General features: G+C 69.2%; 352 protein-coding genes, 1 tRNA gene and 4 pseudogenes (1 of these 357 only partly in view). 167 read left to right on the top strand and 190 right to left on the bottom strand.

From position 1 onward, the window contains the following. Positions 1–155: 155 nt before the first annotated feature. The 6 genes and pseudogenes from IE660_RS08195 to IE660_RS08170 all read right to left on the bottom strand — a co-directional run bounded on the left by IE660_RS08195 (position 156) and on the right by IE660_RS08170 (position 9153). Positions 156–1199: a DoxX family protein gene (locus IE660_RS08195; protein ID WP_203567834.1), complete on the bottom strand. Its 1044-nt coding sequence runs from the start codon at positions 1197–1199 to the stop codon at positions 156–158. 129 nt (positions 1200–1328) lie between these two features. Continuing rightward, positions 1329–2546 (bottom strand): DNA polymerase III subunit delta', encoded by a 1218-nt coding sequence (locus IE660_RS08190; RefSeq protein WP_203567833.1) that lies wholly within the window; start codon positions 2544–2546, stop codon positions 1329–1331. A gap of 79 nt (positions 2547–2625) precedes the next feature. Continuing rightward, positions 2626–3231: pseudogene (gene tmk / locus IE660_RS08185) on the bottom strand (dTMP kinase); the annotation flags it as partial. After that, a complete protein-coding gene (locus IE660_RS08180) occupies positions 3228–4688 on the bottom strand; it encodes a hypothetical protein (protein ID WP_203567831.1) in 1461 nt (486 codons plus the stop codon). The gene IE660_RS08180 and the pseudogene tmk, both read right to left, overlap by 4 nt. Before the next feature lie 6 nt (positions 4689–4694). Next, positions 4695–7508 (bottom strand): type I DNA topoisomerase, encoded by a 2814-nt coding sequence (gene topA, locus IE660_RS08175; protein WP_203567830.1) that lies wholly within the window; start codon positions 7506–7508, stop codon positions 4695–4697. Positions 7509–7602: 94 nt separating this feature from the next. Next, the gene (locus tag IE660_RS08170; protein ID WP_203567829.1) at positions 7603–9153 is read right to left on the bottom strand and encodes a DUF7059 domain-containing protein; all 1551 of its coding nucleotides are present in this window, start codon (positions 9151–9153) and stop codon (positions 7603–7605) included. 131 nt (positions 9154–9284) lie between these two features. On the opposite strand from IE660_RS08170, the gene IE660_RS08165 reads away from it, so the two are divergent. Next, complete coding sequence (locus tag IE660_RS08165; RefSeq protein WP_203567828.1) at positions 9285–9527, top strand: hypothetical protein; 243 nt, start codon at positions 9285–9287, stop codon at positions 9525–9527. A gap of 34 nt (positions 9528–9561) precedes the next feature. On the opposite strand, the gene IE660_RS08160 is transcribed toward IE660_RS08165, so the two are convergent. Further along, positions 9562–9936: a hypothetical protein gene (locus tag IE660_RS08160; protein WP_203567827.1), complete on the bottom strand. Its 375-nt coding sequence runs from the start codon at positions 9934–9936 to the stop codon at positions 9562–9564. Between the two features lie 428 nt (positions 9937–10364). Then, entirely contained in the window at positions 10365–10937 is a 573-nt protein-coding gene (locus tag IE660_RS08155) for a hypothetical protein (protein WP_203567826.1), read from the bottom strand. A gap of 179 nt (positions 10938–11116) precedes the next feature. On the opposite strand from IE660_RS08155, the gene IE660_RS08150 reads away from it, so the two are divergent. Next, complete coding sequence (locus IE660_RS08150; protein ID WP_203567825.1) at positions 11117–11947, top strand: CPBP family intramembrane glutamic endopeptidase; 831 nt, start codon at positions 11117–11119, stop codon at positions 11945–11947. Here the strand turns inward: IE660_RS08150 and IE660_RS16585 are convergent. The 7 genes and pseudogenes from IE660_RS16585 to IE660_RS08120 all read right to left on the bottom strand — a co-directional run bounded on the left by IE660_RS16585 (position 11941) and on the right by IE660_RS08120 (position 17677). Next, positions 11941–12426, bottom strand: coding sequence for a TOBE domain-containing protein (locus tag IE660_RS16585; RefSeq protein ID WP_235997269.1), 486 nt, complete (start codon positions 12424–12426; stop codon positions 11941–11943). The two genes, IE660_RS08150 and IE660_RS16585, sit on opposite strands and share 7 nt — an antisense overlap. Before the next feature lie 129 nt (positions 12427–12555). Next, positions 12556–13032: pseudogene (locus IE660_RS16580) on the bottom strand (ATP-binding cassette domain-containing protein); the annotation flags it as partial. After that, entirely contained in the window at positions 13029–13829 is an 801-nt protein-coding gene (locus tag IE660_RS08140; RefSeq protein ID WP_328701896.1) for an ABC transporter permease, read from the bottom strand. The gene IE660_RS08140 and the pseudogene IE660_RS16580, both read right to left, overlap by 4 nt. Beyond that, positions 13826–14599, bottom strand: a complete 774-nt coding sequence (gene modA, locus IE660_RS08135; RefSeq protein ID WP_203567823.1) for a molybdate ABC transporter substrate-binding protein — start codon at positions 14597–14599, stop codon at positions 13826–13828. Before modA ends, IE660_RS08140 begins: the two co-directional genes overlap by 4 nt. Next, the gene (locus IE660_RS08130; protein WP_203567822.1) at positions 14599–14988 is read right to left on the bottom strand and encodes a TOBE domain-containing protein; all 390 of its coding nucleotides are present in this window, start codon (positions 14986–14988) and stop codon (positions 14599–14601) included. Before IE660_RS08130 ends, modA begins: the two co-directional genes overlap by 1 nt. A 65-nt stretch (positions 14989–15053) precedes the next feature. Continuing rightward, a complete protein-coding gene (locus IE660_RS08125) occupies positions 15054–16295 on the bottom strand; it encodes a CehA/McbA family metallohydrolase (RefSeq protein WP_203567821.1) in 1242 nt (413 codons plus the stop codon). Beyond that, positions 16292–17677 carry an MFS transporter gene (locus IE660_RS08120; RefSeq protein ID WP_203567820.1) on the bottom strand — a complete coding sequence of 462 codons (1386 nt, stop codon included), beginning with the start codon at positions 17675–17677 and terminating at the stop codon, positions 16292–16294. The genes IE660_RS08125 and IE660_RS08120 overlap by 4 nt, the downstream gene beginning before the upstream one ends. A gap of 279 nt (positions 17678–17956) precedes the next feature. Here IE660_RS08120 and IE660_RS08115 point away from each other — a divergent pair, with 279 nt between their 5' ends. Genes IE660_RS08115 through IE660_RS08105 form a run of 3 tightly spaced genes read left to right on the top strand, consistent with a single transcriptional unit; the run spans position 17957 to position 20707 of the window. Next, positions 17957–18217, top strand: a complete 261-nt coding sequence (locus IE660_RS08115) for a DUF3995 domain-containing protein (protein ID WP_203567819.1) — start codon at positions 17957–17959, stop codon at positions 18215–18217. Then, entirely contained in the window at positions 18178–18384 is a 207-nt protein-coding gene (locus IE660_RS08110) for a hypothetical protein (protein ID WP_203567878.1), read from the top strand. The genes IE660_RS08115 and IE660_RS08110 overlap by 40 nt, the downstream gene beginning before the upstream one ends. A gap of 49 nt (positions 18385–18433) precedes the next feature. Beyond that, the gene (locus tag IE660_RS08105; protein ID WP_203567818.1) at positions 18434–20707 is read left to right on the top strand and encodes a DEAD/DEAH box helicase; all 2274 of its coding nucleotides are present in this window, start codon (positions 18434–18436) and stop codon (positions 20705–20707) included. A 16-nt stretch (positions 20708–20723) separates the two neighbouring features. Here the strand turns inward: IE660_RS08105 and IE660_RS08100 are convergent, their stop codons facing one another. The 10 genes from IE660_RS08100 to ssd all read right to left on the bottom strand — a co-directional run bounded on the left by IE660_RS08100 (position 20724) and on the right by ssd (position 27752). After that, entirely contained in the window at positions 20724–21014 is a 291-nt protein-coding gene (locus IE660_RS08100; protein ID WP_203567817.1) for a hypothetical protein, read from the bottom strand. Between the two features lie 112 nt (positions 21015–21126). Next, positions 21127–21387, bottom strand: a complete 261-nt coding sequence (locus IE660_RS08095; protein ID WP_203567816.1) for a hypothetical protein — start codon at positions 21385–21387, stop codon at positions 21127–21129. 53 nt (positions 21388–21440) lie between these two features. Further along, positions 21441–22598 (bottom strand): AAA family ATPase, encoded by a 1158-nt coding sequence (locus IE660_RS08090; protein ID WP_203567815.1) that lies wholly within the window; start codon positions 22596–22598, stop codon positions 21441–21443. Between the two features lie 9 nt (positions 22599–22607). After that, the gene (locus tag IE660_RS08085; protein ID WP_203567814.1) at positions 22608–22982 is read right to left on the bottom strand and encodes an Rv3654c family TadE-like protein; all 375 of its coding nucleotides are present in this window, start codon (positions 22980–22982) and stop codon (positions 22608–22610) included. Continuing rightward, positions 22979–23302: a TadE family type IV pilus minor pilin gene (locus IE660_RS08080; protein WP_203567813.1), complete on the bottom strand. Its 324-nt coding sequence runs from the start codon at positions 23300–23302 to the stop codon at positions 22979–22981. The genes IE660_RS08085 and IE660_RS08080 overlap by 4 nt, the downstream gene beginning before the upstream one ends. A 95-nt stretch (positions 23303–23397) precedes the next feature. Next, positions 23398–23634 carry a DUF4244 domain-containing protein gene (locus tag IE660_RS08075; protein ID WP_203567812.1) on the bottom strand — a complete coding sequence of 79 codons (237 nt, stop codon included), beginning with the start codon at positions 23632–23634 and terminating at the stop codon, positions 23398–23400. Between the two features lie 248 nt (positions 23635–23882). Next, positions 23883–24626 (bottom strand): type II secretion system F family protein, encoded by a 744-nt coding sequence (locus IE660_RS08070; protein WP_203567811.1) that lies wholly within the window; start codon positions 24624–24626, stop codon positions 23883–23885. Positions 24627–24681: 55 nt separating this feature from the next. Next, complete coding sequence (locus IE660_RS08065; RefSeq protein ID WP_203567810.1) at positions 24682–25470, bottom strand: type II secretion system F family protein; 789 nt, start codon at positions 25468–25470, stop codon at positions 24682–24684. Beyond that, positions 25470–26651, bottom strand: a complete 1182-nt coding sequence (locus IE660_RS08060; RefSeq protein WP_203567809.1) for a TadA family conjugal transfer-associated ATPase — start codon at positions 26649–26651, stop codon at positions 25470–25472. The genes IE660_RS08065 and IE660_RS08060 overlap by 1 nt, the downstream gene beginning before the upstream one ends. Positions 26652–26675: 24 nt before the next feature. After that, positions 26676–27752, bottom strand: coding sequence for a septum site-determining protein Ssd (ssd, locus tag IE660_RS08055; RefSeq protein WP_203567808.1), 1077 nt, complete (start codon positions 27750–27752; stop codon positions 26676–26678). Between the two features lie 147 nt (positions 27753–27899). Between ssd and IE660_RS08050 the strand changes: the two genes are divergently transcribed. The 3 genes from IE660_RS08050 (at position 27900) to IE660_RS08040 (ending at position 30497) form a co-directional block, all read left to right on the top strand. After that, positions 27900–28646, top strand: a complete 747-nt coding sequence (locus tag IE660_RS08050) for a class I SAM-dependent methyltransferase (RefSeq protein WP_203567807.1) — start codon at positions 27900–27902, stop codon at positions 28644–28646. An 84-nt stretch (positions 28647–28730) separates the two neighbouring features. Next, positions 28731–29960, top strand: coding sequence for a Na+/H+ antiporter NhaA (gene nhaA / locus IE660_RS08045; protein ID WP_328701894.1), 1230 nt, complete (start codon positions 28731–28733; stop codon positions 29958–29960). Positions 29961–30014: 54 nt separating this feature from the next. Further along, entirely contained in the window at positions 30015–30497 is a 483-nt protein-coding gene (locus IE660_RS08040; RefSeq protein WP_203567806.1) for a phage holin family protein, read from the top strand. A 93-nt stretch (positions 30498–30590) separates the two neighbouring features. Here IE660_RS08040 and IE660_RS08035 read toward each other — a convergent pair whose 3' ends face one another. Genes IE660_RS08035 through nth form a run of 3 tightly spaced genes read right to left on the bottom strand, consistent with a single transcriptional unit; the run spans position 30591 to position 32532 of the window. After that, positions 30591–31250, bottom strand: a complete 660-nt coding sequence (locus IE660_RS08035) for an NUDIX hydrolase (protein WP_203567805.1) — start codon at positions 31248–31250, stop codon at positions 30591–30593. Continuing rightward, positions 31247–31882 (bottom strand): TlpA family protein disulfide reductase, encoded by a 636-nt coding sequence (locus IE660_RS08030; protein ID WP_203567804.1) that lies wholly within the window; start codon positions 31880–31882, stop codon positions 31247–31249. Before IE660_RS08030 ends, IE660_RS08035 begins: the two co-directional genes overlap by 4 nt. Next, a complete protein-coding gene (gene nth, locus IE660_RS08025) occupies positions 31879–32532 on the bottom strand; it encodes an endonuclease III (protein ID WP_203567874.1) in 654 nt (217 codons plus the stop codon). Before nth ends, IE660_RS08030 begins: the two co-directional genes overlap by 4 nt. Before the next feature lie 198 nt (positions 32533–32730). Here nth and IE660_RS08020 point away from each other — a divergent pair, with 198 nt between their 5' ends. Next, on the top strand, positions 32731–33483 hold the full coding sequence (locus IE660_RS08020; RefSeq protein ID WP_203567803.1) for a Crp/Fnr family transcriptional regulator: 753 nt from the start codon (positions 32731–32733) through the stop codon (positions 33481–33483). A 72-nt stretch (positions 33484–33555) separates the two neighbouring features. Here IE660_RS08020 and IE660_RS08015 read toward each other — a convergent pair whose 3' ends face one another. From IE660_RS08015 to IE660_RS08000, 4 genes are all read right to left on the bottom strand, one after another. Beyond that, entirely contained in the window at positions 33556–34020 is a 465-nt protein-coding gene (locus IE660_RS08015) for a RidA family protein (protein ID WP_203567802.1), read from the bottom strand. Position 34021: 1 nt separating this feature from the next. Beyond that, on the bottom strand, positions 34022–34186 hold the full coding sequence (locus tag IE660_RS08010; protein ID WP_203567801.1) for a DUF4177 domain-containing protein: 165 nt from the start codon (positions 34184–34186) through the stop codon (positions 34022–34024). A gap of 62 nt (positions 34187–34248) precedes the next feature. Next, a complete protein-coding gene (locus IE660_RS08005) occupies positions 34249–34566 on the bottom strand; it encodes a WhiB family transcriptional regulator (protein WP_203567800.1) in 318 nt (105 codons plus the stop codon). 116 nt (positions 34567–34682) lie between these two features. Then, positions 34683–35696, bottom strand: a complete 1014-nt coding sequence (locus tag IE660_RS08000) for a LacI family DNA-binding transcriptional regulator (RefSeq protein WP_203567799.1) — start codon at positions 35694–35696, stop codon at positions 34683–34685. A 121-nt stretch (positions 35697–35817) separates the two neighbouring features. Between IE660_RS08000 and IE660_RS07995 the strand changes: the two are divergent. From IE660_RS07995 to IE660_RS07985, 3 genes and pseudogenes are all read left to right on the top strand, one after another. Continuing rightward, positions 35818–38329 (top strand): annotated as a pseudogene (locus tag IE660_RS07995) (transglycosylase domain-containing protein); the annotation flags it as partial. Next, the gene (locus IE660_RS07990; RefSeq protein ID WP_203567798.1) at positions 38274–39179 is read left to right on the top strand and encodes a metallophosphoesterase; all 906 of its coding nucleotides are present in this window, start codon (positions 38274–38276) and stop codon (positions 39177–39179) included. The pseudogene IE660_RS07995 and the gene IE660_RS07990, both read left to right, overlap by 56 nt. Positions 39180–39241: 62 nt before the next feature. Beyond that, positions 39242–39318, top strand: a tRNA-Pro gene (locus IE660_RS07985). On the opposite strand, the gene IE660_RS07980 is transcribed toward IE660_RS07985, so the two are convergent. The 5 genes from IE660_RS07980 to IE660_RS07960 form a co-directional block, all read right to left on the bottom strand. Continuing rightward, on the bottom strand, positions 39307–39624 hold the full coding sequence (locus IE660_RS07980; protein ID WP_203567797.1) for a dihydrofolate reductase family protein: 318 nt from the start codon (positions 39622–39624) through the stop codon (positions 39307–39309). The two genes, IE660_RS07985 and IE660_RS07980, sit on opposite strands and share 12 nt — an antisense overlap. After that, the gene (locus IE660_RS07975) at positions 39570–39830 is read right to left on the bottom strand and encodes a hypothetical protein (RefSeq protein WP_203567796.1); all 261 of its coding nucleotides are present in this window, start codon (positions 39828–39830) and stop codon (positions 39570–39572) included. Before IE660_RS07975 ends, IE660_RS07980 begins: the two co-directional genes overlap by 55 nt. Before the next feature lie 194 nt (positions 39831–40024). Then, complete coding sequence (locus tag IE660_RS07970; protein WP_203567795.1) at positions 40025–40291, bottom strand: hypothetical protein; 267 nt, start codon at positions 40289–40291, stop codon at positions 40025–40027. Positions 40292–40294: 3 nt separating this feature from the next. After that, positions 40295–41500 carry an inorganic phosphate transporter gene (locus IE660_RS07965; RefSeq protein ID WP_203567794.1) on the bottom strand — a complete coding sequence of 402 codons (1206 nt, stop codon included), beginning with the start codon at positions 41498–41500 and terminating at the stop codon, positions 40295–40297. A gap of 51 nt (positions 41501–41551) precedes the next feature. Next, positions 41552–42211 carry a trimeric intracellular cation channel family protein gene (locus IE660_RS07960; protein ID WP_203567793.1) on the bottom strand — a complete coding sequence of 220 codons (660 nt, stop codon included), beginning with the start codon at positions 42209–42211 and terminating at the stop codon, positions 41552–41554. Positions 42212–42481: 270 nt separating this feature from the next. On the opposite strand from IE660_RS07960, the gene IE660_RS07955 reads away from it, so the two are divergent. From IE660_RS07955 to IE660_RS07920, 8 genes are all read left to right on the top strand, one after another. Continuing rightward, the gene (locus tag IE660_RS07955; protein WP_203567792.1) at positions 42482–42889 is read left to right on the top strand and encodes a globin; all 408 of its coding nucleotides are present in this window, start codon (positions 42482–42484) and stop codon (positions 42887–42889) included. A gap of 82 nt (positions 42890–42971) precedes the next feature. Next, entirely contained in the window at positions 42972–43676 is a 705-nt protein-coding gene (locus tag IE660_RS07950) for an FhaA domain-containing protein (protein ID WP_203567791.1), read from the top strand. A 1-nt stretch (position 43677) separates the two neighbouring features. Further along, complete coding sequence (locus tag IE660_RS07945; RefSeq protein ID WP_203567790.1) at positions 43678–44148, top strand: FHA domain-containing protein FhaB/FipA; 471 nt, start codon at positions 43678–43680, stop codon at positions 44146–44148. Next, entirely contained in the window at positions 44145–45584 is a 1440-nt protein-coding gene (locus IE660_RS07940; protein WP_203567789.1) for a PP2C family protein-serine/threonine phosphatase, read from the top strand. The genes IE660_RS07945 and IE660_RS07940 overlap by 4 nt, the downstream gene beginning before the upstream one ends. Beyond that, positions 45584–47017 (top strand): FtsW/RodA/SpoVE family cell cycle protein, encoded by a 1434-nt coding sequence (locus IE660_RS07935; protein ID WP_203567788.1) that lies wholly within the window; start codon positions 45584–45586, stop codon positions 47015–47017. Before IE660_RS07940 ends, IE660_RS07935 begins: the two co-directional genes overlap by 1 nt. Beyond that, positions 47014–48441, top strand: a complete 1428-nt coding sequence (locus IE660_RS07930) for a peptidoglycan D,D-transpeptidase FtsI family protein (RefSeq protein WP_203567787.1) — start codon at positions 47014–47016, stop codon at positions 48439–48441. The genes IE660_RS07935 and IE660_RS07930 overlap by 4 nt, the downstream gene beginning before the upstream one ends. Positions 48442–48544: 103 nt before the next feature. Beyond that, positions 48545–50722: a Stk1 family PASTA domain-containing Ser/Thr kinase gene (gene pknB, locus IE660_RS07925; protein ID WP_203567786.1), complete on the top strand. Its 2178-nt coding sequence runs from the start codon at positions 48545–48547 to the stop codon at positions 50720–50722. Positions 50723–50756: 34 nt separating this feature from the next. Beyond that, complete coding sequence (locus IE660_RS07920) at positions 50757–51071, top strand: hypothetical protein (protein WP_203567785.1); 315 nt, start codon at positions 50757–50759, stop codon at positions 51069–51071. A 158-nt stretch (positions 51072–51229) separates the two neighbouring features. Here the strand turns inward: IE660_RS07920 and IE660_RS07915 are convergent, their stop codons facing one another. Next, the gene (locus IE660_RS07915) at positions 51230–52036 is read right to left on the bottom strand and encodes a DUF881 domain-containing protein (RefSeq protein WP_235997137.1); all 807 of its coding nucleotides are present in this window, start codon (positions 52034–52036) and stop codon (positions 51230–51232) included. Positions 52037–52141: 105 nt separating this feature from the next. Here IE660_RS07915 and IE660_RS07910 point away from each other — a divergent pair, with 105 nt between their 5' ends. Continuing rightward, a complete protein-coding gene (locus IE660_RS07910) occupies positions 52142–52426 on the top strand; it encodes a cell division protein CrgA (RefSeq protein WP_203567784.1) in 285 nt (94 codons plus the stop codon). A gap of 37 nt (positions 52427–52463) precedes the next feature. On the opposite strand, the gene IE660_RS07905 is transcribed toward IE660_RS07910, so the two are convergent. Next, a complete protein-coding gene (locus tag IE660_RS07905; protein ID WP_203567871.1) occupies positions 52464–53930 on the bottom strand; it encodes a lysine--tRNA ligase in 1467 nt (488 codons plus the stop codon). 137 nt (positions 53931–54067) lie between these two features. On the opposite strand from IE660_RS07905, the gene IE660_RS07900 reads away from it, so the two are divergent. The 8 genes from IE660_RS07900 (at position 54068) to IE660_RS07865 (ending at position 59068) form a co-directional block, all read left to right on the top strand. Continuing rightward, entirely contained in the window at positions 54068–54928 is an 861-nt protein-coding gene (locus IE660_RS07900) for a heavy metal-binding domain-containing protein (protein ID WP_203567783.1), read from the top strand. 99 nt (positions 54929–55027) lie between these two features. Beyond that, positions 55028–55432 carry a hypothetical protein gene (locus IE660_RS07895; protein ID WP_203567782.1) on the top strand — a complete coding sequence of 135 codons (405 nt, stop codon included), beginning with the start codon at positions 55028–55030 and terminating at the stop codon, positions 55430–55432. Then, positions 55432–55764: a hypothetical protein gene (locus IE660_RS07890; RefSeq protein ID WP_203567781.1), complete on the top strand. Its 333-nt coding sequence runs from the start codon at positions 55432–55434 to the stop codon at positions 55762–55764. The genes IE660_RS07895 and IE660_RS07890 overlap by 1 nt, the downstream gene beginning before the upstream one ends. Further along, on the top strand, positions 55764–56300 hold the full coding sequence (locus IE660_RS07885; protein ID WP_203567780.1) for a WXG100-like domain-containing protein: 537 nt from the start codon (positions 55764–55766) through the stop codon (positions 56298–56300). The genes IE660_RS07890 and IE660_RS07885 overlap by 1 nt, the downstream gene beginning before the upstream one ends. Positions 56301–56303: 3 nt before the next feature. Continuing rightward, positions 56304–56792 carry a hypothetical protein gene (locus IE660_RS07880; RefSeq protein WP_203567779.1) on the top strand — a complete coding sequence of 163 codons (489 nt, stop codon included), beginning with the start codon at positions 56304–56306 and terminating at the stop codon, positions 56790–56792. Further along, positions 56789–57232 carry a hypothetical protein gene (locus tag IE660_RS07875; protein ID WP_203567778.1) on the top strand — a complete coding sequence of 148 codons (444 nt, stop codon included), beginning with the start codon at positions 56789–56791 and terminating at the stop codon, positions 57230–57232. Before IE660_RS07880 ends, IE660_RS07875 begins: the two co-directional genes overlap by 4 nt. Before the next feature lie 94 nt (positions 57233–57326). Next, on the top strand, positions 57327–58445 hold the full coding sequence (locus IE660_RS07870; RefSeq protein ID WP_203567777.1) for an S-(hydroxymethyl)mycothiol dehydrogenase: 1119 nt from the start codon (positions 57327–57329) through the stop codon (positions 58443–58445). Then, positions 58442–59068, top strand: coding sequence for an MBL fold metallo-hydrolase (locus IE660_RS07865; RefSeq protein ID WP_203567776.1), 627 nt, complete (start codon positions 58442–58444; stop codon positions 59066–59068). Before IE660_RS07870 ends, IE660_RS07865 begins: the two co-directional genes overlap by 4 nt. Before the next feature lie 110 nt (positions 59069–59178). Here IE660_RS07865 and IE660_RS07860 read toward each other — a convergent pair whose 3' ends face one another. Beyond that, positions 59179–59838 (bottom strand): HAD-IA family hydrolase, encoded by a 660-nt coding sequence (locus IE660_RS07860; RefSeq protein WP_328701892.1) that lies wholly within the window; start codon positions 59836–59838, stop codon positions 59179–59181. A gap of 522 nt (positions 59839–60360) precedes the next feature. Here IE660_RS07860 and IE660_RS07855 point away from each other — a divergent pair. The 5 genes from IE660_RS07855 to IE660_RS07835 all read left to right on the top strand — a co-directional run bounded on the left by IE660_RS07855 (position 60361) and on the right by IE660_RS07835 (position 65937). After that, positions 60361–60969 (top strand): TetR/AcrR family transcriptional regulator, encoded by a 609-nt coding sequence (locus IE660_RS07855; RefSeq protein WP_203567775.1) that lies wholly within the window; start codon positions 60361–60363, stop codon positions 60967–60969. A 2-nt stretch (positions 60970–60971) separates the two neighbouring features. After that, entirely contained in the window at positions 60972–62708 is a 1737-nt protein-coding gene (locus tag IE660_RS07850) for an ABC transporter ATP-binding protein (RefSeq protein ID WP_407929006.1), read from the top strand. Next, entirely contained in the window at positions 62705–64687 is a 1983-nt protein-coding gene (locus IE660_RS07845) for an ABC transporter ATP-binding protein (protein ID WP_203567773.1), read from the top strand. The genes IE660_RS07850 and IE660_RS07845 overlap by 4 nt, the downstream gene beginning before the upstream one ends. 153 nt (positions 64688–64840) lie before the next feature. Then, positions 64841–65413, top strand: a complete 573-nt coding sequence (locus IE660_RS07840; protein WP_203567772.1) for a DinB family protein — start codon at positions 64841–64843, stop codon at positions 65411–65413. Next, positions 65410–65937 carry a flavin reductase family protein gene (locus tag IE660_RS07835; protein ID WP_203567771.1) on the top strand — a complete coding sequence of 176 codons (528 nt, stop codon included), beginning with the start codon at positions 65410–65412 and terminating at the stop codon, positions 65935–65937. Before IE660_RS07840 ends, IE660_RS07835 begins: the two co-directional genes overlap by 4 nt. Here the strand turns inward: IE660_RS07835 and IE660_RS07830 are convergent. From IE660_RS07830 to IE660_RS07815, 4 genes are all read right to left on the bottom strand, one after another. Beyond that, positions 65918–66835, bottom strand: coding sequence for an endonuclease domain-containing protein (locus IE660_RS07830; protein ID WP_203567770.1), 918 nt, complete (start codon positions 66833–66835; stop codon positions 65918–65920). The two genes, IE660_RS07835 and IE660_RS07830, sit on opposite strands and share 20 nt — an antisense overlap. 205 nt (positions 66836–67040) lie before the next feature. Further along, positions 67041–68609, bottom strand: a complete 1569-nt coding sequence (locus IE660_RS07825) for a M81 family metallopeptidase (protein ID WP_328701891.1) — start codon at positions 68607–68609, stop codon at positions 67041–67043. A 105-nt stretch (positions 68610–68714) separates the two neighbouring features. Next, a complete protein-coding gene (locus IE660_RS07820) occupies positions 68715–69254 on the bottom strand; it encodes a DinB family protein (RefSeq protein ID WP_203567769.1) in 540 nt (179 codons plus the stop codon). A 292-nt stretch (positions 69255–69546) separates the two neighbouring features. Continuing rightward, on the bottom strand, positions 69547–69915 hold the full coding sequence (locus tag IE660_RS07815) for a BlaI/MecI/CopY family transcriptional regulator (RefSeq protein ID WP_203567768.1): 369 nt from the start codon (positions 69913–69915) through the stop codon (positions 69547–69549). A 58-nt stretch (positions 69916–69973) separates the two neighbouring features. Between IE660_RS07815 and IE660_RS07810 the strand changes: the two genes are divergently transcribed. From IE660_RS07810 to IE660_RS07775, 8 genes are all read left to right on the top strand, one after another. Further along, positions 69974–71461, top strand: a complete 1488-nt coding sequence (locus IE660_RS07810; RefSeq protein WP_203567767.1) for a cytochrome ubiquinol oxidase subunit I — start codon at positions 69974–69976, stop codon at positions 71459–71461. Positions 71462–71477: 16 nt separating this feature from the next. Then, positions 71478–72560 (top strand): cytochrome d ubiquinol oxidase subunit II, encoded by a 1083-nt coding sequence (gene cydB / locus IE660_RS07805; RefSeq protein WP_203567766.1) that lies wholly within the window; start codon positions 71478–71480, stop codon positions 72558–72560. A gap of 97 nt (positions 72561–72657) precedes the next feature. Then, positions 72658–74205: a thiol reductant ABC exporter subunit CydD gene (gene cydD / locus IE660_RS07800; protein ID WP_235997233.1), complete on the top strand. Its 1548-nt coding sequence runs from the start codon at positions 72658–72660 to the stop codon at positions 74203–74205. Positions 74206–74234: 29 nt separating this feature from the next. Further along, positions 74235–75788, top strand: a complete 1554-nt coding sequence (gene cydC, locus IE660_RS07795) for a thiol reductant ABC exporter subunit CydC (RefSeq protein WP_203567868.1) — start codon at positions 74235–74237, stop codon at positions 75786–75788. A gap of 232 nt (positions 75789–76020) precedes the next feature. Further along, complete coding sequence (locus IE660_RS07790; protein ID WP_203567764.1) at positions 76021–77499, top strand: mannitol dehydrogenase family protein; 1479 nt, start codon at positions 76021–76023, stop codon at positions 77497–77499. Positions 77500–77557: 58 nt separating this feature from the next. Then, positions 77558–77902, top strand: coding sequence for a thiamine-binding protein (locus IE660_RS07785; RefSeq protein ID WP_203567763.1), 345 nt, complete (start codon positions 77558–77560; stop codon positions 77900–77902). Further along, entirely contained in the window at positions 77899–78954 is a 1056-nt protein-coding gene (locus IE660_RS07780) for a zinc-dependent alcohol dehydrogenase family protein (RefSeq protein WP_203567762.1), read from the top strand. Before IE660_RS07785 ends, IE660_RS07780 begins: the two co-directional genes overlap by 4 nt. Before the next feature lie 17 nt (positions 78955–78971). After that, positions 78972–79547, top strand: a complete 576-nt coding sequence (locus IE660_RS07775) for a GNAT family N-acetyltransferase (protein WP_203567761.1) — start codon at positions 78972–78974, stop codon at positions 79545–79547. Between the two features lies 1 nt (position 79548). On the opposite strand, the gene IE660_RS07770 is transcribed toward IE660_RS07775, so the two are convergent. Then, positions 79549–79965: a hypothetical protein gene (locus tag IE660_RS07770; RefSeq protein ID WP_203567760.1), complete on the bottom strand. Its 417-nt coding sequence runs from the start codon at positions 79963–79965 to the stop codon at positions 79549–79551. On the opposite strand from IE660_RS07770, the gene IE660_RS07765 reads away from it, so the two are divergent. After that, the gene (locus tag IE660_RS07765) at positions 79958–80170 is read left to right on the top strand and encodes a hypothetical protein (RefSeq protein WP_203567759.1); all 213 of its coding nucleotides are present in this window, start codon (positions 79958–79960) and stop codon (positions 80168–80170) included. The two genes, IE660_RS07770 and IE660_RS07765, sit on opposite strands and share 8 nt — an antisense overlap. Before the next feature lie 68 nt (positions 80171–80238). Here IE660_RS07765 and IE660_RS15820 read toward each other — a convergent pair whose 3' ends face one another. Both IE660_RS15820 and IE660_RS07755 read right to left on the bottom strand, forming a co-directional pair. After that, positions 80239–81429, bottom strand: coding sequence for a transglycosylase family protein (locus IE660_RS15820; protein WP_203567758.1), 1191 nt, complete (start codon positions 81427–81429; stop codon positions 80239–80241). A gap of 97 nt (positions 81430–81526) precedes the next feature. After that, positions 81527–82594, bottom strand: coding sequence for a glutathione S-transferase family protein (locus IE660_RS07755; RefSeq protein ID WP_203567757.1), 1068 nt, complete (start codon positions 82592–82594; stop codon positions 81527–81529). A gap of 72 nt (positions 82595–82666) precedes the next feature. Between IE660_RS07755 and IE660_RS07750 the strand changes: the two genes are divergently transcribed. Both IE660_RS07750 and IE660_RS07745 read left to right on the top strand, forming a co-directional pair. Beyond that, entirely contained in the window at positions 82667–83050 is a 384-nt protein-coding gene (locus tag IE660_RS07750) for a VOC family protein (protein ID WP_203567756.1), read from the top strand. Then, positions 83050–83394: an L-rhamnose mutarotase gene (locus IE660_RS07745; RefSeq protein ID WP_203567755.1), complete on the top strand. Its 345-nt coding sequence runs from the start codon at positions 83050–83052 to the stop codon at positions 83392–83394. Before IE660_RS07750 ends, IE660_RS07745 begins: the two co-directional genes overlap by 1 nt. Here the strand turns inward: IE660_RS07745 and IE660_RS07740 are convergent. The 6 genes from IE660_RS07740 to IE660_RS07715 all read right to left on the bottom strand — a co-directional run bounded on the left by IE660_RS07740 (position 83375) and on the right by IE660_RS07715 (position 87408). Next, positions 83375–84154, bottom strand: a complete 780-nt coding sequence (locus IE660_RS07740; protein ID WP_203567754.1) for an aminoglycoside adenylyltransferase domain-containing protein — start codon at positions 84152–84154, stop codon at positions 83375–83377. The genes IE660_RS07745 and IE660_RS07740 overlap by 20 nt on opposite strands. Beyond that, the gene (locus tag IE660_RS07735; protein WP_203567753.1) at positions 84151–84999 is read right to left on the bottom strand and encodes an endonuclease/exonuclease/phosphatase family protein; all 849 of its coding nucleotides are present in this window, start codon (positions 84997–84999) and stop codon (positions 84151–84153) included. The genes IE660_RS07740 and IE660_RS07735 overlap by 4 nt, the downstream gene beginning before the upstream one ends. Before the next feature lie 118 nt (positions 85000–85117). Beyond that, the gene (locus IE660_RS07730) at positions 85118–85495 is read right to left on the bottom strand and encodes a YciI family protein (RefSeq protein ID WP_203567752.1); all 378 of its coding nucleotides are present in this window, start codon (positions 85493–85495) and stop codon (positions 85118–85120) included. Between the two features lie 277 nt (positions 85496–85772). Further along, on the bottom strand, positions 85773–86630 hold the full coding sequence (locus tag IE660_RS07725) for a DUF3152 domain-containing protein (protein ID WP_203567751.1): 858 nt from the start codon (positions 86628–86630) through the stop codon (positions 85773–85775). 60 nt (positions 86631–86690) lie between these two features. Next, positions 86691–87191 (bottom strand): hypothetical protein, encoded by a 501-nt coding sequence (locus IE660_RS07720; protein ID WP_203567750.1) that lies wholly within the window; start codon positions 87189–87191, stop codon positions 86691–86693. Positions 87192–87195: 4 nt separating this feature from the next. Next, positions 87196–87408, bottom strand: coding sequence for a nucleotidyltransferase domain-containing protein (locus IE660_RS07715; RefSeq protein ID WP_203567749.1), 213 nt, complete (start codon positions 87406–87408; stop codon positions 87196–87198). 212 nt (positions 87409–87620) lie between these two features. Between IE660_RS07715 and IE660_RS07710 the strand changes: the two genes are divergently transcribed. The 4 genes from IE660_RS07710 to IE660_RS07695 all read left to right on the top strand — a co-directional run bounded on the left by IE660_RS07710 (position 87621) and on the right by IE660_RS07695 (position 90129). After that, positions 87621–88319: a PIG-L deacetylase family protein gene (locus IE660_RS07710; RefSeq protein WP_203567748.1), complete on the top strand. Its 699-nt coding sequence runs from the start codon at positions 87621–87623 to the stop codon at positions 88317–88319. Next, positions 88316–88780, top strand: coding sequence for a rhodanese-like domain-containing protein (locus IE660_RS07705; RefSeq protein ID WP_203567747.1), 465 nt, complete (start codon positions 88316–88318; stop codon positions 88778–88780). Before IE660_RS07710 ends, IE660_RS07705 begins: the two co-directional genes overlap by 4 nt. A 91-nt stretch (positions 88781–88871) precedes the next feature. Beyond that, entirely contained in the window at positions 88872–89222 is a 351-nt protein-coding gene (locus IE660_RS07700; protein WP_203567746.1) for a plasmid stabilization protein, read from the top strand. Positions 89223–89352: 130 nt separating this feature from the next. Then, positions 89353–90129 carry an NAD-dependent epimerase/dehydratase family protein gene (locus IE660_RS07695; protein ID WP_203567745.1) on the top strand — a complete coding sequence of 259 codons (777 nt, stop codon included), beginning with the start codon at positions 89353–89355 and terminating at the stop codon, positions 90127–90129. A gap of 31 nt (positions 90130–90160) precedes the next feature. Here IE660_RS07695 and IE660_RS07690 read toward each other — a convergent pair whose 3' ends face one another. Further along, entirely contained in the window at positions 90161–91051 is an 891-nt protein-coding gene (locus IE660_RS07690; protein ID WP_203567744.1) for an arginase family protein, read from the bottom strand. 78 nt (positions 91052–91129) lie between these two features. Here IE660_RS07690 and IE660_RS07685 point away from each other — a divergent pair, with 78 nt between their 5' ends. Further along, the gene (locus IE660_RS07685; RefSeq protein ID WP_203567743.1) at positions 91130–91555 is read left to right on the top strand and encodes a hypothetical protein; all 426 of its coding nucleotides are present in this window, start codon (positions 91130–91132) and stop codon (positions 91553–91555) included. A 64-nt stretch (positions 91556–91619) separates the two neighbouring features. After that, positions 91620–92057 carry a DUF1801 domain-containing protein gene (locus IE660_RS07680; RefSeq protein ID WP_203567742.1) on the top strand — a complete coding sequence of 146 codons (438 nt, stop codon included), beginning with the start codon at positions 91620–91622 and terminating at the stop codon, positions 92055–92057. A 1-nt stretch (position 92058) separates the two neighbouring features. On the opposite strand, the gene IE660_RS07675 is transcribed toward IE660_RS07680, so the two are convergent. Next, positions 92059–92538 (bottom strand): cupin domain-containing protein, encoded by a 480-nt coding sequence (locus tag IE660_RS07675; RefSeq protein WP_203567741.1) that lies wholly within the window; start codon positions 92536–92538, stop codon positions 92059–92061. 165 nt (positions 92539–92703) lie between these two features. On the opposite strand from IE660_RS07675, the gene IE660_RS07670 reads away from it, so the two are divergent. From IE660_RS07670 to IE660_RS07655, 4 genes are all read left to right on the top strand, one after another. Next, positions 92704–94152 (top strand): tryptophanase, encoded by a 1449-nt coding sequence (locus IE660_RS07670; protein ID WP_203567740.1) that lies wholly within the window; start codon positions 92704–92706, stop codon positions 94150–94152. A gap of 205 nt (positions 94153–94357) precedes the next feature. Next, a complete protein-coding gene (locus IE660_RS07665) occupies positions 94358–96109 on the top strand; it encodes an alpha/beta hydrolase (RefSeq protein WP_203567739.1) in 1752 nt (583 codons plus the stop codon). A 75-nt stretch (positions 96110–96184) separates the two neighbouring features. Beyond that, positions 96185–97756: an FAD-dependent oxidoreductase gene (locus IE660_RS07660; protein ID WP_203567738.1), complete on the top strand. Its 1572-nt coding sequence runs from the start codon at positions 96185–96187 to the stop codon at positions 97754–97756. Positions 97757–97765: 9 nt separating this feature from the next. Continuing rightward, positions 97766–98659 carry an aldo/keto reductase gene (locus IE660_RS07655; protein WP_203567737.1) on the top strand — a complete coding sequence of 298 codons (894 nt, stop codon included), beginning with the start codon at positions 97766–97768 and terminating at the stop codon, positions 98657–98659. Positions 98660–98676: 17 nt separating this feature from the next. On the opposite strand, the gene IE660_RS07650 is transcribed toward IE660_RS07655, so the two are convergent. Continuing rightward, on the bottom strand, positions 98677–99660 hold the full coding sequence (locus IE660_RS07650; RefSeq protein WP_203567736.1) for an HNH endonuclease: 984 nt from the start codon (positions 99658–99660) through the stop codon (positions 98677–98679). Positions 99661–99787: 127 nt separating this feature from the next. On the opposite strand from IE660_RS07650, the gene IE660_RS07645 reads away from it, so the two are divergent. Further along, on the top strand, positions 99788–100699 hold the full coding sequence (locus tag IE660_RS07645; RefSeq protein ID WP_203567735.1) for an alpha/beta fold hydrolase: 912 nt from the start codon (positions 99788–99790) through the stop codon (positions 100697–100699). A 58-nt stretch (positions 100700–100757) separates the two neighbouring features. On the opposite strand, the gene IE660_RS07640 is transcribed toward IE660_RS07645, so the two are convergent. From IE660_RS07640 to dnaB, 5 genes are all read right to left on the bottom strand, one after another. Next, on the bottom strand, positions 100758–100991 hold the full coding sequence (locus IE660_RS07640) for a hypothetical protein (RefSeq protein ID WP_203567734.1): 234 nt from the start codon (positions 100989–100991) through the stop codon (positions 100758–100760). A 46-nt stretch (positions 100992–101037) separates the two neighbouring features. Continuing rightward, positions 101038–101391 (bottom strand): DedA family protein, encoded by a 354-nt coding sequence (locus tag IE660_RS07635; RefSeq protein WP_203567733.1) that lies wholly within the window; start codon positions 101389–101391, stop codon positions 101038–101040. A gap of 618 nt (positions 101392–102009) precedes the next feature. Beyond that, positions 102010–102462 carry a MarR family winged helix-turn-helix transcriptional regulator gene (locus tag IE660_RS07630; protein ID WP_203567732.1) on the bottom strand — a complete coding sequence of 151 codons (453 nt, stop codon included), beginning with the start codon at positions 102460–102462 and terminating at the stop codon, positions 102010–102012. Further along, positions 102459–103667: an FAD-dependent oxidoreductase gene (locus IE660_RS07625; RefSeq protein WP_203567731.1), complete on the bottom strand. Its 1209-nt coding sequence runs from the start codon at positions 103665–103667 to the stop codon at positions 102459–102461. Before IE660_RS07625 ends, IE660_RS07630 begins: the two co-directional genes overlap by 4 nt. Positions 103668–103849: 182 nt before the next feature. Continuing rightward, on the bottom strand, positions 103850–105199 hold the full coding sequence (dnaB, locus tag IE660_RS07620; RefSeq protein ID WP_203567730.1) for a replicative DNA helicase: 1350 nt from the start codon (positions 105197–105199) through the stop codon (positions 103850–103852). Positions 105200–105763: 564 nt separating this feature from the next. Here dnaB and IE660_RS07615 point away from each other — a divergent pair. Further along, entirely contained in the window at positions 105764–105973 is a 210-nt protein-coding gene (locus IE660_RS07615) for a heavy-metal-associated domain-containing protein (protein ID WP_203567729.1), read from the top strand. 420 nt (positions 105974–106393) lie between these two features. Here IE660_RS07615 and IE660_RS07610 read toward each other — a convergent pair whose 3' ends face one another. Beyond that, positions 106394–107746 (bottom strand): MBL fold metallo-hydrolase, encoded by a 1353-nt coding sequence (locus tag IE660_RS07610; protein WP_328701889.1) that lies wholly within the window; start codon positions 107744–107746, stop codon positions 106394–106396. Position 107747: 1 nt separating this feature from the next. Then, a complete protein-coding gene (locus tag IE660_RS07605; protein WP_203567728.1) occupies positions 107748–108068 on the bottom strand; it encodes a rhodanese-like domain-containing protein in 321 nt (106 codons plus the stop codon). 133 nt (positions 108069–108201) lie between these two features. Between IE660_RS07605 and IE660_RS07600 the strand changes: the two genes are divergently transcribed. Continuing rightward, positions 108202–108462 (top strand): metal-sensitive transcriptional regulator, encoded by a 261-nt coding sequence (locus IE660_RS07600; RefSeq protein WP_203567727.1) that lies wholly within the window; start codon positions 108202–108204, stop codon positions 108460–108462. Positions 108463–108487: 25 nt separating this feature from the next. Here the strand turns inward: IE660_RS07600 and IE660_RS07595 are convergent, their stop codons facing one another. Beyond that, a complete protein-coding gene (locus IE660_RS07595) occupies positions 108488–110113 on the bottom strand; it encodes an FAD-dependent oxidoreductase (protein ID WP_203567726.1) in 1626 nt (541 codons plus the stop codon). Between the two features lie 98 nt (positions 110114–110211). Between IE660_RS07595 and IE660_RS07590 the strand changes: the two genes are divergently transcribed. After that, positions 110212–110379, top strand: a complete 168-nt coding sequence (locus tag IE660_RS07590; protein WP_203567725.1) for a hypothetical protein — start codon at positions 110212–110214, stop codon at positions 110377–110379. Between the two features lie 129 nt (positions 110380–110508). Next, entirely contained in the window at positions 110509–111132 is a 624-nt protein-coding gene (locus IE660_RS07585; RefSeq protein WP_203567724.1) for a hypothetical protein, read from the top strand. Here IE660_RS07585 and IE660_RS07580 read toward each other — a convergent pair. Continuing rightward, complete coding sequence (locus tag IE660_RS07580) at positions 111129–111557, bottom strand: Lrp/AsnC family transcriptional regulator (protein WP_203567723.1); 429 nt, start codon at positions 111555–111557, stop codon at positions 111129–111131. The two genes, IE660_RS07585 and IE660_RS07580, sit on opposite strands and share 4 nt — an antisense overlap. Positions 111558–111650: 93 nt before the next feature. Here IE660_RS07580 and ddaH point away from each other — a divergent pair, with 93 nt between their 5' ends. Continuing rightward, on the top strand, positions 111651–112502 hold the full coding sequence (gene ddaH / locus IE660_RS07575; RefSeq protein WP_203567722.1) for a dimethylargininase: 852 nt from the start codon (positions 111651–111653) through the stop codon (positions 112500–112502). Continuing rightward, positions 112502–113737, top strand: a complete 1236-nt coding sequence (gene rocD, locus IE660_RS07570; RefSeq protein WP_328701888.1) for an ornithine--oxo-acid transaminase — start codon at positions 112502–112504, stop codon at positions 113735–113737. Before ddaH ends, rocD begins: the two co-directional genes overlap by 1 nt. A gap of 34 nt (positions 113738–113771) precedes the next feature. Here the strand turns inward: rocD and IE660_RS07565 are convergent, their stop codons facing one another. From IE660_RS07565 to IE660_RS07530, 8 genes are all read right to left on the bottom strand, one after another. After that, positions 113772–114998, bottom strand: coding sequence for an ROK family transcriptional regulator (locus tag IE660_RS07565; RefSeq protein ID WP_203567721.1), 1227 nt, complete (start codon positions 114996–114998; stop codon positions 113772–113774). Between the two features lie 42 nt (positions 114999–115040). After that, positions 115041–117437: a glycoside hydrolase family 2 TIM barrel-domain containing protein gene (locus tag IE660_RS07560; RefSeq protein ID WP_203567720.1), complete on the bottom strand. Its 2397-nt coding sequence runs from the start codon at positions 117435–117437 to the stop codon at positions 115041–115043. 36 nt (positions 117438–117473) lie between these two features. Beyond that, on the bottom strand, positions 117474–118103 hold the full coding sequence (locus IE660_RS07555; RefSeq protein ID WP_203567719.1) for a YesL family protein: 630 nt from the start codon (positions 118101–118103) through the stop codon (positions 117474–117476). Between the two features lie 84 nt (positions 118104–118187). Continuing rightward, complete coding sequence (locus tag IE660_RS07550) at positions 118188–119762, bottom strand: DUF3502 domain-containing protein (RefSeq protein WP_203567718.1); 1575 nt, start codon at positions 119760–119762, stop codon at positions 118188–118190. A gap of 40 nt (positions 119763–119802) precedes the next feature. Further along, complete coding sequence (locus IE660_RS07545) at positions 119803–120720, bottom strand: carbohydrate ABC transporter permease (protein ID WP_203567717.1); 918 nt, start codon at positions 120718–120720, stop codon at positions 119803–119805. Between the two features lie 11 nt (positions 120721–120731). Next, entirely contained in the window at positions 120732–121673 is a 942-nt protein-coding gene (locus IE660_RS07540) for an ABC transporter permease (protein ID WP_203567716.1), read from the bottom strand. Between the two features lie 267 nt (positions 121674–121940). Further along, positions 121941–123755, bottom strand: a complete 1815-nt coding sequence (locus IE660_RS07535) for a heparinase II/III domain-containing protein (protein WP_203567715.1) — start codon at positions 123753–123755, stop codon at positions 121941–121943. A gap of 65 nt (positions 123756–123820) precedes the next feature. Beyond that, complete coding sequence (locus IE660_RS07530; protein WP_203567714.1) at positions 123821–124414, bottom strand: NADPH-dependent FMN reductase; 594 nt, start codon at positions 124412–124414, stop codon at positions 123821–123823. Between the two features lies 1 nt (position 124415). Between IE660_RS07530 and IE660_RS07525 the strand changes: the two genes are divergently transcribed. Then, positions 124416–125684: an MFS transporter gene (locus IE660_RS07525; RefSeq protein WP_203567713.1), complete on the top strand. Its 1269-nt coding sequence runs from the start codon at positions 124416–124418 to the stop codon at positions 125682–125684. Between the two features lie 12 nt (positions 125685–125696). Here IE660_RS07525 and IE660_RS07520 read toward each other — a convergent pair whose 3' ends face one another. Together IE660_RS07520 and IE660_RS07515 are read right to left on the bottom strand one after the other, a co-directional pair. Next, positions 125697–126026 carry an iron chaperone gene (locus tag IE660_RS07520; protein WP_203567712.1) on the bottom strand — a complete coding sequence of 110 codons (330 nt, stop codon included), beginning with the start codon at positions 126024–126026 and terminating at the stop codon, positions 125697–125699. Further along, positions 126023–126487 (bottom strand): MarR family winged helix-turn-helix transcriptional regulator, encoded by a 465-nt coding sequence (locus IE660_RS07515; protein ID WP_203567711.1) that lies wholly within the window; start codon positions 126485–126487, stop codon positions 126023–126025. Before IE660_RS07515 ends, IE660_RS07520 begins: the two co-directional genes overlap by 4 nt. 120 nt (positions 126488–126607) lie before the next feature. On the opposite strand from IE660_RS07515, the gene IE660_RS07510 reads away from it, so the two are divergent. From IE660_RS07510 to IE660_RS07490, 5 genes are all read left to right on the top strand, one after another. Next, positions 126608–128689: an MMPL family transporter gene (locus tag IE660_RS07510; protein ID WP_203567710.1), complete on the top strand. Its 2082-nt coding sequence runs from the start codon at positions 126608–126610 to the stop codon at positions 128687–128689. An 89-nt stretch (positions 128690–128778) separates the two neighbouring features. Next, the gene (locus IE660_RS07505; protein ID WP_203567709.1) at positions 128779–129333 is read left to right on the top strand and encodes a hypothetical protein; all 555 of its coding nucleotides are present in this window, start codon (positions 128779–128781) and stop codon (positions 129331–129333) included. Between the two features lie 109 nt (positions 129334–129442). Next, positions 129443–130621, top strand: a complete 1179-nt coding sequence (locus tag IE660_RS07500; RefSeq protein WP_203567708.1) for an LLM class flavin-dependent oxidoreductase — start codon at positions 129443–129445, stop codon at positions 130619–130621. Further along, positions 130621–131280, top strand: a complete 660-nt coding sequence (locus IE660_RS07495; protein ID WP_203567707.1) for an FMN reductase — start codon at positions 130621–130623, stop codon at positions 131278–131280. The genes IE660_RS07500 and IE660_RS07495 overlap by 1 nt, the downstream gene beginning before the upstream one ends. 52 nt (positions 131281–131332) lie before the next feature. Further along, positions 131333–131809 (top strand): hypothetical protein, encoded by a 477-nt coding sequence (locus IE660_RS07490; protein WP_203567706.1) that lies wholly within the window; start codon positions 131333–131335, stop codon positions 131807–131809. Between the two features lie 8 nt (positions 131810–131817). Here IE660_RS07490 and IE660_RS07485 read toward each other — a convergent pair whose 3' ends face one another. Further along, positions 131818–132723, bottom strand: a complete 906-nt coding sequence (locus IE660_RS07485; protein WP_203567705.1) for an SDR family oxidoreductase — start codon at positions 132721–132723, stop codon at positions 131818–131820. A gap of 169 nt (positions 132724–132892) precedes the next feature. On the opposite strand from IE660_RS07485, the gene IE660_RS07480 reads away from it, so the two are divergent. From IE660_RS07480 to IE660_RS07470, 3 genes are read left to right on the top strand one after another with little or no spacing between them, the layout of a single operon-like run. Further along, positions 132893–133747 (top strand): phosphatase PAP2 family protein, encoded by an 855-nt coding sequence (locus IE660_RS07480; protein ID WP_203567704.1) that lies wholly within the window; start codon positions 132893–132895, stop codon positions 133745–133747. A 29-nt stretch (positions 133748–133776) separates the two neighbouring features. Further along, positions 133777–134154: a VanZ family protein gene (locus IE660_RS07475; protein ID WP_203567703.1), complete on the top strand. Its 378-nt coding sequence runs from the start codon at positions 133777–133779 to the stop codon at positions 134152–134154. A gap of 9 nt (positions 134155–134163) precedes the next feature. Next, positions 134164–134739 carry a maleylpyruvate isomerase N-terminal domain-containing protein gene (locus IE660_RS07470; protein ID WP_203567702.1) on the top strand — a complete coding sequence of 192 codons (576 nt, stop codon included), beginning with the start codon at positions 134164–134166 and terminating at the stop codon, positions 134737–134739. 74 nt (positions 134740–134813) lie between these two features. Here the strand turns inward: IE660_RS07470 and IE660_RS07465 are convergent, their stop codons facing one another. From IE660_RS07465 to IE660_RS07435, 7 genes are all read right to left on the bottom strand, one after another. After that, the gene (locus tag IE660_RS07465) at positions 134814–135467 is read right to left on the bottom strand and encodes a hypothetical protein (protein WP_203567701.1); all 654 of its coding nucleotides are present in this window, start codon (positions 135465–135467) and stop codon (positions 134814–134816) included. A gap of 98 nt (positions 135468–135565) precedes the next feature. Further along, entirely contained in the window at positions 135566–135946 is a 381-nt protein-coding gene (locus IE660_RS07460) for a monooxygenase family protein (RefSeq protein WP_328701887.1), read from the bottom strand. 185 nt (positions 135947–136131) lie between these two features. Further along, positions 136132–137064 (bottom strand): D-arabinono-1,4-lactone oxidase, encoded by a 933-nt coding sequence (locus IE660_RS07455; protein ID WP_203567699.1) that lies wholly within the window; start codon positions 137062–137064, stop codon positions 136132–136134. Next, a complete protein-coding gene (locus IE660_RS07450) occupies positions 136970–137434 on the bottom strand; it encodes an FAD-binding protein (protein WP_203567698.1) in 465 nt (154 codons plus the stop codon). Before IE660_RS07450 ends, IE660_RS07455 begins: the two co-directional genes overlap by 95 nt. Next, entirely contained in the window at positions 137427–138626 is a 1200-nt protein-coding gene (locus IE660_RS07445; RefSeq protein ID WP_235997133.1) for an alanine racemase, read from the bottom strand. Before IE660_RS07445 ends, IE660_RS07450 begins: the two co-directional genes overlap by 8 nt. A gap of 11 nt (positions 138627–138637) precedes the next feature. After that, positions 138638–140875, bottom strand: a complete 2238-nt coding sequence (locus tag IE660_RS15815; protein ID WP_235997132.1) for an ATP-dependent DNA ligase — start codon at positions 140873–140875, stop codon at positions 138638–138640. Further along, positions 140872–141864 (bottom strand): helix-turn-helix transcriptional regulator, encoded by a 993-nt coding sequence (locus tag IE660_RS07435; protein ID WP_203567697.1) that lies wholly within the window; start codon positions 141862–141864, stop codon positions 140872–140874. The genes IE660_RS15815 and IE660_RS07435 overlap by 4 nt, the downstream gene beginning before the upstream one ends. Positions 141865–141951: 87 nt before the next feature. On the opposite strand from IE660_RS07435, the gene IE660_RS07430 reads away from it, so the two are divergent. After that, on the top strand, positions 141952–142503 hold the full coding sequence (locus IE660_RS07430) for a mycothiol transferase (RefSeq protein ID WP_203567696.1): 552 nt from the start codon (positions 141952–141954) through the stop codon (positions 142501–142503). Positions 142504–143021: 518 nt separating this feature from the next. After that, entirely contained in the window at positions 143022–143897 is an 876-nt protein-coding gene (locus IE660_RS07425; RefSeq protein WP_203567695.1) for an extensin family protein, read from the top strand. Here the strand turns inward: IE660_RS07425 and IE660_RS07420 are convergent. The 5 genes from IE660_RS07420 to mutA form a co-directional block, all read right to left on the bottom strand. Then, positions 143880–144254: an endonuclease/exonuclease/phosphatase family protein gene (locus IE660_RS07420; protein ID WP_203567694.1), complete on the bottom strand. Its 375-nt coding sequence runs from the start codon at positions 144252–144254 to the stop codon at positions 143880–143882. The two genes, IE660_RS07425 and IE660_RS07420, sit on opposite strands and share 18 nt — an antisense overlap. 133 nt (positions 144255–144387) lie before the next feature. Beyond that, entirely contained in the window at positions 144388–145248 is an 861-nt protein-coding gene (locus IE660_RS07415) for an aminoglycoside phosphotransferase family protein (RefSeq protein ID WP_203567693.1), read from the bottom strand. Between the two features lie 69 nt (positions 145249–145317). After that, on the bottom strand, positions 145318–146340 hold the full coding sequence (gene meaB, locus IE660_RS07410; protein WP_203567692.1) for a methylmalonyl Co-A mutase-associated GTPase MeaB: 1023 nt from the start codon (positions 146338–146340) through the stop codon (positions 145318–145320). A gap of 14 nt (positions 146341–146354) precedes the next feature. Continuing rightward, positions 146355–148547: a methylmalonyl-CoA mutase gene (gene scpA / locus IE660_RS07405; protein WP_203567691.1), complete on the bottom strand. Its 2193-nt coding sequence runs from the start codon at positions 148545–148547 to the stop codon at positions 146355–146357. After that, positions 148544–150412, bottom strand: coding sequence for a methylmalonyl-CoA mutase small subunit (gene mutA / locus IE660_RS07400; RefSeq protein ID WP_203567690.1), 1869 nt, complete (start codon positions 150410–150412; stop codon positions 148544–148546). Before mutA ends, scpA begins: the two co-directional genes overlap by 4 nt. A gap of 168 nt (positions 150413–150580) precedes the next feature. Between mutA and IE660_RS07395 the strand changes: the two genes are divergently transcribed. Next, entirely contained in the window at positions 150581–150928 is a 348-nt protein-coding gene (locus IE660_RS07395) for a hypothetical protein (RefSeq protein ID WP_203567689.1), read from the top strand. Positions 150929–151002: 74 nt separating this feature from the next. Continuing rightward, positions 151003–152172 (top strand): DUF2207 domain-containing protein, encoded by a 1170-nt coding sequence (locus IE660_RS07390; protein WP_235997200.1) that lies wholly within the window; start codon positions 151003–151005, stop codon positions 152170–152172. 18 nt (positions 152173–152190) lie between these two features. Here the strand turns inward: IE660_RS07390 and IE660_RS07385 are convergent, their stop codons facing one another. Continuing rightward, complete coding sequence (locus IE660_RS07385; RefSeq protein WP_203567687.1) at positions 152191–153369, bottom strand: MFS transporter; 1179 nt, start codon at positions 153367–153369, stop codon at positions 152191–152193. A gap of 21 nt (positions 153370–153390) precedes the next feature. Between IE660_RS07385 and IE660_RS07380 the strand changes: the two genes are divergently transcribed. From IE660_RS07380 to IE660_RS07360, 5 genes are all read left to right on the top strand, one after another. Further along, entirely contained in the window at positions 153391–153816 is a 426-nt protein-coding gene (locus IE660_RS07380; RefSeq protein ID WP_203567686.1) for a phage holin family protein, read from the top strand. Between the two features lie 96 nt (positions 153817–153912). Beyond that, positions 153913–154272, top strand: a complete 360-nt coding sequence (locus tag IE660_RS07375) for a GntR family transcriptional regulator (RefSeq protein ID WP_203567685.1) — start codon at positions 153913–153915, stop codon at positions 154270–154272. Next, positions 154269–155153 (top strand): ABC transporter ATP-binding protein, encoded by an 885-nt coding sequence (locus tag IE660_RS07370; protein ID WP_203567684.1) that lies wholly within the window; start codon positions 154269–154271, stop codon positions 155151–155153. The genes IE660_RS07375 and IE660_RS07370 overlap by 4 nt, the downstream gene beginning before the upstream one ends. Then, the gene (locus IE660_RS07365; RefSeq protein WP_203567683.1) at positions 155150–155866 is read left to right on the top strand and encodes a hypothetical protein; all 717 of its coding nucleotides are present in this window, start codon (positions 155150–155152) and stop codon (positions 155864–155866) included. The genes IE660_RS07370 and IE660_RS07365 overlap by 4 nt, the downstream gene beginning before the upstream one ends. 30 nt (positions 155867–155896) lie before the next feature. Beyond that, the gene (locus tag IE660_RS07360) at positions 155897–156820 is read left to right on the top strand and encodes a pirin family protein (protein WP_203567682.1); all 924 of its coding nucleotides are present in this window, start codon (positions 155897–155899) and stop codon (positions 156818–156820) included. Here IE660_RS07360 and IE660_RS07355 read toward each other — a convergent pair. Then, on the bottom strand, positions 156809–157228 hold the full coding sequence (locus tag IE660_RS07355) for an MmcQ/YjbR family DNA-binding protein (RefSeq protein WP_235997131.1): 420 nt from the start codon (positions 157226–157228) through the stop codon (positions 156809–156811). The genes IE660_RS07360 and IE660_RS07355 overlap by 12 nt on opposite strands. A gap of 173 nt (positions 157229–157401) precedes the next feature. On the opposite strand from IE660_RS07355, the gene IE660_RS07350 reads away from it, so the two are divergent. From IE660_RS07350 to IE660_RS07340, 3 genes are read left to right on the top strand one after another with little or no spacing between them, the layout of a single operon-like run. Continuing rightward, positions 157402–158790 carry an extracellular solute-binding protein gene (locus IE660_RS07350; RefSeq protein WP_203567680.1) on the top strand — a complete coding sequence of 463 codons (1389 nt, stop codon included), beginning with the start codon at positions 157402–157404 and terminating at the stop codon, positions 158788–158790. Between the two features lie 4 nt (positions 158791–158794). Beyond that, a complete protein-coding gene (locus tag IE660_RS07345; RefSeq protein WP_203567679.1) occupies positions 158795–159787 on the top strand; it encodes a carbohydrate ABC transporter permease in 993 nt (330 codons plus the stop codon). Next, positions 159784–160611 (top strand): carbohydrate ABC transporter permease, encoded by an 828-nt coding sequence (locus tag IE660_RS07340; RefSeq protein ID WP_203567678.1) that lies wholly within the window; start codon positions 159784–159786, stop codon positions 160609–160611. Before IE660_RS07345 ends, IE660_RS07340 begins: the two co-directional genes overlap by 4 nt. Positions 160612–160671: 60 nt before the next feature. On the opposite strand, the gene IE660_RS07335 is transcribed toward IE660_RS07340, so the two are convergent. Together IE660_RS07335 and IE660_RS07330 are read right to left on the bottom strand one after the other, a co-directional pair. Continuing rightward, positions 160672–161949: an apiosidase-like domain-containing protein gene (locus IE660_RS07335; RefSeq protein ID WP_203567677.1), complete on the bottom strand. Its 1278-nt coding sequence runs from the start codon at positions 161947–161949 to the stop codon at positions 160672–160674. Next, positions 161946–164429, bottom strand: a complete 2484-nt coding sequence (locus IE660_RS07330) for a sugar-binding protein (RefSeq protein WP_203567676.1) — start codon at positions 164427–164429, stop codon at positions 161946–161948. The genes IE660_RS07335 and IE660_RS07330 overlap by 4 nt, the downstream gene beginning before the upstream one ends. 348 nt (positions 164430–164777) lie before the next feature. Between IE660_RS07330 and IE660_RS07325 the strand changes: the two genes are divergently transcribed. Continuing rightward, the gene (locus IE660_RS07325) at positions 164778–165527 is read left to right on the top strand and encodes a GntR family transcriptional regulator (protein ID WP_203567675.1); all 750 of its coding nucleotides are present in this window, start codon (positions 164778–164780) and stop codon (positions 165525–165527) included. A 173-nt stretch (positions 165528–165700) separates the two neighbouring features. After that, a complete protein-coding gene (locus IE660_RS07320; RefSeq protein WP_203567674.1) occupies positions 165701–166609 on the top strand; it encodes an RIO1 family regulatory kinase/ATPase domain-containing protein in 909 nt (302 codons plus the stop codon). 22 nt (positions 166610–166631) lie between these two features. On the opposite strand, the gene IE660_RS07315 is transcribed toward IE660_RS07320, so the two are convergent. The 4 genes from IE660_RS07315 to IE660_RS07300 form a co-directional block, all read right to left on the bottom strand. Continuing rightward, positions 166632–167882 carry a GNAT family N-acetyltransferase gene (locus IE660_RS07315; RefSeq protein ID WP_203567673.1) on the bottom strand — a complete coding sequence of 417 codons (1251 nt, stop codon included), beginning with the start codon at positions 167880–167882 and terminating at the stop codon, positions 166632–166634. Positions 167883–167959: 77 nt separating this feature from the next. Next, positions 167960–170110 (bottom strand): beta-galactosidase, encoded by a 2151-nt coding sequence (locus tag IE660_RS07310; RefSeq protein ID WP_203567672.1) that lies wholly within the window; start codon positions 170108–170110, stop codon positions 167960–167962. Further along, positions 170107–170670: a DUF2087 domain-containing protein gene (locus IE660_RS07305; protein WP_203567671.1), complete on the bottom strand. Its 564-nt coding sequence runs from the start codon at positions 170668–170670 to the stop codon at positions 170107–170109. The genes IE660_RS07310 and IE660_RS07305 overlap by 4 nt, the downstream gene beginning before the upstream one ends. Next, positions 170667–171149 carry a DUF2871 family protein gene (locus IE660_RS07300; RefSeq protein ID WP_203567670.1) on the bottom strand — a complete coding sequence of 161 codons (483 nt, stop codon included), beginning with the start codon at positions 171147–171149 and terminating at the stop codon, positions 170667–170669. The genes IE660_RS07305 and IE660_RS07300 overlap by 4 nt, the downstream gene beginning before the upstream one ends. A gap of 130 nt (positions 171150–171279) precedes the next feature. Here IE660_RS07300 and IE660_RS07295 point away from each other — a divergent pair, with 130 nt between their 5' ends. Continuing rightward, positions 171280–171864, top strand: a complete 585-nt coding sequence (locus IE660_RS07295) for a TetR/AcrR family transcriptional regulator (protein ID WP_203567669.1) — start codon at positions 171280–171282, stop codon at positions 171862–171864. Positions 171865–171891: 27 nt separating this feature from the next. Here IE660_RS07295 and IE660_RS07290 read toward each other — a convergent pair whose 3' ends face one another. From IE660_RS07290 to IE660_RS07265, 6 genes are all read right to left on the bottom strand, one after another. Next, positions 171892–172563: a hypothetical protein gene (locus IE660_RS07290; RefSeq protein WP_203567668.1), complete on the bottom strand. Its 672-nt coding sequence runs from the start codon at positions 172561–172563 to the stop codon at positions 171892–171894. Positions 172564–172590: 27 nt separating this feature from the next. Further along, entirely contained in the window at positions 172591–173007 is a 417-nt protein-coding gene (locus IE660_RS07285) for a hypothetical protein (protein WP_203567667.1), read from the bottom strand. A 10-nt stretch (positions 173008–173017) separates the two neighbouring features. Beyond that, positions 173018–173560 (bottom strand): hypothetical protein, encoded by a 543-nt coding sequence (locus IE660_RS07280; protein ID WP_203567666.1) that lies wholly within the window; start codon positions 173558–173560, stop codon positions 173018–173020. After that, entirely contained in the window at positions 173557–174078 is a 522-nt protein-coding gene (locus tag IE660_RS07275) for a hypothetical protein (protein WP_203567665.1), read from the bottom strand. The genes IE660_RS07280 and IE660_RS07275 overlap by 4 nt, the downstream gene beginning before the upstream one ends. Before the next feature lie 70 nt (positions 174079–174148). Beyond that, positions 174149–174616 carry a hypothetical protein gene (locus IE660_RS07270; RefSeq protein WP_203567664.1) on the bottom strand — a complete coding sequence of 156 codons (468 nt, stop codon included), beginning with the start codon at positions 174614–174616 and terminating at the stop codon, positions 174149–174151. After that, the gene (locus tag IE660_RS07265) at positions 174609–175103 is read right to left on the bottom strand and encodes a hypothetical protein (RefSeq protein ID WP_203567663.1); all 495 of its coding nucleotides are present in this window, start codon (positions 175101–175103) and stop codon (positions 174609–174611) included. The genes IE660_RS07270 and IE660_RS07265 overlap by 8 nt, the downstream gene beginning before the upstream one ends. A gap of 222 nt (positions 175104–175325) precedes the next feature. On the opposite strand from IE660_RS07265, the gene IE660_RS07260 reads away from it, so the two are divergent. Both IE660_RS07260 and IE660_RS07255 read left to right on the top strand, forming a co-directional pair. Continuing rightward, the gene (locus IE660_RS07260; protein ID WP_203567662.1) at positions 175326–176717 is read left to right on the top strand and encodes an MFS transporter; all 1392 of its coding nucleotides are present in this window, start codon (positions 175326–175328) and stop codon (positions 176715–176717) included. A gap of 22 nt (positions 176718–176739) precedes the next feature. Then, complete coding sequence (locus tag IE660_RS07255) at positions 176740–177510, top strand: protein phosphatase 2C domain-containing protein (protein ID WP_203567661.1); 771 nt, start codon at positions 176740–176742, stop codon at positions 177508–177510. Between the two features lies 1 nt (position 177511). Here IE660_RS07255 and IE660_RS07250 read toward each other — a convergent pair whose 3' ends face one another. Then, positions 177512–178021 (bottom strand): hypothetical protein, encoded by a 510-nt coding sequence (locus tag IE660_RS07250; RefSeq protein WP_203567660.1) that lies wholly within the window; start codon positions 178019–178021, stop codon positions 177512–177514. A gap of 91 nt (positions 178022–178112) precedes the next feature. On the opposite strand from IE660_RS07250, the gene IE660_RS07245 reads away from it, so the two are divergent. Next, on the top strand, positions 178113–179432 hold the full coding sequence (locus tag IE660_RS07245; protein WP_235997129.1) for a DUF4921 family protein: 1320 nt from the start codon (positions 178113–178115) through the stop codon (positions 179430–179432). Between the two features lie 295 nt (positions 179433–179727). Here IE660_RS07245 and IE660_RS07240 read toward each other — a convergent pair whose 3' ends face one another. The 4 genes from IE660_RS07240 to IE660_RS07225 all read right to left on the bottom strand — a co-directional run bounded on the left by IE660_RS07240 (position 179728) and on the right by IE660_RS07225 (position 185566). After that, on the bottom strand, positions 179728–180978 hold the full coding sequence (locus IE660_RS07240) for a fatty acid desaturase family protein (protein WP_203567659.1): 1251 nt from the start codon (positions 180976–180978) through the stop codon (positions 179728–179730). An 18-nt stretch (positions 180979–180996) separates the two neighbouring features. Then, positions 180997–182067: a ferredoxin reductase gene (locus tag IE660_RS07235; RefSeq protein WP_328701886.1), complete on the bottom strand. Its 1071-nt coding sequence runs from the start codon at positions 182065–182067 to the stop codon at positions 180997–180999. 123 nt (positions 182068–182190) lie between these two features. After that, the gene (locus IE660_RS07230) at positions 182191–183873 is read right to left on the bottom strand and encodes an ABC-F family ATP-binding cassette domain-containing protein (protein WP_203567658.1); all 1683 of its coding nucleotides are present in this window, start codon (positions 183871–183873) and stop codon (positions 182191–182193) included. Positions 183874–183937: 64 nt separating this feature from the next. Next, complete coding sequence (locus IE660_RS07225) at positions 183938–185566, bottom strand: carboxylesterase/lipase family protein (protein ID WP_203567657.1); 1629 nt, start codon at positions 185564–185566, stop codon at positions 183938–183940. 392 nt (positions 185567–185958) lie between these two features. On the opposite strand from IE660_RS07225, the gene IE660_RS07220 reads away from it, so the two are divergent. Then, complete coding sequence (locus IE660_RS07220) at positions 185959–186231, top strand: hypothetical protein (RefSeq protein WP_203567656.1); 273 nt, start codon at positions 185959–185961, stop codon at positions 186229–186231. 222 nt (positions 186232–186453) lie between these two features. Here IE660_RS07220 and IE660_RS07215 read toward each other — a convergent pair whose 3' ends face one another. The 6 genes and pseudogenes from IE660_RS07215 to IE660_RS07190 all read right to left on the bottom strand — a co-directional run bounded on the left by IE660_RS07215 (position 186454) and on the right by IE660_RS07190 (position 190938). Then, positions 186454–187248, bottom strand: coding sequence for a carbohydrate ABC transporter permease (locus IE660_RS07215; RefSeq protein WP_203567655.1), 795 nt, complete (start codon positions 187246–187248; stop codon positions 186454–186456). Between the two features lies 1 nt (position 187249). Then, complete coding sequence (locus tag IE660_RS07210) at positions 187250–188155, bottom strand: carbohydrate ABC transporter permease (RefSeq protein WP_203567654.1); 906 nt, start codon at positions 188153–188155, stop codon at positions 187250–187252. A gap of 60 nt (positions 188156–188215) precedes the next feature. Next, positions 188216–188719 (bottom strand): extracellular solute-binding protein, encoded by a 504-nt coding sequence (locus IE660_RS16160; protein ID WP_268882760.1) that lies wholly within the window; start codon positions 188717–188719, stop codon positions 188216–188218. Positions 188720–188822: 103 nt separating this feature from the next. Continuing rightward, positions 188823–189440, bottom strand: a pseudogene (locus IE660_RS16155) (ABC transporter substrate-binding protein); the annotation flags it as partial. A gap of 176 nt (positions 189441–189616) precedes the next feature. After that, complete coding sequence (locus tag IE660_RS07195) at positions 189617–190030, bottom strand: hypothetical protein (RefSeq protein WP_203567652.1); 414 nt, start codon at positions 190028–190030, stop codon at positions 189617–189619. Further along, complete coding sequence (locus IE660_RS07190) at positions 189997–190938, bottom strand: ADP-ribosylglycohydrolase family protein (protein ID WP_203567651.1); 942 nt, start codon at positions 190936–190938, stop codon at positions 189997–189999. The genes IE660_RS07195 and IE660_RS07190 overlap by 34 nt, the downstream gene beginning before the upstream one ends. 3 nt (positions 190939–190941) lie before the next feature. Between IE660_RS07190 and IE660_RS07185 the strand changes: the two genes are divergently transcribed. Next, a complete protein-coding gene (locus IE660_RS07185; protein ID WP_203567650.1) occupies positions 190942–192156 on the top strand; it encodes a hypothetical protein in 1215 nt (404 codons plus the stop codon). 107 nt (positions 192157–192263) lie between these two features. Here IE660_RS07185 and IE660_RS07180 read toward each other — a convergent pair whose 3' ends face one another. From IE660_RS07180 to glpA, 9 genes are all read right to left on the bottom strand, one after another. Beyond that, positions 192264–192818 (bottom strand): hypothetical protein, encoded by a 555-nt coding sequence (locus tag IE660_RS07180; protein ID WP_203567649.1) that lies wholly within the window; start codon positions 192816–192818, stop codon positions 192264–192266. Continuing rightward, entirely contained in the window at positions 192815–194107 is a 1293-nt protein-coding gene (locus IE660_RS07175) for a DUF58 domain-containing protein (RefSeq protein WP_203567648.1), read from the bottom strand. Before IE660_RS07175 ends, IE660_RS07180 begins: the two co-directional genes overlap by 4 nt. Before the next feature lie 2 nt (positions 194108–194109). Beyond that, a complete protein-coding gene (locus tag IE660_RS07170; RefSeq protein ID WP_328701885.1) occupies positions 194110–195120 on the bottom strand; it encodes an AAA family ATPase in 1011 nt (336 codons plus the stop codon). Continuing rightward, entirely contained in the window at positions 195117–195650 is a 534-nt protein-coding gene (locus tag IE660_RS07165) for a hypothetical protein (protein WP_203567647.1), read from the bottom strand. The genes IE660_RS07170 and IE660_RS07165 overlap by 4 nt, the downstream gene beginning before the upstream one ends. Beyond that, positions 195643–196425, bottom strand: coding sequence for a DUF4129 domain-containing protein (locus IE660_RS07160; protein WP_203567646.1), 783 nt, complete (start codon positions 196423–196425; stop codon positions 195643–195645). The genes IE660_RS07165 and IE660_RS07160 overlap by 8 nt, the downstream gene beginning before the upstream one ends. Before the next feature lie 761 nt (positions 196426–197186). Continuing rightward, positions 197187–197333, bottom strand: a complete 147-nt coding sequence (locus tag IE660_RS07155; protein WP_203567645.1) for a hypothetical protein — start codon at positions 197331–197333, stop codon at positions 197187–197189. 102 nt (positions 197334–197435) lie between these two features. After that, positions 197436–198692 carry an anaerobic glycerol-3-phosphate dehydrogenase subunit C gene (locus IE660_RS07150; RefSeq protein WP_203567644.1) on the bottom strand — a complete coding sequence of 419 codons (1257 nt, stop codon included), beginning with the start codon at positions 198690–198692 and terminating at the stop codon, positions 197436–197438. Continuing rightward, entirely contained in the window at positions 198689–199975 is a 1287-nt protein-coding gene (gene glpB, locus IE660_RS07145; protein WP_203567643.1) for a glycerol-3-phosphate dehydrogenase subunit GlpB, read from the bottom strand. The genes IE660_RS07150 and glpB overlap by 4 nt, the downstream gene beginning before the upstream one ends. Then, on the bottom strand, positions 199972–201543 hold the full coding sequence (glpA, locus tag IE660_RS07140; protein WP_203567642.1) for an anaerobic glycerol-3-phosphate dehydrogenase subunit GlpA: 1572 nt from the start codon (positions 201541–201543) through the stop codon (positions 199972–199974). Before glpA ends, glpB begins: the two co-directional genes overlap by 4 nt. A gap of 54 nt (positions 201544–201597) precedes the next feature. Between glpA and IE660_RS07135 the strand changes: the two genes are divergently transcribed. The 3 genes from IE660_RS07135 (at position 201598) to IE660_RS07125 (ending at position 204263) form a co-directional block, all read left to right on the top strand. Further along, a complete protein-coding gene (locus tag IE660_RS07135; RefSeq protein ID WP_203567641.1) occupies positions 201598–202281 on the top strand; it encodes a Type 1 glutamine amidotransferase-like domain-containing protein in 684 nt (227 codons plus the stop codon). A gap of 117 nt (positions 202282–202398) precedes the next feature. Beyond that, a complete protein-coding gene (locus IE660_RS07130) occupies positions 202399–203217 on the top strand; it encodes an SDR family NAD(P)-dependent oxidoreductase (RefSeq protein WP_203567640.1) in 819 nt (272 codons plus the stop codon). Continuing rightward, the gene (locus tag IE660_RS07125) at positions 203214–204263 is read left to right on the top strand and encodes an AMP-binding protein (protein WP_203567639.1); all 1050 of its coding nucleotides are present in this window, start codon (positions 203214–203216) and stop codon (positions 204261–204263) included. Before IE660_RS07130 ends, IE660_RS07125 begins: the two co-directional genes overlap by 4 nt. On the opposite strand, the gene IE660_RS07120 is transcribed toward IE660_RS07125, so the two are convergent. The 3 genes from IE660_RS07120 to IE660_RS07110 all read right to left on the bottom strand — a co-directional run bounded on the left by IE660_RS07120 (position 204235) and on the right by IE660_RS07110 (position 206619). Next, positions 204235–204456: a hypothetical protein gene (locus IE660_RS07120; protein WP_203567638.1), complete on the bottom strand. Its 222-nt coding sequence runs from the start codon at positions 204454–204456 to the stop codon at positions 204235–204237. The genes IE660_RS07125 and IE660_RS07120 overlap by 29 nt on opposite strands. A 122-nt stretch (positions 204457–204578) precedes the next feature. Beyond that, positions 204579–205640, bottom strand: coding sequence for a Gfo/Idh/MocA family protein (locus IE660_RS07115; protein WP_203567637.1), 1062 nt, complete (start codon positions 205638–205640; stop codon positions 204579–204581). A 46-nt stretch (positions 205641–205686) separates the two neighbouring features. Further along, entirely contained in the window at positions 205687–206619 is a 933-nt protein-coding gene (locus IE660_RS07110; RefSeq protein WP_203567636.1) for a sugar phosphate isomerase/epimerase family protein, read from the bottom strand. A 200-nt stretch (positions 206620–206819) separates the two neighbouring features. Between IE660_RS07110 and IE660_RS07105 the strand changes: the two genes are divergently transcribed. Then, complete coding sequence (locus IE660_RS07105) at positions 206820–207419, top strand: hypothetical protein (RefSeq protein WP_203567635.1); 600 nt, start codon at positions 206820–206822, stop codon at positions 207417–207419. An 88-nt stretch (positions 207420–207507) separates the two neighbouring features. On the opposite strand, the gene IE660_RS07100 is transcribed toward IE660_RS07105, so the two are convergent. Beyond that, positions 207508–208782: an FG-GAP repeat domain-containing protein gene (locus IE660_RS07100; protein ID WP_203567634.1), complete on the bottom strand. Its 1275-nt coding sequence runs from the start codon at positions 208780–208782 to the stop codon at positions 207508–207510. 179 nt (positions 208783–208961) lie between these two features. Between IE660_RS07100 and IE660_RS07095 the strand changes: the two genes are divergently transcribed. Continuing rightward, positions 208962–210032, top strand: a complete 1071-nt coding sequence (locus tag IE660_RS07095; RefSeq protein WP_328701900.1) for an NAD(P)-dependent alcohol dehydrogenase — start codon at positions 208962–208964, stop codon at positions 210030–210032. A gap of 130 nt (positions 210033–210162) precedes the next feature. Here the strand turns inward: IE660_RS07095 and IE660_RS07090 are convergent, their stop codons facing one another. From IE660_RS07090 to arfA, 7 genes are all read right to left on the bottom strand, one after another. Next, the gene (locus IE660_RS07090) at positions 210163–210705 is read right to left on the bottom strand and encodes a DUF1697 domain-containing protein (protein ID WP_203567633.1); all 543 of its coding nucleotides are present in this window, start codon (positions 210703–210705) and stop codon (positions 210163–210165) included. 25 nt (positions 210706–210730) lie between these two features. After that, positions 210731–211918: an ABC transporter permease gene (locus IE660_RS07085; RefSeq protein WP_203567632.1), complete on the bottom strand. Its 1188-nt coding sequence runs from the start codon at positions 211916–211918 to the stop codon at positions 210731–210733. 56 nt (positions 211919–211974) lie between these two features. Continuing rightward, entirely contained in the window at positions 211975–212856 is an 882-nt protein-coding gene (locus IE660_RS07080) for an ABC transporter ATP-binding protein (RefSeq protein ID WP_203567631.1), read from the bottom strand. 86 nt (positions 212857–212942) lie between these two features. Next, positions 212943–213608, bottom strand: a complete 666-nt coding sequence (locus IE660_RS07075; RefSeq protein ID WP_203567859.1) for a response regulator — start codon at positions 213606–213608, stop codon at positions 212943–212945. A gap of 5 nt (positions 213609–213613) precedes the next feature. Continuing rightward, positions 213614–214942, bottom strand: a complete 1329-nt coding sequence (locus IE660_RS07070) for a sensor histidine kinase (RefSeq protein ID WP_328701884.1) — start codon at positions 214940–214942, stop codon at positions 213614–213616. A gap of 202 nt (positions 214943–215144) precedes the next feature. Next, positions 215145–215606: a Type 1 glutamine amidotransferase-like domain-containing protein gene (locus tag IE660_RS07065; RefSeq protein ID WP_203567630.1), complete on the bottom strand. Its 462-nt coding sequence runs from the start codon at positions 215604–215606 to the stop codon at positions 215145–215147. A 28-nt stretch (positions 215607–215634) separates the two neighbouring features. Then, positions 215635–217140 carry an arabinosylfuranosidase ArfA gene (arfA, locus tag IE660_RS07060; protein WP_203567629.1) on the bottom strand — a complete coding sequence of 502 codons (1506 nt, stop codon included), beginning with the start codon at positions 217138–217140 and terminating at the stop codon, positions 215635–215637. Between the two features lie 238 nt (positions 217141–217378). Here arfA and IE660_RS07055 point away from each other — a divergent pair, with 238 nt between their 5' ends. The 8 genes from IE660_RS07055 to IE660_RS07020 all read left to right on the top strand — a co-directional run bounded on the left by IE660_RS07055 (position 217379) and on the right by IE660_RS07020 (position 226244). Further along, positions 217379–218755, top strand: coding sequence for an extracellular solute-binding protein (locus IE660_RS07055; protein WP_203567628.1), 1377 nt, complete (start codon positions 217379–217381; stop codon positions 218753–218755). Further along, positions 218752–219750: a carbohydrate ABC transporter permease gene (locus IE660_RS07050; protein ID WP_203567627.1), complete on the top strand. Its 999-nt coding sequence runs from the start codon at positions 218752–218754 to the stop codon at positions 219748–219750. Before IE660_RS07055 ends, IE660_RS07050 begins: the two co-directional genes overlap by 4 nt. Beyond that, on the top strand, positions 219750–220634 hold the full coding sequence (locus IE660_RS07045) for a carbohydrate ABC transporter permease (protein WP_203567626.1): 885 nt from the start codon (positions 219750–219752) through the stop codon (positions 220632–220634). Before IE660_RS07050 ends, IE660_RS07045 begins: the two co-directional genes overlap by 1 nt. Before the next feature lie 140 nt (positions 220635–220774). Continuing rightward, positions 220775–222460: a ribulokinase gene (araB, locus tag IE660_RS07040; RefSeq protein ID WP_203567625.1), complete on the top strand. Its 1686-nt coding sequence runs from the start codon at positions 220775–220777 to the stop codon at positions 222458–222460. Further along, a complete protein-coding gene (locus IE660_RS07035; protein ID WP_203567624.1) occupies positions 222460–223173 on the top strand; it encodes an L-ribulose-5-phosphate 4-epimerase in 714 nt (237 codons plus the stop codon). Before araB ends, IE660_RS07035 begins: the two co-directional genes overlap by 1 nt. A gap of 36 nt (positions 223174–223209) precedes the next feature. Then, on the top strand, positions 223210–224721 hold the full coding sequence (araA, locus tag IE660_RS07030; RefSeq protein ID WP_203567623.1) for an L-arabinose isomerase: 1512 nt from the start codon (positions 223210–223212) through the stop codon (positions 224719–224721). Positions 224722–224747: 26 nt separating this feature from the next. Next, positions 224748–225758, top strand: coding sequence for a zinc-dependent alcohol dehydrogenase (locus IE660_RS07025; RefSeq protein WP_203567622.1), 1011 nt, complete (start codon positions 224748–224750; stop codon positions 225756–225758). A 258-nt stretch (positions 225759–226016) separates the two neighbouring features. Next, the gene (locus IE660_RS07020) at positions 226017–226244 is read left to right on the top strand and encodes a hypothetical protein (RefSeq protein WP_203567621.1); all 228 of its coding nucleotides are present in this window, start codon (positions 226017–226019) and stop codon (positions 226242–226244) included. A 13-nt stretch (positions 226245–226257) separates the two neighbouring features. On the opposite strand, the gene IE660_RS07015 is transcribed toward IE660_RS07020, so the two are convergent. Both IE660_RS07015 and pulA read right to left on the bottom strand, forming a co-directional pair. Further along, positions 226258–228096, bottom strand: a complete 1839-nt coding sequence (locus IE660_RS07015; RefSeq protein WP_203567620.1) for a DEAD/DEAH box helicase — start codon at positions 228094–228096, stop codon at positions 226258–226260. A gap of 161 nt (positions 228097–228257) precedes the next feature. Continuing rightward, positions 228258–230834, bottom strand: a complete 2577-nt coding sequence (gene pulA / locus IE660_RS07010; RefSeq protein ID WP_203567619.1) for a pullulanase-type alpha-1,6-glucosidase — start codon at positions 230832–230834, stop codon at positions 228258–228260. Positions 230835–230881: 47 nt separating this feature from the next. Between pulA and IE660_RS07005 the strand changes: the two genes are divergently transcribed. From IE660_RS07005 to IE660_RS06975, 7 genes are all read left to right on the top strand, one after another. Beyond that, positions 230882–231286 carry an MmcQ/YjbR family DNA-binding protein gene (locus IE660_RS07005; protein WP_203567618.1) on the top strand — a complete coding sequence of 135 codons (405 nt, stop codon included), beginning with the start codon at positions 230882–230884 and terminating at the stop codon, positions 231284–231286. A gap of 138 nt (positions 231287–231424) precedes the next feature. Continuing rightward, positions 231425–231682: an aquaporin gene (locus tag IE660_RS07000; RefSeq protein ID WP_328701882.1), complete on the top strand. Its 258-nt coding sequence runs from the start codon at positions 231425–231427 to the stop codon at positions 231680–231682. A gap of 195 nt (positions 231683–231877) precedes the next feature. Continuing rightward, on the top strand, positions 231878–232423 hold the full coding sequence (locus tag IE660_RS06995; RefSeq protein ID WP_203567617.1) for a YceI family protein: 546 nt from the start codon (positions 231878–231880) through the stop codon (positions 232421–232423). A 153-nt stretch (positions 232424–232576) separates the two neighbouring features. After that, the gene (locus IE660_RS06990) at positions 232577–232891 is read left to right on the top strand and encodes a hypothetical protein (protein ID WP_203567616.1); all 315 of its coding nucleotides are present in this window, start codon (positions 232577–232579) and stop codon (positions 232889–232891) included. Positions 232892–233039: 148 nt separating this feature from the next. Next, a complete protein-coding gene (locus IE660_RS06985; protein WP_203567615.1) occupies positions 233040–233456 on the top strand; it encodes an SRPBCC family protein in 417 nt (138 codons plus the stop codon). Between the two features lie 23 nt (positions 233457–233479). Beyond that, positions 233480–234370, top strand: a complete 891-nt coding sequence (locus tag IE660_RS06980; RefSeq protein WP_203567614.1) for an aminotransferase class IV — start codon at positions 233480–233482, stop codon at positions 234368–234370. Then, on the top strand, positions 234370–235296 hold the full coding sequence (locus IE660_RS06975) for a PfkB family carbohydrate kinase (RefSeq protein ID WP_203567613.1): 927 nt from the start codon (positions 234370–234372) through the stop codon (positions 235294–235296). The genes IE660_RS06980 and IE660_RS06975 overlap by 1 nt, the downstream gene beginning before the upstream one ends. Positions 235297–235308: 12 nt before the next feature. Here IE660_RS06975 and IE660_RS06970 read toward each other — a convergent pair whose 3' ends face one another. After that, positions 235309–235689 (bottom strand): hypothetical protein, encoded by a 381-nt coding sequence (locus IE660_RS06970; RefSeq protein WP_203567612.1) that lies wholly within the window; start codon positions 235687–235689, stop codon positions 235309–235311. Positions 235690–235792: 103 nt separating this feature from the next. On the opposite strand from IE660_RS06970, the gene IE660_RS06965 reads away from it, so the two are divergent. Together IE660_RS06965 and IE660_RS06960 are read left to right on the top strand one after the other, a co-directional pair. Beyond that, the gene (locus tag IE660_RS06965; protein ID WP_203567611.1) at positions 235793–236773 is read left to right on the top strand and encodes a ribose-phosphate diphosphokinase; all 981 of its coding nucleotides are present in this window, start codon (positions 235793–235795) and stop codon (positions 236771–236773) included. Between the two features lie 93 nt (positions 236774–236866). Continuing rightward, positions 236867–237916 (top strand): DUF2330 domain-containing protein, encoded by a 1050-nt coding sequence (locus IE660_RS06960; RefSeq protein WP_203567610.1) that lies wholly within the window; start codon positions 236867–236869, stop codon positions 237914–237916. Here IE660_RS06960 and IE660_RS06955 read toward each other — a convergent pair. Continuing rightward, positions 237901–238422, bottom strand: coding sequence for a hypothetical protein (locus IE660_RS06955; RefSeq protein WP_203567609.1), 522 nt, complete (start codon positions 238420–238422; stop codon positions 237901–237903). The two genes, IE660_RS06960 and IE660_RS06955, sit on opposite strands and share 16 nt — an antisense overlap. Beyond that, complete coding sequence (locus tag IE660_RS06950) at positions 238422–239246, bottom strand: PIG-L family deacetylase (RefSeq protein WP_235997128.1); 825 nt, start codon at positions 239244–239246, stop codon at positions 238422–238424. Before IE660_RS06950 ends, IE660_RS06955 begins: the two co-directional genes overlap by 1 nt. Before the next feature lie 23 nt (positions 239247–239269). On the opposite strand from IE660_RS06950, the gene IE660_RS06945 reads away from it, so the two are divergent. Beyond that, a complete protein-coding gene (locus IE660_RS06945) occupies positions 239270–240145 on the top strand; it encodes a D-hexose-6-phosphate mutarotase (protein WP_203567608.1) in 876 nt (291 codons plus the stop codon). A 21-nt stretch (positions 240146–240166) separates the two neighbouring features. Here IE660_RS06945 and IE660_RS06940 read toward each other — a convergent pair whose 3' ends face one another. The 3 genes from IE660_RS06940 to gdhA all read right to left on the bottom strand — a co-directional run bounded on the left by IE660_RS06940 (position 240167) and on the right by gdhA (position 242837). Next, the gene (locus tag IE660_RS06940; RefSeq protein WP_203567607.1) at positions 240167–240454 is read right to left on the bottom strand and encodes a WhiB family transcriptional regulator; all 288 of its coding nucleotides are present in this window, start codon (positions 240452–240454) and stop codon (positions 240167–240169) included. A gap of 143 nt (positions 240455–240597) precedes the next feature. Continuing rightward, entirely contained in the window at positions 240598–241383 is a 786-nt protein-coding gene (locus tag IE660_RS06935; RefSeq protein ID WP_203567606.1) for a hypothetical protein, read from the bottom strand. A 104-nt stretch (positions 241384–241487) separates the two neighbouring features. Further along, positions 241488–242837: an NADP-specific glutamate dehydrogenase gene (gene gdhA / locus IE660_RS06930; protein WP_203567605.1), complete on the bottom strand. Its 1350-nt coding sequence runs from the start codon at positions 242835–242837 to the stop codon at positions 241488–241490. Positions 242838–242934: 97 nt separating this feature from the next. Between gdhA and IE660_RS06925 the strand changes: the two genes are divergently transcribed. Further along, entirely contained in the window at positions 242935–244017 is a 1083-nt protein-coding gene (locus tag IE660_RS06925) for a branched-chain amino acid aminotransferase (RefSeq protein WP_203567604.1), read from the top strand. A 91-nt stretch (positions 244018–244108) separates the two neighbouring features. On the opposite strand, the gene IE660_RS06920 is transcribed toward IE660_RS06925, so the two are convergent. The 14 genes from IE660_RS06920 to IE660_RS06855 form a co-directional block, all read right to left on the bottom strand. Further along, the gene (locus tag IE660_RS06920) at positions 244109–244864 is read right to left on the bottom strand and encodes an extracellular solute-binding protein (RefSeq protein WP_203567603.1); all 756 of its coding nucleotides are present in this window, start codon (positions 244862–244864) and stop codon (positions 244109–244111) included. A gap of 2 nt (positions 244865–244866) precedes the next feature. Then, a complete protein-coding gene (locus IE660_RS06915; RefSeq protein ID WP_203567602.1) occupies positions 244867–245388 on the bottom strand; it encodes a DinB family protein in 522 nt (173 codons plus the stop codon). Further along, positions 245388–245567, bottom strand: coding sequence for a DUF5302 family protein (locus IE660_RS06910; RefSeq protein WP_203567601.1), 180 nt, complete (start codon positions 245565–245567; stop codon positions 245388–245390). Before IE660_RS06910 ends, IE660_RS06915 begins: the two co-directional genes overlap by 1 nt. 62 nt (positions 245568–245629) lie before the next feature. Next, positions 245630–247261 (bottom strand): thiamine pyrophosphate-binding protein, encoded by a 1632-nt coding sequence (locus IE660_RS06905; RefSeq protein WP_203567600.1) that lies wholly within the window; start codon positions 247259–247261, stop codon positions 245630–245632. Further along, the gene (locus tag IE660_RS06900) at positions 247261–248034 is read right to left on the bottom strand and encodes a cyclase family protein (RefSeq protein WP_203567599.1); all 774 of its coding nucleotides are present in this window, start codon (positions 248032–248034) and stop codon (positions 247261–247263) included. The genes IE660_RS06905 and IE660_RS06900 overlap by 1 nt, the downstream gene beginning before the upstream one ends. Positions 248035–248051: 17 nt before the next feature. Next, on the bottom strand, positions 248052–248774 hold the full coding sequence (locus tag IE660_RS06895) for a DsbA family oxidoreductase (protein ID WP_203567598.1): 723 nt from the start codon (positions 248772–248774) through the stop codon (positions 248052–248054). Continuing rightward, a complete protein-coding gene (locus IE660_RS06890; protein WP_203567597.1) occupies positions 248771–249358 on the bottom strand; it encodes a hypothetical protein in 588 nt (195 codons plus the stop codon). The genes IE660_RS06895 and IE660_RS06890 overlap by 4 nt, the downstream gene beginning before the upstream one ends. Positions 249359–249371: 13 nt before the next feature. Next, on the bottom strand, positions 249372–250160 hold the full coding sequence (locus IE660_RS06885; protein WP_203567596.1) for an ABC transporter ATP-binding protein: 789 nt from the start codon (positions 250158–250160) through the stop codon (positions 249372–249374). 9 nt (positions 250161–250169) lie between these two features. Continuing rightward, positions 250170–252506 (bottom strand): ABC transporter permease, encoded by a 2337-nt coding sequence (locus tag IE660_RS06880; RefSeq protein ID WP_203567595.1) that lies wholly within the window; start codon positions 252504–252506, stop codon positions 250170–250172. Continuing rightward, complete coding sequence (locus tag IE660_RS06875) at positions 252503–253141, bottom strand: TetR/AcrR family transcriptional regulator (protein WP_203567594.1); 639 nt, start codon at positions 253139–253141, stop codon at positions 252503–252505. Before IE660_RS06875 ends, IE660_RS06880 begins: the two co-directional genes overlap by 4 nt. Positions 253142–253320: 179 nt before the next feature. Next, entirely contained in the window at positions 253321–254274 is a 954-nt protein-coding gene (locus IE660_RS06870) for a sugar phosphate isomerase/epimerase family protein (RefSeq protein ID WP_203567593.1), read from the bottom strand. 19 nt (positions 254275–254293) lie between these two features. Then, entirely contained in the window at positions 254294–255391 is a 1098-nt protein-coding gene (locus tag IE660_RS06865) for a Gfo/Idh/MocA family protein (protein ID WP_203567592.1), read from the bottom strand. Positions 255392–255441: 50 nt separating this feature from the next. After that, on the bottom strand, positions 255442–256197 hold the full coding sequence (locus tag IE660_RS06860; protein ID WP_203567591.1) for a sugar phosphate isomerase/epimerase family protein: 756 nt from the start codon (positions 256195–256197) through the stop codon (positions 255442–255444). Positions 256198–256316: 119 nt separating this feature from the next. Then, positions 256317–257588, bottom strand: a complete 1272-nt coding sequence (locus tag IE660_RS06855) for a CapA family protein (RefSeq protein WP_203567590.1) — start codon at positions 257586–257588, stop codon at positions 256317–256319. Positions 257589–257728: 140 nt separating this feature from the next. Between IE660_RS06855 and IE660_RS06850 the strand changes: the two genes are divergently transcribed. Together IE660_RS06850 and IE660_RS06845 are read left to right on the top strand one after the other, a co-directional pair. Then, on the top strand, positions 257729–259960 hold the full coding sequence (locus IE660_RS06850; protein WP_328701881.1) for a 6-phosphofructokinase: 2232 nt from the start codon (positions 257729–257731) through the stop codon (positions 259958–259960). Continuing rightward, positions 259957–260457 carry a DUF1345 domain-containing protein gene (locus tag IE660_RS06845; protein ID WP_328701899.1) on the top strand — a complete coding sequence of 167 codons (501 nt, stop codon included), beginning with the start codon at positions 259957–259959 and terminating at the stop codon, positions 260455–260457. The genes IE660_RS06850 and IE660_RS06845 overlap by 4 nt, the downstream gene beginning before the upstream one ends. Positions 260458–260463: 6 nt before the next feature. Here the strand turns inward: IE660_RS06845 and IE660_RS06840 are convergent, their stop codons facing one another. Further along, positions 260464–261279, bottom strand: coding sequence for an endo alpha-1,4 polygalactosaminidase (locus tag IE660_RS06840; RefSeq protein WP_203567588.1), 816 nt, complete (start codon positions 261277–261279; stop codon positions 260464–260466). Between the two features lie 86 nt (positions 261280–261365). On the opposite strand from IE660_RS06840, the gene IE660_RS06835 reads away from it, so the two are divergent. Further along, positions 261366–262544, top strand: a complete 1179-nt coding sequence (locus IE660_RS06835) for an ATP-binding protein (protein WP_203567587.1) — start codon at positions 261366–261368, stop codon at positions 262542–262544. Positions 262545–262550: 6 nt separating this feature from the next. On the opposite strand, the gene IE660_RS06830 is transcribed toward IE660_RS06835, so the two are convergent. After that, entirely contained in the window at positions 262551–263012 is a 462-nt protein-coding gene (locus IE660_RS06830) for a MarR family winged helix-turn-helix transcriptional regulator (RefSeq protein ID WP_328701880.1), read from the bottom strand. Between the two features lie 39 nt (positions 263013–263051). Here IE660_RS06830 and IE660_RS06825 point away from each other — a divergent pair, with 39 nt between their 5' ends. Both IE660_RS06825 and IE660_RS06820 read left to right on the top strand, forming a co-directional pair. After that, positions 263052–263669 carry a maleylpyruvate isomerase family mycothiol-dependent enzyme gene (locus tag IE660_RS06825; protein WP_203567586.1) on the top strand — a complete coding sequence of 206 codons (618 nt, stop codon included), beginning with the start codon at positions 263052–263054 and terminating at the stop codon, positions 263667–263669. Positions 263670–263746: 77 nt separating this feature from the next. Next, positions 263747–264313 carry a VOC family protein gene (locus tag IE660_RS06820; protein WP_203567585.1) on the top strand — a complete coding sequence of 189 codons (567 nt, stop codon included), beginning with the start codon at positions 263747–263749 and terminating at the stop codon, positions 264311–264313. Between the two features lie 133 nt (positions 264314–264446). Here IE660_RS06820 and IE660_RS06815 read toward each other — a convergent pair whose 3' ends face one another. Beyond that, complete coding sequence (locus IE660_RS06815; RefSeq protein WP_203567584.1) at positions 264447–265256, bottom strand: hypothetical protein; 810 nt, start codon at positions 265254–265256, stop codon at positions 264447–264449. Between the two features lie 102 nt (positions 265257–265358). On the opposite strand from IE660_RS06815, the gene IE660_RS06810 reads away from it, so the two are divergent. Next, positions 265359–265628, top strand: a complete 270-nt coding sequence (locus IE660_RS06810; protein WP_203567583.1) for a type II toxin-antitoxin system VapB family antitoxin — start codon at positions 265359–265361, stop codon at positions 265626–265628. Continuing rightward, positions 265625–266014 carry a type II toxin-antitoxin system VapC family toxin gene (locus IE660_RS06805; RefSeq protein ID WP_203567582.1) on the top strand — a complete coding sequence of 130 codons (390 nt, stop codon included), beginning with the start codon at positions 265625–265627 and terminating at the stop codon, positions 266012–266014. The genes IE660_RS06810 and IE660_RS06805 overlap by 4 nt, the downstream gene beginning before the upstream one ends. Before the next feature lie 12 nt (positions 266015–266026). Here IE660_RS06805 and IE660_RS06800 read toward each other — a convergent pair whose 3' ends face one another. The 7 genes from IE660_RS06800 to IE660_RS06775 all read right to left on the bottom strand — a co-directional run bounded on the left by IE660_RS06800 (position 266027) and on the right by IE660_RS06775 (position 271662). After that, positions 266027–267250 (bottom strand): MFS transporter, encoded by a 1224-nt coding sequence (locus tag IE660_RS06800; protein WP_235997127.1) that lies wholly within the window; start codon positions 267248–267250, stop codon positions 266027–266029. Next, positions 267214–267468 (bottom strand): hypothetical protein, encoded by a 255-nt coding sequence (locus tag IE660_RS15810; RefSeq protein WP_235997126.1) that lies wholly within the window; start codon positions 267466–267468, stop codon positions 267214–267216. The genes IE660_RS06800 and IE660_RS15810 overlap by 37 nt, the downstream gene beginning before the upstream one ends. Continuing rightward, the gene (locus tag IE660_RS06795) at positions 267465–268784 is read right to left on the bottom strand and encodes a M20/M25/M40 family metallo-hydrolase (protein ID WP_235997125.1); all 1320 of its coding nucleotides are present in this window, start codon (positions 268782–268784) and stop codon (positions 267465–267467) included. Before IE660_RS06795 ends, IE660_RS15810 begins: the two co-directional genes overlap by 4 nt. 22 nt (positions 268785–268806) lie before the next feature. Next, entirely contained in the window at positions 268807–269016 is a 210-nt protein-coding gene (locus tag IE660_RS06790) for a hypothetical protein (RefSeq protein WP_203567581.1), read from the bottom strand. Then, on the bottom strand, positions 269013–269966 hold the full coding sequence (locus IE660_RS06785; RefSeq protein ID WP_203567580.1) for a TIM barrel protein: 954 nt from the start codon (positions 269964–269966) through the stop codon (positions 269013–269015). Before IE660_RS06785 ends, IE660_RS06790 begins: the two co-directional genes overlap by 4 nt. 61 nt (positions 269967–270027) lie before the next feature. After that, on the bottom strand, positions 270028–271275 hold the full coding sequence (locus IE660_RS06780; protein WP_203567579.1) for a prolyl oligopeptidase family serine peptidase: 1248 nt from the start codon (positions 271273–271275) through the stop codon (positions 270028–270030). 189 nt (positions 271276–271464) lie between these two features. After that, positions 271465–271662: a hypothetical protein gene (locus tag IE660_RS06775; RefSeq protein WP_203567578.1), complete on the bottom strand. Its 198-nt coding sequence runs from the start codon at positions 271660–271662 to the stop codon at positions 271465–271467. Between the two features lie 148 nt (positions 271663–271810). Between IE660_RS06775 and IE660_RS06770 the strand changes: the two genes are divergently transcribed. The 4 genes from IE660_RS06770 to IE660_RS06755 are packed head-to-tail and all read left to right on the top strand — an operon-like array spanning position 271811 to position 274938. Continuing rightward, on the top strand, positions 271811–272998 hold the full coding sequence (locus IE660_RS06770) for a glycosyltransferase (protein ID WP_235997163.1): 1188 nt from the start codon (positions 271811–271813) through the stop codon (positions 272996–272998). Next, positions 272995–273762, top strand: a complete 768-nt coding sequence (locus tag IE660_RS06765; RefSeq protein ID WP_203567576.1) for a PIG-L family deacetylase — start codon at positions 272995–272997, stop codon at positions 273760–273762. The genes IE660_RS06770 and IE660_RS06765 overlap by 4 nt, the downstream gene beginning before the upstream one ends. A 16-nt stretch (positions 273763–273778) precedes the next feature. After that, positions 273779–274375, top strand: a complete 597-nt coding sequence (locus IE660_RS06760; RefSeq protein WP_203567575.1) for a hypothetical protein — start codon at positions 273779–273781, stop codon at positions 274373–274375. Positions 274376–274380: 5 nt separating this feature from the next. Next, a complete protein-coding gene (locus tag IE660_RS06755; protein ID WP_203567574.1) occupies positions 274381–274938 on the top strand; it encodes a hypothetical protein in 558 nt (185 codons plus the stop codon). On the opposite strand, the gene IE660_RS06750 is transcribed toward IE660_RS06755, so the two are convergent. Next, entirely contained in the window at positions 274939–276375 is a 1437-nt protein-coding gene (locus IE660_RS06750) for a sulfatase family protein (protein ID WP_328701879.1), read from the bottom strand. Positions 276376–276416: 41 nt separating this feature from the next. Here IE660_RS06750 and IE660_RS06745 point away from each other — a divergent pair, with 41 nt between their 5' ends. After that, positions 276417–277136, top strand: a complete 720-nt coding sequence (locus tag IE660_RS06745; RefSeq protein WP_203567573.1) for a YwiC-like family protein — start codon at positions 276417–276419, stop codon at positions 277134–277136. Here IE660_RS06745 and IE660_RS06740 read toward each other — a convergent pair. Together IE660_RS06740 and treZ are read right to left on the bottom strand one after the other, a co-directional pair. Next, positions 277024–278196: a DUF418 domain-containing protein gene (locus tag IE660_RS06740; protein ID WP_203567572.1), complete on the bottom strand. Its 1173-nt coding sequence runs from the start codon at positions 278194–278196 to the stop codon at positions 277024–277026. The genes IE660_RS06745 and IE660_RS06740 overlap by 113 nt on opposite strands. Continuing rightward, entirely contained in the window at positions 278193–279968 is a 1776-nt protein-coding gene (gene treZ, locus IE660_RS06735; protein ID WP_203567571.1) for a malto-oligosyltrehalose trehalohydrolase, read from the bottom strand. The genes IE660_RS06740 and treZ overlap by 4 nt, the downstream gene beginning before the upstream one ends. A 134-nt stretch (positions 279969–280102) precedes the next feature. On the opposite strand from treZ, the gene IE660_RS06730 reads away from it, so the two are divergent. From IE660_RS06730 to IE660_RS06720, 3 genes are all read left to right on the top strand, one after another. Next, positions 280103–280969, top strand: a complete 867-nt coding sequence (locus tag IE660_RS06730) for a hypothetical protein (protein ID WP_203567570.1) — start codon at positions 280103–280105, stop codon at positions 280967–280969. 117 nt (positions 280970–281086) lie between these two features. Continuing rightward, positions 281087–282130 carry a Gfo/Idh/MocA family protein gene (locus IE660_RS06725; protein ID WP_203567569.1) on the top strand — a complete coding sequence of 348 codons (1044 nt, stop codon included), beginning with the start codon at positions 281087–281089 and terminating at the stop codon, positions 282128–282130. An 8-nt stretch (positions 282131–282138) separates the two neighbouring features. After that, positions 282139–282630, top strand: coding sequence for a hypothetical protein (locus IE660_RS06720; protein ID WP_203567568.1), 492 nt, complete (start codon positions 282139–282141; stop codon positions 282628–282630). 96 nt (positions 282631–282726) lie between these two features. On the opposite strand, the gene IE660_RS06715 is transcribed toward IE660_RS06720, so the two are convergent. Continuing rightward, a complete protein-coding gene (locus tag IE660_RS06715; protein ID WP_203567567.1) occupies positions 282727–283353 on the bottom strand; it encodes a DNA-3-methyladenine glycosylase in 627 nt (208 codons plus the stop codon). Between the two features lie 63 nt (positions 283354–283416). On the opposite strand from IE660_RS06715, the gene IE660_RS06710 reads away from it, so the two are divergent. The 9 genes from IE660_RS06710 to IE660_RS06670 all read left to right on the top strand — a co-directional run bounded on the left by IE660_RS06710 (position 283417) and on the right by IE660_RS06670 (position 291262). Next, the gene (locus tag IE660_RS06710) at positions 283417–284055 is read left to right on the top strand and encodes a hypothetical protein (protein WP_203567566.1); all 639 of its coding nucleotides are present in this window, start codon (positions 283417–283419) and stop codon (positions 284053–284055) included. A 9-nt stretch (positions 284056–284064) separates the two neighbouring features. After that, a complete protein-coding gene (locus tag IE660_RS06705) occupies positions 284065–284811 on the top strand; it encodes a hypothetical protein (protein ID WP_203567565.1) in 747 nt (248 codons plus the stop codon). Positions 284812–284875: 64 nt separating this feature from the next. Beyond that, on the top strand, positions 284876–286249 hold the full coding sequence (locus IE660_RS06700) for a DUF222 domain-containing protein (protein WP_203567564.1): 1374 nt from the start codon (positions 284876–284878) through the stop codon (positions 286247–286249). A 170-nt stretch (positions 286250–286419) separates the two neighbouring features. Then, on the top strand, positions 286420–286809 hold the full coding sequence (locus IE660_RS06695; RefSeq protein WP_203567563.1) for a hypothetical protein: 390 nt from the start codon (positions 286420–286422) through the stop codon (positions 286807–286809). Positions 286810–286946: 137 nt separating this feature from the next. Then, complete coding sequence (locus IE660_RS06690; RefSeq protein ID WP_203567562.1) at positions 286947–287771, top strand: hypothetical protein; 825 nt, start codon at positions 286947–286949, stop codon at positions 287769–287771. 28 nt (positions 287772–287799) lie between these two features. Then, on the top strand, positions 287800–288681 hold the full coding sequence (locus tag IE660_RS06685) for an aminoglycoside phosphotransferase family protein (protein WP_203567561.1): 882 nt from the start codon (positions 287800–287802) through the stop codon (positions 288679–288681). Further along, positions 288674–289525, top strand: coding sequence for an ammonia-dependent NAD(+) synthetase (gene nadE, locus IE660_RS06680; protein WP_203567560.1), 852 nt, complete (start codon positions 288674–288676; stop codon positions 289523–289525). Before IE660_RS06685 ends, nadE begins: the two co-directional genes overlap by 8 nt. Before the next feature lies 1 nt (position 289526). Then, positions 289527–289916, top strand: a complete 390-nt coding sequence (locus IE660_RS06675) for a thiol-disulfide oxidoreductase DCC family protein (protein ID WP_203567559.1) — start codon at positions 289527–289529, stop codon at positions 289914–289916. Continuing rightward, a complete protein-coding gene (locus IE660_RS06670; RefSeq protein WP_328701878.1) occupies positions 289913–291262 on the top strand; it encodes an LssY C-terminal domain-containing protein in 1350 nt (449 codons plus the stop codon). The genes IE660_RS06675 and IE660_RS06670 overlap by 4 nt, the downstream gene beginning before the upstream one ends. Before the next feature lie 3 nt (positions 291263–291265). Here IE660_RS06670 and IE660_RS06665 read toward each other — a convergent pair whose 3' ends face one another. Further along, complete coding sequence (locus tag IE660_RS06665; protein ID WP_203567558.1) at positions 291266–292141, bottom strand: GTP-binding protein LepA; 876 nt, start codon at positions 292139–292141, stop codon at positions 291266–291268. 82 nt (positions 292142–292223) lie between these two features. Here IE660_RS06665 and IE660_RS06660 point away from each other — a divergent pair, with 82 nt between their 5' ends. Together IE660_RS06660 and IE660_RS06655 are read left to right on the top strand one after the other, a co-directional pair. Then, entirely contained in the window at positions 292224–293510 is a 1287-nt protein-coding gene (locus IE660_RS06660) for a citrate synthase (protein ID WP_203567557.1), read from the top strand. A gap of 6 nt (positions 293511–293516) precedes the next feature. Next, entirely contained in the window at positions 293517–294557 is a 1041-nt protein-coding gene (locus tag IE660_RS06655) for a hypothetical protein (protein ID WP_203567556.1), read from the top strand. On the opposite strand, the gene IE660_RS06650 is transcribed toward IE660_RS06655, so the two are convergent. Continuing rightward, positions 294452–294916: a hypothetical protein gene (locus IE660_RS06650; protein WP_203567555.1), complete on the bottom strand. Its 465-nt coding sequence runs from the start codon at positions 294914–294916 to the stop codon at positions 294452–294454. The genes IE660_RS06655 and IE660_RS06650 overlap by 106 nt on opposite strands. Further along, entirely contained in the window at positions 294913–295281 is a 369-nt protein-coding gene (locus IE660_RS06645; RefSeq protein ID WP_203567554.1) for an FMN-binding protein, read from the bottom strand. Before IE660_RS06645 ends, IE660_RS06650 begins: the two co-directional genes overlap by 4 nt. A gap of 189 nt (positions 295282–295470) precedes the next feature. Between IE660_RS06645 and IE660_RS06640 the strand changes: the two genes are divergently transcribed. The 3 genes from IE660_RS06640 to IE660_RS06630 are packed head-to-tail and all read left to right on the top strand — an operon-like array spanning position 295471 to position 297460. Beyond that, a complete protein-coding gene (locus tag IE660_RS06640) occupies positions 295471–296229 on the top strand; it encodes a hypothetical protein (RefSeq protein WP_203567553.1) in 759 nt (252 codons plus the stop codon). Next, entirely contained in the window at positions 296226–296681 is a 456-nt protein-coding gene (locus IE660_RS06635) for a phage holin family protein (RefSeq protein ID WP_203567552.1), read from the top strand. The genes IE660_RS06640 and IE660_RS06635 overlap by 4 nt, the downstream gene beginning before the upstream one ends. Beyond that, complete coding sequence (locus tag IE660_RS06630; RefSeq protein WP_203567551.1) at positions 296678–297460, top strand: DUF3618 domain-containing protein; 783 nt, start codon at positions 296678–296680, stop codon at positions 297458–297460. The genes IE660_RS06635 and IE660_RS06630 overlap by 4 nt, the downstream gene beginning before the upstream one ends. 78 nt (positions 297461–297538) lie before the next feature. Here IE660_RS06630 and IE660_RS06625 read toward each other — a convergent pair whose 3' ends face one another. The 3 genes from IE660_RS06625 to IE660_RS06615 all read right to left on the bottom strand — a co-directional run bounded on the left by IE660_RS06625 (position 297539) and on the right by IE660_RS06615 (position 300584). After that, the gene (locus tag IE660_RS06625; protein WP_203567550.1) at positions 297539–299239 is read right to left on the bottom strand and encodes a fumarate hydratase; all 1701 of its coding nucleotides are present in this window, start codon (positions 299237–299239) and stop codon (positions 297539–297541) included. Positions 299240–299398: 159 nt separating this feature from the next. Next, positions 299399–299683: a hypothetical protein gene (locus tag IE660_RS06620; RefSeq protein WP_203567549.1), complete on the bottom strand. Its 285-nt coding sequence runs from the start codon at positions 299681–299683 to the stop codon at positions 299399–299401. 235 nt (positions 299684–299918) lie between these two features. Then, a complete protein-coding gene (locus IE660_RS06615) occupies positions 299919–300584 on the bottom strand; it encodes a response regulator transcription factor (protein WP_203567548.1) in 666 nt (221 codons plus the stop codon). Positions 300585–300682: 98 nt separating this feature from the next. Here IE660_RS06615 and IE660_RS06610 point away from each other — a divergent pair, with 98 nt between their 5' ends. Together IE660_RS06610 and IE660_RS06605 are read left to right on the top strand one after the other, a co-directional pair. After that, complete coding sequence (locus IE660_RS06610; RefSeq protein WP_203567547.1) at positions 300683–302629, top strand: penicillin-binding transpeptidase domain-containing protein; 1947 nt, start codon at positions 300683–300685, stop codon at positions 302627–302629. Then, complete coding sequence (locus tag IE660_RS06605) at positions 302626–303402, top strand: SIR2 family NAD-dependent protein deacylase (protein WP_203567546.1); 777 nt, start codon at positions 302626–302628, stop codon at positions 303400–303402. Before IE660_RS06610 ends, IE660_RS06605 begins: the two co-directional genes overlap by 4 nt. Here the strand turns inward: IE660_RS06605 and IE660_RS06600 are convergent. Next, on the bottom strand, positions 303392–304633 hold the full coding sequence (locus IE660_RS06600) for an MFS transporter (protein ID WP_203567545.1): 1242 nt from the start codon (positions 304631–304633) through the stop codon (positions 303392–303394). The two genes, IE660_RS06605 and IE660_RS06600, sit on opposite strands and share 11 nt — an antisense overlap. 66 nt (positions 304634–304699) lie before the next feature. Between IE660_RS06600 and IE660_RS06595 the strand changes: the two genes are divergently transcribed. From IE660_RS06595 to IE660_RS06570, 6 genes are read left to right on the top strand one after another with little or no spacing between them, the layout of a single operon-like run. Beyond that, entirely contained in the window at positions 304700–305323 is a 624-nt protein-coding gene (locus IE660_RS06595; RefSeq protein WP_203567544.1) for a winged helix-turn-helix domain-containing protein, read from the top strand. A gap of 45 nt (positions 305324–305368) precedes the next feature. After that, positions 305369–305614, top strand: a complete 246-nt coding sequence (locus tag IE660_RS06590; protein ID WP_203567543.1) for a CarD family transcriptional regulator — start codon at positions 305369–305371, stop codon at positions 305612–305614. Then, positions 305614–306387: a class I SAM-dependent DNA methyltransferase gene (locus tag IE660_RS06585; protein WP_203567542.1), complete on the top strand. Its 774-nt coding sequence runs from the start codon at positions 305614–305616 to the stop codon at positions 306385–306387. Before IE660_RS06590 ends, IE660_RS06585 begins: the two co-directional genes overlap by 1 nt. A 23-nt stretch (positions 306388–306410) precedes the next feature. Further along, complete coding sequence (locus tag IE660_RS06580) at positions 306411–307295, top strand: mechanosensitive ion channel family protein (protein ID WP_203567541.1); 885 nt, start codon at positions 306411–306413, stop codon at positions 307293–307295. A 1-nt stretch (position 307296) separates the two neighbouring features. Continuing rightward, positions 307297–308145, top strand: a complete 849-nt coding sequence (locus IE660_RS06575) for an EamA family transporter (protein WP_328701877.1) — start codon at positions 307297–307299, stop codon at positions 308143–308145. A 38-nt stretch (positions 308146–308183) separates the two neighbouring features. Then, the gene (locus IE660_RS06570) at positions 308184–308723 is read left to right on the top strand and encodes a nucleotidyltransferase domain-containing protein (protein ID WP_203567540.1); all 540 of its coding nucleotides are present in this window, start codon (positions 308184–308186) and stop codon (positions 308721–308723) included. A gap of 7 nt (positions 308724–308730) precedes the next feature. Here IE660_RS06570 and IE660_RS06565 read toward each other — a convergent pair whose 3' ends face one another. Continuing rightward, positions 308731–310338, bottom strand: coding sequence for a glycerate kinase family protein (locus IE660_RS06565; protein WP_235997124.1), 1608 nt, complete (start codon positions 310336–310338; stop codon positions 308731–308733). A gap of 35 nt (positions 310339–310373) precedes the next feature. Between IE660_RS06565 and IE660_RS06560 the strand changes: the two genes are divergently transcribed. The 7 genes from IE660_RS06560 to IE660_RS06530 all read left to right on the top strand — a co-directional run bounded on the left by IE660_RS06560 (position 310374) and on the right by IE660_RS06530 (position 317791). Continuing rightward, a complete protein-coding gene (locus IE660_RS06560; protein ID WP_203567539.1) occupies positions 310374–311867 on the top strand; it encodes a CCA tRNA nucleotidyltransferase in 1494 nt (497 codons plus the stop codon). 9 nt (positions 311868–311876) lie between these two features. Next, positions 311877–313946, top strand: coding sequence for a DUF6049 family protein (locus tag IE660_RS16380; RefSeq protein ID WP_203567538.1), 2070 nt, complete (start codon positions 311877–311879; stop codon positions 313944–313946). 85 nt (positions 313947–314031) lie between these two features. Further along, positions 314032–316053, top strand: coding sequence for a protein kinase family protein (locus IE660_RS06550; RefSeq protein WP_203567537.1), 2022 nt, complete (start codon positions 314032–314034; stop codon positions 316051–316053). After that, the gene (gene sigM / locus IE660_RS06545; protein ID WP_203567536.1) at positions 316050–316634 is read left to right on the top strand and encodes an RNA polymerase sigma factor SigM; all 585 of its coding nucleotides are present in this window, start codon (positions 316050–316052) and stop codon (positions 316632–316634) included. The genes IE660_RS06550 and sigM overlap by 4 nt, the downstream gene beginning before the upstream one ends. Continuing rightward, on the top strand, positions 316634–317122 hold the full coding sequence (locus tag IE660_RS06540; RefSeq protein WP_203567535.1) for a hypothetical protein: 489 nt from the start codon (positions 316634–316636) through the stop codon (positions 317120–317122). Before sigM ends, IE660_RS06540 begins: the two co-directional genes overlap by 1 nt. Before the next feature lie 5 nt (positions 317123–317127). Beyond that, positions 317128–317442, top strand: coding sequence for a DMT family transporter (locus tag IE660_RS06535; RefSeq protein ID WP_203567534.1), 315 nt, complete (start codon positions 317128–317130; stop codon positions 317440–317442). 1 nt (position 317443) lies between these two features. Continuing rightward, positions 317444–317791: a DMT family transporter gene (locus IE660_RS06530; protein WP_203567533.1), complete on the top strand. Its 348-nt coding sequence runs from the start codon at positions 317444–317446 to the stop codon at positions 317789–317791. Here the strand turns inward: IE660_RS06530 and IE660_RS06525 are convergent. Both IE660_RS06525 and IE660_RS06520 read right to left on the bottom strand, forming a co-directional pair. Continuing rightward, on the bottom strand, positions 317742–318536 hold the full coding sequence (locus IE660_RS06525) for an alpha/beta hydrolase (RefSeq protein ID WP_203567532.1): 795 nt from the start codon (positions 318534–318536) through the stop codon (positions 317742–317744). The two genes, IE660_RS06530 and IE660_RS06525, sit on opposite strands and share 50 nt — an antisense overlap. 13 nt (positions 318537–318549) lie before the next feature. Then, positions 318550–319143 (bottom strand): hypothetical protein, encoded by a 594-nt coding sequence (locus IE660_RS06520; protein WP_203567531.1) that lies wholly within the window; start codon positions 319141–319143, stop codon positions 318550–318552. 133 nt (positions 319144–319276) lie between these two features. Here IE660_RS06520 and IE660_RS06515 point away from each other — a divergent pair, with 133 nt between their 5' ends. Then, complete coding sequence (locus IE660_RS06515) at positions 319277–319540, top strand: hypothetical protein (RefSeq protein WP_203567530.1); 264 nt, start codon at positions 319277–319279, stop codon at positions 319538–319540. Between the two features lie 24 nt (positions 319541–319564). On the opposite strand, the gene glpK is transcribed toward IE660_RS06515, so the two are convergent. The 8 genes from glpK to IE660_RS06475 all read right to left on the bottom strand — a co-directional run bounded on the left by glpK (position 319565) and on the right by IE660_RS06475 (position 328282). Beyond that, positions 319565–321082, bottom strand: a complete 1518-nt coding sequence (glpK, locus tag IE660_RS06510; protein ID WP_203567529.1) for a glycerol kinase GlpK — start codon at positions 321080–321082, stop codon at positions 319565–319567. A gap of 6 nt (positions 321083–321088) precedes the next feature. After that, positions 321089–321997 (bottom strand): LppM family (lipo)protein, encoded by a 909-nt coding sequence (locus IE660_RS06505; protein WP_203567528.1) that lies wholly within the window; start codon positions 321995–321997, stop codon positions 321089–321091. Between the two features lie 9 nt (positions 321998–322006). Beyond that, positions 322007–322855, bottom strand: coding sequence for a sugar phosphate isomerase/epimerase family protein (locus tag IE660_RS06500; protein ID WP_203567527.1), 849 nt, complete (start codon positions 322853–322855; stop codon positions 322007–322009). 2 nt (positions 322856–322857) lie between these two features. Continuing rightward, a complete protein-coding gene (locus IE660_RS06495; protein WP_203567526.1) occupies positions 322858–324021 on the bottom strand; it encodes a dihydrodipicolinate synthase family protein in 1164 nt (387 codons plus the stop codon). Further along, positions 324018–325166 carry a Gfo/Idh/MocA family protein gene (locus IE660_RS06490; protein WP_203567525.1) on the bottom strand — a complete coding sequence of 383 codons (1149 nt, stop codon included), beginning with the start codon at positions 325164–325166 and terminating at the stop codon, positions 324018–324020. The genes IE660_RS06495 and IE660_RS06490 overlap by 4 nt, the downstream gene beginning before the upstream one ends. A gap of 105 nt (positions 325167–325271) precedes the next feature. After that, a complete protein-coding gene (locus IE660_RS16375; RefSeq protein WP_203567524.1) occupies positions 325272–326510 on the bottom strand; it encodes a Fic family protein in 1239 nt (412 codons plus the stop codon). Between the two features lie 60 nt (positions 326511–326570). Next, entirely contained in the window at positions 326571–327596 is a 1026-nt protein-coding gene (locus IE660_RS06480; protein ID WP_207731000.1) for a LacI family DNA-binding transcriptional regulator, read from the bottom strand. A 71-nt stretch (positions 327597–327667) separates the two neighbouring features. Continuing rightward, positions 327668–328282 (bottom strand): SDR family NAD(P)-dependent oxidoreductase, encoded by a 615-nt coding sequence (locus IE660_RS06475; protein WP_235997157.1) that lies wholly within the window; start codon positions 328280–328282, stop codon positions 327668–327670. Between IE660_RS06475 and IE660_RS06470 the strand changes: the two genes are divergently transcribed. Further along, positions 328167–328646: an IclR family transcriptional regulator domain-containing protein gene (locus tag IE660_RS06470; protein WP_235997123.1), complete on the top strand. Its 480-nt coding sequence runs from the start codon at positions 328167–328169 to the stop codon at positions 328644–328646. The two genes, IE660_RS06475 and IE660_RS06470, sit on opposite strands and share 116 nt — an antisense overlap. 1 nt (position 328647) lies before the next feature. Here the strand turns inward: IE660_RS06470 and IE660_RS06465 are convergent, their stop codons facing one another. Next, positions 328648–329541, bottom strand: coding sequence for a phosphotransferase family protein (locus IE660_RS06465; protein ID WP_203567522.1), 894 nt, complete (start codon positions 329539–329541; stop codon positions 328648–328650). 94 nt (positions 329542–329635) lie between these two features. Between IE660_RS06465 and IE660_RS06460 the strand changes: the two genes are divergently transcribed. Further along, the gene (locus IE660_RS06460; RefSeq protein ID WP_203567521.1) at positions 329636–329875 is read left to right on the top strand and encodes a L,D-transpeptidase; all 240 of its coding nucleotides are present in this window, start codon (positions 329636–329638) and stop codon (positions 329873–329875) included. On the opposite strand, the gene IE660_RS06455 is transcribed toward IE660_RS06460, so the two are convergent. After that, complete coding sequence (locus tag IE660_RS06455) at positions 329869–330636, bottom strand: sugar phosphate isomerase/epimerase family protein (protein WP_203567520.1); 768 nt, start codon at positions 330634–330636, stop codon at positions 329869–329871. The genes IE660_RS06460 and IE660_RS06455 overlap by 7 nt on opposite strands. A gap of 55 nt (positions 330637–330691) precedes the next feature. Next, the gene (locus IE660_RS06450) at positions 330692–331264 is read right to left on the bottom strand and encodes a DUF1345 domain-containing protein (protein ID WP_203567519.1); all 573 of its coding nucleotides are present in this window, start codon (positions 331262–331264) and stop codon (positions 330692–330694) included. A 323-nt stretch (positions 331265–331587) separates the two neighbouring features. On the opposite strand from IE660_RS06450, the gene trxB reads away from it, so the two are divergent. The 5 genes in view from trxB to IE660_RS06425 are tightly spaced (at most 57 nt apart) and all read left to right on the top strand, a layout consistent with a single transcriptional unit that may run on beyond the window. Beyond that, positions 331588–332634, top strand: coding sequence for a thioredoxin-disulfide reductase (trxB, locus tag IE660_RS06445; RefSeq protein ID WP_203567518.1), 1047 nt, complete (start codon positions 331588–331590; stop codon positions 332632–332634). Between the two features lie 57 nt (positions 332635–332691). Further along, positions 332692–333015, top strand: coding sequence for a thioredoxin (trxA, locus tag IE660_RS06440; RefSeq protein WP_203567517.1), 324 nt, complete (start codon positions 332692–332694; stop codon positions 333013–333015). 10 nt (positions 333016–333025) lie between these two features. After that, the gene (locus IE660_RS06435) at positions 333026–333664 is read left to right on the top strand and encodes a hypothetical protein (protein WP_203567516.1); all 639 of its coding nucleotides are present in this window, start codon (positions 333026–333028) and stop codon (positions 333662–333664) included. Positions 333665–333680: 16 nt separating this feature from the next. After that, complete coding sequence (locus IE660_RS06430; protein ID WP_203567515.1) at positions 333681–334124, top strand: OsmC family protein; 444 nt, start codon at positions 333681–333683, stop codon at positions 334122–334124. Between the two features lie 35 nt (positions 334125–334159). After that, positions 334160–335131, top strand: the 5' portion of a protein-coding gene (locus IE660_RS06425; protein ID WP_203567514.1) for a Gfo/Idh/MocA family protein. 156 nt of this gene lie beyond the right edge of the window; only the first 972 of its 1128 coding nucleotides appear in the window; it begins with the start codon at positions 334160–334162; its stop codon lies beyond the right edge, outside the window.

Genomic DNA, 335131 nt, shown 5'->3' with positions numbered 1-335131 from the left:
CAGCCGCTGAAGGCGACCGCCACCACCCTGACACTGAGTTCAGGGTAGTGGGACGACCCAACCGCGTCCCCGTCGAGGTGTGTGAGCACGACACTGGGGAGTGCTTCCGAAGTGGAAGCACTCCCCAGTGAGTGGTGAAGACTTGCTCCGAGTCGTCAGGTCTGGGCGCGGCGACGGGCTCGTCCCCGGCGCATGCCGGCGTCGATCCCCCAACCGCCGCCGCCCAGCGCGGCGAAGCTCAGACCGACCGCGGCGAGCAGCAACTCCAGCTCACCGACGAAGCCCGACTCACCGGCACGGAACGGATTGTGCGCACCCCAGTGCACTAGGGTGAGCGCGCCGATGGCGATCGCCGCGATGCCCAACCCGGCCAACCGGACGGCGAACCCGAACACCAGGGCGACGGCGGCGAGCAGTTCGGCGATGCCGACCCCCCAGGCCCACAGCCCCGGCTGGGGCAGGCCCACCCGGCCGAAGAAGTCGGTGGTCTCCTCGATGGTGGTGAGCTTCTGGAAGCCGTGGATGCCCATGATCCCGGCGGTCACCAGGCGCAGCAGCATCAGACCGAGCGATCCCAGGAAGCGGTCGGTGATCCGAGGACCAGCGACCACACGGGCCGGCTCAGGCTCGGCCGCAGGAGTGACCACCCCGAGTCGGCGCTGCCGCTCGGCGTGGGCCTCGGCCCGGCGACGGCGGTCCTCCTCGGCGTCACGACGACGCTGCTCGGCCAGGGCAGCCTCACGCTCCTGCTCCAGACGTGCACGCTCGGCCTCGTCCGCCTCGCTGTTCGCGACCTCGTCGCGGTACATCACGGCGGTGGGCTCGGGGTCGGCCCCGGCTGGTGTGGCGGCGACCACTTGGGTGGGTTCGTCATCGACGACCGGACGATCGTGCACCCGGGTCGGCTCGTCGTCGCCAGCGTCACTGGCGTCGACGTCGCGCCGCTCATCGGCATCCTGCGCGCCGGGCCCGGACCCCACGACGGGGTCGGCAGCGGCCTGCTCGTCGGGGCGGACGCGGTCGCGGGCGTCGATCGCCGCCTCATCGATCTCGTGCTGGTCGGTGCCGGCCCGGTCGCTCGTGGCCTGCTGGTCGTTGGGGGTCTGCTGATCATCCGGCTGGGCGTCACTGCCCTCGCTCATGATCTTCTCGGCGAGCGTGGGGCGCTCGTCCTCGTGCGGGTGGCGCTCGTCAGCCATCGCAGTTCCTTCCGGGGTGGGGAGCCAGGCGATCAGCCCGGAGACGAGTCCATTCAAGCACCGGCCCCCTCGTCGTCCGGGGACCTCAGCGGCGAGCCCCACCTGTTGGGTGGTGGAGCCCATCCGCGCTCAGTGCCGTTGGGCCAGCGCCACCATCAGGGCCTCGACCGCGAGCAGCGGCGCCACGTTGCCCTCGAGGTCGACGCGGCACTGCATGATCGCGTCGATCCGCTGCAGGGTCTGCTCCGGCGTCGAGCTACGGGCCAGGGTGGCCACCTGCTCGCGCAGGTCGGCGTTGATCATGCCCACGCCCGGCTCCTGACCCATCGGGTCGACCAACGCGCCGGTCTGCACCCCGAGCACGTCGCGGTAGTAGGCGGTCAATTCGGTGAGCACCCGGTCGAGGGCATCGCGCTGCAACCGCTTGGCACGAGCCTTCTGCTGGTCCTCCAACTCCTTGAGCACCGCCTGGGTGTTGCGCGGGCGTGCTCCCTTGGTGCCGAACCCGAGAGCCTGGTCGAGGTCGGCACGTTCGCGGGTGTCGAGCAGTTGGGTGGCGGCTGCGGCCTCGTCGGCCGCCGCCTTGACGACGTTGTCGGCGGCGACCAGGCAGGCGCCGATGCTGGTCAGCCGGGCCGGGATGCGCAGCACCTCGTCGCGCCTGATCCTGGCCTGCTCGTCGCGAGCCAGCACCCGCGCTCGTCCGATGTGGCCCTGCGCGGCGCGGGCAGCGTGGGCGGCCAGCGGGGCGTCGATGCCGTCGCGGCGCTGCAGCAACTGGGCCACCGCGTCGTCCGACGGTGTCACCAGGTGCAGGTGGCGACACCGCGAGCGGATGGTGACCACCACGTCGTCCATCGTCGGTGCGCACAGAATCCACACCGTGCGGGCGGCCGGCTCCTCGATGCTCTTGAGCAGCGCGTCGGCACCGCGTTCGGTGACCCGGTCGGCGTCCTCGACGACCAGCACCTGGTGGCGGCCGAGTGTCGGGCTCATCGCCGCCTTGCGGACGAGTTCGCGCACCTCGTCCACGCCGATCGACAGCTTCTCGGTGCGCACCAGGGTGACGTCGGGATGAGCACCCGACAGCACGGTGCGGCAACCGTTGCACTCACCGCAGCCACCGCGCTCACACTGCAGCGCGGCGGCGAAGGCACGGGCGGCGTTGGAGCGTCCCGAGCCGGGCGGCCCGGTGACCAGCCAGGCGTGGGTCATCGCGTGGCGCCCCGCCTCGGCCTGCTGCCGGGACGACGCGACGGCGCGACGCAGCACCTTCACCGCCCGGTGCTGGCCGATCAGCTCGGCCCACACCCCGGTGAGCTCGTCGCGTCGGGCGTCCACGGTCATCGGTTCAGTTCCCCTCCAGACCCATCGTGGCAGCCGGCTCTGACACTCGGGCGTCGGGTGTCTCGGCGACCTCGAGGCCGAGCAGGTCGGCGACCCGGCGACGGATCGAACGGGCCAGGGCCTCACGAGTGTCGCGGGCCGGCAGCACCAAGTAGTGCTCCGGGTCGCGGGCGGCCAGGTCGAGGAAGCCCTGCCGCACCCGCTGGTGGAACTCATCGCCCGCAGCCTCGAGCCGGTCGGGCGCGGCAATGGTGGCGACGGCGTGGCTGGGGTCGAGGTCGAGCAGCACGGTCAGGTCAGGGCGCAGGTCGCTGGTGGCCCAGCGGGCGATCGCCTCGACCTGGTCGACCACCACCTGCCGGCCCGCCCCCTGGTAGGCCAGCAGGGAGTCGACGTAGCGGTCGCAGACCACCACCTGACCGCCGTCGAGGGCGGGCTTGACCACCTCGTCGACATGTTGGGCCTTGTCAGCGATGTAGAGCAGGGCCTCGGCGTGCGGGCTGATCGGGCCGGAGTCGTTGCTCAGCACGAGGTGTCGCACCTGCTGCCCGAGCCAAGTGCCGCCCGGTTCGTGGGTGACCAGGTGGGGCACGTGGCGCTGCGTCAGCCACCCGGCCAGCTCCCTGACCTGGGTCGACTTGCCGGTGCCGTCACCGCCCTCGAAGACGACGAACAGCCCGCTCATCGCCGCCCCCGCAGCCGCAGCAGCGAGGTGCGCACCTCGGGCCAGTCGCGCACCAGCCGCTCGCGCGCGGTGCGGCGGTCGTCCAACGATCGCTGCAGTTCGATGCCCTTCTCGAAGGCGGCCCGCGGTCCCATCGCGGTGAGCGCCTCGTCGTCGGGCACGCCGAGGTCGAGGCCTGCCGGCTCGAGCAGACTGGTGAGCCGCTTCAACTGCTTGCGCAGCTTGCCGGCACGTCGTCCACCGACCGAGTCGAGCACCTGCACCGCCTGGGTGAGCTCGCGTGCGGCGAACAGCGCGGCCTGCCAGTCGGCGTCACTGGAGTCGACGCTGAGTTCGTGCACGCGGGTGGCCAGCACACCGACCGCGCCCTCGGCCTGGGTCCTGAGCACGTGGCGGGCCGGGTGGCGGCTGAGGTCGCCCAACTGCGGCGCCCGGACGGCGGCGATCACCTGGTCGAGCACGGCGTAGTACTGCTCGGGCAGGGCGGCGATGCTGATCGCGCCACCGGCGACCACCTGGTCGAGGTCGGCCTCGAGCCCTTCGCGCCAGCTCGGCTCGAGCACCCCGGCCAGGGCGTGCACCTGGCGACGCAGGGCGCACAGTTCGTCCAGCAGGGGCGTGACGGTGAGCGGCTCGTCGTCCGACGAGGACCTGGCCTGCAACCGCTCGTCGGTCTGCTCGGCATCGACCTGGCGGGCCTGCCTGGCCAGTTCCGAGGCGCGCAGGGCGAGGTCGGCGCGGACGACGTCGAGCAGCCGTCGGGCCAGCAGGCTCGACACCCACGCCTCGAGCGGGGCCTTGTCGTCGACCTGGCGGGGCTTGGGGAAGTCGGTCATGCCCTGCCCAGGAGCACCGAGTCGCTTCAGCGCAGCCGGGAACGAGTCGACCTGCACCCCACCGACGGCGACCAGCGCGTCGACCAGGTAGGCCCTCTGCGCAGGGGTCATGGCCGGGCTGGGACGAAGCGTCGCCTCGCGGAACCGTGCCGTGGCGATGCCACCGCGGCGGATGGTGATCCGCTCGTCGCGCAGGATGCCCAGGTCGATGTCGTCGGGCCCTTGGATCAGGTAGCAGACCCGCTGCTGGGTGACGGCGGCGACCGGCCCCAGGGGTGCGAGCCGGCGGAACGGGTGCACCAGGAAGGCCAGGTCGTCGGGCAGGTCACCCGAGCCACCCATCGGCTCGGCATGGTCGGCCGGCAGCCAGGGCTCCCAGTGCGGGGCGTCCAGGTACCACTCCCCCAGGCCGTCGACCACCCGGTGACCCAGGGTGACCCCGGCGCGCATGAGCCGGTGGTCGGGGGCGTCGAGCAGGGTGACCTCGCGGTCGAACGAGCCGTCCTTGCCGCGGGCCGAGGTCACCTGTAGCAGGCGGTCGATGCCCAGGGCCTCATTGGTCAGCCGTGGGGCCTCCAGCGTGAACGGCAGTTCGAACAGCACCTTGTTCCTGCTGGCCATCGGCGATCACCCCTTGCTGGTTCGACTGCCGGTGCCCGAGCGGGTGGCCTTGACCGTGCGGGCCGTGGTCGACGGTGGCTTCTTCGCGGTGCCAGCCTTGGCAGTACTGGCCTTCGCGGTGCTGGCCTTCTTGGCAGGCGCCTTCTTGGCGGTCGAGGTGCGCCGTGTGGTGGCCCGCTTGGGGGCTGGTCCCTTGGCGCGCTTCTCGGCGAGCAGTTCGGCGGCCCGCTCGGGGGTGATGTCGTCGACCGAGTCGGTGCGGCGCAGGGTGGCGTTGACCTCGCCGTCGGTGACGTAGGGCCCGAAGCGCCCGTCCTTGACCTGGATGGTCTTGCCGCTGACCGGGTCGGGGCCCAGTTCCTTGAGCGGACCGGCGGCAGCGGCTCGGCCCCGGGTCTTGGGCTGGGCGTAGATCGCCAGCGCCTCGTCGAGGGTGATGTCGAGGATCTGCTGTTCGCTGGTCAGCGAGCGCGAGTCGGTGCCGCGCCTGAGGTAGGGGCCGTAGCGGCCGTTCTGGGCGGTGATCTCGACACCCTCGGCGTCGGTGCCGACCACCCGCGGCAGGCTCATCAGCATCAGCGCCTGCTCGAGGGTGACGGTCTCGAGGCTCATCGAGGCGAACAGGCTGCCGGTGCGCGGCTTGGCACCCTTGGGAGCGTCCTCGTCCAGCACCTCGGTGACATAGGGGCCGTAACGGCCCGCCTTGGCCACGATCGGGTTGTGGGTGAGCGGGTCGAGGCCGAGTTCGCGTCCGTCGCCCTGGTTCGATGCCAGCAGCTCGCGGGCCTTGTCAACGGTCAGTTCGTCGGGCGGCAGGTCGTCCTCGACGTTGGCACGGTTGCCCGCAGCGTCCTCGACGTAGGTGCCGTAGCGGCCGACGCGGACGACGACGCTGCCGTCGGCTCCCTCGGTCTCGAGGTCGGTCAGCGGGAAGGTGGACAGGTCACGCGCGTCGATCTCGCCGAGTTCGGTGACCAGCCGGTGCAGGCCCTCATGGCCGGTCTCGGTGTCGCTGGACGAGCCATCGGCGTCGCCGAAGTAGAAGTCCTTGAGCACGTCGATCCGCTTGGCCTCGCCGCGGGCGATCTCGTCGAGGGTGTCCTCCATGTCGGCGGTGAACTGGTAGTCGACCAGGTCGGCGAAGCGTCCCTCGAGCAGACGGGTCACCGCGAACGCCAGCCAGGTCGGCACCAGCGCCGATCCGCGCTTGAACACGTAGTCACGGCTGGTGATGGTGCGGATGATCGAGGCATAGGTCGAGGGACGACCGATCTCGAGTTCCTCGAGCTTGGCGACCAGGGTGGGCTCGGTGTAGCGGGCCGGCGGCTTGGTGGAGTGGCCCTCGGGGGTGAGTTCGACCGCGGTCAGCGACTGGCCCTCGGCCAGCTGCGGCAACCGGGTCTGGGCGTCGTCGGACGACTCGTCCTCCTCGACGCCCTGCACGTAGGCGCGCAGGAAGCCGGGGTTGGTGATGGTGCGGCCCGAGCTGGTGAACTGCGCGGTGCGCACCGGTTCGGTGAGCTGGCTGATCGCGACGGCGGACGAGGGGCGGCCCTCGATGCGCACGGTGACGCTCTGACCGGTGGCGTCGACCATCTGCGAGGCGACGGTGCGCTGCCAGATCAGTTCGTAGAGCCGGAACTGGTCGGCGCGGAGCCCTGTCTGGGCGGGGGTGCGGAACTCCTCACCAGCGGGACGGATGGCCTCGTGCGCCTCCTGGGCGTTCTTGACCTTGGAGGTGTAGACGCGGGGACGAGCCGGCACCGCGTCGGCGCCGTAGAGCTGGGTGGCCTGGGCGCGGGCGGCGGTGATGGCGGTGGAGCTCAGCGTGACCGAGTCGGTTCGCATGTAGGTGATGAAGCCGCCCTCGTAGAGCTGCTGGGCGATCCGCATGGTGTGCTCGGCACTGAAGCCGAGGCGTCGTCCGGCGTCCTGCTGCAGCGTGGTGGTGCGAAACGGCGGGTAGGGCCGGCGGGTGTAGGGCTTGGACTCGACGGCGGTGACGGTGAAGTCGGCGCCGGTGAGGCCGTCGGCGAGGCTGCGGGCAGCGGGCTCGTCCAGTGCGACCGCCTCGCCGCGCAACTGCCCGCGCGAGGTGAAGTCTCGACCCTGGGCGATCCGGGTGCCGTCGAGCGAGACCAGTCGACCGGGGAAGCGGCGCACCTCGTCGGCGCCGGAGCGTCCGGAGTCGAAGGTGGCGTCGAGGTCCCAGTACGAGGCGGCGACGAAGGCCATCCGCTCACGTTCGCGATCGACGACCAGCCGGGTGGCCACCGACTGCACGCGTCCGGCCGACAGGCGCGGCTTGACCTTCTTCCACAGCACCGGCGAGACCTCGTAGCCGTAGAGCCGGTCGAGGATGCGGCGGGTCTCCTGGGCGTCGACCAGGTCGACGTCGAGTTCGCGGGGTGAGCTGACGGCCTCCTGAATGGCCGAGGGGGTGATCTCGTGGAAGACCATTCGCTTGGCCGGCACCTTGGGCTTGAGTTCCTGCAGCAGGTGCCAGGCGATGGCCTCGCCCTCGCGGTCACCGTCGGTGGCCAGCAGCAGTTCGTCGGCGTCCTTGAGGTGGTCCTTGAGCGCCCGGATGGTCGACTTCTTGTCGGCGGCGACCACGTAGAGCGGCTCGAAGTTGTTGTCGACGTTCACACCGGTACGGGCCCAGGCCTCACCCTTGAACTTGGCCGGCACCTCGGAGGCGCCGGTGGGCAGGTCGCGGACGTGGCCACGGCTGGACTCGACGACGTAGCCGTCGCCGAGGAAGCTGGCGATCTTGGACGCCTTGGTGGGCGACTCGACGATCACGAGGGTCTTGGCCATGTCCGCCTTCGGTTGGTGTTGCTGGGTGGTGGTGCTGGTTGCGACATTGGGGGTGGACGACCAGCTGGCGCCGGTCAGGTCACAAGGTGTGAACCTAGCCCCCGGTTGCAGATGATGCTAGCCGCCGGTCGAGAAAGCCCTCGCGGAGCGCAGAGCGGAACAGCGGCAGTTGCTCGGCACCCAGGGCCCCGGCGTCGACCTCGAGCAGTCGGGCGACGGCCTCGATGATCTCACCGAGGCTGAGGTCGCCGTCGCAGGCACCGAGGATGGCGGCCTGGGCGGTGTCGGACTCGATGGCGCGCCGGAAGCCACCGCTCTGGCGCAGCACGATGTGCTCGTAGCCTGCGGCGCCGGGACGACCCAGCGTCTCCTCGACGACGTCGTCACGAAGCAGCCAGTGGGTGGCTAGCATCTCGGCGTCGCTGGTCGCGGCGGCGGTGAGGTCGGCGGAACGTCGTCCGATGGCGGCACCGACCGGCTGCTCGACCGCCCACGGCCAGGTCTCGACGGTGATGTCGGGGGTGGCGCGTGCGGCCATGGTGAGGGTGATCCAACCCATGCCGACACCGGTGATGCCGAGGTGGGTGAAGTAGTCGAGCCACTCGCGGTAGCGCGGCAGCCACTGGTCGCTGGTGGAAAGGCCGGCGTCGGTGAGCCACAGTTCGACGTACTCGTGCACGTCGAGGCGTTCGCGCTCGACCACCCACAGGTCGGCGCCGGTGCCCTCGACCCATCCGGCGAGGCGCTCGTCGGTGGGCTGGCCATCGACGATCGCCCAGTTGCCGAGCACCTGCAGCATGCCGCCGTCGGTCAGGTGGTGCGGTGCCCGGCGGACGACGTGCTCGACCAGGCCGTCGCCGGCGAGGTTGCCCTCGCGGTAGGTGAGCCTCGTGGTGTCGGTGCGTGGCGGGCTCATCACATAGGGCGGGTTGGTGACGATCAGGTCGAAGCGCTGGTCGGCGACCGGTTCGTAGAGCGAGCCCAGCCGAAGGTCGAGGTCGATCCGGTTGAGCGCGGCGGTCAGTTGTGCGTGCTGCAGGGCCCGCGGGTTGAGGTCGGTGGCGACGATGCGCTGGGCGTGGCGGGCCAGGTGCAGGCTCTGGATGCCGCAGCCAGTGCCCAGGTCGAGGGCAGACCCGACCGGACGACGGTGGGTGAGCTGGGCGAGCGTGGTCGAGGCCGGGCTGACACCGAGCACGTAGTCCGGACGCATCGGTTCGACCCGCTGGTCGAGTCCGGGGGTGAGGTCGCTGACCACCCACCCGGTGGCGCCGTCGTCAGGGCTGTCGACCGGGCGGATGTCGATGACTGCTGCGACCTGGTCGGTGTCCGGAACCCGGCAGAGGATTCCCGCTTCGAGCAGTTGGTCGGTCGGCAGCGAAACTTCTGCCCGGTTTCGGACAACGGGCTGCTGCAGGACGAACAGCCGAACCAGGGTATCGAGGGCGTCAGCGGCGTCAACGCGGTCGAGGGCGTCGCCGGCGGGCACGGTGGAGTTGCGTCCCAGGCCAGCCTGACCGGCCGCACCGATCCGCTCGAGGACGGCATCGACGGTGTAGTCGGCGGTCTCGAGGGCGTCGCGGAGCCGGTCGGTGTCAGAGGGACTCAGCAGCGGCGCGAGCTCGGGCGTGGGGGACGAAGCCATGGGCCCAGTCTGGCTCACGGATCGAACCGCACCCCACGCCGGTCGAGCAGCGGCGAGGGCCGAACCCGCACGCTGCTCGAGTAGCGACGAGGGACGAGCCGCGTGTCGAGACCCCCCACGCCGGTCCAGCAGTGCCAGAGCGTCTCGAAACCCACTCCAAGGGCGACGCCTCACTGTTCACCGAGGACTTCCTGGCCAGCACCACTGCAGACAAGACCGGCAACTGGACGATCCAGCTCGGGGACGACGTGATCGTCGGAGCCGGAGGCTCACTGAACCAGCCGTCCACGATCACCTTCAGCGTGGGCGCAACAGATCAAGCCGGGTTCGAGTCAGCGTGGCTGACGGTGACCTACCAGGTGGACCTGGGCTGACCTCGAGTCAGCGGAGGGAGTTTCGCCCGTCGGATCAGCGACTGGGAACCAGCACGCTCGACACCTCGCCGATCTCGACCGGCAGTCTCTGCGCAGCGTTGAGCTCGACGGTTCCCGACTGGCCGGCCGCGTGCCAGGTGACGGTCCAGTGACCAGTGGTCGTCACTGTGTAGTCACCCACGGCGGTGTAGGTGTGCCCGCAGTCGGGAGACTCGAGGCTGGGGTCGGCACCGGCAGGACGAGTCGACATCGCCGTGCACCTGATCACCGTCCCGTCACCGAAGTCGACCGTGACCTGGGACCGAACCGCGACCATGCTGATCGTGATGCCCTGCTCGGTGACGTTCTTGCTGACCGGGGTGGGGCCGGAGGACTCCGAGACCCACACCGGCAGGCCGACCGGGATCATCTGCCACTGGTTGGACGACGGGTCCGGACTGAGACGAATGGTCGGCGGCGGAACGGTCAGACGAAGGGATGCGTTCCGGGCGACGGTGACTGGGTCAACGACCGGCTGCGGATCGCTGGGAGTGACGGTGCGGCAGGGATCGGTGCCAGACGAGCCGAAGGCGGGCAGGCAGCGCGGGGGCTCACCGGTGCCCTGGCCGCTCGACGAGTTCGAGCCCGAACCGGATGAGGTTGAACGGTTGCCTTCGCCGGACCGGGATGAGCGCGGCCCTTCGCCAGGGTGAGCACTCGAGTCTGTGACACTGACCGACGATGTATCTCCTCGGCTGTTGCGATCTACGCCGATATTCGTATCCCAGCCACCGTCGGCCGCGGCGATCGACGGCAACGTGAAGGCAAGCACCAACCCGATTACCCCTGCTGCCCGCCTCAACACGAAGGGACCTCTTTGGCACGACTCGAGAAAATCTTCAGGTCCCTGCCATCGCGCTTGAAGTAGAGCTCACGGAGGACAATCGAGCCCTTCTCAGTCGTGCCATCGCGATGCCGAACAGTTGCCTGCGAGCCGTCCAGACACGCACTGAGTGCGATCACGGCACCCTCACGCGTGGAAGCGTCGATGGCCTCTACTGCCAAGATGGCGACTCGGCCAGTGCTCTCGACTTTCGAGCCGTTCTTCCGCATGTTCTGGTAGGTCGCTTCGACTACTCCCTTGTAAGGCTCGAGCAGGTACTGGTCGAACACCGCAGGAAGCTTCTCAGCCCCGCCCGCGGCCTCCAGCTTCAGGGTCTCCGCCACATAGGCCCGGTAGACCCCCTCGGCCTCCGCTAGCAGCGCCGCCTCGTCCGGGGTCGCCACCGACCGCGTGGGCGTCGGCGAGGCGCTCGCACTCGACGGGGCAGTCGTCAGCGGGGTCACGGTCGGCTCGGCGCTGCCGTCGCGGCACGCGCCAAGACCCAGCGCCACCACCAGCGCCAGGGTCGCCGCCCCCATCCGATTCATGGCGTACAACTTGCCACCCGAGTGGGCCAGTCCCAACCCCCGTCCATCAACCTGTGGACAACCCCTTTGACCGACCCCTTCGTCCACAGCCCCGCTCACCCCCAGTACCCCCTGAACCCCCCCCCGAGCTGACCAGCACCACCGACCGTGTCCGCCCCGCTCCGTGGTCGGATGGCTTCATGACCACTCTCGTGGAGACCCACCGCTGGGGCCTGAGCCCTGCCCGTCGTTGGCGCCAGACCCTCGGCCTGTTCGCCCTGGCCACCGTGGTCGCCGCGGCGCTGCTCGTCCCGTTCGCGCTCGGCTGGTGGCTGCCCGACGCTCTCAACGCCGTCGTCCCGGTGGGGCAGTTCGTCCCGCTAGTGGTGTCGCTGCTGCTGTGGCGTCGCTGGCGCGCCACCCCGCGACTGCGCGACCTGTGGGCCCTCCCGGTGCCAAGCGTCCGGCGCCTGCTCGGAGGACTCGCCCTGGTCACCGTCGCCGTCTCATCCATCGCCGCCGCCCAGACCCTGATCGCGTGGGCGATCGGCCTGCCGATCGAGGTCGAGTCGACGCTGTGGACGACGCTGCCCACCGCCTTCGTGCTCGCTCTGGCCATGGCCATCCCCTGCTTCGGTGAGGAGGTCGCCTGGCGCGGTCACCTCGTCCACCTGCTCGACCGCTGGCCCGGATGGCCACGGGTGCTCGTCGTCTCGACCCTGTGGGCGCTGTGGCACCTTCCACTGATGGCCACCTACCTGCATCTGCACCTGCTGGACACTCCCCAGGCCATCGCCAGCACGGTCAACGTGTTCGCCGCCGGCTTGGTGCTGGGCTGGGTCCGGGAGCGAACCGACAGCGTCTGGCCGGCGGTGTGGGGCCATGCTCTGCTCAACACGCTGCTGGTGCTGGTGAACTCCTCCACCGTGTCCGAGGACGCCCTCAGCCCAGACCAGTTCTGGGCTCTGCACGCGATCGGCTGGGCCTGCTGGTTCGTCGCCGCAGGAGTGCTGGCGCGCCGTCGTCAGTGACGGACGATCCGCACCTGCGCGGCCTTCACCGCCAGCACCACCGCCGTGCCGACGGTCAACCCCAGCGCACCGATCGAGCGTGGCGTGACATCGGCCGAGGCCCTCTGCCCGCCGGCCAGCACCGCGTGCACCCGCACCAGCGCTCCGCGGGGTTCCAGCCCGGTGACTTCGGCGCCGAAGGTGTTGCGAGGACGGCCCCCGGGGGCACTCAGGTGCACCGACACCGCCGCCGGCTCGAACAGCGCCAATGCCTCCTGACCGACCACTGGGCCGGCGACCTCGTCGGGGACGCCGGTCACCTCGACACCGTCAGCCAGGTGCACCGCGTGGTCGTCCTCGACGGCACTGCCCGACTCGACCGCCACCCCGGCCAGCCGGTTCAGTCCGGCCAGGTCAGCGACGAACCTGCTGGCCGGACGAGCGAGCACCGATTCGGTCGAGCCATGGTCGAGCACTCGTCCGCCCTCGAGAACCACCATCGACGAGGCCAACGTCCACAGGTCTAGCGGGTCGTGGGTCACCATCAGCACAGTCCGCCCGGCCAGGCGTTCGGCCAGCAGCACCCGCATGCTCGAGGCCGCCGCCACGTCCAGGGCGGCCAGCGGCTCGTCCAGCAGCAGCACCGCCGGGTCGGTGGCCAGGGCACGAGCCAGAGCCACCCGCTGGGCCTGCCCCACAGACAGTGCGGCCGGCCATCGTCCGGCGAGGCCGGCCAGCCCGACGGCCTCCAACTCGGTCATCGCCCGTTGGTGCGCGACCGCCTTCGCCACCCCGCGCGCTCGGACGCCGAAAGCCACGTTGTCGACCACGCGGAGGTGGCCGAACAGCAACGGACGCTGCGCCAGCACGCCGACCGAGCGCCGGTGCGGCGGGACGACTCGCCTGGGGCCTGCAACCTCTTGACCACCGATCCGCACGGTGCCGGCATCAGGACGCAACTCGCCCGACACCAGCCCCAGCAGCGTCGACTTCCCGGCGCCGTTGGGCCCGACGACCCCCACCGTGTGGCCGCCCTCGACCTCGACGTCGAGCACCACGTCGCGCACGGTGACGGTTGCGTCGACGGCAATGGACGAGGCGCTCACGCCACCCTCCCGCCCCGCGAACCCAGCGCACGCACCCCGGCCGGCAGCGCCATCAACACCGCGGCCAGCACGATCAACACCAGCGACAGGGCCAGCGCGGAGTCGGTGTCGGTCTCGCGCTGCAGGTAGATCTCCAGCGGCATCGTCCGGGTGGTGCCCTGCAGCGATCCGGCGAACGCCAAGGTCGCCCCGAACTCCCCCAGCGAACGCGCGAACGCCATCGTCATGCCGGCCAGCACCGCTGGACCCACCATCGGCAGGGTCACCCGTCGCAACACCGTGGTCGGCGAAGCGCCCAGCGTCGCCGCCGCCACCTCGTAGGCCGGGTCGAGCGTCCTCAGCGCCCCCTCGACCGAGACGATGAAGAACGGCATCGCCACGAAGGTCTGGGCGATCACCACGGCGGCGGTGGTGAAGCCGATCTCGATGCCCGCCGCCGCCAGGTGCTGGCCGACGACGCCGCGTCGTCCCAACGTCACCAACAGCACCAGGCCGGCCACCACCGGGGGCAGCACCATCGGCAGCACCGCGAGCGTGCGCACCAGCACGGCACGGCGCCCCTCGAGCCTGGCCAGCAGCATCGCCACCGGCAGTCCGAGCACCGTGGCCAACAGCATCGACAGCGTGCAGGTACGCAGGCTCAGCCACAGGGCCTGGGTCGCGGCGGTCGAGGTGAGCAGGGTGGGCACGTCGGCCCAGGGGATCCGCACCGCCAGCCCGAGCAGCGGCACCGCCACGACGGTGAGACCGACCGTGGCGGCGACGAGCACCCAGGCGGGCAGGGGGGTTCGGGTCACGGCTTGCCGAACCCGTACTTCTCAAGAACGGCCTGACCAGCCTCGGAGGCGACGAAGTCGACGAACGACTGGGCCTCGGCCGGCGCCCTACTGCTGGCCGTCACCGCGATCGGGTAGGAGTTGACCACCTTCTCAGCCCCTGGGATCTGGATGGTCTCGACCTTGTCACCGGCCTGCTTGGCGTCGGTGGAGTAGACCAGGCCAGCATCGGCTTCACCCGACTCGACCTTGCCGCGCACGTCGGTGACCTTCTGCTCCTCCGAGACTGGCTTCAGGGTGACGCCGAGGTTCGAGGCGAGCGTCGCGGTCGTCGCACCACAGGGCACGGCCGGCGCACAGATGACCAACTTCTTGCCGTCGAGCGAGGCATCGAGGCCGGTGATGCCGGCCGAGTTGCCCTGCCCTGTCTTGGGATCACGGGGCACGATCAGGACCAGCGTGTTGGTCGCGAACACCTTCGGCCCACCAGAGATCAGCTTGGACTCGATCGCTATGGTCATGTTCTTCTGGTCGGCCGAGGCGAACACGTCAGCGGCCGCACCACCCTGCATCTGCTGGACGAGGTCCTGCGAGCCCAGGTAGTTGAAGGTGATCTCAACACCGGGATGGGCCTTCTTGTACTCAACAGCCACCTCGTCGAAGGCCGTGTTGAGCGAGGCTGCAGCGAACACGGTCAGCGTCGTCCGGCCGTGCCCCGATGGGGATCTGGACGAGCAGCCTGCCAACACCAACAAGAGAGCCGCCGACACCACAAGCCATCGGCGGGCCATCAGGCGCTCCCCCGTTCGACAATGACGTGGGTCGCCTTCACCCGGGCGGTCGCCAGCGCCCCGGGGACCAGCCCCAGTTCCTGCACGGCCTCGGTGCTGATCAACGCGACCACCCGATAGGGGCCGCACTGCAGTTCGACCTGGCTCATCACGGTGTCGCAGATGATTCTGGTGACCATCCCCTCGAACGCGTTACGGGCCGAGATGCCGGACGGGTGTTCGGAGTTGGCCCGCTCCTGGGCGAAGGCGGCCAGCTCGACCCCATCGACGCCCAGTCGCCCGGCGTCGTCGGCCTGGGCGGTGAGCTTGCCCTGGTCGACCCAGCGACGCAGGGTGTCGTCGCTGACACCAAGCAGCTCAGCCGCTTTCGAGATCCTCAGATGCGGCATGACAGGGATGCTATCGCCGCATTCGCTACTTCACGATGGATATAGCCGGATTCTCTGGATGATGGTCAGGCGATCGCGAGGAGCGTCCGGTCGGCCGCCTCGAGCCGCATCACCTGGTCGCTCGCACCCAGCGCCACACGGTCGCCGTGGACGACCCGTCGCCTGCCGTCCTGGTCGACCGCGACAGTGCCGTCGGCATCGATCGCGAGCAGATCATCGTCCAGTCGGATCAGCAGCGGCTCACCAGCGCCGGGGAAGCGGCTGATCACGGTGCGCCCGGCGGCCACCGCCGCGAGCAGCGCCTCGGGCGAGCGGTCCTCGGCCAGGACCCAGGTGGTGGGGGTGCCCGGCGGATAGCCCTGGTCGGGGTTGTGGAAGTCCGATCCGCCGATCAGAACCGGGCGTCCCCGTTCGGCGTACTCGGGGCGGTGGCGCAGCTGTTCGAGGTAGGCCCAGGCACCAGTGGCGGTCAGGTCGAGGAACCACGAGATGTGCCAGAACTCCAGCAGCGGCGGCATCGTCGCCATCGGATGCTGCCAGCCGCAGTCATCCTGCAACGGGTGGTTGATCGACAGCAGTCCGGCCTCGCGGGTGACCTGCTCGAACCAGCGGTCGGGGTGCTGGCGGAAGTCGACCCAGCCGATGTCGCCGTAGGCGTTGGCGTGCCCGCGGTGCGTGGTGACCTCCTGGCCGGGCAGCAGTGCCAGGTCGTACGCGGCCCCCAGCTCGGGCAGGTGCGCGAAGTGCGAGGTGGTGTTGTGGTCGGTGACCGCCAGGAAGTCGAGCCCTCGTCCGGTCGCCGCAGCAGCCAACTGGGCAACCGACAGCGTGCCGTCGGAGTGGTGGGTGTGGGCGTGCAGGTCGCCGGCAAACCACTGCAGCCCTGTCGGGGCGTCCGGGCGACGGTCGCTGCCGCGCGGGGCGGTCGGCGGCGCTGGACGCGGCGGCTCGTCCTCGACAGGACGAGTCGCCGGGACGAACACCTCGATGGTCACCGGCAGGCCGTCGGCGGGCAGCGCGTGCAACCCGAGGACGACCTGCCAGACGCCGGGCTCGATGCCGGGCAGGTAGCCGGGGGTGGCACGGTCGCGCTCGACCGCGAACCAGTCGCGGGCACCTCCCGACCAGCCCCGCCACCCCTGCGGCCCCGACAACCCCAGGTCGACCACACCGGCATCACGCTGGTGGGTGAGGCGCACCTCGAACGAGTCAGCACGGCCGACCTCGAACGTGAACTCGGGGTACCGGTCGTCCGCCTGCTGCTCGAGCGTGGCGGTGAACTGGTGGACGACCGCGGGCCCGGTCATGGCTGCTCTCCCACCGTCGCGGCCTCAGGCTCGTCGACCGCGTGGGCACCGGCCGAGGGCACCCGGGTGAGCAGCGCCAGCACCAGCCCGACCACGGCGACGATGAACGGGTAGACCGACATGTACACCTGGAAGGCCCGGTCGGGCTGTGGCCCTGGATCGTTGCCGGAGACATAGCCGAAGAACATGGCCAGAGACGCCAGCGCCAGACCGTTCATGCCGCCGGACAGGCGTCCGAAGAAGCCGAACGCGGACAGGAAGATGCCTTCGCGGTGCACGCCATGGCGGCGGGCGTCCTCGTCGAGAAGCCGGGCCTGGATCAGGTCGTTGGTAGCCATCAGACCTGCCCAGCCGACCGCGATCACACACCCGGCTGCGACGGCGGTGGCCAGGTTGGTGGCGAAGTACAGCGGGACGAAGCCGGCGGCCAGGAATCCGAACGAGACCCGCCACACCCACGGGGCGCCGCGGCGGCGGATCACCCGCGTCCAGATCGCCAGGAACCCGGCGGCGACCAGGATCACCACACCCTGGATGACCAGCGCCTGAGCGACCGCCAACCCGAGCGTGTACTTCACGTACAGCTGCAGCCCGGCCAGCACCATCGCCAGCGGGATCAGGTAGCAAGCCGAGGCCAAGCCGATGGTCCAGAACAGCTTGGTGGTGATGATGTCGCGGATGCTGGCCAAGAAGCGCGGCCGGTGCTCGTGCTCGTAGCTGGGGTTCTCGCGCACCGAGGCGACCATCACCCCCAGCGCGACCAAGGCGATCGCGGCGTAGATCAGTGCGGTGGTGCGGAACCCCTCGGTGGTGGTCTCGGTGCCGAAGACGCTGGTGGTGAGCAACGGGGTCAGGGCCAGCGCGATGATCATGGCCACCAACTGCATGCCCTGGCGCAGCGAGTTGGCCACGGCCCGGCGCTTCTCGACCGGGAACAGTTCGGGCAGCAGCGCACCGTAGTTGGCCGAGATCATCGAGTCGGCTGCCTCGCAGAGCAGGGCGAACACGGTGAACCAGGCGACCAGGCCGAGTCCCTCGAGTGAGTCGGGGGCGCTGAAGAAGCCGACGAACGCCGCAGCCATCACCGTGGTGCCGACCACCAGCCACGGCCGCCGGCGACCGAACCTGGTGCGCGTGCGGTCGGACAGGTGGCCGAGCACCGGGTTGTCGATGGCATCGATGACCGCGTAGACCAACATGACCGTGCCGTAGGCCCGCACATCGAGGCCGAGGATGTCGACGTAGAACAGGATCATCGAGCCCCGGATCATGTTCATCGGGATGCTCATGCCCAACATGCCCAGGGCGTAGCCGAACGGTGAGGTCTGGCGTGGCTGCTGGGTGGGCCGCTCGGGGTGCGCGGTGGTGGGGGCGCTGGTCACAGGGTCCTCCGTCGGGCTGCGGACGCGCTCAGGCTAGCCGGGGGCGCAGGAGCGATGTCCGGAAACGGGCAGAGGTTTGCGGGCGGGGGGCTTGAGGGCATCCGGCGCGGAACTTCTGCCCGAAACCGGACACCGGTCGGCTCAGGGGTTGGCCGGGGGCTCGCCCGAGGTGCGGAGCCGGGTGCGCCTGCAAGGCTCGGAGCATGACCGACCCTCAGAGCGGCTGGCGCCCCGGGCACCGCTACCACCCGTCGACGCGGCGTCCATCCCGCACTGGTGGTGGCCGCGCTCGCGGGTGTCGCGCACGGGCTGTTCAGCCTGTACTGGGCCGCGGGAGGCACCTGGCTGGTCTCGACCCTGGGCGAGCGGATCGTCAGCGAGTTCGCCGACCGCCGTTGGCTGCTGGCGCCGGTGGGGCTGGTCAAGATCGGTTTCGCGGTGGCAACGGTGGTGCTGGCGCGCGTGGGCTGCACGGAGCGTCGACTCACCCGGCTGGTGTCGTGGCTGGGGCTGCCGTACTGGTCGGCTGCGGTGGCCTGAACACGGCGGTGGCCAACCTCGTCCTCGCCGGGGTGCTGCCCCGTGGTGACGACTTCGACCGGGCCGGCATGGTCGGGCACGCCTGGTTGTGGGACCCGCTGTTCCTGCTCTGGGGTGTGGCGCTGGTTGTGGGACTCTGGGCGACCAGGCAGCGGCGCTCGTCCTGACCCCGACGCGCGGCGAACCCTGTCGGTGGCGCGTGGTTGGATGCAAGGCATGGCGGTACCGGGCTGGCTCGAGGACGACGTGCGCATCGTCGGCCGCCACCACCGTCCGGCCTCAGCCGGCACGACTGCCGACTGGCCGACCTGGCTGCCCGACGACGTGCGTGCCTCGGTCACCGCCGCCGGCATCGAGCGTCCTTGGGCCCACCAGGTCGCGCTGGCCGAGCACGTGTTCGCCGGCCGCCACGCGGCGATCAGCACCGGCACCGCGTCGGGCAAGACCCTGGGGTACCTGCTGCCGCTGATGGCGGCCACCGCCTCAGCCACCCCGAGATTGGGTGTCGAGGTGACCGGGGTGCGGGCCAAGCTGACCCGCCGCCCGCACACCGCGCTCTACCTCGCACCGACCAAGGCGCTGGCCCACGACCAGTACCGCGCCGCCCGGCACCTGGCACCCGACGACTGGCTGGTCACCAGCCTCGACGGCGACTCCGACCAGGCCGAACGACGCTTCGCCCGCGAGCACGCCCGCTACGTGCTGACCAACCCCGACATGCTGCACCGCTCGGTGCTGCCCAACCACGAGCGGTGGGCTCCGCTGCTGGGAAGCCTGCGCTACGTAGTGGTGGACGAGGCGCACCGCTACCGCGGGGTCTTCGGCGCCCACGTCGCCAACGTGCTGCGCCGACTGCGCCGGATCTGTGCCTCGCTGGGCGCCGATCCCACTTTCGTGATGGCCTCGGCCACGGCGACCCGCGCCGACCTGACCGCAGCCCGGTTGATCGGCGAGGACGAGATCGCCCTGGTCGATGACGACACCTCACCGCACGCCACCCGCGACGTGCTGCTGTGGCAGCCCAACGACACCGTGCCCGGCGACACCGCCTGGCTGTTGGCCCACCTGGTCGACGAGGGCCGCCAGACCATCGCCTTCGTGCCCTCGCGCACCCAGGCCGAGCTCATCGCACTGCGCGCCCAGGACCTGGTCACCGGAACCGCGAAGGTGGCCAGCTACCGTGCCGGCTACCTCGCCGACGACCGCCGCAACCTCGAGGCAGAACTGCAGTCAGGGGGGCTCACCGGCGTGGCCTCGACCAATGCCCTCGAGCTGGGCATCGACGTGGCCGGCATGGACGCGGTGCTGGTGGCTGGGTTCCCGGGGACGATGGCGGCGCTGTGGCAACAGGTCGGACGAGCCGGCCGCGGCCGCCGCGATGCGCTGGCGGTGGTGCTGGCCCGCGAGGATCCGCTGGATGCCTACCTGTTCACCCACCCCGAGCTGATCTTCGACACCCCCGTCGAGCAGACCGTGCTTCACCCGGCCAACGCCCACGTGATGGGCCCGCACCTGGCCGCTGCGGCCCAGGAGATCCCGCTCACCGAGGCCGACCAGCGGTGGTTCGGGCCCAGCCTGGTCACAGTCGCCGATGCACTGGCGGCGCAGCAGGTGCTCAGGCGCCGGCCGCAGGGGTGGTTCTGGACCCGGCCTGATCGGGCGGTCGACCACATCGACCTGCGCTCGATGGGTGGACGAGCCCTCGACATCATCGAGGTCGACACCGGTCGGGTGATCGGCCAGGTCGACCCCGGCGCGGCCGACCGCACGGTGCACCCCGGTGCGGTCTACCTGCACCAGGGCGAGCAGTGGCTGGTCGAGGACTACCTGCCCGAGGAACACCAGGCGTGGGTACGGTCGGCCCGACCGGGCTGGTTCACCCAGCCGCGCAGCCTGTCGGACGTACGGATCCAGCGGGTGAGCAGGTCGCGGCCGTTCGGCGACCGCGGCGCCACGGTGCACGTGGGCGACGTCGAGACCACCGAGCAGGTGGTCGGCTACCTCAGGCGCGACGAGGTCACCCACGAGGTCTGGGACCAGACCCCGCTCGACCTGCCCGAGCGTCGCATGCGCACCCGGTCGATGTGGTGGACGATCCCCGCGGCGGTGGTCGAGGGCCTCGACCTGGACGCCCGCCTGCTCGCCGGCGCCGCGCACGCCGCCGAGCACACCGCGATCGGGTTGCTGCCGGTGTTCGCGCCCTGCGACCGGTGGGACATCGGCGGATTGTCGACGGTGACGCACCCCGACACCGGGTGCTGCACGATCTTCGTGCACGACGGCCACCCCGGTGGGGCCGGCTTCGCCGAGCGAGGTTTCGAGGTCGCCGAGCAGTGGCTGGCCGCCACCGCCGAACGCCTGCAGACCTGTGGCTGCGAGGTGGGCTGCCCGGCCTGCATCGTCTCGCCCAAGTGCGGCAACGCCAACCAGTTCCTCGACAAGGCGGCTGCGCTGGCCCTGGTCCGGGCGCTGCTCAACGACCCGAACTGACGCACGACGACAATGGTCAGTGACGCCGGCCGAGCAAGTGCCACACCCCGTCGACGACCAGGCCCGAGCCAGCCACGATGGCGACGAGGAAGAGGACTGCGGTGACTCTCGGCGCCCACCGACGCCAGGCCCGCTGCAGCCACGGCCCGACGCCACGCGAGGGACGCACCAGTTGGGCGACCACCAGCACCCCGAGCGCCACGTGGGCAACAACCAACCAGCACGCCAACAGGCCCACCCGGACCCAAGGACGATGGACGTGGGCGACCACCGCGATCGCGCCGTGGTAGGCGGGATCGGCCAGCACGGTGACTCCGAACCCCCCCCGGCGACGGCCGTCGCCCGCGCCGACACTCCCTTGGGTGCCTTGGTGGGCTTCGGGGCGACTGGCCTGCGTCGGCGCCACAGAGCCCAGACGATCAGCGCCAGCCCAGCGACCAGCTGGATCGACGCAATGGCCGAGACGGCAGGTGGAGCCAGGGACCGACGGCGGCCTCGACGGGCCCCAGCGCATGCCCCGCGAGCACCGCGACAACCAAGGGCACCATCGACGAGGTGGTCAGGAAGGCGAGCAACGAACGACCGGTCGCACCCATCGCCAGCGCCGCCGCGACGATGAGCGCTCCGAGCGGGTCGAAGCCAGCCACCCCGAGGCCGAAGACCGACAGGAGCGTGCCCACGTGCATCAGTCGACGCTAGGCCCGTGGCAGGCGAGTCGCCGCCCTGCGCACCGTCACCGGCTGCCCCAGTTCCAGGGCGGGCGGCTCAGCAGGCCCTGGTCGGCCACGACCGTCTCGCCGACCTCCTTGCGAAGCTCGTGGTGGACGACCTGGTCGGCGTGGTCGACGGCCAGTGCCTGGACGATGCGATCGGAGTGGCTGACCACCACCACTTGGGTGCGAGCGGCGGCCTGGCTCACCAGTTCAGCCACGACCGGGAGCACCTGCGGGTGCAGGCTGGTCTCGGGTTCGTTGAGGACGAGCAGCCGTGGCGGTCTGGGGCTCAGCAGTGCTGCGGCCAGCAGCAGGAACCGCAGGGTGCCGTCGGAGAGTTCTGCGGCGTTGAGCGCACGCAGCAGTCCGCGCTGGGTGAACACCAACTCGAAACGGCCACCGGCTTCGGCGACATCGAGCTGCCCACCGGGGAAGGCTTCTGCCACCGCTTCGGTGAGCCGTGTCGCCCAGGCCGATTCGAGGATGGTCTGGATCGCTGGGGCCAGGTCGGCGCCGTCGTCGGCCAGCACCGGGGTCCAGGTGCCCACCGCCGACTGCCGGGCCGGGGAGGCCGGGTCGGTGCGGAAGCTGTCGTAGAACCGCCAGCCGGACAGCTCGTGCCGCACCGCCCTGACCTCGGGATGGTGGAGCGGGTCGCCGAGTTCGGACAGCAGGCTGAGCCGGTCGGACAGGTCGTCCAGCACCACCTCACCCGACGACAGCACCCGCGATCCCTTGCGCTGCACCAGCGTCGTGGCGGGTCGCATCAGGGGGCCTGCGAAGACCACCTCGCGCTTGAGCACCGGGTCACGACTGAACGCGGTCTGGCTCGGGATCGGCAGTCCGATGTCGACCAGGTAGCCGAACTCGTCGGACGCAAACCCGAGCATCAGGCTGATCGGAGCCCGCCGCGACCCGGTGCCCTGCACCGGCACCTCCCCGGTGCGCATGGCCCGGGTCACCGTCTCAGGCCCGGCCCACAGCACCCGCTGCAGCCCACCGTCATGGGCCAGCGAACTCACCAGCCGACCCGCGCCGGTCTCGGACAACAACCGCAATGATCGGTACAGGCTGGACTTACCGACACCATTGGCCCCGGTCACCACGGTCACTGGCGCCAGTGGCAGCACCACCTCGCGCAGAGACCGGTAGCCGTGCACGGCCAAGGTGGTGAGCATGCGACGACACTAGCCACCACCGCTGACAGCAGACCCGGCGACGCCAGTGACCGTCACCGTGCCGGGGGCGCCCCTCAGGTGCGGTCGCAACTGGACCTGCACCTCAACCCGCACCACGAAGGCCGAGCGTTCACCCTCGGTCGCGCAACCCGTCACGGTGGCCTCGTTGCGGTCGGCCACCTCAGTTGCCACAGGGCAGGCCCGGTCGCCGCGGGCAAAGGCCTGGGCCCCGGCCAGGGCGGCGAGGTCGGCCACCTGGGTCGCGTGGCGTCTGGACGACATCCAGCCCACCGCCACCAGACCGACCGCCAGGCACAGGCACAGGCCGAGCAGGACGACCGCCGTCAGCACCGTCCCCGCCCCGCGCTCGTCGCGGCGTCTCATCGTTCCGGCTCCCCCAACTCCAGCGGCACCTCGGCCGACCCGGTCAGTGTGACTGGGCCCAACCGACCCCAGCGCTGTTCGGTGGTCACCGTCACCCTCACCCAGCCCTGGCTGGTGCGGACGTCAACCGTCGACCCAGCCGGCACCTGGGTACGGGCCCGGGCCTCGCCCCGGGCGTCACCACGTCCGATCTCGCGGGCGATCAGACCGGCCACGTCACGGCAGCGGTCCTGCAGGATCACCAGTCCGACGACGCCGCTCAACACCGTCAGCAACAACGCCGACACCAGCACCCCGACCGCCAGTTCGACGGTCACCATGCCTCGTTCCTGACTCCGACTCGCTCCCATGTCGAGCCCTTCCCTGCGACCACAGGAGGGGACGCCCGAGCACGGGCGCCACCTCCTGACCGGCCTCACTTGATCATTCCCCCGACGGTGCCGATCAGCTTGATCACGAGCTTCAGCAAAGCGGTGAAGAACTGGTTGTCGCTGAAGACCTTGAGCAGCACCAGCGCCAAGGCGCATGCCGCGAGGATCCCGACCGCGTACTCGGCCGTGGTCATCCCTCGCTCGGCCAGGCGGCGCACCCGCCCCTTCGGCTTGCGGACCGGCGCGTACTTGGTGGTGTCGAGCAGGTCGATGGTGTTCATGGGATCCGTCCCTTTCGTTGTGTTCCCACTCCTCGTGGGCTCACCCTCACTGTGGGAATCGAGCCGCTCGATCAGCCAACTTGTGCTGGGCCTGTGGACGACACTCCGACCCGGCGGCCAGCTGTGGACAGACGTCGAGTGGGAAGCGATGAGCACGTGGGCACAGACCGGCAGGCACGACCGATCAGCCAGACCTCGTGGCAGTCCGAAGACCTGTTCGGCCTGCACGACATCTACCAGCGCACCGTTCAGCCCAGGGCACGCAGGATCGTCCCCGCCACAATCGGGACGACGCCCACCAGCACGAAGGCCGGCAGGAAGCAGACCATCAGCGGCAGCACTGAGCGAATCCCGACGGTGCGCGCGGTGCGTTCCAGCGCCTCCTGACGGCGACGCCTGGCCTCACGAGCGTGGGTGGACAGCACCTGCGCCACCCCCGCCCCGGTCGAGACCGACCTCGCCAGGTCACGGGCCACCGGCGCCCACCGCCCACTCCACTGGGGCCCCTCGACCAGTTGCCGCCACGCCCGCTCGTCCGACAGACCGACCTGGGTGTGGGACACCACCAGCCCCAGCACCTCGGCAGTCGTCGGGGGACTGACCGCCGCCACCTGGGTGGCGGCCCCGCGCAGCGGGGCCCCTGCGCAGACCATGGCCACCAACAGGTCGAGGGCCACCGGCATCTCCCTCGCCAGGGCTTCCTGCCGACGACGCTGTCGTCCGGTCTGCAGGTGACCCGACCCGACACCGACCACCGCTGCTGCCAGCAGCCCACCGACCCAGCCGTACCAGCCGGGCAGCATCATCAGGGCCGCGACCGCACCGGCGACGGCGGCCACGAGTCGCACGCGGGGCGGAAGGTCACCCGCACCCTGCAGCAGCGCGGGAAGCCGCGGGTTCCGCGGGCCGGCCCGCAGCCGCGTGACCCCCGCCCGCACCGGCCAGACGCACCAACAGGTCAGCCCAGCGGCCAACGCCGCCACCCCAGCCATCAGGTCCACGGCGCACCACCGGTCGCAGCGCAGTTTCGGTCAACGCACACCCCGGTCACCGGGCACCCCGTTCGGCGATCGTCTCGGTCCAGACCAGACCGGTCGAGGTCAGGGCGACCGCGGCCAACACACAGAACTGGCCAAGGGTCGTGCCCAGCAGGAAGCCAGCGGGATCGGCGTCCACGGCCGCGGCCATCGCGACACCCACCAGCGGCAGTGCCGCGAGCATCTTGCCGGTCGCCCTGGCCGCAGCCAACTCGCTGCCCACCAGACCCTGCAGCCGCTGCTGGTCGCGCTGCTCCTCGGCCACGCCATCAACGAGGTCGGCGATCGGGGCCCCGGAACCCTCGGCCAGCTGCCACGCTGCCGCCAACGCCACCAGCCCCTCGGCGCCGGGCGCACCAGCTGCCGCCCGCAACGCCGACGGCACATCCCCACCGATCCGGTGGCTGGCGGCTGCCCGCTCCATCACCGGGCAGTCCTCGGCGGCCACCAGCAGGGCCCGGCCGGGAACCTGCCCGGCCCGCAGTTGGCCGCTGAGCGACTGGCAACCATCGCTGACCTGGGTGCGTGTCCGGGTCAACGCTGCCCTGCGGCGCGCCGAGGCGACCAGCCAGGAACCCGTCATCATCGCGACCAGTGCGGTGGCCACCCACCGTCCGACCGGCCCGCCGGCGAGGGCCGCCACAGCGACGCAGCCAACGGCCAGCACCAGCACCACGACCGGATGCCGCCGTCCTCCACGCCCACCGGACGCCGGTGAACGCACCGCGACGCCGCGACGTGGCGGCCGCACCCAGCACCACCCGGCCAGCCCCGCCGCCAGCACCGCGACGGCCTCCATCACGACCCCTGCAGTACTGGCACCGACCCGACGAGCTGCGCCTCGTCCACCACCTCGAGCAGTCGCTGCCACCCGGCGCCGCGCACCTCGGTCGCGTCCTGCCGCCACCGGACCGCCGGCACCACCCGCAACTGGTCGCTCACCGCTTCGACCACCCCGATCTCCGACACCCGACGGCGCCGATCGTCACCCCTGGTCACGTGCACCACCACCTGGATGGCCGCGACCACCTGGGCGTGGCAGGCAGCTCTGCCCATCCCACCCAGCGCCGCCAAGGCCTCCAGCCGAGCCGGCACGTCAGCAGCCGAGTTGGCATGCACCGTGCCACAGCCACCCTCGTGACCGGTGTTGAAGGCCATCAGCAGGTCGGAAAGCTCCGCCCCCCGGGCCTCCCCCAGCACCAGTCGGTCCGGACGCATCCGCAAGGCCTGCCTGACAAGGTCGGTCAACGTGACCGCGCCAGCACCCTCGGCGTTGGCGACCCGGCCCTCGAGCGAGACCACGTGGGGATGGTCGACCTTGAGCTCGCGGGAGTCCTCGACCACGAGCACCCGCTGTTCGGGGTCGACCAGCGCCAGCAGCGACCCCAGCAAGGTGGTCTTGCCCGTTCCCGTGCCGCCCGAGACCAGGAAGGCACGCCGCGAGGCGACCAGCTGTTCGAGAAGGTGCCGACAGCCAATGGTCATCGATCCGTTGGCCACCCAGTCGGCGAGGGTGAGGCCCTGCCTCGAGGGCACGCGCAGCGACAGGCAGGTGCCGGTGGCACTGAGCACGCCCAGCACAGCGTGCACGCGAGTGCCATCGGCCAGTCGGGCGTCGACCCAGGGGCTGGCGTCGTCGAGCCGTCGGCCCACCGAGGCGGCCATCCGAGTGGCCAGGGCACGCACCTCGGCGTCGGAACCGAACCGCACCTGGGTCAGCTCCAGTCCCTGCCCCCGGTCGATGTAGACCCGGTCGGGTCCGTTGACCAACACATCGGTGACCCCCGGCAGCTTGAGCAGCGGCTCCAACAGCCCCGCCCCCACCGACGTGGTCCGCAGCCGCTCCAAGGTCCACAGCACCAGGGCGTCAGAGACCACCAGGCCCAACTCCGACATCACCTGTGCCACGTCATCGGGACGATGCGGACGCCCCAGCAGCGCCAGTCGCCCGCGCACCAGTTCCAGCTCCTCGTCGCCCATGCCAGTACTCCTCTCCGTGCCTGCTCAGCTCGCCAACCGGCGTGGCCCTGGGGCCGCCGACTCGTCCACCGCCGGTGTGACCGGGCGCACGTCGAGGTTGTCGAGCAACGCGGCGCAATCGCGCCCGAGCACACTGCGCGCCGATCGGCCGGGAGGATCGCCCGCCTCGGCCGCGAGCGGCACGGTGCGGTCATCGCGCACGCGTCCACGAGCGGGCAACTCCAACGCACGAGAGACCTCACCAGCCGGCAGGCCGCGTCCTCGTCCCTGACGCACCACCAGCCCGGGCTCCTGCAGCCCGGCCAGCGCGACAAGCCCTTGGGCAGCCACCACCGAGCGAACGTCGGCGCCGACCATCAGCCAGGTCTGGCAGCGAGCCAACTCGGTGCCGGCTGGGTCCTCTCCGCGTCCGGCGTCGACCACCACCAGGTCGTGGGTGCGGACCAACGAACCCAGCACGGCACGCACGGCCGGCGCGGGCGCACGTTGCCAGTCACCGCGCCCGGCCGAGACCAGGTCGACCCCGGCGCTGGTCGGCAGCCTGCCACCCAAGTCACCCACGTGCCCGCTGGCCGCAGCCAGTTCGGGCCAGCGCCAACCAGCCGACTGCTCGGCCCCGAACACCAGGTCGAGGCCACCCCCACAGGTGGCCAGTTCGACCACCGCCACCTTCCAGCGGCGTCGCGCGGCGGCCAGGGCCAGACCCGCGCACACCGTGCTCACCCCCAGCCCACCCGAGCCGCCGACCAGGCGCAGCACCTGGGCGCGGCCACCGCTGTCTCGTCCCGTGCTCGACAACAGTGCGCTGAGCAGGGCGGACTGGTCGGGCAGCACCAGCACCGAGGCGTGCAGTGGGGCCGACCAGCCGACCAGCGTGGCAGGCTCGGGCCCCACCAGGTGCACATCGGCACGCTGGGGCAGCCCCGCGGCGGCGACGTCACCGGCGACGTCGGCCCCCACCAGCAGCAGGTCGGCCTGTCGCCACCACCGCGCCGCGTCCGCGAGGTCGTCGACGACCGTCACCTCACCCCCGGCAGCCGCCGCACAGGCCTCGACCTGCTCGGCGGTCGACGGTTCTCGCGTCAGGCAGGCAGCTCTCACGCCCACACTCTGGGCCGCACCCCCGTCTCTCGCGCCACCCAACTTCTGGCCTGTGGACAACGCTCTCTGTCCACAGGTGGCCCGCCAGCCATCCGTGGTCCGCGTGCCCGCCGGGCCGGTCGCGGTCGCGATCCCTACCATGGGGCCATGTCGTTGCCGCGCTACCACCTGCCCGACCAGGCCGTCACCTGGCTGACCGCGGCGAACCCGTTGCGGGTGCTCACCCTGGGTGGCGCGACCCTGCCGCGGGTGCTGCATCGTGCAGGCCACGACGTGTTCGCCGTCGATCGCTCGCCGCAGGTTGTGGCGGCGCTGGCCGACGTCGACGGCATCACCGCCGTCGTCGCGCAGGCCGAGTCGCTGCCCTTCCAGCCGTGCCAGTTCGACGTCGTGCTCAGCCACCAGGACTTCCACCGGTTCGCTCCCGGACTGGTGCTGTCCGAGATGGCGCGGGTGCTTCGTCCGGGCGGACGAGCCGGCGTGTCGTACCTGGTCAGGGACGACTCGGTGCCGTGGGTGCGCCGGCTGACCGCCCTGGTCCAGAAGATCGACCCGGCCGCCATGGCGGGCAACTACGGCGCCGACTCGGTCACCCACCTGGCCAGCAGCAAGTACTTCGGCGGGCTCGAGCGCACCCAGCACCGGCACTGGGTGCCGATCACCCGCACCCAACTGCTGGGCATGGTCGAGGCGCTGCCCGCGATCCAGGGCTTGGCAGAACCCGACCGCAACAAGGTGCTGGACGACGTCGCCCGGCTGCACGACGACGCTGCACCCGGCGCCGACGCACTGCGGCTGCCCTACCTGCTGCAGTGCCACCGGGCTTGGGTCGACCACGACGAGCTCACCGCCCCGATCGAGATCGACGACGACGGGCTGGTCATCCCGCTCTGACCCACACAACCGGGCTGTACGATCGACGTCGGAGCGCCGGGAAGTCTGGTCGGCACACCAGTCGTCCTACCCCGAAAGTCCACTGTGACCTCACGTCGACCGTTCACGCTCCGCCGGATCCTGTTCCGCCCCGCCCAGGGCGCTGACGCCCTGCACCTGCCCGAGGTGCTGCGTCGCGAGACCACCGGCGGGTTCCTGATGTTGTTCGCCACGGTGGTGGCCCTGGTCTGGGCCAATGCCGAACCGATGGCCTACCAGCGCCTCGCCCACCACCAACTGGGTCCACTGAGCTTGGCCCACTGGGCCACCGACGGCCTGCTCACCGTCTTCTTCTTCTCGGCCGGCATGGAACTCAAGCGTGAGTTGACCGAGGGTTCGCTGTCCCGTCCCGCCGACGCGCTGGTGCCGATCGTCGCCGCGGTGTGCGGCATGGTCGTACCCGCGGGCATCTACTTGGCCACGAACCTGCTGGTCGACGGTGGCTCCCCTCGCGGGTGGGCGATCCCGATGGCCACAGACATCGCGTTCGCGCTGGCGGTGCTGGCGATCGTCGGCAACCGGCTGCCCGCTGCGCTGCGGGCGTTCCTGCTCACCCTGGCGATCGTGGACGACCTCGGCGCGATCCTGGTGATCGCCATCGGGTTCAGCCACGGCATCAACCTCGTGATGCTGGCCGGGGCGGCTGCCTGCATGGCGTTGTGGTGGCTCATGCAGCGCCGCCGGATCGACAACGGCTGGTTCTACGTGCCGCTGTTCGTGCTCACCTGGTACCTGATGCTGCAGTCGGGCGTGCACGCCACCATCGCCGGCGTCGGGTTGGGACTGCTGACCCGGGCGACTGCCGAAACGCTGGACGAGCCACTGGACCGCTGGCAGCACAACGTGCAGCCGTGGTCGGCCGGTCTGGTGGTGCCGCTGTTCGCGCTGTTCGCCGCCGGGGTGGCCATCGACGGTGATGCCTTGCGCGCACTGTGGACCGATCCGGTGCCGCTGGGGGTGATCCTGGGCCTGGTCGCGGGCAAGATCATCGGCGTCTACCTGGGTGCGCGGCTGACCGCCCGGTTCACCTCGGCCGAACTCGGCGAGGGGGTCGAGTGGGGCGACCTGCTGGCGGTGGCCCAGTTGGCCGGGATCGGATTCACCGTCTCGCTGTTGATCAGCGAACTGGCCTTCGCCGGCACGCCCGAACTGGCTCCCGCCAAGATGGCGGTGCTGACCGCGTCGGTGATCGCGGCGATCACCGGGTCGATCAGCCTGATGATCCGCGGACGACGGCACGCACCGGCGGCTGCGGTCGCTGTCGAGCGGCCCTAGACTGACCTCGTCCACCACCCTGATCTGGGTCATCCATACGGACGAGGAGTAGCAGTGCCCAACACGTCGCAGGTCGCGTCCATCGTCGACCGGATCAAGACCGACGGTGCGCGCATCGCCACCGACCTGAAGGCGCTGGCCCAGGCCGAGGTCAAGCCCGCCGTCGCCCACGCGGGCAAGGGTGGTGGCATGTTCGGCGCCGCCGGCTACCTCGCCCTCAACGCCGTCTCACTGCTGTTCCTGGCGGGCGCGGGTGCCTTCACCCTGCTGTGGTCAGGTCCGGTCGGGCTCGGCATGGTGCTGAGCGTGGTGCTGGGCCTGATCTCGATGGCGTTGGTGCTGCTGGTGATCGCCGCGGTGCTCGCGGTGGTCGGCAAGAAGGAGATCGATCAGGTCAAGGCGCCCGAGGCGACCATCGCCGAGGCCAAGGCCACCGTCGCTGCGCTGAAAACCTCTGCCGCCGAGGGCAAGACCGTGGTCACGAACAATGCCTTGGCCGCCAAGACGATCCGCCAGGCCCGCCGCGCCCTCGACTGAGTTTCTGTCGCCGGGGGATCTCGACACGGTCGCTTCGCTCCCCACTCGATCAACCATGCGGGGGGCGCTCCCCACTCGATCAGCCAGACCGCCTCACAGTCCTGAGCGCAGGAATCGCCTCGGCACGTCGATCAGGTGCTCCTCGTCCCAGGGCTGCTCCCAGCCAGCCAGCCGCAGCAGGTGGTCGACCAGGTGCGCGGTGAACCCCCAGATCACGATGTCGTCCAAGACGAACGCGGGTCCGCTGCCCCCCAGGGGATGCCGCGCGCTGCGCCTGGTCGACGGGTCGGCCAGCAGGTCGACCGGGTAGCGGTGCACTGCGGCGACCTCGGCCTCCTCGGGCACCAGCATCCCGCGTCCGTCCCACAGCCCGACCGCCGTGGTGACCCGGAAGAAGGTGGTGGTCAGCGCGGTCGCGGGCAACTCGCCCATCAGCGTGACCGCCTCACTGCGCAGACCCACCTCTTCGTTGGCCTCACGCAGCGCCGCGGCCGCGGGCGAGGTGTCTCCGGGGTCGATCCGTCCGCCGGGGAACGAGATCTGCCCAGCGTGGTGGCGAAGGTGCCGGGATCGTTCGGTGAACAGCAGGTCGGGCGACGGGTGGTCGCTGAGCAGGGCGAGCACCGCCGCCGGCCTCGGCCCGCGCCCGCCACCGGCCGTCGGCGCCCACTCCACGTGGCTGTCCGCCACCGGCACCAGGGCCGACCGCAGCACCTCGAGCCGGTCGCCAGCACCCCCGGACGTCACGCTCACGCGTCCACCCCGAGGTGTTCGCCGATCAACGCCCGCAGTGCCTCCTCCGACTCGATCACCCCGGCGACCCGGTGGACGATCCGACCGTCGGCCGAGACCAGGATCGTGGTCGGCAGGCCGGTCACCTGCAGCGGAGCCGCGCGGGTCGCCTTGAGCTCGTCGGCCAACTGGGGATAGCTCCAGCCCGCCTCACCGGCGAACTCGATCGCCAGCTCTGGCCGGGGATCGTTCTGGTTCACGCCGATGAACTGCACCGAGCCCTTGGTGCTGCGCGCCACGGCAGCCAGGTGCGGGGCCTCGTCGCGGCACGGCCCACACCACTGCGCCCAGAAGTTCAGCACCATCGGCTTGCGCGGCAACTTCGACAACGTGGCTCCGGTGCCACCGCCGAGGCACTCCAGCCTCACCTCGGGCAGCCCGCCCGCGACAGCTTCCTGTCCTGCCACGTCGGCCGGGCAGTCGGCGATTCCCGCAGCCTTGCGCTGCGCCGACAGGTCACTGCGCACGGCCGTCGGCGACGCCGAGTCGGCGGGGAACTGGTAGCCGGGCTCGTCCTGGCACCCGGCGAGGACGACCAGCGCCAGCGCGCCGACCAGCAGGCGCCCCCAGCGGGCAAGACCGACCGTCCTCATCCGCGCGGCTCCCTGACCAGCTTGGCCGCCTGGTCGGGGTCGGTGGGGCCGAGGCCGGCGCTCGGGCACAGCGCCATCACCGGGCAGGCGCCGCAGGCCGGGGTGCGGGCGTGGCAGCGGCGTCGTCCGTGCCAGATCACGTGGTGGCTGACCATCACCCAGTCGTCGGGGTCGAACAGCAGCGCGATCGCCTGCTCGACCCGGTCGGGGGTGGTCTCGGTGGTCCATCCCATCCGTCGGGTCACCCGCATGAAGTGGGTGTCCGGGGTCAACCCGGGCACGCCGAAGGCATTGCCGAGCACGACGTTGGCGGTCTTGCGCCCCACGCCCGGCAGCGTGACCAGTTCGTCCAGCGTCGAGGGCACCACCGAGTCGAACTGGTCGACCAGGGCGCGGCCCAGGCCGATCAACGACTGCGTCTTGGCGCGGAAGAAGCCGGTGGGGCGGATCATCTCCTCGAGTTCTGCCGGGTCGGCCTCGGCGTAGTGGTGCGGGGTCGGGTAGCGCTCGAACAGTGCAGGGGTGACCAGATTGACCCGCTTGTCGGTCGACTGGGCCGACAACACGGTGGCGACCAGCAGTTCCAGCGGGGTGGTGAAGTCGAGTTCGGCACGTGCCTGGGGGTAGCACTCGGCCAGCAGTTCGTCCATCGTGCGGGCCCTGGCCACCAGGTCGGACGACGGCTGGTCGACGGGCTTGGCGGTACGGGAACGTGGCACCGGCCCAGCCTACGCCGACAGTTCACCGCCGCTCTCGCCGCTCGGGTGGGCCTCACGCGACGCTCGCCACTAGACTGCCGTCCACCATTGGCCCCACTCGCCTCTGGTCCCGCGCCCCGAGAGGAAGCCGTGAGCCGAACTGAGCTGACCCGCCTGCCGTTCCTGGCGGGGCTGAGCGCTGCCTCCCGGGGCGAGTTGCTGGCGCAGTCAGCGATCGAGCAGCACAGCCGCGGGCACGTGTTCTTCTCCAGCGGGGACGCCCCCGACGACCTGCACATCATCATCGACGGCAAGGTGAAGCTCACCCGGCGGGCCCGGCGTCAGCCCCCGCCGCTGCCGCCGATCACCGGCAAGGTGACGGTCAAGGAGTTGCGCCGTCGAGCCCAGGCCCAGCCGGTGCGCGAGTCGCTGCTGTGGCTGATGGGCCCCGGTGAGATGTTCGGTGAGCTGTCGCTGTTCGACGTCGGCAACCGCTCGACCTCGGCGACGGCCAGCACCGATGGCGCGACGCTTCGCATCACCGGGTCGGCGATGCGCACCCTGATCGCCACCCACCACGACATCTGCCAGGCCATGCTGCGCCAGATGGCCTCACGGTTGCGGCGAAGCGACGACCAGACCGCAGGGCTGCTGGTCAGCGACCTTCCGGGACGGCTCGCCCACCTTCTGCTCAGCCTGGCCGAGCGCTTCGGCGAGCGCACCGGTGAAGGCATCCAGGTGCGCCATGACCTCACCCAGTCCGAGATGGCCCAGATCGTGGGCTCGTCGCGCGAGAGCGTCAACAAGGCCCTGTCAGACTTCGAGCAGCGCGGCATCGTCGAGGTGGGCGTCGGATCGTTGCTGATCCGCGACGCCGACAAGCTCACGGCCCGGGTGGGCTGAGCGACGCCGGGACGAGACCTCGTCCCGCCCCCCGTCGTCCACCCCGCCGTCGTCCAGCCCTGCGAGGCGTCCTCAGGCGGTCTCGACGACCAGTTCGACCTCGATCGGGGAGTCCAGCGGCAGCACGCTGACCCCCACGGCGCTGCGCACGTGCACGCCTGCGTCGCCGAACACCTCACCCAGCAGCACCGAGGCGCCGTTGGCGACCTTGGGCTGGTCGGTGAACGAGGCCTCGCTGGCCACGTAGACCACGACCTTGAGCACCCGGGTGATCCGGTCGATGCCACCGGCGAGGCCGGCCGCGGCGGCAATGGCGTTCAGGGCGGCCTGGCGGGCGAGGTCTGCCCCCTGCTCGAGGCTGATCTGGCCACCGAGCTTGCCGGTGGCGGCCAGCGCTCCGTCGACCATCGGCAGTTGCCCCGAGGTCCAGACCTGGCTGCCCACGCTGGTGGCCGGGGTGTAGGCCGCGAGCGGCGTCACCACCGGCGGCAGCGCGATGCCCAGCTGTTCCAGCCGGGACGAGGGCGTCTGGGTCACGTCACTTCGCCTCGGGCAGCGGCCGCTTGAAGTAGCCGACCAGGCTCTCGGGGTTGGGTCCGGGGACGATCTGCACCAACTCCCAGCCGTCGGAGCCGAAGTTGTTGAGGATCTGGGTCGACACGTGGGTCAGGATCGGTGCGGTGAAGTACTCCCATTTGGTCATGCCGACACCTTAGTCACAGGGCACTGGGCGCCCACGCGCTCACCGGCAGCCGAGCTGCAACGTCACTGGGCCGGGTGCTGCACCCTGTTGACCAGGTGGGTCCGGTCGATGGTGGGTGCGTTGAGCAGCACCTCACGCCAGTCGGAGATGTCGGGGCGCTGGCGCAGCAGGTGGCGCCGTTCCCGTTCGGTCATGCCACCCCAGACCCCCCACTCGATGCGATGGGTCAGGGCCTCGGCCAGGCACTCCGCGCGCACCGGGCACCCGTTGCACACCAACCGCGCCCGCTTCTGGTCCTGGGTCTCGCCGAACATGTCGTCGCCCCGGTCGCGGCAGTGCGCCTGAAGGCTCCAGGGCTGGTCGGCGTGCGCATGCGACATTGAGTCCCCGTTCGGTGAGGGAGGGTGCGTACTTGCCACACAAACCTACTCGGCACTCGACGCCCTGACCAGACCCCAGATCAGCGGTGGTGAACCCCGACCACGACGACCGGCGCTCAGCGGCGCAGTGCGCTCGATTCGCGGACGACCAGCTCCGGCTGCAGCACGACATTGCTGCGCGTGACCTCGGGGTCGTCGATCTGTTCCATCAGCAGCGCCATGGCCTGCTGGCCGAGCTCGTGGCTGGGCTGGCGCACCGAGCTGAGCGGCACCGAGGCACCTGCGGCGAAGGAGATGTCGTCGTAGCCGACCAGGCCCAGGTCGTCGGGTACCCGCAGGCCCGCGGCGATCACCCCCTGCAGGAAACCCAGCGCGAGCAGGTCGTTGGCGCAGAACACCGCAGTGGGACGATCGCGCTCGGGTCGGGCCAGCACCCGGTCGGCAGCGGATCGTCCGCCCTCGAGGTGGTGTCGACTGACGCTGACGTGCTCGAGCGAGACCCCGACGTGCTCGGCGACCTCCTCCGACGCCCCGATGAAGCGGTCGGCGTCCTGGCGCAGGGTCAGGGGTGGTCCGCCGACGTAACACAGTTTGGTGTGGCCCTGGTCGATCAGGTGACGGGTGGCCATCCGCCCGCCGGCAACGTCGTCCACCGAGACCGAGGAGTAGGCGCCTCCGGACGAGTCGATGTCGACCAGGACGGTCGGCATCCCACGGCGGGCCAAGCGCTCGAGCACCGCGCTCACTCCCCGCACCGGACTGACCAGCAGCCCCTTGACCCGCTGCTGGTCGAACAGGGCCAGGTGGCGGGCCTCACGGTCGGGGTCGGACCCGGAGTTGGCCAGCAGCAACTGCAGGTTGGCGGCGTCGGCCGACTCCTCCACCCCGGCGGCGATGTCGTGGAAGAAGGGGTTGGCGGCGTCCAGCACGACGAAACCGACGCACTGGCTGGTCCCGGCGCGCAGCTGGCGGGCAGCCTCGTTGCGGACGAAACCGAGCTCCTCGATCGAGCGCAGCACCTTGGCCCTGGTCGCCTCGGAGACCTTGTCGGGATGGTTGAGCACGTTCGAGACCGTGCCCACCGACAACCCTGCGTGGGCGGCCACGTCCTTGATGCTGGCCTGCGACATACGCGCTCGTCCTCCTGCGCGTTGCGCGCGCGAATTGAACTGAATCGATTGAACCGTACACCCCGCGGAATTGGGGATTCACCCCACGCCACCACCGCAGGCGCAGGTCGCCGAATGGGGTCTGACGGATCCGTCACGTACTCTGGAAGACATGAGTCACCCCCCCAAGGCGAGCAAGCTCTATGCCCTGACCATGTTCCTGGTGGTCAGTGTGCTGTGTGGACTGCTGACGGCAGGGCTGGCAGTGCCGTTCGTCGCCATGGCTGGTGGAACCGCCAAGGCCGGGTCCGAGAGCCTCGAGGAACTGCCCGCCGCGCTCGACATTCCGCCCCAGGCGGAGAAGTCGGTGATCCTGATGGCTGACGGCTCCGAGCTCGGTCGCTTCTTCGACCAGAACCGGATCTACGTGCCGCTCGACAAGATCCACCCGAACATGCGGATCGCCCAGGTCGTCATCGAGGACCACCGCTTCTACGAGCACGGTGCGATCGACCTGCAGGGCACCCTGCGTGCGCTGCTGCGCAACTCGGCCGGTGGCCAGACCCAGGGTGGCTCGACCCTGACCCAGCAGTACGTCAAGCAGGTGTTGGTGCAGACCGCGTGGGCCAACGACGACGCCGAAGGCATGGCCAAGGCCCAGGAGGAGTCCTACACCCGCAAGATCCGCGAGCTCCGCTACGCGATCGCGCTGGAGAAGAAGTACAGCAAGGACGAGATCCTCGAGCGCTACCTGAACATCGCCTACTACGGTGACGGCGCCTACGGCGTCGAGGCGGCCGCTCGGCACTACTTCAACACCACCGCCGCGAAGCTGAACCTGGCCCAGGCCTCGATGCTGGCCGGCCTGGTGCAGAACCCGACCGCGACCAACCCGCGCCTGCACCCCGAGGCCGCGATGCAGCGCCGCAACGTGGTGATCAACCGGATCGCCGAGTTGGGCATCATCACCCCGGACGCGGCAGAGAGGGTGAAGAAGGCCGGCTTCGACACCTCCAAGATCCAGCCCGAGCCCAATGGCTGCACCTATTCGGAGTTCCCGCAAATCTGTGACTACGTGCGACGCACGCTGGTCGGCCCGCAGATGACCAGCCTGGGCAAGACCACCGAAGAGCGCGAGAGTCGTCTCAAGCGTGGTGGCCTCACCATCCAGACCCTGATCGACCCGCGCACCCAGCGCGCCGCCGAGAAGGCGATCGCCAAGATGGTCGCCCCGACCGACCCGGTGATCGCGACCTCGGTGCTGCTCGAGCCGAAGACTGGCCTGATCGTGGCGATGGCGCAGTCTCGTCCCAAGATGGGCAAGCAGCCGGGCCAGACCTACCTGAACTACAACGTCGAGAAGTCGATGGGCGACGCGATGGGCTTCCAGGCCGGGTCGACGTTCAAGGCCTTCACCGTGGCCGCGGCGCTCGAGAAGGGCCTGACCCCGAAGACCAGGATCCGAGCCACCTCACCGATGCAGTTCAAGGGCGAGACCTTCAGCAACTGCGAGGGGTCGTTCGTCTTCCCCAGCGACTACAAGGTCTCGAACTCAGTGCGGGGCTACGACAACCGCGACATTTCGCTGGTTGAGGCCGCTCAGGGCTCGGTGAACACCTACTTCGTCCAGCTGGAGCAGCGAGTCGGGATCTGCGAGACCACCCGGATGGCGGCGAAGGTGGGCGCCAAGATCGCCACCGGCGAGAAGATGGAGTCTCAGGCGTCGAACCCCTCGTTCACTCTGGGCACGGTCGAGGTGACCCCGCTGTCGATGGCCGAGGCGTACGCCACCTTCGCCAACCGCGGCGTGCACTGCACCCCGCTGATCCTGCAGTCGGTGGTCAACAAGGCCGGCGCGAAGCTCGCCGTCCCCGCCAACAAGTGCGCCAAGGCCATCGAACCCCAGATCGCCGACGGCACCAACTACGTGCTGTCGAAGGTGATGGAGCGACCCGGCACCGGTGCCAGGGTGGCCCTTTCTGGCGACTTCGACCAGGCCGGCAAGACCGGCACCACTGAGTCGAACGAGGCCGTCTGGTTCGCCGGCTACACCCCCGAGATGGCCGGTGTGGCGATGATCTCGATCGACAAGGGCAACCCATACTGGGAAGGCAAGCGCAAGTCGCTGAAGCAGATCAGGCTCCCCAGCGGGACGTGGCTCGAGGGCTCGGGCTCTGGCGACGCGGGCCAGATCTGGAACGCCGCCATGACGGAGGCCCTCAAGGGCAAGAAGCACACACGCTTCGTCGCGCCGACCGAGGAGATCCTGGAGGGCAAGAAGAAGCAGGTGCCCTCGACCAGCGGTATGGGCTACGACGAGGCCAAGCGGACGATCGAGGCCGCCGGGTTCAGCACCAGCCCGATGCGGGTCTACTCAAACTGGCCGCAGGGCTACTACCTCGGGGCCACCCCGCAGGGCATGCAGCCGCTGGGCACGACCATCTACCTGAGGATCTCGGCCGGACCGGCTCCCAGGCCGAAGCCGAAGCCTGATCCGAAGCCTGATCCGACCGCGACGACCGAACCCAGCAACACCAAGGAGCCGCCGAAACCGACCGCCACCAGCGAGACGACGAAACCGAAACCGGGCAAGAAGCCGTGATCCGGGCGGTCGGTGCCGTCGCCGGGGTGGCGACGGCGGGCTTGGCGTGGGGACTGACCGAGGCCAGCTGCTACGCGCTTCGTCAGGTCGAGGCCCCGCTGCTGCCGCCCGGCCAAGCGCCGATCAGGGTGCTGCACATCAGCGACATCCACTTGGCGCCGTGGCAGCGACGCAAGAGCGCCTTCGTCCGCAGCCTGCAGGAGCTGGAACCTGACCTGGTCGTCAACACCGGTGACAACATCTCGTTCGACTCCTCCATCGACCCGGTGGTCGAGGCCATGGGTGGTCTGCTCGACGTGCCCGGGGTGTTCGTCTTCGGCAGCAACGACTACAAGCGGGCCCAGTTCAAGTCCCCGCTGCGCTACCTGGGCGTCTCGGCCCTGCCGATCGGTGACCAGGAAGGGCCATCGAACCTCGACTGGCGTCGACTGCGCGACCTCTTCCTCGCTCGCGGCTGGCACGACCTGACCAACCAGCGCGCCGAGCTCACGGTGGCGGGACGACACCTCGCCTTCCGCGGCACCGACGACGCCCATATGGATCGTGACCGCTACGACGAGGTGGCCGGACCCGCGGTGGACGCCGACCTGAACATCGGGGTCACCCACGCCCCCTACCTGCGCCTGCTCGACGCCATGGCCCGCGACGGGATGGACCTGGTGATGGCCGGCCACACCCATGGCGGTCAGGTCTGCCTGCCGGGACGCGCGCTGGTCACCAACTGCGACATCGAACCCGCGCGGGTCAAGGGCTACCACTCCCACACTGCCGGCGGACGCACCTGCGCACTGCACGTCTCGGCCGGGATCGGCACCTCGCCCTATGCCCCCTACCGGGTGTTCTGCCGACCTGAGGCGACGCTGCTGACGCTGGTGTCGGGCCCCGGTCGCGACCGCGCCTGAACCATTTGGCGGAGGTCGGCGACGGTGGGATACACTCGTCGTCGGTCCTCGTCGAGGGCCATCGGGGTGTGGCGCAGCTTGGTAGCGCGCATCGTTCGGGACGATGAGGTCGCAGGTTCAAATCCTGTCACCCCGACCAACTGACAGGCCGCTGCTGGGACGCCCGTAGCGGTCTGTTTCGTTTCCCCAGTCGCCCGGGCCGGATTCTGCAGCCGCGTCGCCGGCGGGTGAGCAGCAGGTGGCCGCGCTCGCTGAGGCTGTGCTGGATCAGCTCCATGCCGATCGGGGTGGTCAGGCCCTCGCCGAAGAGGCGGCGGCCTCGTCCGACGAACTTCGGGACCACCGCGAGGAACAGTCGGTCGAGCAGGACGGCCTCGAGCAGTTGGGCGATCACCGACAACCCGTTGACCGCGACGTCGCCCTCCTCGGACTCGCGCAGCCGCACACGGAGTCGAGCAGGTCGCCCTCGACCAGGTGGGAGTTCTGCCACTCCAGAGGCCCGGTGAGTGTGTGGGAGGCCACGTGCTTGGTCACCGGGTTCATGAACTCGTCGAAGCCGTCGCCGGGATGGTTGAGCCAGGAGGCCGCCCACTCCTGGCACATCACCCGGCCGAGCAGGGCGGCGTCGCAGCGTGCCAGGCAGGCATCCATCGCCTCGCCCGTCTGTTGGTCGAACTGGTCAGCATGAAGGTGCCGGGGTTGTCGACAACTCCTTCGAGCGAACTGAACAGCGAGGCCGTGATCGCGCGCATGGGCTGTCTGCAGCAGGTGGAGCCCAGTCTGGGCACAGGACGACCAGAGTCGCACGGACGAGGCCCGACCGCGCCGAGTTCGGCGCCAGAGGCTCACGAGAACAGTTGCTTGCCCCAGATGATCACCACGAAGCCGAACAGCACCGCCGCGACCGCCGTGGCGAAGAAGACCAGAGAAAGTGCTCGTCCAGTGGCGGTGGCCGGGCCGGTGAAGTCGGTGCTGTCGGCCGAGACCGGTCGTCCGATGCCGAGCGCGCGCATGCCCAGGGCGAAGATCGCCGGCACGCCTGCGCCCAGCACCAAGCCCACGATCGCGACGTTGGCGATGGCGCGTCCGGCGTCGAGGAACAACTCACCCATGGCTCACACCTTCTCTCGCCGGCGCGGGGTGGGGCCGCCCTTGTTCCTGTCGGGGCTGAGCCCACCGTTCCAGTCGTCGTTGACGTTCTCATGGTGGATGGGGTCGCGCCGGGCCCACCAGACCATGAACAGCGACAGCCCGGCCAGCAGCACACAGATCAGCAGGGGGCCGGCCACGCCGCCGACGCTGTGGGCGAGCCACCAGCAGATCGCGCCCATCAGCCCGGCAGCGGGCAGGGTGGTCAGCCAGGCCACGACCAGGCGACCCGCGACGCCCCAGCGCACCTCGACCCGACGCCCCAGGCCGCTGCCCAGGATCGAGCCAGTGGCGACGTGGGTGGTCGACAGCGCCATGCCGGCGTGCGAGCTCGACAGGATGATCGCGGCGGAGGCGGCCTCGGCAGCCATGCCCTGCGGCGGGTCGATCTCGACCAGTCCCTTGCCCAGGGTGCGGATCACGCGCCAACCGCCCATGTACGTGCCGAGGGCGATCGCGACCGCACAGGTGAGCTTGACCCAGAACGGGATGGCGTGGGTGTCGGTCCACACCCCGGCGGCGATCAGGCCGAGGGTGATCACACCCATGGTCTTCTGGGCGTCATTGGTGCCGTGGGCCAGCGAGACCAGTGAGGCCGAGCCGATCTGGCCCCAACGGAAGCCGTTTGCCCTGCTCGACTCGGGCAGGTTGCGGGTGATCCGGTAGACCAGTCGGGCGCCGACCAGGGCCACGAAGCAGGCCACGAGGGGTGCCGCGACGGCGGGGATCGCCACCGCCTTGAGCACGCCGTCCCACTTGACGCCGCCGGCGCCGAGTGACGCGATCGCCGCGCCGATCAGACCACCGAACAACGCGTGGGACGAGGAACTGGGGATGCCGAACAGCCAGGTGATCAGGTTCCACAGGATGCCGCCGACCAGGCCAGCCAGGACGATCACCAGAATCGGTAGGCCCATCAGTTCGGGTAGTGGCGCCCCGTCAGGGCCCTGGATGTCGACCACCTTGTTGCTGACGGTGAGCGCCACCTCGATCGAGAGGAACGCCCCCACCAGGTTCAGCACGGCCGACAGGGCGACCGCGACCTTGGGCTTCAGCGCACCCGTGGCGATCGTGGTGGCCATGGCATTGGCCGTGTCGTGGAACCCGTTGGTGTAGTCGAACACCAGCGCCACCACCACGAGCAGGCTGAGGACGAGCGTCACGTCAGTCACAGCAACAGTGTGACACCTGCTGTTCACCGAACAGAAGTCGGGGCGTCACCCTCATTCACCGCTCATCCTGGCCTCACGCTTGCGGTGGCGACGCCGTGGCTTGACCTCGGTCGGTAAGGCCCACCCGAACCAGCGCGCGGCGACCGCCATCGATGCCCCCACTGCGACCGAGGCCGCGGTCCCCCAGCCCGGGTGACCTGCGGTGGTGAGCGCCATCGCCACCAGCGAGGCGACCAAGGCGCAGGTCGCATACAGCGGGCTGCCGGCCTCGAACACCACCGGTCGACGCTGCATGAGCACATCTCGCAGGATGCCGCCACCGACGACGGTGGTCACCCCGAGCAACACCGCCGACCCCCACGACAACCCGTTCGCGAGCCCCTTCTGGGTGCCGATCGCGGCCCACGAGCCGACGGCGACCGCATCCAGGCCGATCAGGGTCCAGCGGGCGGGGCGCACGTGCAGCGGCACCAGGAAGGCGATGGCTGCCCCGGCCAGGGCCACCGCCAGGTAGACCGGCTCGGCCAGCGCGACCGGAGTGCCCTTCTGCAGCAGGGTGTCGCGGATCAGACCCCCACCCAGCCCCGAGACGATCGCCAGCACCACGAACCCGACCGGGTCGTAGCCCACCTTCTTGGCGGCGATCCCGCCGAGGATGGCGTTGGCCAGCACCCCGGTGAGGTCAACCAGGCGGAACATCTCGAGAAGCACGGGGTCCAGTCTGGGCCAGCAGCGACAGTGACACCCAGTCGCGCTCAGCATCGCTGTGCTGAACCGGATGCTGGCCGCCCGACGGCTGCCTGCCCCTCACCCGGCTGTCCTCACCCCGACTGCCCGACCCCGACTGCCCGACCCCGGCCAGCAGCACCGTCCGGCCAGCGCCTCGATGTCCGAAACCCGGCAGAAGTTCAGCCCGAGGCGCGATCTGGGCCGCGGAGCGCGAAGTTTGGCCGGGTTCCGGACATCGGGTGACAATGACGCGTGACCCAGACCCTGTACGAGCGCGTCGGCGGACGGGCGACCTTCGAGCGCCTGGTGCATCTCTTCTACGTGGGCGTCGCCGGCGACGACCTGCTGCGCCCGATGTATCCCGACGACGACCTGCCCGGCGCCGAGGACCGGTTGCGGATGTTCCTCGAGCAGTACTGGGGCGGGCCCACCGACTACTCCCAGACCCGCGGGCACCCCCGGCTGCGGATGCGCCACCAGCCCTTCCCGATCACCCCTGAGGCCCGCGACCGCTGGTTGCACCACATGCTCGGCGCGCTCGACCAACTCGACCTCGAGACCGAGGCCGACGAGGCCATCCGCGACCACCTGGTGCGGGCAGCCCACTCGCTGGTCAACATCCACACCACCGACCCGGGTCGATCGCTGCCGCTGCTGTGAACTGGTCGGTGACCGCGTCGGAATGGGGGCCCAACCGGCTGGTCAGTAGACTGATCCGAGTTCAGTTGCACTAGGAGGACACGTGGGTCTGCTCGACCGCCTCGAGAAGAGGATCGAGGGCGCCGTCAACGGCGTCTTCGCGCGCGCCTTCAAGGGCGACGTACAGCCCGTCGAGATCGCCGCGCGGCTGCAGCGTGAGCTCGATGCCGAGGCCAAGCTGCTGAGCCGTGACAAGCGCCTGGTGCCCAACCACTTCATGATCGGACTGTCGCCGCGCGACCACGACCGGCTCGCCCCCTACGCCAAGACCCTCAACGCCGAGATCGTGCCCGAACTGCGTGAGTACGCCGGCGAGCGCCGCTACGTCTTCAACGGCCCGATCACCATCGAGTACGACCTGGACGAGTCGCTGCCCACCGGTCGCTTCACCGTCGCCTCCGAGGCGGCGGCAGGCGTGTCGTCCAGCGAACGCGGGCACGGTCATTCCCGCACCCGTCTGGTGCTCGAGGTCAACGGAGTGCGCCACCCACTCACCGAGCCGGGACTGCTGATCGGACGAGGCTCCGAGGCCGACCTGCGGATCAACGACCCGGGCATCTCACGCAAGCACGCCATGATCCACGTGGCCGGCACCGGCGACTCCCAGCGGGTGACCATCGAAGACCTGGGATCGACCAACGGCATCACGGTCAACGGCACCAAGTGCCGGCAGGCCACCATCACCGACGGCACCCGCCTCGAGATCGGCACCACCAGGATGCTGGTGCACGCCCCTGTGGGTTCGTGAGGTGAGCGAACTCGTCGTCGCCGCACTCAAGGTCGCCTTCCTGGCCTTGATGTGGGTGTTCATCATCTTCGCCGCCAGCGTCATCCGCTCCGACCTGTTCGGACGCGAGCTGGCCGCGACCTCACCCGACTTCGCGCCCCGCGAGCCGCAGACCCGCAGGCGTCGTCCCCCTCGCTCGGCCCCCACGCAACTGAAGGTCATCCAGGGCGCCCAGACTGGCCTGGAGGTGCCTCTGATCGGCACCGTGGCCCTGGGACGAGCCGCCGACTCCACCCTGAACATCGACGACGACTACGCCTCGACCCGGCATGCCCAGATCACCCAGGACGAAGAGGGCCACTGGTGGGTCGAGGACCTCGGTTCGACCAATGGCACCGCGGTGAACACCCTGCTGATCACCCAGCGCACCCGCGTGCAGTCCGGTGACGTGATCCGGATCGGGCGCACCCAGATGCGGTTGGAGAAGCGATGACCTTCTCGCTCGACTTCCGCGCCCACTCCGAGGTGGGTCTGGTGCGCAAGAACAACCAGGACTCCGGGTTCGCCTCGCCCACGATGCTGGTGGTCGCCGACGGCATGGGCGGTGCCGCCGCCGGCGACCTGGCCTCGACGGTGGCGATCAACGAGGTCGAACAGATCGACATCGAGGCCACCGGCGAGGAACTGCTCACCACGCTGGCCGGTGCCGTGGCCAGGGCGAACGACACCATCGCCGACCTGGTCGCCCGTGATCACTCCCTCGACGGCATGGGCACCACCGTCTGTGGGGCGATGTTCGACGGCCGCCAACTCGGCCTGGTGCACATCGGCGACTCCCGCGGCTACCTGTTCCGCGACGGATCCCTGGTCAGGCTGACCCACGACCACTCCTGGGTGCAGTCGCTGATTGACGAGGGCCGGATCACCGAGGAGGAGGCCGCGATCCACCCGCACCGCTCCCTGGTGCTCAAGGTGCTCAACGGCCACCCCACCCACAGCCCCGACACCGAACTGATCGAGGTGCACGAGGGCGACCGGGTGCTGTTCTGCAGCGACGGCCTGTGCGGGTTCACCACCGACGACACGATCGCCGAGATCCTCGCCGAGGACGACCTCGACGTGGTGATGGCCGATCTGGTGCAGGCTGCCCACCTGGGCGGCGGGGCCGACAACATCACCATCGTGCTGGCTGACGTCGTCCCCCACGACGAGGCGCTGGGGGCGCGGACGCCGGTCGTCCTCGGCGCCGCGGCGAGCACCACCGTGCCCGACCTCGACGAGCTCGCAGCTGCGGTCGACCTGGGCGACGACGAGGCCGTGGCCGCGGCCGACGAGTCTCCGGTGGTGCCCAAGGCGCCGGTGCCGGTCGCCGCACACACCGATGACGAGCAGGCCCGCTACCAGCCGACCCTGCGCCGACGTCGACGCTGGGTTCCGGTGTTGCTGGCGCTCGTCCTCGCGTTGGTCACCGGCAGCAGCCTGTACGGCGGGTGGGCCTGGGCGAAGACCCAGTACTACGTCGGCGAGAACGACGGCCATGTCGCGATCTACAACGGCATCGAGGGTTCGGTGTTGGGGCGACCGCTGGCCACGGTGGTCGAGACCACCGACATCGAGGTCGCCGGGCTCCCCCGGGTCTACCGCCAGCAGGTGAGCGACACCATCAAGACCAGCACGCTGGACGCGGCCCGCAGCACTGTGCAGCGCCTGCAGACCATGGCAGGCACCTGCCCCAACGACGCCTCGCCCAGCCCACGCCCGTCCGGATCGGCCGTGCCCTCGGGTTCGGCCACCGGGACGACCTCGCCCTCACCGGGCACCTCACCCTCAGGATCGGGTCTGCCCTCGGGCGGGTCCACAGGATCGGGCAGCCCGTCCGCCAGTTTCACGGGCTCGGCGGCGCCAGCACCTCCCGAGGGAGAGTGCTGATGAGCCTCGCCACGCAGGCCTCGGATTCCCCGCCGGTGACCAGCACGGGCTCGGTCGTGGTCTACCGTCGCCGGCGCAACGTCGAGTTGGCGATGACCCTGCTGGCGACCACCCTCGGGCTGGGTGGCTGGCTGTTGACCGGGCTCAACCTGACCGGTGAGGTGCCGGCCAACTGGCCCTGGGTGTGCGGGCTCTGGGCCGGGATGGCGGTCGCCGCCCACCTGGTGATCCGCTGGCGACTGCCCTACGCCGACCCGCTTCTGCTGCCGCTGGTGATCGCGCTCAACGGTCTGGGCCTGGCCATGATCCACCGGATCGACCAGATCCCCAGCCCTCCGCGCAGCGACGCCTGGGACCAGTTCATCTGGACCGGTCTGGGCATGGCGCTGTTCGCCGGGGTGATCATCTTCCTGCGTGACCACCGCCGCCTCCAGCGTTTCCCCTACCTGATGTTCCTGGCCGGCGTCGGCCTGCTGATGCTGCCGCTGGTGCCCGGGCTGGGAGTGCGGCTGGGTGGGTCACGGATCTGGATCCGGGTGGCCGGCTACTCCTTCCAGCCGTCGGAGGTGGCCAAGATCCTGCTCGCCCTGGCCTTCGCCAGCTACCTGGTCGCCCACCGCGAGGTGCTCTCGCTGAGCGGCTTCAAGCTCGGGCCGATCCAGATCCCGCGGGCGCGTGACCTGATGCCGATCGGGCTGATGTGGGCGGCGTCGCTGGCGATCATGGTCTTCCAGAACGACCTGGGCACCTCGATGCTCTTCTTCGGGCTGTTCGTGCTGATGCTCTACGTGGCCACCGAGCGGGCCGGCTGGCCGGCGCTGGCCGCGGTGCTGTTCGCCGTCGGGGCCTGGCTGGCGGTGAACTACACCAACCACGTGCAGGTGCGCATCTCGTCGTGGCTGCACCCCTTCGAGAACTACGACCAGAACGGCCAGGTGATCTCGGCCCAGTTCGGATTCGCCTGGGGCGGTCTGACTGGACGAGGCTGGGGGCTCGGTCGTCCCGGACTGACACCCCTGGCCAAGAGCGACTTCATCGCCGCCGCGATCGGTGAGGAACTCGGCCTGGTCGGGCTGATGGCGGTGATCATGCTGTACGCGCTGCTGGTCGCCCGCGGCCTGCGGATGGCGTTGGCCAGCCATGACCCATTCAGCAAGCTGCTGGCCAGCGGCTTGAGCTTCGTGTTCGCGCTGCAGGTGTTCGCGATCATCGGCGGCGTCACCCGACTGCTGCCGCTGACCGGCCTGACCACCCCGTTCATGAGCCAGGGCGGCAGTTCGCTGATCGCCAACTGGGTGATCATCGCGCTGATGCTGGTGATCAGCCACCACGCCCGGCGTCCGATCAGCTTGGGTGTGGTCACCGACGAACCGACGGTCACCAACCTGGCCGACGACGAGACCCGGATGCTGACGGGCGGAGGCCGACGATGAACCGACCGATCAGGCGCGTGGCCGTGGTGGCCGCGCTGATGTTCTTCGCACTGCTGGTCAACGTCAGCATCAACGAGGTGGTCCGCTCGCCGGGTCTGGCCGGTGACTCCCGCAACCGCCGGGTGCGCGATGCCGAGTACGCCCAGAACCGTGGTCCGATCATGGTCGGCAACGTCCCGATCGCCCAGTCGAACCAGCAGGACGGACGATTCCGCTACGCCCGCAGCTACCCGCAGGCCAGGCTCTACGCCCCGGTCACCGGCTGGTATGCCTACGACTTCGGCGCGGCCGGCATCGAACTGAACTACACCCAGCAACTGGCGGGCACCGACTCGTCCCAGGCCGTCTCGAGGGTGCTCGACAAGCTCACCGGCAAGACCCCGCAGGGTGCCTCGGTGCACACCACCATCGACCCACGGGCCCAGCAGGCCGCCTGGGACGGCCTGGCCGGACGCAAGGGGGCCGTGGTCGCCATCGACTACACCACCGGTGCCGTGCTGGCCTACGTCTCGACCCCCAGCTACGACCCCAACACGCTGTCGAGCACCGACCTGGCCAAGGCCACCGAGTCGTGGAAGACGCTCAACGCTGACAAGAACCGGCCACTGGCCAATCGTGCGTCCAAGGAGATCTACCCACCCGGCTCGACCTTCAAGCTGGTCACCGCCGCCGCGGCGCTCGAGAACGGCATGAAGCCCGACACCATGGTCGACTCACCCACCGTGATGACCCTGCCGAACACCACCACCCGGCTGGGCAACGACACCAACTGTGGTGGCGCGCGCACCAGCCTCGAACACGCCCTGGCGGTCTCGTGCAACACCGCCTTCGCCAATGTCGGCCTGCAACTGGGGGACGAGAAGCTGCGCGAGCAGGCCAAGCTGTTCGGCTTCGACACCGACGTGCCGACCGACGTGCCCTGGGTGAACAGCCACTTCCCCGCCGACCCCGATCGTCCGCAGACCGCACTGAGTGCGATCGGCCAGTACGAGGTGGCGGCCACCCCGCTGCAGATGGCGATGGTCGCCGCCGGCATCGCCAACGACGGCGTGGTCATGCGCCCCTACCTGGCCCAGGAGGTGCGCGGCACCGACCTGCAGGTGATCAGCTCGCACCGCCCGACCCAGCTGAACCGGGCGATGAGCGCCTCGAACGCCAAGTTGTTGCAGCAGATGATGGTCACCACCGTCACCGAAGGCACCGGGCAGCGCGCCCAGGTCGACGGGGTGCGGGTCGGCGGCAAGACCGGAACCGCCCAGTCCGCGCCGAATCGTCCGCCCTACGCCTGGTTCGTGGCGTTCTCCGACGACCCCAAGATCGCCATCGCGGTCTTCATCGAGGATGCCCAGATCGAGCGTTCCGAGATCGCCGGTGGGCGCCTGGCCGGCCCCATCGCCAAGGCCGTGATCGAGGCGCGGCGATGAGACACCTGATGGCATCCTCACCTTCGTCTCAGGCAGATGTTTCACAATGGAGGTCGGTCCGACGCCCCCAGAGGCGCCCCGGCACCTGGAAAGGAACCCATCGATGAGCTCGCAGGGCACCGTGCTCGGTGGCCGGTACCGTCTCGACACGGTCATCGGACGCGGCGGCATGGCCGAGGTCTGGCGTGCGCAGGACCAGCGGCTCGACCGCCTGGTCGCGGTCAAGCGGCTGCGCACCGACCTCGCCTCCGACCCCATGTTCCTGGCCAGATTCCGTCGTGAGGCGCACGCGGCTGCCGGCCTGAACCACCCCAACATCGTCTCGGTGTACGACACCGGCGAGGCGATCGACGAGCCCAGCGGGCTCAGCGTGCCCTACATCGTCATGGAACTGGTCGAGGGCCACACCCTGCGTGAGGTGCTGCGCGACGGCCGCAAGATCCTGCCCGAGCGCGCCCTGCAGTTCGTCCAAGGAGTGCTGGACGCTCTGGCCTACTCGCACAAGGGCGGCATCGTCCACCGCGACATCAAGCCAGCCAATGTGATGCTGACCAAGGGCGGTCAGGTCAAGGTGATGGACTTCGGCATCGCCCGCGCCGTCGCCGACACCTCGGCGACGATGACCCAGACCGCGGCCGTGATCGGCACCGCCCAGTACCTGTCGCCCGAGCAGGCCCGCGGCGAGACCGTCGACCACCGCTCCGACATCTACTCCGCCGGCTGCCTGCTCTACGAACTGCTGGTGGGACGACCTCCCTTCGTCGGCGACTCGCCAGTGAGCGTGGCCTACCAGCACGTGCGCGAGAACCCGGTGCCGCCCAGCCACCTGGACCCCGAACTGACCCCGGCGATGGACGCGGTCACCCTCAAGGCGCTGGCCAAGGACCCCGCCGACCGCTACCAGAACGCCAGCGAAATGCGCGAGGACATCGCCCGCGTGCTGGCCGGCAACGAGGTGACCGCAGTCATCCCGCCCCCAGTGGTCGCGGTCCCCGAACCGGCACCCACCGCCGTCGCACCCGTCGTGGTCTCCGACGACACCAACCCCTCGGGGTTCCTGAACCCGGTCACCACCACCCAGACCGCGATCACCGAGCGCCGCAGATGGGGCGCGGGCACCTGGGTGCTGGTCACCCTGCTCGGGCTGCTGCTGGTGGCGCTCGGTTTCGGCGCCTACCAGGTGCTCAAGCCCGACCCCACGCCGACAGTGGCGATGACCACGGTGCCAGTGGTCGAGGGTCTGGAGGAGTCAGCGGCGAGGGCCACCATCCTCAACGCCAAGCTGCAGGTCGGTGAGATCGCCTACGTCAACGGCCCTGAGGACAGCAAGGGCAAGGTGATCAAGCAGACGCCGGAGAAACTGGCGTCGGTGCCCGAGAACACCCGCATCAACCTGACCGTCAACACCGGGGTCAAGCTGGTCAAGGTGCCCGACAACCTCAAGGGCAAGACCGAGAAGGAGGTCACCGACGCGCTCACCGAGCTCGGCTTCACCGTGGCCCGCTCGGACGCCTCCCCCGCCGACACCCCGGCCGACTACGACAAGGGCCAGGTGGTCTCGCTCGACCCGGCCAGCGGCGCCGAGGTGGCCGAAGGCTCAGAGGTCAAGATCACCGTCGCCACCGGCAAGGTCCAGATCCCCAACGACCTGAGCGGCAAGTCCGAGGAGGACGCCTCCAAGCAGCTCACCGACCTTGGCCTCAAGGTCAAGAGCGAGCCGACCGATGGAGGCGAGGCCGGCAAGGTGGTGAGCAGCGATCCCGAGGGCGGCAAGGTGGTCGAGAAGGGCAGCGAGGTCACCCTGAAGATCGGCAGCGGCACCCCGGTCATCCCCGGCGACCTGGTCGGCAAGACCGAACGCGAGGTCACCCAGATCCTGAGCCGGGCCGGCTACGAGGTGGTGAGCAAGGACCCCAGCGAAACCGGCACGACAGAACCAACCGACGCCGTCGCCGGGCAGGTGCTCTCGGTCGACCCGCGCAGCGGCTCCCCGCTGGCCAAGGGCCAGACCGTGACGATCACGGTCGCCACCGGCAAGTCGGCGGTGCCCAACCTGCGCGGCCTGACTGTAGAAAGAGCCACCCAGATCGCCAAGAACGCCGGTTTCACGATCAAGGTCACCGAGCAGACCTCGAGCCAGGAGGCGGGCAAGGTGTTCAACCAGACCCCGAACGACGGCCAGGTGGTCGACCGCAAGACCGTGATCGAGGTGTTCGTGGCGACCCAGCCCGAGGGCGGTTCCTCCTCGTCCGCGGACGAGAGCCCCACCCCCGGCGGCTGACCATCGGCCGCTCGAACCGGACGAGACCTGGCCGATGAGGCTCTACCTGTCGTCCTACCAACTCGGTGACCACCCCGAGCAGCTGGTCGACCTGATCGGCGAGCGGCGCCACGGCCTGCTGGTCTCGAACGCGATCGACCACGTCGACGACACCGCCCGGTTGCGGCGCGACCGGGAACTCCAGCTGGCCCAGTTGGCAGCCCTCGGACTGCACGCCGAACCTCTCGCGACCCGGTCGCCGACGCCGAACGGTGGTACGGCGAGGTGCGCTTCGACGGGCTGGGCGTGCTCGACCGGCCATTCGTCCCACACCTGGACTCCCCCGGACACCCGGAATCAGCGGTGCTGACGAGGTCGCGGCGCGCCACGTGCGACCAGGTCAGCCCTTCCACGGGCTGCGCGACGGCGAGGCGTTGGTGATCGGCGAGCCACCCGGACGCGCGATCAGCTGATCCTGCCCTGGGGGAGATGACCGCCCGGCGCAGACCAGTACCGCGCGACGGTGCTTCAGCGGGGCGGGCGGGCGTGCTTCCAGGTCGTACTGCCCTGGTAGGCCGGCATCGTCACCTCGGTCAGCGTCGACTGCTTCCACCCCAGCTTGTAGGCCTCGACGTACTGCTTGTAGATGGCCACCGCCGGGCTGGAGTCGAGCGCGGCGTTGAGCACCGCCACGTCACCGATCGCGACGATCTCGTAGGGTGGGGCGTAGGGCACGCCGTGCAGCACCACCGTGTTGCCGACGCACTTCACACCGGTGGACGAGACCACCCGCTGGCCCTGGATGGTCATCGCCTCGGCACCGGAGGCCCAGAGCAGGTTGACCACCATCTGGATGTCCTGCTGGTGCACCACGAGCAGGTCGTCCGAGACGCCCGGGGGCTTGACCTCGAGCGGTGCATCGGTGAGTACCACCTTGACCGCCGGACCCTTCACCGGGGTCGTACCGGACTGGATCGAGATGGTCTCGAGCTGCGCGGCCAGCGCCGGGTCGGCCAGGTCGAGCTTGCTCAGGCCCTCGACCTCGGCCCTCAGCGCGGCCAGTTCGCCGGTCAGGCGGCGGTTCTGCTCGACCTCGACGATCACCAGGTCGGTGAGGTCGGCGTTGCGCCCGGCCCTCAGGTCACCGCCACGGGCAGCCATCGCGCCGACGGTGGCCATCAGTGCGGCGAGCGCGATCACGCCCATCGTCGCCATCCGCGACCAGGTGGTGCGCGGCGATCGTCCCATCGCGGCCCGGGCATGGCGCAGGGCACGCACCATGCGCTCACCGAGCCCGTGCCCGCCCACCTCGAGCACATCCTGGGGTTCTGGCATGGTCACCTCCCGGGGCCGAATGGGGTGTCGTGGCGGCTGTCGACTAGGCTACCCAGTGATCCAGCGGCGCAGGCCGCCAGCGCCCCGTGTTGACAGGAGCCAGCAGTGCCCGAGTCCAGAGTCCGCAAGACCGCTTCGCAGAAGCGGAAGACGGCCGACCGCTCCGCACTGGCGCGCAAGCGTTACGAGGAGTCGCGCCTGGCCGGCGGCGACCGCGGCTGGGTGCCCTGGGTGTTCTCGTCGGTGGGCCTGCTCGGGGTCGCTTGGCTCGTGGTCTACTACGTGGCCGGCTACCAGGTGCCCGGCATGTCGAGCCTGGGCGACTGGAACGTGCTGATCGGCATGGGCCTGATGGCTGCCGCCTTCGCCCTGGCCACCCTCTGGAAGTAGTCGTCCGAGCGGGGGCCGACCGCCGCGGCCGCGAGCGTCAGCCCTGTGGGCGCAACAACGGGAACAGGATCGTCTCGCGCAGCCCGACGCCCTTGAACAGGGCCATCACCCGGTCGATGCCCAGGCCCATGCCGCCCATCGGCGGTGCACCCATCTCGAGCGCGGCCAGGAAGTCCTCGTCCAACTCCATCGCCTCCGGGTCGCCGGCGGCAGCGGCCAAGGCCTGCTCGACCAGCACCTGCCGCTGGTTGACCGGGTCGATCATCTCCGAGAAGCCCGTGCCGCGCTCGACACCACCGATGATCAGGTCCCAGGCCTCGACCATCCGGTCGTCGTCGCGGTGGTTGCGGGCCAGCGGCTGCGCGATCGCGGGGTAGTCGTGGACGAAGGTGGGCTGCAGCAGGGTCTTCTCGACCAGTTCGCTGAACAGCTCCATCGCCAGCTTGCCGTCGTTCCAGATCGGCTTGACCTCGATCTCGTGCGCGGCAGCGATCCGCTCCAGTTCGGCGCGAGGAGTGTCGAGGGTCACCTCCTGGCCCAAGTGCTCCGACAGCCCGGTGAACATCGGCAGCCACGCCCACTCACCGCTCAGGTCGATGACGCCGGCGGGGGTCTCGACCTGCATCATGTCGAGCTCGCGGGCGACGGCGACGATCAGGTCCTGGGTGAGTTGGGCGACGGTGAACTGGCTGCCCCAGCTCATGTACGACTCGAGCATGGTGAACTCCGGCGAGTGCGTGGAGTCGATGCCCTCGTTGCGGAAGATCCGTCCGATCTCGTAGACCCGGTCAGCCCCGCCGACCATCGCCCGCTTCAGCGGCAGCTCCAAGGCGATCCGCAGCGTCATGTCGATGTCGAAGGCGTTGATGTGGGTGCGGAACGGACGAGCCGCCGCCCCACCGTGGACCAGCTGCAGGGTCGGCGTCTCGACCTCGATGAAGCCCTGCTCGGCCAGCACCCGGCGGATGGTGGCGGTGACCAGCGCCCGCTGGCGCACCATCTCGCGCGCCTCGGGCCGCACCACCAGGTCGGCGTGGCGCTGGCGCACACGCGCCTCTTCCGACAGGTCCTTGTGCAGCACCGGCAGCGGACGAAGCGCCTTCGAGGCCATCCGCCACTCGGCGGCCATCACCGACAGCTCCCCGCGTCGGGACGAGATCACTCGTCCCCGTACCCAGACGAAGTCTCCCAGGTCGACGTCGGACTTCCACGCTGCCAGGGCGTACTCACCGACCTCGGCCAGCGACAGCATGACCTGCAACCGCTCGCCGTTGCTGGTCGGGGTGAACCCGTCCTGCAGGGTGGCGAAGGCGAGCTTGCCGGTGTTGCGGACGAAGACCACCCGTCCACCGATGACGACCTCGTCGTCGGTCTCCTGACCGGCCTCGAGGTGGCCCCACGTCGACCGGACCTGCTCGAGGGTGTGGGTGCGGGTCAGGTCGACCGGATAGGGCTGACCGCCCTGGCCGAGGATTCGGGCGCGCTTGTCGCGGCGCACCTGCATCTGCTCACTGACCGAGGCCTCGCCCTGGGACGAGTCGTCGGCGCCCTGCTGGGCGGCGGCTGCCGGTTGCTGGGGGGTCTGCTCACTCACTCGGCACAGCCTAGGCGATGGAGCCGACCGGGCCGTATCGTGGCGCCATGAGCTACGGAAACAACCCCTACGGGGCCAACAACCCCTACGGCCAGAACCCCTACGGTCAGGGCCAGCCCCAGCAGGGACAGCCCCAGTGGGGTGGCCAGCCCGGGCAGCAGCAGGGCCAGCCACCGTGGGGACCCCCGCAGGGCCAGCCCGGGCAGCAGGGCTGGGGCGCGCGTCCCCCGGCCGGGCCCGGTGGTCCTGGTGGCCCTGGTGGCCCTGGTGGCCCTGGGCAGTGGGGCCCGCCGCAGGGCCAGCCGAGTGCTCCCGCAGGCCCTCCAGGACCAGGCGGACCGGGCCAGGGTGCCCCCGGGCAGGGTGGTCCCCAGAGCGGATCCCAGAGCGGCCCGGGGTGGGGAGCCCCGCCGCAGCCAGTGCCGGCGACCCCGGTTCCCGAGCCGGCGCCCCGCCAGATCAGCTTCAGCCGACGTGACCTTCTGGTGAGCACCACCGACTGCATCGCCGGCCAGGAGATCAGCGAGACCCTCGGCGAGGTGATCGGCGTGGTCACCCGTCCGCGCGACATGAAGGCCAGCGCCGACCAGGCGGTCGTGCTCACCGAGACCCGTCAGGCGGCCGTGGCGGCGATGATCGAGATGGCCGAACTGGCCGAGGCCGACGCCGTCGTGGGCCTGCGCTTCGACGGCGGCAAGATCTCGGAGACCTCGTCCGAGGTGACCGCCTACGGCACCGCCGTGAAGCTGGTCGGCGGACGTCCCCGTCGCGCCGAGGTCGACGAGTCGGACGACGCGGGCGACGACGAGCAGGACGCCTCGTCCCAGAACAGCGATCACGAGGGCCACCTGCTCGAGGAGTCGAACCCCTTCCTCGACCAGGGCCCGTCCGATACTCAGGACAACTGAGCACCGCTACTCAACTTGCCCACCTCGATGGCGGTGGTCCCACCGGGGGCCACCGCCATCGTCGTGCCTTCGTGACCCGAGGGTCCGTAGCCTCGAAGGGTGACTGAGGAAACCCGATTCCCCCAGGCCTTCGAGGCCGTCGCCGATGTGGCCGCCCAGGCCAACCGGATCAAGGACCAGTACCCGAACGAGGGCACGCTGAAGAGCGTAGTCACCGAGCACGAGACCGACCGCGCCGAGGTGCGGGTCACGGTCAAGGACGCCCAGGTGGCCTCGCTGCGACTCGACCACATCTGGCTCGAGGAGGCCACTGTCGAGGAGGTCGAGAACAAGGTGCGCGCCTGCGTCAACGCCGCGTGGACCAAGTGGAACGAGGAGAGCCTGAAGCAACTGCGCAACGCCACCCCCGAGATCGCCGAGGTCTCGGCGGCCTTGGAACGCGCCCGCGGCACCATCCGTCAAGCCTTCGACAACGAACTCGATCGCCTCACCAGGGAGTACTGATGTCCAACGACGTCGAATTCACCCCCTCGGCGTGGGTGAAGTCCGGACAGGACTTCCAGTCCACGTCGAGCGCAGTGCGCAGCGCCATCTCGTCGGTGGCGTCCTCGTCGACCGACGCCGCCGCGTGCGGCGCCGCCAATGGGATGGCCACCGTCGACGGTGCGATCACACTGCTGCTCAGCATCCTCAAGGGGGTCATGGACGAGGTCGCACCCGGCATCGCCGAGGGCCTCGACTCCGAGGGCGGCATGATGATCCAGACCGGCGCCGCCTATGCCGGCACCGAGGCCGACAACGAGTACCTCTCCGGCGTGAGCGTGGGTGATCTGTGATGGGCTTCGACTTCCCGGGAATCGACTTCCCCGACCTGCCCAGCATCGGCGAACTACGCAACTACGCCGAGAGCAAGCTCACTGAACTGCTCAACCTGCTCGGTTACGAGTGGCCCTCGACCAACGAGGGCGCGCTGCGGGCGATGGGCACCCAGTGGGACTCGCTTGTCGACACCGTCACCAGCCAGTTGGCGATGCTCGAGGCCGACATCCGCCACATCACCAGCAACAACGCGGGCACCGGCGCGACCGCCTTCGCCAGCTACCTGGCCGGCGAGGAGAGCAATGTCACTGCGCTGCGCAACCTGGCCGAGGTCGCCCCGCTGATCTCGTCCGGTTACGACGTCGCAGCCGGGATCGTGTCGGCGCTACGGCTGGCCGTGGTCGCCGAGATACTGCTCGACGCGATCGCCCTGGGCGTGGCGATCTTCACCGGTGGCGTCGGCGCCGGCGCGTCCTTCCTGGTGCGCCAGGGTGCCGGTGCGGCCATTGGCTACCTGCTCGACCAGGCCGTGATGAAGATCGTGGGGGGCTGAGCGATGGCGATTCGCGTCCGCAAGCCCGCCAAGGGCAAGACCGACCTGATCAGCAAGAAGATTGCCGACAAGCTCACCATCGGGTCGAAGCGTCCTGCCAAGGCGCTCGACGTCGACCAGTACGGCAACCTGCGTCGCGGCGACGTGGTGGGCGACGGGCTCGAGCACGACCACATCCCCAGCCTGGCCGCGCTGAAGAAGCAGTTGGAGCTCGAGCAGAAGGGCAAACTCACCCCGGCGCAGGAGCGTTGGCTGCGCGAGAACGGCACCGCGATCACCATCCCCCGTGACGTGCACAAGCGCGGACGCACCCACGGCGGCAAGAACACCAAGACCCAGATCAACCTCGACGCCCAGGACCTGGCCGCTGCCGCCGAGCGTGACTACGCCGCCTTGCGCAAGAATCTGCTGGACGACGGTTACGACGCAGCCGACGTCGACGCCGCGATCGACAAGATCCGGGAGATCAACAAGAAGCGAGGCATCGGATGACCCCCAGCGGACAGCTCACCACCTTCCTGGCCGCCATCGGGGCCAGCAACCCCGACCCGCGGATCCTCGAGGTCGTGACCCTGGTCGGACCGAAGCGCAAGAAGCAGAAGGGCATCGACGGCGGCGAGTTCTGGACCTTCGCCGACAAGGGTGCCGACCTCAGCTTCGACGCCGAGGGCACGCTGACGACGGTGTTCCTTCGTCCCTACGACACCGACGAGTACGGCGTGGAGTACACCGCCTACCCCGACTTCGGTGAGCTGGTCGAGGGGCTGGGTGACATGCCCAGCCGCGTCGACGTCCGCGAGGTCTTCGGCGACCCCGACGACACCGCCGACAACGTCGTCCTGCACCAGGTCGGCGGACGCTGGCTGCGGTTCGAGTTCGACGACGAGGACGACGTCATCCTGCTCACGCTGATGCACGAAGTGCCCCGCTGAGACACCCGGACGGATTCGGGCCCGATCGCTGGCAGTCGCCACCGATCGGGCCCGATTCCTGTTGGGCCGGGTGTCGATCGGCCACGATGGGGTCATGCCACCAACCGATCCATCACAGTCCAGGGGTTCGCAGACCGTCAAGGGTGTGATCGCCCGCGCCAAGGGCCAACCGGTCGAACTGGTCGACGTGGTCGTCCCCGACCCCGGCCCGGGTGAGGCAGTGGTGGTCGTCCAGGCCTGCGGGGTCTGCCACACCGACCTGCACTACCGCGACGGCGGCATCAACGACGACTTCCCGTTCCTGCTGGGCCACGAGGCCGCCGGGGTGGTCGAGGCGGTCGGCACGGGTGTCACCAACGTCGCGGTCGGCGACTTCGTCGTCCTCAACTGGCGGGCGGTCTGCGGCACCTGCCGGGCGTGCCGGCGCGGTCGTCCGTGGTACTGCTTCGCCACCCACAACGCCACCCAGAAGATGACGCTGACCGATGGCACCGAGCTGACACCGGCGTTGGGCATCGGGGCATTCATCGAGAAGACCTTGGTCGCGGCCGGGCAGTGCACCAAGGTGGACTCCGAGGCCGACCCAGCGGTGGTCGGGCTGCTCGGCTGCGGGGTGATGGCAGGGTTCGGCGCGGCGGTCAACACCGGTGGTGTCGGGCGCGGAGACACGGTCGCGGTGATCGGCTGCGGAGGTGTCGGTGACGCCGCCGTGATGGGTGCGCGGGTGGCCGGGGCGACCACGATCGTCGCCATCGACGTGGACGAGCGCAAGCTCGAGTGGGCCCGCCAGGCTGGGGCGACCCACACCGTGAACTCCTCGACCGAGGACGCCGTCGAGCGGGTGCGTGAGCTCACCGGCGGCTTCGGCGCCGACGTGGTGATCGATGCGGTCGCTCGTCCCGAGACCTACCAACAGGCCTTCTACATGCGCGACCTGGCCGGGGTGGTCGTCCTGGTCGGCGTGCCCCACCCGACCACCACGGTCGAGTTGCCGATGATCGAGATCTTCGGACGAGGAGGCGCACTCAAGTCGTCCTGGTACGGCGACTGCCTGCCCGAGCGGGACTTCCCGATGCTGGTCGACCTCGATCGTCAGGGCCGGATCGACCTCGGGTTCTTCGTCAGTAAGCGGATCGGCATCGGTGATGTCGAGGCCGCCTTCGAACGGATGCAGCGCGGCGACGTGCTGCGATCGGTGGTGGAACTGTCATGAGCGTCCGTGTCGAGCACGCTGTCACCTCGGGCACCTTCAGCCTCGACGGTGGCACCTGGGAGGTCGACAACAACGTCTGGCTGCTCGGTGACGAGCACGAGTGCGTGGTGTTCGACGCCCCCCACGACGATGTCGCGATCGCGGAGCTCATCGACGCACGACGGGTGGTGGCGATCCTGTTGACTCATGCCCACGACGACCACATCAGGGCGGCGCGTGAGTTGTCGGAGCGTGTCGGCGCGCCGATCTGGCTGCACCCGGACGACCGGGTGCTGTGGGACCTGGTCTACGACGACGGCCCTGATGCCGAGGTGGCCGACGGGCAGTTGATCGACGTCGCCGGGGTGCAGGTGCAGGTGCTGCACACCCCGGGGCACTCACCGGGCGCGGTCTGCTACCACGTGCCGGCGCTGGGGGTGCTGTTCAGCGGCGACACCCTGTTCCAGGGCGGGCCGGGGGCGACCGGGCGCTCGTACTCGTCGTTCGAGACCATCATCGAGTCGATCCGCACGAAGCTGTTCGCGCTGGCCGACGAGACGGTGGTGCACACCGGCCACGGTGACGACACCACGATCGGGGCGGAGCGGCCACACCTGGAGGAGTGGATCGCCCGCGGCCACTGACCGGCGGTTGGGCGAGCTGAGCGGTTCGTCCCCGCAATGGGTTCGCTGGCCTGCGGGGGGGCGGGGGCGCTGGTGCGATGCCGAGATGCGCTGCCGACACGCGCGTGCGGTCAGGCCGGGCTGATCCGGATGCCGTCGCGCTCGAGGCTGAATGCGACGTCGGCCAGGGTGGCGGCGTGGCCATCGGCCTCGAGGAGCTCTCGTGGTGTGGTGGTGGTCAGCGCGAGGGTCGCGCAGCCCGCTGCCCTGGCTGACTCGAGCCCTCCGACGGCGTCCTCGACCACCAGGCAGTCACGCGGGTCGACCCCGAGTAGTTCGGCAGCCAGCAGGTAGGGGTCCGGGGCGGGCTTGCCGCGCTGGACCCGCTCGACGGTGACGCAGACCGACGGCATCGGTATCTCGGCGATGCGCATGCGCAACTCGAAGAGGTCATCGGGGCAGGAGGTGACGATGGCCCGCTGGCTGTCGTCGAGCACTGTCAGCGCCTCGATCGAACCCGGAAGCGCGATGACTCCGTCGGTGTCGGCCAACTCGATCGCGGTGATGCGCTCGATCGCCTCGTCGACCAGTTCGGGCGGCAGCAGGTTGCGTGCGGTCGTGGCCGCGGGGATGCCATGCGCCTGCTGCAACGCATCGCGCGGCAAGTCGTACTCGGTGGCCCAGGTCTGCCAGGAGCGCTCCACCGCCGGGGTGGAGTCGACCAGGGTGCCATCCATGTCGAACAGAACAGCGACGAAAGTGCGGTCAGGCAGCGATCCGAGGTCAACCACGCCCCGATCCTAGGGCTGACCGGGTTGCTCGGCCCTCCTGTTCGCCCCCCGCTCAGAGGTTGCTGTGTCGGCCACCTCGACCCTCGGCCGCCCCTCGCGTGCGGTCAGGTCCGATCTGGGACTGCCGGCGTTCCCGGATCGCCGGCACCAACTGGTGAGCGTCACCCGATGCCCGGAACCCGGCAGAACTCGCGGGGGTGAACGGCTAGACCGCCTTGAACTCTCAACCCCTGCCGGGTTCCGGACATGGTCAGGTCCGCACACGATGTCTCACATGTCCTGGGACTTGCCTGCCTCCCCGCCGGAGCGCCCGACTGTTCGCCATCGGTCCGTTGTCGGTCCCCAGTGCCCGGTGTCCCGAAACGGGCAGAGGTTCGGGATCCATCCCACCCAGAGACACTCACCGTCAAACCTCTGCCGGAAACCGGGCCCGCCGCTGCCCGAGGCCAAGGGCAGGGCGACCCGAACTTCACGCCACCCCCGACTTGAATGAGTGAGCACTCACTCACTAGAGTTTCCCGGGTGACACCCCGCGCACCCGCCATGCCTCCCCTGGAGCGCCGCGCGACCATCCTCGACGCCGCCGTCCCGATGGTCGCCACCCCCGGCCTCACCTTCACCACCCAGGAGGTGGCCGACGCCGCCGGCATCGCCGAGGGCACCCTGTTCCGGGTCTTCCCGACCAAGGCCGACCTCGTCCAGGCCGTCATCGAGCAGGTGCTCGACCCGACCACTGTGTGCCGGCAACTCTCCCAGCTGCGGCCCAACTCACTCGACGAGGCCGTCAGCCAGGTCATCGACCTGCTCGGGTCATCGGTGAAGAACACCTCCGCCTTCTTCGCCAGCCTGCACGCCCGCGGCGAGAAGCCCCCCACTCCCCCGGCTGGCGACGACTGCACCCGCGACCAGCACCGCACCGCCCAGGAGCGCCGCGCGCAACAGGTGCACGAGGCGATCACCACGGTGCTGCAGCCCTTCGCCGCCGACCTGCGCACCACCCCCGAGGTGGCCGCCAGCCACCTGCGCACCCTGGTGATGGCCATCCACCACCCGTTCCTTTCAGACCGCAGCATCACCGACGGCGACGAAGTCACCGCTCTGCTGCTGCACGGCATCTCCAAGGAGTCCTGATGGTGCTCGTCCGACTCATCAACCGCTACGTGTGGCGCAGTTGGCCGCAGGTGGTCGGGGTGTTGTTGCTGCAGGCAGTGGCCGTGGTGGCCTCGTTCATCCTGCCCACGCTCAACGCCGAGATCATCGACAACGGCGTGCTCCGCTCCGACATCCGCTACATCTGGGAGCGCGGCGGCCTGATGCTGGGCGTCTCGGCCATGCAGGTTCTCGCGCAGGTCTGCGCGGTCTGGCTGGGCGCGGCGACCGCCATGCGGGTCGGGCACGACATCCGCGAGGCGATCTTCCACCGGGCCCTCAGCTTCAGCGCCCGCGAGGTGAACCAGTTCGGGGCCGCGTCGCTGATCACCCGCAACACCAACGACGTGCAGCAGGTGCAGCAGTTGTTGCTGATGACCCTGATCATGATGGTCAGCGCCCCGATGACCATGGCCTTCGGCGTGTTCATGGCCCTGCGCGAAGACCGTGAACTGTCCTGGGTGATCCTGGTCGCCGTGGTCGTCCTCGGTGCGGCGATGGCGGCGCTGATCTGGCGGGCGTTCCCGCTGTTCGGCACCATGCAGACCCGCATCGACACCCTCAACCGGGTGCTGCGCGAGCAGATCACCGGCATCCGGGTGGTGCGCGCGTTCGTCCGCGAGCCCTACGAGGCCGAGCGTTTCGACAAGGCCAATCGCGAGCTCACCGAGACCCAGTTGGCCGTCGGCAAGCTGATGGTCGCCATGTTCCCGGTCGTGATGTTCGTGATGAACGTCTCGACCATCGCGGTCACCTGGTTCGCCGTCGGGCGGATCGACTCCGGCGAGCTCGGAGTCGGCCAGATGACCGCCTTCATCACCTACCTGATGCAGATCCTGATGAGCGTGATGATGACCGTGTTCATGTCGTTCATGGTGCCGCGCGCCGCGGTCAGCGCCCGACGGATCACCGAGGTGCTCGAGACTTCGTCCAGCGTGGTGCCGCCGACCTCGGGTGTCACCGACCTGCGCGAGGAGGGCATCGTCCGGGTCGAGTCGGTCGAGTTCTCCTACCCCGGCGCCGAGGCTCCAGTGCTGCAGGACATCAGCTTCGAGCTGCGGCCCGGCACAACCACGGCGGTGATCGGCTCGACCGGGTCGGGCAAGACCACCTTGGTCAACCTGTTGCCCCGGCTCGTCGACGCCACCGCCGGACGGATCACCATCGACGGTCACGACGTGCGCGAGATCGACCCGGACACGCTGTGGGCCCAGATCGGGCTCGTCCCGCAGCGGGCCTACCTGTTCAGCGGCACCGTGGCCTCGAACCTGCGCTACGGCAAGCCCGACGCCACCGAGGACGAGATGTGGGCCGCGCTCGAGACCGCGCAGGCCGCAGACTTCGTCCGTCGGATGGACGGGCAGTTGGACGCCCGGATCAGCCAGGGCGGCACGAATGTCTCGGGCGGCCAGAGGCAGCGTCTCTCGATCGCTCGGGCCCTGGTGAAGAAGCCCAGGGTGTACGTGTTCGACGACTCCTTCTCGGCCCTCGACGTGGCCACCGATGCCAGGCTGCGGGCCGCACTTGAGCCGACCACCCAGGACGCGGCGGTGCTGATCGTCGCCCAGCGCGTGTCGACCATTCGGGGCGCCGACCAGATCGTCGTCCTCGACGACGGACACATCGTCGGGCTCGGGCGTCACGAGGAACTGCTCGAGACCTGCCCGACCTACCTCGAGATCGTCAATTCCCAGCTGAGCGCAGAGGAGGCCGCAGCATGAGCGATAAGAAGGCCAACAAGCGCGACGAGACCATCGAGGTCGCCCGCAAGTCGGGAGCGCAGGGGCATGGCCCGGGTATGGGCCGGCTCAACGAGAAGGCGGTCAACTTCCTGCCCTCGCTGAAGCGGCTGCTGGCCAGGTTCGCGCCGCACCGTGTGGCGATCGGCTTCGTGGTGCTGATGTCGATGCTCGGCGTCGGGTTCAACGTGGTCGGCCCGAAGATCCTCGGACGAGCCACCGACTACATCGTCGCCGGCCTGGTCGGCAAGAACCTGCCGAGCGGGATCAGCAAGGAGCAGTTGATCGAGCAGATGCGGGCCACCGGTCAGGGTGACATGGCCGACCTGATCTCGAAGATGCCGGTCGTGCCGGGCATGGGGATCAACACCGACAAGGTGGGCGAGATCCTGTTGCTCGCGCTCGGGCTCTACGTGGCGGCGGCGCTGCTGAGCGTGGCCCAGGGCTGGATCCTGAACATCATCGTGCAGGGCGGCATCCGGCAGCTTCGCACCGACGTCGCGTCCAAGCTGGAGCGGCTGCCGCTGAGCTACTTCGACTCCCAGCCTCGCGGTGAACTGCTGAGCCGGGTGACCAACGACATCGACAACATTGCGCAGAGCCTGCAGCAGACCGCGCAGCAGATGCTCAACTCGGTGTTCATGCTGATCGGCGTGCTGGTGATGATGTTCTGGGTCTCGCCGTTGCTGGCGGTGCTGACCCTGCTGATCGTGCCGGTCTCGGGTGTGGTCGCGGCCCTGATCGGCAAGCGCTCGCAGCGTGAGTTCGCCGCCATGTGGAAGGCCACCGGCGAGCTGAACTCCGAGATCGAGGAGGCCTACTCGGGCCACTCGTTGGTCAAGGTGTTCGGACGCCAGCGCGAGGTCGAGAGTGAGTTCGCCGAGCGCAACCGGCGGCTGCGGGAGTCGAGCTTCCTGGGCCAGTTCCTGGCCGGGATCATGATGCCGGTGATGTTCTTCATCGGGAACCTCAACTACGTCGTGATCGCCGTGGTCGGCGGCTTGCGGGTGGCCAGTGGCTCGATGCCGCTGGGTGATGTGCAGGCGTTCATCCAGTACTCGCGGATGTTCACCCAGCCGATCTCGCAGGTGGCCTCGATGGCCAACATGCTGCAGTCGGGTGTGGCCTCGGCCGAGCGCGTCTTCGAGGTGCTCGACACCGAGGAGGTCAGCACCGAGGGCACCGCAGCCCTTCCCGAGACCAAGGGACGCGTGGTCTTCGACCACGTGAAGTTCAGCTACTCCCCCGACAAGCCGCTGATCGAGGACCTGTCGCTGGTGGCCGAGCCCGGCCAGGCGGTGGCGATCGTCGGCCCCACCGGGGCGGGCAAGACCACGCTGGTGAACCTGCTGATGCGCTTCTACGAACTCGACGGCGGGCGGATCACCCTCGACGGCGTGGACATCTCGACGGTGCGCCGCTCAGACCTGCGCAGCCGCCTGGGCATGGTGCTGCAGGACACCTGGCTGTTCGAGGGCACCATCCGCGACAACATCGCCTACGGGCGTCCTGGGGCGAGCGAGGACGAGATCCATGCCGCGGCCGAGGCGGCCTACGTCAACCGGTTCGTCCACACCTTGCCGCTGGGCTACGACACGGTGATCGACGACGAGGGCTCGAACCTGTCGGCGGGTGAGCGGCAGTTGGTGACCATCGCGCGGGCATTCCTGAGCGACCCGTCACTGCTGATCCTCGACGAGGCGACCAGTTCGGTCGACACCCGCACCGAGGTGCTGGTGCAGGAGGCCATGGCCAAGTTGCGGCAGGGCCGGACCTCGTTCGTGATCGCGCACCGGCTGTCGACGATTCGGGACGCCGACCTGATCCTGGTGATGGAGCAGGGCGCGATCGTCGAGCAGGGCAACCACCACGACCTGCTGCAGATCCCGGGTCACTACAAGGCGCTGTACGAGTCCCAGTTCGCGGCTGCCATCGACCACGAGGTGCCGGCTCACGCCTGACGCACGCCCGGGGCATCGCTGGAGTGCGTCGTGTCCGGAACCCGGCAGAAGTTCGGCTCGTACGGTCCTGAACCCCTCGGGTCGGGTACCTCTGCCGGGTTCCGGACACGACTGCGACCAGCGGCGCACGCCACCGCCTGACACGATGAGGCCATGACCGAGCTGAACCTGACCCGTGAACTGCTCGAGCAACTCACCTGGCATTGGGACAACCAGTTGCGGCCACGCCTGCAGGGATTGACCGACGAGGAGTACCTGTGGGAGCCGGTGGCCGGAGCGTGGAGCATTCGTTCCCGAGGCAGCGCCGTCACCGCGATGGCAGCCGGTGCTGGCGACCTGGTTATCGACTGGGACTGGCCCCAGCCGGAACCCGCGCCGGTCACCACGATCGCGTGGCGACTGGGGCACCTGATCGTCGGGGTGTTCGGTGCGCGCAACGCCTCACACTTCGATGGACCATCCGCTGACTACGCCGGATGGCGCTTCGCTGGCACGGCCGCCGTGGCTCTTGAGCAACTCGATGAGGGCTACCACCGCTGGATCGAGGGTGTCGCTGGCCTCGACGCGCAAGCACTGGCCCGCCCCTGCGGCCCGGCAGAAGGTCAGTGGGCGGAGCTGAGCATGGCCGCGCTCGTCCTGCACATCCACCGTGAGGTGATCCACCACGCTGCCGAGATCTCACTGCTGCGCGACCTGTACGCCCACCGCGAGGAGGGTGGCCAGTGACGATCCACTCCAGCCATCCCTTCCTCGAACACGAGCGGGTGGCCGCCCGCCAACTGCGCGGCCGTCTCGGCGCACGGGTCAGCCTGTGGTGTGCCGGCATGGTCGATGGCGATGACGCATCTGATGCTTCCGGACTGACCGTGAGTTCGATGCTGGTTGCGGCCGGGGAGCCGTGGCGAGTGATCGCCCTGCTCGACCCTGACGCCGAGTTGACCCAGGCGTTGCTCGACACCCGTGCGGCGGTCGTGAGCCTGCTCGACTGGCACCACCGGCAGTTGTCGGAGGTGTTCGCCAGCAGGGCTCCTTCCCCCGGGGGTCCCTTCCGGGCGTCCGGCTTCGAGCAGACCGAGTGGGGCCCTCGGCTGCTCGACGCCGACACCTGGGCTGGGGTGCGGCTGGAGTCGAGCAGGTCGCTCGGCTGGTCGTCCCTGGCCACCTGCGTGATCGAGCACGTCGTCCTCGGTGAGGATCCTGACCCGCTGCACCACGTGCGCGGCCACTACGTCAACGGCTTCGGCCGCTGACGAGCGCCGCAGTCTTGCGGGCACGACGCTTGCCCGCCGCGCGCCTCAGGGCCGACCGGATCCAGTCGATCACTCGTTCGGGATCGTCGAGCATCTCCCAGGTCACCCGGATGATCGTCCAGCCGCCCTCGACCACCAGGTCGTTCTGGCGTGTGCGGTCGGTGGTGAAGGCCTCCCTTGTTCCGTGGGTCTCCCAGCCGTCGAACTCGACCGCGATCCTCCAATCGACGAATGCGACGTCGAGGAAGTAGTCGGTCTCCTGCACCTTCACGCCGTGGTTCGCGAGCCACCCGGTGACACTGCGGTCGATCATCAGCCGATGGAGCCTGCGCTCACCCTGTGACCAAGGGTTGGTTCGGCTGGCCTTGACGATCGGGCGGCGGACCCGGTTGCCGTGACGTCCCTTGGCCCGGGCCATGGCCTCGGTGATCAGCTCGACGGTGGCCCTGCCCTGCCTCAGGCACGTGTCGATCGCATCGCCCAGGTCGTGGGGAGCCAGATGCACGCAAACCCACGAGGCGCTGGCCAGGCGAAGCCCCTCGGACTCCACGATCTCGTCGACCGGCACCGGGGAACGGTGCAGCCGGATCCCGGGTGGGGCGTGCTTCTTGCGCACCGAGTGCACCTCGATCTGGGTCACCTTCGCCTCGGGCCAGAAGCTGAGCTTGGCCGCGGCTCGTCCGGTGATCACGGCGTCTGGATCCCACGTCATGATGGCGGCGCACCTGATGGCGAGATCGCCTGCACTGGCGGCGGCGATGTAGATCCCCGGCAGGTAGCGAACCACCAACCCCTGGGCCGCCAGCCGGCTGAGCATCCTGGCCCAGCCCGCGTGGTCGGCGATCCTGATGAGTCCGTTCTGGCTCAGGTGGTGCTCGATGTCGTCGCGTGTACCCATGCCCTACTCATGGGTCGCGAGGGCCCGTTCGCGCCAAGTTCTTCGGGAGCTGTGGACGGCGGTCCAGAACCCGGCAGGACTGTGGACAGCGGCGCCTCGAAGGCCGGCAGTCCCCAACTTCTGCCGGTTCGAGGACAACACTGCGTCGGCCCGGCCGCCAGTGCGGAGGGCCAGGGGATGCCCCACCGGCCCCAGGGAGCCCCGATCAGCGTCCGCGCAACAACACCGAGCGCAGCACCGGCCGTTCCATGTCGGCGTCGAAGGGATACATCGGACGATCGATCCGGTGGTGGCCGAGCCTGATCAGGTCCTGGTCGACCCCACCCGGGGTGAGCGCCAGCATCCAGTCGGCGGCCAGGTCGTACAGCTCCGGTTCGAGGTAGCCGATCTTGACCAGGATGATGTCGGCGGTCACCGGGTCGAGCCCGAGGTCGGTGAAGTCGCGCAGATGGTGGTAGGGCTTGCGACGTTCGGTGACGATCAGGTGCAACCCGTCGACCTTGACCACCACGACGATGCCGGCGGTCGGGTCGTCCGGGGTGATCGAGAAGACCGTGCCGTCGAGGTGCACCGGTCCGGCAGTGGTGTCGTCGACGGTCGCCCCGACGTCGATCGAGACCCTGCCGCCGACCCCGGCCTCGACGCAGGCAGCGACAGCGGCCGGGTCGAACATCGACGCGTGGATCACGGTCAGGCCCGAGGTGCGCACCGGGTGCTGCAGTAGCTGGTGCACCGCCCAGGTGACGTCGCCCGAGCCGCCCGCGGTGGGGTTGTCGCCCGAGTCCGAGATCAGGTAGGGCCGCTTCGCCCCGGGCGCGATCGCCCGCGCCAAGCACTCGTCCAAGGGCGCATCAGGGGCGACGAACTGGAACTCGTCGTGGCGGTCCCAGATCAGGTTGGCCACCCGATCGGCCTGCGCGCGGCACAGGTCCGGGTCGTCACCGTAGACCACGACTGCCGCCTGGCAACGGGGTTCATCGGCCCAGGCGTAGCCGATCCAGTACGAGGCGTCGATCACACCGTCCATCGCCTGGATCACGGGCAGCTCCTGGTAGAGCGAGGCCGCCGGCTCGAGCCTGGTCGAGGTCTTCTCACCGGGCAGCAGCACCGGCACCTGCACCCAAGCCTTCCACGGCCGTCGGGCCTCGCCGTCGGCCCCGTGCGGACCATGCAGTCGGGTGAGCAGGTCGTGGACGAACCGCATCCGGGTGTTGGGGGCGTCCTCGTGCGGTGCCATCCGGTAGCAGGTGAGGGCGTCGAGCTGGGTGGCGAGCACCCGGGAGACGTTGCCGTGAAGGTCCATCGACGCACCGATGTAGACCTCGTCACCGACCACTTCGCGGATCCGGGTGATCAGGTCGCCCTCGGCGTCGGTGAGGCCCTCTACGCTCATTGCGCCGTGAATGTCGTACCAGATCGCATCCAGCGGCAGCGCGGCCTCGAGGCCGGTGAGGATCTCGTCCACCATCGACTCGTAGGTGTCGCGCAGCACGGTGCCGCCGGGCAACGAGCGGCCCTTGAGCACCGGGATCCACTCCGCCGCTTCACGGTAAGGCTTGCCGGGAGCGAGGAAGGGGTTCAGCCCACTCACCAGGTCCTCCCCACGCCACAGAGTGAATGCTTCAGGCCCGGAGCGGTGCGCCGAGAAGGTGCTCGACTCGATGGCGATACCGGCGATCGCGATCCGAGGACGCTCCAAGCCCCCTTCGTGGTGCTCGATGGTCTCGGGGCTCCAGATGTCCTTGACCTCGACGAAAGAGGATGTCTGCGTCACGCACCCAACTCTTCCACTCGACGCGCAGGCATGCGAGGGTGCCGGACGAGGCTGGGCCCGATCGCTCGCGGCGGCTGTCCACATCACCCGCTCAAGGTGAGGGACTCAGCGGCGACGAATGTCCCAGGCGTGATGGACGGTGTCGTGGGTCAGGTAGCGGCACAGGGTCTCGACCGTGAAGGTCACCCCGTCGCTTCGCCGGCCCTCCCAGCGCAACTCACGATCGGGCACCCCCGACCACTTGCCGACCGACCACCGCAGGGTGTCGCGCAGCGAGGTCGCCACCAACTGCGGGCTCATGTCGACGTAGTCGCCCTCGATCGCCGCCTCATTCTGGTCCCAGTCCTGGAAGTGGACGGGCTCACCCTGCCCCTCGTGGATCAGTTCGAGCCGGCTGTTCATCACCAGGTGCACGTCACGCACGTGGGCGGCGTACTCGGTGGGTGACCAGGTCTCGCGATCAGGACGATCACGGGCGTCGAAATCGCCGAGCCGCTCGATGATGGCCCGGGTCGCAGCGGCGAACTCGGGCACCAGGTCGCCGAACGGTTTCTCGGGCTGGAATCCGCAGTCGGAGCAGCCCCGATCGACCACCCACGACCAGTCCTTGGTGTCTGGCGGAGGCGGCGGCAGGTGCGATGTCATGCCTCGATCCTGCCTCGCGGGTGGGAACGGGGCATCCGAATGTCCGCAACCCGGCAGAAGTTGATGGCTGGGGGCGTTGAGGGCACCCGGCGGCGAAGTTCTGCCGGGTTCCGGACAGGGGTGAGCGGGCACGGTGGTGGCGAGGGCACAGAGCACCGGAGGTCACGGGGCCGGTGGCTCCACGGCACGGGCGCACGACGGCGCCGACACGGCACGAGGAACAAGGCACCAGCGAACCGGGCCCCACGACACCAGGTGTCGGCCAGGGATCGCCGCCGGAGACAAAGGGCCGTCAGTCCTCCGGCACACCCTTGGCGGCCAGCAACCGCGCCAGGTGACGCAACTGGGGCCCATCGAGGCGATCGACCAACTCCCCCAGCACCAAGTTCTGCTCCGTGCCACAGGCACCCAGCAGGCGGGCGATCTCGTCAGCGACCAGCTCGGCCCGGCTGTGCACCGCGCGGTAGTCCCAGGCCCGTCCGACCCGGTTCCTATCGACCAGACCCTTGCCGACCAGCCGGTCGAGCACCGTCATCACCGTGGTGTAGGCCAGCGCACGATCCTGGGTCAGGGCGGCGTGCACCTCACGCCCGGGCAGTGCCTTGGTGCTGGCCCACAACTCCTCCATCACCCGCTGCTCGAGCCCTCCCAGCGCTGACATGGCACAATAGTAAGCCCCCGGCGTCCACCCCAGTGGGGGGACTGTTACCCTGCCCAGCATGGACGCCCAAGTGATTGCCAGATGGCAATTCGGTATCACGACGGTCTACCACTTCTTCTTCGTGCCGATCACCATCGCGTTGTCGATGCTCGTGGCCGTGCTGCAGACGATCTGGTACAGGACCGGCAACGATCGCTACCTGCGATTGACCAAGTTCTACGGGAAGTTGTTCCTGATCAACTTCGCCATCGGCGTGGTGACAGGCATCGTGCAGGAGTTCCAGTTCGGCATGAACTGGTCTGAGTACTCCCGCTTCGTCGGAGACGTCTTCGGTGCGCCGCTTGCGCTCGAGGCACTGCTCGCCTTCTTCCTCGAGTCCACCTTTCTGGGGCTGTGGATCTTCGGCTGGGACCGCCTGCCCAAGAAGCTCCACCTGATGACCATCTACGCCGCCGCGATCGGCACCGTGCTGTCGGCGGTGTTCATCCTGGCCGCCAACTCGTGGATGCAGAACCCGGTCGGAGCCACCTTCCGCAACGGACGAGCCGAGCTCACCGACTTCGGTGCCGTGCTCGGCAACCCGGTCTTCCTGGCCACCTTCCCGCACCAGATCTCGGCGTCGTACATGGTCGCCGGCGGCCTGGTCGCCGCGATCGCCGGCTGGCACCTCGCCCGCCTCAACGGACACGACGAGACCGACACCTCGGGCAAGGGCGATGCTGCCACGTGGCGCTGGGCCGCCCGCTTCGGCGCCTGGGTGCTGCTGGTCGCGAGCGTGGTCGTGATCATCTCCGGCGACTTCCAGTCCAAGATCATGACCGAGGTGCAGCCGATGAAGATGGCTGCCGCCGAGGCGCACTACAACACCTCCGACGGCTCCGACTTCTCCGTGCTGACCATCGGCAACATGGAGGGCACCGAAGCCACCCACATCATCACCGTCCCCGGCCTGCTGGGCTTCCTGGCCACCGGTGAGTGGGGCGGCGAGGTGCAGGGCATCAACGACCTCAAGGAGCAGTACGACCAGCAGGGCTTCCTGCGCAACGACGGCTCGCAGACCGACCTGCAGAAGACCTTCGCCCAGGAACTGAAGCAGTTGCCGACCAACGTCGTCCCGAACGTGCCGGTCGCCTACTGGACCTTCCGGATCATGATGGGCCTGGGCTTCGTCGGCATGGCCATCGGCGCCTGGATCCTGTGGGCCACCCGCAAGGGCCGCACCCCTGGTCCCAGCAGGCTGTGGATGATGGCGATGGGCGCCCTGCCGTTCCTGCCGCTGCTGGCCAACAGCTTCGGCTGGATCTTCGCCGAGATGGGCCGCCAGCCCTGGATCGTGGCCGGCGTCATGCCGACCTGGACCGCCGCGTCCCCGTCGGTCTCGGCCGGTGAGGTGTGGTTCTCGATGATCCTCTACACCGTCGTCTACGGCGCTCTCGCCGTGGTCGAGGTGGGGCTGTTCATGAAGTACCTGAAGATGGGCCTGCCGGACGTGGCCCCCGTCGAGGTCATCGAGGACGAGGACGCGCCCTTGTCCTTCGCGTACTGAGGACGAGGTGACTGACATGTTCCCACTCACGACCGTCCTGCTCGAGGCAGGGCACGCCACCCTCACCCCGGTGTGGTTCCTGCTGATCGCAGTGCTCTGGGTCGGCTTCTTCTTCCTGGAGGGCTTCGACTTCGGAGTCGCGATGCTGCTGCCGATCCTGGGCAAGGACGACCGCAAGCGCCGCGTCATGATCAACACCATCGGCCCGGTCTGGGACGGCAACGAGGTCTGGCTGCTCACCGCTGGTGGTGCCATGTTCGCGGCCTTCCCCGGCTGGTACGCCACGCTGTTCTCGGGCCTGTACCTGCCGCTGCTGCTGGTGCTGCTCGGCCTGATCCTGCGCGGTGTCTCGTTCGAGTACCGCAGCAAGCGCAAGGCCCCGCAGTGGCGCAACGCCCACGACTGGATGGCGATCATCGGCTCGTTCCTGCCCTCGCTGGTGCTGGGCGTCGGCTTCGCCAACTTCGTCAAGGGCCTCACCGTCGCCGGTGACCCGCCGCTGGTGACCACCGGCTTCTGGTCGCTGTTCAGCCCGTTCGCCCTGCTCGGAGGCGTGCTGTTCGTCGTCCTGTTCGCCGCCCACGGCGCGATCTTCATCGCGCTCAAGACCAAGGGCGACGTGCACGAGGAGGCCAAGAACCTGGGCACCAAGCTGGCCTACGCCTCCGCTGCCCTGCTCGCGGTCTGGGCGATCTGGCTGAACCTGGCCTACGCACCCGACAACCCGGCTGCCAAGGTCGTCACCTGGATCACCGCACTGCTCGCGGCTGCCGCGGTCGCCGGCGCCGGGTTCTTCAGCTCGAAGGACTCCGAGGGCAAGGCGTTCATCCTCACCGGCATCGGCATCGTGGCCATGGTCTCGACCATGTTCGTCAAGATGTACGGCAACCTGGGCTTCATCTCCGCCGATGCCCCCGGGCTCGACATGTGGAGCGCCTCGTCCTCGCCGTACACCCTCAAGATCATGACGATCGCCGCCGCGGTGTTCGTCCCGATCGTGCTCGCCTACCAGGCCTGGTCGTACTGGGTCTTCCGCAAGCGCCTGTCGACCGACAACCTGCCGGTCGAGAAGGACGAAGCCATTCCCGTCGGGTCCTGAGCCCTTGGCAGGCCCGGTTCATCCCCGCCTGCTCCGCCGCGCCCGCGCGACCAGGGTCTTCCTGGCCGCCGGGGTGGCGGTCGGCGCCGCAACAGCCATGCTGGTCATCGGCCAGGCATGGCTGTTGTCGCGTTCGGTCGTGGGGGTCTTCGAGACCCGTTCGACCGATGGCCTGTGGACCGCAGGTGCCCTACTGCTGGCGGTGTTCGCCGCCCGTGGGCTGCTGGCCTGGCTGCAGTCGGTGCTGGCCCACCGCGCCTCGGCCGCGGTCAAGAGCCAACTGCGCCGCGAGGTGATGGCCGCCCGCTTGCGGCGCCCCACCGGCGACCGGGCCTCGGCCTCGACCCTGGTCACCGTGGTCACCAGCGGGCTGGACGACCTCGACGGCTACTTCTCGAAGTACCTGCCGCAGTTGGCACTGGCGCTGGTCGTCCCGTTCCTGGTCGGCGGGGCGATTCTGTGGGCGGACTGGCAGTCGGCGCTGATCGTGGCGTTCACGCTGCCACTGATCCCGGTGTTCATGGCCCTGGTCGGCTGGACGACCGCCAAGGCCACCGCCCGCCGGTTCGCCGTGCTCGACCGGCTGGCCAACCACTTCGCCGACCTGGTCGAAGGGCTGCCCACCCTGCAGGCGTTCGGACGAGCCCGCGCCCAGGCCAAGGGGGTGGCGATCACCGAGGACGCCAATCGCCGAGAGACCATGCGGGTGCTCTACGTGTCGTTCCTGTCGGCGTTCGTGCTGGAACTGCTGGCCACCCTCTCGGTGGCGGTGGTGGCGGTGACCGTGGGCTTCCGGTTGGTGTTCGGACACGTCGACTTCACCACCGCGCTGTTCGTGCTGATCCTGGCCCCGGACGCGTTCCTGCCGGTGCGTCAGGTCGGCGTGCACTACCACGACTCCGCCGACGGAGTGGCTGCCGCCGACGCCGCGTTCGCGATCATCGATGCCGCCGGCGACGAGCCGGACGGCACCTTGCCAGCGCCCAACCTGGCCACGTCGCGGGTGCGGTTCGAGGGTGCGGGATTCACCCACCCCGGCGCTGACCGGGCGTCCCTGGAACCGCTCGACCTGACCCTGCACCCCGGCGAGATGGTCGCCCTCTCGGGAGCCTCCGGCGCCGGCAAGACCACCGCGCTGCGGTTGCTGATGGGCTTCGAACAGCCCACGGTCGGTCGCCTCGTCGTCGAGTCTGACGAGGCCGGCGCGCTCGACCGCGGCAGCCTCGACCCGGCGTCCTGGCGTGAACAGCTGGCGTTCGTGCCGCAGTTGCCAGGGCTGGTGCCGGGCAGCGTCGCCGACAACGTGCGGCTGGCCGCACCCGAGGCCGGGATCGACGAGGTCGAGCAGGTGCTCACCGAGGTTGGCGCCGACTTCAGCGCCCACCAGACCGTCGGCGACGATGGCGAGGGACTCTCGGCCGGGCAGTTGCGCCGGGTCGCGCTGGCCCGCGCGCTGCTGCGGCTGCGGCGGGGGGCTCGGCTGCTCGTCCTCGACGAACCGACGGCCGGACTGGACGCCGACAGCGAGGCGACGGTGCTCGAAGCGGTGCGGGCGACCGGGGCGGGGGCACTGATCGTCACCCATCGTCCTGCCGCCTTGGCGCTGGCCGATCGGGTGGTCGAGCTCGAGGCGGTGGCCCGGTGAACCGCACGTTGTCGCCGACCCGCACCCTGATGCGCCAGTTGCTCGACGCCGTCGAGCGTGGACGATGGCGGCTGGCGGCCTCGATCCTGCTGGCGGCCGGTGCGTCCGGAGCCTCGGTCGCACTGATGGGACTGTCGGCCTGGCTGCTGTCGCGCGCCGCCGAGATGCCGCCGGTGCTGTACCTGCAGGCGGCAGCAGTGGGGGTGCGGTTCTTCGGCATCTCGCGCGGGGTGCTGCGCTACATCGAACGGCTGGTCGGTCACGACCTGGCTCTGCGCATGCAGGCCGCATTGCGGCTTCGCACCTATGACTCACTGAGCCGCACCACCCTGCTGGGACGGCGTCGCGGAGACCTGCTCACCCGGGTGGTGGCCGACGCCACCGCCATCCAGGACCTGGTGGTGCGGGTGGTGGTGCCGTTCAGCGCCGCCTCGTTGGTGATCGTCGGGACGACCGTGATGATCGGGCGGTTCTCTCCGGGATCGGCGGCCGTGCTGTTCGGCAGCGCCTTGCTGGCCGGGGTGCTGCTGCCCTGGCTGACCCAGCGTCTCAGTCTGCAGATGGACGCCGCCGCGGTGCCCACCCGTGGGCGTCTGGCCGACGAGGTGCACCAGACCTCGCGGGCCGCGCAGGACCTGGTTGCGTTCGGCGCCGACCGTGCGGCCCTGACCCGGTTGCTGACCGTGGACGAGGAGTTGCGCCGGATCGAGGCCCGCTCGTCCTGGGCACGGGGGCTGGCCACCGCGGGTCAAATCGTTGCCGCCGGCATCGCGGTGGTGGCGGCACTGTGGATCGGCGGGCACGCGGTGGCCGCGGGCGAGCTGAAGCCGAGGCTGTTGGCGGTGCTGGTGCTCACCCCGCTGGCGTTGCACGAGGTGTTCTCGACCTTCACCCAGAGTGCGCAGACCTTCACCCGGGCCGGGTCGGCGCTGACCCGGTTGGCGGCCGTGCTGGACGCCGAGCCGGTCGGTCGCGGCGACGTCGAGCAGGTGCCGTCGGACTCCCCGGGGCTGGTGCTCGACGAGGTCACCGTGGGCTGGCCGGGTGAGCCCGAACCGGTGCTTCGTGACTTCTCGCTCAGCGTCCAGCCTGGTCAGCGGGTGGCGCTGGTCGGGCCCTCGGGGATCGGCAAGACCACGATCGCGGCCACGGTGATGGGCATGATCCCGGCTTGGTCGGGCGAGGTGAGCTCGACCGGGCGGATCGGCTACCTCGCCCAGGATGCGCACCTGTTCGCCACCACGGTGGCCGAGAACGTGCGGGTCGGACGTCGCGACGCCACGGACGAACAGATCAGCGACGCCCTGGGCCGCGCCGGGCTCGACTTCCCTCTCGACAGGCTGGTGGGCGAGCGCGGCAGCACCGTCTCGGGCGGCGAGGCGCGCCGGATCGCGCTGGCCCGGGTGCTGGTGGACGAGCGAGACCTGCTGATCCTGGACGAGCCCACCGAGCACCTCGACCACGAGACCGCGCACGCGCTGATGACCGACCTGTGGCGGGCCGTCGAGGACCGGCCGGTGCTGGTGATCACCCACGACGCCGACGTGATGGCCCAGTGCACCCAGGTGGTCCGGCTCGGCTGAGCGCCCACCCGGTCCTTCGTCGAGCCGACCGGGAGGCAGTGCCGTTCGAGCCACCACCGGCCGCGCCACCAGCCACCACCCAACCGCCACCCCGCCACCACCCAGCCGTGTCCGAAACCCGGCAGAAGTTCGCGCCCAGGCACCCTGAAGGCCGTCGTGGGCAAACCTCTGCCGGGTTTCGGACACGGCACCCCACGGGCTGCGTAGCGTGGGACTGACGACAGGAGCAGCCATGGCAGTCCAGCCCTCCACCCAGACCCTGCAGCAGATCGCCGAAGCCGGCGTCGCCGTACCCGACTACGACCGCTCGGGGGTGACCACGGGCATCGTGCACATCGGGGTCGGTGGCTTCTTCCGGGCGCACCAGGCGATGTACCTCGACCGTCTGCTCAACCAGGGCGAGGCCCTCGACTTCGGCATCTGCGGCGTGGCCGCGCTGCCCCACGACCGCCGCATCTTCGACGCCATGACCAGCCAGGACTGCCTCTACACCCTGGTGCTCAAGCACCCCGACGGCCGCCTCGAACCCCGACTGATCGGCTCGATGACCCAGATGCTGTTCGCCCCTGACGACCCGTCAGCCGTCGTCGCGAGGATGGCCGACCCGGCCACCAGGATCGTGTCGCTGACCATCACCGAAGGTGGCTACCCGGTCGACCAGGTCACCGGCAAGTTCCAGGCCGACCACCCCTCCATCCAGGCCGATCTGGTGCCCGGGGCCACCCCACGCACGGCCTTCGGCTTCATCGTCGCCGCCCTGGCCGCGCGTCGGGTCGCCGGGGTCAATCCGTTCACCGTGCAGTCGTGTGACAACCTGCCCGGCAACGGCGACGTGGCCCGCTCGACCTTGGTGAGCTTCGCCCGGCTGATCGACTCCGACCTGGCCGACTGGATCGAGCGCACCGTCGCCTTCCCCAACGCCATGGTCGACCGGATCACCCCGATGACCACCGACGACGACCGGGCCCTGCTGCTCGAGACCTTCGGTGTCGACGACGCCTGGCCGGTGTTCTGCGAGCCGTTCACCCAGTGGGTGATCGAGGACCACTTCCCGGCAGGCCGGCCCCGCTGGGAGGACGTCGGCGCCCAAATGGTCGACGACGTGCTGCCCTACGAGTTGATGAAGCTGCGACTGCTCAACGCCAGTCACCAGGCCTTCGCCTACCTCGGTCACCTCGACGGGCACCGCTACGCCCACGAGGTCTGCCAGCAGCCGATCTATCGCGACTTCCTGCTGCGCTACATGGAGCGTGAGGCCACCCCGACCCTGCCCGAGGTTCCCGGGGTCGACCTCGACGCCTACCGCCATGAACTGGTCGATCGCTTCGCCAGCCCTGCGGTGCGCGACACCCTGGCAAGACTGGCGACCGAGACCTCCGACCGGATCCCGAAGTTCCTGGTGCCGGTGATCCGGGCCAATGTCTTGTCGGGTGGCGAGATCGAGGCCTCGGCGCTGGTGGTCGCCTCCTGGGCGCGCTACGCCGAGGGCACCGACGAGCAGGGCGAGCCGATCGAGGTGGTCGACAACGACCGAGACCGGGTGATGGCTGCCGCTGCCGCCAGCAAGGACGACCCGCTGGAGTTCCTGCGCATGCGTGACTACTTCGGCGACCTGGTCGATGACCCGCGCTTCGTCGAGGCCTACACCCGGCACCTGAGCTCACTGCGGACGACGGGCGCCCGGGCCACCCTCGAAGCGTTCATGGCCTGAGCCGCGCGGGCCCACACCCGCTGCCCCCAGCCAGCAACCCCAGTGGCAGACTGGCGACATGCTCGTCGCCTTCTCCGTGGCCCCCTCGGGCCGCCCCGCGTCCGCATCTGGCCGGCCGAGCGACCGCCCTGACGACGCCAGCGTCCACGACGCCGTGGCAGCCGCCGTCGAGATCATCCGGGCCAGCGGCCTGCCCCACCGCACCGACTCGATGTTCACCACGATCGAGGGTGAGTGGGACGAGTGCATGGCCGTGGTCAGGGCCTGTTGTGACGCGATGGCCGAGTTCGGCAGCCGCACCTCATTGGTGCTCAAGGCCGACATTCGACCCGGTCACACCGGAGAGATCACCGGCAAGGTCGAGCGACTCGAACAGGCCCTGGCAGAGAGGACGAACCGATGACCACCCGCCCCACCACGATGGCTGGCGTGAAGCTGCCCGGCAACAGCACCGTCGAACACGTCACGGCGCCCGTGCCCACGCCAGGTCCTGGCCAGGTGCTGATCAAGATGAAGGCCAGTTCGATCTGCGGCAGCGACATCCGCGCCATCTACCGCGAGCACCTGGGCAAGGGACCCGAGGGCTACCAGGGCGTGATCGCCGGCCACGAACCCTGCGGGCAGGTCGTCGAACTCGGCGAGGGTACCCGTCGCCTGGCGGTCGGCGACCGCGTGGTGATCTACCACATCGCCGGCTGCGGTATGTGCGAGCAGTGCCGCCGCGGCTACGAGGTTGGCTGCCACTCCGCCTTCCGGGCGGCGCACGGCTGGCAGCGCGACGGTGGCCACGCCGACTACCTGCTCGCCGAGGAGGCCAGCTGCGTCCTGCTGCCCGAGCCCCTCACCTACGTCGACGGGGCGCTGGTCTCGTGCGGCTTCGGCACCGCCTACGAGGCCCTGCTGCGGGCCAAGGTGAGTGGACGCGACAAGCTGCTGGTCACCGGACTCGGACCGGTCGGGCTGGCCGCCGCCATGCTGGGACGAGCTCTGGGCGCCACCACCGTGATCGGCACCGACGTCTCCCAGACCCGCCGGGCAGCAGCCCTCGACCTTGGCTTGGTCGACGTCGCGGTCTCCCCCGACGACGTGGACGAGGCGGTGGCCGGGGCCACTGACGGCGAGGGTTGTGAGGTGGCTGTCGACTGCTCGGGCAACGCCGGGGCTCGCCACGCCGCCCTGCGCAACACCCGCGCCTGGGGGCGGTGCGTCTTCGTCGGCGAGGGTGGCGAGGTCAGCTTCGCCGTCTCGGACCTGTTGATCCACAAGCAGGTGACGCTGCACGGCTCGTGGGTCACCTCGCTGCTGCACACCGAGGAGCTGCTCGAGAACCTGGTGCGCTGGAACCTGCATCCCGAGGTCGTCGTGACCCACCGTCTGCCCTTGTCAGAGGCCGCTCGGGCCTACGACCTGGCCGATCGCGGTGAGGGCGGCAAGATCTGCATCACCTTCGACTGAGCACACAGGACTTGGCCTTGACCGATTGGACCATACGTCGCGCTCGCCCCGAGGACGCCGAGGGCTATGCCGACTGCCAACTGGCCTCGATGGAGCACGCCTATGCCCACTTCATGCCCGAGACCTTCTTCGTCCATCTTCGGGAGGGCCACGATGAGCGCATCTCCCACTACCGCGGCGCGATCGCGTCCAGCACCGCCGAACTGGAAGTGGGGCGCACCCCCAGCCACGACTTCTGGTTCGCCACGGATCCAGACGGTGCCATCCTCGGCATGTGCACTCTGGCCCGCGGCATGGAGGAGTGGGAGATCAGGCTCGGCTACCCCGAGCCCCCGGTGACGCGCCAGCTCTGCCAGCTGTACACGCTGCCCCGCGTCCACGGATCGGGTCTGGCACAGCAGTTGATGGACACCGCCCTTCCCCCGGACGAAGGCGCCTACCTGTGGGTGATGAAGGACAATCCCCGCGCCCATCGCTTCTACCAGCGCAACCGCTTCGAGTTCCACGGCGAGGTGGTTCCGACCGGACCGATCTGGCACCACAAGCCCATGCAGCGGATGTGGCGCCCAGACGCAGGTAGCCTCGAGGGGTGACTCACTCTCGCCGCACCCTGGCCACGGCCGCAGTCGCGACGATCTCGGCCGCGGCGCTGCTGGTCTCGTGCTCCAACGACCAGCCTGCCCCGCCGCCGACCAGCGCGCCGGCTCCGGTGACCACGGCCTCCACCAGCGCCCCGTCGAGCACGGCCCCTTCCAGCGCCACCCCGACGCCGACCAGTGCCACGCCGACCCCGACCCCCACTCCGAGCGTGCGGGTGAGCAGCCCCAGCCCGAGTGCGTCCACCCCGACCCCGACGCCCTCGGCCACCCCGAGCCGTACCACGACGCGGACGCCGACGGTTGATCGGAACTCGCTCAAGGCCCGCGTGGCCACGTGGGCCGTCGCCTTCCACTCGGGACGCTCAGACGCGGCCTGGCCGATGTTGAGCAGCCGCTGTCGCCAGGTGTTCACCCGCGACAGCTTTGCCCAGGCGTCGCGCACCGCAGCGAGCCGCTTCGGTGGGACCACCCCGTCGGTCAGCGGCATCGGCACGCAGGTGATCGGCTCGCGGGCGTTCGTGAACTACACCGTCACCGGCAGCGGGGCGAGCTTCAGCCCGCAGGGTGAGCCGTGGGTGCGCGAGGGGACGACCTGGTTGGTCGACGCCTGCAACTGAGCCCCGTAAACAAACTCAGGGCGCCCACCCGGAGGTGGACGCCCTGTGTCAGGAGCTTCAGTTTCGGGTCAGCGCAGACCCAGCTTCAGGGTGCAGGCGGGCCATGCGCCCCAGCCCTGCCCGGCCAGCACGCGCTCGGCGATGGCGATCTGCTGCTCGCGCGAGTTCTGGTGGGGCATGCCCTGACCGCCGTAGGCGCGCCAGGTGCTCAGGCTGAACTGCAGGCCGCCGTAGTAGCCGTTGCCGGTGTTGATGGCCCAGTTGCCGCCGGACTCACACTGGGCCAGACGGTCCCAGACGCTGCCCGAGGCGGTGGTCTTCGACGGGGTCCGGGTCGAGCTCGATGAGCTGGACGACGAGGACGGCGTCGAGGTGACGGTCTTCTTCTTGGGGGCCTCGTAGGTGCCGATCAGGACGACCTCGGTCACCGGCTTCTTGGTGACGGTGACCTTGACGACCTCGTCCGAGACCTTCTTGCCGTCGACGAAGCGCTCGATGCGCAGGGTCTCCTGCTTGCCGTCAACACCCTTGGTGGCGACCTTGGTGGTGCCCTTGGCGAGCGTGGCGTCCTTCTTGGTCACGGTCTTGTGGGCGACGGCCTTGGTGACGATGTAGGGACGGTGGCGCTTGACCTGGTAGTGCACCTGCATGCCCTCGGTGACCTCGGTGGTCAGCGGCAGGGCGGCCGTCGAGCCGACCAGGGTGACGGTGTCGTCCTTGATCGGCTTGATGCCCAGCTCAGCCAGCGCGTCGCCGACGGTACCGGTGACGCTGACGACCTTGTCGCCCTGGGCGGTCTTGACGGTGACCTCCTTGGCGGTGGTGATCACCACGGTCATGCCCTGGCGACCGAGCGCGGCCGAACGGCTGGTCGACAGCACTGAGTCGGCATCGTCCAACTCGAACTGGGCCAGCGCGTCCTGCAGCGTGGTGGCGGTGGTCCAGCGGGTGGTGGTCCTGCCGTCGACGGTCAGCGTGACCGGACGACCGTAGCGGACCGAGATCTGGGTGCCCTCGTCGATCTTGGTGGTGAGGCCGGGAGCCACTTCGTCGTGCTCTCCAACGGTGATGCCCTGCTGCTCGAGCACGGCTTGGACGCTGTTCGCACGCGTCTTGGTGGTCGTTGCCTGGCCGTCCACGGTGATCGTCACCTGGTCGGTGGCATACACCGTGGTGACGCCGACGCCGGCGGCCGTCAGGCCCGCTGCCAGGGCGCCGGAGAGCGCGATCTTGGCGGCGGTGGAGATCTTTCGAGTCACGTCTGTCCTTGGGGTTTCGTGTCAGGAACCCTTCAACACTAAATGATGGTTGAGAGAATCCCAAAAGAAACCTGAGAGGAACTCAGGAATCCCACCCTCACAGCGGGTTGGGCACTTCCTCCCCGGCGCGCACCGGTCCCGGCGGGGTGCCGTCACCGAACTGACGACCACCCAGTACGTCGCGTCCATGGGGCGAGGTCAGCGCGGACAGGTCGGGGCCCTTCGGCACGATCTGCAGCGGGTTCAGGTCGGTGTGGACGATGTAGTAGTGCTGCTTGATCTGCACCAGGTCGACGGTGTCACCGAAGCCGGGGGTCTGGTAGAGGTCGCGCAGGTAGCCCCACAGGTTGGGCATCTCGACCAACTTCGTCCTGTTGCACTTGAAGTGGCCGTGGTAGACGGCGTCGAAGCGCACGAGCGTGGTGAACAGCCGCACGTCGGCCTCGGTGATCGACTCCCCCATCAGGAAGCGGCGGTCAGCCAGGCGCTCCTCGAGCCAGTCCAAGGCGGTGAACAACCGGTCGTAGGCGGCGTCATAGGCCTCCTGGCTGCCGGCGAACCCGCAGCGGTAGACGCCGTTGTTCACCTCGGTGAAGATCCGCTTCATGACCTGCTCCATCTCGTCACGCAGGTCGTCGGGCCACAGGTTCGGGGCGCCCTCACGGTGGTACTGCTTCCACTCGAAGTAGAGGTCCTCGGTGATCTGGGCGAAGTCGTTGGTGACCACCTCGCCGGTGGGCACGTCGACGATCGCGGGCACGGTGATGCCGCGGGTGTAGTCGGGGAACCGCTTGAGGTAGGCGTCCTTGATCCTGGGGATGCCGAGCACCGGGTCGACGCCGTCGGGGTCGAGGTCGAAGGTCCACGAGTCGGCGTCGTGGGTCGGGCCGGGCATGCCGACCGAGAGCACGTCCTCGAGGCCGAGCAGACGGCGCACGATCAGGGTGCGGTTGGCCCACGGGCAGGCGCGGGCGGCGACCAGGCGGTAGCGGCCGGGTTCGACCGGGTACTCGTCGGCACCGGGGGTGGGATTGGCGACGATGCGGGTCTCGATGTAGCGGGTGTCGCGGGTGTACTCCTTGCCCTTGCTGGAGTAGACACCGCCCTGGCCGTGCCCGGCCTGCTCGCTCCCGGCCTGCTGATCCCTGACCTGTTCGTTGCTCATTCAACTAGCTTACCGCGCCGGGCCGGTCGACTTCGCCGCGCTGGCCCGCTCCCGCCTTCTAGGGTGGGGCACATGCCGATCACGCCCTACATCGCCCAGACCGACACCCGCGCCGCGATCGACTGGTACCGCCGGGCGTTCGACGCTCAGGTGCTGGTCGAGCCGATGACCTCGCCCGACGGACGAGTCGGGCACGCCGAGATCAGCGTGCACGGCGCGCGGGTGATGATGTCGGACGAACACCCCGAACTGTGGGTGCAGGCCCCGGCCCTTGATCGAGGGGCGGCCGCCACCCTGGTGCTCGACGTCGACGACTGCAACCATGCCGTCGAGGCTGCCGAGGCTGCAGGTGCGGTGGTCGACCGACGCCCCGGCGACACCGGCCACGGCCGGATCGCGGTGCTGCGCGACCCGTTCGGCTTCCGCTGGATGCTCAACGGGCCCGAGGTGGGCTGATGGAGCGGGTCTGCTTCCAGTTGCAGGTGCGTGCCGACCGGTTGGACGAGTACGTCGCCCGGCACCGGGCGGTCTGGCTCGAGATGCTGCAGGCGATCGAGGCGGCCGGCTATCGCAACTACTCGCTTTTCCTGCGTCCTGACGGGCTGCTGATCGGTTACTACGAGACCGACTCGATGGCCGACACCCAGGCGGCGATGCTCGCCAGCGAGGTCAGCGCCCGCTGGGAGGCGGAGATGGGCGAGTTCTTCGAGGGCCTCGACGGCGGACGGCCCGACACCGGCTTCCAGCGGTTGGACGAGGTGTTCAACCTGGACGACCAGCTCAGCGCCCTGCCGGACTGACCTCGTCGTTGGCCTGCTGGACGAAGTCGGCCAGTTCCGCTGCCCGATCGCCCACCTCGGGACCGCGGAACACATGGGTGGTGATCGCCCACTCGAGCAGGTCGCGCCGGCCCGGGAAACGGTCGAGCGCCCATCGTCCGGCAGCAAGCTTCGACAACTGCACCCCGGTCTCGAGCCGGGCCACCGCGCGGCAGATCGCCAGCACCGCGTAGGCCTGCCCGCCAGGGGTGGTCATCTCGTCGACCCACTCGGTCCAGTTGCGCAGGTGGTCGGCCACCACCGCCTGCGCCAGCGCCTCGCGGATCGGCTCGGTGACCTCGGCGACAGGTCGTCCGAGGATGGTGGCGATGTCGGGGCGGACCGCGCTGGCCTGCTGCGCGGAGTGCCAGTTGAGCACGTAGTGGCGGCTGGTCTCGACCAGGTGCAGCGGCTCACCAGGACTGATCCTGACCAGGTGTCCGCGCGGCGTTCCGGCGATGACAGAGGCGACCAGGTCGGGCGAGACGTGGTCGACCTCGATGCGGCCCTCCCAGTCGGGATGGGTGCGCTCGACCAGTTCGTGGGGGCCTCGCACGGCCTCGAGCAGACCATCGTCGGGCATGCGGTCGTGCACCGCGACCAGGTCGAGGTCGCTGCGTTCAGAATCGAAGTCACCGACCACCAGCGAGCCGTGCAGGCCCAGCGACAGCAGGTGAGCGCCGCAGGCCTCGTCCAGCGCCGAGGCGAACAGGTCCACCACCTGCTGGTGGGGCGTGGTCATGCGCGAGTGAGCGTCGCAGCAAGCGGCCAGTGGTCGCTGGGCCAGACCCCTGCGGGTCGGTCGAGGACGAGTTCGGCCCGCTCGACCTTCCAGTCGGGGCTGGCCAGCACCCAGTCGATCCGGACGGCCTGGCCGAGGGAACCGGGCAGGTGGGTTGGTGGAATCTGGGCCTGACCGGCGGGGTCGGCGCTGGGTTCGGAGTAGCCGTGGAAAGTGGCCAGACCCTCACCCTCGCGCTCGGCGGCGACCAGCCAGGTGTCGTCCAGTCCTGCCTCGGTGAGCACGCGCCAGGCCTCGGAGGCCCCACCGGCGCAGTTGAAGTCGCCGGTGACGATGGCGGCGCGCGGAGGTGTGGTCGCGGCTCCCAGCCGGTCGACGATGCTGCGGGCGCCCTCGGTGCGGGCCTCGTCCGAGACGTGGTCGAGGTGGGTGTTCACCATCGTGACCACCTGGCCGGACGCACGGTCGAGCAGGTCGGCGATCACCGCGATCCGGGTGCACGAGGCGCCCCAGCCGACCGAGCCGACGTGGGTCGGCGTGGGTGAGAGCCACCACTGGTCCCACGACTCGAGGTCGAACCGTTCGCGGTCATACAGGATCGCGGAGTACTCGGCCCGGCTGCCGCCGTCGCGTCCGGTGCCGATCAGACCGTAGTGGGGCAGCTCGTCCAGGATCACCCGCAGCTGTGGCCAGACGCCCTCCTGGGTGCCAACCAGGTGCGGACGACGCTCGCGCAGCACCTCGACGATCGCCGGCAGGCGGTCGTGCCAGTGGTCGGGATGGCCCGGGCCGTGGGACTCCACCGGCACCCGGAGGTTGAACGACATCACCTGCAGCGACGACATGGCGCCCAGTCTGCCGGAGCCTCGTGTCCGGAACCCGGCCGACGTTCGAGGTACGTGGGTTTCGGTGGGGCTCCCCCCACACTTCTGCCGGGATTCGGACAAGCCCGACCGAGGCCAGTCAGGACTCGGCGGTCGAGGCTGTGCGGTCCTCACGCGTGACCGTGCGGCGGATCTCGACGGCGTCGCCGAGCGCGGCGATGATCCGGCAGCAGTCGGTGAGGTCGTCGAGGTCGTCGGTCTCGACCAGGTAGAAGCCGCCGACGTGCTCGGCGGTCTCGGCGAAGGGCCCGTCGGTGACGGTCTGCCCGCCCGGCTGCACGGTGCGGGCCTCGGTGGTGGGGTGCAGTTCGGCGCCTCCGGTGACCCGGTGGCCGCGGCGGGTGAGCTCCTCGCCGAAGCGGGTGTACTCGGCGTAGCCGTCGATCCGTTCCTGGCGGCTCATCGTCGACCACCAGCGGTCGGCGTCACCGACGATCACGACCATGTACTCGGTCATCAGTCCGGACCTCTCTGTCAGGCCGGCGGGGGTACGCCGACTTCGGCCGAGTCTCGACCTCATCACGATGACGCGGCAGCGCGGGTTGATTCGACAGGTGATGTCCAGAACCCGGCAGAACTTGCGGCAAGGGGGCCTTGAAGCCGAGTCGCCCGCAACTTCTGCCGGGTTTCGGACGTCGGGGGGGGCGAGCAGCGCGCGGCGGGCGCGTGCCCCCAGTCCACCTGGCGGAAGGCTGACCGTCGCCAGGCAGGCAGGTGGTAGCCGCCTCGACCTGTCAGCGGCCGGGTTGGGGCCAGGCGTTGACCCGGCAGCCGTCAAGCCGGATGCTCTGCTGCATCATCACCGGGGCGAGGTCGCCCCGCCCGGGGCAGCCGACGTGCCCCTCCCCGATGTAGTGCCCAACCTCGTGGTTGACCATGTAGGCGCGGTAGTCGGCGATCGGCTGGCCCGCCCAGGTCGGGGTGGCGTGCAGCCAGCGGTCACTGTTGAGCACCACCCTCGAGCCGTTGCGGCAACTCCAGGTGCCACGGGTGGTGGCCGGCGCGCAGAGCCGGTCGACGGTCTTCGGGGCCGCCAGATAGATGGTGAACTCCGGGTCGTCGTCAGCGGTGACCAGGGCGAAGCTGTGGCCCTGGTGGCCGGTCCATCCACGTCGATCGCTCAGCACGGCGTGCACCTGGCGGGCGACCTCGTCAGCGGCGGGCTTCAGGGTGGTCTCGACCTTCACCACGTAGGCGTGGGTGACCTTCGTGCGCGCAGCCGCCGGGAGGGTGATCTTCGAGGTCCGGTACTTGCCGCTGGAGGCGGTGCCGGTGCGCAGCATGGTCTGGCTGGGGGTCGGGGTGGGCGTGGCCCTCTTCGTGCTCGGCGCGGTGGCTGAAGGCGTGGGGAGCGCCGACGACGCCTGCGCCGCTTCGGGCTCGGACGACGGGGTGGACGACGGGGCTGGCGGCGGCACCGACCCGGACGACACCGGCGCTGGTCCGCTCGGCGACGGGCTGGCGGCCGGCGCAGCTGGCATGGCCCAGTTCACGGCGCTGACCAGACCCCACACCATGCCCACCGTGGTCAGCACGGCAGCGGCCACCAGCACCAGCCGCCCACGTAGGGTCAGTCGGGTCGCGCCACTCATTCCTCGAGACTAGGCGGATGCCGCCACAGGTCACGCTGACGCGCCCGGCAGACTCGGAGGTCAACCCTGGAGGCGCCGCGCGAGCCCGTTGAGCCCGCTCAGGTCAACGCGATGGTCATCCCACAGCTCTGCCGCCAGCTGTTCATGCTGGCCGACCACAGCCACCACCGCCTCCGGCAGGGGTTGCCCGAGGCCCTGTTGCACCTCGCGCCACACCTGGTTGCGCGGTCCGCCGTGGCGGTGGATCGTCGTGCCGAGATCACGGTCACGCAACTGCATTCCTCGCACCAGCACCTCGCGCGCGGCCTCGAGCAGCAGGTGCGCTCCGATCAACTGGTCATCCCGGGCGGCCTTGGCCAACGCGTAGGCCCCGAGGAACCGCACCTGGGCGACCTCGGCATGCAGCTGCGGAAGCGTCGGGGCGCCGGCGGCGCCATCCGGCAGGTCTACTGACGAGAGCGACCCGTCGACCCAGAGCCCGTCGCCGGGTACCTCCCCTGCGTCTGCGACGAGCTTGAGGTCGAGCCACCGCCCGTCGGCGAACACCACCCGGTGCAGCACCTGGTCAGGCGATGTCTGGGTGTGGTGGGTCCAGCGCCCCCAGCGGCGTCAGTTGCGCGACCTCAGCCCAGACCTCGGGTCGCTCGACCACGGCCACCACGTCCAGGTCGCTGGCGGCGTCGACCTCTCCGGTGGCCACCGAGCCGTATACCGCGACCGGCCCACCCAGCAGGCGTGCGACGTCGTGGGCCAGGGGCAGGTGCCAGGTCGTGTCCATACCGCCATTCTCACGGGTACCGCGCGCCCGGTGTCCGGAAACGGGCAGAGGTTCACAGCCGAGGCCACCACCCCAAGCCCCGACCCGAACTCCTGCCGGGATCCGGACATCGGCCGCGATTGCCGCAGGCACAGGACTCCGTCCGGCCCCCAGGACGAGAGCCAGCCGGCCCCGTGCGACCGGGTTTATACCCCCCGGGGTATAGTGGACGCATGTTCCGATCCACCACCCTCCCCGCGTGGCGCACCGTGCTGGTCGTGGTCGCGCACCCCGACGACGAGTCCTTCGGACTCGGCGCGCTGATCGACCGCTTCGTGCAGCAGGGCGCCGAGGTCGACCTGCTCTGCCTCACCCAGGGCGAGGCCTCCACACTGGGCGCTGACCTCGGCGACCTCGCCCCGATCCGGGCGGCCGAACTGCGCGAGGCCGGAACCCTGTTGGGTGTGCGCAACGCGTGGCTGCGCCAGTGGCCCGACGGCGCCCTGGCCTCGGTGGCAGACGACGCCCGCGCCGATGTGGACTGGGCGCTCGACCAGTCCCGACCCAATGGCGTGCTGACCCTCGACCCCTCGGGCATCACCGGGCACGACGACCACCGCGCCGCCACAGCACTCGCCCTCTCGGCGGCCACGGCCCGCGACCTCCCGGTGCTGGGCTGGACGATTCCCGAGTCGGTCGCCCACGCACTGTCCAAGGAGTTCGGCGTCGAGTTCCTCGGCCACCGCGAGGACGACTGTCACCTCACGATCGAGGTCGACCGCACGACCCAGCGCAAGGCCGTGATGGCGCACGCCAGCCAAGCCGTACCCGGGAGCGTGCTGTGGCGACGACTTGACCTGTGCGGCGAGCGCGAGGTGCTCCGCTGGCTGACCGACCCCGAACCGACGACCACCATGGAAGCGACCCGATGATCCGCCGCCGCACCCTGCTCGCCGCCCTGGGCGCCAGCCCGTTCGCCGCCGCAACCCTGTCCGGCTGCTCCGACGACACCCCGGACACCGCAGACGCGGGCGCCCCAGCCAACGGCACCCCGGCCAACGGCACCCCGGCCAACGGCGCCGAGGTCGACGTGGCCACCTTCGTCGAGGCGATGAAGGCCCCGGGCACGGTCGTGCTCGACGTCCACACCCCGGCCGAGTTCGGCCAGGGCCACCTCGAGGACGCCATCAACATCGACGTCGAGGCCGCGGACTTCTCGTCCCGGGTCGGCGCCCTCGCCAAGGACGTGCCCTACGCGGTCTACTGCCGAAGCGGCAACCGCTCGGGCGTCGCGGTCCGACAGATGACCGACCAGGGCTTCACCTCGACCTACCACCTGGCCGGCGGCATCAGCGCGTGGCAGGCAGCCGGGCTCCCGGTCGTCACCGGCTGATGCGACCACCCTGAAGGCTGGTGCCGCGCCATGCGCCCGACCCGATGGCGCGGGCTCGTCCTAGCCTCGAACCACCCCAACAGGAGGCGTGATGCCGAAGAAGAGCACCGAGTGGAGCGCCAAGCGTGAGCGCCAGTACGAGCACATCAAGGACGGCCTGACCGAGCGCGGCACCAGTGAGGACGAGGCGCAGGAGATCGCCGCACGCACCGTCAACAAGGAGCGGGCCCGCGCCGGTGAGTCAGTCACGGCCAGCAAGACCTCGACCGATGACATCTCCTCGGGCCGCCGCGGCGGTCTGCGGTCGCACCAGGGCAAGGGCGGACGCACCCGCGACCAGCTCTACGCCGAGGCCCAGAAGAAGAACGTCAAGGGCCGCTCGACGATGACCAAGGAGCAGTTGCGCAAGGCCGTCGACGGCGACGGCCGCCGCGACGGCTGAGTCGCGCAGTCCCCCCGAGCGCCCCCGATCGCGGGGCGTCGTCTGTTGATCCCACGGACGAGTGCGTCCCTACGGGTGGGATTGTCCCCACCCCCCCGACGGCGGCGCGACCTCGTCCAGACTGGAGAGCATGACTCGACGCATCCTGATCACCGGCGCCACTGGCGGCATCGGCCTGTCGCTGGTCGAGCGACTGGCTTCTGACTACGACATCGTCCAGCAGGGACGAACCCCGCGCACCGACCAGCAGGAGAAGGTGCTGCGCAAGGCCGACCTCAACGACTACGCCGAGGTGCTGCCGTTGATGGAGGGCGTCGACACCGTCATCCACCTGGCCGGTTCCGCCTCTCCCGAGTCGAGTTGGGACGACGTGCTCGAGGCCAACATCGTCGGGCTGCGGAATGTGCTCGAGGCGGCCCGCGAGAGTGGGGTGCGGCGGGTGGTGTTCGCCTCGTCCAACCACGCGATGGGCATGTACGACCGGCTCGAGCAGTGGCCGGTCTACCCCGACCAACTGCCGCGCCCGGACTCGCTGTACGGGGTGTCGAAGGTGTTCGGCGAAGCGCTGGGCAGGTACTACCACGACCACTACGGCTTGGACTTCATCGCCCTGCGGATCGGTTGGATGACCGACGACCCGCTGGACTCCGACGTCGAACTGCTGCACGCGATGTGGTTGAGCGAGGACGACTGCGAGCAGTTGTTCCGCCGAGCGATCGAGGCCGAGGTGACCTTCGGGCTGTTCTACGGCGTCTCGGACAACCAGAACCGGCGTTGGAGCATGACCAACACCATGCTCGAGCTGGGCTACCGCCCCAAGGACACCTGGACCGACCTCACCGATGCCGACGAGCAGGTGGTCGAGGGTGGGGCCGATTCGCCCGACGACTGGCCGAAGAACTCCTGACGGCGTCGGCCCCGCCGGGGCGCGGGGCGCCTCAGTGGGTGTCGCCGAGCAGCGGCAACTGCTTGAGCAGTTCGACCAGCGTGATCACCTGCCGTGGCACGTACTCAGCGATGGTCAGCCCGACCAGGTCGGCCGCGCCGGCGACGTCGTTGATCACCCGGACGACCTGGGTGCTGCTCAGTCCGCCGGGGTCAGCGCCGAGACCCAGCACGACCTCGTTGCCGTCGATGGTGTCGACGTCGAAGTGCACGGCCACCTTCGAGCAGCCAGTGCCGCGCAGCCAGGTCAGCAACGGCTCGGAGTCGGTGCGCAGGTCGTCCGGGGCGAAGGTGGCCAGCCCCCACTCCCGGAAGTAGGGCTCCTGATCGTCGTCCCAGGCGTGCAGGCCGGTCAGCGCGACCCGGGAGGCATCGACGGTGGCCGGGAGCGCCTCGACGAACTCGGCGTCACCATGGCCGAGCAGCACCGAGACCGCCATCGCGTGGTAGCCGTCGTAGCTGGCCTCGGGCATGCCGGTGTCGGGGTGGGCGTCGACCCAGACGACGGCCAGGTCGTCGCCGTACCGCCGGGCCAGGTGGGCGAACGGGGCGACGCTGACCGAGCACTCCCCGCCGAGGGTGACGACCCGCTCGGGGTTGCGCTCGTCCAGCAGCCGCAGCGCCTCGCGCAACTGGTCGAGGACGATGCTGCGGGCATAGATGCCGTCGGTGACGGTCAGGTCGCCCTGCTCGGACGAGACCGGGACGACCACGGTGTCGGCCCCGCCGACGGGCGCGACCAACTCGAGGATGCGGGAGCCGAGGCTGTAGCCGCGCTGGGCCGCGGCGTACGGCATCGGGGCCGTCAGCGGCGCCACCGACTGCGGTGAGGCGCCCTGCCACTGCGGCCACACCAGACGAAGTACCGGGGTGGACTCACTCATGGCTCGATCGTGCCACTGACCTTGGGCGCGGAGGGGCCGCGCGTTGGAGGATCATACCCCCAGGGGTATCATGACGGCATGGCCCTCCAGACCGACGACGCCCTGACCCGCGCCACCCGTACCGGGGTGGTCGGCCCACTGCAGCAGGGGCCACGCACGGTCCGGCCGGTCAACCTCGCCTGGTGGACGCGCCGTCGGGTGGTGGCGGCACTCGTGCTGGTCGCGGTCATGGGCTGGGCGTACTGGAGCGCATCGGCCGGCACGGCCAGCCCCTGGCTGGTCGGTGCGCTGGCGATCGGCGGCGGGGTCAGCCTGGCCACCTTCGTCCCCGCGCGCGGGCAGGCGTTCAGTGAGGCGCTGGGCGGATCGTGCGGGGTGATGGCCGGGGTGTATCCGCTGCTGGCTGCGATGGCCATCACCATGCCCGGCCAGCAGTGGCTGGCGGTCGTGATCATCGGGTGGGGCCTGCTGCAGCGCCTGACCCGCACCGGCTGCAGCATCTGAGACACCCCCGTTTCCGAGCAGCTGAAGCACCCTGCGGGTGCCCGACTGCGCCATGATGGCGGCCATGACCGAGCGCGACCCTGATCCCGACGTCGAGGCGTTGATCGAGGCCACCACCCCAGCCGTGCGCCAGCGCGATGCCCGCACCCTGCTCGAGATCTACCGTCGGGTCACCGGGCAGCCGGCACAGCGGCGTGGCACGATCATCGGTTTCGGCAGCTACCGCTACCGCTACGAGTCCGGCCACAGCGGGGAGGCCGCTGCGGCCGGGTTCGCTCCACGCAAGGCGGCCACCAGCATCTACCTGCTCGATGGCATCGATCGGCACGCCCAAGCCCTGGCGAAGCTCGGCTCGCACCGCAGCGGGGTGGGCTGCCTCTACCTGACCAACCTCGACAAGATCGACCTGGCCGTGCTCGAGCGGGTCATCGCCGACTGCTATGCCGCGCTGACCAGCGACACCTGGCCGTGGCGAGCGGGCCGGTCCGAGGCTGCCGACTGACTCAGCCGGCCGACTCGTCCTCGGCGTCGGGGGCGGGCTGCACCGTCCACTCCGGCGGCTCGTCCTTGCCTGACTTCTCGTCGGCCTCGGCGTCCTCAGCGGTGGCCTGGGTGATGCCCTGGGCGTGGTGGCTGGGGGCGTAGATCACGTAGAGCCTCATGGGTTCGTCCCCGGTGTTGATCACGTCGTGCCACATGCCCGCGGGTACGAAGACGGCCCACCCGTCACTGACCTCCTGCTCGAAGTCGAGTTGGTCCTCCTCCGGACCCATGACGGCCTTGCCCTGACCGGCGTCCAGACGGACGAACTGGTCGGTCTCGGGATGCTTCTCCAGACCGATCGACTTGCCTGGCTCGATCGACATCAGCGTCATCTGCAGGTACTTGCCGGTCCACGCGACGTGGCGGTAGTTGGTGTTCTCGACCGTTGCCTTCTCGAGGTCGAACGAACTCGGTTCGGGGCCGACGTCCTTGATGGCCATTCCGGCCCTCCTTCCTGGTAGGGGTGCACCCACCAGTCAACTCCTCCGAGCAAGGTTTCGGGCCCACTCCAGCTCGCCTCACCGGGCAAGACGGGCGCTACCGGCCCGAAGGGGTGTGAAACGCTGCCTCCGAGGCAGCACTCGCACCGCTAGAGAGAGACCCAGATGTCGACCGTGACGTTCTTCCGAGGCCAGCAACTCCCCCTCGAGATGCACAAGGTGCGCATCATCCAGAAGCTCAACCTGCGCCCGATCGAGCAGCGGCGAGAGGCTATGGCCGAGGCCGGTTACAACACCTTCCTGCTGCGCAACGCCGACGTCTTCCTCGACATGCTCACCGACTCCGGCGTGAACGCGATGTCAGACCAACAGCAAGCGGCCATGCTGATCGCCGACGACGCCTACGCAGGCTCGGCCACCTACACCCGGCTGCACGCCAAGCTGGTCGAGATCTTCGGCATGGAATACTTCCTGCCCGCCCACCAGGGACGCGCCGCCGAGCACATCCTCGCCCAGGGTCTCGTCCGCCCCGGCACCGTCGTGCCGATGAACTACCACTTCACGACGTCCAAGGCCCACATCACCAATGTCGGTGCCGAGGTGGTCGAACTGATCACCAAGCCCGGGCTCGAGGTGACCAGCGACCACCCGTTCAAGGGCAACCTCGACGTGGCCGCCCTGGCCGAACTGATCGCCGAGCGGGGTGCCGACGCCGTCAGCTACGTGCGGATCGAGGCCGGCACCAACCTGATCGGCGGTCAGCCGATCTCGCTGCAGAACTACCGCGAGACCACCGAGCTGTGCCGCAAGCACGGCATCCTCACCGTGCTGGACGCCTCGCTGCTGGCCGACAACCTCTACTTCATCAAGATCCGCGAGGGCGAGGCCGCCGACATGTCGATCCCCGAGATCACCCGGGCGATCGCCGACTGCTTCGACGTCATCTACTTCTCGGCGCGCAAGCTCGGTTTCGGCCGCGGCGGCGGCATCTGCATCCGCGAGGAGGCGCTCTACAAGCAGTTGCGCGGGCTGGTGCCGATGTTCGAGGGCTTCCTCACCTACGGCGGCATGTCGGTGCGAGAGATGGAGGCGATCACCGTCGGGCTCGACGAGACCATGGACTTCGACATGATCCGGCAGGGCCCGCAGTTCATCGCCCACATGGTCAACGAACTGCTCAAGCGCGACATCCCGGTGATCACCCCCGCCGGCGGCCTGGGCGCCCACGTCGACGCCATGCGGTTCCTGCCGCACGTGCGCCAGCAGGAGTACCCCGCGGGTGCGCTGGCGACGGCGCTCTACATCGCCTCCGGCGTGCGCGGCATGGAGCGTGGCACCCTCAGCGAGCAGCGCGATGCCGACGGGGTCGAGCCGATGGCCGACATGGAACTGGTGCGCCTGGCACTGCCCCGACGGGTGTTCACCCTCAGCCAGGTCGAGTACGCGATCGACCGGATCGACTGGCTGTACCAGAACCGCGACCTGATCGGTGGGCTGCACTTCGTCGAGGAGCCCGAGATCCTGCGGTTCTTCTACGGCCGTCTCGAGCCGATCGGCGACTGGGCCAACAAGCTCGTGGCCGCGTTCCGCAGCGACTTCGGCGACAGCCTCTGAGTCCAACCCTCGACGTTGGCTCCACCTTCGTTCATCGGGATCGCGGAAACCGGTTGAGGGTCCTGTCGGTGCGTGCGAGGGTCGACGAAACCCTTGTCGCCCTCGTCCGCGAGGTGGTTCTTCCACACACCTGCGGGGCAACTCGTCCCACCTGCAGGAGGCTCGTCCACCGCATGCATGGCGAGGCACCATCGGAAGGCCCGTCATGGTCACTGTCGCCCCGTCCCCGGCCCGCCGCCTGTGGGCACTCATCTCGGTGCTGGTGCTCGCCGCCGCCTCGACGCTGCTGGTGCCGATGGCGCCGGCCTCGGGCGAGGCGACCACGACGGTCGCGGTCAACCTCGAGGGCCCGGCCCGGTTCACCGTCGGCGACGACATGGCCTGGGCCGATCCCGCCTTCGACGACAGCGGCTGGGACCAGGTCACCGTTCCCTACAACAACCACCCGGCGTTCGCGACCTACGACGGCTTCGGCTGGTACCGGATCACCTTCGACCTGCCGGCCAACGCCGCCGGGGCGAACCTGGTGGCTGCGCTGGGCTACATCGACGACGCGGACGAGGCCTACCTCAACGGCGTGCTGATCGGGAAGTCGGGCAGCTTCTCCCCTGCTGACAGCCAGTGGTTCGAGCGCCGGCTCTACCCCGTGCCTGCCGATGCACCGGTCTACGGCGGACGCAACGTGCTGGCGGTGCGGATGCTCGACATGAACGGTGGCGGCGGCTGGTACCAGGGCCCGATCGGCATCTACTCCAAGGACGCCCTGCGCGAGCAGGTGCACGGCATCACCGGCACCCCCGCCGACGCCAAGACCACGGCTGCGGTGAGGCGCACGCTGGAGGCCCAGCGCCAGGCGCTGGCGTCGGGCAACCTGTCGCGTTACCTGTCCACGCTGCGCGTCGACTACAACCACGACGGCCACGACAAGGACCGTCGCGCCGAGCGGCTGCAGGGTTGGCTGGACGAGTCGGGCGGCAGCCTGACTCTGGTCGACAGCGAAGTCGAGGTGATCGTCACCACCGATGGACGCCTGCTGGTCGACACCAACCGCAGCATCACCGGCACCCGCGGTGGCGAGGAGTACGCGGTCCAGCCCAGGCAGCAGGAGTTCCTGGTCTTCGACACCAACAGCACCAAGGAGATCGGCAACCACTCCCGGTTCTTCCGCGACCACCTCGACTCGACCCTCGAGGTGCCCGGTGAGATCACGGCGCGCGAGTTCGTGGTGTACCTGCCGCCGTCGTACCACCTCAACCCCGACCGCGAGTACCCGGTGGTCTACCTGCTGCACGGCATCAACGGCGGCAGCCGCGAGTGGGAGCCGCGCGACTTCGGCACCAGGCTCGACGAGTTGTTCACCACCGGCGGCCTGGCCGAGACGATCGTGATCATGCCCGACGGTGAGTCGCTGTGGTACTCCAACACCCCCGAGGTGAAGTGGCGCGACATGTTCATCAACGAGATGGTTCCCACGGTCGACGAGGCCTACCGCACGATCGCCGACCGCGAGTTCCGCGGGCTGTCCGGGGTGTCGATGGGTGGCTACGGCGCGTGGCAGATGGGCTGGAGCCATCCGGAGTTGTTCTCGTCCATCGCCACCCACATGGCCTCGCTGAGCTACACCGGGGTGCGCGGCTACACCGTGCCGACCACGCTGGCGAACACCCTCGACGTCGACCTGCTGCGTTCCTACAGCTACTACGCCGACGTGTGTGCCCAGGACTGGTACGGCTTCGCCAACGGCCATCGGACGATGTCGAGCCGCCTGACCGCGCGCGACGTGCCGCACACCATCGTCATCATCCCCACGGGTGGGCACGACGACGCGTGTTGGATGCCCCGCATCAGTGACTCGTTCGGCTCGCACTCGGATCACTTCCGGGCCCACGGGCTGACGGAGCCAACGAACCCGCCGTGCCCCGGCCAGTCGTGCACCGCTCCGGGACGTCGCCGCTGACGGACGCGACCCCCTCAGGGGTGGGCTGGGCTCCCCACGGGTGAGCGCGTCCCTTGGCGCGGATCATGATGGGCCATGGAGTCCCTCTGGTTCGCCACCCACCCACTGCCTCCGCGTCCTGATGCCCCCTTCCACGAGGGTGCGGTCTTCGATGTCGTCGTCGCCGGCGCCGGACTGACCGGGCTGACCACGGCCCTGCTGCTGGCCAGGGCGGGTTCCAGGGTCGCCGTGCTCGAAGCCCGCCACGTCGGGGCTGTGACCACTGGCAACACCACCGCGAAGGTGTCGCTGCTGCAGGGTCGGGTGTTGTCCGAGATCACCCGCCACCACCCGACCGACGTGGCTCGCGCCTACCTCGAGGCCAACCGGGCCGGGCAGGACTGGCTGCTGAAGTTCACCGCCGAGCAGTCGATCCCGCACCAGCGCCGCGACGCTTGGACCTACGCCACCACCCGGCGTGGCCGGGCACGGCTCGAACTGGAGTACCAGACCGCACACGCCGTCGGGCTCGAGGTGGGCTGGACCGACGAGACCGAACTGCCGTTCCCGGTCTGGGGTGCGATCACCCTGCCTGCTCAGGCGCAACTGCATCCGCTCGAGGTGCTCGACGCCATGCTCACCGAACTCGACGCGCTCGGCGTCCCCGTCATCGAGCAGGCCCGAGTCGTCGACGTCGAAGTGGGCTCACCGGTGCGGGTGGTCACCACCCAAGGCTCGCTGGCCGCCGACCGGGTGGTGCTCGCCACCGGCACCCCGATCCTCGACCGTGGCGGGCACTTCGCACGCCTGGTCCCGCAGCGCTCCTACGCCACCAGCCACCGGGTCCCCGGAGGGCCGGCAGCGATCCCCCGAGGCATGTACCTGAGCGTGGACGACCGCACCCGGTCGCTGCGCACCGTCCCGCTGGGCAAGGGGGCACTCGACGGCGACGGTGCGCTCGACGAGGGCGGCGAACTGCTGATGGTCGGCGGCAACGGACACGTGACCGGACGTCGGGACGACACCTCGTCCGCAGTGGACGACCTCACCCGCTGGACCCGTGAGCACTTCGAGGGCGCAGAACGGATCCACGCCTGGTCGGCGCAGGACTACCAGGCAGTGGGACGACTCCCGCTGGTCGGTCCGATGGCCGCCACCGGTGGCCGCGTGCTGGTGGCCACCGGGTTCAACAAGTGGGGCATGACCAACGCGGTGGCCGCTGCGTTGAACCTCACCGCCCGTCTGTCCGGGGAGCCCTTGGCCTGGGCCGCCACGCTGGACCACCTCCCGATCTCGCCCGCCGGGCTGTCCAGCGCGGTCGTCCCCAACGCCGAGGTCGCCGTGGAACTGGCCAAGGACTGGGTGCGCGCCGAACTGCGCCCCTTGCCGACCGATCTCCCGGCCGAGGGCGCGGGGGCGGTCGGACGCGGGGCGCGGGGGTTGCCCGAGGCGGTCTCCACCGTCGACGGGGAGACCTGCCGGGTGTCGGGGGTGTGCACCCACCTCGGCGGGGTGCTGCGCTGGAACGATGCCGAACGCTCGTGGGACTGCCCCCTGCACGGCTCGCGATTCGCCCCCGACGGGGCCGTGCTCGAGGGACCGGCGGTTCGCCCTCTGGCAGCCACCGCCGATCACACGCCTGACCCCGACGCCGCCGTCGCTGACTAGGGTCGAATCATGGAGACACGTGCATACGGTTCAACCGGCCTCGAGGTCAGCGTGCTGGGGTTGGGCGCCAGCCAGATCGGCAACAAGTTACTCGACGACGCCGAGGTGGGACGCCTGCTCAACGGCGTGCTCGACGCCGGCATCACCCTGATCGACACCGCCCACTGCTACGGCCAGAGCGAGGAGCGGATCGGCCGCTACATCGCCGACCGCCGCGACGAGTACGTGCTGAGTTCCAAGACCGGACACCGCGTCGACGGCGTCGAGGACTGGACCGCCCAGGCCGTGCGTGAGGCGGTGGAGCTGTCGCTGACCAGGATGAAGACCGACCACATCGACGTCATGCACCTGCACTCGTGCTCGCTGGACGACCTGCAGACCCCGGGCCTGATCGACGAACTCGACAAGCTGGTGGCCGAGGGCAAGATCGGTTTCGCGGCCTACAGCGGTGAGAACGACGCGCTGAAGTGGGCCGCTGAGTCGGGACGCTTCGCCTGCCTGGAGACCTCACTCAACGTGGCTGACCAGTGGAGCTTGGGCAACGTGCTGCCGCTGGCGGCCGAGCGTGGTCTCGGCGTGATCGCCAAGCGTCCCGTGGCCAACGCCTGGTGGCTGGACCAGACCCGTCCCGAGGGCAAGTACGGCGAGACCTACTGGGATCGGATGCAGGTGCTGGCCTACGAGACCGACCTCGAGCCCCTCGACCTGGCGCTGCGCTTCGCTGCGTTCGCCCCGGGGGTGTCGTGTGCGATCACTGGCTCGACCAACCTCGACAACCTGCGCCGCAATGTCGAGGTGGTCGGACGAGGCCCGCTGCCCGAGGAGGTCGTCACCCACGTCCGGCAGCGCTGGGCCGAGGCCGGCAAGGACGACTCGGGCGTCGAATGGCCCGGTGAGGCCTGAGCACAGGATCGTCCCACTCAAGCGGCAGGCACCACCTGCGGCAGTCCCGCGTTGAACAGCGCCTCGACACAGGCGTGCAGGCTGAACCCCGCGCCGGCGTGGCGCGGGAAGATCCGGGCGGGGCTGGCTGGGTCGTCCACGACCATTGCTCGAGCGAGGTCATCGGCCAGCAGCCAGATCGGCAGGTCGTGTTTCGCCCGCCACGTGCCGGTGATCGGCTCGCCGCTGGGCAGGGCGAAGGCGAAGCGATCGGTCGTCCCCGACTGTCTGGTCAGCCTGATCCCACCCTCGTGGACGAAGACGTGGTGACGTCGGCACAGCAGGATGAGGTTGTCGAGGTCGGTCGGCCCGCCCTGCGACCACTGCACGAGGTGATGGGCGTCCAGGTGGTGGGTGGTGCTGCATCCGGGGAACTGGCATCGGGAACGGTCGCGGATGCGGAGTGCGCGACGTTGGGCACGGGTCGCGAGGCGGGTGGTTCGTCCCAGGGCGAGCACGTCACCGGACGCGGTGACCACGGCCCCGAGCAGGGTGGCAGTACAGGCCAGACGCTGCGCCGTGGCGGCCTCGATCGGCCCCTGACCCTCGATGTGGCAGGTCTGGGCCTGAATCGAGTGCTCGACGTCGTGGCTCGTCGGGGCCGTTTCAGGTGGCTGGGACGTTCCCGCGGGAACGTCGTCCAGCGGGAGTGAGGCATCGGGCTCGGTGCCGGAGCTGGCCTTCGGAGACGATCCCTGCGCCCTGCGGGACGCCGACTCGATCGCCGCTTCGACCACGGCCGCCTCCTCGGCAGCAAGCACGACGGTCATCCTGACCAGGCCGTCGGGACGGCTGGTCATCGACAGTCGGCGCTTGGGTTCGGCGTCGATCCTGGTGCCTGCGGCGGTACGGAAGGCCGAGACCGTCCTGGCGACCTGACTGGCCGTCATCTCCAGTGCGAGTTCGCAGAGCTTGTCCTCGTCGACCTGCCCAGCCACCCGGGTGAGCTCGCGCGAGCACATCGCTCGCCGCTGACACTTCCGCATCGTTTTCCCACAGGCTCGGCGACCTCCCGGGAGACGCCGCTGAGGCACGGTCGAGGGGGAGCCCCGCCCGAGGGGAGTCCTGCCCGGCGCTAGGCTCGCATGCGTGCCGAATCCCCTTCCTCAGCTCCGCAAGCAACTCGCCCGGGGAACCCGTGCCGCAGCCTTCACCGGCATGCGCCTGGGGTTCGGCATCGGGGAGTGGGTGGCCCCAGGGCTGTCCGCCCGGGCGGCGCAGAAGTTGTGGCTGTCGGTGCCGGCCGCACCACCGTTCGAGCGCCGCAACCGCGGCCTGAGCACGGGTGATGTGAGCGTCGTCGAAGTCGGCGGCACCCCGGTGCGGGTGCACAGCTGGGGCGAGGGACCGGCGGTACTGCTCGTCCACGGCTGGTCGGGGTGGTACCAGCAGTACGCGGTGCACGTGCAGCCCCTGGTCGACGCCGGGATGCGGGTGCTGGCCTGGGACGCACCCAGCCATGGTGAGACCGGGCCGGGTTCGTTCGGGCGCGGACGCTCGGGGATCACCGACCTGCGCGACGCCGTGCTCGCGGTGGGTGAGTGGCTGGACGAGCCGGTGCGCGGGGTGGTGGCCCACTCTGGTGGGGCGATGGCCTCGGTGCTGGCACTGCTCCATGACGGGCAGCGTCCCCTGCAGGCAGAGAAGGCAGTGCTGCTGGCCCCGTCGGTCGACGTGACCGACATGCTCGGGCTGCTGAAGGGACGACTCCACTGGGGTGATCGCACCGCGAGGCTCATGCTGAGCAGCTTCGAGCGCGAGTTCGACCTCGACATGGGCGACTTCAACCTGATTCCCGCCGTGGAGGCCCATCGGCGTCTGCTGCCCGAGGTGCTGTTCCTGCACGACGTGGACGACCCCGAGACCCCTGTCGAAGGAGCGCATCGGCTGGCGGCGGTGTGGCCGGGCGCGCGGGTCGAGACCTCGTCGGGGCTGGGGCACCACCGCATCCTGTGGGCCGACCGGACGGTCAAGCGGGTGGTGGAGTTCCTGGCGCCCTGAGGCGCGACGTTCCCGCGGGAACGTTCCTGCAGAGGGCAGGGTCCTTGGGCGTGAGTCCTCAGCCGCGGGACTCGTCCGAGAACTGGGCGACCCGTTCCTCGAACATCCGGTGCAGGCGGCGGCTGACCAGCAGGGCCACCACGACGACCACCGCCAGCAGCACCCACCCCACGCCCGAGACCCACGACTGCGCCGCCGTGCCGAGCAGCCCGCCCAGCAGCGTGATCGCGCCGGCCCACGCCGCGGCACCGATGGCGTTGGCCAGCAGGAAGCGCCGGTGGTGCAGCCGCAACGACCCGGCCAGGGGTCCGGCCAGGATCCGCAGCAGGGCGACGAACCTACCAGCGAAGACGGTTCGCGCCGTAACGCTGGAACAGGTGGGTGGCACAGGCCACGTGCGCAGGAGAGAAATGGCGCGGGAACCGTCGTCCCAGTCGGACGAACAGCTCGGGCCCCAGACGTCGTCCGATCGCATAGCCCACGCTGTCACCCACGACAGCGCCCACCCAAGCGGCCACGAACACCCCGACCAGACTGACCTGCGCGGCGGGGTGGGTGGCCAGCAGCGCGGCGGCGATCAGCCCGGTCTCGCCCGGGACCGGAACACCGAGGCTCTCCAGTCCGACGAGGCCCGCGACGGTGCCGTAGACGACAGGCCCAGACAGTCCCGCGAGGAAGGTGGAGATCGACACGTTGCTCCCTCCTCTGCCCCGGGGGGTACCAGTCTGCTCGGCACGGCGAACGAGTGAAGTGTAGGTCGCCCACCTGTGGGACGGATAGGGTGATTGCGTTCGTTGGCTCAGGGATCCCAGTGCCGGTGGATTCGAACGCCACCCGGTTGTGTCGGGAGCCCTGTGCTTGGCTCTCTCCATCGTCCGCCTGCTGAGTGAGTGTCCACTTCGGGCGCTCGAAGGGAAGGTGGTGTCCATGAAGAAGGTCAGCAAGAACAGGTGCAAGAGCAACGACTCGAAGGGTCCTCGCAAGTTCTACCAGTACGTACTTGAGACGATCTGGGCGGGCGCTGCGAGTGTGACGGTCGGGCACTGGGTTCCCTGAGCCAACGAACCCACCATGAAGCAGTGGGGAGCGGCTTGGAGCGGGGCTTGATGCTCCAGTGATCGCCCGACGGACGCCCTCTGCACGTCAACCCCAACTCAGCAAGAACGCCGACTCGACGACGTCAGCCAGACTGCCGGTTCAGCAGCTGTCGAGATGCAGCGCAGACTGCGCGGCGAGAGCGGTCAACCTTGCACGACCGGCTCTTGCCCGCTGGTCTTGTGCCAAGTAGCGCCCTGCTCGCGGCATCGTTGCTAGCGGGCAATGGGCGGTGCCCGACTGCGCTGTGAGGTCAGGGCTTCGCGGATCGCCTTGAGGTGGTCGACGAGTTCGGGTATCTGGTGTTCGGGTATGCCGATGCGGGTGGCGGTGTTGAGGGCCGCGACGTCGGTGGATGCTCGCTGGGTGATTGACCGGCCGTGTTCGGTGATGCGGATGCCGGCCGGGCGCCCGCGCCCGGGTGGGCCGTCGCGCTCGACGAGGCCGCGCGCGAGGAGGCTGTCGATCAGCGGGTCCATGCTTTGCGGGGTGACCATGACCGCGCGGGCGAGCTGGGCCTTGGTGAAGTCATCACCGTCGCGCAGGCAGGCCAGGACTCCGAACTGGGTGGGGGTGAGCCCGTGGGTTGCGAACAGCTCGCGGAACTGGCGGGTCACGACGTGTGAGGTCTGCACCAGCTCCCACAGAGGCAGGGTGGGCTCGCTCACCGCACGGCCCCTCTGAGGCTCCGCGTCAGCGCCGCGATGCCTGCAGCGGCCGGCATCGCCAGGGTTGTGGCGGCGGTACCGGCCGGGTGGGCGGAGGCCTTGATCCACCGCAGGGGCGCCAACGACTCCCGCACAGCGGTCGCGGACCGGGTCCGCATCTCGTGCGCGGCGGCCTGCAGGGCCGGCCCGAGCTCTCGTTGGCCTTCCGCGGTCTCGGCGAGCACGGTGGTGTGCTGGTGCGCGTCGAGGATCGCGGTCGCTGCGCCCTGGCCGCCGGTGGGTGGCATGGCGTGTGCAGCATCACCCATGGCGGTGACCCGTCGCGGCACCCACGGGGCGATCCGGCCGGGGTCAGCCGCCAGTAGCGGGAAGGAGGCGACCGTGCCCGGCGCGGCGTGCCGGGGCAGGTCGACCAGGCCCGGTGCCCATCGGGCCCGGGCCAGCAGTCCGGCGGCGGCACGGGCGAGGTCTTCTGAGGCTCCGGCCGGGGGACGGGACGCCACGGTCAACATGCCCCAGATCACCATCGGTGGCGTGAGCGCCCCCGAACCCGCACCGGGTGCGTGCCAGGAGGCGAACAGGCCGACACCTCCGGGCCCGAACGCCAGCAGCGGGTCCTCCCGGACGATCTGTTGCGCCCGCTGCGGCAGGTCGCTGACCAGGGTCCGGCCGGCGACACCGACCAGGCCAGTTGATGAACAGGTGCGGGCACCGGCGAGCTGCCGCGCCAGCCTCGAGCCCGCACCCTCGGCGATGACCACCACGTCTCCGACCACCCGCTCACCCGAGGCGAGCTCGACGTGCGCGCCGTTCCCGGACTCGGTATACCGCGCGCACTGCTGCCCCAGGCGCAAACGGTCCCCGAGCCCGGCCGCCAGGGCCCGGCGCAAGGTGATGCGGTCCACGTCCACCGACTGCCCCTGCTCGTCCTCGCGGGCACGGACCAGCAGCCGGGCGCGGTGGTCCCGGACCGCTAACGTGAACCCCGTCGTCCGCACCGCCCGGTCGAGCAACTCGCCCATCTGATCCGCCGGCAACAGATCAGCCAGCGCCCGCAACGGCGCAGGAGCCAGGTGCAGCTTGTACCCCCCGGTCTGCGCCAGGTCCTCGTCCCGCTCGAGGACCACGACCTCGAGCCCACGCCGCACCAGCCCCTGAGCAAGAGCTAAGCCCCCGATACCGCCACCACACACCACGACGCGCATGCCGCTCAAAATATCAGTTAACTGATTTTCGCCGCCGGTCGATCGGTTCTCGCCGCATTGTCAAAGCAAAACGTAGAGTTTACCAAAGCATCACATGGCGTTTATGACACATAGAACCTGCAGTCGTGACATCTTCGCTGCATCTCGACAGCAGCACCTGCGTGAGCGCAAGGTGTCCAGACTCATCGCTGCATATCCACGAAGCGGGAGTAGTGCCCCTGGAAGGCCACCGACACCGTCTTGGTCGGACCGTTGCGGTGCTTGGCGACGATCATGTCGGCCTCGCCGGGGCGTGAGTCCTTGTCGTAGAGGTCTTCGCGGTGCAGCAGGATCACCATGTCGGCGTCCTGCTCGAGCGAGCCCGACTCACGCAGGTCCGACAGCATCGGCTTCTTGTCGGTGCGCTGCTCGGGGCCACGGTTGAGCTGGCTGAGCGCGATGACCGGCACCTCGAGTTCCTTGGCCAGCAGCTTGATCTGGCGGCTGAACTCGCTCACCTCGAGCTGGCGCGACTCGACCTTCTTGCCCGAGGTCATCAGCTGCATATAGTCGATCACCACCAGCTTGAGGTCGTGGCGCTGCTTGAGCCGGCGGGCCTTGGCCCTGATCTCCATCATGGTCAGGTTCGGGGAGTCGTCGATGAACAGAGGCGCCGAACTGATCGTCGAGGTCTTGCGCACCACACGGTCCCAGTCGGAGTCGTTCATGGTGCCGTTGCGAATCTGGTGCAGCCCGACCAGCGCCTCGGCCGACAACAGTCGCATGACGATCTCGGTCTTGCTCATCTCGAGGCTGAAGAAGCACGAGGTCAGCCGGTTCTTGATCGAGGCCGCCCGGGCCAGGTCGAGCGCCAGGGTCGACTTCCCCACCGCCGGACGCGCCGCGATGATGACCATCTGCCCGGCGTGCAGGCCGTTGGTCAGCTCGTCCAGTTCCATGAATCCGGTCGGCACCCCCGCCATCCGGCCCGAGCGCGACTCCAGCGCCTCCATCTCGTCGATGGTCGGCTGGATCAGGTCGCTGAGGGGCAGGTAGTCCTCGCTGGTCTTGCCCTCGCTCACCTCGTAGACCGCCTGCTGGGCGGCATCGACGATGTCGGTCACCTCGCCCTGGGCGGTGTAACCCAACTGGGCGATCTTGATGGACGCGTCGACCAGCCGGCGCAGCACCGCCTTGTCGCGGACGATCTCGGCGTAGTAGCTCGCGTTGGCCGCCACCGACACACTCTGCAGCAGGTCGACCAGGTAGACCGGCCCACCGACCTTGCCCAGGTGACCCTGCTTGGAGAGCTCGTCGGCCACCGTCACCGGGTCGGCCGGCTCACCTCGTCCGTACAGGTCGAGGATCGCGTCGTGGATCAGTTCGTGCGCGGGGCGGTAGTAGTCGCGCCCCTTGATCACCTCGACCACATCGGCGATCGCGTCCTTGCTCATCAGCATCGCCCCGAGCACGCTCTGCTCGGCGTTGACGTCCTGGGGAGGGGTACGGTCGAAACCACCACCGCCGTCAGCGGACTCAGGACCTCCGCGCATGGCACCTCCCCATCGAGTTCACGACCTTCCGGCAGCTGGCAGGTGCCGCCGGACTTGATGCCAACACTGTCGCGCGCGGCCCTGACAATTTGGCTCAGGACCCTGACGGGATGGCTCTTCAGCGGCCCAACCTAGGCAGCCTGGCCCAGCCCCGCAACCCCTTCCCACCGTGCATGGACCGGCAGTTTTCCACAGGCCCTGTGGATGCAGTGGATGCACGCGTGGACCGCTGTGGAACACGCCGGACGTCAACTGTGGGTAACCAGCCGTTCACCTGTGCAGAAAGAATTCACCTTGCTCGAACATCCCTTTGACTAGGCGTGATGCTCCTATCGCAGGAATCACATGCCCGATCGGGGTGTTGGGCACCACGATCGTCGTCCATACGTCGACAAAGCTGTTCAGGGGGTGCGCAGCATGCTGGGCTGTGATATGCGCCACCTTTTCCACAACAGCTGTGGACGAGCGCGCGGTCCGCGTGTCGCGGCGCTGGATGCCCCGCGAGCTACGCTGGGGTGATGTGAGGTCTCGCCACCCCCGGCGGGGCCGACGGAGAGGAGAGACATGCTCAGCACCTATGTCATCACCGGGATGACCTGTGGCAACTGCGTCAAGCACGTCACCGAGGAGGTCAAGAGCATCGACGGGGTGCGCGGCGTCGACGTGCAGCTCGACGGCGGACGGATGGCCATCAACTCCGACGGCCCGATCGACATCGAACTGGTCAAGGCCGCAGTGGCCGAGGCCGGCGAGTACCAGGTGCGTGCCGACTGAGCAGCCCGTGGCTCTCCGGCTGACGGTGGGCCGGGTGGTCGTGACGTCGGGCGTGCACGGTGAGGCTGGAGAAACCTGCCGGCCCTCGGACGACCGAGCGCGCTGCGCGATCTCGGTGAACGGTTCAGCCGCTGAACGTTGTGGACACCGACCGGATCGGGCGCTGAACAGTGCCCGCTCACAGGGGGTTTCGCCGATCAGAAGAGTCTCACGCTCCGTTCATCTGGAGTCCATCTCGGATCGCCCCAGCAGACCGGCCACGCTGGAGCGGCTGGACCGCGGTCTTCACCGCCGGTGACTTCAACGGCGACGGCCGTCTCGACCTCGTCGGCGGCGGCTACTGAAGCATCCCGAAGAACCTTGGGCCCGGCTGGAACAACTACCGCCTGTTCGCCTGAGTCACCACCGGCAAGGCCGGCCTCAGCCCTCGACCAGGGGCAGGCCGGCCTTGCTGGCGTTCTCGTCGTAGCTGTCGTCGACCAGCACGACGTGGTGGCCGTTGGCGGCAAGGATCGACGAGACCACGCTGGCCCGGTACCCGCCCGCGCAGTGCACCCACACCTCGGCCCGGGGCACCTCGTCGAGCCGGGCGAGCACGTCGTGGATCGGGATGTTGATCGCACCCTCGATGTGGCTCTTGGCGTGCTCGGGCACCCGGCGGGCATCCAGAACGACCACCTCGCGGTGGTGGCGCACCTGGGCCAGGTCGGCGAAGGTGGCCCGCTGGATGGTGGCCAACTCGCCGTCGGTCCAGTCCTCGGGACGACCCGTGGCCTGGGCCACCGGCACGTCCATGCCGATCCGCTGCATGTCGCGCTGCGCCTCGGCGACCTGCTCGACGTCGTCCCCGAGCAGAGTGACGGGGGTGCCCCACGGGATCAGCCAGCCCAGGTAGGTGACGAACTGGCCGTCTGCGCCCATGTTGAGGGTGCCCGGCACGTGACCGGCGGCGAACATCTGGCGGCTGCGCAGGTCGACCAGCCATTCCCCGGCCTCCAGCCGGCGTCGCAACTCGTCCTTGTCGGCACGCTGGGGGGTCTCGAGGTCGGCCGGCGACGGCCCGGCGCTGTTGCTCGGGGCCATGTGCACGTAGTAGCGCGGGTAGGCGTCCAACCCGGCCAGGATCTGGGCGACGTAGTCCTGCTCGGCCTGGGTGAGGGCAGGGTTGACCTGGCGCTCGTGACCGATGGTCGAACTGTCGCCACTGGTCTCGGTGGCCGCGCAGAACGAGCCGAACCCGTGGGTCGGCATGACCGCGGTCTCGTCGGGCAACTCGGCCAGTCGGTGGGCCGAGGCGTGCTGGTGGCGCACCAGGGCATCGGTGTGCGCAGGGCCGAGCAGGTCGGGGCGTCCGGTCGAACCGAACAGCAGCGAGCCGCCGGTGAAGGCCACCGGCTCGTCCCCTTCGAGCACGTAGGACAGGTGGGTGAAGGTGTGCCCGGGGGTGTGCACGGCACGCACCGGCATCGCAGCGCTGACCTCGACGACGTCACCGTCGCGGATCGGGGTGCGCTCGAAGCTCACCGGATCGTCGGCGTTGACGTGGTAGGCCGCCCCCGTGGCCTGGGCCAGCGCGAACCCGCCAGTGACGTAGTCGTTGTGGATGTGGGTCTCGAAGACGTGGGTGATCTCGACGCCGGCCTCGCGGGCCAGGTCGAGCACCCGGTCGATGTCGCGCTGGGGGTCGACGACGAACGCGACGGTGCCGTCGTGGACGAGGTAGCTGCGGTCACCCAGGCTGGGGGTCTCGATGGTCTCGATGGTGATCGCCACGTCAGCCGGCCTCCATCCCGGTGACGACGGGGTGCCCGGCAGCGATCCAGCCCAAGGTGCCCTCGGCGACCGAGACGGCGTCGCGTCCGGCGTCGAGCAACGCCTGCGCGCCGACCAGGCTGCGCTTGCCGCTGCGGCAGATGACGTTGACCATGTCGGCCTCGGGCACCTCGGCGGTGCGCGACGGCAGTTGCGACAACGGGATCAGGATGGCGCCGGGCACGTGGCCCTCGACGTACTCCTGGGGCTCTCGGCAGTCGACCACGACGGCTCCTTCGGCATGGGCCTTGGCCAGGTCATCGACGGTCACTTCGCGAACCATGGGTCTCTCCTGTTCAGGTGGGTGGCGTGGTGCCAGGGCTCGACCCCGGCGTCCAGACCAGCCTAACAGATACCCCCTGGGGTATATTCCCCGCATGGCTGAGCGCAATGCCCCCGGGGGTACACTTCGCAGCATGCAACTCGACCCCGCTGAGATGACCAAGGTCGTCAACCGACTCAAGCGCGCCCAGGGACAGCTCGGCGGCATCATCAAGATGCTCGAAGAGGGTCGCGAGTGCCAGGACATCGTCACCCAGATCGCGGCGGTGGCCAAGGCGATCGACCGGGCGGGCTACCAGACCATCTCGATCGGCATGCGCCAGTGCCTGACCCACCCCGACCAGCCGGCGATGTCGGCCGAGGAGATGGAGAAGCTGTTCCTCTCGCTGGCCTGAGGCCCACCCAGCGGCCGGGCAGCACTCAGTCGCGCGAGGCCATCCCGGCCCCCCAGGTGCGGTAGCCGCCGTCGAGGTTGCGCACCGAACGCCCCCACTGGCTGAGCATGCGCGCAGCGATGTGGCCACGAATCCCCACCGCACAGTGGACGACCAGGTCGCCGTCGGGAAGTTCGTCGCGACGCTCGCGCAGTTCGTCCACCGGCACCAGCACGGCGCCGGGGATCGAGCCCGCGTCGAACTCGCCCTGGCTGCGGACGTCGAGCAGGGTCGCCCCCGCAGCGAGCGCGTCGTCCAACTCGTGCCACTGGATGGTGCTGCTGGTGCCGGTGGCGATGTTCTCGGCGATGTGGCCGAGGTGGTTGACCGGGTCCTTGGCCGACGAGAACGGCGGGGCGTAGGCCAGCTCGAGTTCGGCCAGTTCCGAGGCGGTCAGGCCGCCGGTCATCGCGGTCGCGATCACGTCGATGCGCTTGTCGACACCCTCGCCTCCGACACCCTGGGCGCCCAGGATCGCGTCGGTCTCGGGGTCGACCAACAGCTTGAGCGCCATGGTCTGGGCGCCGGGGTAGTAGCCGGCGTGCGAGGCGGGGTGGGTGTGGATCACCCGGTGCGGACGACCAGCCGCCCGCAGTCGCTTCTCGTTCCAGCCGGTGGCCGCGATGGTCAGGTCGAACACCTTGACGATCGAGGTGCCGAGCACCGGCCGGCATCGTCCCGGCAGGCCGGCGATGTGGTCGGCGACGCGTCGTCCCTGCAGGTTGGCGGTCTGGGCGAGCGGCACGAGCACGGCCGAACCGTCGAGGGCGTCTCGCTTCTCGACCGCGTCACCGACGGCGTAGACGGCCGGGTCACTGGTGCGGTGCTCGCGGTCGGTGACGATGCCCCCGCGCTCGCCGATCTCGAGGCCGCACTCCGCGGCCAGGGTGACGTCGGGACGCACCCCGATCGCGGCCACGACCACGTCGGCCGGCAGGGTCTGGCCGTCGGCCAGGGTGACGTCACGCTCACCGATCGCGGCGGCGGTGGTGCCCAGGCGCAGGTCGATGCCGTGCTTGCGCAGCTCGGCGTGCACCGGTGTGGCCATCTCGGGGTCGATCGGCGCCATCACCTGGGGCAGCGCCTCGACCAGGGTGACCTCGAGGCCGAGGTGGCGCAGGTTCTCGGCGACCTCGACGCCGATGAAGCCACCGCCGATCACGACCGCGGTCCGGGCGTCCGCGACCGCAGCGACCATGGCATCGGTGTCCTCGACGTCGCGCAGGCTCAGTGCACGCTCGATGCCGGGCATCGGCGGACGCACCGGGCGGGCGCCCGGCGACAGCACCAGGTGGTCGTAGTCGAGCCACTCCTCCTGCTCGGTGGCGAGGTCGCGCACCAGGACCCGTCGTGCCTCGCGGTCGATCCTCACTGCCTCGGTACGCACCCGCACGTCGATGCCGAAGCGGGCGGCCAGCGAGGCCGGCGTCTGCAGCAGCAGGGCGTCCCGCTGCTCGATCACGCCCCCGACGTGGTAGGGCAGCCCGCAGTTGGCGAACGAGACGTGGCCGCTGCGCTCGACGACGATGATCTCGGCGTCCTCGACCAGGCGACGCAACCTGGCCGCCGCGCTCATGCCGCCGGCGACCCCTCCGATGATGACTGTTCTCACGATTGGACACCTTACATACCCCGGGGGGTATACTCGAAACCGTTCGGAACGCGCTGCCGGCCAACTCGCAGCACCCCCTCAACCCTAGGAGAACCCCCATGTGCCGTCCCGTCACCTGCAAGACCTGCGGCAAGACCACCTGGGCCGGTTGCGGCCAGCACATCGCCTCGGTGAAGGCCTCCGTGCCCGCCGGCCAGTGGTGTGGTGGCCACGAGGGCCAGCAGCAGTCCGGTGGTGGCCTGCTGTCGCGCCTGCTCGGCCGCTGACCGCCGTCAGTCGCATCAAGGCGCGGACAGAAAAGCGTCTCTGCCGTTCGGCAGGGTGAGCTCGCGCCGGTGAGCTCGTCGGCCCCCCGATGTGCCAAGGTCGTCTCCGTCACCGACGAGAGGACGAGGATGACCCAGGTTCAGCGGGGGGCCGCACGCATTCCCGACCCACGAGTGTGGGGCACCTTCATCGGGGCCAGCCTGGCCAGCGTGTTCGTGCACTCCAACCGCAACGCGTTGCCCGATCCGTGGCCGATGGTCGCGTTGCTGGCCTGGGTGCTGGCCTTCGCCTGGTACCTGTGGACGACGCTGGTCGTGCCCCGCCGGTTCGGGCCGCCGCCGGCGGTGGGCCCCAAGTCAGGATTGGTCTACCTGGCCAGCGTCGCGGCGATGATCGCCGTCATCCAGGTCGGACGACTGCTCGCCAATCGGGCGGATCGTCCCGAACTGGGCGTGTCGGTGATCGTGTTCGCGGTCGGCGCCCACTTCTTCCCGTTCGCCAAGGCCTTCGTCGCCCCGTTCTTCACCCGGCTTGGCTGGGTGGTGACCACGATGGGCGTGCTCTCGTTCGTGCTGGGGCTCTTCTGGCCGACCGCGGCACTGGCGGTGGCGGTGGTCAACGGCGTGGTGATGGTGGCGATGATCGGCGGCTACGCCTGGGCCGACCGGGCCAGTGCCGACGAGGTCGCGGCCAGCCGCGCCGGTGCCGGCACCGAACGCGGCACCGGCGACCGGGTGGTCGCCGAGAACTAGCGGGTGATCAGCCGCGACAGCACCACCGACGACTTGGTGTGGTCGACCGATCCCGCGGCCCGCACCTTCTCCAGCGCCTGCTCCAGTTCCTGGTCCCCTGCTGCGCGCAGCACCCCCACGGCGTCGGCCTCACCGGTCACCGTGCCCGCCTCGACCACCTCGGGAATCGCCAGCAGCATCCGACGCAACTCGTGCGGGGCGATCGTCCCGCGGCAGAACAGTTCGACGTAGGCCTCGGTGCCCGCACCCTCGGCCGCGGGATCGACGTCGACGGTGAAGCGGCGGATCGTCCGGTCGGCGACCATTCGGTCGACGCGGCGTTTCGTTGCGGAGGCACTCAGGCCCACCTCAGCCCCGATGGCCGCGTACGGGGCACGGGAATCGGCTCTGAGTTCAGCGATGATGGCGCGGTCGATGTCGTCCACACGCAACAAACTACGTCTGAATCGCCCCTCAACGCGCCGAATCGCGCGTCCTGACGCCGCCGGACGACACACCTCGTCGCCGATGATGGACCCATGACGACCGATGTCGCCACCGTGACCTCTCCCGTGAGCTCTGCGCTGGCTGCCCGCCCGGCCCGCTCGACCAGCGTGCTGATGTGCCCGCCGACCCACTTCACCGTCGACTACGCGATCAACCCGTGGATGGATCCCGAGCGTCCGGTGTCCACCCCGCGCGCGCTCGAGCAGTGGCACACCCTGCGCCGGGCCTACCTCGACCTGGGCATCACCGTCGAGACCATCGAGCCACTGCCCGGGCTGCCCGACATGGTCTACGCCGCCAACGGCGCCTTCGTGCTCGACGGCATCGCCTACGGGGCACGCTTCAAGCACAGTGAGCGCGCCGGCGAGGGGCCGGCCTACCTCGCCGCACTCGAGGATCTGGGATTCGAGACCCGCCAGCCGCGCTTCATCAACGAGGGCGAGGGCGACTTCCGGCTGGTCGGCGACCAGGTGCTCGCCGGGCACGGCTTCCGGACGTGCCCCGAGGCCCACTGCGAGGTCAGCCGGATCTTCGATCGTGAGGTCACCAGCCTGCGCCTGGTCGACCCGCGCTACTACCACCTCGACACCGCCCTGGCGGTGGTGGGCGAGTCGGTGGCCTGGCTGCCGGCCGCCTTCGACGAGTCGTCGCAGACGGTCGTCCGACGGCGCTTCCCCGAAGCGATCGAGGTGAGCGCGGACGAGGCCGCAGCCCTGGGACTGAACGTCTTCGGCGACGGCCACGCCGTGGTGATGACCGACCGGGCACCCCAGTTCGCCGCCGCCCTGCGCAGCCACGGCCACCAGGTGGTCGAGGTCGATCTCTCCGAACTGCTGCTGGGCGGCGGCTCGGTCAAGTGCTGCACGCTCGAGTTGAGGAAGTGATGACCATGGCCACCGTCACCACACCCGTGCGACCCAGCGCCGCGACCGCCGCGGCCATCGCACTCGACCAAGCCCACGTCGCGCACAACTACCATCCGCTGCCGGTGGTGGTCGAGCATGCCGAGGGGGTCTGGGTCACCGACGTCGAGCGACGGCGGCTGCTCGACTGCCTGGCCGCCTACTCGGCGGTGAACTTCGGCCACCGCCACCCTCGCCTGGTGGCCGCGGCGAAGGCCCAACTCGACCGGGTGACGCTGACCAGCCGGGCCTTCCACTCCGCACCGCTCGCCCCGTTCTGCGAGGCGCTGGCTGATCTCGCCGGCAAGCAGATGGTGCTGCCGATGAACACCGGCGCCGAAGCGGTCGAGTCGGGCATCAAGGTGGCCCGGCGCTGGGGCGAACAGGTCAAGGGGGTCGAACCGGGCCGGGCCCAGATCATCGTGGCCGGCGGCAACTTCCACGGCCGCACCACCACCATCGTCGGGTTCTCCGACGACCCGGACGCGCGTGAGGGCTTCGGCCCGTTCACCCCCGGCTTCGTCCGGGTGCCGTTCGGTGACGCCCAGGCGGTCGAGGCCGCGATCACCGCCGACACCGTGGCGGTGCTGCTCGAGCCGGTGCAGGGCGAGGCTGGCGTGATCATCCCGCCCGAGGACTACCTGCCGCGGCTGCGCGAGGTCACCAGGCGCGAGGGCGTGCTGCTGGTGGTCGACGAGATCCAGTCCGGGTTGGGCCGCACCGGGGCCACCTTCCAGTGCGACAACGCCTGTGTGGTACCCGACCTGTACCTGCTCGGCAAGGCGCTGGGCGGGGGCATCGTCCCGGTCTCAGCGGTGGTCGGTGACCGCGACGTGCTCGGCGTGCTCACCCCTGGCTCGCACGGCTCGACCTTCGGCGGCAACCCGCTGGCGGCGGCCGTGGGTCACGAGGTGGTGCGGATGCTCCAGACCGGTGCCTACCAGGCGATGGCCCGCGAGCGCGGGGAACAACTCGCAGCGGGGCTGCACCGGTTGCTCGGACGAGGTGCCACCGCCGTGCGCTGCATCGGGCTGTGGGCAGGCATCGACGTCGAACCCTCGGTCGGCACGGCCCGCCAGGTCTGCGAGCGCCTGCTCGAGTTGGGCGTGCTGGCCAAGGACACCCATGGCCAGACCGTGCGACTGGCGCCCCCGCTGGTGATCAGCGAGGCCGAGGTCGACCACCTGCTCGGCGCGGTCGAGACCGCACTGGGCTGACTCACCACGCAGCCCCTGACGCCGCGGCGCAGGCCTACCCCGAGACCAGTTGGTGGCGGCCCGGCACACCTGACTGGGCGAGGAAGTCCTCCAGTGCACACACCGCCATCCCCAACGTCACGGGATTGCCGGGTAGATCCATGGCGACGACCTCCAGGTGACCGAGCGGGCTGGGTAGGGCCTGCTCTGTCAGGATCGCGCACGTCGCCGGGAGCAACCAGGTGCTGAGTTGTCGGAAGGTCCAGCCCGTGAGCACCAGCCGGTCAGGGTCGAGGAAGTTGATCAGGTCGCCCAGCCCGACCGCCAAGTGGTGCGCGGTGCGACCCAGGGCTTCGACCATCTCTGGCTCCTGGAGTGCAAGGCCAGCAGCGTAGCCCGCCACGAAGTCCGCCTGGCCCAACGAGACGAGGCGATGGCCGGGCGCGACCTCGGCCAAGGTCTGTCGCATGCCGCGCGCCCCGATGTAGGCCTCGATACACCCGCGCCGGCCGCAACGACACCGACGACCGTCCATCACCAGCGTCGTGTGGCCCCACTCGCCTGCCGAGTTGGTGGACCCCCGCACCAAGCGCCCGCCGAGCACGAATCCGACGCCCACACCAGTGCCGAGATTGACCACGGCGAAGTCGTCGTCAGGAGCGGAACTGCCCAACCACATCTCGGCGAGCGCCACGGCCTTGAGTGGGTTGTCCACGTGCGCGGTGACAGGTAGGTCCAGTTCGGGTTCGACCAACTCGCGGAACTTCACTCCGTGCCACGCCCAGTTGGGCGCGAACACCGACACCCCGGTGGACGGAAGGACGTGCCCCGGCAGGCTGATTCCCAGGCCACCGATTCGGTCTTCCGGCACCCCGGCTGTCTTCATCGCTCGCCGCACGGCGGTGGCCACTCCAGCGATCACGTGGTCAGGGCTGTCGTCCCGGTCGTCCAGCGCGAGTTCAGAGGCCCCGAGGGCGTTGAGCGTGAGGTCGAACACCTCCGCGCGCACGTAGGTCTCGGCGACGTCGACGCCCACCAGGTAGGCCCGATGCGGCGCGATGGTCAGGTTGGCCGATGGACGACCCACCACCGAGGAGCGGCTCTCGACCTGCAGTACCCCAGCCTCGAGCAACTCGGTCACGACATTGGCCACGGTCGCCGCACTCAGGGTGGTGGCGCGGGCCAAGTCATGGCGGGTCATCGCCTCTCCGCGACTGAGCATCGCCTTCAGCACCGAGAATCGACTCTCATTGCGGATCGTGCGTGCCGACCGCTTGATCACGTCCCCACTCCTTGCCGGGCCATGCCCTTCCTGCCCGATTGGTCAGTGTGACAGGCCGGATGCCTCGGCGTCCACGTCGGCCTGCAGTACCACCTCGTCCAGCCCGGCCGGACGCAGGGTCACCTGCACCGCGCCGGCCCCCCGGGCGTACACCACGAGCCTGCCCTCGTGGCTGCGGCGGCTGGTGGATCGGTAGGGGGTGGTGTCGGTGAGCTCACCGTTGTCGATGCCCAGGAGTGTGCCGCCGTCCACCTCGACCGCGACCTCCACGTCACCGCCGGCCGGACGTCCCGACCCATCGATCAGCTGACACTCGACCTGGACGACGTGGTCGTCACCGAGCACGGCGACCAGATGGTCGGCGAACTCCTGGGGAAGGCGCCAAATCTCGGCCGCCAGCTCCACCGGCACGCCCGGCCGGGACAGCTCGTCGGTGTGCTCGCGCTCGCCGCGACGCCCCCGCGCCACCAGCGCGTCGGTCGCCGCCGGAAGTGTCCCCACCCAGTGGCCCACGTTGTCGTCGAAGGCCAGCTCGACCGCAGCGCCATCGGCCGACAGTGTCACGTCCGACAGGTTGCTGAAGACCGCCACCTCGAGGTCTGCGTCGCCGTCCCAGGCACGCAGCCACGGCCGCCAGCGGTCGGCGGGTTCGCCGGGCTGCAGCGCGGGTCGTACCGCAACGCGGACGACCGGCTCGTCGGCCCACCAGCTGCGGCGCAGGTGGAAGCGTTCCTTGGCGAAGCCTGCCGTGGTCAGCAGCCCTGCCCCGGAACCGTGGCTCGGCCAGCCGACGGTCTCACCGAGGAAGTCGATCCCGGTCCACAGGAACTGCCCGCCGACGTGCTCGGCATCGGCCACCGCTCGCCACGCCTCGTAGCTGTGGGAGTTCTCGCTGCCCAGCAGCGGGTGATCGGGGAACCGCTCGTGGTCGGCCGGGTAGAGCTGCTCCTTGTAGTTGTAGCCGATCAGGTCGAGGCGATCGAGCAGACCGGTGACGCTGCTGAGCTCGGGAAAAGCCGCGGCCAAGGTGACCGCACGCGTCGTGTCGTGGCGACGGACGATGTCGATCAGGCGGTGCGAGATGGTGGTCAACCGCCGCACGTCTGGCCGATTCGGGTCATAGATCCGCTCAGCCGAGGGCTTGTTGGCGTCGTTGTTGCCGGTCATCTGGTCGAACAGCGGACTGGCGTAGGGGTCGTTGGGGTAGTCGACCTCGTTGCCGATGCTCCAGGCCACGATCGAGGGGTGGTGTCGGTGGGCCAGCACCATCGCGGTCAGATCGGCCTCGTGCCACTGGGGGAAGTGGGTGGCGTACCCCTCGTGCTTGGGTGGGTAGACGTTGTGGCCCTGCCACCACTTGTTCTTGGGGTTCTCCCACTCGTCGAAGGCCTCGTCGATCACGTAGAAGCCCAGCAGGTCACACAGGGTGTACAGCTCCGGCGCATGGGGGTTGTGCGCCATCCGCAGCCCGTTGCACCCGGCCTGTTTCAGGGTGAGCAGCCTGCGTGCCCACACCGACCAAGGCACCGCGACGCCCAACGGACCGGCGTCCTCGTGCACGCAGACGCCCTTGAGCACCCTCGGTTGCCCGTTGATCAGGAAGCCCCGATCGGGGTCGAAGGTGAAGGTTCTGATGCCGACGAGTTGTTCGTGACGGCTGGGCTCCAAGCCCTCGACCTCGAGCACGGTCACCCAGCGGTGCAGCGCGGGACTGTCGTCCGACCAGAGTGCGGGGTGCTGGAGTTCGGCCACAGTGCGCACGGTCTCACTGCCACCCGCCCCGATCTCGACCGAGGTGGTGCTGCGGTGCAGCACCTCGCCGGTCAGGGTCCGCAGTTCCTGGGCCACCTCGACCCGGCGGTCATCCCCGCCATGGTTGACCACGGTGTGCTCGAGTTCGACCTCGGCCCGCTCGGCGTCGCAGGCCAGCGTGGTGAAGACAGAGCCCTGTCGCCGCAACGACACCTCGTCGTACACCTCCAGGTCGACCCGCCGGGTCAGCCCGGAGCCGTTGTACCACCGGGAATCGGCGATCTCGGTGCGATCGACCCTGACCGCGATCACCAGGTCGTCGTCGGGGGCATAGCCGATGAACTCGGTGAGGTCGAAGCTGAACTCGGCATGGCCCGAGGCCCGCCCGCCGAGGTGGTAGCCGTTCACCCAGACGTCGGCGTTCTTGTAGACCCCATGGAAGACCAGCACGACCTGCTGACCGGGCTTCAGGTCGAGTTCACGCAGCGAGCAGTGCGCCCTGTACCAGCCGATCCCCCCAGGCAGGTATCCGGTGCCGCTGGAGCACTCCGGGTCGAAGTCGTGCTCCACCGACCAGTCGTGCGGGACGCTGACCTGACGGAAACCGCTCTCGTCATGGTTCTTGCGCCAGGCCCCGGAGTCGTCACCGAGCAGGAAGGCCCAGGTGTCGACGGTCGAGCTGCGCATGGGTGGCTCCTCGTGAGTAGAAGGGCTGCGGACGCCTCAGTCGGCGCCGTAGCGGCGAAAGACCCGGGCAAAGACGGTGGCATTGGCGAAGGCGACCCCGGCGAAGCCGAAGAGCAACCAGACCACGCCCCACCCGACCACGATCGGGTAGAACACCGTCACCACGACCGGGAGCAGGGTGGTGATCAGCACGCTGAGTGCTGAGATCGGATGGCGAGCAGACATCCGCCGGGAGTTGTTGAGTACCTCGACCACACTGTTCTCGAAGGTGGCCTGGTAGGGGAAGACGAAGATCAGGGTGGCCAGCACTCGCATGGCCACCAGGATGACGATCGCCAGCAGCACGATCCTGACCAGGACCGACACCCGCAGGTTCTCGGCGACCACCCACCAGGCGTACACGACCAGGAGGAGGCCCGCCGATGAGAAGCCCAGCGCGATGCCTTGCTTCAGGTTCGCGCGAAACGAGGTGAGATAGGTGGCCGAGACCGACTCGTACCGGTCACTGACCAGCTTGAGGGCGGTGTCGTTGAGAGCTGTGAGCGAGGCGCCCAGGGTGACGATCGGCAGTGAGGTGACGATGAACAGGGCATTGAGGATCATCAGGTCGGCCAGCTTCGCCCCGAAGCGGGCGACCGGGGAGTACGGACTGAAGAAGCTGCTCACGTCTGCCTCGATGGATTGATGGTGGCTGAGAGCGGTGGGGCAGGCCCGCGGTCGGCGGGCCTGCCCCAACGCCTCAGCCCAGGATCACTTGAGGCCCTTTTCCTTGGCCCAGGTGTCCATGTCGGTCTGCAGCGCAGTCTTGACATCGTCGTAGCCAGCCTGCTTGAGCTCGGCCCGCATGTCGGTGATCGCCTTCTCGGGATCGGCGAACTTGCCGTACTGCAGCTGGGGGATGTACTTGGACAGTACTGACCCCATGGACGCGAGGCTGGAGTTGATGGCGTCCTTGTTGAGCACCAGCGTCGAGTAGGGGTAGTCGGTCGACATTCCCTCCAGCTCCTTGAACCACTCGTCCCTCTTGGGGGGAGTGGTCTCGTCGGGGATCTCGAGGTTGTCCATGCGGCCGCCCCAGAAGTTGGCGCCGAGTCCGTCCTTCGACGGGTCCCAGCCCTCCGGACGTGCACGCTTGCCATCCTTGAGGATGTAGTCGGAGCCCTCAATGCCGTAGTTGATCAGGTGGTAGCACTCCTCGTCGTTGCGGATGAGCTCGTAGACCTTGAGCGCCCGCGCGGGGTTCTTCGAGTTGGCCGAGACCGCCATCGCACCGTGGGTCTTGATGTCGCGGAAGATGTTCTTGTTCTCCTGGCCGAACCAGTACATCTTGGGGTCCGAGCCCTTCTGACGCTGGTTCATGGTCGTCCACACGCCCAGGAAGGTCTGCGTGTGGTGCTGGTCAGCACCTGACAGACCGCTGAAGAACAGCTCGCGGGTGTCGCCGTCGTAGCCGATGGCGTCCTGGCGCCAGACCCCGATGTCGTTCCACTCCTTGGCGTTCTTCGCAGCGGCGACGAGCTCGTCCGACTCCATGTACCAGGAGCCGACGGTGTAGGGATCAGCCTTGGTGGTCTGGAACGGGTAGTAGTTGCCGGCGCTGACCTGCTGGATCGTCTGCCCGTCGGTGTGCGCCTGCAACCAGCCGGTGAGCGCGGTCTCATTCGCACCCGCGACATCCCAGGGGAACGCCTTCTTCTGGTTCTCCTTGACCCACCTGAAGTAGGTGGTGAGCTCCTCGAACTTGGTGATCGTCCCGTCAGGGATACCCGCCGACTTCGCCCAGTCGCCACGGTAGAAGTAGCCGTGGTTGGTCCACTGGGTGTAGTTGTCCTCCGGGATGAAGTAGATCTTGCCGTCGGGGAGCTTGCACTCCTCCCAGGTCCCCTTGCCGTTCACCTGCTCCCAGGTCTTGGGGGCATTGGCCTTGAGGATCTCCTCGTCCAAGGCGTAGAAGGCGCCCTTCTGCGCGTTCTCCCACCCGAACAGCCAGTCGGTGGCGGTCGTGATCAGGTCGATCTTCGAGTCGCCCGAGAGCAGCTGCACGTTGTACTGGGTCTGCCAGTCGGCCCACTCGACGTAGAAGAGCTCGAGCTTGGCATTGACCTTGGCGGTGAGAATCTCGTTGAGCTTGGTCAGCATCTTCTCGAGCCGGCCGTTGGTGGGCTTGTCGCCCAGCACCAGCATGGTGATGGTGGCGGCCTGCGAGGTGTCGTCGGACGAGGGCGTCGACCCGTTGTCACGGTTGCAGGCAGACAGGCCTGCGGCAGCGGCGACGGCGGCGGCCGAGCCGAGGATGGCTCGGCGCGACAGGGTGAGGTTGAACATTGCGCGGTTTCCTTCTCCTTGTGGTGGGCGGGTCAGGGCGTCAGCCCTTGACGGCACCGACGGTGATGCCGCTGACGAAGTACTTCTGGACGAACGGGTAGACCAGGACGATGGGGCCGGTGGCCACGACGGCACTGGCCATCTTCAGGGTGTTGCTGGGCAGGTTGGTGATGGTCACGTTGTCGCCAGCGACCGAGTTCCTCAGTGCGTTGGCGGTGTTGATGATGTTGTAGAGGTAGTACTGCAGTGGTTTGAACTCGACCGTGCTGCCCAGGTAGAGCGACGACAGGTACCACTCGTTCCAGTAACCCAGGGCCAGGAACAGCCCGATCGTGGCCAGGGCCGGCTTGAGCATCGGCAACACCAACTGGGCGAAGATCCTGAAGTCACCGGCGCCGTCGATCTTTCCGGACTCGACCACCTCGTAGGGCACCGAGCGGCAGAAGTTCTTCATCAGGATGATCAGCCACGGCGACAGCAGCAGTTGCAGGAAGACAGCCAGGTAGCTGCCGCGCAGCCCGAGGGTTCGGGCCACCCACAGGTAGGTCGGCGCCAGACCGGCCGAGAACAGCGTGGTGAAGTAGATGAAGAACGAGATCTGGTTGCGCAGGGGGAAGTCCTTGCGCTGCAGGGCGAAGCCGGTCATGGCCGTGATCGCCAGTCCGACCGCGACGCCGAGCACGGTCATGGTGATGGTGACCGCGTAGGAGCCGATGATCTGGCGGGGCGAGCGGAAGATCAGCTCGTAGGCCGCCGTCGAGAAGCCCCGCGGCAACAGGCTGAAGCCATGCTCCATGATCTGCGACTCCTCCGAGAACGAGGCAGACACGATGAGCACGAAGGGCAGCGCGCAGAACAGTGCGAACAGGGTGACGGTCACGTACGAGACGGATCGGAGCACGACCTCACTGCTGTCGAGCTTGAGCTTGCGGGGCTTGTCCAAGGTTGCTGTGGTCACGAGTCAACTCCTCAGAACAGGGCGTAGTCGGGGTTGATCCGGCGGACGATCCAGTTGACCGTCATGACCAGGACGAATCCGAACAGGGACTGGTAGAGACCCACCGCGGTGGAGGTCGTGAAGTTGTTCTGCGAGACGAGCATCCGGTAGACCGAGGTCTCGATGATGTCGGTGGTCTGGTAGAGCTGCGCATTGTTGCCGACCAGGTTCCAGAAGAGGCCGAAGTTGCCGCGCATGATGCCACCCAGGGCGAACAGCAGCAGGATGATGAAGGTCGGCTTCAGGCTCGGGAGGATGATGTAGCGGATGCGCTGCCAGGCCGAGGCCCCGTCGATCGCCGCCGCCTCGAACATCGAGTCGTCGAGGCCCATGATCGCGGCGAAGTAGACGATCGACCCGTAGCCGGTGCTCTGCCACAGGTGGGCGATGATGATGATGAAGGGCCACAGCCCCGCCATGCTGTAGATCTTGAGCGGGTTGCCGCCGGTCTCGAGGATCAGGGCGTTCACCGCACCGGTGTCGTAGTTCAGCAGGTTGAACGCGATGACGCCGATCAGCACCACCGAGACGAAGTAGGGCAGGAACATCAGCGCTTGGCTGACCTTCTTGAAGTACTTGGAGCGAATCTCGTTGAGCATGATCGCCAGACCGATCTGCAGCACGTTGCCGATCACGATGAAGGCCAGGTTGTAGAGGACCGTGTTCTTGGTCAGCAGCCACAGCTGTCCCGACTTGATCAGGAACTCGAAGTTCTTCATCCCCACGAAGGGGCTGCCGAAGATTCCGTCGCGGTAGTTGAAGTTGGTGAAGGCGATGTAGGCCCCTGGCATCGGGCCGTAGGCGAACACCAGGAAGAAGACGATGGCCGGCAGGCACATCAGCAGCAGCATCTTGCTGTGCGACACGCCCTTCCAGAACGAGGCGTACCCCTTGGCGCGTGACGGTCGGGTCACGGCGGGCGCTTCGACTGCGCGCTCGGTGGACTGCATTCCCACAGGCGTAGGTCCTCCCTGTCCGAGACGGGGCCGGAACGACGAGGCGACATCGGTGACACCTCACGGCCGCGGCGGCCGAGGCCACCCCGGGACGAGCACCGTTGCCTCGTCCGGTGACAGGAGGCTACGAACCAGCGCATGAGTTCGTCAAGAGGTTCTACTAAGGGTAATTATAACGGTTGGGTAACGCCCATTCGCCGGCGTCGCCCTCCGAGGGAGTCAGAATCAGGCTGCTCGCATGGTGGCCACCAGCCGCTCAAGCCCATCGACGTCGACCACAGCGATGGTCAGGTCCGTGCCCCAGACGCTGGTCAGCATCGGATCGGCCAGGGGGACGACCTGGAGCCGCACAGTGCCACCTGACAAGGAGATGAGCAGCTGGCGGCCGGCATGGGTGGCACGGATCGTCCGCTCGGCGTCAAGGGTGACCTCACCGGCCAGGACGTAGGCGACCTGCGACGCCACGCCGGGCGAGAGCCTCCACTGGTCGTCGACGACGACGGCCCCTGCCCCACGATCGAGCGAGACCCCGCGGACCCACCGGGAGCCGGGTGGCAGGTCATGGGCACCACTCAGGTCGAGGACCACCTCAGCCCCGTGCGGGCCATGGTCAACGGCGAGCAGCTCTGCCCGTCGGTCGGCGCCGGCCCGCTGGGGCAGCCCATGTGGACGAGGCACACTGTGGGCGTCGCTGGTGAGCACCCAGGTGTCGTAGCGGTCGTCCCCGAACATCCCCAAGGTGTAGGTCGGCCGCCCCGGGTCGACCACCACCGGGATCCCGTCAACGGCCACGATCAGGCTGCCGAGGTCGTTGTGGTTGTGGTTCTCGGCGTTGTGACCTCCCTTGACCGCGACCGTCAACCCCGAGCACGAGCCGGGCTGCTGGCGCGCGACCAGCACCTGAACCGAGGGGAACCAGACGCTCCCCGGGTGGCTCGCCTGCCCCGACGGATCGTTGGCCCAGTCCCGGTCCTGCAGGCTGGCCAGGAGTCGCCCCAGACCACGATCGTCGGAGGGCACTCCGCGTCGCCGCTGGGACAGGGCGAAGGCGGTGGCGTCCTGGTCACCCACCAGGCGCGCCGCAGCGAACAGGGCGTGCCACGGGTCGTGGGCCGGGTCACGCCGAGCCTGGGCATCAGAGAACGAGATCGTCCACTCCCCGCCCAGATGCATGTGATGAGGGAAGGCCACGCTGGCGCGCAGACCCACCGCACCGTCGACCAGACTGGCAGTGCCACGGCTCGCATGGGCGACCAGTCCCGCGGCCTCCAGCGCCCGGCAGGCGCCATTCCACCAGTAGCCGGACCCCTCGTCGATCGCACCGTCATCGGGCAGGCAGTTGGCGTAGCGACGCAGTCCGGCGAGGCAACGCCGCACAAGTTCCGAGCGTTGGTCAGGCTCGGCGAACACCAGGGCCGCGACCAGGACGTTGCCGTGGATCCACGCCGTCCAGTTGTGCGCGTCGCCGTGCAGGCCCAACCAGTGCCAGTCCTGGCGCTCCAGCATCGGGGTCAGCACCCGGCGCCGGACTTCGAGACGGACGCGGTCACGCAGTCCGGGCAGTCGCTGATCGAGGTCGGCGCCCAGCAGGCGGTCGAGCCAGGCCAGTTGCGCGGCGACTTCGCCAGCGCCCAGGTCGAGACAAGGGGATTCGACATCGGGCAGCACGGCTCCGGTGCGGCTGTGGGTCTCGTCGTGGGCCGGCCAGCACCATGAACTCTGCTCGCACAGCGCCCAGACCCCGTCACCGACGTCGTCGATGAAGCGCTGCTCGGCGGTCACCGCGGCGGCCACGGCCGCATCGGTCAGACGTCGCTCCCGGGCCCAGAGCACCTGCTCGTAGCTGTCCCTGTCCCGGTCGCGGTGGATCCGTGCCCAGCCGCTGGCCGGCAGGGTTGGCCAAGGCGACTCCAGTGCCTGCCGCGCTCGCTCAACCACCGCCCGGGCCGCCTCCGGGTCCGGGAGACCCTCCCCCCACGCGTGCCGATCGGTGGCCGCGGGGATGGGCCACGCCGGATCGTCCCACCACTGCGTCACCATGCAGCTCACCCTAGGCGGCGCACTCCCTCGCTCATCGCGGGTCGGCCGAGGACGACCACACAGGCTCAGGCGGCGGGCTGCTGCTCCGCGCGCTGGGTGATGCGGTCGGCCAGGGCGCGACCGGCGGTACGCAGGTCGTCGGCGTAAGGCGCGATCATGGCGGCCGGGTCGGCGACCAGACCGTTCTCACCGGGAGCGTGGTCTGCGTAGGGCATCAGCACCGGCTCACCGACCAGGTCGGCCTTCACGTTGCCCAGGATGGTGGCCAGCATCGGGGCGGAACGTCGTCCCCCACCGAAGCCGTAGCCGACGACCGCGGTCGGCTTGGCGGCCCACTCGGCGAACAGTGAGTCGATCGCGTTCTTGGCCGCAGCGGTGAAGCCGCCGTTGTACTCCGGCGTGAGCCAGACCATCGCGTCGGAGGCGTTGACGATCTCGGACCATGCCCGGGTGTGGTCGCGCTGGTAGTCGCCCATGGCGGGCAGCTTCGGCTCGTCCAGCAGCGGCAGCGCGAGCTCGCGCAGGTCGACGACCTTGACGATGGCGCCCGAACCCTCGGCGAGGTGGGGCACGACCTGCTCGGCGATGGCGGCGCCATTGCGCACGGGCCGGGTGCCGGGCCCAGTCGGTAGGCTGCCCACCGAACCGAAACGAGCCACCGTGACCACCTCCACCTCGTCCAGCACGAGCCTGCGCGGCGCACTGCGCACGATCTGGGCGACCCCCTTCCTGCGCGGGGCGCTGGTGTCGATGGTGCTGGTCGGTGTCAGTGGATCGGTGATGGCCCCACAGTTGGGGCTGTTCCTCACCCAGACCCTCGGCGCCTCGCTGCCGGTGGCCGGGATGTACTTCCTGACCAACATCACCGCACCGGTGCTGGGCTGGCTGATGGGCTCGGTCTCCGACCGCGACGGACGACGGCTGCGCGCCTTCCGGCTGGCCAGCCTGCTCACCGCCGCCGGCTGGCTGGTGACCGCCTCGGCCACCGCGGTGTGGGTGCCGTTCGTCTCGGCCAGCCTGCTGCTCGGCTTCAGCGGAGCCGTCGGGGGGCAGCTGTTCGCCGCGGTGCGCGAGCGGCTGGCCACCCGCCCCAGTGTGGAGATCGCGCCGACCATGGCGGTCATCCGGATGGGGATGACCGGTGGTTGGATCATCGGCCCGATGCTGGGTGCCCTGCTCGCCCAGGCGATCAACCTGCGGATGGTGCTGGTGCTGGCCGCCTTGGGGTCGCTGCTGCAGATGCTGCCGCTGCTGCGGCACCACGACCGGGACGAGTCGCCCGCCACCCCCGCTGAAGCCGCCGAGCCCACCGAACCCGCGCAGCAGACCACCGCTGCCGCGGCGACCGCAGCGGTCGCCCACCAAGGACGCGAGGGCGCGGCTCCGCTGCTGGTCTTCACCCTGCTCTGCGTGCTGGCGCTGACCGGCAACGCGATGAAGTACGCCTACCTACCGATCTTCATGGACACCGAACTGGGCACCTCGGCGGCCACCTTCGGTGCCGTGATCGGCACCCAGCAGACCGTCGAGTTCCTGATGATGCCGGTGTTCGCGCTGCTGGCCAACCGGTTCGGCAGCCTGACCGTCCTGGTCGGTGGGGCACTGGCCGGAGTGGCCGCCAACCTGCTGTTCGCGACGGCCACCTCGGTGTGGCCGCTGTTCCTGGGTCAAGCCTTGGTCGGGGTGATGTGGGCCACCATCGCTGCGCTGGGCATCGTGGTGGCGCAACGGCTGTGGAGCCAGCGTCTGGCGACCGCGTCGAGTGTGTTCATGTCGGCCAGTTCTGTCGCCTCGGCCGCCGGCGGGTTGACCGCCGGGCTGGCGGTCGGTTCGCTGGGCCTGCCCGGGGTGTTCTGGGTGCCGACGGTGCTGTGCCTCGTCTCGGCGGTCGGGCTCGCGGTGATGCGCCGCACCCACCCCGGCGAGTGAGGTCTCGAAACCTCAGCGCTCTGCGAGCAGGCGCACGGTCGTCCGCACCAGGTCGACGGGCAACTCGCGATCGTGCCGGAAGCGCAGCGTTCCGCGTCCCGCCACGTACCCAGCGATCGCCTCGCGGTAGGCCTCGTCCCCCTCGGGGATCGGGTGGATCGAGCAGTGCCGCGCGTAGCCGCCGAGGTGGACGATGCTGCGTCCGGCGACCTTGAAGGTGGGGATCGCGTGGGCGATGGTCTCGTCGGCGCCGGGCAACTCGTCGCGGACGAGCGCGATCAACTGCTCGAGCCGAGGCTGAGCTGCGTCCGGCACACCGGCCAGGTAGGCCTCGGTGCTCACACCAGCCGCCGCAGGGCGTCGCAGGCACCGCGCACGTAGCGCTCGACGACGGCGCGCTCGTCCTCGGTGAACTGGGCGTCCAACTCGGCCATCCGCAGCAGCATCGGCATCAGGTGGCCCAGCACCTCGGCGCGCCCCGATTCCGAGATCACCACGACGGTGCGCCGGCCGTCCTGACGGTGAGGCAGCCGCTCGGCATGCCCGCGGGAGACCAAGCGGTCGACAATGCCCGAGGCCGCCGCCGAGGTGACCCCGAGTTCGCGGCTGAGCGCGACCGGACCGTGGGGTTCCTGCGAGAGCAACTCCAGGGTGGCCAGCTCGCTGGCGCTCAGTCCGGCCCGGCGGGCGATCGCGGGATTGACCTTGGCGATGAGCTGGGCGAACTCGCGCATCGCCTCGACCGACCCGGTCGACTCCCAACCGTCGACCCACGCGAGGTGATCAGGGGGCTGAGTGGACATGAACCCCGACACCTCCGTAGATTGCTCACCAACTTAGTCACTTGTTGACTGACTTCCCCGCCCAATCTACCCGTTGCGGTCGTGCGGCTGGCAAGCACGACCACCGACCGAGGAGCCCCCATGGACGCCTTGACCCGCCTGATCACCGCCCGGCGCACCGGCTGGATCTTCGGCGTGGGGGGCGTCCTGCTGTTCCTGGTGCTGATCGGCATGGTCGGCCCGTTCAAGCCCGACGCCGCCCCGACCGACAGCCTTCCGGTGGGCAAGGGCAGCACGATCGCCACCGAGTGGAGCTCCGAACTGCCCCAGGAGGAGGGCGCGGCCGCTGTCGTGCTGTTCACCGCCGACCAGGGCGTCCTCAGCCAGGAACACCTCGGTGCCCTGATGAAGCTGATGACCGAGGTCAAGGGTGACCAGGCCGCTCCGCCGGCCCAGGGCGGACCGCCCCCGGTGATCCCGAGCGAGGACGGGACGGCTGCCCTCGGCACGGTGCTGATCGAGTCGAACTCGCTGCTCGACAACAACGAGCAGGTCAAGACACTGCGCGCCGACCTCAAGGAGCGTGCCCCCGACGGCGTGACGGTGCAGGTCACCGGTCCAGCGGCTGTGCAGGCCGACCTGTCGGCGGTCTTCGACGGCGCCAACATCCGGCTGCTGGCCGCCACCGCCACCGTGGTGGCGATCCTGCTGATCGTCACCTACCGCTCACCGTTCCTGTGGTTGATCCCGCTGACCGTGGTGGGCGTGGCCGACCAGGGTGCGGCCGTGATCGCCACCCACGTGCTCAAGTGGGCCGGCGTACCGTTCGACGACTCGACCACCGGCATCCTGTCGGTGCTGGTCTTCGGCGCCGGCACGAACTACTCGCTGCTGCTGATCTCGCGCTACCGCGACGAACTGCGCTCCACCGAGGATCGCCACCTGGCCCTGCAGCAGGCGTTGCGCCAGACCATCGAGCCGGTGTTCGCCTCGGCGACCACGGTCGTGGTGGGCGTGCTCACCCTGCTGCTGTCACTCACCCCGTCGCTGCGCGGCCTCGGCCTGGCCTGCGCGGTGGGCATTGCGATCGCGATGGTCGGCGCCTTGGTGGTGCTGCCGGGTGCGCTGTCGATGTTCGGACGATGGATCTTCTGGCCGAGCACCCCCAAGGTCGGCCAGGCCACCCTGGCCGAGAGTCGCTCGATGTGGCGCCGCGTCGGCGACACCGTCGCCAAGCGCCCGCCGCTGTGGGTGGCGGTCGCCCTGGGTGTGATCGCCGCGCTGGCGATCGGCCTCACCCAGGTGAAGCTCGGCCTGCCCCAGGAGGAGCAGTTCCTCACCAAGCCCGAGGCGATCGCTGCCTCGGAGCGGCTTGCCGAGTCGTTCCCGGCCGGTTCGGCCGATCCGGTGCAGGTACTCACCAAGGACGACCCGGCAGAGGTCAAGGCCGCGATCGAGGGGGTCGACGGCCTGTCCCAGGTCGCCCAGACCAACCAGGCCAACGGCATCACCGAGTTCCGGGCCGTGCTCTCGTCCGACCCGGACACTGCCGAGGCCCGCGACACCGTGACCGCCCTGCGCACCGCGCTGGCCGACCATGACCAGACCCACGTCGGCGGCACCACCGCCCGGGCGATCGACGAGGCCGACGCCACCGCGCGCGACCGCATGCTGATCATCCCGCTGATCCTGCTGCTGGTGATGGTGGCGCTCGTGGTGCTGCTGCGCTCACTCTTGGCACCGGTACTGCTGGTGCTCACCGTGGTCGGCACCTTCCTGGCCTCGATGGGTGCCTCGTGGTGGATCTTCACCGGCCTGTTCGGCTTCAGCGCCCTCGACAGCACCGTGCCCGTGCTCTCGTTCCTGTTCCTGGTCGCCCTCGGCGTGGACTACAACATCTTCCTGGTCACCCGCGCCAAGGAGGAGGCCGCCACCCACGGCGTCCGCGAGGGCATGCTGCGGGGTCTGGGCGCCACCGGTGGCGTGATCACCTCGGCCGGCATCCTGCTCGCCGCGGTGTTCGCGGTGCTCGGCGTGCTGCCCCTGGTCGTGCTCGCCCAGATCGGCGCGATCATCTGCCTGGGCGTGCTGCTCGACACCCTGCTGGTGCGCACGATCCTCGTCCCCGCCCTGTCGCTGACCATCGGTGAGAAGTTCTGGTGGCCGCGCAGGATCGGGCCCAAGGACGAGGCTGCAGGGGTGACTGCGGACGCGACCGCCTGAGCCCGGTCGGCGCACTCCCCTCACCCCGAGGGAGGTGGGCGGACGACGTTTCGTCCTCAGCGGTGCGATGGCGCCACTAACGTCTCGCCATGGCTGACTACACCAACGACGAGCAAGAGATCGTCCGCCGAGCCGCACTCGGCTCCATGTCACTCGTGTCGCAGGCTGACCCCGGCTTCTTCGCCATGTTCAAGGAGTCCCTGGCCGGGTCGCGTGCCTTGGCCGACGCCCCCGAGCCGGTCAAGAGCCTGCTGCAGGGCGGCATGATCATGCCCGAGCGGGCCAGCAGCCGCGAAGAGGCTGCCCAGAACGTCTACGACGACCTCAACCAGGCCGTCCAGATCCTCGGACGCGACCCGCAGGCCCTCGACGGGTTCCGCAATGTCGTGCTCGCTGCCTGCCAGCAGGTGGCCGAGGCCAGCAAGGGCGTCGCCCCCGAGGAGGCCGAGGCGATCCAGCGTATCCAGGCCGCACTGGCCGGCGGACAGCAGGCACCCGGACAGCAGCCTCCCGTGCAGCCCGATCCCGCGCAGGCACCCAGCGCGCAGCCCGCACCGGAGCAGCATCCGGCTCCTGGCGAGGGCACCCCGCAGTTCAACCCGCCCGCGCAGGGCTGGGACCAGCCGCTCGACGGCCAGCGCTGAGGTAATTGAGGGTTCAATTAGGGAATGAACTCGTGCCGCTCCTCGTTGAGGAGGGTGACTGGCGCACCCCGGATCGTCCGGACGACGCGTGCCTCACGAGGAGATCACCATGCAGTTCGGCCTGTTCAGTGTGGGCGACGTCACCACCGACCCCACCACCGGCGTCACCCCCACCGAGTACCGGCGGATCAAGGCCCAGGTCGAGATCGCCAAGCTCGCCGACCAGGTCGGGCTCGACGTGTTCGCCGTCGGCCAGCACCACAACCCGCCGTTCGTGGCCTCGTCGCCGACCACGACGATGGCCTGGATCGCCGCGCACACCGAGAACATCCTGCTCTCGACCGCGACCACGCTGATCACCACCACCGACCCGGTGCGGATCGCCGAGGACTACGCGACCCTGCAGCACCTGGTCGACGGTCGGATGGACCTGATGCTCGGCCGCGGCAACACCGGCCCGGTCTACCCCTGGTTCGGCAAGGACATCCGCCGCGGCATCGAGCTCAGCATCGAGAACTACAACCTGCTGCACCGGCTGTGGCGCGAGGACGTCGTCGACTGGGAGGGCCAGTTCCGCACCCCGCTGACCGGCTTCACCTCGACTCCTCGTCCGCTCGACGGGGTCGCCCCGTTCGTGTGGCACGGCTCGATCCGCTCGCCCGAGATCGCCGAGCAGGCCGCCTACTACGGTGACGGCTTCTTCCACAACCACATCTTCTGGCCACCGAGCCACACCGCCCGGATGGTCGACCTCTACCGTCGCCGCTACGAGCACTACGGCCACGGCTCCTACGACCAGGCCATCGTCGGCATCGGCGGGCAGGTCTACATGGCCAAGAACTCCCAGGACGCGGTGGACGAGTTCCGCCCCTACTTCGACAACGCCCCGGTCTATGGCGGCGGCCCGAGCCTGGAGGACTTCACCCGCGAGACCCCGCTGACCGTCGGATCGCCCGAGCTGGTGATCGAGCGCACCCTGGGTTTCCGGGACTACGTCGGCGACTACCAGCGTCAGATGTTCCTGATCGACCACGCCGGACTGCCCTTGGACAAGGTGCTCAAGCAGGTCGAACTGCTCGGCGCCGCGGTCGTCCCGGTGCTGCGTGAGGAGTTCGCGAAGCTGCGCAAGCCCGGTGTGCCGGACGCGCCAACCCATGCCTCGCTGGTCGAGGCCAACGGCGGCCCCACCGACACCGCCGGCATCGTGCCGACCGATCGCGCCGTGCAGGTCGATCGCTGGACCGGCACCCGCGCCGAGGACGCCAACGTGCTCACGGAGGTGGAGTGATGACCCAGGACCAGAACCCCCAGACACCGAGGCACCGGATCGTCGTGCTCAACGGCGGCATGCGGGTGCCCTCGACCACCCGCATGCTGGCCGACCGGCTCGCCGACGCCACGGTCGCCGCGGTGGCTGAGCAAGGCGGCGAGGCGAGCGTGCAGGTGATCGACCTGCGCACCCACGCCCACGCCCTGGCCGACACCATGCTCACCGGCTTCTCATCCGGCGAGCTGGCCGAAGACCTGGCGGCCGTGGCCGGAGCCGACGGCCTGATCGCAGTCTCGCCCACCTTCTCGGCGTCCTACTCGGGCATGTTCAAGACGTTCGTCGACGTGATCGAGCCGGGCACCCTCAACGGCAAGCCCGTGCTGGTCGGCGCGACCGGCGGGTCGGAGCGGCACTCGCTGATGCTCGACCACGCCTTGCGTCCGTTGTTCTCCTACCTCGGCGCAGACCCGGTGCGCACCGGGGTGTTCGCCGCCACCGCCGACTTCGGGTCGGGGGAGGGCGGCGCCATCACGGAGCGGATCGCCCGCGCCGGGTCAGAGCTGGCCTCTCGCCTGGCCGGTCGTCCGAGCCAGGCCCGGCGACCGGCGGACGCCTTCGGCGAGCAGTCGGTGCCGGTCGAGGAGATGCTCGCGCGGGTGACCCGCCCAGCGGGGTGACCCGGCAACGCCTTAGGGTGCTTCGAGTGCCGATCAAGCAAGGGGGTTCCTGATGCGGGAGCAGCGGTTCGAGTACCGCCTACCGAAGACCACCGCGTTGCTGGGAGTGGTGCTCGGTCTGGCGTTGGCCATCGGCGGGGTGCTCGCGATCGTCAAGGACTGGGGGTTGTCGGTGTTCGGCGCTGTGCCCCTCGACTCCGAGTACGTGTGGGTGGTCTTCGCCGCGCTGGTGGCCATCGGCGTTCCGCTGGCGATCGCCTCCTTCCGAATGCTGGGCATGGGCCGGCGCGAGGTGGTGGTCACTGAGGCGATGATCAGTGCCCCCAAGGGCGAGACCAGCCGTGCGATCGTCGAGATCCCGACCCAGAGCATCCGGCAACTGGGCCTGCAGCAGGCGCAGGGCGTCACCACCTTGCTGGTGAAGCACGACGGCGGGAACCTGAAGCTGCGTTCACCCCACTTCGGGGAGCACTTCGGCGCCCTGGTGGCCTCGATCGTCGAGGTCACCGGACTCGAGCTGGGGCGCTGACGCAGGCCTCAGAAGACGGCCTTGCCCCCGGTCACCCCGAGGACCGTTCCTGAGACGTAGCTGGCCTCGTCCGAGGCGAGGAAGACGAACGCTGCGGCCACCTCGACCGGGTGCCCGGCACGCCCCAGCGGGGTGTCGGCGCCGAAGTCCTTGACCTTGCTCTCCGACATGGTCGCCGGGATCAGCGGAGTCCAGATCGGCCCGGGAGCGACCGCGTTGACCCGGATGCCGCGCGGGCCCAGGTCGGCGGCGAGGTTGACCACCAGGTTGTTCAGCGCAGCCTTGGTGGCGGCGTAGTCGAGCAGGTGCTCCGAGGGCTGGTAGGCCTGCACCGAGGTGGTGACCAGCGCGACACCGCCGCCCTCGAGTTCGTCGGCCAGGTGCTGCACCAGCCAGAACGGTGAGAACACGTTGGTGGCGAAGGTGCGCTCGATCTGGTGCTCGGGGAACTTCTCCACCTCGTCGAAGGCCATCTGGTAGGCGGCGTTGCAGACCAGTACGTCGAGACCGCCCAAGGCCTTGACCGCGGCGTCGCCGAGCTTCTTGTTCTCCTCCAGGGTGCGCAGGTCTCCGGCGACGAGTTCGCACGTGCGTCCGGCCTGTTCGACCAGGCGCTTGGTCTCCTCGGCGTCCTCCTGCTCCTCGGGCAAGTGTCCAATCACCACGTCGGCACCCTCGAGCGCGAAGGTGACCGCGACGGCTCGTCCGATGCCGGAGTCACCGCCGGTGATCAGCGCACGCTTGCCCTCGAGGCGCCCGCGCGGGGTCCAGGCCTGCTCGCCGTGGTCGGGATGCGGGTCGAGGTCGCTGACCGTGCCCGGCCAGGGCTGCTTCTGCGCGGGGATGGACGACAGGTCGGCGCGCTGGGACTCTGCGCTGGACTCGGTGCGGGGGGACTTGCTGCTGGGGTTCATCGATGCCTCTTCCGGGTTGGGGTTCGCGTTCGACGCTACGGGCCGCCATGCCGCAGCATCCCTGACCGGTTCGGCCCTGCACCCTTTTGGGCGGTGGTGGCCTGTCTGCGCGGGCGAGGGCGGGACGGGTCAGGAGCGCGCGCACACCGCGATGCACCACAATGTGCGGATGGACCTGACAGCACGCCCCTTCGAGGAGACCATTGGCGACCGTGACCTCGCCCAGTGGAAGTCCCCGCCCGGACGGCTGCTGGCCCGTCTGATCCTGGCCGCCAGCAAGTGGACGACCTGGCGCTGGGTGATGATCGCCCTGATCGCGGTCGGCGCGCTGGGCGCCTTCCTCACCGCCATCGTGTTCGGCGAGCTGTACGAGATGGTGCGTGACCAGGAGTGGATGGTGCGCTTCGACCGCAGCGTGCTCGACTGGGCGATAGAGCGCCGACCGGCCTGGGCGGCCACTGCGGTGACCTGGTTCACCACGATCGGCGGGCCCGTGGTCACCCCGATCCTGGTCGCTGTGTCGATGGGTCTGTTGTCGTGGCGCTGGAAGAGTTGGACGCCGATCGTGCTCGCCGGCCTGGCCGGCATCGGATCGCTGGCGATCACCATCGCCGGCAAGTTGCTGATCGCCCGCCACCGTCCGCCACTGTCGGATGCCATCCCGCCGTTCGAGCACTCGTTCAGCTTCCCGTCGGGCCACGCCATGAACGCCACGGTGCTGTCGGGGATGATCGCCTACATCCTGCTCACACGGGTTCGCCACCGGGCTGGCATGGTCTCGATCGTGGTCGCAGCCGGGCTGTACTCGCTGCTGATGGGCCTGAGCCGGGTCTACCTGGGTCACCACTGGCTCAGTGACGTGATCTCGGGTTGGGTCCTGGGCGCCGGCTGGATCGTGGTGATGGTGGTTGCGCACCGGCTGCACCTGACCCACCACCGCTACCACCGACAACTCGAAGAGGCCGCCGACGTGCCCTCGCCGGAGGAACTGGGCGAGGCCAAGCCCTCCGGCACCGTGCAGTGAGTGGGTCGAGGCCTCGTCCCCGCTGGTGGGTGGCGACCCTGACTCTGGCCTTCGTGGTGGCGACCGTGTTCCACCTGATCGTTCTGTACTCCCCCAGTCCTGAGGTCGACTCGACCTGGCCCCGTCACACCGACAAGGTCGCCCACCTGCTCGGCTTCGGGGTGCCGGTGGCGCTGGGTTGGACGAGGTTCCTGTCAGGACGACGCTGGGTGGTGGCAGCGTTCGCAGCACACGCGGTGGTCTCCGAACTGGTGCAGTCCTGGCTGCTGGGACGCCGACAGGGCGACCCACTCGACGCGGTCGCCGACTTGGTCGGGGTGGCGCTGGGCGTCGGCGTCGGCGTGCTGGTCGACCGGGCCAGCGGTCGCTCGTCCAAGCAACGGACGGGTGGGTCGAGCGCCGCCTAGAGTGGCCGCATGAGCCAGATCTCAGAGCAGCACGCAGCAGTCGCGGCAGAGTTCAGCCGCCTGGTCGACGGCGTCACCGACTGGGACGCCCCGACCCCGGTCAAGGAGTGGCGCGCCCGCGACATCATCGGCCACCTCACCAGTTGGTTCCCCGGCTTCCTGCACGCCATGGAGGTCGACTTCCCCGACGTCGCCGCCGGCGAGGACGACCCGGCCGGCGTCTGGCCCGGCTTCAGCAGCCAGGTGCAGGACATGTTGGACGATCCCGAGCGCGCCGGCGCCATGGTCACCCCACCCGGGCAGGACGACGGTCAGCAGGTGCCGCTGGAGCAGGTGATCGCCCAGTACTACATCTCCGACGTGGCGATGCACTCCTGGGACCTCGCCAGGGCCAGCGGTCAGGAGGCCAACCTCGACCCGGGCATGGTCGAGGGCATGGCGAACGGCATGACGGCGATGAAGGACACCCTGGCCGCCTCGGGCCAGTTCGGCACCCCGGTGGTGCTGGACGAGTCGCGCCCCGCGATCGCCCGCCTGGTCGCGATCATCGGACGCGACCCGCAGTGGACCCCGCCCCACGATTGAGGCCCCACCGCCCCACACCTGACGAGGCCCGGGAGGCACCCTGATCGGTGCTCCCGGGCCTCGCGCGAGGCGGCTCAGCGCTTGGTGCGCACCTCGATGGTCTTCAGGTCGGCCGACACCTCGACATGCACCGGGCTGCCGTCCTTGGTGCCACGCACGTCGAACGAACCGTCCTCGTCCTTCATCACGTTCTCGACCGTGATCGTGGCGTCCTTGGCCTTGACCGCAGCCGTCACCTTCGCGGTCTCGTCGGTGGTGGCCGCGGTGTGGTCATGACCACCGCGCCCGCCCGGCCCACGGCCGCCACGATCGGCGGCATCGAGCACCTCGATGGTCTTCAGGTCGGCCGACACCTCCACGTGCACCGGGCTGCCGTCCTTGGTGCCACGCACGTCGAACGAACCGTCCTCGTCCTTCATCACGTTCTCGACGGTGATCGTGGCGTCCTTGGCCTTGACCGCAGCCGTCACCTTCGCGGTCTCGTCCGAAGTCGCTGCGGTGTGGCTGTGACCCGGGCCACCCTTGCCACCGCGTCCCTCGCAGCCGTTGCCGTCCTGGTCGGGCGTGCCCTGCCCGGTGCCGGCCGTCGCCGACGTGGTGGCGCTGGGGGTCGAGGTCGGGTTGGCGGTCTCGGCCTGGGCCATGCTGCCGCTGCTGAGCAGGCCGAGCCCGGCGATGGCGGCGGTGGCCAGTCCGGCCGTGGCCAGGGCGAACTTCTTCGTGAACATGGTGAACTCCTCGTCTGGTGGCCGCCCCGGTGGGCGGCCCTTGGTGATCACCACTGAACCCAGTCAGCCTGTGTGGACGCTGTCAGCAGGGTCACCTCCTACTGTGAGTCCTCCTCGGCGCCCCGGCGCAGCCGCTGACGCGCGGTCGCGGTGCCGCGTCCGACCGGCTCGACACCCATCACCCCACCCAGACCGAAGTCGGGCATGTCGACGTAGACCACCTCACGTTGGCCCGGTGACGCCTGGTAGGTCTCGTGCCAGATGCCGACCGTGCCGTCGCCCCCGATCCGCCGGGTGAACCGGCGCCACGGCTCGAGGTGCGGGGCATCGCGGTCGGAGGCGAAGCGTTGCAGGTGCTCGGGGCTTCGCCAGTACGACAGCATCAGCGTGGTGCGACCGAACCACAGGTGCTGGCCCAGCATGCCCACGCGGGGATTGCGGGCCAGGTGGGCGAGCATCCGAGGCATGGCGATGAACACCGGCCACCAGCGGCTTCACCGCCAGCCAACGCGATGCCCCCTCCAGCGACGACCCGCTCGAGAGGCTGTGCCGCCTGGGGGTCGCGTACCGGCGCTGGGCGTTGGCCAACCCTGACCTGTACCACGTCGCCTTCACCCGGCGCTCGCCCACCTGCGCGCCCTGGCCCGGGGCTGGACGGCCTGAATCAGCGCCCCAGCACCCGCTCCAGGTGCGGGTTGCCGAAGGTGCGTTCGGGGTCGAACCGGTCGCGCAGCGCGACGAACTCGTCCATCCGCGGGTAGAGGCCCCGCAGGTCGTCGTGCAGCAGCGGGTGCATCTTGCCCCAGTGCGGACGAGCGTCGCCCAGTCCGCGCACCACGTCCCAGAACGCCGAGAACCAGGCCTCGTTGGACGCGCGGTGGTACTGGTGGACGGCGATGTAGGCCGACTCGCGTCCCCACGAGGTCGACAGCCACCGGTCGTCCGGTGCCGCGAAACGCACCTCGAGCGGGAAGGCGACCCGCTCACCGCTACGACGCAACCAACGCCGCAACTCCTGCAGCACCCAGCCGACCTGGTCGATCGGCACCGAGAACTCGGTCTCGGTGAACCGCACGCTGCGCTGGGTGGCGAACACCCGGTGGGCCCGGTCGGTGTAGCGGCGCTCGCTCAACCCGCGCGAGGCGACGGCGTTCAGGGCGGGCACCGCCAGCGGGGCCCGCCTGGCGACCCGGTTGAGGCCCTCGAAGACTGTGTTCGAGAGCAGGTCGTCGTCCAGTCGTTGCCGCCACCCGGGCAGCGGGGCTGCCGCTGACAGGTCGTCGATGCGGGTGTTGTGCTTGGTCAGCACCCGGTCGGTGTGCGGGAACCAGTAGAACTCGAAGTGGTCGGCCCCACGTACGCGCGCCTCGAGCCCGTCGAGCACCGCCGACAACCGGTCGGGCCGCTCGTGGGCGGTCAGCAGGAACGCCGGCACGCACTGCAGTTCGTACTCGGTGACCACGCCCAGCGCCCCCAGGCCCAGCGCCACGGCGGGCACCAGGTCAGGCTCGTGGGCCTCGTCGATCCGGACGACCGACCCGTCGGCGACCACCATCTCGACACCGACCACCGCCTCCGACAGTCCGGGGAAGCCCACCCCGGTGCCGTGGGTGCCGGTGGACCGCCCCGGCCAGGGTCTGGCCGTCGTAGTCGCCCAGGTTCGGCAACCCCAACCCTCGCGACCACAGCTCCTCACTGAGGTCGCGCAGCACGGTGCCCGCGCGTACCCGGGCTCGTCCGGTGGCCGGGTCGTGGCTGACCACGCCGGACATCCGGTCGAGGCGTACCTGCTGGTCGGCGGGTGAGGCGATCGCGTTGAAGGAGTGCCACGACCCCACCGGACGCAGGCGGCGACGCACGGCCGCGGTCGCCTTGACCAGCACCGACAGTTCCTCGGCGTCGCGGGGGCTGTGCACGTCGACGGCGTAGGCGCGCACGTTGTCGGCCCAGTTGCGCCACTCAGCCATGGTTTCGTCCCTCTCCTCGATAGGTCGGCACGCTCTCGACCACCTCGCCGTCGCGCACCAGCAGCACCTGCTCGAACCGTTCGGTGACCTCGCCGGCTTTGGCGTGGCGGAACCAGACAAGGTCGCCCAGGTCGAGGTCGCGGGCGGCTCGTCCTCGCAGTGGGGTCTGCACCTCGCCGGCACCCTCCTGGCCGAACAGCTTGAGCCCCGACGGCCACACCGGACGAGGTGCGCGGTCGCGCCCTGCAGGCCCGGAGGCCAGGTAGCCACCGGAGGCCACCACGACCACCTCGTCGGAGTGCCGGCGCACCACCGGGCAGCCGTAGAAGGCGGCCGGACGCAGCCGGCTCGAGCCCTTCGGCAGGTCGTAGTGGTCGAACAGGGTCGGGGCAAACAGCCCCGACCCCGCGGCGACGTCGGTGACCACCGGGTCGTCGGCGAGCCGGCCGAACAGGTGCAACGAACCGGTGCCACCGGCATTGACGAACTCCAGCGGCGCGAGTTGGCCGACCGCGCGGGTGATCGCTGCCCGCCGGCCGACCAGGTCGGCCCACGACCGGCGCTTCATCACCCGGGTCGACGTGGTGTCGGCGACCCCGGCGATCTGGGCGTCGTAGAACATCAGCCCGGCCAGCGCGAACCGGCGGCGCTGCACCACGTCGCGAGCCAGGGCCACGGCCTGCTCGACGGTGCGCACTGGCGAGCGGTGGGCGCCCAGCACCCGTGGCGCACGCCCGGGTCGTCCGGGCAGGGCGTAGCCACAGTCGATGTCGAGGGCGACCCGGATCGGTGCCGGGCTGGGTGCGGCGGCCCGCTCGATCAGGTCGAGGTGGGCGACCTGGTCGACCACCAGGGCGATCCGCGACGAGCGGCGTTCGTCGTTCGACAGCCGGCGCAGGGCCTCGACGTCGACCGACGGGTAGGCCACCAACAGGTCGGTGTGGCCGTGCTCGGCGAGCCACAACGCCTCGTCCAACGAGTAGCACAGCAGGCCGGAGAAGCCGGGGCGCTCCAGCAGGCGTTCGACCAGCGACCGCACGCGCAGCGACTTGGTGGCGAGCCTGATCGGCAGCCCGCCGGCTCGCTGGACGAGCACCTCGGCGTTGGCCTCGAAGCGGTCGAGGTCGACCATCATCACCGGCGCACCGGTCTCGACGACGGGCCAACGCTCGGGAAGGTCAGTGCGGCCCAACCCGGCGCGCCTCACCCCTGCGCCCCCAGCACGTCGTCCAGCCGGTACGACACCGGTTCGTCCAACTGCTCGTAGGTGCAGTCCTCGGGGTCCTTGTCGTCGCGCCAGCGCACGAACTGAGCGGTGTGGCGGAAGCGGTTGCCCTCCATGTGGTCGTAACGCACCTCGACCACCCGCTCGGGGCGCAGCGGGGTGAACGACAGGTCCTTCTTGGCGTTCCAGCGGGAATGCGCGCTCGAGGTCGGAGTGCGGGGCACACTCTGGTCGCGGTTGTCGGGCAGGTCGTCCGCAGGCGCCTCGGGCTTGACCTTCTCGTCGGCCTGGCCCCAGTTCCACGGGTGGCCCTCGAACTCGGTGACCAAGGGCTGCAGTTCGGCGAACAGTTCCTTGCGACGCTCCATCGGGAACGCCCCGATCACCCCGACCGAGTTGAGCGTGCCGTCCTCGGCGTACAGCCCGAGCAGCAGCGACCCGATCCGGTCGTCGCCGCTGGTGTGGGTGCGGTAGCCGGCGACCACGCAGTCGGCAGTGCGCTCGTGCTTGATCTTGTACATCGCCCGCTTGTCCTCGAGGTAGAGCAGGTCGACGGGCTTGGCGATCACCCCGTCGAGACCGGCGCCCTCGAACTGCTCGAACCACTCCTTGGCCAGCTCACGGTCGCGGGTGGCCGGGGTGAGGTGGATCGGCGCCTTGACCTTGGCCAGCAGCTTCTCGAGTTCGGCGCGACGCTCGTGGAAGGGCCGCTCGGTCCAGTTGGTCGTGCCGTGGGCGAGCAGGTCGAAGGCGACGAAGCTGGCCGGGGTCTCGCTGGCGAGCTTCTTGACGCGGCTGGCGGCGGGGTGGATGCGCTGCTGCAGCAGGTCGAAGTTGAGCCGGTCGCCGTGCTCGGGGTCGACCATCACGATCTCGCCGTCGATCACCACCTGGTCAGGGAAGTTGGCCTTGATCGCCTCGACCAGGTCGGGGAAGTAGCGCGTCATCGGGCGCTCGTTGCGGCTGCCGATCTCGACCTCGTCACCGCTGCGCCAGATCAGCGAGCGGAACCCGTCCCACTTGGGCTCGAAGAAGACCTCACCCTTGGGGAACTCCTTGACCGCCTTGGCCAGCATCGGCCCGAACGGCGGCACGATCGGGGTGCCCCAGTGGGCGTCGCGTTCGGCCTTGGGCGCCATGTACTCCTCGTCGCTGCGGTCCTTGCGGCGCTTCGAGGGCTGCACCCGCGGGGGTTCGCCGGGCATCTTGGGGTAGTCGGGTGGGAAGCTGAGCTCGCCCTGGCCATTGGCCACCTGCTCGTCCCACAGCTTCAGAGCGGTGCGCACGTCACCGACGTGCTCGTCGAGCGAGGCCCAGGCATCGCCTCGATCGGCGACGATCTCGCCGACGGTGCGCAGCGTGAAGTCGGACGCCTGCTCGGCCTCGCGCAGTTCGTCCCAGGTCAGCGGGAAGCTCACCGGTGCGCCGGGCAGCGGGCGAGTCGACCAGGCACCTGCCAAAGTGCGGTCGCGGTTGGACTGGTTGAAGTCGACGAAGACCCGCTCGCCGCGCTCCTCCTTCCACCACGACGCGGTGACCAGGTCGGGCAGGCGCCGTTCGAGTTCGCGGGCGATACCGATCACGCCGTGGCGCACGTCGAGGAACTCATGGGTCGGCGCGATCCGGCAGGTGACGTGCACGCCGCGGTTGCCCGAGGTCTTGACGAAGGGCACGAAGTCGAGTTCCTCGAGCAACTCCTTGAGGGCGAACGCGGCCTCCTTGGCGTCGGCGAAGCCTCGTCCGGGCTGCGGGTCGAGGTCGATGCGCAACTCGTCGGGGTTGTCGAGGTTGCCGGTGACGCCGTCGTGGTCGGTGCGCACCGGCCAGGGGTGGTAGGTGATCGTCGACATCTGGGCCATCCAGGCCAGCCCAGCGGCGTCGTCGATCACCAGTTGGTCGTGGCGGCGTCGACTGGGATAGGTACAGGTGACCCGGCGAAGCCACGCCGGGGCACCGGCCGGGGGCCGCTTGGAGAAGAACTCGTCGCCGGTGATGCCGTCGGTGAACCGCTGCAGGGTGATCGGGCGGGCGGCGATGGCGCGCAGCACGTGCTCGGCGTTGTCGACCAGGTAGCTGGCGAGTTCGAGCTTGGTGACCGGCTTGCCGTCGGGCATCTGGTCGGCCGGCCAGAGCACCCGGTCGGGGTTGGTGATGGTGACCTGCCGGGCCTCGCCGTCGGCGTCGGGGAACTCCATCACGTGGTCGGAGCGACTCATGGTCGCGAGCCTATGTCAGCGCTGGGGGCAGCGCGACGGGCACGACGGTTCCCCGCTCGCGCGAGCCGGTCGCCGAGGCGGACGAGAGCTGCCGCCACCTCGTCCGGTTCGAGGACGACGAAGTCCCAGCGCAGCCGCGCCAGCCACCCGGCACCCTCGTCGGCGTCTTCGACCCCGGTCTCGAACAGGGTGGCGTGTGGGTCAATGGCCGAGAGTTCGCGGGCCGCCCAGGGCATCTCGGCGAGCACCTCGTCCCGGCCGGCCTCGATCCGCACGCGCAGTTGGTGGCGGTAGGCGGTGCGCGGCATGCCCCTACGGGCCAGCGCCTCGGCCAGATCGGCCCGCGGACGGAACTCCCATCCCGAGACCTCGGCCGAGGTGGCCCGATCGAGCCGGAAGGTGCGCCAGTCGCGGCGGTGCACGTCCCAGGCGAACAGTTGCCAGTGGCCCGAGCTGGCGATCAGTTGGTGCGGCTCGACCCAGCGCGACGAGGCCGCACCCAACCGGTCGACGTAGTCGAAGCGAAGTCGCAGGTGGCGCCGCAGCGCCTCGGTGGCGGCGGTGAGCACGTCCGGGTCGGTCTGGGCGCCGAAGCCGGGCTGCACCCGCAGGCTGTCACGCACCTGCCGAGAGCGCTCCCGGACGGCACCGGGCAGCACCGCGTCGAGCTTGCCCAGGGCACGCAGGGCCGCCTCACCGTCGGGGACGAGCCCGTTCGCGGTGCTGGTCGACAGGCTGATGGTGACGGCGAGCGCTTCATCGTCGTCGAGCAGCAGTGGGGGCAGGGCGGCACCCCGCCCCAGGGAGTAGCCGCCGGCCGCACCGGGCTCGGCGTGCACGGGGTAGCCGAGCAGGCGCAGTCGGTCGACGTCGCGGCGCAGGGTGCGGGTGGTGACGCCCAGCCTGCGCGCCAGATCGGGGCCGGACCAGACAGGCCTCGACTCGAGCAGTCCCAGGAGTTCGAGCGCTCGGGAGGTCGGATCGGTCATGGTCTGAAGTCTTCCACTACTGCGGACAGGATCTGTCCTCATCGCACGATCGACTGGTTTCACCAAGCCGAACGAAAGGACCCGATCATGCCGTTCCTCACTCCCCAGGCCGCCGGTGAGCGCGAGGTGCTCAAGACCTACGCCCTGCAGCAGTTGGCGCAGTTGCGCAGCACCGTCGTCGGGCTCACCGACGAGCAGGCCCGTTCGACCCCGAGCGCGTCGTCGTTGTCGCTGCTGGCGCTGCTCGCCCACGGCGCCGAAGTCGCCGTCGAGTGGGTCGACGCCGCCGCCAGCGCACCCGAGCCGCCCGCCGGCAACCCCTACGGTGAGAGCCACTCGATCGAGGAGTGCGCCGAGATCCCCACTCCCCTGCCCCAGTTCCTCGAGATGTTCGACGAGCGGGTGGCCTGGGCCGCGAGCCGCTTCGACGAGGTGGACGACCTGTCGGCCCCGGTGCCGGTGCCCGAGGCGCCGTGGTTCCCCAAGGAGTTGGGGTCGTGGGAGGCGCGCTGGGTGCTGCTCCACGTGGTGAGTGAACTGGCTCGCCACGCCGGCCACGCCGACATCATCCGCGAGTCGATCGATGGCAAGGGGTCGTACGAGCTCAATGACCTCGCCGACGGGATCGCTGCTGGCTGATCGAGTGGGGGGCCTGCGCGACGTGTCGAGATCCCCACGGTCTCGACACGCCGCCTCGTCCCTCAGCGGCTACTCGACCACCCCCGTCCCGAACACCCCTGACCATGCTGGCCGATCGTGTAGGAGCGCCTGCGCGACGACTCGAGATCCCCACGGTCTCGACACGCCGCCTCGGCCCTCCGCGGCTACTCGACCACCCACGTCCCGAACACCCCTGACCATGCTGGCCGATCGAGTAGGAGCGCCTGCGCGACGTGTCGAGATCCCCACGGTCTCGACACGCCGCCTCGTCCCTCAGCGGCGACTCGACCACCCCCGTCCCGACCACCCCGGACCATGCTGGCCGATCGAGTAGGAGCGCCTGCGCGACGACTCGAGATCCCCACGGACTCGACACGCCGCCTCGGCCCTCCGCGGCTACTCGACCACCCTCGTCCCGAACACCCCTGCCCCCGGGGGGGGTGGGGGTGGACCGGGGTCTGATGCCCCGGTCCACCACCGCTGCCTAGGCTGGACCGGTGACCGTCCCGCTTCCCCCGGCCGTCGTGCCGTCCGAGCCGCCCGCGCCGCAGCGGGTGAGCCGGCGCGGCCTGGTGCTGGGCACAGCCGGTTTCGGCCTCGGGGTGCTCGGGGGTGCGGCGGTGCTGCGCAGGATGGCCGACCAGGCCGGACCGGGCGTCCCCTGGCCGACCGAAGGTGGCGATCCGGCCGAGCGGGAGCAGGCCGAGTGCGTCGACGCATCCAGCCTGCTGCGCACCGACACGATCGGCTCGGCCCGGCTGGTCTACGAGGTGAACGGACGAGCCTCGTCCATGGGCTTCGACCCGGGGTTCCACCGCCAACTGACCACCTGGCTGGCCGACTGGAACACCACCAGCCGATACCGCGGCGTGCGCGACCTGTGGAGCTACGGCGCCCACGTCAACAAGGACGGCTGCCGCTCGTGGCACGCCTCGGGACGAGCCTTCGACATCTCGCGGCTGAGAGCCGGTGACAACCTGCTGGTGAGCTGCCGCACCGACCTGTGGCACGAGGTCTCACCCGCCCGCCGGACCGACCTCACCCGGCGCTACTGGACGCTGGCCGCCTCACTGCACCTGCACTTCGCCTACGTGCTCACCCACCACTTCGACGCGCGGCACGACAACCACATCCACGTCGACAACAGTGTGTCCGGCTCGGGCATGAGCCGGTTCACCACGCGATCCCGGGTGCAGAACCAGGCCGTGCAGGCGATCTGTGCCTCCATCTGGGGGCGCGGCGGCGACGTCACCGGCGAGTGGAACGACGCCCGCCGACAGGTGACCCCGGTGCTCGACGACCTGGGCCTGGGCAACCTGACCAAGCAGGAGACCTGGCAGCGGTTCCTGCGCGCGTCAGTCGCGCGTGGCTGAGGCCTGGCCCAGGTCGAAGCTGGCGAGCACGGCCTTGTGGTCGCTGGGCCAGCAGTCGGTGACCAGAGCGAAGTCGTCGGTGTGTGGTTCGTCCACCCGCTGACTGCGGACGATGCTGCCCCGCGGTCCGACGATGCCGACTCCTTCGACCCGCACGCCGGGGTCGGCGAAGACGTAGTCGATCCGGTCGCGCTCGTCGACGGTGGGAGCGAAGGTGAGCGCCGCGGTGTCGTCGACGGCGGCGTTGTCGGACGGCCAGGTGGTGCCGGGATGGGTCACCGGATCGGGGTACCGCGCCCGGAAGACATCGACGAAGCCGGCGTCGGCCAAGCGCTGGGTCGAGTCCCAGGCGAACACCACGCCGTGGTGGTCGTGTCGTTCTGCGACGATCTCGATGCCGTCGGGAAAACCTTGGTGCCGCCGTACCAGACGTTGATCGCCAGCACACTCAACGACGAGGCGACCATGAGCAGCTCCTGAGGGGCTGGGGTCAGGGGTGGGCACCGTCGGGGTCGTGCAACGTGCCCTCGGTGTGACGGCTGACCACCGACTGTAGTGCGTGGTCACGCAGCGCGGTCAGGCCGGCGAGTTCCGCGGCGGCGGCCACCTGCAGCGACAGCGTGGCCCGGTGGGTCATCGCCCGGGCGAGCGTCTCGTCGTCGAAGTCACCGGACAGGGCCTTCGTCCCGTACTGCCCGACCAGCGGGGCGACGTCGATCGCCGGGTCGTCGATGCAGACGTGGTCGAGGTCGATCAGGCTGACCGGGGTGGGGCCCTCCCAGAGCAGGTTGTGGTGCCCGAAGTCACCGTGGACGAGGGTGCGGTGCTCGGGCCGGCGCAGTGCCAGCAGGTCGCGGACGAGCCGCTTCGCAGGCGCTCGCACCTGCAGCGGCAGCAGCGGGAGGAGGTGCTCGTTGACCACCTGCGGGAACCGTCCGCCACCGCACCAGGCCCGCACCGGGGGCAGGGCGAGGTCATCGACCAGCACGTGGGTGAGCTCGTCGAGCACCCGCAGGTAGCCGTCGCGCAGCGCGTCCCAGCCGAGGTCGGGTTCGTGGTTGCCGGGGACGAGGGTGGTCAGGTAGCCGGCTCGTCCGGTGGAGCCTGCGGTGACGTCGCTGCGCAGCCGGGGGACGTCGAACGAGAAGCGCACCTGTTGCAGTGACCACAGGCTGGCGGCCTCGCGGGCGGCACGCGCGTGGCGGCGGTCGCCACGGGGAGCCCGCAGGGCGAAGTGCTCGCAGAGCGCCACCTCGTGGAACGCGCCCTCGCGCACCCGGTCAGTGCTCCAGCCGTGGCCCGGGAACGAGACCTCGACCCAGGAGAGGAAGGCAGACACATCCTCGTCCATGCCCCCACGCTACGCCTTGTCACCGCTGCGCGGAGCGGGTTGCGAGCGGGTCTCAGCCAGTGCTCAGGCTCAGGCGCGGAAGTCCTGCCAGCCCAGGTTCGGGACCTCCTCGACGAAGGCCTCCAGCACCTGCGCCGCACCCTCCAGCGCCCCCAGTTCCTGGCGCTCGATGGCGGTCTCGACGGCCCGTCCGACGTCGCGCATCCGGCCCACGCCACGCAGGGCGTCGAGCACGGTCGCCTCGACCATGGCCCACATCCAGCGCTTCTGCTGGGCGCAGCGGAACTCGGCCAGCCCGACCGACTCCTCCAAGTAGGCCCGGTGCTCGAGCACCGCGGCCCAGACCTCGTCCAGGCCGATCCGTTCGATCGCAGAGCAGGTCAGCACCGGCACCCGGCGCTTGCCCGACTCGCCGCTGATGAGCTTCATCGCGATCGACAGTTCGCGCGCGGTGACCCGGGCCTCACCCGCGTTCTCACCGTCGGCCTTGTTGACCGCGATCACGTCGGCCAACTCGAGGATGCCGCGCTTGATGCCCTGCAACTGGTCACCCGAGCGGGCCAGCGCCAGCATCAGGAAGGTGTCGACCATGTCGGCGACGGCCACCTCTGACTGTCCGACGCCGACGGTCTCGACGATCACCACGTCGTAGCCGGCGGCCTCGACCACCACCATCGCCTCGCGGGTCGCCCGGGCCACCCCACCGAGGTGGTTGGCGGTCGGTGAGGGGCGGACGAACGCGGCCTCGTGGGTGGTCAACTCCCCCATCCGGGTGCGGTCGCCGAGCACCGAGCCGCCGGTGGCCGGTGACGACGGGTCGACCGCCAGCACCGCCACCCGGTGGCCCTGCTCGACCAGGCGCAACCCCATCGCGTTGATGAAGGTCGACTTGCCGGCGCCGGGCACCCCCGAGATGCCGACCCGCACCGCGTTCGTGCCGGCCGCACCGGCGAGCCGCCCCAGCAGTTCGTGGGACAGCTCGCGGTGGGCGGGCAGGCGCGACTCCACCAGGGTGATCGCCCGGGCCATGTGGGCCCGGGAACCCCGGCGGACGCCGGCCTCGAGGTCGTCCAGGTTGATCCTGCGTGCCATCGGAACCGCGGACCTCAGCCCGCTGCGTCCAGCCGCTCCCGCAGCTTGACCAGCAGCACCTCGGCGCACTCGGGGATGACCGTGCCGGGCGGGTAGATGTCGTCGGCTCCCTTGGCGCGCAGCTCCTCGAAGTCCTGCTCGGGGATCACGCCGCCGACGACGATCATCATGTCCTGGCGACCCATCTCGTCCAGCTGCTCACGCAGCGCCGGCACCAGGGTGAGGTGTCCGGCTGCCAGCGACGAAACACCCACGACGTGCACGTCGGACTCGACGGCCTGGCGGGCGACCTCCTCCGGGGTCTGGAACAGCGGGCCCACGTCGACGTCGAAACCGAGGTCGGCGAAGGCCGTGGCGATCACCTTCTGGCCGCGGTCGTGGCCGTCCTGGCCCATCTTGGCGACCAGGATGCGGGGACGACGTCCCTCAGCGGCCTCGAACTCCTCGACCTGCTCGCGCACGCGGTCGACCACGGGGCTGTCCGCCGATTCCTTGCTGTACACACCAGAGATGGTACGGATCTGGGCGGTGTAGCGGCCGAAGACCTTCTCGAGCGCATCGCTGATCTCGCCGATCGAGGCCTTGGCCCGCGCAGCGTCGATCGACAACTTGAGCAGGTTGCGGTCGTCGTCGGACGGGTCAGGGTTGCCCGCGGCCCAGGTCAGCTTCTCCAGGGCGGCCTGGGTGGCGGCCTCGTCCCGCTCGGCGCGCAGCTTCTCGAGCTTGGCGATCTGCGACGCCCGCACCTGGGCGTTGTCGATCTTGAGCACCTCGAGCGGGTCGTCCTGGTCGAGCTTGTACTTGTTGACCCCGATCACCGGCTGGCGGCCGGAGTCGATCCGGGCCTGGGTGCGGGCCGCGGCCTCCTCGATGCGCATCTTGGGGATGCCGGCCTCGATCGCCTTGGCCATGCCACCGGCGGCCTCGACCTCTTCGATCAGGCTCCATGCCTTGCGAGCCAGTTCGAGGGTGAGCGATTCGACGTAGGCCGAACCGCCCCAGGGGTCGATCACCTTGGTGGTGCCCGACTCCTGCTGCAGGAACAGCTGGGTGTTGCGGGCGATCCGGGCCGAGAAGTCGGTCGGCAGGGCGATCGCCTCGTCGAGGGCGTTGGTGTGCAGCGACTGGGTGTGGCCCTGGGTGGCGGCCATCGCCTCGACGCAGGTGCGCACCACGTTGTTGTAGACGTCCTGGGCGGTCAATGACCAGCCCGAGGTCTGCGAGTGGGTGCGCAGGCTCATCGACTTGGGGTTCTTCGCGCCGGCCTGCTTGACCAGGCGGGCCCACAGCATGCGGGCCGCGCGCATCTTGGCGACTTCCATGAAGAAGTTCATGCCGATGGCCCAGAAGAAGCTCAGCCGCGGCGCGAAGGCGTCGACGTCGAGCCCGACCGACTGGCCGGCCCTGATGTAGTCGACACCGTCGGCCAGGGTGTAGGCCATCTCGATGTCGGCGGTCGCCCCGGCCTCCTGCATGTGGTAGCCCGAGATCGAGATCGAGTTGAACTTGGGCATGTTCTTCGCGGTGAAGGCGAAGATGTCGCTGATGATCCGCATCGACGGGGTCGGCGGGTAGATGTAGGTGTTGCGGACCATGAACTCCTTGAGGATGTCGTTCTGGATGGTCCCGGCGAGCTGCTCGGGCTTGACGCCCTGCTCCTCTGCGGCGACGACGTAGAACGCCAGCACCGGCAGCACCGCACCGTTCATGGTCATCGACACGCTCATCTGGTCGAGCGGGATGCCGTCGAACAGCTGGCGCATGTCGAGGATCGAGTCGACGGCCACACCGGCCATGCCCACGTCACCCGACACCCGCGGGTGGTCGGAGTCGTAGCCACGGTGGGTGGCGAGGTCGAACGCGATCGACAGGCCCTTCTGGCCCGCGGCGAGGTTGCGGCGGTAGAAGGCGTTGGACTCCTCGGCGGTGGAGAAGCCGGCGTACTGGCGGATCGTCCACGGCTGCGAGGTGTACATGGTGGCGTAGGGACCACGCAGGAACGGCGGGATGCCGGGCATGGTCTGCAGGTGGTCCATGGCCTCGTAGGCCTGGTCACCGTAGAGTGTGCCGACCTCGATCTGCTCGGGGGTGACCCAGTGCTCGGCCTCGGTGACACCGTCGGCCAGTTGTTCGTAGGTCTGGGCGGCGCCGTCGGGGACGACCGCCTCGCCGAGCTCGATCTGGTCGAAGCGGGGCAGGGTGCTCACTTCTGGACTCCCAACTCATCGAGGGTGGTGGTCAGCAGGTCGACGACGTCCATGCCCATGGCCACGGTGCCGTCGATGACACCTTCGGCCTCGGCGCCGGACTCGCCCAGTTCCTTGATGTTGCCGGCCAGCAGCACGCGGGTGGCGCCGGCCTCCTTGAGGGCCTTGGCCACGGGTACCGCCTGCTCGGGGTAGACCTTCGCGGACGAGCAGAGCACCGCGACCTTGGTGCCTGCCTCGCGGAACTGCGCCGCGATCTCGTCCGGGGTTCCACCCTCGGACGACGGGGTGGCCAGGCCGGCGATGTGCAGCAGCGGCTTGGTGAAGCCCTCGCGGGCACCGAAGTCGCGCCGCGTGCCCAGGCAGGCCAGGAAGACCGCCGGGGTGTTGCCGCTGGCGGCGGCCGCAGTGGTGCGGTCGCGCAGGGCCTCGAAGACCTCGGCGTCGCGGTGCCACTCGACACCGCCGCGCTCGGGGGCCTCGGGACGAGGCTTGACCTCGACCGGGATCTCGGTCGGGTTGGGGAACATCGACACACCGGTCAGCGGTTGGCTGCGGGTGGCCAGGCGCTTGGCGCGCTCGGCGACCAGCCCGGACAGGATGTCGGTGACGTGGCCGTTGCCGACCGCGGCGGCCATGCCACCGGCGGCCTCGACGGACTGGAAGGCCTGCCAGGCCCGGGTGGCCATCTGCTCGGTCAGCGACTCGACGAACCAGGAGCCACCGGCGGGGTCGTTGACCCGCCCGATGTTGGACTCCTCGGCCAGCACGACCTGGGTGTTGCGGGCCACCCGGCGGCTGAACGGGGTGGGCAGGCCCTGGCAGGTGTCGAAGGGCAGCACGGTGACTGCCTCGGCACCGCCGACGGCCGCACCGAAGCACTGGATGGTGCCGCGCAGCATGTTGACGTAGGCGTCGTCGCGGGTGAGTTCACGCCACGACGAGACCGCATGCTGGCGGGCGCCACGCTTGTCGGCGCTCACCTCGAAGACCTCACCGACCCGGTTCCAGACGCGGCGCAGGGCACGCATCCGGGCGATGGTGGCGAACTGGTCGACGCCGGCGCTGACCCGGAAGTTGATGGTGTCGAAGGCCTCGTCGGCGCTCAGCCCCTGCTCGACCAGGGCCCGCACGTACTCGACGGCGGTGGCCAGGGCGAAGGCGACCTCGTGCACGTCACCGGCACCGGCGTTGTTCCAGGTGGTGGCGTCGACGACGATGGCACGCGACTTCTTGTAGTCGGCGATCCGGCGCACCCAGTCGGCCAGCCCGGACAGGTCGGGGGTGGTGCCCTGCAGGGCAGCCAGCCCGATCGGGTCGAGGCCGAGGTTGAGCGACAGGTCGGAGTGGTCCTTGTCGGACCCCTCGTACACGGCGAGCACTGCTTCGGCCGCGGCAGCCTGGTCGGTGCGGCTCGAGACGTCGACCTTGGCCAGGTCGAGCAGCACGTCGGCCAGGGCGGTCTTGACGTCGTCGGCCTGGATGGCGTCGGGATCGACCCGCAGCCAGACCGAGGTGGCGCCGCGCTCGAGGTCGTCCAGCACGTACTGGCGGGTGGTGGCCGCGTCGGGGTCCTCGTGCAGGGCGCGCACGTCCCAGGCGTCCATCTGGCCACTGCGCAGCGTGGTGCCGCGCGTGAAGGGGGCGACGCCGGGATAACCGAGCTCGACGGCGTCGTCACGGGTGTAGATGGGTTCCTGGACCAGGCCGTCGACGCTGGTGCTGCGCAGCCGCTTGAGGCCGGCCTCCGCGTCAAGGTGCTTGTCATCGGGTCGTCCTCGGTTCAGGACCTTGAGGACGGCATCGACCCATTGGTCACGGGTCGGGGTGTCGAATCCGGATGCGAATTCCGGCGCGGAAGTCATCGGCAGCTCCACTCATCGGGGACTCCCCGAGCCTATCGGGGTGGCCGTTCGCGCGTGGGCCCGGGGTCGACAAGGGGCAGCAGCCGATCCCACCCGCCGGGGTGTGGGGTGGCTCGTTCGGCTCAGCAAGGGTGGAGGTTCCACCCGAGCAACGAATGGGAGCGAACCATGGCAACCGAACTCACGCAGGCAGCAGCCCTGCTCGCCCAACAGCGTGGCATGGGCAGCCACCTCGGCAGCGTGCCGGTGCGTGGCGAGTCCGGCGACCTCGCCGTGACCGGCCCACTCAAGGGCGAGTCGGCCCACCTGTTCGAGGGTGGGGCGATCATCACCCTGGGCCGCGACGACCAACTCGCCTTCCTGCGCGGGGTCACCGAACTGACCCGCGAGCGGGGCGACGACGGCGACGACCAGACCCTGTACCTGTCGGGGCCGGACGGCTCGTTCACGCTGTACGCCAAGGGCGCGGACGAGTTGCACGCCTCGGAGCAGGTGGCCAGCAGCATCACCGCCTGACCAGCTGAACCTCGCCAGCCGCGACCTCGTCCGGGGCGGGCTTGCCCGTGCGGGAGACTTGACCCGTGAGCTCCATGGACATCGGGTTCCTCGTCATCGCGGTGGCGTGGGTGATCGGCGCCTTCCTGGTCGCCCGGGGCGCCGGGCTGTTCCACCGCGACCGGATCTACGAGGGACTGCCGCCGGGGCTGACCCCGCTGCCGGGTGCCGAGCACCGCGACGTGCGGGTCAAGGGTGGTCAGGAGTACGGCGGTGAGGTGCCGGTCGCGTTCGCGCCGCCGCGCGGGCTTCGTCCCGGGCTGGTCGGCACGGTGGTCGACTCCAACGCCGAGATGCGCGACATCACCGCCACCATCGTCGACCTGGCGGTGCGTGGCCACCTGACCATCCGGGCCATGGACGAGACGATCTCTGACCGGCAACGCTCACGCAACCCCGACCACGCCAAGGCGTCGGACTGGGAGTTGACCGTGGTCTCACCAGTGCCGGACGACGAACTCAGCCCGATGGAGCACCACCTGCTCGGGTCGCTGTTCTCGCGCGACTCGCAGACCACGCTGAAGACCTGGTCGCGCGGCCCCGGGCCCGGTCAGATCCGCGACTGGCTCTACGCGCAGGCAGTGGCCAACGGCTGGTACCGCAAGGACCCGCGCCGCCGCGGAGGTGGGCTGGCGTTCCTGATCGGTGCGGCCGGGGTGCTGTTCGCGCTGCTCGTGGTGGGTGCCAACCCGACGATCTGGGGTGTGCTGTCGGCGGTGATGATCGCCGGCGCCTCGGTGTGGGCCGGCCGCAAGTGGTACGGGCGCGTGGGCCGCACCGCCGAGGGCACCGCGGCGATGATCCAGGCCCTGGGTTTCAAGAAGTACCTGGCCACGGCCGAGGCCGAGCAGTTCTCGTTCGAGGAGGCGGCCGGCATCTTCTCGCGCTACCTGCCGTACGCGATCGTGTTCGGGGTCTCGGCGCACTGGGCCAAGACCTTCGGCGAGGTGGTGGAGCGCTCCGAGGCGATCGGTGGCCCCGACCTGCTCGACGCCCTGATCTGGTTCGACCTGTCGGGGCTGGACACCTTGGCCGCACACACCCTGTTCAGCTTGGGTGACGGTGGTGGGCTGTTCGACCTGGGCGGCCTCGACCTCGGCGGGCTCGGCGACCTGGCTGGTGGCCTGGGTGAGATCACCGGAGGCCTGGGCGACTTCGCCGAGGGCGTGGGCGACTTCGTCAGCGGCATCGACTTCGACTTCTGACCACTCCCGCTGCTGGGGTCAGGCGGTCGATCGTCCTGCGCCCGGTTCCTGCGCCGCGAACTTGGCCAGCGAGGCGAAGACCAGACCGAGCACGGCCGGAATCAGCAGCGCTCGCTCCAGGCCCCAGTGGTTGGCGACGAAGCCCAGCACCGCCGGCCCCATCAGGAAGCCGCCGTAGGCCATGGTCGAGACCCACGAGATCAGGTGCGAGGCATTGGCCCCGCCCCGTTCCCCGGCGATCGAGATGCCAGCGGGGAACACCACGGCCAGACCGAAGCCCCACAGCGCCGCACCCAGGTAGCTCGCCCACAGCCCGGGCGCGAGGATCACGGTCATCACGCCCAGGAAGGTGACCACACCGCTGACCTGGATGGCGCGGACTCGTCCCAGTGCCTTGATGATGAGGCTGCCGAGAAGTCGCGAGACCGTCAGGAACAGCGCGTAGACCACGTAGACCGAGGCGCCCAGGGCGGCCGAACTGCCACGGTCCTCGACCATGTGCAGGGCGAGCCAGTCCGAGGCGCTGCCCTCGCCGATGGTCGAGGCCAGCATCATCGTGCCGATCAGCACCGCGGGCAGCACCAGCGCGCCCAGCTTCGGCGCGACCGAGTCGGCGTGGTGGGCGTCGGTGCTGGCGCGGTAGTCGAGCCAGGTCAACCCGCAGGCGATGGCGGCCAGGGCCACCAGCGGGATGACGATGCCGATGTGGGTGGCCAGCGACACCTCGGCGCGGGCGAAGAAGTATCCGGCCAGCGCACCGATCAGCATGCCCGCACCCCACATGCCGTGCAGCGCGGGCATGATCGTCCACTTCGACTCGCGTTCGACCGCCGAGGCCTGCACGTTGATCGCGACGTCCCAGGCGCCCCAGCAGAAGCCGGTCAGCGCGTAGAGGGCGGCGAACGCCCCGACGTTGTGCACGTGCGGCAGCAGGGTGAAGACCGAGCCGGCGACCAGCGGTAGCGCGGTGTTGACGATGCGGATGTCGACCCGCTTGAGCACTGCACCGGTGAACGGCATCGAGACCAGTGATCCCAGCCCCATGCACAGGAAGATCAGGCCCATCATGCCGAGCGAGACGTCGAGGTGTTCCTTCACCGCGGGGATGCGCGCGTTCCAGGAGCCGATCATCATGCCGTTGAGCGCGAAGACGGCGGCGGTGGTGAAGACGTCGCGTCTGACCCTGCGGGTGTCCATGGACGCTGAGCCTAGTGGTGAATGGCCGTACAGCCGGATGCTCCCGACGGCTGGCACCATGGAGGTGTGCGACTGATCGTCCGACTCCTCGCCACCGCCGCCGCCACCGCGCTGGCGGCCTGGCTCGTGCCCGGCATCACCCTGACCGGCGACCACCTCACCGACAAGGGCCTCACCCTCGCCGCGGTGGCCCTGTTGATCGGTCTGGTCAACGCCGTGGTGAAGCCGGTGGTCAAGGTGCTGACCGGCTGCCTGGTGCTGCTCACCCTCGGGCTGTTCCTTCTGGTGATCAACGCCGCGATGCTGCTGCTGGTGTCGTGGTTGGCCGGCCCACAGGGGCTGGGATTCACCGTCGACGGGTTCTGGCCCGCGCTCTGGGGATCCCTGGTGATCAGCCTCGTCAGCGGTGTGTTGTTCAGCGTGATGCACGGCAACCGCAAGGACTGACCCGTCGGCCCACGACCGATTCTGCGAAGTACCCCTTGAGCACCACCGCACAGGCTGCTAGGTTAGTTGGTGTACTAACTAACCAAGGAGGTGAAGGTGTTCGAGGACGGCGTCCCGATCTTCACGCAGCTTGCTGAAGCCATCGAGGCCGACATCCTTCGCGGCACCTACCCCGAGGGTGCGCAAGTGCCCTCCCTCAACGAACTGGCCGTCTTCCACCGGATCAACCCAGCCACGGCGAACCGCGCAGTCGCCCAACTGGTCGACCGGGGCGTTCTGATCAAGCGCCGGGGAATCGGGATGTTCGTTGCGGACGGGGCTCGTCAGCTGATCGCCGACGAGCGCCGGAAGCTCCTGGTTGAGCGGTACGTCAACCCCCTGCTCGCTGAGGCCCGGGCACTCGGGCTCAGTGAGCAGGACCTGATCACCCTCATCACCAAGGAGGCGACGCCATGAGCGCCGTCGAAATCACCCATCTCACCAAGCGCTACGGCCACGTCACCGCACTGGACGACGTCACCCTGACCATCGACGAGAGCTCCATCACCGGCATCCTCGGCAGGAACGGTGCAGGCAAGACCGTACTGATGAGCATCATCACCGCCCAGGACCAGCCGACGTCGGGCACCGTGCGCGTCTTCGGCGAGGACCCGACCGAGAACGCCGCAGTCCTCAGCCGCACGTGCTTCATCCGCGACAACCAGCGCTACCCCGACGAGTGCAAGCTCGACCACGTCCTGCGCATCGGCCGGCTCTTCTACCCGAACTGGGACGACGGCCTGGCCAGCCGCATCGCCACTGAGCTCGACATCCCCACCGATCGCCACGTCCGCAAGATGTCGCGGGGGCAGCTGTCGGCCGTCGGACTGCTGATCGGCATGGCCTCGCGCGCGCCGCTCACGTTCTTCGACGAGCCCTACCTCGGCCTGGACGCGACGGCACGAACCATGTTCTACGACCTGCTGCTGGCCGACTACGCCGAGCACCCCAGGACGATCCTGGTCTCGACGCACCTGCTCGACGAGATGGAGAACCTGCTCGAGAACTGCGTGCTGCTCAGCCGCGGCACCATGCTCAAGCACGGTTCGATCGATGAGCTGCGCTCCGGCGGCTGGGAGGTCTCCGGCGCCTGGGCCGACCTCGAGCCGCTGCTGGCCGGCCGCCGCGTGCTCCGCGAGCGTCGGATGGGCGCGCTGGGCATCGTGATCGTCGAGGGGGACGAGCGATTCGCCCGGGAGGCCCGAAACCGCGGCCTGACGGTCGCGCCCGCGAGCCTGCACGACCTGGTGGCTGCCTATGGGCTGCTCGACCACGACATGGCAGAGGTGGCCCGATGAACCGCGTGCTGTCAGTGACACGGATGCACCTGGGGCGCCGGGTCGCGTCGTTCGTCTTCCCGCTGGGCCTCGCGCTCGGGGTCGTGCTGGCCATGGTGTTGATCGTCGCGGCGATCCGACTGGCCGGTGTCGACACCATGTCGGAAGGGTTCGCCCGGGGCACTGCCAGCAACGGCGGCATCGTCTGGACGCTCGTCGGCTTCTCGACAGCCCTGGGGGTGCAGGCCGCGACGGCGTGCTTCGCCCTCGCGACCGCACTGGGCACCACCCGCCGCGACTACGTACTGGGCACTGCGGCGTACTTCGCGATCCAAGGCCTGGCGATGACGGCGATGCTGTCGGTCCTGCTCGTGATCGAGCGCGCCACCGAGCACTGGTTCCTCGGGGCCCGGACCCTCGACGTCGTGATGCTGGGCTCTGGCGACTGGGGGCGGTTCCTGCCGACCGTGTTCCTCGGCAGTCTCGCCGCCCTCGCCCTGGGAGCGCTCCTGGGCGCCTCCTGGCTGCGTTTCGGCAACCGTGGGCCGGCGGTGATCAGCGGCATCGTCGTGCTCGCGGCAGCGATCGCGCTGGTCATCATCGTGCCCAGGCTCGACGCCATCGTCGCGGCCGCCCAGTTCTCCTGGGTGCCGATCGGACTGGCCGTGGTGACGCTTGTCGCCTTCGGTGGGGCAGCCGTCTTCCTGCGGCGCACCAGCGTGCGCGGCAACTGAGGCCTCGGGCAGGTGCGCCAGACTGGAGCCATGCAGATCCTCACCCCCCGCGAGGTTCCCCTCGGTGGCTACCGCGCGATGACGGTGCGCCGCACCCTGCCCCAACGTGGACGCGCCTTCATCGGCGCCTGGTGCTTCGCCGACCACTACGGCCCGGCGCGACACCAGATGGACGTCGCCCCGCACCCGCACACCGGCCTGCAGACCGTGAGCTGGCTGTTCGAGGGCACCATCGAGCACCGCGACTCACTGGGAACCCACGAACTCGTCCGCCCCGGGGAGCTCAACCTGATGACCGCAGGGGGCGGCATCTGCCACTCGGAGGTGAGCACTCCCGACACCCAGACCCTGCACGGGGTGCAGTTGTGGGTGGCCCTGCCCGACTCGACCCGCAACGGTGACCGCGCCTTCGAGCACCACGCGCCCGACCTGGTCGACCTCGACGCCGGTGCCCACGCCCGGGTGCTGATCGGTGATCTCCCCGGCGTCGACCGGTCCCCGGTGCAAGGTCACACCCCGCTGCTCGGTGCCGAACTCACCCTGCCTGCCGGCGCTGACCTGACGCTTCGGCTCGAGCCCGACTTCGAGCACGGCATCCTGGTCGACACCGGCGAGGTCGCCGTCGACGACGCCCGTGTGACCTCGGGCGAGATGGCGCACCTCGATGTCGGACGAGGCGAACTGCGGCTCACCAGTGACGACGGCGCGCGCGTGATGCTGCTCGGCGGCACCCCGTTCGAGGAGGAGGTCATCATGTGGTGGAACTTCCTCGGCCGCTCCCACGACGAGGTGGTCGCCTTCCGCGACGAGTGGAACAACCACGGTGAACGCTACGGCGAGGTGCATGGCTACACCCCGCACGAGGGCGGTCTGGCCAGGATCCCCGCACCGGGGCTGCCGGGGCTGCGTCTGCTGCCGACGGTGCGCCGCGGACGACGCGAGTCAGTGCTGTAGCCCCCGCTCCGCCAGCCAGGCCTTGGCGCGGGTGGCCGAGGCTCGGGCCAGCCACGCACTCTGCACCACCTCGACCACCACGTCACGGTCGAGCTGGTCGAGTTGGCTCGCCCTGACCAGCACCGAGGGGTGTCCGTTGAAGTGGTCGTTGGTGAACCACGGAGGACCCTCGGCGAGGATCGCCTGCTTCTCGACCTCGTCGGCCACCCAGATCACGATCACGTCGTCGTACCGCTCGCCGGTCTCAGGGTCGAAGGAGTCCTTGCGAGGGTTGCGGAAGAAGACGAAGGTCTTGCCGCCCACCTGGTAGACGGGGTTCTCACCCGCGGACTCGACGGTGACGTGGGGCATGGCGAGTGCCGTGGCGTGCACGTCGTCCACGCTGGCAAGGCTGACGGGTCGCGACATGGACCCCATCAAACCAGTGCCCACCAGCACCTCGGCTGATCGTTCGGTAACGATTCAGCCGCTGGCTTGCCCGGCGCTCTGGAAATCCACGTCTGAATGCTGTTGAGTGGCGCATGACTGAGATCTCACTCAGACATGAACTCGCACCATCACGAACAAAGGGGTTGTAGGCCATGGTGTTCAAGAACGACGTGAGTCGGCGGTGGCTCTTGGGTGCCGCCGGTGTTTCCGGCCTTGCTGGACTGTCCGCATGTGCGGCCAAGGCGGGCAATACCACCGAGACGCCTGACAGCGGCGGCGGTGGCGGCAGCGCCTCCGGCGGCGGTGGCGGCGACAACGTGCCGGGCCGTCAGCCCGCTTCGGGCACCATCACGGTGCTCGGCTCGACCGGTGAGCACCCGAAGGAGTCGCTGGACGACTTCACCAAGCTCACCGGCATCAAGGTGAACTTCCAGGAGTTCACCTTCGACAAGCTGGTCTCGATGGTCGCTGCGGGCAACGCCCCCGACGTGGCCCGTGGCCAGGGCGGCACCGACACCGCCTACCTCTACAGCCGCAAGCTGGCCGAGCCGCTGGACGAGTACCTCAAGAACTCCGAGGTGCTCAAGGCCGACGACCTCGCCCCCATCAACGACGTGTGGAAGTACGACGGCAGCAAGCAGGGGCAGGGCCAGCAGTACGGCCTGGTCAAGGACTACTCGTCCGACTTCTGCCTGTGGGTGAACACCGACCTGTGCCCCGGGGTCAAGGCGGGCGACCTGCTCACCTACGACCAGGTCAAGCAGTTCGCCCTCGACGCCACCAAGATCACCGGCGGACGCCAGGAGATCTACGGCTACGAGTTCTACGACACCAAGCCGCACGTGCAGTGGCTGAACACCGTCGCCGGCTCCAAGGGCGTGAACATCTTCAACGACGACATGTCCGAGATCGACCTGACCAGCGATCCGTGCATCCAGGCGTTCGAGTGGGTGCGTGAGCTCGTCGAGAAGAAGGCCACCTGGTCGGTCATCAACAAGAGCGCCGTCGGCTCGTTCGACTCGTTCAAGGCCGGACGACTGGCCGTGCTGCAGTCGGGCTACTGGACCCAGGGCATGTGGGGCGATGCCAAGCCCGACATGCTGAAGAAGATGCTGATGATCCCGGCGCCCACCTTCGACGGCGGCGAGCGGGTCTCGCCGGTGCTCGCTGGTACCGGTCTGTGGATCCCGGCCGGGGCCAAGAACAAGGCTGGCGCCTGGAAGTTCTTCGAGCACTTCTTCAAGTCGGGCAAGGTGGCCAAGGACCGCGCGTCCTCTGGCTGGGGCGTGCCGGCGCTGAAGTCGATGATGGACCTGATGCCGACCGAGACCGAGCTCAACAAGGCGGTGCTGGCCACGCAGCAGGAGGAGGACAAGTACCTCAAGGTGCTCAACTTCACCCCCTACGCCCGCATCGACGCGGTGCAGACGGCCATCACCGGCGCGTTCGACAAGATGATCACCGGCAAGACCGGAACCGCCGACATGGCGAAGAAGGCCACCGACGACATCAACGCCCTGCTCAAGCGGGGCAAGCGCTGAGACCATGAGCAGCGCATCGACGACGCGCGCTGACACCACCGTGGCGGACCCCGGCCCCCCTTCCCAGGGGGCCGCGGGCCCGCCTCGTGGCTGGAAGCGCTACCAGGCGTCCACCTTCTACGCCTTCGTGGGGCCGTGGGTGTTGGGTCTCATCCTGCTCACGGCCTTCCCCATGGGCTTCGCGCTCTGGATGTCGTTCACCAACTATGACGGCATCTCGCCCTCGACCTCCTACGTCGGCTTCGACAACTACGCCCGCGCGTTGGAGGACGTCGACCTGCGACAGGCGATGGTCATCACGCTGCTACTGATGTTCGTCGTGGTGCCACTGACCATCTCGTTCGGCCTGATGATGGCGCTGCTGGTGAATGCTCCCCTGCGGGAGCGCTCGACCTACCGCGCGATCCTCTACCTTCCGGCCGTGCTGCCGGTGACCGCCGGCGCGATGGCCTTCCGGATGGTCTTCGACCAGGACGTGGGCCCGGTCAACGGCATCCTGTCGGCACTCGGCATGGACGTCGTGCCGTGGTTGACCGGCAACGACGCCTTCTGGGTGCTGTTCGCCTACATGATGTGGGGCATCGGCGGATCGATGGTGATCTCGCTGGCCGCGCTGCAGGGTGTGCCCCTGGAACTGCACGAGGCTGCCGCCATCGACGGCGCCGGTGCGATCCAGCGCTTCTTCCGGATCACCCTGCCGATGATCTCGCCGCTGGTGCTGTTCCAGGTGATCACCGGCGTGATCGGGGCGATCCAGATGTTCGTCCCGGTGTTGATCATCGGCAACGACCAGATGAGCGCGGCCTCGGTGACCGGTGTGCCCAGCGGCATGCGGGTCTACATGTTGTACGTCTACCAGACCTACTTCGCGCAGGCTGACATGGGCTACGCCTCAGCAATGCTGTGGCTGTTGTTCATCGTCATCGTGCTGTTCACCGCTGCGGTGTTCCTGTCGAGCCGCCGCTTCGTCTACTACGCGACGGGAGACCGGCAATGAGACGCTCCAAGACCTCCCTGTGGGTCAACCGCATCCTGCTCTGGTTGGTCTGCCTGGCCTTCCTGTTCCCGATCGTGTGGCTGTTCGGGATCGCGATCAAGACCCGCGAGGAGTCGGCGGCATTCCCCACGGTCTGGTGGCCCTCGGTGCCGCAGTGGCAGAACTTCACCGAAGCGCTGACCGCGATCGACTTCCTGGGGTATGCCCGCAACTCCACGATCATCGCCCTGATCTCGGCGGTGCTGGGCACGTTGTCCAGTTCCTACATCGCCTTCGGCTTCGCCAAGTTGCGTGGCCCGGGCAAGAAGGTGCTGTTCGGCATCCTGCTGGGGACGATGATGTTGCCGGCGATCGTGACCACGATCCCGCTGTACATCATGTTCTCCAAGATCGGCCTGACCGACACCTACGTGCCCTGGGTGCTGTGGGGCCTGGCTGGTTCGGCGTTCAACATCTTCCTGTTCCGCCAGAACTACCTGACCCTGCCTGAGGAGCTGGAGGAGGCAGCCATCGTCGACGGCTGCAACTACTTCCAGATCTGGTGGCGGATCTACCTTCCGCTGTCGAAGCCGATCATGGCCGCGGTGTTCCTGCTCGGATTCGTCTGGGCCTGGGGCGACTTCTTCACCCCGTTGCTGCTGCTGAGCCGCGAGACCACCACCTTGGCGGTGGCCCCCGCGACCCAGTACATCGACCCGATGGGACGACCGATCCCGCCGCTGATCGCGGCCGGAGCGTTCATGTTCGCTGCACCAGTGATCGTCCTGTTCATCGCCCTGCAGCGCTACTTCGTCCAAGGTTTCGCCACCAGCGGCGTCAAGTAGCACAGCAACGTCGAGGCGCCCGTCCCCTGCTGGGGGCGGGCGCCTCGTCGTGTGGGGACCTCAGCGGCGGGTGAGCACGTGCACCACGTCGACCGGACGATCCGGCTGGGCGACCAGCAGGCGTCCCTCGTCGGTGACGTCGCGTGCCACCGTGCACGGCTGGCGCGAGGCCAGGTCGTGACTGGCCAGGTCGTAGTCGGCGGCATCGAGTTGGATCTCGAACCGGAACGGCTCGGGGGCGTGGACGATCACCAGCGACAGGTCGGCGGTCGCCCCGACCCGGATGCCGGAGCGGTCACGCGCCACCAGGTCGGAACGATCGAGCAACTGCCACATCTGGTGATCGATCACCAGTCGGCGCAGGTGGGCGACGTCATCAGCCCCGGGGAAGGTGGTCGCGACCTGGGCGTCGAAGGGGATGCCCGACCAGCCCTCGCTGCTGAACGGTTCGCCGGCGTGGTGCCACGACCACAGCCCATGGGCGCCGTATGCCAGCCCGGCCCCGGCGCCGGACAGGATCGAGCGCCACGAGGCGGTGCGCACCATCACCGGGGTGTAGCGACCTCGTCCACCGCCGTAGCCGTGCCCCTCGTAGGGCGGCTCGAGGTTCATCCGTGGCCTGCCCGGGCCGACCACCGCGAGGTAGCGGTTCCAGGCGGTGGGGTTCTCGTCCCAGTTGGCGTCGTCGTGGCCGGACTGGAAGCCGAAGAAGTCGACCAGGTCGACCAGGGGCGCCGGCAGGTTGACCCAGCCGCCGGTGTGCAGCGTGACCAGGTCGTCGGGGCGGTGTTGCCGGAGCCGTTCCGAGAGCAACTGGTAGCGCTCGATGCTGGCGGGGCTGGTGAAGGTGTCGTCACCCGACAGCGACCAGAGCACGCCGAAGCGCTCGCCCCAGCCCGCCACGGTGTCGACCAGGGCGAGCGACTCCTCGTCGGTGAAGGGGACGACCTCGGACTGGCGACTGGCCCAGGTGTCGGGCACCCAGGTCACCCACTGGATCATGATCATCGGGGTGAGCCCGGCGTCGACGACGATCTGCAACAGGTGCTCGGCCTGCTCGACCCACGCCGGGTCGAGTCGACGCTGACCCACCTCGCCGACGATGGCGGTGGTGTCGTCGCCGGACCGGTCGTGTTCCAGCGGCAGCACGCTGAGCATCAGGCAGGTGAAGCCCTGCGCGGCCCGCTGGGCCGCCAGGGCGCGCATCTGGTCGGGTGTGGTGCGGTGCAGCGACATCCACAGCGTGTCGGCCAGGACGAAGTCGTCCTGGCCGTCACGCAGCAGGTGGTCGCCGCCGGCCGCCACGCTCCAGCGTGACGGCCGAACGGCCTGGCTCACTTCGTCACCCTCACCTTCGTCGAGAGCACCACGTCGGTTCCCTTGAGCACCTGGACGGTGTGCTGGCCGGGTCGGACATTGCTCGGAACGCGGACGATGTCGCTCGCCGAGCCGTCGGCGGCACCGACCAGGGTGCCGATCCGCAGCCCGTCGAAGGTGACCGCGAGCTTCTCACCCGGGTTGAGCCCCGTGGCCGACACGGTCAGGTACTCACCCGGCGCGGCGACCTTGGCGCTCACCGTGGCGGTGGGGTTCGACGGTCCGGGCTGACCGGGCGGCTCGGCCGCGACGGTCTCGACCAGCCAGGCTCGTCCCCACTTCTCACGGTTGGCGGCGTTGCTCTCGACGCCGTTCCACAGGAACTGGCGCTGGCGCTGGGCGCCGTTGCCGTCGTCGAAGCCGATGTCGAAGCGCAACTGCTGCGGCGGGTTGACCCCGTCGATGTTGAGCGCGCTCAGCGGGATCGCCGCCTCCATCGTCCAGCCGCCCGGGGCAGGCTTGACCACCGCGGTGATCGCCGGTTGGTCGGTGCGGCTGTTGTACCAGTAGTACTCGGCCGTGCCGTTGGCATCCTGGGGCTGACCGCTGATGATGATCTGCGAGTCATTGACCTGGATGCCGCCGCCCTGGTCGACGTTGTCGGGGCCGACGAAGATCTCGACCGCGTCACCGTTCCAGATGTCGAAGCCGTGGTAGCGGTTCAGCATCGGGGTGGGATCGGTGACGGTGGCGTGCACGTAGAGGTTGGTCTGGTCCCAGGCGAGCCGGAAGTCTGCCGACACCCCCTCCAGCGCCACACCGTCGGTGAGGTTGTTGGCACCCAGGCTCAGCGTCGGACCGTCAGGCCAGTTGGCATCGAGGGTGCCGTCGATCACCGGTGCGGTGGTGGCCACCGGCACCTGGGTGATGTTGTTCGAGTCGCGCTCGATCTGGTCGGGACCGAAGGCGTACTGGTAGGGCTTCTGCTTGCCGTTGGTCAGTCGGTAGATGGCGTGGTTGGCCTTGATCACCTCGGCCTGGAACACCTTGTACGGACGATCGGTGACGTCGGTCAGGCCGATGCCACCGGCCTCGCCGTCAAAGCCCTGGAACCAGCGGCCGGTGGCTGCCTGGTCATGGGCCTCGAACCAGTGGGTGCCCACGACCATGCCGCTGGCGGCAGCCTTCTCGACGTAGTTGCGGTAGAGCAGGCCCTTCTGCAGCTCGTCGGCGGCCATCTTGATGGCGAAGGTCAGCCCGTGGCTCGGTTCGCCGTAATGGAACTCGCTGAGGAACATCGGCTTGTTGCCCGACAGCCGGTAGATCTCGCCCAGCATCTCCAGGTCGAGGTCCCAGGCGTAGTAGTTGTAGGTGAGCGCGTCCAGGTGCTTGCCGGCCGCGGTCGCCAACTGGGCGCGCAGGGTGTCGTCGACCATCACCTTGGTGTACCAGCGGTCGCCGATCACCATGTGGTTAGGGTCAGCCTTGCGAATCGCGCTGCTGAAGGTCTTGTAGAACAGGTCGAGGTACTCGGCGGTGAAGGCGTTCATGTCGACCACGGCCGCGTCGGTCTTGGGGGTGAACGACAGTTCACGCAGTGCCTCGAACGAGGCGACGTCCATGTCCCAGGCCTTGTTGAACGAGGTGATGTCGCCGTTGTGGCGCTTCTCGAGCAGGTCGACCAGGGCACCCTTCGAGGCCACCTCGCTGGCGGGCTGCTCACTGACCGCGGTGCGCAGGCGCGACCACATGATCTCGTTGAAGAACATGTAGCCGATCAGGTTCTTGTCGTCCTTGAACTCAGAGACCTGGCCGGCGACGGCGGCGTCGATCTCGGCCTGCAGCCCGGGGCGGTAGATGTCGTACAGCCCGCTCCACCCGATCTCGTAGAACGGCATGGAGTCGATGTGGGCGACATAGGGCATGTCGTGCTGGCGCACGAGGTCGAGGTTCGACCAGCCGCCGACGGAGTTGAAGCCGAGCTTCTTGGCGCGCTGCACCTCACGGTCGCAGTAGGCCGACTCGTCCCACGAGCCGTACTTGCGCACCTGGTTGGCGATGTAGAAGGAGTAGTCCTCCTTGTCGCTGGTGCGCCAGCCGGCATCGAACTTCGGATCGCTGCCGTCAGGCAGCCACTCGTAGATCGACTCCCGTCCGGCCACCTTGGTGTAGGTGTCGCCGACCGAGCAGAACACGTTCATGCCGAGTGAGAAGAACTCGTTGCCGGCCGGGTCGACGAGCACGCTGCGTCCGTCGTGGTTCTCGACGTGGAACCATCCGGTGGCGGTCAGCCCGAGCTTCTTGCCCGAGCCGGGGTTGCCGCCGTAGGCGTCGGTCTTCGGCGGCTTGATCTTGCCGTAGTAGGCAGCGTCGGCGGCGACGTCGCCGCGCAGCTGCTGGTCGCTGGTCACCTTGTTGGGCCAGGTCACCGAGGCGACCTGCCCGTAGCGGTCGACGACGACGTCGTCGGCCTGGGCTGAGTTGGGAACCAGCCCGACCATGAGGGTGACCGAGAGTGAAAGGGATCCTGTCAGTGCCGTCAAACGGCGAAACAACCGCGTCCTGTCCACGATGCGTCCTTGCTGTGGGGAATGGGTAGGGGGTTACTTCCAGCGGCACTGTAACAAGCTGAAGTCCAGTTGCACCGGGTTGAGGTACAACTGAGATCTCAGAGTGCTCGGGTCTAGATCTCAGCTGTGTCTCAATCCTGTCCTGACCACTGGACCCCGTACAGCTGCCGATGTGAGGATGGGAGCGCAGCAATGATCCGCACGACGTCCGACCCCCTCGACCGCCGTCCGGATGATCCACGAGAGGTTGTCAGCACCACCATGAGAGACTCGCAGGCCGTGGGAGTCCCTGACCCCGCAGTGCTCCCCGATCTTGTGTCGGCCACTGGTCCGGGAGTTCACAGTGAGCCCCATCGCGAGGCGGCCCCTGCGTCGGGCCGAGCCCTGCTCAAGGACCAGGCCCACGACTACATCAAGCACCAGATCCTCGAAGGGCACTATCCACCGGGACGATTCCTGACCGAGCGCGAGCTGACCCGCGCCCTCGGCATGAGCAAGACCCCGATCCGCGCGGCCTTCGAGCGACTCGAGGAACAGGGCCTGGTCACCATCGCCGCCCAGCGCGGGGTGGTGGTCACCGACCTGTCACCACGTGAGGTCGCCGACCACTACGACATCCGGATCGCCCTGGAGACCTTCGTGGTGAACCAGCTCGCCGGCCAACTTCCCGAGGACGACCAGGCCAGGCTGCAGCAGATCCTCGACGAACAGGCCGAGATGGTCGAGGAGCTCGACCTGGCCGGGTTCACCCACAGCGACGCCGACTTCCACGTGGCGCTGGCCGCCTGCGCCGGCAACAACGAGATCGTGCGCGTGATGCGCTACCAGCGAGACCGGCTGCACCGGGTGGCCCGCACGATCGGCAACCGCGACCCGAACGTGCCGACGATCTCGCTGCAGGAGCATCGAGCGATCCTCGAGGCCGTCGTCGCCGGTGACAGTGAGTTGGCCACCCGTCGGGTCGTCGAGCACCTGACCAACGGGAAGCGCTTCCTGCTGGTCGGCGGCTCGTACGGACAGCAGTGGTGAGCCGCAGCACAACTCGCCGCAGTACAACTCGCCACAGCTCAATTCGCCACAGCTCAATTCGCTCGCATCGCGACGCAGCCTCGCACTAGGCTGCCAGCTGTACCGCTCGCTGAAAGGAGGTCGAACCATGAACCTGTGCATCCCTGCATGCCCCTCGACCTCCTGGAGCACTCTTGCCTCGTCGCTTTGACATCTGGTCCGACAACCCCGACCACGACTGGTCACCGGACTCCGACGCCTTCACCACCCACGTCCGTACCGCGGCCGTCCATACCGACTGGGACGTCACCACTCCCCCGCCTCCCGGGGGCGACCGCTGGACGACCTGGGACCACCCGGGCCTGCAACGCGGCCCCGAACCCCACCCCGACTGGGTGGTGACCAGCGGTGATGCCCACGACACCGAACTCGGTGTGCTGAAGACCGGCAAGGAGGCCGACGCCCACCTGCTCGTGCGCACCGGGCCCGAGACCTCATGCATGCTGGTCGCCAAGCGCTACCGCGGGGCCGAGCACACCCTGTTCCACAACACCTCCGGCTACACCCAGGCCAGGACCGCTCCGAAGAGCCGCGATCGTCGTGCGATCGCCAACCGCACCCGGCACGGACGAGCCGTGGCCGCCGGCCAGTGGGCCGACACCGAGTGGACGACCCTGGTCAGGTTGTGGAATGCCGGGGTGACCGTGCCCTACCCGGTCAGCCGCGACCACCACGAGATCCTGATGGAGTTCATCGACGCCGGTGACGGTGCCGCCGCACCGCGTCTGGTGCAGACCGATCCGACCGCGGACGAGCTGTCGGAATGGTTCGAACAGTTCCACACCGTCGTGGTGCAGTTGGCCCGCCTGGGTCTGGCCCACGCCGACCTGTCGCCCTACAACATCCTGGTGAGGCCCACCGCCCACGGTCGCAGCGAACTGGTGGTGATCGACTGGCCACAGGTGGTCGACGTGATCGCCAACTCCGAGGGTATGACCCTGCTGCAGCGCGACATCAGCGTGGTCTGCCGCTGGTTCGCCGCCAAGGGCCACGCCTGCGACCCAGACGAGTTGTTCGCCGAGGCCTGCAGCCACCTGTACTGAGGCTCGGGACCGACTCGGCCACTCAGTACATCGGCCAGTGCTGTGAAGCAGGACAACTCGGCTCGCGGAACCCCTTGAACGCGACCGAACAGTTCTGCAGCGCCCCAGTGCTGCGGGCCTCGACTCGTCCGGCCAGCGCTAGTGACATCAGCGAGGTGCCGCCCAGGTAGGCCGCAGCCAGGTCGGCGACCGAGCAGACCAGGTCGGCAGGCGCAGTGGCGCGGGCACAGTCGGCGCCGTGCTGGTCGCCCTGCAGCCGGAAGCGTCCCTCGTTCCACTCGCAGAACGGGTCACGCACCTCGATCACCACGTCGACCGGGGACGAGTAGCGACGCACTGCCAGCGCGCGGGCGACGTCGACCAGCCGCACCGACAGCCGGTCGGCCACCGACCAGGTCAGCGCCGAGGGATCGGCGAGCATCAGTTGCAGCGGCTCGTCCAGGGCTCCTTCGGCGCGCAACTGGCGGGCACCGTCGAGGTCGAGCAGGAAGCGCCACAGCGTGGTGTGGGCCTGGCGGCGCACCGCGACCACCTCGACCACGTGCAGTCGGGTGACGTCGCGGCTGACGTCGTCGTGACGCACCTCGTAGCGGAAGATCGCGTAGCCCAGCGGGTTGTCCTCGCTGTCGAGGTGGACGACGATCCGTCCCGCGGTGAAGGCGCCACTGCCGGTGCGCACGTCGTCCAGCAGCGCGTCCCAGTGCTTGGCCTCACGCTCGACCCAGCCGACATTCATGCTGCGCGCGCGCTGATGGATGCTCTCGAGCAGCGGACGGGCGTGTTCCTCCTCGAGCAGGACGACCCGTCCGCCGTTGAGCTTCACGTCGGCACGGAAGGTCACCTCGCGGATGTCGCCGTGCATCACCAGCACCTGACTGGCCACCCCGTAGCCGAACCGCGCCGGGTTGGCGCCGTGACGCGTGGTCAGCACGGTGATCGGTTCGCGGCGGTACTCGTAGAGGTCCGACAGTTGCTGGCGCATCAGCGCGGTGAAGATCCCACGGCGGCGGTGGGTGGGCGCGACCCCGGTCCACTGCACCGCAGCGACGTCCTCGCGCACCCCACCGGGCAGGGTCATCTCGCGCGGGCTCAGCGCGGCCCCACCGACCGGTACTCCGCGGTCGAAGGCACCCAGACTGCGGTCGAGGGAGAGCATCCGGCGGGCGCGATCGACCGCACCCGGCACGTGGTCGCGGCCCTGGGCGTCGGCGATCGTGCGTGCCCAGGCCGAGAACTCCGGTTCCTGGATGGGTCGGATCGTGACATCGCTCATGATGCCCTCGACCCTCGCAGTGGAACGGGTCGTCACCCCGGCCCGCAAGCCGGGTTTGAGCACGGGCACTCAGCAGGTCAGGTGCCCGAGCCCACGGCACGCTCGGCGAAGACCCGCACCGACCAGGCCGGCAGGTCGAGCACCGACCCCGACCCGAGCTCCTCACCACCGACCAGGTCGGTGACCGCCACCGGCACGCTGACACTGGCCACCCTGGGGCTCCAGTTGTGGACGAAGTACACCCGACCGCGCGACGTGGTGCCCGACATCACGGTGACCGCGGCGTCCTCGCACCACCCGGAGGCGATCGGCTCGTCCATCAGGTGGCGCATCAGCGATCGTCCCAGACCTCGGTTGGGCACGGTGCCGATGTAGCTCACTCGACCCTGCTCGAAGGCGCGCGAGGTGGCGGCCGGGTACTGGCCGAAGTGGTGGTGCAGGTAGCTGGCCAGCACCTCGGCGTCATCGACGACCACCAGGTCGGCCCACCAGGTCGCCTCGGCGTCCTCGGGCACCTCGACGGCGCCGCTGACGACCGGCAGTGGCTCCATCAGGCTGGTGAACTCCTCGTAGTGCAGGCCGGCGGCCTCGGCCAGCACGTCGGGAGCGACGCCCAGCCGGGCGCGAGTCTCGTCGTCCCCGTAGCCGGTGCGCGGACCGATCACCAGGTGCCCGCCGGCGGCCGCGTAGTCGCGCAGCTTCTGCAACTGGTCGGTGCGCGCCACGTAGAACGCGGCGGCGACCAGCACCGGGAACTGGGCCACCAACTCCTCGACGCTCATCTGGTCGAGTTGCTCGGCGTGCAGGATGCGCGCCTGACCACCGGCGTGGACGACCGCGGCGTGGTGGGCGTTGACGATGTCGGTGTAGCCGGTGCGTCGTGGCGAGCCGTCGGCATTGCACAGCGGCCCGAAGTCCTCGAACGACTGCTTGGTGTCGGTCGACCACAGGATCGCGACGTCGGCATCAGGCACGTAGCCGTCGAGCCGGTCACCGAGCCCGGCCAGGATCGAGCCGAGTTCGGCGATCTCGGCCTGCACGCGTCCGGGCTGCTGGCTGTGCGGCAGCACGCCACCCCAGTAGGTCTCGGTGCCGAAGTGCAGGGTGTGCCAGTGCCAGTACTCGACCATCGCAGCTCCGCGGGCGACCAGGGCGAGCCCCGACTGCACCAACTGGCCCGGGTAGGGCGGCTGGTGCACCCACCACCAGCCGATCGAGGCGGCATTGGTCTCGGTGACCAGGAAGCGCTCCTGGCGGATGCCGTAGCCACGGTCGGCCAACTCGAGCAGGCCGGTGACCCCGGTGCGCACCCACGAGTCGAGCCGGCTCAGGTCCTGGGTGAGGTCGAGGTGGTCCTGCACCCCGAAGTAGGGGTTCATCGCGCTGACGTCGAGCCGCTCGGCCAACTGCTGCTCGTGCATCGCCGGGCGGTCGAGCGAGATGCAGGTGGTGACGAACTGGTCGTCGCGGGCGTACTCGCGCACGATGTCGGCCTGCCAGCCGATGAACTTGGTGGTGCACAGGTTCTGGTAACGCCGCCAGGCCAGCCCGTACTGCGGCTGGAAGTTGTTGTCGGGGCGCCACAGTTCGCGCCACTCGTTGATGCGGTGCGACCAGTAGACCAGGCCCCATTCGCGGTTGAGGGTCTCGACGTCGCCGTAGGTCTGCTCGAGCCACTCGAGGAATCCGGCGAAGGTGCCCTCGTTGTGGAACAGCATCGCACCGGGTTCGTTGTCGACCTGGTAGCCGATCACCGCAGGGTGGTCGGCGTAGCGCTCCACGATCCTGCGGATCACCCGCTCGGCGTGCTCGAGGAAGGCGGGGTGGGTGAAGTCGACCTCCTGGCGCATACCCCAGCCCATCGGCTGACCGGTCCTCGGTTCACCGGCCACCTCGGGGTGCTTGGTCCACAGCCACGGCGGGATGGCATAGGTCGGGGTGCCCAGGATGACCTGGATGCCGCGCTCGTGGGCGCCATCGAGCGTGGGCTGCAGCCAGTCGAGGTTGAATTCGCCGTCGCGCGGTTCCCAGGTCGTCCACACCGACTCACCGACCCTGATCACCGAGAAGTTGGTCTCGACCATCAGGTCGAGGTCGCGCTCGAGGGTGCTGGCGTCGAGGTCGCCGTACTCGGGCCGGTACTCGGGGTAGTAGGCCGCGCCGAACCTGATGCCCGAACCCAGCGCGGGGTTCTGGGAGTTCTGGGAGGCGGAACTCTGGGTGCTCATCTGTCTGCTCCTGCTGCCTGGGGGACGGTGGAGACCTGCGAACCGGGGTCACGGACCAGCAGGCCGCGGTCAGCCAGACCCCGCCTGACCAGTGCGGGGTCGTCGTGCCACTGGGCGATCACGGCGGTGAGTTCGGTCTCGTCCCACTGCTCCCCGGGGATGAACAGTTCGGCGATCGCGGCGAAGACCCGGTCCTCGCGGTCGTGGTCGGATGGCCAGCCGGCGAATCGTCCCAGACGGACGAACGCGGCAAGGTCGGGATGCCTCTCGACGAGCGCGACCAGTGGTGAGCTGGCGACCAGGTCGTTGGCGGCCTGCTCGATACCGGTGCGGTTCAGCACCAGGCCGTCGTCGGTGGTCTCGAGCAGGTCGAGTTCGAGGGCTCGGGCCAGTGCTGGGGCGCCGGTGCGGCTGTCGAGCCCCGCCTTGGCCAGCAGGTCGGTGACCTGAACGGACTGACCCGGCCTCGTCGGCATGGCGCCGAGAAGCCGGGTCAGGGTGGGATTGGCAAGCACCTGAACGAGTTGGGCCGCCCGATGGTGGGTGAGCAGGTCGGTCACACGCTCACTGTAGGCTCCTGCGCCGCCGGTGTGGCCTGCGCCTTCTTGATCTGTGCGAGCAGGCCCAGGAAGAACAGGATGAACATCGCGGTCAGGGTCATGTGGCCCAGGCCCGAGATGCCGGCCAGCGCCGGGCTGTCGGCCCACGACTTCTCCATGATCTGCGCGGAGCCCTTGAAGACCAACATGCCCGAGGTGATGACCACACCGGCGATCCACGTGATCAGGAAGGCGGTGAACTGCTTGCCGCGCTCGCTGATCCGGAAGCGGTCCTCGACCAGGGTGAAGACCAGGCCCAGCACTGCGCCCAGCATCAGCCAGTGGGTGTGGGCGACGTTGAGCTGCGAGCGGGCGTCCCAGTTGTAGTGCTTGCTGAACTCGCGGTAGTAGAGCCCCGAGGCCAGACCCAGGCCGGCGAAGACAGCCGACCAGGTGGCCAGGGTGCGGGTGGCCCGCGTGGTGGGTGCGAGCGTGCTCATTGTTGACTCCTCAACGGGTCTCGGATGATGATGCGACAGGGTGTCGCCAACACGGTCCACGCTAGGGTTGGCGACACCCTGTCGTCAAACTCACCCGCCGTCGACCGCGCACTGCAGAGAGGAGCCCCCGGTGCCGAAGATCTCCGCTCCAACTGTCGCCGAACACCGTACGCACGTGCTGACCGCGCTGGTCGACGCCGCCGAGGCGCTGCTGCGCCGGGGTGAGCCGCTCACGGCGGGCACGGTGAGCAGCGCTGCCGGGATCGCCCGCAACAGCATCTATCGCTACGTCAACAGCGTGGACGACCTGGCTGGGCTCGTCCTCGAGCGGCACCTGCCGGGGTGGGTCGAGGCGGTCTCGTCCGCCCTCGAGCAGGCCACAAGCCCCGACGAGCGGGTGCTCACGTGGGTGACGGCCAACCTGCGTGAGGCCGGCGCCACCGGGCACGGCTGGCTGATCGGGCTGGGCGGGGCACTGGCCGCCGGGTCGTCCTCACTCGACCTGCTCGACGACACCCACCACCTGCTGCACACCACCCTGTTCGAGGCCTGGGACGACCTCGCCGACGCCCAGACCGCGCCGGTGGCGGCCGCCCTGACCCAAGGCCTGGTCGAGGCCGGGTTCGGTCAGTTGGACGCCGGGGTGCCGACCGACGTGGTCGTCGACGTCGCCGGACGAGCAGCTCGCGCTCTGGTCGAGACACTGCGCAGCTGACGCCCCTCTCGACGACACCAGAACGGCTCAGACCTCGCGGTACCAGAGGCAGCCGAAGCTGGCGAACTGGGTGTCCTTCTCCTCGATCCGCACCCGGGTGGGTGTGGAGGCCTCGACCAACTCGACCATCGTCTGGCCTTGGTAGCGCATCCAGTAGCAGGTGCCGCCGGTGACGGCGGGCCGACCTTCGTAGGTGCCCGGCGCGACGCCGTTGCCGACGGCCCAGAAGCCGTCCATCCGCGGTCGGCCGGGGTCAATCGACACCTCGATCACCCCGGTGCCCGAGGTGGACCCATCGGTGTTGACCACGACGACGGTCTGGGTGGGGGGTCGGTAGCGCCGCCACTGGGTCTTGGTGGCGGTTGCGGTGACCGTGGCTGCGGGCTCAGCGACCGGGGCAGTGCCGGCGGCACCCGCGATCACCCCGACGATCAGCGAGCCCGCCAGTGCTGCGGTCAGGGCGAACGCCTTGTACCCACGCGGCCTGGGCCCAACCGCAGGCACGGGCGCGGGGTCGCGGTCGTCGTCGTCCGGGTCGTCGAGGTCATCGCCGTCGCCCGCAGCGCCCGGCTCGACCGAAGCCCGCTCGGCCGGCGCCTTGGCCAGTGGCGCCTCGGCCAAGATCCTGTCGAACTCCTCACCGTGCTCCTCGTCGTCGCCGAAGCCGCCGTGGCCGCGGATCACCTCGAGGTCAGCCATGGCAGCCTCCCGCTCTGGTCGTCATGGTCATGGTCGCTTCCTCCACAGGCAGTTGCGGGACGAGACGGCGACCACGTCGTCACCGATGCTCACCACCGCCGTCGGGGACGAGGTGCCCTCGCGGGTGTCGTCCTTGCTGACCAGGTACCAGCCGCACGGCCACTTGGCGTCGACGACGACGCCGTCGTAGACGCCGGGGGTGAACAGGTCGCTGGTCAGCCAGCCGTCGATCAGGTCGCCGTCGGCCTCGCGCACCCAAGTGCGGGTGGCGGTCGGGGCGGTCACCACGACGCGGGTGCGCTCGATCTTCGTCGAGGTCGGTGCCTGGGCACGGACTCCCTGGGCGCCCTGGCTGCCCAGGGTGAGTCCGAGGGCGGTGGCTGCCAGGCAGGCGAGCACACCCCACCAGAACCGGAATCCACCGCGGCGTGGGGTGGACGTCACGTCTCGATGCTCAGCCAACGCGCCTCCAGTGGCAGCCCATCGACCAGAAGATGTCGTCGGTCTCGGCGATGGTGACGACCGTGGTGGTGGACGACTCACCCTCCTCGAGCACCTTCGGCCCGTGGGCCATCGGCGCATACTGCATCCGCTGCCACCGGCAGGGGCGGTTGACCTCGCGCCGCACCGCGGCATACCGGCCCGGCACCACCGCATCATCCTGGAGCTGCCCCTGCGCGAGTGCACCCGTACCCCAGTAGGTCTGGACGACGATCGCCACCGGCGTCTCGGTGCGGATGCGGGTCGCGGTGCTGGTCACCGTGCTGGGGGGAGCGGTCACCCCTCCGTCGGCGGCGGCACCCGCCACGGTGCCCACGGCAAGGCAGACCAGGACGGCGGTGGCCCAGGCCAGCGCGGTGCGGGGGCCGCGCGACCGTCGTCCACGGGGGTCATCCGACAGGACCGTGCCAGCACCGACATGAGGCCCGACGCGGTCGTCGTCCTCGTCGACGAAGTCGGCCCGGCCGGCGACCCCGACCTCGAGTTGGTCGGTCACCGGACCAGGCTCCACCAGCAGCCGGAACTGTGCAGCACCTGGTCGGGGGCCTCGATGACGATCTCGGCATAGGTGGTCACCCAGCCCGACGTCGCCCTGACCAGCCGACCATCACGAGGTTCGCGGCGTTCCCAGTAACAGGCCTGGCCCTTGACGCTGGGCACGACCCCGAACGTGCCCACCGCCAGTTCGGGAGCGGTCACGGTGCCGTTGCCCAAGGCGGACGAACTGCCCGAGTCGCGAGCCAACAGCAGCGGCAGCGCCCGGGGGTCGACGCCGGGTGGGGCGGCCCGCATCGGCTCGACCTTGACGAAGGTGGGACCCAGGGGTGCCGCAGCCCCGGCGGCCAGTGCAGCCACCGCGACCAGCAGCAGGGTGGCCATCCAGCCGAGCGACTGTCGGCGCTTGGTGCGGGGGTCGATGCTGGTGAACTTCCAGCGGGGCACCTCGTCGACGCCCAGGTCGGTGCGGGCAGGCAGCACTTCGAGTTCGTCGGCGCCGACGATCGCTGCCACCATGGCTCGCCCCCCAGTTCGGGTGATGCCTTCCAGTCTGCCAAGCGGTGTCAACCCCCCGGGCGTGTCGCGATCAGCCCAGGTGCTTCCACTGGCACCCGTGGCTCTCGAACCAGGCGTCGACCTCACGGATCGTGGCCCGGGTCGGCACCGAGTCACCACCACGCTCGTGCACCGTCGGGTCGCCGTTGCGATCGGGACGACCCAACCGCTGCCACCGGCAGGGTTGCCCGGGGTTGGCCGGGATGCCCAGGTACTCGCCCAGCACCAGTCGCGACACCTCGTGGCGGCCCTCGGGGATGCCCGCGGGATGAGGGCTGGCCGGGTCAGCCGACCAGTCCGGCCCGACCGTGACTGGGGCGAGGACCGGTACGGTCACCTGCACCAGGTGGGTCGCGGTGGGTCCGGGCACCTGGACCGGTCCGAGCGCCCTGGCACCCACCGACCAGCCACTGACCAGCGCGAACACAGCCGCCGCCAGCCAGGCGAGGGTGATCACCCCTCGTCGGCGGCGGGTGGCGCCAGTGGTCCGCTCAGCCATGGCGCCTCCAGTGGCAGCCGGTGCTCGAGACCCAGTCACCCAACTCGGTGAGCGTCACCACCGCATAGGTGCTGGTCCGCTGGGTTCGGGCCTTCGACCAGGTGGTGCCAGCGACGCGGGTCCTGGTGGTCCACTCACACATCGTGCTCGCGGCTTCGACCATCACCAGGTACTCCCCCGGCGGCACCTCGAACCCGACCCGCCACTCACCAGCGGGCACCACGCCCCGAAGTGGGTCTGCCGAAGTGGCGACCTGGGCGGTCTGGGTGGCGGTGACGGTGGTGGTGGGGCCAGGGATGGTGGTGCGGGTGGTGCCCAGCACCCCGGCGGCGACAGCCACGACGAAGGCGGTGACCACCAGCGCAGCGCGGCTCAGCTGCCGCTGCCAGTGCGTGGGTGGTGTGGGCGCGACGGGAGCCTCGTCGTTGGCGCCGAACTCCCACATGCCAACGGCGATCTCGACCACGTCGTCGACCTCGGTGACCACGACCTCTCCTGGGGTTGGGGCGGACGGGTGTGGTGACTACTGTGCAACGGGATCCGGCGCCGCGAAAGGTATCGCGACCAGATTGATCGGCACCTGGTGATGGTTTCGTGCCACGCGGTCGGCCGAAAGCCCCCGAAGTTGGCCAAGATCTGGATCGCGTGGCACGAAACCATCAGGCGGGCGCAGGTGGCGGCCACCCGGCGCAGGTGGAACAGTGTGCGGGTGCAGGCGCAGACCACCGCGCTGGAGCCCGAGTCCAGCCACCGCTTCGACGTGACGTCGTCGAACTTCACCAAGTTCTGGATCGGACAAGGCCTGTCGCAGTTCGGCATGCAGTTCAGCGCGATCGCCCTGCCAGTGCTCGCGGTCACCCTGCTGCACGCCACCGAGGCCCAGGTCGGCTACCTCAACGCCAGTATGACGGCCGCGTTCCTGCTGGTCGGGCTGCCCGCCGGCGCCTGGATCGACCGCTGGTTCAAGCGCCGGACGATGATCATCGCCGACGCGGTCCGCGTGGTGACGGCCGCCTCAGTGCCGGTCCTGTGGTTCCTCGACGTACTGGAGATGTGGCAGCTCTACCTGCTGGCCGGCATCGCCGGCATCGCGACCGTGTTCTTCGACGTCGCCTACCAGAGCTTCATCCCGTTCCTGGTGCACAAGCCCGACATCCCCGGGGCGAACTCCCGCCTCGAGGCCACGTCGCAGGTGGCCCGGCTGGGCGGGCCGGCACTCGGCGGGCTGCTGCTCAAGGTGATGTCGGCCCCGGTGCTGCTGATCGCCGACGCCCTGGGCTACCTGGCCTCGATGGTCTTCCTGATGATGACCCGCGACCACGAGGCCTACGACCGGCAGCAGGCCGCAGCGGTCGAGCGGCGTCCGTTGCTGGCCGAGATCGGCGAGGGCCTGGCCTTCGTGGTCAGGCACCCGGCGATCCGGCTGATCACCGCCTCGACGCTGATCTCGAACCTGACCTCGACGCTGTACTTCACGCTGTCGCCGATCCTGGTGCTGCGAATCATCGGCCTCGACGGCTTCACCTATGGCGTGATCATGGGCGCTGGCGCGATCGGCGGCCTGCTCGGCGCGACCCTGACCCCGGCGCTTCGTCGGACGATGCGCGACTCGACCCTGATCGCGGTCTCGATGCTGGTGGCCTCGGCCGGGGCCTTCGGGTTCCCGCTGGCCACGCTCGCGCCCACCCGCACCGGGGCGACGGCGCTGCTGGTCGCCGCTGATGCGCTGATGGCCTTCGGCGTGATCGTCTACAACATCACCCAGGTCTCGATCCGTCAGGCGCTGTGCCCGCAGCGCCTGCTGGGGCGGATGAACGCCTCGATCCGGTTCATGGTCTGGGGTGTCATGCCGATCTCGTCGCTGGCCTCGGGCTGGCTCGGGAGCGCGCTGGGCGTCGTCCCCACCACCTGGTGGGCGGTGTCGCTGGGGCTGCTCGCGGTCGTCCCGCTGCTCGGCCTGCGGACGACGCTGCCGCCCGACCTGTTGACCCGCCACGAGGCCCAGGCCGCCGCCGACGGCAGCACGATCGGCCCGCACGCGTCCGACCTGGATGCCGACACCGATGCCGCCGATGCGGCGAGCGGTCCCAAGGCCGAGTGAGCGCGGCGGCCACACTGGTGCCATGATCGCCGCGACTCGCGCCTGCAGCCCTGATGGTCCCAACGAGGACGCGGTGCGTCACGACCAGTGCCGCGCCGTGGTGGTCGACGGCGCCGGGGTCGCCGAGCGTTACCGGGCGGGCTGCTCGCACACGGTGGCCTGGTTCGCGAACGCGCTGGCCGACGCCCTGTTCGAGGCGATGGACGACCGCAGCCTCGCCCTGCGTGAGTGCCTGCGCGCGGCGATCACCACCGTGGCCGACCAGCACCGCGACACCTGCCGGCTCGACCAGGGATCGCCCTCGGCGACGGTGGCGGCGTTCCGGGTCGACGACCAGCAGGTCGAACTGCTGGTGCTCAGCGACGCCTCGGTCGTGGTCGCCGAGTCCAGCGGCACCCGGGTGGTGACCGACGATGCCGTCGCGGTGATGCTCGACAGCTACGACCCGCTGGTCGAGGACCTGACCCGCGACGACTGGATCGAGGCGCGTCGCTGTGCCGACGGCGGCTGGTGGTGCGCGCAGCACCGTCCCGAGGCGGCTGAGCACGCGTTGGTCGAGTGGTTGCCGACACCCGAGGTGAATGCGCTGCTCGCGGTCAGCGACGGGGTCTCACGGCTGTGGGAGCACCTGGGTGCCACGCCGTTCGAGGCACTCGGTGCCGCCGACGACCCCGAATGGCTGCTGGACGAGTTGCGCGCCGCCGAGACCGCGTCCGAGGCAGGCCTGCGGGCCCGCGAGGTGCGCAAGTTGCACGACGACGCGTCCCTGGTGCTGTGGCGGGCGCGCCGCTGAGTCACTCCTCGCGCACCCAGCGGCAGCCGTAGGAGACGAAGCGGGCATCCTCGGGCTGAATCCGCACCCGGGTGATCGAGTTGGTGAGCACCTCGGCGACGATCAGGGTGCGCCCGAAGCGGTCGGTCTGCACCCGCTGCCAGTGGCACATCTCGCCGGCGGCAAAAGGCACCCCACGCCAGGTGCCGATCGGGGCACCCTGACCGACCAGGTGGACGCCCGGCAGGATCGTCTCCATCTGCGAGACCTGCTCGCGGGTCGACTGTCCGTAGGCGGTCTCGACCGGGTCTGAGGTGGCGGTGACGGTCACGGTCGGACCCTCGACGGTGCGCGGGGCTCGTCCGGTCGCCCCGGCGACCACCCCGACCAGCAGCGCGGCCGCCAGGCCTGCGGTCGTCCACGCCAGGCGGTGACCGACCGGACGACGCTGCGGTGCTCCCGCTCGTCGTTGGTCTGACTCGGGTTCGTCGACGAAGCCGCCGGAGGCACGGATGGGCTCGAGGTCGTCCACGTCGTCCCTCCCTCGCGCCCTGGTGAACCCACGATAGGCGTCACCGCCCCCCGCAGTCAGCCGCGAGGTCGCTCCCTCTAGGGTGGATGCCATGGAGACTTGGTCGTCAGCGCACTGGATCACACCGATGGCGGACGGCACGGTGAAGCAGATGAACCCCTTCACCGGCACCGAGGTCTGGACCGTCCCGGGACGGGGCAATCGTCCGCTCGGAGTGCCACCGACCAACCCGATTCCTCTGGTGGACGACGAGATCGGACGACACTGCTCGTTCTGCGAGAAGCGCTACCTCGAGACCCCGCCCGAGAAGGCCCGGCTGGTGCGCCGCGACGGGCAGTGGCAGGAGATGCTGCGTGTGCCGGCCGCGGAGCTGTTCAACACCGTGGCCGAGTTCCGTCGGGTGCCCAACCTGTTCGAGATCCTGTCGTACGAGTACTGGCACCAGAACTACGGCTACGAACTGGTGCCCGAGGTGCGGGTGCGCAAGCAGCGCTACCTGAGCGCACCCGAGGGGCACGACCACGTGGTGTCGGTGGTGAAGATGAAGTTGCGCGCCGGCGGCGCCAGCGATGCCGACATCGCCAAGATGAGCGACCAGCAGTTGATCGACGCCGCCTCGGGCTTCTTCGGTGGTGGTCATGACGTGATCGTCGCCCGGCGGCACTACCTGGACGGGGCGACCGACGACTCGCAGCTCGCCTCGTCGGGCACGTTGACACCCGAGGAGCACTTCTACTACATCAAGTTCACCGTGGACGGCATCAAGCGTCACTTCGACCTGAACCGCTACGCCCGCTACGTGGTGGCGTTCCAGAACTGGATGCGGCCGGCGGGTGCGTCGTTCGACCACCTGCACAAGCAGATCGTGGCGATCGATGAGCGCGGCGTGCGCCACGAGCGCACCCTGAAGACGATGCGCGAGAACCCCAACATCTTCAACGAGGCCGGTGTGAACTGCGCCGCCCAGCACAACCTGGTGATCGCCGAGAACGAGCACGCGGTGGCCTTCGCCGGGTTCGGGCACCGGTTCCCCACCATCGAGGTCAACTCCAAGAGCGAGATCTCGAACCCGTGGGACCAGTCGCCCGAGGAACTCGGTGCGATGGCAGACCTGCTGCATGCCATGCACGCCGCCACCGGCACCGAGGTGCCCAGCAACGAGGAGTGGCACTACCGTCCGATCGACGTGCCAAACCCGATGCCGTGGCGGATCATGCTGCGCTGGCGCATCTCGAACCTGGCTGGCTTCGAGGGTGGCACGCAGGTGTACCTGAACACGATCTCGCCGACCGGGCTGCGCAACATCGTGGTGCCCCGGTTGTTCGCCCTGCGCGACGAGGGCCGGATCGGGTCGATGCAGATCGGTTCGGAGTGCCGGACGGTCCCCAACGCCCTGCGCTACAGCCGCTGACAGAGTCCGCGGCGGACGCGGGGAGGTCCTTCGCGGCTACCCGCGGGCGCGAGCGTGGGGGACGCCGCTGCCGGACGCTCGCCGCACCCCCCGCTCGTCCCCTGGCTGGGTCAGCCCTCAGCCCCCCGACGCTGCTCGCCACTCGACGGGAACCTTCTGATCGCGACGGGCACCAAGCTTCGCGACGGGTACTGCATGCAATACCCGTCGACGATGGAGGTGCCCCTCGCTGCTGGAGGGTGGCCGCCGTGGTCCCGACGCGCTCGCTGGCACTCGTCCGCGACCGAGGTGCCGATCAGCTGGCGGCGACGGCGACCCGCTCGGTGGGGCGTCCGCGCAGGGCCTGGCCCACAGCCTCGCCGATGATCGACCAGCGCGAGCGACCGGGCTCGCGATCAGGCAGCGACAGCCGGAACACCTTGCCCCAGGCCTGCGCCACCTGCACCGGCAGCGGACCCGACACGTAGCGCAGCCCGTACTCCTCGAACAGCGCCTTCACCTTCGGCGCGATCTCGGCGTAGCGGTTGCTGGGCAGGTCGGGGAACAGGTGGTGCTCGATCTGGTGCGACAGGTTGCCGCTCATCAGGTGCATGAACTTGCTGCCGGTGATGTTGGCCGAGCCGAGCATCTGGCGCAGGTACCACTGGGCCTTGGTCTCACCCTCGATCGAGGTCTTCTCGAACACCTCGACCCCGTCGGGGAAGTGCCCGCAGATGATCACCGAGTGGGTCCACAGGTTCCGCACCACGTTGGCGATGGCGTTCGCGGCTGCGGTGTGCAGGGCGTTCGGTCCCGACAGCAGCGGGTGCACCAGGTAGTCCTTGCCCATCTGGCGGGCGAGCTTTCGTCCGACCGCGGCAGCGTTCCTGCGGAAGGTCTCGCGCTGCTCGGGCGTACGGTCCTCGCCCTTCTTGAGGTTGTCGAACAGCTCGAGGTCGTAGGCGGCGATGCCGTACTCGAAGAAGGTGGCGTTGACCAGGTTGAAGAACGGCTGCCCCAGCAGCTTCAGCGACCACGGCTGGGCGTTGTCGACCCGCATGATGCCGTAGCCCAGGTCGTTGTCGCGTCCGACCACGTTGGTGTAGGTGTGGTGGGTCTCGTTGTGCGAGTGCTTCCACTGCTCGGCCGGGGTGACCGCGTCCCACTCCCAGGTGGTCGAGTGGATCTTGGGGTCGCGCATCCAGTCCCACTGGCCGTGCAGCACGTTGTGGCCGATCTCCATGTTCTCCAGGATCTTGGCCACGCTCAGCCCGGCGGTGCCCACCACGAAGGCGACCTTGTTCTTCGAGAACAGCAGGACGACGCGACTCGAGGCCTCGAGCCAGCGCTGGGCGCGGATCACTCCGCGGATGTAGCGGGCGTCGGACTCGCCACGGGTGGCAATCACCTCGGCGCGGATCTCGTCCAACCGCGCACCGATCTGCTCGACCTGTTCGTGGGTCAGCTTGGCCGTGGTGACCGCGTCGGTGAGGGCGTGTCCCTGCCAAGTGGTGGGGGTCGACCCGTCGGTGGTGGTCTGTTCGGTGGTGGCGAGTGTCTGCGTCATGTCAGGGTCCTTCGTTGGTCAGGCGTCGAGCTGGCACGCCCCGGCGGATGCCGACACGCAGGTCTGGATGTGGATGGGTTCGTCGTGGACGGTCGTGGTCTCACCGGTGCGCAGGTCGCGCACCGATCCGGCGGTCAGTTTGGTGACGCAGCTGAAGCAGATGCCCATCCGGCACCCGGACTTCAGCAGCACCCCGGCGTCCTCCCCGGCCTGCAGCAGCGTGGTAGCGCCGTCGGTCTCGACCTCGACACCTGAGCGGACGAAGCGGGCGGTGCCGCCTTCACCGACGGCGGCCGCCTCGGTCTGGAACCGCTCGACGTGCAGCCGGTCGGCCACCCCGGCGGCCTCGAAGTGCGCCTCCAGCCCGGCCAGCAGTTCTGCTGGGCCGCAGGCGTAGGTCTCGCGCTCGCGCCAGTCGGGGACGAGGTCGTCCAACTCGGTCGGGTCGAGCCGGCCCTGGGCGTCGGTGTGGCGTTCGAGCAGGACGAGTTGCCCCTCGGCAGCCGCGGACCGGAGTTCGTCGCCGAAGATCACGTCGTCGGCGCTGCGGGCGCTGTGCAGCACCACGACGTCGCCGAAGCGGTAGGCGCGCAGCATCGCCATCACCGGGGTGATGCCGCTGCCGGCGGTCAGGAACAGCAGCTTGTCGGGCAGGGTTTCGGGCAGGACGAAGTCGCCGGTGGCGAGGTCGAGCATGATCACGTCGCCGGGACGAGCGCGCTCGACCAGATGGGTCGAGACCAGTCCGTCACCCTTGGCCTTGACGGTGATGGTGAGCTCACGCGCGCCGGGAGGGCTGGTCACCGAGTAGGCGCGCCAGTGCCTCACCCCCGCGATGTCGACCCCGATCCGCAGGTACTGGCCCGGGCGGTGGGTCGTCCACGACCGGCTAGGACGAAGCACCAAGGTGGCGACCCCGACCCCTTCAGCCATCTTCGCCAGCACCCGGGCGCGCAGCACGTCACGGGCCTGCAGCGGGTTGACCAGCGCCACGTAGTCGTCGGGCAGCACAGGGGTGGCGACCAGCGCTCCCAGCCCCCACGCCGCCCGCCCGATCAAACGGCTCAGGGCCGCGGAACGTGACGTCACGGTTCCACCGTACCTACGGAACCGTAACTTTCGTGCACCGGTTCAGGAACGCTGCAGGTGCAGACCACCCCCAAGGGGGGAAATCACCTCGTCACGGCGCTCATCGCCGCTCGGCTGGGCTGCTCATCGGGCCCGGACGACGCGTCCCTCGTCCCAGCTCGGCTCGTCGCTGGCGACGACTCGTCCGTCGGCGGTGAAGACCAGGAAACGGTCGAGGCTGCGGGCGAACCAGCGGTCGTGGGTGACCGCGACCACGGTGCCCTCGAAGGCGTTCAGCCCGTGTTCGAGGGCCTCGGCCGAGGCTATGTCGAGGTTGTCGGTCGGCTCGTCCAGCAGCAGCAGGGTGGCACCACCGAGTTCGAGCAGCAGGATCTGCAGCCGGGCCTGCTGGCCACCCGAGAGCGTCTCGTAGCGCTGCTCGGCCGCACCTGCCAACTCGTAGCGATCCAGCTTGCGCGACGCCTCCTCGCGCACCAGCCCGCCGCGGTGGTCGTCGCCACGGTGCAGGATCTCGAGCAGGGTGCGTCCGACCAGTTCGGGCGCCTGGTTGGTCTGGGCGAAGAAGCCGGGACGAACCCGCGACCCCAGGCGGGCGATGCCGGTGTGGGCGACCGGGTCGATCGACTCGTGGTTGACCGCGCGGTTGCCGGGCTCAGGCAGGGTGCCGCCGCGGGCCACCAGCCGCAGGAAGTGCGACTTGCCCGAGCCGTTCGAGCCCAGCACCCCGACCCGGTCACCGAACCAGATCTCGGACGAGAACGGTTTCATCAGCCCGGTCAGTTCGAGCTTCTCGCAGACCACGGCCCGCTTGGCGGTTCGTCCCCCTGACAAGCGCATCGACACGTTCTGGCGCAGCGGGACAGCCTGCGGAGGGCCGGCCTGTTCGAACTTCTCCAGCCGGGTGACCGAGGCCTGGTAGCGCGAGGCCATGGCGTCGTTGTAGGCGGCCTTCTGCTTGTACATCAGCATCAGCGCGCGCAGCTTGGCGTGCTCCTCGTCCCAGCGCTTGCGCAGCTCCTCCAGGCGTGCGAACCGTTCGTCGCGGGCGGCGTGGAAGGTCGCGAACGAACCGCCGTGAACCCACAGCGTGTTGCCGGCAGCGCCGAGTTCGAGCGAGGCGATGCGGGTGGCGGCGTTGGCCAACAGTTCACGGTCGTGGCTGACCAGCAGCACGGTCTTCTGGGTGGTGCGCAGTTGCTCCTCGAGCCAGAGCTTGCCGGGCACGTCGAGGTAGTTGTCGGGCTCGTCAAGCAACAGCACCTCGTCGGGTCCACGCAGCAGCACCTCGAGGGCGAGCCGCTTCTGCTCGCCGCCCGAGAGGGTGTTGACCGCGCGCCAGCGGCAGCGGTCGTAGCCGATGCCCAGCGCCGAGGTGCAGCAGGCATCGAAGATCACCTCGGCGTCGTAGCCGCCGGCGTCGGCGTACTCGGCCAGGGCCGCTGCGTAGGCCATCTGCACCGGTTCGGAGTCGTCGTCCATCAGCCGCAGTTCGAGTTCGTCGACCCGCGCCGAGGCCTGCTGGATGCGTTCGGGCGAAAGCCGCAGCAACAGGTCGCGCACCGTGGAGTCATCGCGGATCTGCCCGATGAACTGGCGCATCACCCCGAGCCCGCCCGAGCGCGAGATGGTGCCCTCGTCGGGGACGAGTTCGCCCTCGACGATGCGCAGCAGGGTGGTCTTGCCGGCACCGTTGGGGCCGACCAGGGCGACGATCGCGCCGTCACCGACCCGGAAGCTGATGTCACTCAGCAGCGGTCGTCCGTCGGGCAGGCTGAAGTCGACCCCGGTCAGCTCCACGTGCCCCATGGGCCACGATCCTACGGCCCGCCACTGGTCCGGCCGGGCGACGGGGTCTCAGGGCCGGGCCGGCTCACCGAGCCCAGTAGGCCTCCCATGCTGCAGTTCTGGCCTGGTCGAGGACGCTGGGCGAGGCGGTGTCGGTGTAGTGCATGTACCGGTCGGCGGGCGCACCGGCCACGTGGGCCGGCCAGCCCGGGACTGAACCTCGCGTGGCGAACGCCACCAAGTGGTCAGACATCACGTCGCCCAGACGGTGGTCGACTGCCGTCCACGGACGATGCCAGGTGTCGGAGAAGTAGTTCAGCCAATAGCCCACGTCGCCGGTGTGGAAGGCTCCGTAGGCCGCCATCCGCTCCGGAGTGTCGGGCACGTCGTGGGCGAACTGGTAGATCAGGGTGGTGCGGTCGGCGTAGTGCCTGGCCCGCACGTCGCCCTGTCGGGCCGCCCGGGCCACCATCGCGTCGGCGTTGAGCTGTCGGGCCGTCTCGATGACGTTGGCCGCACCCGGGTCGACCGGGTAGAGGTCGACGAAGTGGGCGCCGAACTGCTGGCGCACCGCGTCCTCGAACACCGCCGGAGTGACCGACTGGACCTGCCCGATCGGCAGTGGTGAGCCTCCAGGCAGCCGCAGCGGGCCGAACAGCACCTCATCACCGTTGACGTTGCCGATCATCAGGTCGACCCGGTTGGCCGTGCCACTGAGGTAGGCATCGGTCAGGCTGTGGGTGACCACCTGACCGTCGATCACGGGACTGGACGGGTTGTAGCTGGCGGTCAGTGCCTGCACCTGCGCGGAGCTCAACGCTCGCAGGTGCTCGAGGGTGAGCGACCCGAACGACTGGCTGGCCCGCGCCTGGGCCTGGGCCAGGGTCGACACCGGTGAGTCGATGGAGTTGGCGCTCATCGTCATGGCCCGGTGGAACAGCCCGGCGGCCGCGGGTGAGGCGATCAGCGTCTGGATGTCCATGCTGCCTGCGGACTGCCCGGCCACGGTCACGTTGCCGGGGTCACCCCCGAAGGCCCTGATGTTGTCGCGCACCCAGCGCAGCGCGGCGATCATGTCCATGATCGCGAAGTTGCCGGTGACCTCGTTGCCGGTGGAGTCCTTGTGGGCCAGGAAGCCGAAGATGCCCACCCGGTAGTTGATCGTGACGTACACGACCCCCTTGTGGACGATCTTCTCGCCGGTGTAGACCTCGTTGCCACCGCTGCCGCTGGTGTTGGCGCCACCGTGGATGTAGACGATCACCGGACGCCGCGCGTTGGGGTTGGCCGTGGTCCAGACGTTGAGGCTGAGGCAGTCCTCTGACATCAGCCCGTTCTCGAGGGTCATGTTGGTGTCGAGGTACTCCCAGGTCCACGGCCCGAAGGGTGCGAACGCCGGGTTCTGCACGGCGATCGGGCCGAAGGCAGTGGTCTCCTTGATCCCGGTCCAGCGAGGAACAGGTTGCGGCGCCCGCCACCGGTTGGGGCCATGGGTCGAGGCCGCGTACCGGATGCCCTTGAAGGTCTTGACGCCGTTGTCGTCCACGTAGCCGCGCACGACTCCGCCAGTGACCTTGACCGCGGGGGTCATCCGTACTCCCTTCTTGCCGGGGTTCTGACCCGGGGCGGCTTGCGCCGGCCGCACGTTGGTCAGACCTGCCCCGGCGGCCACGGCTCCGGCAACCAGGACGCTCCGTCGTGAAAAGTTCGACATGATGGACTCCCCTCTCGATCGGGGGCATCGGGTACCTGACGTGCCCGCGAGCACCCCGAATGGCGCGCTGACACCGGCGGACGCCGCGAGGAACGACCTGAGCAGTGGTCGGCTCGCTCACTGTCCGGTCCCGGTTGGCAGACTGTCACCTGAGTATAGGCGAGCAGAAGCCGGCCCTGACCTGAACGACGAAACGACCTCGACAGCGAAACGGGGCCAGCAGCTACACCCTGCTCACCCCGACGATCCGGGCGGTCTACGTCACGTTCACCCCGGAGAGCCAACCCAGCGCCACTGCGACCGCGGGCGAGCCAACCCTCCGCTGGAACACCTGGTGCAGCCTCGACCCGGTCAAGCGGCGGGTCGCCTGCTGGTTCACCACCGACGACGGCATGGTGAAGCTGAGCGGTGTGGCGCTGGCAGACGTGGCCGAGGTGGCCAATGGGCTGGCCAAGGCGCTGTGGCCGGCCACGCCGACGCCCACCGCTCGTCCAGACGTCGCGGTGCCGGTGACGGCGTACGACAAGAAGCTGCTCGCCGAGCTCCCCCACTGGCGCGCCTCCGCAGCACCCTTCGCGGTCGACCAGACGATGTGGGGCACCTACGTGACGAAGGAGCTTTCCTCGGTCACAGTGGGTCTGGAGTTCGCCACCCAGGAGGGCTAGGGCCTGTCCAGCTTCCGAGCCCTTCCCGACCAGCGGACGATCGGCCGCGTCCCCTGCGCGCCCTACGACGCGAACCTGGGCTGGAACTCGTGCTGGTTCGCCACCGACGACGGCATTTTCCACTTCCTGGGCGCCAACGCCACCGTCGAGCAGGTCGCCGAGGTCGCCAACGGCGTCGCCGACGCGCTCAGCTGACCCAGCCCGAACCCAGCACACCGCACCTCACTTGAGGGCGCCTGCGGTGAGGCCACGCTCGAAGTAGCGCTGCATCGACAGGTAGGTGATGACCACCGGCATCGAGATCAGGATCAGGGCTGCGAACACCTTGGGGGTGTCCTGGCTGTAGACCCCGGTGAAGTAGGTCGGCACCTGGGTGACCACCTGCATCGACGGGTCCTGGAAGAACAGCAGCGGCAGGAAGAACTCGTTCCACGAGCCCAGCAGCGTCCACACGATGACCACGGCCGAGATCGGCTTGGCCAGTGGCAGCACGATGTGCAGCAGCGCTCGGAAGCTCGACGCGCCCTCGATCTCAGCGGCCTCCAGCAACTCGTTGGGCACCCCCTCCATGAAGTTGCGGGTGAGCAGCACGGTGAAGGGCACCGAGGTCGCTGCCAGCGGCAGGATGACTGCGAAGTAGTTGTTGAACAGGTTGAACCGCTGCACCATCGCGAACAGCGGGACGATCAGCGAGATCGCCGGCAGGGTGAGGGCGGCCAGCACCATGTAGTACAGCGTCTTGTTGCCCACCGGGCGCACCTTGGCGAAGGCGTAGGCGGCGAGCATGGTGGCCACGTAGGTGATGCTGACCGTGCCGATCACGATGACCAGGCTGTTGCGGGCAAAGCGCAGCAGCGGCGACTCGGTGAGCACGACCCAGTAGTTCTTCGCGTACCCCTCTCCTCCCTCACCCGAGACCAGCACGGCGCTGACCAGCGGAAACAGGTAGACGGCAGCGACCAGGGTGGCCACCACTTGGGCCAGCACCCTGGCTCGCCGACGTGGTCGTCTGTTCATCTCAGTCCTCCCCCAGTCGCGCGAGCCGCATCTGGATGACGGTGATGGTGACCGCGACCACCAGCATCAGCACCGACAGGGCGGCCGAGTAGCCGGCGCGGAACTGCACCACGGCCTGCTTGTAGATGTAGGTGGTCAGGAACTCACTGGCCCGCCCCGGGCCACCACCGGTGGTCAACAGCACGATGTCGAAGGTCTTCAACGAGCCGATGCAGCCGGTCATGATCAGGGTCAGGTGGGCGGTGCGCAGCTGCGGCAACAACACGTACCACAGCTGTTGCAGCGCGCTCGCCCCGTCGATCGACGCGGCCTCGAACAGCCCCTCGTCCACCTGCGCCAAAGCGGCCTGGTAGAGGACGAACGAGAAGCCGGTCCACTGCCAGATGTTGATGGCGACGATGCCGTACAGGGCGGTCTTCGGATCGGCCAACCACGGATGCACCAAGGCACCCAGGCCGTTCTCGGCCATCCGTGACTGCATCCAGCCATCGGGGTTCATGATGTCGCGGAAGACCGTGGCGACGACCGCTGGGGCCATCACCACCGGAATGAACATGATCGCCTTGTAGACGGCGGCCCCGGCGACCAGGCCCCGGCGCAGCAGCATCGCCATGCCCAACCCGATCGCCATCTGCAGGAAGATCGTCAGCACGGCAAAGATGCCGACATGGCGCAGCGCTCGCCACAGCACCTTGTCGTCGAGCATCCGTTGGTAGTTGCCCCAGCCGACGAACTTCTTGGTCGGGCTGAGCCCGTCCCACTGGTAGAAGCTCGTCCAGCCGGTGTAGCCGATGCCGGCGTAGACGATGCCCAGCACCAGCAGCAGCGCCGGCAACAGGTACAGCAGCCCGTGCAGGCGCAGGTTCCTGACCGAGCGTGGCCGCGGCGCCACGGTCTCCACCGTCATTGGTTCCTCCATGGATCAGGCGTGGGGACCCACACCGTGGTGGGTCCCCACGCGCGTCGGTCAGCCAGCGCTCTGGATGGCCTCTTCGACCGCCTTGGCGGCATCAGCGGGCGACACCTGGCCCGAGGCCACCTCCTGCAGGGCCAGGCCGAGAGCCGTGGCGACATCAGCGTTGGGCACCTCACGGGCGCCGATCATGTTGCCCAGGGCCGGGCCCTGCTTCTCGAGGGCAGCCTTCTGCTCAGGGGTGACCACGTCGGAGGTGTCGAGCGGCACGCTCTTCAGCGAGGGCTGCTGCATCGTCTTGGCGATCACCTTCTGGCCGGTCTCGGTCGCGGTGAGCCAGTTGACGAAGGCCCAGGCGGCGTCGGGGTTCTTGGCCTTGGCCGAGATCGCGAAGCCGATGTCAGGTCCACCGAACATGGCGCCGGTCTGGGCGCCGTCCTCGACGGCCGGGAAGAACGACGGCACCAGGATGAAGTCCTTGATCTTGGCGTCCCCATACTCCTTCGACATGCCCTCGAGGCTGGTGTGGGTGGTGTAGGAGTTCTGCCAGCTGCCCATGAACACGAACGCCGCCTTGCCGGTGCCGAAGCTCTTCGAGGCGTCCGGGTACTGGTTCAGGCCGAGCGAGCCCTTGGGAAACACGCCGTCGTCGCAGCGACTTCCAGATCTCGAACGACTTGACGAACTCGGCGTCGGTGAAGCTGGCATCACCCTTGAACGCCTCGTAGATCTTGCCGGGCGCCAGCTGGTTGACGATCGACTGATAGACGTCGATGTTGACCCAGTTGTCCTTGGCGCCGTGGGCGACGCAGGTGACCTTGGCGGCCTCGAGCTTCTTGCAGGCCTCCTTCAGCTCGGCCATGGTGGTCGGCGGCTGGATGCTGTGCTGCTTGAGCACGCCGTCGTTGTAGAACATCAGGCCGGCGCCGGTGACCATCCACGGCATGTCCACCAGCTTGCCGTCGATGGTGAACTGGTCGGAGGCGGTGATCTTGTCGGCGAAGTCGGCGCCCAGCGACGCCTCGATCTTGGGCTTGAGGTCCATGGTCAACGGGGCGAACTGGTTGGCCATCACACCGACCTGCAGGCCGAACACGTCGGGCCCGGAGTCGCTCGTGGCGGCCAGCCGCACGGTGTTGACGTAGTTGGAGTACTCGACGAACTTGTACTCGACCTTGATGTCGGGGAACTCCTTGTTGAACTCGGCAATGTTGATCGCCGCGTCGGCCTCACTGGGGTTCCACGACCACCAGGTGACGGTGCCCGACGGCTTGGCCACGTTCTCGCTGGGTTCGGACGAGGTGGTGCCGCCGGTGGCCGAGCCGCTCGTCCCGGGTGCCGAGGACGAGGGGGTGTCGGCGGCTCCGCCGCCGCAGGCGGCGAGCAGGAGGGCGAAGACGGACGCGAGTACGGCGGTGGCGCCGCGGCGGCGTCGACGGTGGACGAACACGTGAATCACTCCTTGGTGGTGGTGTCGGTGTTGCTGGTGTCGGTGTTGCTGGTGCCGGGGGTGATCGCGGAGGAGTCACCGGAGGCCCGGAAGGCGTTCGGGATCCATTCATGGGAAGGGTTCTCAGCCAGCGCCAGCGACCACTCGGCGACACCGTCGTCCTTCTTGGGACGACTCAGCGCGACGCTGAGCCGGTGCTGCCCGGGCGGCAGGGTGAAGTCGACGAAGTGGCCGATCTGGGCGGCGTGCGGTGAGGGGAACATCAAGTTCGTGGCCTGCGAGCCGTGCAGGTACTCCCCGTCGAGCCAGATCCGGTGGTCCTGGTAGCAGGTGAAGGTGAGCCGCACCTCGGTGACACCGTGCCCGTTGAGCGGCCACTCCATCATCAACAACCGGTCGTCCCACTCGCTGGCCGGCAACCGGTGCCACCGCCCACCGATGGTGGTCTCGACCAGGTCGAGTTCGGGGCAGGGCGAGCCGGCGCGTGGCAGGCCGCCGATGTCACGGCCGGGCCACTGCTCCCAGTTGGTGTTCCAGATGCCTGCTTGATGGTGAAGGCGTGCTCGTCGGGATCGAAGGCGTCGGCCTCGGCGGCCACCTGAGCGGGGTCGGGACCGATCTGCTCGTCCAGCCGTTGGGCCAGGTCGACGACGAGGTCGGTGAAGCCGTCAAGGGTGGTGGGGTGGTCGAGGTCGACCACGCCGTCGTTGAGGACGAGGTCGCGTCCGATCGGGGCGAGCCACTTGTGGTCGATCGAGGCAGGGTCGAGGATGCCCAGCAGCGCCCCGACCGAGGCGGTGGACGAGTCGCAGTCCTCGCCACAGTTGTTGGTGATCAGGATTCGCCAGCTGAAGTCGGTGCCACACAGCAGGCCGGTCACGACCCAGGCGGTGTTGGGTCGCACGTCGGTGAAGTCGTCGTTGCCGTGACGCTCCATGACCAGGGTGCGGATGTCGGTCCACGAGCGGCCCTGGTCGACCCAACCGACGACCTCGTCCACGACGGTGCGCAGCCGGCTCTCGGTGGGCATCGCGGCGGCGGCATCGAGGACGATGCCACGCAGGTCATCGCGGACGAAGGCCATCGACTGCATCCGGGCCAGGAACTGCGCTGCCAGGATGCCGTCGCCGGCGTGGTCGAAGCAGGCGTCCTCGTAGGCCATGAGCGCGGCACGCTCGGGGTCACCGGGTGCCACGCAGGCCCACAGCTCAGAGCGGATCGCCGCCCCATCCGGGCGACCACCGCCTCGTCCAAGCGCGAGTGCCCGCGGTGGCCGAGTTCGTCTGGTGGAACTCGCGGACCGTAGGCTGGACAGTGGAGGTGGCATCAGATGACCAATGACAACTACGGCGGCCCGAACCAGGGCAACCCCTCGGACGGCAACTGGGGTGGTCCCCCGGGCAACGATCCCTACGCCCAGCAGTACCCTCAGCAGGGCCAGGGCGACCCCTACGGCCAGCCCAGTGCGAACCAGCCCAGTGCCAACCAGCCGGGCGGCCAGCCCAGCGCGAACCAATGGCCGGGCTCGGCCTCTGAGCCGATCGGCGCACAGCCCGGCTCGGCCTCGCAGCCCTCGGCCAACCCGTGGGCCAACGGCACCGGCTTCGACGACACCCAGGGTGGCTACGGCCAGCAGCCCTACAACCCCGCCCCCGACCAGGGCGGCTACCCCCAGCAGGACGCCAGCCAGGCCTACGGCCAGCAGCAGCCCTACCCGCAGCAGCCGCAGCAGGGTGGCTACGACCAGCAGCAGGGCTACGGCGCCCCCCAGGGTGGCCACGGCCAGCAGCAGGGTTACGGTCAGTCGCAGCAGGGTGGATACGGCCAGCAGCCCTACGGCCAGCCCCCGCAGGGTGGCTACGGCCAGCAGCCCTACGGCCAGCAGGGTGGCTACGGTCAGCAGCCCTACGGTCAGCCCGGGTACGGACAGCCGCCGCAGAAGAAGAACAACATGCCGCTGCTGCTCGGTGCCGGTGCTGTCGTGCTCGCGCTGATCATCGGCCTGGTGATCTGGGGCATGAACCGCGACGACTCCGCCGGCGGTGGCACCACGGCCGTGCCGTCGACCACGGCTCCGACCAGCACCGACCCGACTGCCCAGACCTCTCAGCCGACTGACGCGAGCACCGAGCCGACCGAGCAGACCACTGAGCCGACCGAGCAGACCACCGAGCCGACCGAGCAGCCCACCGGTCCGGCGATCGTGGCCAAGGACGCGATCGGGCAGGACATGCCCGAGACCATCGGTGAGTGGAAGGCCAGCGACCCGGCCAAGGTCTCGACCGCGCTGATGATCTACTACGCCAAGAGCCCGTCGGTGGTCTCGCTGTCGTTCCGGGACGACCCGAACTACGGCAGCCAGCGTTTCGACAACATGGATCAGGCCACCAAGATCGGCAACGCGATGTGTGGCGTTCCCCGTGGCGCAGCGATGAACTACTGCTACTTCGCCACCAACGACGGCACCTTCTACTTCTTCGGATCGCGCCCGACGATCCAAGAGGTGGCCGAGGTTGCCAACGGCGTGGCCGACGCCCTGAAGTGACGCCCTGACGTCACACAAGAGGCCAAGGCAAGCGGCCCGATCCCCGCGGGGGTCGGGCCGCTTCCGCGTCCGGGTTGACCGACGACCGTTGCCGGCCGCAGTCGGCGTCAGGTGTTGCGGTCGGGACGAATGATCACCGCGGCGAGTCCCACCACCGCGAGCCCGCCCAGGCCGATCCAGAGCAGCCCGCCGGGCAACGCCGGCAGTGACGCGGCGCCGAGCACGAGGGCCAGACCGACCGCCACGACCAGCAGGAAGGCGACGGCTCGTCCAGCCATCGCCCGCGCCAGGCGCCTGCGGATGACGCCGTGGGTCGGGGCGCTCGCAGCCCACGCGCACGACAGGTGGAACACACCCAGCAGCAGGGCGAGCACCGCCGCCTGCCACAGCGGATTGTCGGCGCCGGCCATCAGCCACCACGCCCCCACCACGGCCACCAGCCCGACCGGCGCCAAGGAGTCCGGCGCCAGCAGCGAGACCAGCACCATCAGCGCGCCGATGCCGGCGAGCACGGGACCGAAGAAGAACGTCGCCCACCAGGTCGGCAACTGCAGCAGCAGGGCCCCGCTCAACACGATCGCCACTCGCAGCACCCACTGCCCGGCCGACATCTCAGAGATCCGCAGCAGCCACCCGGCCACCGTCTCGGCAAGCCCTCTCATCGTCCGACCGCCCTTCGTGGAGCTGTCCGTGCAGCCTGCATCGCCAGCAGCACGCTGGCCAGGCTGGCGGTGCCCTGCCACGGGGTGACCGGTACGCCGAGTTCCTCGATCCGGCGCACGGTGACCTCACGCTGCATCCGGCGCACCAGCCACGCCTCGGCGAGGAAGCTGCGGCTGGTGTCGTGGCGGATGGCCCCGAAGGTGCCCAGGGTCTCGGGCATGGTGTCGACCACGATCACCTCACCGCCGTACTGGCGCAGTCGGTTGAGCTCATCGGTGACCTTCTGGTCGAGCAGCGGCGAGCAGACGAAGACCAGGGTGCCGGGGCGAAGTGAGGGCACCCGACGCATCGAGAGGTGGTCGGGCACGTCGCGCAGCGAGCGCGACAGCATCTCGAGGATGATCCGCACCTGGCGTGGTCCGGTGCCGGGGCGCACCAGCCCGATCCGGTGGCCCAGGTCGTGCACTGCGACCCGGTCGCCGAAGCCGACGTAGTGCTGGCTGATCGCGGCGATGGCGCGCACGGTGGCGTCCAGGCTGGACGAGGTGCCGCTCGGGTCGGGCAGGTCGCGCAGGGTGTCGGCCACGATCAGCACGTCGGTGTCACGCTCGGTGAAGGTCTGGGTGACGTGCAGCTTCTGGGTGCGCGACGTGACCCGCCAGTTGATCCGGCGCAGCCGGTCGCCAGCCCGGTACTCGCGGATGTCGGCGATCTGGGTGCCGTCGCCGCGCACGGACGAGGTGTGGGCACCGGTCAGTCCGATCGGACGAGCTACACCGCTTCCGCCGCTCAGGGTCGCGGCGGCCGGACGCACGGTCACCGTGCACGACTCGCCCTCGATGGTCGAGCGCCAACTGCCCGACTCGTCCATGTACTGGATGCCGGGGGCACCGGTGACGTAGCGGCCCCAGCGTTCGGGTTCGAGGCCGACGGACACGCCTTGGTCGGCGAGGTCGACCGCGGCACCGTGCTTGGGGTCCCAGGCGGCGCCGACGATGCCGGGCCACTGGACGCTGAGCCAGGTGGCCGGCTCGGGCTCGTCCACCGCGACGGTGAGGTCGACGCCATCACCCTCAGGGATCGCCGAGGTGCGTGGCCGGGTGCGCAGCGCCGGGGCCAGTCGGGGACGACGCCACCATGCCCAGGCCGCGTGAACCGCCAGCGGCACCGCGAGCAGCGCGACGCCGGGTCGTCCGAACAGCACGGCGAGCAGCAACAGCACCACCGCCGCGCTCCACGAGCGCGTCAGTGCCGAGGTCGGCTCGGGTGGACGGGACGGGATCGCCATGGTCAGGCCGTGCGCCTCAGTTCGGCCTGCGAGGCGTCAGGCACCGGCACCTGGTCGACGCACGAGCGCACCACCGACTCGGGCGTGATGTTGTTGAGCCACAGCTCAGGACGCACGGTGAGCCGGTGGGCCAGCGCGGGCTGGGCAAGGGCCTTGACGTCCTCGGGGATGACGTAGTCGCGTCCGGCCAGCAGGGCGACCGCGCGGGCCACGGTGACCAGCGCCAGCGAACCGCGAGGCGAGGCACCGACCAGGGTGTGGTCGTGGGCGCGGGTGGCTGCGGTGAGCGCGACGGCGTAGCGTCCGACCGCCTCCGAGACGAAGACCTCCTCGACGGTGGCCTGCAGCCTGAGCAGGCCCTCGGCGTCGAGCACCGCGTCGACGGTCTGGTCCTCCTGCTTGCGGGCGATCCGTCGGACGAGCACCTCCCACTCCTCGTCGTGGCTGGGGTGGCCGAACGACAGCCGCAGCAGGAACCGGTCGAGCTGGGCCTCGGGCAGCGGATAGGTGCCCTCGTGCTCGATCGGGTTGGCGGTGGCCAGCACGTGGAAGGGGCGCGGCAACTGGAAGGTGTGGCCCTCGACGGTGACCTGGTGCTCCTGCATCGCCTCGAGCAGGGCCGACTGGGTCTTGGGCGGGGTGCGGTTGACCTCGTCGGCGAGCAGCAGACCGGTGAAGATCGGCCCTTCACGGAAGGTGAACTCGCCGGAGTTCTGGTTGAACAGGTACGACCCGGTGAGGTCGCTGGGCAGCAGGTCGGGGGTGAACTGGGCACGGGCGAACTGCAGGCCGAGGGCCTGGGCCAGCGACCGGGCGGCCAGGGTCTTGCCCAGGCCGGGCAGGTCTTCGAGCAGCACGTGGCCGCCGGCCAGCACACCGGCCAGCACCTGTCCGAGTTGGGCGCGCTTGCCGACGACGGCGCGTTCGACCTGGTCGAGCACCTGCTGGGCCAGCGCGGCCGCCTCGTCGATCGGCATCGGCTGGGCGAGGGTCGGGGTGGATGCGGTGGTCACAGCGACTCGATCTCCTTGAGGTGGCGGTGCAGGGTGCGGCGGTTGATACTGGGGCTGTCGCCGGTCTCGACGGTGCTGAGGTAGGCGAGCAGCGGCTTGCTGAGGGCGACGTCGGTGGCGGTGGTCAGCGGTTGTTCGGGGTCGGCATGGTGACGCTGGACGAGGCGTTCGGCGGTCAGGTCGCGCAGGGTCAGCGCCAGTTGGTGGGTGCTGAACTCTCGCCCGGGTTGGGCGCCGACGATCATGTCGGCGATCCGGCGGGTGGCCAGGTCGCTCTGGTAGCGAGGTGAACCGACCAGGGCCTGGTGCTCGACCCATCGGGGGGTGTCGGCGGGTTCGGGGCCGGTGCGCAGCAGCCAGATCAGGGTGCCGATCAGCAGGGTGAAGATCGCCCACGGCAGCGGTGAGAGCCGAAGACCGAAGGCCCACCAGAGCCCGTAGAGGACGACGAAGATGCCCATCGCGGCCAGCAGGTGGGTGGTCAGGCTGGTGCCCCCGGGCTTGCGGATCGAGGCGAAGAACTCACGCATCGGGCACCTCGTCCGGGTTGGGCGCCGCGTCGGGACCTGCGGTGCTGCGGGGTGGCTCGCTGGTCAGCGCGGCGTGCAGCCGCTCGAGGCAGGCGACGGCGCGTTGCCGCTCGGCCTCGCCCACCTCGTGGGTCGAGAACATGGTCTGGCGATAGAGGTCGGCCAGGTCGCGCAGGTCGCTCTCGGGGGCGCGGGTGTGGGCGAGGACGGCGACCGTGAACTCCTCGGAGGTCTGGCTGGCACGGCGTGAGACCCCGGAGTTCTCGGCGACCTCGACCAGACGGCGCCAACACTCGAGGATGGCGTCGTCGACCCTGGCTCCACCGCGCAACTGCTGCAGGGTCTGCTCGAACGACTCAGCGACCTCGTCCTCGGCGATGTCGGGGATCTCGAGGGCGTTGCTGCGGTCGGCGGCGGCCTGGCGAACGCCCTTGTCCTTGAGGTTGCCAGCGACCAGGCGCAGGAAGGCGATCACCAGCGCCACCGCGACAGCGATCGCGACGAGCTTGGCGACGTCACCGACCCAGGACGGGAGCGGGCGGGGTTCCCCCCGGTCGGGCAGCGGCATGCCCGACATCGGGTTGGCCGGGCCTTGCGCCGAGCCCATCGGCGGCAGGCTGATCGGACGAGGCGTCTGGGTGACCACGGTGTAGAGCGTGCCCGGGTCACTCGATGCTCCCAGCCCGACGACGATGAGCACTCCCACCAGTGCGGCGGCGGCCCACCACACGCGCTGACGCGCCGGGGGCCGAGCGTCGGCTGGGGGCAAGGTCACTGGTCAAGCCTAGGCGCTGGACGCGGGGCGAAAGGGCAGGTCAGCGCCCAATTGCTCGGATGATGGCAACCTTGTTGCCAAGGTAAATCGATGTGACTTGGGTAGTTGCCAGATCAGTGCTACAGTTGAGGTGTCCGACGACCACATGGTTCAAAGGGGTACCGGATCGAGTGAGCAAATGACTCGTTCCTTCGCCGGAGCCAGACGAGTACGACCGAAAGGACCGCCAATGTTCAACTCTCCTGCTTACCTGTGGACCTCGATGTTCCGTCCCACCACCGAGTGGAACGACGTGACCGAGGCTTCGACCGGCGCTGAGATCGCCGGCGACAAGTGGGCCTGAGCGCCCGCCACACCACCCAACGACCTGGGCGTTGACCCCCTTCACGCCCGCCCGATGGGCCCGCGCTACGGTGCGGGCCCATCGGTCATTTCGCGGTGCCACCGGTGGCTCACCTCGCCCTGGCAACCGCCAACCCTCGTCCCGGCACACCTTGGGCCACCCGGCGCACGGTGAAACCTGTTCCGCGTCACTCAAGATGTCCCACCTGCACCTAGATTGCTACAACACGGGTCGACCTGTTCTCGGCCGACCAGGGCGGATCACGACCCTTCAGCGCCGTGACGACGAGGTCGACATGCCAAGGGAGACTAAAAGCGCAGCGCCGTCCGCCGTCACCACCGGGTCGAGCAGGCTTACGAGCCGCACGTAGTACCACGCCCGCGCGACGTTGGCACCGGCCAGCAGGCAGGCGGCGGCCTCATCGGGGCGGGTGAGGAAGCCCTCCGAAGAAGCGGGGGTGAGCGATGCGACCGGGTGGCGACAGTCCCATCGCCGTCTGCAGCTGCATCACGTCGCCCGACAGCGTCGACGGGCGCAGGTAGTCGAGCGTCACCGGGTCTGCCATGGCAGCAACGTAGCCCTGCCCGACAGCACTCCCGATGTCGAGAGCTTCTGGTCTCGACGAGGCCCTCGTAAGTCACGCCCACTCGACCACCCAGGACAGCACTCAGAGCGGTAGGTCGTCCGAAAGCCCCAGCGCGAAGTGGAGCAGCTCGATCGGGTGCACGGTGCGCACCCCTGACCCCTTCTCGATCTGCCAGCGGCAGGTCTCGGTGTCGCACGTGGCCAGGTCGGGGTTGGTCGCCTTCACCATCTCGAAGACCGGCTTGCCGACGGCCTGGGCGATGTCGTACTTCTCCTCCTTGAGCCCGTAGGTGCCGGCGATCCCGCAGCAGGGCTGACCCGACTCGACCACCCTCACCCCGGGCACCATCTCCATCAGGGTCAGCGCGGGCATCCCCATGCCCTGGGCCTTGACCTGGCAGGGCTGGTGGTAAGGGATCGTCGCCTCGACCCGGCGGAACTCCGGGAGGACCTCCCCCGACTCGAACAGTTCCAGCAGGAACTCAGAGGTCTCCCTGATCCGGGCGCCGACGTCGAGCAACCGCGGGTCGTCCACGCCGAGAATGTGGTGCGCCTCGTGCTTGAGCATGCCGGTGCACGAGCCGGACGACGACACGATCGTCAACTCCTTGCCGACCGAGCGCAGCGCGTCACACAGGTCGAGCACGCTCGTCCGGGCGTTCTCGAACAGACCGTTCGACTGCTGCGCCAGCCCACAACAACCCTGCTTGGGCACCAGCACCTGGAAGCCCAGGTGTTCGAGCACCTCGATCGTCCGCTTGCTGGTCTCGACCTCGAAGTAGCCGCCGGCGCAGCCGTGGAAGAACACGATCGGTTCGCGGGTCGCTGCCGGCGGTGCGGGACGACGCCGCAGCCACGCCCGCAAGGTCTCGGTGCGCGCGGTCGGCATTGGAGCCCCGGACGCCACCCCGACCACCTTCTCGACCGCCTTGCGCAGCAGCCCGATGCCCAGCGCAGCGTTGGCGACCGGCGCCACCGGAGTCATCGCCTTGCCCATCACCGTGGTGCGGCTGATCACCTGGTCGCGCAGCCCCTTCATCACTGGCGGGGGCTGGTCGGCCTTCATCACCGCCTTGGCCATGATGTTCAGCTCGGCGATCTTCACCCCCTGCGGGCAGACGTGGGTGCAGATGCCACAGCCCGAGCAGTAGTCCAGCGACTCGTCCACCGACTCACCGTGGCGGAACCGCTCAGCCTGGGGCCCGACGAACTTCGGACCCGGGAACAGCGGGGTCACCCGGGCCACCGGGCACTGGGTCTCACAGATCGTGCACTTGACGCAGTGGTCGAGGCTGGCTCGCATCAGTTCGTCGCGCGCATGGTTCAGGTCGTCGGTCATGGCCGGTCCTCTCCTGCGGTGATCGCATCGACGGCCTTGACGGCACTGCCGAGCGCGATGCCCTCCCCCGACTTCTCGCGCCAGCGGATCGCCCCGGCGAGGATCCCTCCGGCCGCGTACAGGTTGGCGTACATGGCCCGCCCCCGGTCGTCCAGCACCCGCATCTGGTCGTCGACCCGCACGCCGACCTCGAACAGCGGCTGCGGGGCACCCCAGTAGTCGCCGTGGATCAGTTCGGTGGCGTCTGTCGCGGTGACCGGCAGCCCGAAGATGGTCTCGCTCACCCGGTTGTGGGAGTCGACAGCCAGGGCGCCCGACTCGAAGCCCCCGGGGGCGTGGACGACGTGGTCGCAGCCGATCGTCCGCTCACCACCGGCGGTCTGCACCCTGACCCCGGTCACGGTCGAACCCTCGTTGACAAGGCCGATCACCTCGGCGCCGAGCATGGTCCGCACGCGTTCGCGGCGGGTGTGGGCCAGCAGCGCCTGGTTGAACCGCATGCCCGGAACAGACGGCGGCTGCAGGGCGATCTCGAAGACCGGCTGGCCGATCCGCTGCTGCAGGTCGGCCCAGGCCAGCGGATCGTCCACGCCGAGCACCGCGGGCAACCCGATCACTTCACCGGGCTCGGCCACCGCCTTGACGGCACGGACGAACTTCTCGCGGGTGTGGGCCTGGTCGAGGGCACGGGCGTAGACCACCGGGCTCGAGTCGACCTCACCGGGACGAGCCCCCAGGTCGATGCTGGCGTGCCGCACCTGCAGCCGACCGCCGCCGGGCAACTCGGTGCGCGCCAGGTTGCCGGCCACCAGTTCGGGGTGGAAGTCCTTGACCTGGTCGATGCCGACGATGACGATCCGTCTGCCGTCGCGGGCAGCGCCGGCAGCCATTGACGGCGGGACGACCAGCGTCGGACGCAGCGCCCCCACCGCCGTCGGGTACAACTGGTTGCGCTCACCGACCGGTGCGAGCAGGTCAGGCCCCAGCAACCCGGCCAGCACGTCGACCCCACGACGCACAGCCTCGACCCCGATCCGACGGTAGGGATGGCTGTCGGGCAGTTCATCGAACGCAGCCCACGGATCGTCCACCAGCCGGCCGTCGAGGCGTCCGAGCACGTCGATGGTGCCCTGCGACAACTGCAAACCACCCAGGCCCTTGGCCACCAGCACCACCTGGTGGCCGTGGCGGCGCAGCAGGATCGCCGAGACCAGCCCGGCCAGGCCGGCGCCGACCACCACGGTGCGGGGAGCAGTGCCTCTGCGCGGAACAGGCCCGTTCACAGCGCCACCTCCTGCGACTCGGGCAGCGCCTCGAGGTCGAAGGTGCCGTGGAAGATCCAGTTGTCGAGGGCGGTCTGGCGCACCTGGTCACCGTGCAGGATCGGCCACAACCCGATCCACCGGTTCTTGAGGAACAGCCTCATCAGCTCGCTCGCCCGTTCAACGTCGACCATCTTCTCCTGGACCGCGATGCCGGTCGCTCGCATCGAGCAGAACCCGCCCTGGCAAGGGCCCATGCCCAGCCGCAGCTGGCGGCGCAGGTCGTCGAAGTTGGCGGTCGGCTGCTCGGCCATCAGCTCAGTGAGCATGCCGCGGTTCATCAACTCGCACTCGCAGATGATCTGGTCGTCGAGCCGGTCGCCCTCGCGCTCCTCGAGCCGGTGGGTGACGTGGTAGGTGGACGAACCGGGCGGGTCGATCACTTCGTCCGCGGTGCGGCAGGGACGCGTCTCGCCCAACTGATCGGCCATCGCGTCGACCATCTTCTCGGCCATCAACCGGTAGGTGGTGAGCTTGCCGCCGATGATCGAGATGATGCCGCCGATGCCGTCGCGCACGTCGTGGCGCAGGATGCTCATACCGCGGGTCATGTGCCGGGTGTCGGTGGCGCTCACCCTCGGGTCCTTGAACAGCGGACGAGCCCCACTCCAGGCGTGCACCGCCCGCGACTCACGGAAGCCGGGCACCAACACCTCACCGGCGTCGAGCATCTGCTGCACCTCTTCACGCGGGATCGGCAGCCGGTCGGGGTCGTCGGCGCGCACATCGGTGGTGCCGATGATGCTCACGGTGTGCACCGGCACGAGGATGTCGCCGTCGGCAGGGTGGATGCAGCGGTTGACCACCGAGTTCACCAGCCGGTGGTTCATCGCGATCATGATGCCGCGACCGGGCACCACCTCGACCTGCTCACAGCCGGCCATGGTGGCGATCTGGCCGGCCCACGGTCCGCCGGCGTTGAGCACGAACGAGCAGTCGATCTGCACCTGTTCTCCGCGCTTCTCGTCGGTGGCGACCACGCCGACGACCTTGGCATCACGCACCAGCACGTCGGTGACCCGGTGGTAGGTGAGCACCTGTGCGCCGTACTCCATCGCCGAGCGGGCGGCACCCCACACCATCTGCCAGCCGTCGACCGCACCGTCCTGCACGGCGAAGGCCCGCTGCAGGCGGGGGTTGATCCGGGGTTCGCGGCGCAGCGCCTCGGCCGGGCTGATCTCCTCACAGGGCACGCCGGTGGCCCGCGCACCGATCAGGAAGCGGTCGGAGTACTCGGGGTCGTCATCGGGACCGACGATGAACAGCCCGCCGGTCTGTTCGACGCACTGGGGCTGGATGCGGGTGATGATCGCGTTCTCGAGCGCACACTCAGTCGCCGAGTGCGGGTCGGAGACGACGTAGCGGCCGCCGGAGTGCAGCAGTCCGTGGTAGCGCCCGGTCGTGCCCTGGCCGAGGTCGGCCTTGTCGACCAGGATCGCCGACCATCCACGCATGGCCACGTCTCGCACCACGCCGGCGCCCGTGGCGCCCCCGCCGATGACCACCACATCGGCACTCAGCCGCTTCATCGACGCTCCTCCCGTTGTCACCGTCAGCCTAGTGGCCCCGTAGCCTTGCTTGGCATGGAGGGGATCGTGCTGCTCGGCGGTGGCGGCGATGCTGCAGCCGAGCAAGAGGCGTGGACGAGGTTCCTCGCTTGTCAGGGAAAGATCCTGTACTGGCCCTTCGCCCTGGGTGAGCCCCCGCTGAGCGGGGCACCGTCGTGGTTCGCGTCGCAACTGCGGGCCCTCGGCGGCGCGGATCGGGAGTTCGACACCTGGATGAGCCTTGACGCTCACGACCCCGGCGAACTCGTCGACTACGCGGTGCTGTGCGTCGGTGGCGGCAACACCTTCAGCCTGTTGGACCACGTGCGACGCCATGGCTTCCTGCCCGCGGTGCGGGACTGGGTCGAGCGTGGCGGCGCCTACTACGGAGGTAGCGCAGGAGCGATCTTGGCAACCTCATCGATCGCCATCGCCGAGGTGGCGGACCCCAACGACGTGGGCCTGGTCGATCTCGCCGGGCTCGGCCTGCTGCCCACCCGTGGACTCCTGCCCCACTTCGACACCAGCCAGATTGGTCGCGCGCGGCTGCTGAGCGCGCGGTTGGCGACCCCGATCCTGGGGCTGCCCGAGAACAGTGGCCTGCTGCTGGACAGTTCCGAGATACGGGTGCTGGGTCCCGCCTCGGCCACTCTGGTGTCGGGCGAAGCAATCACCGAGTACCCGGCAGGGTCGCCGATCCCCGTGGCCGATCTTTCCTGAGCCCTCCTGCCACTCCCGCCGCCCGATCCGTGTCCGGAACCCGGCAGAGGTTTGGCGTTGCCTGCCGCCAAGCGCCTCGGCGCCGAACTTGCGCCGGTTTCCGGACATCATGGTCTGGTGCCCCCTGACCTGCCCGACGGATCCGCGTCCGCCTTGGTGGTGGTCACCGGTGCTTCGCGGGGCATCGGCGCCGCGGTGGCCGAACGGTTCGCACAGACCGGATCGAGGCTGGTGCTGATCGCCCGCACCACCACCGCCCTGGACGAGGTGGCCGCCCGCTGTCGACAGCTGGGGGCCAGTCAGGTCGAGGTGGTCGTCCTCGACCTGCGTGACCTTGACGCGGTCGAGGCCGCCTCACAAGACCTGCTCACCCGACTGGGAGCACCCGACGTCGTGGTCTGCAACGCCGGGCACTCCATCCACCGTGAGGTGCTCGACCAGCACGACCGACTGCACGACCACGTGCGCACGATGCAGGCCAACCACCTGGGCCACGTGGCGCTGCTGTTGCCCTGGCTGCCGGCGATGGCTGCCCGAGGGTCCGGGCGCATCGTCGCCAGTTCTTCGACGGTGGCGCGGGTGCCGACCCCCGGCTGGGGCAGCTACATCGCCTCGAAGGGTGCCCTCGACCTGTGGCTGCGCACGATCGGGCCCGAACTCGCCCGCCGAGGTGTCACCACCTGCCCGGTCGAACTCGGGCTGGTCGAGACCGCGATGAGCACACCCGGCGGGCGGCAGGTTCCGCGCTGGGCGATGACGGCGGACGAGGCCGCTGCCCGGGTCCACCGGGCTGCCATCGGCCGCGGCGGACTCCAATCCCCCTGGTGGGCGCGACTCGCCGGCGTGCTCAGCGCCCTCTCCCCCGCCGGGTCGGCCAGGGTGGTGGGCTGGGTGACGCTGCGGCCGCGCCGACGCCGGCCGCGAGCACGCCGATGAGCGGCACGGCACGGCTGCCCCGACGTCAGGCGATCCGCGAAGTGTGGGCGGGTCTGGCAACCGTCGGACTGCCGATGGCCCACCCCAGCCTTCCGGGCCGTCTCGCCCACCACGCCCGCAGACGTCCGGACGACCCTGCATTCACCGATGCCCAGGGCACCCTCACCTTCGCCGACCTGCACGAGCAGGTCACTGCCGCGGCGGCACGCATCACGGCCCGCACGATCACCGTCAGTGCCGACGACTCCAGGACGACCCTGCTGCTCGCGCTGGCGGGCCTTCGCGCCGGCGCCGCGGTGCGCCTGCGGAATCGCCGTCTGGGCGGGGACGACGCCGCCGCGTTGCGGAGCGTCGACGACCTGCCGGAAGCCAAGGAATCGTCCCGGCGGGCCGCCACGTGGGGGCTCGGCCGGCTGGTCGTCCACACCTCGGGCAGCACCGGCGGAGCGGTGCCGGTGGCGACCCGCTGGCACCCCGGAGTGGCGTGGCAGCAACTCGGCCTGCTCGGACGACTGCCACTGCGTGAGGTCGCCTCGGTCGGGGTGATGGTGCCGCTCGATCGTGGTCACGGTTTCGGCACCGCGGCATTCTGCCTCGTGGCGGGTCGCCACCTGGTCGACCTCAGTGCTTCCGGGGTGCCGCTGGGTGGCACCCGAGTCCCTGTGGTCACCTGCCTGCCACGCCACCTCGAGCGCCTCGTCGAGCATCGGGTCGCGGGCCTGCAGCACGTGGTGTGCGGATCCGAGCCCTTACCCGCCGATCTCGCCGGGCGCACTGAGCAGGCATTGGGCGTCCAGGTCTGGAACTGCTACGGCATGACCGAGACCGGCACAGTCTGCGTTGCCACCCCCGACGACCGTGCGCTCGACCCGCACGGCGTCGGACGCCCGCTGGCCGGTGTCACCATCCGTGAGGTCGACGGGCTGCTGCACGTGTCGAGTCCCCAAGCCGGACGAACCGTCGCCGGCGACCTGGGCAAGGACACCGGCGACGGACGTGTGGTCGTCGAGGGTCGGGTCAGGCCTTCGGCCCACGCACCAGCTTGAGGCCAACCACCAGCGGCACGACGATGAACAGGATCACGCCGATCAGCCAGCCGACCCACTCTGCGCCACCGCCGGGGCCGCGGCCCTGGGTCAGCGTGGTGAGCTGGCCCAGAATCGCCAAGCCGGCCCAGACCAACAGGATGATGCCGAAGATCTTTCGTCCCTTGCCGGGGGCCTGCTGCTGCACGGGCATGCCGGGCGTCGGACCGGGCTGCCTCTGGCCGTAGCCGGGCTGCTGGCCGTACTGGCCGGGCTGGCCAGGAGGCGCCTGCTGGTACTGCCCCGGCTGGTCGTGGTGCTGCCCCTGAGCCTACGTCAGCGCTCGATCGTGACCTCGCGACCGGCCTCGGCCGATTCGTAGATCGCCCGCAGAATTCGGATCATCTCGACCCCGTCCTCGACCGGGACGAACGGCTCCGCCTCACCCTTGACCAGGTCGACGAAGTGGCCGATCTCCTTGTGGAACGACTGGAAGTCGAAGCTCGGGTTGGCGATCTGCGGCTCGATGTTGAGGATCGTGTCGTACTTCTCACTCACCAACTGCAGCGAGGGCTCGAGCTCGGCGCCGCCCTTGTCACCGTAGACCGCGACCAGCATCGTCTCCTTGGGGATGTGCAGCGAGTACGACACGTCGGCCATGATCGAGGCGCCGTTGTCGAAGCGGATCACCGCGTTCACCAGGTCTTCGACCCCGTTGACGGCCGGGTCGTAGTCCGAGGCCAGCCAGCGGTCGAGGGTGGTGATGTTGGCGCGGTTGCCGATGGTGGAGTAGCTGTTCGCGCTGACCGAGGTGACCTTGGGCTTGCCCATCAGCCACCAGGCCAGGTCGATGCAGTGAACGCCGATGTCGATCAGCGGGCCACCGCCCGAGCGCTCGGGATCGGCGAACCAACCGCCGGGGTTGCCGGCGCGGCGCAGCATCGAGGCCTTGGCGTAGTGGATGTCGCCGAGGTCGCCGGCGTCGATGAAGCTCTTGAGCACCGTGGCGTTCTGGCCGTAGCGGCGCACCTGGCCCAGTTCGAAGTGCTTGCCGGTCTCGTGGACGACCTTCTGCAGCTCGAGGGCCTCGTCCACGCTCATGCACAGCGGCTTCTCGCCGAGCACGTGCCTGCCGGCGCGCAGGGCGCGGATGGCGAGTTCGGCATGGGAGTTGTTCCAGGTGCAGATGCTGACAGCCTGAATGTCGTCACGGGCGAGCAGTTCGTCCACGTCGCCGGTGTGGTGGGCGAAGCCGTGCTTGGCAGCCTTCTCGGAGGCCCGCTCGGGAACCATGTCGGCGATCATCACCAGGTCGACGTCGTCGCGCTGCTTGTAGCCGTCGACGTGCATCTCGGAGATGTTGCCGGCGCCGATGACGCCAATGCCTACCTTGCTCATGAAGTCAGTGTCCTTCGCTGTGTGTGAGTGAGACGGTGGGGATGGCTCAGGCCTGGCCGAGCAGGCGACGGGTGTTCTCCAGGCCCCAGGTGCAGCCGGTGAGTGCGGGCTCGGAGCCCTCGAACTCGATGGTGACGAAGCCGTCGTAGCCGGAGGTCTTGACGACCTCGGCCACCGACACCATGTCGATGTCGCCCTGGCCGACGACTGCGCCGCGCAGGTACTTGCCGCCGCGCGAGCGGAAGAAGCCCGATCCGGGGTCCTGCTTGCGGATGTAGAAGTCCTTGAAGTGGACGATCGTGGCGTAGGCGATGTTGTTGCCCACCGCCACCACGGGGTCTTCGTCGACGCACAGGAAGTTGCCGACGTCGAGGGTGGTGCCGAAGTTCTGCTCGTCCACCGCGTGGATGACGCGGCGCACCCGCTCGGAGGCCTGCACGAAGAAGCCGTGGTTCTCGATCGAGGTGCGCACGCCCTTGCCGGCGGCGTACTGGGCGATGGTCTTGGACTGCTCGGCGATCACCGGCAGCGCCTGCTCGAACAGGATGGAGTCGTCGCCGGGGTGGTTGCCGTGGCTGACGTCGTGGCGCAGCAGGGTGATACCGAGTTCCTCACACAGGTCGAGGTGGGCCTTGACCCGGGCGACCTCGGCCTCGAGGGCCTCGGCGGTGCCGGTCTGCTCACCCTGGCCGGGTGCCGAGACGGCGGACGCGCCCTCGGGGGTCCAGAAGCTGGCGGGCATCGCCATCTGCGACAGGGTGATGCCGGTGGCGGCGACCCGTGCCTTGATGGCGTCGACGAGCCGACGATTGTTGGGCAGGTCCGACAGGTCAGACATCGGGTCGTCGTTGGCGAAACCGACGGCGAGTTCAAGGTGCTCGGCGTCCGAGTCGGCGACCCAGTCGATCACCTCCGGAATGGTCATCTGGCCCGAGCTGGTCAGGCTGTGGAAGGAGTAGGACGAGAAGCCGACGCGCATGGTTTGGAGACTACCGGTGGCCCTCGCGAACCCGCAGCGGTTGCGCAGTGGCCTTGCACGAAGCCGGGCCCACCCTCGAGAACTGCCACCCCACCCGAAAGGGGTACAAAACAATCTGCTCCGCCCTTTCCAACAAACGATTCGCGACGGGGGCGAGGCGCTCGTCCGCCGTCCCATGAAGCTGACGACGAGGGGGAAATGTGTCAAGGAAGAACAAGCAGGCCGCCAAGGGATTGGCCCTGACGGTGGCCGCCGGCATGGTGGGTCTAGGAGGTCTGGCCTACACCCAGATCTCGGCCGGGGCCGACGAGATGCAGAACGGCGACAAGGTCTGGGTGTGCAAGTACGTCCAGAAGCCCAACGCCACCGAGTTGATCAAGTCGGGCAAGAACCCGATCGAGGTGGGCTGGCCTTCAGCCGTCGACGGTGATGGCATCGTCAACGTTGGCGACGAGTTCAGCGATGGTCAGGAGCTCTCGGTCGTCATCCAGATCAATGGCGACGATCCCGCATCGAGATGTGCCCCCAACCTGGAGCCGACGCCGACCCCGACGCCCACTCCGACGCCTGACCCGTCGGACGACGTGTCGGTGCCGCCGACCAGCGACAAGCCGAGCACCCCGGCTCCTGGCGACGACACCACCACCAAGACCACGACGCAGCCTCCGGCCCAGCCGGACCCCGGTGATGACACCGACCTGCCCAGCACCGGTGCCGATGGCATGGGTCTGGCCGGTGGCGGCATCCTGGTCACCCTCGTGGCTGCCGGTGTCGCAGCTGCGATCCACCGCCGCCAGTGATCACTCGCTGACGGTGTCTGACACCTGAACAAGCGAAGCGGCCCCCGACGTTGGTCGGGGGCCGCTTCGTCTTGTGTGGAGTGGCGGCTCAGGCGATCAACTGGACACCGAGCCAGCCGTGCCCGATCTGCCTGGCCGGAGCAAACGAGCCCCTGCCGTTGTGGTGGTAGAAGTACAGCTTGCCGTCGCTGCGAACGGCCACCATGTCGTGGCGCCCGTCACCGTCGAGGTCGCCAGGCCCCGCGATCTGCAGCGTTGAGCCCCACCCATGGCCGATGGCCGTGGTCGAGCTGATGGTGCCCTGCGCAGTCATCGTGTACCGGAAGAGCCTTCCGTCCTTGTGCACGGCCAACAGGTCGGGGATGCCGTCGCCGTTGGCGTCACCAACGGTGAACAGCTTGGTCACCTTCTGCCAGTTGTGGCCGATCCGGGTGGTCTGGCGCAGCCAGGTGGGGGTCACCGTGTAGCGGTACAGGTGTCCGTCAGCGCCACGACCGATCAGCCATGAGCCGGACTCGCGAGGGATCACGGTCATCAGGTCGACTCCCTGGAAGCCGGTTCCCACCTGGGTGCTGAAGCCGGCCCGGTTCTTGCCCTGCATGCGCTGGAGCCACATCTTCCCGGAGCCGTCACGAACCAGCAGGTCGGTGGCGGCGTTCTGGTCGACGTCACCCGCCTTGCCGATCCAACTGATCGATCCGTACCCGGTGGCGCCGGTGTTGCCGTGAGTCACCAACACCGGACCCGTGCTGCGGTAGGTCATGATGTTGCCGCCCACCACACCGTTGACGTCGGCCAGCTTGTCGCCGGTGAAGTCACCGTGGACGCCCGACGCACCGGGGGCGCGGGCGTAGTCGACATTGAAGATGCCCTCCCACTCCGTGGCGGGCAGGATGTCGATGCGCGTGTTCGTCCGCAGGTCGTAGAACGCCATCTGCTCGATCTGCGCTCCCGAGGCGACCAGAGAACCCTCGGCGCACTCACCCGAGGCGAGGAAGGTGTTCGTCAACCCGTCCCTGATCAGACCGTCATGGGGCAGGAACAGCCAGGTGGAGTAGTTGCGGTAGGTCCAGCTGAAGGTGTCGGGTCCGACGGGCAGCGCCCGGGTCGCGGTGTTGCACACCTTGACGTACACCTCGTGGATGTCGGCGTCGCCGACCTGCTGGGGGTTGCCGACCGACAGCCTGACCTGGCCGACGGCCCGGTTCTGGTCGCCGAAGTTGATGTGGGGCACCTGCCCGGGCTGGGGCGGCAGCGCGTCCGAGGACGGTGCCGACATGACAGCGCCGGCGAGGGCGAGTCCGGCGGCGACGGCCAGTCCGGCCACCCGCCTTCCGGTGCGGGAGAACAGTTCGAGTGACATGTCCAGCCTTTCGAGTGCGGTGTCGGAGTGTTGCGTCCTAACCCCTATACGCCGGGTCGGACGAACCGGTTGCCTGCCTCCCCCGTTCGGCCTAGGCGGAGCTCGTCCGTACCCCGGGTCAACGGCCCTCGAGACGGGTGGTTGAATCAGCGGTGAGCACACCACTGAGCGAAGGAGCCATCGTGCCCAAGGTTCTTGCCTACGCCACCAACTCCGCCACCGGCCCGTTCGAGAAGACGGTCATCGAGCGGCGCGAACCCGGACCGACCGAGGTCTTCTTCGAGGTCAAGTACGCCGGCATCTGCCACTCCGACATCCATACCGCGCGCGGTGAGTGGGGCCCGGTGAGCTACCCGCTGGTGCCCGGTCACGAGTTGGCCGGCATCGTCACCCAGGTCGGGTCGGAGGTCACCAAGTGGAAGGTCGGCGACAAGGTCGGCGTCGGCTGCTTCGTCGACTCCTGCGGTGAGTGCGAGTTCTGCAAGGGCGGCCAGGAGCAGTTCTGCACCTCGTCCGAGAAGCCGACCGTGTGGACCTATGGCTCCCAGGGTCGAGACGGCAAGGTCACCGACGGCGGTTACTCCCAGGGCATCACCGTCGAGGAGAACTACTGCTGCCGCATTCCCGACGAGATCCCGTTCGAGGCCGCTGCCCCGCTGATGTGCGCCGGCATCACCCTCTACTCGCCGCTGACCCGCTGGGGTGCAGGCCCGGGCAAGAAGGTCGCCATCGTCGGCATGGGAGGCCTGGGCCACATGGGCGTGCAGATCGCTGCCGCCCTCGGGGCTGACACCAGCGTCATCTCGCAGACCATGAGCAAGAAGGACGACGGGCTCAAGTTCGGCGCCAAGCACTACTACGCCCTGTCAGAGCTGGACGAGTTGAAGAAGCAGCGCGGCACGTTCGACCTGATCGTCACCACGGTCTCGGCCGAGATGGACATCGACCTGCTGATCAGCCTGCTCAAGACCGGTGGAGCCCTGGTCGACGTCGGCCTGCCCGAGCACCCCAGCACCATCCGTCTGGGTGCGCTGTGTGGCGGCAACAAAATCCTCGCCGGATCGAACATCGGTGGCATCGCCGAGACCCAGGAGATGCTCGACTTCTGTGCCGAGCACGGCTTGGCGCCCCAGATCGAGATGATCACCGGCGAGGAGATCACCGAGGCCTACGACAAGGTCGTTGCCTCGAAGGTGCGCTACCGCTACGTGATCGACACCTCGAGCTTCGGCTCGGTCGACGAGGCCTGAGTTCCGGGTCTCGCCCCACCGCCCGACCCCTGGGCCCTGTCCCGAATCGATTGGTGGCGGGAAATGTGCTGGTGACAGCGCATTGCCCGCCACTGATCACTTGCCGGACGACGCTGGTTGAGCAAGCGCATCACTCCAGTAGCGCAGCGATCGCCTTGGCGGTGTTGAGGTTCCGTGCGGTGCCGGGGTCGTCCTTACCGACCAGCTTGGGCAGCTTGGTGAAGGCGACCGACTTCGAGAACCCATTCGGCGTGTGCAGGTAGAGCCAGCGCCCGTCCACGGTGGCCTCGGTGCCGTCGCCGGCCTCGTCCACCATCTCGTCGATCGCGGCGCGCACCTTCTCCGGCACCGGACGACGATGCACCTGCAGGTGGACGAGCTTGTCGTCGCTGGGCTGGTAGGGACACCCGGCCACCGCGGCCAGCCATTCGTCCGCACCGACGACCAGCAGTTCGATCGGCTTGCCCATCCGCTCGGCCACCGCCGCCGCCAGGTCACGCTCGATCGCCGACCCCGACTGCGTCGCGCTGAACACCAGGTTCCCGCTGGCGAGGTGGGTGGCCACCTCGTCCAACCCGAGCCCAGTGGCCATGCCGCGCAGGTCGGCCATCGGCAGCTTGTTGGCACCGCCGACGTTGATGCCGCGCAACAGGGCCACGTGGGTGCGGGTCATCGTCGTCCCCCTCGTCCGGTCAGGCTCAGTCGGTGAGCTTGAAGGCCTCACGGTACGACAGGCGTCCCGAGGTCTGCAGCAGCGAGCGGCGGAAGATCTTCTCCCCGAACAGCACCGTCACGAACGCGAAGGCGATGTTCAGCACCAGGGCGAGCACCGGCTCCCACCAGGCCACGTCACCGGCGACGATCCGGGTCGGCATCAGCACCGACGAGATCACCGGGACGAATGACAGCACGGTCTGCAGCGCACCGGTGGCGGTGAAGCCCAGGAAGTAGACCAAGCCCAGACCCATGGTGAGCGGGGTGGTGGTGGCGCTCAGGTCTTCGGTGCGCCCGGCCATCGAACCAGCGGCCGCCCAGACGCAGGCCAGGGCGAGGAAGCCGGCCAGGAAGAACACCAGGAACCACGCCATCGGGGCCTGCACCGCGGGAAGGAACTTCTTCCACGGGGTGAGCATCAGCCCGACGATGCTGACCAGCGCGTAGAGCGCCATCTGGCCCAGCGCCAGGCCGGTGTTGCCGATCACCTTGCCGGCAAGCAGGTGGCGCACCGGGATCGCCGAGGCGAGGATCTCGACCACGCGGGACGACTTCTCCTCGGCCACGCTCTGGGCGATCTGCAGCCCGAAGGTCAGCGCCGACATGAAGAACAGGATCGCGAAGGCGAAGCTGGTCACCCGGGCCAGGTCGGCGCGTGAGGAATCACCCTCGAGCAGTTCGACCTTGACGGCTGTGCGCTGCGCCAGCTCGTCCGGCGACACCCCGGCCTGGCTGGCCAGGTCGCCGATCAGCACGGTCTGCACGGCCTGGTTGACCGCCATCCGCACCGAGTCCGAGGCGCTCTTGTGGAACACCAACTGCCAGCCGGCGTCGGTGTGCAGCAGTGCCGCGTCGGCGTCGCCAGCCCTCACCTTGGCCTTCGCCTCGTCCGGCGAGGCGACGGTGATCGGGGTGGCCGAGCTCTTGTCGTTGCTGGCCTTGAGGCTGGCATCGACCACCACCACCACCCGGCCGGCCTGGGCGTCGGTCACGGCGATGTCGGTGGTGGTGGCTCGTCCGCCCAACCAGGCACCGACGCCGACACCAGCGGCGATCAGCACCAGGGTGATCACGGTCGAGATGATGAACGACTTGTCGGCGAGCTTGACCACCATTTCGCGGCCGGCGACGATCTGCCAGGCGTTGCGGGGCAGGTGGTAGGGACGAGTCATGGCGGTCTCCTGATGACGTGTCGAGCGAGAACGGGTCGAGGGGCTGGTCGGGCTGCTCATGCCGCCACCTCGCGGTAGATCTCCGACAGGGTGGGACGGACCTCGGCGAGTTCGCGGACGCTGCCGCGGGCCATCGCCTCGGCCAGCACCCGGTCGACCAGACCGGGCTTGGCGAGTTCGAGCAGGGCGCGGTTGCCGTCGACGTCGACCACGGTCACTCCGGCGAGGTCACGCACCCAGCCGGCGTCGGAGTCGGTGACCAGCCGGTGCAGCAGCCGTCCGCGCGACTCGAGTTCGGTGCGGGTGCCTTGGGCCACGACTCGTCCGCCGGCCAGGATCACCAGGCCGTCGCAGAGCCGGTCGACCAGGTCGAGCTGGTGCGAGCTGAACAGCACGGGCACACCGGACGCGGCGCGGGCCCGCAGTTGGTCGGCCATCTCGTCGACCGCCATCGGGTCCAGACCCGAGAACGGCTCGTCGAGGATCAGCGCCATCGGGCTGGCCATCAGCGCAGCGGTCACCTGAACGCGCTGCTGGTTGCCCAGCGAGAGCTTCTCGAGCTTGTCCTTGGTGCGCTCACCGAGGCCGAAGGCGCCGAGCAGTTCGGTGGCCTCGGCTCGGGCGGCGCCGGCGGGCATGCCGCGCAGTCGGGCCATGTGCACCAGCTGGTCGAGCACCTGCTGCTTGGGATAGAGGCCGCGCTCCTCGGGCATGTAGCCGATGCCGCGGCGCACCTCGTCGACGATCGGGGCACCCTGCCAGGTGACCGATCCCGAGGTGGGGGCGAGCAGCCCCATCACCATGCGCATTGTGGTGGTCTTGCCGGCACCGTTGGCGCCGACGAAGCCGGTCAGCTGTCCGGGGGGCACCTGGAACGAGACGTGGTCGACGGCGAGCCGGTCGCCGAAGCTGCGGGTGAGTTCGTGGATCTCGAGCATGGTTCCAGCCAACCCTGTGCTGGGTTCGCCGGGCATCCGCCGTGAGGGCGAAACTCGTCGTCCACCCTGAGGGGGAGTACTTTCGGCTACTCGCCGGGGTGCACCAGTCCGGCCTCGTAGGCGAACACCACGGCCTGCACCCGGTCACGAAGGCCGAGCTTCGCCAGGGTGTTCGAGACGTGGGTCTTGACCGTGGCCTCGCCGACCCACAGGTCCTGGGCGATCTCGGCGTTCGACAGCCCGCGGGCGACCAGCGACAGCACTTCGCGTTCGCGTTCGGTGAGCCGGTCGAGGTCGGCTGCCCGGGGACGATGCCCGCCTTGTGCCCCGCCGTGGCCGGAGCGGGCCATCTCGGCGATCACCTTGAGGGTGACCTCGGGCGAGAGCAGCGCGTGTCCGCCCGCGACCTGACGTACCGCCTCGACCAACACGTCGGGATCGGAGTTCTTCAACAGGAACCCGGACGCCCCGGCGCGCAGCGAGTCGAACAGGTAGTCGTCGCGATCGAAGGTGGTCAGGATGATCACCTTGGCCAGTCCCTCGGCGACGATCTCGGAGGTGGCGGCGATGCCGTCCATCACGGGCATCTGCACGTCCATCAGCACCACGTCGAGGCTGAGATCACGGCAGCGCTCGAGGGCCTCTTGGCCGTTGGACGCCTGACCGACGACCTCGATGTCGGGTTCGACCGACAGGATCATCTGGAAGCCGGTGCGCAGCATGGCTGCGTCGTCGACCAGCAACACCCTGATCGGGCTCATGACTCGTCCATGATCGGGAAGCGCACCCGCACACGGTAACCGCCGGTGACCCTCGGGCCAATCTCGGCTGTGCCCTTGAGCGAGGCGATCCGTTCGCGCATGCCGAGTTGGCCCATGCCGGTGCCCGAGGTGCCGCTGCGGGGACGTCCCTCATCCAGCACCTCGATCTCGGCGTGCCCGCCCGGGCTGCCCACCTGCTGCAACCGCAGGGTGACGGTGGCCGAGGTGGCGCTGGAGTGGCGGCGCACGTTGGTGAGTGCCTCCTGCGCGATCCGGTAGAGCGACAGTTGCACCGGCGGGGGGACGGACGCGCTGCTGTCGGGTCGGTCGTCGACGACGGTCAGGGTGGTGGTGAAGCCGGGGACGTTCGACTCCTCGATCAGCCGGGGCAGCTCGGCCAGCGTCGGGTCGGGTCCGCGGTGGCCGGTGGGGGTCTCGTCCCGGCTGGAACGCAGCGCGCCCAGCAGTCCGCGCATCTGGCTGACCGCCTCGCGCGACGACGACTCGACCTGGGTGAGGGCGTCCTTGGCCTGCTCAGGGCGCAGGTCGAGCACCCGGCGGGCGGCTGCGGCCTGCACGCCCATCGCCGAGACGTGGTGGGCGACGACGTCGTGCAGTTCGCGGGCCAGGCGCAGGCGCTCGTCGAGCACGGCCTGTTCGGTGAGTTGGTCGGCCTGTTCGGCCAGGCGTTGGGCCTGGTCGGCGATCTGGGCCCTGTCGCGGGCCTGGCGCCAGGCAACCTGACCGGTCAAGGCGGCTGCGGCGAACAGGATCAGGTTGGCCAGGAAGGTCATCGTGACCATGGCGAACACGGCACCGAACAGCCCGCCCTGGCCGGCCGGGCGCTGGTGCACCATGTCGACGCCCTGCCCCATCGCCGACATCCAGGCCAGCCAGACCAGCAACCCGAGCAGCAGCGCCGACACCACGATCAGCATCAGCCGGCGGTCGCGCGCCCACGCCAACATGCAGTAGAGCGCGTAGAAGACCACCAGTTGGTAGACGAACTGGTAGCCCACCTCGCCGACCCAGGTGCAGCTGGCCCAGAAGTGCAGTCCCATCCACAACCCGACAGCGATCGGGTAGCGGCGGCGCAGCAGCATCGGCAGGGTGCCCGTGGCGATGGTGAGCAGTTCGATGCCGAACGGACGGGCGCCGGTGAAGTCGAGGTAGGAGCGCATCAGCTCCAGGCTGAGCAGGGTGAGCGCGAAGCTGGCCAGCGCGACGATGATGTCGGTGCGGTTGATGGGCGGACGAGGCCGCTCCCAGTCCTCGTCCACGCCGAACCACGCCAGTAGGCGTTCACGGGTGGTCAAGGTGCTCACCCGCCCAGCCTAGGGAGTCGGGAGCGCTGGGCACCTCCCCCAGGGGACGGAGACCGGCATCCGCCGTGAGGACGAGGGCGCCGCGGGCCAGGGGCCGGGGGCGGGTGGTGGTGCCGCGGCGGGGGCCGCCGGGTTTGTGGCGTGAAGTGCGCGGTCAACCCGTCATTTCACGCCACGAACCGGTGAGGCCGACCCCAGAACCTCACCCCAGGTGCATCCAGGTGCCCTCGGAGATGACCTCGACCTGACCATCGACCACCGTGATCGCGGTCTGGTCGTCCATCGCGTAGGCCGGGTTGCCGAGATCGGACGCCCACTGCTCGGCCGCCTCGAGGGTGTTCGTGGCGAACACGCCCAGGTGGGGGAAGATCGAGAAGTCGACCAGACCCAGACCACGGTCATCAGCGGCCCCGGGCCACTCGACGAAGAAGTCACCGACCCGTGGGGTCATCACCATGCTGCCGGCACTGACTCCGACCCAGACCGCGTCCAGGTCGGGCAGCAGGTCGGCCAGACCACTCGCCCGCATCCAGTGGGCGAGGTAGCTGGCGTCGCCACCGTCGACCAGCACCACGTCGGCGTCGCGGACCCAGGGTTCCCAGCGCTCTCGTCCGATGCTGGGGTTGGTGACGCCACCCGAGGTGAGCAGCAGCTTCATCGCCATGGCGGCACGCTACTGCCGACCAGCTGGTTCACCGGCCCAAGCGCACCATCGTCCACGACACCTTGGGCAGGGTCACCGTCAGCACACCGTCGTCCAGCTTCGCCGACTCGTTGGCCTCGGGTGCCACCGACTGGTCGTCCGCGCTGGCCTGCCAGTACGGGTCGTCATGGCTGTAGGTGACGGCCTCGACCAGCGTCCCGGCGCCCTCGCGCACGGCGACCTCGACCTCCAGCTCGTCAGCGGTCGAGCGGTTCACCACGAACACCACGGTCTCGCCCGACTCGTCGTCGTGGGTGGCCACGGCATCCAGCGCCGGCACCTCGCCGAACTTCGCGGTCGAGACCATCGGCGAGTCCAGTGCCACCCTCAGCACCTCACCCTTGGCGTGCGCAGCAGTCAGCGCGAACGGGTGGAAGGTGGTCTGCTTCCACGCGGCACCACCCGGGGCGGTCATGATCGGGGCGATCACGTTCACCAACTGGGCCAGGTTCGCCGAGAACACGCGATCGCTGTGCCGCAGCAGCGAGATCAGCAGGTTGCCGACGACCACCGCGTCGGCGACGTTGTAGGTGTCCTCGAGCAGCACCGGGGCGACCGGCCAGTCGTCCCCGCTCGGCGGACGGGACTCCGCACGCTGCTGGTACCAGACGTTCCACTCGTCGAAGCTGATGCCGATCACCTTGTCGGACTTGCGCGCCGCCCCGACCGCGTCGGCGGTGGCGGCGACCGAGTCGATGAAGCGGTCCATGTCCTCGGCGCTGGCCAGGAAGCTGGCCAGGTCACCCGACTCGTCCTCGTAGTAGTAGGCGTGGGCCGAGATCATGTCGACCTGGTCCCACGACTCCTCGAGCACGATCCGCTCCCACTCACCGAAGGTGGGCATCGCGCGTGAGGACGATCCGCACGCCACCAGTTCGAGGTCGGGGTCGATCATGCGCATGGCACGGCCGGCCTCGGCGGCGATCCGGCCGTACTCCTCGGCGGTCTTGTGCCCGATCTGCCACGGTCCGTCCATCTCGTTGCCCAGGCACCACAGCTTGATCCGGTAGGGGTCGTCGGCGCCGTTGGTCCGGCGCAGTTCGGCGAAGTGCGAGCCGGAGGGCACGTTGGTGTATTCGAGGATGTCGAGCGCCTCCTGCACCCCGCGGGTGCCCAGGTTGATCGCCATCTCGGGTTCGACGTCGGCGAGCCGGCACCAGGCGACGAACTCGTCGACGCCCACGGTGTTGGGCTCCATCGAGTGCCAGGCCAGGTCGAGTCGGCTGGGGCGCTCGTCGACCTGACCGATGCCGTCCTCCCACCGGTAGCCGGAGACGAAGTTGCCACCCGGGTACCGGATCACGGTCACACCCAGTTCGCGGACGAGTTCGAGCACGTCACCTCGCCAGCCGCCCTCGAGGGCGGTGTCGTGGTCGGGCTCGTGGATGCCGGTGTAGACGCATCGTCCCAGGTGTTCGACGAAGCACCCGAAGGTGCGGCGGCGCACCGGCGCGACGCGGAAGGCGGGATCAATGACAAGGCGTGCAGCGCACATGAGGGGGCCCTTCAGCTGGGACGAGCATCCAGGTGGGGACACTCTTTTCGGCATCCGATCACCTCGACCTTCACCCACGCTTCGTCGAGTGTCAAGGCTTGTGAAACAACCCTGTGAAGGCTCCGCCCGGCAGGGTGGTCGGTCTGGACCAGATCGCCGCAACTCCTTGACTTGACCCCCGTCGCCGTGTTCGGGTGGAACGCATCCGCGCCACACCGACCAATGGAGGTCAGTGCCCATGGACGTCCCTCACCCCACGTTCGCGGCGGGGAGGCACTCGCCGCGACTGAGCCGCCGAACACTCCTGCAGGCCGCTGGCGGTCTGGGTCTGGCGGGTGGACTGGCTGGCTGCAGCACCCTCAGCGCCGGTATCGCCGGCACCGAGGTGGCACCCGGCACCGTGCAGTTCTGGAACCTGTTCTCCGGCGGTGACGGTGCCCGCCTGCAGACCATGCTCGACGACTACACCAAGAAGCACGGCACCGCCGCCCTCGAGGCAGCCACCTTCGCCTGGGGCAACCCGTACTACACCAAGGTCTCGCTGGCCACCCTCGGTGGGCACCCACCCGATGTCGCCGTCTCGCACCTGACCCGGGCGCAGAACCTGGCCCGCGGCGGGCTGCTCTCCGAGATCACCGACGACATGCTCGCCATGGTCGGGCTGAGTGCCGACGACTTCACCGAGTCGGTCTGGGAGCAGGGCAAGGTCGACGGCAAGGTCTACGCGCTGCCGCTCGACATCCACCCCTTCGTCCTCTACTACAACATCGACGTCTGCCAGGCCGCCGGGGTGATGGACGGCGACAACATGAAGCCGATCCAGGGCCTCGAACAGTGGGAGTCGACCCTGACCGCGATCAAGGAGGAGACCGGCGAGTTCGCGCTGGCCGTGCCGACCATCGCCGACAACGCCACCTGCTGGCGCTGGTTCTACACCCTGTACAGCCAGCACGAGGGGGCGACGCCGTTCCTGTCCGACGGGGGCAAGGAGCTGACCTGGAACGAGGACATCGCTCTCAAGGTGCTGGAGCACATGCAGAAGTGGACGACCTCGGGCCTGATGCCCAAGAACGCCGACTACGCCGGTGCCCAGACCATGATGTTCACCGGGCGCTCGGGCCTGTACATGATGGGCGGCTGGGAGATCACCACCGCCCAGTCGGTCAAGGACCTCAAATTCGGCATGACCGCGATCCCGCAGATCTTCGACAAGAAGGCCGCACAGTGCGACTCGCACGTGTTCATCCTGCCGACGATGGATCGTTCAGCGGAGCGCACCCAGCGGGCCATGGAGTTCGTCAAGGAGATGCTGGACCAGTCGCTGGCCTGGGCAGCCGGCGGGCACATCCCGACCTTCACCCGGGCCCTGGACTCCCAGGAGTTCCGTGACCTGAAGCCGCAGAACAACTACGCCGAGGTCATCGACTACGTGGTGTTCACTCCCCCGGCCTGGTACTCCGGGTCGGGCTCGACCTTCGAGAACATCATCGGTGCCCAGATCGGACTGGTCGCCCAGGACCTGGCCACCCCCAAGGAGGGCCTCGACCAGGCACGCAGCCAGTTGGAGGTCTACGCGCGCACCGCCGATCCCCTGGCGACAGGAGAGCAGTCATGAGCACCGCGCCCACCAACGCCACCGGACCCTCGGTCGACTCCCGGGTCGAGGGCCGCGCCGACGCCACCGACCTCGACCGCCGTCGGGCAAGCCGTGACGTCGCCATCCGCCCCGGCACCAAGCACGAGGCACGCGCCGGCTGGATGTTCCTCCTGCCGTTCGCGATCGTCTACGTGCTGTTCCTGATCTGGCCGGTGATCTACATGTTCATCTCGAGCATGTTCAACACCTCGCTGGTCGAGACCGGGCTGGGCTCGTTCGCCGGGTTCGACAACTACCGCGAGATGCTCACCAAGGAGGAGTTCTGGAAGTCGCTGTGGAACACCTTGGTCTTCACCGCCTTCACGGTGCCACCGCTGGTGATCCTGGCGTTCGTCCTCGCCGTGCTGGCCAACCGGGTACGCCGCGGGCAGTGGTTCTTCCGGCTGGCGTTCTTCGTGCCGTTCATCCTTCCCTCGGCCGCGATCGCCTTGATCTGGAACTTCATCTTCACCCCCGGCACCGGCCTGTGGAACTCGTTGCAGAGCGCTCTGGGCAACGAGTCGCCCTCGCCGGTGCTCGGCACGCCGAGCCTGGCCATGCTGGGTGTGGCTGTCACCACGGTCTGGTGGACGATCGGCTTCAACTTCGTCCTCTACCTCGCCGGCCTGCAGGACATCCCGCGCGAGTTGTACGAGGCGGCTGCGGTCGACGGTGCCTCACAGTGGCAGCAGATCAAGTCGATCACCATTCCGCTGCTGGGCCCGACGACCAGCCTGGTGATCCTGCTGCAGATCATCGCCAGCCTGAAGATCTTCGACCAGGTGTACCTGATGACCGGCGGCGGACCGGGTCTGTCGACCCAGGTGGTGCTGGGGCTGGTCACCAACACCGCGTTCACCGACTACCGCGTCGGCGCCGCCTCGGCGGCCTCGGTGCTGCTGTTCATCGTCATCGTCGTGGTCGCCCTGCTGCGCCAGGCGATGGAGTGGTTCTCGGCCAGGAGGGCTGACTGATGTCGACGTCCAACGGAATCTCCGCCGCCGCACCGGCCGCCCGCATCCCCGGCGAGAAGGGCTCGGGACGAGGCTTCACGGTCACCGCCTGGGTGATCCTGATCACGCTGTCGATCCTGTGGTTGATCCCCAGCCTGTGGGCGATGAAGACCTCGTTCACCGACAACGGCGTCTCGGCACTCGGCGCACCCGCGATCCTCGAGGGCTGGAACCTGACCACCGACTCCTACGAGACGCTGCTGCGCGGTGGTGACATCTGGAACTGGTACTTGGCCAGCTTCGTCACCGGCGTGCTGACGGTGTTCCTGTCGATGCTGGTCTGCACGATGGCTGCCTACGCCCTGTCGCGCCTGGAGTTCAAGGGACGACGCTGGGCGATGCTGCTGATCGTCATGGGCGTGATGATCCCCGGCAACGTGCTGATCGTGCCGCTGTTCGCCCTGCTCAACCAGTTGTCGCTGCTGGGCACCTACTGGGCGGTCATCCTGCCACAGGTGCCCCAGGTGATCGCGGTGTTCGTGTTCAAGCGCTTCTTCGACGGCCTTCCCAAGGAGTTCGAGGAGGCGGCCCGCATCGACGGTGCCTCGTACTGGCGGATCTTCCGCTCGGTGGTGCTGCCGCTGTCGCGTCCGGTGATCGCGGCGATGTCGATCGTCACCTTCGTCGGCGTCTGGAACAACCTGATGCTGCCGCTGTTCGTGCTCACCAACCCGCGGCTGATGACCATCCCGGTCGGCCTGGCCACGGTGCAGGGCTCGTTCGGCCAGCGGGTGAGCGACATCCAGGCCTCGTCGATCCTCGGCGCACTGCCGCTGGTGATCCTGTTCCTGATCTTCCAGCGACAGGTGGTCGAGGGCGTGGCAGGCTCGGGACTGAAGGGGTGATGGTTCGGCTGTCGACCCCTCGTCCCTGCTGGGTCGAAGGGTCGACAGCCACCATCCTCATCGGAAATGTGAGCGCTAACATTGGGCTCAGGATCGGCTCCCACGGCCAGGGAGACCACCACTGCTAGGAGGCGCTGGGCATGGACCACTCCCCTGACGACCGGTTCGTCATCGGCATCGACTACGGCACCCTGTCAGGACGTGCGCTGGTGGTGCGAGTCAGTGACGGTGCCGAGTTCGGCACCGCGGTCACCGAGTACCCGCACGCAGTCATGGATCGCACCCTGACCGCTGCGAACGACCAGCAGTTGCCGCCCGACTGGGCGCTGCAGGCTCCGGCCGACTACGTGGCCGTGCTCAAGGACGCGGTGCCCCGCGCGGTGGCCGAGGCCGGCATCGACCCCAGCCAGGTGATCGGCATCGGCACCGACTTCACCGCCTGCACGATGGTGCCGGTGCTCGACGACGGCACCCCGCTGAGCGAGTTGGACGAGTTCCGCAACCGCCCGCACGCCTGGGTGAAGCTGTGGAAGCACCACGCCGCCCAACCCCAGGCCGACCGGATCAACGAACTCGCCCACCAGCGCCAGGAGCCCTGGATCCGTCGCTATGGCGGCCTGATCAGCTCGGAGTGGCAGTTCGCCAAGGCACTGCAGTTGTTCGAGGAGGACCGCGAGCTCTACGACCGGATGGACCGCTGGGTCGAGGCCGCCGACTGGATCATCTGGCAGCTGACCGGCACCTACACCAAGAACGCCTGCAGCGCCGGCTACAAGGGCATCCTGCAGGACGGCGAGCACCCCACCCGCGACTTCCTCGAGGCGCTGAACCCCGAGTTCGGCGATTTCGTGGACGACAAGCTCGCCCACCCGACGACTCCGTTGGGGGCCCTGGCCGGGCGGCTCAGCGCTGAGGCTGCCGGCTGGACCGGCCTGCCCGAGGGGATCGCGGTCGCGTCCGGCAACGTCGACGCCCACGTCACCGCACCCGCTGCCGACGCCTGCGAACCGGGCAAGTTGGTGCTGATCATGGGCACCAGCACCTGCCACGTGGTCAACGACGCCGCACTGCACGAGGTGCCCGGCATGTGCGGAGCGGTCGACGGCGGCATCACCGAAGGGCTGTGGGGCTACGAGGCCGGCCAGAGCGGTGTCGGCGACATCTTCGCCTGGTTCGTCAACCACGCGGTGCCCGCCGAGTACCACGAGCAGGCCCGCGAGCGTGGCATCTCGACCCACGAGCTGCTCACCGAACTGTGCCGCGACCAGGCCGTCGGCGAGCACGGGCTGATCGCACTGGACTGGTGGTCGGGCAACCGCTCGGTGCTGGTCGACCACGAACTGTCCGGGTTGCTGCTGGGCATGACGCTGACCACCCGCGCCGAGGACATCTACCGTGCCCTGCTCGAGAGCACCGCCTTCGGCACCCGGACGATCATCGAGGCATTCACCTCGTCCGGTGTGGCGATCGACGAACTGGTGGTCGCGGGCGGGCTGCTGCGCAACGAGTTCCTGATGCAGGTCTACGCCGACGTCACCAACCTGCCGCTGTCGACCATCGTCTCTGAGCAGGGACCCGCGCTCGGGTCGGCGATCCACGCCGCGGTGGCCGCCGGCGCCTACCCCGACGTTCCGACCGCCGCCCACACCATGGGTGGACGACGTGTCGCCCAGTACACCCCTGACACCGAGCGGGCAGCTGCCTACGACGGGTTGTTCGCCGAGTACACCACCCTGCACGACTACTTCGGACGCGGCACCAACGAGGTGATGAGCCGGCTCAAGCAGCGTCGGCGTGAGGCCATCGCCGCTCGTCGGGAGGCCTGATGATCCAGCTCGATGCCCTGTCGGACGACCTGCAGCGCCGGATCGACGACACCCGGGAGCGAGTCGCCCAACTGCACGGCGAGTTGATCAAGTGGGGGCTGGTGGTCTGGACCGCCGGCAACGTCAGCGAGCGGGTGCGCTGCGCCGATGAGGTCGGCACCGACCTGTTCGTGATCAAGCCGTCAGGGGTCTCCTACGACGAACTCGCCGCCGACGTCATGGTGGTCTGCGACCTCGACGGCAACAAGGTCGGCGACGGCACCCCGATCGGGCTCAAGCCGTCGTCCGACACCGCCGCCCACGCCTACGTCTACGCCCACATGGACAACGTCGGCGGGGTCGTCCACACCCACTCGACCTACGCGACGGCCTGGGCCGCGCGTGGTGAGTCGATCCCGTGCGTGCTGACGATGATGGCCGACGAGTTCGGCGGATCGATCCCGGTCGGCCCGTTCGCCCTGATCGGCGACGACTCGATCGGACGAGGCATCGTCAAGACCCTGCGCGACTCGCGCTCGCCGGCGGTGCTGATGATGAACCACGGCCCGTTCACCATCGGCAAGGACGCCCGCGCCGCGGTGAAGGCCGCCGCCATGTGCGAGGAGGTCGCCCGCACGGTGCACATCTCTCGCCAGCTCGGCGAGCCGCTGCCGATCGACCCCGACCTGATCAGGTCGCTGTACGACCGCTACCAGAACGTCTACGGGCAGTGATCAGCCCACGCCACCCTTCCAGCCAGGAGAACTGACATGCACAACCCCTTCGACGGACGCGAGATCTGGTTCCTCACCGGCTCGCAGGACCTCTACGGCCCCGAGACCCTCGAGCAGGTCGCGGCCCAGTCTGAGGAGGTGGCGCGGCTGCTCGACCAGGCCGACGAGGTCGGCGTTCCGGTGGTCTGGAAGCCGGTGCTCAAGGACCGCGAGGCGATCAAGCGGGCCGCCCTCGACGCCAACGCCGATGACTCCTGCGTGGGCGTGATCGTCTGGATGCACACGTTCAGCCCCGCGAAGATGTGGATCCTCGGGCTCGAGGCGCTGGCCAAGCCGATGCTGCACCTGCACACCCAGGCCAATGTCGAACTGCCCTGGTCGACCATCGACATGGACTTCATGAACCTCAACCAGGCCGCCCACGGCGACCGCGAGTTCGGCTACATCGCCGCACGGCTGGGGGTCTCACGCAAGACCGTGGTGGGGCATGCGTCCAACCCGGTCGTGCAGCACCGGGTGGCGGTCTGGGCCCGGGCCGCGGTCGGGTGGGCCGAGTTGCAGCACCTCAAGCTGGCCCGCTTCGGCGACAACATGCGCAACGTCGCGGTCACCGAGGGTGACAAGACCGAGGCCGAGGCGATGCTCGGGGTCTCGGTGAACACCTGGGGTGTCAACGACCTGGTCGCGGTGGTCGACGCGGTGGACGATGCCGCCATCGATGCGCTGGTCGCCGAGTACGAAGACCTCTACGACGTCGGCCCCGACCTGCGCGCCGGCGGTGAGCGGCACGAGTCGCTGCGCTACGGCGCCCGCCAGGAGATCGGCATGCGCCGCTTCCTCGAGCAGGGCGGATTCGGGGCGTTCACCACCAACTTCGAAGACCTCGGTGGACTCAAGCAGCTGCCCGGCCTGGCGGTGCAGCGGCTGATGGCCGACGGGTACGGCTTCGGCGCCGAGGGCGACTGGAAGACCGCGATCCTGGTGAGGCTGGCCAAGGTGATGGGCCACGGCCTGCCCGGTGGCGCGTCGCTGATGGAGGACTACACCTACGAACTCACCCCCGGCAAGGAGAAGATCCTCGGCGCCCACATGCTCGAGATCTGCCCGACGCTGACCACCGGCAAGCCGAAGCTCGAGATCCATCCGCTCGGCATCGGCGACCGCGAGGATCCCGTGCGGCTGGTGTTCGACACCGACAACGGCCCGGCGCTGGTGGTGGCGATGAGTGACCTGCGCGACCGGCTGAGGTTCATCGCCAACGTCGTCGAGGTGGTCGGGTCGGACGCCGACCTGCCGAACCTTCCGGTGGCCCGGGCGGTCTGGGTGCCGCAACCCGACTTCGCCACCTCGGCCGAGTGCTGGCTGACAGCTGGCGCGGCCCACCACACCGTGATGACCACCGCGGTCGGCCTGGAGCACTTCGTCGACCTGGCCGAGATCGCCGGGCTCGAACTTGCGATCATCGATGACGAGACCACGGTGCGCCGCTTCAGCCAGGAGCTGCGCTGGAACGCGGTCGTCCACAAGTTCACCGACGGCCTGCGCTGACGGCCGGGAAGAAGAGGGACGAGGCAATGAAGGCGCTGAGGCTGCACGCTGCCGGCGACGTGCGGGTGCACGACGAGGACGAGCCGACCGCCGCCGAGGGACGCACCCTGGTGCGGATCACCGCGGTGGGCATCTGCGGGTCTGACCTGCACTGGTTCGAGGACGGCAACATCGGCGATGCCGGGCTGACTCGTCCGCTCGTCCCCGGCCACGAGACCGCCGGGGTCGCGGTCGACGGACCGTACGCCGGGCAAGTGGTCGCGGTCGACCCCGCGATCCCGTGCGGGCACTGCGAGATGTGCGAGGAGGGGCACCGCAACCTGTGCCCGACCGTGCAGTTCTCGGGCCACTCGACGCTCGACGGGTCGATGCAGCAGCTGATCAGCTGGCCGACCCACCTGCTGCACCCGCTGCCCGAGGGCTTCACCGCCGCCGACGGTGCGGTGCTCGAGCCGCTCGGCGTGGCGCTGCACGCCTGGGACCTGGCGCACGTGCCAGTCGGGGCGACCGTGGCCGTGGTCGGCTGTGGTCCGATCGGGCTGCTGCTGGTGCAGTTGGCGCTGGCCAGCGGTGCCGCCCGGGTGATCGCGGTCGAACCGCTCGCGCACCGACGTGACATGGCCACCCAGTATGGGGCCGAGGTCGTGCTCACCCCGGACGAGGCCCGAGAGGCTTCCACCTGGGAGCGGCTGACCGGCCTCGGGGCACACGTGGTGTTCGAGGTCGCCGGCAACGATGATGCGGTGACCACCTCGTGCCTGGCCTGCCGTCCCGGCGGACGGGTGATGCTGGTCGGGATTCCCAGTGACGACCACATCGGTTTCACCGCAGGACCGGCCCGCCGCAAGGGCATCGACCTGCGCCTGGTGCGTCGGATGAAGGAGATGTATCCCCGGACGATCGAGCTGGTGCGCTCGGGCAAGATCGACGTGCGCTCGATGGTGACCCAGACGGTGGGGCTGGACGAGGCCGCCTCGGCCTTCGCCGACGCCTCGGCCCGCAAGGGTCTCAAGGTGGTCATCGATCCCAGCAAGTGAGGCCCGGGGGGTCCGACAGAACCTTTCGCGCGGCCGCTGCGTAGTGGAGAGTGAGGGCAACCGCCCTCTTTCCACCCGGTGGCAGGCACCCGGCGCGATGTTTTCTGCCTCGGTGGCGGCGTCGCGGCAGCCGGCACCCTGGCGACCCTGGGCTGGCTGGCTCGGCTGGGGCGAGCTGGGTAGCACCACCCCGCAGCCGGCCGGCCCTCCGACCAGCTTGGCACCAGCCCCTGCACCCACCTTCACCATGCCCATCCGGTGCCGTGGCCGGCGAGCGAGCCTCGGCGCACGGGGCTGCTCTACACCGTCGATGGCAACCTGGGTTTCCTGTTCACGCGTGACGGGTGGCACCTGTGGAACCTGGGTAGCGAGTCAGTGATCCACTCCGGCTCCTACGATCCCGAGTCGGCCGCCTCGGCGGCGGTCCACAACTTCAACCCCGCCGACCCCCACACCGACGGCTACAACTACTGGGCCACGGGCTGACCACTCCAGACCCTCAGGCGGCGAACCAGCGGCGCACCAACTGGATCCGGGCCTCCACCTGGTCGGTGGAGGCCCGCGCCAGCGGCGGCCCCCCGCACTGGCGGCGCAGGTCGGCGTGCACGTGGCTGTGCGGACGACCCGAACTGCGCGCGTACTGGCTGACCAGGGAATTCAGTTCCTTGCGCTTGCCCTCCAGCGCCCGGTGCAGGCTGACCTCGTCGGGCACCCGCTCGCGGCGCTCGGCTCGTCCCCGCCGGGTGACGTGGCGACGTTGGCGTTCGGCGAGCAGGCTGGCCACTTGGTCGGGTTCGAGCAGGCCGGGTAGTCCGAGGTAGTCGGCCTCCTCGTCCGAGGTGGGTTCGGCGTGCAGTCCCCACTGCTGGCCGTCGTGCAGCACGTGGTCGAACCGGGCGGTCGCCTCCAGCGCCTCGAACTGGCCGATCAGGTCGTCCGAGGCCGATTCGGTGCAGTTGGCCTCGGCCAACAACTGCTCGTCCCACAGGCCCTCGTCCGAACTCTTCGGCACCCCGAGCACGTGGTCGCGCTGCCGCTCGAGGTGGGTGGCGTGGGCGAGCAGCAGCGGGACCGTCGGCAGGAAGACGGTCGCCAGTTCGCCCCGACGGCGTGCGCGGACGAATCGTCCGACGGCCTGGGCGAAGAACAGCGGGGTCGAGGTCGCGGTGGCGTAGACCCCCACCGCCAGACGGGGCACGTCGACGCCTTCTGAGACCATCCGCACGGCCACCATCCAGCGCGCGTCAGACTCGGCGAACTCCTCGATCCGCTTGGACGAGCCGGGGGTGTCGGACAGCACCAGGGTGGGCTTGGCGCCGGTGATCTGCTCGAGCGCGCGGGCGTAGGCGCGAGCGGTGGTCTGGCTGGTGGCGATCACCAGCCCGCCGGCGTCGGGCACGTGCCGGCGCACCTGGGACAGGCGGGTGTCGGCGGCGCGCAGCACCGCGGCGATCCACCTCCCCTTGGGGTCAAGCGCGGTGCGCCAGGCCTGGGCGGTGAGGTCCTTGGTGAGGGCTTCGGACAGGTTGGCGGTGATCTCGTCGCCGGCCTTGGTGCGCCAACGCATCGGTCCGCCGTAGTTCATGAACACGACCGGACGAACCACGTGGTCGCGCAGGGCATCGGCGTAGCCGTAGGTGTGGTCGGCGACCGAGCGTCGTCCGCCGTCGGCCTCGACCTCGTACCGCACGAACGGGATCGGGTGCTCGTCGGAGCGGAACGGTGTGCCGGTGAGCATCAGCCGGTGGGTGGCGAGCTGGAAGGCCTGGCCGACCGCCTCACCCCAACTGAGCGAGTCGCCGGCGTGGTGCACCTCGTCCAGGATCACCAGCGTCTTGAAGTGGACGACGCGGGCCTCGGTGCCGAACAGGTTGGCGGCGACCCCGGCATAGGTGAGCACGTGGCCGTCGAACTCACGGCTGCGCCCGCGACGCGACCGTCCCCCCAGACCCGGGTCGAGGTGGATGCCGGCGCGGTTGGCGGCCTCGGCCCACTGCACCTTCAGGTGCTCGGTCGGGCAGACCACGATGATCCGCTCGACGGTGCGGTCGCGCAGCAGTTCGGACGCGACCCGCAGCGCGAAGGTGGTCTTGCCGGCGCCCGGGGTGGCGACGGCGAGGTAGTCCTTGGGTCGCTTGGCGAGGTAGTCGTCGAGGGCAGTCTGCTGCCAGGCCCGCAGGCTCTTGGCGGTGCCCCACGGGGCGCGGCCGGGGAACGCCGGTGACAGGTTGTCGAAGGCGTGGGGCACGGTGGTGGCGTGACGCTCGAAAGGCCTTGTCGCAGCCGCGTCTGGACGCAGCTCAGCCCCGTGGTCGGCGAACTGGTCTGGGGAAGGCATGGACGGCCGAGGCTATCGGCACGCCCTTCGCGACGGTCAAACCGCAACGCCGAGACAGGCTGCCGCGGTCTCTCGTCCTGCTGAAATGTCGTGAAATGCGGCACCAACCCCTCTCCAGAGGCGGTTGGTCGAGCCGGCGTCGACATTTCAGCAGCAAGATGTCAGCGGCGGACGAACACCGCCGCGGTGAACCCGGGCACGTGGAACCCCACGGCGTCGCCCGGCTCGACCCACGCCGTCCGCACCACTGAGTCCGCCGACTCCTGCTGCACTGGGTGCAACTGCCACTGTCCGGCCAGTCCCGGCACCCGCTGGACGACCGTCGTCCCGGTCGCGTTGATCACCACCACCAGACCCGACACCTCGGCATCGACCCGCTCACCGGCCAGGTCGTCCACCAGCATGCAGATCACCCCGGGGTAGTCGATGTCGGTGCCCGAGACCGGGAAGCTCAACTTCTGCCGGATCAGCCCAGCGCTGCCCAGCCGGAAGAGCCGCGACCCTGCCCGCATCCGCAGCAGGTCCTGCGCCATCGCCGTCGCCAGTGCCACGTGCTCAGCCGTCGGCTTGTACTCAGGATTGGCCAGCAGCACAGCCATCAACGGCCAGTGCGCCAGGTTGTCCCAGGCGGGTGGCAGCCCTCGTCCGAAGCCGTTGTCGGCACCCGTCCAGTCGAGCCGGTTGAAGTGGTCGCCGGAGTCGAAGGAGTTGCGGTCCAGCGACTTCGAGCGCAGCAGGTCGGCGCCGGCATGCCACAGCACCGCGGTCTGCGACAGGGTCACGGTGGCCAGGGCGATGGTGTTGAGCCGCACCCGTGCGTCCATCGACACGTGGCGGGGCAGCTTGAGCACCATCGCGTCGAACAGCGTCTCGTTGTCGTGGGCGTCGACGTAGTTGACCACCTCGTCCGGTTCGCTGGCATAGCCAGCGGGGCTGCTGATGCTGTCGGGGTGCACCAGCGGGTCTTCGCCGTAGCGCAACTCGGCGCCGGTGACCGTGCCGCCCTCGGTGCGCTGAAAAGTGAAGTCGACCAGGTTGCCGGCCAGCCCCAGCATCACCAGGTCCTGGTCGATGCCGCGACACGGGCCGGCGGCGGTGGCGAACCCTGGGTGGCGGGGGTCGGCGTCGAAAGGACGACCACCCCGCACGCCGTCACGGATCCGGTCGTTGAAGGTCGCGATCCGGGTGCCGCCGAGGTTGGCCTGGGTGGCTTGGACGAACCGGGCCCCGTCGGCCACCTCACCGAAGTTCCAGCCCTCGCCATACAGCGTGACCCGGCGCGACTGCTCGCGCCCGACCTCGTCCAGCGCCTCGCGCACCTTGACCATGCCGCTCTTGGGGTGGTGACCCATCAAGTCGATCCGGAAGCCGTCGATGCGGTGGTCGCGCGCGAGGGTGGTCATCGAGGCGACGATCAGGTGCTCGGCCATGGCGTGCTCGGTCGCGACATTGTTGGCGGCGGTCGAGTGACAGATGCCGCCCAGCACGTCGCGGCGGTGGTAGTAGCCCGGCACGATCCTGTCGAGCACCGACTGCTCGTCCTGCCCCGAGGCGTGGGTGTGGTTGTAGACCACGTCCATCACCACTCGCAGGCCCATCTGGTGCAGCGCGCCGACCATCGAGCGGAACTCCACGATCCGGGCGCCGCCGTGCTGGTCGATGGCGTAGCTGCCCTCGGGAGTCGTCCAGTGCCACGGGTCGTAGCCCCAGTTGAAGCCGTCGAAGTGGCGGACGCCGGCGATCAGGTCCTGCTGGGCGTCGGAGTCGGGGGCGGCAGCGGCGAGCAGTTCGGGGTCGGCCGACAGCCAGGCCGAGCGGTCGTCCGGGATCGAGCCCAGGTCGAAGGTGGGCAACAGGTGCACGGTGGTCAGCCCGGCCTCGGCCAGCCTGCGCAGGTGGCGGGAGCCGTGGCCGTCGGCGGTGAAGGCCAGGTAGCTGCCCCGAAGTGGTGCGGGGACGAGGTCGTCGTCGCGCGAGAAGTCGCGGATGTGCAGTTCGTAGATCACCTCGTCGACGAAGCGCTCGACGTCGGGCGCGGGGGTGTCGGTCCAGGCCTCGGGCGCCCAGCGCGGGTCGGCGAGGTCGATCGCCACCGAGTGCCGCGAGCCGGCGGTGAGCGCGACCGAGCAGGGGTCGGTGACCCGGTTGGTGAGCACCCGGTCGACGGCGGGGACGTAGACGGTGACGTCGAAGCAGTACTCGAGTCCGTCGGCGTCGCCGACCGTGGTCGCCCACGACCCACCGGGCTCGGCGTCCATCCCGACGACCTGCTCGACGCCGTCGCGCCAGGTGACCAGGGCCACGGTGTGCGCGGTCGGCGCCCAGACCCGGAACTCACCGGACTCGGGCAGGTACCCGTAGCGCCGTGACGTGGCTTCAGCGGCGTACAGGTGGTCGAGCAGCAGCGCGGTCTGGACGCCGGTGCGGGCCTGGGTGCCGTCGGCGGCGGTGGCCACCACCAGCAGTTGGCCACGCAGCAGTGTCTCGACGTCGAGCCGAGGCACCTTCAGCACGTGGTGCCCCGCGAGGTGCGGGTGGGCTGCGGCGATGTCGTCGGGCACCGGGCCGTCGGGGACGAGCGCGGCCAGCGTGGCGTTCAGGCCGTTGGGCGCGATGCCCCCGTCGGGAGCGCTCCACAGCGACCAGGTCGCGTCGTCGGTGATGCCCGGCCACAGCATCAGGTCGGGACGCACCCAGATCGCGCGGGCCTCGGGCGCTGCAGCGGACGACTCTGTCATGGCTCCATGCAACCAGCCCAGCACCCGCTCGTCCTAGGCTGTCGCCCATGTCGCACCCAGTGATGTTCGACGAGGACGACCCGCTGCTGGCCCGGGTGCGGCAGTTGGCGTTCGCCTTCCCCGGGGCACAGGAGAAGATCAGCCACGGTCGTCCGGTGATGTTCACCACCAAGGTGTTCTGCCACTACGGCGGCTCGATCAAGGTTGACGGGCAGTACGTGCAGCACCCGCAGTCGATCATCGTGAAGCTGCCCGAGGACGAGCGCCGCTCGCTGCTGACCGAGCCTCGCTGCTACGCGCCCGCCTACCTTGCAGCAGCCGGGTGGGTCGGGGTCGACCTCGACGAACACACCGACTGGGACGAAGTCGCCGAACTGCTGGACGAGTCGTACCGGCTGACGGCGCCCAGGTCGCTGGTGGCCGAGCACGACCGGATGTACGGCCAGCGGTGACGCCCCGGGCACCACCCGGGACAACCTGGGTGACCCGACACAGCGCTGGTCGACAAACACCACCGGCACGAACGGCATACGCCAGACCCTGGTTGTCTGAACATTGGCTGGGGATCCGGCGTCGGGTGGCTCACGCTCATGGGCGACCCCTACCCTTGTCCAGGCGTCGGGAACTCGATCCCGGTCACCAACACCTCGGTCAACCCGGCCCGTTCGCTGGGTGTCGCCTGGTTCGCCGGTTCGGCCGCCCTCTCGCAGGTCTGGCTGTTCATCGTCGCCCCGCTGATCGGTGCCGCGATCGCCGGCCTGAGCCACACCGTGCTGACCGCCGGAAGGGACGCCCCCAAGCCGCTCGAGGCCGAGGGCCGCGTCACCGACGAGACCAAGCTGAGCTGACCCTCGTCCAACCCGATTCGTGGCGGGAACTTCGCTGTCAAAGGCGCGGTTCCCGCCACGAACCGCGTCTGGGCGCAGGGAATCTGGTTGAAGCCGAAAGTTTTTTTCTGGATCTGGGAATGATCCTGCGGCAGGCGTCGTTCCAACCGGAAAGAGATTGAACCCTCAACCACTCAGATCCTCCAGGAGCACGCCATGTCCCTCACCACCATCAAGGGCAGCTACAACCTCGACCCCAGCCACACCCGCCTCGGCTTCGTGACCCGCCACGCCATGGTCACCAAGGTGCGCGGCTCGTTCGACGAGTTCGAGGGCACCGCCTCCGGCGACGGCGCCAACCCCGAGAGCGCGCAGATCGACGTCACCATCCAGGCCGCCTCGTTCGACTCGCGCAACGACCAGCGCGACGCCCACGTGCGTGGCGAGGACTTCCTCGACGTCGAGAAGTACCCCACCCTGCGCTTCACCTCGACCAAGGTCGAGGTCGTCGACGACGACACCCTCAACGTCACCGGTGACCTGACCATCAAGGACGTCACCAAGTCGATCACCATCCCCTTCGACTTCGAGGGCGAGGCCACCGACCCCTTCGGCAACAGCCGGATCGGCTTCGAGGGCCGCACCAAGCTCAGCCGCAAGGACTTCGGCCTGACCTGGAACGCCGCGCTCGAGACCGGCGGCGTGCTGGTCAGCGACGACATCACCCTCGAGCTCGAGATCTCGGCCATCAAGGCCGCCTGAGCCCACCCCACACGCAGGACGCCCCCATCACCGGTGAGGTGGTGGGGGCGTCACGCGTGTGGCAGAGGGTTGGGTCAGCGACGAGGACGACGGTGGGGGTCCTGGCCCGGCGAGCCCGGCCCGCCGGGAACCGACTCGTCGATCTCCATCTGGATGTGGGTTGCCGCAGGCATTGAAGCGGCGCACCAGCACCTCACGGTCGTCGCACTCACCGACGTCGTCCATCAGTTCCTGCATGTGCGCGGCCATCTGCGCCCGAGCCTCCTGCGAGACCGCCCCGAGCGATGGCCAGCCCGCACGTCGCCGGCATGGCCGCCGTGGTGCGCCTCGATCACCCTGGCACCGAAGGCCTCGACCACGGTGACCGTCACCTTCTCGGCACCGAAGAAGGCCGCCCCGTCGCTCAGCCAGGCCCACCTGGTGCTGGGCGACAGCACGCACGCCGCGCTGTTCGCCGCCCTCGGCTGACCAGCAGGTGGCCAACGAAGGTCCGTCCCCTCGGGGGCGGACCTTCGTTCGTCCCCGCGGTCTCCAGCCATCCGTCACACCCCGTTGGGGTCTTGCGCCGAGGATGATCCTCGTGTGACCATGGAGAGACCTCTGAGGGGAGGTCGCCATGACGGACCCGATCGTGATCACCAGGCACGTGGCCCGTCCGGCCCATGAGGTGTGGCGGCTGTGCACGACGGCAACAGGGCTCTCGCGGTGGTGGTGGCCCATATACCCCGACACCACCTACGAGTTCGACGCCCGCCCCCGCCGTCACTACAGCATCCGCTCCCAGGCCGGTGAGGTCGGCGTGACCGGTGACTTCTTCGTCGTCGAGCCGTGTTCGGAGTTGGAGTTCAGTTGGGTCTGGGACGAACCCGACCCGATCAGTGACCATGTGCGGGTGGTGCTGGTGGGGCGCGACGCCGCCACCACCGAACTCACCGTCACCCACACCATGGTCGAACCCAGCCCGGAGTCACACCTCGAGCACGTGACCGAGTGGAACGAGGTGCTCGACCGGCTCGCAGCGCTCAAGGACTGAGCGTTCGGCCTAGGCTGAGCCGCATGAGCGAACTCAGCCAGGTGGTCGCCGTGCTCGGACGAGGACTCGTTGTCGCAGGCCAGCCGGTGGTCACCGCCGACGACCTCGGCTTCACCCGCGGCGACGGCGCCTTCGACGCCACCCGTGTGGTCACCGCCGATGACGGGTCGTCCACCGTCGACCACCTGGAGCGGCACCTCGACCGGCTCGGACGGTCCTTGGCCGGGCTGGACGCCGACTTCACCGACGACGACCGTCAGGCCTGGCGTGACCTGATCGCCGAGGCCGTCGAGGCGTGGACCGTGCCCGGCGAAGCGATCCTCAAGCTGATGTGGACCCGCGGCCAGGAGAGCTTCGCCAGCCTGCCCGCGACCGGGGTCGCCACGATCACCCCGATCACCCAGCAGGCGCTGGCCGACCGCGAGGGCGTGGCCGCGGTGCTGCTTGACCGCGGCACCAGCATCGACCTGTACCGCGACGTGCCCTGGCTGCTGGGTGGGGTGAAGAGCCTGAGCTATGCGATCAACATGGCCGCCAAGCGCGAGGCCAAGCGCCGTGGCGCCACCGAGGTGGTCTTCACCTCGACCGAGGGCCACTGCCTCGAAGGGCCGAATGCCGCCCTGCTGGTCTGGTCGAACGGGGTGCTCAGCACCACCCCGGCCGGGGCCAGCGGCATCCTGCACTCGATCACCCAGACCGTCGCCTTCGAGGGCGCCGAGGCCGAGGGTGTTCCCACCGAGGTCCGCCTGATCGACCCGGACGAACTGTTCGCCGCCGACGGGGTGTGGCTGGCGTCCTCGATCCGTGGCACCGCACCGATCGTCCGTCTGGACGGTCGCGAGGTGGGCGTCGACCGCGAGTTCACCGCCCGGCTCCGCCGCTGGATCGGGTTCCTGCCACCCCAGGCCGGCTGATGCCCCGGATCATCCACACCGCCCAGGCCCTGGTCGACGAGGTGGCGGTGATCGAGCACCTACCCGACCGCGGCGGCAACGTGATGGCCTCGAGCTTCGTCCGCCAGGCCGGTGGTGCGGTGACGATCCTGGTCGCCGCGGCCCGGCAGGGGGCGACCTGCGTGCACGCCGGGGCCCACGGCACCGGCCCCAACGGCGACCTCGTTCGCCAAGTACTCACCGAGGCCGGAGTCGTCCTGTCGGCACCACCGGTGGACGAGGTCGACACCGGGGTGTGCTGGGTGATGGTCGAGGCCACCGCCGAGCGGACCTTCGTCACCACCTTGGGCGCCGAACGCCGGATCAGCGTCGAGAGCCTGGCCACCTCGGCGCCGGTTCCGGGTGACCTGGTCTGCATCAGTGGCTACACCCTGGCGGTCGAGCAGACCCGCGATCCGTTGGTCGCCTGGCTCGAGACGCTCGATTCCGGCGTGCGGGTGGTGCTCGACCCCGGTGCGGTGTTCGCCGAGTTGGACGACGACCTGCGCCGACGGGTGCTGGCGCGCACCGCGATCTGGACCGGCAACGCCGAGGAGTCCGAGGCCCTGACCGGACGAACTGACATGGCCGAGGCCGCCCAGGCCGCCCTGGACCACCTACCGGTCGACGCCGCAGCGGTCGTCCGCGACGGCCAGCACGGCTGTGCGGTGGCGTGGGACGACCAGGTGCACGCCTCGCCGGGGTTCCCGCAGAAGCCGGTCGACACCAATGGCGCCGGTGACACCCACACCGGGGTGCTGGTGGCCGCTCTGGCCGCGGACCTGACGTGGCCTGAGGCGACCAGGCGGGCCAACGCGGCGGCCGCGATCAAGGTCACACGACTGGGTCCGGGTTCGTCCCCCACGACGGACGAGGTGGACGCGTTCCTCGCGGAGCACCCGGCCTGACAGGTCGGCTGGTCAGTGGCGGCGCAGCATCGTCCACAGCCCGATCACCGCGACGGCGATCGCAACGCCGAGCACGATGTGGATGGTCTCGGCGCCCATCTCGGCCAGACCGATCTGCAGCAGGCCCATCACCGGGATGCTGGTCGCGTGGTAGAAGACGCCCTTGTGGGCATTCTCGCGCGAGTACTTCCAGGCGAAGACCGCGGCGACGATCGACACGATGAACAGGGCGTAGCCACTCCAGCCGTGCACGTCGCGGATGCCATCGACTCCTGCGGCGAGCATGAAGCCGAGCACGGCCTGCAGAACCGCCAGGACTGACATCGCCAAGGTCATGCCGCGCAGGGTGCGCAGGCTCGAGGTGGTGGCGGCAGGCGGTGTCGTCTGGGTCATGGGGCCAGCGTAGCGGGGCCGTGCGTGACCTCGGTGCGCACACCTGTCTCGCGACGGTAGTCTGACGATCAGTTGGTGCCGGTACCCACGCTGTGGAGGTCACGTGAAGGACGTCGTCGTCTTCTCCGGGAGCGCCCACAAGGACCTGGCGCGCGAAATCTGTGAGTACCTCGACATCGAGTTGTCGCACGCCAGGATCAGCCGGTTCAGCAACGACTGCCTGCAGGCCCAGTTGCTGGCCAACTGCCGCAAGAAGGACGTCTACATCATCCAGCCGTTGGTGCCGCCGACCCAGGAGCACCTGGTCGAGTTGCTGATGATGATCGATGCCGCCCGCGGCGCCTCGGCCCAGCAGATCACCGCGGTGATGCCGCACTACGCCTATGCACGATCCGACAAGAAGGACCACTCGCGGATCTCGTTGGGTGGCCGCCTGGTCGCCGACCTGTTGGTCACCGCCGGGGTCTCGCGGGTGCTGACCATGGCCTTGCACGCCCCGCAGGTGCACGGCTTCTTCAACTGCCCCGTCGACCACCTCACCGCCATCGGCGAACTGGCCAACCACTACCGCGGACGCGACCTGACCGACCACATCGTGGTCTCACCCGACCTCGGCAACGCCAAGACCGCCACTCAGTTCTCGCGATTGCTGAACCTGCCGGTCGCCGCCGGCTCGAAGCAGCGCCTGGCCGACGACAAGGTCGTCATCGACTCGATCGTCGGTGACGTCAGCGGCAAGCACGCCATCGTGCTGGACGACGAGATCGCCACCGGCGGCTCGATCGTCGAACTGCTCGAACGCCTCGAGGACTTCGGGGCCACAGGCGCCTCGATCAACTGCACCCACGGCCTGTTCACCGGCAAGGCGGTCGAGCGGCTCAGCAACCACCCGTTCGTCACCGAGGTGGTCACCACCAACACCGTGCCCCCGCCGCAGGACTGGCCCGACCTGCGGGTGCGTTCGATCGCCCCGCTGATCGGCGACGCGATCTGCCGAATCAACGAGGGACGATCGGTCTCGAAGCTGTTCAAGGGCGTCGACCCGGCCTACGCGCCGCCTCCGGCACCCGACCAGCTGTTCTGAACCTCGACGCGACAAGGGATGTCACGCTTCGTCACCGGATCGTGACCACAGGGCTCTCGCCAACTGCCCCGCCGCGCACTCATCCTTGACCACATGAAGCTGCGCCTGTTGTTGGCCCTCGCCCTGGCCGTGGTGCTCGGGGTCGGACCGTTCTCGCCCCTGGCGGCCCAGGCCTGCGCCTGCGGGGCTGTGGTCACCGACTCGCGGGCCTCGATCGACGGCGAGACCGCGATCGTCGCCTTCGACGGGACGACCGAGCAGATCGACATGGTGCTCTCGTTGACCGGTGCTGCCGCGTCGGCGGCCTGGATCATGCCGACCCCGCGAGGCACTCAGCTGGGCCTGGGCGACCGGGAGCACTTCACCACGCTCGAACGCCTCGTCCAGCCACGTCGCGACAGCCGTCCCTCGTTCCGCCTCAATTGGCCCGCGTTCGGCGCAGGTGACGGAGGCAGCACCGGCGCGCCGCAGTCTCGTCCCCCGGTGCAGGTCGACGACATCACCGACGTGGGCCCATTCCGGGTGACCACGTTGTCGGGCACGGACGCGTCGGCGGTCAACGGTTGGCTCACCACCCAGGGCTACCCGACCAAGCCGACGATCATCGGCGTGCTGCAGGAATACCTCGACCAGGGCTGGGTGATCCAGGCGGTCAAGCTCGTGCCGGCCGTTGCGGGATCGACACTGTCGCCCGACCTGACCCCACTCAGGCTGAGCTTCGAGACCACCACCCCGGTCTACCCGATCAAGTTGTCGAGCAAGGCCACCACCCGCCAGCGGGTCAGCCTCTACCTGGTCGGGCCCCGCGGACTGCGGATCGACCAGGACGCATCTCCTGACAGCCCGCTCGAGATCATCCGCTCGACCTACATTTCGCCGTCGGTGGTCGGACGCGACTCAGCCGAGCAGTGGTGGCTGACCGCCTACCAAGGCGTGCTCAACCCCGAGGAGATCACCGCCGACTACACCTTCACCACCGACGACCCGCCTGCGCCCTACCAGCGGGTGATCCACACCGGCCACGCCTGGGGTCCCGACGTGGTGCTGATGTCGATGCTGATCGTTCCAGTGGGGTTGTTCGCCAGTGTTGTCGTGGGTGCGGTCCTGCTCGTACGACGAGGGCTGCGTCAGCGCGCGTCCTGACGACCCGGACGCATCCGCCCCCACACCATCCATGGCGCCAGTGCGACCAGGGCCACGCCCACCAGCAGCACCGGCGCCCACAGCAGCTTCAGGGCGTCGACGAAGGCGCTGCCGAGCGCACTCGCGGTGACCACCAGCACCAACACGGTGATCGCGAACCAGCCCACGGCCACCACGACCCGGGAGGCCTTCACGCTGCGCACCATGGTCTGGTGGGCCACCGCCACAATCACCACCACCGGCACCACCAGCACGAAGAAGGCAGCCAGCCCCACCAGCAGTCCGAGACCGATGGTGCGCACCACGTCCTCACCGCCGGTGCCGAGCTCATCGGCCATCGGGTCACCGAACAGGGCCATCAGCCCGCCGAGGACTCCGGCCAGCAGCAGTGCCAGCACCATCACCAGCAGGGTGCGTCCGATCACCGGACCACGCTCGGGTGCCTGCAGCGGCACCTGGGTGGTGTCGATCAGACCCGAGTGGTGCTGCTCGCGTGGGCGGGCCATCAGGCACTCCGCTGCACAGGGGTCTGGTCGTCGAAGGGCCAGCCCACGATCATCGGCTGGTCAAGTCCCTGCTCGATGTAGTGCTCCCAGCCGAAGCCCTCACGAAACATCTCCTCGGGCATCAACAGCATGCCGGCGGCGTCGGGCTGTGAGGCGTGGCAGGCCAGCGCGGCCCGCTTCTGGTCGATGACCCCGCGCACGTCGACGGCCCACTGGATCTCGTCCTCAGGGGTGCCGAACAGGTTGCCGTCGGGCAGCGGCGAGTCGATGTCCCACGCGTCGTCGGGGGGCATCAGCCCCGCTTCGACCGCGGCGGCGAAACCACGCCGCATGGCGTCACGGTTGCCGGTGACCTGCAGCACCCGCGGTCGCCGTGCGGCCTGCTCGACGGCGGCATTCATCACCCGGTGCACCTGCACGTGGTCAGGGTGGCCGTAGTTGCCGTGGAAGTCGTAACCGATCAGCACGTCGGCGTCCTCGTCGTCGAGCACGTCGGCGACCCGTCGTCCGGCCTCGGTGACGTCGGCCATGACGAAGGCGAACTCGTGGCTGTTCTGGTCCCAGCCGTGCATGCCCGAGTCGGCATAGCCGAGCCAGACCAGCCGGTCGACGCCGAGCACGCGGGCGCTGGCCTCGGCCTCGCGACGGCGCAGCGACACCAGGTCGTCGGTTTCGTCCAGGTCGTCGGGCACGGCACCGTGGTCGCCGTTGGTGCAGCAGATCCAGACCACGCGGTGCCCGGCGTCGTGCGCCAGCGCCATCGTCCCGGCAGTCTGCGACGACTCGTCATCGGGATGGGCGTGCATGAAGACCAGCGTTGACATGCGCACCAAGATACCGTCGGCCCATGGTCACCACGCTTCCCGAGGGCTTCACCCTGCTCGAGTCCGATCCTGAGTTCGGCGGCCTCAGTTCGCTGCGCGTGCACACCCAGGCTGCCGACCTTGTCGTGCTGCCCCACGGTGCCCATGTCTGCCACTGGCAGCCTGCCGGTGAACGCCCGGTGCTGTGGATGAGTGCCCACTCGCACTTCAGCGCGGGCCAGCCCGTGCGCGGCGGGGTACCGATCTGCTTCCCGTGGTTCGGCCCCGGACGCAGCGGTGACCAGGTTCCTGCGCACGGGTGGGCACGGATCGTCGGCTGGCGGCTCGTCCTCGCGAAGGTGGACGAGGGTGATGCGGTGGTCGAGTTCGTCCTCGAGCCGGAGGCCGTCGCCGGTCAGCCGGGCGCCGCCGAGATGGGCGACTTCGAGGCCCGCTACCGCGTGCAGGCTGGACGAACACTCACCCTGTCACTGACCGTCACCGCCGGTGAGGTGCCGCTCGACGTCGAGCAGGCACTGCACACCTACCTCGCTGTGGACGACCTCCACGAGGCTTCGGTGTCGGGTCTGGACGGCGACGCCCACCTCGACAAGGTGACCGGGCAGCACGAGACCCAGTCGGGTGACGTGGAGTTCACCGCAGAGACCGACCGAGTCTACGACTCGGCCGGTCCGGTGGTGCTGAACGCAGGCGCGCGCACGGTCGAGGTGACGACCGAAGGCGCGGCCCAGACCGTGGTCTGGAACCCGTGGATCGCCAAGGCGGCCGCGATGCCCGACTACGGCGACGACGAGTGGCCGGGCATGGTCTGCATCGAGGCGGCGAACGTGCTCGACCGGCCGATCAGGCTCGAGCCAGGGCAGTCGCACACCACGAGGGCGCGCTACCGCCTGGCCTGAACCTGGCCAGTTGGGGGTGGATCAGTCCTCGGCAGCCATCCGCGCCGGGGCAGCGACCAGCACCTCGTGCCACGAGGCGACGTCGGGGCGCTGACGCAGCAGTGCTCGGCGTTCCCGTTCGGTCATGCCACCCCACACACCCCACTCGATTCGGTTGTCGAGGGCCTCGGCGAGGCACTCGGCACGCACGGGGCAACCGACGCAGATCGCGGTGGCCCGCTTCTGCTGCTTGCCTTCGGGGAAGAGATCGTCTTCGGCTCCCTTGCAGCGAGCCAGTTCAAACCAGGTGACCGTCTGGGTTCGAGCCAATTGCGTTGCCCTTCCTGGGGTGGCGAAGCACTCGGCTGTGAGCACTTCGTCGTGTCAGATGGTTTGTTCACTCAACCATCTATCCCAGCGGGTGTAAACCCTTTCCCCGCGTGAACCCACCCTCTGGGGTTTGTTGACAGGCGTCAGCAGGAGGGTTTGGTGCCCGGGGCGGGGCCGAACTCGACGTCGTTGAAGACCCACTTCTTGGCCCACGCGTAGTAGGCGTCCTGATCTGCGGAGTCGTAGGGGTTGTCCTTGGCGCAGCGGGCCACGTAGTAGCCGACCACCTCGGCCATCACCTCGGAGCTGCCGTAGCCGTAGTCGCTGAACCGACCCTCGGCGCGGTGCAGCTTCTGGAACGACTTCCAGTAGGCGGGGGCGGCGTTGCGGTCCTTGTGCAGCACGTGGGTGAGTTCGTGGATGAGCAGCCGGGTGATCCGGCCGTCATCACCCTGCTGGTGGGCGGTGATCATCTTGGCGAAGTCCAGGGTGACCGCTCCGGGCCTGGTCAGGCCGTAGTCGCCCCAGGCCCAACTGCGGGTCGGTCCGGCGTGCAGCCTGAGCTTGCCGTCGTTCTTGGCCTTGATCTGGGCCATGAAGGGGGTGCAGTTGATGCCGTCGAGTGACTGCCACACGATCTTGACCAGCGGACGGAAGCGCGGGTTCGTCCAGCCGTCACCGGTGAGCTGGAGGCCGAAGACGCGCTGCATCTGGGCGTGCACCTGGGGCAGGGTCTTGCCGTCGGGGAAGGGGTGCTTGGCCAGGCAGGGTTCGGCGATGCCGGCGACAGGGGGTGGGGTGACCGGGGCCACCGGCAGGGCGTTGCGGGCGACCTCACCTGGTGGAGGTGGGGGAATGATGCCACCGACGCCGATCTGCAGCACGGCAGCCAGCAGCGAGAACACTGCACCCACCACCACGCCACGCACGCCGATCGTCCTTCACTCGAGTCGCGCCGACCAACGAAGAGCCGGCACCTGAGAGTTTCTCAGGTGCCGGCCCCTCATTCAACTCCGGGTCCGGGAAACCCCGCTCAGACCACCCCGAGGGCGACCATGGCGTTGGCGACCTTGAGGAAACCGGCCAGGTTGGCGCCGACGACGTAGTTGCCGGGCTGGCCGTACTCCTCGGCGGTCACCACGCACTCGTCGTGGATGGCGTTCATGATCTGGAAGAGGCGTTCCTCGGTGGTCTCGAAGTCCCAGGAGTCGCGGCTGGCGTTCTGCTGCATCTCCAGCGCGCTGGTGGCCACGCCACCGGCGTTGGACGCCTTGCCGGGTGCGTACAGCACCTTGGCCGCGTTGAACACCTCGATGGCCTCGGGCGTGGTGGGCATGTTGGCGCCCTCGGCGACCAGCTTGACCCCGTTGTCGACCAGGGCACGGGCGTCTTCGGCGTCGAGTTCGTTCTGGGTGGCACACGGCAGGGCGATGTCGCAGGGCACGTGCCAGATGGTCTTGTCAGAGACCACGTGCGAGCCGGGACGCTCGTCGGCGTACTCCTGCACGCGACCGCGGCGCACCTCCTTGATCTCCTTGACCAGGTCGAGGTCGATGCCGTGCTCGTCGACCAGGTGGCCGGACGAGTCCGACATCGCGACCACGGTCGCGCCCAACTGCTGGGCCTTCTCGACGGCGTAGATCGCCACGTTGCCCGCACCCGAGACCACGACGCGCTTCCCCTCGAAGGAGTCGCCGCGAGCGCGCAGCATGGCGTCGGCGAAGAAGACGGTGCCGTAGCCGGTGGCCTCGGTGCGCACCTGCGAGCCGCCCCACGAGATGCCCTTGCCGGTGAGCACACCCGACTCGTAGCGGTTGGTGATGCGCTTGTACTGGCCGAACATGTAGCCGATCTCGCGGCCGCCGACGCCGATGTCGCCGGCGGGCACGTCGGTGTACTCACCGAGGTGGCGGTACAGCTCGGTCATGAACGACTGGCAGAAGCGCATGATCTCGAGGTCGCTTCGGCCCTTGGGGTCGAAGTCCGAGCCGCCCTTGCCGCCGCCGATCGGCATGCCGGTGAGGGCGTTCTTGAAGATCTGTTCGAAGCCGAGGAACTTGATGATCGACAGGTTCACCGACGGGTGGAAGCGCAGGCCGCCCTTGTAGGGACCCAGGGCGGAGTTGAACTCGACCCGAAAGCCCCGGTGGATCTCGACCTGGCCGGCGTCGTTGACCCACGGCACGCGGAAGATGATCTGGCGCTCAGGCTCACAGACGCGGGCGAGCACGCCGCCGTCGATGTACTCGGGGTTGCGGTCAGCGATCGGGGTGAGGCTGTGCATCACCTCGAACACGGCCTGGTGGAACTCAGGCTCGCCCGGGTTGCGCTTGAGAACCGCATCGAAGCTGGCCTGGAGGCCAGGGTGGAGCTGCTCGACCATGGGGATCTTTCCCTTCAATGACGTGACCCCGACACAGTAGTGCGCACCGATTGGGACGCCACGCCGAGTCCGCATCGTGCGCACTAGCGTGCAGGGCATGTCCGTGTTCACCATCCAGCCCAACACCGCAGCGATCAGCGACGCCGAGCGCAGCCAGATCCTGGCCCAGCCCGGGTTCGGCGCCTACTTCACCGACCACATGGCCCTGGCCCAGTGGTCGACCGACCAGGTCTGGCACGGGCACCGGATCGCGGCGACCGCTCCGCTGCAGTTGCACCCGTCGGCGGCGGTGCTGCACTACGGGCAGGAGATCTTCGAGGGGATGAAGGCCTACCGTCACGACGAGGGCTCGGTGTGGCTGTTCCGTCCCGAGAAGAACGCGGCACGCTTCGCGAAGTCGGCGGTGCGGCTGGGCATGCCGGCCCTGCCCGAGGACGTCTTCCTCGACTCGGTGTTCAGCCTGGTCGACCTCGACCGCGCCTGGGTGCCCGAGAACTCCGGTGAGCAGAACCTCTACCTTCGTCCGTTCATGATCGCCTCGGAGCCGCTGATCGGGGTGCGCGCGGCCACCCAGTACACCTACTGCGTGCTGGCCACGCCGGCCGGCGCCTACTACTCGGCGCCGATGAGGCTGTGGATCACCCCGAACTACTCGCGGGCCTCGGTCGGCGGCACCGGCGAGGCCAAGTGCGGCGGCAACTACGCGGCGTCGCTGGCCGCTGCCGACGAGGCCGCCGAGCAGGGCTGCGGCCAGGTGCTCTGGCTCGACGGGGCCGAGCACCGCTGGATCGAGGAGTGCGGCACGATGAACATCTGCTTCATCACCGCCGACGGTGAGCTGATCACGCCTGCGCTGCGTGGCACGATCCTGGACGGGGTGACCCGTGACTCGGTGCTGCAGTTGGCCGGCGACCACGCGCTGCAGGCGGTGGAGCGTCCGATCGACGTGGACGAGTTGCGCACCCGCGTCACCGACGGCTCGATCACCGAGGTGCTGGCCTGCGGCACCGCGGCGGTGGTCACCCCGATCACCGGGTTCAAGGCCCCCGACGGCAGCGAGTTGACCGTGGCCGACGGCGAGGTGGGGCCCAAGACCTCCGCGATCCGTCGCCACCTGCTCGACATCCAGTACGGACGAGCCGCCGACACCCGCGGCTGGATGCACCGAGTCGGGGCCTGAGCACCCACGTCGCCAGCTCACTGGGGAGTGCTTCCACCACGGAAGCACTCCCCAGTGTCAGCAGGAGGAAAGGTCCGAGGCCGCGCCGTGGTCAGGGAGCGCCGAACCCGAAGTCGTCGAGCAGCGACTGCCCCGGCTTCGACAGCACCAGGTCACGGAACTCCCCCGCCAACTCGCTGCGGCGTGAGTCGGCGAGCACCGTGATCTGGTGGTTGCTGCGGTGCTGCTGGAACACCGGATCGTCCACGACATAGACGTCGGCTCCGGCCGCCTCGGCGTCGGTGGCGTAGACGAAGCCGGCATCCACCTCACCCGCCATGACCTGCTCGAGCACGGTGGCGGTGTCGTCCACGAGCACGCCGGGGGTCAGCGTGACCCCTGCTGCCTGCAGCACCTCGTCGGTCATCGCCCCGCAGGGTTCGCTGGGCCGACACGCGGCCACGGTGATTCCGCCCCGGGTCAGCTGGTTGAGGGTCGCGATGCCCTCAGGGTTTCCCTTCGCGGTCACCAGCAACAGGGTGGTGCTGGCGATCCGGTCGACGTCACCTGGTCGTCCAGCCAGGACGCTCATCGGCCCCGGCCCGGCGGAGGCGAAGACGTCCACCTCGGCGCCGGCCGCGATCTCGCCGGCCAGCACAGCGCTGCCGCCTGTACGCACGGTCACCGTCGTTCCGGGGTGGGTGTCCTGGAGGACCTTGGCGAACTGCAGGAATGGCGCGCGCAGCGACGCGTCCGCCCAGACGACCAGCGTCCGATCACGCCCACCCGAGCAGCCCGTCAGGATGAGCGCCATCACCACCGCGACGACGCCGGCCACCCGCGCGACTGCGGGGCCGCGCAGCCGCATCGTCACTCGCCGGTCTGGCCGTCGACCGCCTCACGAATCAGGTCGGCGTGGCCGTTGTGCCGGGCGTACTCCTCGACCATGTGCACCAGGATCCAGCGCAACGAGATCGGCTCGGGGCCGCTGCGTCGCGGCACCAACGGGGCCTCGGAGAGTTCGGCCGCGGCGTAGATCTCGTCCGCGCTCGCGCAGGCGGCCTTCCACTGCTCGACCAGCCACGCCGGGTCGTCCTCGGTCGCGGAGTGCCAGTCCCAGTCGTTGTCAGCCTCCCAGTCGACGGTGTCCCACGGCGGCGGGGGCTCGGTGCCGGCGAAGGCCTCGTGGGCCCAGTAGGTCTCGACGTACCACAGATGCTTGACCAGGCCGCGCAGGGTGATCGACGAGACGCCGACCGTGGCGTCCCACCCGCTGTCGGGCAGGTCGGTCAGCTTCCACTCGAAGGTGGCGCGTTGCCAGGCCAGGAAGTCGGTCAGGGTCTGGCGTTCGTCACCGGTCTGGCGGGGTTCGGGACGATCGAAGTTCCGCATCAGCCGCCGGCCTTGCGGCGGAAGACGCGCTTGCTCGCCGCAGCCTTGTGGGGACCACCGGAGACCTTGCCCTCACCGTGGGCGCCGGCAGCCGACGATGCGTGGTTCGCCGCCTTCTTGCGCTCCAGCGCCTGGCGCATGGCTTCCTTGGGGTCAGCGGGCTTCTCGGTGTCACTCATGCGAACACTCTAGGCATCGCCAGTCCCACCGCGCACCAGGTTTGTCGTCGGCAGCCAGCGGCTCAGTGACCCTTGAAGGCGTGCTCGAGCCACCACGACCCGCCGTCGCGGGCGATCTTGGCGTCCACCAGCATCGACCTCGTCCGCGGACCGTTGATCCACGCCTCGACAGCAGCCAGGTCTGCCATCTCGCGCACCGTGACGGCCTCGAGCCCGTAGCCACGTCCGATGGCGGCGATGTCGGTGTCGGGGAACTCGACCAGGTCGACCACCTCACCCATCGGGGCGAAGTGGTGCACCTCGGCGCCATAGGCGGAGTCGTCATAGACCACGACCAGCATGCCCAGCCCGAGCCGGTTGACGGTCTCGAGTTCGGCCGCGCCCATCAGCGCTCCGCCATCACCCAGCGCGGCCACGGGCAGTCGATCGGGCTGCGCCAGCGCGGCGCCGATCGCGGTGGCCAGCCCCAGCCCGATGCACTGGAAGGCCTGGGTGAAGCAGAACCCGTCGGCGTCGGGCACGTCGAGGAACATCGTCGGGTAACCCATGAAGTTGCCCGAGTCGACGCCGATCACCCGTTCGCGCGGCAGCATCCGGTCGAGCGCCACGGTCAGTGCGCGAGGGTCGACCAGCCCGTCGCCGGCGAGGTCGTCGAAGGCCACGTCCTGCCAGCGACCGGACGAGGCGATCACCTCGCGCGCCGCGGCGGTGCGGTAGCCCTCGCGCTCGGGCAGGGCCTGCTCGAGCAGCGCACGGACGAGCGCGGGCACGTCGGCCAGCACTCCCTCGGCCTTGGGCAGGTGCAGTCCGAGGACCTCGCACGAGTCGTCCACCTGGACCACCCGGGCCTGCGGGAACAGCCAGCCACCGCGGGTCGTCCACGACCGCAGTCCGCAGCCGAGCGAGACCACCAGGTCGGCGTCGGCGAACAGTTGCTCAGCCGCTGGGGTGGCGAAGCCGCCGGCGATGTCGAGGTTGAACTCGTCGTCGGCGAACAGCCCTTTGACCACGGCCGACACCGACAGCAGCGCACCGGTGCGGCGAGCAAGGTCGATGATCTCAGGGCCGACATCGCGGGCCCCTCGTCCGGCCAGAATGATCGGACGCTCGGCCGACGCCAGCGCCTCGGCGACGGTGCGCACCGCCTCGTCGGCCACGGTCGCGGTCGGCGCGGGTGCGATGGTTGCGGACGCGTTGCTGTCGACAGCAGCCTGCCGTTGCACCTCCAGCGGCAGGTTGAGCAGCACCGTCCGGCGCCCGTCGCGGGCCACACGCACCGCCTCGGCAGCCCGCACAACGGCGGTGGACGCGTCGTCCACCCGCATCGGCACCGCCCCGACAGCGCGCGCCATCGCGTCCTGGTCGACGAAGAAGTTGTTCGACGGCTGGGTCGACTCGGCCGAGACCACCACCATCGGGGTGCGTGACTTGGCGGCCTCGGCGATGCCGGTCAGGGCATTGGTCAGTCCGCAGCCCTGGTGCACCGAGACCGCAGCGACCCGTCCCGACACCCGGGCGAAGGCGTCGGCCATGGTCGCCGCACCACCCTCGTGGCGGGCCGCGACGAAGCGTGACCCGGCGGCCACCATGGCGTTGGTGACCACCAGGTTGCCCGAACCGATCACCCCGAAGACGTGGTCGACACCGGCCTCGGCCAGGGCGGCCCCGACCGCGTGGGCGACGCTGCGTGCCATCAGTCCTCGACCAGGGCGAGCACCCGGGGCGGCGACCCGGAGCCGGTGACGATCGGCAACGGGCTGGTGATCACCAGGGCACCGGTGGCCGGCAACTGATCGACGTTCTGCAACTGCGCCAGCCCGTACTTGCCCGCGCCGAGCAGGAGCGTGTGGCAGGGATACATCGGGTCGAAGCCGCCGGCAGCACCGGCGTCGGTGCCGACGGTCTCGACACCGAGGCCGATGATCGGGGCCTCCTCGGCCAGCCAGCGCGCACACTCGACATCGATGCCGGGGGTGTGCGGGCCGAACTCGTCGGCGTTGAGGAACTCGGCCTGGTCGTGGTTGCGCGACGACCATCCGGTGCGCAGGATCAGCCAGCCGCCCTCGGGCAGCGGACCGTGCTCGTCCTGCCAGGCCTCGACATCAGCCTTGGTCAGCAGGAAGTCGTGGTCGTCGGCGACCCGGTCGGTGACGTCGATCACCGCCGCCGGGCGGATCAGCCGCTCCAGCGGTACCGAGGCCACGTCGTGCTGGTCCTGGCCGGTGACCCAGTGGTTGGGGGCGTCGAAGTGGGTGCCGGTGTGCTCGCCGGTGTGGAAGTTGTTCCAGTACCAGGCAGGGCCTCGGTCGTCGTAGCGCGAGATCTCCTCGAGCTGGAACCGGGCGGTCTGCCCGAAGATCTCGGGCAGTTGCAGGATCGGGGTGTCGCTGTGGAGCGGGGCGGTGAGGTCGACGATCCGTACCGAGCCGCCGGCCAGCGCTGCGGTGAGCTGTGCAAGCAGGGACATGCGGCGACCCTACGTGGTCAGCAGCCGTCCGGTCCGCAGGTCTCGCCAGCCTGACCGACGTCGACGCCGTCGACCGCGACCGGACGAAGCAGCGTGGGGGCCGGGTGCAGCTCGCGCCAGACCTCGTCCAGCACCTGGCCGAAGACCTCGGTCGGCTGCGCGCCCGAGACGCCGTAGCGCTCGTCCAGCACGAAGAACGGCACGCCCTGCACCCCGATCTGGCGGGCCGTGGCGATGTCGTCGGCGACCGCCTGGGCGAGGTCGTCGGACGAGAGTGCGTCGCGGGCGGCGTCGGCGTCGATGCCGACGGCCTCGGCGTGGCCGACCAGGGTGTCGTGGTCACCGATGTCGTCGCCGTCGCGGAAGTGCGCGGCGAACAGCCGCTCGTAGAGGTCGTCGCCCTTGCCCTCGCGCTTGGCCAACTGCAGCAGCCGGTGGGCGGTGGCGGAGTTGGCGACCACGACCTTGTCGAAGTCGAACTCGGCGCCGACGGTGCGTCCCTGCTCGGTGACGTGGGCGAACATCGCGGTGATCTGCTCGGCCGAGGCGCCCTTGCGGGTGACCAGGTAGTCGAGTTCGGAGCCGTCGTGGCGCTCGGGAAGGGTCGGGTCGAGCTGGTAGGAGTGCCATGCCACCTCGACCTGGTCGGCGTGCTCGAAGTCGGTCAGGGCGGCCTCGAAGCGCCGCTTGCCGATCCAGCACCAGGGGCAGGCCACGTCTGACCAGATGTCGATCCTCATGCAGCCGAGGTTAGCTGCACCCGCCCGGACGACGCGTGGGCGACGGCCTGGCCGAGCACCTGCGGCGGGGGCGCCTGCAGGTACCGCCAGGACAGTCCCTGCCGGCGCAGGCTCCACAGCATCAGGCGGCCGTCGACGGTGTTGACGCCCAGCGTGCCGGGCACCTCGTGCGCCTTGGGCACGGCCTGCACGTGCAGGGCATTTCTGCTGGCGACCACCGCCTGCACCGCGTGCCAGGGCAGGAACAGGTCGGCCGAGCCGATCGCCCAGACGCTCAGCCCGCGCTCGTCCACCCGGACAGCCACCGGGGGCAGCACGCGCCGATAGACCTTGCCGATCACGATCAGGACGATGCCGAGCACCACCAACACCGACATCAGCGAGATGATCACCGTCTGCAGGATCGCCTCAGTGGCAGCGGCCTCGTCGGTGCGTTCACGTTGCAGGGCGCGCGTCAGCTGCCTCGATTGCAGCACGAGGATGAACAGACCCATCAGGGTGACCAGGATGCCTCCCCACATGGCCACTCGCAGGGACTTCAGCGCGGCTTGACCGATCGATGCGTAGGGGATCTCCAAGGGCATGCCCACCATGGTTTCAGACCCCGAGCGCTGCCATCGCCAACCGTACCTGCTGCTCCCGGGCGGCCGCATCGGTGCCGTGGTCGAGACGATGCTCGTCGACCACGCGTCCGTCGGCCAGGAACAGCACCCGGGTGGCACGGGCGGCGACCCGGGCGTCGTGGGTGACCACGACCATGGTCATGCCCTCGGCGTTGAAGTGCTGCAGCAACTCGACCACCTCGGCCGAGGCGGCGGAGTTGAGCGCGGCGGTCGGCTCGTCCCCGAACAGCAGGTCGGGGTGCCCGAGCAGGGCTCGGCACAGGCTGGCCCGCTGCTTCTGGCCGCCGGAGATCTCGTTGACCCCCCGCTCGGCCAGCCCCGCCAGGCCGGTGACCTCCATCAACTCCAGGGCGCGGGTGCGCAGCTGGTCGCCACCACCATCGGCCTGCAGCGCGCTGGGCAGCAGGATGTTGTCGAGCACGGTCAGCGCCTCGAGCAGGTGGGGGTCCTGGAAGACGAAGCCCAGTCGCTCACCGCGCAGTCGGGTGCGGCCGTCGTCGTCCAACCCGTCAAGGTCGACCCCAGCGAGCCGAACGGTGCCGCTGGTGGGCTGGTCGACGCCGCTGACGCAGTGGAGCAGGGTCGACTTGCCCGACCCGGAGGGACCCATGACGGCGACGAACTCACCACGGTTGACGGTCAGCGAGACCCCGTCGAGCACGGTGGTGACGGTCTCGCCCTCGCGGTGGCTGCGCACCAGGTCGGTGGCCTCGAGCAGTGCGGTGGCCTCGAGCAGTGCGGGGGCCTCGAGCAGTGTGGTCATCGGTGTCTCCTAGGTGCGAAGGCGGTCGACCAGACCGCGGGTGGACCCTCGTCCGGTGCTCGACCAGGTGACCAGCGCGACGCTGGCAACCACGATCAGGCAGCCGAGGACGGTGGTGAGGGGGCTGAACACGAGGCCGACGCCGCTGACACCGACGGTGCCGAAGATGGCGCCGGCGACGACCATGCCGACCGGCCAGGCCAGCACGACGCCCAGCACTACGCCGAGCACGGTGGTGGCAAGCACCCTGACCAGGTACTGGCGGCGCAGGTGGGCGGTGGTGAAGCCGAGGGCGGTCTGCAGGGCGTTGGCGGCACGCTCCTGAACCTGCATCAGCCGCACCGACAGACCGGCGATCAGGGCGGCGATGGCGACGGCCACGACCGAGCACAACCAGGCCAGGGCGTCCATGACGCTGATCAGTCCGCCGAGCATCTGGGAGACGAAGTTGGTCGCCTCGAGCACCTGCACGCCGGGGACGGCGTCGATGATCGTCCGGCTGACCTCGCCCGGGTCGGCGCCGGGGGTGAGGGCGATGGTGACCATGGCGCTGCCGGGGGTGGACGAGGTGGTGGGTCCGACCATGGCCTTGCTGGTCTTCCCACCGTTGGTGATGTCCTGGTAGGTGCCGACCACCGTCATCGGGGCCTCGCCACCGTCGTCCAGGATGAGGATCTCGTCGCCCACGGTGACGCCCAGACGTTCGGCGTTGAGCGTCGACAGGCTGATCTCGGACGGGGTGCTGGGTGCGCGTCCCTGGCTGTGGCGGAGCGGGAACGCGGCCGGGTCGCCGTAGTCGATCCGCAGCGGGGCCACCCGGCCGTCGGGGGTGCGGACGGTCTCGACCTCGAGCGAGAACACCTCGACTCGGCTGACCCGGGGGTCGTCGGCGAGCGTCGCACGAATGGTCGAGCCTACGGGCAGGGCGTCGTCCCGGTTGAGCAGGCCGACCATGAGGTCGTAGTTGCCGATGCCCATGTGGGTGACGAAGTCGGGCGAGCGGAACGTCGAGCCGAACCGGAACGGCACCAGCAGCACCACGGTGATCAGCATCGCCATCACCACCAGCGTGAGGTGCTGCCCCCGACTGCGGCGGATGTTGGCCAGCGCCAGCCGCGAGACGACCGCCATTCCAGTGCGTCCGCCGAGGACCGGACGAGGACGACGACGCGAGGTGACCAGGCCCGATCGTCCACGCATGGCCTCGAGCGGCGCGATCCGGCGCAGGTTGCGCATCACCCGACGCACGTACCCGGTGACCACCAGGTGCAGCACCAGCACGCCGACCGCACCGGCGAGAGCGCCCATCACCGGAGCGTTCACGGTGCCCATCTGGCGGCGGACGCCGGCCAGCAGCGGTCCGCGCAGGACGAGTGCGAGCAGGAAGCCGACCACGCTGCCCGCCCCGAGCAGCACCTGGTACTTGGTGAGGTAGATCGAGCGGACGTGTCGCTGCCTGACGCCCAGGGCGCGCATCACCCCGATGTCGCCGAGGTCCTCCTCGAGGGTGGTGAGCAGGGTGTAGCGGATGCACAACGCGGCGATCAGCACGATGACGAAGGCCATCACCGTGAACAGGAACGCGGTGATCGCGTCGTTCAGGCTGTTGACCACCCGGAACATCGACCAGTTGAGCGAGGGGCCGTTGGCCTCGAGCCCGGCGGCGTGCCACGCGGCTTCGAAGGGTCCGGCCTGACCGGGGTCGGTGAACCGGAACGACAGCAGGTGCTCCGGCTCGACGCCCAGGGCACTGCGCACGGTCGCGTAGTCGTCATCGCTGACCAGCAGACGCTTGGACGAGGCCAGGGCCGAGTTCATCTGCGAGTCGCGGAAGGCGCCGGCGATGGTGAGTTCGAGCGGGCCGTCGGGCAGCGCGACGGTGACGGTCTGCCCGACACCCAGGTCGTACTTGTCGCGGTAGTACTGCGGAACCCAGATCTCACCGCGCTGGGGCCGAATGACTTCGCCGGCCTCGGAGAGCAGGAAGTCCATGGTGGTGGGCTGCACGGCCAAGCCGGTCTGCTGCATCTCGCCGTCGAGCGGGGTGCCGTTGAAGCTCAGCGTGGAGTTCTCGACGTTGAGCAGGGCGATGTCTTCGTGGGCCACCACTTCGGGGTGCTGCCGGACGAAGGCCTCGAGCCTGGCCCGGTCGAGCGGTCCGGTGTGCATCTGCAGGTAGTGCGGGGTGTGGGCCTGCTCCATGAAGCGGTCGACGCTGCCGATCAGGGCGACGGTGAGCATCAGGGCGCTGGTGACCAGGGCGGCGGCGAGCACCATGAAGCCGGCGAGCAACACAGAGACCAGGCGGTGCTTGGCGAGGCTCTTGCGCACCAGCGTGCGGATCATCGCTCGCCCTCTTCGTCCGGCACCTGCAGCAGGTCGAGCAGGAAGGCGAACGAACCCGGGTCCGCACCGAACAGCAGTTCGACGTGGTGCACGAATGCCCGCGCCCGCTCGGCGTACTCCCGGGCGTCGGCGCTCGCGCGGTCGTCCAGCATGCGCGAGTGGGTGACCACGAGTTCGACGGCCTCGCGCGGGTGCTGGGTGCTGAAGACGCCTTGGGCGACGCCGTCGGTGACGATGTCGGTGATGATCGGCACCATCAGGGCGTCGAGGCGTTGCTCGGCGAGTTGGTGCATGACGATGTTCTGCGGCTTGTTGAGCTCACCGACCAGGCCCTCGTCGGGGGTGGCGACATTGGCGGCGGCGACCACGGCGAGGATGCGCTGGTGCGGGGTGAGGTCGGGAGTGGCCAGGACCTGCTCGTAGCGCTCGCGCACCTGCTCGACGTGGTGGTCGATGATCGCCTCGAGCACCGCCTCCTTCGAGGCGAAGTGGTGGTAGAAGGTGCCCTTGGCGATGCCGACGGCCTCGAGCACGTCGTTGATGGTGGTGGCGTCGTAGCCCTGCCGGACGAACAGAAGCTCGGCGGCCAGCACGATCTCGAGCTTGCGCACGTCTGCTGCCTTGTGGATGACCACTTCTCGTCCCTTTCACCCAACCGACCGACGGTCGGTCTAGAGGTGACGCTAGCAGCGCGGTGAGTCCGGCCAGAAGCTGGAACAGGGGGCCTCAGGGACAGATCAGGGCTGCACACGACATCGGCGCCACCCCCGGAGAGGGATGACGCCGATGCCGGTTCGTCCAACAGCCGCTTGGATCAGCTCCGGTGCGACAGGTTCGGTTCGATGTCGCCGATCAGCGGACGCAGGTGGTTGTAGGCGATCCGAAGGCCTTCGATGTTCTTCTCCGGGTCACCGCCCCACAGCGGGTCCTCGTGCTCGACCGACAGGGTGCCGGTGTAGCCGACCTCGTACAGCTTGTCGACGACCTTGCCCCAGTCGACGGTGCCGCGGCCGGGGATCCGGTAGCGCCACCACTTCATGAACCAGGGGTTGCCCCCCTTGTTGATGGTTCCGTAGAAGCCGCACTCGTTGCGCTTGGCCGGGAACAGCTCGAGGTCCTTGGCCTGGGCGTGCACGATGTAGTCGGCGAACGGCTCGATGGTCTCGACCGGGTCGATGCCGATCCAGGTCAGGTGGCTGGGGTCCCAGTTGAGGTAGAGCCCCAGCTCCTTGCACATCCACTCCCACAGTTCGGGCGAGTACGCGATGTTGCCCGGGTAGCCGTCGGGGTGCCAGCCCTCCATCACACAGTTCTCGATGACCACCTTGACCCCGCGCTCGCCGGCGTAGTCGACGATCTCGGGGAACACCTTCTCGGCCTCACGCTGGTTCTCGTTGATGCTCTTGGCCATGTCGCGACCGATGAACGTGCCCGCCGTGGCGATCTCGAGCTTGGCGGCTGCGTCGACCACCTTCTTGAAGTGGCTGCGGATCTCCCCCCGCCGACCGAGGTCGCCGTTGAGGTTGTTCTCGTAGTAGGCCAGCGAGGTGAACTCCAGGCCGGTCCTCTCGCGAATGGCCTGCACCCGTTCGAGTTCGGCGCCGTCGATGTTGGCGACGTCGATGTGTGAGGCCTCGAAGTCACGGGTGGCGGGGCCACCCGGCCAGCACGCGATCTCGAGGGTCTGGTAACCCTGCTCGACCGCGTAGTCGGCGATCTGTTCCAGCGACCAGCTGGGCAGGCACGCCGTCAGGAACCCAAGCTTCATCCCTGTTCCTCCCGCAGGCTCAGAACTTGACCGGGTCGCCCGACTTGGCCGAGTTGTAGATGGCCTCGAGCACGCGGGTCACGACCAGGGCCTGCTCGGGCAGGACGACGAGGTCCTTGCCGTCGCGGATGGCGCCGATGAAGGTCTTCTGCTCGGCCACGGCCTCGGGCGAGGCGGTGCTGCCACCGGGCGAGAAGAACCGGGTGGCGGCGGGCTGGGTGGTCACGGTGCGTCCGGCGACGACGTTGTTGATCGTGGCCTTCATGACCGCGTCACCGTCGTGGTCGAGTTCGACGCCGCCCTTGGTGCCGGCCAGGGTGACCGCAGCCTCGCGCGAGTGCGCGAAGTTGATGGCCCAGGCGGCCTCGAGGAAGATCATCGCCCCGTTCTTCATCTTCACGTAGCCGAAGGCGGAGTCCTCGGTCGAGAAGTTGTCCTGCGGGAAGTTCGAGCCGGCCTCGCCGTAGGGCATCTCGGCGATCTTGTGGAACACCGAGCCGGTGACCGAGTCGACCTCGTAGTTGTTCGACAGCCACAGGGCGAGGTCAAGGGCGTGGGTGCCGATGTCGATCAGCGGACCACCGCCCTGCTTCTCGACGTCGGTGAACACACCCCAGGTGGGCACGCCGCGACGACGGATGGCATGGGCCTTCGAGACGTAGACATCGCCGAGCACGCCGTCGTCCACGGCCTTGCGGGCCATCTGCACGTCGTCGCGGAAGCGGTTCTGGTAACCGATGGTGAGGATCTTGCCGGTCCTCTTGGCGGTCTCGACCATCTTCTCGGCCTCTTCGGACGAGATGGCCATCGGCTTCTCGCAGAGCACGTGCTTGCCGGCCTCGAGGGCGGCGCAGGTGATCTCGGCGTGGCTGACGTTCCAGGTCAGCACGTAGACGGCGTCCAGCGACTCGTCCGCGACGACCTTCTTCCAGTCATCGGTGGTGTAGGAGTCCTCGACGCCGTACTCCTTGATGTACTTCTCGCGCTTCTCCTCCTCGAAGTCACAGAAGGCGATGATGTCGACATCGTCGGCGACGGCGGCCAGCCCTGGCAGGTGCTTGTAGTGGGCGATGAATCCGAGGCCGATGACGCCTACGCGGAGCTTCTTGTCAGTCATGTGGTGTGGGTTTCCCTTCGTCTTGGGTGGTGTGGTGTGGCGGATGGTACTCAGCGGTTCTGAAGGTAGGTGATCGAGTCGACGACGTCGGTCAGCACGTCACCGTCGGACTTGTCGAACTCGACGACCCAGGTCTTGTCGCCGGTGGCGCCGAGCAGGGTGGGCAGGTCGATGTCGCCCTTGCCGAGGACGACGTTGGCGGGTGCACCCATCAGCTTGTCCATGTCGAACTCGCTCTGCACCTCGACCGGTCCGTCCTTGATGTGCAGGTGGGTGACCCGGTCGCCGTAGCGGTTGATGACCTCGACCGGGTCGAGGCCGGCGATGGCCACCCAGTAGGTGTCGATCTCGAGCTTGACCTCGGGGTCGAGCAGGCTGGCGAAGTAGTCGTAGGAGTTGACCCCGTCGAAGTTGCCGAAGAACTCGAAGTGGTGGTTGTGGTAGCCGACCTCGAGGCCCTCGGCGGCGGCCTTCTTGGCGGCTTCGTTGAGCAGGCCGGCGAGTTCCTCGACGCCTTCCTTGACCAGCCACTTGGCGGGGTCGAAGAAGGGCTGGATCAAGAGCTTGCCGTCGAGCTCCTTGAGGGCGGCGACCGAGCCCTCGAAGTCGCCGAGCAGGTCGGTGTGGGTGCTGGTGACACGCAGGCCGTGGCGCTTGAGCGCCTCGGGCAGCCACTCGCGGAAGTTGGTGATGCCGAACGGTTCGACCTCGGTGATGCCGGTGGCGGCGATCGTGGCCAGGGCGGCGTCGGCGTCGCGGACGAGTTCGTCGCGCACGGTGTACAGCTGAAGTGACAGGTTGCTCATGGGCTCCACTCTTCCTTGACTGGAATCCCGGCGGGCAGGGTTCGCCGAGTTGCTTGCCACCATTCAAACAGAATGCGCGTTCAGTTTGTAGGGGTACTGCCCTGAAATGAGCGCCGGGATCAGCGCTCGACCAGCCCTGGGGTGTCGCCCAGCAACAGCACGGCCGCGCGGGTCTTCTCGCGAGCCACTGTGAGTCGCTCGGTCGGCCCGACGCCCTTGCTGAGCGAGTCGACCACCGGCAGCAGCCGAACCGGGTTCCCGGGGCTGTAGTGGGTGACGTAGGTGGGGATGTAGTCGACCCCGGCCACCTCGAACCCAGCGCCGGCCTTCTCCTTGACGTTGAGCCGCACCGTGATGCCCTCGTAGCCGCGGGGCACGTCGGTCTTGTGCTGGGCGACCATGTTGCCCATGCCGTAGACCACCCACTTGCCGTTGACCTTGGTGATCGGCTGCACCACGTGCACGTGCTGGCCGATGACGGCGTCGACGTCGGGACTGGCGGTCAGCGCCTTGGCGGTCTCGACCTGCTGGGCGTTGGGCTTGTGGGCGTACTCGTCGCCGGCATGCATCTGGACGAGCACCAGGTCGGCTCCGGCCTGGCGGGCCAGCTTGGCCTGGCGCAGCAGTTCGGGCACCTCGATCATCTGCACGGCGTACTCCTTGCCCTGGGGTGGGACGAGTCCGTTGAGCCCGTAGGTCGATCCGATGATCGAGACCTTGATGCCGTTCTCGGTGGTCAGCATGACCGGCTTGTTGACCTCGTCGGCGCTGAGCCGGGTGCCGATCGGGGTGACCCCGTTGTCGCGCAGCAGTCGGTTGGTGCGCTCGAGTCCGGTGATGCCGGCGTCGAGGGCGTGGTTCGAGGTGAGGGTGCAGGCGTCCCAGCCCATGGTCGGAATCCACTCGGCGATCGCCGGTGGCGCCTTGAACGTGGGGTACCCGGTGTAGGGGCCACCGGGCTTGGCGAACGGCACCTCCTCGTGGCAGACGGCCAGGTCGGCGCCAGAGATCACCGGCTTGATCGCGGCGAACATCGGGTCGAAGTCGAACTCCTTGCCCTTGCCGGTGCGGCGATGGTCGTCGGCGGCGCTCATCCACAGCGTGTTGTGCCACAGCAGGTCACCGCTGAAGACCAGCGATGCCGTCCGCTGCTGGCTGCCCTGGGTCGCGGTGGGTGTCGGCGAGGTCGAGGGCGTGCTCGTCGCGACCGCGGACGACGAACTCCCCGACGACGACGCAGCGGACGTCGGCACAACAGATGACACCATGACGCTCGGTGTGGTCTGCGGCGTCGACAGGTCCTTGGCGCAGGCGCTGAGCAGCAGCGATGTCGCCGCCACCACGGCGAATGCCGCGTGCGTCGTCCTCAACCAGCCTCGGGCACCCCTCACGGACCTCCCCCTTCGGGTACGGGCGTTCACATTACGCTCGACGCGCGAGCGGGGCGAGTGGTTGTCACGGTGCTGGTCGGCACGGGACGAAATCCTCGTGCAGCCGGGTGTGAGCCACCCCCCTTTGCTTGACTGGGCACGTGAGTGAGCAGACCAACAGTGAGCGTCCCGTTCGGCTCGGCATCCTGACCAGCGGCGGTGACGCGCAGGGCATGAACGCGGCCGTGCGCGCCGCGGTGCGCACCGCGCTGAGCCGGGGTGTGGAGGTCTACACGATCCACGAGGGCTTCCAGGGCATGATCGACGGCGGCGATGGCATCACCCGCGCCGACTGGGACGACGTGGGCTCGATCCTGCACAAGGGCGGCACGGTGATCGGCACCTTCCGTTCGATGGAGTTCAAGGAGCGCGCCGGGCGACTCAAGGCCGCCAGGAACCTGGTCGAGCGCGGCATCGACCGACTGGTGGTGATCGGCGGCGACGGCTCGCTCTCGGGTGCGGACGCGATTCGCCACGAGTGGTCGTCCCTGTTGGACGAACTGGTCGCCAACGGCGAACTCACCCGCGAGCAGGCCGACCGGCATCCGTCGCTGATGATCGCCGGACTGGTCGGCTCGATCGACAACGACCTGGTCGGAACCGACATGACCATCGGCGCCGACACCGCGCTGCACCGCATCCTCGAGGCGATCGACGCACTGTCGAGCACCTCGGCCTCGCACCAGCGTCGGTTCGTGGTCGAGGTGATGGGACGACACTGCGGCTACCTGACGCTGATGGCCTCGATCGCCGGTGGCTGTGACTACGCCCTGATTCCGGAGTCCCCGCCCGAGCCCGGCTGGCAGGACCGGATGGCCGAGGCGTTGCGCCTGGGTCGCGAGGCTGGACGACGCGACTCGATCGTGGTGGTGGCCGAGGGTGCACAGGACAGCGAGGGCAACCCGATCAGCGCCGAGGACGTGGCTGCGGTGATCCGCGACCGGATGAACGAGGACGCCCGGGTGACCATCCTCGGCCACGTGCAGCGCGGCGGTCGTCCGTCGGCCTACGACCGCTGGGCCAGCACCTGGCTGGGCCACGAGGCGGTCAACTCGGTGCTGGCCGCCACACCCACTGACGAGCCGCAGGTGCTGGGCATCCGCGGCAACCGGGTGAGCGAGGTGCCGCTGGTCAAGGCGGTGGCCGACACCCGCGAGGTGCCGAAGCTGATCGAGGCCAAGGACTTCGAGGGCGCCATGGCGATGCGGGGCGGGTCGTTCCGACAGATGGTGCACCTGTTCCGGGAGCTGCGTGACCTCGACCGCAGCCGGGTGACCGAGGGCTCGAAGCGGATCGCGGTCGTGCACGCCGGCGGCCTGGCCCCGGGGATGAACTCTGCGGTCTGGGCGGCGGTGCGGTTGGGCCTGCACCGTGGCCACACCATGCTGGGGGTGCGCAACGGCTTCGACGGGTTGCGCGACGGCGAGATCGACGAGATCGGCCTGGGCGATGTCGAGGGCCTGCTCGGTGAGGGTGGTGCGTGGCTCGGCACCCGGCGCGACGTGCCCAAGGTCGAGCACCTGTACTCGATCAGCCGCACGCTCGAGCAGCACCGGGTCGACGCGCTGCTGGTGATCGGCGGGTTCAACGCCTACGAGGGCGCCTGGCTGATGGACTCCGAACGCACCCGCTACCCCGCCTTCGACATGCCGATCGTGTGCGTGCCCGCCTCGATCGACAACAATCTGCCCGGTTCGGAACTGTCGATCGGGGCCGACACCGCGCTGAACGCGATCACCGAGTCGATCGACCGGATCAAGCAGTCAGGTACTGCGACCAAGCGCTGTTTCGTGGTCGAGACGATGGGACGAAACTGCGGCTACCTCGCCCTGGTCGCCGGCATGGCCGGTGGGGCCGAGCGCACCTACCTGCACGAGGAGGGCATCACCCTGGCCGACCTGCACCGCGACGTGGCCTGGATGCAGCAGTCGTTCGCCTCGGGACGCCGGATCTTCCTGGCAGTGCGTTCTGAGGACGCCAACGACCACTACACCACCGACTTCCTGGCCCGGCTGTTCGAGGAGGAGGGCGGCAAGCTGTTCGACGTGCGCCAGTCGGTGCTTGGCCACATCCAGCAGGGCGGAAACCCGACCCCGTTCGACCGGTTGCTGGCCACCCGGCTGGTGAGCCGGGCGATCGACCAGATCGCCATCGAGTTCGAGGCCGGCACCCGGGAGGGCTGGTACCTCGGGCTGGATGGTGCCGGCATCAACGTGTCGCCGCTGGCCCGGATGCACGACGAGGTCGACCTGGTGAATCGTCGTCCCAAGAAGCAGTGGTGGCTGCAGTTGCGGCCGATCGTCCGGGCGGTGGCACAGGGTCCTGACGCCTGACGCGAAGGCGCGACCACAGGCGTACTGTCGCAGCGTGGATCGTTCCTGGGTGCGGCTGCTTCAGTGCAGTCGTCGGTGTTGGCCTGTCACTGCTGCTGCTCGGGACGGCCGACGTGTTGACGACGGTGATGCTGCTGGTGGCGGGTGCTGCGCGGTCGGCGCAGCAGACCCCGTGGGAGGCGATCGTCGGGGTGCTCGCCGTGGCTGCGTCGTGGCTGGTCGTCCACACCGTGTTCTCACTGCACTACGCACGACTGTTCCACGATGAGCACAGTGACCAACCAGCCGTCGACTTCAACACCGACGACGACCCGGACTACCTCGACTTCGCCTACCTGGGGTTCACGATCGGCATGACCTACCAGGTGTCGGACTCGGTGATCCAGTCACGGCCGGTGCGTCGGGCGGCGCTGCGGCACGCGCTGTTGTCGTTCCTGTTCGGTGCGGTGGTTGTCGCCTGCACGATCAACCTGGTCATCCAGTTGGCGTCGTCGTGAGTGGGCTCAGGGGCACTGCTCGAAGACGTGGGTGCTCTCACCGGCTGCTGTGAGGTCGAGGTCACGGCGGACGACCGCCCAGCGCGGCAGTTGGCTGCAGGCCGCCGTCAGCCCGGGAGCGTCGTACTCGACGTCCCAGACGAGTTCGCCGTAGCCAGCGACGTAACCAGCGCACTCGTCCCAGGTGCCGCACTGCTCGGCGATCACGAAGTCGGTGCCGATCTCGGTGCGGCGCGAGACCAGTTCGACGGCGTTCTTCTGCGCCACCGGCAGGTGGTGTCGGTGGGCAGCTGCACTGAGCAGGGCGATCATCGCGACGGCGTCGTCAGCGGTGAGCCGGCCGTTCGAGCGGGTGTACGAGTCCAGGTTGTCGAACTCGACCGCGTCGAAGCCCTTGGTCGCGCAGTCGGCGATCCAGGGCTCGATGACCGCGACGATCCGGGCTCGCTTGGCCGCGCTGGAGATGTCGAGCAGTTCCTCGTCCCAGGACGTGTCGGTGATGCCGAGCAGCAGGTCGGGGTGGGTTGTCCGCCACCAGTCGGTGGCGTCGGGCTGGGTCTGGAAGCCGTTGAGGTAGCAGATCGAGTAGTGCCCGGACGACGGTTCGTCGGTGCGGTCGCGGACGACGATGCCGACGCGTGGATTCGGGTAGCCGCCACCGAGTTGGTAGTCGAGGTGGGCGCCGACCGGCGGCAGCACCATGCTGGACGATGGCGCTGACGTCGGGGTCGTGGGCGGGGTACTTGGCGTGCACGCCGCGAGCAGCGCGAGGACCGCCACGATGGTGGCCGGCAGGGCTGTGGTCGACCGGGCGCTGGTCACGGACTCACGCTAGGACTGTCTTGGATCGTCTCCGACACTCTGCCAATGTCTGCGGAAAACACTAGACATTCGCATACAGTCCGATCATGGATCCGATCGCCAACCCCTACGCGCCCGGTGCGGGCCAGCGTCCGCCCGAGCTCGCCGGACGCGACGAGCAGCTCGAGGCATTCGACATTGTGCTGGCGCGCACCCTGCGCGGACGACCCGAGCGCTCGATCATGCTGACCGGGCTGCGGGGCGTGGGCAAGACCGTGCTGCTCAACGCACTGCGTTCAGCCGCAGTGAAGGCCGGCTTCGGCACGGGCAAGTTCGAGGCCCGGCCGGGGCAGGACATGCGGCGTCCGCTGGGGGCGGCGCTTCATCTGGCGATCCGCGAGTTGGGGCACCCCGATGCCGACCAGGTGCTCGGGACGCTGAAGGCATTCGTCGAGGCAGGTGCGGGACCGAAGGCCAAGCCGAGCGAGCGCTGGAGCCCGGGCATCAACGCACCGGCGGTGCGGGGACGAGCCGATTCCGGCGACATCGAGATCGACCTGGTCGAGTTGCTCAGTGACGTCGGCGGTCTGGCATCGGATCTGCAGCGCGGGGTGGCGCTGTTCATCGACGAGATGCAGGACCTGGGGCCCGATGACGTGTCGGCGCTGTGTGCGGCAGCCCACGAGATCAGCCAGTCGGGGCTGCCGCTGATCGTGGTCGGGGCCGGACTCCCCCACCTGCCTGCGGTGCTGAGTGCGTCCAAGTCGTACTCGGAGCGGCTGTTCCGCTACATGCGGATCGACCGGCTGGCCCGGGAGGCCGCCGACCTGGCGCTGACCGCACCCGCAGCGGACGAGGGGGCGCGCTTCACCGACGAGGCACTGGACGAGATGTATCGCGCGACCGGTGGCTACCCCTACTTCATCCAGGCCTACGGCAAGGTCGTCTGGGACGTGGCTCCCAGTTCGCCGATCCAGTTGGGCGATGTACAGGTGGCCGTGCCCGAGGCCGAGGCCGAGTTGGGGGTGGGGTTCTTCGGGTCGAGGTACGAGCGCGCGACCCCCGCTGAGCGCGAGTACCTGCGGGCAATGGCCGAGGTCAGCGAGCAGACCGGGGACGAGACCGTGTCGTCCGCCGCCGTCGCCGAGCAGGTCGGGCGCAAGGCCCAGTCACTGTCGCCGGCGCGCGACGCCCTGATGAAGAAGGGGCTTGTGTGGTCAGGCGAGCGCGGCAAGATCGCGTTCACCGTGCCGCACTTCGGCCGGTACCTGCGCTCGGTCGAGTGACACGGGTCACCGCCAAGGATCGGTGATCTCCTGCAGCGCGATCAGCGCCTCCGTGAACTGCCGCATCCGCCGATCACCCAGGCGGGCCCGCCACTCACCCAGTGCCCGCGCCACTTCAGCATTCGCGACCGGGACAAGTTCCTGCGCCCTGTCAGTCAGCTGCACCAGCCGCGCTCGTCCATCGGAAGGGTCGCGTACCCGCTCGACGTATTCCGCCGCCTCCAGCTGGTCAACCAGGTGCCCCGCGGTCTGCTTCGTCACCCGTGCCTGGGCTGCCAGGTCAACGAGCCGCGTCCCGTCCGGACCCACCCGGGCGAGCAGCCGCGCCTGGGCCGGCGTGATGTCGCTCGCCCCAGCCTCAACGACCGCCCGGTGCGCCCGCTCCTCCAAGGATCGGCTCGCCACGAACAGAAGAACCCCCAGGCGGCTGTCGTCCGCCTCTTGACCAACCACTCCCCCTGATGTCACATTGGTCAGATTATCGTACTAGTTGTCTCGGAGGCAGAGATGGACACCGACACGATCTGGCAACACATCGACACCCAGCGCACCGCCCTCGCCGACATCCTCGAAGGGCTGACCGATGACCAGTGGTCGCGTCCGTCACTCTGCGCCGAGTGGTCGGTTCGCGACGTCGGAGCCCATGTCGCCGGCTCTGACGTCAAGCTGCACCAGGCCCTGATTCCGATGGTCCGTGCCCGTTTCAACGGCGACGCGATGATCCGCACCATGGCCATCGCCAGCCCGCTCTCTCACACTCAGATCATCCAGAAGCTGCGGTCGTTCAGCGGCCGACGCGTGAAGCCGCCGTTCGTCTCGCCGATGGAGCCGCTGACCGATGCCCTCGTCCACACGCAGGACGTCTGCGTTCCACTGGGTATCGACCACAAGCCGCCCCATGAGCCGCTCATCGCCTCGCTTAACCGCACCATCGAGCTCAACGAGAAGGGTGGCATGGCGCTCAGGACGCCTCTTCACGGGGTGCGCCTGGTGGCCACCGACGGCGACTGGCAGCAGGGGACCGGGCAGGTGGTCGAAGGTGAGCTTCGCTGGCTGCTGCTGATGCTGGCCGGACGAACCGCCGCCCACGATCACCTGTCGGGAGCAGTCGACGCGTTGGGCTGACGACCGCCCCTCCCCCTCGATGGCCAAGACCAGGTGATCGAGGCCAGCTACTAGCCGCCTTCGGGTTCGATGAAGCCATGACGCTGCGTACCGAGCCATGGCCCGCCGGTACCCCGTGTTGGATCGACCTGCACTCCCCCGAGCCGTCGAAGATCCTCGACTTCTACACCACGCTGTTCGGGTGGGAGTACGCCGAGCAGCCCGGTGACTACCACCTGGCCAAGATCGGTGACCACGTCGTCGCCGGTCTCGGTCCCACCCACCCTGCCGCGCCGGACGGCTGGGGCGTCTACTTCGCCAGCGACGACGTCGACCAGACTGCATCCACCGTCACCGAGCACGGCGGCACGCTGACTGTCGGCCCGGCCGAGGCGGGCCCGATGGGACGCTTCGTGCTCGCCACTGACCCGACCGGCGCTGGCTTCGGCGTCTGGCAGGCCCGCGCCCACAACGGCTGCCAAGTCGTCAACCAACCCGGCGGTCTGTACTGGGAAGACCTTCGCACCAGCGACCCGACGCCGCTCGCACCTTCTACGCATCTGTCTTCGGGCACGAGTTCGACCCCCTGCCGATGGCCGGCGACGACTACCGCACCTTCCGGCTGGGCGGCACCGATCGTCCCGTCGGCGGCATGGGCGGCATGATGGACGCCCCTGAGGGCACCCGCCCGCACTGGCTGGCCTACTTCGGTGTCGCGGACGCATGCTGCCGGTCATCGACCCCCAGGGCGCGGTCTTCTGGATGGTCGAGGCACCCAGCGACCAGGAGTGACCTGATTCAGCTCCCGATCCGCACCGTGACGAACGAGTGGAACGCCCAGATCGCCACCGCCACCACGAAATAGACGATCGCCGCCGCCTTCGTCCCGAGGTCGGGTCGTCCACCCCCGTGCGGCACCAGCTTGACGAAGAAGGTGAACATCGGGGCGAACACCAGGGCGGCGAACAGCGCCATCAGCGACAGGACGATCTCGCCACCGGTCAGTCCGTCACCGGCCGGGCCGAGCAGCGTCAGCAACGCGCCGACCACGACGACCAGCACCGTGCCCCACAGCCACGGCCACACGCCCAGTCGTCGCATCATCGGCATGTCGTCGCCCACGCGACGCACGTCGTGGCAGAACAGCCACGAGAGCCAGACCATGCCGGCAGCGCCGACGAAGAAGAGCGGGATCGAGAGCCACCCGGGCCAGCCGAACTGGGTGATCGCCCCCGAGATGTCGCCGGGGCCGCCTGCCACCGACGTCATCAGGTAGCCGAAGAAGTTCATCATGCCGACCAGCCCCAGCCAGGTGGCGACCCATCGTCCGAACCCCTCGCGCATGCCCCGGGTCGTGAAGTAGATCAGCGCACCGGTCACCAGCGAGAACAGCGGCCCGGCCAGCATCAGCACGCCCTGCTGGGTGGCATCGCCGGGTGAGATCGCATCGGCACTGCCCGACTTGACCCACATGCCGCCGGTCTGGACCAGGCCGGCCAGCCCGTGTGCGTACTCGTGGGCCTGGATGGTCAGGAACACCGATCCAGCCGCGATCAGCGACATCGGGACGACGATGGACGACTCCGGTGCGCGAACGTCGGTGGTCACGGCTACCTCCACAAGCGGGCGACAAGGTGTGACGAATCATGCACGACGCGAGTGCCAGGAGAAGGGTAGAACGGTAGACATCGCCTATGGTAGATTGGTTCCATGGGTCTGAACATCAAGAACCCCCGGGTGCACGAACTCGCGCGCGCCGCAGCCGAGGCGACGGGCAAGACGCAGACAGGTGCCATCGAAGAGGCACTCGAGAAGCTTCTGCGTGAGTACGGCCAGGACCCGGAAGCCGCAGCCACGGCGGCTCGGGCAGATCTCATCTGGTCCATCGCCGCCGAGTACATCGCCGATCCGGGGCACCAACACGGTGAAATCCTGTCCATCAACGATCTATACGACGACGCGACAGGGTTGCCGAGGTGATCATCGATTCCTCTGCGGTGATGGCGATCCTCAACCACGAACCCGGCGCCCGGGCCCTGCTCCAAGTGGCGCTGCAGGCTCCCCAACTCCAGGTGTCTGCGGCGACGTGGGTCGAACTTGGCATCGTTGCCGACAATCGCTCCGTGACGCATGGGCAACGCCTCGAGACTGTGCTGGATGAGTTGAAGGTGGAGATCGTCCCGGTCGATGGGCGACAGGCCCGCGTGGCGCGTGATGCCCACCGGCGCTACGGCCGCGGCTCGGGATCCCCGGCGCGACTCAACTTCGGTGACTGCTTCTCCTACGCGTTGGCCAGCACCACGGGACAGAAGCTGTTGTTCGTCGGCGACGACTTCACTCACACCGACATCGCGCCCGCGATCTGAACGTTCGCCCACTCACTCCCGAGTCGCGAACGCATCCCGCGGAGCCAGCACCAACGCCAGCGCCGCCAGCAGCGCCGCTCCAGCACACACCGCCCAGACGGTGTAGTAGCCGCTGAGCGGCGCCACGGTCTCCGACGCGGCGTCCAGCGATCCGGTCGCAGTCAGGGCGATCGCGAACACCGCCGACGCGATCGCACCGCCCACCGTCTTCGTCCCGTTCGTCATACCGGTGGCGATCCCGGTGCGCTCGGGGGGAGCTCCGGCGGCGGCAGCCGCTGGCAGCGCCGCCACCAACGCACCCGAACCGAAGCCGGCGATCGCCAGGTTCAGCAGCGCCTGCCAGGTGTGGGTGTGGAACGGCAGCCACAGCAGGTAGCCGGTCGCCACCAGCAGGCAGGCCACCAGCAACGCCTGCCTCGTGCCACCCAACAACCGGGTGGTCAGCGGCAACGTGAACGCCCCCACCGCCAGCGTGATCACGTAGAGCCCGATCAGTGTCGACACGAACGCCGGCTCCACACCCAGTCCGTACCCCCGCGCCGCCGGGTCAGCCTGAGCGAAGGTCGACAGCGGGATCTGCCCACCCAGCACCGGCACCCCGAACAGGAACGCGGTCAGCTGCACCGGCCACTGCTTGGACGACCCGAACAGCCGCATGTCGACCACCGGCTCGGGATGCCGCAGTTCAAACCGGACGAACACCCCGAACACGACCAGTGCCACGACGATCAGGCCCCAACCGGCGAGCGCACCCGCGCCCCACAACCGCAGCAGCACGAGCCCTGCCATCAGCAGCCCCAGCGACAGCGTCACCAGCCCGAGTCCGCCCCAGTCGAGTCGTCCGTCGGCATCGTCACCGGGAGTCTGCTCGATGCCGACCAGGATCACGAAGAAGACCGCCGTCACCACGATCGCGGGCAGGCTGAGCAGCCAGTTCATCCCGAGTGAACCCTCGAGCAGGCCGGCACTCAAGGCCGCCACGATCACCGACAACTCCAGCGCCCCCACCAGCACCGCCGCGGCGCGACGGGTCAGCAACTGCTGGCGCCCAGACGCCCGCGTCCGCCGGTGCACCAGGGCCACCTCGATCGGCAGCCACACCACGTACGCACCCTGGATCGCCCAACCGATCAGGAAGGTCCAGAAGTTCGGCGCCCACGCCAGCACCCACGACCCGAGCGCGGTCACCGCGGTCGAGATCAGCAGCACACGCTTGTGCCCGACCAGGTCGGCCATCCGCGCCAACAGCGGAATGCACAGCGCGCCGACACCACCAACTGGGCGGCCTCGAACCAGTTGACGTCACCCTCGTGGATCGTCAGGTGCTCGGCGATCTGGGGATAGATCGGGGTGTAGAAGCCCTGCAGCACACCCGAGGCCACCTCGACCAGCACCAGGAACCCGACGACGGCCACCAGGCCACGCACGGCCCCGCCCACGTCCGGCGTACTCACGTCAGCGCCTCGACCAGCGAGCGGTACCACGCCACTCCGGCCTCCAGGTCACCGACCAGCAGGTGCTCGTCGTAGGAGTGCAGTGAGGCTCGTTGCGCCTTGCTCATCCGCAGCGGCGTGAACCGGTAGACCCGGTCGCAGATCCGGGTGAAGTGGCGAGCATCCGTGGCCCCCATCACCAGGTAGGGCGTCACCATCGCCTCACGGAAGTGCCGTGCGACAAGGCCTTCCAGCAGTTCGAACGCCTCGTCGCCGGTCGAGGGAGACACCGGCGTCGCCTCACCGGCGCGCACCAGTTCAACCGTGACGTGCCTGTCTCGGACGACCTTGCGCACGTGGGTCATCACGTCGTCGACGGTGTCGCCGGGCAGGATCCGGGCGTTGAGCCCGGCCTCGGCCCTGGTCGCCAGCACGTTGCGCCCGGGGCTGCCCGACAGGGTGGTCGCGGCGATCGTCGTCCGGGTCATCGCTGCAGCCTCGGCACCCGCCACTCCGAGCGCCCGCACCAGCACCGGCTCCAGCCGGTCCGCCCGGCGCAGCAGCCCACCGACGACAGTCGGCACCTCGTCGGCCACCCGGCGCATCATCTCGGCGACCGTCCCGGGCAGCCTGGCCGGCATCGGTGAGCGCTCCAACCGCATCAGCGCCCGCGCGATCCGCCAGGTCGGGCCCTTCGCCGCGGGCGTGCTCGAGTGCCCACCTCGTCCCTCACAGACCAGCCGCAGGTCGGTCGTCCCCTTCTCGGCCACCCCGATCACCGCCACCGGACGCTTCACCCCGGGCAGCGCATCGGCAGCCACCGCCCCACCTTCGTCGAGGACGAACCGAGGCCGCACACCCTCGCGCTCCAGCCAGGCCACCGCGGCCTCAGCACAGGAACCCCCGACCTCCTCGTCGTCCCCGACGCTCAGCCAGACGTCCTGCGCCGGGACGAACCCCTCGGCCAGCAGGCCCTCGACCGCACTGAACAGCGCCACCAGCGAGCCCTTGTCGTCGAGCGTCCCGCGTCCCCAGACCGCGCGGTCGACCACGTCGGCCGAGAACGGTGGGTGCTGCCACGGCGCCTGCTCGTCCACCCCGACGACGTCGAGGTGCGCCATCAACACCACCGGACGATCCTGCGACCGCCCCCGCCACCGGACCAGCAGGCCGTGGCGCCCGATCGGGGTCAGGTCCAGATCGGCGTGGATCCGGGGGAACTGGCGGGCGAGTTCGGCGTGGAAGGCGTCGAAGGCAGCGACGTCGTCGTCGGCCGGGTCAGGGTGCGAGACGGTCGGGATCGCGACCAGGGCCCGCAGGGCGTCCAGTGCTGGCATGAGCAGACCCTAGGGCCTGCCACTACTCCTGCGTGGCCGGTGGGCGCCAACGCCCGCCGACGGTCAACGAGATCACCCAGACCGCCGTGACGGCGAGGTAGACCACCAAGGCGACCCAGAACCCCGCGGCGGGGGTCGAGGGATCGACCGCCAACCGCCCCGCCAGCCAGAACATCCACCCCATGAACGCCAGGGTCGCCGCGCCGAACCAGCCCAGGTCGTTGCCGATCATGCGCAGCGCGCGGGGGTAGTTCTCGGGCCGGCCCCAGTACTGCTTGTGCGGCAGGTTGACCAGTTCGGGCGGCATTCGCCGTGACAGCGCCGGGATGAACCAGAACACCAGGACGGTGACCAGCCCGGTGATCGAGGCCACCAGCACGTGCTCGGTGCGCGACCCCCAACGGTCAACCTCATTGAACACAGCACCCGCGCCGGATCGTCCGACAGCCGGCACTCCATCGCCAGCCAGCCGTCGTATCCCAGGTCATCGAGCGTGGTCAGCACCTCTCGCCAGTCCAGGTGCCCGGCACCGGGCTCGAGCCTGTTGCTGTCGGCCAGTTGCAGGTGGACGAGGTGGCGCGCGTTGCGTCTGAGCGCCTCACCGAGCGAGGCCTCCTCGATCGACATGTGGAAGGTGTCGGCGACCAGACCCACACCAGGTGAGTCGACCTCGTCGATGGCCGACGCCGCGTCGTCGAGGGTGTTGAGCAACCAGTCCTCGTAGCGGTTCAGCGGTTCCAACAGCACCATCACGTGGCGCTCGGCGGCGTGCTCTGCGACCTCACGCAGGGCCTCGACCAGGTTCGTCCGGGCCACCTCGCGCGGCACCGGAGCGGTGAACGGGGGCATCCGCAGGCTGGCGATGCCGAAGCTGTGCGGCGCGACCACGCCCACACCGCCGGCCAGTCCCACGATCGTGAGCAACCCCTTGAGGTCGTCGATCGCGGCGCGACGACGCTCCGGGTCGGGGTCACCGAGGAAGGTGCCGGTGCCGGCCACCGCCGAGCTGACCACCACTCCTGCGTCACGGGCACGGGCGAGTTCGTCCGCGCGGCCGAGCAGCGCCCTCGTCCCGGCCAGTTCGATGCCGTCGAGGCCAACCTGCTGGACGAAGGCCCACTTGTCGGCGAGCGTCTCACCGGGCAGCGACTTCTCCGCCGCGGCAAGCCTTGTCGTGGTCACCACACCATCGTGCCCCGAGGAATCCCCCCGGGGCACGATGTGGTCAGTACTGCTCAGTTGGTCAGGCCCTCTGGGCGGCCTGCCACTGCCAGAGGTGCTGGCCGTTGTGCGACGGGTCGTTGTGGGCGACGTAGATCCACGACCAGTGGCCCGAGTACTGGTGACCGTTCCAGATGACGTGGTCGTACAAGGTCAGGATCGAGTCCTTGATCAGTGCGTGCGCACGGCCGGAGTTCAGCTCCCACGGCAGGACGTCGTCGTCCTTGGAGTGCACCAGCCAGGTCGGCGTGGTGATGCCGGCCAGTTCGGCGTCGGAGAAGAAGTTCGGTCCGGCACCGGGGCAGATCGGCACCGAGGACGCGAAGAAGTCCGGGTACTCGACGGTCATCTTCAGGCTCATGTAGCCACCGTTGCTGCAGCCGAGCACATGAATCTGATCGGGATCGATCGGGTACTTGGCGACGACCTCGTCGATCACGGCCTTGATCATCGGGGCGTAGCGATCGCCGTCGCTCATCCACGCATCAGTGGCCTGCGGAGCGACGACGTAGGCGCCCTTGAAGATCTTCTGCGCCTCGGGGGTGGAGTAGCCCAGGGCACCGCGGTTGGCGCGCAGCTGGCTCTCGTTGTTGTCGGCCGCGCCCGAAGCGGCGCCTTCGCCGCCACCGTGCAGCCACACGACCAGCGGACGATGCCCCTTGCCGGTGGAGCGTTCCTTGCCGCCACCCTGGGTGGGCTTGAACAGCCGGTACTCGAGACCGCCGGCCACCTGGTGGTAGCTGTAGGCGTCGACCTCGGGGTTGACCAGGTCGCCCTGCACGAAGCTGTCGACCTTGACCGTGCGGCCGTTCTTGAGCTTGATCGGGCTGCTCAGGGTGATGGTGTAGTCGAGGTCCATCGCCCAGTTGCGGCCACCAGCGAGCACGTAGGCCAGGGTGCCGGCACCGACAGCGGTGGGGCCCGACTCGAGCGCGAGCACGATGTTGCCGCGGTTGTCGACGGTGACACCGGTGACCTTGCGCGGGCCTTCATAGGGTCCGAATGCCAGCCCCCCGGGAGCGCCGGCAGGAAGGGTTGCCGAGACGTGCACCGAGAACTGCGACGCCTTGAGCGCCTTGACGTCGATCGGCTTGATCGACGAGGTGTGCAGGGTGAGCGAGACGACCTGCTCGCCGCCGTCAAGGGTCACAGCGTTGAGGGTGAACTTGACCGACGTGGCGGCCGAGGCTGCCACGGCGGGGAGGCCGATGACGGCCGGAACTGCAACTGCGGCGCCAATCAGGGAGCGCCGGCTGAAGGGATGCGACATTGATAAGACTCCTCTGTCTTGATCTTCATCGGTGTGACTCGACCGCCGGAGGCTCCGATGCGCCACCGCGGCGGAGGGGACCGGTGAGGGGCTGACGCCCAGCGCACCGGCCTTGACCATCGCGTGACACCATCATTGATGCTGAATGAACGTTCAGCAAGGGGTTGGCGGGAATTCAGACTCCGGGGTTCAGCTGAAGGCACCCGGGATCCACAGGTAACTCGGCACCTCGGCCAGCCCGATCACCCACTCGGCCACACCATCGCCCTCGTCCGGGCGAAAGTCGAGCGGCCCTTCGGCGCCCTCACAACTCTGGCCGAGCGTGCCGCTGGCGGCCTTGCCCAGCCAGCAGCCCATGATCTTGGAGCGAAGCACCTGCTGATCCATCCCTGAATCGTTCCACACCGACCGGCGGTGTCAACGACACTCGGCGCGGGCATGGGCGCGTCCGCCCCTGACGAACAGTGCACCCGTGGTCAGGGCACTTGGTTAGGCTCGACACGTGGACCGCCCCTTGCGAATTCTCTTCGTGTCGATGCACACCTCGCCGATCGAGGTGCCCGGCTCGGGCGATGCCGGCGGCATGAACGTCGTCGAGCGCCAGACCGCCGAGGCGCTGGCCGACCTCGGCCACACCGTCGACCTGGTCACCCGCAAGTCGTCCCCCGACGACCCCGACGAACTCGAGGTGCATCCCGGTGTGACCCTGCGCACGGTCAAGGCGGGTCCCCTGACCAAGCTGCCCAAGAGCGAGATCGACCAGCACATCGACGAGTTCCGTGAGGGACTGCGCACCCTCGCACCAGCCGACGTCCTGCATTCCCACCACTGGATGTCGGGGGTGGCTGCACTGCCGGTGGCCGAGGAGTGGGGGGTTCCCCACGTGCAGAGCTACCACTCAGTGGCCGCCCTGCCCAACTCGCCACTGTCGGCCGGCGAGCCTCCCGAGTCACCCCACCGGGTGGCCGGTGAACGACTCACCGCACAGCAGTCCGACGTCGTAGTGGCCATCTCGACCGCCGAGGCACACACCGTCATCCACCGCTGCGGCGCCGACCCCGCCCGGGTGCACATCGTCGCCCCGGGGGTCGACACCGAGGTCTTCCGGCGCCTGCAGCCCGGCGAGGAACCCTGGCGCCCCACCGACGAGCCGCTGCCCAACGGGTTCATCCTGTTCACTGCGCGGCTGCAACCGCTCAAGGGTCCCGACCTCGCCCTGCGGGCGCTCGCGCACGTCGAGAAGTGGCGTCGTCCACACCTGGTGATCGCCGGCGAGGCCAGCCAGGACTTCGCCGACTACACCGCCGAACTGCACGACCTCGTCCCCCGGCTGGGGCTCGACGGGCAGGTCACCTTCACCGGGGCGCTGAGTCGGGACGAACTCGCGCGCGCCCTGCGCTCGGCGCGGCTCAGCCTGGTGCCCTCGCACTCCGAGACCTTCGGCCTGATCGCGCTGGAGTCCGAGGCCAGCGGCACACCGGTGATCGCCTCGGCCGCCGGCGGGTTGCGCGAGGCGGTCGCCCACGGCGAGACCGGACAGTTGATGGACTCGCGTCGTCCCGAGGACTGGGGACGCGCGATCACCCTGCTGCTCGAGGACGAGACCCGGCTCGAGCACATGGGCGTGGTGGCCTGCATCCACGCTCGCCGCTTCACCTGGCAGCGCTCGGCTCGCCAACTCGTCGACGTCTATCGCGAGGTCATGGAGGGCCACCACCGATGAGCCTGTTGTCGCACGTCAGCACCGTGGCCTTCGTCCACGCCCATCCCGACGACGAGACCCTGGCCACCGGGGCACTGATCGCCGACCTCACCGAACGCGGCATCAGGTGCCCGGTGCTCACCTGCACCCGCGGCGAGCGGGGCGAGATCGTCCCCGGGGTGCTGCCCGAGGGCACCACACCTGAGGCGCTGGTGCGCCACCGGCTGGACGAACTGGGCGGCGCGCTGCGCACGCTCGGGACGACCGGCCCGGTGTTCCTCGGCGAGGGTGGTGCCCGGGCCGAGGGTCGCGAACCCCGGATCTACCACGACTCGGGCATGCGTTGGGTGACGCCCAACACCGCCGGTCCCGACACCGACGCCCCGGCGAACGCCTTCAGCCTGGCCAGCCTCGACGAGGTGGTCACCGACATCGCAGTGTGGCTGCAGTCGGTGGGTCCTGACGCCGTGGTCAGCTACGACCTCGGCGGCGGCTACGGCCACCCCGACCACGTGCGTGCCCGCGAAGCCACCGAACTGGCAGTGCGGCGGCTGCGGCGGGAGTCGCTGCCCGACCTGGAGTTGTACGAGGTGATCCCGGCCGATCGTCCGATCGCCGAGGAGCGCGGCATCGAGTGGGACGACCTGTCACGCCACACCGACCAGGTCGCCGAGGCGCTCAGTCACCACGCCAGCCAACTGACCGTCGAGGGCACCCAGATCACCCACGTCGGCGGTCAGCTCGACACCATCGCCACCCGGATGGGACTGCGCCGCGTCGTCTGAGGTGCATCCTTGAGCCATGAGGATGCTGCGGGCCGTGCTCTCGCTGGCCCTCGCGCTGCTGGTGACGGGCCCGATGGCCGTGTTCGGCGCGCCGCTGGCCTGCGCCTGTTCGTGTGCGGCCAGGACGACAGCTGAATACGTCGCCGACGCCGACCTGGTGGTGCAGGCCGAGGTACGTTCGCGTGCCCAGCTGCCCGCCACCAGCAAGGAGTGGCCCCAGCAGGCCGAGTTCGAGATGGCAGTCACCCAGATCCACAAGGGCGAGACCTCGGGGTTGGTCAAGGTACGCACGGCTGACAACGGGGCCTCGTGCGGCCTCGAGGTCACGGTCGGCCAGACCGTGTTGCTCTTCGCCACCAAGGACGGCGACCAGTGGACGGCCAGCCTGTGCGGCGGCACCAGCGCGCTGGGCACCGAGCGGGCGGACGAGGCGTTGCGTGAGCTCGGCCCAGGACGGGTGGTCACACCGCCCCCGGCACTGCCCACCCCCGAGGTGGCCGAACCCGAGCGCAACTGGGCACCGGCAATCACCGTCGCTGTGATCGCGCTCGTGGTCGTCGCGGCGGGACTGGTGCTGCAGCGCAGGGGCCAGGCACGCAAGGGCCGCCGATGAGGCAGATGCTCACGCTGGTTCTGTCGATCGGCATGGCCCTGGTCACGGCGGTCGCCGGACCAGTGCAGACCGCCTGCGCCTGCGACTGCCCGCCGTACACGATGCAGCAGAAGGTCGACGGCGCCGAGGTCGTGGCCGTCGGCGAGGTGCGCCAGCGCAGCGACAGCGGAGCGATGGGCGCGAATCCCCGGGTCGAACTCAAAGTCGCCGTGACCCACGTCTTCAAGGGCGACCCGCCCGAGTTCCTCACCGTCACCACCGGCCCCACAGGAACCAGTTGCGGCGTCGATGCAGCGATCGGACAGGAAGTGTTGCTGTTCACCAGGGCCGGTCAGCCACTGCCGACGGTCGACACCTGCACCGGCTCGGGCCCGCTCCAGGCCGTAGAGCGAGCCGAGGTGGAGGCGATCACCGGCCGGGGTACCGAGCGCACCCCGCCCCAGACGCCGATGGTCGAGGAACGACTCCTCGAAGTCCCGTCCTGGGTGGTGCCCAGCCTGCTGGTGGGCGTGGTCGCGCTGCATTTGGCCGGAGCGATCTGGTGGCACCGCCGCCAGACGTAGTCAGCGCGGCCGGTACGGCTCGTCCCGGTACTGCGCCTGCAGCCTGGCCAACTGCTCGGTGAGCTCCGCCCGCACCTGGGCGTGGGCCGGGTCGTCGGCCACATTGACCAGCTCAGCCGGGTCGGCGACCAGGTCGAACAGCTCCCACTCCGTGGGGTACACCTCGTCCGAGGCGCCCTTCACCCCGAGGCCGTCGGCGTAGTAGCAGATCAGTTTGTGGGTCGGGGTACGGACGCCGTAGTGGGCCCAGACGTGGTGGCTGGGGTCGTCGTGCTCCCAGTAGCGGTAGTAGACCGACTCGTCCCAGTCGCCCGGCTGCTCCCCGCGCAGCATGGGCAGGAACGAGCGTCCCTGGTTGGCGTCCAGTGCGGACGCTGGCTGCCCGCAGATCTCGAGGAAGGTCGCCGCGAAGTCGACATTGGTCACCGAAGTGGTCAGCTGTGACCCCGGCGCCACCACCGCGGGCCAGCGCAGCAGCATCGGCATCCGCAGGCTCTCGTCGGCCATGAACCGCTTGTCGTACCAGCCGTGGTCGCCGAGGAAGAAGCCCTGGTCAGAGGTGTAGACGACCACGGTGTCGTCGGCGACGCCTCGGGCCTGGAGGGCGTCGAGGATCTGACCGACCGAGTCGTCCACCGCCTGGATGCACTGCAGGTAGTCGCGCAGGTAGCGCTGGTAGAACCACCGCGTCCGCTCCACGCGGTGCTCCTCGCCGAGCAGTTCGGGCGGACACTCCTCCTTGACGTCGGTGACGGTGAGGTCGTCGGCGATCGTCATCCTTGCAGTGTGCACGGCGGCGGCTCGTCCGTCGTGTGCGTCGAACAAGGTGTCGGGCTCGGGGATGGTGTCGAGCGGGTAGAGGTCGGCGTGGCGCGGGTGCGGCTCCCACGGCCGGTGCGGCGCCTTGTGGTGGACGAGCAGGCAGAACGGCTGGTCGGCGGGCACCCGCGACAACCAGTCCAACGACAGGTCGGTGACGATGTCGGTGGCGTAGCCCTCGATCACCGTCCGCTCGCCGAGGCCGTCGGGACCGGGGCCGATCATCTCGGGGTCGTGGTACTGGCCCTGGTCAGGGAAGATCAGCCACTCGTCGAAGCCCTGCGGGTGGTTGGCCGCATCGACACCCAGGTGCCACTTGCCGAACAGGGCGGTGGCGTAACCGGCCTGCTGCAGCACCTGCGGGAAGGTGTTGACCCTGTAGTCGAAGGTCTCGAAGATGCCGCGCACGCCGTTGACGTGGGAGTACGCGCCGGTCAGGATCGTGGCCCGCGACGGCGAGCAGATCGAGTTCGTGCAGAAGGTCGAGTCGAGCCGCATGCCCTCGGCGGCCAGCCGGTCCATCTGCGGGGTCTGGTTGACCGTGCTGCCGTAGGCGCCGATGGCGTGGGCCGCGTGGTCGTCCGACATCACGAACACCAAGTTGGGACGAGAACTCACCCCTCGAACCTACTCCCGAGGGTGCCCGATAACCTCGTGGGATGGCACGACCCTCTCGGTGGATACCCAACTGGCACGGCGCGTGGGCGATGCTCATCGCGCCCCTGCTGGTCGGCGTGATCGCCGGAGGTCTGAGCTGGATCCACCTGCCGCTGGCAGCGTTCTGGATCATCGGCTACTTCGCCTTCTTCGCCACCACGGTCTGGCTCAAGTCACGCCGCAAGCGCCGCTACCTCACCCCGATGCTGGTCTGGGGCGCGATCGCCGCCGCCCTTGGGCTTCTCGTGGCCTTCCTGCAGCCGGGATTGGTCACCTGGGCACCGATGTTCATCGTTCCGCTGGGCGCGGGGTTGGTGGCCAGCGCGATCCGGGACGAGCGGTCGCTGTGGAGCGGGATCGCCACCACCGCCGGCTCGTGCCTGATGACCGTGGTCGCCTTCGACGCCGCCGGCGGCCATCCGTTCTCGCAGGCCTGGCTACTCGCCCTGGTGTTGGCGCTGTACTTCGTCGGCACGGTGTTCTACGTCAAGACGATCATCCGGGAGCGCGGTGACAAGCGGTGGTGGTGGGCCTCGGTGCTCTTCCACGCCGTGTCGGCGATCGGTGTGTGGTTCGTCTCGCCGTGGATGACCCTGGTGTTCGCGCTGCTCACCGTCCGCGCGGCGGTGGTGCCCCGGTTCGCCCCCACCCCGAAACAGGCGGGCTTTGGTGAGGTGGCCTCCACACTGCTGGTGTCGGTGGTAGCGCTGCTGGTGGTCTGAACGCCACCCGCAGCAGGTGGTCGAGCGGACCCGGTTCGTCCCGTGTCGCCAATGCCCGGCAGCCCCACGCCAGCACCAACCACGCCAGCACCGCGACCACGGCCGCCCGCCACGGGCTGAACCAGTCGATGACACCCAGCAGTCGCGCCGCGCCGAACACCAGCAGGAACAGCACCGACTGGCTGAGGTAGACCGTGAGCGACCGTCGTCCGGTCGCCGTCAGCAGCCCCGTCGGACGAGGGACCCGCGCGGCCAGCACCGCCGCGAAGCACACCCACCCGAACGACGACAGCGGGCTGCCGACCGAGTTCAGCGCGGCCGCCCACCACGGGTGGTCGTCACCGCCGGGCATCCAGCCCGCCAACCTCAGCCCCACCGGCAGCGACAGCAGGAACCCCAGCCCCAGCCCGGCCGCGGCGCCCACGGCGAACCGGACGCGATGTCGTCCAACGTCGGCCAGCCAACCGCGGTCCGCGGCGACGATGCCGAGCACCATCGTGGCGATCGTCCAGGTGAACCACGGGCCCCCGGCCGAGGCCGTCGCCCAGAGCACCAGGTAGCCCACCGGCCAACCGCCCAGGAAGGTCAGTCCGTCGAGGAAGCCGGCCGAACTGCTCTGCGATCCACTGACCACCAGGGCCACCAACCCGGTCACGATCGCGAAAACTCCCAACACTCGCTTGCGGCGCGCGACCACGGCACCTGCGAACAACACCACCACGAAGCCGTAGCCACCGAGGATGTCGGCGGGGAACACGAGCGCGTGCATCGCACCGAAGGCGATCATCCACCAGCCACGTCGCCTGAGCACCGCCGCCGGCCAGCGCCGCGACATCACCGCCAGCCCGAAGCCGATCAGAAACGTGAACAGCGGGTACGAGCGGGTGTCGACGAAGCCGGTGCGCAGCACCAGCCACACCCGGTCGGCCAGGTCGAGCCGGTCGATCGCCGCCGAGGCCGCCGAGGTCCAACTCTCGACATTGGCCAGGGCGATCAGCAGCAGCATGAAGCCGCGGGCGATGTCAGGGGTGGGCAGGCGATCGGAGCGCCACCGGTTCATCCGCGGTGCAGCACGGCCAGGCCGTGGCCTCCCAGTCGTAGGACGGACGAGGCCTCGTCCAGGTCGGCGTGGCGACCGAGCAGGACCGTCCAGCCCTCGCCGGGGATCGGCACCGACGCCTCGTCCTCGCCGAAGTTCACCACCACGCTGGAGCGGTCGCCCCGGTCGAGGCGGAACCAGCGCGGCTCGTCCTCACCGGCGTGGTCGACCTGCACCGAGGTGAACCGTGGGTCAGCGAAACCGGGCACCGTGCGCCGGATCCGCAGTAACTGCGTGTTGAGTTCCAGCACCTCGGCATGCGGCTGGTCGCCCAGTTCGTCCCAGATCAACATCGACTGACTGAAGGTGGCCTCGTCCTGCGGGTCGAGGATGCGCGACTGGTCCCAGGCCATCTCGGCGAACTCGGCCTTGCGTCCCTCGCGCACCGCCTCGGCCAACTCCGGCTCGGGGTGGCTGGTGAAGAAGGCGAACGGGGTCGAGGCCGCCCACTCCTCACCTTGGAAGACCATGGGGGTCATCGGGCCGAGCAGGGTGAGTGCGGCGGCGATGGCGACCTGGTCGGTCGAGACCATCGAGGCCAGTCGTCGTCCGTCCGCGCGGTTGCCGATCTGGTCGTGGTTGTCCTGGCAGACCACGAACCGCCACGCCTGGGTGCGGGTGATGTCGATCGGGCGACCGTGGCGTCGTCCGCGGAAGCTCGACCGCACCCCGTCGTGGAAGAAGCCTCGGCGACAGACCTTGGCCAGTGCCTCGAGGTCGCCGAAGTCGGCGTAGTAGCCCGACACGTCGCCGGTCAGGTTGGCGACCAGGGCGTGGTGGAAGTCGTCGTTCCACTGGGCGGTGAGGCCATGGCCACCGGCCTCGGGGGCGGTGACGAAGCGGGGGTCGTTGCGGTCGGACTCGGCGATCAGCGTGAGCGGGCGACCCAACTCGGCCGACAGCGCCTCGACGTGGCCGGCCAGTTCCTCGAGGATGTGCATCGCGTGGGTGTCGACCAGGGCGTGCACCGCGTCGAGCCGCAGTCCGTCGACGTGGTAGTCGCGCAGCCACATCGTCGCGTTGTCGAGGATGTGGGCCCGCACCTCGTCAGAACATGGCCCGTCGATGTTGATCGCGTCGCCCCACGGGGTGGCCGCCGGCTTGAGGTAGGGCGCGAACTGGGTCAGGTAGTTGCCGCTGGGGCCCAAGTGGTTGTGCACGACGTCCTGGATCACGGCCAACCCACGCTGGTGGCAGGCGTCGACGAAGCGCAGGTAGGCCTCGGGGCCGCCGTAGGCGTGGTGCACCGCGTACCAACCGACACCGTCATAGCCCCAGCCGTGCTCACCGTTGAACGCGTTGACCGGCATCAGTTCGACGAAGTCGATGCCCAGATCGACCAAGTGGTCGAGGTGCTCGATCGCCGAGTCGAGGGTGCCGGAGCGTCCGTCGACGCCCGCGAAGGTGCCGACGTGCAGCTCGTAGACCGCGCCGCCGGCGAGCTGTCGTCCACCCCATCGCTGGTCGTTCCAGGCGTGGCCGGCGGGGTCGAAGGTGCGTGACAGTCCGTGGACACCCTCGGGTTGGTACCTCGAACGCGGGTCAGGACGAGGGGTGGTCTCATCGTCCAACAGGTAGCCGTAGTCGACCCCACTGCGGCACAACTCAGCGGGCAGCGGGTGCGCGGGGCGCCACCAGTCGTCCTCACCGCGGGTCATCGGGTGGTGGGTTCCCCCCGCCACCAACGTGACCCTGCCCGGCAGCGGAGCCCAGATGTCGTAGCTGATCGGCATTGGACGAGCCTACTTGCGGCGCTCAGAATTCCTTCAGTCAACTCTTGGGAACCGGACGGAACCGAGCCCGTGGGCCCGGCATTCCTAGGTCGAGCGCGGCACGGAGGCCGCCACCGAGACCAGGAGCCAGACCCATGCCCAGCACCGCCCGCCGCATCGCCGCCGCCACCGTCGCCGCCTTCGCCCTGATCGGCAGCACCTTCGCCCTCAACTCCCAGGCCAAGGGTGGCCTGATGAACGAGGGTGAGTTCGGCACCGACGGCAACCTCAACCTGCGTGTCTCGATGATCCAGCACGGTGGCGAGAACCCCGACGCCAGCTTCCTTGCCCAGGCCTGCAACACCGGCAACGACCCGATCGTGGTCAAGGACAGCGACTTCACCCTCACCAACACCGACGGCAAGGTCTTCCAGATCGCCAAGTTCGGCAGCTACGACGAGCGCACCCCGTTCACTCCCAGCGGCGAGGCCACCCTGACCGCCAACGACTGCATCACCGGCAACCTGACCGCCTTCGACGTCAGCGGCAAGTTCGCCACCGTGAACTGGAAGGGCACCACGGTCCAGTGGGTCAAGCAGTCGACCAGCAACCCCAGCTCGAAGGGCAATGTCAACATCGGCGAGACCGCCCAGAACGACCAGGGCCTGATCGTCACCGTCAGCGACCTGACCCGCTACCCCAAGGACGGCCACACCATGAACGTCAAGGTGTGCTCGGCCAACCCCACCACCTTCACCTGGGACGACATCACCGTCGTCGACGGCAAGGGCACGGTCCGCGTCGTCGGGCACTCCAATGACGACCTGGGCCCCGGGGCCCTGCCGCTGACCAGCACGCTCGACAAGGGCAGCTGCGCCCAGGGCGTCGTGAGCTTCTACGCTCCCGAGGGCGTCAACTCCGTGGTCGTCCGCGGCCTGATCTTCCTCGACAACACCGGCAGCGGTGACACCGGCAACCCCGACACCGACCAGCCCAGCAAGCTCCCCAAGACCGGCAACTGAACCTCTCCCGCACCCCGCGACTGGGCCCCCACCACTTGGTGGGGGGCCCTTGTCGTACTGACCCCGGCAAGGGTGATTGACTGGGACGAGTCCCCCACCCACGACCCAGAAGGAACCATGAACGACAAGGTCCGCATCGGCATCGTCGGCACCGGCAACATCGCTCGCTACCGCCACCTGCCCTGCTTCACCGAGAACGAGTCGGCCGACCTCGTGGCCGTCTGCGACATCAAGCCCGACGTGCTCGCCGCGGCAGCCAAGGACTTCGACGTGCCACAGAGCTACGCCGACTACCGCGAGATGTATGAGAAGGCCGGACTGGACGCGGTCGTGGTCAGCACCCCCAACGACGTGCACGCCCCGGCAACCATCGCCGCGCTCGAGAGTGGCCTGCACGTGCTGTGCGAGAAGCCGATGGCGCTCGACCCGGCCGAGGGCCAGGCCATGCTCGACGCCGCGAACCGCACCGGCAAGGTCCTCACCTTCGGCTTTCACTACCGCCACATGCCCGAGACCATGGCCGCGCGCCGGGTGGTCGACTCCGGGGAGTTGGGCGATGTCTACATGGTGCGGGTGACCGCGCTGCGTCGCCGCGGCATCCCGAGCTGGGGAACCTTCGTCCACAAGCACATTCAGGGTGGTGGCGCGATGATCGACTTCGGTGTGCACCTGCTTGACTCCGCGCTGTGGCTGATGGGCAACCCCAAGCCGGTCGAGGTCACCGCGAGCCTGTCGCAGCGCCTGGGCAAGCACCCCAACGTCAACTCGTGGGGCGACTGGAACTACCAGGAGTTCACCGTCGAAGACCAGGTGGCGGCCTTCGTCCGCTTCGAGAACGACGTGACGATGATGCTGGAGTGCTCGTGGGCGATCAACATCCCCGAGTCGAAGGAGAACATCTCGCTGTCGGGCACCAAGGCCGGCCTCGAGGTCTTCCCGCTGAGCGTCAACAAGGCCGACCACGAGATGCTCACCACCTGGACCCCCGACTGGGTGCCGGGTGCCAAGGTCGACCCGGGCGACCACCAGGCCGCCGACTTCATCGACTCGATCCTGGGCGGTGGACACCCCACCACCAAGCCTGAGCAGGCGTTGCAGGTGACCCAGATCGTCGACGCGATGTACCGCTCGGCCGAGGCGGGCCACGCCATCAAGCTCTGAGCCACACCATGGCAGGACGCAGGAACCCGACGGTCATCATCTGGACCGTCGGGTACCTGCTGTTCGGGGCGATGCTGGTGGCCTCGCTGGCCAGCAACGCGTGGTTGGCGCACCGGTTCGTCCACCACTCCGAGACCGTCGACGCCCGGCTGATCGAGCGCATCAGCCCGCCCAACTGTCTGGGCGCCTCCGGCGTGCCAGGCCTGTCAGGTCGCGGCGCCAACACCTGGCTCGTCGAGTTCCCCACCAGGGACGGGCTGCACCGCACCCAGTTGGTGCACCCGTGCCGTGTCACCCCGCCCGACTTCGGACGAGGCCGCGGCTACATGTGGATGCAGTACGACGTCGACAACCCCGACCGCACCAGGGTGCTCAACGACACCACCCACGAGGACGACGTGGAGCCCTTCGCACTGGCCGTGGCGGCTTGGGCGATCATCGGTACGTGGTGGTGGAGGTGGCGAGGGAGTCGGCGGCGCGGATCAGCCCGAGGTGGCTGAACGCCTGCGGGTAGTTGCCGGCCAGTCGTCCCAGTTCGGCCGTCATCGACGTCACCCAGGATGGCGGTGAAGAGGGCGTAGTGCTCGAGGGGGTGCTCATCGTGGTGTCGAAGGTACCCGCCCGGGACGATACGCCGACACCGTCGGGTCGCCGCTGATCCAGAACCGCCAGGGGTGCTTGGTGGCGTCGCCGCCGGGGCCCGAAACGCCGACGCGTGGTCCGGTGGAGATCTCGTTCGCCGGCAGTGGGTCACGCGGCAGCGTGAGGACGAGTGGGGCCTCGACGAGGTGGTGTCCGTTGAGGTCGCGGTCGATGCCGAGGGCGGCGGCGAGGCGGGCTGGTCCTCGCGCAAGATCTGCGGGACGACGGCAGGCCGGCCGACGGGCTTGGGCGATGTCGTGACCCTCGATGATCCCGCCGGCCCGCAGGAGGACTGCTGAGGCTCGTCCCTGTTCGCCGGTGACCACGTTCGCGCACCAGTGCATGCCGTAGGAGAAGTAGACGTAGAGGTGTCCGGGAGCGCCGAACATCACCTCGGTGCGCGGCGTGAGGCCCCGATAGGCGTGCGACCCCGGGTCGTTCGCCCCGTCGTAGGCCTCCACCTCAGTGATCCGCAGTCGGACGAGGTCACCGCCCACGGTCGAGGTGAGGGTGCCGCCGAGCAGCAGCGGCGCGACCTCGAGGACTGGCTGCGCGAGCACGCTGAGGTCGGCTGGGGGCATGGCAGTGAGGGTAGTTGAGCCCAATCAAGAAAAGTGTCGCCGTCACTGTCTACTGTCACTCCCATGTCACGTGATGAGGAGCTGCTCCGCAAGCACGTCGAGGAGGTCGTGTCCGACCCACTCCCCGAGTGGCCGGGTGGATGGCCGGACGACATCGAGTTGGCACTCATCGACGCCGTCTTCTCGACGCGCGCCAAGTATGGGTGCGGGGGTGGCGACGATCGGCGTGCCACTGGCGTGTACGCGGTGGTACTCCGATGGAAGGATGCCGGTTCCCGCGACGACCTCACAGCACTCGCCGACATCGATCCCGTCGAGCTGCTGAGCATCCTGGACAATCGCTCCAAGATCGCAGGGCGCACCAAGGCAGAGGTGGTCGTCGACGCCGCGCAGCGCCTCAGCGCAGTGGGCCTGCGGAAAAGCGGAGACTTCACGGGCTCCGACGAACAACGAGCCGCCTATGTCGGAACGAAGGGCTGCGGCCCAATCACATGGGCGTACTTTGGCATGCTGCTCGGAGTCGAGGACGCGAAGCCGGACACCTGGCTGGTGCGATTCACCACTGACGCGCTGGGGCGCCAGGTGGAGCCAGAGACCGTCCGCGCCCTGGTCAAGCAGACCGCCAAGAGCATGGGCGTGTCGACGTCACGGCTCGACCATGCAATCTGGCAGTACCAGCGCGGCAGGCATCGAGTTTCCTAGAGTGGCGGCATGACCGCCCGTCGCCTCACCGCTGTTGTGTTCCTGGCGGCTGCGCTCGTCCTGGCTGGGTGCGCGAAGGACCTGACCGTGCCCGACCCGAGTGCGTCGCCCGCCGCAACCAGTGCAGCGCCGACCCAGTCGGAGGGTGTTGAGACCTCGGCGGCCGAGACCTCTGCCCCGCAGACGAGCACCACCCCGTCCGAGTCGAGCGCGACGCCCGAGGCCAGCCCCACCCCCCAGACGGTCGAGATGGCGCAGGTCGAGAACGTCGCGGTGCCGGCGCTGTCGCTCGAACTCAAGGAGGGCCAGACCCTCCACCGCAGCATGGTCGTCATCATCGACACCAACCAGGTGCTGACCATCACCTACGTCGATCGGCGCGCCAGCGATCCGGGCAACTGCGTGACCTCGACCGAGCGCCGCGGCGCCCTGACCTACACGATGGTGGTCGGCAAGCTCGACCAGGGCGTGGCCTGCATCGTCGAGGCTTCCGGACCACTCTCGCAGTGGGGTGAGGCTCGCCCCCCGATCCGGCAGAACGGCGACCAGGCCACGTTCAGCCTTCGTCCGGACGAACTGCAGTCGTTCACCGGTGCCAACTACGGCATCCCCGAGACCGAGTTCATGGGCTCGGTGGTGGCCACCTTCCCCGGCGAGGTGCTCGATCAGGGCACAGGCACCGTCATCGGCACAAGCGTCGTCTGGTCGCCCGTCGTCACCACCGACGCCGTCAACACCACCGGCAAGATCGGCTGAGAAAACTCAAGAAGTCCCGTAATCGAACAGAGAATTTGTCAGTCGGTCCTGATGGACTCAGTACATGCAGAGCAGCCGACTCACACCCGAGGCGCAGGCCATCGATGGCCGCCTCGCTGACCTGGCTGCCCTGACCGAGGCCCACGAGGCGCAGGTCGCCGCTGAGATCGACCAGCACCAGATCCTGCTGCGGCTGTGCGAGCGCTACCAGCAGAGCGACCCTCACCAGTTCCTCTGCCTGGCCGCCGAGCGATTCCTGCCAGGAGGCCACGACGGCACACCTGAGGTCTCGGAGTTCCTCTGCCTCGAGGTCGGTGCCGCCCTCGGCATCCCCCCGGACGAGGCCGCTGTCCGAATCGCGGTCTCGCTCGACCTGGCCCACCGCTTCCCGCAGCTGAACCAGCACGTCATCGACGGCACGATCCGGCTGTGGCAAGCCACGATGGTCGTCCGACTGCCCGGCATGAGTGGCCTCAGCGCCGACGGCGCACAGTGGGTCGACCGGCACCTCGCGCCCGCACTGGGACGCCTGCCGCTCAAGCGCATCCTCAAGCTGGCCACCGGACTGATCGTCAAGGCCGACCCGGCGGCGGCGGCCGAGCGCGCCGAACAGACCCGCACCGGACGACGCGTCAGCATCACCCACCGTCCCGACATGCCGCTCAGCGAGGTCTGGGCCCTGATCGACGGACCCGAGGCCCTGCAACTCGACGGCATGCTCGGGCTGCTCGCCCGCCACCTGGGCGACCAGGGCGACACCGACACCATGGCCGTCCGGCGCGCCAAGGCGCTGGGCCTGCTGGCCACACCCGCCCGGGCGCTGGCCATTCTGCAGGACGCCCCGGAGTACGCCGAGTACCGCATCGACGTGCCCGCGCTGCCGGTCAAGCCGAGCGCGGCGCTGCTGCCGGCGACCACGTTGGTCGTCCACCTCGCGCCCGAAGCGCTGGACGACCCCGACGGAGCGGTCGCCCGCTGCGACCAACTCAGCCCGGTGGTGGTCTCACAGCTCAAACAGCTGCTCTCCGAGAGCCGCGTGATCGTCCGGCCGGTGATCGACCTGGCCGACTCTATGCCCACCGACAGCTACGAGATCCCCGAGTCGCTCCGGTTCGCCGTCAGCCAGCGCACCCCCTACGACGCCTTCCCCTACGGCAAACAGCCTGCCGAACGGTGCGACTACGACCACTGGATCCCCTACCAGCACAAGGGCGGCCCACCGGGCCAGACCAACGGCCGCAACGTCACCCCGCTGAGCCGAAGACCCCACCGCGGCAAGACCGCCGAGGTGTGGCAGTACCGCATGGCCATCCCCGGGGTGCACCACTGGACGAGCCCGCTGGGTGAGAAGTACGTCACCGGGCCGGAAGGCACGACGCACATCGATGTGTCGTTCCTCGAACGACGCCTCGAGCTGCGCCTGAACCACTCGACCTGAGTCCGGCGCGCTCTCGGCCTACTCTCAGCGTCTTCTTCTGCGCCGGACGAAACCGGTCACCCGGCGCCCGGCATACACAGGGCAGCCGCGGCAACGGAGCCGCACCGCACGGCACCGACGGTGCTGTCACCGGGCGCGTCAACCAGGTCCTGGACGCCGAACCCGGCTCCGTGAAGTTCCAGGTGCTCACCTGCAACGGCGACTCGGCTACCGCCGACACCGCCCCGGGCCTCACAGTGACGGTCACCGACCTCAAGAAGGGCGATCACGGAATCTGGACCGCCCACGTCAAGGCCTGCACGACCAAGGACACCTCGTTCGGCTGGAGCGACATCAGCTTCGCCGACGGCGCCGGCAAGCTCAACCCGGCCGGTAACCACGAGGGCGACGTGCTGGGCGACACCGCACTGCCCAACTCCACCGAACTGGCCGCCGGCGACTGTGTCGAGGGCGACATCAGCATGGCCTCCGCCGACACCGGCGTCATGCCCCTGCTCATCCGCGGTCTGCTCTTCCGCAACGAGGCCGCCCCCGCGCAGTTGCCCAAGACCGGCAACTGATCACCACCGGGAGAGCCCGATGTTCTCAGTGTTCTCTTCTCCAACTCTTGGGGACACCCCTGCAACCCACCCCCATCAGGGTGCGTAGACCGGGTGAGACCGCACCACACCGGTGCACCGCACAGGAGGAACTCCCCATGTCACACATCACCACCGCCCCCCTCGCCCGCCGCATCGCCGGTGCCACCATCGCCGCCATCGCCCTGGTCGACTCCCTTGCCGGAACCTCGCAGGCCCGCACCGACCTCGGTGAAGGCGTCCCCGGATCGACCGACTCTCTGGTCATCACCGTCAGCCAGATCGACCAGCCCTACGACGGCTTCCACACCTTCCGCATCGTGGCCTGCGGGCTCGACAGCAACAAGGCCAGGGCCGACGTCGAGCGCACCGACTTCACCCTGCGCTCCAAGGACGGCAGCACCTCGACCGTCCACGCCGACACCGAACTCATCGGTGACATGGCCTTCCCCGAGACCTACGGACTCGAACCCGGGCAGTGCATCGAGGGCCTGCTGGCCGGTGAGTCCGCAGACCTCGCCGCCGTCGACTACAGGAACGAACTGAGCTGGACCCCCAGCGTCGCCGACGGCGCCGACACCGTCCGGGTCGGCCAGACCGCCAAGACCGTCGAGGGCCTGTCGGTCACCGTCACCGACGTCACCTCGCTGGGCAAGGACTCCTGGAAGTTCCACGTGAAGGCCTGCAGCACCTCGGCCACCACCGTCGGCTTCGACGACATGTACATCCTCGACAAGGACGGCCAGCGTCGCGGCATCGGCCACAGCGAGGACGAGATCCAGACCGGCGGCTTCCCCCGCACCATCAACCTGGCTGCCGGCGACTGCGCCGAGGGCGACGTGCTGGTCTACGCGCCGTCGGGCATCGACACCATCGTGATCCGCAGCCTGACCTTCATCAACGACGCCGCCACCCCGAGCAAGCTGCCGAAGACCGGCAACTGAGCACCACCGACACACCTAGGCTGGCCGCGTGGAAGCCACCCGGGTGAACACGGCCATCAACGCCGCCACCGAGATCGTCCGCCAGGCAGGGCTGCTGGCGGACGATGTCGTCGTCCTGAACAACTCCAACGCGGTGATCCTGCGACTGTTGCCCGCCGACCTGGTCGCCCGAGTCGCCGAGGCCGGCCGCGAGGTCGCCGCCTTCGAGGTCGAGATCGCCCAGCAACTCCAGGCCCGCGGTGCCCCGATCTCCACCCTCGACCCCCGCCTCCCCGCCCGCGTCCACCACCGCGACGGCTTCGCGATCACCTTCTGGACCCACCACCAGCCACTGCCCGAATCGATCCCGCCCGCCGCCTACGCCGACGCGCTCCACCGGCTGCACCAGGCCATGGCCGACCTCGACCCGGCCACCCTGCCCACCCCGCACTTCACCGACCGCGCCGCCGAGGCCGAGGCCCTGCTCACCGACCCGACCCGCAGCCCCAACCTCGCCGACGACGACCGCACCCTGCTGCTGCACCACCTGCGCACCGCACGTGACACCATCCTCGCCAGCGGCGCCCCCGAACAGTTGCTGCACGGCGAACCCCACCCCGGCAACCTGCTGCACACCGCCGCCGGCACCCTGCTGATCGACTTCGAGACCTGCTGCCGAGGACCGGTCGAGTTCGACCTGGCCCACGCCCTGGCCGAGGTCGCCGAGCACAGCCCGCACCCGCTCGACCCCATCGTGCTGGCCGAGTGTCGCCACCTCGTCCTCACGCTGGTGGCCGCGTGGCGAGCCGACGCCACCGACGAGTTCCCCGACGGACCCGGTCATGGCAGGGCGATCATCGAGCGTCTGCGCCAGGGCCCACCGTGGCCCTACCTGGGTCCGCTGGCACCCGTAGGCTTGACCCATGACTGACACCGCCCTGCAGCAGGAGATCGCCACCGAACTCCAGGTCGTGCAGAACTTCGACCCCACGATCGAGGCCGAGCGCCGGATCAACTTCCTGGCCGACTACCTGCGCACCACCGGCATGAAGGGGTACGTGCTCGGCATCTCCGGCGGCGTCGACTCGTCCCTGGGTGGCCGTCTCGCCCAGATGGCCTGCGAGCGGCTGCGCAACGAGGGCTACGACGCCACCTTCGTCGCCATGCGCCTGCCCTACCACGAGCAGGCGGACGAGGCCGACGCCCAGGCCGCGCTCGAGTTCGTCGCGGCCGACGAGGTCGCCACCGTCGACATCGGCCCGGCCACCGACGCCCTCTGGGACGCCACGGCCGGCACCGACTCCGCCGACGAGGCGGTCATGAACGAGTTCGGACGAGGCAACGTCAAGGCTCGTCAGCGCATGGTCGCCCAGTACACGCTGGCCGCCGCCCGCTCGATGCTGGTGATCGGCACCGACCAGGCCGCCGAGGCGGTCGTCGGCTTCTACACCAAGTACGGCGACGGCGCCTGCGACCTCACCCCGCTCGCCGGGCTGACCAAGCGCATGGTGCGGGCCACCGCCCGCCACCTCGGCGCCCCCGACGCCATCGTCGAGAAAGTGCCCACCGCCGACCTGGAGTCCGATCGTCCGCTGCGCGCCGACGAAGAGGCGCTGGGTGTCAGCTACGACCACGTCGACGACTACCTCGAGGGCCTCGAGGTGCCCGAGGAAGCCGAGCGCACGATCCTGCAGCACTACTTCAAGACCATCCACAAGCGGGCCATGCCGGTCACCCCGCTCGACTTCGAGACCCGTCAGCGAGGCGGCGCCTGAGGTGCGACCGCTCGTCCTGTACGACGCCGACTGTGGGTTCTGCACCCGCACCGCCGAACTGTTGCGCAAGGCCTGGTTCGGCTCGCGGGTCGACCTGCAGCCGCTGCAGACCGCCGACCTCGCCGCGCACGGCATCGATCCGGACGACGCCCTCGCCCAGATGCACGTCGTGCGTGCTGACGGCACCCTCGCCATCGGCCACGAGGCCTGGGCGGCGATCCTGCACGTCTCACGTGGGCCCTGGCCGCTGGTCGGCGCCGCGCTCACCGCACCCGGCTTGAGCTGGTTGTCGTCCCGGTTCTACGACTGGGTCGCCGGCAACCGCGGCCGTCTGCCCGGTGGAACCGGCGCCTGTTCGCTGGAGGGACGAGTCAGCCAGGGGCGGGCGTGATCGAGCGTCCTCGTCCGGTCTACCGGCACACCCCGGCCAAGGTGCCGGCCACCTCGCTGAGACGGGTCAGCGTCGACCTGGTCGAGAACATCTTCTTCGGCCTGGTGATGCTGCTCTGCTTCGGTGTCGGCATCGTGCTGTTCATCCAGGGCGTCAAGCACCCGATCCACATCTTCTGGTTCATCCTGTTCTGGGGCCTGATGGCCTACCTCGCCCTGCCCCGGCTGCACCGCATCCTGACCGCGATGTACCTGCCCGACTACTTCATCGGACGAGCCCGCACCTCGACCGGCCTGCTCGGTGACCCGGTCAACCTGGCCCTGCGTGGCACCGAGGAGCAGGTGCACGACGCCATGGAACGGGCCGGCTGGGTGCGGGCGGACGACCTCAACCTGGGTTCGGCGAGGCGGATCGTCACCTCCTCCCTGCTGCGGCGCAGCTACCCCGAGGCACCGGTCAGCCCGCTGATGCTGTTCGGCCACCAGCAGGCCTTCGCCTACCAGCAGGAGGTCGAGGGAAACCCCGCCCAGCGGCACCATGTCAGGTTCTGGCCCGCCCCCGAGGGCTGGCTGCTGCCCGGTGGCCACCACGTCGACTGGGTCGCCGCCGGAACCTACGACCGCCGGGTGGGCCTGAGCCTGTTCACCTTCGAGATCACCCACAAGATCGACCGCGACACCGACGTCGAGCGCGACTACATCATCGCCACCCTCACCCACACCTCCCCCGGCATCGAGGTCGAGATCATCGAGGACTTCTCCACCGGCTACCACTGCCGCAACGGTGGCGGCGACGCGATCGAGACCGACGGAGACCTGCCGATCGTCGACCTGAGCTACGTCTCGGGCAAGCGGATGCCGGTGCCGGTGCCCAACGCCCCCCGCAAGGTGCGCGAGGCGGTGGCGGCGGGCAATCGTCCGATCGGCATCGTCACCGGGACGATCCTGGTCGCACTGTCACTGGTGGTCAGCACGCTGCACGCCGCATTCGGGTTCGACTCGGCGGTCAGCACCTCAGACCTGCCGCTGTGGACGCGGGTGGCACTCGGCTTCCTGCCCGCGGTGCTCGGAGCGCTGCTGCTGTGGCCCACCTGGCGCGGCTCGCAACTGGCCCGGCTGGCGCTGGTGGCCGTGCTCACCCTGGGCACCCTCGGCCAAGTGGTCGACTGGCTGGCCGGTGAGGCACCGGTGCTGCGCACCCTGGTGGTGACCGGTGCCGACCTGCTGGCGCTCTACAGCTTCACCTCGCAGACCGTGCGCGAGTGGACGCAGCGCCGCTCGCCGCACACCACGCTGGGCACCGGCACGGTCACCCTCGACCCGATCCGCCCCGAGGTGGGTGAGTGAGCGTCAGCCGGGCCGGTCGAAGTTGCCCTGACCCTGGTACATCTCGACCGACTCACGCAGCGCCTTGAGGAAGTACGGCGGGAACTGCATGCCGTTGCGGTTGGCCCACAGCAGGCGCGCCTCGAGTCGTCCGATCTCACGGGCGTAGACCTCGAGTTCTTGGTCCATGCCCAGCCCGACCAGCACCCCACCCATGTCGCGCTGGTACTTCTTGACGTAGTCGACCCCGACCAGGGTGAACGTGCGTGAGCGCAACTGCTGGGCCACGAAGACCTGCCAGGGCGACAGCACCTGTTGCTGCACCATCCGGGTCGCCGACATCTGGTAGAAGGCGAAGTGGCCGGGCTCCTGCTGCTTGATCGGGTGGATGATCGTCTCGGCGATCGCCCGCTCACCCATCCGGTTGAGCTCCTTGGTGAGCGAGGAGTAGGCCAGCACCGCCTGCCGTTCGGTCGAGGCGCCGGTCAGGTAGTAGAGCATCCGCGAGATCTCCTGCACCGGCTCGAGGTGGGCCATCGCACCGAGCAGCTTCATCCGGATCGGCACGGTCATGAACGGCTCGGCGGGCTCCATGCCCAGGTCACCCTGCAACTGGTCGAGCAGGTAGCCGTGCGCCATCTCCTGGCCGTACCAGATGTCTTGGTAGAAGATGCGGTCGACCTCGCGCACGTTGGGCAAGATCGTCAGCAGTTCGAGCACATTGCGGTCGACCTCGAGCTCGACCCGGGCGAGGTAGTCGATCACCCCGGCGAAGCGCTCCCGGACCGCCGCCGGGTCGTGGATCGTCCGGTCCGCCGACTCCAGCCTGATCGGGGGATGCTGCTCGCCCAGGCGCAACACGTGGTCCATGAGGGTTCGGTCGGTGATCACGGCCGCCATGCAGCCACCCTACCCAGCCGCTTCGACCCGCTAGGCTGACGTGTGCACGGGGTCACCCGCTTCAAGGAGGAAACGAACGCCCATGACGCAGCCTGCAACCCTTCACCACGACTCGGGTGAACTCGAGTTCCCGATCGCCGAGGCAACCGTCGGGCAGAACGGCTACGACATCTCGAAGCTGCTGTCGACGACCGGTGCGGTCACCCTCGACGTCGGTTACGTCAACACCGCGTCGTGTCGCTCGTCGATCACCTTCATCGATGGTGACGAGGGCATCCTTCGCTACCGCGGCTACCCGATCGAGCAGCTGGCCGAGAAGTCCACCTTCCTCGAGGTGTCGTACCTGCTCATCCACGGCGAGCTGCCCACCAAGGACGAACTGACCGAGTTCGAGGGCAAGATCTCGCGCCGGATGATGCTGGACGAGCGCATGAAGGAGCTCTACCGCGCCTTCCCGCGTGGCGCCCACCCGATGATGGTGCTGGCCGCCGGCGTGATGGGCCTGGGAGCCTTCAACCGCGACACCCTCAACCCGCACGACACCGACCAGGTCGAGGCCGCAACCTACCGGCTGCTCGGCTCGATGCCCACCCTGGCCGCCTACGCCTACAAGAGCTCGGTCGGTGAACCCTTCCTCTACCCGCAGACCAAGCTGGGCTACGTCGAGAACTACCTGCGGCTGTCGTTCGGCACCCCGCAGGAGGAGTACGAGATCGACGACGCGGTGGTTGCCGCGTTCGAGACCCTGTTCATCCTGCACGCCGACCACGAGCAGAACTGCTCCACCTCGACGGTGCGCATGGTCGGCTCGTCCGACGCGAACATCTACGCCTCGGTGAGCTCGGGCGTCAACGCCCTGTCGGGTCCGCTGCACGGCGGCGCCAACCAGGCCGTGCTCGAGATGCTCGCCCAGATGCGCGCCGAGGGCATCGACGTCAAGAGCTTCGTCAACCAGGTCAAGGACAAGAAGTCGGGCGTGCGCCTGATGGGCTTCGGCCACCGGGTCTACAAGAACTACGACCCGCGCGCCAAGATCATCAAGGGCCACGCGGACGAGATCCTGCGCGCCTCGGGCAAGTCGAACGCCCTGCTCGACATGGCCCTGGAGTTGGAGGAGGCCGCCCTCAACGATGACTACTTCATCTCGCGCAAGCTCTACCCGAACGTCGACTTCTACACCGGTCTGATCTACGAGGCGATGGGCTTCCCCGCCCAGTACTTCACCGCCCTGTTCGCGCTCGGCCGGCTTCCCGGCTGGATCGCCCAGTGGCGTGAGGAGCAGGCCGACCCGGCCCGCAAGATCGGTCGTCCTCGCCAGATCTACACCGGCGAGGTGCTGCGCGACTACGTGCCGCTCGACCAGCGCTGACGAGGGATGGCAGCGCCAGCGAAGAAAAACAACGACCCCGCCGGCTGCCTGTCGTGCTCGGCGGTGTTGGTCGTCATCGCTGCGCTGATGGGTTTCGGTGGCCTGATCGGCTCGGGTGAGCCGCACCGGGCGACCTGGTACGTGGCCGGGCTGGCGGTGATGGCCTTCATCACCCACCAGCTCTGGGGCAAGAAGGTCAAGCCCACGCCCAAGCGCTCCGCCGGCGGCAGTGCGGGTGGGTCTGGTCGGCGCAGCGTGCCGGCCGGCTGGACGTGGGAGGACGAGGCGACCACCTCGGCCACCGAGTTCTGGGACCACGAGACCGACATGTTCGACGCGACCCACTTCAGTGACGTCGCGATCGGCCGCAGCCACCACCACGACGTCGCCCTGGTCACCCCGCAGGGCGGACGATCGGGGGGCCACTACCTGGTGGTGCGGCTCAACGGCGTGCTGCCCGACTTCGACCGGGTCAGCGGTGCCCCCTACGGCGATGGCGTCGGCGTGCTCGACGAGGACTTCTTCGCCGAACTCGACGAGCTCAGCCCGCCGGGACGACCCCACGGCATCCGCAACAACTGCTTCTGGGTCGAGGTGGACGAGTACAGCTCCCGGCCGGTGGGATCGCTGGTCGACCCCTACGCCGCCCTCATCGACGACTACGACATCGAGGTGGAGGACGACGCCCCCTCAGCTCCGGCCTGGGCGGCCCCCCAGGCGTGGGCACCCCCCAGCAGCACCCCACTGACGGTCTCGTCCGAGGTGCCGGCCCCGGGCCAGCCGATGGCCCTGGAGGAGGTGGACGCGGTCGACTCACGCGGCACCCCGATCAGCGGGCGCCCCAGCAAGGACGGCCCCCGGTTCACCGAGCCGGACGAGTGGACGGTCTCGCAGTGGCGCCCGTCGTCGGACTGGCAACCGCCGACCTGGACGCCGCCGAGCTACACCCCCACCTCGTGGGAGGCCCCGGAGGGCCCGGTGGGCGGCGGATCGTCCCTGTTCGGCAACCCGAGCAGCCTGGAGAAGCCGGACGAGCGCCAGCCCTGAGTGGCGAAGATCGCACCGTCGGTGTCGAAGGCGAGCACCTTCGCCGCCTCGCGCATCGCCAACGCCCTCACCACCCCGTTGAGGTCGACGGTGCCATCGGCCCTGAACGGACTGAACGCACCCTCGGTCTCGACCATGGCGTCGTGGGCCAGCCAGTAGGCCTCGCGATAGCTGGCTGAGGCAGCACCGAACGGCATCGTCCGGGCCGAGACCAGGCTGGCCTCGGAGTCGTCCCGGTACAGGCTGAACCTGCTGTCATGCTCGGCGAACACCTCTCGTACCCGGCGGTCCAGTTCGTCGGTCAAGCCGTCCGGCACTGTCAGCGAGGCCACCGTGCCCATCGTCTCGAAGACGCTCATCGGGCCTGGTCCAGGGCGCTCTGCAGCGACTGCAGGTAGGCGGTGGTGGTGTAGGTGGCGCCGCTGACCGTGCAGACCTGGGCGGAGTTGGCCTGGGTGATCTCGGACTCGAGCACCGGCACGGCGGCCTGGTTGATCGGTTCGGAGTGGTGGTCGCCCCGCGTGGCAGGTGCCGTCGGGCCGCGGCGACCGAGCGCTCCGTCGTGGCCGATGGCTCGATCGACCAAGGGGATCCTGGCCGAGAGCAGCACCATCAGCACCATCAGGGTCATCGCGACCAGTCCGGCGATGGCACCGAGGCTGGTGAGGGCCTGCTCGACGGTGCGCCAGCCGTAGCTGCGGCGCCCGGCGAGGTAGACCGCCACCGATGCCGAGAACTGTCCCGGGCGAGTCTGTGAGCTTGCTGTGCCGAGACCGTGTTCGTGCTGAGCCTTGCCGGTGTTCGTCGAGGGTGAACTCCACACACCCCGAGGGGGGTGCGCGTCCCATGGATCACTCCGGCCACCGCTGGGGTTCCCTAGCGTCGTGAGGACCACCCCTCACAGGAGGAACACATGACTGATCCGTACACGACCCCTCCCACCACCCGAGAGGCCGCCAAGCAGGAGGCCGGAGTCGTCGCGCAGACCGCAGGAAACGAGGCCGGCGCCGTCAAGGACTCCGCCGTCCAGTCGGGCCAACAGCTCGCCCAGCACGCCAAGTCCGAGGCCAAGGAGGTCGCGGCCCACGCACAGGACCAGCTGCGCACGCTGGCCAGCACCGCCCGCGACGAGATGCGCGGTCGTGCCTGGGACACCCACGGCTTCGCCACCACCAACGTCCGCTCGTGGAGCGACGAACTGCAGCAGGTGCTGCGTGGCGAGTCGACCGGTGGGCCGGTCAACCAGCTCGCCCAGACCCTGTCGTCCAAGGGTCAGGACCTGGCCACGTGGCTCGAGAACCACGACCCCGACGACGTCATGCGTGAGGTCCGCCGGTTCGCGGCCCGTCGTCCGTTCGCCTTCATCGCCCTCGCCGCCGGAGCAGGCCTGCTGGCCGGACGCTTCGCCCGTGGCGCCAAGGACGCTGACAGCGACGACGACCTGTACGCCCGCGAGCCGTACGCGACCCAGGGCTACGGCCTGAGCGCCAAGGACTACTACGCCCAGCGCCGTGCCGCCGCGGTCACGCCGCAGCCGGTCGTGCCCTTCGACGGCGGACGCCCGGTTCCGGGCGCCGAGTCCGACGACGCGCTCCACCTGGACCCGCAGCTGAGCGAGTTCGACGGTCCCCGTGACCCGAGCGTCGACGTCACCCGAGAGGATCCCCGATGACCGAACGCCACGAAGTGTGGGAGGACGGTCAGCGCAGGGTCGTCCACGATGACGAGCGCAGCCTGGGTGAGATCGTCTCGGACCTGAGCCGCAACTTCACCACGCTGATGCGCCAGGAGGTGGCGCTGGCCAAGGCCGAGCTCAAGCAGTCGGCCTCCAACGCCGGCAAGGGCGCAGGGATGCTGGGTGGTGCCGGCGTCGCCGCGCACTTGGCCCTGATGTTCCTGTCGCTCGCCGCTTGGTGGGGCATCGCCATCGCGATCGGCTCGTCCGACAACCCCTCGCTGGGGTGGTCGGGCCTGATCGTGGCTGTGGTCTGGGCGATCATCGCTGCGATCCTGGCCGCCACCGGCAAGTCGAAGTTGAACGAGGTCCAGGGCGTTCCCCAGACCACTGACACCGTGAGCAAGATCCCGCAGGCCCTCAAGGGCAACGAGGAGGAGAACCGATGACCACGAACAATCCCGACGCCATCCGCGCCGACATCGAGAACACCCGCTCGCAGCTCAGTGACGACGTGAACGCGCTGGCCGAGCAGACCAACCCGAAGAACATCGCCGAGAACCAGGTGCAGAAGGTCAAGGACAAGGTCGCCGACGCGCGCGACGCCGTCTTCGGCAACCCGAACGACCCCTGGGACGACGGCAAGGTCGGCGACGCCACGCAGGCGCTGAGCGACCGCACCCCTGATCGCCGCTCGGTCGAGCGGGCCACCCGTGGCCACCCCCTGGCCGCCGGCCTGATCGCCTTCGGCATCGGTGCGCTGATCGGTGGCATCGCCCCGAGCTCACGCGCCGAGCAGCAGGCCGCCACCAAGCTCAAGGACCAGGCCCAGCCGTTGGTCGAGGACGTGAAGCAGGCAGCCAAGGAGTCGGCCGAGCAACTCAAGGCCCCGGCCCAGCAGGCCGTCGCCGAGGTCAAGGACCACGCCGCGGTGGCCGGTCAGCGACTCAAGGACGACGCCTCGTACCAGGCCGAGACCGTCAAGGCCCAGGCCGCCGAGTCGAAGGACGTCGTGGCCGGTCAGGTCGCGGAGTCACGCGACCAGGTGTCGGATCCCGATCCCGTGATCGGCGAGGAGAACCCCTACGAGGGCGAGCACACCTGGATGGCTGAGGACGATCCCGCTCGTCGTCGCAACGACGACCTGATCGATCCCGATCGTCCGGTCAACGAGGAGGCAGAGCGCGAGCGGCTCGAGGGTGACCGCCCCGATCGTCCGTTCATCTGACCTCTCTCACCCCCCGAACGACAGTGGCGCCCTCCTTCGCGGAGGGCGCCACTGCTCGTTGTCGGGGTGCTGCTGCGCTCAGATGCCGGGGCGCTTCTGGATGGTCAGCGCCAGCGGCTTGTTGACCTCGGCGAAGAAGTCATTGCCCTTGTCGTCGACGACGATGAAGGCCGGGAAGTCCTGCACCTCGATCCGCCAGACCGCCTCCATGCCCAGCTCGGGGTACTCCAGCACCTCGACCTTGGTGATGCAGTCCTGGGCCAGCCGCGCGGCCGGTCCACCGATCGAGCCGAGGTAGAACCCGCCGTGCGAGGCGCAGGCGTCGGTGACCTGCTGTGAACGGTTGCCCTTGGCCAGCATCACCTTCGAGCCACCTGCGGCCTGGAACTGGTCGACATAGGAGTCCATCCGTCCAGCGGTGGTCGGTCCGAACGACCCGGACGCCATGCCCTCGGGGGTCTTGGCCGGGCCGGCGTAGTAGACCGGGTGGTTCTTCATGTACTCCGGCATCGGCTCGCCGGCGTCGAGGCGTTCCTTGATCTTGGCGTGGGCGATGTCGCGGGCCACGACCAGGGTGCCGTTGAGCATCACCCGGGTCTTGACCGGGTGCTTGCTGAGCTCGGCCAGGATGTCGTCCATTGGCTGGTTGAGGTCGATGCGCACCGCCGCACCCTTGCCGGTGCCCGAGACGCCGTCGGTCTGCTCGTCCAGTTCGGCATCGACCTCGTCGGGCAGGTACTGGGCGGGCTCGAACTCGAGCTGCTCGATGAAGACGCCCTCGGGGGTGATCTTGCCCAGGCACTGGCGGTCGGCCGAGCACGACACCGCGATCGCCACCGGCAGTGAGGCACCGTGGCGGGGCAGGCGGATCACCCGGACGTCGTGGCAGAAGTACTTGCCACCGAACTGGGCGCCGATGCCGAGCTGGCGGGTGAGCTCGAGCACTCGCTCCTCGAGTTCGACGTCGCGGAAGCCGCGTGCGGTAATCGCGCCGGTGGTCGGCAGCGAGTCGAGGTACTTGGCCGAGGCGTACTTGGCCGACTTGAGCGCGAACTCCGCCGAGGTGCCACCGATGACGATGGCCAGGTGGTAGGGCGGACAGGCGGCGGTGCCCAGCGAACGCAGCTTCTGCTCGAGGAAGGTCATCATCGAGTCGGGGTTCAGGATCGCCTTGGTCTCCTGGTACAGGTAGCTCTTGTTGGCCGAGCCGCCACCCTTGGCCATGAACAGGAACTTGTAGCTGTTCTCGTGCCCCGGCGCGGTGTCGGCGTACAACTCGATCTGGGCGGGCAGGTTCGAGCCGGTGTTCTTCTCGTCCCACATGGTGATCGGGGCGTTCTGCGAGTAGCGCAGGTTGAGCTTGGTGTAGGCGTTGTAGACGCCGCGCGACAGCGGCTCCTCGTCGGTGCCGGCCGACAGCACCTGCTGGCCACGCTTGCCCATGATGATCGCGGTGCCGGTGTCCTGGCACATCGGCAGCACACCACCGGCGGCGATGTTGGCGTTCTTGAGCAGGTCGAGCGCCACGAATTTGTCGTTGGGCGAGGCCTCGTCGTCGTCGAGGATCTTGCGCAGCTGGGCCAGGTGCGCCGGACGCAGGTAGTGGGCGATGTCGTGCATCGCGGTCTCGGCGAGCAGGGTCAGGGCCTCGGGCGCCACCTGCAGGAAGGTGCGGCCATCGGGTCCTTCGACGGTGCTGACACCCTCGCTGGTGAGCAGCCGGTAGGGGGTGGTGTCCTCACCGATCGGCAGCATGTCTTCATAACGGAACTCGCTCATGGGTGGCTCCCTTCGTGCAGGCAGAGCCAGTCTGGCACAGCGGGTTCCGACCCCCGACAGCAGGCTCGTCCGATCCCCGGGGGGATGCGCCGGCGTCGGGGGAGAGTGAGGCGCGGTTGGGGACCGGACGAGCACTGGCCACGGTAATCACCCGCGGTGTCACCTCACCGACCGCGCCGTCACAGTCTCATCGAACTCTGATGAAGGACGCACGTCGGTGCCGGCCAGTTCGGGGGCTCGGATGGTGCTCGGCAGGACGATGACGAAGGCTGCCCCGACTCGTCCCTGGGGGGCACCCGGCACGACGTCCTCGTCGCAGAAGCGCAGGTCGCCGCCGTGGGCCTGGGCGTACCCCCGGGCGATCGGCAGTCCCAGCCCCGAGTCGCTGACGTGGACGACGGCCCACTCGCCGTCGTCGTTGGCCACCCGGCGAAGATGCATCACCACCCAGCCCTCGGGTGAGGCGGCACGCGCGTGGCGTTCTCGAGTACATTGCGCACCACGCTGGTGATCGCCCGACGGTCGCCGTTGATCGTGACCGGCTCAGTGTCGAGCAGTACTCAGGGGGCGACGCCGCTGCGAGCCATGTGCTCGGCGGTGATCGCCCGCATCAGCAGGGTGCCGAGGAACACCAGGAACATGGCGACCAGCATGCGAGTCCTGATCGAGAGGCGTCCGATCACTGCTCACCGAGTCGGTAGCCCCGGCCGCGCAGCGTGTGGATCACTCGCGGACCGTGCGCCTCGAGGCGCCGCCGCAGCGATGAGATGTGCACCTCGACGATGTTCTCGTCGTAGCCGTTGTAACCCCAGACGGCGGTCAGCAACTGCGTCTTCGAGACCACCCGGTCGGGGTGCTTGGCCAGCTGCGCGAGCAGTTTGCGTTCGGTCTCGGTGAGTTCGACCGTCACCCCGTTGCGGGTGACCAGGGCGGCGTCGTCCTTGACCACCAGGTCGCCCACGGTGACGCTCGACCCGGCCGCGCCGGTACGACGCAGCAGCGCCTCGACCCGCGCGGTCAGCTCGACCATCGCGAACGGCTTGGCGAGGTAGTCGTCGGCGCCACCGGACAGTCCACGCACCCGACTCTCGAGGTCGTCGCGCGCGGTCAGCATGACCACCCCGGCGCGACTCTGGCGGCGCACCACCTTCAGCAGTTCGAAACCGTCGCGTCCGCCGGGCAGCATGACGTCGAGGACGATCACCTCGGGCTGCAGTTGGTTGATCGCCGATTCGAGTTCGGTGCCGTCGGGCAGGCCTTTGACGCGATGGCCCTGAGCACGCAGCGCAGCGACCACCGAGTGACGAATCACGTCGGAGTCCTCGACGACCAGCAGTGTGCTCATGGCCCCCATTGTGGACGGATCAGGGCCGAGGCGCACGGTGTCGGCCCGGTTGGGGCGGCTCGGCTAAGTTGGTCGCGACTGCCGAGGAGGTGCTCGTGATGGATCTGCGCCGCTCATCGTGGCTCGCGGTGGTGCTCGCGATGGCCGTCGGGCTGTCGTCGTGCACCGGCGGACGAGCGCCCTCCCCCGACCCCAGCACCAGCCAGGGCCAGAGCGCCTCCAGCAGTCCGAGCGCGGCCAGCGACCCGGCGCGCTCCACGGTCGATGCCCTGGTCAAGGGCCTGTCGACCGGCAAGCTCGCCGGCGTGCCGATGCTCGGCGACCCGGGCGCGAGCGCGGCGGCCAAGGACCTGGCAACGATCATGTCGGGCATGGACGGGCTGCTGCCCGTGGTCAGGCCCGAACCGGTCAGCTACCGCGAGGGTGGAGTGGCGACCGTCGAGTTGAAGCAGACCTACACCGTGGGCGGCAATGCCTGGGTGTTCACCTCCCAGGCCGAACTCAACCAACTCGGCGAACGGTGGCAGGTGGTCTGGAAGCCCAGCATCGTCCATCCCGACCTCAACGAGATCTCGAGGCTGCGGCACGTGCGCACGCTGCCCGGACGGGCGCCGATCGTGGGGGCCGATGGGGCTGCGTTGATGGAGGAGCGTGACGTCTTCCAGATCGGCATCGACAAGCAGAACCTCGACCCGACCCTGTGGGAGGCCTCGGCGAAGGCGCTGGCCGCGCTGCTGAAGATCGACGCCAAGGCCTACACCGCCCGGGTCAAGGGGGCAGGCGCGAAGGCCTTCGTCCCGGCGATCACCGTGCGCCAGAGCGAGATCCCCGCCCAGGCCACCGAGATCTCCGGCGTGGCCGTGGTCAGGCAGAAGGGGGTGCTCGCCCCGACCCGCAGCTTCGCCCGCGCGATCCTGGGCACGGTCGGCCCGGCCACCCCTGAGCAGATCAAGAACGGCAAGGGCCAGGTCTGGGCCGGTGACCTGGTCGGCCAGAGCGGCCTGCAGCGCCGCTACGACGAACAACTGCGCGGCAAGGCCGAGCACTCGGTGCTGATGGTCACCCGCACCAATGCCACACCCGCACCTGACTCGACCGCCGAACCGCAGCCCGACATCACCCTGTTCCACAAGGACGCGGTGGGTGGTCAGCCGCTGCAGTTGACCCTCGACCTCGAGGCGCAGATGAAGGCCGAGGGGGTGCTCGCCAAGGTCAAGCCGGTGGCCACCATGGTGGTGGTGCGTCCCAGCGACGGGGCGATCCTGGCGATGGCGACCTCTCCGGCCGCGGGCGAGAACAACTTCGCGAACTACGGACGCTACGCACCCGGCTCGACCTTCAAGGTGGCCACCTCGCTGGCGTTGGTGCGCAAGGGCTGGTCGGCGGGCACCCCGGTCGACTGCTCGTCCACGATCACGGTGCACGGCCGCACCTTCAAGAACTACAACGACTTCCCGGCCTCCCGGGTGGGGACGATGAGCCTGCAGGACGCGCTGGCCACCTCGTGCAACACCGCCTTCATCGGGTCGGCGCCCAAGCTCGACCGCGACGACCTGTCAGCGGCTGCGGCGTCGTTGGGCATCGGGGTCGACTACGACGTCGGCTACCCGGCGTTCTTCGGCTCGGTGCCCGAGACCAGCGACCCGGTGGTCAAGGGCGCCAACACCATCGGCCAGGGTGAGGTCGAGGCCTCGCCGATGGCGATGGCCGGGCTGGCGGCGTCGGTCTCAGCGGGACGGACGACCATCCCGTGGCTGGTCGAGGGCACCAAGCCCGAACCCAAGGCAGCCCCGTTGACCGCCAATGAGGCCGCCCAGTTGCGGCAGATGATGACCGCGGTGGTGACCTCGGGGTCGGGCGCCGGGCTCAAGGGCGTGATGACCGGGGCCAAGACCGGCACGGCCGAGTTCGGTGGCGGAGCCAAGCCGAAGACCCACGCCTGGATGGTCGCCTGGACCGACGACGTGGCCATCGCGGCGATGGTGCACGAGGGCGAGTCGGGCTCGAAGACCGCGCTGCCGCTGATCAAGGAGTTCCTGTCATGAGCACCGACGACCTGGCCGACGCCCGCGACCTGGTGCAGGCAGCCCAGCGGGTGTTCGTCCTGACCGGGGCGGGCATCTCGACCGCGGCCGGGATTCCCGACTTCCGTGGCCCGCAGGGGTTGTGGACGCTCGACCCGAAGGCCGAGTTGATCAGCGACATCGACCACTACCTGTACGACGACGAGGTGCGAGCTGCGGCGTGGCAGCGCCGGGCGGCCCAGGCCGTGTGGCAGGCCCAACCGACGGCAGCGCACCGGGCGCTGGCCGACTTCGAGCAGAGCCAGTTGGAGCGGGGCCGGCACCTGCTGGCGATCGCCACGCAGAACACTGACGGGCTGCACCAAGCGGCGGGGTCGTCCGACGAGCTGGTGCACGAGGTGCACGGCAACGCCCGGCTGACCCGGTGCGAGGACTGCGGCCACCTGCAACCGACCGCAGACGTCGTGGCCAGGGTGCAGGCCGGTGAACCTGATCCCCGTTGCCAGGAGCCCGGGTGTGGGGGCGTCCTACGGGCCACGGTCATCCTGTTCGGCGAGATGTTGGTGCGCGAGGTGCTGGACGCCTGCGTCGAGGCGGCCGTCAGCTGCGACCTGGTGGTGGCGATCGGGTCGACGCTGTCGGTGCAACCGGTGGCCGGGCTCGTCCCGTACGCCATTGCCCACGGTGCGAAGGCCGTGATCGTCAACGCCGAGGCGACCGAGTACGACCAGTTGGCCCACGCCCGGGTGTGGGGTGACATCGAGCAGGTGGTGCCAGAGTTGTTCAGGCCCTGATCTCGTGGGCGTCCACCAGGCGCTGGGTGACGCTGAGCCCGACCAGGACTGCCGTGGCGAGGATGCCCACACCCACCACCACGATCGTGGTCGGGATGCCGAACCACTGCGCGAACTGCCCTCCGACCAGGGCGCCGAGTGGCATCGCCCCGAAGGCGATGACCCGGCCGGCGCCGGTGACTCGTCCCAGTTGGTGGGCGTGCACCATCCGCGGACGAACCGCCTGGGTGACCACGTTGCCGACCACCCCAACCCCGGCGAGCAGGACGAAGAAGACCACGATCGCCCACAGCCTGGGCAGCAGCACCGGCAGCAACAACAGCGGGCCGTTGACGCCCCAGGCACCCACCATGGTGCGCACCTCACCGAACCGGGCGACGATCCGCTCGGCGACCAGGCTCGCACCGATCGCACCGACCGGGAACGCCAGCACGGCCAGCGAGTACTGCTGCGCGGTCATGCCGACCGCCGACCCCTCACCGACCAGGTACAGCACCAGCACCGCGCTCAGCCCGGTGGAGAAGAAGTTGAAGCCACCGGCGGCGATGGCGAGCGGTCGCAGCACGGGATGGCGCCAGACCAGGCGCAGCCCCTCGAGCAGTCCGGACGAGAGTTCGTCTCGCAGCTCGCGTGGGCCATTGGGATCGGCGGCCCGGTAGTCACCGCGCAGGCCGAGACCGATCAGCAGCACGCAGAGCAGGCCGAGGGCCGCAGGGGCGCTCACCGCCCAGACCGTGCCGAGCGCGAGCAGTCCGCCGGCGATTGGGGCACCCAGGAATCCGTTGGCAGCGGTCTCGACCGCCATCACCCGCGAGTTGGCGCGGTGCAGCGACGAGGCCTCTCGTCCGACCAGGGTGGGCACCATGCTGGCGGCGGCGAGGTCGGTGAAGACCTCGGTGAGGCCGTAGAGCATGGCCGCGACGACCAGCAGCCAGATGGTCAGGTGGCCGGTGACGACGGCGACGGCGACCCCGGCGAGCAGGGCCGCGCGCAGCGACAGCGCCACCACGCGGGTGCGGTTGCGGTCCCAGCGGTCGACCAGCACCCCGGCCGGGATGCCGGCCAGCAGCCAGGGCACCCAGATCGCGGCGGTGAGCACCCCCATCAGCAGCGGTGATCGGGTCAGGGTGATCGCGATCAGTGGCACGGCGACCGACAGGATGCCGTCGGCCAGGTTGGCCAGGCCGACGCCGGTGAGGTGGATGCGGAAGTCGCGTCCCAGCTTGCCCATCGCGCGTCCCCTAAACTGGTGCAGAAGAACGTATGCAAAGACTTCTCTGCAAAGGTATCTCTGCACATGAGTGACGTCAAGCCCGGCGGCGTGGAGTGGGCGCCGAGAGCGACCGCCGACCAGGTCAAGGCCTTCAGCCACCCGCTGCGGATGCGGTTGTACAGCCTGCTGGGCGACCAGGGACGGGCCACCGCGTCGATGCTGGCGCGACAGACCGGTGAGAGTTCGGGCCAGACCAGCTACCACCTGCGCCAGTTGGCGAGGTTCGGTCTGGTCGAGGAGGCCGAGGAGCAGGGAGTCGGCCGGGAGCGCTGGTGGCAGGCGGTCTCGTTCTCGTTCCAGACCTACCCCGACCGCGACCACCCCGAGGTGGTGCCGGGGGTCGACCTGGTGGCCGCCCACTTCATCGACGACACCGCGGCGGCGATGCACCGCTGGCGCGTACAGGCGGCCGACGAGCCGGATGAGTGGCGCCGGGCCACGAGTGGCTCGACCTCGAGCGCGTGGATGACGGTGGACGAACTGGCCACACTGACCGAGGAACTCACCGAGGTGCTGCGCCGCAACATCGAAGCAGCGGACGTCCGCTACGACGCCGGTGAGCACCAGGGGCGCAGGCGCGTCCGGGCCATCGTCAGCACCCTCGTCCTCCCGGACTCGCCCTTGGCAACCGATGGCAACCCTGTCTGACGCCACCGATAGACTGGAAGGACGTTCCCAGAAGCGAGGATGGCCATGCAGTTCACCGAAGGACTCGTCGTGATCCACCCCCATCACGGACCCTGCACGGTGACCCAGAAGGCCACTCGGAACCTCAAGTCAGCTCCGGTCGACTACGCCGAACTGAGCGTGCAACAGACCGGGATGACGATCATGGTGCCGATCGCCAAGGCCGAGGTGGGACGGTTGCCCCAGGGCGAGAAGGAGTTGCTGCGCGAGGGCAGCCGCGCCGTGCTCGACGAGATGGCGCTGGCCAGCTGATGATCAACATCGACGATTTCGACTCCAACCGGGTCTGGGACGCCCACGCCGCCCGCACCTACGACCCGGCCGAGGCCACCGGCATGTTCGACCCGCAGTTGCTGGCCGCCACCGGCGACCGACTCATCGAACTGACCGAGGGCGGCCGGGTGCTGGAGTTCGCGATCGGCACCGGACGAGTGGCGGTTCCGCTGTGGCAGCGCGGCGTCGACGTCTCGGGACTCGAACTGTCGCCCGACATGGTCGAGGTGTTGCGCACCAAGGCGACCGAGGACGAGATCCCGGTCACCCTGGGTGACATGTCGACGACCCGGGTCGAGGGAGAGTTCTCGCTGGTCTACCTGGTGTTCAACACCATCTCGAACCTGCTCACCCAGGCCGGTCAGGTGCAGTGCTTCCGAAACGCGGCTGCGCACCTTCGTCCGGGCGGACGGTTCGTCATCGAACTGTGGGTGCCCGAGGTGCGGTCGTTGACGCCCGGTCGCTCGGCGGTGGTGTTCACCGACGAGACTGACGGCTTCACCGGGCCGGGGTACCTGGGCATCGACACCTTCGACCTGCTCAACCAGTTCGTGGTCAGCCACCACTTCCACTTCGGGGAGGGCCGCGAGGCGACCGTGGGCAGGTCACCGCACCGCTTCATCTGGCCCAGCGAACTGGACCTGATGGCGCAGTTGGCCGGCTTCGAGCTGGAGCACCGCTGGGCCGACTGGACGAAGGCGGAGTTCACCGCCGAGTCGCCCAGCCACGTCTCGGTGTACTGCCTGGCCTGAGCGCAACCGGCACAATGGCGACCATGCCCCTGCTGCAGCTGACCTGGGTCTGGCCCGACACCCTGATCGCCATCGTCGTGGTGGTCGTGCTCGCCGTGCTGGCGCGTGTCGTCGTCCGGTTCGCGCTCACCCGGGTGGTGGGGGCGGCGATCCGCAAGCGGGACGAGCACGCCGCGACCCTGGGTCAGCGCGCTGGCGCGATCCTGGCCCGTGCCAGCGGCTGGGACACCACCCGCCAGGTGCAGCGTGCCAAGACCCTGGGCGCCATGCTCGGGTCGGTCTCGACCTTCGTCATCGCCACCGTCGCCCTGCTCACCATCATGAGCATGCTCGGGCTGCCGATGGCCCCGCTGCTCGCCTCGGCCGGGGTCGGTGGCGTCGCGCTCGGCTTCGGTGCCCAGTCGCTGGTCAAGGACTTCCTCTCTGGGGTGTTCCTGATCTCTGAGGACCAGTTCGGGGTCGGTGATGTCGTCGACCTCGGCGAGGTCAAGGGCACCATCGAGGACGTCGGCCTGCGGGTCACCACCGTCCGCGACGCCGGCGGCAAGGTCTGGTATGTGCGCAACGGCGAGATCATCCGGGTCGGCAACATCTCGCAGGGATGGTCGAACGCCACCATCGACATCGACGTGCACTACACCTCCGACGCGACCCAGGTGATCGGCATCATCCGGCAGGTGGTCGCCGAGATGGACGCCGAACCCGAGTGGAAGCAGCACCTGCTCGAGACCCCGACCGTGCTGGGCGTGGAGTCGATCACCGGACAGACGATGACCATCCGGGTGATCGCCAAGTGCGTGGCCAACCAGCAGTGGGGTGTGCAGCGCGAACTGCGCGAGCGCGCCAAGAACGCCCTCGACGCGGCCGGCGTGAAGGGCCCCGGGCCCGAACTGACCTACGGCGGCTGAGGTGAACCGAGCCGTCTGGCCGGTGCTGATCGCCATCGTCTCGGTGCAGGTCGGCGCGGCAGCTGCCAAGAACCTGGTCGGTACCGTGCCCCCGGTCACCATGACCTGGCTTCGGCTCGCGTTCGCGGCGCTGATCCTGTGGGGGTTCGCTCGTCCGACCTTGCGTGGACGAACCGGCGCCCAGTGGCGGCTCGCGCTGCTCTACGCCGCCGGCATGGTCGGCATGAACTGGATGATCTACGAGTCGTTCAGCCGGATCCCGCTCGGCATCGCCGTCACCCTGGAGTTCCTCGGCCCGCTCACCCTGGCGGTGCTCGGCTCACGACGCCTGCTCGACCTGCTCTGGGTGAGCCTGGCCGCCGGCGGGGTGGCGCTGCTCGGGCTCGGCGGGTCGATCGACAACTGGATCGGCGTGGCCTGCGCCCTGGGCGCCGGTGCCTGCTGGGCGCTCTACATCGTGATGGGCTCCAGGATCGGCAGCTCGTGGCAGGGGCTGAGTGTGATCACCCTGGCCTGCACGCTGGGCGCCCTGGTCTTCGCCGTCCCCGGGGTCTGGGCGGCCGGGTCGGCGCTGCTCGACTGGCGGGTGCTGGGCACCGGTGCCCTGGTCGCGGTGATGTCGACGATCGTGCCCTACTCACTCGAACTGATCGCCCTGCGCAGCATTCCTCCGGGCATCTTCGGCATCCTGATGAGCCTCGAGCCCGCTGCCGCCGCGCTGGCTGCGCTGGTCGTGTTGCGTGAACTGCTCGGTGTCACCGACTGGGTGGCGATCGGCTTCGTCGTCATCGCGTCCTGGGGCGCGACCACGTTCGCCCGCCGCGCAAGCAGCCCCACCGCGACAGCCTGACCTTGGCCCTTCACCACTTCGCTGCCACCATTGACCCCGTGGAGTACACCGAAGCAACCCCGGCCAGCGAGGTCGTCGCCCTCGTCGACCACCTCGAGGCGAACGAGGTCACCTACCAGATCAACGGCGGATGGGGCGTCGACGCCCTGGTCGGTCAGCAGACCCGCCCCCACCTGGACATCGACCTCTACCTCGACGGGCTGCACTTCGACGCCCTGATCGAGTGGTTGGAGTCACGCGGCTACCAGCTCGAGGGCGACTACATGCCAGTGGCCCAGACCATGACCCGGATCAACCACGACGACCGGGTGGTGCACCGGGTCGACGTGCACCCGATGGTGCTGGACGACGAGGGCAGCGGCTACCAGTCGGTGGAGAAGGAAGGGTACTTCCACCACCCGGTCGGCGACCGCACCGTCGGCACCGTCGAGGGACGCAACGTCGTCGTCGGCTCGATCGAGCACCAGGAGCACCTGCACAAGGGCTACTTGCCCCGTGACGTCGACCTGCACGACCTGATGGAACTCGAGAAGCTCAAGCGCCCCACGATCACCCCGATCGAGTTGCCCAAGCTCTGAACCCCGCTCAGGCCCGACGCCCCATCACCACCGAGTTCCACGGCAGCCTGCCCAGCACCTGCCAACCGCGCCGGGCGTAGAGCCGGTGCCCCGGGTCGTCCGGGTCAGGGTCGGTGCCCAGCAGGTACGACCCATGCGGCAGTCCCGACAGCAGCGCATCGTGCAGCCGGGCACCCAGTCGCTCGCCCCGCGCTGACTCCAGAACGCCGAGCTCGACGAACTCGAAGTGGCCCCCCAGCCACTCGTCGGCCACCTCGGGCAGGTGGGTCGCCACCTGGTCAGACCACCACTGGCCACGTTCCCCGGTGTAGCCCCAGGCGAAACCGACCACCTTCCCACCGCGGCGCGACAGGGCCAGCCTGAAACCGGGTCGTGCCGAGTGCCTACCCCACAACTCGTCGGTGAACCGGCCTCGGTCGTGGTCACCGAACACCTCCGAGTACACCGGCCAGACCTCGTCGCCGAATCCCGCCGCGGCCGCCCCTTCATGCACCTCGATCTGGCGTTCGACCAACCGTCGGGTCGCCTCGACCAGCAGGCGGGCGGCCTCGTCCTGGCACCGCTGCAGGTCGGGTTCGACCTCGGTCAGCGCGACCGCGTCCTCGAAGCCCGCGGCACGCGCCAGCTCGTCGGTGATCGTGCGTCGTCCACTCACCGCCACGCACGGCACCCCGTGGCGGGCAGCCCACTGCGCCACCCCCACCGGGGTCTTGCCGCCCAGGCTCTGCTCGTCCAGCGATCCCTCGCCGGTGATGACCAGGTCTGCGCCGGCCAGCAGGTCGTCCGCGTTCGACCACTCGAGGACGACGTCGATACCACGACGCACCTGGGCCCCCAGCACGAGCAGCGCCCACCCGGTGCCACCAGCCGCACCTGCCCCGGGGATGTCGCGTTCGCTGCGTCCGAGGGCCGTCTCGACCAGATCAGCCAACCTCGCCAGCGCGGCGTCCGCCTGACGCACCCCGGCCTCGTCCAGGCCCTTCTGCGGGCCGAAGATCGCCGCCGCACCGCGCGGGCCGAGCAGCGGACTGTCGACATCGGTCGCCGCCACCAGGCTCACGCCCTTCGAGACCAGCGACGACTCCCCCACCTGCTCCACGGTCTGCAGCCCCGCCACGCCGGGGACGATCGGTTGCCCCTCACCGTCGAGCAGCGCGACCCCCAGTGCCTGCAGCATGCCGGCGCCACCGTCGGTCGACGCCGAGCCACCCAGGCCGACCACCACGGTGTGGCAGCCGGACTCGATCGCGGCGGTCATCACCTGACCCAGGCCGGCGGTTCCGGCGTTCCAGCCGTCGAGTGCGGGGCGTCCGTCACCGCCCTGGGGCAGGCGCAGCAGCCCACACGCGTCGGCCAACTCGACCACAGCCACCTGGTCGCGCACCGCATAGCCTGACGCGACCGGCTCACCAAGTGGGCCCGAACAGGTGACCGGCACGTACTCGAAACCGGCCAGCACCGCCGCCTCGAGCGTGCCGTCACCGCCATCGCCGACCGGGACGACGTCGACGCGTGCCTCGGGCCACGCCTGCCGCACGCCCTCGACCACCGCTCGGGCGGCCTCGGCCGCGGTCAGCGAACCCTTGAACTTGTCGATCGCCACCACCACGCGCATGCCCGCCAGTCTGGCAGCAACTAGACTCGTCTTTCGTGTCATCGCCCAGCCCGACCCTGCCGCCCGCCCTGCGGGCCGACGTCGACCGCCTGCTGGCCTCGACGCCGTTGGTCGGCCGCCTCGGCCAGGCCTTCGCCAAGGCCGGGCACTCGCTGTACCTGGTCGGCGGATCGGTGCGCGACGTGCTGTTGGGCCAATTGGCCAATGACCTCGACTTCACCACCTCGGCCGACCCCGACACCATCGAGAAGCTGATCAAGCCGATGGTCTCGTCCACCTGGGACGTGGGACGAGCCTTCGGCACCATCGGTGCGCTGGCCAGGGACGCCAACAGCGAATGGCTGGTCGAGATCACGACGTTCCGCGCCGATGCCTATCGCAGCGACTCACGCAAGCCCGAGGTGCGCTTCGGTGAGAGCATCGCCGACGACCTGGTGCGGCGCGACTTCACCGTCAACGCCATGGCGATCGACGTCGTGACCGGTGAGTTCATCGACCTGCACGGTGGCCTGTCCGACCTGGCCCAGCAGCGGCTGATGACCCCGTTCCCGCCCGAGCGCAGCTTCTCGGACGACCCGCTGCGGATGATGCGCGCGGCGCGGTTCGCCAGCCAACTGCTGTTCCGCCCCGACCCAGCGGTGGTCGCGGCGATGACCGCGATGGCCGACCGGCTGCAGATCATCTCGGCCGAGCGCATCCGCGACGAGCTGATCCGGCTGCTGCTCACCGACCGGCCGAGCATCGGGCTCAACCTGCTGGTCGCCACCGGGTTGGCCGACCAGGTGCTGCCCGAGCTGCCCGCACTGCGGCTCGAGAGCGACGAACACCACCGCCACAAGGACGTCTACCAGCACTCGCTGACCGTTCTCGAGCAGTCGATCGACCTGGAGAAGGCCCGCGGCCACGCCCCCGACCTGGTCGGGCGACTCGCCGCCCTGCTGCACGACATCGGCAAGCCCGCGACCCGCGAGTTCGAGGCCGACGGCCGGGTGACCTTCCACCACCACGACGTGGTCGGCGCCAAGCTCACCCGCAAGCGGTTGCAGGCGCTGCGGTTCTCGACCGACCAGGTCAAGGCGGTCTCGAAGCTGGTCGAACTGCACCTTCGCTTCCACGGCTACGCCGACGGGCTCTCGTCCGAATCGGGTGGTTGGACCGACTCGGCCGTACGCCGCTACGTGCGCGACGCCGGTGACCTGCTCGAGCAGTTGCACATCCTCACCAGGTCGGACTGCACCACCCGCAACCAGCGCAAGGCCACCCGGCTGCGTCGCGCCTACGACGACCTCGAAGCCCGGATCGACGAACTGGCCGCCCAGGAGGAACTGGACGCCATCCGTCCCGACCTCGACGGCACCCAGATCATGCAGATCCTCGACCTCACGCCCTCACGCACCGTCGGCGAGGCCTACAACCACCTGCTGGCGCTGCGCATGGAGCACGGGCCGCTGGGGCCCGACCGCGCCCGCGAGGAACTGCTGGACTGGTGGCGGCAACGTGACGACCGTCCCGGCGACCAGAGTCCGTAGGCTGGGTTCGTGCCTGGACCGGTGGTCGTCGACATCGCGGGGCGGGGCATGCGCCTCGCCAGGCTGGTGGTGGCACTGCTGCTGGCCCTGCTCGGCTCACTGGTGCTCGCCGCCACCGGAACACTGCCGCAGGCGGCCGCCGCCGAACCGCAGGTGCGGATCGAACTCACCACCCTGTCACCGGCCTGGCTGACCGGCGACCGGATCACGATCACCGGCGCGGTCACCAACACCAGCGGCAAGTCGATGCGCCAGGTGCAGGTCTCGTTCTGGCGTTCGCAGGACGCGATCCGCGACCAGGCCGACCTGGCCAACGTGCTCGCCTCACCGTGGGACGTGCCGATCGGCGCCCGGATGGGCACCGCCGAACCCGACCGGAACCTGTTCAACCTGACCACCGAGCGCCAGCCGGTGTGGCCGGCCGGCGCCCGCTCGACCTTCACCGTCTCGGCCCGGATCGCCGACCTCGGACTGCAGCCCGGCGAAGGCGTCCACCTGATCGGGGTGCACGTGCGCGCCATCCCCGAAGGCTCCTACAACCAGACCGTCGGACGATCGCGCGTCCTGCTGCCGAGCGCCGCCCCGACCCGCGGCTCGATCTCACCGGTCGTGGTGCTCACCTCGCGACCGTCGTGGGCGGCTCCAGGGGTGGTCGCCGACGACCACCTCGCCCAGGAACTGCGCGGACGCCTGGAGTCGCTGCTGCAGGCGGCCGAACGACCCGACGCGGTGGTGCTGATCGACCCCGCGCTGTGGGACGAGTTGACCATGCTCAGCCAGGGCTACACCGTGCTCGGGGGTCTCGACCCCGACCCGGAGGCCCCTGCCCGAGCCACCGCCTGGCTGGCCCGCTTCACCGCCCTCGCCCAGCGACCGGGGGTCTACCGGCTGCCCTACGGCGACCCCGACCTGCAGGCCGTCTCCGACGACGCCGGCCCCCTCGTCCGACAGGCCATGCGCGCGCTGCCCGACGACCACCCGCTGAGTCGGCTGGGGGTCGCGCTCGCGCCACGCGGCGGTGCCGCCGGGCAGCGCCTGCTCGAGGCCGCCGAGCCGTTGCGGCCGGTGCTGCTGGTCACCTCGGTCAGGAACCGTCCACCGGCGGGGTCGACCGGTGGGGTGACCGTCATCAACGCCGACCCCGACCTGGGCCGCGGTGGGCCCGGGCCCGACCCCTCGTCCACCCGGGTGCAGGTCAACGGACGACTGCTCGCCCAACTTCAGGTGGGTGAGGCCCCGGGCATGGTGCTGGTGGCCCGCGAGACCGCCGACCTGAACCGGCTGCAGATGCTGCCCTCGCAGGTGGCCACCCGATCAGCCCTCGACCTGCCCAGCGAACCGGTGGAGCTTCCGGCAGCGGTCGAGTTCGAGGGCGGCGACACCAACCTGGTCACCGAGATCGAGCAGGTGCGCGGCCAGATCATGGCCTGGGGCGACCTCACCGGCACCACCGACTCGGCCCGCCTGATCGCCGACCAGGTCGGCGCCCGGGCCGCCAGTTCCCGCTTCTGGGGCGACGGGGCGGCGACCCGTCGGTTGCTGCGCCAGGTGCAGGAACTGAACGGACGAGACGTCGCCCGCGCCCGGATCAGCCTGACCAGCGCCAAGACCTTCGTGATGAGCACCGAAACCACCGGCTTCCCGGTGACGGTGACCAACAACGAGCAGGTGCCGGTGCGGGTCAAGGTGCGCTTCGTCGCCGAGAACCCCCACCGCATCTCGATCCCCGACACCGACGTGGTCACCATCGCTCCCGGTGAGACCGCGACGGTGACCTTCACCCCGCGCGCCTGGACCAACGGCGTGGTGACGGTGGAGTCACGGGTGGTCACCCCCGAGGGACGACCGATCGGTGCGAGCCGGCGGATCACGGTCACCTCGACCAACCTGGGCGACATCGGCTGGATCATCATCGTCGCCTCCGGGGCGGTCGTGCTGGGCACCACCGCGATCAGGATCAAGCAGGTGCAGCGCGAACGGTCGCGCGCCGCGAAGGCCGCTCCGAGGCGGGCCGAGATCGACCTGGCGGCCGCCGTCGAACGGCAGTCGCGCGACACCAGCGCTCGTCCGCACCCCTGACCGCTGCCCGCCAGCGGTGTGGTGGCTTAGCGCCGGGGGCTGCGAGCAGGCAGACTGGGAGGAACCGTCGACTGGGAGGAGCCGCATGGACGAGCCACGCAGCTACGATCCGTTCGACGACGACTCCCCCATCCCCGCCCCGGCCTGGGACTCCTGGGCCGACCCCGCGTCGAACTTCCCCCAGTCCGCGGTGCGTCGTCCTGACGGATCGCCCGAGCCGACCCCCTACCAGGCCGACGGTGACGCCACCCAGCTGTGGCAGTTGGACGACGAGGACGACGACGCCCTGCCCTCGGCGCCGGTCGCGATGCCTGAGGAGCCCTCACCCGAGACCAACGAGGCCACGGTCGGCATGGTGGTCGCCTTCGACGACGAGGACTCTGGCGACCTCGAGGCCTGGTCACGAGCTGGCAACGACGTGCCGAACGCCTCGTCCCCGGCCGACCCCGACCAGACCATGGTGGTCGCTGCGGTGTCGGAGCCCTCGAGCCCGGCGGTGCGCACCAACGAGTACGGTCTGCCGGGGGTCGAGCCTGGCCAGGTGATCGCCGAACGCTTCCGGCTCGAGAACCAGTTGGCCGACCGGCACGGGTTCCTCACTTGGCGTGCCTTCGACGTGAAGCTGTCACGTCCGGTGCTGGTGCACCTGCTCGGCAAGCACGACCCCCGCAGCCAGTCAGTGCTGACCGCCGCCCGCGAAGCGGCGATCGCGACCGACTCGGTGTACCTGCGGGTGCTGGACGCTGCGGTCGACTCCGACGACCTTGCCTACGTGGTCTGCGAGTACGTGGCCGGCAAGTCGTTGCAGGTGCTGTTGCAGCAAGGTCCGTTGTCGGGGGTCGAGGCGGCGTGGGTGTTGCGCGAGGTCGCCCGGGCGTTGGCGCCGATGCACGAGCGTGGACTGTTCCACCAGCGACTCAACCCCGACACGATCATCATCTCCTCGACCGGCAACGTGCGGATCGTGGGTTTCCTGATCGATGCGGCGCTCACCCCGTCCGACGATGCCGACACCTCACCGCCTGCCCTGCAGGAGGCCGACGTGCACGCACTCGGCCAGCTGCTCTACGCGATGCTGGTGTCGCGCTGGCCGGTGCTGCCGGACGAGGGCTTCGACCCGGCCGAGCGCCACTACGGACTGGCCCCGGCCCCGATGGACTCCGAGGGTTGGCTGACACCTCGCCAGGTGCGCCACGGTGTCTCACCGGCGCTGGACCAACTGTGCGACGAGGTGCTGCACGCCGAGCCACGACTGGGTGGCGAGCCGCTGAGCACCGCCGCCGACATCGACCGGGCGCTGGACGAGGTGCTCGGCACCGCCGACGCCTCGGCCGACCTGAGCCAGCGGGTCGACCACCCCGTCGTGCCACTCGACCCCACCCAACTCGCCAGCGCCCTGGATGCCCCGGCCCGGCGCCAGCCGAGTGCCGACGAACCGGTCGCGCCGGCGGGCCGGGTGGCGGCGACCGTGGAGCCCGAGGGACGTCCCCGGCCCTCGGAACGCCGGCCGTGGCTCCGGGCCCTGCTCGCCCTGGTGATGCTGGTGCTGCTGGTCAGCCTGGTCGCGGTCGGCATCAGGAACGGGCGCCGCAACGCGGCTGAGCCGGTGGTCACCCCGACCCCGAGCAGCATCGTCCACCCGATCAGCCTGGTCGACGACTTCGACCCCGAGGCCGACGGCGGCAACGGCGAGGAGTCACCCAACACGGTGAAGCTGGCTTGGGACGGCGACCCCAGCACGTCGTGGGTGACCCTGGCCTACCACAACAACCCGCGGATGGGCGGGCTCAAGCCGGGCGTCGGGCTGGTGGTCGACCTCGGTCAGGCCGTCGAGGTGGGTGAGGTGCGGGTCACCATGGTCGGTGCCCCCACGGCCGTGGCGCTGATGATGCCTCGCGAGAACGCGACCACGATCTCGCAGCCACCGATGCGCAGCGTCGAGCAGTGGCGACAGCTCAGCGGCAACGAGCGTTCTGGCCCCAACCTGATCTTCAAGGTGCCCACCAAGGTGCGCACCCGGCACCTGCTGATCTACCTGACCTCGCTGCCGACGGCCGGTGACAAGCGCTATCGCGGTGGGATCGCCGAGATCGAGGTGCGCTCATGAGCACCGACCCCGTGCCGGTGACCGACGAGGTCAGCGACGCCGACCTGCTGCAGGCCCACGTCGAGGGTGACCCGCAGGCCTTCGCCACGCTGTTCGGTCGCCACCGTGACCGGCTGTGGGCGATCGCACTGCGCACCATGCGCAACCCCGAGGATGCCGCCGATGCGTTGCAGGACGCGATGATCTCGGCCTTCCGCCGGGCCGACGGGTTCCGCGGCCAGGCCGCGGTGACCACCTGGTTGCACCGGATCGTGGTCAACGCCTGTCTCGATCGGATGCGGCGCAACAAGGTGCGGGCCGCTGACCCGTTGCCCGAGAACCCCGACCGCGACCTGGTGATGGCCGACCGGTCCGACCACGACGCCGACCTGGTCGCCTCCGAGACCCGGGGCGAGGTGGCCGCCGCACTCGGCCAGATCAATGCCGACCAGCGGGCCGCGCTCGTCCTGGTCGACATGGAGGGCTACTCGGTCGAAGAGGCCGCGGTGATGCTTGGTTGTGCCGAGGGCACCATCAAGAGCCGATGCTCCCGAGGTCGCGCCAAGCTGGCACCGCTGCTGGCCCACCTGAGGGAGTCGTGATGTCGGTCACCCGCACCGAACTACTCGAGGCCGACCCGTTGCCCCCGCTCAAGCCGATGAAGCCCCGGGTGATCTGGGGTTTCGTCGGGGTGGTGCTGATGTCGTTGCTGGGCCTGTTGGGCGGACGACCGACCTTCTCGTTCGGGTTCTTCGGGTTGGCGCTGTGGATCGTCTACGTGGGCTACCTGGCAATCCAGTCGCGCTCGTTCATGCAAGCCGACGGCACGGTGCTGCGGGTGCGCAACTTGTGGAAGATGCGTGAGGTGAACGCCGCCGACGTGGTCGGGGTGCGCTACCAGTTCAACGGACGACGCCCCGACTTCCAGTTGGAACTGCGCGACGGCAAGCGGGTCTGGATCCCGACCTCGAAGTTCGTCAGGGGGCACTCGACGCTGTTCGCCTGGGTCGGCTGGTTCGTCCCGGACGCCGAGATCGACGCCAAGTCGAAGATCTACCGCGACCACCTGCTGTCGACCGGGGCGATCTGATCGCCATGGCGTGGACAGTCCTCGTCCTCTCCGGCCTGTTCGAGGCGGTGTGGGCGGCAGCCCTCGGCGCCTCCGACGGGTTCAGGCGGTGGCGGCCCACCGTGCTGTTCGTGGTGGCACTGGTGATCTCGATGGGTGGCCTGGCCTGGGCGATGCAGCACCTGCCCACCGGCACCGCCTACGCGGTCTGGGTCGGCATCGGGGCCTGCCTGACCGTGGTCTGGGCGCTGGTCACTCGCCAGGAACGGGCCACCCTCGCCCGGATCGGCCTGCTCGTGCTGCTGGTGGGCTGCGTGATCGGCCTCAAGGCGGTGAGCTGACGTGGCATGGGTGTTGTTGCTGGTCAGCGCGGTGTTCGAGGCGGTCTGGGCGACCGCACTCGGCCAGTCCGAAGGGCTCAGTCGTCCGGCGCCGACGGCGGTGTTCGTCGTCTTCGGCGTGCTGAGCATGCTCGGGTTGGGCCGAGCGACCAAGCAGATCCCGATCGGCACCGGCTACGCGGTGTGGACCGGGGTGGGCGCCGCGTTGACCGTGGTCTACGCGCTGGTCACCGGGGACGAGCCGTTCTCGGTGCTGAAGGTGGTCTTCCTCACCGGCATCATCGTCGCCGTGGTCGGGCTCAAGCTGGTGGGCTCTGGGGACGATGACGCAGCGGAAGCCATTCGATGACCTTGGCGATCTCGCGATCCCACAGGTCCCAGGTGTGAGCACCGCCGGTGATCGAGACCGTGAGCTCGACACCGGCGTCCTCGGCAGCCTTGATGAACGCCTCGTTGTCCTCGAACAGGAAGTCCTCGGTGCCGCAGCCCACCCACAGCTTGGGCAGCGAGGCCTTGTCGACGGTGCTGAGCAGGCCCTGCACGTCGTTGGGCGAGCCCTGCGGGATGCCTTCAGGGCCCCAGACCCTGGCCAGCCACTCGTTGCCCTCGGCATTGACGTCGGCGCCCGCCATGTCGAGCGCCCCCGACAGCGACGCGGCAGCCGCGAATCGCTCGGGCTGGTTCAGGGCGAGCTTCATCGCGCCGAAACCACCCATCGACAACCCCGCCACGAAGGTGTCCTCGCGCGCTGTCGAGACCTGGAAGCTCTCGGCGACCAACCGTGGGAGCTCGTCGCTGACGTGGTCCCAGTAGCGGTAGCCGTGCGGCTCGTTGTTGTAGAAACTCAGCTTGGCATCGGGCATCACCACGGCCAGGCCCGCCTCGCTGGCGTAGCGCTCGATCGAGGTGCGCCGCGTCCAGATGGTGTCGTCATCGCTGGCGCCGTGCAGCAGGTAGAGCACCGGCGGCAGGCCCTGCGCCGTGGCGCCCTCCATGCCGATCTGGCCCGCGGTCTCGCGCTGCGGCAGCAGCACTGTCATCGAGGTGGACAGGCCCAGGGCTGTCGAGAAGAAGGCCACGCGCATGTGCATCATGACAGCGATCCTTTCAGAGGAGTTGGCGCGCCGGGTCGATCGTGTAGTCGGCCATGTGGTTGAACACCCCGCGAAGCGCGATCCGGTCGGGGTCGTCGTAGTAGGCGCGTTGGCGGTCGGGCAGTTCGTCCCAGGTGCCGTCGGTGTCGAAGGCCCAGGTGAACAGGTCACGCTCCCGGTCGACGGCCGCGAACAGCACCCTGAACCCGTGGCGCTCGCGCAGGTCGGCGATCGGGCGCCACAGGGCGAGGAACTCGTCCCAGCCCCCGACGATCGAGTAGCGGCGCACCACCACCAACCGGTCGGTGCTGGTCAGGGCGTCGTGGACGAGGTCGACCGGGCGAACCAGGTCGTTGGTGAACACGTGCTCAGCCAGGTCGTGCCGCAGGGCCTGGTGCTCGGGGTCGGCGTTCAGCGACCGTCGGCCCTCGTCCGGGTCGTCGTGGCTGTACAACCAACTCAGCTTGGGTTCGTCCTGTTCCTGCAGGTAGGCCCGCAGGGTGGTGAAGCCGTGTCGTCGGCGCAGCTCGACCTCGCGGACGAACAGGGCACGCCACGGGTCGAGGTGACCCGGTTTGACCGAGTGGCGGTGCAAGATGGTGACCACGCCACCACGCTAGCGTCGCTGTCTGAAGAGGCTCTGAAGAGGTGGGAACCGATCGCGAGGATCGACCGTCCAACTGGACGCGCCGCCCCCACGCGAAGAGTTCCGCGGGCGGCTGACGAGGCAAGGAGTCACCATGAGCGAGGACACCGACTGGGTGGGCAGCTTGCTCGCCGGTCAGTCCACCCCGCCGCCCATTCCCGAGGCGGTGGCGGCCCGGATCGAGGCCGCCCTGCACGACGAGGTCGCCCGACGTCAGTACGGCCTGGCCGCCGAGGAGGCGCGCAGGGCGCTGGAAGAGCTGCAACGTCGCTCGTCCGCCGGCAGTTTCGGCAACGCCCCCACCCATCTCGACAAGAGCGGTCTGGGTCTCAGCGACACCACCCCGGCCGACTGCTGACCACTACGCGCAACAGCGCAGGGCTCACTCGCGCACGTCGTCGTCGACCCAGTCGAAGGTGCGGGTGACCGCCTTCTTCCAGCTGCGGTAGAGCCGCTCGCGCTCGCTGTCGTCCATGCTGGGCGTCCAGCGCTCGCCCTCGGCCCAGTTGTCCACCACGTCCTGCTCACCACTCCAGAACCCCACCGCGATGCCGGCGGCGTAGGCGGCACCCAGCGCGGTGGTCTCGGCGACGACCGGACGAACCACCGGCACCCCGAGCAGGTCGGCCTGGAACTGCATCAGGGTCTGGTTGGCGGTCATGCCACCGTCGACCTTCAGCTCGGTCAACTCGACACCGGAGTCGGCGTTCATCGCGTCAACCACCTCGCGAGTCTGGTAGGCGGTCGACTCGAGCACCGCCCGCGCGATGTGGCCGCGGTTGACGTAGCGGGTCAGCCCGACCAGCGCCCCGCGGGCGTCCGAGCGCCAGTAGGGGGCGAACAGTCCCGAGAACGCCGGGACGAAGTACGCGCCACCGTTGTCGTCGACGCCGGCGGCCAAGTCCTCGACCTCGGCGGCGGACTGGATCAGCCCGAGGTTGTCGCGCAGCCACTGCACCAGTGACCCGGTGACCGCGATCGATCCCTCGAGTCCGTACACCGGGGCCCGGTCACCGATCTGGTAACAGACCGTGGTCAGCAGCCCGTTGGTGCTGGGGACGATCCGCTCACCGGTGGTCATGATCATGAAGTTGCCGGTGCCGTAGGTGTTCTTGGCCATGCCGACCTCGAAGCAGGCCTGCCCGAAGGTGGCAGCCTGCTGATCGCCGAGGATGCCGGCGATCGGCACTCCGGGCAGCAGGCCCTGGGCTCGCCCGTGCCCGTAGACCTCCGAGGACGACCGGATCTCGGGCAGCATGCTCACCGGGATGGTCATCTCGGCCGCGATCTGCTCGTCCCAGGTCAGCGACTGCAGGTCCATCAGCATGGTGCGCGAGGCGTTGGTGACGTCGGTGATGTGCAGGCCGCCGTCGACCCCGCCGGTGAGGTTCCAGATCAGCCAGGAGTCGATGGTGCCCATCACCAGTCGTCCGGATTCAGCGGCCTCGCGGGCGCCGTCGACGTTGTCGAGGATCCACTTCACCTTGGGGCCGCAGAAGTAGGTGGCCAACGGCAGGCCCACGCGGTCGCGGTAACGGTCCTGGTCGCCCTGCCCGAGTTCGTCGATGATCCGACCCGTGCGCGTGTCCTGCCAGACGATCGCCGGACAGGCGGGCTCGCCGGTCTCACGATCCCAGACCACGGTGGTTTCACGCTGGTTGGTGATGCCCACGGCTGCGATGTCGTGGTGGTTCACCGAGGCGCGTGACAGGGCCTGGGCGACCACCTCGCGCACGTTGTCCCAGATCTCGACGGGGTCGTGCTCGACCCAGCCCGCACGGGGGAAGAACTGCTGGTGCTCCTTCTGGCCCGAGGCCACCACCCGCCCGGCGTGGTCGAAGATGATCGCCCGTGAACTGGTCGTGCCCTGGTCGATGGCCAGGACGTACTGCTCAGCCATGGCCGGTCACCGCTGGGGCGGCGGGGGCGGCGTCCATCCCGACGAGGGAGGCTGCTGACCCCACTGCTGGTTCTGTGGGTTCTGGTACTGATTCTGTTGGTTCGGGTCCCACTGAGGTGGCTGCGGAGCGCTGGGCTGCGATCCCGGTTGCCCGTACTGGGGCTGGTTGTACTGCTGCTGCCCGTAGGGACCGGCGGCACCGGCATCCCAGGGCTGCTGCATGCCCTGCTGCTGGGCGGCCGCAGCCTTCTTCTTGCGCTCGTTCATCAGGTACCAGACCAGGGCGCCGATGGCGGCCAGCCCGAGCACGCCGACGATCGCCCAGACCCAGATCGGGATGCCGCCGGAGCCGTCCTCAGCAGTCGCCTTGAGACCCTCAGCGGTGAACAGGTCCTTCGCGCTGGTCCAGGTGGCGGTCTTGCCGTCGACGGTGGACGTGCCGTTGTGGGTGAGCACCTTGCCCGGGAAGGTCACCGAGACCTTGAAGTCGCTCAGCATCGCGGCAGCCTGCGAGGCCTCGGTGCCGCCGGTGGAACCGTCGCCCGACATCTGGAAGGTCCACACACCATCTGTCAGGTTGATGGTCGATCCACTCGACGAGAGCGTGCCCGCGGGCGCCCAGCCGGTGACCTTGCAGCCGATGTAGGTGCCGTCGTCGTAGGGCTCGGTCTTGGCGTCATTGAGCCCGTCAGTGGGCTTGGAGCCGGTCGAGCTCTCCTCGCACAGCTCCTCCTTGGTCATCGTCTCGCCGGACTGTTCGGCCAGCGCCTTCTGCAGGCCGACGTCCATGGTGACTTCGACGCGCTCGGCGCTCTTGATGTCGAAGTTGGCCTGCATCCTCATGCACGAGGTGAACAGGAAGAGCAGCGGAACCGCGAGCAGGATGGCGAGGCGGCGAAGCCTGGGGCTGGTCATGGGGACACCCTAGTGCCGCCTGGCGTCAGGAACCCGACCTTGGACGAGCTCGCTGTACCGACGTTTCATCGTGTCGACCACCTCTTCAGGATCGGTGGCCCAGACGTCGGCGTTGAAGATCTCGACCTCGATGTCACCGGAGTAACCAGCAGCCTCGACCATGGCCGTCAGCGAGCCGAAGTCGATCGAGCCGTCGCCCATCATCCCCCGCGACAACAGGGTGTCGGCGGCCAGCGGGACGACCCAGTCGCAGACCTGGTACGAGACGATCCGGTCGGCGGCCCGGGCGATCTGGGTGGCGACCTGCGGGTCCCACCAGACGTGGTAGGTGTCGACCACCACCCCGACCTGGTCGACAGGGAACTGCTCGGCCAGGTCGAGCGCCTGTTCCAAGGTCGACAGCACCCCGCGGTCGGCGGTGAAGATCGGGTGCATCGGTTCCAGGCCGAGGACGACGCCGTGGTCGGCGGCGAACGGGGCGAGCTCGGCGATGCCGTCGGCCATCCGCTGGCGGGCACCGATCAGGTCGGTCGAGCCCGCGAGCAGGCCGCCGACCACCATCACCAGGGTGGGGGCACCGATGGTGGCGGCCTCGACGATCGCAGACCGGTTGTCGTCCAGCGCCTCGCTACGCGCGGAAGCATCGTCCGTGGTCAGGAAACCGCCCCGGCACAGTGACGACACCCGCAGACCGGCGTCGTCCAGCAACTGCCGCGCGCGCTCGGCACCCACCTCGGCCAGCGGCTCACGCCACACCCCGATCGACGACAGACCTTGTCGCACGCACAACTCGATGGCCTCGGGCAGGCCGAGTGAGTTGGTGGTCTTCTGGTTGAGCGAGAGCCGGTCGAGCGACATGATCAGCGACCCTCGATGCCTTGGACGGCCAACAGCCGGACGAACCGGTCGGCGGCCAGGTCGACGTCGGGCAGCAGCCCGGCAGCGGCGGCGAGCTCGAGGGTGGAGGCCAGGTGGGGCAGGCTGCGCGCGCTCTGCAGACCGCCGACCATGGTGAACGAGTCCTGGTGGCCAGACAGCCACGACAGGAAGGCGATGCCCACCTTGTAGTGATAGGTGGGGGTCGAGAAGATGTGGCGCGACAGCGGCACGGTGGCGGCGAAGGCGTCGTCGTAGGCCCGATCGTCGCCGGAGTCGAGCGCTGCCAGCGCGGTCGCGGCGGCCGGGGCGATGGCGGCGAAGATGCCGAGCAGCGCGTCGGAGTGGTGACGACCGTCGCCCTTGATCAGCTCGGGGTAGTTGAAGTCGTCGCCGGTGTAGAGCCGGACCCCTTCGGGGAGCTCAGCGCGCAGGCCGCGTTCGTGGTCGGCGTCGAGCAGCGACACCTTGATGCCGTCGACCTTGTCGGCGTGGGCACGAATCAATTCGAGCACGGTCTGGGTGGCGACGGCGACGTCGGACGAGCCCCAGTACCCCTCGAGCGCCGGGTCGAAGGCGGGCCCGAGCCAGTGCAGGATGACCGGGCGGTCGGCCTGGTCGAGCAGGTGGGCGTAGAGGGTGAGGTAGTCGTCCTTGCCCGTGGCCACGGCGGCGAGTTGACGGCTGGCCATCACGATCGCCTGGGCGCCGGTGGACTCGACGAAGCCGAGTTGCTCCTCGTAGGCGGCCCGCACCTCGTCCACGCTGGTGGCGGGGGCGGTGAGCTGGTCGGTGCCGACGCCGGCAGCGATTCGGGCACCGGCTGAGGCGGCCTCGACGGCGGAGCGTCGGATCAGTTCCTGGGTGGCCGACCAGTTCATGCCCATGCCGCGCTGGGCGGTGTCCATGGCTTCAGCGACGCCGAGTCCGTGGCGGAACAGGTGGTGACGGAAGCGCAGGGTGGAGTCCCAGTCGACGACCGCGGGGGCGCCGGGGGTGTTGTCGCCGAGGGGGTCGGCGACCACGTGGGCCGCAGCGAAGGCCACCCGCGAGCTGGCGGGAGCAGCCGGGATCGTCCATTCGCGGGGGGCGCCGAGTGCGACGCGCTCGAGGCTGCCGTCGGGGCGGGGAAGGTTGAGGCTGGTCACAGCGTCAGGTCCTCCAGTTCGATGCGGCGACCCTCGGCGTGCGAGCGCAGCGCCGCCTCGGCCAACCGGACGCCACGCGCGCCGGCGAGGAAGTCGTAGGGGTGTTCACCCTCACCGGCGCGGGCCTTGAGGAACTGCTCCCACTGCGCCTTGAAGCCGTTGTCGAAGGTGGCGTTGTCGGGCACCGGCGCCCACTGGTCGCGGTAGCGCTCGGTCTCGGCCTCGTCGGGGTTCCAGACCGGACGGGGGGTCATCGCCCGGTGCTGGACGACGCAGCCGTGCAGGCCGGCGACCGCAGAGCCCTCGGTGCCGTCGACCTGGAACTCGACCAGTTCGTCACGGTGCACCCGCACCGCCCACGAGGAGTTGATCGAGACGATGATGCCGCCCTCGATCTCGATGATCGCGTAGGCCGCGTCGTCGGCGGTGGCCTGGTAGGTGTTGCCCTGCTCGTCGACACGCTCGGGGATGTGGGTGGCGGTGCGGGCGGTGATGGCGAGGATCTTGCCGAACAGGTTCTCGAGCACGTAGTTCCAGTGGCACATCATGTCGGTGGTGATGCCACCACCGTCGGCGGTGCGGTAGTTCCAGCTGGGACGCTGCGCGGTCTGCCAGTCGCCCTCCCAGACCCAGTAGCCGAACTCGCCGCGCACCGACAGGATGCGTCCGAAGAAGTCACCGTCGACCAGGCGCTTCAGCTTGAGCAGGCCGGGCAGGTAGAGCTTGTCGTGGACGACACCCACGCGAACACCGGCCTCGGCAGCGGCCCGCGCCAGTCGCATCGAGCCCTCGAGCGACTCCGAGATCGGCTTCTCGGTGTAGATGTCCTTGCCGGCGGCCATCGCCTTGAGGGTGGCCTCTTCACGCACGCTGGTGAGCTGCGCGTCGAAGTAGATCTCGTCGTCGCCGGCCAGCGCCTCGTCCAGGTCGGTGGTGAAGCGCTCGATGCCCGCCTCGGCGGCGATCTCGGCGAGCCTGTCGCGGTTGCGTCCGACCAGGATCGGGTCGGGGACGAGCTTGGTGCCGTCAGCCAGTTCGACCCCGCCCTGGTCACGGATCGCGAGGATCGAGCGCAGCAGGTGCTGGCGGTAGCCCATGCGCCCGGTCACGCCGTTCATGATGATGCCGACACGCGTGGTGGCCATGGGTTTCCCTCCGTTGGGCAAGGTGTGGAAAGCGCTTACCGAGAGGCTAGTGGACGGTGTTCGGCTCCGCAAGGAGGTCCGGCGAGGTGATGGACGGCGCGCTCGTCATCGTCGGCGGATCGATGCGGCCCAACCATCCAGAATGGCCAGGATTCCCCGGTGCTCCCACACTCGATTCCGCTGGAAGCCGGTCCGTTCGACCACAACTCCGGCGTCTACGAGTTGTCGCAGTGCTCGCTGGGCGCCCACCGCATTCATGTCGAGGCTCTGTTGCAGCCACGCCGCGTTGACGATCGGCTGCCCGACCAGCCGGGGCAGCACCCGCCACGCCCCGGCCTGGCGACGGAGCCGGGTGGCTGCGAGCAGTTCCATTGAGGCAGTCACTTCTTCGGCCAGTTGATCGACCAAGCGGGTGCCACTGGCCGCAGCGAACATCGCTGCCTCGCAGAAGCGCTCGACGATGGGTCTGGCGTCGCCGGCACGAAAGGCCTGCAGCGCGTCGAAGTAGGTGGTCGTGTCGGTCAGCAGTCCCGCTGAGACCGGGGCGGTCACCGAGGTCACCAGGCCCTTGGCTCGCATCATGGCGTGCACAAGGGCCCTGCCAGTACGCCCATTGCCGTCGGCGAAGGGGTGGATCGTCTCGAGCTGTGCGTGGGCCACCGCTGTCTGGACGACCACCTGCACGTCCTCGCGGGTGACGAACTGCACCAGGTCGGCCATCGCATCGGGCACGAGCGCAGCAGCGGGCGCGACGTGCACGGCTCCTCGCGGGCTGATTCCGCTGGTGCCCACCCACACCAGCTGACCTCGGTACTGCCCAGCTTCGTCATGGTGACCCTCCATGAGGGCGCGGTGCATGTCGAGGATCGACTGCTCGTCCAGCCGGGTGGCGAGGGTGTTGGCGGCCATCATGGCTCGCACGTTGCCGATGACCAGACGCGCGTTGAGGGAGACGCTCTGCCCGATCTCGGCGAGCGCCAGTTGGCGGGCCCCCACGGTCAGGTTCTCGATCTGGGACGAGGAGGATGCCTCCGTGCGCAGCAGGATCGCCTTCATCGGTCCCAGCGAGCCCTCGGCGCCGAGCCGGGCGGTCGCCTGACTGTCGAAGCGAGCGAGAGCGCTGGCTGCGTCCTCAGCGGCCGCAGCGAGGTCGGATGGGACCCTGAGGTCGAGGTCGGACAGGCGAGCGGGGACAGTCGTGGAGTAGGGGCCCGAAGCGGCTGCCATCGCCGCGCGGGACGCTGTGCCGTCGTTGTCAGCGACCCAGTAGGCATCCTGCGTACCGACGGGCGGCACCGGGCAGGGGCTGGGGGTGGCGCGCGAGGCCTCCAGATCTGTTGACACAGCTCCAGCTTACTTACACTTCTCGAAGATCTGTCATTACTGGGCCGGTAGTCACACTGATCAGTTGATCCGGCGGGTGCTCTCCCTGATCACGACCTCACCCGAGATCGGCACCTGGCGCCACTGCTCACCGGGGGTGCGCAGTGCCAACTGCAGCGCCTCCAGACCGACCCGCTCCAGCGGCAGCCGGTAGGTGGTCAGGCCGGGGTGGATGTCGCGCAGGCCGAGGATGTCGTCGAAGCCGGCCACCGACAGGTCGTCCGGGATCGTGAGGCCCCGCTCGCGGCAGGCAGTCATCGCGCCGATCGCCAAGGCGTCCGCCACCGCGAAGACACAGGTGAACTCGTCGTCGCCGTCGAGCAACTGCGACATCGCGGCGTAGCCGCCGTCTCGCGTGAACTCGCCCTCGATGCTGACGGGCTCGGGATGGCCGGCCGCCACCACCGCCTGGGTGAAGCCCTCGGCGCGATCGCGAGCGGTCATCAGGTCGGGAGAACCGGCGAGCACTGCGAAACGGGTGTGCCCCAGTTCCATCAGGGCGCGGGCCATCTCCTGACCGGCGCCGTGGTTGGCGATCGCGACCGTGTCGCACTGCAGCACTGGTTGACCGACGTTGACGACTCGTCCGCCCCGGTGCTGGTAGTCGGCGATCCGCTTGTCGAGATCGGTCCAGGTGTCCGGGTCGGTGCTGCGCGAGCCGACGATCACCACGGCCTGGGCCCGCTGCGAGCTGAACATCCGCATCTGGTCGCACTCGCGCTCGGGACTGCGTTCGGTCGCGGCCAGGGTGACCAGCAGGCCGAGTTGGTCGGCGAGTCCCATCACGCCGGTGGCGATGGTGCTGAAGTACGGGTCGACGATGTCGCCGACGACGAGTCCGACCACACGGCTTCGTCCCCGCACCATGGCTTGTGCCTGCGCGTTGACGGTGTAGTTCAGTTCGCGAGCAGCCTGCAGGACGCGCTCGGCCATCTGGGGGTTCACCTTGCGCGCGCTGCCGTTGATGGCCCGTGACGCCGTCGCCAGTGACACCCCGGCGCGAGCAGCCACCTGCTGCAAGGTCACCGGCCCGTGCGGATCACCCAACTCTGTCTCCCGTGTCTGTCCCGTCAATGCCGGTGAGCTTAGCCACGACACGACCAGAGACAGCCCGAACGTCAGTAGGTGGCCCGTCCACCCGTCACGTCGTAGGTGGCGCCGGTCGAGAAGCTCACCAGGTCGGAACACAGCCAGGCCACGAGTTCGGCCACCTCTTCGGGGGCTCCCACGCGCCGCATCGGGATCAGGCTGGTGATGTGGGCCAGCACAGCCGGCTCGGTGTCGGCGTTCATGGGCGTCGCGATCACCGCGGGAACCACGGCGTTCACCAGCACCCCCGACGTGGCCAGTTCCTTGCCCAGCGACTTGGTCAGTCCGATCACCGCCGCCTTGGACGACGAGTAGGCCGCCATGTTGGGGTTGCCGTCCTTGCCGGCGATGCTCGCGAAGTTCACGATTCGGCCCCAGCCCCGCTCGCGCATGCCCGGCACCGCGGCCCGGCAGGTGTGGAAGGTTTCCAGCACGTTCACGTCGAAGGTGCGCCTCCACTCGGCATCGCTCACCTGCCACAGCGGCTTGTTCGGGCCGACAACTCCTGCAGAGTTCACCAGGACGTCGATGGCACCAGCCTCGGAGAAGGCTGCGTTGACCTGCTCCTCGTCCGCCACGTCAGCGACCAGGTCGGCCGCTTCCCCCTGGTCGAGGACGAGCATCTCCAGCCCCTCGTCCCTCAGTCGTGCCACAGTCGCCGCCCCCAAACCACTGAGGCCGCCGGTCACCACCGCGCCCCACCACTGCCCCACCCGGCAGTCGGTCTACGAGTGGGTCGGGGCCAGTTCGCTCGAGGGCCGCACGCCCAACTCGATCACCGACCCCGAGGCACTGCACCGGGCGCTCGAGCAGGTACGCGAGCAGGGCTATGCCGTCGACGACCAGGAGAACGAGGTCGGCATCAATTGCGTGGCCGTGGCCGCTTACCTCAACTCACCCGAGACCCCGAGCGGGGCGATCAGCGTCTCAGGGGTGGTCTTCCGCACCCCGCTGAAGCAACTGATCGACCAGCTTCCGCTGGTGCGCTCGATCGTCGCCGGACACTGAGTCAGCCACTGCTCGACAGCACCCGCACCGACCAGTCGAGCAGCGCCTCGTCCATCGAGTAGTACAGGGCGTACCAGCGCCGGTAGGCGTCGACCAGCCAGGCCTCGTCACCGAGTCGGGCCAGCAACTGCTCCTCGAGCCAGACCGTGTCGGCGCCCGCCTGCGGGTAGTGGACGTGTTCGAGGAAGCAGACTGCGGCCACCTCGTCCATCACCGGGTCGGCCGCCAGCGCGTGCACCGAGATGTCGAGCACGCCGCTCACCCGGCCGTCGTCGACCATCACGTTCCCGGCGAAGTAGTCGGCGTGGACGAACGCCGGCTCGACGTCGCGGGACGACAGGGCTGCCAGCAGGTCGTCGAAGCGCTGGTCGAGGTCGGGCATGGCCGCCCGCAGCAGTCCGTTCCACTGCAGACCCACCTCGGCCTGCACCCGCAACAACTCGACCAACGTGACCCCTGGCGGCACCCGATCAGCGATGAACAGGCTCCGGAACCCTCCGTCACCGATCGGCAGTTGGCGGAGCCGGGCAGCGACGTCGAGGTAGTCGAGCAGCACCTGCTGACGCACCTCGTCCGACTGCCCCTCGGCAAGCCATGACGCCAGTGAGACCCCCCGCATCCGACGGTCGACGGTGTAGTGCTGACCTGCCAACTCACCATGCTCGAGCACCTCGGGCAGCGCCACCCCGATGTCGACGCCGGCCAACGACTCGAGGTGGCCGACAACATCGAGGTTGGGTCTCCCGCCGAAGATCCGCACCACCCGCTGGTCGTCCAGCGCGAACACCCGAGACTCTCCACCGGCGCCCAGCAACGCGTCAGGCCCGATACCGAACCGCGCGAGGATCGCAGCCTCGCCAGACCCGGCCGGGGTGAAGGTCGCCAGCACCGTCATGCGCCCGATTGTCGCACGGTACCGCGAGCCAGATCCGGGCATACAACGGGCATGACAAGGCGACGCGCAGTGCTCACCTGGGCCGCCTCACTCGGTGCCGGCGCGCTGTTGGCCGGGTGCCGTCTTCCGCCAGGTCGAGGGCTGGGACCCCGGCTACCTCGGCGCGATCTACCGCCCGATGTACTTCAACGGCGGCATCGCCGTGCACGGCACCAACTCCGACGTGCTCGCCCAGCCCAAGTCGCACGGCTGCGTGGGGCTGACGTTGCCGATGATGGACGGGATCCGCCGCTCCGGCCAGATCAAGGTCGGCACCGGCGTGCTGGTCTACTGAAGCCGCTCCCGGGTCACCCGGATGCTGTCGGCGACGTCACGGGCGGCGTCGGGCCAGCGGCACTCGAACGACCAGCGGCCCTGGTAGCCGGCCTCGGCCAGGGCGACGGCGACGTCGAGCACTGCATCGGCGTCCTGGCTGACCGGAAGCCGGTCATGACCGGACAGGTGCACGTGGCCGATCCGGTCGAGGTGCGCCACTGCGAAGTCGGCGGTCAGGTCCTGGCTGAACATGTGGAAGGTGTCGCAGACCATCCGCAGGTCGAGGCCATGGTCGTCCAGGAACCGTGCCCCCTCGGCCAGGTCGTTGAAGACATTGCTCTCCTGGGCGCGCAGCGGTTCGAGCATCACCTCGAGGCCGGCCTCGCTGAGCACCCGGTCGGCGAGTCCGACCACCTCGGCCAACCTCGCCAGCCCGGCCTGGCGGTCGACCTCGTCCGGAATCCGGCGCGAGGCGCCACTGCCCAGCACCACCCACCTGCCCGGTTCGGCGTAGGCGCCCAAGGCCTGGCCCACCGTGGTCAGGTGCTGCTCGACCAGGCTGAGGTCGAAGTCGGGGTCGGCCAGACGCATGGTGCCGGGGAACAGCACCGCACCGCCGCGGATCGGCCGGTCAGGCAGGCCCGACAGCGGGTCGGGCAACACGCGCGGGCCCTCGTCGTCCGACCCGACGAAGCGGCCCATCAGGACGGGCTCGAGGAAGTCGAGGTCGATGTCGGTGGGCAGTTGCTCGGGGTTGATGACCAGTCCGAGTTCGGCCATGGCGTGCTCCTGACGAGAGGGCGGGCAGGATCTGCTTCGACCCTATCGATCCGGGTCAGCGCAGCGTGAGAACCAGTGACACCACGAGCGCCACGATGACCGAGTTGAACACGAAGGCGAGCAGGGCATGGTTGCGCACCGTGCGGCGCATCGCGGTGGTGGTCACCGTCACGTCGGTGGTGCCGAAGGTGGCCTGCACGCCGGTGGCCAGGTACTGGTAGTCGACGAACGACGGCTCGGCCGACTCGTCCTCGTTGGGGAATCGCAGCCCTCCGCCCCGGGTCAGGTCGAGCCGCGCGTAGTGCACGGCATAGGTGATGATCACGTCGAACCAGACCACCGCGAGCAGGGCCACACCGAAGCCCAGCACGAGGGCGTCACGGCGAAGCTCGGGGTAGATCACCAGGGCCATCACCGCGATCAGCGCCATGATCGCCAGGCTGGACGAGAACGAGTGCGCCCCCGTGCCGACCACGAACTCGGCCAGCGGCGAGCGTTGCCGGTAGGAATCGGGATCGGCCACCAGCGCAGACCGGAGTGACTCACCCTGTCGCCCGCGATGGGCCCACCAGGTGGTGATGGCGTGGGTCAGGCTGAACACCACCCAGCCGCCGACTGCTGTCAGCACGAATCGAACTCAGCGTGGGGGCCTCGAGGCCCGGCGTGGCCACGCGGCTGATCGTGATGCCGGTGATCGAGGCGAGCACCGTCGCGATGGCGATCCGGCGGTTCTAGGTCTGGGTCCACGGACGACGCTGTCGCGACCTGGTCTTGGGTGGTGCTGACACGCAGGCAGGCTACCCGGACGAGGGGTGAGCTGGCCCGTGCGACCGTCCGATACCCCCGGGGGAATGCGGAGACCGGGGAACGTGTTCGCTTTGTAGACTGGCGAGGCACCAGCCCACCCCACCCCGGGCTATCCACCGCCCGACCGAATCGAGGGACCTGGAAATGACTGACGACATCCGCGACGTGATCATCGTGGGCTCGGGCCCGGCCGGCTACACCGCCGCCGTCTACACCGCACGAGCGCAGCTCAAGCCGCTGGTGTTCGAGGGGCAGACCGACGCCGGTGGTGCGCTGATGAACACCACCGAGGTCGAGAACTACCCGGGCTTCAGCGACGGCATCATGGGCCCCGACCTGATGGCGCAGATGCGCGCCCAGGCCGAGCGGTTCGGCGCCGAACTGGTCACCGACGACGTCACCGAGGTCGACCTCACCGGCGACATCAAGGTGGTCACCGACTCCGAGGGCACCCAGTACCGCGCCCACGCCGTGATCCTGGCCACCGGTTCGGGCTACCGCCGCCTGGGCCTGGAGGACGAGGACCGGCTGTCGGGCCGCGGGGTCAGCTGGTGCGCGACCTGTGACGGCTTCTTCTTCCGTGACAAGGACGTGGCGGTGGTCGGTGGCGGCGACTCCGCCGCCGAGGAGGCGACCTTCCTCACCCGGTTCGCCAAGTCGCTCACCCTGATCCACCGCCGCGATGAACTGCGTGCCTCGAAGATCATGGCCGACCGGGTGGCGAACGACCCGAAGATCTCGATGGCTTGGAACTCCGAGATCGTCGACATGGACGGCGACCCCACCCTGTCGGGGCTGACCCTGCGCGACACCGAGACCGGCGAGACCCGCACCCTCGACGTGCAGGGCCTGTTCGTCGCCATCGGTCACGATCCGCGCTCGGAGCTGTTCAAGGGCCAGGTCGAGTTGGACGAGAACGGCTACGTGCTGGTCGACCACCCCTCGACCCGCACCAACCTCAAGGGCGTCTTCGCCTGCGGTGACCTGGTCGACCACACCTACCGCCAGGCGATCACCGCCGCCGGTTCGGGTTGCCAGGCGGCGCTGGACGCCGAGCGCTTCCTGGCCGAACTGCACGACGCCGACGCAGCCCCGGGTCCGGGTTCGCCCGCGCCGGGCGTCGAGGACGAGGACGACACCGCCGCGCGTGCTGTCGTTGATGCAGTGGCCGATTCGGGTGTGTCGGCCTGAACTGGTTGACTAACCCCTGTACAGGTCCAGCCGCCACCACCTGACGAAAGGTCCGCCATGGGCAACATCACCGCCGTCACCGACAACGACTTCGAACAGGTCGTGCTCACCTCGTCCAAGCCGGTGGTCGTCGACTACTGGGCTGACTGGTGCTCACCCTGCAAGCAGATGGAGCCGATCCTCGACGAGTTGGCGACCGAGTACGCCGACCGGGTGCAGATCGTGAAGATGGACACCAACACCAACACCGAGGTGCCGGCGCAGCAGGGCATCATGTCGCTGCCCACCCTGCAGGTGTGGGTCGGCGGACAGGTGGTCAAGCAGGTCACCGGCGGCAAGACCAAGGCCGCCCTGGTGAAGCTGCTCGACGAGTTCGCCTGATCGACTCGAGGTGTCTGACTCGAAGCCCGAGGGCGGTTGGCAGCACGTTCAAGGCCCGGACGAACCGACGCGTGTGACGGCTCGTCCGATTCCGGGACGACGCCGCCGGCCGGCCCGGGGCGAGATCGAGGACAAGCGACCCCAGCGGCGGTTCTGGATGACGCTGGCCATCGTGACGGTGGTGCTGGTCGCGGTGGCAGCCGGCAGCGGCTACTTGGTCAACCGACTGACCCCGGCGACGGTGATCACTGAGACGGTCACCCCCACCCCCACCCCAGCGTCCTGGCCACTGGCACTGCCGGTGACGATCGGTGAGTACTCCCGCGACGCCAACGAGGGAGCCACCCCGACCACGGGGACCGATGGCAAGCAGACGGTCTCGGCCACCTACAGCCGCGATGGCAAGCCCGCCGCGGTGATCCTGCTCTCGCGGCCTCACAGCGACGGCCAGCAGTTCATGCAGGATGCCAACATGAACGCCGTGGCCGAGGTCGAGCCCGGCTGGTGCGGCATCTCCGGCGACAACAACCTTGACGCATGCGTGGTGATCCGCGACGGCACCGCGGTGCTGGTGTTGGCCATGGCCGACTTCAGCCGCACCGAGTTGATGGAACTGACCGTGCAGGTCGCCGACCAGGTCGACGGCTGATTCCCCAGGAGCATCCATGACCACCCCGCCCGCTCGCCGCCAGGTCAGCGTCACCCGACGCGAGACCGGCCGCTACACCGCCACCAACAGCCGCGGTGGCACCCTCGACTTCGGCTCGGGCCAGGACGAGGAGTTCACCCCGGTCGAGTTGCTGCTGGCCGCGATCGGCGGCTGCTCGGCCGTCGACGTCGACATCGTCACCGCCCGGCGCGCCGAGGCCGACCAGTTCGAGGTGACCATCTCGGGCGCCAAGGTCACCGACGAGTCCGGTGGGGTCAGGCTGGACGACGTGGTCGTCGACTTCACCGTGCGCTTCGACGACGACGAGGAGGGACGCCGCGCCGCCTCGATGGTCGAACGTCTGGTCAAGCTCAGCCGCGACAAGGACTGCACCGTCTCACGCACCGTCGAGCACGCCACCGACGTCGAGTTCCGCCTCGAGGGCACCCCGCTCGACTGATCTCTGCAGGGCGGGGGCGGGTCAGCAGTTGGGCGGTGACGGCGATCCTGCGGGCGTCGCGGCGGGTCAGCTCGATCATGGTCAATGACACCACCCCGGCGGGCGCGTGGTTGGCTGTGCGCATGGAACAGGTGCGCTGGGGAATCATCGGCTGCGGCGACGTCACCGAGGTGAAGTCGGGTCCTGGGCTGCAGAAGGCCGATCGGTCGTCGCTGGTGGCGGTCATGCGTCGCGACGCCGAAGCGTGCCGTGACTACGCCGAGCGCCACGGCGTCCCGTTCTGGACGACCGATGCCGACGAGCTGATCAACCATCCCGAGGTCGACGCGGTCTACGTCGCCACCCCTCCGGACTCCCACGCCGACTACGCCATCCGTGTGCTCGAGGCAGGCAAGCCGGTCTACGTCGAGAAGCCGATGGCTCGCACCGGCGCCGAGTGCGACCGGATGATCGAGGCCGCCGAGCGCACCGGGCAGCCGCTGTTCGTGGCCTACTACCGACGGGCGATGCCCCGGTTCGTCACCGTCAAAGAGCTCCTGGACGAGGGCCGCCTGGGCCGGGTGCACGCCGTCACGGTGCGGGTCCAGAGGCCCGCGTCAAGGGCGGTGATCGAGCCCGGGGCCAGTGCGCCTGCGGCGGCGACCCCTGTCGAGGGCGAACTGGAGTGGCGGATCATCCCCGAGGTGTCGGGTGGGGGTCATTTCGTCGACCTCGCCTCGCACACCCTCGACCTGCTCGACCACCTGCTCGGGCCGCTCGACCAGGTGCAGGGCCAGGCCGAGACGCTGGCCGGGGTCTCGTGCGCCGAAGACACGGTGGTGGCGACCTGGCGGCACGCCTCGGGAGTTCTGGGCGGCGGGCTGTGGAGCTTCACGGCCGGCCAGCCGCGTGACGAGGTGGAGATCATCGGCGAGGTGGCCACGCTGAAGTTCTCGAGCTTCGCCGCCGAGCCGCTCGTGCTCGAGACGGGCGATGGCACCGAACTGATCGAGGCTCCCTACCCCGAG

Source organism: Aestuariimicrobium ganziense, assembly GCF_015352975.1.
Taxonomy (GTDB): domain Bacteria; phylum Actinomycetota; class Actinomycetes; order Propionibacteriales; family Propionibacteriaceae; genus Aestuariimicrobium; species Aestuariimicrobium ganziense.
Note: the sequence above shows the minus strand (reverse complement) of the source record. Positions and strands in the feature narration are given on the sequence as shown.

Coding starts and splice junctions, on each gene's coding strand:
- IE660_RS08195 (WP_203567834.1), bottom strand. CDS start 1,199: ATGGCTGACGAGCGCCACCCGCACGAGGACGAGCGCCCCACGCTCGCC.
- IE660_RS08190 (WP_203567833.1), bottom strand. CDS start 2,546: ATGACCGTGGACGCCCGACGCGACGAGCTCACCGGGGTGTGGGCCGAG.
- IE660_RS08180 (WP_203567831.1), bottom strand. CDS start 4,688: ATGGCCAGCAGGAACAAGGTGCTGTTCGAACTGCCGTTCACGCTGGAG.
- topA (WP_203567830.1), bottom strand. CDS start 7,508: ATGGCCAAGACCCTCGTGATCGTCGAGTCGCCCACCAAGGCGTCCAAG.
- IE660_RS08170 (WP_203567829.1), bottom strand. CDS start 9,153: ATGGCTTCGTCCCCCACGCCCGAGCTCGCGCCGCTGCTGAGTCCCTCT.
- IE660_RS08160 (WP_203567827.1), bottom strand. CDS start 9,936: ATGATCCCGGTCGGCCTGCCGGTGTGGGTCTCGGAGTCCTCCGGCCCC.
- IE660_RS08155 (WP_203567826.1), bottom strand. CDS start 10,937: ATGAATCGGATGGGGGCGGCGACCCTGGCGCTGGTGGTGGCGCTGGGT.
- IE660_RS08150 (WP_203567825.1), top strand. CDS start 11,117: ATGACCACTCTCGTGGAGACCCACCGCTGGGGCCTGAGCCCTGCCCGT.
- IE660_RS16585 (WP_235997269.1), bottom strand. CDS start 12,426: ATGGTGGTTCTCGAGGGCGGACGAGTGCTCGACCATGGCTCGACCGAA.
- modA (WP_203567823.1), bottom strand. CDS start 14,599: ATGGCCCGCCGATGGCTTGTGGTGTCGGCGGCTCTCTTGTTGGTGTTG.
- IE660_RS08130 (WP_203567822.1), bottom strand. CDS start 14,988: ATGCCGCATCTGAGGATCTCGAAAGCGGCTGAGCTGCTTGGTGTCAGC.
- IE660_RS08125 (WP_203567821.1), bottom strand. CDS start 16,295: ATGACCGGGCCCGCGGTCGTCCACCAGTTCACCGCCACGCTCGAGCAG.
- IE660_RS08105 (WP_203567818.1), top strand. CDS start 18,434: ATGGCGGTACCGGGCTGGCTCGAGGACGACGTGCGCATCGTCGGCCGC.
- IE660_RS08090 (WP_203567815.1), bottom strand. CDS start 22,598: ATGCTCACCACCTTGGCCGTGCACGGCTACCGGTCTCTGCGCGAGGTG.
- IE660_RS08085 (WP_203567814.1), bottom strand. CDS start 22,982: ATGAGACGCCGCGACGAGCGCGGGGCGGGGACGGTGCTGACGGCGGTC.
- IE660_RS08080 (WP_203567813.1), bottom strand. CDS start 23,302: ATGGTGACCGTCGAACTGGCGGTCGGGGTGCTGGTGTCGGCGTTGTTG.
- IE660_RS08075 (WP_203567812.1), bottom strand. CDS start 23,634: ATGAACACCATCGACCTGCTCGACACCACCAAGTACGCGCCGGTCCGC.
- IE660_RS08070 (WP_203567811.1), bottom strand. CDS start 24,626: ATGGCTGGGGTGGCGGCGTTGGCCGCTGGGCTGACCTGTTGGTGCGTC.
- IE660_RS08065 (WP_203567810.1), bottom strand. CDS start 25,470: ATGGAGGCCGTCGCGGTGCTGGCGGCGGGGCTGGCCGGGTGGTGCTGG.
- IE660_RS08060 (WP_203567809.1), bottom strand. CDS start 26,651: ATGGGCGACGAGGAGCTGGAACTGGTGCGCGGGCGACTGGCGCTGCTG.
- IE660_RS08050 (WP_203567807.1), top strand. CDS start 27,900: ATGTCGTTGCCGCGCTACCACCTGCCCGACCAGGCCGTCACCTGGCTG.
- IE660_RS08030 (WP_203567804.1), bottom strand. CDS start 31,882: ATGAGGACGGTCGGTCTTGCCCGCTGGGGGCGCCTGCTGGTCGGCGCG.
- nth (WP_203567874.1), bottom strand. CDS start 32,532: ATGGACGAACTGCTGGCCGAGTGCTACCCCCAGGCACGTGCCGAACTC.
- IE660_RS08010 (WP_203567801.1), bottom strand. CDS start 34,186: ATGACCAAATGGGAGTACTTCACCGCACCGATCCTGACCCACGTGTCG.
- IE660_RS08005 (WP_203567800.1), bottom strand. CDS start 34,566: ATGTCGCATGCGCACGCCGACCAGCCCTGGAGCCTTCAGGCGCACTGC.
- IE660_RS08000 (WP_203567799.1), bottom strand. CDS start 35,696: ATGTCGCAGGCCAGCATCAAGGACGTGGCCGCCCACGCAGGGTTGTCG.
- IE660_RS07975 (WP_203567796.1), bottom strand. CDS start 39,830: ATGGATGCCTGCCTGGCACGCTGCGACGCCGCCCTGCTCGGCCGGGTG.
- IE660_RS07970 (WP_203567795.1), bottom strand. CDS start 40,291: ATGGGTGAGTTGTTCCTCGACGCCGGACGCGCCATCGCCAACGTCGCG.
- IE660_RS07940 (WP_203567789.1), top strand. CDS start 44,145: ATGACCTTCTCGCTCGACTTCCGCGCCCACTCCGAGGTGGGTCTGGTG.
- IE660_RS07935 (WP_203567788.1), top strand. CDS start 45,584: ATGAGCCTCGCCACGCAGGCCTCGGATTCCCCGCCGGTGACCAGCACG.
- IE660_RS07930 (WP_203567787.1), top strand. CDS start 47,014: ATGAACCGACCGATCAGGCGCGTGGCCGTGGTGGCCGCGCTGATGTTC.
- pknB (WP_203567786.1), top strand. CDS start 48,545: ATGAGCTCGCAGGGCACCGTGCTCGGTGGCCGGTACCGTCTCGACACG.
- IE660_RS07920 (WP_203567785.1), top strand. CDS start 50,757: ATGAGGCTCTACCTGTCGTCCTACCAACTCGGTGACCACCCCGAGCAG.
- IE660_RS07915 (WP_235997137.1), bottom strand. CDS start 52,036: ATGCCAGAACCCCAGGATGTGCTCGAGGTGGGCGGGCACGGGCTCGGT.
- IE660_RS07905 (WP_203567871.1), bottom strand. CDS start 53,930: ATGCAGGTGCGCCGCGACAAGCGCGCCCGAATCCTCGGCCAGGGCGGT.
- IE660_RS07900 (WP_203567783.1), top strand. CDS start 54,068: ATGAGCTACGGAAACAACCCCTACGGGGCCAACAACCCCTACGGCCAG.
- IE660_RS07890 (WP_203567781.1), top strand. CDS start 55,432: ATGTCCAACGACGTCGAATTCACCCCCTCGGCGTGGGTGAAGTCCGGA.
- IE660_RS07885 (WP_203567780.1), top strand. CDS start 55,764: ATGGGCTTCGACTTCCCGGGAATCGACTTCCCCGACCTGCCCAGCATC.
- IE660_RS07880 (WP_203567779.1), top strand. CDS start 56,304: ATGGCGATTCGCGTCCGCAAGCCCGCCAAGGGCAAGACCGACCTGATC.
- IE660_RS07875 (WP_203567778.1), top strand. CDS start 56,789: ATGACCCCCAGCGGACAGCTCACCACCTTCCTGGCCGCCATCGGGGCC.
- IE660_RS07870 (WP_203567777.1), top strand. CDS start 57,327: ATGCCACCAACCGATCCATCACAGTCCAGGGGTTCGCAGACCGTCAAG.
- IE660_RS07865 (WP_203567776.1), top strand. CDS start 58,442: ATGAGCGTCCGTGTCGAGCACGCTGTCACCTCGGGCACCTTCAGCCTC.
- IE660_RS07845 (WP_203567773.1), top strand. CDS start 62,705: ATGAGCGATAAGAAGGCCAACAAGCGCGACGAGACCATCGAGGTCGCC.
- IE660_RS07840 (WP_203567772.1), top strand. CDS start 64,841: ATGACCGAGCTGAACCTGACCCGTGAACTGCTCGAGCAACTCACCTGG.
- IE660_RS07830 (WP_203567770.1), bottom strand. CDS start 66,835: ATGGGTACACGCGACGACATCGAGCACCACCTGAGCCAGAACGGACTC.
- IE660_RS07820 (WP_203567769.1), bottom strand. CDS start 69,254: ATGACATCGCACCTGCCGCCGCCTCCGCCAGACACCAAGGACTGGTCG.
- IE660_RS07815 (WP_203567768.1), bottom strand. CDS start 69,915: ATGTCAGCGCTGGGAGGGCTCGAGCAGCGGGTGATGGAGGAGTTGTGG.
- IE660_RS07810 (WP_203567767.1), top strand. CDS start 69,974: ATGGACGCCCAAGTGATTGCCAGATGGCAATTCGGTATCACGACGGTC.
- cydB (WP_203567766.1), top strand. CDS start 71,478: ATGTTCCCACTCACGACCGTCCTGCTCGAGGCAGGGCACGCCACCCTC.
- cydD (WP_235997233.1), top strand. CDS start 72,658: ATGCTGGTCATCGGCCAGGCATGGCTGTTGTCGCGTTCGGTCGTGGGG.
- cydC (WP_203567868.1), top strand. CDS start 74,235: ATGCGCCAGTTGCTCGACGCCGTCGAGCGTGGACGATGGCGGCTGGCG.
- IE660_RS07790 (WP_203567764.1), top strand. CDS start 76,021: ATGGCAGTCCAGCCCTCCACCCAGACCCTGCAGCAGATCGCCGAAGCC.
- IE660_RS07785 (WP_203567763.1), top strand. CDS start 77,558: ATGCTCGTCGCCTTCTCCGTGGCCCCCTCGGGCCGCCCCGCGTCCGCA.
- IE660_RS07780 (WP_203567762.1), top strand. CDS start 77,899: ATGACCACCCGCCCCACCACGATGGCTGGCGTGAAGCTGCCCGGCAAC.
- IE660_RS07755 (WP_203567757.1), bottom strand. CDS start 82,594: ATGAGCAACGAACAGGTCAGGGATCAGCAGGCCGGGAGCGAGCAGGCC.
- IE660_RS07750 (WP_203567756.1), top strand. CDS start 82,667: ATGCCGATCACGCCCTACATCGCCCAGACCGACACCCGCGCCGCGATC.
- IE660_RS07745 (WP_203567755.1), top strand. CDS start 83,050: ATGGAGCGGGTCTGCTTCCAGTTGCAGGTGCGTGCCGACCGGTTGGAC.
- IE660_RS07740 (WP_203567754.1), bottom strand. CDS start 84,154: ATGACCACGCCCCACCAGCAGGTGGTGGACCTGTTCGCCTCGGCGCTG.
- IE660_RS07735 (WP_203567753.1), bottom strand. CDS start 84,999: ATGTCGTCGCTGCAGGTGATGTCGTTCAACCTCCGGGTGCCGGTGGAG.
- IE660_RS07730 (WP_203567752.1), bottom strand. CDS start 85,495: ATGACCGAGTACATGGTCGTGATCGTCGGTGACGCCGACCGCTGGTGG.
- IE660_RS07725 (WP_203567751.1), bottom strand. CDS start 86,630: ATGAGTGGCGCGACCCGACTGACCCTACGTGGGCGGCTGGTGCTGGTG.
- IE660_RS07715 (WP_203567749.1), bottom strand. CDS start 87,408: ATGGACACGACCTGGCACCTGCCCCTGGCCCACGACGTCGCACGCCTG.
- IE660_RS07710 (WP_203567748.1), top strand. CDS start 87,621: ATGTTCCGATCCACCACCCTCCCCGCGTGGCGCACCGTGCTGGTCGTG.
- IE660_RS07705 (WP_203567747.1), top strand. CDS start 88,316: ATGATCCGCCGCCGCACCCTGCTCGCCGCCCTGGGCGCCAGCCCGTTC.
- IE660_RS07700 (WP_203567746.1), top strand. CDS start 88,872: ATGCCGAAGAAGAGCACCGAGTGGAGCGCCAAGCGTGAGCGCCAGTAC.
- IE660_RS07695 (WP_203567745.1), top strand. CDS start 89,353: ATGACTCGACGCATCCTGATCACCGGCGCCACTGGCGGCATCGGCCTG.
- IE660_RS07690 (WP_203567744.1), bottom strand. CDS start 91,051: ATGAGTGAGTCCACCCCGGTACTTCGTCTGGTGTGGCCGCAGTGGCAG.
- IE660_RS07685 (WP_203567743.1), top strand. CDS start 91,130: ATGGCCCTCCAGACCGACGACGCCCTGACCCGCGCCACCCGTACCGGG.
- IE660_RS07680 (WP_203567742.1), top strand. CDS start 91,620: ATGACCGAGCGCGACCCTGATCCCGACGTCGAGGCGTTGATCGAGGCC.
- IE660_RS07675 (WP_203567741.1), bottom strand. CDS start 92,538: ATGGCCATCAAGGACGTCGGCCCCGAACCGAGTTCGTTCGACCTCGAG.
- IE660_RS07670 (WP_203567740.1), top strand. CDS start 92,704: ATGTCGACCGTGACGTTCTTCCGAGGCCAGCAACTCCCCCTCGAGATG.
- IE660_RS07665 (WP_203567739.1), top strand. CDS start 94,358: ATGGTCACTGTCGCCCCGTCCCCGGCCCGCCGCCTGTGGGCACTCATC.
- IE660_RS07660 (WP_203567738.1), top strand. CDS start 96,185: ATGGAGTCCCTCTGGTTCGCCACCCACCCACTGCCTCCGCGTCCTGAT.
- IE660_RS07655 (WP_203567737.1), top strand. CDS start 97,766: ATGGAGACACGTGCATACGGTTCAACCGGCCTCGAGGTCAGCGTGCTG.
- IE660_RS07650 (WP_203567736.1), bottom strand. CDS start 99,660: ATGTGCTCGCGCGAGCTCACCCGGGTGGCTGGGCAGGTCGACGAGGAC.
- IE660_RS07625 (WP_203567731.1), bottom strand. CDS start 103,667: ATGCGCGTCGTGGTGTGTGGTGGCGGTATCGGGGGCTTAGCTCTTGCT.
- dnaB (WP_203567730.1), bottom strand. CDS start 105,199: ATGCGCGGAGGTCCTGAGTCCGCTGACGGCGGTGGTGGTTTCGACCGT.
- IE660_RS07615 (WP_203567729.1), top strand. CDS start 105,764: ATGCTCAGCACCTATGTCATCACCGGGATGACCTGTGGCAACTGCGTC.
- IE660_RS07605 (WP_203567728.1), bottom strand. CDS start 108,068: ATGGTTCGCGAAGTGACCGTCGATGACCTGGCCAAGGCCCATGCCGAA.
- IE660_RS07600 (WP_203567727.1), top strand. CDS start 108,202: ATGCAACTCGACCCCGCTGAGATGACCAAGGTCGTCAACCGACTCAAG.
- IE660_RS07590 (WP_203567725.1), top strand. CDS start 110,212: ATGTGCCGTCCCGTCACCTGCAAGACCTGCGGCAAGACCACCTGGGCC.
- IE660_RS07585 (WP_203567724.1), top strand. CDS start 110,509: ATGACCCAGGTTCAGCGGGGGGCCGCACGCATTCCCGACCCACGAGTG.
- ddaH (WP_203567722.1), top strand. CDS start 111,651: ATGACGACCGATGTCGCCACCGTGACCTCTCCCGTGAGCTCTGCGCTG.
- rocD (WP_328701888.1), top strand. CDS start 112,502: ATGACCATGGCCACCGTCACCACACCCGTGCGACCCAGCGCCGCGACC.
- IE660_RS07560 (WP_203567720.1), bottom strand. CDS start 117,437: ATGCGCAGCTCGACCGTCGACACCTGGGCCTTCCTGCTCGGTGACGAC.
- IE660_RS07550 (WP_203567718.1), bottom strand. CDS start 119,762: ATGTTCAACCTCACCCTGTCGCGCCGAGCCATCCTCGGCTCGGCCGCC.
- IE660_RS07535 (WP_203567715.1), bottom strand. CDS start 123,755: ATGGTGACGCAGTGGTGGGACGATCCGGCGTGGCCCATCCCCGCGGCC.
- IE660_RS07515 (WP_203567711.1), bottom strand. CDS start 126,487: ATGTCCACTCAGCCCCCTGATCACCTCGCGTGGGTCGACGGTTGGGAG.
- IE660_RS07510 (WP_203567710.1), top strand. CDS start 126,608: ATGGACGCCTTGACCCGCCTGATCACCGCCCGGCGCACCGGCTGGATC.
- IE660_RS07505 (WP_203567709.1), top strand. CDS start 128,779: ATGGCTGACTACACCAACGACGAGCAAGAGATCGTCCGCCGAGCCGCA.
- IE660_RS07500 (WP_203567708.1), top strand. CDS start 129,443: ATGCAGTTCGGCCTGTTCAGTGTGGGCGACGTCACCACCGACCCCACC.
- IE660_RS07495 (WP_203567707.1), top strand. CDS start 130,621: ATGACCCAGGACCAGAACCCCCAGACACCGAGGCACCGGATCGTCGTG.
- IE660_RS07490 (WP_203567706.1), top strand. CDS start 131,333: ATGCGGGAGCAGCGGTTCGAGTACCGCCTACCGAAGACCACCGCGTTG.
- IE660_RS07485 (WP_203567705.1), bottom strand. CDS start 132,723: ATGAACCCCAGCAGCAAGTCCCCCCGCACCGAGTCCAGCGCAGAGTCC.
- IE660_RS07480 (WP_203567704.1), top strand. CDS start 132,893: ATGGACCTGACAGCACGCCCCTTCGAGGAGACCATTGGCGACCGTGAC.
- IE660_RS07470 (WP_203567702.1), top strand. CDS start 134,164: ATGAGCCAGATCTCAGAGCAGCACGCAGCAGTCGCGGCAGAGTTCAGC.
- IE660_RS07465 (WP_203567701.1), bottom strand. CDS start 135,467: ATGTTCACGAAGAAGTTCGCCCTGGCCACGGCCGGACTGGCCACCGCC.
- IE660_RS07450 (WP_203567698.1), bottom strand. CDS start 137,434: ATGGCTGAGTGGCGCAACTGGGCCGACAACGTGCGCGCCTACGCCGTC.
- IE660_RS15815 (WP_235997132.1), bottom strand. CDS start 140,875: ATGAGTCGCTCCGACCACGTGATGGAGTTCCCCGACGCCGACGGCGAG.
- IE660_RS07435 (WP_203567697.1), bottom strand. CDS start 141,864: ATGACCGATCCGACCTCCCGAGCGCTCGAACTCCTGGGACTGCTCGAG.
- IE660_RS07430 (WP_203567696.1), top strand. CDS start 141,952: ATGCCGTTCCTCACTCCCCAGGCCGCCGGTGAGCGCGAGGTGCTCAAG.
- IE660_RS07415 (WP_203567693.1), bottom strand. CDS start 145,248: ATGGACGAGGATGTGTCTGCCTTCCTCTCCTGGGTCGAGGTCTCGTTC.
- meaB (WP_203567692.1), bottom strand. CDS start 146,340: ATGGCACGCAGGATCAACCTGGACGACCTCGAGGCCGGCGTCCGCCGG.
- mutA (WP_203567690.1), bottom strand. CDS start 150,412: ATGACTTCCGCGCCGGAATTCGCATCCGGATTCGACACCCCGACCCGT.
- IE660_RS07395 (WP_203567689.1), top strand. CDS start 150,581: ATGGCAACCGAACTCACGCAGGCAGCAGCCCTGCTCGCCCAACAGCGT.
- IE660_RS07390 (WP_235997200.1), top strand. CDS start 151,003: ATGGACATCGGGTTCCTCGTCATCGCGGTGGCGTGGGTGATCGGCGCC.
- IE660_RS07385 (WP_203567687.1), bottom strand. CDS start 153,369: ATGGACACCCGCAGGGTCAGACGCGACGTCTTCACCACCGCCGCCGTC.
- IE660_RS07380 (WP_203567686.1), top strand. CDS start 153,391: ATGGCCGTACAGCCGGATGCTCCCGACGGCTGGCACCATGGAGGTGTG.
- IE660_RS07370 (WP_203567684.1), top strand. CDS start 154,269: ATGAGCGCCGTCGAAATCACCCATCTCACCAAGCGCTACGGCCACGTC.
- IE660_RS07365 (WP_203567683.1), top strand. CDS start 155,150: ATGAACCGCGTGCTGTCAGTGACACGGATGCACCTGGGGCGCCGGGTC.
- IE660_RS07360 (WP_203567682.1), top strand. CDS start 155,897: ATGCAGATCCTCACCCCCCGCGAGGTTCCCCTCGGTGGCTACCGCGCG.
- IE660_RS07355 (WP_235997131.1), bottom strand. CDS start 157,228: ATGTCGCGACCCGTCAGCCTTGCCAGCGTGGACGACGTGCACGCCACG.
- IE660_RS07350 (WP_203567680.1), top strand. CDS start 157,402: ATGGTGTTCAAGAACGACGTGAGTCGGCGGTGGCTCTTGGGTGCCGCC.
- IE660_RS07345 (WP_203567679.1), top strand. CDS start 158,795: ATGAGCAGCGCATCGACGACGCGCGCTGACACCACCGTGGCGGACCCC.
- IE660_RS07340 (WP_203567678.1), top strand. CDS start 159,784: ATGAGACGCTCCAAGACCTCCCTGTGGGTCAACCGCATCCTGCTCTGG.
- IE660_RS07330 (WP_203567676.1), bottom strand. CDS start 164,429: ATGGTCGGGCTGGTTCCCAACTCAGCCCAGGCCGACGACGTCGTCGTC.
- IE660_RS07315 (WP_203567673.1), bottom strand. CDS start 167,882: ATGAGCGATGTCACGATCCGACCCATCCAGGAACCGGAGTTCTCGGCC.
- IE660_RS07310 (WP_203567672.1), bottom strand. CDS start 170,110: ATGAGCACCCAGAGTTCCGCCTCCCAGAACTCCCAGAACCCCGCGCTG.
- IE660_RS07300 (WP_203567670.1), bottom strand. CDS start 171,149: ATGAGCACGCTCGCACCCACCACGCGGGCCACCCGCACCCTGGCCACC.
- IE660_RS07290 (WP_203567668.1), bottom strand. CDS start 172,563: ATGGCTGACCTCGAGGTGATCCGCGGCCACGGCGGCTTCGGCGACGAC.
- IE660_RS07275 (WP_203567665.1), bottom strand. CDS start 174,078: ATGGTGGCAGCGATCGTCGGCGCCGACGAACTCGAAGTGCTGCCTGCC.
- IE660_RS07270 (WP_203567664.1), bottom strand. CDS start 174,616: ATGGCTGAGCGGACCACTGGCGCCACCCGCCGCCGACGAGGGGTGATC.
- IE660_RS07255 (WP_203567661.1), top strand. CDS start 176,740: ATGATCGCCGCGACTCGCGCCTGCAGCCCTGATGGTCCCAACGAGGAC.
- IE660_RS07245 (WP_235997129.1), top strand. CDS start 178,113: ATGGAGACTTGGTCGTCAGCGCACTGGATCACACCGATGGCGGACGGC.
- IE660_RS07240 (WP_203567659.1), bottom strand. CDS start 180,978: ATGACGCAGACACTCGCCACCACCGAACAGACCACCACCGACGGGTCG.
- IE660_RS07230 (WP_203567658.1), bottom strand. CDS start 183,873: ATGGGGCACGTGGAGCTGACCGGGGTCGACTTCAGCCTGCCCGACGGA.
- IE660_RS07225 (WP_203567657.1), bottom strand. CDS start 185,566: ATGTCGAACTTTTCACGACGGAGCGTCCTGGTTGCCGGAGCCGTGGCC.
- IE660_RS07220 (WP_203567656.1), top strand. CDS start 185,959: ATGGTGAAGCTGAGCGGTGTGGCGCTGGCAGACGTGGCCGAGGTGGCC.
- IE660_RS07215 (WP_203567655.1), bottom strand. CDS start 187,248: ATGAACAGACGACCACGTCGGCGAGCCAGGGTGCTGGCCCAAGTGGTG.
- IE660_RS07210 (WP_203567654.1), bottom strand. CDS start 188,155: ATGACGGTGGAGACCGTGGCGCCGCGGCCACGCTCGGTCAGGAACCTG.
- IE660_RS16160 (WP_268882760.1), bottom strand. CDS start 188,719: ATGGGCAGCTGGCAGAACTCCTACACCACCCACACCAGCCTCGAGGGC.
- IE660_RS07190 (WP_203567651.1), bottom strand. CDS start 190,938: ATGCCACCTCCACTGTCCAGCCTACGGTCCGCGAGTTCCACCAGACGA.
- IE660_RS07185 (WP_203567650.1), top strand. CDS start 190,942: ATGACCAATGACAACTACGGCGGCCCGAACCAGGGCAACCCCTCGGAC.
- IE660_RS07180 (WP_203567649.1), bottom strand. CDS start 192,818: ATGAGAGGGCTTGCCGAGACGGTGGCCGGGTGGCTGCTGCGGATCTCT.
- IE660_RS07175 (WP_203567648.1), bottom strand. CDS start 194,107: ATGGCGATCCCGTCCCGTCCACCCGAGCCGACCTCGGCACTGACGCGC.
- IE660_RS07165 (WP_203567647.1), bottom strand. CDS start 195,650: ATGCGTGAGTTCTTCGCCTCGATCCGCAAGCCCGGGGGCACCAGCCTG.
- IE660_RS07155 (WP_203567645.1), bottom strand. CDS start 197,333: ATGGCAGACCCGGTGACGCTCGACTACCTGCGCCCGTCGACGCTGTCG.
- IE660_RS07150 (WP_203567644.1), bottom strand. CDS start 198,692: ATGACCGACGACCTGAACCATGCGCGCGACGAACTGATGCGAGCCAGC.
- glpA (WP_203567642.1), bottom strand. CDS start 201,543: ATGAAGCGGCTGAGTGCCGATGTGGTGGTCATCGGCGGGGGCGCCACG.
- IE660_RS07135 (WP_203567641.1), top strand. CDS start 201,598: ATGGAGGGGATCGTGCTGCTCGGCGGTGGCGGCGATGCTGCAGCCGAG.
- IE660_RS07125 (WP_203567639.1), top strand. CDS start 203,214: ATGAGCGGCACGGCACGGCTGCCCCGACGTCAGGCGATCCGCGAAGTG.
- IE660_RS07120 (WP_203567638.1), bottom strand. CDS start 204,456: ATGCCCGTGCAGCAGCAGGCCCCCGGCAAGGGACGAAAGATCTTCGGC.
- IE660_RS07115 (WP_203567637.1), bottom strand. CDS start 205,640: ATGAGCAAGGTAGGCATTGGCGTCATCGGCGCCGGCAACATCTCCGAG.
- IE660_RS07110 (WP_203567636.1), bottom strand. CDS start 206,619: ATGCGCGTCGGCTTCTCGTCCTACTCCTTCCACAGCCTGACCAGCTCG.
- IE660_RS07100 (WP_203567634.1), bottom strand. CDS start 208,782: ATGTCACTCGAACTGTTCTCCCGCACCGGAAGGCGGGTGGCCGGACTG.
- IE660_RS07090 (WP_203567633.1), bottom strand. CDS start 210,705: ATGACCCGCACCCACGTGGCCCTGTTGCGCGGCATCAACGTCGGCGGT.
- IE660_RS07085 (WP_203567632.1), bottom strand. CDS start 211,918: ATGACTCGTCCCTACCACCTGCCCCGCAACGCCTGGCAGATCGTCGCC.
- IE660_RS07080 (WP_203567631.1), bottom strand. CDS start 212,856: ATGCTCGAGATCCACGAACTCACCCGCAGCTTCGGCGACCGGCTCGCC.
- IE660_RS07065 (WP_203567630.1), bottom strand. CDS start 215,606: ATGGCGATGAAGCTGCTGCTCACCTCGGGTGGCGTCACCAACCCCAGC.
- arfA (WP_203567629.1), bottom strand. CDS start 217,140: ATGTGCGCTGCACGCCTTGTCATTGATCCCGCCTTCCGCGTCGCGCCG.
- IE660_RS07055 (WP_203567628.1), top strand. CDS start 217,379: ATGGACGTCCCTCACCCCACGTTCGCGGCGGGGAGGCACTCGCCGCGA.
- IE660_RS07050 (WP_203567627.1), top strand. CDS start 218,752: ATGAGCACCGCGCCCACCAACGCCACCGGACCCTCGGTCGACTCCCGG.
- IE660_RS07045 (WP_203567626.1), top strand. CDS start 219,750: ATGTCGACGTCCAACGGAATCTCCGCCGCCGCACCGGCCGCCCGCATC.
- araB (WP_203567625.1), top strand. CDS start 220,775: ATGGACCACTCCCCTGACGACCGGTTCGTCATCGGCATCGACTACGGC.
- IE660_RS07035 (WP_203567624.1), top strand. CDS start 222,460: ATGATCCAGCTCGATGCCCTGTCGGACGACCTGCAGCGCCGGATCGAC.
- araA (WP_203567623.1), top strand. CDS start 223,210: ATGCACAACCCCTTCGACGGACGCGAGATCTGGTTCCTCACCGGCTCG.
- IE660_RS07025 (WP_203567622.1), top strand. CDS start 224,748: ATGAAGGCGCTGAGGCTGCACGCTGCCGGCGACGTGCGGGTGCACGAC.
- IE660_RS07015 (WP_203567620.1), bottom strand. CDS start 228,096: ATGCCTTCCCCAGACCAGTTCGCCGACCACGGGGCTGAGCTGCGTCCA.
- pulA (WP_203567619.1), bottom strand. CDS start 230,834: ATGACAGAGTCGTCCGCTGCAGCGCCCGAGGCCCGCGCGATCTGGGTG.
- IE660_RS07005 (WP_203567618.1), top strand. CDS start 230,882: ATGTCGCACCCAGTGATGTTCGACGAGGACGACCCGCTGCTGGCCCGG.
- IE660_RS07000 (WP_328701882.1), top strand. CDS start 231,425: ATGGGCGACCCCTACCCTTGTCCAGGCGTCGGGAACTCGATCCCGGTC.
- IE660_RS06995 (WP_203567617.1), top strand. CDS start 231,878: ATGTCCCTCACCACCATCAAGGGCAGCTACAACCTCGACCCCAGCCAC.
- IE660_RS06990 (WP_203567616.1), top strand. CDS start 232,577: ATGTGGGTTGCCGCAGGCATTGAAGCGGCGCACCAGCACCTCACGGTC.
- IE660_RS06985 (WP_203567615.1), top strand. CDS start 233,040: ATGACGGACCCGATCGTGATCACCAGGCACGTGGCCCGTCCGGCCCAT.
- IE660_RS06980 (WP_203567614.1), top strand. CDS start 233,480: ATGAGCGAACTCAGCCAGGTGGTCGCCGTGCTCGGACGAGGACTCGTT.
- IE660_RS06975 (WP_203567613.1), top strand. CDS start 234,370: ATGCCCCGGATCATCCACACCGCCCAGGCCCTGGTCGACGAGGTGGCG.
- IE660_RS06970 (WP_203567612.1), bottom strand. CDS start 235,689: ATGACCCAGACGACACCGCCTGCCGCCACCACCTCGAGCCTGCGCACC.
- IE660_RS06960 (WP_203567610.1), top strand. CDS start 236,867: ATGAAGCTGCGCCTGTTGTTGGCCCTCGCCCTGGCCGTGGTGCTCGGG.
- IE660_RS06955 (WP_203567609.1), bottom strand. CDS start 238,422: ATGGCCCGCCCACGCGAGCAGCACCACTCGGGTCTGATCGACACCACC.
- IE660_RS06950 (WP_235997128.1), bottom strand. CDS start 239,246: ATGTCAACGCTGGTCTTCATGCACGCCCATCCCGATGACGAGTCGTCG.
- IE660_RS06945 (WP_203567608.1), top strand. CDS start 239,270: ATGGTCACCACGCTTCCCGAGGGCTTCACCCTGCTCGAGTCCGATCCT.
- gdhA (WP_203567605.1), bottom strand. CDS start 242,837: ATGGTCGAGCAGCTCCACCCTGGCCTCCAGGCCAGCTTCGATGCGGTT.
- IE660_RS06925 (WP_203567604.1), top strand. CDS start 242,935: ATGTCCGTGTTCACCATCCAGCCCAACACCGCAGCGATCAGCGACGCC.
- IE660_RS06920 (WP_203567603.1), bottom strand. CDS start 244,864: ATGCGGCTGCGCGGCCCCGCAGTCGCGCGGGTGGCCGGCGTCGTCGCG.
- IE660_RS06915 (WP_203567602.1), bottom strand. CDS start 245,388: ATGCGGAACTTCGATCGTCCCGAACCCCGCCAGACCGGTGACGAACGC.
- IE660_RS06910 (WP_203567601.1), bottom strand. CDS start 245,567: ATGAGTGACACCGAGAAGCCCGCTGACCCCAAGGAAGCCATGCGCCAG.
- IE660_RS06905 (WP_203567600.1), bottom strand. CDS start 247,261: ATGGCACGCAGCGTCGCCCACGCGGTCGGGGCCGCCCTGGCCGAGGCC.
- IE660_RS06900 (WP_203567599.1), bottom strand. CDS start 248,034: ATGTCCCTGCTTGCACAGCTCACCGCAGCGCTGGCCGGCGGCTCGGTA.
- IE660_RS06895 (WP_203567598.1), bottom strand. CDS start 248,774: ATGAGGATCGACATCTGGTCAGACGTGGCCTGCCCCTGGTGCTGGATC.
- IE660_RS06890 (WP_203567597.1), bottom strand. CDS start 249,358: ATGCCCTTGGAGATCCCCTACGCATCGATCGGTCAAGCCGCGCTGAAG.
- IE660_RS06885 (WP_203567596.1), bottom strand. CDS start 250,160: ATGACCACACTGCTCGAGGCCCCCGCACTGCTCGAGGCCACCGCACTG.
- IE660_RS06880 (WP_203567595.1), bottom strand. CDS start 252,506: ATGATCCGCACGCTGGTGCGCAAGAGCCTCGCCAAGCACCGCCTGGTC.
- IE660_RS06870 (WP_203567593.1), bottom strand. CDS start 254,274: ATGAAGCTTGGGTTCCTGACGGCGTGCCTGCCCAGCTGGTCGCTGGAA.
- IE660_RS06865 (WP_203567592.1), bottom strand. CDS start 255,391: ATGACTGACAAGAAGCTCCGCGTAGGCGTCATCGGCCTCGGATTCATC.
- IE660_RS06860 (WP_203567591.1), bottom strand. CDS start 256,197: ATGAGCAACCTGTCACTTCAGCTGTACACCGTGCGCGACGAACTCGTC.
- IE660_RS06835 (WP_203567587.1), top strand. CDS start 261,366: ATGGATCCGATCGCCAACCCCTACGCGCCCGGTGCGGGCCAGCGTCCG.
- IE660_RS06825 (WP_203567586.1), top strand. CDS start 263,052: ATGGACACCGACACGATCTGGCAACACATCGACACCCAGCGCACCGCC.
- IE660_RS06820 (WP_203567585.1), top strand. CDS start 263,747: ATGACGCTGCGTACCGAGCCATGGCCCGCCGGTACCCCGTGTTGGATC.
- IE660_RS06810 (WP_203567583.1), top strand. CDS start 265,359: ATGGGTCTGAACATCAAGAACCCCCGGGTGCACGAACTCGCGCGCGCC.
- IE660_RS06800 (WP_235997127.1), bottom strand. CDS start 267,250: ATGGCCGACCTGGTCGGGCACAAGCGTGTGCTGCTGATCTCGACCGCG.
- IE660_RS06795 (WP_235997125.1), bottom strand. CDS start 268,784: ATGCCAGCACTGGACGCCCTGCGGGCCCTGGTCGCGATCCCGACCGTC.
- IE660_RS06790 (WP_203567581.1), bottom strand. CDS start 269,016: ATGATCGGCAACGACCTGGGCTGGTTCGGCGCGGCGACCCTGGCGTTC.
- IE660_RS06780 (WP_203567579.1), bottom strand. CDS start 271,275: ATGTCGCATCCCTTCAGCCGGCGCTCCCTGATTGGCGCCGCAGTTGCA.
- IE660_RS06775 (WP_203567578.1), bottom strand. CDS start 271,662: ATGGATCAGCAGGTGCTTCGCTCCAAGATCATGGGCTGCTGGCTGGGC.
- IE660_RS06770 (WP_235997163.1), top strand. CDS start 271,811: ATGCACACCTCGCCGATCGAGGTGCCCGGCTCGGGCGATGCCGGCGGC.
- IE660_RS06765 (WP_203567576.1), top strand. CDS start 272,995: ATGAGCCTGTTGTCGCACGTCAGCACCGTGGCCTTCGTCCACGCCCAT.
- IE660_RS06760 (WP_203567575.1), top strand. CDS start 273,779: ATGAGGATGCTGCGGGCCGTGCTCTCGCTGGCCCTCGCGCTGCTGGTG.
- IE660_RS06755 (WP_203567574.1), top strand. CDS start 274,381: ATGCTCACGCTGGTTCTGTCGATCGGCATGGCCCTGGTCACGGCGGTC.
- IE660_RS06745 (WP_203567573.1), top strand. CDS start 276,417: ATGGCACGACCCTCTCGGTGGATACCCAACTGGCACGGCGCGTGGGCG.
- IE660_RS06740 (WP_203567572.1), bottom strand. CDS start 278,196: ATGAACCGGTGGCGCTCCGATCGCCTGCCCACCCCTGACATCGCCCGC.
- treZ (WP_203567571.1), bottom strand. CDS start 279,968: ATGCCGATCAGCTACGACATCTGGGCTCCGCTGCCGGGCAGGGTCACG.
- IE660_RS06730 (WP_203567570.1), top strand. CDS start 280,103: ATGCCCAGCACCGCCCGCCGCATCGCCGCCGCCACCGTCGCCGCCTTC.
- IE660_RS06725 (WP_203567569.1), top strand. CDS start 281,087: ATGAACGACAAGGTCCGCATCGGCATCGTCGGCACCGGCAACATCGCT.
- IE660_RS06720 (WP_203567568.1), top strand. CDS start 282,139: ATGGCAGGACGCAGGAACCCGACGGTCATCATCTGGACCGTCGGGTAC.
- IE660_RS06715 (WP_203567567.1), bottom strand. CDS start 283,353: ATGCCCCCAGCCGACCTCAGCGTGCTCGCGCAGCCAGTCCTCGAGGTC.
- IE660_RS06710 (WP_203567566.1), top strand. CDS start 283,417: ATGTCACGTGATGAGGAGCTGCTCCGCAAGCACGTCGAGGAGGTCGTG.
- IE660_RS06705 (WP_203567565.1), top strand. CDS start 284,065: ATGACCGCCCGTCGCCTCACCGCTGTTGTGTTCCTGGCGGCTGCGCTC.
- IE660_RS06700 (WP_203567564.1), top strand. CDS start 284,876: ATGCAGAGCAGCCGACTCACACCCGAGGCGCAGGCCATCGATGGCCGC.
- IE660_RS06690 (WP_203567562.1), top strand. CDS start 286,947: ATGTCACACATCACCACCGCCCCCCTCGCCCGCCGCATCGCCGGTGCC.
- nadE (WP_203567560.1), top strand. CDS start 288,674: ATGACTGACACCGCCCTGCAGCAGGAGATCGCCACCGAACTCCAGGTC.
- IE660_RS06665 (WP_203567558.1), bottom strand. CDS start 292,141: ATGGCGGCCGTGATCACCGACCGAACCCTCATGGACCACGTGTTGCGC.
- IE660_RS06660 (WP_203567557.1), top strand. CDS start 292,224: ATGACGCAGCCTGCAACCCTTCACCACGACTCGGGTGAACTCGAGTTC.
- IE660_RS06655 (WP_203567556.1), top strand. CDS start 293,517: ATGGCAGCGCCAGCGAAGAAAAACAACGACCCCGCCGGCTGCCTGTCG.
- IE660_RS06650 (WP_203567555.1), bottom strand. CDS start 294,916: ATGAGCGTCTTCGAGACGATGGGCACGGTGGCCTCGCTGACAGTGCCG.
- IE660_RS06640 (WP_203567553.1), top strand. CDS start 295,471: ATGACTGATCCGTACACGACCCCTCCCACCACCCGAGAGGCCGCCAAG.
- IE660_RS06635 (WP_203567552.1), top strand. CDS start 296,226: ATGACCGAACGCCACGAAGTGTGGGAGGACGGTCAGCGCAGGGTCGTC.
- IE660_RS06630 (WP_203567551.1), top strand. CDS start 296,678: ATGACCACGAACAATCCCGACGCCATCCGCGCCGACATCGAGAACACC.
- IE660_RS06625 (WP_203567550.1), bottom strand. CDS start 299,239: ATGAGCGAGTTCCGTTATGAAGACATGCTGCCGATCGGTGAGGACACC.
- IE660_RS06615 (WP_203567548.1), bottom strand. CDS start 300,584: ATGAGCACACTGCTGGTCGTCGAGGACTCCGACGTGATTCGTCACTCG.
- IE660_RS06610 (WP_203567547.1), top strand. CDS start 300,683: ATGGATCTGCGCCGCTCATCGTGGCTCGCGGTGGTGCTCGCGATGGCC.
- IE660_RS06605 (WP_203567546.1), top strand. CDS start 302,626: ATGAGCACCGACGACCTGGCCGACGCCCGCGACCTGGTGCAGGCAGCC.
- IE660_RS06600 (WP_203567545.1), bottom strand. CDS start 304,633: ATGGGCAAGCTGGGACGCGACTTCCGCATCCACCTCACCGGCGTCGGC.
- IE660_RS06595 (WP_203567544.1), top strand. CDS start 304,700: ATGAGTGACGTCAAGCCCGGCGGCGTGGAGTGGGCGCCGAGAGCGACC.
- IE660_RS06590 (WP_203567543.1), top strand. CDS start 305,369: ATGCAGTTCACCGAAGGACTCGTCGTGATCCACCCCCATCACGGACCC.
- IE660_RS06585 (WP_203567542.1), top strand. CDS start 305,614: ATGATCAACATCGACGATTTCGACTCCAACCGGGTCTGGGACGCCCAC.
- IE660_RS06580 (WP_203567541.1), top strand. CDS start 306,411: ATGCCCCTGCTGCAGCTGACCTGGGTCTGGCCCGACACCCTGATCGCC.
- IE660_RS06565 (WP_235997124.1), bottom strand. CDS start 310,338: ATGCGCGTGGTGGTGGCGATCGACAAGTTCAAGGGTTCGCTGACCGCG.
- IE660_RS06550 (WP_203567537.1), top strand. CDS start 314,032: ATGGACGAGCCACGCAGCTACGATCCGTTCGACGACGACTCCCCCATC.
- sigM (WP_203567536.1), top strand. CDS start 316,050: ATGAGCACCGACCCCGTGCCGGTGACCGACGAGGTCAGCGACGCCGAC.
- IE660_RS06540 (WP_203567535.1), top strand. CDS start 316,634: ATGTCGGTCACCCGCACCGAACTACTCGAGGCCGACCCGTTGCCCCCG.
- IE660_RS06535 (WP_203567534.1), top strand. CDS start 317,128: ATGGCGTGGACAGTCCTCGTCCTCTCCGGCCTGTTCGAGGCGGTGTGG.
- IE660_RS06525 (WP_203567532.1), bottom strand. CDS start 318,536: ATGATGCACATGCGCGTGGCCTTCTTCTCGACAGCCCTGGGCCTGTCC.
- IE660_RS06515 (WP_203567530.1), top strand. CDS start 319,277: ATGAGCGAGGACACCGACTGGGTGGGCAGCTTGCTCGCCGGTCAGTCC.
- glpK (WP_203567529.1), bottom strand. CDS start 321,082: ATGGCTGAGCAGTACGTCCTGGCCATCGACCAGGGCACGACCAGTTCA.
- IE660_RS06505 (WP_203567528.1), bottom strand. CDS start 321,997: ATGACCAGCCCCAGGCTTCGCCGCCTCGCCATCCTGCTCGCGGTTCCG.
- IE660_RS06500 (WP_203567527.1), bottom strand. CDS start 322,855: ATGTCGCTCGACCGGCTCTCGCTCAACCAGAAGACCACCAACTCACTC.
- IE660_RS06490 (WP_203567525.1), bottom strand. CDS start 325,166: ATGGCCACCACGCGTGTCGGCATCATCATGAACGGCGTGACCGGGCGC.
- IE660_RS06470 (WP_235997123.1), top strand. CDS start 328,167: ATGGCACCAGCCTCGGAGAAGGCTGCGTTGACCTGCTCCTCGTCCGCC.
- IE660_RS06465 (WP_203567522.1), bottom strand. CDS start 329,541: ATGACGGTGCTGGCGACCTTCACCCCGGCCGGGTCTGGCGAGGCTGCG.
- IE660_RS06455 (WP_203567520.1), bottom strand. CDS start 330,636: ATGGCCGAACTCGGACTGGTCATCAACCCCGAGCAACTGCCCACCGAC.
- trxB (WP_203567518.1), top strand. CDS start 331,588: ATGACTGACGACATCCGCGACGTGATCATCGTGGGCTCGGGCCCGGCC.
- trxA (WP_203567517.1), top strand. CDS start 332,692: ATGGGCAACATCACCGCCGTCACCGACAACGACTTCGAACAGGTCGTG.
- IE660_RS06430 (WP_203567515.1), top strand. CDS start 333,681: ATGACCACCCCGCCCGCTCGCCGCCAGGTCAGCGTCACCCGACGCGAG.